We start from the raw sequence: 456,809 nt of genomic DNA on the forward strand, positions 1-456,809 counted from the left end.
CAGTCCAGCAATTAAGGATATCTTCTATCCATAAGGATATTTAATGTCCTTAATTAAAGGAGAGACACATGACCCAGCGACTGAACTACGCCCAACAGTCCCCCGAGCTTTTCAAGAAATTCATGGAATTCAGCATGGCGCTGAAGAGCAGCGTGATCGACGAGAAGCTGCAGGCCCTCGTCGAGGTCCGCGCTTCGCAGATCAATGGATGCGGCTTTTGCCTGGATATGCATGTGAAGCAGGCCAAGATCCTCGGCGAGACGGAACTGCGGCTCTACCACGTCGCCATCTGGCGGGAATCGAACCTGTTCATCCCCCGCGAGCGTGCAGCCCTTGCCTGGACCGAAGCACTGACGAAGCTTCCCGAGGGCGGCATTCCCGACGAGATTTACGAACGGGTGCGCGGCCAGCTTTCCGAGAAGGAGATCTCGGATCTGACTTTCGTCGTCATGGCGATCAACGCCTGGAACCGCGTCAATGTCGGCTTCAAGACCGTGCCCGGCACGGCCGACAAGGCCTACGGCCTCGATAAGGCTGGCCTGAACTAAACCGCGCAATTCATTGAGAAGATTCACCTTTGACGCTGCCGTACCACGGCAGCGAACGGAGATCCATTATGAAAATCGTTGTCATCGGCGGAACCGGCCTTATCGGTTCGAAGACTGTCGAACGCCTGCGCAAACGCGGCCATGACGTGATTGCCGCCTCGCCGAACTCCGGCGTCAACACGATCACGGGAGAAGGACTGGCGGAGGCGCTCTCGGGCACCGAAGTCGTGCTCGACCTCGCCAATTCGCCGTCCTTCGAGGATAAGGCCGTGCTCGAATTTTTCGAGACCTCGGGCCGCAATCTTCTCGCCGCCGAAAAACTCGCCGGCGTCAAGCACCAGATCGCCCTCTCCGTCGTCGGCACCGAGCGTCTGCAGGAAAGCGGCTATTTCCGCGGCAAGCTTGCCCAGGAAAAACTGATCAAGGCATCGGGCATTCCCTACACCATCGTCCATTCGACGCAGTTCATGGAATTCCTCGGTGGCATCGCCCGATCGGGAACGGTCGGCCAGACGGTCCACCTGTCGCCGGCCTATGTGCAGCCGATTGCTTCCGACGACGTGGCGGACGCCATGGCGGACGTGGCCCTCTCTGCTCCCGCCAACGCGACGCTCGAGATCGCGGGTCCGGAACGGGCGCGCCTCAGCGAGCTCGTCGCCCGCTATCTGAAGGCCATGAAAGACCCGCGCACCACCGAGGCTGATGTCGAGGCGAGATATTTCGGCGCAAGACTGAATGATCAGTCGCTCGTTTCCGACAACAACCCGCGGCTCGGCTCGATTACCTTCGAGCAGTGGTTCGCAAAGTCCATCCAGCCGACATGACTGACGTGCCCTCGAGACGCGACCGCTCGGGCGCGTCTTCCCCCGACCCAGCAACCATGGAGATTCCGATGATCAGAACATTTTTCCTCGCCGCCGCCCTCGCCTTTCCGGCTGCCACCGGCGTCAGCGCCCATGACAGCAGCGAGTCTGCGAAGGTGACACTCGTCTATGAGCACGAGCTTCCGAACGTGCCGGGTAAGAGCATCAAAGGTGTGCTGGTCGAATACGGCCCGGGCGGCTTCTCCGAAGGCCACACCCATCCCGACACCGCCTTCATCTATGCCACCGTGCTCGAAGGAGCGATCCGCAGCCAGGTCAATGACGGCCCGGTCAAGGTCTATCATGCCGGAGAGAGCTTCTCCGAAATGCCGGGCGACCGTCATGGCGTCAGCGCCAACGGCAGCGAGACCAAGCCCGCCCGCCTGCTCGCCGTCTTCGTCGTCGAGACCAACCAGAAAGAGCTGACCTATCCGCTCAAGAAGTGACGATCCGCATTACAGCGCCGCGCGTCTTTCAGACGCGCAAAGGACGCTGTAACACTTTCAACCCTCGCATCGTGCTTTCCGAAAATCGGAACCGATTTTCGGAAAGCACGATGCGATACCGCCCGCACGGGCCTGATGCTTGCGCGGGCGGCCGAGATGCTGAATCATGTGCGGCCAGCACCCGGAGACAGAGAGATGATTGACGACGCCCTCTTCGGCAAACCTCTGATATCCCTGATAACAGTCGGGTTCGCCGGTATCGTCGTCTGGCATCTGCTCTCCCGTCATCGGCCGACGACGCGGCTGGTGGTGCAGATCCTCTTCTTTGCAGTGATGACGCTGATCCTCGTCGGCAGCGGCATCGAACCCCACCGGTTTCAAGGATATGAGTCCGAGGACCCGCGGGCCCTGCTCGTCATCGTCGCAAAAACCCTCTGGTGGATCCATCTGGCATGGGCCGTCATCGGTTTTATCAGGCTCTATCTGGTGCTGGAGGGCAGTCCGCGAGAGGCCCGCCTGCTCCAGGATCTGGTCATCGGCGTCGTCTATATCGGCATGGCCCTGTCGGTTCTGGCCTTCGTCTTCGGCGTGCCGATCGGAACCCTCGTCGCGACCTCGGGCGTGGTCGCCATCATTCTCGGCCTGGCGCTGCAGAACACGCTCGCTGATGTCTTCTCCGGCATCGCTCTGACACTCGGCCGGCCATACATCATCGGCGACTGGATCCTTCTCAGCGACGGCACCGAGGGACGCGTCGTCGAAAGCAACTGGCGTGCGACACACATCCTGACCAGCGGCAACAATGTCGTCGTTCTGCCGAACAGTTTTCTGGCAAAGCTCGGTCTGACGAATGTCAGCCGGCCGGACGAGAGCCATCTCCTGATCCTCACCATCCGCATCGCCCCGACGCGCATGCCGGCATCGGTCCGCCACGTCATGGCAACGGCTCTTGCGAGCTGCAATTCGATCGTGCGCGAGCCGCCGCCGGTCGTGGCACTGAAGGGGCTGGATGCCACGGCGCTTGAGGTCGAGCTGCAGTTTCGGGTGACAAGCCCGAGCCAGCGGGTGCCGGCGCGGAACGAGGTGCTCGATCTCGTCTATCGCCATTGCAAATCCGCCGGCCTGCTGCTGGCCATTCCGCCCTCGGCGACGGTGCTGACCGCCGATCTGCCGACGGAAGAAAGCGCAAAGCCGCCGAGCGTAACGCCGCTCGCCCTGATCGAGGCCATTCCGGTCTTTACGACGCTGACATCAGATGAAAAGCGCAGGCTCGCCGAAACCACGACTGTCCGGGAGTTCCGCAAGGGCGATGTGATCGTGCAGGAGGACGAAATGCTCCCCTCACTGATGATGGTGCGCGCCGGCATCATCGCGGCGCGGAACGCAGGCGAGGAACGCGGACGGCTCGCGCCGGGCGACTTTTTTGGAGAGACCGGACTGCTCGCCGGTATGCAGGAAGTCTGCACTCTGGAGGCTCTGACCCCCGTGACCGCCTATGAGATCGACCAGGAGGCCTTCGCGCCGCTGCTAAGCGAACGCCCGGCGCTGGCCGAAGAAATCGCCGACCACCTCGCCAGCCGCGCCGAGCGTTTCCGCAATGGCGCCTCCTTGCCCCCGGAACATGCCCGCAGCGCCCATGCGATCCTGAAGACGATCAGGACTATTTTCAAGGCATAGAGACCGGCATCCTGCTCAGCCGGAGCGCTTGAGCACCCATTCGAACGTGCTCCGCCAAATGTCGGCCGGCACCTCCTCGGACAAGGTGCCGACCAGATCGGAAAGCCGGACGCGCCTCAGCGTATCCCGCCAAGCCTCGTCGGCCTCCCACATGATGCGCGCAACCGCGCATGGCTTGCTGTCGCAATATCCTTCCGGCCGGCAGGGATTGTTCGCCCGAATGTTCGTACAGGTGAAGCTGCGGGCCTTCCCCTCGACCGCCTCGACGATCTCGAGAAAGTTGATATCCGAGGGGGTCTTGGCAAGCCTGTAGCCGCCACTCGGACCGAGCGTGGTCTCGACCAGCGATGCCTGCGAAAGGCTCTGCAGTGCTTTGGAGAGATATTCCTTCGGCAGACCATGAAGCTCCGCGAGCGCCTTGGTGGAAAGATACCTGCCCTCTGGCAGGCCCGCGAGAATGGCGCAGCAGTGAAGCGCCCACTCGACCTGGCTTTTCAGGATCATTCAGCAACTCGTGTGATGGCTGGCTCTGCCAATGGAATTAAGGATATATCATATCCGAAAACCGACACGATGTAAATGAGCTGCAAAAGCAGCGTGTTGTTGCCTGAACGGCGATGCGGGCTCCGATCTCCCTCAGCCCGCCTGCTCGTCCTCTCCCCGCGCCTGCTCATTTTCGATTCCGGCGATCAGCTTGCGCAGCAGCGCCGCAAGCGCCTCGCGCTCCTTTCCATCAAGAGCCTGCAAAAACGAGGATTCGCTCGCCATGTCCGTGCGGAAGGCCTTTTCGGCGAGTGCCGCACCCGCCTCGCTCAAGGCCACCAGCACACTGCGCCCATCGCGTGGTGATTTCTCGCGGCGGATCAGTCCCGCTTTCTCCAGCCGGTCAAGCCTGTGGGTCAGGCCCCCCGAGGAGATCATCAGCGCCGAATACATCTCCGTCGGGGTCATCAGGTAAGGCGGCCCGGAACGGCGAAGCGTTGCGATCACGTCGAATTCGCCGCGGTCGAGGCCAAAATCGGCGAAGGTCGCCTCGATGCTGGGACGCACCAGGTTGGATAATCGAAAGGCCCGCCCCAGGATCGCCATCGGCTCCGTGTCGAGGTCGGGCAGTTCCAGCGCCCATTGCCGTCGCAGCCGGTCGACGTGGTCCTCCCCGGGGCGGTCACCGTCCCTGGGGCGGTCGCGGTCCCCTTCAGTCCCATTCATCATTCTCTGCCTCATATGCCACCACAGCCGAGACATACACCTTCCATTCGAGTCAAGGAAGATATCTTGACAGGAAGATACTTTTAAGAATATATCTTCTCACGAAGATACTTTGCATTCGCAAACGGCACGAGCGGGAGGCACGTGATGTTCAGGATAGTTCGCCACCAGGAGCCACAACCCGATCAGAGCCGGACGGTCCGCTTCGAGGGCCGCGACTACGGCGGCGAGATCTCGCTCTTCATTGTTGACAATGAACCGGGTCAGGGGCCGGGCCTGCATGTCCACCCCTATTCAGAGACCTGGGCGGTCAGGAAGGGCGAGGCCGAATTCACCGTGGGTGAGACCACGACCCGCGCCTTTCCGGGCGATATCGTCGTCGTGGCCGCCAACGTTCCGCATCGTTTCGAGAATGTCGGCATGGGACGGCTCGAAATCGTCTGCATTCATGCCAGTGACACGATCGTGCAAGAGTTCTTGTGAGGCGAGACTGTCCCCTGGAAAACAACCGAAGAGGAGGAAACTGCAATGCCCAAGATGATCTTTGTGAACCTGCCGGTGAAAGACATTGCTGCTGCGACCCGCTTCTACGAAGCGATCGGATGCACGAAGAACGAACAGTTCAGCGACCATCAGGCGTCGAACATGGTGTGGTCCGACGCCATCATCTTCCACTTGCTGACGCGCGATTTTTTCGCGACCTTCACGCCGAAGCCGGTTGCCGAAGCGCAGAAGACCAGCGAGGTCCTGTTAGCCCTGGCACAGGACAGCCGCGAAACGGTGGACGCCATCGTCGAAGCGGCAGCAACCGCCGGCGGCAAGGCCGATCCGCGCGCCCCAACCGACATGGGCTGGCTCTACAACCGCGCCTTCGAGGATCCCGATGGCCATATGTTCGAGGCGGTCTGGGTCGACATGGCGGCAGTGTCCACCACCGGAGAATAGCGGCAACACCGGCCACATTGATCTGCGGCATGGCATCAGGTGCGGCGGGCTTCCATCCGCCTCACTCGTCTTAAAAACTTTTCCCACCCATGGAATAAAACCGCCTCGCCTCGTGTCTCATGTCAGGTATCGCAAGACTGCGTGCCCAATCTGAGGAGAGACACCATGAAATCCGTGAAATTCCTGTCCGTCGTGGCGGCCGCCGCCCTTGCCGCGACCGCTGCTTTCGCCGCTGCTCCCGTCAAAGAAGTCGAATCCGCCAAGGGCAAGGTTCTTGCCGGCGAAAACGGCATGACGCTCTACACCTTCAAGAAGGACGCCAAAGGCGTTTCCAACTGCAACGACGATTGCGCCAAAAACTGGCCGCCGCTGATGGCCGCTGGTGATGCCAAGGCTGATGGTGCATATTCGATCGTCGATCGCAAAGATGGCACGAAGCAATGGGCCAAGGACGGCATGCCGCTCTACTACTGGGTCAAGGACAAGAAGGCCGGCGACATCACCGGCGATGGCGTCGGCGGCAACTGGGATCTCGCCAAGCCTTGATCGCCAAGATCCCGATCACAAGCGAGTTGCCGGCGTGAAAACACCCGCACCCGAAACCTTCGAGGGCCAGATCCTGGCCCTCCTGCCCTCACTCAGACGCTATTCGCGCAGCCTGACGCGCTCGGATGCCGATGGCGAGGATCTGCTCCAGGATTGTGTCGAGAAGGTTCTCACGCGCCGCGGCCAATGGCGCGGCCTCAACCTGCGCGGCTGGGTCCTGACCATCATGACCAATCTCTACCGCAACGGCCGGCGCGGCAAGACGCGCGACGGCCTTGTCGAGCTCGATGCCGCAGACAATCTGGCCGCGCCCGAACCGCCGGCCGATCCGCTGGAACGTGCCCGGCTGGACGATGCGCTGAACAGCCTTTCGGAGGAACACCGCGCCGTGCTGATGCTCGTGGTCATCGAGGGATACACCTATGGCGAGGTCGCCGCCGCGCTCGATATCCCGATCGGCACCGTCATGTCGCGCCTGTCGCGCGCCCGCCGGCGCGTCGCCGAACGATTGAAGGCCGACAACATCATTACGCTTCGGAGACCGAAATGAACGAGACCAATCCGAGCGTCGCCGAAGCCGACCTTCACGCTTATGCCGACGGCCAGTTGCCGGAAACGGCGCGCCCCCGCATCGAGGCTTTCCTAGCCGACAATCCCGACGAGGCGGCAATGGTCGCCGAATGGCAGGCACAAAATACAGGAATCCGCTCGCTATTTGCAGGTTATGAGCGAGCGAAGGACACCGATCCGCTGCTTGTTTCACCCCCGTCCGCAGTACAAACCAGCCCGAAACGCTGGGCGATCGCCGCCGCAGCGCTCGTCGTCTTCACGCTGGGAGCAGTCAGCGGCCGTTATGGCCCGGCACTTCTGGAAAAGCCGGAGCTGCAGCTTGCCGGCTCCGAGACCCTGCCGAAACAGGCCCAGACCGCGTTCACGGTCTATGCCGCCGAGGTTCGCCATCCCGTCGAGGTCTTCGCAAACGAAGAGGTCCACCTCGCCACCTGGCTTGGCAAGCGCCTGGCAATCCAGGACCTCAAGATCCCGAACCTGCAGCCGCTCGGCTTCAAGCTGGTCGGCGGCCGGCTGCTGCCGGTCGACGGCAGGCCGGGCGCCATGTTCATGTATGAAAACCAGGCCGGCGAGCGCCTGACCGTCATGGTCGGTCGCAACACGGAAAACCGCACGACGAGCTTCCGCTTCGCCTCATCGGGCAATCTCGAAACCTTTTACTGGATCGACGGCGAACTCGGTTATGCCGTGACCGGCGAAATCTCCCGCGAAACACTGCGGGAGGTGGCCGAGGAGTGCTACCGGCAATTCCCGTCTTAAGGATCAGCGCGAGGGGTCGTTGCTAAGCTCGATCGGCCGTCCGTGCGGCGTCGCTTCCGCCGCCCGCTGCCAACTCTGTTGCAGCGCCAGGATCGTATCCGCATCGGCGACGCCGCAGTTGACGATGAGGTCCGAGAGTGCGGCCACCCAGCAGTCAAAATAGTCGCTGCCATCTTCGGCCCGGCCTGGCTTGTGCAGCTGCGCCGACAGCGTCGCGGCCCATTCGCTCCAGCTGAACAGGCCTTTGGCGTTAAGGTGCACGGTCATGGCGAAGGCTTCGGCCGCCCATGGCTTGGGAAAGACCGGCTCGCCTTCCGGCGACCGCGGCAGTCCGGGCGACTGCGTCAGCGGCGATATCTCATGCCGGTTCAAGATAACTCTCCCAGGCATCAATCGACACGGTCAGCGTCGGATCGGCATCCTCGCCCCAGATCTCCGCGCCGTCGAAAACGACCGTATAGAGCCATTGCGGATTTTCGCCCTCGCCATGCGCATTGTCATCGGGAAAGACGAAGGCACCCTGCACTGCCTCGACCACGCCTGTTTTGGCTCGGGCATAACGCGGCAGGCGCGTATGCGTCAGCGGATTGAAATTCTTCGTCCTCACCGTCTCGCCGACCGCAAAGAGCGGCGCGGTCTTAACAGGACGATCGCAAGGGCCGCCTTTCGCCAGAACGCCGGACACCATGTCCGCCTTCAGCACCCGCTTCGGAACGGCTCCTGGCTGCTGTGCATGGCCGGACAGCAATTCCGCGCGCGTCGCAAAACCATGCCGTTCAAGCAGCTTGTCGATGCCGCGGATCCAGATCTCGTAGTAGCTGGCGGCGAGGTAATCGGCCGGCGGAATATTCTCGCGCGCATGCCGGCTTTCATCGATGTTCCATGCGCCGAAAGCGCCGCAGGAAAGCGTGATGCCGAGCGCCCGCTTTTCCCATTCTGCATGGAAATAAGGCTCGTCCTTTTCGGGCGCGACAGGTCCGAAGCCCATCTGCCCTCCGAGATCGTGCGGCCCGTTCATGAGGCGCTCTCCGGATTGCGGGCAACCGCCGTACCGATCATCGCATCGCGGCTGACGAGGCCGGCGAGCGTCTGCTCGTCCATTCCGTCCGTACCTTCCGGCCGTTCGGGAATGACGAGATAACGCAGCTCCGCTGTCGAATCCCAGACGCGGACCTTCTTGTTCTCCGGCAGCGTCACGCCGAATTCGGCCAGCACGCCGCGCGGATCGATGACGGCGCGCGAACGATAGGCCGGCGCCTTGTACCAGACCGGCGGCAGGCCGAGCACCGACCAAGGATAACAGGAGCAGAGCGTGCAGACGACCAGATTATGGGTCTCGGCCGTGTTGAAGACGGCCCGCATATGCTCGCCCTGCCGGCCGGTATAACCGAGGCTGGCGATGGCCGCCGTCGCATCGCGCCTCAGCCAGTCGGCGAAATCGGCATCGCTCCAGGCCCTGGCGACGACATGCGCGCCGTTCCTCGGCCCTACCTTCGTCTCGTAGGTCTCGACGATGGCATCGATCGCCGCTGGATCGATCAGCCCCTTCTCCGTCAGCAACGTTTCCAGCGCCTTCACGCGCGCCTGCATATCGGAATAATGGTTGTCGTGATCATGCCCGTGGGCGTGCTCATCTCCGTGAGCATGTTTGTCGTCATGGTCGTGCAAGGCGAAGCCCTCCCGAATCTGCCCGCTATTTCTATCATACGCCACAGGCCCGCCAAGCCCTTCTATGTCTCATGCGCTTTTCCGCTAATCTCCTGCCATGAACATTCTGATTCTCGGCGCAACCGGCTTCATAGGCTCCGTCGTCGCGGCCCGGCTCGTTGCCGACGGCCACGCCGTCACCGGCATCGGTCGCAATCCCGCGCGTGCGCGCCTGAAACAGCCGGCGATCGACTGGCGGTGTGCAGATCTCTCGCGCATGACGAAACCGGCGGATTGGGACGAGATCCTCAAGGATCAGCATGTCGTCGTCAATTGCGCCGGCGCCCTGCAGGACGGCCTGTCTGATGATCTGTCGGCCACCCAGGAAGAGGCGATGCTGGCACTCTATTCCGCCGCAAAACGCTCGTCGCGCCCGCTGATCGTACAGATATCGGCAAGGACAGCGGGAGCGGCGGGTGCTCTTCCCTTCCTCGCCACCAAGCGGCGGGCCGACGAGGCGCTGGCGGCAAGCGGCCTGCGTTACCTCATCCTGCGCCCTGCCCTCGTTCTCGGCCGCAATGCCCATGGCGGTTCGGCGCTGCTGCGGGCGCTTGCCGCCTTCCCCTGTGTGCTGCCCTTGGTCCATGCCGAAAGTCCGGTCGAAACACTCTCGGTGGACGATGTGGCGGAAGCCGTGTCGCGGGCGTTCTCCGACGGCATCTCCGGCGATATAGATCTGGCCGCCGACGAAGTTCTGACGCTCGCCGATCTCGTCCGCCTGCATCGGCAGTGGCTCGGCCTGCCGCCCGCCCGCATGTTCGCTCTCCCCCGCTGGCTTGCCGGCCCGGTGACGTGGCTGGCCGATCTATCAGGACTGCTCGGCTGGCGTTCGCCGCTGCGCTCGACGGCGATGACTGTCATGTCCGAAGGCGTGCGGAGCTCAAAAACACGGAGCGGCCTTGCTGCGACATCCGCGGCCGCAGCGCTCTCGGCCAATCCGTCCGGCGTACAGGATCTCTGGTTTGCCAGGCTCTATCTCCTGAAGCCGCTAGCCATATCGGGCCTATCCGTTTTCTGGCTGCTCTCAGGTTTGATCCCGCTGCTGGCGCTGGAGCAGACGTCCGCTCACTTCCTGCCGTTCATGCCTGAGGCCGCAGCAACGGCGCTGACGCTTGCAACCTGCCTGACCGACATAGCTCTCGGCGCCGCCGTCCTCCTTCGCCCGCTGGCAAAACGTGCCCTTCTCGGCATGCTGGCCGTGTCGTTCGCCTATCTTGCCGGTGCCAGCCTGCTCGAACCCCCGCTCTGGCTCGATCCTCTCGGTCCCCTCGTCAAGGTGCTGCCATCGATCCTGCTGACGCTCACCGCACTTGCCACGCTGGATGAACGCTGATGATTGAGGAATGGCTGCTGCTTGCCCATGTCATCGGCGCGACCGTGCTCTTCGGCACCGGCGCCGGCATCGCCTTCTTCATGGTGATGGCGCACCGAACCCGCGATCCCCGTCTGATCGCCCATGTCGCCAGCACGGTTGTCATCGCCGACACCCTCTTCACCGCCACCGCAGCCATTCTCCAGCCGGTGACCGGCTATCTGCTGGCCCGGTCGATCGGTTGGGAACTGTCGGAGGGATGGATTGCGCTGTCGCTGCTGCTTTATGTTGTGACCGGCCTGTTCTGGCTGCCGGTCGTCTGGATCCAGATCCGGCTGCGCGACCTCGCCCGCGCCGCAGCAGCGGCGGGAAAAGCCCTGCCGCCAGGCTATTTCAGCCTCTACCGCATCTGGTTCGCCTGCGGTTTTCCGGCCTTCTTCGCTGTCATCGGCATTCTCTGGCTGATGCTCATGAAGCCCGCAATCACTCTATTTTAGCATTGGCCAGAGGCTTAGCACCAACAGCACCGCCATGCTGATATTGAACCATTTCAGCCGCACCGGATCGGAAAGCCATTCCCTCAGCGCCGAGCCGAAGCCGGCCCAGGTCGAAACGCTGGGCACATTGACTGCCGCAAAAGCGAGACCAACGATCAGCACGCTCACTAGGTAGAGTTGCGGATTGGTGTAGGTCGCCATCGCGGTGACCGCCATCACCCAGGCTTTCGGATTGACCCACTGGAAGGCCGCCGCCGCCGAGAAGGACATCGGCTCGACGCCGCTTCTGCCTTCGCTCAGCGAGCGCGACGAGGCAATCTTCCAAGCAATCCAAATGAGATAGGCGCCGCCCGCAAATTTCAGTACCGTATAGACAATAGGCACCGTGTGCAACAGCGCGCCGAGCCCAAGGCCGACGCCGATGAGCAGCGAGAAGAAACCGACACCGATGCCGAACATATGCGGGATCGTCCTGCGGAAGCCAAAATTCACGCCCGATGCGAAGAGCATCATATTGTTCGGTCCCGGCGTGATCGAGGTCGTGAAGGCGAAGAGAACGAGGGCGAGAAATGTATCCAGCGGCATGCGACCTCCCGAAGCCAGCTTTTCTGCGGCCTGTTTATTTAGGTCAGCATAACTGTCCTAAAGCGCCGGTGCCATTACATCATTGTCATGGTGACAGGATTACTTGAAAGATGGCGACCCGGCCCAATCTCCTGTCGAAGGGACAGAAACCATGCAGGACGACCCGATTCCATCGATCACATTCCCTGATGGCACTGAGGTGCCGGCGCTCGGCCAGGGCACCTGGGCGATGGGTGAGGATGCCGGTCACGCCAAGGCCGAGATCGAAAGCCTCAGGGCCGGCATCGATCTCGGCATGACGCTGATCGACACCGCCGAAATGTACGGCGACGGTGGCGCCGAAGAGATCGTCGGCCAGGCGATCAGGGGCCGGCGCGATGAGGTCTTCATCGTCAGCAAGGTCTATCCCTGGAATGCCAGCCTGAAAGGCACGATTGAGGCCTGCGAGCGCAGTCTCGAACGGCTGGGTACCGATCGCATCGATCTCTATCTGCTGCACTGGCGCGGAGACCATCCGCTCACAGAGACCGTCGCCGCCTTCGAAATGCTGAAGGCATCCGGCAAGATCGGCGCCTGGGGCGTCTCCAACTTCGACACCGACGACATGGAGGAACTGCTCGGAGTGCCCGACGGCGCCAATGTCGCCGCCAACCAGGTGCTCTATAACCTTTCCCGCCGCGGCATCGAATTCGATCTGCTGCCCTGGTGCCAGAACCGAGGCATGCCCATCATGGCCTATTCGCCGATCGAACAGGGAAATATCCTGCACCATCCCGAGTTGATCCGCATCGCCAAGGCCTATCAGGCGACACCCGCTCAGCTGGCACTCGCCTTCCTGCTGGAACGCGACGGCGTCATCGTCATGCCGAAGACCTCGAATGCCGAACGCGCGGCGGAAAACCGCGACTGCGTCTCGCTCGAAATCACCGACGACGACTGGGATGCCATCGACGCCGCCTTTCCGCCGCCCACAAAGAAAAAACCGCTGGAGATGCTTTGATCTCCAGCGGCTTTCGCAATCATTGCAGCATCGGGCTTAGATGCCCGGGCTGTGATCCTTACATGTCCGGGCTGTATTATTTACATCCCCTGCACGCCGCGGTTCATCGCCGCAATGCCGGTACGGCACACCTCGATGAGGCCGAGCGGCTTCATGATCGCCACGAACTGATCGATCTTCGACGATTTGCCGGTGAGCTCCAGAATGAAGTGACCGACCGTCGCATCCACCACCTTGGCATGGAAGGCATCGGCAAGGCGCAGGGTCTCGGCGCGCATCTCGCCCTCGCCGATCACCTTGATCAGTGCCACTTCGCGCTCGATCGGCCGGTCCTGGCCGAGTTCGCGGGCGCGCACAGTCAGGTCGACGACGCGATGCACCGGCACGATGCGCTCGAGCTGCGCCTTGATCTGCTCCAGCACCTGCGGCGTGCCGCGTGTGACGACGGTGATGCGGGAAAGATGCGCCTGATGCTCGGTCTCGGAGACCGTCAGGCTCTCGATATTGTAGCCGCGGCCGGAAAACAGTCCGATGACCCGGGCAAGAACACCCGGTTCGTTGTCGACGAGAACCGAAAGCGTGTGGCTTTCGACCGCCGCCGTTTCCGGCGAGATGAAGTAAGCGGAGCCCGTGGGCTGTAGGTGTGCGTTCATGGTCTTGAGTTTCCTCTTCCCTGCCGCATAACCCTGAAAATCGAAAGCGATTTTCGGAAAGGGTCATGCGCAAATTAAAAATGTCAGACGAGCGCGCGGCCCTTGGCGTCGATCGCATTGGCGACCGCTTCGTCGGTGGCTTCGTCCGGCAGCAGCATTTCGTTATGGGCCTTGCCCGAGGGGATCATCGGGAAGCAATTGGCGAGATTGGCGACACGGCAATCGAAGATGACAGGCTTTCTGACCTCGATCATCTCCAGAATGGTGTCATCAAGCGCATCCGGCTTTTCGCAGCGCAGGCCGACGGCACCATAGGCCTCCGCCAGCTTGACGAAATCGGGCATCGCCTCCGTATAGGAATTCGACAGGCGATTGCCGTGCAACAGCTGCTGCCACTGACGCACCATGCCCATATATTGGTTGTTCATGATGAAGATCTTGATCGGCGCGTCGTGCTGGATCGCCGCCGACATTTCCTGGATACACATCTGGATCGAGGCGTCGCCGGCAATGTCGATGACGAGGCTGTCGGGATGGGCGATCTGCACGCCGAGCGCGGCCGGCAGGCCGTAGCCCATCGTACCGAGGCCGCCCGAGGTCATCCAGCGGTTCGGCTGCTCGAAACCGAAGAACTGCGCCGCCCACATCTGGTGCTGGCCGACCTCGGTGGTGATGTAGGTATCCCGGTCCTTGGTGTGGGCAAAGAGCCGCTCCAGCGCATATTGGGGCATGATGACGTCATTGCTCTTCGTATAGGCGAAGGAGTTGCGTGCCCGCCAGCGGGCGATATCGGTCCACCAGTCGTCGAGGCGACCCTTCTCCGGCTTCTTCGGCAGCGCCCGCCACAGGCGGACCATGTCTTCGAGGACATGGCCGACATCGCCGCGGATGCCGATATCGACTCGGACGTTCTTGTTGATCGAGGATGGATCGATATCGATATGGATCTTCTTCGAGTTCGGCGAAAAGGCATTGAGACGGCCGGTGATGCGGTCGTCGAAACGGGCGCCGATGCAGACCATGACGTCGCAGTCGTGCATCGCCATGTTGGCTTCGTAGGAGCCGTGCATGCCGAGCATCTTCAGCCAGTTCTTGCCCGAAGCAGGATAGGCGCCGAGGCCCATCAGCGTCGAGGTGATCGGGAAATCGGTGAGCTCGACCAGCTCGCGCAGCAGCTTGGAAGCCTCGGGGCCGGAATTGATGACGCCGCCGCCGGAATAGATGATCGGACGGCGCGCATTCGCCATCAGTTCGATCGCGGCATGGATCTGGTTGAGGTCGCCCTGGATCTTCGGCTGGTAGCTCTTCTGAATCGCGTAATCGGCGGGCGGCGTATAGGTGCCGGTCGCAAACTGCACGTCTTTCGGAATATCGACGACGACGGGGCCTGGACGGCCGGACTGGGCGATGCGGAAGGCCTCGTGAATGACGGCGGCAAGCTGGTTGACATCCTTGACCAGCCAGTTGTGCTTGGTGCAGGGCCGGGTGATGCCGACCGTATCGCATTCCTGGAAGGCGTCGGAGCCGATCAGTGGGGTCGGAACCTGGCCGGTCAGGCAGACGAGCGGGATCGAATCCATCAGCGCGTCCTGCAGCGGCGTGACGGCATTGGTAGCGCCCGGACCCGAGGTGACCAGCATGACGCCGACCTTGCCGGTGGAGCGGGCGTAACCTTCGGCCGCATGGCCTGCCCCCTGCTCGTGGCGGACGAGGATGTGCTTGACATCTTCCTGCTGGAAGATCTCGTCATAGATCGGCAGGACCGCGCCGCCGGGATAGCCGAAAATATGTTCGACGCCATTGTCCTTCAGCGCCTTGAGAACGATCTCCGCTCCCGTCATCCGATTGCCTGCCGCCTGATTGTCCGTGCTCATCTGTCTGTTCCGTTTGATGCTGGGATTGCGTTTGTGGCCGGAAGCCCGAATTTCGGGCATAAAAAAAGGCCCCTGAGGAGCCTGTCATCTAGCGCATGGGTGGCTATCGCCGGATGGTTACACCATCCTGCCCATGCGCTTTCCCACCACGATAAGAGCCGTTGCGATTTTCATGGTCGGAAGTGATAGACAGAAAATTTCGCAGCGTCAACGCATGCCGCAATAAAAAACTGCCCCACGCCTGCATCCCCGAAAATCGATAGGATGAAGGATTTGTTAAAGGATCGACTTTATTCTTCTACGCTACTGCATGGAGTAGCCCTTTGCTCAACAACGACTTGCGCACGTCTGGCAAGGCAGGCGAGCATGATCGCCGCGATGGCCATGCGCCGGGAAATCGCTTTCTCGGCCGCGTCGTTGCATGCAGCGGTTCGCGGGCGACGATTGCCGCCGTCGCCGAACAGGGCGGCACCGATCTTACCGAACTCTGGTCCGTGGGCCGGCTGATTTCGATCAGCGTCGGCCGCAATCGCGTCGTCGCGCTCGTCTATCAGATGAACACCGGCAGCCACGCCTGGGGCGAAGGCGAGGACAATATTTTCAAGATCGAGACCGAACTGCTCGGCGAAGTCCGTGTCGACGAGGACGGGCGCGAGGAATTCTCGACCGGCATCTCGCGTTATCCCTATCTCGGCGCCATCGCCCACCGCATCCGATCCGCCGACCTGATGCGCATCTACGATGCCGGCGAGGGTACGACCGCCGTCATCGGCAAGCTGACGCAGGACGATAGCATCGATGCGGCGATCCATATCCCCTCGATGCTCTCCAAGCATTTCGCCGTCGTCGGCTCGACCGGCGTCGGCAAGTCGACGGCCGTGTCGCTGCTCCTGCACAAGGCGATCGCGGCGGACCCGAAGCTGCGTGTACTGATCCTCGATCCGCATAACGAATTCGCCGCCGCCTTTCCTCAGCACGCCGTCACCATCGATACCGATACGCTTGATCTGCCCTTCTGGCTGATGCGGCTTGAGGAGTTCGCCGAAGTCGTCTTTCGCGGCCGCCCGCCGGTGCCCGAAGAGCTCGACATGCTGCGCGATATCCTGCCGGAAGCCAAGCGCGCCTTCCGTGGTAGCGACAATTCACTGGTGCGCCGCACGACCGAAAAGAGTTCGATCACCGCCGACACGCCGGTTCCCTACCGCATGGCCGATCTGCTGGCGCTGATCGACGAGCGCATCGGTCGCCTGGAAGGCCGTTCGGAAAAACCCTTCCTGCGTTCGTTGAAGATGCGCATCATCGCCGCAATCAATGATCCGCGTTATCATTTCATGTTCTCCAACAACACGATCACCGACACGATCACCGACACCATCGCGCAGATCTTCCGCATCCCCGGCGAGAACCGGCCGATCTGTGCCTTCCAGCTTGCCGGCATTCCTTCCGAGGTCGTCAATTCGGTCGCTTCGGTGCTTTGCCGCATGGCCTTCGAGGTAGCGCTGTGGAGCGAGGGCGCCATCCACATGCTCGTCGTCTGCGAGGAAGCTCACCGCTATATCCCCTCCGATCCGAGCCTCGGCTTCGTTCCGACGCGCCAGGCGATCGCCCGCATCGCCAAGGAAGGCCGCAAATACGGCGTCTCGCTCGGCATCATCACCCAGCGCCCGGGCGAGCTCGACCAGACGATCCTGTCGCAGTGTTCGACGCTCTTTGCCATGCGCCTCGCCAACGACCGCGACCAGGAAATCATCCGCTCGGCCATCCCGAATTCGTCGATCTCGACGACAAGCTTCATCTCCTCGATCGGCAATGGCGAAGCGATCGCCTTCGGTGAGGCGATCAGCGTGCCGATGCGCATGCGCTTTTCCCGCGTCGAGGAGAACCTGCTGCCGAAGGCGAGCAGCGCCAACAGCAAGCAAAGCGAGGAAGATCCGGATACGGTCGATCTGCGCAAGATCGTCACCCGCATGCGGGCGGTGACCGTCGGACCCGACATTTCAAATTTCCAGCAGAACTATGCCGCGTCCGTGGCAGGTTTCGACGAGACCGACGCAGCCGACGAGGATCTCGACGCGAAGCCATACACGCCGCTCGGCTCTTTCGCCGAGCCGCCCGCCTCCGCGCCGCTCGAAACCTACCGGCGGGAATTGCTACCGCAGACGCCGCGGCTGGACCCGGCCACGTCACCCGCAATCGATCCCCGGCTGGACGCGCTTCGCCGCGAGATGCGCCGCGACGAGCCGGTTTTTCCCCGACCGGCACCACCGGCGGACCAGCCCACGGTCTCCCGCCGGGAACCCGGCACGTCGCTGCGCGAAAGCATCCTGAAAAAACCGCTGAGCAGCCTTTACAACAAGGATTGACGCTTCAGCTCGCTCTCCAGGGCGATCAGAGGCTCGACGGCGTCGAGCACACGCTGCCGGTCCATCGGCCCGAGCGGCAAGAGAGGGCGTGGGAGCTCTGCCCCCGCGAGTGAGAGAAGGTCGACCAGCGTATAGACCACGCGAAGGCTTCCGAACGCCTTGAACGTTTTCCAGAGCGGTTCGAGGAGACCATCGAGCCGGTGCGCCTCCCCGCCCTTGCCCGCAATCGCAGCCTTGGTCAGGGCAAGGGCGACGCGCGGAAGCAAGCCACCGATGACGCTGTACCAGGCGTCGGCACCTGAAAGCAGCGCTTCGGCCGCGCCCCAGTCGCCGCTGTAGCCGATCGCAAGCCTGGTCTTCTCTCGCAATGCCGCCAACTCGCCTGCGAAATCGCCGTCAGCAGGCAGAGGCATCTTCACGGCCCTGATCGTCTCGATATCGGACAGGCGCTGCAGAAGATCCCGGCCGAAGGTGAAGTGGGTCGTGCCGGGATTGTTGTAGATACAAAGCGGCAGATTCGCCGCCTCGGTGACCGCCAGGAAATGCTCGTAGGCTTCGTCCTGGGTCAGCGGCGTGTAGGACACCGGCGCAAGCAGAAGAGCATCTGCACCGGCGGCCTCGGCATCCCTCGCCAGGCTCCGGGCATGGTCTGTCCTCAGAGCGCCGACGCCGACGACGAGGGGAATACGACCACGAACGCACTCGACCGCAGCCTCGACGGCTCGCCGTCGTTCCTCGCGCGTGAGAAAGGCGTAGATCCCGGTGCTGCCGAGAAGGCCTATCGAAGCGACGCCTGCATCACACAGGCGTTCCAGCAGGCGCCCGAGGGCTTCGGTGTCGACCCGGCCCTCCCTATTGGCGGGCGTGGGCGGAAAGGCCGAAAGACCATGAAACGGAGAAGTGACAGACATGATGCGATCCTGAAAATCCGGTCAATGTGAGAACAGCAGGCGCGATCCGGCACCGGCGAAGAAGACGGCGAGACTGCCCTCGATCCACCGCCGCGCACGGGCGTAGCCGCGCACCATCGGTGCCGTCGAGAAGAGCACGGCATAGCCGGCAAATATCGAGATGCCCAAGAGCACGCAGCCGCCGAATGCCGTGACGGCCATCTCCGGCGAAGCGCCCAGCTTGAGGCCGAGCGACATGATCGCCACCCAGGCCAGAACCGCCTTCGGGTTGCCGAGATGCATCAGAACGCCGCGACGATAGAGCACGCCAAGTTGCGCGGCAGGCCGGACGACCTCGCTTGCCGGCATATCCGGGGCTGCTGCCGAGCGTGCCGCCCTCCAGGCGAGCCAGAGAAGATACAATCCGCCTGCAATCTTGAGAAACAGCAGGGCATGGGCATAGCGTACCAGCAGTGTCGAGATGCCGGTGACCGCAACCAGCCCCCAGGATGTCGACATCGTTATAACCCCGGCGGCAAGGGCGAGCGCCGGTCGACGCCCTTGCCGCATTGCCACATTCATAATGGCCATGTTGCTTGGTCCGGGACTGCCTGCAGCAATTGCGTAGGCGATGTAGACGACGAGAAGATCCTGCATTTGCGTCTTTTCCAGAAGTTTGCGCTCGCGCACGGTACCACCCCGACGACGAAAAGCACGCCCTCGGGAAGTCGCCAATCCGCTTCCTTTTCTTTGAAAATTGGTCCACCATGAAGCTCCATTTTGAATAATTTCTATGGACCATTTTGCGATGTCCAAACGGCGTAGCACCATCGAAATACCATCGCTCAAAGCGATCGAGCGAACGGCCAATGTCAGTCGCCAGCTTGCACAGGCCCTGCGGAACGCGATCGCCCGCGGTGAGCTGAGGTCGGGAGAACGCCTTCCTTCGACGCGGAGCCTTGCGGCTTCGCTGGAGATCGCGCGCGGCACCGTTGTCGAGGTGTTCGATCAGTTGACCGCTGAAGGCTATCTCGAAGCGCGGGTCGGAGCCGGAACCCGTGTTGCCACCGATCTGATGGACACCACGCCGGCGCCCCCGCTTGCACCGGCTGTGCCATCTACCGCGGATGCCGTCGATCTGCCTTCCCAGGCTGCCCGGCTGATTGCCATCGCCCGTGCGCTCACCCCGCACCCGCCCGTTCCCTTCGCCATCGCCGTCCCGGCTTGTGGCATTGCGCCCGACGACAACTGGCGCCGTCTCGGCAACCGCGTGCGCGCGTCGCGACAAGCCGCACCCTCTGGTTACCACGATCCTATGGGTTTGCTCGAACTCAGGCTTGCCATTGCCGACCACGTCCGCCGCGCGCGGGCCGTTCATTGTGAGCCGGAACAGGTCATCATCACGTCAGGCACCCAGCAAGGCCTCTATATGGCAGGCCGGGTGCTTCTCTCGCGTGACGATGCGGTATGGGCCGAGGACCCGGCCTATCCCGGCCTAACGGCAGTGCTCGACGATCTCGGCGTACGAATGCACCGCCTGCCGGTCGACGCACAGGGAATGAACGTGGAACGCGGCCTCGAGCTATGTCCGCAGGCGCGCGCCGCATTCGTCACCCCGTCGCACCAATATCCGATCGGAATGCCGCTCAGCATGGCCCGGCGTAATTCCTTGATCGCCTGGGCCGACCAAAATCGCGCCTGGATTGTCGAGGACGACTACGACAGCGAGCTGCGTTATGCCGGACACCCATTTCCCTCGATGCAGGGATTGCGTCCGTCACGCGTCATCTATCTCGGCACCTTCAGCAAAGTGCTCTTTCCTTCCCTGCGCCTCGGCTACGTCATCGCCCCTCCTCCGCTGGCGGAAGCCTTTGCCGGCGCCCGCGCCATTCTCGACCGGCATTCGCCGATCGCCGAACAGCACGTTCTGGCGGCCTACATGCGGGAAGGCTATTTCGAAGCGCACATCCGGCGCATCCGTAGCCTCTATGCCGAACGCCGCGCTGTTCTGCTTTCGGCGCTCGAGCGGGCCTTGCCTGAGGGCTGTCGCGTTCAGGAGAGCGACCAGGGCATGCATATTCTCCTATGGCTGCCCGGAGAGGTCGACGACGCGCAACTCGCAGCCCGCGCCCTCTTGTCCGGCATCGCCGTGCGTGCGATCTCCCCGATGTATGCCGCGCGGCCGGCGCGCCCCGGCCTGATGCTGGGCTTCGGCGGATTTCTGCCGGAACAGCTGCAGGCGGCGGTTAGCGAACTCGTCAAGCTGCTGAGCCAGCAGATGTCTGGAGCGGGAGGTCCGCAACAAGCCTAAGCCGTCAGCCGTTCCCAGCTATCGTCCATCTGGTTGCGGAACCATGTCATTTGCCGCTTGGCATATTGCCGCGTCGCCGCAGCACCCTTCTCCAGTACCTCGCCGCGCATCATCTCGCCCCTGACCATCGCCGTAATCTGCGACACGCCGATTGCCTTCATCACAGGCGCCTCCGCCGGCAGGTCAAGCGCAAGCAGCGCCCGTACCTCATCTTCCGCGCCTTGCTGCAGCATCTTTTCGAAACGCCCGTTGATGCGCTGATGCAGCACAGCCCTGTCCGGCAGCACGACGATCTTGCGGGCCTCAGCCGCGTCGATGATCACCGGTCCCGACCGGCCCTGGAAATCGGCGATCGACCGCCCCGTCGCCTTCATCACTTCGAGCGCCCGGACGATGCGCTGCCCGTCCTGGCGGTTGAGGCTTGCCGCCATGGCGGGATCGGCCTCGGCGAGTTCGGCATGGAGCCCGTCGGGCCCCTCCTCCAGCAGCCGCGTCCTGAGTTTCTCTCGCAGCACCTCCGGTATCTCCGGCATATCCGAGAGACCGCCGGTCAGCGCCTTGAAATAAAGCCCCGTGCCGCCGACGAAGACCGGCAGCCGTCCCGCGCCCCTCAACGCCGGTAGTAGTGCCGAGACATCCCGCAGCCAGGCGCCTGTGGAATAGGCCGCACCTGCCGGCACGTGGCCGTAAAGATGATGCGGCACACCCTGCATCTCCTCTTCCGATGGGCGCGCGGTCAGCACGCGCAACGTGTCGTAGACCTGCATGCTGTCGGCGTTGACAACCGCGCCATCATGACGCTTGGCCAATTCGACGGCGAGCGCGGACTTGCCGCTGGCGGTCGGCCCGGTTATCAGGATCGCGTTCACTGTGCTCAGAAGGTTTTCCATCATGGCCCTCGTTGCCACGCTTGTTGCCAATCCGTCAAATCCCGTGCTGACACCCGAAATCGCCGAAAGGGCGGCCGAGGCCGTGAACGCTTCCGGTCTCTACTGGCTGGCCGATGGCGTTGCCTGCGACATCGCGCTGCGCGACGGCACCGATGCGCAGACGGCCGAGGCCAATATCCTTGCCGTCATATCAAGCGCGCCCATCGACCTCGTTATCCAGGAGCAAGAGACCCGCCGCAAGAAGTTGCTGATCGCCGACATGGATTCGACGATGATCGGCCAGGAATGCATCGATGAACTCGCCGCCGAAGTCGGCCTGAAGGAGAAGGTCGCGACCATCACTGCTCGCGCCATGAACGGCGAGATCGCTTTCGAGCCTGCCCTGCGTGAGCGTGTCGCCCTGCTGAAGGGGCTGCCGATATCGGTCGTCGACGAGGTCATCGCCAAGCGCATCACGCTCACCCCCGGCGGGCCGGAACTGCTTGCCACCATGAAGTCGAAAGGCCATTACACCGCGCTTGTCTCCGGCGGCTTCACCGTCTTCACCAGCCGCATCGCCGCCACCCTCGGCTTCGACGAGAACCGTGCCAACACGCTGCTCGAAGACGGCGGCATTCTCTCCGGCTTCGTCGCCGAACCGATCCTCGGCAAGCAGGCGAAAGTCGATGCGCTGAACGAAATATCGGCTCGCCTCGGCATTTCGCCGGAAGAAGCGATGGCCGTCGGCGACGGCGCCAACGATCTCGGCATGCTACACCTCGCCGGCGCCGGCGTTGCGCTCCACGCCAAGCCCGCTGTTGCCGCCGAGGCGCAGATGCGCATCAACCACGGCGATCTAACCGCCCTGCTCTACATTCAGGGCTACCGGAAGACGGATTTCGTGACGGCTTGAAGGCGATACCAGCGATATTCCCGAAATCGGGGCTGATCGCCGGTGCCACGTACGGAAGGGCAACCTCCATAAACCCGCCAAATAGCCTGTCACCTCCGGACCGTTAGGCCAACGGCCCCGTTTCGAAAGGCCGCCCGGCACACCCTCTCCGCCCTCATTCCTGTGCTCGTCACAGGAATCCAGCCACCGCGCGTCTGCGCGGTGAATGATTTACGCCAAGAGAGTAGAGTCTTCTTAGCCCAGGGACTTTGGGCGCACTGGATTCCTGTGACAAGCACGGGAATGAGGGAGAGTTGGAGACCACGGCGGCAAATTCACTACCGCCTAGCTCCCCTATTCCATCGGCACCGCCACGAACCGCAGATCGCCATTCGCCGATGCGACCATCAGCTGGGCGTTGCGGCGGCCTTCCTGTTTCAGCGCCTGCACCTTGGCTGCGACCGCATCCGGCGACTTCATGAACTCCTGCGCCACCTCGACGATCACGTCGCCGGGCTTCAGCCCCTTTTCGGCCGAGGCGGAGCCGGGCGTCACCTCTGTGACGACGACGCCGTCGACGCTCTCGGCGATGCCAAAGGCCTTGCGCGTCTCTGCGCTCAACAGCGACAGCGACAGCCCGAGCACGTTCTTCGGCGTGGCCGCATCCGGCGACACCTGGCCTTTATGCTGGTCGGGTGAATCAGGTGCAGGCTTAGCCTGATCGCCTGAATCCGGCTGGTCCATGTCATTATTCTCGCCGGGGTCCGGGGTGATCACGCCGCCGTCGCTCTGCGAACCGTCGGGCGCCGCATCGTCGGATGCTGCCGCCTGATCGCTGTCCTCGAGCCGGCCGAGCTTCACCTTGACGGTCTGCTCCTTGCCGTCGCGCAGCACCACGACGTCGACTTCCTTGCCGACCGTGCTTTCCGCCACGACGCGCGGCAGGTCGCGCATTTCGCTGACGGTCTTGCCGTCGAATTTCAAAATGACGTCGCCCGCCTTGATCGAGCCGTCATCGACGGGGCCGCCCTTGATGACACCGGCGACCAGCGCGCCCTTTGCAGTGTCGAGCCCGAGGCTGTCGGCGATATCGTCGGTCACCGGCTGGATGCGCACGCCGAGCCAGCCGCGCCGCGTCTCGCCATATTCGCGCAGCTGGTCGACGACGCCGGAAGCAAGCTCCGACGGCACAGAGAAGCCGATACCGATCGAGCCGCCGCTCGGCGAAATGATTGCCGTGTTGATGCCGATCACTTCACCCTTCATGTTGAAGAGTGGGCCGCCGGAATTGCCCTTGTTGATCGCCGCATCCGTCTGGATGAAGTTGTCGTAGGGGCCGGCATTGATGTTGCGGCCACGCCCGGAAATGATGCCCACCGTCACCGAACCGCCGAAGCCGAACGGATTGCCGATCGCCATCACCCAGTCGCCGATGCGCATCGTGCCGGAATCGCCGAATTTCACGGATTTCAGCGGCGCCTTCGGCTCGACCTTCAGCACCGAAAGATCGGTCTTCGTATCGGTGCCGATCAGCTTCGCCTTGAGCTTCGAACCATTGGCAAAATTGATCTCGATATCGTCGGCACCCTCGATCACGTGGTTGTTGGTGACGATATAGCCCGCCGGATCGATGACGAAGCCGGAGCCAAGCGAGCTGACATTGTGGTTGCCGCCCTTGTTGCCCTGCTGCTTGTTGAAGAAATCGTTGAAGAATTCCTGGAAAGGCGAACCGTCGGGCGCGCGCGGCGCCGGGCCTGCACCCTCATCGTCCTTCACATTCTGCGAGGTCGAGATGTTGACCACGGCGTCGAGCAGCCCCTCGGCGAGATCGGCGACGGAAGCCGGGCCGTTGTTGGGCATGGCGGCCTGGATCGGAACCGTCTGCTGCGGTTCGGCGGGTGCGGAAGGTGTAGGAGCGGGAGCAGCCGTTTCCGGAGCAGCGGGTGCCGTAACCCCAGGTGCCGTCGTCTCAGGAGCGGTTTGGGCATAGGCGACCCCGTTCATGCCGGCATGCGCAAGAATTGCAGCGCTGGCCATAAGCGCGAGCGTTCGTCTAAAGGGCGAGCGAATCGTGGGGGCCATCAAGCTTCCTCATAAGGGTGCATGCGCACATTGAGCATCAGCATAAGGCGGAATGATGGAGGGCGAAATCACCTTTTCGCGAAATCCCCGTGCAATGTGACGTGGCCTCGCAACAGCCGGATCATCACAATCATTCCACGAAAAAAGGGCCGGCGCTCGGGCCGGCCCTTCCAGATTGTCGGGGTCGTTTCCCCGCTGTCAGTTCGCCGGCTGGGCCGGTGCGGCGGGAACTGCCGGAACCGGTGCGGCCGGATTTGCCGACTGCAGGGTGCCGGCGGAATTGTCGAAATAGCGGAAGAATTCCGAATTCGGCGACAGCACCAGCGTCGTATCCTGTGACGAGAGAGCGGAGGAATAGGCCGCCATCGAGCGATAGAACTCGAAGAAGGCTGGATCCTTGCTGAAGACTTCGGCGAAGACGCGGTTGCGTTCCGCATCGCCCCGGCCTCGAAGGATTTCCGCATCGCGCTGGGCGCCTGCGGTGAACTCGACGACCTGACGGTCGGCGACGGCCCGGCGCCGCTGGCCTTCCTCATTACCCTCCGCACGGATACGCTCCGCCTCGGCGAGACGTTCCGACCGCATGGCATTATAGGTGTTGGGCGCAACCTCCGGCGAAAGGTCGGTGCGGCGGATACGAACATCGTCTATATGCAGGCCGAGATTTTCGGCATCTGTGCGCAGGTCGTCGCGAATCTCCAGCATCATCGCGACACGCTCTTCCGAGAGCGCAGCATTGTAGTCACGCAGACCGTAGACGCGACGAAGCGATGAATCGAGCTGGGCCCTCAACCGCGCTTCCGCGGCTTCGCGATCGCCCGATACCGTTTCGCGGAAGCGGCGGACATCCGAGATGTTGTAGATCACGAAGGCATCGACGTCGAAGGTCTGACCGTCCTGGACCTGAACGCGAATATTGTCGAGATCGAGCCTCAGCGCCTGCTTTTCGACCAGCTGAACGCGGTCGGCATCCATGAAGCCGAAGGGCAGCTTGAAATAAATGCCCGGCTCGGTTTTGACCGACTGGATCTGGCCGAAACGGACGACGATGGCCTGCTCACGTGCATTCACCACGAAGATGGACGAATAGAGCCCGACCAAAACGATGGCGAGGATGAGAAGAATGATGGGAAGTCTGTTCGATGTCATGACTCAACCTCCCTGCTGCGCCGGCTTGCCGAGCTCATTGAGCGGCAGGTAGGGCAGGACACCCTGCTTCTCGTCGATGATGACCTTCCGGGAGTTCTTCAGCACCTGCTCCATCGTTTCGAGGTACAACCGCTTGCGGGTCACGTCGGGCGCCTTGGAATATTCGTCGTTGATCGCCGTGAAGCGCTGCGCTTCACCTTCGGCCTCCTTCACCACACGGTCCGTGTAGGCGGCTGCATCTTCACGGATTCTGGCCGCATCGCCTCGCGCCTGACCAAGCTTCTGGTTCGTGTAGCGATTGGCCTCTTCAATCGTGCTGTCGCGGTCACGGCCGGCACGCTGCACTTCTTCGAAGGCATCGGCGACTTCCCGCGGCGGTGCCACGTTCTGGATCGTCACGCCGGTCACGGTCACGCCTGCGCCATAGCGGTTCATCGTATCCTGCAGGATATTGAGCACATCCACTTCGATCGGCTGGCGATTGCTTCGGAAGGCGTCCTGCGCCGGACGCCGGCCGACGATTTCACGCATGGCACTGTCGGAAACCTGCTGCAGCGTCTCTGCCGGATTTTCGACGTTGAAGAGATAGGCCTTGGGATCGCTGACGGTGTAGAAGACCGCGAACTGCACGTTGATGACGCTCTTGTCGCTGGACAGCATCAGGCCGTTCGAAGACGATGCCGAAGTCGCCCCGATGTTCAGCTGCTGCACGGTCACCTTGACCGTCTCCACCGTTTCCATCGGCCACAGATGGAAATGCAGGCCCGGCATGGAAATCTCTTCCTTCGGCTTGCCGAACCGCAGTTCGACGCCGCGTTCGTCCGGCTGCACGACGTAGATGCATTGGATCAGCCAGAAGACGGCGACGATCGCCACGACGATCACCGCCACGCCGCCGTTGAATCCGCCGGGAATGATGTTGCGCAGCTGGTCCTGACCGCGCCGGATGATATCTTCCAGATCAGGCGGTCCGCCCTTGCCGCCGCCACCGCGCGGCCGGTTCGGCCCCTGTCCCCATGGTCCCTGATTATTACCGCCGCCGCCGCCCCAAGGGCCGCCGCCGCCATTCTGATTGCTCCAGGGCATCAAAACCTCGTTGTTCGTTAAGTCTCCACGCATGCGAAACCGTGGGGGCTGACCGGCCGATGCGTTGGTGACCGTTATAAGTATCGCCGCACCGGCTTTCAACGCAACGTGAGAAACTTGGTCAATTTAATTGGAAAATAGTTCATTTTCAGGCGCGTCCGCGTTCGTAGACGACGAAGCGCGTGGGATAGCTGTCCTTCTCGCCGGCCGGAACCGCGATCGCCTCCCCTGCCTGCCAGATATCGGGATCAATCACGGGAAACGACGCGTCTCCGTCGAGATCGGCCTCGACATGCGTGATGCACATCCGGTCGGCAAGACCGATCGCCTGGGCATAGACCTGCCCGCCGCCCAGAATGCAGATCTCGTCGACGCCGGTTTCGAGCGCCAGCCTTTCGGCCGCCGTTATCGCCTCGGACAGCGAATGCGTCATGGAGACATCAGGATGATCTATCGCTGCCTGCCGCGAAATGACGACGTTCGGCCGTCCCGGCAGTGGCTTGCCGATCGACTCGTAGGTCTTGCGGCCCATCACCACAGGCTTTCCCAATGTCAGCGCCTTGAAGCGCTTGAGATCGCTCGAAAGCCGCCACGGCATGTCGCCGTCACGGCCGATAATGCCGTTGCGGGCAACGGCGGCGATAATGGTCCTGCGGATGTCGGCCATGGAATGTCCCGGATCAGACGGCGATCGGCGCCTTGATGCTGGCATCGGCCTCGTAGCCGATCAGCTCGAAATCGTCGAAGGTGAAGCCGAAAATGTCCTTCACATCAGGCTTGATGCGCATGAACGGCAGCGGCTTCGGCCGGCGCGCCAGTTGCAGCTTCGCCTGGTCGAAATGGTTGTGATAGAGATGAGCGTCGCCGAGCGTGTGAACGAAATCGCCGGGCTTCAGCCCGGTCACCTGAGCGACCATCATCGTCAGCAGCGCATAGGAGGCGATGTTGAAGGGCACGCCGAGGAAGATATCGGCCGACCGCTGGTAGAGCTGGCAGGAAAGCTTGCCGTCAGCCACATAGAACTGGAACAGGCAATGGCAGGGCGGCAGCGCCATTTCGTCCACTTCGGCCGGATTCCAGGCCGAAACGATGTGGCGACGCGAATTCGGATTGTTGACGATGCCTTTGACGAGATTGGCGATCTGGTCGATATGGCCGCCATCCGGCGCTGGCCAGGAGCGCCACTGGGCGCCGTAGACCGGCCCGAGATCGCCGTTTTCGTCGGCCCATTCGTCCCAGATCGAAACGCCGTTTTCCTTGAGATATCGGATATTCGTCTCGCCCTTCAGAAACCAGAGAAGCTCGTGAATGATCGAGCGCAGATGCAGCTTCTTCGTGGTGAGGACGGGGAAGCCCTCTTCGAGGTCGAAGCGCATCTGGTAGCCGAAGACCGAGCGCGTGCCGGTGCCGGTGCGGTCGCCCCGGTCGGAGCCCTTTTCCATCACATGATTCAAGAGATCGAGATATTGCTTCATGTCGCGCTGATTCCGTTTCGGCCAATTTAAGCCTTCGGAACCGGGAAACCAATCACCGCCGGGTATTTTCCCAATGTTTCTGATGGGGCGCATAACGCTTTTATGACGTTTGCCCTTTCCTTGTGCTGAGGAAACCCCTATATCAACCCTGCCGGCTTTCGGGCCGGCTATGGCGATAAATGAGCGGTGTAATAAACCTATTGGACCCGGGGGCGGTACCCGGCGCCTCCACCAAAAACCGGCGGTCTTAAAGGCCGGCTTTTGATGGGGGCGAAACAGGATCGACAAGGGTGTAAAGATCGTCTTTTTGCTCGGCATTGTACCGCCGTTATCGGGCTAAAATTGTAGTTGCAAACGACAACTATGCGGAAGCTCGTCTCGCTGCTTAATCGCGGTGTGACACTTCAAATAAAGTCCTAGTGGTTCGCACCTCTAGGCGGGGTCCGAAGGCACCTGGCAACAGAAGCCTTCACCTTCTCCCTGCCGCCGAAATCATGTATGCTGCTTAAAAACGTGACTCGGCTCCGGTCTTTCCCAAGGCGCCCGGACGTGGCATACAACCTTGTGAAAAGACTCCGAACCGACGAAAGACAGGAAAAGCATGGGGCAGGATCATATCCGCTACGACATTCTGGCACAGGATGCACTTCGCGGCGTCATCCGCAAGGTATTGGCGGAAGTCGCAGCCACGGGCCGCCTGCCCGGTGATCATCACTTCTTCATCACCTTCCTCACTGGCGCGACCGGTGTGCGCATCTCCCAGCACCTGAAGTCGAAATACCCCGAGCAGATGACTATCGTCATACAGCACCAGTTCTGGGACATGAAGATCACCGAGACGCATTTCGAGATCGGTCTTTCCTTCTCGGACGTTCCGGAAAAGCTGGTCATCCCATTCAATGCGATCCGCGGCTTCTACGATCCCTCCGTCAACTTCGAGCTCGAGTTCGACGTGCCACTCGCCGATGGCGAGGAATTGCCGTCCGGCGAAATCACCGCCTATCCGGTGGATGCGGCCGGAAAGCCCGATGACGCCGGCGGTGCAAAATCCGCCGACGGCGAGGAGAAGAAACCGGGCTCCGTCGTCTCGCTCGACTCCTTCCGCAAGAAGCAGTGATTTGAAGGGAGGCCAAGCCTCCCTTTTTCATAGGGAATCCAGGCAACCGCATGAGCGCCGAAATCATCAATCTGCGCCAGTTCCGCAAGAAGCAGGCTCGCTCCGAACAGGAGAAGCAGGCCGAACAGAACCGCATCTCCTTCGGCCGCACCAAGGCCGAAAAGCAACTGACCCGCAGCCTGAACGACAAGGCCGACAAATCCCATCGCGACGGCCGGATCGAGACCGATGACGACGGCGCGTGACGGTTTCACGCAAAACTCGAAGAGCCGGAATGGAACCTGCGATCAGCCACTTGCGCGGTTTCCTTGAATCGATCTGCCGACCCACGCATGCTTTGACAGAACGTCCTTAGCGCGTGCTCGCGGACGCGCGGCGCTCTAGGCGCTCCAATCGGAATGTGAAGGCGCTCCATGATCCGCAAGCATTCGGCGACATTGCACGGCCATCGCACCAGTTTCTCGCTGGAGGATGAGTTCTGGACTGAGCTGAAGACGATTGCCGCAGCCCGTTCGATACCGCTCGCCGCCCTGATCTCCGAAATCGACGACCACCGCCCGCCGGACAGCAACCTGTCCTCAGCGCTGCGCTTGCATGTGCTTTCCTGGCTGAAGGCCGGCGCCAGCCACCAGCCCTGAAGCATGTTGCTTAAAATCGCGTAGCGATTTGGGACGACATCAATGAAAACAAAGGCCTGAAGCGTCTTGCATGAATCAAATTCTATGCACTTTCACTGCGCCTGAACGCCCGGCAACTGGTCGAAATTGAGCGGACCGGGCTGCGCTTGCCCGCTGCGCCGTGCTGCTTCCGCCTCTGCGGCGGCCCTCGCCTGCGCATCCGCATCCGCCTTCGCTTTGGCTTCCGCCGCGTGTGCGGCCTCCGCCTCGGCAGCAGCCTTCTCAGCGGCTGCTTTCTGCGCCAGCGCGCGCAGCCGCTCTTCCTCCGCCTGCCGTTGCTTCTCGATCTCGGCTGCCTTGATGCGCTCAGCGTCGTTGAACCGGTAGAGCGCCACCTCGCGGCGCAGCCGCTGTTTTTCGAGCACGACCGCCTGCAGCCGCTCGACACGCCGGCGCTCGCGCTCGAAGGCGCGCAGCGACAGAAAGCTGGTGATATCGGTTACATCCATCGTCTTGCCGGGCGACGGCAGCATGCCGGAAAAATTCAGCCGGAGCGCCGGCTCGGCGCCGGAAAGCGCTTCCGTGCCAGGATTGAACCCGACGCCCAGAGTCGCGCTGATCCGCTCTTCCGGCAGTGCGATTTGCGCATCGGCGGTGATGCGGGCCAGATCGTTGGCGACGGTGACATTCTGCACCCTCAGCGTCCCGTCGGCGATGTTGAAGGGGATGCCGAGCGGCGGCAGCTTCGCCTCGCCGTTGCTGAGCAGCGTCTCGATGATTGGATGCACCTTGCCGGCATTGATCTGCTCCTGCATCGTATCGGTTGCGGCAAGCAGCGGCGGAAGGACGGCAAGGTTAAGCCCGCGTATGCTGGTATCGCCGAGCCTCAGTTCGCCCGAACCATTGAGCGAGCTGGCGATCTCGCCGATCGTCTTGCCCGAAGCCTCCATCGACAGCGACAATCCGAACTTGCCGTTGGCGATCGGCGCTCCGTCGCGCAGCCAGACGACGCCGGAAAGATCGGAATCGGCAAGCGCAAGCTTCGTCTGCAGGAAACCGGTACCGTTGGCATTGGTGAAAAGCAGGTTGCCGGAGAGCTTTCCGTCGTCCCAATTGCCGGCCATGTCGTTGAGCTGCAGCTCGTCGCCCTTGTAGGCAACGTTGCTGGTGAAGTCCGACACCGCCGTTTCCGGAAGGCCCGGCCAGAACTGCTTGGCCGTCAGTTTCACGTTGACGTCGAGATCCTTGAAGACGGGCAGCCCCAGCGGCGCCGTCGCCAGCTGACCGTTGGCGGGATCGACGATCTGGCCGAACACCGCCTCGCCGAGCCAGCCGGCATCGGCCTTGGAGAGCGTCAGCCCGCCACTCGCGGTCGTCTTCGCAGCCTTCCGGTCGAAGGTCAGCGCACCGGAAAATTCGTTGTCGGCCGCATGCCCCTTGAGATCCGAAAAGACGATCTTGTCGCTATCGATGGCGGCATTGACCTGCAGACCGAACGGCAGCCCGGTTCCGGTCTGCGGCAGGGCGATGCCGTTCATGATGAGATAGGGGTCGATATCGGCGCTGTCGAGCGAAAGGGCGATCTCGCCGTTCATGAAGGTCTCCGGCCGGACATCGATCTTGCCGTTGGCCATGAACGAGGTCCGGTCGGTCGCAAAGGTCAGCCCCGCATCGGCGGGATCGTTGCCCGATGCCTTCACCTTCAGCGTCAGGCGGCCATTGGCCCCGACATCGACCGGCAGCGGATCGAGCCCGGCCTGGCCGAACAGGACTGATGGCACGGCGTTTTCGAGCGTCGCCTCGAGGCTCGTCGTGCCATTGCCGGTCAGCGCCAGGAGGTCGGACATGCGGTAGTCGAGATTGACGCGGCTGCCGTTCGCCACGCCGGCAAGCGTCACCGTCAGCGCATTGCCCTCGTCGCCGCCAAGCGTCAGCGCGCCGCGAAGCGCCGTATTGCCGTACCAGCCGGCATTGCGCACCAGCCGGTCAAGCACCGGGTGATGCGGCAGGTGCTCGCGCAGCATGGTGAAGAAGCCGCCGGGATCGGCCGATTTGAAGGTGATCTCGCCCGCGCCCTTGTAGTCGAGCAGCGAACCTTCCGCCCTGCCCGTCGCCGTCAGCTCTGCGCCTGCAATATTCTTGATCGACAGCCGGTCGACGGCAAGCGCGCCATCGGCAATCGTAAAGGTGGTCTCGACATTCTCGGCGTCGACGCCGAAGGCGGTGAACTTGTCGGCCTTGAGCTGGGCGGCGATCTTGTGGTCGAGCACGTTGTCGCCGGCATCCTGGCCGGTCATGAGCCCGCTCAGCGCCTGTAGCGCGTCAAGATCGAGCGTATCGCCGTTCAGCGCCACCGATAGCGTCGGCGTCTGGCCGGAGATCGCCTGGCGCTCCAGCCGGCCCTTCAGCGTCGCCGGTCCGATGGCGATCTCGAGATTTTCGAAACGCTGCAATTCATGCGTCAGGCTGACATTGGCGGAAAAGCCCGCCTGCCGTAATTGCCGGATAGCCGGATCGACCGAGCCGGCTAGCCAGGAGGCTAGCCCCGTCGGCTGGCTGGAGGCCACCAGGATCTGGCCGTTGAACGAAGGCTCGCCCTGAAGCAGGAGCTTGCCCTTGCCCTCTACCTGCGTGCGTCCCGGCAGCGTGCCGGTGACGCTGTCGATCAGCCAGCCGGTGCCGGCCGGTTCGAGCTCCAGCTGTACGTCGCGCAGCGTCGTATCGCCGGCGACGATTGCCGGCAGCTTGACGCTCGCCTTGCCCGGCACCTGCGGGATCGGCACCTGCGCGACGATATCGATCAGCGAATTCAACCGCTGGCGCGCCGAAACAGCGGGATCCCGTGTCGTCTTGCCGGCCGAGCCCTGATTGCCGATGCGGTTGACATCGATCTGCTGGCCGTCGGCGGTCAACAGGAATTCCGGCGCATTGCCGGTATCGAGCGTCGCCTCGCCGGTTATGACGTAGGGATCGTCTGTCGGGCCGATCTCCATCCGGTATTCGGGGATGCGGATACGTTCATTGGTGAGCTCGAAGCGGCCCTTGACGCGCGGCGGCTGCTCTTTCTTGTTGGCGGGCTTGGCGCTGTTGCGGATTTCGATCGCGGCCGAAAGCTGGCCCTGATAGTTCGGCTTGCTGTCGACGAGCTTCAGCTCGCCGTCGAGATCGACGCTGACAGGGTGCTTGTCCGGCGAAAGCCTCGTGCGCATGCGCAGCACGCCGTTCTCGTCCGGCTGACTGCTCGAGATCGAGAAGCCGCCGTGCTCGCCGTCGAGCGCAGCGTCGCCCTCGATGCGCCAGGGACCAGCCAGCGACTTTGCCGACATTTCCGCGTTGAGGCCGGTGATGCGACGCGAGCGACCCGACTGATCGTCGATGAATTCGACCTCGCCGCCGCTGACATGCACGTTTTCGAGGACGACGGTCCTTGCCGGTATTTCCGCGCGGCTGCCGCGCATCCAGTCGAGCGTGCCGTCCTTGAGCAATCTCAAGCGCACCTTCGGATTGACGATACGCATGTCGAAGATCAGCGCTTCGCCCGACAGGAAAGGTGCGAGCTCCGCATCCATGGAGAACTGCTCGACCTTGACGATCGGCGTGCCGTCTGCTTCCTGGCCGACGCGCACGTCATGCAGCGTCACCGATGGAAACGGCAAGAGGCGCGCATCCACGGTGCCGTAGACGGTGACTTTCTTGCCGATAATGCGGCTTGCCTGATCCTCAAAATTCTTGCGGAAGTCCGTCCAGTCGATGAACAGCGGCGCAAGCAGCGCCACAAACAGCACTACGACGATCACTCCCCCCAGAAAGACGAGGAACCGGCCTACCAATGCAAAGCGTCTCCATTCGGGATTCTGTTGCAGACACTAGAGCATGATGCCGAAAAGTGTGAGCGGTTTTCGGACGACATCATGCTCTAACTCTTTATTTGAGAACAGGATTCAGATTTCAGGGCGAGCCTGCCTAACATCATCTTGTTCTAGCGCTAATCATGCCGGGGGCAAGACCCAACTTCATGAGAATGTTCCGTTTCAGCCATGGTGGAAAATCTTGCCGGGATTGAAGATATCGTCCGGATCGAGCGCCTGTTTCACCTGTCGCATCAGATCCACCGCGCCGCCGAGCTCCTGTTCCAGAAACGCCATCTTGCCTTGCCCGATCCCGTGTTCACCGGTGCATGTCCCGTCCAGGTCGAGCGCCCGCCGGTTGAGCCGTTGTACGAAGCTCTCGGCCATGGCGATGTCTTCGGCGCTCTTGTCGTCGAACAACAGCAGCACATGGAAGTTCCCGTCGCCGGCATGGCCGACGATCGGCCCCAACAGCCCGTGTTCCTCGATATCCGCCTGCGTTTCGGAAACACAATCGGCGAGCCTCGATATCGGAACACAAACATCGGTCGAAAGTGCGGCAAGCCCGGGCGCCAGCGCCCTTGCGGCCCAATAGGCGTCGTGGCGTGCCTTCCAGAGCTTCGTCCGTTCCTCGGCATTGGCTGTCCACAGGAACTCGCCGCCGCCGCATTCGGCGGCGATCTCGGCAAAGGCTGCCGATTGCAGCGGCACCGTCTCGTCGGTGCCGTGGAATTCGAGGAACAATGTCGGGCTTTCGGCATAGGAGAGCTTTGAATAGGCGTTGCAGGCGCGCATCTGTACCGTGTCGAGCAGCTCGATACGCGCCACCGGAATGCCCATCTGGATCGTCATGATGACGGCATCGCAGGCGGCCTTGATGCTCGGAAAGGCACAGGCCCCTCCGGCAATCTTCTGGGGGATCGCCTGGAGGCGCAGCGTCACCGAGGTCAGAATGCCGAGCGTGCCCTCGGCGCCGACGAAGAGCCGCGTCAGATCGTAGCCCGCCGAGGATTTACGGGCGCGCCGGGCCGTGCGGATCTCCTCGCCATTGGCGGTGACGGCGGTGACGGCAAGCACATTGTCCTTCATCGTTCCGTAGCGCACGGCATTGGTGCCGGAGGCCCGCGTCGAGGCCATGCCGCCGATCGAGGCGTTGGCGCCGGGATCGATCGGGAAGAACAGGCCGGTATCGCGCAGGTGGATATTCAGCGCCTCGCGTGTCACACCCGGTTCGACGGTGCAGTCGAGATCTTCGGGGTTGACCTCAAGCACCCGGTCCATGCGGCTGAAGTCAATCGAAATGCCGCCATTGGCGGCATTGACCTGCCCCTCCAGCGAGGTGCCGACGCCGAAACCGATCACCGGCACCTTGTGGGTCGCACAGGCTCTGACCGCCGCCTTCACATCTTCGGCGCTCTCAGCGAAAAGCACCCCGTCTGGCAGTTGCGGCGGGATATAAGTGGTCGTATGGGCATGCTGTTCGCGGAAGGACTGGCCGGTCTGGAAACGCTCGCCGAAGCTCTGCTTGAGAATGCCGAGCACCGCGGCAATTCCCGCCTCGTTGCGTGTGCCCGCCTTCGCGTCCTTCAGCGCCATCCCGTTGATCTCCCTGCCATTCCGCAGAAACCATATCGTGTTCCGCAGGTCAGGCTGGGTATGCGGCAAGTCAAAGCGGCTGTCCAGTTAAGATTGGCAGAAGATTTCATTCCCACTTTGTTATAGGCAGGCTGCTATAGCCAAGTCCGCCGCCCTCGCACCTCAGACAATCGGCGGATTGAGCCGCGCAAAACCCTCCTGCCTGCGATAGGGAAAATAGGGATAGGGCGCCGTGACAGTGCTGACGGCGTCGAGCCTTTCGACCTGCTCCTTCGACAGGCTCCAACCGACCGCACCAAGATTCTGCCGAAGCTGTTCCTCGTTGCGGGCGCCGATGATGACGCTCGATACCGTCGGCCGGTTAAGCAGCCAGTTGATGGCGATCTGCGGCATCGTCCGGCCGGTCTCACCCGCGATGGCGTCCAGCACCTCGACGATGTCGAACAGCTTCTCGTCGTCGACGGGCGGGCCGTATTGCGCCGTCTCGTGCAGCCGGCTTGCCTTGGGCAGCGGCTGGCCACGGCGGATCTTGCCGGTCAGCCGGCCCCAGGCAAGCGGGCTCCAGACGAGGGCTCCCACACCTTGGTCGGCGCCGAGCGGCATCAGCTCCCATTCGTAATCGCGCCCCGCCAGCGAATAATAGACCTGATGGGCGACATAACGCGGATAGCCGTGGCGCTCAGCGGCGGCGAGCGACTTCATCAGTTCCCAGCCGGCAAAATTGGAAACGCCGGTATAGCGGATCTTGCCTGCGGCGACGAGCCCGTCGAGCGTCGACAGCACCTCCTCGACCGGCGTCGAGGCATCGAAAGCATGAAGCTGCAGGAGGTCGATATAGTCGGTCCCGAGCCGGCGCAGCGCATCCTCGGTGGCGCGGATCAGCCGTGCTCGCGACGTTCCCCAGTCCTGCGGCCCCTCGCCCATTGGCAGCGCCGTCTTCGTCGAGATCAGCACAGCGTCTCGCCGGCCGCGGATCGCCTGGCCGAGCACCTCCTCGGAAGCGCCGGCGGAATAGACGTCGGCCGTGTCGAAGAGATTCACGCCGGCTTCGAGGCAGATATCGACAAGCCGCCGCGCTTCCTCGGCATCGGTATTGCCCCAGGCGCCGAACAGCGGCCCGCTGCCGCCGAATGTGCCGGCGCCGAAGCTCAAGACCGGCACTCTGAGGCCGGAGGCGCCGAGATTTCTGTAGTCCATGGATCTGTCTCCTGTATTTCCTATGAGATAGACCTTGGTCGCCCGATGATATAGATTGCCCCTAAGCAAATCATCTGTGACTTGAATTCATCATGAGCCGTCAGGACATCAACCGCTCCGGCGAAATGGAAGTCTTCGTCAGTGTCGTCGAGCGCTGCGGTTTTTCCGCCGCCGCCACGGCCCGGCGCATGACGCCGTCGGCTGTCAGCAAGCTCGTCGCCCGGCTGGAGACCCGCCTCGGCGTCCGCCTCGTCAACCGCTCTACCCGAAAGCTGCAGCTGACGCCGGAAGGCTGTGCCTTCTACGAGCGCAGCATCACCATCCTTGCCGATATCGCCGAGGCTGAACGTCAGGCCTCGACAGGTGAACAGGCTTCAGGCCGAATCCGCATCAACACCAGCGGCTCTTTCGGCAATCATGTGCTGGCGCCGCTCGTGCCGGCCTTCATGGCGCTTCATCCAGCCGTGACGCTGGATATTTCCCATACCGACAGGATAGTCGACTTGATGGAGGAGCGTGCCGACGTCGCAATCCGCGCCGGCCCCTTGAAGAATTCCAGCCTGATCGCTCGCAAACTTGGCGCCACCGGCAAGATCATCGTCGCAGCACCGGATTATCTCTCGCGTCATGGCAAACCACTCACGATCGCCGATCTCCGCCGCCATTGCCGCATCGGCTTTTCTTACGCCCGCGCCATCGAGGGCTGGTCGCTGCGCGAAGGTGGCGAAACGGTGATGATCCCGATCACCCCGGGCCTGCAGGTGGGAGACGGCGAAGCCATGCGTCACCTCGCTTTGTCAGGCGCCGGCCTTGCCCGGCTCGCCGCCTTCACCGTGCGCGCCGATATCGATGCCGGCCGCCTGGTGCCGGTGCTCGAAGAGGCCAATCCTGACGATCTCGAGGAGTTCTATGCCGTCTATATGGGCCAGGGCGGCCCGCTACCGGCGCGTGTACGCGCACTGCTCGATTTTCTCGCCAGCCATGTACGTTTCTGAGGCACCCCGCCCAAAACCGTGCAGCGGCTTTGTAAAGGTGACATGCATAAAAACAACGACTTGAAGCGGTCGCATGAATCAGTTTCGCATTATAGGGCACCGAGAAGCCAGATTTCGCAATTGACCGCCCGCCTCGCCCCCGCCTATACCGGACCCGCGCCAGCCGGCTCTTGTAGCCGGCATTTCTTCGTCATGCCGGAGCCCTCAGCCTCAGGGCTTGGCGCCGGCCAGGAAAGACACGGGGATCATGTCATTCTGCGACGTAAGCCGCCTGCTGCGGGATTCCGGCCTGGCGAAATGGGCGCTGCTGCTGGCACTTTCGACTGCTCTCGTCGTCTTCCTCGAACTCTTTGCTCTGCCGGCCTCGCTGCTGAGCGGACCGATGGTCGCGGCAATCGCACTGGCGTTGACCGTCGGCAAGGGAAAGCTTCGCGTGCCCTTCTGGCCGCTGCAGTTCGGCCAGGTCCTGGTCGGCCTGATGATGGCGCGCACCATCACCCCTGACATTCTCGGCACCATGGCGAAAGACGCACCGCTCTTTCTGCTGTTCATCTTCTCGGTCATCGCCATCGCCACCGGCCTCGGCTGGCTTTTGACGCGCTGGCAGGTGCTGCCGGGTACGACCGCGGTCTGGGGCTCCTCGCCGGGCGGCGCCTCCGCCATGGTCATCATGTCGGAAGCCTATGGCGCCGATGCCCGTCTCGTCGCATTCATGCAGTATCTGCGCGTCGTCTTCGTCGCCGTCGGCGCCTCGGTGATCTCGCGCCTGTGGGTGGCAGCCGATGGCGCCGAGCCGCCGCCGCTTGTCCTCTTTCCCGAGATCGACTGGCCGGCCTTTGCGGCGACGATGGCTTTTGCCGCCTTTTGTGCCTATGGCGTCTGGCGCCTGCGCCTCCAGGGTGGCACGATCATCGTGCCGCTCTTTCTCGGCGCCTTGCTGCAGGGCATGGGCCTCGTGAAAATTGAGTTACCGATGTGGCTGCTCGCCATCGCCTATGCACTGGTCGGCTGGAGCATCGGCCTGCGGTTCACTCGCTCGATCCTCAAGCACGTGGCGCGCGCCCTGCCGAGGGTATCGGCCTGCATCGTGCTGCTGATGGCGCTCTGCGGCTGCATGGCCGTGGCGCTTCACGTCTTCGCCGGCATAGATCCGCTGACCGCCTATCTCGCCACCAGCCCTGGCGGCGCCGATTCCGTCGCCATCATCGCCGCCTCCAGCGATGTCGACGTGCCCTTCGTGATGGCGATGCAGACCGGCCGTTTCCTGGTGATCCTGATGATCGGCCCGATGCTCGCCCGCTTCATCGCACGCCGTTCCGGCCTTGCGGAAAATCCAGTCTAATGCCCTGTTTGGGGTTATGCGTGAGTGCTACCCATTGGCCGGGCGTCATGCCGTAGGCCTTCTTGAAATGGCGGTTGAGATGGCTCTGGTCGGCAAAGCCGGTCGCCGCCGCCACATCGGAAATCCCCTCGCCCGCACCGATCATCGCCCGCGCCCGCTGCAGCCGCCGCATCAATAGGTAGCGATGCGGGCTGGTGGCGAAGGCCGCCCGGAAATGCCGCGACAGCGCAAAGCGGTCGAGCCCCGTCACCGCTTCCAGCTCCCCCGAGCACACTGCCCGGGTCGCATGTGCCTCAAGATAATCCCGCGCTGCCCGCGCCTGCCGCCACGCGACGAGGCCCAGCGGCCGGCGCGGCATGCGCGCATGCCGTGACAGCCCGCCCGTCACCCGCGATACGAAATCGTCGACGAAAAGCTCGTCCAGTTCGCGGTCAAGTTCGCCGAGTGCTGCCAGCAGCACGCCCGCCAGCGCAGGATCGCCGATAACGGGTTCATCGACAAAAGGCAGGCCGACCCCATCCGCTTCCAGGCATTCAAGAAGCAGCGACGGCTCCAGATAGAGCATGCGGTAGTGCAGCCCATCCTCGGTCCCCGCCCCGCCGTCATGCTCTTCGTCGGGATGCAGCACGATCACCTGCCCCGGCAGGCTGAAGCGCCGCACGCCGCGATAGCGGAAGGTCTGTACCCCCTTCAGAGTCACGCCGAGTGCATAGGTGTCGTGCCGATGCGGCTCGAAAGCATTGCCGGAGAACTGCGCCTCGATGCGCTCGATGCCGGGAAAGGCCGGCGCAGCCAGGATGGCGTTGCCGGATGGTCCCGCGCACAAACGTTCAAGACCTTCGAAGACCTGCGGATGTAAGTCCTGGTTCAACGCGCCCGATACTCCATAACCCGTAGATAGGTGAAAGACCGTCCGATGTTTGATACCAAAATTGCCGTCGTCCTGCGAAACAATCTTGCCGGCTGGCAGAAGCTGAACGTCACCGCCTTCCTGATGACAGGCATCGCCGGCCGGCATCCCGAGATCATCGGCGAAGCCTACAAGGACCGCGCCGGCAATCTCTACAATCCGCTATCGATCCAGCCGATCATCGTGCTCTCCGCCGACGAGGCGACGATATCAGCAGTTCACCGCCGCGCGCTGGAGCGCGATATCACCAGCTCGCTGTTCATCGAGGAGATGTTTGCGACCGGCCACGACGCTGCCAACCGCGCCGTCTTCGCAGAATTTGCGCCTGAAGACGCCAAGGTGGTCGGCATCGCGCTGCGCGCCGAAAAGAAGATCGTCGACAAGATCACCAAGGGCGCCACGATGCAGCACTAACAGAAACGGCCGGGCTAAGCCCGGCCGTTTCAAAGGCAGAAAATTCGGTTCAGCCCTGCGTGATCGGCGCGATCTGGATCTCGACGCGGCGGTTCTGCGCGCGGCCGGCCTCGCTCGCATTGGAGGCGACGGGTTGCGACGGGCCGAAACCGACGGCGGAGACGCGGCGCTGGTCGATGCCCTGACCGCCGAGATAATCGGCAACCGAAAGCGCGCGGCGCTGCGACAGGTCCTGATTGTGCTGCAGGCTGCCGGTCGAATCCGTATGGCCGTTGACGTCGATCAGCGTGCGGTTGAACTTGCGCAACACGATCGCCACCGAATTCAGCGTCGGATAGAAGCCCGGCTTCACCGCGTCCTGATCGACGTCGAAGGTGATGTTCGACGGCATGTTAAGAATGATGTTGTCGCCGTTGCGGGTCACCGAAATGCCGGTGCCTTCGAGCTGGGCGCGAAGCTCGGATTCCTGCTGGTCCATGTAATTGCCGACCGCACCGCCGGCGAGAGCCCCGACGCCTGCGCCGATCAACGCCGCATTGCGCTTGCCGTGGCCGCCACCACCGACGGCCACGCCGACGAGAGCACCGCCGAGGGCGCCAAGCGCAGCACCACCCGCCGTATTGGAAACCTTCTGTTCACCGGTATAGGGATCGGTCGTTGTGCAGGCACTGAGATAGCTTGCGGCAATAGCGAGAAGTACGAATTTTTTGATCATGGACAGGACGGTCTCCGTTCGACTGATCCGAGCAAATGGCAAGGATTGCGGCAAGAAAATGAAGATGTTCTCCTGATAGGGCAAATTCGGGCGCCGAAACACAGCCATGTTGCGGGATTGCGCTGATATCACCAGTTTTAGCGGATGACCGTCCACTTCTCCTCCCTCATTCCTGTGCTCGTCACAGGAATGACAGAGAGTGGGATCGCACACTTAGAAATTCTGGAACAACTGCCGCACCGTATCGTAGGTTGCGTTGGCGATGTTCAGCGATTGCAGGCCGAGTTGCTGCTGCGTCTGCAGCGCCCTGAGCCTGCTCGACTCCTCCTCCATGTCGGCATCGACAAGCCGGCCGATGCCGGTGGCATTGTTGTCGTGCAGTTTCGTGGCGAAGTCGTTCTGCAGGTTGATGCGTTTCTCCAACGCGCCGAAGGCCGAACCGACCGTCGTCAGCTGCGACAGCGCGGCATCGACGACGCTGATCATTTCGCCGACCTGTCCTTTCGTCGTGCTAGCCGAGAGCGAAATCACTACCTGCCCTGTGGTCGTGCCGTTTTTGCTCTGCATCAGCACGTAGTCCTGCGACGCGCCGAGCTCGGTGGCGAAATAGGCCGATGTCAGCACGCCGTATTCGCCCGAACCGGTGGCGCGATCGTCGATCAGGTAGCGTGCGTCCTTAGAGGTCGTGCTCCCGCTCGGCGTCGTGTCGATATGATAGCTCAGCATGCCGACCGAGATCGTCCCGTCGGCATTGCGGATGAAGGAGGCCGGAATCTGGCGCGGCTGCGTCGGTGTCGCATCGTTGTTGAGAACCACCCAGTTGTCGCTATTGAAAGTCGCCGCCTCGGAGACGCTGCGCAACTGCTCCTGCAACTGCTTGATCTCTTCATTGACCTTGTCCTTGTCGACCCCGTCTTCGGTCGCGGCAACCAGCTTGGCCTTGATCTCAGAGACGACATCGATGACGTTCTGGACGCCGGTATAGGCCGTTCCCATCGTCGCCGCCGCCATACCAAGCGCATCCTGGATCGCCGAAACCGCCTTGTTGTCGGTTCGCGCAGTGGTGGCGACCGACCAATAGACGGCATTGTCGCTGGCTTTTGCCACACGCATACCGGTCGTGATGTGGTTTTGCGTGACCGCCATATTACGGTTGATATCGCGCAGCACATGAAGCGCCGCATCCACCGAGACGCGCTGGTAAATACTCACGGAACTAAACTCCAAAAACACAACAGGACGCAAACTGCACAAGAAATGAACCGTCCGCACGGACTGTCATGTCCGGGGTCGCTGGCGTTCCAGCGCGTTGCGGCCTTCAAGAAACGAAGAAGACCAGTCGGTTACTGGCAACAATCATTGCCGTTTATGCTTAACAAACGACTAAACGTCAGAAGTAATCCATCTTATTTTTCAAGGTTTCATACACCATAAGAAACGCCGCCGGACGAGGTACGGCGGGGTTGCGAAATCGGATGAAAAGCTTATTCGGCGGCCTGCAGCTGCTCGTCATCGGGTGCGGCGCGTGGCCGTGTGGCGACCGACATCTCTTCGTGCAGGCGCGCCTCCTCGTGGGCGTGCGGCTTGGCGAAGCGGGCAAGCAGCAGATAGGCGACCGGCGTAATGAACAGCGTCACCAGCGTTGCGAAACCGAGGCCTCCAACAATCACCCAGCCGAGTGCTACGCGCGCTTCGGCGCCGGCGCCGTGGGCAAAAACCAGCGGCACGCCGCCGAGGATGGTGGCGATCATCGTCATCATCACGGGACGAAGGCGCAGCGCGCAGGCCTTCTCGATCGAGGACCGCACATCCTCGCCCCGGTCGCGCAGCTGATTGGCGAATTCGACGATCAGGATACCGTTCTTCGCCATGACGCCGACCAGCAGCACCAGGCCGATCTGGCTGTAGATGTTGAGGCTGGAGCCGGTGATCACAAGTGCGAAGACGGCGCAGGCAAGACCAAGCGGCACCGTCGACATGATGATCAGCGAAGACAGCACGCTTTCGAACTGCGCGGCCAGCACCAGGAAGATGATGACGATGGCGAAGCCGAAGGTCAGCGCCATGCCGCTCGAATTCTCTTCGAGCGTCGCCGCCTCGGCAAGCGGCAGCAGGCGGGAGCCTGGCGGCAGCAGCGGCTCGGCGAGATCAGTCACCTGCTTGACGGCATCGCCGAGCGACTTGCCGTTTCTGAGTCCGGCGGTGATCGCCACGGAGGCGAGCTGCTGCTCGCGGTTGAGCTGCGGCGCGACCGAACCTTCCTTCATCGTGGCGATGACCGACATCGGCACGATCTTGCCGTCGCCGGTTTTCAGGAACACGTTCTCAAGATCGGTCGGATCGTCGATCGGCCGCGTCGTCGAGGTCAAAAGCACGGGATAGGATTCGCCGTCGACGAAGACATCGACCACCGAGCGCCCTTCGAGCAGCGATTGGATTGCTGTCGAAAGCCCGGTTATATCGATGCCGAGATCCGAGGCGCGCTCGCGGTCGATCGCCACCGACACCTGCGCCTGGCTGGGCTCGTTGGTCAGGCGCGGCGTATCATATTGGCCAGTGGCCTCGAGCGCCTGAACCAGCTTGGCGGCCGCCGCCGTCAGCGCCTCGTGATCATTGCCGATCAGCGCCATCTGCAGACCACTGCCGGCACCGCGGATGCGAAGGCTGTTCGATGAGATAGCATTGCCGCGCAAAGCCGGCACCCTGGAGGCCGCCTGGTTGATATCGCCGACGATCTCCGTCTGCGTCCTGTCACGCTCTCCCCAGGGGGCGAGCGTCAGCACCATGAAGCCGCTGTTCAGCGAACCACCCTGGCCGGAGATCGAGAAGATGTTGCGGATGTCGCCGCGGTCGACCAGCGGCTGCAGATATTCCTCGACGAGCTGCATCTTGTCGCGGGTATATTCGAGGCTCGATCCCTGCGGCGTCGTCAGCCGCATCATCACCATCGACCGGTCCTCTTCGGGCGTCAGCTCGCTCTTGACCGTCGAGAAGGCGATGAGCGCCGCGCCGGCAAAGATCACCGAGAACAGGATGACCACGAAGGGCGCGTTGAGACAGCCGTGCAGTGCCCATTTGTAGAGATCGGCCAGCGCCCCGCCGAAGCGGCCGAGCACGCCGTGATCCTCGAGCATCGGCTTGGTCAGCATGCGCGAGGCAAGCATCGGACACAGCGTCAGCGCCACGATCGACGACAGCCCGACCGAGAAGGCGAGCACGAAGCCGAATTCGCGGAAGAGGCCACCGACCTGTCCCGGCAGGAAGGAGAGCGGAATGAACACCGCGGCCAGCGTCGCCGTCGTGGCGATGACGGCGAAGAACACCTCGCGTGTTCCGAGCACGGCAGCAGCGCGCGGTCCCATGCCTTCGGAGCGCCGGCGTACGATATTTTCGAGCACCACGATCGCATCGTCGACGACGAGGCCGGTCGCCAGCACAATCGCGAGCAGCGTCAGGATGTTGATCGAGAAGCCGACCATGTAGATCGCCGCCAGCGTGCCGATCAGCGCCACCGGCATGCTGACGGCCGGGATCAACGTCGCGCGCCAATCGCGCAGGAAGAGGTAGATGACGGCGGTGACGATGACGGCGGCGAGTATCAGCGCCAGTACTACCTCGTGGATCGCGCCCTGGATGAAGACGGCGTCGTCGCTGGTGATGGCAATCGTCGTGCCCTCGGGCAGTGTCTTCGACAGCTGGTCGACGGCCGCCTTGATGCCGGTCGAGATGTTCAGCGTATTCGACTGCGCCTGGCGGATGATGCCGAGACCGATGCCCGGCTTGCCGTTGGAGCGTAGCGCCGTTTCGCCGTCGCGTGGCCCGAGCATCACTGTCGCGACGTCGCCGAGCCGAACGCGGTCCTGCAGGATGACGTTAGAAAAATCCGCCGGCGTCTGCAGGTTGGCAGTGGCGCGCACCACGATATCCTGCGTATTGCTCTTCAGCGAGCCCGCCGGCACGTCGAGTGCAGCATTGTCGAGCGCCTTCGTCAGGTCGCCGATGGTCAGCCCGCGGCTGGCAAGCGCGCCCTGGTCGACATCGACGCGGAAGACCTTCTCCTGGTCGCCATATTCCTCGACGTCGGCAACCCCGTCGACGGAGGCGAGGCGATCAATCACCTCGTTTTCGACGAGCTGGGTCAGGTCGTCCATGTTGAGATTGGTGGAGGTGACGGCAAGGCGCATGATCGCCGAGGAATCCGAATCCGCCTTGACTATCTGCGGCGCATCCGCTTCGTCGGGCAGGTTCTGGGTAATGCGGCCGATCGCGTCGCGCACGTCGTTGGCGGCGACCGAGAGATCGATCGCATCCGAAAATTCCAGCGTCACCCGGCTCTGACCGAAGGATGAGGTCGACGAAATCGATTTCAGGCCGCTGACGCGCGCGACCGCCCCCTCGATCACCTTGGTCAGTTCCTGGTCGATCGTCTGCGGTGATGCGCCATCGAAGGTGGTGCGCACGGTAACGACGGGACGGTCGACATCCGGCAGTTCGCGCACCTCAACGCCGACATAGGCCGCAAGGCCGGCGACGACCATCAGCGTATTGAACACCAGCGCCAGAATCGGCCGGCGAACGAAAAGCGCGGTGAAGCTCTGCTTGCCCGAGGCCCTGTCCTGATGAATCTCGGTCACGCTCATTGGGTGGCGACCTCCGCAGCCGCGGCGACATCGGCGCTCACACGCACTGCCCCGCCCTCGCGCACGCGCTGCAGTCCCTGTGTCACGATCACGTCGCCGTCCTTGATGTCGGCTTTGACCAGCACGAAATCCGGGTTGCGCTGCACGATACTGACCCGCACCTTGTGCGACTTGTAGTCGTTGACCTGCCAGACGAAAGACCCTTGTGAATCCCACTGCACCGAGACCGGGTCGACGGCCGGATATTTATCGCCGGCAAATTTCATGCTGACGCTGAAGGACATGCCGGCGCGCAGCTCGTCGGAACTGTTGTCGATCTTGGCGCGCAGGCGCAGCGTGCGACTTGCCGCGTCGATGCGGTTGTCGACGGCTTCGACCACGCCGGAAAACACCTGTCCTGGCCTTGCCACCGACATCGCCTCGACCGGCTGGCCGACCGACACAGTATTGGCGAAGCGCTCCGGCACCCAGTAGTCGACGAGGATTTCCGAACGGTCGTCGAGCGTGACGATCGGGATGCTCGTCGTAACATTGTCGCCGATATTGACCGGCACGATGCCGACGATGCCGTCGATCGGCGCGGTGATGTTGCGCCGGGCGAGATTGAGCTCGGCGGCCTGCAGCTGCAGCCGCGCGCCCTGCTCGGCGATCTCGGAATCGAACACGTCCATGCGCGACACGCTGGACTTGATGTTGTGATAGAGATTGGACTTCTCGACGGCGGCCTTGACCGCCACATCAGCCTGGCCGCGGGCGATCACCTGCTCCTCGCTGTCGAGCTTGGCGAGCACCTGGCCGGCCTTCACCCTGTCGCCCGACTTGATGAGGATTTCGCGGATCGTACCGGATGCCTGCGGCGTGACCGCCACCGAACGGATCGCGTCACCCGTGCCGATGGCATTCAGCCGGTCGTTGACGATACCTTGGACGACTTCCTGCGTCGCGACGAGAATGGCGCTGTTGCGCCCGCCGCCATTACGGCGGTTCTGTCCCTGCCCTTGTCCGTCGCCGCGTTGCTGCCCCTGCGCCCGGGCTGGAGCGTCGGCATCCACCGTCTCCTCAGCCTTCGGCGCGATCTTGGAAACGATGCTGTCTGGAATCCCTGCATCGCGCATCGTATCGCCGGCGCCGGGCACAAAGAAAACCCACGCGGCAAAGCCGGCAATAATGACGATGAGCGACAGTATAAACTGCTTCCAAAAGGCCATTCACGTCTCCAGAGGGACTCGAGGTTGGACCAGGGTCGGTCGAAAGAGGCGCTGCGGGATCGAGATTCCCGTCTGATGCGACAATATCGCGCGTTTACAGCTTACCGGCAAGCATAAGCAGCCGGCATTACCGATTTGTAATATCAGCAAAGAATGGAAATAACCCGGCCGCTCACTTTTGTTTGAACGAACACTCGCCCATGCCTTTGACACCGCCGATTATCGGGCGAGATATCGCACAAATGTCCGACGATGCGGGTTGAATGTCTATCGGCGCATCGACCATCGCACGCCCATGACGGCCGCAATCCCCAGTATCGGCCACACCGCCCAGAACTGCCCCGTCCAGGTGAAGAGGTTGAGGCCGGCAAGGCCAAGCGCCAGGATCGCCAGCGAGGTGATCTTTCGGTTGAACAGGATCTGATCGCGGTTCCAGGCGAGCGCCGCGACGACGGCAAGCGCAAGCACCGGAAACCGCGCCCAGAAGACGCCCTGCCACGACAAGAGATTGATACCGATCAGGACGGCGGCGATGACGCCGAGCACGCCATACAGCCTGCGTCCTCCCGGTGCTGGGATTGTCTCAACCTTGGCTGCCGCCATAACCGCCGCCGGCTGCGGCCGCGCGGCGCCGGATCGTTCGGCAGGCGGCGTCTCCTCCCTGGCATCGCCGATCTTTACCGCGTAGCTTGGCACGCCTTCATCGACATTCTTCACCATCAGCGGCCCGAGAAACTCGAAACCAACCGCCACCTTGTTGCGGACCTGATCGTAAACGGTACTTGATATGACGATGCCGCCGGCCGCGGCCGACGCCTGCAGCCGCGCGGCAATATTGACGCCGTCGCCATAGATGTCCTCGCCCTCGACGATTACGTCGCCGAGATTGATGCCGATACGGAAGAGCATGCGACCGTCGGCCGGTCGGCGGGCGTTGAAACCCGCGAGTTCGTTCTGGGTGTCGACGGCCGCACGCACCGCCTCGACCACGCTTGGGAAGTCGGCGATCAGCCCATCGCCCCAGGTGTTGATGACGCGGCCGCCATGGCTTTCGATCAGGCGTCCCATCGCTTCCCGGCAGCGTTTGAGGCTCGCAAGCGTCCCTTCCTCATCAGTCCCCATCAGCCGCGTATAATCCTGCACGTCAGCACAGAAGATCGTCGTCAGCTTGCGCCGCGTTTCACTCATGGTCTCTCATCTCCGCGCTATCCGCCCCGGAAGATCGCTGCAAAGGGTGAAACTGGTCGAGATCAAGTGGGCGATTGCAACGGCGGTAAACTACTAAGGCTTTGTGTTTGTTGCCACCGATAATTGTCCATTATCGCCCGTCAGCATCATCTGTGATCACTGAACGATCTTGCGCGGGCTCGCCGTGTGTTCTTTCGCCACCGCGCTGGAACTGTCGATTTCCTGAAGCAATACGTCATAGCCCCAGAGATCGGCGAGATGCTGCAGGACGAGCTTCGTGTCATTTTCCTGAAGATAGCAACCATTCATCATGATGTGTTGCAGCAGCAATCGGCGGTCGCCGGCGAGATCGACATCGACGATATCGATGGCAGGATCGGTCCAGCCGATATCATATTCGCGGGAGAGCTGGCGGCGGATGCGCAAATATCCGCGCTCATTGTGGATCGCCGAAACCAGCACCCCCTCGGTTTGATCAGGATCGTCGTAGAGATGGAACAGCCGCAACTGCCGGATCAGGTTCGGGCTCAGGAACTGGCTGATAAAACTCTCGTCCCGGTAATTGGCCCAGATGTCGCGCAGGACGGCCATCGGATCGCCTCGCCCAGCAATATCGGGAAACCATGCGCGGTCCTCATCCGTCGGCTTCGTGACGATCCGCTCGATATCCTGCATCATCGCAAAACCAAGCGCATAGGGGTTGAAGCCCGAGAACCGCCGATCGTCGTAGCTCGGCTGGAACACGACGTTGGCGTGCGACTTCAGGAATTCGAGGAAGTTTCCGTCGCTGATCTGCCCTCGCTCGTGAAGCCGGTTCATGATCTGGTAGTGGACGAAGGTGGCAGTTCCCTCGTTCATCACTTTGGTCTGCCGCTGAGGATGGAAATATTGTGCGACATGGCGGACGATGCGAAGGATCTCGCGCTGCCACGGCTGCAGCCGCGGCGCCGACTTTTCCAGAAAGTATAGGATGTTGTCCTGAGGGAGACCGAGGGCGGCGCGGCGCTTTTCCAGGCCGATGTCGCCGGCCTTTCGGGCCTTGCCGACGGGAACCGTGCGCCACAGATCGTTGAACATCTGCTCTTCATGGGCGCGGCGCTCCTGTTGCCGCTTCTCCTCCTGGCGAAGGTCGATGGTGGTCTTGCCCGCGTATCGATGCACCCCATGCGACATCAGTGCATGCGCCGCATCGAGTGTCCGCTCGACGGCCGTCTCGCCGTAACGTTCCTCACAGCGGGTGATATAACCCTTGGCGAAATCGAGGTAATCGAGGATCCCCTCCGCATCGGTCCAGAGCTTGAAGAGATAGTTGTTCTTGAAGAAATGGTTGTGGCCGAAGGCCGCATGCGCGGTGACGAGCGTCTGCATCGTCGCCGTGTTCTCCTCCATCAGGTAGGAGATGCAGGGAGAGCTGTTGATGACGATCTCATAGGCAAGGTCGCGCATCCCGCGGCGGTAGAAAGCTTCGTGATGCGCGAAGTGCTTGCCGAAAGACCAGTGGCGGTAAAAGAGCGGCATGCCGGTCGAGGAATAGGCATCAAGCATCTGCTCCGAGGTGATGACTTCGATCTGGTTCGGATAGACGTCGAGGCCGAGTTCGTTAAGCGCGATCTCCTCGCAGGCGTCATGGATGCGCTGGAGCGTTGCGAAATCCCAGTCAGCCCCCTCGAACAACAGCCGCTCTCTTGGCCTCATCGTCGTGGTCATGGCGTCACCCTCGACTGTGCGTCACGTTTTTGGAAGAGATCGTGGAAAACAGGGAATATTTCGCTTCGCCGGCAGACCTTGCGCATCGAAAGCGGCAACTCGGAACGGATCCCGTCATAAAGCATCCAAAGCGGTGAACGGGATACCGAGGAGTCGCCGCCTTCTTCGCCGACCTCGATATAGGCGAAATACTGGCAGAGCGGCAAAATCTCGTGCAGCAGCTGTCCGGTCAGGTTTCCGTCCGAATGGGCGTTGTCGCCGTCCGAAGCCTGGGCGCCGTAGATATTCCACTCTGCCGGATCGAAACGCGCCGCGATGATCCCGCGCATTGCCGCTAGCGCACTGGATACCAGCGTGCCGCCCGTCGCCGGACCATAGAAGAAGGTTTCCTCATCGACCTCCTCCGCCTTGTCTGTGTGACGGATGAAGACGATCTCCACTTTCTTGTAGCGCTTCGACAGGAAAAGATAGAGCAGCAGGTAGAACCGCTTCGCCAGATCCTTCATGTGTTCCGACATGGAGCCCGAGACGTCCATCAGGCAGAACATCACCGCCTTCGCCACAGGCTTCGGCTCGTTTTCGAAGCGGCGATATCGCACGTCGAGCGGATCGATATAGGGGATGCGCCGACTTTTTTCCGTCAGGGACTTGAGTTTTGCCTCAAGCGCCAGGCGGCTCTCGTCGTCCTCGCATTCCTCGATCTGCCGCTGCAGGGCTTCGATCTCTTCGCGGCGCGGACGGTGAAGCGCGACGCGGCGCATCATCGCGAGCCTCGTCGTGCGACCGACGGCGATGTTGGACGGCGATCCCGACACGGAATAGCCGGCCCGCGATGGAGTTTCCTCCTCGGTTTCGGCCAGACGCCGTTTGGCAAGGTCGGGCAGTTCCAGGTCGTCCAGAAACACATCGAGGAACTCTTCGCGCGTCAGCACGAAGCGGAAGCCATCCTCACCATCGCCCTCACCCGCATCCTTGGGTTTTCCGCCCCTGCTCCCCGGCGGGCGCGGAAGAATGTCGCCTTCGACGAAGGCCCTGTTTCCAGGCAGGATATGATCGCGGATGCCGCCGTCGCCCCTTCTCAAGTTCGGCTCGGCCATTCCATCGATCGGCAGGCTGATTTCCCCGCCGTCGAGCACATCGCGAATGTTCCGGTTTTGCAGAGAACGCTTTACCGCCTGCTGCACAGCGCCTTTCATGCGCCGAAGAAACCGTTGCCGATTTTCCAGACTTTTACCGCGCGGATTTAGCCGACGGTCGACAATGTGCATATTGGCTCCACATTAACTTGCCTGTTTGACGCGCATGTACCATTCGACGAGGCGCCGAACCTGCCTCTCCGTGTAACCCCGCGCGGCCATGCGCGAGACGAATTCGCTGTGCTTCTTTTCCGTTTCGGAATCCTTCTTCGATCCGAAGGAAATGACCGGCAAAAGATCTTCGACCTGCGAGAACATTCGCTTTTCGATGACTTCCCGGATTTTCTCGTAGCTCGTCCATGACGGATTCTTTCCGCCGTTGGCTGCCCGCGATCTCAAGCAGAACTTGACGATTTCGTTGCGGAAATCCTTCGGATTGGCAATTCCCGCCGGCTTTTCGATTTTCGTCAGTTCCTGGTTGAGGAGCTCGCGATCGAGTAGCTGGCCGGTATCGGGATCCTTGAAGTCCACGTCTTCGATCCAGGCATCGGCATAGTCGACGTAGCGGTCGAACAGATTCTGTCCGTAATCCGCATAGGACTCAAGATAGGCCTTCTGGATTTCATTTCCAATGAACTCTGCGTAACGCGGCGCAAGATCGGCCTTGATGAATTCCAGATATCGCTTCTCGACATCGTCGGAAAACTGCTCGCGGCGGATCGACTGCTCCAGCACATACATCAGATGAACCGGATCGGCGCCGATATCCGTGGTGTCGTGATTGAAAGTGGAGGCGAGCACCTTGAAGGCGAAGCGGGTCGATATGCCGTCCATGCCCTCGTCGATGCCGGCGGCATCCCGATATTCCTGGACACTGCGGGCGCGCGGATCCGTCTCCTTCAGGCTTTCGCCGTCATAGGTGCGCATCTTCGAGAAGTATGTCGAATTCTCATGCTTGCGCAGACGCGACAGCACGGAGAAGCGGGCCAGCATTTCGAGCGTCGCCGGAGCGCATGGTGTATCCGCGAGTTCCGATCCCTCGATCAGCTTCTCGTAGATCTTCTGCTCTTCCGTCACGCGCAGGCAATAGGGCACCTTGATCACGCAAATACGGTCAATGAAGGCTTCGTTGTTCTTGTTGGCCTTGAAGGTTTGCCATTCCGCTTCGTTCGAATGCGCAAGGACGATGCCGGTGAAGGGTATGGCGCCGATGTTCTCGGAGCCGATATAGTTCCCCTCCTGCGTCGCCGTCAGCAGCGGATGCAGCATCTTGATCGGCGCCTTGAACATCTCGACGAACTCGAGCACGCCCTGATTGGCGCGATTGAGGCCGCCAGAATAGCTGTAGGCATCGGGATCGTTTTGGGAATAAGTCTCCAGCTTGCGGATATCGACCTTGCCAACCAGCGACGAGATATCCTGATTGTTCTCGTCTCCAGGCTCGGTCTTGGCGATCGCAATTTGGCGCAACCGCGAAGGCTGTACTCTGACGACACGGAAGCGGGAAATATCGCCCCCAAAATCATCGAGCCGCTTCAGGCACCACGGGCTCATCAGTCCGCTTAGGCGTCGCAGGGGAATGCCGTATTGCTCCTGCAGGAGCGATCCCATCGTGTCCGGGTCGAAGAGGTTGAGCGGACTTTCGAAAACGGGGCTGATCTCGTCACCCGCCTTCAGCACGTAGATCGGATGAAGCTCCATCAGCAGCTTCAGCCGCTCAGCCAGAGATGACTTGCCGCCGCCGACCGGGCCGAGCAGATAGAGGATCTGTTTGCGCTCCTCGAGCCCCTGCGCCGCGTGCCGGAAGAATGAAACGATTCGTTCGATTGTCTCTTCCATGCCGTGGAAGCCAACAAAGGCCGGATAAATCCGGATGGTCCGGTTCATGAATATCCGACCGAGGCGCGTGTCCCTGGCGGTGTCGACCATCTGCGGTTCGCCTATCGCGGCGAGCAGGCGCTCGGTCGCATTGGCATAGGCAAGCGGTTCTTTTTTACAAAGGTCGAGATAATCCGAGATCGACATATCGGTCTCGCGACGCGCATCATAACTGCGGGTGAACGCATCAAATACGGATTCGCTCAGCATGGGCCCTCCATTCAAGGTTAATGCCACAGGCTTCAGGTGTCCTTATAACCATCGAGATGGCCATGACGTTCCTGAGAATCAATAGTTTCGTCGGTTATTCCACGCTCACCGGCCGTTTCTAGCAATGCACGAAATTGTGCATCCACCGGTTCTTTAATTACTCTACGAAACTGTTGGTCAGTATAGTGGAGAAAGACGCCATCGCGGTATCAGCACATTTCACGACGTGACAGAAAGATGAAAAAGGTGTGCAATGTCGCCCGTGATTCGAGGTCTCGAAAATCAGCGGTCGGCAGGCGGAGAGCCAGCTTCGATCGGTGAATATCGATGTGCGACGGGCCATATGACGTTCGAAAACTTGGGATATTCTTAGAGAAATAGGCGCATGACGATCATGCGCCGGATATTGCGATCATCTCTCCGCAGGCCTCTCAGCCGTTGAACGCATCCTCGAGCGCGGCGACATCGATCTTGACCATGCCGAGCATCACTTCGGTCACGCGCCTGGCCCGCTCACGGTCGCTGTCGGCGATCATCTCCGAGAGCACACGCGGCACGATCTGCCAGGAAAGGCCCCAGCGGTCCTTCAGCCAGCCGCAGGCCTCCGGCGTGCCGCCATTGCCTAAGAAAGCATCCCATATCCGATCGATCTCGGCCTGGCTTTCTACGAGAATCGCGATCGAGAAGGAATGGTTGAAACTATCGAGCGGGCCGGCCTTCATGGCCAGGAAGGCCTGGTCAGCGAGCGTGAGCTCGATCAGCTCGACGCTGCCGGGAGGCCCGCTCGGCGTTTCCGCCGGCAATATGGTGGTACGGCCGATCCTGGAGTCCGGGATGACAGACACGTAGAATTCGACGGCTTCGCGGGCTTCCTCGGCGAACCAGAGATTTGAAACGATCTTCGGCATGAAACGGCCTCCTTGTTGACGGGTGTTGATCCGGACTGCTGTCCGATGACCCAAGGACGCCTCACCGGCGCCTGATCCGACAGGCCGCGATTGGAATTTTCAGCCCCGCCCGCCCGCATCGCGGCTACAGCCGGGCTCGGCGGCGGCATTACCGCCCGCAACATACCGCCTGGAATAGCGCCGGCTCGGGAATGAAAGCAGAACATCTTTTCTGGTCTTTCCTTCCCGAATCACTACATTACGCGCCATGAGCAATAGTTTCGACGATATGCCCTTCTTCGACGAAGAGCCGGGCGAGATGGCGCGCAAGCCGCAGCCGCCTGCCGCACCCGCCGAACGGGCGCCCGCCGCCGGTGGCGGCATCGCCGCCCGCGCCATGGCGGCTCGCGACGGCGGCAAGCGGCCGGATTATCTCGCCGGGTTGAACCCCGAGCAGACCGAAGCCGTCGAAACGCTTGAAGGCCCCGTCCTCGTGCTCGCCGGCGCCGGCACCGGCAAGACGCGCGTACTGACGACCCGCATCGCCCATATCCTCAACACCGGCCGCGCCTTCCCCTCGCAGATCCTCGCCGTCACCTTCACCAATAAGGCCGCCCGCGAGATGAAGGAGCGCATCGCGCTGCTCGTCGGCGGCGCCGTCGAAGGCATGCCGTGGCTCGGCACCTTCCATTCGATCGGCGTCAAACTTCTGCGCCGCCACGGCGAGCTTGTCGGCCTGCGCTCCGATTTCACCATTCTCGACACCGACGACGTCGTCCGCCTCATCAAGCAGCTCATTCAGGCCGAAGGTCTCGACGACAAGCGCTGGCCAGCCAAGCAGTTCGCCGGCATGGTCGATACCTGGAAGAACAAGGGCCTCGGCCCCGCCGACATCCCCGAGGGTGATGCCCGCGCCTTTGCCAACGGCCGTGGCCGCGATCTCTATTTTGCCTATCAGGCGCGCCTGACGACGCTGAACGCCTGCGACTTCGGCGACCTGCTGATGCATCCGATCGCGATCTTCCGCAAAAACCCGGATCTCCTGAAGGAATATCACGACCGCTTCCGCTATATCCTCGTCGACGAGTACCAGGATACCAACACGGCCCAGTACATGTGGCTCAGGCTTCTCGCTCAGCGCCCTAAGGGCGAGCTGCAGAACGTCTGCTGCGTTGGCGACGACGATCAATCGATCTATGGCTGGCGCGGCGCCGAGGTCGACAATATCCTGCGTTTCGAGAAGGATTTCCCCGGCGCCAAGGTCATCAAGCTCGAGCGCAACTATCGTTCGACCGAACATATCCTCGGGGCCGCCGCCCATCTGATCGCCCATAATGAAGGTCGCCTCGGCAAGACGCTGTTCACCGACCGCTCCGATCCGGACGACGCCAAGGTGCAGGTCCACGCCTCCTGGGACTCGGAGGAGGAAGCCCGCGCCATCGGCGAGGAGATCGAGCAACTCCAGCGGGGCAAGCATCTCTTGAACGACATGGCGATCCTCGTGCGCGCCTCCTTCCAGATGCGCGAATTCGAAGACCGCTTCGTCACCCTCGGCCTCAACTATCGCGTTATCGGCGGCCCGCGCTTCTACGAGCGCCTCGAGATCCGCGATGCCATGGCCTATTTCCGCCTCGTTGCGCAGTCGGCCGACGACCTCGCTTTCGAGCGCATCGTCAACACACCGAAGCGCGGCCTCGGCGATACGACGGTGCGCGCGCTGCACGACTATGCCCGTGCCCGCGATATCCCGATGCTTGCGGCAGCCGCCGACATCATCGAGACAGACGAGCTGAAGCCGAAGGCGCGAAAGGCGCTCTTCGACGTAATTCAATCTTTCCGCCGATGGCAGGAACTGCTTGAAAACACGCCGCATACCGAACTTGCCGAGCAGATTCTCGAAGAGTCCGGCTATACCGACATGTGGAAGAACGACAAGAGCGCCGAAGCACCCGGCCGTCTCGAAAACCTCAAGGAACTGATCCGCTCGATGGAAAGCTTCGAGTCGATGCGCGGCTTCCTCGAACACGTCTCCCTGGTGATGGATGCCGAAACCAACGAGAACCTCGATGCCGTCTCGATCATGACGCTGCACTCGGCCAAGGGTCTCGAATTCGACACCGTCTTCCTTCCCGGCTGGGAGGAAGGACTCTTCCCGCACCAGCGCTCGCTGGATGAGAGCGGCCGCGCCGGCCTGGAGGAGGAACGCCGCCTCGCCTATGTCGGCATCACCCGCGCCAAGCACCGCTGCCACATCTGGTTCGTCTCCAACCGCCGCATCCACGGCCTCTGGCAATCGACCCTGCCCTCGCGTTTCCTCGATGAACTGCCGGAAACCCATGTCGAGGTCGCCGAAATGGAGCAAAGCTACGGCGGGTACGGCCGCGGCGGCTACGGCCAGTCCCGCTTCGACAAGGCCGAACCCTTCACCAATTCCTATTCCACGCCCGGCTGGAAACGCGCCCAGGCCAACAAGACCGACGCCACACGCGACAATTGGGGCACCCGCTCCGGCCACGCCGTCGAACGCATAGGTTACGGCGAAAGCGGCCCGAAGGGGCGCACGATCGAAGGTGAGCTGGTGGCGAAATCGACATCGTCGGAACCGTCGAGATTCACCCCCGGCGATCGCGTGTTCCACCTGAAATTCGGCAACGGCAACATCACCGGCATCGAGGGCAACAAGCTGACGATTGAGTTCGACCGGGCCGGACAGAAGCGGGTCTTGGACGGGTTCGTCGAGCGCGTCTGACCTCGCGTCAGTATGACGCGAAGTTTACCCGAGCATCCGCATCCTTCCGAGCCCGAGAATATCGTTGATCAGGGCAATGCCCATTCCCGCCGCGACGATTCCCAATCCGATCAGAAAGAGCCGGCGAGACCGGTCATATTTGGCGGCAAACAGGGAGTCCCGCGCCAGCAGATCGGCAAAGACTTTCACCTGGACGGCGATGCCCACGGTCAGGAACAGCATCGGCAGAATATCGATGCTGGTCCAGTCATTAGGATTGGAAACCCAGACACTGAGGAAATTGAGCGAGAAACCAAGGATGATCCCGGCCGCCGTCAGCGACCCGTTGCGAAACGTCGCGTCGATCTTTTCGTCGAGATCCGGCTCTGGCATGGCTTCGCTTCCGTCTTGCTTCTGAGGGTAAGAAAGGCAGAAATCATCACCCGGAGCAAGGTCGACCTGAAGTCGCCCCTCGCGGAAAGCAGACGAAATGCCGCAGCCGCGCAAACCCGAGCACTCCGCCCATAGCTCCTCCACGTGCTCCATTACGGCAATTTCGGGCCAACACCGGCATGGATTTAATCGCGCCCAGACAAACCGACCGCCAAAAAAAGCCAATAAATCCAATGAAAAACTTTGGTAACCGAAAAGGTTAACGTGCGTTGCCTCACATCGTCAATCGCACTTCCGCCCTGTCAAAACGTCGCTTTGACGCCTTTCGCAAATCAGCTTAGCCCAGAGGCTGCCCGCCCATGAAAGGCGGGCTTCACGACGAACTTTTCAAAGGAGGTTCCAGTGACCAGTGTTTCATCTCTCGGCAGCACCTTAACTCAATATCAGTCTCCGCTTTCCAGTCTGGACAAGAATGGCGACGGCGTCATTTCGGCGGACGAGTTGGCCGCCGCCTCGCAGTCCTCGACTTCGGCCACGGCGTCGACCGACAGCGACGACAGCAGCACCGATATCGTCAAGAAGATTACCGCCGACATCCTGTCGCTGATGCTGTCCATGCAGAAGACCGACGGCAGTGACGATCAGGGCGACGGCGGCGATCAGAGCGAGGGCGCTTCCAAGGGTGTCTTCGCCGCAATGGATACGAATGGCGACGGCAAGTTGACCGAGTCTGAATTTCTTGCCGCCGATCCGAACAGCATCAAGACTTCAGGCGACAGCGATCCGCTCCTGACCAAAGTGCTGAGCGACATGCAGACGGCCCTTCAGGCCTACCGCAATACCTACGGCGCTTCCGCCGCAGCAGGTGATTCTGCAGCCGACAACGTGGCGGCGGCCTAGCCGGGAGATCCGGGCTCTGCCGGGGGAGCCTCGATCCATCGATGCCGCACAAAAGCGTCCTACGCGGCAATTGCCGCCGTCGCGGGCTGTGTCCGCGATGCGGAAATCATGCACGCGCCTTCCCCTCCGTTCGATTTCAACACGAATTAGAGCATTCTGTTTCGACGACTTACTACCGCTAGTGCCAGATTTAACACTTGCGCGTCCGCGTCTGGAAATCCACTAGTTGATCCATTCAGTGTGCTTGGCGTCTTACACTGCAATAAAGCGAAGGGATTGGCCTTGATGAAAGCGCTGCTGCTCGTCGATATTCAGAACGGCTTCTGTCCGGGCGGCAATCTGCCGGTGCCGGAGGGCGACAAGGTGGTTCCCGTCGCAAACAGACTGATCGACAGCGGCAAATACGATCTGATCGTCGCCTCGCAGGACTGGCATCCGCCGGGCCACGGCAGCTTCGCCTCCGCCCATCCCGGTGCCGCCCCCTTCGAGATGGGAGAACTGTCGGGCAAGCCGCAGATGATGTGGCCCGACCACTGCATGCAGGGTACGCTCGATGCCGAACTGCACCCCGAGCTCAAATCCGAAGAGATCGACCTGATTCAGCAGAAGGGCGAGGATCCTGATATCGACAGCTATTCGGCCTTCCGCGACAATGACCGCGATGCCTCGACCGGCCTTTCCGATTTCCTTGAGGATCAGGGGGTCACCGACCTCGACGTCTGCGGGCTGGCGACCGACTATTGCGTCAAGTTCTCCGCGCTCGACGCGCTGGAGATGATGCCGGGTGTCCGCGTCCGCTTCATCGAGGATGCAAGCCGCGGCATCACGCCCGAAGGCGTCGCCGCCGCCATCGAGGAGATGCGGGCGCATGGCATCGCGATCGTCGACAGCACCAAGATCCTGGCCGGCTAGTTCAGCTCGGATACCGCCCGAAAAACCGCGTCGGATGTCGGATCGGGGCAAGCCAATCCGTCCTTGGCTCTGAACACACCAACAATGGGAGTCGAGAGATGAGAAAGCTTGTTGCTGCAGCCTTCGTCAGTTTGGACGGTGTCATGCAGGCGCCGGGCGGGCCGCGGGAGGATCCGACCGGCGGCTTCACGCAGGGCGGCTGGACCGTTAACTATTGGGACGAGCCGATGGGCCAGTTCATGGGCGGGATCTTTACCGATCCCTTCGAACTGGTGCTCGGCCGCAAGACCTACGAAATCTTCGCCGCGCACTGGCCCTTCGTAGGGAAAGACGATCCGATTGGCAAGGTCTTCAACGCCGTGACCAAATATGTCGCGACCACTTCCACGCAGCCGCTCACCTGGGCAAATTCCGTCGCTCTGCGCGGCGATGCAGCTGCCGAAATCGCCCGGTTGAAGCAGCAGGATGGCCCCGCCCTCCTGACACAGGGCAGCAGCGGCCTGTTGCAGACCCTATTGGCGCATGACCTGATCGACGAGCTCCGGCTTCTGACTTTCCCGCTCGTGCTTGGCCCGGGCAAACGCCTGTTCGGTCAAGGCGCCAAGCCGGAGGCGCTGAAGCTCACCGCCAACACGATATCGACGACAGGCGTGATCATGAGCGTCTACGAGCGTGCCGGCGCAATCAAGACAGGCACATTCGAGCTGGCGCAGCCCTCGGAGGCTGAGATCGAACGCCGGGAGCGAATGAAGCGCGAAGGCTGAACGCGCCTCCACGGTTGCGGGGCCGCGAGCGCCGTCCCGTCCCGCTTATAGGCTCCTGCCCTTCTTCTTCTGGTCGCGCTCCAGTCGCGGCACCACTCCCGAAGGTATTGCCGCCGCGATCGGCGAGATGCCGGCGCATGGCATCACAATGATCAAATGCGTGGGCGTGTTGTGCGAATAAGCTGCTGGCTGGCATCTTATTTCAGCACGTAGACGTCGAACGTCTCATCGCTTCCGGCAACCGTGCCGAAGCGCTTGATGAGGTTTGTCGCGCTCTGGAATGCAGAAATGTCTTCCGGCGTCAGAGACAATCGCCAAACGTAGCTTTCACGCAGGGAGACGGGCGCAGTAATCTGATCAAGCCGCTGCGAAAGAAGAATGACGACCGGCACATGTTCACTCTGCTGCAATCGATGTGCCGTTTGCAGAATATCGGCAAGGCTGAGCGAAAGCCGGGCGTTGCGGGTATATCGCACGATGGCGCCGAACCGCTCCTCCCGCAGAAGATAGGTGCGGTTGGGGACGTAATAGGGCAAGGCTTCCACCAGGTAGTCGGGATCCGCCATAATGACCGCATCCTTGAGATCGGCGCGCGATTGAATGAACGCACCGAGATCCTTGCTTCGGCTCAGGGGTATTTCGGCGATGAAGGCCTGATTGATCTTTTCGATACCGGACACGACCTGTAGCGCCAGCAATATCAGGAAGCAGAGACGTCCGAACTTTACGAAGCCGCCGGCAGCCTCGATGCCGGCAGCGCGCGTCCGCTCGCGCTGAGTATGTGTGGTCAAGGCGGTGATCGCGATCATGAAAACCAGCCAGAGCGCCTGATGTCTGTATCCACCGGGATAGACAAGCGTAAAAAGCAGCGAAAGCCCTACGAGAACCAGTCCGGCTGCGATCATCGCCGGCCGCCGGTGCGCCAGCGCCAGCAGGCTGCCATAGATGAGCACGGACATCAACGCTGCGAAAATCCGGGAGGCCAGCGGATATGCCACGACCAGTTCAAGGACGCTGTTGGGATAGAATTCCATAAATTGGGAACTGGGCGCGGCGAGTGCACCAAGGGCAAGCAAAGCGAAATTCTTGCCACTGAGATCGTTCTGCCCCGTATCGTTGAAGGTCGGATAGACTGTTACGAAACATAGAACAATTCCAACCGCAGCAATGGCAGCGGCTGTCGCAAAGGCCCGATATTCTGTCACAGCAGGCCTTGGCCGCGCCAGAATTAAGTCGAAAAACCAATAGGCGAGGAAGCCGCCGACGAGGACGACCGAATGGACGTTGGTATTTGCCTGCAAGGCAAACAATAGGCCGAGCAATAGCCCGTTGCGTGTTCCTTTCTCCCAACTCAGGACGATAAGGAAAATCACCAGCATGCTGATGCCGTAATTTCGCGACATCGCGGCATAATCGTAAACCGAAAAGCTGCTGAACAGCGACAGCAGCATGATGGAAAGCGGCAGTTTCAGCCTGAAAACAAGAAGATAGGCCGCGGTCGCTGCAATCGTCAGTGCGACGATCTTTAGGACGACAGGTGAGCCGACCAGAACATAGGCGGCGCGCAGCAGGATATACCAGAGAGCAGGATGACCCTCGCCATGCATCTGGCGAAGCATATCGATGAAATTATCCCCCTGGAGGGCGAGTGACAAAGCACGAACTTCGTCACGCCAGACCGTTTCGAACCAGCAAAGCGCAGACGCCAACGCAAGCCAGACCATAAAGATCAACGCCTTGCCAAGCTTGGCGGATCGAGGTTCATCGATAGCAGAGACAATCACGGCCAAATAACACGCAACCCGGTGAGCGAAAGCGTCACGACCATATCGGCGCAGAAATAATTTGGCGTTAAGTGAAGGCCATCTTTTGATTTCAGGGGCGCTGAAGCATGTCGCGCAAACTGGGCAGCGGTTTAAACGCGACAAGCGAATCTGAAAGATCGTGGCGCGCTTTAGAATTTTTCCTCCCTCTCAAGAAGATGGATGTCTTCGGCTAGGTCTTCCATTCTCTGCAACAAGGCGGCCTGGGCATCTCTTAGCCCTCGATTGTAGAAGTACGGCCCTATCTCCTCGGCGAAGAAGTCAAGCAGGAATTCAGCCGGCAATGCACCGATGGGATCGAGTTCCCGGTCGAAATAAGCGCGGATGCGCGAAACGATCTCAGCCTTTTCTTCCTTCGAAAACTCGATCTTCTTCATGTTTGCCTCTTTACCGAATGCGATCAGGACTTTGATGGTTCAGCAAAATCGATTGGTCAATCAATGAAATTCAATTGCCGTTGCAAGCCGTAGACCATAAGGGGAAACCTGAATTCCAACAGGAAAGATCGCATGAATCGCGCCGACTTTGTTGAAGGTTTGCGAGGCGGCTCCGCCGTTGCGCTGGCATCGGCGCCGTTTGGCGCGCTCTTCGGAGCGCTTGCGGTCGAAAATGGCATGTCGCTCTCCGAAGCCGCCTTCATGAGCGCCACCGTCTATGCCGGCGCCAGCCAGATGGTCGGCATCGAACTCTTCGGTCACAATGTCCACGCCTGGCTGATCGTACTGTCGATCCTCGCCGTCAATTTCCGCCACGTGCTCTATTCGGCGGCGCTGGCGCGCTACATCGGCCATTTCACGCCGGTGCAGAAATTCTTTACCTTTTTCCTGCTCGTCGATCCGCAATTCGCCGAAGCGGTAAAGCGCGCTGAGACCGGCCGGCAACTCACCTTCGCCTGGTATTTCGGCTTTGCCATCATCATCTACATTCCCTGGGTGCTGATCAGCGTCGCCGGCGGCATGCTCGGCGGCTTCATCGGCGATCCCAAGGCCATCGGCCTCGACATCCTGCTGCCGGCCTATTTCCTCGGCATCGTCCTCGGCTTCCGCAAGCGAGACAATTTCCTGCCTGTGGCGCTCGTCAGCGCAGTGGCTTCCGTGTTCGCCTACCGTTACGTCGGCTCGCCCTGGCATGTCAGCCTCGGTGCTGCCGCCGGCATCGTGCTCGCCGCCGTGCTGCCTTTGCCGCCGCAACAGCCAGATCTCGAAGCCGACGCCCTTCAATCCGAAGTGCACGAGGTCTGAGCCATGGAATTCGATCTACACATGGCGCTCGTTATCCTCGCCGCAGCCGCCGCCACCTTCGCCACCCGCATCGGCGGCTATATCCTCATCACCCGAATGAAGAGCATCCCCCCGCGCATGGAGGCGGCGCTGAATGCCGTGCCGGCCGCCGTGCTGACGACGCTGGTTGCCCCCGCTTTCTTCATCGGCGGCTGGGAATCGAAGCTGGCGCTGATCGTCGCCCTCTTCATCGGCCTGCGCTTCAGCCATACATGGATGCTGGTCGCCGCCTGGATCGTCGTGATGACCTGGCGCCACACGATCGGCGTCTGAGCACCGGCCCGAAAGCCGGCGCAGAAATTCAAGGCATTGCAGCGTCGCCGACGCCGTAATACCGCTTTCTCAATATTCCAGCGGCAGCGTCGCGTTTTCGAGCCACGCCCTGACATCGTGATCGTGGATGAGCGGCATCAGCGCCTCGCATGTGCGGCGATGATAGTCGTTGAACCAGTGCAGCTCGTCGTGGGTCAGAAGCTCGGGAATGACGAGACTGCGGTCGATCGGGCAGAAAGTCAGCGTCTCGAATCCGAGCATCGGCGCATCGCCGCCCTCGATCTCCTCGGCCCCGCGCACATAGATCAGGTTCTCGATGCGGATGCCGAAGCTGCCGGGCCGGTAATAGCCCGGCTCGTTCGAAAGGATCATGCCGGGCAGCAGTTCCTGTGTCGACAGCCTGGAGATGCGCTGCGGCCCCTCATGCACCGAGAGATAGGAGCCGACGCCGTGGCCTGTGCCGTGAGCGAAATCGGCGCCGGCCCGCCACAGTGCGATGCGCGCCAGCGGATCGAGATCGCAGCCGCGCGTGCCCTTCGGGAAACGCGCGGTGCTGATCTCTATCATCCCCTTCAGCACCAGCGTGAAGAAGCGCCGATGCTCTTCCGAAACTCTGCCGATGCCGACGGTGCGGGTGATGTCGGTCGTACCGTTGATATATTGCGCGCCGGAATCGATCAAAAAGAGTTCGCCGGCCTCGATCATCCGGTTGGTCTCGGTCGTCACGCGGTAATGCATGATCGCCGCATGTTCGCCGGCGCCCGAAATCGTGTCGAAGGAAATGTCCTTCAGCGGGTTCTGCACGCTCTGGCCGACGCGGGCGCGCGCCGCTTCGAGATGCTCGGCGGCCGTGATCTCGCTCACCGTGCCGGGCTTGGTCTGCGACAGCCAATAGAGGAATTCCACCATCGCCGCACCGTCCTGCAGATGCGCGGCGGCCGAGCCGTTGATCTCGACGTCGTTCTTCACCGCACGCGGCAGCTTGGCGGGATCGGCGCCCTCCACCACTTCGCCGCCCGCCTTGCGGATGATCTCGGCCAACGCATAGGCGGCGATGTCAGGGTCGATCAGCACGCGGCCGCCATCCCTGGAAACGGCGGCGAGCTTTTCTTCCAGCACCGATGGTGGCAACTGGGTGCAAATCTGCGCGAGATAGGCCTCCGGCTCGATGCCGGTCTTGCGCTTGTCGAGGAAGATCTCGGCCCGCCCGTCGGCATGGATGATGGCACGCGCCAGCGGATGCGGCGTATGCGGCACGTCGGCGCCGCGGATATTGAAGGTCCAGGCGACCGAAGAGGGATCGGCGATCAGCACCGCCGCAAGGTTCTTCTTCGAAAGATCAGCGGCGATCGTCGCGATCTTCTCTCTCGCCAGCACGCCGGCCTGCGCCACGTTCTGGATGTTGACCGCGCCGAGCGGCTCGGCCGGTCGGTCAGCCCAAAGCCTGTCGAGCGGATTGTGCGGCAGGAATATCAGCGTTCCGCCGATCTGCGACAGCGCTTTTTCCAGACGGCGCACCTCAGCCCCTGCGTGCAGCCAGGGGTCAATGCCGAGCCGCAGCCCCTTGGCTCCGTTTCCGGCAAGCCAGAGATGTGGCGGCTCGTTGACGAGATCGCCGCCCGAAAAGACCGAACCGTCGACCTGTTCGGCAAGCTGCGTCACATAGCGTCCGTCGACGAAGACGATCGCCTGCGTGCGCAGAATCAGCGCAATGCCGGCCGAGCCGGTAAAGCCCGTCAGCCATGCCAAGCGCTCTGAACATGCGGGAACATATTCGCCGTTGAATTCATCGGCGCGCGGCACGAGGAAGGCGTCGATGCCGAGCGAATCGAAACCGGCGCGCAGCGCCGATACACGATCCCTGCCGAATTGCGGCGTGGAGGTAACCTCGAAAGACTGGAACATGCTGGAAACCCGAATGATTGAGACGAATCCGGTTAATGGAATGCCGGCCATGTTAGCGAAATTTCAACCGATGGGGAGAAAAAGCGACCAAACGAGTCGAAACCCCTGGGGCCGCTCAACATTTTGACGGAACTGTGACGCCAAAAGTTAATTTGGCACGCTTTATGCATTGGCCGCATGGCTCCCATGAGCAAAACCCTCTGCCTCCGCATTTCAGAATAGCTATATAGGCGTCATCGAACGGTTCGCGATGAACCTGTAAACAAAGGAATTCTTGAAATGACCGCCTCTCTGTCGCGCTTCGCATATAGCAGCCCGGTGCAGGCTGGCGAACGCCAGACCGTGCGTCACGTAATCGGCGCCCGCCGCCCGCAGAACGAGGACAGCCTCAAGCTGCTCGGCGCCGGCCAGCGGGCCACGCGCCACAAGGGCGCCCTCAGCTACGCGTTCTAAGCCTGAAAGCCAGTCCGTCTCCTCCCTCCCGGACCGGCCTATTGGAATGCAGTAGAGCCCGCTTGAGCGCTCCTCCCCTTGAGCTCGCGGGCGTTGACCGGATAGACCGGTCCAAGGCGGTGCCATCGGCACCGCCTTTTTTGTTGTCTTCAACAAGGTGACGGAGCGGCTCCGTTTCGATAAGGCGGTGCGGCACCCGCCACCGCCCTCATCCCTGTGCTTGTCACAGGGATCTAGTGCGCCCAAGTCCTTGGGCGCGGGAAACTCTCTTCAAGCTCGTATGGAGTTATTCACCGCGCAGACGCGCGGTGGCTGGATCCCTGTGACGGGCACAGGGATGAGGGTGGGGACGAGGCGCGTTGCCTTAAGCATGGCATGCGTTTGCAGGAGCAATCACCTGCTCACAGCCTTGAAAAATCAAGGCCGATCGAGATGAATAGTCACCCAGCCATTGCGCCAGATGGTTCTGACATGGCGAAGCCTCGCGCCACTATAGGCGGCAATCACCTTCCAGCGTTGCCCGGCAAGGATGCCGGAGAGAATAACTGATCCGCCAGGCGCAAGATGCGTCGCAAGCTTCGGCGCCATGCGGATCAGCGGCCGCGCGAGAATATTGGCGATGATGAGATCGAAGGGACCCTGCTCTGAAAAGGCCGTCGAATGAAAGCCCGGTGCGGTCCTGGTGACGATGCCCGAGGCGATGCCGTTGCGGCGCACGTTCTCGGCCGCCACCTTCGTCGCGATCGGATCGATGTCGGTCGCAAGCACCGGTATGTTCCTGAGCTTGCGCACCGCAATCGCCAGTACGCCGCTGCCGGTGCCGAGATCGAGCGCGTTGCGGACCAGGCGCGAGCGCACCACGGCATCGATCACCTCAAGGCAGCCGGCCGTCGTTCCGTGATGGCCAGTGCCGAAGGCCTGGCCGGCATCGATCTCGATGGCAATGTCGCCGGGGCGGATCTTATTGCGGTCATGCGAGCCATGCACCAGGAAACGCCCTGCCCTGACGGGCTTCAGTCCCTCCAGCGATTTCACCACCCAGTCGATTTCGGGGATGACTTCCCGTTCCAGCTGGGCCTCGGGGAAAGAGGCCTTCAATGCGTCCTCGACCCGGGATTGCACCTCAGTCTCGTCCTCGGCCATCATATAGATCGAGGCTTCCCAGATATCCTTCTTCTCATCGATCTCGGTGGTGCCGATGGCAAAGTCTTCTTCACCGAAGACCGTGCTCAGAAGGTCGAGGATCTCTTCGGCCTTGCTTTCGGTCGTAGTCACGTAAAGGCGGATTTCACTCACGATAGGCGGTCTTTCCCGTTTCCGTTGCCCGCCATCGGTCGAGCCAACGCCCCATCACGCTGAAACCATCACCCCTTGTTGACGAGATTCTCTAGCTTCTTTACCGCCGTGTCCGGGTTTTCGCCATAGGCGATTGTTCCGGAAAACCGCCCGGCCGAATCAAGCAGGAAGACCGAGGCGGTGTGATCCATCGTATAGTCGCCATTCGGATCCTTCTCGTCGACCGGCACCTTCTTGGCGTAGACGCGGAACCCCTTGATAACCTCGGCGATCTTGTCAGGCGCGCCGGAAATGCCGGTGATGCGCTTGGAAACGTTGGAGACGTATTCGTTCATGATCTCAGGCGTGTCGCGCTCCGGATCGACGGTCACGAAATAGGCCTGCAGCTTGTCGCCCTTCGGATCGACCTTCTCCATCCAGCCGTTCAGCTCGAAAAGCGTCGTCGGGCAGACTTCCGGGCAATGGGTGAAGCCGAAAAACAGCGCCGTCGGCTTGCCGCGCAGCGCCTGCTCGGTGATCGGCTGTCCGTTCTGGGAGACCAGGGTGAAGGGTACGCCGAAGGGCGGTTCGGCCACCACATCCTTCGACTTCGTCAGGTTGAGCGTAAACGCTCCGAGAAACCCGGCAAGTATCAGGACACCGACCCAAACGGCGATGCGGAATGTCTTCATTGGCATGATCCTCAATCCAGGCGGATGTGCCGCCCGCCCCTGCTGGCGTGATTATAGCCTCGACCGAAGGCGCGCAATTCAAGAATATGTTTTCGAACCCGTGTTGAATTGTCTCACCGGTAGAAACTGCCACGGCAACGAAATCCGCCCTCAGGAATCTGCACGGATCAAAAATGCATGTGTTTGAATAGCTTACCTCTGGAGAGACGGCCAATCCGAAAATACATATCGTTAGGAAAGACTTAAGCCGTCACATCTATATTTAACGGCGGTTCTACATCGCCTCTCCCGCTGGGGACAACTGGGAAGAATTCTGACCATGAACAACAATAACGCCATCAAGCAGTCGGGCGCTTATCTCGAAATCGTTTCGTTCCACCTGGGCGATCAGGAATTCTGCATCGACATCATGGCCATCCGCGAAATCCGCGGCTGGGCACCAGTGACGCCAATGCCGCACACCCCGCCCTACGTCTTGGGTCTCATCAACCTGCGCGGCGCCGTGATCCCCGTTATCGACATGGCCTGCCGCCTCGGCATGAAGATGACCGAGCCCTCCGAGCGCTCGGCGATCATCGTCACCGACATCGCCGGCAAGCTGGTCGGCCTGCTGGTCGAGCAGGTTTCCGACATGATGACCATCAAGAGCGAAGACCTTCAGCCGCCGCCGGAAATCATCCCGGAAGCCCAGCGCGCTTTCTGCCGCGGCATCGTCGCGCTCGAAAAGACCATGGTCTGCTTCCTGAACCTCGACACGGTCATTGCCGACGAGTTGACGCAGGCCGCCTGAGGGCTATCCATTTCTGGAATTCGAAGGCCCGGCTCGTCCGGGCCTTTTTGATTTTGCAATGAGCGAAAAAGGGAGGCGCCGCTCTTTCCAAAATCTCACCGCAGAAACCCTATTGCGGCTTCCCGTTCTTCCAGGTCACGCTTTGCCCATAGAGCGGAATGGTCGAGATCGACATCTTCGCCGAGCCGTCGGTCAGTTCGCGCGAATGAGCGAGATAGATCAGCGTGTCGTTCGTCTTGTCGTAGATGCGGTTGACGACCAGAGTCTTCCAGATCAGCGACATGCCCTGGCGAAACACCTCGCTGCCATCCTTGGACAGGTCGATATTGCCGATCTCGATCGGCCCGGTCTGCCGGCAGGCAATGGAGTTGTTGGACGGGTCCTCGAACCAGTTACCGTTCTTGAGCCGGTCGATCAGGCTGCGGTCGAAATAGGTGACGTGGCAGGTAACGCCCTTGACCTCAGGGTCGGAGACCGCCTCGACGATGATGTCGTTGCCGATCCAGTCGACCCCAACCTTGCCGACGACTTCGGCCGAGGCAGCACCTGTGGAAAGGGCGGCGAAAGAGAAGGCGGCGAGGAGAAGATTGCGCAGTCTGGACATGGCGGCTCCCTGAATAACCCGCATTCTAGATAAGCACGCACCCATGCTTTGCAAGAAAACGGCGTTTGCGGAAAAGGGGTCAGCCTTTTCGGCAGGTGCAGGGCTCATAGGCCTGCGCCGTCAGCCGACCTGGCTTCATGCCGATCAACGACGGTATGGCGTGGACGGCATGGGCCTTGACCGCCCTTGCCATCTCGATGGCGGCCGCTGCGCAGACGGCGGCATCTTCAGCGGCGTTGTGGTGCACGAAACGCAGGCCGAGATGCTCGGCGATCAGGTTCAGCCGGTGCGAGAGGAAATGCGGCCAGATCCGCTGCGCCATCTTCAGGCTGCAGAGATAGGTAAGCTCCGGATAGGATTGCCGGTAGAGATCGAGGCTCGCCCGCCAGACGCTGAAATCGAAGGCGGCATTGTGCGCGATCATCGTCGCGCCGCTGATATCCTCGTGAAACTCGTCCATCACCTCGGGAAACTCGGGCGCATCCTCGACATGCTCCGGCCGGATGCCGTGGATTGCGATGTTCATCCCGGAAAAGCGCATCTCTCGCGGCCGGATCAGCCGCTCCTCGACGCGCGTCACCCTGCCGCCCTCGATCCAGGCAAGGCCGACGGAACAGGCGCTGCCGCGCTGCTCGTTCGCCGTCTCGAAGTCAATCGCGATGGTCTTCAAAATCAGCAACCCGAATCGTTTCTTCGGGAACAGGAATACCGCCCCGCTTCCGGCCGCGCAAATTCGACACGACGCCCGATTGACTTTTTAACCCGCATATCGAAACTTGTTGCCATGATCGGTTTCCTAACCATGGCAGCGCTTATCCATCACGCCACGACCTTTGAAGGGTACGCGGGAGCGATGGCGCGTTAGCAGCGATCCGATCATCATCCCGAAACCCTGCCGAGGCGAGCAGGGTTTTCGGAAACCGGCTCTCCTCCCGACACCGATGGAGAGCATGAATGTCCGAAAACGAAGAGAATGAACCTCGTGGCCGAGCGCGCCTGGCGGATGGCGTCCTTGTGCGCGCCGTCCGCCTGTCCGATGCGGAGGAGATCACCGATCTCATAAATCTGCCGGGCTACCGGGCCGGCACCTTGCGGCCGCCCTACCAGCGGGTCGAGGAAGTTCGCAAACACATGGAAAATCCGTCGCCCGGCGCGCTCAACCTCGTCGTCACCCAGGACGGCAAAATCGTCGGCAATAGCGGCCTCAACCGTCTTTCCGGCCGCAGGCAGCACGTCGCCAGCATAGGCATGGGTGTGCATGACGACTTCACCGGCCGCGGCTTCGGACGGATCTTGCTCGGAGCAATGGTCGATGCTGCCGACGACTGGCTCGATATCAAACGGCTGGAACTGACCGTCTACACCGATAACGATGTCGCCATCGGCCTCTACCAGAAATTCGGCTTCGAGCAGGAAGGCCTGCTGAAGGCCTTCGGATATCGCGCCGGTCAATATGTCGATGCCTATACGATGGCGCGGCTCAGGCTTTGAGCAAACGGGCTGGCGGCTTGCCGTCAGCCCCTCACCCGCTAATCAGCGCCAGCCACTCGTCCTCGTCCATCGTCTGCACGCCGAACTCACGCGCCTTGTCGAGCTTGGAGCCGGCGCCGGGGCCGGCGACGACGATGTCGGTCTTCTTGGAGACTGATCCCGCCACCTTGGCGCCGAGACTTTCCGCCCTCGCCTTCGCCTCGTCGCGGGTGAACTTTTCAAGCGAGCCGGTGAAAACCACGGTCTTGCCGGCGACCGGGCTGCCTGCCGTCTTCGGTTGTTCGGCCTCCTCGGGCGTCACTTCCTCAATAAGCCGGGTGATCACCTCGACATTGCGCGGCTCCTTGTAGAATTCGACGATGGCCCGCGCCACGACCTCGCCGATACCCTCGATGGCGTTGAGATCATTCCAGGCGTCACCGGAAAGCGCCTCGGCCTCGCGCATTGCGGTTTCAAAGGCCGCATAGGTGCCGTAGGAGCGCGCCAAGAGCTTCGCTGTGGTCTCGCCGACATGACGGATGCCGAGCGCGTAGATGAAGCGGTGGAGCGCAATGCTGCGCCGTTCGGTGATCGCCGCATAGAGCTTGCCGACGCTGACCTTGCCGAAGCCGTCGATATTCTCTAGCTTGGTCAGCGATTGCTGCTGACGCTTCTCCAGCGTGAAGATATCGGGCGCAGTGCGGATCTGCAGCGACGCGTCCTCGTTTTCGAAAAAGAAGTCGATCTGCTTCGAGCCGAGCCCTTCAATATCGAAAGCGTTGCGCGAAACGAAGTGCTTCAAATGCTCCGTCGCCTGCGCCCTGCAGATGAAGCCGCCGGTGCAGCGGGTGACCGAATCGAGCTTGCCGGTCTTCTCATGTCTTTCACGCACGGCATGCGACCCGCAGACCGGGCAGGTCTTCGGAAATTCATAGGGCCTGGCCTCGGCCGAGCGCTTCTCCATGACGACGTCGAGCACCTGCGGAATCACATCGCCGGCGCGCTGCACAATGACGGTATCGCCAATGCGGATATCGTGCTCGTCGTCGCGGATGCGCTCGCCGCTATTGCCGATGCCCCTGATGTAATCCGCGTTGTGTAGCGTCGCATTGGTGACGACCACGCCACCGACGGTGATCGGCCTCAATCGCGCGACAGGGGTCAAGGCGCCGGTGCGGCCGACTTGAATGTCGATATTCTCGACGATAGTGAAAGCCTGTTCGGCAGGGAACTTGTGCGCCGTCGCCCAGCGTGGTGAACGCGAGCGGAAACCGAGACGGGCCTGCAACTCGAGACTGTCGACCTTATAGACGACGCCGTCGATGTCGTAGTCGAGATCCGGGCGCTCAAGGCCGATCTCGTCATAATGGGTCAGGATGTCGGCGACCGAGTTCAATCGTTTCACCAGCGGATTGACCGGAAAACCCCAGTCCTTGAAGGTCTGCACCATCCCAAATTGCGTATCGGCCGGCATTTCCGACATCTCGCCCCAGGCGTAGGCGAAGAATTTCAGCTTGCGGCTCGCCGTCACCTTGGCGTCGAGCTGGCGCAGCGATCCGGCAGCCGTATTGCGCGGATTGACATAGGTCTGCTTACCCTCCGCCTCCATCTGCCGGTTCAGCGCCAGGAAGTCGCTCTTGGCCATGTAGACCTCACCGCGGATCTCGACGACAGCGGGCACGCCTTTCGGCAGCTCGTTGGGGATCTCGGCGATGGTCCGGATGTTGGCAGTGACATTCTCCCCCGTCGTGCCGTCGCCACGCGTTGCAGCGGTCACCAGCCTGCCGTTTTCATAACGGATCGACATCGAGAGACCGTCGATCTTCGGCTCGGCGGTAAAGGCGATCGACTGGTCCGGCAGCCGGCCGAGGAAACGATAGACGCCGGCGACAAAATCCTGCACGTCCTCCTGCGAGAAGGTGTTGTCGAGCGACAACATCGGCCGCGCGTGGACGACAGGCGAAAAAGTGACGGAGGGCGCCGCACCGACATGCCGCGATGGGCTGTCTTCGCGGATCAACTCGGGAAAGCGCACTTCCAGCGCATCGTTGCGGCGCTTCAGCGCGTCGTAATCGGCATCCGAAATCTCCGGCCGGTCCTTGCCGTGATAGAGCGCATCGTGATGTGCGATCTCCTTTGCCAGCCGTTCGAGCTCGGCGGCAGCCTCTTCGATCGTCAACGTATCGACGGCGGAACTTTCGGTGGACATGGAACATCACTCCAGAGAATCTGCATTGTTTTTTAGAGCAAAATTTCCGGATGAAAAGAGAGGCCGCGTATCCGCCATCGGGATGATCGGCCTGCTCAGCTCTCCTCCCTCATTCCTGTGCCTGTCACAGGAATCCAGCCACGGCGCCTCTGCGCCGTGAATGACACTCTCTTTCAGAGAAGAAGAATCTCCCGCGCCCAAGGACTTAGGCGCTGGATCCCTGTGACGAGCACAGGGATGAGGGAGATTGAGGTGAGCTTTCGCACCGACTTTCATGCCGTGGAATCCTTGTCACCGCCCTATCCGGCTATTCCCAATCGTTCGCATTGCGCAGCCGGATACCACTGACATGCAGGCTCGTGCCCCAGAGCCCTTTCAGCGGCGTCAGCGTGTCCACCACCCTGAGATCCACCTTGCGCGGGGCAAACTCCCGGTCGAGCTGTGACATGGCGGCATGCTCTATCGGCACCACTCTCTTTCGGGCCACCCACATGCCAGCATCACCCAGATCCTCGAAGCCCTCGGCTGGCATCTCGTAACGATGGATCGTCTCCGCTTCGAGCCTTTCCAGCCAACGGCGCTCGACGTAGGCGACGGCGCGCCAGTCGCCGAGCCAGTGCCGGCGTTCGGCCTCCGGCGTATCGGCCGCCGCCCAGAGCAGGATGCGGGGACAATCGCGCGGAAAGAGATACAGGAAATCATGATGGGCATCGATTGCCCAGACGAGCGGACCGTTCAGCCATTCTCGGCCGGGCGCACGAGCAGAGGGGACGCGAACCGGGCGTGGCTCGAACGCCGCGATCCCGGAATCGTCGCTGAAATGGAAAAGTCGCATGGCTTGAGCTCGCCGCCGATCGAGAAGCTTCAGCGCATATCGCGCCACGGGATGATTGTCATCCCGCCGGCCTAAGCGGAAAGAGCGTCGGAAGAAAAATCAGCCGTTGCCGGCCAGCAGCCGCTTCGCCGCCGCCCGCGCCTCTTCGGTAACGGAAGCCCCGGCCAGCATACGGGCGATCTCCTCGGTGCGATCCTTCTGCGCCATCGTCGCGACGCGGGTGGCAATCTTTTCCGAACCGTCGGCCGACGGTCCCTTGGAAATCAAGAGATGCGTCGCCGCCCGCGCCGCGACCTGCGGCGCATGCGTGACCGACAACACCTGCACCCGCTCCGACAGCCGCTTCAGCCGCTGACCGATCGCATCGGCCACCGCGCCGCCGACGCCGGTATCGATTTCGTCGAAGACGAGCGTCGGGGCCGATCCGCGATCGGCGAGCGCCACTTTCAGCGCCAGCAGGAAACGCGACAGTTCGCCGCCCGAGGCGACCTTCATGATCGAGCCCGGTCGCGTGCCCGGATTGGTCTGAACATGGAATTCGACGACGTCGATGCCTTCGGCCAGCGCCTCGCCCGCATCCGTGGTGATCTCGACCATGAAACGGGCGCGTTCGAGTTTCAGCGCCGGCAGCTCAGCCATGACGGCCCCAGCCAGTGCGGTGCCGGCATGATGGCGCTTGTCGGACAGCGAGCGCGCCGCCGCATCGTAATTTTCCCGCGCCAGGCCGACCTCGGCGTCGAGCCGAGCAAGCCGCTCCTCGCCCGCGTCGAGATCGGCAAGATCGGCGATCATGCGCACGGCAAGTGCCGGCAGCTCGGTGACGGGCACGGAATATTTGCGCGAGGCGGCCCTGAGCGCGAAAAGCCGCTCCTCCACCCGCTCCAGCTCTCTTGGATCGTATTCGGTCTTGCGCAGTGCCGCCTCGACTTCCATCTGCGCGTTGGAAAGCTGGTCCAGCGCGGCATCGAGCAGCGTCACGGTGTCTTCGAGCAGCCCCGGCGCCTCATGGCTCTTGCGCTCCAGCCGGCGCACCAGCGAGGCGATATGGGGCACGGGCGAGGCATTGCCGTTCAAGAATTCGGACGCCTCGGCGATATCGCCGGCGATTCGCTCGGCCTTCATCATCTTCTGCCGGCGATCGGCGAGTTCTTCCTCCTCGCCATCCTGCGGCGAGAGCTTCTCGAGCTCTTCGACCGACGAGCGCAGGTAGTCGGCTTCGCGCGCCGCGCTTTCCACCTTCTCCCGGTGGTTCTTCAGCGTCCGCTCGCTGTCGCGCCACAGGCGATAGAGCCGGGAGACTTCCGAAACCTCGTCGGTGAGGCCGGCAAAGGCATCGAGCAGGGTGCGGTGGGCATTGGTGTCGACAAGGGCGCGATCGTCGTGCTGGCCGTGAATTTCGACCAGCATCTGACCGGCCTGGCGCATCAGCTGCACGCTGACCGGCTGGTCGTTGACATAGGCCTTGGTGCGTCCGTCCGCCGATTGCTGACGGCGGAAGATCAGATCGCCCTCGTCGTCGATGCCGTTTTCACGCAGGAGTGTGCGGGCGCCGTGTTCCATGCCGACGTCGAACACCGCCGTCACCTGGCCCTTGTCCTCGCCATGACGCACCAGGTCGCCGTCGCCGCGTCCACCGAGCGCCAGCGACAGGCTGTCGAGCAGGATGGATTTACCCGCCCCGGTCTCGCCCGTCAGGACGGAGAGGCCGGTCTCGAAGGCAAGATCCAGCCGCTCGATCAGGACGATATCGCGGATCGAAAGCTGGATCAGCATTGGCCTCAGGAACCGAGAAGAAGTTTCTTGCCCGCTGCCGCGATCCACGAGCCCTTGTTTTCACGCGGCTCGGCACCGCCGCTCTGCAGCAGCTTGTAGGAATCAGCATACCACTGGCTGTCGGGATAATTGTGACCGAGAACGGCAGCGGCTGTCTGCGCCTCGTCGACGATGCCCATGGCGTAATAAGCTTCGACGAGACGCGCTAAGGCCTCTTCGATCTGGTTCGTATTCGGATATTTCTCAACGACGATACGGAAGCGCGAGATCGCGGCGAGATATTCCTTCCGCTCCATGTAGTAGCGGCCGATCTGCATTTCCTTGCCGGCGAGCTGGTCGCGCGAAAAGCGGATCTTGGCCTGTGCGTCGTCGACATATTCGGAGTTTGGATAATTGTCGATGACGGCCTGCATCGCCTCGATCGTCTTGGCCGAGGCGCGCTGGTCCTGCGTCACGTCGACGATCTGCTTGGAATAGGTGAGACCGATGAGATACTGCACATAGGCAGCATCCTGGGACTTCGGATATTGCGACATGTAGCGGTTGCCGGAAGCAAGCGCATCGTCCAAACGGCCTTGGCGGTATTTGACGAAGGTGCTCATCACAAGCGCCTTGCGCGCCCATTCGGAAAACGGGTTCTCGCGATCGATCGCGTCGAACTTGCGCGCCGCTTCCGCCATGTTGCCTGCCTTCATATTGGCCAGGCCCTGGGTGTAGAGCACGTCAGGCGGATCGGTTTCGAGACCGAGCTTGGTGATGTCGATGTCGGGATCCGACTGGCAACCGGAGATCAAGGCGCCTGCGCTGAGCACCAGAAGCGATGCGAACAAAGCGCGCGCTGTCTTCATCATACCTTCAGATCCTGCATAACCCATTCGAAAGAACCCCACTGCTGCCGCTCTCTCCACGGCAGCCACGCCTCGCTGGCGTTTCTAGCCACAAATGTGCATCAAGAGCAACGCAATGATAAGGCATTAACGCATTTTTGTGGCAGCAGCCGCAGAATGATCGGCTTTTCAACTTCTTCCCGACCTGTGGCGGCCAAGCATCGGTCTATTGCCGTAGACACGCCGGACATAAAAAAACCGCCTCCGGGAAAGAGGCGGCCTGGTCTTGAGAATATGCTGGAGGTCATGCCGACCAGGGAGCGAATTCCGAAGCACTGACCGCGATCAGTTCGCGGGCAGCGACGCGCTGGCGCGGCGTCGACGTCTCGACCACTTCGTAGGCGGAGGAATCGGCGAGCAGCGCCTTCAGCGCATTGGCATTCATCTTGTGACCGCCGCGATAGGAACGGTAGCAACCGATGAACTGGACGCCGGCAAGGGACAGATCGCCGACGGCATCGAGCGTCTTGTGGCGGACGAATTCATCCTTGGCGTAACGCAGCCCTTCGACGTTGATGACGGTGTTGTCGTCCGAGATGACGACGGAATTTTCGAGTGAGGACCCGAGCGCGTGGCCCGACGCCCAGAGACGTTCGACATCGCGCATGAAGCCGAAGGTGCGGGCGCGCGAAAGCTCGGCCTTGAAGACGGCGGGCGTCATATCGCCGGCCCACTTCTGCCGGCCGATCAGCGGGCACTCGAAATCGATTTCGACTTCGAAGCGTGTACCGTCATAAGGACGGAATTCGCTCCAGGAGCCGCCATGCTCAATTCGCACCGGCTTGGTGATACGGATATAGCGGCGCTTGACGCCGAGGGAGACGAGACCGACCTGCTCGATTGCCTCGACGAAAGGCAGCGAGCTTCCGTCCATGATCGGCATTTCGGAGCCCTGCACCTCGATCACCACATTGTCGAGGCCGAGCGCATAGACGGCGGCCATGACATGCTCGATCGTCGCAACCGAATGGGCCGGCGAGAAGCCGAGCACGGTGCAGAGGTCGGTATTGCCTACCTGCGAGGAGACGGCCTTGAGTTCGGTGATGTCGCCATTGTCATGCAGGCGCTGGAAAACGACGCCGGTGTCCGATTCGGCCGGGTTCAGGGTGATCGACACTTCCGCGCCCGAATGGACCCCGGTGCCCGAAAGCGTCACGGGACGCGATACCGTCGTTTGAAAACCCAGCAAGCCAATTGCCATAAACTCTGCCTTTTATTCTTCCGTACCGGCGGTCTGTCCGATCGGCACGGTCATCGTTCATTCTGCATAAGGAGCCGTCGAAAAGACTCCCAGGGCAGTTTTCTTGCGACCATACTTACGTGCGCCGACGCTCCAATCCAAATCACTGTTTCTTTCGCTTTGTTACGAAGTCACGCGATTGAAATTGCTCGCGAATCGCAGGCTGAAAAACAGCAATGCCCGGGACCTTGATCCCGGGCATGAACGGGTGCCGAAGCACGGTATCAGTTCGACTGGCGACGCAGGAATGCCGGGATTTCCAGCTGGTCGTCTTCCTGCATCATCCGGGCCTGCGGAACCGCGCGACCTTGGTCGTCGAGGTTGCCGCGACGCGGTGCGTAGAGGCTTGCCTCCGGCGACAGCGGACGGCGCTGCTGCGAAGCGGCCGGCGGTGCTGCGGTCATATCGGCGGCAACGGCGTCGTCGTCGCGACGGCCAAGCGAATTGGTGATTCGCTTGAGGAGGCCCATCGGACCGCGCTCCTCCGCCGCATGGGCAGACGCCGGCTGCGTGCGGTGGTCGAGTTCGGCCTGGACGACCGGCGGGAAATCCTCGACCTTCGGCATGCGCATCGGTTCGGGCGCCTGACGGATGACCGGCTCCTGCCGGATCGGCTGCTGCTGGACCGGCCGGCTGATGACCGGCTGGCTCATGGCGGGCGCCGGAGCCTGCTGCTGTACCGGTGCCGGACGCATTGCCGGAGCTTCCGGTGCAGGCGCGAAAATCTTGCTCTGCGGACGGAAGGCCTCCTGCTGTGGAGCCGGCTGCTGCAGCGATGCGGCAGCACGCGGGGCCGGAATTTCGAGCTCGCGTTCCATCTCGGCTTCGCGGATGGTCTGCGCGATCGGATCCATGGCCTTCGGTGCCTGCATCACGGGGGCAGGCTGAACTGCGGCCGCTGCCGGAGCAACAGCCGCGGAGGGACGGATAACCGGCCTTGCTGCCGGCTGGAGGTTGCGTTCGGCGGCTTCGTTCATCGCCCGGTCGATGCCGGTTGCGACGACCGAGACGCGGATGATGCCTTCGAGCGATTCGTCGAAGGTGGCGCCGAGGATGATGTTGGCGTCAGGATCGACTTCCTCGCGGATGCGGGTCGCGGCTTCGTCGACTTCGAAGAGGGTGAGGTCGCGACCGCCGGTGATGGAGATCAGCAGGCCCTGGGCGCCCTTCATCGAGGTTTCGTCGAGCAGCGGGTTGGCGATCGCAGCCTCTGCAGCCTGCAGCGCGCGGCCGGAGCCGGAAGCTTCGCCGGTGCCCATCATCGCCCGGCCCATCTCGCGCATCACCGAGCGGACGTCGGCGAAGTCGAGGTTGATGAGGCCTTCCTTGACCATCAGGTCGGTGATGCAGGCAACGCCCGAATAGAGAACCTGGTCAGCCATGGCGAAGGCATCGGCGAAGGTCGTCTTGTCGTTGGCAATGCGGAAAAGGTTCTGGTTCGGAATGACGATCAGCGTATCGACAGACTTCTGCAGTTCCTGGATGCCCATCTCGGCCAGGCGCATGCGGCGCCCGCCTTCGAAATGGAACGGCTTGGTGACGACGCCGACCGTCAGGATGCCCTTGTTGCGAGCCGCCTGTGCGACAACCGGAGCAGCACCTGTGCCGGTGCCGCCGCCCATGCCGGCGGTGACGAAGCACATATGCGTGCCGTTCAGGTGATCGACGATCTCGTCGATGCACTCCTCGGCGGCCGCCCGGCCAACTTCCGGCTGCGAGCCGGCACCGAGGCCTTCGGTGACGTTGACGCCGAGCTGGATGATGCGCTCGGCCTTCGTCATCGTCAGCGCCTGCGCATCCGTGTTGGCGACGACGAAATCGACGCCCTGGAGGCCGGCGGTAATCATATTGTTGACGGCATTGCCGCCTCCGCCGCCAACGCCGAACACGGTGATGCGCGGCTTCAGCTCTGTGATGTCAGGCTTTTGCAGCTTGATGGTCATGGTACCTGTTCCTTCTCTCTCTGGCCGCATCGCCACGCCGGCCAATTACGCAATTTCAGAAGCTTTCCTTCAGCCACTGGCCCATACGGGCGATGCGGCTGTTATTTCCTCCAAGCGACATGAGCAGACCGCTCTGTGACGCATGTGTCTCCATGTCCGCGACCTGCGGATAGATCATCAGGCCGACGGCCGTCGAAAAGGCCGGACCCTTGGCCGCCGTCGGCAACCCCGAGACGCCCATCGGACGGCCGATGCGGACGTTGCGGGCAAGGATGCGCCGCGCCACATCGGCAAGGCCGGTCAGTTGGCTCGCTCCGCCGGTCAGCACGACGCGCTTGCCGACGATCGGGCTGAAGCCGGAGCGCTGGATGCGGTCGCGGATCAGTTCCATCGTCTCTTCGATTCGGGCCGAGACGATGCGAGAAACCAGCGCCCGCGGCACCTGCGACGGCTGGTCGCGATCGTCCTCGCCGATCGGCGGGATCGAGATCAACTCGCGCTCGTCGGAGGAATTCGAAAGGGCCGAGGCATGCACGACCTTCAGCCGCTCCGCATCCTCGATGCGGGTCGAAAGACCGCGCGCCAGGTCGGTGGTGACGTGATGGCCGCCGAGGCCGACGGCATCCGTATGAACGAGCTTGCCCTCGGCAAAGACCGAGATCGTCGTCGTGCCGCCGCCCAAGTCGATCGCCGCGCAGCCGAGCTCGACCTCATCGTCGACGAGAGCCGCAAGACCCGATGCATAGGGCGTCGCGACGATGCCCTCGACTGACAGATGCGCACGATTGACGCTGAGTTCGAGGTTCTTCAGCGCCGAGCGCTCCGCCGTCACCACATGCATGTCGACGCCGAGCGCATCGCCGTACATCGCCAGCGGATCGCGGATGCCGCGCTCGCCGTCGAGCGAGAAGCCGGTCGCCAGCGAATGCAGCACCGAGCGGTCCTGGCGCAGCGACTGCTGGCAAGCGGCCGACAGCACCTTCTTCAGATCGTTGAGTTCGACTTCCTGGCCACCGAGATCGATCGTCGCGGTATAGATGTCGCTGCCGAGGCGGCCAGCCGTCAGGTTGACGATCAGGCTTTCGACGGTCAGCCCCGCCATGCGCTCGGCCGCGTCGACGGCGAGACGGATGACGCCTTCCAGCGCGTCGAGATCGGCGATGACGCCGGTCTTGATGCCACGGGAACGCTGGTGACCGATGCCGATGATCTCGATATTGTGCGTGCGGCCCGGCAGGATCTGGCTTTCCTCGCGCGGCGTCAGCCGGCCGATCATGCAGACGACCTTGGTCGAACCGATGTCGAGCACCGAAACGACATGTGACCGCTTCGACGAAAGCGGCTTCAGGCGCGGCAATCCGAAATGGGATGAACCGAACAAGCTCATATATTCTGCCCCGCCTTCTTCAATTCTTTCGTACGCTCCGTCACTGCCGTCTGCCTGCGGACCGCCGCCTCCGGCGTCAGCTGGATCGCGGTTCTGTCGGCCAGCCTGAGATCGACTGCGGCAATGTCCCGCTCCAGCAGCTGGTGCTCCTTGTCGAACTTCGAAAGCGTCGCCAGTGCCTGGTCGATACCGTCTTCCGGGAGCTTGACGACGACGCCGTTGTCCATATGCAGGTCCCAGCGACGCCCGGATATCCAGACATAGGCCTTCACGCGGGCCTTCACGTCGGGCCATTTCGAGAAGGCATCGTCGAGCGAAGCCGCCGCCGTTTCGGCATCGCGGCCGACGACGAGCGGCAGCGCCGAAAACTTGTTGTCCCGCAGCGGCGCAATGACGCTGCCGTTCTTCTCGATCAGGGAAAGCTCCTGCCCGTGCTGCCAGATCGCATAGGCCTGGCGCTCTTTAAGCTTCACCTCGATCGTCTTCGGATAGATCTTGCGGACCTCGACATTTTCGACCCAGGGAAGATGCGCGATCTTTCGGCGGGCGGCATCGACGTCGAGGGCGACCAGCGAGGTCGTGCCGTCAAGGCCGATCAACTGCAGGATCTCGATTTCGGAGGTTTCCGAATTGCCGGAGACCTTCACGTCCTCGATCGCAAAACCCGCGGCCGTCGTTGTCGCCTGCGCGACGGCTTCCGTGTGACCGCCGAGCGACATGCCGTAAAGCCCCGTCGCGCCCAAGAAAGCGAGCGCCGAGACCGTGCCGGTATGAACAGGAATGTAAATGCGGCCGCTGCAGAGACTGATCAGAAAGCGCGTGACCCGGCGCAGCGGACGCGGCAGCACGAACCGCTCTTCGGCTTCCATGATCGGAAGCACGGCATGATGGCTGGGGCGCCCTATCCTTTTGACTGTCAACGCAAACAAGACGCGTCCTCCACCATCCACCGGAGAAACTGACCAAACGAATAGCCGGCATGACCGGCCATTTCGGGCACGAGCGAGGTTGGGGTCATACCTGGCTGGGTATTGACTTCCAGCCAGATGATTTCGCCGTCTTCGGAGAAACGATCGTCGTAACGAAAGTCGGACCGACTGACGCCGCGACAACCGATTGCCTGATGCGCCCTTAGGGACAATGTTTGTATTTTTTGGTAAATATTCGGTGAAATTTTCGCGGGGATGACGTGTTTTGAACCGCCTGCCGCGTACTTGGAGTCGTAATCATAAAAATTGTGTCCCTGCGGCACCACTTCCGTGACACCGAGCGGAGTTTCACCCATGACACCGCAGGTGAGTTCGCGACCGTAAACATAGCGCTCGACGATCACCTCTTCGCCGTAGCGCCATTCGGGCGAGCTGACGATCTGTGGCGGATGCGCCTGATCTTCGGTGACGATGACGACGCCGAAGCTCGACCCTTCGCGGACGGGTTTCACCACATAGGGCGGCTTCATCGGATGCGTCGCGGGAAAGGCGAAACGGTTGACCACCTGCGATTCGGCCACCGGAATGCCGGCGGCGCCGGCAACGAGCTTCGCCTTGTCCTTGTCCATCGCCAGCGCCGAGGCAAGCACGCCCGAATGCGTATAGGGGATTTCAAGATATTCGAGGATGCCCTGAATGGTGCCGTCCTCGCCGAACGGGCCGTGAAGCGCATTGAAGACGACATCGGGCTTCAGCGCAGCAAGCTTCTCGGAAACGTCGCGCGCCACGTCGATACGCGTCACGTCGAAGCCCTCTGCCTCGAGGGCTTCTGCGCAAGCCTTTCCCGAGGAAAGGCTGACAGGCCTTTCCGAGGAAAATCCGCCCATCAGGACAGCGACATGCTTGCGACTCATCAACACCCCCAAAAAATAACTTCCAGTTTCGAAATCGACGCTTGCGCGAAGCTGTCTGCGTCGTTTCAGGCCTTTGTCCGACCTGGGTGCATTAGAGCATCATTATGGTTAATGAAGTGTTTACTTTCGTTAACTTCGTATTGCCGCGCCCTTGATTTTTTAACCTTCTCTTCTTCGGGATTGCCAGATCGAAGACGCCGCCGATCCGCGAAAACAGAAAAACCCGCACGGAAAAACCGCGCGGGCTCAATGGGATAGCTCGCTATCTTGCAGTCAGTCGGCGTCGTCGAGGAATTTCCATACGAGCCCGCCGAGCGCTCCACCCGCAAGCGGCGCAATCCAGAACAGCCAGAGCTGCTGCAGCGCCCAGCCGCCGACGAAAAGCGCCTGGCCGGTGGAACGCGCTGGATTGACCGAGGTATTCGTCACGGGGATGGCAACGAGATGGATCAGCGTCAGGCCGAGGCCGATCGCAAGCGGCGCGAAGCCCGAAGGCACCCGGCTGCTGGTCGAACCCAGGATGATGATCAGGAAGAACATGGTCAGCAGCACTTCGATCAGCAGCGCCGAAAGCAGTGAATAACCACCCGGAGAGTGCTCGCCATATCCGTTGGCGGCAAAGCCGCCGAGTTCGAAACCCGCCTTGCCGCTGGCGATGAGATAAAGCAGCGCCGCCGCGGCGATGGCGCCGACAACCTGCACGACGATATAGGGAACGAGGCGCGCCGCCGGAAACCGTCCGGCAACTGTAAGGCCAAGCGAGACGGCGGGATTGAAATGACCGCCCGAAATGCCGCCCACGGCATAGGCCATCGTGAGCACGGTCAGACCGAACGCAAAGGCCACGCCGACAAAACCGATTCCAAGCTCGGGATAGGCCGCGGCCAGCACGGCACTGCCGCATCCGCCGAAGACCAGCCAGAACGTGCCGAGAAATTCGGCGACAAGACTCTTTTGCATGGATATTTCCTCCGCCCTCAACCAGAGGGTTAGCAATGAATCCGTTACAATTTGATTCCGGTCAAGCATGTGAGCGTCACCGTGGCAAGCCTCGCGCAAGGCAGGAAAACCCAAGGATTCGAGATGACGCCGGGGACCGCGAGCCGGTAACGCATGCGGGCAGCGTCCCCTGTGAACACTCCATGTTTTGACGTTTTCACAGACCTGAAATAGCGTTAAAACCCGCCGGCCTCCCACGGCGATTCACAAAAATACTGATTGGAATGAAAATGCCTGACGCGATCTCCGCATCGCCGACTCCTGCCTCGAACAGCACGCAAGTCAATTCTCCGGCCCGCGTCCTTATCGCCAGCCTTGTCGGCACCACCATCGAATTCTTCGACTTCTACGTCTACGCGACAGCAGCCGTCCTCGTCTTCCCGCATCTCTTCTTCCCGGCAAGCGATTCGAACGCCGCAACGCTGCAGTCGCTCGTCACCTTCTCGATCGCCTTTTTCGCCCGCCCCATCGGCGCCGTGGTTTTCGGTCATTTCGGCGACCGTATCGGCCGCAAGGCGACGCTCGTCGCCGCACTGATGACGATGGGGCTTTCGACGGTCCTGATCGGCATGCTGCCAGGCTATGATGCGATCGGCATCGCAGCACCCCTGTTGCTGGCCCTTTGCCGTTTCGGTCAGGGCCTCGGCCTCGGCGGCGAATGGGGTGGCGCCGTTCTGCTTGCCACCGAAAACGCTCCTCCCGGCAAGCGCAGCTGGTACGCCATGTTCCCGCAGCTCGGCGCGCCGATCGGCTTCATCCTCTCCTCCGGCTTCTTTCTCATCCTGGCGGAAACGATGAGCAACGAGGATTTCCTCGACTACGGATGGCGCATTCCCTTCATCGCCAGCCTCGCCCTCGTCGCCGTCGGCCTCTATGTCCGTCTGAAGATCGCCGAGACGCCGGAATTTCGCAAAGCCGTCGAAAAGCACGAGCGCGTTGCCGTACCGATCGAGGTCGTCTTCCGCGACCATCTGCGAAGCCTGATCCTCGGCACCTTCATTGCTGTGGCGACCTTCGTGCTGTTCTACCTGATGACGGTCTTCACGCTCTCCTGGGGTACGACACCTCTGGAAAAGGGTGGGCTCGGTTACTCCCGCGAGCAGTTCCTGGTCGTCCAGCTTGTCGGCGTCCTGTTCTTCGGCCTGACGATCCCGCTCTCCGGCTGGCTCTCCGACCTCTATTCGCGCCGCACCATCCTGACGCTGACGACGATTGCCATCGCCATCTTCGGCTTTTTCTACGCGACGCTGTTGACCAGCGGTCTGACCGGCGCTTTCCTGTGCTCGATCATCGGCCTCGCCTTGATGGGCTTCACCTACGGCCCGATCGGCGCTGCCCTGGCCGCCCCCTTTCCGACCACGGTGCGCTATACCGGCGCCTCGATGACCTTCAACCTCGGCGGCATCTTCGGCGCTTCGCTCGCCCCTTATATCGCCACCTGGCTCGCCACCCATTACAGCCTGGACTATGTCGGCTACTATCTCGCCGCCTCGGCAGTGATCTCGCTCGTCTGCATCCGGCTGTCGGGCCGCGAGGAAGTCTGAGCCTCGAGCAGCAAGCAAACAACAAGCCGCGACTTGCCAACGTCGCGGCTTTTTTATTGATGCCGTGAGCAGTTCCGGTTAACCGGAACACTCACGGCAAAACGGGAAAAGATCATGCGATGCCTCATTACCGGCGCAGCCGGCTTTGTCGGTGGGCCTCTCGTCGAAAGACTGCATAGAGGGCGGATATCCGAGCTCGCGGTGACGACGCGATCTGCAGCCGCCAGCTTCCCGACATCAGTGCGGCATTTCCCCATCGAGATAACAAGCGAAACCGATTGGACAGCGGTTCTCGAGGGCATTGATGTCATCGTCCATCTCGCCGCTCGTGTTCACATCATGAACGACCGCGCAGCCGATCCGCTTGCGGAATTTCGTCGGATCAACACCGCCGCCACGTTGAACCTCGCCGAGCAGGCCGCCCGCGCGGGCGTAAAAAGGTTCGTCTTCATCAGCAGCATCAAGGTCAATGGCGAGGAGAACGATCGGCCCTTCCGGCATGACGATACGCCAATGCCGATCGATCCCTATGGCATTTCGAAGCTGGAAACTGAAATCGGGCTGCATGAAATCGCCGCTCGAACAGGCATGGAAGTCGTCGTCATTCGCCCGCCGCTCGTCTATGGACCCGGTGCGAAGGGCAACTTCGCCCTGCTCGTCGGACTTGTCCGGAAGAAGATACCGCTCCCCTTCGCGTCGCTGAAGAACCTCCGGACCCTGGTCGCCCTTCCAAATCTCGTCGATCTGATCATCACCGGGATCAAGCATCCGGGTGCTGCCGGCCAGACCTTTCTCGCAGGCGATGGAGAAGATCTTTCGACTCCCGGGCTTATCGAAGGGATTGCCGCAGGGCTAGGTGTCAAGCCGATGCTGCTCCCCTTCCCCCCAGCACTGTTGCAGATGGGTGCGCGCGTCACCGGAAAGGACGCGGTCTACCAGCGTCTTTGCGGTTCCCTGCAGGTCGATATATCCCACGCCCGCGACGTGCTTGGCTGGTCGCCCGTCGTCACACCGCGCGAAGGCCTGAAGCTTGCGGTGACGTAACCGCTACTCGCTCGTCACGCCGTGGAACGGACGCACTTCTCGGCCGGGCATGAAGACGCCGAGGCGTTTTATTTCCCATTCGAGCTTGATGCCGTCTTTTTCGAAGACCTCGCGACGCACCTGTTCGCCGAGATATTCGAGATCGTAGCCGGTTGCCTGCCCCATGTTGATCATGAAGTTGCAGTGAAGCGACGACATCTGCGCTCCGCCGATGACGAGGCCGCGGCAGCCTGCCTCGTCGACCAGTTTCCAGGCCGAATGGCCGGCCGGGTTCTTGAAGGTAGAGCCGCCGGTCTTTTCGCGCACCGGCTGTACCGTCTCGCGATGATTGCGCACAGCGTCCATCTCGGTGCGGATCTGGGCGCGCTCTTCCGGATAGCCCTCGAACAGCACCGAGGTGAAGATCAGATCTGTCGATGCGGTCGAATGCCGGTAGGAATAACCCATCTCGGCGTTGGAAAGCACATGCTTGTCGCCCTTGCGGTCGACCGCATGGACTTCGATCAGCCGCTCGCGCGTCTCGACGCCGTTGGCGCCGGCATTCATGCGCGCCGCGCCGCCGATACCGCCGGGAATGCCGTAGAAGAAATGGAAGCCGCCGATGCCGTTGTCCATCGCCATCGCCGCCACATGTTTGTCCGGGCAGATGGCGCCGGCGAGAATGCGGTTTTCACCGGCAAGCTCGACGAAGCCGAACCCCTTGGCCGACAGGCGCAGCACGACGCCGGGAATGCCGCCGTCGCGTACCAGGATGTTGGAGCCGACGCCGACCACCGTCAGCGGCACCTCTTCCGGCAATATCTTCAGGAAGGCGATGAGATCGTCGATGTCATGCGGCTGGAACATCAGCTCGGCCAGGCCACCGGCCCTGAACCAGGTGACACGGTCCATCGGGGCATCCGGCGTGATACGGCCGCGGATATCCTTTACACCGTCTCCGAGAGACGCGAGAAGCTTTTCCCCATTCACCTGTTTCATACGGACTTTCCCGATAGGCCTTCCAGTTGCTTGGGCAGCGCCGCCGCCCAGGATGTGATGCTCCCAGCCCCCAACAGAACCACGAAATCGCCAGGCTTTGCAACCTCCGCGACCATCTGCGGCAAAAGCTCCGCCGAGTTTATAAAGCGGGCGTCGCGATGGCCGCCGGATTTGATGCGTGAGACCAGCGACACGGAATCGATGCCTTCGATCGGATCCTCGCCCGCCGCATAGACCGGTGCCAGGAAGATGCTGTCGGCATCGTTGAAGCAGGCGGCGAATTCCTCGAACAGGCTCGCAAGACGGCTAAAGCGATGCGGCTGGTGGACGGCGATGACACGCCCCTTGCAGGACTCTCGGGCGGCGCGCAGCACCGCCTTGATCTCGACGGGATGATGGCCGTAATCGTCGAATATCTGCACGCCGTTCCACTCGCCGGTCAGCGTGAAACGACGCTTGACGCCACCGAAGGAGGCAAGCCCCTTGGCGATATCGGCGCTCGATATGCCGAGCCGGTTGGCAACGGCGATCGCCGCCGTTGCGTTGGAAATATTATGGCGCCCCGGCATCGGCATGACCAGCCCCTTGAGCTCGATCACCTGGCCTGTGCGGCGGCGGCGGATTTCGACGTCGAATATTGAGCGCGTGCCGTCGATGCGCACATTCTTGAAGCGCACGTCGGCCTGCGGGTTCTCGCCATAGGTAATGATCTTGCGGTCCTCGATGCGGCCGACCAGCGACTGCACCTCGGGATGGTCGAGACACATGACGCCGAAGCCGTAAAACGGCACGTTCTCGACAAACTGCCGGAAGGCTGCACGCACGGCGTCGAAATTGCCGTAATGATCGAGATGTTCCGGGTCGATATTGGTGATGACGGCGACATCGGCCGGAAGTTTCAGGAAGGTGCCGTCCGATTCGTCGGCCTCGACCACCATCCACTCGCCCTCGCCCATGCGGGCATTGGTGCCGTAGGCATTGATGATGCCGCCATTGATGACGGTCGGGTCGAGCCCGCCGGCTTCGAGTAGTGTGGCGACCAGCGAGGTGGTCGTCGTCTTGCCATGCGTGCCGCCGATGGCGATCGCATTGCGGAAGCGCATCAGCTCGGCCAGCATTTCGGCACGGCGCACCACCGGCAGCAGCTTTTCGCGCGCGGCGATGAGCTCCGGATTGCTCTTCTTGATCGCCGTCGAGACGACGACGACTTCGGCCTCACCCAGGTTTTCAGGCCGGTGACCGACGAACACCTCGATGCCCTTGTCGCGCAGGCGCTGGACATTGGCGCTGTCGGCCTGGTCCGATCCCTGCACCTTGTGTCCGAGATTATGCAGCACCTCGGCAATACCGCTCATGCCGATGCCGCCGATGCCGATGAAATGGACGAGGCCGATCGTCTTCGGCAGTTTCATGCGCGTGTCCTCTTGAATTCCGCAATTGTCCGTCTGGCGGCAATAGCCTCAACCATGTCGGCAAGCAAGTTCGCGGCATCGGTTTTCCCGGCGCGTTTCGCCGCCGCCGCCATGTGCGAAAGCTTTTCCGGATCGTTCATGACAGCCGTCAGGATCGCCGCGATCTTCTCCGGCGAAAGCTCCGACTGGGCGATCACCTTCGCTCCGCCGGTCGCAGCGAGTGCCGCCGCATTCGCCGCCTGGTCGTGATCGAGAGCATGCGGGTAAGGGACGAGCACGGCCGGCCGGCCTATGACGGAGATTTCCGAAACCGTGGATGCGCCCGAACGGCAGATGACGAGATGCGCCCTCGCCAGCCTCTCGGCCATGTCGGTAAAGAAGGGGGCGATATCGGCCCCCATTTCCAGCTTGGCGACGCAGCCGCTGACCATTTCCATATCCTCGGGACGCACCTGCTGGGTGATGCGCAGGCGCACGCGAAGCGCCTCGTCGAGCAGGCTGATCGCCGTCGGCAGCGCCTTGGAGAAATATTGCGCGCCCTGGCTGCCGCCGAAGACGACGAGGTTGAAGGCCTCGCCCGGATGCGACGGCATGTAAGGCACCTCGGCCGCAGCGATGATCGCCGGGCGGACCGGATTGCCCGTCGTCACCGTCTTGTCTGGAAAGGCGGCGCCTCCCTCCGGCAGGAACCCGCCGGCGATGGCCTGCACGCGGGTTGCCAAGGCCTTGTTGGCGCGCCCCATCACGGCATTCTGCTCGTGAATCATCGAGGGCACGCCGAGCCGGGTGGCGGCAAGCAGCGGCGGCACGGTGGGATAACCACCGAAACCAACGACGATGATAGGCCGCAGCCGCTGAATCAGCTTCTTTGCCGCCCGCATGCCGCTCCAGAGCGTCCACAGCGAGCGGGCGACAGCAACCGGGTTCTTCGAGCCGATCGTCGCCGACGGCACGACATGGATCTCCTCGGCCGGAAATTTGCCGGCATAACGCTCGGCCCTGCTGTCCGTGACGAGATGCACCGAATAGCCGCGCTCCTTCAGCTTGAAGGCCAGCGCCTCCGCCGGGAACACATGGCCGCCGGTTCCCCCGGCGGCAAGCAGCACGATGCCTTTGCTCATGGTCTTCTACTCCGCCGGCATGCCGTGCGGGACGCGGAAGAGGCTCCGGTCCTGCGCGCGTTTTTCCGGTCGATGGCGGGTCAGCGCCAGGATGAAGCCGGCGGTGACGCAGATCGCCACCATGGACGAGCCACCATAGGAAATCAGCGGCAGCGTCATGCCCTTCGCCGGCAACAGTTCGAGATTGACGCCGATATTGATGATCGACTGGATGCCCATCTGCAGCACCAGGCCGGCGACGGCGAAGCGGTTGAAGTCATTGCGTTCGCGATAGGCATGCGAGAGGCCGCGCAGCACCAGAACGGTAAACAGCGCAACGAGCGCCATGCAGAAGACGATGCCGAATTCCTCGGCCGCGACCGAGAAGATGAAGTCGGTATGCGCATCCGGGATGATGCGCTTGACGATGCCTTCGCCCGGCCCTTGGCCGAACCAGCTGCCGCGGATGATCGCCTCGCGCGCGGTGTCGATCTGGAAAGTATCACCTTCGCCGGTCATGAATTTGTCTATACGCAACGCAACGTGCGGGAAGACGTAATAGGCGCTGAGCAGGCCGCCGGCGCCGCCGATGCCGAGCAGCATGATCCAGATCCACGGCATGCCGGCCATGAAGAACATCCCGCCCCACACAGCCGTGGTCAGGATGGTCTGGCCGAGGTCCGGCTGCGCGATGAGAAGGGCTGCGACGATGCCGAACAGGATGATGGCAAAGAGATTGCCGGGGATCTCCGGCTGGCGCGCATGTTCGGCAAACAGCCAGGCGCAGACGACGACGAAGGCGGGCTTCATGAATTCCGATGGCTGGATGGAAAGGCCGGCGATCCAGATCCAACGCCTGCCACCCTTGACCTCCTGGCCAACGAACAACACCAGCACCATCATGGCGACCGAGATGATCAGGATCAGGATCGCGGTGCGCCGCACCTGGCGCGGCGTCAGGAACGACAGCCCGAGCATGACGCCGATCGAGGGGATCATGAAGGCGGCATGGCGCTTGACGAAGTGGAAAGGCTCGAGCCCGATGCGTTCGGCGACCGCAGGAGATGCCGCAAATGACAGCATAAAGCCGATGCCCATCAGAAAGATGAACATCGCCAGGAAGAAGCGGTCGATGGTCCAGAACCAATCGGCCAGAGGCCCACGTTCCGCGCGGCTTACCATGTCATTTCTCTCCTGTTGCCGGACCGATCAGCATCGCAATCCCGTCAAGCGCTGCCACGTGGCCGACGAAGGCTTCGCCCCTGACTTCGAAATTCTTATACTGGTCGAAGCTTGCGCAAGCCGGGGATAACATCACGGCCGAAGCGGCGCTCTCGTCGCGTTCGGCATCGGCGGCCGCATGCGCGACGGCGCGCTCCAGCGTATCCGATATTTCGTAAGGAACAGCCTCGCCGAGCGTCGCGGCGAATTCCGCCGCCGCCTCGCCGATCAGATAGGCCTTGGCGATGCGCGGAAAATAGGGAGCGAGCGTCGTGATGCCGCCAGCCTTCGGCAGGCCGCCGGCGATCCAGTAGATGCGATCATAACTCGAAAGGGCCGGCGCCGCGGCATCGGCATTGGTCGCCTTGGAATCGTTGACGAAAACGACACGGCCACGCTGCCCGACCGGCTGCATGCGGTGCTTGAGGCCGGGGAACGAGGCAAAGCCGGCGCGGATGTCATCGGCCGACACGCCGACGGCAAGGCAGGCAGCGACGGCTGCGGCGGCGTTCTGCGCATTGTGGCTGCCGCGCAGCGTCTGGATGCCGTCGAGATCGACGAAAGGCAGCATCGCGCCGCCGGCAGCTTTGATGAGCCTGGTGCCCTCGGCATAAATCCCGTCGGCCACGACGTTGCGGCGCGAGATGCGGACCACCTTGACGCCCGCCCGCTCGACGCGGTCGGCAATCAGCGCCGAATGGCTGTCGTCGATGCCGACGATTGCAACATCGCTACCGGCGACCAGCCGTTCCTTGACATCGGCATAATGCTGCATCGTGCCGTGACGATCGAGATGATCGGGCGTCAGGTTGAGCAGGATGCCGGCCGACGGGTCCAGCGTCGGCGCCAGATCGATCTGGTAGGAGGAGCATTCGACGACATAATAACGCTCGGCCTTCGGCGGATCGAGCGTCAGCACGGCCGTACCGATATTGCCGCCGAGCTGCGTGTCGTAGCCGGCGGATTTCAAGATATGGGCGATCAGCGCCGTCGTGGTCGACTTGCCGTTGGTGCCGGTTATGGCGATGAAAGGGCAATCCGGCGCATGGGCGCGGCGCTCGCGTACGAAGAGCTCGACATCGCCGACGATATCGACGCCGGCCGCGCGGGCAAGATCGACAGTCCAGTGCGGCTTCGGATGGGTGAGCGGCACGCCGGGCGACAGCACGAACAGCGCCTGCTGGCTCCAGTCGATGCTGTGCAGGTCCTCCGTCCTGATGCCTTCGGCAGCGGCCTTGGCGACACTGTCGGGATTGTCGTCCCAGGCGGTCACCTCGACACCACCTGATACCAGCGCCCGGGCGGTGGCAAAGCCGGAGCCGCCGAGCCCGAAGAGCGCGACCTTCCTGTCCTTGAGCGTCGTGACCGGGATCATCGCCGCCTCACCGGAGCTTCAGCGTCGAAAGGCCGAGCATCGCAAGGCCGACGGCAACGATCCAGAAGCGGATCACCACCTGGCTCTCGGTCCAGCCCTTCTTCTCGAAGTGATGATGGATCGGCGCCATCAGGAAGACACGCCGGCCGGTCATCTTGAAGAAGCCGACCTGGATGATGACGGACAGCGTCTCAATGACGAAGAGGCCGCCGATGATTGCCATGACGATCTCGTGCTTGGTGGCGACGGCGACGGTGCCGATCGTGCCGCCGAGTGCCAGCGACCCCGTGTCGCCCATGAAGATGGCGGCCGGCGGCGCGTTGAACCAGAGAAAACCGAGACCAGCGCCGATGACGGCGCCAAGCACGACGGCGAGTTCGCCGGTGCCGGGCACGAAATTGATCTGCAGGTAATTCGCAAACACCACGTTGCCGGCGAGATAGGCGATGACGCCGAAGGAGGCGGCGGCGATCATCACAGGCACGATGGCAAGCCCGTCGAGACCGTCAGTCAGGTTGACGGCATTGCCGGCGCCGACGATGACGAAGCCGCCGAAGACGACGAACATGATGCCGATATTGATCATGAAGTCCTTGAAGAAAGGAAAGGCGATCGAGGAGCCGAAAGTCGAGCCGGCAATCCCCGAGGCAAGGGCGGTGCGCATCATGAAATAGACGGCGATGCCGGCGATGACGAATTCGATGCCGAGACGCGCCTTGCCGGAAAAGCCCATGTGGCTCTGCTTCGTTACCTTAAGATAATCGTCGTAGAAACCAATCGCACCGAAGCCCAGCGTCACCAGCAGCGTCGCGACGACATAGACGTTGGAAAGATCGGCCCAGAGCAGCGATGCGCCGACGATGCCGGCGAGGATCATCAGCCCGCCCATGGTCGGCGTGCCGGCCTTCTTGAAATGCGTCTGCGGCCCGTCGGCGCGGATCGGCTGGCCCTTGCCCTGCCGGATGCGCAGCGAATTGATGATCGTCGGCCCGAACAGGAAGACGATCAGTGCTGAGGTGAAGAGAGCAGCCCCCGTGCGGAAGGTAATATATCTGAACAAGTTCAGAAATTTGAAATATTCCGACAGTTCGACAAGCCAGATCAGCATTCAGGGCCCCTTGTTTACCCGATCAAAATTCGCGTTGCGTGTCGGCAAATGGCGGGAACTTGTCAAGGAGCGCGGCGACGATCTTGCCGAAACCGATGCCCAGAGACGATTTCACCATCAACACGTCGCCTGGCGCGACCGAGTTCAATACATAGTCCGTCAATTCGTCCGTGTTCTCGCGATATTCGACATGGACGCTTTCCGGCAACGATTCCTTGAGCGCAGCCATCTCCGCTCCTGCGAGCCAGACATGTTCGATACCGGCAGCAAGCAGCGGCACGGCAAGGTCGGTATGGACCTTCTGCGCATAGTCGCCCATTTCCAGCATGTCGCCGAGCACGGCGATACGGCGTCCGCGGCCGGTCGGCTCGGAGGCCGCCAGCAGCGCGATCGCCGCGCGCATCGAGGCCGGATTGGCATTGTAGCTCTCGTCGATCAGCGTGAAGCTGCCGCCGCCGATCGAAAGCCGGTGGCGCTTGCCCCTGCCCTTTTCCGGCTTCAGCGTCGCAAGCGCTTCGATCGCCTTCTGCATATCGGCGCCGACGATCCTGACGACGCCGAGCGCTGCGAGCGCATTCTCGGCGATATGGCGGCCCGGCGCGCCGAGCGCAACTTCCAGCGTCTCGCCGCCGATCGTCAGCCACAGCGTCGAATTCTCGTCGGAACCATTGAATTCTGCGAGCCGGAATTCAGCCTTGGCATGCTGGCCGAAGGAATGGATATGCTCGATGCCGAGCGATTGCGCCGTGCGGTCGAGGAAATTGAACTGGTCGTTGTCGCGGTTGAGCACGACATGCCCACCGGGTTCCAGCCCCTCGAAGATCTCGGCCTTGGCGGCGGCGATTTCCTTGATGTTCTTGAAATTGCCGAGATGCGCCGGCGCGATCGTCGTGATGATGGCGACATCGGGACGGATCATCGCCACCAGCGGCCGGATCTCGCCGGGATGGTTCATTCCGACTTCGAAGACGCCGTAATCCGTATCCTCAGCCATGCGTGCCAGCGTCAGCGGCACGCCCCAATGATTGTTGAAGGAGGCGACGGAGGCGTGCACCTTGCCGGAGGGCGACAGCACATGCCGCAGCATTTCCTTGGTGGTCGTCTTTCCCACAGATCCCGTCACCGCGATGATCTGGGCCTTAGAGCGCTCGCGCGAGGCAAGGCCGAGCCGGCCAAGTGCCGCGAGCACGTCTTCCACGACGATCATCGGCACCGTCAGACGGCCCATGGCGGGAAGCCTCGCCTCGCTGACGACGAGAAGGGAAGCGCCGTTCGCCATCGCCATCGAGGCGTAGTCGTGACCGTCGACGCGGTCACCCTTGATCGCGAAGAAGGCTGCGCCTGGAGTAGTCGAGCGGCTGTCGATGGAAATGCCGGTGATGCCTTCGGGCAGCGTGCCGAAAGGGCGCCCCGCCATCGCTGCGATCATGTCTTCCGTCGTCCAGAGCCAGCTCAAGATTTCAACTCCTCCAAAGCCCTGCGCACCTCCGCATGATCGGAGAACGGTAGGGTGACGCCGTCGATCGTCTGCCCTTCCTCATGCCCCTTGCCGGCGACAATCAGCGTATCGCCGGATCTCAGCATGCTGACCGCTTCGCGGATCGCCGAGGCGCGATCGGCGATTTCCGCGGCACAGGCCGCCGCCGCCATGATCTCCGCCCGGATCGAGGCCGGTTCCTCCGAACGCGGATTATCGTCGGTGACGATGACGACGTCGGCAAGACGGCAGGCGATTTCGCCCATGATCGGCCGTTTGCCGCGGTCACGGTCGCCGCCGCAGCCGAAAACGACGATGACGCGGCCGGTGGTGAAGGGCCTGACAGAGCCCAGCACGTTTTCCAGCGCATCCGGCTTGTGGGCGTAGTCGACATAGGCGAGCGCGCCATCTTTTGTATGGCCGACAAGTTCGAGACGGCCGGACGCGCCGACGAGCTTCTCGAGCGCGGCCATCGCAACCTTCGCCTCAACACCGGTCGACATGGCAAGCCCTGCTGCGACCAGCGCGTTGGCCACCTGAAAATCGCCGGCCAGCGGAATGTCCACCTCGAAGATCTCGCCGCCGATATGGATCTCGGCCATCTGCTTGTGGCGGAAGTGCTCGACGCGCTTCAACGAGAGGTAATCGCCCTTTCGCCCGACGGTACGAATGTCATGACCGGCATCGGTCGCGGCCTTGATCGCCTGCGCGGACCACGGATCGTCGGCAAAGATCACCGCCGGCGATCCCTTCGGCAACAGCGTATCGAAAAGCCGCATCTTGGCGGCCATATAGGACTCGACGGTCGGATGATAATCCATATGGTCGCGGCCGAGATTGGTGAAGGCGGCGGCGGCAAGCCTGACGCCGTCGAGCCGGCACTGGTCGAGACCGTGGCTGGAAGCTTCCATCGCGGCATGTGTCACGCCTTCTCCGGCGAGTTCGGCCAGCAGCTGGTGCAGAGACACCGGATCGGGCGTCGTCAGCGAGCCATATTCGTTGCGCGTCGGCGAGACGACGCCCGTCGTGCCGATCATCGCGGCCGTGTGGCCCGCATACGCCCAGATCTGCCGGGTGAAAGAAGCGACCGAGGTTTTGCCGGCCGTGCCGGTGACGGCGACCATGGTATCGGGCTGCTTGCCGTGGAAACGCGCGGCGGCGATGGAAAGGAAACGGCGCGGCTCCTTGACCGCAAACACGGGGATCGAAGCATCGATGGCTTGAGAGGCGATGGCGACGGCAGCGCCACGGCCGGCGGCATCCACGATGAAGCCCGCGCCGTCGGCCTTGGTGCCGGCGACCGCGACGAAGACATTGCCCGGCGCCACCTTGCGGCTATCCGAAGACAGGCCTGAAATATCAAGCAGCCCTGCCGGGCCTTCGAGCTGTGCTTCAAGTTCCGGAAACTGATCTCCGGCCAAGTCTCGCAATTTCATCGAATGCACTTTTCTCTCTTGAAGCCGGTTCACCCCTCGCGAATCGGCGTCGATATTCATTCACACTCAATAAGACACCAGCAAGGCCGATCCGCCCTCCCCGAATTTCGGCTCGATGCCGAGAATGGGAGCCGCACGGCTGATGATCTCGCGGGCGATCGGACCGGCGGTGCCGGCGGAGATCGTTCCGCCATAGGCTTTCTCGCCGGTCTTCGGCTCGTCGCAGAAGGTGATCACGGCATATCTGGGATCGTTGATCGGGAATGCGGCGATGAAGGAATTGAAATTCAGGGTTGCCGAATAGCGCCCGTTCACCACCTTATCTGCCGTGCCGGTCTTGCTGCCGACGCCAAAGCCCGGCACGCGGGCGACACGCCCGGAACCCTTGTAGCCGTTGAAGTCGAGCAGATAGCGGATCTCGTCGCTGGTGGTCTTCTTAATGACCTGCGTGGCGATCTCATCGGCCTGTTCGCGGGTGCGCGGCAGGAATGTCGGCTCGATCAGCTTGCCGCCATTAACGAGAGCAGCAGCCGCCACCCCTGTCTGCAGCGCCGTCGTCGAAACGCCATGGCCGAAGGAAATCGTGATCGAATTGATCTTCTTCCAGACGCGCGGCTGGCTCGGCATCTTCACTTCGGGCAGTTCGGTCTGCATCTTCGTCAAGAGCCCGAACTTGGTCAGGTATTCCTTCTGCGCGTCGATGCCGACGATGTCGATGACGCGCGCCGTACCGATATTCGAAGAATACTGGAAAATCTCGGGAACAGTCAGCCAGCGGCGCTGCCCGTGAAAATCGTGAATGGTGAAGCCGCCGATATAGATCGATTTGCTGGCATCGAAACTGTCGGTCATCTTCACCTTGCCGCTATCGAGCGCCATGGCCAGCGAAAAGGTCTTGAAGGTCGAGCCCATTTCGAAGGTGCCGTTGGTCATCCGGTTGAGCCAACCCTCCTTGGCGCCTTCCTGCGGATCGTTCGGATCGAAATCCGGCGCCGATGCCATCGCCAGCACTTCCCCCGTATGCACGTCGATGACCGCGGCACCAGCGCCCTTGGACTGGAAGTTGGTGACGGCATTGACGACCGCGTCCCGGACGATGTTCTGCACGCGCAGGTCGATCGAAAGGCGCACCGGCTCGAGCGGCTGGTCGCTGGTCATGCCGACGGAGGCGAGATCGGCAAGCCCCTGGTCGTCGATAAATTTCTCCATGCCTGCGACACCGCGGTTGTCGATGTTGACGTAACCGAGGATGTGCGCGGCGGTCGCCCCGCCCGGATAGAAGCGGCGTTTCTCCGGCCGGAAACCGATACCGGGAATGCCGAGCGCCAGGATCTGGCTCTGCTGCTTCGGCGTCAGTTGCCGGCGCAGCCAGGCGAAATGCGAGGTCTTGACCGAGAGCTTCTTGTAAGTGTCCCTGACGTCGAGCTCGGGCAGCACCGTTGCAAGCTTCTCGACCGCCTCGTCGGCGTCGACGATCTTGTTCGGCTCGGCAAACAGCGAGACGGTGCGGATGTCGGTCGCCAGCACCTCGCCGTTGCGGTCGAGAATGTCGGGCCGCGAAGCCATCAGCCGGTCGGGCGGCAGAATGCTGGAGACGACCTCCTGATCCTTCATCGCATATTCGACGAGACGACCGCCGATGACGGCGTAGACGCCCATGAAACCAAGGATCAGCAGGCCGACGCGGCTTTTTGCCTGCCCTGATTTCTTCTTTCGCGATCCCTCGATCGCCAGGCCAGCGGGTGAAGGACCGCCGAACCGGTTATAGACGCCGGCGGAGAAATGCGCTTGGCTCTTCAAAACCATAATGCGGGAAAGAAACGACATTATTCCTCCACCGATCCGGTTTCGATCTGGTCTGCATCCTCTGCCTCGCCGCGTGGCGCAGGCATCGGAATGGGCTGCGCCTTGGCGGTGGCTTGCGCGCCCTTGGTGTCTGGTGCGCCTTTGGCGCTGGCCACGGTCGCGCCTTTGGCGCTGGCCACGGTCGCGCCTTTGGCGCTGGCCACGGTCGCGCCTTTGGCGCTGGCCACGGTCGCGCCTTTGGCGCTGGCCTTAGCCTCCGTCACGTCAGGCACGGGAACCTCGGATTTCAGCATCGGCAATTCCTTGGCATGCACGAGCGCCGTCGATTCCGTCGGCTGCAGCTTCAATTCGTCATTGTAGGCTTTGACCAGCCGCTCCAGCCGGTTCGGCTGCGATTGCAGCGCCCAGTCGGCCTTGAGAAGGTCGATCGTGTCCTTCTCGAGCTTGATCTCGGCTTCGAGGCGATGAACCTCCTCGAGCTTCAATTCGGCGCGGTGCTTGATCGTGTAGGTCACGGCGGCGGTGGCCGTCATGACGCCGATGAGGACGAGATCGAACGTTTTCAGCATATCAACCTCCAAGCTTTCCGAGACTGGCAAGATTGGGAAACCCGAAGAGCGACATATCCGCGGCCTCGGCGGCAGCGTCCGTCCTCAGGCCGGCGCGCAGCTTGGCAGAGCGGGCGCGCGGATTGATCTCCGCCTCCGCCTCGCTTGCCGAAACCATCGGCTTGCCGATCGCCGCAAAGGTTGCCGCCCGCTCATGCGCGACCGGCAGATGCCGCGAGCCCGACGCCTTGCCGGCGCGATCGGAGAAGAATTTCTTGACGATGCGGTCTTCGAGCGAATGAAAGGTGACGGCGACGAGCCGCCCGCCGGGTTTCAGCGCCGCTTCTGCCGCAAACAGCGCCTGCGCCAGTTCGCCGAGCTCGTCGTTGACGAAGATGCGCAATGCCTGGAAGACCCGCGTTGCCGGATGGATCTTGTCCTTCATCTTGCGCGGTGTAACGAGCTCGATGAGACCGGCGAGATCGCGGGTCGTTTCAAATGGCTTTTCGGCGCGGCGCTTCTCGATCGCATGGGCGATGCGCGGCGCCTGGCTTTCCTCGCCGAGAAAATGGAAGATGCGGATGAGATCGGCGACCTTGGCGCGGTTGACGACATCGGCGGCCGAAACGCCCTCGGCCGACATGCGCATGTCAAGCGGTCCATTCTTCTGGAAGGAGAAGCCACGCTCAGCCTCGTCGATCTGCATGGAGGAGACGCCGATATCAAGCACGACGCCGTCGAGCCCGCCTTGCGGCGCATGATCGGCAAGATGCGAGAATTGCGAATGAACAAGCTTGAAACGACCGCCATGGGCGGCGACCATCGCTTGGCCAGCCGCAATCGCCGTCGGATCGCGGTCGAGCGCAATCACCTCGGCGCCGGCAGCAAGGATGGCCGAACTGTAACCGCCCGCACCGAATGTACCGTCGAGGATGAGCTTGCCGGGCGCAGGCGCCAATGCCGCAAGGACTTCAGCGAGAAGAACAGGAATGTGACGAACCGGTCCGCCACCGGCATCAGTTGAACCTCCGCCAGGATTCGCCACCATTCCGTTCCCTCGTTCTTTCAGGAACGCTTGCCCGCCAGCTTGCGCTCCCCTCGTGCCTGCGCCTGTGCGGCCACAAAAGCCTGCGGCTGCCAGAGCTGAAAATGATCCGCCCGACCGACAAAGGTCACTTCGTCCGAGATGCCGGTGAAGCCGCGAATGAAATCCGTGACCATCAGCCGCCCCTCGGCGTCGAGCTTCATGAAGACCCCGCCTCCATGAATGAGAAGCGACATCTCGTTCGCATCCGGCGAAAACGGATCCTCCGCAGCAATCTGCCGTTCGAATCTTTCGAGAAGATCCGGACCGCCGACGCTGACCGCCGGAAACACAAAGTCCTGGAAGCAATAGAGCTCCTGAACATTGCGCTGCGCCAGCACGGAACGGAACGCCGAAGGCACGGAAACCCTGCCCTTGGCATCGATCCTGTTGGTCGCGTTCGAAAGGAAGCGGCTCATGACACGAAACATCCGTTCCCGCAGGGATCCGGACCAAAAGACGCCCGAAACTCCCGATATCAGGCACAGCTTCGCAAGCCGGATGAGCAAAAACCCCTCCGACGCTTCCGGAGAGGAAGACGCCTTTGCTTTGCGATGAATGGGCAGGTGATTGCCCTGGTGCAGTGCGCATTTGGGATAGCATGGGACCATATGGGCGTCAATGGGATGCGGCCATTTTGCAGTGGACGCATGATCAAAAATTTATAACCCGTTAAGTTTAACAAAGGGTTAGGATCACTCTCTCGCAAGAGGCGCGCAACCACGTTTCCGCAAAAAGAATTTCCGCCGGAGGGGTGCATCAGCGCCCGCTTGAAAGCGTTCGATTCCAGTGACTTATCTCGAAACGATCTCTGGATTCGGGGTTTTGTCGCGCCACAAGAGTTAATCGCCAGTTGGCCTGTAAGCCGGGTTCTGTATGGCTCCGGCGTGAACCGGAACGTGGCAGCCATTCCTCTGGGACAGCGTTCGCACGCTGCCTCACGCAACCCACCCGGATAACTGGCCTGGAAACCGGCCGGAAGGCCTTTCGGCCCGCCACGTCATCCCTATTCGGTCTTGCTCCCGGTGGGGTTTACCGTGCCATTTCCGTTGCCGGACATGCGGTGGGCTCTTACCCCACCCTTTCACCCTTACCTGTCATGACAGGCGGTTTGCTTTCTGTGGCACTTTCCCTGAGGTCGCCCTCGCCGGACGTTATCCGGCACCGTGTTTCCGTGGAGCCCGGACTTTCCTCACCCTACCGCCTTTCGGCATTGGTAAAGCGCGGCTGCCCAGCCAACTGGCAGGGCTCCCATAAACGAGAGAGATCGCAATTGCTATCGAAATAAATGATATCACCTAGAGCAATTCCAGCAAAACTGCGCAGCGGTTTTGCTGCCGGAATTGCGTAAGAATAAAAACAGGGAGCACTTCCGTGATTCGGAGAAAAACGGAAATGCTCTAGCGAAATTGCGGTGTGAAATCCGTCGAGTAGCCCTGTTCGCCGATTCCGCCTGACAAAAGCAGCTCGGCCCCAAGCCGGCCGATTTCGTCCGAGCTCTTGGCCGACGTGCCGGCGCAGCCCGTCAACACCGCGATCTCGGGCGATGAGCTATAGCCGATCATCGGATAGCCGCTTTCCGTATACGACACGACGCAGGCGGCCGTCGAAATCGAAAGCGGCACGATATCGGGCAAGAGACCTTCAACGATGCGTTTGAGATGCGCGCGCACCGTATCGCGCCCCTCGGTCTTGAACCATGCGCGCATGTCCGTGTCGCCGTTGAGCGCCAGATCGTCAGGATCGCCGCCGATCTTCAGGTAGAATTTGCCGTCGGGATAGCGGATCGGCGGCAGCAGGTAGATTTCGATGCCGGGCGCCCTGAGAATGAGTGACGGCATCGTGGCTAGGCGCGCCGCATCGGCATCGCTTACCTCGAAAAGCGTCACGGTCCGGGCATAAACCGTCATGGCAACGGGCTGTGGCAACAGATTCTCCGCAATGGAAAATCCGCCTGCCGCCAGCAGCACCTTTTCAACGCGATAGGTCAGGCCACCGGCCGTCTCAACGACAGCCGATCCACCTTCGCTGCGGATCGAAACGACATGATCGCGGATGACAGTGGCGCCTGCCTTTTCCGCCAGCAGCGATTGGGCTTTCACAAGCTTGCGCGGACTGATGTGGCCGGCCCCCCTCGCCTCGAAGACGCCCGTGCCCCCATCGGGAAAGGCGAAGAAGGGAAAGGCAGCCTTCAGCCCCTGCTCGTCGAGCAGGCTGGCCTCGACGCCGAGCGAAACGGCAGCCCGCCGGGTCTTCTCGATATAATCGCCGCCCGTCGGCGCCACGACGACGCAGCCGACCTCGCGATAGAAATCGATGCCGCTGTCGCGGGCGATCTCGCCATAACGGCTGATCGAACGGTTGGCGAGCAGCGCCCAGTTGCGGTCGGGATCGATGGTACGGGTAATGCGCCCCTCGTCGTAATGGCTGGCGAAGACGCCCTGATGCGCCTTGCGGTCGGTAGGCTCGTCCGGCCCGATCACCGCGACACCATCCGCTTGCCGCGCCAGATGCCGCGCCGCCGCTGCCCCCATCAGCCCACGGCCGACGACAATATATTTGAAATCGACTGCCATGCAGCCTCCTCTAAACAATACAGTGCATCTTTTCAGACGCGCAAAAGACGCTGTAACACTTTGAATTGCTGAATAATTCCTGAAATAAATCCGATTTATGGAATCATGCAGCAGCGAAGACGGGCATCAACTCGCCACCAAAATCCTCATCACCGAGCCGTCCTTCCGCAAGAAGCACCGCTCCCAACCGCCCGAGTTCGTCGGAGGATTTTGCCGCGACAAAATTGCCGCCGGTCAGCACCGCGATGCGTGGCGACTGCGTAAATCCGGCATAGGGATAACCGGTCGGCGTGAAATTCGCCACGCAAGGCGCTGAGGTGACCGGGCAACCGGCAAGCTCCGGCATCAGTTGCAGGGCGACACCCGAGAGATGCTCACGCTCGGCAGCACTGCCGTCGGAACGGAACCACGCGCCGGCATCCTCCAGCCTGCCGAAGAAAAGCGCCTCGGTGTCGCCACCGAGTTTCAGATAGGTCTTGCCGTCGGGATAACGCACCGGCGGCAGGATATAGATGTGATCCTCTTCCCGGTCACCGAGCACGATCGTCGACGGCATATCGCCGAAGATCGCCATCTCGCGTTCGCCGATCTCGTAGAAGGCGACCGTTCGCGCCATGACCCTGATATCGACGGGACGCGGCAGCAGGGCATGGAAATTACTGAAACCGCCAGCGGCGACCAGCACGCGCTCGGCGCTGTAGCTTCTGTCGCCGGCCGTTACCTCGACATGAGAACCCGCATCACGCACCGATGTTGCGGTCGCCTCGATCAGCGAGACGCCGCCCTGTTCGGCAAGCTTTGCCTGCGCGCGCACCAGCGCCCGCGGGTTGATGTGGCCGGCGCGCTTGCGCTCGAAATATCCTGTGAAATCGGGATCGACGGCAAGATAGGGAAAACGTTGACCGAGTTCAGACGGCGCGATGATCTCGATATCGCTGCCGAGCGTCCGGCCAACCGTCAGCGCCCTTTCGATATAGTCCTGCTCGCTCTCTGGCGCTGGACCGGCAAAGAGGCAGCCGACCTCCGAATAGAAGGAGATGCCGCTCTTTGCCTCGATCTCTCGGTAGCGGTCAAGCGCGCGGGCGGCGAAGGCTCCCCACGCAAGATTGCCGTCGAAGGTGCGGGTGATGCGCGCTTCGTCGTAATGGCTGGCGAAGACGCCGTGATGGGCCTTGCGCTCCTCCGGCTCACGCGGGCCGATCAGTGCAACGCCGTCGGCCATCGAGGAGAGATGCCGTGCGGCGGCTGCACCCATCATGCCGCGTCCGATGATGATGAACCTGAAATCGACTGCCATATCCCACCTCGCTAAATTCCAGCGATACCATGGCAATCATTTTGAATCATCCAGCTTGTCAGGGATAATCGCTTCAGGCTCAGAGCATTGCCAGAACCTTGCCGCAATAGGACTTGGACACCGGGTTCATGCGCGTGGCGCCATGGCCGGCATTGTATTTGAGGATGGTGTTGCAGGTCTCGCCACCACCGAGATCATGGGCGGCAGCCAGATATTTCATGCCGTACTTGATGTTCGTTTCCGGATCGAACAGGCCCTTGGCGCTGCCGGAATAGCCCATCATGCGGGCAGTTGCAGGCTTTATCTGCATCAGGCCGATTTCACCGTGGCTGCCGCGCGCATTCGGATTGAAATTGCTTTCGATGCGGATGACCGCGGTCGCAAGCGCAACCGGTACATCATATTGGTTCGCATATTTGCTGATCAGTGCGGAATAGGAATTGCCGGAAACAATGGCGACGGCATAACCGCTCTGGCGCTCGACCGTCTTCAGCGGGCGTTCCGCCGTCTTGAGCGGACGCTTCGCCGACTTGACCGAACGCTCCGCTTTCTTCAACGGACGCTCTGTCTTCTTCGAAGGACGCTCGACTTTCTTCACCGACGCATCGGCTCGCACACCCCAATCATTCGCAAAGGCAAAGCTATTTCCCGCCAGCACCATGCCAACGCATGTTGCAGCAACAACAATCAGTTTTCTCATGTAGTCTTGAACACTCCGACCCAAAGAATTTCCGGACGGCGCGCCTCGCTGTCATAATGAATACCAGATCAAGGATCGATCGGAATTCACGGTAATTCTTATCATTTCACATAGCGCCCGTGGTTTAACTCGAAAACAACCCCGAGCACCCCTTGGCGGACGTTCTTAGACCATCGCAATGAGGAGATAATAGGGAAATGATGTGGCAGGCCGAATTTCGCGCTGCAGTGCGAAATTCGGCGTTTCAGCAATTGTCGAGGAATCAGGAATAACGCGGCAAAGCCGACAGCAGCCGGTGCAACGTGTCGATCGTCGAGAAATCGGCGATGCCATCTATCCGTTCGGGCCGAAAATGCCGCTGGAAAGCTTCCACGTCGCCTGCCGTTTTTTCGGAGAATTCGCCCGTGATTTCAGTGCCGTAACCATAGAGCGACAGCATCGACTGCAGCGCCTCGACAGGCTGGCCTGTATCGCCGCGCTGGAAGAAGCGCCCGCCGGTGATCGTTGCCGGCTCGACCCAGTGCCCGATGCCAGCCCGGTGGAGCTCGGCCCAGGGAAATTTCTCGCCCGGATCGACCTTGCGGATCGGGGCGACATCGGAATGCCCGAGCACCCGTTCCGGCACGATCGACCAACGTTTGACACAGTCGCGACACAATTCAATGACCGCGGCGATCTGCTCTTTCGGATAATCAGGGAGCCCGCCGGGGTGGCCGGCATTGGCGATCTCGATGCCGATCGACAGCGAATTGATATCGGTCTCGCCGTGCCAGTTGCTTTTTCCCGCATGCCAGGCACGCCGCATTTCCGGCACGAGCTGCACCACCTCGCCATTCTCATGCACGAAATAATGGCTGGAAACCTGGCTCTCGGCGCGAGAGAGCCAGTCGAGCGCACCATCTGCCGTCGGCATGCCGGTATAGTGCAGCAGGATCATGTCGGGACGGCGCCCGTCCGCCCGCTCGCCATGGTTCGGCGAAGGCTGCACGCGCGCGCTTCTGCAGTCGGCCTCGAAAGAGGTCATGCTGCGCGGCGTTCCTTCTCGATCGCCTCATAGGCCGCGTTCAGCGCCGCCATGCGCTCATTGGCGATCACATGGAATTCCTTCGGCACGCCACGCGAGATCAACCGATCGGGATGATGTTCGCTGACGAGGCCGTGGTAACGGCGGCGGATGGTCGGGAAATCATCCGAAGGCGAGACGCCGAGCACCTTGTAGGGATCGCCGCCGGACGAGACGTGGCGGGCGGCAATCTGCTCGAAGCGGGTCTCGCTCATCTGAAAGATCTCGCCGATATGGCGCAGGAAATTCAGTTCCTTTTCGTGAATCAGCCCGTCGGCCTTGGCGATGTGGAAGAGGCCGTCGAGCACGTCTTCCAACACTGGGCAATTGGCCGCACAGGTAACGCAGAGCGTGGAGAGCCGTTCGGCATAGGCTTCGTAGCCGGCGACGTCCTGCCGCGCGAGGTTGTAAAGCCTGGCGACATTCTTCGCCTGATCCTGCGGAAACTCGAAGATTTCGCGGAAGGCTTCGACCTCCTTCTCGCTGACGATCCCGTCGGCCTTGGCCATCTTGGCCGACAGAGCGATGATCGCCACGGAGAAAGCCACCTTACGCCGGGTCTCGGGATCGCCTTCAAAAACCGTGCGGATAGCCTCGACCACCGCAGACAGCGCATTGCCTGCGGTATTGCCAATGGCATTCAACAGTTTTTCCCAGAAGGACATCGAAAATCTCACACACTTGTCAACTTATAGAGAAACAGCTTGACCAAAGAATCGTAGCCTTTGCAAGGCGACTATTGGTCGTAGGGCCGAACACAGTTTTCACGATTTGGTAATTGTCGCACCGCAGCAAACGATTCATCACGCCCACTTTCATCTCGCATGAGGGCATGGCCGGCGGTCGCCGGCATTGCCCTGGCACCTGGTTCCAGCGCGCGCGACGGAAATTTCCATGGGAATTCCCGTCGCGTAGACCGGGCCTGAAACGATTATATCAGCACTTCCCGTCGCCTTAGCGGTCCGACACGGCAGAGTGGCGCATTTTTCGTAAATTCTTTACTTTACAGGGCCCTTTCCCTGCCGCATCCATGCGCTAGCTAACGCTGCCGCACCGAAACACCGTAGGAGGGATCATGGCCAAACAGAAAGTCGCAATGCTGACCGCCGGAGGCCTGGCGCCCTGTCTTTCATCCGCCGTCGGCGGCCTCATCGAACGCTATAGCGATGTCGCGCCCGAGCTCGAAATCGTCGCCTACAAGTCGGGCTACCAGGGTGTGCTCCTCGGCGACAGCATCGAGATCAACCGCGCGATGCGCGAAAAGGCGCCGCTTCTGCACCGCTACGGCGGCTCGCCGATCGGCAATAGCCGCGTCAAGCTCACCAATGCCGCCGACTGCGTCAAGCGCGGCTTGGTCAAGGAAGGCGAGAACCCGCTGCGGGTCGCCGCCGAACGCCTCGCCAATGACGGCATCACCATTCTCCACACGATCGGCGGAGACGACACCAACACCACGGCCGCCGACCTTGCCGCCTACCTCGCCGCCAACGGCTACGACCTCACCGTCGTCGGCCTGCCGAAGACTGTCGACAACGACGTCGTGCCGATCCGCCAGTCGCTCGGCGCCTGGACGGCCGCCGAAGTTGGCGCGCATTTCTTCGACAATGTCGGCAACGAGCAGACGGCTGCCCCCCGCACCCTCGTCATCCATGAAGTCATGGGCCGCCATTGCGGCTGGCTGACGGCCGCCACCGCCCGCGCCTATCTCCAGCGCACCAGCCGCAACCAGTATGTCGACGGTCTGATGATGGACGCGCACCTGAAGAGCATCGACGCCGTCTACCTGCCTGAGATGGCCTTCGACCTCGACGCCGAGGCCGCCCGGCTGAAGGAAAGCATGGATCGTAACGGCCACGCCACCGTCTTCGTCTCGGAAGGCGCCTGCCTCGACGCCATCGTCGCCGAGCGCGAAGCCGCCGGCGAGACCGTCAAGCGCGATGCTTTCGGCCATGTGAAAATCGACACGATCAATGTCGGCGGCTGGTTCCAGAAGCAGTTCGCCAATCTGCTCGACGCCGAGCGTTCCCTGGTGCAGAAATCGGGCTATTTCGCCCGCTCGGCGCCCGCTAACGGCGATGACCTCAGGCTGATCCAGAGCATGGTCGATCTTGCCGTCGAAAGTGCGCTCAATAAAGTCTCCGGCGTCACCGGCCATGATGAAGGCCAGAACGGTAAATTGCGCACTATAGAATTCCCGCGCATCAAGGGCGGCAAGGCTTTTGACCTTTCGACGGCATGGTTTGCCGAAGTCATGGACAATATAGGCCAGAAATACAAAGAAGCGTGATTGACGGATGGTTAATATGATGTCTTTGCTTGTTCCTGAGGAATAGGAGGAGACACCATGTCACTTGAAGCTTGGCTCGCTTTTGCGGCCGCATCCGCCATCATGCTGGCCATACCGGGGCCGACGATACTGCTCGTCGTTTCCTATGCGCTCGGTCATGGACGCAGGACGGCGTTCGCGACGGTGGGCGGCGTGGCGCTTGGTGACTTCACGGCGATGACGGCTTCCCTCTTCGGTCTCGGCGCCGTTCTGGCCGCCTCCGCGACCCTCTTCACCGTCTTGAAGTGGATCGGCGGCGCCTATCTGATCTGGCTGGGAATCAAGCTCTGGCGGGCTCCTATCATCGGCGAACCGGTTGCCGACAACGACAACCTGCCGGAGGAGAAGTCCCTGAAGATCTTCCTCCACGCCTATGTCGTCACCGCCCTCAATCCGAAGAGCATCATCTTCTTCGTCGCCTTCGTGCCGCAGTTCCTCAATCCGGCCCTGCCCTTCGTCGGGCAGATGGCGATCATGGAAGCGACCTTCCTCGTGCTGGCGATCCTCAACGCTTCCACCTACGCCTTTCTCGCCCATAGCGCGCGCGGACTGATTCGCAAGGCGAGCGTCCAGCGCGCCGTAAACCGCACCGGCGGCACTCTACTGATCGCTGCAGGGGCCGTAACGGCCGGGTATCGCCGTATTGCAGCCTAGTAATATTCCGTGGTTGCCGGAATGCCACGAATAGGTTAATGGGGTCACCAGGGGCTTAGGCTTTTGGTAACTTTTATACGCTGCCGGGGCGGCGCGATTTCATGAAAGTGGCGGAATGGTAGCGATCGGATTATCCGGCCTGAAACGCAGTCTTGTCGTCTCGACGATACTCTGCGGCGTGATGACGGGATGCACGAGCGTCGAGTATACGTCCCAAGCCGAACTGACAGCCGCCCAGACCGTCGTTCCGATGCCGAAACCCGGTGAAGATGCAACACTCGCCGCGATCCCGACAGCCGAAGGCGCAGCCGGTCAGGCGGTGGCAGGGGCCACCATTCCCCAGGCATCCCCTTCTCTGACCGCAACAGCGATGCCGGCCGTGACAGCCTCTCAGCCTGGCGATCTTACCATGCAGCCGACGGCCTATGCGCAGATCCCGCTGACGCCGGAAATGACGGCGATCCAGTCCGTCGTGCCGACGCCGCGTCCGGGAACGCCGGCCCAGCCGACGACGCAGCTTGCCTTTGCCGCGACACCGCAAAACAGCGCGCTTGCAGCACTTGCCGCCGTCGACACCACGCCGCGCGCCAGTATGGACTACGGTTTCGACGAATCCGGGCCGATCGATCCGCCGACGGCGCCGCCGATGTTCAGCGACGACGACAGAGACGATGCGCCGACCGTCGAGAAGAGCTTTGTCACCAAGCTCATCCAGAAATATTCGAAAATCTACGAAATTCCCGAGACCCTGCTCCATCGCGTCGTCCATCGCGAGAGCCGCTATAATGCCAAGGCCTACAACAAGCGCGGCTATTTCGGCCTGATGCAGATCAAGTACAACACCGCCAAGTCCATGGGCTACGGCGGTGCCCCGGGCGGCCTCTTCGATGCCGAGACCAACATCAAATATGCCGCGAAATATCTGCGCGGCGCCTGGCTCGTCTCCGACAGTAAGGAAGACGACGCCGTTCGCCTTTACGCGCGCGGTTATTATTACGATGCCAAGCGCAAGGGCATGACCGACATCGCCCAAGGCAACTACTGAAACCGGGCAATTTCTGAAACAGGGGTGACGGCTGAAACGGCGGCCTATGGCTGCGGCTGGGCTTGTCGTTGCGATCCGGCCTGCTGTTGCGCGCCCGATTGCGGCAGGGCCGTCAGGATCGCCTTCAACAGCGTCTGGGGCTGGTAGTCGAGCCGGCTCGGTGTCAGGCCAAGCCTGACGACCACCAGATTGGCGGAAGGCACGATCGCCACGCTCTGCCCATCGTGGCCCGTCAGCCAGAACGTATCCTCAGGCAGCCCGGCCTCAGCGCTCGAGCCGCCGGGTGCTAGCCAGGCTTGGCCCTGCGTATACCGGCCGTTTGAAGCCGCCGTCGGGGTGCGCATGGCGCCGACAAAACCCTCCGGCAACAGTCGCTGTCCGTTCCACACGCCGTCTTGCAGCAGGAACTGCCCAAAGCGCGCCCAGTCATGCGCCGTCGCATAAAGATAGGAGCTTCCGGCAAACGTGCCGCGCGCATCGAGTTCGAATACGGCGCTCGTCATGCCGAGCGGGGCAAACAACGCGTCGTGCGGATAGGAAAAAGCCGCCTGAGCATTGCCGACCCTGTCCATCCAGATGCGCGAGAGCAGCACGGCCGTGCCGCTAGAATAGCGGAAGCGTTGGCCGGGCGCTGCCTCCATCGGTGCATTGGCCGGCAGCGATACCATGTCGGTATCGAGATAGAGCATGCGCGTGACATCGGCGACGTCGCCATAGTCTTCGTTAAAGGCAAGGCCGCTCTCCATGCCGAGCAGATCGGAAACCTTGATTCTGGCGCGCGCATCGTTCTTCCACTGCGCCAACAGGTTATCATCGTCGAAGGAGACCTTGCCGCCAAGCATCAGCCGGCCGAGGACTGCCGCATTCACGGTCTTCGTCATCGACCAGCCGATCAACGGCGTCTTCGCCGAGAAGCCGGGGCCATAGGCCTCAGCGACGATGCGACCATTGCGCACCACCACGATCGCCCGCATTGCCGGGCCGGCAATTCCGGCATCGGCAAGCAGCGCGGCGATCTTCCCGTCCGCCGGATTGCCGGTCCCCTCGCCCTCCGGCCACAAGGCGTCATTCGCCTGCATTTTGGCCGGCGGATCGAAGGGCGCTGCCTTCGCAGCCGCCTCGAAATTGCCGTCCGGGACGCTCGTGCAGCCGAAAGCGCCGCGATAGAGCGCATAACTCGGCGCAAACAGTCCCATGAAGCGCGCCGTCACGCGATCGTTGTCGGGGTCGACGCTGACACGCACCAGCCGCAGTAGCGGATTTCCAGGCGCCTGGACGTCGTCATGGAGCACATCCTCCGCCTCCCGGCCGGCGATGAACACGTTGGAGCAGACGATCTTGGCGGCATAACCGTCGCCGACGCTGAGCAGTTCCGGCGGCCGGATGAAGAGCCAGCCGGCGGCAGTGATGACGAGGAGAACGAGAAGGAGAGCAAACGCCTTCAGGATACGCAGGACAAATCGCATGGCATTCCTCCATGCCGGGAGAGAAGCAGGAATCACACGCGCCGGAAAGGGGCCGAAGCGAAGAAGGACCATCGTCCCGATCACTTTCCCAGGAGTGCCATTCCGGTCGCTCTCCGGAGGAGGCCGAAGCCTCCCAGGAACGGCTCCCCACAGCCCGCGTCATCAAACTGTAGCAGAGGCGCGCTACACGCCCTGAACGCTAAAAAGGTGACAGACTCATGTCAGAATTTGCACCGGATGCCGGCTTCCGCAAGAACCGGAAACTCAAGGATGCCCTTCTCCGCCATAAGGCCTTTTCGAAGGATGGCTTTTCCGAGCGTCTCTTCGGCCTTCTTTTCTCCGGCCTCGTCTATCCGCAGATCTGGGAGGATCCGGATCTCGACATGCAGGCGATGGAGCTGAAGCCCAATCATCGCATCGTTACCATCGGCTCCGGCGGCTGCAACATGCTCGCCTATCTCTCCAAGGCGCCGGCCTCGATCGACGTCGTCGATCTCAACCCGCACCACATCGCGCTGAACCGCCTGAAGCTTGCCGCCTTCAAACATCTTCCAGGTCACGCCGATCTCGTCCGCTTCCTGGCAATGCCGAACGAGAAGTCGAACAGCCGTGCCTACGACCAGCATCTTGCCGCCCGCCTCGATGAGGCAACCCGCAGCTACTGGAACGGCCGCAAGTTCGGCCGCCGCCGCGTCACCGTTTTCGATCGCAACATTTACGAAACGGGTCTGCTCGGCCGCTTCATCGGCGCGGCCCACCTTCTTGCCCGCCTGCATGGCGTCAAACTGCGCGAGATGACCAAGACCCGCTCGATCCGCGAGCAGCGCCAGTTCTTCGACGAGCAGATCGCGCCGCTCTTCGAAAAGCCGGTCGTGCGCTGGATTACCGGCCGTAAGAGCTCGCTCTTCGGCCTCGGCATTCCGCCGCAGCAATATGACGAACTCGCAAGCCTTGCCGCCGATCATTCGATCGCACCGGTGCTGAAGCATCGCCTGGAAAAGCTCGCCTGTCATTTCCCGATGAGCGACAATTATTTCGCCTGGCAGGCCTTCGGCCGCCGTTACGGCACCGAAGCGGAGGGCCCGCTGCCGACCTATCTGAAGTCGGAGCACTATCAGGTGATCCGCGCCAATGTCGACCGCGTCAACGTTCACCACGCAAGCTTCACCGAGCTTCTGGCCCGCGAGCCGGCCGCCTCGCGCGACCGCTACATTCTGCTCGACGCGCAGGACTGGATGACGGACGAGCAGCTGAACGACGTCTGGACGGAAATCACCCGCACGGCGCGCGAAGGCGCCCGCGTGATCTTCCGCACCGCCGCCGAAAAGAGCATCATCGAAGGCCGCCTGGCTCCGGCGATCCGCGGCCAATGGGATTACTTCGAGGAAAAGTCGCGTGAACTGACTGCGCTCGATCGCTCGGCAATCTACGGCGGCTTCCACATCTACGGGAAGAAGGCGTGAGCAAGGTCGGTACTGAGACGGCAGGACAGAGCGACCAACATGCCAGCCTCATGGATGGCATGTACCGCTACCAGCGGCACATCTACGACCTGACCCGCAAATATTATCTTCTCGGCCGCGACAGCACGATCCGTAATCTCGACGTGGCCGAAGGCGGCAGCCTTCTGGAAGTCGGCTGCGGCACCGGGCGCAACATGGCCTTCGCCCACAGGCATTTCCCGACCGCCAAGCTGTTCGGCCTCGACATTTCCCAGGAGATGCTGATTTCGGCACGCAAGACCTTCGCCACCAAGGCGACGATCCCGGAATTCCGCGTCGCCGACGCCACGGCATTCACACCGCATGAATTCGGCGTCAGCGGCTTCGACCGCATCCTGATCTCCTATGCCTTGTCGATGATCCCGGACTGGGAGCGCGCCGTCGATGCTTCGATCGCCGCACTCAATCCCGGCGGCCAACTGCACATTGTCGATTTCGGCCAGCAGGAAGGCTTGCCGGGCTGGTTCCGGCGCATGCTGCAGTCCTGGCTTGCGAAATTCCACGTCACCCCGCGCCCCGATCTGCGCGAGGTCCTGGAAGCGCAAGCCCATGAAAACAACGCGACATTGGTGTTCGATGCCGTCGGCGGCGGTTATGCCTGGCGGGCAGCTATTATCAGCAAGCGCTCATAATTCGCTTGAAACTAACCGATTTTTTACGTTGATATGGTGAAAAGAGGGTTATCCTCTGCTGACTCGTCTTTTTCGAAGGTCAGGTTGTGGGGCAAAGAGATCATTCGAGCTACGACGGGACGCCCATGCGCCGGCTTTTGTTTTGCGTTTTGCCCCTGGCCATCATGCTGGCCGGTTGCAGTTCCTCCGGTTATGACTACCTCGAAACGGCGTCGATCAAGCCGAAGACGCGCTTCAAGGATACCGATCCGCAGGATTTCGGTCCGAAGCATCCGCAGCAGAACCAGGTCCACGGCATCGATATTTCCAAATGGCAAGGCGATATCGACTGGGGCACGGTGAAGAATTCCGGTGTCGCTTTCGCCTTCATCAAGGCAACCGAAGGCAAGGACAGGGTCGATCCGCGCTTCGACGAATACTGGCGCGAAGCCCGCGCCGCCGGCATCCCGCACGCTCCCTATCATTTCTATTATTTCTGCTCTTCGGCCGATCAGCAGGCCGACTGGTTCATCCGCAACGTACCGAAGGAGGCCATGCGCCTGCCGCCGGTGCTCGACGTCGAATGGAACGCCGAATCGAAGACCTGCCGCTACCGCCCCGACGCTGAAACGGTGCGCGCCGAAATGCAGCGTTTCATGGACCGGTTGGAAGCCTATTACGGCAAGCGCCCGATCATTTATACCTCGGTCGATTTCCACCGCGAAAATCTCGCCGGCTACTTCCAAGATTATCATTTCTGGGTTCGTTCGGTGGCGAAACACCCCGAGGTAACCTATTCCGACCGCCGCTGGGCCTTCTGGCAATATACCTCGACCGGCGTCATTCCCGGCATCAGCGGTCCGACCGATATCAATGTCTTTGCCGGCAGTGCAAAGAACTGGAACAATTGGGTCGCAGCCGTTTCCAAGGATAGAAATTCTTAGTAACGTCCTGCGATGTTTCTTGCTTCCGTCACATTCATCTGTGAAAGCGACGGGAAATCTTTTTGATATAAGGACCGCATCCAATGCACCGCTCGCTCGCAAGCCGCTCTGCACTCGCCCTCCTGTTTGCGCTTGCCCTCGCCGGCGGCGCGGCCGCCCAGCAGGCGCCTGACGCAGCCCCGGCCGCACCCTGCGGCGGCGATCTGTCCGCCTTCCTCGAAGGTGTCAAGAAAGACGCAGTCGCAGCCGGCGCCAGTGCGGCAGCCGCCGACGAGGCGTTCGCCGGCGCCGAGATCGACCCCAAGGTCCTGAGCCGCGACCGTGCCCAGGGTGTCTTCAAGCAGACCTTCCTCGAATTCTCCCAGCGCACCGTCAGCCAGGCCCGCCTCGACATCGGCCGCCAGAAGATGAAGCAATATGCCGACGTCTTTGCCCGCGCCGAGCAGGAATTCGGCGTCCCCCCGGGCGTCATCACCGCCTTCTGGGCGATGGAAACCGATTTCGGCGCCGTCCAGGGTGATTTCAACACCCGCAACGCCCTGGTGACGCTGTCGCATGACTGCCGCCGCCCGGAACTCTTCCGCCCGCAGCTGATCGCCCTCGTCGAGATGGTTCAGCACGGCGACCTCGACCCCACCACCAATACCGGCGCCTGGGCCGGCGAGATCGGCCAGGTGCAGATGCTGCCGCGCGACATCATCGCCTATGGCATGGATGGCGACGGTGACGGTCATATCCGCCTGAAGCAGAGCGGCCCGGACGCCATCCTGACGGCGGCGAAATTCATCCAGCATCTCGGCTTCGAGCGCGGACAGCCCTGGCTGCAGGAAGTGACCGTGCCCGATAACCTGCCCTTTGAGAAGTCCGGTCTTGGCGGCACGATGAAAGCGGGAGAATGGTTCGCGCTCGGCGTCAAGCCGCGCGACGGCAATACCGCCTTCGGCAACTTGGAAGGCGATCTCGTTCTGCCACAAGGCCGCATGGGACCGGCTTTTATCGCCTATCCCAATTTCAAGATCTATCTCGAATGGAACAAGTCGTTCATCTACACGACCTCGGCCGCCTATTTCGGGACACGCCTTTCGGGCGCCGAACCCTATCTCAAGGGCGTGCCGGAACAAGGGCTTGCCAGCGACCAGATGAAGGCGCTGCAGACCAAACTGCAGTCGCTCGGCCATGATGTCGGCGAGATCGACGGCATCCTCGGCTCCGGCACACGTGTCGCGATCCAGAAGGAACAGCAGCGCCTCGGCATGCCGGCCGACGGCTGGGCGACGCCTGCCCTCCTCAACGCCCTCTGATCCCAGCTGACACCCTGCCGCCGCTCGCTTCGCAAGAAACGGGTGGCGCCGTTCGCCGCCTGCGCTAAAGCATCAAGCGAGCGGCTTGCGGTGGAGGAATCGGCGTGGACAGCAGGATGAATGCCTGGACCTGGGGTCTGCTGGTCCTGCTCGGCTTGATCTGGGGCGGCTCATTCTTCTTTGCCCGCATCGCCGTCCAGCACGTGCCGCCGCTGACCCTCGTCTTCTTCAGGCTGCTGCTCGCAGCGCTGGCGCTGCATATCTATATCGCCGGCCGCTTCGACTTCTATGCGATCCTCAAAGCCCGCTGGCGCGAATTCCTGATCCTCGGGCTCATCAACAATGCCCTGCCGCATGCGCTGATCTTCTTCGGCCAGACCCGCATCGGCGCCGGTCTTGCGGCGATCCTGAATGCGACGACACCGATCTGGACCGTGCTGATCGCCAACTACTTCACCTCAGACGAGAAGCTGTCGCCGGCAAAGATCGCCGGCTGCCTGGTCGGCCTGGCCGGAACGATCGTGCTGATCGGCCCCGGCATGTCGGCCGGTGGCGAAGCCCCGCTCTGGGCGCTGCTTCTTCCCGTGCTTGCTGCGATCTCCTATGGTTTCGCCGCCACTTACGGAAAACGCTTCAAGAATGTTCCCGCCCCTGTTACCGCAGCCGGCCAGTTGACCGCCTCTTCGCTGATTGCGCTGCCGCTGTCGCTGCTGGCCGATCGCCCCTGGGCGCTTGCCGCACCGCCGCTCGATGCCCTCCTCGCCATCCTGGCACTGGCGCTGCTGTCGACCGCCTTCGGCTACATCCTCTATTTCCGGATCATGGCAACGGCCGGCGCCACCAATGCCTCGCTCGTCACCCTGCTGGTGCCGCCGAGCGCCATCCTTCTCGGCGTGCTCTTCCTCGGCGAAAGGCTGGCCCTGAGCGAGTTTGCCGGCATGGCGCTGATCGGTTTCGGCCTCGTCATTCTCGACGGCCGCGCCTATCGCCTGCTGGCCAAGGCCGCCTAAAGCCGGTTGCGAATTCCACATGTTTTCAACCGGTTGCGATCCCGCCATGTTTTGGGCGCATAGGTAAATACGCAATCGCCTGATTTAACGGCATGTTAAATTGTGTGAACAAAAATTTGTTGAGAATTATCGATTTATTTCAAAAGCTTGCGAGAGCACTATTCGACTTATCCACCGAACCCTTCTGCAGCGCAGCATAAGATCTGCTTCCCAACCGACATATTTCAGACATATTATTGGCCGGTTAACGCGAGGAGACAGACATGGGACTCACGCAATCCTTGAATGTTCTGTTGGTCAGTGCAGCGTTTGCTTTCGTCTTGTCCATGCTCTTCATCTGAGCTGGCCGACGAAAGTCTGATGACTGATAGTGCCTAAACTCCTGAATAGCTGATCAATCCGCCAACGAAAAAGCGCATGTCCCGCCCGACATGCGCTTTTCACTTTTACAGCGCCGCGTGTCCTTCAGACGCGCAAAGATCAGGCGGCAGCGCCAGCACTTTTTGTTTCGCGGCGGGGGCGGGAGAGGCCGAGATTGTCGAGCACGGCGGAAACCAGCGGCGCACGGTTCATCGTATAGAGATGGAAGTCGTGGATGCCGCGCCGGACGAGATCTTCGATCTGTTCGGCAGCGACTTCGGCGGCGACCTTCGCCCGCTCCTCGGGCTTGTCGTCGAAGCCTGCAAAGCGCTCGTCGAGAAAGGCGGGGATAACAGTGCCGCAGGCCCCGGCGAAGCGCTTCAGCTGCGTCAGGTTCTGGATCGGCATGATGCCGGGCACGACAGGGATCGAGATGCCGGCGCCGCGCACCCGCTCCAGGTAGCGCTCGAAATTGTCGTTGTCGAAGAAGAACTGCGTCAGTGCCCGGTCGGCGCCATTGTCGGCCTTGCGCTTCAGCATGTCGATATCGGCCGCCGTATCGCGGCTCTCCGGGTGTTTTTCCGGATAGGCGGAAACCGAAATCTCGAAATCGCCGATTTCCTTCAGGCCGGCCACCAGCTCCGCCGCATTGGCATATCCGCCGGGATGCGGCTGGTAGGGCACGCCGGCACCACCGGGCGCATCGCCGCGCAGCGCCACGAAATGCGTCACACCGGCTTTGCGGAACGTGTCGACCACCTGATGCGTCTCTTCCTTGGTCGCGCCGACGCAGGTGAGATGCGAGGCGGTGGCAAGCGGCGTCTGCGACAGGAACCGCGTGACGGTGGTCAGCGTCGGCGCTCTGGTGGTGCCGCCGGCGCCATAGGTCACCGACACGAAATCCGGGTCCCAGTCCTGCAACTGGCTGACGGTATGCCAGAGCTGCCCTTCCATCTCCTCCGATTTCGGCGGGAAGAATTCGAAGGAGACCCTGATGTTGCGGCCGCGCACTTCGTTTTTCAAAGCCATGTTATACCCTCCCGGCAAATGTAGGTTCGGCGCCTTCGCTCGTCTGCGAAGCCATGAGGCGCCTCGGATCGCGCGCGAGCCAGACGGTGACCGTCAACCCCTGCCCGCTTTGCTGACCCGGATGAAGATCGACGACCTGCTCGACGTCGAGCCCGGCCTTGCGTAACCAGTCGGACATCGCCTGGTGCGAAAAACCGAGACGGACATGCGCATGCTCGCCGCGGAGATATTCGAGCGTGTGCGGCGCAAGGTCGATGACCACGAGCCGGCCGCCCGGCCGGAGCATGCGCGCCGCTTCCGCGATCGCAATCTCCGGCTGATCGAAGAAATGCAGCACCTGATGGATCGTCACCAGATCGAAGTCCTGTCCCTCGAAAGGCAGGTTCAGGATATCGGCGTGCCGCACGGTGGCCTTGGTGATGCGGGACTTGTCGAGATTGGCGCGGGCCACGCTCAGCATGTCGCGGCTGGCATCGACGCCGGTCGCCCTGCGGTAGAGCCCGGACAGGAGTTCGAGGATGCGGCCGGTGCCGGTACCGAGATCGAGCAGCGAGTCGATCGGCTGGCTGCCGAGCAGCCGGATGACGGCAGCGTCGACCTCCTCATCGGCCGCATGCAGGCGGCGAAGTTCGTCCCATTCGGCCGCGTTGCGGCTGAAATAGGCCTGTGCCCGCTCGGCGCGCTGGCGCTTGACCAGCGAAAGCCGCTCGCCGTCGCGAAGGATGGTCGGATCGTTCTCGGAAACATGCTTCAGCAACGCCCGCACCAGCATGGCTGCCTTACCGTCCTGCTTGAGGCGGAAATACGCCCAGGCGCCCTCCTGGTAGCGTTCGATCAGTTCGGCCTCGCCGAGCAGCTTCAGGTGGCGGGAGATGCGGGGCTGGGATTGGCCGAGAATTTCGGTAAGATCGGTCACCGTCAGATCGCCGCCGTCAAGAAGCGCCAGAAGACGCAAGCGCGTGGGCTCGCCGGCCGCCTTCAAGACGTCCACCAGCGCATCCAGTCCAAGCTTCAAGGGTTCGCTCATCTTCGATCCAATCAAGATATAAAGATATCTTTATGTGATTTGAAAAGCGGTGGCAAGCGGCAATTCGCACTCTCCGCGAAATTGGCTGCTCAGATTGCGACAAGGCGCGACATGAAAAAGCCCCGGCCGAACCGGGGCTTCCGCAAGCAAAAATGAGTGAAATCAGCGGGTCAGGCGCTTGTGAGCCTGGCTGCCCGGGTTGAGGGCGTCGGGGCCGAGACGGCGAACCTTGTCCTGTTCATAATCCTCGAAGTTGCCTTCGAACCATTCGACATGGCCGTCGCCTTCGAAAGCCAGGATATGCGTCGCCAGACGGTCGAGAAACATGCGATCGTGGCTGATGATGATGGCGCAGCCGGCAAAGTTCTCCAGCGCGTTTTCCAAGGCACCCAGCGTTTCCGTATCGAGGTCGTTGGTCGGTTCGTCGAGCAGCAGAACGTTGCCGCCGGCCTTCAGCATCTTGGCAAGGTGAACACGGTTGCGCTGACCACCAGAGAGATTGCCGACCTTCTGCTGCTGGTCGCCGCCCTTGAAGTTGAAGGCGCCGCAATAGGCACGGGAGTTCATGTCGAACTTGCCGAGCTTGATGATTTCGGCGCCGCCGGAGATTTCCTCCCAGACCGTCTTGTCGGCCGCAAGGGTGTCACGGCTCTGGTCGACATAACCGAGATGCACGGTCTCGCCGATGCGGATCGAACCGCCATCCGGCGTTTCCTGGCCAGTGATCATCCTGAATAGCGTCGTCTTACCGGCGCCGTTCGGGCCGATGATGCCGACGATGCCGCCTGGCGGCAGCTTGATCGACAGGTCGTTGATCAGCGTGCGGCCCTCGAAGCCCTTGGTGATGCCGTCCATCTCGATGACCACCTGGCCGAGGCGCTCGCTGACCGGGATGATGATCTGTGCGTCGCCGGGACGCTGCTTCTCGGCGGCATCCACCAACTGCTCGTAGGACTTGATACGCGCCTTGGACTTGGCCTGACGGGCTTTCGGGCTGGACGCGATCCATTCCTGTTCGCGGCTGATCGCCTTCTGGCGCGATGCATCTTCGCGGCTTTCCTGCAGCATCCGCTTGGCTTTCGCCTGCAGGTAGGCCGAATAGTTGCCTTCGTAGGGAATGCCACGGCCGCGGTCGAGTTCGAGGATCCAGCCGGTGACGTTGTCCAGGAAGTAGCGATCGTGGGTAATCATCATCACGGCGCCCGGATAGTCGCGCAGATGTTTTTCGAGCCAGGCGATGGTTTCGGCGTCCAGGTGGTTGGTCGGTTCGTCGAGCAGCAGCAGATCCGGCTGCGAAAGCAGCAGGCGGCAGAGCGCGACACGGCGTCGCTCACCACCCGAAAGGCTGGTGACATCGGCGTCACGCGGCGGGCAGCGTAGCGCTTCCATCGCCATTTCGACCTGGCTTTCCAGATCCCAGAGGTTCTGGCTGTCGATGACGTCCTGAAGCTTGGCGCCCTCTTCCGCCGTCTCATCGGAATAGTTCATCATCAATTCATTGTAGCGATCGAGGACAGCCGTCTTCGAGGCAACGCCTTCCATGACGTTCTCGAACACCGTCTTGTTTGCATCGAGGTGCGGCTCCTGCTCGAGGTAGCCGACCGTCGCACCTTCGGCGAGCCAGGCTTCGCCGGTATACTCCTTGTCCTGGCCCGCGATGATGCGCAGTACGGTGGATTTACCCGCGCCGTTCGGACCGAGGATACCGATCTTGGCATCGGGGTAGAACGAAAGGTGGATATTCTCCAGGATCTTCTTGTTGCCATAGGCCTTGTTGAGGCCGGACATATGATAGATGAACTGACGTGCCATGCTGCGCTGCTCCGGGCGGGAAACTTTGATTGTGCCGCTATGTAGGCGAAACAGCGCCTCCGGGCAACGCCGAAACCCGGTTTACTCAGGAATTCCGGTCAAAAGCCCGCAGCGTCGACGACGCCCTCGTCGCAGCCGAACGACGTTTTTCCAGCGCCCTGGATCAGATCGGCAAGCCCGGCACTTTTCGCCGATGCCGCCCCGGCTGCTTCCGAAAGCCCGATCGTCAGCTCGCTGATCATCCTGATATTGCCGGCCCGCCGGCAGCTCATCTTGACACGATCGCCGGCACCCGGCCCGAAGCTCTTGTCGAAAGCCGCCTTGATCGCTTCGGCCTTGACCGGTTTGCCGATATTGGCAGCGAAGAGATCGCGCACGGCCGACGCGTTGAGTGCGCCCACGAGGTGCACGCCGACGCCGAAATAGTCGTCGGCGCTCATCTTCGTGCAGGTGCCGTGCTTCACCCACTCATGCCGTTCCAGGCCGGACTGCGTGCCGGGCATCGCCTTTGCGAGCGCCGCCTGCGTCTCCGCCGCAAGCGTGACCTCCGGCAGCTTGTTCCAGTCGCCATCCTTGTCGGCGGCCTTCTGCTCGGCGCTCACGCCGCAATAATCCTGCCGCATCGGCCAAAGTCCGTGCAACGAAAAGTTCGTCGCGTCGGGGCGCTCGCCGGTCTGGCTCGCACACTCGGCTTTCTTCTGGTTCGTCTGACAAAAGGCCGGCTGCCAGCTCGCCGCCAGAATGAAGCGGGTGCGCCCGCCGGCCTCCTGCGCCACGCCGGCGCCGGCAACAACCATCGACACGGCAAACGTCAAGGTACGCAACTGCATGCTGCTCATTTCAACCCCCAAAAAAGAACAATACAGGAACAAATAAGCATCAAAATTAAAAGGCCGCAACCCTGAATCGCAACAAGGCCGCAAATTGTTATCAGATAATCAAATGCCCATGTTGCAATTACCCGGCGATCTGGTCTGTTGTCGCCGGGAGGACCACATGTTTTCTGAAACGCAAAGGCTCGCCGTATCAGGGGCGTCGCTGGCCTATCACCATGCTGAGGCCATCACCCTTCCACGCGGTATCCTGCTGATATCCCATGGCTTGGCCGAACATTCGAAACGATACCGCGTCTTTGCCGAGACGATGGCGGCACGCGGTTATCATGTCTATGCCCATGATCATCGAGGGCACGGCGAGACGACGGCACCCGACGCGCCGATCGGCCGTTTTGCCCGGCGCGGTGGGGTCGAAAGGGTGATCGGCGACGTCATCGCCATGCGCGGCCACGCGGCCTCCCACCATCCCGGCCTGCCGGTGATCCTCTTCGGCCATTCGATGGGCGGCCTCATCGCCCTCAATGCAGCCGTCACGGCTGCGGCCGACTTCGATGCCGTCGCCGTCTGGAATTCGAATTTCGCCATCGGCCTTGCCGGCCGCGCCGCCCAGGCGATCCTGCTTGCCGAGCGCATGCTGAAGGGCTCCGACGTGCCGAGCGGCCTGCTGCCGAAGCTCACCTTCGGCACCTGGGGCAAATCCATTACCGGCCGCCGCACCGAGTTCGATTGGCTGTCGCATCGTCCTGATGAAGTCGACAAGTATGTCGACGATCCACTCTGCGGCTTCGACGCCTCAGTCTCTCTCTGGCTCGATCTCTTCGAGCTGACCTTCCGCGCGCCGCAGAAAATCCATCTCGACCGGCTGGCGCGGGATATGCCGATCCATCTGGTCGGCGGCGGAGAGGACCCGGCGACGGAGCGTGGAAAAGCCGTGCTCTGGCTGTCAAACCATTTGAAAGGCCAGGGCTTCTCCCGTATCAGCACTGAGATATATCAGGACACGCGGCACGAGACGCTGAATGAGATCGGCGCGGATGCGGTGATCGCAGCCTTCGCCGATTGGTGCGACGGGGCCGTCGCAAAGTCCTGAGCGACCAATATCCTGAGTACAGGGATTTTCATCATGAGCAGCACTTCCGCCCGCCCCGTTTCGTCCGCCTCCGACGTGACGACGGGGCTTGTGCTGATGGTTCTTTCGGTGATGGTCTCGCCGCTCATCGATATCTTCGCCAAGCTTGCGATCACGACTGTTCCATCCGGGGAGATCACCGCCGGTCGCTTCGTCGTACAGGCGCTCTGTATGCTGCCGATCGTCGTATGGCGGCGCAGCTTCGCCGAATTCTCCTGGCGCCAGAGCCTGTTCCATGCCATCCGCGGCGCGATCATCACCGTCTCGATGATCTCCTTCGTCACCACGCTGAAATATATGGCGGTCGCCGACGCGATTGCGATCTTCTTCGTCGAGCCGATCATGGTGACGATCCTCGGCGGCATCTTCCTCAAGGAGACGATCGGCTGGCGGCGCTACACCGCCTGCTGCGTCGGCTTCTTCGGGGCGATGCTGATCATCCAGCCGAGTTTCGAAGAGGTCGGCTACATCGCGCTTCTGCCTGTCGTCAGCGCGCTCTGCATCGCGATCTTCGTGCTGATGACTCGGGCTCTCTCGCATAGGGAGGACCCCTGGTCGATGCAATTCCAAATGAGCATCTGGGGCTTGCTCTTCTGTGCCATCCTGCTTCTCCTGGGTCAGGGAACCGGCTCCGACCTCTTCGATCCCGTCATGCCGGAAGGTCGCGCCTGGTTCTACGTCGCCGGCGTCGGTGCCATGGCGGCAATCACTGGCATCCTCGGCGTCTACGCCTACCGCGCAGCACCGGCCTCGACGCTGGCGCCGCTGCAATATTTCGAGATCGTCTCGGCGACGATCTTCGCCTGGCTGGTCTTCGGCGACTTTCCGGATGCCGTCAAATGGCTCGGCATTGCCATCATCGTGGCATCGGGCTTCTACATCCTCTGGCGAGAGCGCCGCTTTGCTTCAAAGCCCGTATCCGATACATCTGAGGTGACGCTGGTGCCGTAGATATTGCCGGGAGGAACATGACAGAGACCGTGACCAAAAAGCCGCCGCTTGCCGGCATCCGGGTGATCGAGCTTGCCCGCGTGCTCGCCGGCCCCTGGGCGGGACAGATGCTCGCCGATCTCGGCGCCGACGTCATCAAGGTCGAAAATCCCGACGCCGGCGACGATACACGCCAATGGGGCCCGCCCTTCGTCGAGGGCGCCGATGGCGAGAACCTCTCGGCCGCCTATTACCACGCTGCCAATCGCGGCAAGCGCTCTGTCACCGCCGACCTGAAGAGCGCCGAAGGCCAGGACCTCGTCCGCCGCCTCGTCTCCACCGCAGATGTGGTCATCGAGAATTTCAAAGTCGGCGGCCTCGTCAAATACGGGCTCGATTATGACAGCCTGCGCAAGGAGAACCCGAAGCTCGTCTATTGCTCGATCACCGGCTTCGGCCAGAACGGCCCTTATGCCAGCCTCGCCGGCTACGATTATATCGTCCAGGGCATGTCCGGCTTCATGTCGATTACCGGGGAGCCGGGCGGCCAGCCGATGAAGGCAGGCGTCGCCATTGCCGATATCTTCACCGGCATCTACGCCGTCTCGGCGATCGAAGCCGCTCTGATCCACGCTCTGAAGTCAGGCGAAGGCCAATTGGTCGACATGGCCCTGCTCGATGTGCAATCGGCCGTGCTCGCCAATCAGAACATGAATTACCTGGTCTCCGGCGAGGCGCCGACACGCCTCGGCAACGCCCATCCCAATATCTCGCCCTACGAGGTCGTGCCGACGGCGGATGGTTATCTCATCCTCGCAATCGGAAACGACGGCCAGTTCCGTCGCCTCTGCGCCATCCTCGGCCTGGAGACCGTCGCCGGCGACGAGCGTTTCGCCACCAACAAGGCCCGCGTCGGCAATCGCGGCGAAGTGCGCCGCCTCATCTCCACCGAGACGCTGAAATGGCAGAAGGCGGATCTGTTGAAGGCCTGCGAGGAGAATGCAGTTCCATCAGGCGCGATCAACACGATCGAGGAGATGTTCGCCGACCCACAGGTGCAGGCCCGAGGTCTGCGCATCGACCTTGTTGATGCCGCCGGCAGCGTGATCCCAGGGGTCAGAACGCCAGTGGTGCTGTCGGAGACGCCGCTGCGTTATATCAGGCCGAGCCCGCGCCTCGGCGAACACCAGGCAGAAATTCTGGCGGAACTCGCCGAGCGTGAGAGGAAGGCATCGTCATGAAAAAGGCATTCTCATGAAGAAGACGGGCGGAGAACTGATCGTCGAGGCGCTGAAGGCGAATGGCGTCAAACGTCTCTCCTGCGTGCCCGGCGAGAGCTTCCTCGCCGTGCTCGACGCGTTGCGCGACAGCGATATCGACGTCCTCGTCTGTCGCCAGGAGGGCGGGGCGGCGATGATGGCGGATTGCTGGGGCAGGCTGACCGGCGAACCCGGCATCTGCATGGTGACCCGTGGCCCCGGCGCCACCAACGCCTCCGCCGGCCTGCATATCGCCAAGCAGGACTCGATCCCGATGATCCTGTTCATCGGCCAGGTGCAGCGCGAAGCGCGTGAGCGCGAAGCCTTCCAGGAGGTCGAGTTCCGCCGCGCCTTCACCGAATTCGCCAAATGGGTGGGCGAGATCGACGATGCCGCCCGCATTCCCGAGTTCGTCACCCGCGCCTTTGCGGTCGCAACCTCCGGCCGTCCCGGCCCGGTCGTGCTGACGCTGCCGGAAGACATGCTGCGCGATGAAGTCGAGGCACCGCGCGCCAAGCACTATGCCAGTGTCGAGGCCCATCCCGGCCGCCGCCAGATCGACGATTTTTATCTCCGCCTGCTGAAAGCCGAGCGGCCGATGGTGATCCTTGGCGGCACACGCTGGGATGCCGATGCCGTCGCCGATTTTCAGAGCTTCGCCGAGCGTTTCCAGCTGCCCGTCGGCTGCTCCTTTCGCCGGCAGATGCTGTTCGATCATCTCCATCCCTGCTATGCCGGCGATGTCGGCATCGGCATCAATCCGGCGCTGGCAAAGGAGATCAAGGAGAGCGACCTGCTGATCTTGCTCGGCAGCCGCATGTCGGAAATGCCGTCCTCGTCCTATACGCTGATCGATATCCCCTACCCCCAGCAATCGCTGGTGCATATCTATCCCGACGCTTCCGAGCTTGGCCGCATCTATCGTCCGGATCTTGCCATCTGCGCGGCACCTGCCGATTTCGTCGCGGCACTCGCCGATCTGGAAGCGCCGGCCGAACCACACTGGACCGAGCGCACCGCGCGCCTGCACCAGGCCTATCTCGCCTGGTCGAAGCCGCCCTTGAGCGGACCGGGCGCCGTCCATATGGGGCCGATCATGGAATGGCTGGAGGCCAATACCGGGCAGGACGCGATCTTCACCAATGGTGCGGGCAACTACGCCACCTGGGTGCACCGCTTCCATCGTTTTCGCCGCTTCAACACCCAAGCCGCCCCCACCTCCGGCTCGATGGGTTACGGCCTGCCGGCCGCCGTCGCCGCCAAGCGGCTCTTTCCCGAGCGCGAGGTCATCTGCTTTGCCGGCGACGGCTGCTTCCTGATGCACGGCCAGGAATTCGCCACCGCCATCCGCTACGGCCTACCGATCATCGCAGTCGTCGTCAACAACGGCATCTACGGCACGATCCGCATGCATCAGGAACGCGAGTATCCCGGCCGCGTCAGCAGCACCGATCTGACCAATCCCGACTTCGCAGCCCTTGCCCGCGCCTATGGCGGCCACGGCGAGACAGTGGAAAAGACCGAGGATTTCGCCCTGGCGTTCGAGCGAGCGCGCGAAAGCGGCAAGCCGGCGATTATCGAAATCAAGCTCGATCCCGAAGCAATCACGCCCGCACGGACACTGACGCAAATCCGCGAGAAATCCTGATTGAAAAGCAGCATTTGAGGCAGCGTGAACCTCAGCGGGCGAGTTCGCGCCTCAGCATTCTGCCCAGCCGATCACAGCTTGCTTTGGTATATTGTTTGGTTGGCTGCCGCGTGACACCCCGGCGAGCAGTACTAAAGGCCCGTTCTGTGGCAGTTTCCGGGTCTTTGAGTTCCTTTCGGGCAAACTTCAGAAAAAGAGCTTTCGCGTCACTGACGACCTGTGGACGCTTATAATGGATGTCGCAAGTCAATGCGATGACCATGCTCACTGAGGCCACGCCAAGCCCCTGACCTTTGGGGATTGGCGGAAGTTCTTCCGCGGAAGCCACGGAAGCCGCAAGGCTACCGGCAAAACAAAACATCAGCAGGCGCCTCGTCGACATCCGTGTCCCCAAATCAGATCGCAGCCGTGACGATGAACTCGACCTTGTATTTCGGAGCTGCGAGCTTGGCTTCGCTGGTGGCGCGGGCCGGCGGATTGGCCGGATCGATCCAGCCTTCCCAGACGGCGTTCATCTCCGCGAAATCGGCGATGTCGGCGAGGTAGATGATCGTCTGCAGGATCTTCGACTTGCTGCTGCCCGACGCAGCCAGCAGGCGGTCGACTTCGGCAAGCGAGGACTTGCACTGATCGGTGACGCTTTCGCCCTCGCCGACCTGGCCTGCGAGATAGACTGTATTGCCGTGAATGACGGCGCCGCTCATGCGCGAGCCGACGTCGATACGCTTGATGCTCATCATAGTCTCCTGAGTGAATGGAAGGTGGCGGCGCTGAGGTTCAACGCCGGAAAATCGGCGCCCGGAACGGGACTCAATTACGGATATGGTGGGTCTTCTGGTAAATCGCCGTCGAGCGTGCGCCGGAACGGCAATAGCCGAGCATCGGCCGCGGGAATTCGTCGAGCGCGTCGACCATGCCCTGCACGGCTTCCTCGGTCACGCCCATCGGCCCGACAGGCACGTGGGCGATATTAAGGCCGAGTTCCTTGGCGCGCGCCTCGATAACAGAGAACGACGTCTGGTCGGGACTTTCGTGGTCGGGGCGGTGGCAGACGATCGATTTGAACCCCAGCGCCTTGATCTCGTCGAGCTCCTCAAGCGTGATCTGGCCCGAAACCGAATATTCATCGTCGATCTGGCGAATATCCATCGTCTTGTCTCCTCAAAAATCGTGGGCTGAAGGTCTACGACGGAGGTCTGCCAGCGTCAACAACACTTCGCTCACAGGAAGGCAAAGGTCAGCGCATAGCTGCGGCTCTCGCCCGGCGCCAGCATGTTGAACTCACCGGCGGCCTCTAGCTCGTCGCGCGATATCCACCGATGTGAAACTGGCTCGATGCCGATGATATGGGCCGGCGCCTTCTGGTTCCGCCAGACCTGCAGATGCGGCAGCGTGTCGGCGCGGAAACGCACCCGCAGCGTCCTGTCGCCGATTGCGGCGATCGGCCCGAGGCGGACCTCCGCGAACCCCTTCTCCATCGCCGGCGCCGCGACGCAGAAGATGCCGCCCGGCTGCTCGCCGAATGTCCAGGGAAAACCGCCATTTTCCAGCATCCGGCCTTCGAGCCGCGTGCCGTCGTCCAGCCATTTGCCACCAGTATTCATGTGGTACATCAGGAAGGTCGGCACCGTCCGATCGCTGGTATTGATGACCCGATCCTCAAGCCGCACCTCGCCGGTCGCCCCATCGATCCGCCACAGCCGCTCGATGCGCTGCGGCAGTCCCTCGACAGTGGTGATGTCGATATCGGCGCGGCATTCGGCATTGCCATTCTCGAACTTCGTCCACAGCACCTTTGCCGCATGGCCGGAGGCCGATCCGTGCAGCGGATAGACCTTGCCGTCGTCCCGGCCGGGGATCGGCTGGCGGTGGCGGATATGGTCCGGCCCGCAGGTGAAGAGGAAGCCCTCGAGCGAGTGATCGATTCGTGGATCGCCGTCATCGGGAATGGCGCGCTTCGGCGCGATGTCGACGCCGTCGACGATGCATCCGCCGATATCCAGCACAGATGTTTCGTCCAGCATCAGGCGCGGCCCGCTTGCGGCGGCAAATTCGATCATCACGGTCTCCTTGGGGAATTGTCGGCCCCTTTTAGAGCGCTAAGCGTCTTTTCGGACGCACAAAGGACGCTCTAACACTTTGAATCAACGCATCATGCTTTGCGAAAAACGGAATCGATTTTCGCAAAACATGATGCGCCAGCGTTAGGTTTCATGCCGCCATTCGTCAATCGGCGTCGCCTGCATCTTGCGTTATTGCAGCAACCGTGGATTTTGCGGAACTGACACAAGGGCGCAAACGTTTATGAGCAAAAGGAAATCTTAGTGATTTTCATATTTTGTTCAGCACGCTTTCATAAATTCCACACTAGCGTCAAAATTCGCAGGTGTGTGTCTGCCAGTCACTGTTCGAGGTATCAGACGTGAATCGCTTTTTGAAGTCGGCATTTTGCCTCGCAGCCGTCCTGGCTGCTCTTGCGGCTACAGCGCCAGAGGCAGGCGCGCAGCAGTTCCGCGATCGCCGCCAGAGCGATATCGTGCTTGTGACGCCGAGCGGCGAAATCCTCGACTATGTTCCAGCTGGCTATATCTACGCCCGCGACCGTAGCGGCAATCGCGTGTTGATCGACGACTATGGCAACGTCGTCGCCACCGAAATGCGCGCGCGGGGCTACTATCCGCCGCGGCCGGGCCCGCGCGAAGTCTATAACGACCAGTATGGCAACGACCCCTATTATTCCGACAACAACCCCGCTGGCGATACGCGCTATTCCGAGCGCGGCGCCGTCACCGGCGGCATTCCGCGCGATGCGGCGATCGAACGCCGGCCGCTCGGCGACCAGCCCTATCCCGATGACAACAGCATCGGCAATCCGCAACCCGGCGACGACTATGCCTCGATCGACCCCGACCAGCAGATCCCGCCCGCCGACCAGCCGAAGGCAGCACCTGATGAGCCCGTCATCACGCTGAAGAACAAGTCGAAGCCCGAGATCGTCGCATTGCAGGTCTTCCTCGATCGCGCCGGCATCTCGCCGGGCGTCATCGACGGCCATATGGGCTCGAACGTCACCAAGGGCATCTATGCATATGACCAGATGACAGGCTCCAAGCTCGATCCGAACGACACGGACGCCATTCTGGAAGAACTGCGCATGACCGGCGGCTTGCCTGTGGTCAGCTACACGATCACGCCCGCCGATGCGGCCGGCCCCTTCGTCGCCGAGATTCCGGAAGATTATTCGCATAAGGCGCTGCTGCCGTCGCTGGCTTACACCTCGACCACCGAGATGCTCGCCGAGCGTTTCCACATGGATGAGGCTTTCCTCAAGGAGATGAACCCCGGCGCCGATTTCACCGTTGCCGGCACCGTCATCAAGGTCGTCAATCCAGGCGAGCCGAAGAGCGGCGCGGTTGCGCGCATCATCGCCGACAAGGGCCGTAAGCAGGTCTTCGCTTATGACGGCGCCGGCAATCTGCTTGCCGCCTATCCGGCATCGATCGGCTCCACCGACACCCCCTCGCCGTCAGGCACGGTCACCGTCGAGCGCGTCGCCCTCAATCCCGGCTACACCTACAATCCGAAGATCAATTTCCAGCAGGGCGCCAACGACAAGATCCTCAACATTCCGCCCGGCCCGAACGGCCCCGTCGGCACCGTCTGGATGGCGCTCTCCAAGCCGACCTACGGCATTCATGGCACGCCCGAGCCCTCGAAGATCGGCCGCACCCAGAGCCACGGCTGCATCCGCCTGACCAACTGGGATGCCACCGAGCTTGCCAAGATGGTGAAGCCGGGAGTGACGGTCGAATTCGTCGACTGAAATCATTCTGACGACAACAACGATAAGGCCGCCGGATCGCTCCGGCGGCCTTATCGTTTCAGGTGGGGGCTATATTCAAGCGGCCGAGCGGACCATCGGGCTCGTCACGCGGGCGGATGCCGTCAGCCTCACCGGCAGCTTGCGCATCATTTCCTCGGCAAAACAGGTCGCGTTCTCACGCGCCTTGTCGAGATTGCTGACGCGTGTGGGATCGATCGTGTGCAGCGTGCCGCCACAGTCGAAGATGTCGCGGAAGGCGGAGCGTTCGATGATCGCCGTATCGAGCACCGGCACATGCCGCTCGCTGAGCAGCGACTTAACGACTTGCAGCGCCCGCGTCGTCACCATCGAATTGACGCGGGTGAGCACCACCGAATGACAGATCTTGATACCGGCCTTCTCATCCAGATATTGCAGCAGCTCGAGCACCTGCGCACCGCCGCGCGCATCCATCGCGCAGCCCTGAATCGGGATCAGCACGTGGTCGGAAAGGCCGACGGCGGTGGCAAGCAGCGGATTGCGCGCACCCGGCAGGTCGACGATGAAATAGTCGGTATTGTGCTTGTTCTCGCTGATATGCAGCGGCAGCGACGCAGTTGTGACGAAATCGATCACCGAAAGATTGGGTACATGACCTGATATTTCGTGCCAGCGCGAAATCCAGTGCTGCGGGTCGGCGTCGAGAATGGTGACGCGATAACCTTTGCGGGCAAGCTCGGTCGCGAGCAGCAGAACAGCAGTCGTCTTGCCGGCGCCGCCCTTGGTATTTGCGAATGTGATGACAGGCATTTTCGGTCCTCGGAAGGAATGGTGCGAGCCGGAATCGCTCTTTTACGCACCGTCGGAGCATCGTGCGGTTAATTCATTCTTTCTAATCATGGTTAACAAATTCGAAACACGCGCGGCGAAATTGCAGCCGGTATTTTTCACATCCCTAAAAATAGGGATGCCACCGGAACGAAAAAGGCCTGGGAACCCGCGGTTTTCCAGGCCAGTCTGTTGGTCCGCTCTTATGTCGTTAGAAGCAATCTTTGAATAGAGCCTTGGTATTTTCAAGCGTCAGTGCAACCGGGTTGCCGCCGGCGCTCGGATCTTCGATCGCCATGGCCGATAATTCGTCGATGCGGTCGGCAGCGATTCCCATCGCCGACAGCGTCTCCGGCACGCCGAGTTCGGAGCGGAGCTTCAGCACATAGTCGTAGAACCCGTCGAAACCGCCCGAAATGCCGAGATAGGCGGCGGCGCGGCCGATCTTCTCCTCGATCGGCTTGCGGTTAAAGCGCAGCACCGCCGGCATCACCACCGCGTTGGTCATGCCGTGATGGGTGTTGTAGACCGCACCGATCGGGTGCGACAGCGCGTGAATGGCGCCGAGCCCCTTCTGGAAGGCGACCGCACCCATGGCAGCCGCCGCCATCATGTTGGCGCGAGCTTCCAGATCCGTGCCTTCCCTATAGGCGCGCGGCAGGAACTCCTTGACGAGGCGCATGCCTTCGAGCGCGATACCGGCCGACATCGGGTGATAGAAGGGCGAGGAATAGGCCTCCAGGCAATGGGCGAAGGCATCCATGCCGGTCCCGGCCGTGATGATCTTCGGCATGCCGACCGTCAGTTCCGGATCGGAAATGACGACGCCCGGCAGGAACTTCGGATGGAAAATGATCTTCTTCACATGCGTTTCGGAATTGGTGATGACGCTGGCGCGCCCAACTTCCGAACCGGTGCCGGCCGTTGTCGGCACCGCGACGATCGGGGCGATGCCCTCAAGGCTCGCACGCGTCCACCAGTCGCCGATATCTTCGAAGTCCCAGACCGGCCGCGTCTGGCCAGCCATGAAGGCGACGCACTTGCCGAGATCGAGGCCGGAGCCGCCGCCGAAGGCGACGACGCCGTCATGGCCGCCATCCTTGAAAGCCCTGACGCCAGCTTCGAGGTTCTTCTCGTTCGGGTTCGGGTCGACATCGGCAAAGATCGCCCGGCCGAGACCGGCATCTTCGAGGATATCGAGCGCAGTCTTGGTGATCGCCATCGAGGCAAGGCCGCGGTCGGTGACGAGCAGCGGCTTCTTGATGCCGAGGCTCTTGCAGGCGTCAGCCAGTTCCGCGATGCGACCCCGGCCGAGCTTGACCGATGTCGGGTAGCTCCAGTTTGCGGTGATGTTGCTGCTCATGCTGTGACTTTCTTCAGATGGAAGGATTTCGGGCGCGTCAGATTGTGGAAGCCGATGATCGACAGCGAGCCGCCGCGGCCGGTCTCCTTGACGCCGGTCCAGCAAAGCGCCGGATCGAGATAGTCTGCGCGGTTCATGAAAACGGTGCCGGTTTCGATCTCGCGGCCGAGCCGCCCTGCCCGCTCGGCATCCCTGGTCCAGAGCGAGGCCGTCAGCCCGTACTGGCTGTCGTTCATCAAAGCGAGTGCCTCCTCGTCGCTCTTCACTTTCATGATGCCGACTGCCGGACCGAAAGTCTCCTCGCGCATGAAGGCCATCGAGTGGTCGACATCGACGAGAATCTGCGGTGCGAGATAAGCGCCGCCGTCATCCTGGGGGAAAAGCTTGGGATCGACAAGCGCTTTGGCGCCCTTGGAAACCGCATCGGCGATCTGCTCGCGCACCACCTTGGCGAAGCGCTTATGTGCCATCGGCCCGAGCGAGGTTTCCGGATCGAGCGGATTGCCGAGCTTGTAGTTCGATACCCAGGCAACCGATTTCTCGACGAAGGCGTCGTAGAGCGATTCATGCACATAGATGCGCTCGATGCCGCAGCAGCACTGGCCGGAATTGTAGGTCGCGCCATCCATCAGCGTGTCGACGGCCGCCTCGAGATCGGCGTCCTCCATGACATATCCCGGATCCTTGCCGCCGAGTTCGAGGCCGAGGCCGGTGAAGGTGCCGGCAGCCGCCCGTTCCATCGACCGCCCGCCTTCGACCGATCCGGTGAAATTGACGAAATTGAAGCTGCCGGCGGCAATCAGCGCTGACGTCGTTTCATGATCGAGAAAGACGTTCTGGAACACATCCTCGGGAACGCCGGCCTCGATGAAAGCCTGCACCAGCCTCTCGCCGACCAGCAGCGTCTGCGAGGCATGCTTCAGCACCACGGTATTGCCGGCCATCAGCGCCGGCGCAATCGTGTTGATCGCGGTCATATAAGGATAGTTCCATGGTGCTACGACGAAGACGACGCCATGCGCCTCGCGCTCGATGCGCCGCTCGAAACGATCGCTCTCCTCAACGACAACAGGCGCCATCGCGTCCGCCGCGATCGAGGCGACATAGTTGGAACGCTCGTTGAAACCCTTGTATTCGCCGCCGTACTTGATCGGCCGGCCCATCTGCCAGGCAAGCTCCGGCACAACGAGGTCGGACATCTCGTTCAGCCGCGCAGCACCCTTCAGCACCAGTTGCACACGCTCTTCGAGCGGCCGTTTCGCCCAGGCTTTCTGTGCCTTGCGGGCGCGCGCCACCACGTCCTTGGCGGCATCGAAAGAAAGGGCTGCGCGCTCGGCGTAGACCGACCCGTCCACCGGTGAAATGCATTGGATCATTGCCATGATCGATTTCCTGTCCTCGTATTGGTCAATATTTGGGTGGGCGACAGCCCCTCATCCGCCTGCCGGCACCTTCTCCCCGCCTGCGGGGCGAAGGGATATGCCGCACCGCCTTCCTTAACCTCGACGCTGCGTTTGGCACGTCCCCTCTCCCCGTTTTTACGACGAGAGGGTTAGGGTGAGGGGCAAACACACGCGAAATGCCTATTAAGCTCTTTCGAAACCGCGCGCCACTTCCCAATCGGTGATGCGGCGGTCGTATTCTTCCTGCTCCCATTCGCCGGCGCGCGTATAGTGGTCGATCACGTCGTCGCCGAAGGCCTTGCGCAGCATCGCCGATTCCGTCATCGCCGCCGTGGCCGCGCGCAGCGTGCGCGGGATCTCGCGAACGCCCTTGCCGCCATAGGCGTCGCCGACAAAGGGCGCTTCGAGTTCGAGCTTGTTCTCGATGCCGTCAATGCCGGCGGCAAGCAGCGCGGCGAAGGCGAGATAGGGATTGAGATCGGAGCCGCCGACGCGGCACTCGATACGGATACCCTTGGTCTCTTCGCCGCACAGGCGATAGCCGGCGGTGCGGTTGTCCTTGCTCCAGATCGCCTTGGTCGGCGCAAACGTGCCGGCCATGAAGCGCTTGTAGGAGTTGATGTAGGGCGCCAGGAAATAGGTGATCTCGCTCGCATGGGCGAGAAGCCCGGCAACGTAATTATGCATCAGCGGCGACATGCCGTATTTGCCGGTATGGTCGAAGAACAGCGGCTTTTCCTCCAGGCTCCAAAGCGACTGGTGGATATGCGAGGAACTGCCGGCAGCATTGTAATTCCACTTGGCCAGGAAGGTGATGGCCTTGCCCTTCGACCAAGCAATCTCCTTGCAGCCGTTCTTGATGATCGCGTGCCGGTCGGCCATGGCGAGCGCATCGGCGTAGCGCACGTTGATCTCCTCCTGGCCGGCCGATGCCTCACCCTTGGAGTTCTCGACCGGAATGCCGGCGCCCTGCAGCCCGGTGCGGATCGCCCGCATCACCTCTTCTTCCTTGGTGGTCTGGAAGATGTGGTAGTCCTCATTATAGGCGCTGACGAGCTTGAGGTTGCGGTAGCCGGAAGCCTGCGCCGCCTCGTAGGTCTGGTCGAACAGGAAGAATTCGAGCTCGGAGGCCATGTAGGCCTTCATGCCCATATCCTCGAGCCGCTTCACCTGCTTCTTCAGGATCGCGCGCGGCGAGTGGGCGACCTCTTCGTGCGTATGATGATCGAGCATATCGCAGAGCACCAGCGCAGTGCCTTCGAGCCAGGGAATACGACGCAGCGTCGCAAGATCCGGCTTCATCGTATAGTCGCCGTAGCCCTTCTCCCAGCTCGTCGCCTTGTAGCCGGAGACGGTCTCCATCTCCATGTCGGTGGCGATCAGGTAGTTGCAGCTGTGCGTTTCCTTCCAGGCGCTCTCGACGAAATATTCCGCCTGAAAACGCTTGCCCATCAGGCGGCCCTGCATATCCACCTGGCAGGCCAGAACCGTGTCGATGCGCCCTTCGGCAACATCCTTCCTGAGATCGTCGATTGTGTAGCTGCTGCTCATGATAGTTCCGCCTGAATTGGGATTGAGAAAATCGGGGCAACGAAATCGCATGCGCTCGGCCGGACTTTGCGGCCCGATGCCTTTTCGTTGAACCGGTGATGGGGCCGCAGGATGCGGCCCCGCCATTTGAGAGGGAAGCCTCGATGCTTAGTTTTCGCCGCTTTCGCCGACGGCTGCTTCGGCGGCCGCGATCTCGGCCTGACGCTTTGCCACTTCCGCACCGATCGGCGGCCCTTTGAAGCGGCGGCTTTCGAAGCCGAACCAGACGATCGCCGTCAGCACCAGGAAACCGACGGTGATGTAGAGCGCCCATTCGTTCGGCGGCTGAATGCCGAGGATGAAGATCAGGATCATCGCGATGACGGTCAGCACGGCAAAGAGCTTGAAGACGCCTTCGCCGAGGTTCCACGGCCCCATCTTGTCCCACTTCGACGTGCCCCAGGCGAACAAGCCGAGCGTGATCGGGATCGCGAAGGAGAAGAACAGGAAGATGACCGTGCACGAGACGACGATCGTATAGACCGGCGTGTCACCAATCGTAGCGAGCGAGGAGCCCCAGACGAACAGAACCGAGAGGATCGAGCCGGTCCAGATCGCAGCCACCGGCGTGCGGTACTTTGGGCTGACTTTCGACAGGACCTTCGACGCCGGCAGACCGCCGTCACGCGAGAAGGCGAAGATCATGCGCGAGACCGAGGTAACGGTCGCAAGGCCACACAGCCACTGGCTGACGAGGATGGCAAGATAGAGAATGTCCTTGACGATCGGGTTGACCTGGCTGTCCATCGCCCAGAAGAACACGTTCCAGCCCTGCTTTGCCGCATCATCCATATTCGGCAGCATGAGCACGAAGGCGCACAGCATGATATAGCCGAAAAGCGCCGACCAGAGCACCGAGGCAACCATGCCACGCGGCACCGATTCGGCAGCTTTGACCGTCTCTTCCGACGTATGCGCCGAGGCATCATAGCCGGTAATGGTGTAGATCGGCAGCAGCAGGCCGAGAAGGAAGACCCAGGCGCCCGAGGTGGAAGGCCAGACGTTGCCGCCGACTTCGCCGGAATAGTTGGCGAAAGTGAAGAGACGGCCGATCTCATAGGAGGGCGCTGCGATGAGGCAGACGGCCGACAGCGCGATAGCGGTCGCGAAGATGAGATAACCCGAGAAATCGGTCAGCTTCGCGGTCAGTCCGATGCCCATGTGGTTCACGAGCGCCTGCGCGCCGGTGATGACCACGAGGAAGATGATGCGCACCGTCGTCGTGTCGGTCAGCCCGAGATAGCTGGTGCCGAACGAACCCATGAAGAAATAATAGGTGCCGACATTGATGGCGCCCAACACGGTGACGAGACCGAGCAAGTTGAACCAGGCGGTCACCCAGCCGGTGAAGCGGTTTCCGAGGATCGAGCTCCAGTGATAGAGGCCGCCGGCCGTAGGATAGGCCGAGCTGATCTGCGCCATGCCGATGGCGAAGACGAGCGAGATGAAGCAGCCGACTGGCCAGCCGATGCCGATGGCGGCGCCGCCGGCACCCGAGGTCGCCTGCGCCAGCGAATTTATGCCGCCGGAGAGAATGCAGATGATGGAAAATGAGACGGCAAAGTTCGAAAACGAGCTCATGCGTCGTTCGAGTTCTTGGGCATAACCCATGGAATGCAGGATGTGCACATCCTGCTTCTTGTCCAGTTCGGTATAATCCGACATGACTTCCCCCTGTTCACGATCGGCCGCGGAATTGCGGGCCGATTCAGTGCCAATTGTCCGCGGCATTTGCGCCATGCGGACGTCCGCAGTTAAACTGCTCCCTCGGGTCTTCTATTTATGTCAGGCGTCCAGACTTTGCTGGAGCAGCCCTTTCAGATAGTCGGCCATGACCCCTTGGCCGATATCGTCTGCGATGAGGTCATTGCGGACCTCGATCATCACATTGCGCAAGCCGTTCGACAGCCCGTGCAGGATCAGCGTGTGGGTCACGCCGTCCTCGGGCCCGTAAGGCTCGTTGCGTTCCACCCTGTAAAGCGGCGCCTCGGCCGCAGCCGCCAGCATAAGGTCGGCAAGCCGGCTGTCCTCATCGTGCAATATGCCGAGTTCGACGGCGCGTTCGCGGCCGTGATAGACCGGCGTAAAGCTGTGCATCGTCACGATGATGCTGTCCTGTGCCCTCGCCCGGCGATCGCGGATCAGCCCGCGAATGGCGTCATGGAAAGGCACGTAGAGCGAGTCGGTGCGCGCAAGTCGTTCTTCGGGGCTCAAATCCTTGTTGCCGGGAATGGCGTAGATCTCGCTGGTCTCCGGCATCGCGCCGGGTGAACTGGGCGGTCGGTTGCAGTCGTAGATAAGCCGCGAGAACCTCTGGTAAACGAGCGTCGCGTCGAGCGCTTCCGATATGCTGCGGGCGACCGCAAGCGCGCCTGGATCCCAGGCAATGTGACTGGAGAGCGCTTCGCTGGGCAGGCCGAGATCGCCGAAAACGACTGGAAGCGCATTCGAAGCGTGCTCGCAGATGAGAAGCACCGGGCTCCGGCCGTGGATACGTTCGATCCCGACGCAGTCACCGTCCGCTTCACTGAGGATTTTCGGCCGGGCCAGCACCAAAGGCGCCACTCCTTATCCCTTAACAAATTCTTGATGAAGAAAAGAATTCTTCAGGTTTCGGCCGGTGTCAAGCATCCACTGAAAATTTCTTTTCATGACAGTGGTTGACATGGATTATGACAGCGTTGTTAACTTTGAGTGGGAAAGTGGCGCCAGACCATCCCGGGGAGCATAGTTACGTGACAGTTGCGTCGAAGACGGTTTCGGACGTCATACACTCGCATTTGGGGGTGTTGACGCGCGCCGAGAAGCAGTTGGCCGAAAGCCTTCTCGACAATTATCCGGTTTCCGGCCTCGGCAGCATCACTACGATTGCCGAGAATGCCGGCGTCTCGACGCCGACCGTCGTGCGCATGGTGCAGAAGCTCGGCTTCAAGGGCTATCCGGACTTTCAGGCGCATCTGCATCAGGAAGTCGAGGCGACGATCTCGAACCCGATCGCCAAGCACGACCGCTGGGCGCAAAATGCGCCGGGCACCCACATTCTCAACCGTTTCGCCGATGCCATCATGGGCAATCTGCGCCAGACGCTGACCGATCTCGATACCGCGACTTTCGACAGCGTCGCCGCGCTGCTTTCCGACCGCAAGCGCGGCCTTTATTTCGTTGGTGGCCGCATCACCGGCGCGCTTGCCGAGTATTTCTTCACCCATATGCAGGTGATCCGGCCGGCAACGACGCTGCTATCGTCGAATTCCAGCAGCTGGCCGCAATATGTCCTCAACATGAATGCCGGCGACATCCTGATCATCTTCGACATCCGACGCTACGAGCAGGAGATGGTGAGCCTTGTAACCGCCGCCCGCAAACGCGGCGCCGAAATCATCGTCTTCACCGACCAGTGGGGCTCGCCGGCCGCCAAGCTCGCCAGGCATGCCTTCCGCGTCCGGATCGAGGCGCCGTCGGCCTGGGATTCCTCCGTGGTCACCCTGTACATCGTCGAAGCGCTGATCGAGGCCGTTCAGAATTCGACCTGGGACGAGACGAAGGAGCGCATGAAGACACTGGAAGGCCTGTTCGAGCAGACCAGGCTTTTCCGCAAACCGGGTTAGGAGGACAAGACTAAAACAAAAGAAAAACAATGACGGATTTTTCGCGGAAACAGACGGCGTTGTCGCAAATAAAACATTTGCCACAACCACCGCTATTCACAGCAGAATTAACGTCATCCAACTGTCACACAAGCTTCATGTAATCTCATTAACAGCATCGCCAGACACTGAAAACCCGAAGGAGAACAACAGTGATCTCTAACATTTCTCGACTACTGTCGCTTTCTACTGCGATGATCGTGGCTTCGACCGCGATTGCCGCTGCCGAGCCGAGCGCTGAACTTATCGCCGCCGCCAAGAAGGAAGGCACCCTGACGACGATCGCTCTTCCGCACGACTGGTGCGGCTACGGCGAGGTCATTGCCGGCTTCAAGGCCAAGTATGGCCTCGAGGTCAACGAGCTCAACCCAGATGCGGGTTCGGGCGACGAAGTCGAAGCCATCAAGGCCAACAAGGGCAACACCGGCCCGCAGGCTCCTGACGTCATCGACGTCGGGCTCTCTTTCGGCCCGTCCGCAAAGAAAGACGGCCTGATCCAGCCTTACAAGGTCTCCACCTGGGACTCCATCCCGGATACCGCCAAGGATGCCGAAGGCTACTGGTACGGCGATTATTACGGCGTTCTCTCGTTCCTCGTGAACAAGGATCTCGTCAAGGAATCGCCGGCCGATTGGGCCGATCTGAAGAAGAGCGACTACGCAAACAGCGTCGCCCTCGCGGGCGATCCGCGCGCCGCCAACCAGGCTGTCCAGGGCGTCTATGCCGCTGGTCTTTCCGCATCCGGCGGTGACGCGGCCAAGGCAGGCGAAGAAGGCCTGAAGTTCTTCGCCGAATTGAACAAGAGCGGTAATTTCGTGCCGGTCGTCGGCAAGGCAGCTCCGTTCGCCCAGGGCTCCACGCCGATCATCGTTGCCTGGGATTACAACGCCCTCTCCTGGGGCGAAAGCCTGAAGGGCAATCCTCCGTTCGAGGTCGTCGTTCCGAAGACAGGCGTCGTTGCCGGCGTCTACGTCCAGGCGATTTCCGCCTTCGCTCCGCACCCGAACGCTGCGAAGCTCTGGATGGAATACCTCTATTCCGACGAAGGTCAGCTCGGCTGGCTGAAGGGCTATTGCCACCCGATCCGCTTCAACGATCTTGCCAAGAACAACAAGATCCCGAAGGAACTGCTCGATAAGCTGCCGCCGGCTGCATCCTATGAAAAGGCTGTCTTCCCGACGCTCGAAGAACAGTCTGCTGGCAAGGAAGCCATCACCAAGAACTGGGATTCCGTCGTCGGCGCCGCCGTCAAGTAATCTCTGATCCGGCCTCCCCGCCGCAAGGCGGGGAGGTTTTCTCACTCCGACGCCCCAGGATGAGCTTTTCCATGAGCACCGTTTCAACGCCTATGGTGCGCAGTGCCCCCTTGATCAACAGAGATCGCGTGATCGACTGGCTGGGCATTGCACCATTCATCATATTCTCCCTGCTGTTCCTGATCATCCCCACGCTTTATCTCGTGGCGGGCGCATTCCTGACGCCCGAGGGCGATTTGACGCTGAAGAATATCGGTGATCTCTTTACCCCATCCATCATGAGCGCCTACTCGATCAGTATCCGTGTGTCGGTGGCGTCGGCTCTGGGCGGTGCGCTGATCGGCTTCTTCCTCGCCTGGGCCGTCGTGCTCGGCGGCCTGCCCGCCTCCGTGCGCTCGACGCTGCTGACCTTCTCCGGCGTCGCCTCGAATTTTGCCGGCGTGCCGCTCGCCTTCGCCTTTCTCGCAACGCTCGGCCGCACCGGGCTTGTGACGATTTTCCTGCGTGAATGGTTCGGTTTCAATCTCTACGGCACCGGCTTTAATCTCCTGTCCTTCTTCGGCCTCACCATCACCTACATGTATTTCCAGATCCCGCTGATGGTGCTGATTCTGACGCCGGCCCTCGACGGTATGAAGAAGGAATGGCGCGAAGCCTCGCAGATTCTTGGCGCCACCAACCGCCAGTACTGGACGATGGTCGCGCTGCCGATCCTTTGGCCGAGCCTGCTCGGCACGACGCTGCTGCTCTTCGCCAACGCTTTCGGCGCCATTGCCACCGCTTTCGCGCTGACCGGCAGCTCGCTGAACATCGTGCCGATCCTGCTCTATGCGCAGATCCGCGGCGACGTTCTGCACAATGCCAACCTCGGTTACGCCATCGCGCTCGGCATGATCGTCATCACCGGCGTCTCCAACGTCCTTTATCTCATGCTGCGCATGCGCGCAGAACGGTGGCAGAAATGAAAGCTCAGCGTCTCGGAGCCTGGATCGCCGTCATTCTAGGTGCATCCTATTTCGTCATCCCGTTGATCGGCACAATCGAGTTTTCATTGCGCATGCGCCGCGGCGAATACAGCCTCGATGCTTATGAGTCGGTATTCTCCGACATTCAGTTCCGGGAGACCTTCGGCTATTCGATGCTGATGGCGTTGCTCACCATCGTTTTCGGCATGCTGCTCGTCGTGCCGACGGCCTATTGGGTGCGGCTGCGGCTGCCACAGATGCGTCCGGTCGTCGAATTCATCACGTTGCTGCCGCTTGTCATTCCGGCGATCGTCATCGTCTTCGGATACCTCAGGATGTATAATTCTTCATCCTACCTGCCGCTGACGGGTTCGACGACCGGCACCAACATCCTGCTGGTCTTCTCCTATATCACCCTGTCCCTGCCTTATATGTACCGCGCCGTCGATACCGCCATGCGCGCCATCGACGTCCGCACGCTGACGGAAGCGGCCGAAAGCCTCGGCGCCCGATGGACGACCATCATGTTCAAATGCATTTTTCCCAACGTCATGAGCGGCGTGCTCTCAGGCGCTTTCATCACGCTCGCGATCGTCATGGGCGAATTCACCTTTGCCGCACTTCTGAACCGTCCGGCCTTCGGTCCCTACCTGCAGCTCGTTGGCGCCAACAAGGCCTATGAGCCTTCGGCGCTTGCCGTCATCGCCTTCTCGATCACCTGGCTCAGCATGGGCCTGCTCAACATCGTTTCCCGCGTCGGCAAAGCCCGCCCGGCAAAGGCTTAAGGTATCTGGCTCATGTCTTTTCTCACGCTGAACAACATTCAAAAATCCTTCGGCCCGGTTCAGGTCGTCAAGAACTTCAACATGAACATCGAGAAGGGTGAGTTCGTCTCATTCCTCGGTCCGTCGGGCTGCGGCAAGACGACCGTTCTGCGCATGATCGCCGGCTTCGAAACGCCAACCGGCGGCACGCTGACCATCAACGGCAAGGACCAAAGCGCGCTGAAGCCGAACCAGCGCAATATCGGCATGGTGTTCCAGGCCTACGCACTCTTCCCCAACATGACGGTACACGACAATGTCGCCTTCGGTCTCAAGGTCGCCGGTGCCCAAAAGCCTGAGATCGACGCGCGCGTCAAGGAAATGCTCGGCCTGATCAAGCTCGATCACCTGGCCGACCGCTTCCCCTATCAACTGTCGGGCGGCCAGCAGCAGCGAGTAGCCCTTGCCCGTGCGCTCGCCGTCAAGCCGCAAGTGTTGCTGCTCGACGAGCCGCTCTCCGCACTCGACGCCAAGATCCGCGTGTCGCTGCGCGAGGAAATCCGCCAGATCCAGCAGCAGCTCGGCATCACTACGGTCTTCGTCACCCATGATCAGGAAGAAGCCCTTTCGATCTCCGACCGCATCGTCGTCATGAATGCCGGCAAGGCCGACCAGATCGGTTCGCCTTTCGAGATCTACAACACGCCGGCGACGCGCTTCGTCGCCTCCTTCGTCGGCACGCTGAACCTCATCGAGGCCAAAGTCGTCGATCCCGATACCAACCGCATCCAGATCGGCGATCAGGGCATAACGCTGAAGCAGTCGGTCGCTGCCCACAAGGCCGGAGAAACCATCTCGCTGGCGCTACGCCCGGAAGCCGGCTCGCTCTCCGACAGCGTCAAGAGCGACACGGCGCTGACCGGCCAGGTCGTTTCGGCCCACTTCCTGGGGTCGGTCATCCGCACCCGCATGAATGTCGGCGGCAACGTCATCTCCTTCGACATGTTTAACAGCCCGGGCACCACCCCGCCGCAGGCCGGCGAAACGGTAACCCTGCGCTTCATGGCAGCCGACCTGCTCATCATCCGCGACTAACCAGCGTAGCGCGATCTCGCCCGGAAGGCGCCGCCGAAGCGGCGCTTTTTTTTGATTTCAGGCCGGCCGACCTGTCAGCAAACGTGATGCAGCCATCACCGCAAAGCACTTGAACTCTGCCAGCTCAGTGCCAGAAGTTGAGCGAACCAAATGCGCCGGGTAGCCCTCTGTCCGGCAGTTTACGCGATAGGATATGTCAATGATTACCTGCCACCTGCGTTATGTGATCGATCCTTACAAGCTTGCCGAATTCGAGGAATATGCCCGGCTCTGGATTCCGATCGTCAACAGAATGGGCGGCACCCATCACGGTTATTTCCTGCCGTCCGAAGGCGCCAGCAACATCGCCATTGCGCTGTTTTCCTTCCCGAGCCTTGCCGCCTACGAGGACTATCGCGCACGTATGGCAAGCGATCCGGAATGTCAGGCGGCTTTTGAGCTCGACAAACGCAACCGCAGTATCGTCAGCTATGAACGCAGCTTCGTGCGGCCCGTGCTCGGCTGAGCGAACCGCGCGCGATGGGAAATGAAACCCCCGTCAGGCTGGCTGGCGGGGTTTTTCGTTCTGTCATGCGCTTAGCGGATCGCCTGGTCGTCGACATCGAAACGATGCACGTGCGCCTGGTCCGGTGTTGCATAGACCATCTCGTCCGGCTCGTACTGATGCTCGCCAAACAGACGTGCGGTCAGCAGGCCGCACTGGTCGGATTCCAGATAGATGATCGTGTCCGCGCCGAGATGTTCGACATGCACGACCTTCGCAGCCCAAGTCCCCTGCTCGCGCGACAGCGTCATATGTTCGGGACGCACGCCGATCGTCTTGGCGCTGTGATCGCCGACCTTCTCGGCCGCGATGAAATTCATCTGTGGCGAGCCGATGAAGCCGGCGACGAAGACATTGGCCGGGCGTTTATAGAGTTCCATCGGCGAACCGATCTGCTCGATCGCCCCGGCATTCAGGACAACGATCTTGTCGGCAAGCGTCATCGCCTCGACCTGGTCGTGGGTGACATAGATCATCGTCGCCTTCAGGCTGCGGTGCAGCCGGGCGATTTCGAGGCGGGTCTGGACGCGCAGCGCCGCATCGAGGTTCGACAGCGGTTCGTCGAACAGGAAGAGTTCCGGTTCGCGCACGATCGCACGGCCGATGGCGACGCGCTGGCGTTGGCCGCCGGAGAGCTCGGCCGGCCGGCGCGCGAGATAGGGTTCCAGCGAGAGCATGCCGGACGCCTTGCCGACACGCCTTTCGATCTCATCCTTGGCGGTGCCGGCCTGCTTGAGCCCGAGCCCCATATTGTCCTTGACCGTCAGATGCGGATAGAGCGCATAGGACTGAAACACCATGGCGATGCCGCGCTTGGCCGGCGGCGTCAGCGTCTCATCGCGGCCATTGATGATAACGGCGCCTGACGTGACGTCTTCGAGGCCTGCAATGCTGCGCAACAGCGTCGATTTCCCGCAGCCCGAAGGCCCGACGAAGATGACGAATTCGCCGTCCTTGACCTCGAGGTCGATGCCTTTCAGCACTTCATGCGTGCCATAGGTCTTGCGGATGGATTTGAGTTGAAGCGATCCCACTGTCTTTCCCTTACAATCTGACCGGCTGGCCGGTACGCACGCTCTCGTCGGCGGCAAGGCAGATGCGCAGCGACGCCACCGCATCCGCCATATGGCGGTCGAGGTCCAGATCCTCGCGGATCGCCCTCAGCATGAAGGCCTGTTCCAAGTCGCAGAGTTCCTGATGGCCGGGTTCGCCTTCCATCGTCATGTCCTGGTCGGGCCGGATGAACTTGCCGTCAGGCCCGGTCTCTGCCGTGTGCAGCCGGATCACCGAGGTCTTGGTGTGCGTGTCTATATCGTCGGACTTGGCGTTCGGATCCATGACGATCGACACGGCGCCCTTCGGCGACATCACATCCTTCACGAAGAAGGCGGTTTCCGAAATCATCGGACCCCAGCCAGCCTCGTACCAGCCGACGGAACCATCCTCGAACAGCACCTGGAGGTGACCGTAATTATACATGTCGGCGGCGATCTCGTGGGACATGCGCAGCCCCATGCCGCGCACCTCGACGGCCCTCGCGTCAGTGATCTGGCACATGACGTCGACATAATGCACACCGCAATCGACAATCGGCGAGGTCGTGCGCATCAGAGACTTATGCGTCGCCCAGGTCGGGCCGCTGGACTGCTGGTTGAGGTTCATGCGGAAGACGTAAGGCGGGCCGAGCTTGCGCGCCTCTTCGATCAGCTTCATCCAGGAAGGGTGATGGCGAAGGATATAACCGATCACCAGCTTGCGCCCGGCCTTCCCGGCCGCAGCAACGACGCGCTCGGCATCGGCGACGGTGGTCGCCAGTGGCTTTTCAACGAAGACGTCGCAGCCGGCCTCGAAGGCGGCGACGGCATAATCGGCATGGCTGTCGGAATAGGTGTTAATCGAGCAGAGGTCCGGTTTCAGCTCGGCCAACGCCGTCGTGAAGTCGGGATGGATCGTATAGCCCTGCAGCTCGGGCTCCAATTGCGGCGTCGAGCGGTTGACGAGACCGACGATCTCAAAGCCCGGATTGTTGTGATAGGCGAGCGCATGGCTGCGGCCCATGTTGCCGAGGCCGGCAACGAGGACGCGGATCGGTTTTTCGGTCACTTGACGGCTCCTGACGTGATGCCGCGGATCAGTTGCCGCGAGAAGATGACGTAGAGGACGAGGATCGGCAGGATCGCCAGCGACAGCGCCGCCAGCACCGCATTCCAATTGGTGACGAACTGGCCGATGAAGATCTGCGAGCCGAGCGTCACCGTCTTGGTGGCCTCGGAGGGCGCCAGGATCAGCGGGAACCAGAGATCGTTCCAGATCGGGATCATGGTGAAGACCGCGACCGTCGCCATGGCCGGGCGCACCAGCGGCAGCACCAGGCGGAAGAAGATCGCATATTCGGAAAGCCCGTCGATGCGGCCGGCATTCTTCAGATCGTCCGACACCGTGCGCATGAACTCCGACAGGATGAAGATCGCCAGCGGTATGCCCTGCGCGGTATAGACGAGGATCAGCGCCGTCAGCGTATTGACGAGGCCCGCCGCCACCATGCCCTGGAGGATCGCCACCGTGCCGAGGCGGATCGGGATCATGATGCCGATCGCCATGTAGAGCCCAAGCAGCATATTGCCGCGGAAACGGTATTCGGAAAGCGCAAAGGCCGCCATGGCGCCAAAGAGCAGCACCAGCAGGATCGAGACGATCGTGACGATGAAGCTGTTCTGGAAATAGGTGGCAAAATCGCCCTGCCCGAGCACTGTCTGATAGCCGACGAGGCTGAAGGTTGACGGCGTCGGGATCATCAGCGGCTCGCGGAAGATCGAGGCGCGATCCTTGAACGAGTTGATGACGGTGAGAAAGACCGGAAACAGCGCGACCAGAGTATAGGCGCTCAGCGCCAGATGCACGAGGCCGGTGCGGATGGGAGATGTGCGTGCCTTGGACATGCCCGCTCCTCAGAACTGGTAGCGACGCATGCGCCGCTGGATGACGAATAGATAAAGCGAGACGCCGGCGAGGATGATGAGGAACATCACCGTGGCAATCGTCGCGCCCATCGAGCGGTCGCCGAGCTGAAGCTGGAAACCGAAGAAGGTGCGGTAGAGCAGCGTGCCGAGAATGTCGGTCGACATGTCAGGTCCGGCAAGCGCCCCCTGCACGGTATAGATCAGGTCGAAGGCATTGAAATTGCCGACGAAGGTCAGGATCGAGATGATGCCGATCGCCGGCAGGATGAGCGGCAGCTTGATTTTCCAGAATTGGGCCCAGCCGGTGATGCCGTCGCATTCGGCCGCCTCAATCACCTCTTCGGGAATGCTGAGCAGTGCGGCATAGATCAGCATCATCGGAATGCCGATATATTGCCAGTTCGAGATCAGCGACACCGCAATCAGCGCCGAACCGGACTTGCCGAGCCAGGGTGCGAACAGGAATTTCAAACCGATGAGATCGAGCATCCAGGGCGCCACGCCCCAGATCGGCGAAAGGATGAGCTTCCAGATGAAGCCGACGATGACGAAGGAGAGCAGAGTCGGCAGGAACATCGCCGTGCGATAGAAGGCGACGCCGCGCAGCTTCGGCACCGAAAGCAGGGCGGCAAGCGCCACCCCGATCGGGTTCTGCACGCACATGTGGATGGCAAAGAAGATCAGGTTATTGACAAGGGCATTCCAGAAATCGCGCGCCCAGCGCGCATCGCCGAACAGCACCTTGAAATTCGCCAATCCGACGAAGGCCGGCTGCCCGTCGACCGTATTGTAGAGCGACAGCCGAAGAGTTTCGATGAGCGGCAGCACCATGACCGCCGAATAGACGATCAGGGCCGGCAGCATGAAGACGAAGATGTGCCAGCGCACCGCGCGCCTGATCGGGACGATATCGGCCGTGTTGTCGGTTTCGCTCATGGCTTTTGCCTGTTCTTGTCGACTGGCCGCAAGGGCAGCACAGGTGGAAAACGTTGCGCCTCACCCTAACTCTCTGCCACCTGGGAAGAGAGGGAACACGCCCTGTTGAGATGCTATATCGGGCTGGGAGGTCGCTGCGAGTCTCCTTCTCCCCGCGAGCGGGGAGAAGGTGGCCGGCAGGCCGGATGAGGGGCTGCAAACGCCGCCCCTGATCACATCACTTGGCCGGCTTGTACCAGCTGTCGAGGCCCTTCTGGAGCTTTTCGGCAGCAACCGCAGGCGTATCCGTGCCGTTGATCACATTGGCCGATTCGACCCAGGTCTCGTTTTCGAGGTTCGGCGTGCCGCGCGACAGGATCTGGTAAGTCGAGCGCACCGTCGACTTGTACGGGCCGCGCCAGGAAACGAATTCCTGAGCGAGCGGATCGGACATCTTGACTGGGTTGGAGTTCAGGCTGAAGAAGCCCGGCAGCGCGTTGGCGTAAATATCGGCAAACTCAGGCGAAGCGACCCAGCTGAGGAACTTCTTGGCTTCCTCGGCATGCGTGCTCTTGGTGTTCAGAGCGACACCGATATCCGGATGGTCGGAGATGTAGCCCGTGTCGCCGGCCTTCGGAACCGGCGGCGGGAAGGCGCCCATCTTGAACTGAGCCTGGCTGTTGAACAGCGAGATTTCCCATGAGCCGGCCGGATAGATCGCGGCACGACCGAGCGTGAACAGGTTCTGGCTGTCGGAGTAGGTCTGGGCTTCGAAGCCGTCGCCGAGATACGGCTTCCACTTGGCAAGCTCTTCATAGGGCTTGACCCAGTCGGCATCCGTCAACTTCTGCTTGCCGGAGATCAGAGCCGCGCGGCCGTCCTCACCCTTCCAGTAGTTCGGTCCGATGTTCTGGTAGCCCATGGTAGCGGCTTCCCAGAGGTCCTTCGTGCCCATGGCGAGCGGAATGTAGGTGCCGTCGGCCTTGATTTTGTCGAGCGCTGCGTAGAACTCGTCCTGGGTCTTCGGCACAGAGATGCCGAGCTTGTCGAAGGCATCCTTGTTGTAGATGAAGCCGTGGATGACAGAAGCCATCGGCACGCAGAAGGTCGACTTGCCGTCGTCGGTGCTCCAGGCGGCCTTGGCGACCGGCGAGAAGTTCTCCATGCCAGGCAGGCTGGTAATGTCAGTGAGCTGCTTCTTGTTGAAGAGTTCGAGCGAGGCATCGAACGGACGGCAGGTGATGATATCGCCTGCGGAGCCTGCATCGAGCTTGGCATTCAGCGAGGCGTTGTATTCGGTCGGCGCGGTCGGCGAGAAAACGATCTTGATGCCCGGGTTCTTCGCTTCGAAAGCCGGGATGATCTTTTCCTGCCAGATCTGCAGGTCGTCGTTACGCCAGCTTTCGACCGTCAGCGTGACGTCGGCGGCGTGGACGAGGCCCGCTGAACTCAGCAGACTGGAGGCAAGCAGCAGGCTTTTCAGAGCAGTGTTTTTCATTTCCCTCTCCTGTTTTAAGCGCCGCGAAGCGCTGTTTTCGATCTGAAACAAGCAATTGGCGTGTTTGAGGTAACACCCAACGCCCCTTGGAGGACCGCCAGCAATGCCGGTCCCGAAAGCTCGACGGACACGAAGGCGGACGCCTGCGGCCGAACTGCGCGCCTTCCCGGCGACTGCACCGGGGTGGCGAAATGGCGGGGAAAGCCGATGGATGGCCGAATTCGCCCCCAGCTTGATGGGCCGGGGGTCGTTCTCTCGATCATCCTCGAAGCGTTTCCGGCTTGACTTAACTGCCGGTTTTCGTGGGCTTCGAAGTGCTGTTCCCTTTTGCCGAATTAATGCCAAAAAAATACCAATTGTCCAGCCGAAATTAACTTTTCGGCCTGATAAAACTCATTAAAAAATTTAATCTAGCAAAATCAATATGATAAAAAGATTGATTTTTCACGTCATTCCCACTTGGTAAATGGTATTTTTTTGGTATTGTATTAAAAAACATAGGGAACGGCATATTCGGAGGCCCGATGACGGAGCTTGCAATCGGCATAGACGGCGGCGGAACGAGCTGCCGGGCCGCAGTCGCGGACAGGAACGGCAATGTCATCGGCCGTGGCAAAGCCGGCCCTGCCAACATCCTGTCGGATCTGGAAAACTCCCTTCTCAATATCGTCGAATCCGCCCGGCAGGCGCTAGGCGATGCCGGGCTTGCCGCTGAAACCATTTCCTCCGTCGCAGCCGTCGTCGGCGTCGCCGGCGCCAATGTCGGCGATTATGGTAGACGAATCGAAAAGGCCCTGCCTTTCACCGAAGGCCGCGTCGTCACCGATGCGCTGATCGCCCTGCAGGGGGCGCTCGGCGATGCCGACGGCATCGTCGGCGCCTTCGGCACTGGCTCGGTCTATAATGCCCGCAGGGGTGGCCGACTGAACGGCATCGGTGGCTGGGGTTTCGTCGTCGGCGACCAGGCAAGCGGTGCCCGCCTCGGCCGCGACCTCCTGGAACAATCGCTGCTCGCCCATGACGGGGTGCGCCCGGCATCGCCGATCACCGAAGCGGTCATGACCCAATATGGCAACGATCCAGAGCGCATCGTCGAATTCGCCCATTCGGCAAGACCAAAGGATTTTGCCCGTTACGCACCGATCGTCTTCGAACATGCGGCCAAGGACGATGCCGTTGCAGTTGGCATCGTCACGGATGCGGCAACGGCTATCGGCGAAAGTCTCGAAGCACTGCTCTGGCCCGAATGCCCGTCGATCTGCCTGCTCGGCGGCCTTTCCGAAGCCTACGAGCCCTGGCTATCCGAACGCTACAGGTCCCTGCTTGCCAAGCCAAAAGGCGATGCCCTGCAGGGCGCGGTTGAACTTGCAGTCAAGCTCTTGAACGACAGGCAGAGGGGTGCGGCATGACCGACGACCTCGCCACCCTCCTTTCCCTGGAGCGCCTGCAGGCAGCCGGCACAGGGCCGCTCTACGTCAAGCTGCGCCGCACGCTCGAAGGAGCCGTGCGCACCGGCACGCTTGGTCACGGCGATGCGCTGCCGCCGGAACGCGACATCGCCGAATTGGCCGCCGTCAGCCGCGTCACCGTGCGAAAGGCGATCGACGAACTTGTCGCCGACGGCCTGCTGGTGCGCCGTCACGGTTCGGGCACTTTCGTCGCCAAGCCGGTCTCCAAGGTCGAGCAGCGCCTGTCGCAGCTCACCTCCTTCACCGAGGACATGGCGCGCCGCGGCATGTCCTCCCGCTCCGAATGGCTGCATAAGGGCATCCACACCCCCTCGCCCGACGAGATGATGATCCTTGGCCTCGGTACCGACGTCAAGGTTTCGCGCCTCTCGCGCCTGCGCATCGCCGACGACCAGCCGCTGGCGATCGAGAACGCCAGCGTTTCCGGCGAATTCCTGCCCGATCCCTCAGCCGTCACCAATTCGCTCTATGCCGAGCTCGAACGCCTTCAGGTCCGACCCGTGCGCGCCGTGCAGCGCATCTCGGCAACCAATATGAAGGAAGCCGACGCCCAGCTTCTCGGCGTCTCCGCGGGTGCGGCCGGCCTGTCGATCGAGCGCATCTCCTATCTCGGCTCCGGCCGCGCCGTCGAATTCACCCGCTCGCTCTATCGCGGCGATGCCTATGACTTTGTCGCGGAACTGACGATCGCGGTGACGTAAGCCCTACCAGAAGCGGGCGATCCAAAGCTGATTTCCGACAAGATTATCAAAGATCGCATCGGCGGAGATAAGTGGTATTCCATTCTGCATGGCGGTCGCGGCAAGAAACCGGTCGAACGGATCGCGATGTGTCCAATCCATCATGGCTGCGGTCAGACAGATTTCCGGTGTCAATGCCGCGGCAATGCCACCCTGTTCATGCAGCAGTTCCGGCAACCGGCCGATGAAAGGCTCCATCTCCGGCCACTTGCGGAGACGAACCTTCTGCCCGATTTCAAATAGGGATATTGGGCTGACGAAAATCGTCTCCGCCTTTTCGATCAGAGCGATCGCCTTGGCCGAGAGCCGCTCGTCGCCGGTCAGCGACCATGCCCAGGCATGGGTGTCGAGCAGAAGCGAGTTCACTCGCCCCCTTCCCAAGCCGCAAGTTCGCCCTGATCTATGGGCTCAAAAAAGTCGGGTCCATTTCCAACAACTTGCCCCTTGAGCAGCCCGATCTTGAAGGAAGACTGCACAATCGGAATGATCTTCACGACAGGCTTGCGCCCCTTGGCGATCACCACTTCCTCACCGGAAAGGGCGGCGTCGATCAATTTCGACAGATTGGTCTTTGCGGCATGGATGGTAACCTGCATCGTCGCCCTCATTAGCTAACTTGACTAAGTATACCGCCTCATCGTCAATTCCGCTATCAAATTCAACCAGCCTGAATGCGGGTAATTATTGAGCCGCATCAAAATCATAAAGCCGGAAGGTGAATCCCTTCCGGTTTTCATTTATTGAATCAATCTCTGAGGACGCCGCCCTAAGCGACCGTGAAGACTCGGCAATCAGGCCGCGTCTTCGATCTGCTCGTCCGTCTTGCGCGGCACGTAGTTCAGCACCGGCCCGAGCCAGCGCTCGACTTCAGACACCGCCATCTGCTTGCGGGCCGCATAGTCTTCCACCTGATCGCGCTCCACCTTGGCGACGCCGAAATAATAGGAGTCGGGATGGCCGATATAGAGGCCCGAGACCGAGGAACCCGGCCACATCGCATAACTCTCCGTCAGCTTTACGCCGGCCGCTTTTTCAGCATCGAGCAGCTTGAAGAGTGTCGCCTTTTCGGTGTGGTCAGGCTGGGCGGGATAACCGGGCGCCGGGCGGATGCCGGCATAGGCTTCGGTAATGAGATCCTCCTTGCTGAGCGTCTCGTCCTTGGCGTAGCCCCAGTATTCGCGCCGCACCTGCTCATGCATGCGCTCGGCAAAAGCTTCGGCGAAGCGGTCGGCCAGCGCCTTGACGAGGATCGAGGAATAATCGTCGTTCGCCCGTTCGAAACGCTCGGAGATGGCAATTTCCTCGATACCCGCCGTCACCACGAAGCCGCCGACATAATCCTGAACACCGCTTGTGACAGGCGCCACGAAGTCGGAGAGCGCCACGTTCGCCCGCCCGTCCCGCTTCGAAAGCTGCTGGCGCAGCGTATAGAAGGTCTCAAGCTCGTGCTTCCGGCTCTCGTCCGTGAACAGTCGGATGTCGTCACCGACGGCGCCGGCCGGCCAGAAGCCGATGACGGCGCGTGGGCGGAACCACTTTTCATCGATGATCTTCTTCAGCATGGCCTGCGCATCGGCCCAGAGCGCACGCGCCGCCTCGCCCTGCTTCTCGTCTTCCAGAATGGCGGGGTACCGGCCGCGCAGCTCCCAGGTCTGGAAGAACGGCGTCCAGTCGATATATTTGGCAAGCTCGGCCAGATCATAATCCTCGAACACCCGTGTGCCGAAGAATTGCGGCTTCACCGGCCGGTAGGCAGACCAATCGACCTTATGCGCATTCTCGCGAGCCCGGGGCAACGGCAAGCGCACCTTCTCGGCCTCGCTGCGCGCATGGGCGGCCGCCACCTTGGCATATTCGGCGCGAATGTCGTCGACATAGGCCTGGCGGTTCTCCGGTGACAGCAGGGCCGAGACGACGCCGACGGCGCGGCTCGCATCGGTCACGTAGATCGTCTGCCCCTTGTTGTAGCCGGGATGGATCTTCACGGCCGTATGCACGCGGCTGGTCGTTGCCCCGCCGATCAGCAGCGGGATCTCGAAGCCCTGCCGCTCCATTTCGGCCGCGACATGCACCATCTCGTCGAGCGACGGCGTGATCAGGCCGGAAAGGCCAATGACATCGACCTTTTCGGCAATCGCCGTTTCGAGGATCTTCGTCGCCGGCACCATGACGCCGAGGTCGACGATCTCGTAATTGTTGCAGGCAAGCACGACGCCGACGATGTTCTTGCCGATATCGTGCACATCGCCCTTGACCGTCGCCATCAGGATCTTGCCGGCCGACCGGCGTTCCTCGCCGCCATTGAGGCGCTTTTCCTCTTCCATGTAGGGCAGCAGCACGGCCACCGCCTGCTTCATCACGCGCGCCGACTTGACCACCTGCGGCAGGAACATCTTGCCCGAGCCGAACAGGTCACCGACGACGTTCATGCCGGCCATCAGCGGCCCTTCAATGACGTGCAGCGGCCTGACAGCCTGCTGGCGCGCCTCCTCGGTATCGGCCTCGATATATTCGGTGATGCCGTTGACCAGCGCATGTTCGAGACGCTTCTCGACGCTCCATTCGCGCCAGGAAAGATCCTGGACGCGGCCTTCGCGTGCCGCGCCGCCACGGAATTTCTCCGCCACTTCGAGCAGCCGCTCGGTACCATCAGGCCGGCGGTTCAGCACCACGTCCTCGCAGGCCTCGCGCAGCTCGGGATCGATATTATCGTAGACGGCAAGCTGGCCGGCATTGACGATGCCCATGTCCATGCCCGCCTGGATGGCGTGGTAGAGGAACACGGCGTGCATCGCCTCGCGCACCGGCTCGTTGCCGCGGAACGAGAAGGACAGGTTGGAGACGCCGCCCGAAATATGCACCAGCGGCATGCGCTCGCGGATCGTCCGCGTTGCCTCGATGAAGTCGACGCCGTAATTATTGTGCTCTTCGATGCCGGTCGCGACCGCGAAAATATTCGGATCGAAGATGATGTCCTCGGGCGGATAGCCGATCTTTTCGGTCAGCAGCTTGTAGGCGCGTGTGCAGATATCCACCTTGCGCTCGTAGCTGTCCGCCTGCCCCGTCTCGTCGAAGGCCATGACGACGACGGCGGCACCATAATTGTGCAGCAGCCGCGCCTGGGCGAGGAAATTCTCCTCGCCTTCCTTCAGCGAGATCGAGTTGACGATCGGCTTGCCCTGGACCCGCTTCAGGCCGGATTCGATGATCGAGAATTTCGACGAGTCGATCATCACAGGCACGCGGGCAATGTCAGGCTCGGCGGCGATCAGGTTGAGGAACTCGACCATCGCCTTTTCGGAATCGATCAGCCCCTCGTCCATGTTGATGTCGATCACCTGGGCGCCGTTCTCGACCTGGTCGCGGGCGACATCGAGCGCTGCGGTGAAATCGGCATTGGTGATCAGCTTGCGGAAGCGGGCCGAGCCGGTGACGTTGGTGCGCTCGCCGACATTGACGAAAGGGATGTCCTTCGTCAGCTCGAAGGGTTCGAGACCCGACAGCGACATGAACGGGCGATGCTCGGGAATCGGCCGTGGCTTGTATTTCGCAACGGTCTCGGCGATTGCCTTGATATGCTCGGGCGTCGAGCCGCAGCAGCCGCCGACGATGTTGACGAGGCCCTCGCGGGCGAAGCCGTCGATCTGCGCCGCCATCAGCTCCGGGGTTTCGTCATACTGGCCGAATTCGTTCGGCAGGCCGGCATTCGGATAGGCGCAGATGAAGGTGTCGGCAACGCCCGAAAGCTCCTGCAGATGCGGGCGCATCGCATTGGCGCCGAGCGCGCAGTTGAGCCCGATCGTGAAGGGATTGGCATGGCGCACCGAGTTCCAGAAGGCAGATGGCGTCTGGCCGGACAGCGTGCGGCCGGAAAGGTCGGTGATCGTGCCCGAGATCATCACGGGCAGGCGCACGCCCTTGGCCTCGAAGCGCTCCTCGCAGGCGAAGATCGCAGCCTTGGCGTTCAGCGTGTCGAAGATCGTCTCGATGAGGATGATGTCGGCGCCACCGTCGATCAGCCCGTCGATCTGCTCGCCGTAGGCGGAACGCAGATCGTCGAAGGTCACGGCGCGAAAACCCGGGTTGTTGACGTCAGGCGAGATCGAGGCGGTACGGTTGGTCGGCCCAATGGCGCCGGCGACGAAACGGCGGCGGCCGTCCTCGCGCTCGGCGCGCTGTGCTGCCCGCCGCACGATTTCGGCGCCTTCCTTGTTGAGGTCGTAGACTGCACCTTCCATCTCGTAATCGGCCTGCGCGATGCGGGTCGAGGAGAAGGTGTTGGTCTCGAGAATATCGGCGCCGGCCTTGGCGTATCTGTAATGGATCTCTTCGATCGCGTCCGGTTGGGTCAGGATCAGGAGGTCGTTATTGCCCTTCTGGTGACAGGCGCAGCCGATGAAGCGCGTCCCGCGAAACTGGTCTTCGTCATAGCCCAGCCCCTGGATCTGCGTACCCATGGCGCCGTCGAGAACAAGGATGCGCTCGCTCGCGGCTTGTTTCAAAGCTGCGAAAACTTCACTGCCGTCACGTTTGCCCGTTTCCGGACCAAAGAGATTGTCAAACACGGGAGGGCTCCTTGACGTCGTAAGACCAGACAGTCCAAATCACATAAAGATATCTTTATGTCAATATATGCCGATCGATTTCGTGCTTTGCAAGTCTACAGCGCCGCGCGTCTATTAAGACACGCAAAGGACGCTGCAGCAGTTTGAATCTTCGCATCGTGCTTTTTGAAAATCGACCCCGATTTTCCAGCCGATGCGATAGCCAGATGACAGGCTTGCCCGACCTCTATATAGGCGTTTGCGACGCTTGTGCACGAAATCGGAGGAGCATCATGGCACCCGCAACCGGCAACGCCGTGCTTGGAAACTGGACGACCCGCGCCTATCATCGCGGCTGGCTGCTGACCCAGGCGAACGGTCTCTTCGATTTCTTCCAGCACAATTCGGTCAATCCCAAGGGCGGTTTCTACGATCTCGACGACGCCGGCAGGCCTCTCGACGCCGAGGGCCAGGTTCGCGGCATCCATATCGCGGCGCGCGCCGTGCATTGCTTCTCGATCGGCGCGCTGCTCGGCCGCCCCGGCGCTGCAGATGTCGTCGACCACGGCATGGACTATATCTGGAACCATCATCGCGACCGGAAAAACGGCGGCTATTTCTGGTCGCTCAACAATGACGGACCCGTCGATTCCAACAAGCAGGGCTATGGCCATGCTTTCGTGCTGCTCGCCGCCTCAGCCGCAAAGACGATCGGCCATCCGCTTGCCGACGGCATGCTTGATGATATCACCAAGATCCTCAACACGAAGTTCTGGGAAGAAAAGCACGGCGCGATCGCCGAGGAATTCACCGCCGACTGGCAGCCCCTCGATGGCGGCGCCTATCGCGGCCAGAACTCCAACATGCACCTGACCGAAGCGCTGATGGCGGCCTTCGAAGCCACCGGCGACGGGGACTATCTGTCCAAGGCCGAAAGCATCGCCGATCTCGTCATCCGCCGCGTCGCCGGCTCCGTCGACTGGCGCGTCGCCGAGCATTTCGACGCCGAATGGAACCTCGACAAGACTTACTACCATCCGAACGAAATGTTCCGCCCGGCCGGCACGACGCCCGGCCACTGGCTGGAATGGGCCCGCCTCATCCTGCAGCTCTGGGCGCTCGGCGGCAAACGGATCGAATGGATGCCGGATGCGGCCAAGGCCCTCTTCGCCCAATCCATGGCGCTCGGCTGGGACAACGACAAGGGCGGCTTCTTCTACACGCTCGATTGGGAAGACAAGCCCGCCAAGCGCAACAAGCTCTGGTGGCCAGCCTGCGAAGCTGCGGCCGCTGCACATTTCCTCAACGAGCATCTGCCGAGCGATTTCCATGAAGAGAGCTATCGCCAGATCTGGAACGTGATCGAGCGCGCCTTCATCGACCATAAGAACGGCGGTTGGCACGAGGAACTGACGGAAGATCTCGTCCCCTCTCACTCGCTCTTCCCCGGCAAGGGCGATATCTATCACGCCCTGCAGGCCTGCCTCATCCCGCTCTTCCCGGCAACGGGCAGCCTGACGAAGGGCATCACTGAGGCTGGCGGCAGGATCTGAGGCCGAAGATCAGTAGCCCGGCGGCGGCAGTGCGGCGTTGGGGTTTCGCTGGAACCACTCGACATCCTCGTTGACGCGGTCGAGTTCGTCCTGCACATCGCGCTGATCGCGGCGGATGTCGTGCATGTCGTCTTCGAGATCCTCGATCCGCCGGCGCAGTTCCGACCGGTCACCGTCCTTGGCATCCCTCAGCTTGTCGGAAAGCTCATCGATGCTTGTCTCCTTGGAGCTATAGTCGTTCTGCATCGAGCTGAGGCGCGCCTGCAGCCCATGCTGCTTGCTGCCGAGGCCGAAGCCGCGCAGGAAACCGGGTGCGGTCTGGGGCGGGCAGACATTGGCGTAGCCGCTGCCCGCCTGGCCGCGCGCAAGCCCGCTGAGCGGCGTGCAGTAGCGCACCAGGCCAGTCTGATATCCCTGAAACCAGATCGTCTGATCGGGCACGATCTTGACCCGCTCGCAGGATTTCGCATGTGCGGCGAAGCGTTGTTGCGGCTCGTGGCCTGCTGCCCCGTCGCTCTCGCCGATCACCCGCCAGTCGGCGGCGACGCATTCCTCCTTGGACAGCGTGTTGCAGGAGACAAGGAAAAGGCCAAAGCCGATGGTGGCGGCAAGCGCAAGAAACGAGCGGATCATGGCGTCCCGGGTAAGATGAGGAGTGCGATGCCGCAGCTTAGCCGCAGGACAAGCCCGCGTCACCGGAGCAGCGACGCGAATTTGCAGTTTTCATGGCTTTTTTCTGTCAAAATTACGGCAGCGCAGACTGCGTCAGAGCAGCGGGGCCAGCCGCAGCGTATCCAGATCCTTGGCAAGCATCAGCGCCAGCGCCTCGACCGCCAGATTGTGGTCATCGCGCTGCGGCAGTCCTGAGACGGTGACGGCGCCGATGCAGCCGGTGCCCTTGACGTTGATCGGGAAACTGCCGCCATGTGGCGCATAGTCTGCGCCGGAAAGCCCGTTATCCTCGACCGTCTTGCCATCCTTCTGCAGCTTCAGGCCGGAGGCATAGCTGCTGCGGAAATAACGCAGCACCATATTGCGCTTGCGGCGGACCCAGTTGACGTTGTCGGGCGTCACACCCGGGAGTGCCGCATAGAAGACCGGCATCGAATGCAGGGTCACGTCGATCGCGATGCCGAGGCCACGCTCGGTGGCGAGTTCCTGCAGGAGCTTGCCGAGCTGCCATGCCGTCGTCAGATCAAAAGCGTCGAAGCTTAGGACTTTCTCCTGCTCCGCGATCCGGCTGAGATCGTCCTCGATTGTCATGATGAGCGTTCCTCTTGCGCGATGATCCGTGCAGACCATTCTCGCGGGGAGCAAAAAAGTAAAGCAAAAACTTGGACCTATCCCTGGAGCAACTCCAGCAAAACTGCGCCGCGGTTTTGCGTCCGCAATTGCGCGAAGACAAAGAGATAGAGCATTTTCATCACTCCGAAGAAAACGGAAATGCTCTATGTCAGAGCTTCGGCGTCAGCATCTCGAAGCGGTCGCGGGTAGTGGCGCAGGTATCGCCGCCAAGCCTCGCAATGGCATCCACCGCGGCCGGATCGACATGCAGCCGTTCAGGATCGACCACGCCGTCGCGATAATGCGCGTAGACGATCTCGCCCATGACGATCTGCCGCGACCGGCCGAGCTCCAGCGTCACGTGCCGCTTGCATTCGAAGGCGGCCGGCGCCTCGGCGATAAAGGGCGAGGCCACCTTCTCGCCCGGCATCGCCGTCAAGCCCGCTTCCTTCAACTCGTCGACGCCGCGCGGATATTTGGCGCCGCAGACATGCATCGCCTCGGCGATCGCGAAGGAGACGATATTGACCGTGAACACCTCGGTCATGCGGATATTGTGGCCGGTATCCTTGAACGACATGTCGACATTGTTCTCGACCCCGATCGCAAGGATCGGCGGATCGGCCGAGAGGCAGTTGAAGAAGCTGAAGGGTGCGGCGTTGATCCGGCCGTTTTCGTCGACCGTCGTCACCAGAGCGATCGGGCGCGGAATGATCGTGCCGATCATCAGCTTGTAGCGTTGGCGCTCGGTGAGCTGTTGGAAATCGAAGGAAACGGACATCGTTCAGCCGACCTTCAGGACCGGCGAGAAACCGCTCATCGCCCCGGTGAAGGGTTTCGGCAGCGGCGACGCGTAGGAGCCGCGCTTGCTGGTGGAAAGCCCGAGCGACACCAGCGCTTCGGCCTGCTTGACGGCGGCGGCGACACCGTCGACGACAGGCACGCCGTAGATCTGCTGCAGTTCGCGCGCCAGATCGGTCATGCCGGCGCAACCGAGCACGATCGCCTCGGCGCCGTCTTCCAAAAGCGCCCGCTCGATCTCGGCCCTGAGCTTGCCGATCGCGCCCGAGGCCGGATCTTCCAGTTCCAGCACAGGGATGTCTGAGGCGCGCACCTTGGCGCGGTCGCCCATGCCGTAGCGGCGCACCAGATTGTCGATCAGCACCCGCGAGCGCTCCAGCGTCGTCACCACGGTGAAGCGCTGCGCCAGGAAACCAGCCGTCACCACGGCGGACTCGCAAAGCCCGAGGATCGGCACATCGGCAAAGGTCCGCGCCGCTTCGAGCCCGGTATCGTCGAAGCAGGCGATAACAGCCGCGTCATAGCCTACACCCTGCCGTTCCCTGAGTTCGGCGAGCAGGCCGGGAATCGCTAAGGCCCCGTCGTAGTGCCCTTCGATGGAAACCGGCCCCATGCGCGAGGTGGCCGCGATGATCTCCGTGCCGGATGCCGCCACCGCGCGCGCGGCGGTGGCGGCTTTCTCGGTCATGGAGGCCGTGGTGTTCGGATTGACGATGAGGATGCGCATGTCAGTTTATCTTTGCCTGCCGCCGGCTGAGCATCGTCATGATGCCGAGTGCGATGAGAATGATGGTGAAGGAAAACAGCGTCGTCACGGTGCCGAGCGCATAGAGCACCGGCGTCGTGACGTTGGTGGTCATGCCGTAGATTTCAAGCGGCAGCGTGTTGTAGGTGCCTGATGTCATCAGCGTGCGGGCGAATTCGTCATAGGAGAGCGTGAAGCCGAACAGGCCGACGCCGATGAGGCTCGGCGCGATCATCGGCAGCACGACATGGCGGAACGTCTGCCAGGAGCTGGCGCCGAGGTCACGCGCCGCCTCTTCATAGGCCGGCGAAAAGCGGTTGAAGACGGCAAACATGATCAGCACGCCGAACGGCAGCGTCCAGGTGAGATGCGCGCCGAAGGCCGACGAATACCAGGCGGGCTTCAGCCCTCCCTCCTGGAAAACGACGCCGATGCCGAGCGAGATGATGATCGACGGCACGACAAGGCTTGCGACCGTGGCATAGAACAGCGCGGTCGAACCGCGGAAACGGCGGCGGAAGGCAAGGCCGGCGAGCAGTGAGACGACGACGGTCACCGCCATCACCATCAGCCCGAGGGTGAAGGAGCGGCGGAACGAGGCGCCGAAATCGCCGACCGCCTGCTTCTCGAACAGATTGAAGAACCAGTGCGTGGAAATACCGTTCATCGGGAAGGTCAGGCCGCCGTCCGGCCCCTGGAAGGAGAGGATCAGGATCGCCGAAAGCGGGCCGTAGAGAAACAGCACGAAGATGATGAAGAAGAGCGCCAGCAGATAGAATTCCAGGCCGCGTTTTTCGTGGCTCATCTCAAAGCTCCTTGCGGATGTCGACGACGCGCAGGATGGCCGCGACCATCAACAGCACGACGGCGAGCAGCACCACTGCATTGGCGGCAGCGGCCGGATATTGCAGCAGCGACATCTGGTTCTTCATCATCAGCGCCACCGAAGCGCTCTGGCCGCCGGACATCACCTGCACCGTCGAAAAGTCAGCCATGACGAGCGTGACGACGAAGATCGTGCCGATCGCCATGCCGGGTTTGGCGAGCGGGAAGACGACGTTCCACAACACCTGCCAGCCGGAGGCGCCGGCATCGCGCGCCGCCTCGAACAGCGATCGGTCGATGCGCATGAGCGTGTTGAAGATCGGCGTCACCATAAACAGCGTATAGAGGTGCACCATGGCGAGCACGACGGCGAAATCGGAATAGAGCAGCCATTCGATCGGCTGCGGGATGATGCCCATCTTGATCAGCGTCGAATTGACGAGGCCGTTGCGCCCGAGCACCGGGATCCACGAGATCATGCGGATGATGTTCGAGGTCATGAACGGCACGGTGCAGACGAGGAAGAGGATCATCTGCGTCGAGGTCTTGCGGACGTGGAAGGCCAGGAAATAGGCGACCCAGAAACCGATGACGAGCGTCAGCGCCCAGACGATCGCAGTGAATTTCAGCGTGTTGAGATAGATCTTCCACGTCACCCACGAACCGAGCGTGTCGGTGTAGTTCATCGTCAGGAAATCGGGATAGAGACCGGCAAAGTCGTAGTCCCAGAAGCTGACGACCGCGATCATGGCGATTGGCAGCAGGAAGAACAAGCCGAGAATGACGAACAGCGGCGTCGCCTGGAGATAGGAGATCGCCGATGGGGAAAGCCTCAGTCCGCGCCCGCCGCGCGCGCCCTGGCCATCCTCCTCCGTTTCCGCTGCGATGGTCGCCATGATCCGGTTCTCCGTTCTGATTACGTCAAGTGGAACGAAGGTGCGTGCCGCCCCCTCATCCGCCTGCCGGCACCTTTGCCTGGGTCGAGCCACTGGTCTCGACCCGTCCTTTCGGCCCCCCACTGGGGAGAAGAGATTCGCGGCAGCGCCTAGACTACCGCGAACTTGATTTTGTCTCACGACGTGGCCACGGACTCCCTCTTCTCCCCAGCGGGGAGAAGGTGGCCCGAAGGGTCGGATGAGGGGGCGGAGCGAAGCGACGTCTTGAGCATCGCGAAAGACAGTAGCTCTCCGCCCTCTCGACGTGGATCAGGCAGCGATGAACTCGTTCCAGCGACGGACCATGTAGCGGTCCTCGTCCATGACGGAGTTCCAGCAGGCGACAGCACCCATGCGGGCTTCGAAGGAACCGCCGTCGCGAACGGCACCGGCCTTCTCCATGACCTTGCCCTCGGGAGACAGAATGTCGCCGGCAGCCGGCTTGCCTTCGATCCAGTAGCCCCATTCGTCGGCCGACATGAATCCCTTGGCGGTGTCCATGCAGGCGGAATAGTACCCTTGGCGGTTGAGATAGCCGCCGACCCAGCCGGACGTGTACCAGTTGATGTATTCATAGGCGGCGTCGAGCTGCGCGCCCTTGAGGTGCGAGGCGAGACCGAGACCGCCGCCCCAGGCGCGGTAGCCTTCCTTGAGCGGCTGGAAGGTGCAGGCGATACCCTTCGAACGGACGGCGGCGACAGCCGGCGACCACATCGACTGGATGACCACTTCGCCCGACGCCATCAGGTTCACCGACTCGTCGAAGCTCTTCCAGAAGGCGCGGAACTGGCCGTCGCCCTTGGCCTTGATGAGGAATTCGATCGTCTTGTCGATTTCTTCCTTCGTCATGTTGCCCTTGTCGGCATATTTGATCTTGCCGGAAGCTTCCATGATCATCGCCGCATCCATGATGCCGATCGACGGGATGTTGAGGATCGCGGTTTTGCCCTTGAAGGCGGGATCGAGAATATCGGCCCAGCTGGTGATCGGACGGCCGGTGAGATCAGGACGGATGCCGAGCGTGTCGGCATTGTAGATGGTCGGAACCATCGTCATCCACTGCGTCGGCTCCTTGGCAAACTTCTTGGAATCCTGCGCTTCGACGAAGCCGACCGTGTGCGGCGCCGTGCCCTGGGCGATGACGCTGTCTGCCTTCAGTTTGCCGTTGATGAACAGCGGCACGATCTTGTCGTAATATTTCAGCTTCTTGACGTCCATCGGCTGCATCACGCCGGTCGGGAACACCTTCTTGGCGATCCAGTATTCGACGTCGGCAATGTCGTAGCTGTCAGGCTGGGTGACGGCGCGCTGGGCGGCGGCGTCGGAATCGGTTGCCGTCATCTCCAGCGTGATGCCGAGATCGGCCTTGCACTTCTCGGCGATGGCATTGATGTTCGAAACGCCGGTGCCGAACTGGCGAAGCGTGATGTTCGTCTGCGCCCAGATGGTGGGAAAGCCGGTGATGGCGCCGGAGCCGGCGATGGCGCCGACGGCAGCAGCACCCGTCTTCAGCAGCGTGCGGCGGGAAAGCCCCTTTTCCGCCTTGGTCGATGTCGTTTCAGTCGTCATGTCAGTTCCCCTTTTCTTGGATGGAAGGTTCAGTGTTCTTGATGGTGATGGCTCATGCGGAAGAGCGGCCGAGAAGCACGGCATCGTCGAGCGCCCAGCTGAGCGAGACGGTGTCGCCGACGGCAACCGGCCGGGCGAAATAGTCGCCGTCGTCGGCAATGACGGTGAAGTCGTCGCTGCCGGCGCCGAGGACGGTAATCTTCACGGAAGAGCCGCGATATTCGATGTTGGAGACGATACCGTCGAAGCCGAGCGTCCATTCGGTCGCCACCTGCAGGCGCACGCGGTCGGTGCGGATACCGATATCGATGGGCTCGCCGACTTCCCTGCCCGTCCCGCGCACGGAAAAGCTCTGACCTTCCGGCACGGTCATGACGAGCACGCCGTTCTCGTTCGACGTCACCCGGCCGGACAGCACATTGTGGTCGCCCATGAACCGCGCGACGAAGGCGGTCGCCGGCCGCTCGAAGACCTCGCGCGGGGCGGCCGCCTGCTCGATCCGGCCGTCATTCATGATGACGATGACGTCGGCGAGCGCCATCGCCTCTTCCTGGCTGTGGGTGACATGCACGAAGGTGATGCCGAGCGACTTCTGCAGCTTCTTGAGTTCGGCGCGCATGCGGATCTTCAGGAACGGATCGAGCGCCGACAGCGGCTCGTCGAGCAGCAGCGCTTCCGGATCGGTGATCAGCGCGCGCGCCAGCGCCACGCGCTGCTGCTGGCCGCCGGAAAGCTGGGCCGGACGCCTATTGGCATAGGCCTCCATCTGCATCAGCTTCAGCATTTCGAGCGCCTTGGCCTGCCGCTCTTGCCTATCGATACCCTTCATCTTCAGGCTGAAGGCGACGTTGTCGATCAAATCGAGATGCGGGAAAAGCGCGTAGGATTGGAACATCATCGCCGTGCCACGCCTGGCCGGCGGAAAATCGGTGACGACCACATTGCCGAGGCGAATATCGCCCGACGAGATGCTCTCGTGGCCGGCCATCATGCGCAGTGTCGAGGTCTTGCCGCAGCCCGATGGGCCAAGAAAGCAGCAATAGGAGCCGGCGGGGATCTTCAGGCTGATCGCATGGACCGCCGTCGTCGCGCCATAAACCTTCGAAACGGATACTATATCGATCTCTGCCGCTTTCGACATCATGCCTTCCCCTGTTCGGAAAAGACGATGCATCTGCCGTGCCAGACTCCGATGCTTGCAGCAAGCCATTGCGAAATAATGATTTTATCAACACCGCAATGGAGAGAGCAAATTATAGGCGCAAAGCGATCTGCACATGATTTAGGCTATCGTGCGCAATTTGTGCAAAACATCGTATACAATCCGATTGCAATTTCGGGGACAAATTCTGTTTAACTTTACCACGAAGCCGGGTATGGTTTGCCGACCATCAGGAAATAAATTTCATGAAATCCGCCGCCAAGGCTCAGCAGGCCGAAGACTCCGCCGAAACCGGCGCGCAACAGATTCGCGATGCCATTCGCGAAGCGATCGTCGAGCGCAGGCTCTCGCCCGGCACCAAGCTTTCAGAAAGCGATGTCGGCAATCTCTTCAACGTCAGCCGCACGCTTGCGCGCGCCGCCCTGCAGGCGCTCTCCTATGAAGGCCTTGTCAGCGTCGAGAAGAACCGCGGCGCCTTCGTCGCCTATCCCTCGCCCGAAGAGGCTCGCCAGATTTTTTCCGCCCGCCGCCTGGTCGAGCCAGGCATATTGCGCGAGGCGGCGGCGCGGATCACGCCTGACGATATTAGCCATTTGCGACAGCTTCTGCTGGAAGAAGGCCGCCTGATGAGCGAGCGCGGTCAGACGGCGCGCCGCGCCGAAATCAAGGCATCGGGCGATTTTCATCTGATGCTGGCGGCCATATCGGGCAATTCGATCATGCAGCGCTTCATGGAAGAGCTCGTCGCCCGCTCCTCGCTGGTGATTGCGCTCTACGGGCAATCGACCGCATCGAGCTGCGGCCATTCCGAACATGGTGACATAATCTCGGCAATCGAAGCCGACGAACTCGACCGCGCCTGCCAGCTGATGCTGCACCACATCACCCATATCGAGGCCGATCTCGACCTGCGCGAACGCAAGAGCCTGGGTCTCAAGGAAGCCTTCGAACTCTGAACATGCAAAAGATGCGGGCGCGGATGCTTCCCGCGCCGCGCTTCAAACGGACTCTCGAAACGCTACCAGGGCGTCTTCTTCGGCAGCAATTCAAAAGCCGCGAAGATATCCTCGGCGGTCATTGGCTCGCTCGAGCGCAGCTTCACGATTCCGTCCCGTCCGAGCAGGATCAGCCCGAACTCGCCGGACGGCGGTCCCTGCAGCCGATTGCGAATATCGTCGGCATCGAGGTCCCAGTCATCGTCGAACAGCGCAAACGCGCCGCCGCCAGCAATACTGAACACCTCGACGTCTTCCTCGATCAGGCGCATATGCGCCTTGCGCAGCCATTCATCCTGGATGAGCGCGCGGTCATCTTGCGCATCGGCGAAGATGATCAGCACTCGTTTTCTGTCGCGAAACTGCTCCAGCGATTGCGGAAGCTCAGGCTCACGCCTGGGAGTACCGATGATTTCATGAACAAAAGATTTCAGCATGGTGCTCATTCCTCGGCCATCGCTTGATGTGGCCGTGCCTGCCGGATTAAACGGCTGGCAATAAGCGAGGTTCCGCCAAAAGCGGAAAAGGATCGCAGCCATGGCCGCGATCCTTATTCTATCAGTCGCGGCCCTGGTCTTCGGACGCGTGGGCCGACACGGCGACGAGATCCGCAGCCCCGGTGACGAGAAGGCGCTTGCGCACCAAAACGCGCATGACACGCGCCGCCGTCGAGAAGGTCATCTGGTCGAGCGGGCCTTCGCCCTCCCACGGCTTGGTCAGCCGTTCGGTGACGGCGCCGACGATGTTCATCGGCACGATGTCGGTGCATTCGCGCATGGCTTCAAAAACGAAGCTGATCGGCATGACCCGTCCTTCGTAGGTCACGATCGGTTCGGTCAATTCGCTGTCCCATTCCTCGAAGGCATAGAGCGCTTCGCGAAACAGCTGCTGGAGGTTAAACGGCGCGTGGCCGTCATGAAGTGGCGGCAGTGCATTCATCATGTCTGTCTCCTCTTGATGGGTTGAAGCCAAAGTCCTCCGGTCTCGGTCGCGCCAACGCGGGGAACGGAACATTTCGCTGCCCCTGCGAACCGAATAACACTATTGATTCTATAGAGTAACGCGCCGGCGTAAAGCCCATTTATCCGCCACCGCGGAAGCGATTTCCATAACACCCTGATATTCTTGCGTGTTTTAGACGAAATTTTCTCCGCGCACACCAGCCTTAAAAATCTATGCCACCCGCCTAGGATCGCTCCGAAATGGCACGGCGAGGGCGAAAAAACCCTGAAAACTCACGGAACTTTTGTAGCTGTAATTTGTTTTGTTCTCACAATTCGCAACACACACTGGGGTTACCACCAATGACGCAAATCCGTGAACCGGAGCGCCGCAGCAGGATCCTGCGCGGCCGCCCCTATAGCCTTGATGAATTCGCCTCCAAATATGGCCTCCGAAACGAGCAGGCAGAAAGCCTGTTCACCCGTTTCGGGCCGTCCTCGATCGAACTCGACCTGCTGATGGCAGCCAAGCGCCGGCCGCCGGTTCTGCAGGACGGAATTGCCGAATAGCACTTTTGACGAATGGAATAGAGAGATGAGCGATAGACGCCACGAATGGATCAGCAAACGGGCTTACGCGATCTGGGAGGAACAGGGCCGGCCTGATGGCCGCGGCGACGAGCACTGGCGCCAGGCCGTTGCCGAACGAGACGCGCTGGAGCGCACGCAGGCCTCGTCCGATGGTCGCGAGGTCCTGGTGAAGTTTCGCCCGAAGCCGCAACGGCCCGAAGCGCCATGCGCCGGCTGGTTCAGCCCAACCGCAAACGTCGGCTGAACCCTTTCTCACACCGGACCGGGCCGCTTAATCCGTACAGGATGAAGCGGCCCAATCGCGGCGAATCCCGTGGCTCAATCCCCTGCGGGATCGCGCCGCTCGATGCCAGATCGAGCAACTCAGTCGAACCTTAACCGGAAGCGCGCCTGAAAATCTCCCTGCCACCACATCGGGAAATTGGTTCCCCATTTATTGTTGTGCAGATTGAAGCGAATGCCAGAGCCGAAGTCCGGCCGCGTCCTATAGAACGTCATGAAATCTGAGCCTTGCGGCGCAACGAGCGGCGCATCGAAGGTTTCGATTGTCAGCAGGCCATCGACAAGATCACCGCGTGCTGCGGTCACAGCCTGCAATTGCCCGCCGCCGCTCGTCGCAATGTTCCCGGATCGATGCCAGAGGCCCATCTTGCGGAAATTCCAGTCCCCGTCACCCTCAGGCGTGAAGGAGAGGAAGCTTGCCTCCGGCATGCGGTTGGCCGGCTTGTCGTGCAATGTCAGGCTGAGGTTCAGGCGATCGCCCTCGGCGATGAAATGCAGCATCACATGCGGCGGCGCGCCATATTTCTGCACCGCCACTGCCGGCATCGACAGAAGGATGCCCGCCCCATCAGTCGCTTCCAGCGCCGGCAGAGAAACCTTCGAAAGTGCTGCCCCGGACCGCGCAAGCCCCGGCTTGTCATGGTCGAGCACCGCCCATTCCTGGCGATGGGTCAGGTAGGTCTCCATGTGCCTGTTAACGTCGCCGGCATCGTAGCTCTCATATCGATAGGCGATCAGCGAGCCGTTGCGGCCGGAGATCGTCCGGCCGGAGGGCGAGGTGATTTCGGCGACATCGCCGCTCGCACCGTCGAGCGCGATCGACCAGCCGCCGGCCTGCAGGCGGAGCTCCCGCCCGCCGCCCTCGATCACGGCAGGCGTGGCGAATTCGGCAAGCACCGCCTGGGCCGCCTGCCGGTCCGTCTCGTCAAGCTGCGAGACCGCTTGGTCGAGATAGGCCCGCTGCTCGTCCCACGAGGCTTCGGTATAGGCGAAGCGATAATCGGATCGGCGCGCGGCCTCAAAATCGGCCCGCGACCACGCCTTATCGTCGCGCAGATAGGATTTGATATCGACGCCGCAGGTATGCTCGGCCACCATCGCCAACCCGCGCCCGAAGGCGAGACGTCGCGCATCGAGCCCATCCGCCGCGAAACGGTCGTAGAGCCGCTGCAGCGCCAGGAACCGCGCCGTCTTCACAGGATCGCTGCCGCTGCCATGGATCCAGCTGTCGCCGAGTTCCAGCTCGACCACAGGGAAGCGCTCACGCTCGTCCCAAAGAATGGCGCCGTAATCCTCGAGCGTCGCAGCGCGGATGATCGCATCCGGCTCACGGGCGCGTAATTCGCGATAGGCTTCGGCCGTCTGCGGCACGCTCTGCGGCCCCATATTGTCGTTGGTATGGGCAAAGCTCAGCCCGTCCTCGAAACCGTCGGGGAAACAGGTCTCGCCATAGGAGCGCTGGTACATGACGACCACCTCCTCGCCGCCGGGCGCCCGCCAGCGGAAGATGTCGGGCACATCGGGCGGCGGTGAGGCCGTATTGACGCCGAGATGCAGGAAGCGGATGCCCGCCTCGGCAAGCAGCGGCACCATGCCGAGCGTATGGCCGGGCACATCGGTCATCTTCGCCGCGATCGTCGTCTTGCCGAAGCGCCGGTCGAGCTCCTGCGAATAGGAAAGCCCGGCCCGGAAAAGGTCGGGCGACATCAGCTCCGTATGCGTGGTGAACGGCAGGCCGTGCCAGCGGATCAGCCCGCGCTCAATCGCCTGTTCCAGCGCTGCCACCTCTCCCGCCGAGCGCGAATTCAGATGGTCCCAGATCAGCCATGCGCCCGTCGTCCAGATGAATTTCGGCTCGTCGGGATTTTCGGCATGAAAATGCTTGGCGGTCTCGATCGCCTGCGGAATGAAGCGCTCGTGATATTGCCGGCGGACTTTCTCGGCATGGTCGGTAAAGCCGATATCGAGGTGGGTCTTGAAGACCAGATGCACACGCTTTTCAGTCATTCCATTCCACACATCGGTGATGATACCCGAAATTCTGCCAGCGCTACAAAGGCGCGACGGAATGTAACCGTTTCCACAAACACCATTGCTCCTGCCACAAACGCTCCGTCAACCGTTTTGGAACAGATCGATGAAATAATGCGGATTTCTTAACCATAGATCCAGAACGCAGCGTCCGATCCTTTCGCCATCAAATCGAATCACGACATGAATGAAGACGTGTTCATCGGCAATTTTGGAGGAAAGGCGGTGGGATTTCCCTGCCGACTGGCGCGGGTGCCCCGCCCAGATTGCGGAGAAAAGGCTGGTCGTTCGGGGAAGGCCGATCGTCAGAAAGCGTTGCTTTCCTGGCAGAGCGCCCGGTGGACCTCGGTCCAGAACAGCGCCAGCGGCGTGTCACCGTTGCGTTCGGCAACGAGGGCGCGAATCAGCGCTTCGGAGCCTGCCATGTCCTGCCAGCTGGATTTCAGGCCCTTGGCGGCCTGTTGGCATTCGGCAATCTCGAATGGTCTCTTGCTGTCCATATGAGGTCTCCTCATGACAGGCGCTAGCAGGTGGGACCCGGATTGTCATTCCCCGCATATGTGGGGATGCCTTGTATTTATGACAGCGCTCGCGGTAGGATTGAGGGGATTGGGGCAGTGGAAATGATTGAGAATACCTACAGCGAAAAGTTCGAGTCCGCTTTCGAACAGATCAAGGCCGCGGCCAATGTGGATGCCGCCATCCGCATTCTCCAGACGGAATATGGCCTCGATTTCGTCACCTACCATCTCGCCCAGACGATCGCGGCCAAGATCGATTCGCCCTTCGTGCGCACCACCTATCCGGATGCCTGGGTCTCCCGCTACCTCTTGAACAGCTATGTGAAGGTCGATCCGATCGTCAAACAGGGCTTCGAACGCCAGCTGCCCTTCGATTGGAGCGAGGTCGAGCCGACGCCCGAGGCCTATGCCATGCTGGTCGACGCCCAAAAGCACGGCATCGGCGGCAACGGCTACTCCATTCCAGCGTCGCCGACAAAGCGCAACGCCGTGCGCTCTTGTCGCTGAATGCCCGCATCCCGGCCGAGGAATGGACCGAACTCGTCCGCCGCTGCCGCAACGAATGGATCGAGATCGCCCATCTGATCCACCGCAAGGCCGTCTACGAGCTGCATGGCGAAAACGATCCGGTGCCGTCATTGTCGCCGCGCGAAATCGAGTGCCTGCACTGGACGGCGCTGGGCAAGGATTACAAGGATATTTCGGTCATCCTCGGCATATCGGAGCACACCACGCGCGATTATCTGAAGACTGCCCGCTTCAAGCTCGGCTGCGCCACCATTTCGGCGGCCGCCTCCCGGGCCGTTCAATTGCGCATTATCAATCCCTAGCGCATCGGCCCGCAAAACCGCGGCTTTGCGCGACATGCTCTGCCCCCCTCATCTGGGGGGGCCCATCTGAGGGAATTTCCGATCCGGCCCGCATGAACCATTCTGCTTTCCACGAACTTGAAAACGCTGGAGGGCAAAATGTTCGTTATCATTCAGGCACATGAGTATCAGAAATACGCTGCCGTACTCGACCAGATGTTTCGCCTGCGCAAGAAGGTCTTCGCCGATACGCTCGGCTGGGACGTTCCCGTCATCGGCCCCTACGAACGCGACAGCTACGATTCGCTCGCCCCCGCCTATCTCGTCTGGTGCAACGACAGCCGCACCCGTCTTTATGGCGGCATGCGCCTGATGCCGACGACAGGCCCGACCCTTCTCTACGACGTCTTCCGCGAGACGTTTCCTGACGCCGCCAATCTTATCGCCCCCGGCATCTGGGAAGGCACACGCATGTGCATCGACGAGGAGGCGATCGCCAAGGATTTCTCCAATGTCGACGCCGGCCGCGCTTTCTCCATGATGCTGCTTGCGCTTTGCGAATGCGCGCTCGATCACGGCATCCATACGATGATTTCCAACTACGAGCCCTACCTCAAGCGCGTCTACAAGCGCGCCGGCGCCGAAGTGGAAGAACTCGGCCGCGCAGACGGTTACGGCAAATACCCCGTCTGCTGCGGCGCCTTCGAAGTATCGGACCGCGTGCTGCGCAAGATGCGCGCCGCCCTCGGCCTCACCCTACCCCTTTATGTCAGGCACGTGCCGGCCCGCTCGGTCGTGACCCAATTCCTGGAGATGGCAGCATGAACCGCCTCGCTGAAACCGCTACGCAGACCGCAATTCAGAAGGATATCGGCGCGCTGGAGCGCCATGTTCTCGCATCCCGCGACATCGCCACGCAGATAGGGGATCCCTTCCTCTCCTATCTCCTCTCGATGGCGCTGTTCACGATCTACGAGAAGAAGGCCCATCATGAGAACGAGGCGCTGAGGAGCAGCTTCAGCTGAGGGCCGGTTCCCCTCCGCCGCCTGAAGACGAGCATGTCTCCCGGCGCCTCGCGCGCAGCCGCAAAAACAGTCCCCGTTTTGCGGCTGCGCGCCCCCGTCATCTCATCAGGGCATTACCGTTACGTCATCAGGGAATTGATGGTCGAAATCAGCGCGTCGTGCATATAGGGCTTCGGCAGGAAAGCGGTATTGGCGGGCAGCGCCATCGGATCGAGCCGCACCATGCCCGAGGTGATGATGATGCCGATATTCGGCCGCATCGCCCTCACCCGCTTGGCAAGCTGGAGACCATCCATCGACCCGGCCATGTTGACGTCGGTGAAGAGGATATCGACATCCTGCCTGCCCTTCAGCACCACCAGAGCCTCGTCGGCATTTGCCGCCTCCAGCGCCACATGGCCGACCTCCTCCAGCACATCGAGGATATTGAACCGGATCAGCGGCTCGTCCTCCACGATGAGCACCACGGCACTGTTCAAAGCCACCATCTGCGATCGCCCTCTTCATGCGGAATGTGACTTGAATAAGTGTAGCCCGCACGAGAAGGTTCCAGTGGCTGCCCACGAAATATGCATCGTCCACAGATGCTTGCGCTCCCCGCTTGTGGCTCCCCCGGATTTGCGTTAGAGCGGAACCCGTGCTGCGGGAACCATTGCCCCGGCACCCAAGCGCCGGCGACCCGGCGCCAAGGGCCTGTAGCTCAATGGTTAGAGCCGGCGGCTCATAACCGCTTGGTTGGGGGTTCGAGTCCCTCCGGGCCCACCACTCTTCCCTTGTTTCAAGGGGCTTAGGGAGTGGTTAGCCAGGAAGGTTAGCCATCTGGTTAGCCCTTTGTTCCTGGCTTCGACTCGATATTGAGCACATCTTCAAAACTTCTCGCTTGATTCCGCCTTTCGTGGCGCGCCTCCCATTCATCGAGACGACGATGTTTGTGGTTGGCTTTCCAATATTGCCAGTCAGTCATGCACTCTGCGATTTCCCCCTGATAAAGATCGTGGTCCTTGAGGAACTTCTCGGTGGTCTCAGCATCCGGATTGTGGCCGATACCTTTGCTGGCGCCCAAGTTGAAAAACTGGTTCGCTAGGTCCTTCACTTTTGTATCATTGGCGCTGTAGATCGGAGACATTGTCCAGCTCCAATAATCGTAGTCATCATAGGGGTCGGATAACGACAGCACCCGATTAATGCGGTCATCCGGCAGCTGTAGGGATTTCAACCCGCCCACGATTTCTGCGATCGCTTCACGCTTTTGCTTCGGTGATAGGCCGCTCATTCGGTTATCACCCGCGATCTGCTGGACACTACGAGCGGCAAACACTTCAGCAAAGTCTTGCAGCTGCTTCACTGTGGCCCGAGCCTCTTCCAATTGTTTCGCCAGTTTTGCTGCCAGGCCTGTTGGACCAAATGTCAGGTCTTGGATGTCGTCTAAGCGCGTGGCTAGGACGGCAAAAACAAGAACGAACGCTACAGAAATGTAGCGAACCTGTTCTGCGCCAGTGAGGACGAGATAAAGGAAAACAACGAAAAGGATCACAGATGCAAGCAGTGCACCAACACGCATAATTTTTTCTCCACCGCTATCGGCGGGCCAACTATTCCGATGACGCTCCGACAATCTTTACTGCTCACCTATAATCAGCTGCCTGGCCGGCACACATTCACCGCCCGCGACGGAATAAGTCATTGCACCTCTTTTATTTTGAACGCTGAAAAGGCTTTGCGCACCTCCGAGCGATGGTTAAGCGAGAGAATAAACTTTCCTTTGAGAATCCTTAGCTGCCGTCATCCGCACATTCCCCTGCTCCGATCGTCTGGGCGCAATATCTCAGTTTCCGGGCGGCTATTCTAATTGATGGCCCCGGCGCAGAAGCCGAATTTCCCTGTCGCAGGTTGTTCTCCCCATAAACTTAAGTTCTCTACTGGTTGGAAGGACTTGCGACAGGACTTCTACCTTGTTTTCCAAAGCCCTGTTCGTTGCCGCTTGCTGTTCTTTTGCCGTGGAACCCAAGCGTTTCAATGCGACCTGACCCGGTGCGCGCTGGATATGGCATCCGCGCCTCGAGGCGCCAACAACATCTGTAGGCGTGGCCGAGACAGCCTTGATCGTGGCAGCGAGTGCCGGCGAAGGGTTTTTCAACCAATGACAAAATCTTGATCGACACCGTCCGTTATCGGGAGGCTTCATCGGCCCTACTTGCCAGAATTATTCGGACACTCTGCACAGTGAGGGATGGGGAGATGCTTCAAACTCGCAAACTATCGGCAGCCATGGCAGCCGTCTTCGTCATTGCCACGTCGGCATCGTCGTGCACCACGAGTTCAAACGACTCGGTGCAGACAGGCTCGGTCGGCTATACCGCGCGGAGCGCTGACTTTGCCCTTCGGCCTGCCTGCCGCGATGGATTCGGCAACGATCGTCCGTGCAGCTATTAGCGCTGGAAAATGAGAAGTCTGATTGCCGCGATGGTTCGCCTCCGGCGATGGCCAGTATCACACGACTTCGTTCGGCGGCATCATGCCCAATCGGCGCCCAATGCTAATAGCTACAAGAACGCCCATCGCTCGGCCTGAACCCACCCCCACACGCCGGATTAAGCGGCTGACGCTCATAATAACCGCCGCCGATCGACGACGTCTGGTCGACGCTTCCGGACGAAGTGCAGCCCGAAATGATCGCGGCAAGGCTGATCAGCGTTCCGGTCGCGATAAATGCGAAAAATCGGTTCATCTGAGCTTCTCCTTCGGAGGGCATGGTTTTACCCCAAGCGGGCAATCTACCACCCACAGCGAATACCGACGAGGATTTATAGCAGCCGACCGCCCTCAACGGCCGCTTCTAACGTCAATGTGATCACCTTTTAGGCCAGCCACCCTCAAGCCATGCACTGTCACATAACTGTCATGCAAAATTGCCCATTGTTACGGCAGCCTGGGCAAAATATATGCTGCCGGCTAACAAAAAAAAGAATGAGTGAACTACCATGAGTGCCATACATAAACTTTTCAACCGCAATCTCCTGACCCGCTTCGTCGCTGGTCTCGGTGCGGTTCCCCAGCGTATTCGCGACGCACGCGAAGAGCGCAAGCCCGCCATCCATCCGTCCTTCATGGACGATTTCGGCGCCTAGCAGGACAATTGGCGAGTCAACCGACTCGTCTGCCCCCGCGATTACGTCCTCCAATGTCATATCAATTGATATCTGATGGGAAGCCGCCAGCGGCTTCTGATCATATTGCGGCGTAAAATTCCTTCCGGAACCATATCCGGTCGACGGGCCGGCCTCCGGCATGCCCACTGACCCTGCCGAATTCGACATATCCGAGCTTCGGGTAAAAGTCAGGCGCCTGGGTCGAGAGTGTGTCGACGCAGGCCATGACGGCGGCGCGGCGGCGGCCCTCTTCTTCCGCCGCCGCCATCAGCGTCCTGCCGATGCCGCTGAGCCGCAGCGATTTTTCGACCCACAGATTGCCGATGAAAAGAACAGAGAAGGAAACGGACGCCGTTATTCCGGCGATAAGCCTTCCGTTCTCCCGCCAGACGATGGCGAAGGCCTCGCGTCTGATCTCAGCGCTCTCGTTGAAGGCGTTCAGGCCATCGGAAATCGCGGTGGCGATCTCGGGCGGGACGGGATCGAGCGTTTCGAACATTGTTTCCTCGTCGTCGATGATCGCCATATGATAGCGAGCCTTCGGTTTCGGTCCGGCCGTTGCGGCTTTTAAAGGGCGGCAGACGCCCTCCGGGTTCAGCCCCAACGCATGCCCCCCGCAGATTTTTCTCTCGCTACGCATGCGCCTGTCTTTTCCGCCGTAATAGCTTCACAATCAACCGACAGAAAGCTCTTCCGGGAAACGACAACCAAGGAATGAAAACATGGCGCCGATCTATACCAAAACTGTCCTGATGACCGCCCTTCTGGCGCTGCCGCTTGCCGCCGCAGCGCCCGCCTTCGCGCAGGATGCAAAGCCGCGCGAGCCGGTGATTTCGGTGACCGGCGATGGCGAATCCTCTGTCGCTCCCGATATGGCCATCGTCAATCTCGCCGTCGTCAAACAGGCGAAAACCGCCCGCGAAGCGCTCGATGAGAACAACAAGGCGATGAACGACGTGCTTGCCGCGCTGAAGAGCGGTGGCATCGCCGAGCGCGACCTTCAGACCTCCGGCTTTTCCATCCAGCCGCAATATAATTATCCGCAGCCGGTCGACGGCCAGCAGCAGCAGCCGCAGCTGATCGGCTACCAGACCATCAATTCGGTCACCGTCAGGCTGCGCGATCTTGCCAAGCTCGGCGCGGTGATCGACCAATCCGTCACCCTCGGCATCAACCAGGGCGGCGAAATCCAGTTCACCAACGACAAACCGGACGCCGCGATCGAAGAGGCACGCAAGGCCGCGGTCGCCGATGCCATCAAGAGGGCAAAGACGCTGAGCGAAGCCGCCGGCGTCAAGCTCGGCCGCATTCTCGAGATCAACGAGAATGTGCCGCGCGCAATGCCGCAGCCGGTCTATCGCGCCACGATGATGAAGGAGGCTGCCGACGCCGCCGTTCCCGTCCAGGGCGGCGAGAATAATTACAATGTCAGCGTCACCGTGACCTTCGCGATCGAGCAGTAAATTGAAAGCCCCGCGCGTCATTTGAGACGCGCGGGGCTCGGATTGCTGACAATGTGTGCCAATTACCTTCGTCATCATCCGGCTTGTGCCCCAAGCATCTGCCTCCGGTTGATAGGCAGCAGATCAGGCCGATCCTGTCCGTCTGGCGCCGGCGGCTGCCGCTCACAAAGCAAGACCCCTCCCCAACCCCTCCCCACAAGGGGGAGGGGCTAACATGCCGCCCCCACTTCACATGACCTCCATCGTAGCAATCCGTAGAGCGGTAACAGCCAGCGACACGTCTGCTTTTTGGTCCCGCCGGGGCCACAGCTTAGCCCCTCCCCCTTGTGGGGAGGGGTCTTGGATTCATACACAAGACCGGATGATGCCGGAGGAAAGAGCGCAGTCAAACTGAGCGCAAAAGAAAACCGCCCTTGCCGATCCGGGGAGACGGGCAAAGGCGGTTCTTGGCCGCCGCATCGGGGAGACGGGGCGGCGTTTTCGTCTAACGATTAGCGGCGCAGAGCGGGGCAGCCGCGCACATTGCCGAAGCTCATTTCATCTTGGCCGCGACGCGTCCAGCCCTGGACGATCACCCGGCGCGGCGTGATGTCGACGACCCTCGCGCGGCGGAAGCCGTAATCGCGAGCAAGGTTTTCGGCGAGCTGCGGATTGCAGCCGCGCGACGGCCGGCCGTAGCCCTGAGGCGGACGGTCATAACCCGGAGGCGGACGGCGATAGTTCTGCGGCGGACCACGGTCCGGCTCGCCAATAATGATATTCAACTGGGCGGCAGCCGGGACCACCGTGCCGGCAAGGGTACCGGCTGTCAGCATGACGGCAAGACCCGCCTTTGCCAGAAACTGCATCATCGAAAAACCTTTCGTTTGAAAGTCGGTGCGGTCGAGCCGCCCTCCCCATTGGTCCGCATCACGCCGAAGCGTCATTTGGGAATCACTCATACAGGTCAGAGAAGAGACGGCTGAAAGTGTCAGCGTCAAGGCAAAAACGGACCGGAAGCACCGCATCGGCGCCTCCGGCCGCAGTCCTCAGCGCCGGATCAGCGGGCAGCCGCGGACATTCGCGAAGGTGATCCTGTCCCAGCCGCGGCGTTCGCGTCCGGCGACGACCACCACCCGCGGCGACATGCGGGTGATGCGGGCGTCCCGTAGGCCGAAATCACGCGCCTTGCGCACCGCATGCATCGGCGAGCAGCCGCGGATCGGACGATGGTATTGCGCCTCGACGACGAAGTTCGTCTGCGGTCCGGCGGCGGCCGCCGTGGAAACGGTGGCCGGAATAGTGCAGAGGGCGAGCAGAGCGGCAAGCGAAGCCTTGGTCAGGAAATGCGTCATGTTGTGTCTCCGTCGATTGAATTCCAAGCTCTCCCTTCAGGGATTGTCTCGACAGTAACCGCCGCAAAATGAATGGTGTTCGAACCGGGCATTCAGTTTGCATTCACAAGCATTAACCGATTTCAATCGCTGAAATGCAGCACGATTTCCCGCCGGTGCGGCCGGTCGCGATGTTCGAAAAGATAAAGCCCCTGCCAGGTGCCGAGCATCAGCCGGCCCCTGGCAACAGGAATGCCGATCGAGACCTGCGTCAGCGCCGCCTTGATATGCGCCGGCATGTCGTCCGGCCCCTCGGCCCTGTGCACGACCCAGTCCATCTCAGGATCGGAAGCCGGCGGCACGAGGCGGTGGAAGAAGGAGAGAAGATCGGTGCGCACATCGGGATCGGCATTTTCCTGGATCAGCAGCGAACAGGAGGTGTGGCGCACGAAGACCGTGAGAAGCCCCTCCTCCCGCCCCGACGCGCTGACGAAGGCCTCCGCCTGGTGGGTGAACTCGTAAAGGCCCTGTCCGCGTGTGGACAAGGTGAGGATCGTCTGGGGCAAGGCGCTCTCCTGCTTCGAAATGAATGTCTCGCGAGTTGGCGCGCTACTCGGCGCAAGTCAAGCTTGCGCGGGCAAGTCAAGCTTGCCGGGGCAAAGTCGAGCTTGCGCGGGCGATCAGAGCCTGAGCAGCACCTCGAAGCCACCGTAGATCATCCGCTTGCCGTCGAACGGCATCTGCCATTGGTCGCCCTTGAGCCTGGGATCGTCCATTACCTTGGCATTGATATCGTCGCGCTCCTGGCGCGAGCCGTAGACGATCCAGGAAAATACCACCACCTCGTCCTCCTTCGCCTGCACGGCGCGGGGAAAGGAGGTCAACTCGCCATAGGGCACGTCGTCGCCGATACATTCGACATATTCGAGCGCGCCATATTCCTTCCAGATCGAGCCGGCGAAGGTCGAGAATTCCTTGTAGGCCTCGATATTCCCCTTCGGAACCGCCACGATGAAACCATCGACATAGGACATCTCGCTCCTCCTCTGCGTATCTGCGCCTTGTTATCGCGGAGGAGATAGGAGACTTGCCAAACGGGTCCAGTCTGCTGCCGAGCGGCTACCGCGCGCGCTTATCGTCCTCCTGGTGATCAGGGACCATTGACCAGCTTGAGGATGAGCTGCTGGATATTGCCGCCGTCACCCATTTCGATCTTGTCGAAGTCGCGGCCGCGCTGGCGCTGTCTTTGGGAGATCTCGCCGAGCCGGCGGGTCAGCTCGTTCCTGATCTTCTTGCAATCGGGATCATCGGCAACGGTGAGGCCGATGCTTGTCGCCTCGATCTCCTTGACCATCTCCTTGATGGTCTCGCCATGCACCCGCTCATGCGCCTGCACACCTGATATGAAGGCCTCCCAGCTGCTCTTCACGGCGGCTGGCAGCCCAGCAGATGGTTTCGGCAGCGTATAGGTGATGATGAGCTTCGGCCGGTTAGTGACGATAACGCAGGCATTTCCCTGCGGTTCGTATTTTCTGGTCCAGGTCAGCTTGAACGTCGTATGCGCGATTGCCCGGCCGAAGCCGCCCGCCTTCGGGCCACGCTCGCCGATCGATTCATAAAGCCCGGCGCCCGAGGTGCCTGATATCGAATAGGGCCGCACCTCTTCGACCGCCTGCCACTCGGCCAGCGCCACGGCCGGCACCGACGTGAAAACCGCCGCAAGCACACAGGATAGAAAATTTGTCGTCATGCGCGGCTCCGCCGAATGATGTTTCGGGCCGAACCTAACGGGAGCGGTCGCCGCTTTCAACGCGTCATGGATGTGCTAACCCTGCAGCGTCTTGACCTTGGTAAGATCGGGGAAGAGCCGCATCCACAGGAGCACGACGACGATCGTGCCGAAGCCGCCGACGATGCCGGTGGCGACCGGCCCAAGCGCCGCCGCCATCATGCCGGATTCGAATTCGCCGAGCTGGTTGGAGGTGCCGATGAACAGCGAGTTGACGGCACTGACACGACACGCATCTCGTCCGGCGTCAAAAGCTGCACCAGCGAGCTGCGCACGACGACGCTCACCGTATCGGACGCGCCGATGACGAGCAGTGCGACGACGGAAAGCGCGATATTGGTCGACAGCGAGAAGACGATGGTGGCGACGCCGAACACGGCGACGGCGGCGAGCATCTTGCGACCGACATTGCTGCTCAGTGGCCGGCGAGCGAGCATGATCGACATGGCAAGCGCGCCGACCGCCGGGGCCGCGCGCAGAAAACCGAGGCCCCAGGGACCGGCATGCAGGATATCGCTGGCAAACATCGGCAGCAGCGCAGTGGCGCCGCCGAGCAGCACCGCGAAGAGATCGAGCGAGATCGTGCCGAGCATCACCGGTCGGCTGCGGATGAAGGAGACGCCGGCAAAGACCGAGGCGAGCGTCACCGGCTCACGCTTGGCAGGGCTCCACTGCATGCGGATCGAGATGACGTTGAAGCTTGCGACGGCAAAGAGCAGCGCCGCCAAGGCAAAAGGCGCGACGGGGTGGAGGCCATAAAGCAGGCCTCCGAGCGAGGGGCCAATGATCAGCGCCGTCTGCATCATCGAGGTGGAGGTTGCGACCGCCTTTTGCAGCATCGAGGCCGGCACGATGTTCGGCAGCAGCGCCGCCATGGTCGGCCGTTCAAAGGCGACGACGGCGCCGAGCACGGTGACGGCGACAAGGATGCCGGCCGGTGTCAGCCATTGCTGCCAGGTGGCGACCGCCAGCACCAGCGCCGTCACCGCTTCGATCAACTGGCAGACTAGCCCGATGCGCCGCCGGTCGAACCGGTCGGCGACATGACCGACGACGAAGGTCAGCACCGCCATCGGCAGGAACTGGCACAAGCCGACGAGGCCGAGCGCAAAGGCGCTGTGTGTCTGATCGTAGATCATCCATCCCATGGCGATGCCAATGGACTGGAAGGAGAGCGAGGAAAAAACGCGGGAGGCAGCGAAGTTCAGATAGCCGGGGTGGCGAAGAACGCTCCCCGGTCCTTGGGATATGTCCATTGCGATGTCACCGGCCGGCAGCGCGGGTCCGCCAGCCTTTATAAGAGTTTTAAGAAGGTCGAGGCGGTGTTCTGCCCGAATGGTCGAATTGTCAATCGCAATGAGCTGGTGTCACCGGATTGTGTGATACCTCGGTCTTAACGTGGTTCCCTGAAGATGCTGAGATAGCCGGGATCGAATTCGGCGATTTCCTGCAGGCGTTCCCAGTCGACGATGGTGATCGTCCGGTTCTCCCAGGTGAACACGCCCTCGCGCCTCAGCGCCTGCAAAGTCTTGTTCAGGTGGACGACGGAAACGCCGAGTACGTCGGCCATCTCGATCTGCGTCAACGGAAACTGGAAGCTTGCGCCGCGCGTCCGCTTCACCACCTGCAGCCGCACGAAGAGTTCGCAGACGAGATGGGCAATATGGGCGCGCTTGGAGCGCCGACCCATGGCGACGATCCACTCGCGGTGGATGGCGCCGTCGACCAGCGTATCGAGCCAGAGCAGCCGGGTCAGATGCGGCATGCGCTCGGTGATCGCCTTGAGATCGGCGTGATCGGCGAAGGCGACGTGACAGGACGACAGCGCGACGATGCCGTGATCCATCTTCTTGATCGGGAAAGCATGCAGATCGACGAAATCGCCGGCGACATGCAGCGCGGTGATCTGGCGGCTGCCATCGGCCATCACCTTGTAGCGCGCCGCAAAACCATCGAGCAGCAGCGTGCTGTAGCCCGGCCTGCTCCCTTCGGAGACAAGATCCTCCCCGGCAGCAAAATACCTGTCTTTGTCGATGATTGCTCTGAGATGGTTTTCCTCTTCGGCCGACAGCACATCTCGGCTTCCAAGGTTCAGCAGCAGGGGTTCAATCACGGGCTTGCCCGCCGATATCGCAAGAGTTCCTGATCATTTCGATGCGACCTGTATTTTCTATAAGAATCAATGCCTAGCCTCGGGAACAATTGTCTTCATCTGTGATTTCTCCTTTGACGCGCAGGAAAGACCATGGCTCGCTATTATTTCGATCTACACAATGGGGAAGGTCCGACACGCGACGAGCACGGCACCGAGCTCAAATCTCGCGAAGACATTCCGAAAGAGTTGACCCGCATCCTGCTGGATGTGGCCCGCGACGAACTGCCCGCGGGTGATCGCATGACCATCGCCATTACCGTTCGCGACGAGAGCGGCGATCCGGTCACGGTTGCCAGCCTCGTCTTCAACAATGAATGGCTCGACGTCTTACGATAGCGGCCGCCGTTTAAGGGCTGCCGCGGTCACTCCTACGCATCAATCCGACTCGGTCGATGGGCGCGACGCTAAGACCCGCCTTCATAGCCGGCAATTAAATTTGACATAGTCTTTTGATTGCTTTGCGTGATCGACGGCCATTCACAGGGCCGGCATCTTTATCGCGGCTATTTGGCGATTTCTTCGAGAATGAGCCGGATTTCAGCAAGCGGCCTACGGCTTTCATCGAAGAGTTCCACCGACATCATATTCAAAGGTGCAGTCGGCAAGCCTTCGGTGGCCATCTCCGCCAAAACACGCCGCGCCTCCGCTTTCGCTGCTTCGATGGATTCAAAATCATATGCCGTCTCGGTCGTCCCGGCGCCATCACGATCGAAAAGTTGAAAGTAGAATTTCGGCACGGCATATCCCCCGCTAGATGACCCTAACGGACCGGCGGACAACATGTTCCGCCGGAACGGGTTTCAGGTCGTGCGCACCGTCAAAAGGCGCCGGCTTCCGGAGAGGCCATTTCCTCGATACCGTCGACGCGGTCGGGATAGAAGGCGAGATGATCCTTGATGTTGCTGACCGCGGCATTCGGCGCCTCGTAGGTCCAGACGGCATTCTTCGAGCGCTCCCCGCCCGGAATGACGCTGTAATAGGAGGCGTCGCCCTTATAGGGGCAATGGCTGCTATGGTCGGTGCGTTGAAGCAGCGACATGTCCACATCCTTGCGCGGAATATATTGCACCGGCGGATAGGAGGCCTCGCACAGCGTCAGCGCATCGTGCGTATCGGCAATCGTCTTGCCGCCGAGCGTGACGACGACGCGGGAGGGATTGTGCTCGACGGTGATCGGATGATCCGGCCCCGGAATCTTGATCGACTTGTCTGACATTTTTTCTGACATGGGGTTCGTCTCCGGAAGGTATCGGTCCAATGGAGATAGGGCGGACATGCCGCCGGCCCAAGGCCTCGAACCTATTGATCTGACGACACCTGGGCTCAACCTTAGAATTCGAAATGCGGCGATACCGGACTTAGCATCGCCGTTTTCGGCGCCGCCGGCCAGTGCCGCGTAAGCGCATCCGCAACTGTTTCGACCAGCCTGGCGATGTCGTCGCCGGCGGAGACGTGCAGGGCCTCGACAACGATCAGCACCGAGTGCGTCGTCTCCCGCACCGCCGAAAGCCCGCTCTGCCGGTTCGTCCAGCGCCGTGCATGTGCCCTGTCCTCCGCGTCTGCAAAGATCACTTCGTTCGTCTCCGGATGCTCGCTTTCGCCGGCGAAAGTCAGATAGGTCTCGTCACCCTTGGCTCGCCGGACCTCGAGATCGCCAGCGATCTTTTCAGTGTCGAAGACGGCGATCGGAATGGCGAAGGCGAGCGAAATCGCATTGCAGAGATCGATGAGCGGATGCAGGCGCGGCAGCGCATGTTCCTGGCGGAAGCGGCGCAGTAGCGCCTCGGAAGCGCAGCGATATTGCGTCGGCTTCAGGCCCATGCGGGAAAAGCCGCGCCGCCAGGCCTGGATTTCGGGGAATTCGCCTTCCTGCGCTTTGGCCAGCCGGGCCTCGGCGATTGCGCTGAAGCTTGCGATCGCCGCCTCGACATCAGCATCCGCATGGATGCCTTCGGAATGGAGCGCGCCGGCGCGAAGCTCCGGAAAGGCCTGCCATATAGCATCTGAATGGCTGAACTGCATGGTTTATCTCCCGCTAGCAAGTTTCACTGTACGGTTCCCGGCAAAGGCAAGACCGAGCACGGCCGCAAGCACGCAGGCGATACCGGCGAACTGGTGGAGCCCAACCGGCTCGCCAAGGATGATGAAGGCAAGCACGACGGCGGAAACCGGAGCCAGCGCGGTGAAGAGCGCCGCTTCCGTGCCGCTCACCCTTTCTGCCCCCGCATACCAGAGCAAAAATCCGCCGACGGTCGGCACCAGCGCATAATAGACGACGGCACCTACAGCGCTTGCGGAAATACCATGTGCGAAAGGCGCTTCGAAAATAGCCGGGATGGCGGCAACGATGAAGCCGATGCCGGCCATCAGCGTCGACAGGGCAAGCGGCGCAATCTCCGTCTTCAGCTTTTTATTCAGCAGGATGAACAGCCCTTCGCAGACGACGGCGCAGAAGATCAGCGCATTGCCGGCCAATGATCCGCCGGCCGCATCCGGCGTGAAGGCGATCGACAGCACGCCTGATGTTGCAAGTGCCACGGCAAGAAGCAGGGCACGCTGCGGCCGTTCGCGAAGCAGCAGGATGGAGATTGCGGCCGACACCACCGGCAGCGTGCCGATGATGACGCCGGCATCGGCCGCCGAGGTCAGGCTGAGGCCGGAGATCAGCAGCGTCGTGTAACCAACACTGCCGGCCCCGGCCTGAATGATGAGGATGAGGCGGTCATGCCGGGAAAACCTCGGCAGCCGCGCGCCAGTCGCCCGCATCAGCAGGAAAAGGACAGGAAAGGCGATGGCGAAGCGCAATGCGGTAGCGCTGAACGGCGGCAGACCCGACGCGATCAGCTTGCTTGCGATCACAGTGCTTCCGACCGTCAGCATCGCCAGCGCCAGATAGACATAACCTTGAACCTGCCTCGACATTCAGCGTCTCCTATTGGATGCGCCGAGAAAACAGCAGGAGCCTGTCGGGGTCTTGAACGAAATTGCAGGTGCAAAGCAGCTGCTCAGAGAAAGGCGCCGGCATAGAGACGCGGCGACAGGCCGTATTTGCGCACGAAGACCCGCGTCATGTGGCTCTGATCGGCAAAGCCGCTGGCAAAGGCCGCTTCCGCAAGCGGCATGCCCTGCGCGATCAGCCGGCGGGCGATATGGATGCGGGCCTGGACGAGATAGGCATGCGGCGTCAGGCCGGTCGCCTTGGCAAAACCGCGCAGCACCTGGAAGCGGCTGAGTCCGCTTTCCCTGGAGAGATCGTCAAGCGAGACGGCGGCAAGCGGATCGTCGTCGATCAGGTTTCGAGCCGCGCGGATCGACGCCGGCACCAGTGGCCGCTCTTCGGTACCAGAGCGCTCCCGCATAACATCGGCGACGAGTTGCAGAAGCAGTTCGTCGCAGAGCAACCCCTCCGCCGTCCCGCCGCCGGTCACCGCGCCAAACAGCATTTCGAAGCGGGCGGCGATCGCCGCATTGCGGATAACGGGATGCGGGATTTCCGATCGTGCCCCGCTTTCGCTGATCTCTCGTGACAGACCGGTGACGATGGCGGGATCGAAATAGAGGATGCGCCACGACCGCCCCTCGCCGATCGGCGCGCCATCATGCACTTCGTTCGGATTGACCGTGATGATGTCGCCGGCCTCAGCCTCCACCATGCCGCGGCCGCTGAGCGACGACTGCGCCCCGGCGGAAATCAAACCGATGCCGAACTGCTCATGCGTATGCCGCGCAAAGCTGTGATGCGTTTCCGCTTCTACCGCTTCGACGCCTGCCAGCGCCGAGCGCAACATCCTGAACTGGTTTTTCGCCATTCTCTGCCCGCAGGTCCGATCGCCGGCCACTCTGCCAGCCGCCGTGAGATGACGCAATCGTGGCGGCGAGAATGCCGGCCTAAAGCAGGTCGCGCAAAAGTGTGCAGCGGTTTTGCGACAACGACATGCGTAAAAATAAAGACCTAAAGCGCGAGGAGCGAATCTGAAAGATCGCGACGCGCTTTAGAAGAATTCGTCGAGCAGCTGATAATAATCGAGTCTCGCCGGATCCGTGGCCGGCATGCCGTAGCGATCAAGGAAGGGCTGCACCAGCGCCTCGCCGAAATTGTGGGCGATGCTGCGGCAGGCGAGCGCGATATCCTGATAGCGGTCGGCGACGCCGAGACGGCTGCAGTCGATATAACCCGAAAATCCCTCTTCCGACGCGATGAAATTCGGCAAGCAGGCATCACCATGGGTGACGACGAGATCCTCGCGGCCAGGCCTCCCACTTTCCAGTTCGGCAAACAGTGCCTCAGCACTCTTTCCAACCCACGTCTCATCGAAATCGGTCTCGTCGACGATGCCGGCCTGCATCCGCGCTTTTGCCGCCGCGATACGCCTCTCCAGCCGATGATCGAACGGGCAGGATGCGATCGGCAAGCGATGCAGGTCAAGAAGGGCTATAGCCAGCAGCTCGACCCGCGCAGGCGGCGTCAGCGCTGATGCGCTGGTGAGATCACTCCCGGGTAGCGCGCTGATCAGCAGCCGGTTGTGCACACCGTCGCTGTCCTCTGCAATGATATCGGGACAAGGCAGACCGGAAGCCTTGAGCCAGCGAAGCCTGCCTGCTTCGTCAGCGAGTTCGCCAAAAGGGCCGGCTTGTTCGACCTTCAAGTAAAGCGTCGGCAATCCGAGAGCTTCCAGCCGGAAGACGCTCGCGGCGGAACGGCCGAGCGCATCGCGTTCGAACCGGTAGCCGGCCAGACGGGCATCAAGCGCGCCCGCCGACGGCGGTTGATCCTCTTGGAAAATCGACATGATATCTAGGCCATTGATGCAGCCGCATTATCCCGACAGGGTGGGACAGCGCAAGCGGCACGATCAGTCAGCGCATATCGGTGCTCGACGCCTTCTCCGACCTCAATGAACGGTTTCGGCGGGCGCGGCTTCGAGAAGAATTTCGAAAGCCTCTTCCAGAGCAGCCACCAGAATATCGGTCAGCTCGTCGCCTTTGTTTTCCAGGAACAGCGCGCTGACGGCTTCGTCCTGACGCTCAAAGAAACGCTCGATTTCGTTCGACATATCATTGTCCTCTTCTTCACCGGATCATCACGGCCATGGGAGGAAGCTAGGCAGGGTTGCTTGCGCGTGGCTGTTGCCGGTGAGACGCAATCCAGGATCACGAGGACTAGTCACGAATTTCATATTTCGCATACTGACTGCGGGGGATCAATCCACCAACTTCGTGGGCAAACGACACGACTTTCGTCGCTTCCTCATCCACCTCGCAGCGGAAACGAACCTGGTACCAGCCCTTAACTGTGCCAAAGGCGGCATCTCTTACATCAAGGATGGTACCGGTTCGCAATCCAAAACTAGGCAATGCGGACGGCAAATAAGGCGGCGAACCGTGAACGAGTTGGCCCTGAAGCTCGGTGGTGCAAAGCGTGGCCACTCGCTCTTTGCGCGGAAGACCACTGACCGCAGTTTGCGCAAACAAACTGCCATCTTCCGTCCGTGAAAACAGAGTTTTTGCCTTGGGCAGATCGTCCTTAGCTATCACTTTCGGTTTCTCAGCCGTCTGCTGCTCCGGCCGCTTGGCCTCCTCGATGCTTGTATTGGCTTCGCCAGAGACGTCTGTCGGTGGCCCATTTCGCTCTGGGGAAACGTCAGTCGTCGCGACCTCAGGAAGCATCACGTCGTCCGGCACCGGTTTTGACGGAGGCTCCTCAGTTTTTGGTTTTTCTGCAGCAGTCTTTGTCGGCATCTGCGCCGGTTCGGCATCGTGCTGCGGCGGAGTTGTTGCGGGTTTGGTTTCGCCCTGAGGAGAATTTCCCGCCAGCGACTTTTCGGGGCCGCTATTCCTGTCGCCAAACTCGATGACAGGGCTCAGAGTCGGCATAGGCCTCGGCTTAGCTTGCTCGGGAGTCTTACTGGCCGGCGGAGGCGGAGGCGGCGGAGGTGGTGGCGGCGGAGGTGGTGGCGGCGGAGGTGGCGGTGGAGGCGGTTCCTTCTTCGCCTCTTCCGGCGGCTTCGGCTCCGGTGGCTTTTCCTTGGGCTCCGGCTTCTTCTCCTCCGGCGGCGGGACGAGTTCCACCTTCACAGTCTCGTCTTCGACAGGTTTCGGCTCGATCTTCGGCAGCCCGAAGATGAGAAGAGCAATGATAGGAATGTGCGCAACAACGGACGCGACGACGCCCCAGCGGATTTCAGGCCGCTGCTTTCCCGTTTCGTGCTGCGCTTCCGCCGGCTCTACGTCTTCTTCTGTCACAGCAGCGATGTGGCCTCTAAAGCCGGCAGCATCAAGCCACAAAAGAAAAAAACCGCGTGATCGAGCAGCGATGAGGGTTATTGGTCGGCCGCTCCATCGTCGGCCACCAGATTGTGCTCCTGCCATTCATCTTGCGGAATGGCGTCACCGACGAGAAAGGCGAAGGACACGACCTTGCCGGAGCCGGCATCAAGCTCACATTTGAACTGGATGTTGTACCACTTGCGTTTGCTGCGGAAGGCGCCGCCCTTCACCTCGACGCTATTGCCACTGACCTTCTCCGCCGCCATCGCATAGGGCGCAAGCGTATCGGGCGCCATGGCCGGCTGCGCCCGGCGCACCTGCTCCAGCGCCTCGAGGTCACAGAGCTGCAGATTGCGCTCACTGCCGGCAAGACCACGCAGCGCCTCGCGGGCGCGGCGGCTGCGCGGATCGGCAAGGACCTTGTCGGAAAACAGCTGTCTTGCCTCGACGAATTCCATCGGCTTTGGCACCGGCAAAGTGATCGGTGCCACTGAAGGCATTGCCGCAGCAGGCAGATTATTTGCAACCGGCGCCGCCGGCTCGGCTTCGGGTTTTGCCGCCTCAGGCTTTGCCTGTTCCGGCGAAGGCGTCTTGGCGGGCTCGGGCATTTTCAGCGATTCCGCGGCCTGCGGGACGATCTCCACCGAGAGACCGTCATCCGGCAACGGCAACGGCGGCTCGGCCTTCGGCAACAGCAGCAGAAGGAGCAGGATCGCGATGGCATGCAGCGCGAACGACGCCGCAGCGCCCCGCTGGATCCCGTCATCCCATTTGCCCGCCGCCAGTTCCATCGGTCAGCAAGCGGCGGTCGGACGATCGATGACGATCATGAAACTGAGGAGCGCTTTCATCATGAGCTTGCCGAAAAGTCGGGCCGCAGCCTGCCGCGGAAATTGAAGCACGCCGCGACACTGCCAGCGCAGCCAATGCTCCGCAACCTTCAAGATCGACAATCGCCGTTTCCGGCTACCCGAGCGAGCCGATGAGATCCCGGTAGGCGGCCTCCGGGAATGCCTTCAGCGTCTCCGTGCGGACATTGCCGCCCATCGCCAGCGAAAGGGTAAAATGCGCCATGACGGCGTCATCTGGCGCCTCGCAGACGGCGACCATGTCGTGCCCGCCCATCGTCAGAAAGAACTGGTTGAAGGAGCCGCCGACGCTGGCGAGCAATTTCTTCGCCGCATCGAGCCGTTTTGCCGAGTCGCGCACATTGCGGATGCCCTGATCCGTCCAATTGATCAAAAGAATGTAAGTGGTCATGTCGCACCTCCCAGAGCATGATGCCGAAAAGTGTCAGCGGTTTTCGGACGACGTCATGCTCTATTTCTTTGATGTGGATCCGGATTCAGATTTTAGGCCCGTCAGGCCTGAAATCACCCGGATCTAGCGGAGGATTAGTTCACGCAGTCACACGGCGACCCTCGGTCGCGCGTTGCGATCGATGCCTTCCCCCGTGGCCGGATTATAGGCTTGTCACCATAGAGGGACAAGAAAGACACCGGGGATCATTGGTATTAATCACGAAAAGCAAAAGCCGGGCGCGAAGCCCGGCTTTTCCAATCAGAACGACGTGGCCGAAGCCTTAGCTGTCGAGGAAGCTTCTCAGCTTTCTGGAGCGGCTCGGATGCTTCAGCTTGCGCAGCGCCTTCGCCTCGATCTGGCGGATACGTTCGCGGGTGACCGAGAACTGCTGGCCGACTTCTTCGAGTGTGTGATCCGTGTTCATGCCGATGCCGAAGCGCATGCGCAGCACACGCTCTTCGCGCGGCGTCAGCGAGGCGAGAACACGGGTCGTCGTTTCGCGCAGGTTCGCCTGGATGGCGGCATCGATCGGCAGCAGCGCGTTCTTGTCCTCGATGAAGTCGCCGAGATGCGAATCCTCTTCGTCACCAACAGGGGTTTCGAGCGAGATCGGCTCCTTGGCGATCTTCAGGACCTTGCGGACCTTTTCGAGCGGCATGGCCAGCTTTTCGGCCAGTTCTTCCGGCGTCGGCTCGCGGCCGATCTCGTGCAGCATCTGGCGCGATGTCCGGACGATCTTGTTGATCGTCTCGATCATGTGCACCGGAATGCGGATCGTGCGAGCCTGGTCGGCGATCGAACGGGTGATCGCCTGACGGATCCACCATGTCGCATAGGTCGAGAACTTGTAGCCGCGGCGGTATTCGAACTTGTCGACCGCTTTCATCAGGCCGATATTGCCTTCCTGAATGAGGTCGAGGAACTGCAGGCCGCGGTTCGTATACTTCTTGGCGATGGAGATGACCAGGCGAAGGTTCGCTTCGACCATTTCCTTCTTGGCGATGCGCGCTTCGCGCTCGCCCTTCTGCACCATATGCACGATGCGGCGGAATTCCGAGATCGAGATACCAGTCTCGGTCGCCAGATTCTGGATTTCCTGGCGGATGTCGCGGATCGTCGTGTTTTCGCCCCTGGCGAATTCCTTCCAGCCGCGGGCGGCCAGATTGCCGATCGACTTCATCCAGTTCGGATCAAGTTCGGCGCCCTGATACTGCTCCAGGAAAGAGTCGCGCTTGACGCCGTAGGATTCGGCCAGACGCAGCAGGCGGCCCTCGTTGGAAACGAGGCGCTTGTTGATGTCGTAGAGCTGCTCGACCAGGGCGTCGATGCGGTTCTGGTTCAAGGACAGAGATTTAACGGCCTTGATCAGCTCATCTTTGAGTTCCTTGTAACGGCGCTCCTGGGCGGTGGACAGCGTGCCGGAAGCCGACAGGCGCTGCTCGACCTGCTGGTCCTGCAGCTTGCGCAGCTTCTTGTAGGTCTCGGCGATCGTATCCAGCGTCTCCATCACCTGCGGGCGAAGCTCGGCTTCCATTGCCGCCAGCGAAAGGTTGGATTCGTCCTCGTCCTCTTCCTCCTCCTCGGCAGGCAGGCCTTCGCCGCCGACATCGGTGATGTCGTCGTCGCCGGAGCGGGCGCGGCGGGTCTTTTCCTTCTCTTCTGCTAGCTTGCGATCGGCTTCGATCTTCTCCGGGCTCTGGAACTGCGGCGCAGCCTTGGCTTCAGGGCCGGAATAGGTCGTTTCGAGATCGATGATCTCGCGCAGCAGCGTCGTGCCTTCGTTGAGTTCGTCGCGCCAGATGATCAGCGCCTGGAAGGTCAGCGGGCTCTCACAGAGACCCGCGATCATCGTCTCGCGGCCGGCCTCGATACGCTTGGCAATCGCGATTTCGCCCTCGCGGGACAGAAGCTCGACCGAGCCCATCTCGCGCAGGTACATGCGAACCGGATCGTCGGTACGGTCGGTCGGTTCTTTCTTCTTTGCGGCCGCCAGCGCCGTGCCGCTCGAAGGCGCGAGTTCGCCGCCTTCGCTCTCCTCGTCGCTGCCGGCGTCATCGTCATCGCTGCTGCCGGAAGCACCGGCTTCCTCGGCTTCCTCGTCCTCGATGACGTTGATGCCCATGTCGGACAGCATCGACATCGTGTCTTCGATCTGCTCGGACGTCACTTCTTCGGACGGCAGGACTGCGTTGAGCTCGTCCATGGTCACATAGCCGCGCTTCTTGGCGGCTTTGATCATCTTCTTGACCGCGTCGTCGGAAAGATCGAGAAGAGGGCCGTCGCTTGCGCCGTCGCGTTCGACTTCCGCGTCTTCGTTCTCTTTGACCTTGGTTGCCATTTATATCGTCGCCTTCCTGACGCTATCCAATCTCGCTACGGTGAACGGGCTGTCTCAGGGCCTGACGCGCCGCACGCGCCGCCCTCGAATCACCTTTGCCCACCTAACGGGATGACATTTAAAGCCTGATTAACCACGATTACCGGCACCGGACAGCAAAGCTTTCTTGCTCTTGGATTTCCGGCCATGGTTGCGCGATCCGCCTTGACCCAGTTCACCATTCAACAAGTCGAACGGTGATTCCCACATTTTTTGTTCTCGTCAAGCTTTTCCGGAAAAAAAGCCCACAAAAATACGGAAAAAGCCTTATCCACAGGCTTTGAACCGCGGCAGCGATTGCGAACCCTTATTTAAGATGCGGCGAACAAAAGACAAGGGCAGCAAATATTTTGCCCGCCGCACCAGTCGTTTCCACCACTTTCGCAGTTGCGCCGAGGATCTGTTCGCCATTGCCTGACGGATATCGGCTAACGCGCCGCGCCGTCATACGCCTTCACCGTCAGCGCGCCGATATCGACCGCGGGAATGCAGCGCAGATTGATAGAAGCCATTGCCGCGCCGTTCGGACCCACAGCCTCGCCGAACGGTGCGATGCCGCAATTGGCGCAGAAGTGATGCCGGATGACATGCCGGTTGAAAGTATAGGTCGAGACATTGTCCTCCGGCGTTTTCAGCACCAGCTTCTCGCGCGGCACGAAGGCGAGAAGTCCGCCGCGCCTGCGGCAAAGCGAACAATTGCAGTCGAGCGCCTCGGTGAATTCGCCTTCGACCTCGAAAGCCACGTTGCCGCAATGGCAGCTTCCTTCATAGAGCATGTCGTCTCCTCACATCCAGTCCATCACAACCTTGCCGGAATTGCCCGACCGCATCGCCTCGAAGCCGTCGCGGAAATCGTCGATGCCGATCCGGTGGGTGATGATGGGCGCGAGATCGAGGCCGCCTTGGACGAAGGCGATCATCTTGTACCAGGTCTCGAACATCTCGCGGCCGTAGATGCCCTTGAGATTGAGCATCTTGAAGATCACCTTGTTCCAGTCGATTTCGAAGCCCGCCGGCGCGATGCCGAGGATGGCGATCTTGCCGCCATTGTTCATCTTGTCGATCATGTCGCGGAAGGCAGGTGCGGCCCCCGACATTTCGAGCCCGACGTCGAAACCCTCCGTCATGCCGATCGCCTTCATCACGTCGGCGAGGTTTTCCTTCGATGCGTCGACGACGTGGTCGATGCCGAGCTTGCGCGCCAGCTCCAGCCGGTGCGGATTGATATCGGTGATGACGACCTTGCGGGCGCCGGATCGTTTGGCGACGAGCGCGCCCATGATGCCGATCGGCCCGGCGCCGGTGACGAGCACGTCCTCACCGACGAGATCGAAGGAAAGCGCGGTGTGCACGGCATTGCCGAACGGATCGAAGATCGCGGCGATCTCGTCGGAAATATCATCCGGGATCGGCACGACATTGCTTTCCGGAATGCAGACGAACTCACCGAACGAACCCGGGCGGTTGACGCCGACACCGAGCGTGTTGCGGCAGAGATGCCCCCTGCCCGCCCGGCAGTTGCGGCACTTGCCGCAGACGATATGCCCCTCGCCGGAGACCCGCTCGCCGATATGATAGCGGGTGACCGCCGAACCGATCTCGGCGATCTCGCCGGAGAATTCATGGCCAACCACCATCGGCACCGGAATGGTCTTCTGCGCCCACTGGTCCCAGTTCCAGATATGGACGTCAGTGCCGCAGATCGCCGATTTCTTCACCCGGATAAGCACGTCGTTCGGCCCGACCTCGGGCATCGGCACATTCTCCATCCAAAGCCCGACCTCGGGTTTTGCTTTGACCAGCGCCTTCATCATGTTCGACATCGACAATATCCACCCTTACTTGGCGCCCGACTTTGCTATCCCCTCTTCTCCCCAGCGGGGAGAAGGTGCCCGTAGGGCGGATGAGGGGGCGACACGGCACGCCGTCAAACTCAGATCACACCCAGTTCCCGCCCTGCCTCGGCAAAGGCCGCGATCGCCCGCTCCACATCCACTCGCGAATGCGCCGCCGACATCTGCGTGCGGATGCGGGCCTGGCCTCTCGGCACGACGGGGAAGGAAAAGCCGATCACATAGATCCCCTTCTTCAGCATCAGGCTTGCCATATCCTGGGCGAGTTTGGCATCGCCAAGCATGACGGGGATGATCGGATGGCCTTCGCCGGCGAGCGTGAAGCCGAGCTTGGTCATTTCGCTGCGGAAGAGATCGGCATTGTCCGAAAGCCGCTTGCGCAGGGTATCGCCGTCTTCGATGAGGTCGAACACCTTGAGCGAGGCGGCGGCGATAACGGGCGCCAGCGTATTCGAGAACAGATAGGGCCGCGAGCGCTGCCGCAGCCACTCCACAACCTCGGCCTTCGCCGAAGTATAACCGCCCGAGGCGCCGCCGAGCGCTTTGCCGAGCGTGCCGGTGATGATGTCGATCCGGCCCTCGACGCCGCAATATTCCGGCGACCCACGGCCGTTCTTGCCGACGAAGCCGACAGCATGGCTGTCATCGACCATGACCATCGCGCCGTATTTCTCGGCAAGATCGCAGACGCCGCCGAGATTGGCGATGATCCCGTCCATCGAGAAGACACCGTCGGTGGCGACCAACTTGAAGCGGCTGCCTTCGGCCTTCTTCAGCTCTTCTTCGAGCGCTGCCATATCGTTGTTGGCGTAGCGGAAGCGCTTGGCCTTCGAAAGCCTGACGCCGTCGATGATCGAGGCGTGGTTCAGCGCGTCGGAGATGATCGCGTCCTCTTCCGACAGCAGCGTCTCGAACAGGCCGCCATTGGCGTCGAAGCAGGATGAATAGAGGATCGTGTCTTCCATGCCGAGGAAGGAGGAGATGCGCGTCTCGAGCTGCTTATGCTCTTCCTGCGTGCCGCAGATGAAACGCACCGAGGCCATGCCATAGCCGTATCGGTCGAGCGCCTGCTTGCCGGCCTCGGCCAGTTCCTCGTTGTCGGCAAGGCCGAGATAGTTGTTGGCGCAGAAATTCAGCACCCGCTCGCCGGTGGAAATCGCGATCTCGCCCGCCTGCTTGGAGCTGATGACGCGCTCGGATTTGTAGAGACCGGCATCCTTCAGCGCCGAAATCTCGTTGCTGAGATGGGAGAGAAATTGCGAGGTCATGGACGGCCTTTCCCAGAGATTTCCCTACAGCGCCGCGCGTCTTATCAGACGCGCAAAGGACGCTGTTACACTTTTAATCTGCGCATCGTGCTTTCCAAAAATCGATTCCGATTTTCGGGCCGATGCGCTACCGCCGGGTTAGCATATTGCCGCCGGCTTGTCTTCTCAGCGCTGGACCGAGATCAGCAGGAACATCGGCCGGTCCATCTCCTCCGCCCAGTCTGGATTGTCTTGGAGCTCATCTTCGTTCGGGCTCCACTCCTCGACATGGCGAATGGCAAAACCGGCCGCGATCAAGGTGTTGAGCGTCGTGCCGAGCTTGCGATGCTGTTTGACGCCACCCTTGGCGAGCCAGTCGGTGGTGCGCGGACCTTCGACGGAATAGCGGTCGAGCGGCCAGATACGCCGCCCCTCGGCATCGGTTGCCCAGGCGGGATTGGTCGGCGCCATGAAGATCGGATGTTCGATGGTGAAGACGAATTGCGATCCCGGCAAAAGCGCGCGATAGACGGTCGCGGCGAGACCGGCGAAATCCTCGATATAATGCAGCGCCAGCGAGCTATAGGCGAAATCGAAGGAGGCTTGAGCAAGCCTGAGATGCTCGAGATCGGCGATCTCGTAGGTGATCGCTGCTTCAGTCATATCTGCCCTCGCTCTGGCGATCATCTTTTCCGAGATGTCGAGCGCCAGCACGCTTGCAGCACCCTGGCTCACGGCAAAACGCGAAAACCAGCCGAAGCCGCAGCCGAGATCGACAACACGCTTGCCGGAAAGATCGGGCAGCAAGGCGCGCACCGCCGGCCATTCGGATGCTCCGTCGAGCCCGTGAACGGATCGTCTCATGCCGCTATATCCGGCGAAGAATTCCGGTCGGTCGTAGATATTCTGGGCCATCGGCGCTCCTCCTTTAGAGGCAAGCATCCACCATGCCCCCTCGCCCGATCTCAAGGATCAGACCAGTCCGCTCAGCCGTTGTCCTGCGCCAGGATGATCTCCAAAAAGGCATCGCCGTAGCGTTCGAGCTTCGCCTGCCCGACGCCTGATATGGCGAGCAATTCCTTGCGGCTGCGTGGCTTCTCCGTGGCAAAGGCGATCAGCGTCGTATCGGGAAAGACGACATAGGGCGGCACGCCGAGCGATTTCGCAATCGCCATGCGCTCGGCCCTGAGCGCCTCGAAGAGACTGCCGTCGGCGCCCGATAATCCCGATTTGCGCTCGCTGCGCTCCGCCTTCTTCGTGCGCCGTTCCGAGGCCGGCCGGTCCTTGCGGAAGAACACCTGCCGCTCGTGCTTGAAGACGGAGCGCGCCTCCGGCTCGAGCTTCAGCGCCCCGAAGGCCTCGTGGTCGACGCGGATCAATCCCATGGCGAGCAACTGGCGGAAGACCGACTGCCAGACGCGCGCTGGAATATCCTTGCCGGCGCCAAAGACCGGCATTTCGGCATGGCCGAAACGTTCGGTCTTTTCGTTGACGTTGCCGAGGAGGACATCGACGACATGGCCAGCGCCGAAACGCTCGCCGGTGCGGTAGACCGCCGCCAGCGCCTTGATCGCCGCCTCCGTGCCCTCCCAGGTCTCGACCGGCTTCAGGCAGGTGTCGCAATTGCCGCATTGTCCGGCATGCGCCTCGCCGAAATGGGCAAGGATTGCCTGGCGGCGGCAGGAGGCGGTCTCGCAGATCGCCAGCAATGCGTTGAGCTTGGCGCGCTCGACCCGCTTGATCTCGGCGGCGGCACTGCCCTCGTCGATCATCCGGCCGCGCTGGATGACGTCGGCCATGCCATAGGCCATCCAGACCTCAGACGGCAGGCCGTCGCGTCCGGCGCGGCCTGTCTCCTGATAATAGGCTTCCACCGAACCCGGCAGGTCGAGATGGGCGACATAACGCACGTTCGGTTTGTCGATGCCCATGCCGAAGGCGACGGTGGCGACCAGGCAAAGGTTCTCTTCTTTCAGGAAGGCATCCTGATTGGCGTCACGAACCGCCCTGTCCATGCCGGCATGATAGGCGCGCGCGCGGATGCCCTGCCCGTTCAGCCATTCGGCGGTATCCTCGACCTTGGCGCGCGACAGGCAATAGACGATGCCACTGTCGCCCTTGTGGCCGGACAGGAACCGCAACAGCTGTTGGCGCGGCTGGTCACGCTCGACGATCTCGTAGGCAATATTCGGTCGGTCAAAGCTGGTGGTGAAGATCCGGGCTGTATCCAAACCCAGCCGCTCGATCATGTCGTCACGCGTATGCGGATCGGCCGTCGCCGTCAGCGCCACCCTGGGCACACCGGGATATTGCTCGCCGAGCCGGCCGAGTTCGCGATATTCCGGTCGGAAATCATGGCCCCATTGCGAGACGCAATGGGCCTCGTCGATGGCAAACAGCGCGATCTTCTCGTTGGCGATCAGCTCGCGGAAACCATCGGTCAAAATGCGCTCGGGCGTCACGTAGAGAAGGTCGAGCTGGCCTGCCGAAAGCGCGCGGCGAACCTCGACGAACTCCTCGCGCGACAGCGAGGAATTAAGTGCTGCGGCGCGGATGCCGAGCTGCTTCATCGCCTCCACCTGATCGCGCATCAGCGCAATCAGCGGCGAAACGACGATGCCGACGCCGTCGCGGCAGAGTGCCGGGATCTGGAAACACAGGGATTTGCCGGCGCCCGTGGGAAAGAGCACGACCGCATCGCCGCCGGAGACCATATGCTCGACCACCTGCTGCTGCTTGCCGCGGAAGGAGGAATAGCCGTAGACTTGCTTGAGGATATCGAGCGGCGAGCGGCCGGAAGAAAACAGCGCGCCGGAAGCCGAAAAGCCCGGTTCGTTTCGTTCGGTCAGCGACATCAGTGGTTCGCCGCTCCTTTGACGCGGCCGGAAAGCACGCCGAAGCCATCGATGATGGCCTCCTGGTTCTCAAGGCGCACCCCTTCAAAATGCACTTCCTGCTGCGCGCGCATCAGTTGAACGATCGCCTCGCCGTCGCCGGCTTCGGTTGCCAGCGCGATCTCGCGCTCGAGCTCGATCTTCTGCCGGCGTAGCGCCTTCGCTCGCTTGTGGGAGGCCAGCGCCTGGCGGTATCCCTCACGCGCATCTTCCATCGCCGCCTCCTCGGTCGCGATCCACAGCCGGGCATTGCGCACCTGTTGGTCGAGGCTCTTGATGAGCGGGCCGAAGCCTTCGAATTCCAGTCTTTCGGTCAGATATTCGCGCGTCAGATGCGGGCCGGCGACGGCCGCGGCTGCTCCCAGCATCGCCGACCAGAGCCGCTGCAGCTCGCGGCTGTCATATTCAATCGCGGCTATTTCGTCATAATCGTCGATCATCAGCGAAGGGTGATTGACGACGGTCAGCGCCAGCACGCATTCGCGCAGCGCCGTATTGTTCTGGTGGCCGCGCACGGGGCCTGAGCGGGCGAGCCTTTCTGAAATGACGCTGGGGCTTTTCGGCCCTGCCTTGCCCGCATTGTCGCGGCCCGTCCGGTAATTGCCATTGCCGTTGAAGCCGCCGCGGCGATCGCCATTGTTGCGGTTCTGGAACTGCGGCTGGAAGAAGGCGTTCAGCCGATCGCGAATATCCTGCTGGTAGTGGCGACGCACATTCTCGTCTGCGATGACGGCGACCAGTTGCTTCAGCCGCGCCTCGAGCTCGGCGCGCGCCTCCGGCGTGTCGAACTTGCCGGTGTTGACCTCCCGGCTCCACAGCATCTCGGAGAGCGGCTTTGCCTGGCTCATTACCTTGTCGAAAGGCGCGCGCCCGTCATCGCGCACGAGATCGTCGGGATCCTTGCCGTCGGGCAGAAGCGCGAAGCGAACAGAACGCCCGGGCTTCAGATGCGGCAGCGCCAGTTCGGCGGCGCGATTGGCCGCGCGGATGCCGGCGCCGTCGCCGTCGAAGCAGAGCATCGGCTGCGGCACCATCTTCCACAGCAACTCGAGCTGGTTTTCGGTGAGCGCCGTGCCGAGCGGCGCGACGGCATTCTCGATGCCCGCCTGATGCAGCGCGATCACGTCCATATAGCCTTCGACGGCAATAATGGTGCCGGTCGCATTATCGTCCTGAGGGTCGCCGCGGCCCGGTCCCTGGATCGCGCGCCGCGCACGGGCGAAATTGTAAAGGACATTGCCCTTGTGGAAGAGCTCCGTCTCGTTGGAGTTCAGATATTTCGCCGGCGCGTCAGCCGACATGGCGCGGCCGCCGAAAGCGATCACCTTTTCCCGCGACGACAGGATCGGGAACATGATGCGGTCGCGGAAACGATCGTAGGAAACCGGCACGTTTTCATGGACAACCAGACCGCAGGCCTCGATCTGATCCTTGGAGACACCCTTGCCGGCGAGGAATTCCTTGAGCGCATTGCGGCTGTCGGGTGCATAGCCGAGACGGAAGGTCTCGATGGTGCGCCCCGTCAATCCGCGGTCGCGCAGATAGGCGCGCGCCCTCGCCCCATTCGACGTCTGCAGCTGATCCTGGAAAAATTGCGTCGCCATTTCCATGACGTCGATCAGCGAGCCGCGCTCTTTCTCGCGCTTCTCCATCACAGGATCGGCCAGTGGCATCGGCACGCCGGCCATATCGGCGATCTGCTGCACCGCCTCGGGGAAACTCAGGCCCTCCAGCTCGGTGAGAAAGCGGAAATGGTCGCCGGTGACGCCGCAGCCGAAGCAGTGATAGCGGCCCTTTCGGTCCTCGCAATGGAAGCTCGGCGATTTCTCGCCGTGGAACGGGCAGCAGGCCCAGTAATCGCCGCGCGACACGTTTGTCTTGCGCTTGTCCCAGCTGACGCGACGCGCAATCACGTTCGAAATCGGAACGCGGTCGCGAATATCATCGAGAAAGGTGTTGGAAAAGCGCATTTATACCTCTTGATCAGCCTTCATATAAGCTGCTTTGCCGCTCCACGCCATGAAACTTGTCATGAAAACCCGCTATTCACAGGCTATGCGGCCATCATTGCCGCCTCCGGTTATCCAATCAACAACGCGTTATCGCCCCCTGCGACAGGGTGCGACATTATTGTCCCTTCGGAGCCGGAATTCTGCCGTCAGAAAAGCTTGAGCAGGAGCGGCGACCTCTAACAGAGTTGAGAGAAAATCTTTTGGAAACAAAAGATTATCCCCTCAGATGATTGCTTCTCATCATCCCTAGCGCCACCTCCCGAGGGTCCGCTTCGACGCCTCCCAAACCGCCGATTCCGGCAATTATTATTTTTTTGTAATTTGAATAAGCCGCCGCGCCGCAATAGGTTCGATCTCAACAAAGCGATCCCCGAGCGAAGCACCATCCCTACCCCCGGCGCCGCTTCGCAAGGGTGCCTTTGCAAATACCCTCCGGCTTGGGCTTCGGCCCTGCGTGCCGGTGGACGCAAAGAGCAAGAAGGCAGGAGCGCCCCCAGCTCCTGCCTTCTTAAATTTTTGGCTCTCCTGCGACAACTCTCCCTTTAAAATTAACCGCTTATCGATAAAATCGTTGACAGGCGGCGCTTGCATGAAAGATGTATGCGCCGAACTCCCTGGACCTCTCCAAATGGCTTTTACCGCGGATAATCTTGCAGCAGACGATCGCTTTCTCGCTGCCATCCTCCATTGCGCCGATCAGATGCTCGCCATCTATCGCGAGAGCCCGCGCATCGCTTCGATCTTCGCCGCGCAGCAGCGCTGGCTGATGGCCCATGCCGGCTTTGCGCTTCACTACGGTTATTCCGACGACGGGAAGAGCGGCGGCCTCTATTCCGGCCGCTTCATCGATTTTGCGGTCAGGAACAACATCGCCAGCCGCAACACGGCCGCGGCCTTCATGCAGGAAATGCTGGCCTATCGCTTCCTGCGACCGGTTCCCGGCCCCGATAAGCGCACACGCTACCTCGAGCCCACCGAAATCGCCGAGCAGCATTTCACCCGATGGCTCGTCGCCCATATGATGATCCTCGACAGCCTCGACGGCGGTGAGCGCGCCGATAAGATCACCGCCAACCCCTCGGCGATGATGGCAGCGATCCAGCCACCGATTGCGAGGGCGATCATAGGAAGTGAAGCGGTGCGTAATCCGGGCGCCACCTTCAACCTCTTCAACTGGGCAAATTCCGGCGGGCTGGTGATGGACTACCTGATCTCGCGCCTTCCCGAATTTCCAAGGACGGCGGACCGCGTCGTGCTTGGCCCTCTGTCGCTCAGGGAAATCCGCGAACAGTTCATGATCTCCAACACCCATCTGAAGCGGCTTCTGATGCAGGCAGCGACCATGGAGAGTATCGGCTGGACCGAACCCTCCCGCAAGGGCGACTTCTGGCTGTCGGCCCATTTCATCCGCGAATATTGGAATTATCAGGCGGCGAAATTCGCCATCATCGATGCCGCCGCCGAAGCGGTGCTCGGGCCTGCGGTCCGTGACGAACCGCAGGCAAGACGGGTTATCTGAGGCTTATCCGTTCAACAGTTCCTTGACGGTCGCCGATGCCTTGGCGAAATCCATCTGGCCGGCATAACGCTCCTTCAGCGCCGCCATTACCTTGCCCATGTCCTTGGCGCCCGCGGCACCGGTCTCGGCGATGATCGCCGAGACATTGGCGCGCACTTCGCCGTCCGAAAGCTGCTTCGGCATGAAATCCTGGATGACGATGATTTCGGCGCGCTCCTTGGCGGCAAGCTCCGGCCGGGAATTCTCCTCGTAGATCTTTGCCGATTCGTCACGCTGCTTCACCATTTTGGCGAGAATCTGCAGGATCTCGTCGTCGCTCGCCTGCTCCTTACCGGTGCCGCGGTTGGCGATATCGCGGTCCTTGACCGCGGCCTGAATCAGCCGGACGGTGGAAAGCCGCTCCGCATTCTTGGCCTTCATCGCCTCTTTCAGCTGGGTGGCGAGTTGATCGCGCAGCATGGTCTTCACTCCTGTTTTGATGCCGCTTCATAAACCACGCTGATGCGGCGGATCAAATAAATTGCGCGGTCAGCGCGATAAAGCGCAGGAAAACGGCCGCGATCTCGGCTACAAAGATTGACGCTAAGCGATTGCGTGGCTATTTACCGCCACCTGCACCAAAATTCGTGATCAGGCCTGAAGCGCGCGGCATTGCCGTGTCCACACGCCTGCGAAATCAAATGGCGACGAGCGCGACAACGCGCCCACCTGCCGGAAACGGGATGAAGATGACCGCGACAGCACCCTGGACAATCGAAAAGCCGACCGCCCTGCTCGTTCTTGCCGACGGCACGGTCATCGAAGGCAAGGGCATCGGCGCCACCGGCAAGGTGCCGGCCGAGGTGGTCTTCAACACGGCGCTTACCGGCTATGAGGAGATCCTGACGGACCCCTCCTATCTCGGCCAGATCGTCACCTTCACCTTCCCGCATATCGGCAATATCGGCACCAATGATGAAGACATCGAGGACCTGACGCCTGCCGCCCGCCACGGCGCCGTCGGCGTCATCTTCAAGGCCGACATCACTGAGCCCTCGAACTACCGCGCCGCCAAGCACCTCGACCAATGGTTGAAGGCTCGCGGCGTCATCGGTCTCTGCGGCATCGACACGCGCGCGCTGACCGCCTGGATCCGTGAGAACGGCGCTCCGAACGCGGTCATCGCCCACGATCCGAACGGTGTCTTCGACATCGAGACGCTGAAGGCCGAGGCTAAAGCCTGGAGCGGCCTTGAAGGTCTCGACCTCGCCAAGATCGCCTCGTCGGGCCAGTCCTCGCAATGGACCGAAACGCCGTGGGTGTGGAATGAAGGTTACGGTGAACTCAAGGCGACAGACGCGAAATACCACGTCGTCTGCCTCGATTACGGCGTCAAGCGCGGCATCCTGCGCCTGTTTGCCGGCCTCGACTGCAAAGTGACTGTCGTGCCGGCCGCAACGAGCGCCGAAGACGTGCTCGCCATGCAGCCGGACGGCATCTTCCTGTCGAACGGCCCGGGCGATCCGGCGGCAACCGGCGACTATGCCGTGCCTGTGATCAAGACACTGATCAAGACCGATATCCCGGTCTTCGGCATCTGCCTCGGCCACCAGATGCTGGGCCTGGCACTCGGCGCGAAGACCGAGAAGATGCATCAGGGCCATCACGGCGCCAACCACCCCGTCAAGGACCATACGACCGGCAAGGTCGAGATCGTCTCGATGAACCACGGCTTCGCGGTCGACTCGAAGTCGCTGCCGGATGGCGTTGAAGAGACTCATATTTCGCTTTTCGACGGCACCAATTGCGGCCTGCGCGTCCTCGGCAAGCAGGTCTTCTCCGTCCAGCACCATCCGGAAGCCTCTCCCGGTCCGCAGGACAGCCACTACCTCTTCCGCCGCTTCATCAACATGGTGCGCGAGAAGAAGGGCGAACCGGCGCTCGCCGAACGCTGATTTCTAGCGATTTCCGACCGCCAAGGTTGGCCTTTGACTTGTTGACAAACCTCACTCTTCGTCATCCTCGGCCCTGTGCCGAGGATCTGCCACATATCGACCGAAGGCAGATGCTCGGGACAAGCCCGAGCATGACGAAAGAGGAGTTGGCCGCTTTGTCAGTAGCCCAAAGGTTCGCCCAGGCGGGCCTTTTTCTTTATCCGCCTATTGACCTCAGCTTAACTTGAGGAATTACAGATCTGCCTGCAGACATCTGATGCAGGAGAAAACTGGATGAGCGGAGCTTTCTTTCGTGTAGACAAGTTCATCGTGCCGGCGGCGGCACGCGAGGAATTTCTCGTCAAAGTGATGATGACCCACAAGGTGTTGGAGGCGCAGGACGGTTTCATCGATCACAGGGTGCTGGAGCAGGTCGCCGGTCCGGGCGAATTCAATTTCGTCACGATTGCCGAATGGGAAAATACCGAAGTCGTCGAGCGCGCGCGGGCCGCCGTCGCTGCGGCCCACAGGGCCGCCAATTTCGATCCGCAGGAAATGTTTGCGCGTCTCGGCATTCACGCCGATATCGCCGGCTACAAGCCTGTCGCGGCCTGAAGGCGGAGGCGGCCGGCTCAGGCGTGGGCCAGTTCCGCCTCCCGGCGAAGGAGAAGGTAGAAGCGCGCGCAGAGCATGACGGCGGCGGCCGCCAGCCCGACGAGAAAGCCGAACCAGATGCCGATGCCACCGAAACCCAGCGGGAAGGCAAAGGCCCAGGCGAGGAAGAAGCCGATCGGCCAATAGGCGATCAACGCCATGATCATCGGCACGCGTGCGTCCTTGAGGCCACGCAGCAATCCATTGGCGATCACCTGCAGCCCGTCGACAAGCTGGAAAAGCCCGGCAACGACGATCAACGGCCCGGCATAGGCAAGTACCTCAGGCGCCTCGGGCGAGTTGACGTCGAGGAACCAGCTGCCGAGGAATTGCGGCATGGAGGCAAAGAGCACGCTGCCCACCGCCGAAATGGCGCAGGCGAGGATGAGCACGGTGATCGAAGCGCGCACCAGCCCCTGATAATCGCCCTGCCCGTGGGCGACACCGACGCGCACCGTTGCCGCCTGGCTGAGGCCGAGCGGAATCATGAATGCGATCGAGGCCCATTGCAGGGCAATGCCATGAGCCGCAAGCTCGATGGTGCCGATATAGCCCATCAGCAGCGAAGCCACCGTGAACAGGCTGACCTCGGCAAGGATGGTGACGCTGATCGGGAAACCGAGCCGGATGACCTCCAGCAGCGCGTGCCAGTCGGGTTTCCAGAACCGCACGAAGATCTCGTAGCGCCGCGTCTCTTCGCGCCGCTGCACGAAAGCCAGGATGAAGAGGAAGCCGGCCGTCTGCACGGCGACCGAAACGATCGCCGCGCCCTCGAGCCCCATCGCCGGAAAGCCGAAATGGCCGAGCACGAGGATATAGGCGAAGATCGCGTTCATCACCAGCGTGGCGATGGTGACGTTGAGGATGATGCCAGCCTTGCCGATGGCGCTGACGAGCGAGCGCATGACGTTGAAGAGCAGCGCCGGCAGCACGCCGAACTGGCCGATCATGATGTAGCCGTGGGCGAGCTTGGCCACCTCGGGCTTCTGCTGTGCGAAGAGGAGGACCTGCTCCGAATTGAAGAAGGCCGGCTGCATGATGACCCAGTATGCGATCACCACCCACAGGCCCATGCGCAGCGACCGTCGCACCGAGACGAGGTCGCCGCGGCCATAGGCCTGCGCCACCATCGGAATGACGGCGATGGCAAAGCCCGAGCCGAAGATCAGGATCGTGAACAGGAACTGCGCCGCAAGCACCATTGCCGCAAGATGCTCGGCGCCGAGGCGGCCGACGATCATCACATCGGTGGTGTTGATGCCGAGCTGGGCAAGCTGCGCGCCGATCAGCGGAATGCCGAGCGCCAGCGTGGCACGGAAATGTGCGCCCCAACGATTATCGTTTGTCGGCGCAAGCCTGCGCGCGTCGATCGGCGTGTCCATGACACCAGTCCTGTGATTGAAATATGCGTCGCCGCAGCTTGCGGCGAAATATCATCCGGGCTTAGATCAAAGCCCTGCAAAGAACTACCCCAAATGAGGCAGATGATGAAAAATTCATCATCGCATCAGCGTTTCTGATCGATCAACCGGCCGCTTCCAGCGCCTCGGCCGGCTCACGGGCCCGGACCCGCAGCAGGAACACACCGGCGGCCACCAGGATGAACAGCGCGGCGGCAAGATAGGGTGCGCCGGCAAAAGTGACAGGCGCCTCAGGCCGCGTGAAATAGGAAAACATCTGGGTGAAGATCAGCGGCCCGACAATGGTGGTGATGCTGCTGAGGCTGGTAAGCGCGCCCTGCAGCTCACCCTGCGCCGAAGGCGGCACCATGCCGGCGGCGATGCTGCGCAGCGGCGGGTCGGCGACGTTTTCGATGACGGTCGCGACGATGACGACGTAAACCACCCAGCCCTCCCAGGCGAAGGCATAGCCGGTCAATCCTGCAGCTGAAAAGCAGAGACCGAGAAGAGCGGTTTTCCACTCGCCGAGCACCGGCACGATCCGCGGCAGGACCAGCCCCATGACGAGCGCGGCGCCGATGCCATAAATGCCGAGCGACAGGCCAATCTGCCCCTCGCTCCAGCCGTAGCGATAGGTCGAGACGAACGCCCAGACCGAGGGATAGACGGCATGCGCCAGGAAGAACAGAAACATAACGAGGCTGACCCAGCCGATGCCGGGATAATGGCGCATCTGGCGCAAAGCGCCGAGCGGGTTGGCGCGTTTCCACTCGAACCGGCGGCGGTTCTTCGCCTCCAGCGTCTCCGGCAGCAGGAAGCAGGCGGCGATGAAATTGACAAGCGATAGCGCGGCCGCGCCGAGGAATGGCACACGCGGGCCGAATTCGCCGAGGACACCGCCGACGACAGGGCCGATGGTGAAACCGACGCCGAAGGCGATACCGATCAGCCCGAAATTCTTCGCCCGGTTCTCCTCCGTGCTGATATCGGCAATATAGGCTGAGCAGGTGGCGAAACTGCCGCCGCTGATGCCGGCAAGCACACGGCCGACGAACAGCATCCAGAAGCTGGTGGCGATGCCGCAGATGAAATTATCGATCGCAAAGGTTAGCACCGAAAGCAAAAGGATCGGCCGGCGGCCGAAACGGTCGGACAGGTTTCCGAGCAGCGGCGCGAACAGGAATTGCATGCCGGCATAGACCAGCATCAGCCAGCCGCCGTCGATCGCCGCATCGCTGACGCTGCCACCGGTCAGCTGCTCCAGATAGGCGGGCAGCACCGGCATGATGATGGCGATGCCGATAATGTCGAGGAAAAGGATGATGAAGACCAGGAAAAGGCCGCGGCGAACGAATTTGGGGTCAAGCATGAGGCATCTCTACAGCGGTTGGTTCTGAAAAGACGATCTCGTCGCCGAGAAAGTGACATAGCTCAGAAAAGAAACCGAAACAATCCGTGAACATTTCAAAGTTTTTGATAATGTTCAACGGGAAATTTATGGGAGGCCTCAACCGGTGGGCGCACGCTGTTGTTCCAGCTTCCGAAAATCGCCAGCCGCCCAGCGGATCGCCGGGGGATGCGTTCCCTTGCAATCGCCGCGACGGCATCCAGATCAGAAGACAAGACCGGTCATTGTGCATTTCCCCGCACAGCCTGTTCGATGCTGTCCAATTATCGCCCGAATGCGAAAGCGGTAGAACGGCGTCCGGCAACGCCACTCGGCGCGGATGCCCGATCCGGCCGCGCGGCGCAAATGAAGGAGAAGACAATGCAGACCTATCGTTTGGGAAAGACCGGACCCGATGTCTCGGCCATCGGCCTCGGCTGCATGGGCATGTCGGGCATGTACGGCCCCTCCGATCGCGCAGAAAGCATCGCGACGATCCATGCCGCGCTCGATGCCGGCATCAACCTGCTCGACACCGGCGATTTCTACGGGATGGGCCATAACGAAATGCTGATCGGCGAGGCATTGAAGGGTCGCAGGCGCGAAAACGCCGTCATCAGCGTCAAATTCGGCGGCCTGCGCGATCCCGTCGGCGGCTGGAGCGGCATCGACGCCCGCCCGGTCGCGGTGAAGAACTTCCTCAGCTATACGCTGCAGCGCCTCGGCGTCGACTATATCGACATCTACCGCCCCGCTCGCCTCGATCCGAACGTGCCGATCGAGGACACGGTCGGCGCCATCGCCGACATGGTCAAGGCAGGTTATGTCAGGCATATCGGCCTGTCGGAAGTCGGCGCCGACACGATCCGCCGCGCCGCCACTGTCGCCCCGATCGTCGACCTGCAGATCGAATATTCGCTGATCTCGCGCGGCATTGAGGAGAAGATCCTGCCGACGACACGCGAACTCGGCATTTCGATCACCGCCTACGGCGTGCTCTCGCGCGGCCTGATCAGCGGCCACTGGCAAAAGGGCCAGGGTGGGACGGCCGGCGATTTTCGCGCCTACAGCCCGCGCTTCCAGGAAGGCAATATCGAGCAGAACCTCGCTCTGGTGGAGAAGCTGCGCGAGATCGCCCAGGCAAAGAGCGTCTCGGTCGCCCAGATCGCCATCGCCTGGGTCGCCGCCAAGGGCAAGGACATCGTCCCGATCATCGGCGCCCGCCGCCGCGACCGGTTGACCGAGGCGCTCGGCTCACGCGCCATCGACCTGTCGCCAGAAGATTTCGCCATCATCGAACACGCCGTGCCGAAAGACGCGGCCGTGGGTGGGCGTTATCCCGAGCATATGCTGCAGCATATGGACAGCGAGAAGTAAGCAAGGGATGGAAGGGGCGGCGATGTGCTTTGTGCCGTGCGCGCCCCTCCTCTCTCCTCAAATTGGGCCGGAGAACGTATCGCAGGCCGACAGCTGGCCGCTGTCGAAACCGCGCTTGAACCATCTGACCCGCTGCTCCGAGGTACCGTGGTTGAAGCTTTCCGGGACGACGTAACCCTGTGACCGCTTCTGCAGCGAATCGTCACCAATCTGCTGGGCTGCGTTCAGCGCTTCCTCCAGATCGCCTGACTCAAGTAGGCCCTTCTGCTGGGTATATTTGCCCCAGATGCCGGCAAAGCAATCGGCCTGCAGCTCGACGCGCACCGACATCTTGTTGGCGTCGGCCTCGCTCATGCGCTGGCGGGCCTGGTTGAACTTCGGCAGGATGCCGAGCAGGTTCTGCACGTGATGGCCGACCTCATGAGCTACGACATAGGCCTCGGCGAAATCACCCGACGCGCCGAAGCGGTCGGAAAGCTCCTGGAAGAATTCGGTATCGAGATAGACCTTGTGGTCGCTCGGGCAGTAGAACGGGCCTGTTGCAGATGATGCGGAGCCGCAGGCCGATGCCGTCGAGCCCGAGAACAGCACGAGACGCGGCTCTTCGTAATTTTGGCCCTGCGCCTGGAAGATGCCCTTCCAGGTATCCTCGGTCTCGGCAAGGACGGTGCGCATGAATGCGGTCATCTCGTCGTTGGCGGGCGTGCGTGTTCCGCCTGACTGGCTCTGCTCGTAGCCAGGACCGCTTGTCGTGCCGCCGGTATCGAGCATCTGCAGCAGATCAATGCCCATCATCTTGAAGATGAAATAGATGACGATGAGGAAGACGATCGTGCCGATGCTGAGGCCGCCACCGGCGCGGCGAACACCGCCGCCGGAAGGAAAGTTGAAGCCGCCGCCGCGGCCGAAACCGCCGCCGGTCGGATCGCTGCGGCGATCCTCGATATTGTCGGACTGACGCCGGCCTTTCCATTCCATCTTCGCTCTCCCCGGCAATGCCTGTGCTTGCGCTCAAGGAGTTATATATCCGTCGGCCGCCGGAATTCCAGCGACTTCATCGGGCAATCAGGCGCCCGCGTCGGCGACGCAGCGCGATTGCGATGAGCATCGAGCCGATCACCGCCGCAGCAAGGACAGCCGGCCATTCCGCGCCGGTGAAGATGACCGCATGCATGATCCGGCCAGGCACGAAAGTGAACAGGCCGGCAAGGACGATGCCGCCGAAATAAAGGCCGGCGACGATGCGCTTGTGCAGACGGATATCGCCGCGGCGGGCCGCCGCGATCGCGTTCCAGCTGCCGACCAGCGTTGCGATCGACAGAAGATGGATCGGACTGAACCCGTAGAAGAGATCGAGCTCATGAATGAAAAAGCTCGATATCGCCGTCATGACCATCAGCGCCATCCAGATCCTGCCGAGCAGCCGGTGCAGCGGCGTGCCCTTGGGGCGCAGCAGGATATAGGCGCCGAGAAGTGCCGCCGGTGTAACAGCGGCGACATGGATCTGAACGGCGAACGGGGCATCGAGGAGCGGTTCGAGGGTCATCAGCGGCATCCGGTTGAATTCGATCGCTCTTTCCGCCAAGACTGCATCTGCCTCAATCCGAACCGCGCGAACGGCAGGAAAACTTCGTGATTCACCTCTTCTTGCAATCCACGCTTCGCGAATTGCAGGTCTTTCTCCACTCCCGGCGTTTCTGGGGAACCTTTGCCGCGATCGTCCTGCTCTTTGCCGTCACCGGCCCCTACGGCACGATGGAAAACATGGCCTTCGGCGAACGCCTCGCCTATTGGCTGAGCCTGCATGCCCTTGCCTGGGTGATCGCCATCCTCTGCGCGGTTGCGGCCGAAAGACTGCTGCGGGGATTGATCGTTTCCATGTTCGCCCGGATGATGGCGGGTTCGCTCATAGCCGCCCTGCCGATCGGTTTTGCCATCGGCCTCGTCGACTATGTCTTCACCGGCGAAGCGACCACGCTCGAAAGCGGCCTGCAGCGCGCGCTTTTTGCGGTGCCGCTCTGCGCCCTCTTCTGCCTTTTGACCTACATGGCGATGAGCCAGAAAATCGCCGAAGCCGCAGCGCCTCAGGAAACCAGCCCCGGCGCCTCGATCCTCGACCGGCTGAAGCCTGAGAATCGTGGCTCGCTGCTGCGCCTTTCCGTTCAGGACCACTATACCGAGGTGGTGACCAGCCGCGGGCGCGAACTGGTGCTCTTACGTTTCGCCGATGCGCTTAGGGAAACCGCCGCGACGCCGGGCCTTCGCGTCCATCGCTCGCACTGGGTGGCCGACGCCCATGTCGAAAGCTTGAAGCGCGACAATGGCAGGCTGCTGATCCTCACCCGCGACGGCAAGGCAATCCCGGTCAGCCGTAGCTATGCCGGGGAAGTGCGCCGCCGCTTCACGTAAAGAAGGCGCGCCAAGCGCTTGACAGGACTCCCGTTTACGCTCTTCCGGAAGCAGGGCGGCGGCGAAATCCGGGTGGCGGTCGTGTCTGACGGGAAATAGCCCTTCGCGCCGTGTTGGATTCCTGTCGATTCCGCGATTTATGGGGTTCCGTTTGCAAATACATTTGCCTATAAGCCGCTTCTAGCCTGAAAAGACCCAGCATGCGCGACCCGACCCGGTGATCTCCCACCCTGGCCGGTTTTCTGCGCAGCCAGAAAACGGAAGCACCCATGCCGAAGCGCCAAGACATCAAATCGATCCTTATCATCGGCGCGGGACCGATCGTCATCGGCCAGGCTTGCGAGTTCGACTATTCCGGCACCCAAGCCTGCAAGGCGCTGAAGGAGGAAGGCTACCGCGTCATCCTCGTCAACTCCAACCCGGCGACGATCATGACCGATCCGGGTCTTGCCGACGCCACCTATGTCGAGCCGATTACCCCCGAAGTCGTCGCCAAGATCATCGCCAAGGAGCGCCCGGATGCGCTGCTGCCGACCATGGGCGGCCAGACGGCGCTGAACACGGCGCTTTCGCTGAAGCGCATGGGCGTGCTCGACCGCTACAATGTCGAGATGATCGGCGCCAAGCCCGCCGCCATCGACATGGCCGAGGACCGCGCGCTGTTTCGCGAGGCGATGGCCCGTATCGGCCTCGAAACCCCGCGCTCGATGCTGGCGAACGCCACCGACATCAAGGACCTCGACCGCAAGACGCACGAGGCCGAGCGCATCAAGCTGCGCGAAAGCCTCTCCGGATCCGACCTCGACAAGGCGCTGGACGAGCTGGAAAACCAGTGGAACCTCGGCGAGAGCGACCGCAAGCAGCGTTACATGAGCCATGCCATGGCAATTGCCGCCCAGGCGATCGACCATGTCGGTCTGCCCGCCATCATCCGTCCCTCCTTCACGCTCGGCGGCACTGGCGGCGGCATCGCCTACAACCGCTCGGAATTCTTCGAGATCGTCGGCGGCGGCCTCGATGCCTCGCCGACCACCGAAGTGCTGGTCGAAGAATCGGTGCTAGGTTGGAAGGAATATGAAATGGAGGTCGTCCGCGACAAGGCGGACAACTGCATCATCATCTGCTCGATCGAGAACATCGACCCGATGGGCGTCCATACTGGCGATTCGATCACCGTCGCGCCGGCGCTGACGCTGACGGACAAGGAATACCAGATCATGCGCAACGCCTCGATCGCGGTGCTGCGCGAGATTGGGGTCGAGACCGGCGGCTCGAACGTCCAGTTCGCCGTCAATCCGAAGGACGGCCGTCTCGTCGTCATCGAAATGAACCCGCGTGTTTCGCGCTCGTCGGCGCTCGCCTCCAAGGCCACCGGTTTCCCGATCGCCAAGATCGCCGCCAAGCTGGCGATCGGCTATACGCTCGACGAACTGGATAACGACATCACCGGCGGCGCAACGCCTGCCTCCTTCGAACCGTCGATCGACTACGTCGTCACCAAGATCCCGCGTTTCGCCTTCGAGAAATTCCCCGGCGCCTCGCCGGTGCTGACGACCGCGATGAAATCGGTCGGTGAAGTCATGGCGATCGGCCGCACCTTTGCCGAATCGCTGCAGAAGGCACTGCGTGGCTTGGAAACCGGCCTGACGGGCCTCGACGAGATCGAGATCCCCGGCTTCGAAGAGGGCGAATCCAGCCAGAACGCTATCCGCGCCGCAATCGGCACACCGACGCCCGATCGCCTGCGCATGGTCGCCCAGGCGCTACGCCAGGGCATGAGCGAAGCTGAAGTCCACGAAGGCTGCAAGATCGATCCCTGGTTCATCGCTGAACTGAAGGCGATCGTCGAGATGGAGGCCCGCATCCGCGAGCACGGCCTGCCGCAGGATGCCACAAACCTGCGCATGCTGAAGGCCATGGGCTTCTCCGACGCGCGCCTGGCGACGCTGACCGGCAAGCGCCCGAAGGAAGTCGCCGAATTCCGTAACAAGCTGAATGTCCGCCCCGTCTTCAAGCGCATCGACACCTGTGCGGCCGAATTCGCCTCGCCGACCGCCTACATGTATTCGACCTATGAGACGCCTTTCGTCGGCGCCGCCCGCTCCGAGGCTGAAGTCTCCGACCGCAAGAAGGTTGTCATCCTCGGCGGTGGCCCGAACCGCATCGGCCAGGGCATCGAGTTCGATTATTGCTGCTGCCACGCTGCCTTCGCCTTGAAGGATGCGGGTTATGAAGCGATCATGATCAACTGCAACCCGGAAACCGTTTCGACCGACTACGATACCTCGGACCGCCTCTATTTCGAGCCACTGACGGCCGAGGACGTGATCGAGATCCTGCGGGCAGAACAGGAAAAGGGCGAAGTCGTCGGCGTCATCGTCCAGTTCGGCGGCCAGACGCCGCTGAAGCTTGCCGAGGCGCTGGAAAAGAACGGCATCCCGATCCTCGGTACCGCGCCTGACATGATCGACCTTGCCGAGGACCGCGACCGCTTCCAGAAGCTGTTGATGAAGCTCGACCTCAACCAGCCGAACAACGGCATCGCCTATTCGGTTGAGCAGGCCCGCATGGTCGCCACCGAAATCGGCTTCCCGCTGGTCGTGCGTCCCTCTTACGTGCTCGGCGGCCGCGCCATGCAGATCCTGCATTCGGAAGGACAATTGCAGAGCTACCTGCTCGATACCGTGCCTGAACTGGTACCTGAGGATATCAAGCAGCGCTATCCCAACGACAAGACCGGCCAGATCAACACCCTGCTCGGCAAGAACCCGCTGCTCTTCGACAGCTACCTCAGCCACGCCATCGAAGTCGATGTCGACTGCCTCTCGGACGGCACCGACGTCTATGTCGCCGGCATCATGGAGCATATCGAGGAAGCCGGCATCCATTCCGGCGACAGCGCCTGCTCGCTGCCGCCGCGCACGCTCTCCAACGAGATGCTAGACGAGCTGGAGCGCCAGGCCAAGGCGATGGCCAAAGCCCTCAATGTCGGCGGCCTGATGAACGTCCAGTTCGCCATCAAGGACGATGTCGTCTACGTGCTCGAAGTCAATCCGCGCGCCTCGCGCACCGTGCCCTTCGTCGCAAAGACCATCGGCGCGCCGATCGCCAAGATCGCCGCCCGCGTCATGGCCGGCGAGAAACTCGATGCCACCTTCGCCGCCTACGGCGAAAAGCCCGATCCGCGCAAGCTGAAGCACATCGCCGTCAAGGAAGCCGTCTTCCCCTTCGCCCGCTTCCCCGGCGTCGACACGCTGCTCGGCCCGGAAATGCGCTCGACCGGTGAAGTCATCGGCCTCGATACCGATTTTGCGCTGGCCTTCGCCAAGTCGCAGCTCGGCGCCGGCGTCGAGCTGCCGCGTGACGGGACGGTCTTTGTCTCCGTCCGCGACGCGGACAAGCCGCGCGTGCTGCCGGCGATCCACATCCTCGTCGAGCAGGGCTTCAAAGTGCTGGCAACCGGCGGCACCGCCCGCTTCCTCGGCGAAAACGGCATCACCGCCACGAAGATCAACAAGGTGCTCGAAGGCCGTCCGCACATCGAGGACGCAATCCGCAACCGCCAGGTCCAGCTCGTCATCAACACCACCGATGGCAACAAGGCGATCTCGGACTCCAAGTCGTTGCGCCGTGCGACGCTGATGCAGAAGGTGCCTTACTACACGACGATGGCAGGCGCCGAGGCCGCCGCCCAGGCGATCAAGGCGCTGAAAGCCGGCAATCTGGAAGTGCGGCCGTTGCAGAGCTACTTCGCCTGAGATACGGAACGCCATCGCTAGATCAGCGATGGCACCTGCCTTGCCATTGGGCATCGCCGGAGGCTTCTGAATCAGTTTATGCAACTGCCAGCATAAGGCGCTGAACTGTCAGCATATCTTCGCGAAATCGTGCCAGTTCCTCCGCTTTCAGCCGCTCGTCGGGAATACGCAGCAGATAGGATGGATGCACCGTTACGAAGAGCGTTCGCCTCTCGTCGATCGCGATCGCTTTCCCCCTGACGTCCTGCAGCCGATGTTTCGTGTCGGTCAGCGCCGAAAGCGCCGTCGCCCCCATCGCAACCACCAGCTTCGGCTTGATCAGCGCCATCTCCAGATTGAGCCACCAGCGGCAGTGCTTCACCTCACCCATATTGGGCTTCTGATGGATGCGACGTTTGCCGCGCGGCTCATATTTGAAATGCTTGACGGCATTAGTGACGTAAAGCGTTGAGCGGTCGATGCCCGCTTCACTGATCACTTGATCGAGAAGCCTGCCGGCGGGACCGACGAAGGGGCGCCCTGATATATCCTCCTGGTCGCCCGGCTGTTCGCCGACGAACATCACCTCGGCATCGCGCGGCCCCTCCCCGAATACGGTTTGCGTCGCCTTCGCATGAAGCGGACAGCGGGTGCAGGCGGCAGCTTCCGCGCCCAGTGCTTCCAGCGTGCCCGCCGGCGCTTCGGGTTCAGCTGGAATGCTGCGTGCGGCTTCCTGCAGGCGATCGTGAAAGGGCAACGATTGGGTCGCCTCCCGGGCAGCCATGGCCCGCACCTTGCTCTCCGCCGATGCGATCAGCCCAGGGATGAGATCGGCTTCCGGCAGGTTCTTCCAGTATTTTTTCGGCATCTCCGCCTGCATCGTCTTCAACTTCAACCGCGCCGGATTGAAAATGCTGGCGTAGTAAGTGCGCCAGAGGTCATCGGTAGCATCTGTGAGATTGGGTTTTTCACACGGTTCGTCGCTCATCGTCAGCCGCTCGCCGTCCCAGGCGGCCGATCCCTTGGGCGTCGCGATCAGCCAGTCCATGTCGGTGAAGCGCCGTTGGAAGAAGGGCGCTGTGCGCCCGACGATATGGTGATCTGGCTCGAACCAGGCGAGGAATTTTCGACGGCCCGCCGACACCGCACCAACCTCCTTGAAGCGGACGAAGGCCGTCATCTTGTGCGCGTCGCGTCGAACGTTTTTCGCCATCAGCCTGGCACGGGCGACATCCTCGTCGGAGGCCACTTCAAGCAGTTGCCGGTCCAGCTGCCGCCGCCAGAGCAGCCGGTAAAGCAGGGAAAAGCGCGCCGGGTCGGAATGGCAGAGAACTGTCTCCGCGAGCTCGAGGAAGGCGGGCGGCACCGTCATCGGCTTGCGTGCTGCGGCAGACGGAGGCGGCATGGCGTCGTGTTGAAACGCAAAACCCGGCTCAGCGCGTTTTTCGCGCCACTCGATCTCTTCCGGCAGGATGCCGGCAGCCGCGAAAGCGCGCGCGGCGTCACGCCATTCGGCAAGCTCCCCGCGTCCTGAAAGCACGACCCGGCGCATCACAGCAACGACAATTGTTCGGGTTTCGGTTCGAACATGGCGCGAAGGTCGGGGCGCTCGATCAATCGCCGCGGCGACCAGCCGTCCGCCGAGATGAAGGATTGGACTTTCTTGATCGAAATGCCGAGCCGCGAAAGATCGTCCAACCGAAGGCGGCGAAAACGACGGGCCGAAACGATCGCTTTGACTGTCTTGGTGCCGAGGCCGGGCACACGCAGCAACCGTTCACGCTCGGCCTTGTTGATATCGACGGGGAACTCGGCCCGGTTGGCGAGCGCCCAGGCAAGTTTGGGGTCGAGGGTGAGATCGAGCATGCCATCCGCCTGGTTCGCGGTGATCTCGTCGATGCCGAAACCGTAGAATCGATAGAGCCAGTCAGCCTGGTAGAGCCGGTGTTCCCGCATCAGCGGCGGCTTGATCAGCGGCAGGTTTTTCGACGAGTCCGGGATCGGGCTGAAGGCGGAATAGTAGACGCGCCTCAGCCCGTAGCTGCTGTAAAGCCGGCCACTGGTCGCAAGGATCGTCGCATCGTTCGCGCCATCGGCGCCGACGATCATCTGTGTGCTCTGGCCGGCCGGCACGAAACGCTGACGCTTCTTCGTCTGCAGCGTCGGTTCGCCGGCGGCCTCGATCTTCAGCCTAAGGTCCCCCATCGATCGCCGGATATTGGCAGGCTTCTTTTCCGGCGCGAAACGGGTGATGCCGTGATCGGTCGGCAGCTCGATATTGAGCGACAGCCTGTCGGCATGAAGCCCCGCTTCCTCGATCAGACGCGGCGATGCTTCAGGGATCGACTTCAGATGGATATAGCCGCGGAAGTTATGCGTCACACGCAGTTCGCGGACGATGCGAACCATCTCTTCCATTGTGTAATCGGACGAACGAATGATGCCGGAGGAAAGGAACAGGCCCTCGATATAGTTGCGGCGATAGAATTCCAGCGTCAGCCAGATGACCTCCTCGGGCGTAAAGCGCGCCCGTTCGACATTGCTCGACGAGCGATTGACGCAATAGGCGCAGTCGTAGATGCAGAAATTGGTCAGCAGTATTTTCAAAAGCGAAATGCACCGCCCGTCCGGGGCATAGGCATGACAGATGCCGGATCCCTCGGTCGAACCGAGCCCGCCACTTGCGCGGGAATCACGTTTCACCGTGCCGCTGGAAGCGCAGGAAGCGTCATATTTCGCGGCATCGGAAAGGATGGCCAAGCGTTCTGTTAGCGACTTCTTCATTAGTATGTTCACTATATGTTCCTGCGCCTGAAGTCAATCGGAGCGATCCGATTTCTGCCCATTTTCAAGCTGCATCACCGGCTGTTGGAGCAGGCCGCGTTTCTTTCATGCGAATTTTCTGGAAATCGGGCTTGGCGATCTGCTATAAGCGTCCGACTAAGATTGTGGCACGGTTCCGAAGCTCCCCTTCGGGACCTGTTTTCTTTTGTGTTCGCCGCTGATTATGCGGATACAAGGAGTGAAGGACAGAAAAATGGTTGAAAAGGTACCGATGACACCGGGCGGTTTCGTCAAGCTGCAGGAAGAGCTGCGCTGGCGTCAGCAGGAGGAGCGTCCCCGAATCATCGAGGCGATCGCCGAAGCCCGTGCCCATGGCGACCTTTCCGAAAACGCCGAATACCACGCCGCCAAGGAAGCCCAGAGCCATAATGAAGGCCGCATCAGCGAGCTGGAAGACTTGACGGCGCGCGCCGAGGTCATCGACCTCACCAAGATGTCGGGCGACAAGATCAAGTTCGGCGCCAAGGTGAAGCTCATCGACGAGGACACCGACGAAGAAAAGACCTATCAGATCGTCGGCGACCAGGAAGCCGACGTCAAGGCCGGCCGCATCTCCATCTCCTCGCCGATCGCCCGCGCGCTGATCGGAAAGGAAGTCGGCGATTCCATCGAGGTCAATGCGCCGGGTGGCTCCAAGGCCTACGAAATCCTCCAGGTTTCCTGGGGCTGATCGCCCGCCAGCCGCGAGACCCCTCCCTTGCCTGATATCCGTGACGTCGAGATCATTGCGCCCAATTTCAAGCGCCGGCTCTCCGGCGTCACGTCAACTATCGTTCAGCTCATCCCATGCCAGATCCGGCTCGGTATCAAGATCGCGACACTCGGCCCCGGCCTGCCGGACGGCCTGCCGAAACTCAAGGGACGGCAGCTCCTCGGCCTCTCGCGCCCACCGGCGCGCCGGCGCCACCGTGTCTGGCACGCTCGCCGCAACAACGAGATGGCTGTCGGCATCCTGCTGCGCCATCTGTTGCGCATGCCGCTGAAGCTTCTCTTCACCTCGGCCGCGCAACGCCGGCACACCGCCTATACGAAATGGCTGATCCGTCGCATGGACGCTGTCATCGCGACCAGCGATCGATCCGGCTCGTTCCTCGAGGTGCCGCACACGGTGATCCAGCACGGAGTCGACCTTGCCCTGTTCCACCCGCCGGAAACTGCAGAGGACGGCATCGCCGCCACCGGCCTGCCCGGCCGCCATCTCGTCGGCTGCTTCGGCCGTGTGCGCCATCAGAAAGGCACCGATCTTTTCGTCAGGGCGATGATCGATCTGCTGCCGCAGCATACTGAGTGGACGGCGATCGTCTCCGGCCGGGTGACGGCCGAACACACAGCATTTGGCGACAAACTTAAGGCGGATGTCGCGGCCGCCGGGCTCAGCGACCGTATCCTCTTCCTCGGCGAAGTGCCTGACATCAAGGTCTGGTATCGCCGGCTGACGCTTTACGTCGCCCCTTCCCGCAATGAAGGCTTCGGCCTGACGCCGCTCGAAGCCATGGCCTCGCGCACCGCGGTGGTGGCATCGGATGCGGGTGCCTATGCCGAGCTCCTCGTCACGGGCGAGACGGGTTCGGTCGTCGCCGCCGGCGATGGCGAGGCGCTGACGCGGGCAATCGCGCCCTATATCGCAGATCCCGCGCTGGCGCTCGCCCATGGCGAGAATGCGCTGCGGCATGTCAGAGCGAATTTCGCGCTGGAGAAGGAAGCGAGCGCGATCGGCGCCATTTACAACAGCCTTCTCGGCGACAATCGCAGCTGAGGTAGAAAAGAGAAACGGCCCGTTGGATGACGGGCCGTTGCAAGAATTTTAGGACTGCGGACAGTTCGGTCAGTTATTCAGCCGGCTGAAGCCCGGCAGCGGGAGCACTCTCGCCAGTCTGGCCGCCCAGCGCCGCAGCAAGCTGCGCCGTATCCAGCTCATTTTCCCAACGTGCCACGACGATCGTCGCCACGGCATTGCCGACGAGGTTGGTCAGCGCCCGGCATTCCGACATGAATCGGTCGATGCCGAGGATGAGCGCCATGCCGGCGACCGGCACGGAGGGAACGACGGAGAGCGTCGCGGCAAGCGTGATGAAGCCGGCGCCGGTGATGCCTGCGGCACCCTTGGAGCTCAGCATCGCCACCAAGAGCAGCAGGATCTGGTCACCCCAGGAGAGGTGGATGCCGGTTGCCTGGGCAATGAACAGGGCCGCCAGCGTCATGTAGATGTTGGTGCCGTCGAGGTTAAAGGAATAGCCTGTCGGAATGACGAGGCCGACGACCGAGCGCTTGCAGCCGGCCTTCTCCATCTTGTTCATCAGCCCCGGAAGGGCGGCCTCCGAAGACGAGGTGCCGAGGACCAGCAACAGTTCTTCCTTGATGTAGCGCAGCAGCGCCACGATCGAGAAGCCGTTGTAGCGGGCGACAGCACCGAGAACAACGAGGACGAAGAGCAGAGATGTGAGGTAGAAGGTGCCGATCAGCATGGCGAGGTTGGCAATCGATCCGACGCCGTACTTGCCGATGGTGAATGCCATGGCGCCGAAGGCACCGATCGGGGCAGCCTTCATCAAGATGGCGACGAGCTTGAACACGGGCGCCGTCAGGGCGTTAAGGAAGTTGACGACTGGTTCGCTCTTTTCGCCAACCATGGCGAGCGCGATGCCGAAGAGCACCGAGAAGAACAGCACCTGCAGAATATCGCCATCGGCAAAGGCGCCGACGATCGTCGTCGGGATGATGTTGGTCAGGAAACCGACGATGCTCTGCTCATGCGCCTTTGCAGCGTAGCCGGCGACGGCGGCCGGATCCAGCGAGGCAGGATCGATGTTCATGCCGGCGCCGGGCTGGACGACATTGGCGACGATCAGGCCAATGATGAGCGCCAATGTCGAGAATGTCAGGAAGTAGAGCATCGCCTTACCGGCGACGCGGCCGACCTTCTGCAGGTCGCTCATGCCGGCAATGCCGGTCGCAACCGTCAGGAAGATGACGGGGGCGATGATCATCTTGACGAGCTTGATAAAGGCATCGCCGAGCGGCTTCAGCTGGGTGCCGAATTCAGGATAGAAATGGCCGAGAAGGATACCCGCGGCGATAGCCGCGAGAACCTGGACGTAAAGATGGCTATAAAAGGGCTTCTTGCCCTTGCTGTCTGCGACTGCATCGAGTGGTGCTGCGATCATGATGTCCTCCTAATGGCTCGTCCGGAACACACTCCGGCCTCCCGAGCCGTTCGCTTCAAGTCCAACAGCTCAGCCGTTGTTGCCACCTCCTTCGCAATCGGCGTGCCAGTTTTACGCCACCACCCAACATATTGAATTTATTAAGGAAAAATTTACAGGACTGCTGATAACTAATTAAGCAATGCGGAAATCCGCACAAATCCATTTGCGTTTCGTGCAGAAAAATGCACAGATCCGCCATGTCCGTGTCGCAGAAATTGTGGCCTTCCCTACCCGTGCAACACCGCATCCGCCGGATGTGGTGGGCCTATGCCGCGCTCGCCCTCGTCGCTGTCGTCGCAAGCCTGTGGACCAGCGGCGAGATCGGCCGGCACCGGGCGGAGGCTGCCCTCGAGGAACAGGCCCGCATGGATGCGAGGCTGAATGCGGCGTTGCTGCGCACGGTTCTTGAAAAATACCGGGCGCTTCCCTTCGTGCTGTCGCAAGATACCGCAATCGCCGCGGCACTGGCAGGTAGCGATGTCGGCACGTTCGACCGACTCAGTCAGAAGCTGGAAATGCTGGCAGCGGGCACCAAGGCCGCCGTCATCTATGTCATCGACAAGGACGGCATGGCGGTTTCGGCCAGCAACTGGCGCGAACCGACGAGCTTCGTCGGCAATGACTACCGCTTCCGGGAGTATTTTCAGGGGGCCGTCGAACGAGGACAGGCCGAGCACTTTGCGCTCGGCACGGTCAGCAAGAAACCGGGTCTCTATATCTCCCAGCGGATTTCGGGCAGCAACGGCTTGCTGGGTGTCGTTGTAGTCAAGGTCGAATTCGACGATGTCGAGGCGGATTGGAACGCCTCGGGGACCCCGTCCTACGTCGTTGACGAGCGCGGCATTGTCCTCATAACCAGTCTTCCGTCATGGCGGTTCATGACGATCGGCCGGATCGCCGAAGACCGGCTGACAGCGATCCGCGAAAGCCTTCAATTCGGCGCTGCGCCGCTTCAGCCTCTACCGCTCGACCCCATCAGGAACCTCGGCGACAGCCTTGATGTCGTTGAGATCGTCATGCCCGGCGATGCAGGGAAAACCAGGTTTCTCGATGTCGGGATGCCGGTTCCCGCAACTGGATGGCAGTTACAGCATCTCGTGGCGCTCGGGCCATCCGTCGATGCGGGAATTCGCGAATCCCGCATGCTGGCATTGCTCATACTCCTGCCCCTGCTGGCCGGAGCAGCCTTCCTGTTGCGCCGCCGCCATGCGATCACCCTGCGGATCTCTCGAGAACAGCAAGCGCGGGAGGAACTGGAACGGCGTGTGAGCGAGCGCACACTGGATCTCAGCCAGGCGCGGGATCGGCTGCAGGCTGAAATCATCGGCCACAAGAGCACGGAGCAGAAATTGCAGGCGGTGCAACAGGATCTGGTGCAGGCCAACCGGTTGGCCATCCTGGGTCAGGTGGCCGCCGGCGTTGCCCATGAGATCAACCAGCCGGTGGCGACCATCCGTGCCTATGCCGATAATGCCCGCACCTTCCTCGATCGCGGCCAGACGGCTCCTGCCGGCGAAAATCTCGAAAGCATCGCGGCGCTCACGGAGCGCATAGGTTCGATCACCGAGGAGCTGAAGACCTTTGCCCGCAAAGGCCGGGGCAGCGCCGAACCAACCGGATTGAAGGACGTCATCGAGGGGGCGGTGATGTTGTTGCGCAGCCGGTTTGCCGGCCGCATGGATACGCTCGACATCGACCTGCCGCCCGACGAACTGCAGGTGATGGGAAACCGGATCCGCCTCGAGCAGGTGCTCATCAACCTGCTTCAGAATGCCCTGGAGGCGGTGGCACCGAAGGCCGGAGAGGGTCGCGTCGAGATCAGAACATCAACCGATGCGGGGATGGTAACGGTGACGGTCGCCGACAACGGCCCCGGCATTCCGCCTGATATTCGCAAAGGCTTGTTCACGCCGTTCAATACCTCGAAGGAAAGCGGTCTCGGCCTCGGCTTGGTGATCTCCAAGGATATCGTCGGCGACTACGGCGGCCGGATGGAGGTTGCAAGCGACAGCGGCGGAACCCGGTTCATCGTTCAGCTGAGGAAGGCTTGAGGTCATGGACGCACTGATGCCCGTTGCGCTGATCGACGACGACAAGGACCTTCGCCGCGCCACCGCCCAGACGCTCGAACTCGCCGGATTTTCCGTTTCCGCCTATGACGGTGCGAAAGCTGCGCTGGCGGACCTGCCGGCGGACTTTGCCGGCCCCGTCGTCACCGATATCCGCATGCCGGAGATCGACGGACTGCAGCTCTTTGCCACGCTGCAGGGCATGGATGTCGACCTGCCGGTGATATTGATGACCGGCCACGGCGATATTCCCATGGCAGTTCAGGCGATCCAGGACGGCGCCTATGATTTCATCGCCAAGCCCTTCGCAGCCGATCGGCTCGTGCAGAGCGTGCGTCGCGCAAGCGAGAAGCGGCGGCTTGTTCTGGAAAACCGCATGCTGCGGAAGGCAGCCGAAGATGCGCAGGAGAATTTGCCCCTGATCGGCCAGACGCCTGTCATGGAAAACCTCAGAAACATTCTTCGCCACATCGCCGATACCGATGTGGACGTGCTCGTCGCCGGCGAAACGGGCAGTGGCAAGGAAGTGGTTGCCCAGCTCCTGCATCAGTGGAGCCACCGCCGGAAGGGCAATTTCGTGGCGCTGAACTGTGGCGCCCTGCCCGAAACCGTCATCGAAAGCGAACTGTTCGGCCACGAGGCCGGCGCCTTCACCGGTGCCCAGAAGCGCCGCACGGGACGCATCGAACATGCAAGCGGCGGCACGCTGTTCCTCGACGAAATCGAAAGCATGCCGGCTGCCACGCAGGTCAAGATGCTGAGGGTGCTGGAGATGCGCGAGATCACGCCGCTCGGCACCAATGAGGTGCGTCCTGTCGACCTTCGCGTCGTCGCGGCTGCCAAGATCGATCTCGGGGATCCCTCGGTGCGCGGCGATTTTCGCGAGGATCTCTATTACAGGCTGAATGTCGTGACGATCTCCATTCCGCCGCTGAGAGAACGCCGCGACGATATTCCGCTGCTGTTTTCCCACTTCGCCGCTCGCGCCGCGGAGCGCTTCCGTCGCGATGCCCCGCCGCTTTCACCTGATGTGCGGCGGCATCTCGCCTCGCACACATGGCCGGGCAATGTCCGCGAGCTCTCACATTATGCCGAGCGCGTGGTGCTTGGCGTAGAAGGCGGAGGAGCGGCAGCGGCCCCTCCGCAGCCGACAGGCGAGACACTTCCGGAACGGCTGGAACGCTACGAGGCGGAAATCATTCGCGACGCGCTGTCGGCCAACGACGGCGACGTCCGCCGCACCATCGAGGCGCTCGGCATTCCGAGAAAGACGTTTTACGACAAGCTCCAGCGCCACGGCATCAATCGGGGCGGCTATATTTCGCGCAAGTAGTTGGCGATGACGTTTACTCTGTCGAAGTGGTCTTAGACTTCTACCAGTCCCAGCTTCTTCACCTGCCTGATCGTCAGCATGGTGCGCACGGTATCGACATGTTCGTTCGCCGTCAGCACCTCGATGACGAAATCCTGAAAGCGGGTAAGGTTCTCCGCCACGCAATGCAACAGGAAATCGCTGTCGCCGGAGACCATCCAGGCCTGCCGCACCAGCGGCCATTCGGTGGTGGCGGCGGCGAAGGCCTTGAGATTGCCTTCCGACTGGTGCTTGAGGCCGACCATACAAAAAGCGACGAGGTCGAAGCCGAGCTTCGGGCTGTTCAGCATCGCGTGGTAGCCCTCGATAATGCCGGCTTCCTCGAGCTTGCGCACCCGGCGCAGGCAAGGCGGCGCCGAGATGCCGACGCGATCGGCAAGCTCCACATTGGTCATGCGGCCATCGGCCTGCAGCTCCCGGAGGATCTTTATATCGATGACGTCGAGTTCCGCGCGACCCACATCATTGCCTTTCTTTAATTCTCCGCGGGGAGCTTCTATATAAAGCCGCGGAATACGCAAGAAAGTTTCACGCCGATGACGGATTCTTGCATATCCGGGCGATTTGCCTTGTTGGTAACGCAAGGCTGCCCTTGAATAAAAGCATTGGACGTTCATAAATGGCGCAGGGACGCGAAACGGCCGCAATCGCTACTTAGCCGCCGCCCTTCTGCCAGTCGAAAGGAAATGACATGCCTGCCCGCCACACCAAGGTGCTCATCATCGGTTCCGGACCTGCAGGCTATACTGCCGCGGTCTATGCCGCGCGCGCCATGCTGAAACCGGTTTTGATCGCCGGTCTCGAACAGGGCGGCCAGTTGATGATCACCACCGATGTCGAGAACTATCCGGGCTTTGCCGATCCGATCCAGGGTCCCTGGTTGATGGAACAGATGCTGCAGCAGGCAAAACATGTCGGCGCCGAGATCGTCAACGATCTCGTGACCGAAGTCGACATGAATCAGCGTCCTTTCGTCGCCCGCACCGACAGCGGCCAGGTCTGGACCACCGATACGCTGATCATCGCCACCGGCGCCAAGGCCAAGTGGCTCGGCATCGAGAGCGAGCAGCATTTCCAGGGCTTCGGCGTTTCGGCCTGCGCCACTTGCGACGGCTTCTTCTATCGCAACAAGGATGTGATCGTGGTTGGCGGCGGCAACAGCGCCGTCGAAGAGGCGCTCTATCTCTCCAACATCGCCAAGTCGGTCACATTAGTGCACCGCCGCGACTTCTTCCGAGCCGAGAAGATCCTGCAGGAGCGCCTGTTCTCCAAGGACAATGTCAAGGTTCTGTGGAATACCGAAGTGGCCGAAATAACAGGAACGCCGGCCAAGCCGCCGATGCCGCAATCCGTATCCGGCGCGCGCCTGCGCGACGTCAGAACCGGCACGATCACCGACATGGTGATCGATGGCGTCTTCGTCGCCATCGGCCATGCGCCGGCAACCGAGCTCTTCAAAGACAAGCTGAAGCTGAAGGACAATGGTTATCTCTGGACCGCGCCGGATTCGACTGCAACCAGCCTGGACGGTGTCTATGCCGCGGGCGACGTGACGGATGATACGTTCCGCCAGGCGATCACTGCCGCCGGCCTGGGGTGCATGGCAGCGCTTGAAGCCGAGCGATATCTGACGGGCCACATGCCCGTCGCCGTGGCCGCGGAGTAAGATCGGCATGAGGGGTGGGGGAATGCCATTGGATTGGGACAAGCTGCGTATTTTTCACGCAGCTGCCGAGGCGGGTTCGTTCACGCATGCGGCGGATAAACTGCATCTGTCCCAATCCGCCATCAGCCGCCAGGTCAGCGCGCTGGAGCACGATGTCGGCACCAAGCTGTTTCACCGCCATGCGCGCGGCCTGATTCTGACGGAACAGGGCGAGTTGCTCTACCGCACCGCCCATGACGTGCTGCTGAAGCTCGAAACCGTAAAGATGCAGCTTACCGAAACGACGGAAACCCCGTCTGGCAAACTGCGCGTCACCACGACGGTTGGTCTCGGCCAGGGCTGGCTGACCGACAAGATCCAGGAATTCCTGCAGCTTTATCCCGATGTGCAGATCCAGCTGATCCTCGACAATGAGGAAGTGGATGTGAACATGCGTCATGCCGACTGCGCGATCCGCCTGCGCCAGCCGCAGCAATCCGACCTCATCCAGCGCAAGCTCTTCACCGTGCACATGCATGTCTATGCGGCCCCGTCCTACATCAACCGCCACGGCGAGCCGCAGAAGGTCGAGGATCTCGACAATCACCGCATCATCACTTTCGGTGAGCCGGCGCCGAGTTACCTGCTCGATGTCAACTGGCTTGAGGTCGCCGGCCGCTCGTCCGACAACAAGCGTATTCCGCATCTGCAGATCAACAGCCAGACCTCGATCAAGCGCGCCGCCCTGCTCGGCATCGGCGTCGCCTGCCTGCCGGATTACATCGTCGGCCGCGACCCCGGCCTGATTCAGCTGGCGATCAATGCCGACGTACCCTCCTTCGACACCTATTTCTGCTATCCCGACGAGATCAAGAACGCCGCCAAGCTGAAAGCCTTCCGCGATTTTATCGTCAGCAAGGCCAGAAACTGGAACTTTTAAGCCTGGTTTTATTGATGAATTGCCGACTATGCAGAACACGCATGACTGGCATGCACAAATGAGGGTTGCCGTTTGCCCATTAAACCACCATATCGCACATAGCTGATGCACATGGTGGCTTTTCCTCCCAGTTCCACCGCATTAGCTGTTCCCCTCTGGAGGTTTTTGACCTTCACACTTATAAGGGCCCTGGTTTTCCAGTGGCCCTCTTTTTTTGCCCTTGCTCCCTCGATAAATGCCGCACCGCAAAAAAATTGTGCGACGCATAGCAGACATGCACAAAAAAGCATTGAAACCTGCTCAAGGAAGCACCATATCTCTCTCAGCTGATGCATCTTGTGGTTTCTCTCCCAGTACCACCGCATTAGCTGTTCCCCTCTGGAGGTTTTTGACCTTCACAATTACAAGGGCCCTGGTTTTCCGGTGGCCCTCTTTTTTTGCCTAAAATTTGCGCACTCACTAAACACCGCAGCCTCACGCCTCCGTGATTTGCATATCGAAGGCTGACGATCGATATATCGGTCAGACACGATTTATAGTTCGGCGAACGACGATGGACAAAGACGAAATTATTAAGGCGCTCGCCCATCCCGCCCGGATGGACATTCTCAACTGGCTGAAAAATCCCGAGGAGCATTTCCCCTCGCAGGAGCATCCTTTCGAAATGGGCGTCTGCGCCAGCCAGTTCGAGCGCTGCGGCCTGTCGCAGTCGACTGTCTCGGCCCATCTCGGCACGCTGCATCGCGCCGGCCTCGTCACCACCAAACGCGTCGGCCAGTGGATCTTTTACAGGCGCAACGAGGAAACCATCGCCGCCTTCCTCAAGCAACTGACGCAGGATCTTTAGAATGCCCCTCGCCCTCCTCGTTCTTGCCTTGAGCTCATTTGCGATAGGCACCACTGAATTCGTCATCATGGGTCTGTTGCCGGAGGTCGCCGCCGATCTCTCGGTCAGCATCCCGCAGGCCGGATGGCTGGTGACCGGTTATGCCCTGGCGGTCGCGATCGGCGCCCCTGTGATGGCGATTTCGACCGCGAAGTTGAAGCGCCGTACCGCCCTGATTGCGCTGATGGCCTTCTTCATCGCCGGCAACCTGCTGTGCGCTCTGGCGAGCGACTACTGGGTGCTGATGATCGCCCGTGTCGTGACAGCACTCTGCCACGGCGCCTTCTTCGGCATCGGCTCGGTGGTCGCCGCCGGCCTCGTCGCCGAAGACCGCAAGGCCCGAGCCGTCGCGCTGATGTTCACTGGCCTGACGCTCGCCAACGTTCTCGGCGTGCCGCTCGGCACCGCGATCGGTCAGGCCTATGGCTGGCGCGCCACCTTCGGCGTCGTCACCGTCATCGGTATCTTCACCATATCAGGCCTGATCGCCATCCTGCCCAGGGACAAGCAGCAAGAAAACGGCAGCATCCTGCGCGAGATTGCGGCACTCAGGAATGGCGGTCTGTGGCTAGCACTCTCCACCACCGTCTTCTTCGCCGCCTCTATGTTCACCCTCTTCACCTATATCGCGCCGCTGCTGCGCGACGTCACCGGCGTTTCGCCGGAAGGCGTCACCTGGACGCTGTTCCTGATCGGCCTCGGGCTGACCATCGGCAACCTCGTCGGCGGCAAGCTTGCCGATTGGCGGCTCGGCGCGACGCTAGCCGGGGTCTTTGCCGCGATCGCCATCACTTCGATCGCCTTCAGCTATACGAGCCGCTTCTTCATCCCGGCTGAAATCACCCTCTTCCTCTGGGCGATGGCAAGCTTTGCCGCCGTACCGGCGCTGCAAGTCGGCGTCGTCGGCTTCGGCAAGGACGCCCCGAACCTCGTCTCGACGATCAACATCGGCGCCTTCAACACCGGCAATGCGCTCGGCGCATGGGTGGGTGGCTTGGTCATCGACGCCGGCTTCGATCTGACCCGCGTTCCGCTCGCCGCGGCCTTGATGGCCCTGATCGGCCTCGGGGCGACGGCGCTCACCTATCTCTCCGCCAGGGGCCGGGCTGCCCTCGCCCCTGCCGAGTGATCCTCCCGCAAAAGAAAGGACCATCATGGCCAAGCTTTTCGAACCCACGAAAGTCGGCGACATATCCGTCAAGAACCGCATCGTCATGGCGCCACTCACCCGTAACCGCTCGCCGGGCGCAATCCCCAGCGACCTCAACGTCGAATATTACCGCCAGCGCGCCACATCAGGCCTGATCATCACCGAAGCAACCGCGATCACGCATCAGGGCCAGGGTTATGCTAACGTGCCTGGTCTCTACAGCAAAGAGGCTCTCGACGGCTGGAAGCGCGTGACCGACGCCGTTCACGCAGCCGGCGGCAAGATCGTCGTCCAGATGTGGCATGTCGGCCGTATCTCGCACACGACGCTGCAGCCGAACGACGGCAAGCCGGTTTCCTCGACCAACCGCATCGCCAAGGCCAAGACCTATCTGGTCAATGCCGACGGCACCGGCAGCTTTGCCGACACCTCCGAGCCGCGCGCGCTCGAAACCGCCGAAATCCCCGGCATCATCGAGGATTACCGCAAGGCTGCCCGGGCGGCGATCGACGCCGGCTTCGACGGTGTCGAGATCCACGGCGCCAACGGCTATCTGCTCGACCAGTTCATCCGCGACGGTATCAACGACCGCACAGACCAATATGGCGGCTCGATCGAAAATCGTACCCGTCTGACCTTCGAAGTCGTCGATGCCGTGGTCAAGGAAATCGGCGCCGGCCGCACTGCAATCCGCATCTCGCCGGTGACGCCATCAGGCGAAAGCTACGATTCCAATCCGCAAGCGACCTTCGCAAATGTCGTCGAAGGACTGGCCAAATACGATCTCGCCTATATCCATGTCATCGAAGGCCAGACCGGCGGCGACCGCGACTACAAGCAGGGCGACAATCCCGCCTTCGATTACAAAGCGCTGCGCCAGACCTATGAAAAGGCCGGCGGTAAGGCCGACTGGATGGTCAACAACGGCTACGATCGCAATCTGGCGATCGACGCCGTCGAAAGCGGTCGCGCCGATCTCGTCGCCTTCGGCAAGCCCTTCATCGCCAATCCCGATCTCGTCGAGCGCCTGGTACACAATCTGCCGCTCAACACGCCCGACCAGTCGACCTTCTATGGCGGCACCGGCAAGGGCTATATCGACTATCCCATTCTCGAAAAGGTCGCCTGACCTTCACGCGAACGCAAATCCCGCCGAAAGGCGGGATTTCCATCTTCGACGCGTTTTTGTAGGGTGCCGCCATGTTTGCTCCCTATCTTGATCGCTGGTCGCTGATATCAGACGGCGAGCCCATCATCACCCATTCCAGCCGCCTGCTGCCGGTCCTCTGGCAGGACAGACCTGCCATGCTGAAAGTGGCGGCCGATATCGACGAACGATACGGCGCGCTTCTGATGCAGTGGTGGGACGGTGACGGCGCAGCCTATGTCTATGCCCATGAAGGCGATGCCGTGCTGCTCGAAAGGGCGACGGGAAAACGCTCGCTGCTTGCCATGGCGATGAACGGCGCGGACGATGAGGCAAGCCGCATCCTCTGCCGCACCGCGGCCCGGCTGCATGCGCCGCGAGAAAAACCGCTTCCCGATCCCATCTCCCTTACCCGTTGGTTCCGTGATCTGGAGCCGGCAGCAGGCAAGCATAGCGGCACGCTTGCCGATTGCTCGGCGATAGCCAACGTCCTCCTTGCCGATCAGCGTGATCTCACCATCCTCCACGGCGACATCCACCACGACAATATCCTCGATTTCGAGGCGCGCGGCTGGCTGGCGATCGATCCCAAGCGGCTCCACGGCGAGCGAGGCTTCGATTTCGCCAATATCTTCGCCAACGAGGAACTGCCGACCATCACCGATCCCGCCCGTTTCCGCCGCCAGCTCGCCGTCGTCTCGGCGGAGGCGAAGCTGGAGCCGAAGCGGCTTTTGCAATGGATCGCCGCCTATTCTGGCCTTTCCGCTGCCTGGTTCCTCGGCGATCCGAACATTCAGCAGGCCGAGACGGCGTTGACGGTCGCCCGGATCGCCCTGGCCGAACTTCAGACCTAACCCGCGCTCTCAGGCAACTGCCTGATCAAGGCAGCGGTCGTCTCGCGATGCAGTTCGGGCAGGCAGCCAAGCGCCACGAGCGAGGCCCGAACCGCCTCGTCGATCGGTGTCTGCGGTTCCCTGCCGAGTTCAGCCGTAAGCCTGGCGTTCCGCATCCGCAGCGGCACCTTCCAGAGATAGCGCATCTCCTTGATCTCCCGCATCACAGGAACGAAAGGAGCGGCAAACGGCACGATCCACCAGGGAAAGCCACCGATCTTCGCCTTGCCGCCGGCAATGCGCTTGATCGCTTCGGCCATCTGCATGCCATCCGCATCCCAGAAGCCCTCCATGTGATAGACGGCGAAGTCCGGCAGCAGATCGGCCCGCTCGATGAGCTGGGCGATGGTTTCCGCCATGTCTGGCAGGTAGGTCCATTGATGACCGACACCGCGCCGACCTGGGTTCCTGATCGTGCCGACCGGCTTGCCTGGGGTCACGAGGCCAGACGAAAACCAGCTATTGGCCGTCGTGCCTGGGCCGAAGAAATCCCCCGCCCTGACAATGATGACGCCGGCACCGGACTGTGACGCCGCCTTCAGCCGCTTCTCCATTTCGACCCGGATCGCCCCCTTCTTCGTTACCGGATGCTGCGGGCTTTCTTCCGTCGGCGCCGGCAGGGCGTCGGGACCGAAATTATAGACGTTGCCCGGCAGCACGATGCGCACGCCGACAGCGCGAGCAGCCGCGATGGTATTGTCGAGCATCGGCAGCACCAGTGTTTCCCAGTCGCGGTAGCCGGGCGGATTGACGGCATGGACGATCAGGCTGACGCCTTCGGCCGCCCTCAGGACGTCACCGGCATTCATCGCATCGCCCTGCACCCATTCGAACGCCGGCTCGCTCCTCGACGCCTTGGCGACGTCACGGTTGAGCGCCCGGATGCTCCAGCCGCGCGCAAGCAGCTTGCGGGCAACCGCGCTGCCGATACCGCCGGTCGCGCCGAGAACGAGGGCGGTCGTCTTCATTTCGCTGCTCATGATAATCATCTCCTTCGATCGGATGAGAGGATCATGCCATCAGAATGGCATAAACGAAATTGACGAAAGAAATGTATCTACTATACAAAAATATATGAGCGTGGAACCGAGCTGGGATTTCTACCGCAGTTTTCTGACCGTGCTTCAGCAGGGGTCGCTTTCGGCCGCCGCCCGCGAACTGGGGCTGACGCAGCCGACCATAGGCCGCCATGTCGATGCACTGGAACTGGCGATCGGCGCCGAACTCTTCACCCGCTCACCGAACGGCCTGCTGCCGACCGACGCCGCACTGGCGCTGAAGCCCTATGCCGAGACGCTGGCTGCAACCGCGGCCGCGCTTTTGCGTACCGCATCCGGCCAGCGCGAGCACGTGGCAGGAACGGTCAGGGTCAGCGCCAGCGAGGTCATCGCCGTCGAAGTGCTGCCGGCGATTCTCGGACCGCTACAGGAGACCTATCCCGAACTGCAGATCGAGCTCTCGGCATCCGATATGATCGAGGACCTGATGAATCGCGAGGCCGATATTGCCGTGCGCATGGCCGAACCGCAGCAGGCTGCACTCGTCGTGCGCCGCATCGGCGATATCCCCCTCGGCTTTCATGCTCATCGCCGCTATCTCGAACGACACGGCATTCCGCAAACCCTGGCTGACCTCACAAACCACCGGCTCATCGGCTTCGACCGGCAGACGGCCTATGTCCGCATGGCGATGAAACGCTATGCAGTGCCTGACATCAAATTCTCTTACCGGACCGACAGCAATCTTGCCCAACTCTCGGCGATCCGCGCCGGCGTCGGCATCGGTCTCTGCCAGATCGGACTTGCCCGGGGGAACCCTGACCTGGTGCACGTCCTGCCCGATGCCTTCGCCATTCCGCTCGGCACGTGGGTGGCGATGCATGAGAGCTTGAAGACTTCGCCGCGCTGCCGCGCCACTTTCGACGCGCTGGTCAAGGGCCTGCAGGACTATCATCGATATTCGACCGGTGCGTGACCGCGAAAATCGAAATCGATTTTCGGAAAGAATCATGCGCAAACTACAGAATAGCGGAGCGTTCTGAGCGCATCCTATCGGACGGGCGGCGCTCGAGCGGGACGGGAAATGAGAATACACAATCCGGTTGAACTCGTACCCAACGATCCGCAATGGCCGCAATCCTTCCGGCGAATCCGCAACAGGTTGCTGGCCTTGCTGCCGCAGGCGCTTTTCATCGATCACATCGGCAGCACATCCATACCGGGCATGATCGCCAAGCCGCTCATCGATATCGACATCGTTCTTCCCGGCCTCGAGCACATCGAGGACGCCACAGGCGTGCTTCTGGCCGAAGGCTACGAGCCACGCGGCAATCGCTATGACGACGAGGTCTGGGCGTTTCTATCGAAAGGTTCGGTGCCGGCAGAACGGGTCTACCTTTGCCCTTCCGGCAACGGCACGCATCGAAACAGGCTGGCTTTCCGGGATTATCTCATCGCACATCCACTGGCGGCGGCCGATTATGCCGCTCTCAAACGCAGGCTGGCGGCCGAATTCCGGATGGACGGCGACGGCTATACTGCGCATAAGCGCGAATTCGTCGATGCGATCGTCGCACGGGCATTGGCGGGAGATGGTTAGCTGCCGATGCCTTGCGAGGCCTCGGCCGGGCGATCCTTCCACTGGCCGTCCACCACCTCGGTTTCCGGCCTGTCGCCGCCTTCGGCATATTCCTCATGCCACTTGCCGTTCTCGTCCTGCCAACTGATCTCGGCGGAATCGCCGCCGACCTGCTGTTCGGCCGCGACGATGCGCGCAGCTTCAAGCGCGTCGGCATGGGTCGGGAATGCCTCGGAATAGACACCTCCCAGCCTGTAGGCCCAGCCGCCGTCATGCGGCACGACTTCGTAGACCACCTTGATCATGCATCCGTCTCCTCATCTTCTTGTTGCGCATTCGCACGCTTCCGGAAAAGATCCGGATCATCGCGGCCGCTTGACGAGAATTCGAGGACGCCGCGATCTGCTTTCCGGCCCCGATGAGGTTCAGTATTCCATTAAACGCCGAAGACTGCAAATGGCACTCGACCAGCACTTGCTTGATAGGCGAAATCAGTGACTTAGATAGAACGCATGAATCGGGACAGGAGCTAAGGCTTGAGGATCGCGTCACGCTTTAAAGAGGAAAAGTTTCTGGTCGCCGCACTTGTCGTTGCAGCGATCGCCTATCTCTTGGAACACGCGGTGATCGGGATGGGGCGCGGCGTCGCGCTGATTGCCGCCGCTGGCCTGGTCGGCACGATCGTGCTCGCCTCGATCCGCGTTGCCCATCATGCCGAGCTGATCGCCGTCAAGGTCGGCGATCCCTATGGCACGATGATCCTGACGCTCTCGGCCGTCGCCGTCGAAGTCATCATCCTCGCCATCATGATGAGCGGCGAAAGCTCGCCGACGCTGGTGCGCGACACGATCTATTCGGCCTTGATGCTGGATATCAACGGCATTCTCGGCCTGGCCGCCCTGCTCGGCGGTCTCAAGCACGGCGAACAGCCCTATAACGACAATTCCGGCAAGACCTATGGCGTGATGATCCTCACCGCCATGGGCATTTCGATGATCGTGCCGGAATTCGTGCCCAGCGACAAATGGCACTATTATTCCGCCTTCACCATCGTCGCAATGATCGCGCTTTATGGCCTCTTTCTGCGCATGCAGGTCGGCCAGCACAGCTATTTCTTCAGTTACAGCTATCCGCGCTCCGAACGGAAGAAAGAAAGTCCGGACGAGCATGGCCCCGACGAGTCGGCCGCGATCTCGATCGCCACCATTCTCGTCGGCGTCGTCATCATCGGCCTGCTCGCAGAGTTCATGGCCGCCTTCATGACCGAAGGCCTGCGCGACAGCGGTGCGCCGATCCCCGTCACCGCCGTGGTCGTCGCAGCGATTTCGGCCGCCCCCGAAATCCTGACCGCGTTGAGGGCGGCACTCAGGAACCGCATGCAGGCGACGGTCAATATCGCCATGGGCGCCTCGCTGTCGACGGTCATCCTGACGGTGCCCGTCATGGAGGTGATCGCGCTCTATACCGGCCAGCCCTTCATCATGGCGATGACCCCGGTACAGACGGTGATGGTGGCTATCACGCTGATTGCCGCGGCGATCAACCTCAACGACGGCGAGACCAACGCCATCGAGGGCATGACGCATTTCATCCTCTTCGCCACCTTCGTCATGCTGACCGCGCTGGGGCTTTGAAGGCTTCGTCTTCCCGACAGGGGACGGAGAGCAGTTATCCGCACGCGTAACGTCAACTCACAGAGCAGCCTGACAGCCCACCTTTTGAGGAGAGCTTTCGACAGTCATTCCTTCGACTTTTCGAGGAAACGCTGCTTGCGGGTTTTCGGCTTGAAGCGCCGGAAGAAACCCTCGATGGCGCGGATGGATTTGGTGACGGACATGAGCCTGTCGATCTGGCTATTTGCGTTGTGGAGCCGCTCCGACAGGACTTCGGCCGCCGTCATCGCAATCTCGATTGGCGGCACCTGTGGAAACCGTCTGGCAATTGCCGCATAGGGGCTGGCATCCACGCCGCCCATCATCGAGATCGTGCCCATCCGTGCAAAGAGACGCAGGAAGATCTGCTCGAACGTCCAGTCGTGCACGTCGAAGACCTTCCACTTCTCGCTCCTCTTCGCCGAAAAACCGGCAAGCAGGACCTTGCCCGGCAGTTGCAACTCGGCGAGCCACAGCGCTACCGCAAAACCACTCGTCGCGATCTTGCCCACCGGATAGAGATCGACGAGCATTTTCGTCAGATCAAGGTGACGGGTTTCAGCGCCTTCGAAGCGGCCCTCCTCGCTGAAGTTTTCCTCCGGAGAGACTCGAATGTTGACGACGCCCAAAAAATCGTCGCCGGCAAAAAAGCGTAGGACTTCCGCCGCCTCGCGCCGGTGGACGATATTGGCGCCCATCACGCCGCTGCGGGCAAACAGCACCGCATGGCCGGCGAAGGGCTCGTCGAGCACCTTATAGACATTGTTGAAGAAGACGTAGAGCGCCGTCTCCGGCAATTCGCTTCGCAGCCGTTTGAAATCGACGGCCTCGCTGTTGGCCACCAGCACAATGTGGGAATAGTGCGACAACAGCGCTTTCCACGCCTCCGGCGTCGGAGAATTGAAGCCGCTATCCGAGGCGGCCATGGTCTGCGTGTCGCTGGGGATTGCTTCCATATCGGCTCACATGCACTTTCCAAGGACGATGCGCTCTGCCGCCCGACTAGCTGTTGCTGAAATAAGCGCGTGTTCGTGCCAGCCGCGCCAGCCCGCCGATCCGCTTTCCCAAATGCGAAAGGAACCCCGCCATCCGGCCCGTCATCGACGGCTGCCTGCAGAAGGAAGCCCACGGCGTATTGGCGAGATCCTCGACATAACGCTTGGCCATCCGGCGATGCACCCACGGCACAGTCGCCTGCCACGGTTTTTTCCGGCCGGTGAAATGGATGATCGCCGGCTGGCCGACGAAAGGCAGGAGGCCGGTCTGCGTGTTCCAGCGCGGGTCGAGCACCAGCCAGTCGCCATCGAAAGTGACGTTCAGCGCATCCTGGTCGTTATTCTCGAAAAGATACGACCGCTCCTCGAAAATCTCCCGTGTCCTGGCAAAAAGCCCCCTCGCCCGGCAGGCTGACCAGTCGAACAGCAGCACGCCGGCATTGAAATAACGACCACCCTCGCGCATGCCGATCTTCCGCTGCCGTGCACCGGCCTTCTCGGGAAAGGCCATGACATAATCGTCTATGGCGGCAAGCGCCTTGCCCTGCAAATCCATGGCGAAGAGGTCGTCGACCGGCGCAACCGCAAGCACATCGGCATCGAGATAGAGCAGCCGCTCGACATGATCGGGAATGTACAGATCCATGTAGAGCCGCGCCAGCGTCGCGCCCGACCAGCGGCCCCGCGCCTGCAGCGTATCCGGCGTATTGTAGGGCAGCACCTTGATTGTCATGCCGTGCAGACGCGCGAAATTTCCGACCTCGGCGATCTCGTTCGGCTTGAGGTCGATGCCGAGAAGCAGAAATTCCACCGCAGGACCTGAGAGATTGCGCTTGACGGAAAGCAGGGTGCAGCAGGCGGCCGGCAGCATGTTGACATCCGAACAGACGATGACGGCACTCTGCTGCAAAATCCCGGCCTCCCGAAGCGGCAACTTAGACTTAATGCCGGATATCTAGTTGGTTTGATGCCAACCCGCAACCGCAGATCACCCGCCGGACCGTCACTCTGCGTCACGTTTTGAATCGGAATTCAACGACTTGCGAGGCAAAGCGGATTCAGATGAGGAGCATATTGAATCGGAACGTGAACTTAGAGCCGCAGCGCCAATGGATGATCGACGAGCAGTCGGTCGACTGTCGCAAGCTGCAGTCCCTCGACCTTGCACTGAGCGAGCAGCAAGCGATCGAAGGGATCGCGCGTCTCCGGCTCGGGGTCGGCGGCGGTGATGACGTGCGCGATACCGATGGGCAGGATCGTCAGCCCCGTGCCCTGCAGGTAGGCTGGAATAACGTCCAGGGTTAGTCCCGGCTGCAACTTGCCAAGTCGTGTCTTGATCGCGATTTCCCAAAGGCTCGCGACGCTGACGAAACCTTTGGTCGTAGCGTGCAAAAGCACGCGTTGGACATCAGGAAAACGGTCGGTCAACTTTCGTTGGACGATTGCGATGATCATATGCGTGTCGAGTAGCACACGCATGATCACGGCAGCGGTTTGAGAAGAAAATCTTCCGGCAAAGGATCGTCGAAGTCGTCGGCGATATACATCTCCGTCCGCGTGATACCCTTGGAACGAAGATAGGCTTCGCCGGCCTCCAGGTTCAAACCGCCGCGTTTTTGATGCGGCACGAGATCGAACACCGGCCGACCGTTGCGTGTCACGACAATGGTTTCACCTTCCTCGACCTCACGAGCGAGTTCGGTCAGGCGGTTCTTCGCATCACGGATCGAAACGGTCTTCATGAAGGCAAATGTAGCTACATGCAGCTACATCGTCAATGTCGCCGCAAAGAAAAAGGCCCGCCGTCGCCAGCAGGCCTTCGATTGGTGTTTTTAAAAACCGCTTACCTGCAGGCGCCGCAGAAGCGCTGGATGCGGCGGCAGGCCTCCTCGAGCAGCTCTTCCGAAGTCGCGTAGGAGATGCGGAAGTTCGGGCCGAGACCGAAGGCCGAACCGTGAACGACGGCGACGCCTTCCGTTTCCAGAAGCTCGGAAACGAAATCCTCGTCCGTCTCGATCACCTTGCCCGACGGAGCCGTCTTGCCGATCAGGCCGGCGCAGGACGGATAGACATAGAAGGCGCCTTCCGGTACCGGGCAGACAATGCCCTTGGCCTGGTTCAGCATCGAAACGACGAGATCGCGACGGCCTTCGAAGATCTTCTTGTTCGCAGGGATGAAGTCCTGCGTGCCGTTCAGCGCCTCGACGGCCGCCCACTGGGCGATCGACGTCGCACCCGAGGTCTGCTGACCCTGGATCATGTCCATGGCCTTGATGAGCTGGATCGGACCGGCCGCATAGCCGATGCGCCAGCCGGTCATCGCATAGGCCTTGGAGACGCCGTTCATCGTCAGCGTGCGGTCGTAGAGCTTCGGCTCGACTTCCACGGGCGTGACGAACTTGAAGTCGCCATAGGTCAGGTGCTCGTACATGTCGTCGGTCAGCACCCAGACCTGCGGATGCTTCATCAGCACATCCGTCAGCGCCTTCAGTTCGTCCTGCGTATAGGCTGCCCCCGTCGGGTTGGACGGCGAGTTGAAGATGAACCACTTGGTCTTCGGCGTGATCGCCTTTTCGAGATCGGCCGCCTGGAGCTTGAAGTTATGCTCCTGGGTGGCCGAAACGAAAACCGGCGTGCCGCCGCACAGCGCCACCATCTCAGGATAGGAAACCCAGTAAGGCGCCGGGATGACGACTTCGTCGCCGGGGTTCAGCGTTGCCATGAAGGCGTTGAAAAGGATCTGCTTGCCGCCGGTGCCGACGATCGTCTGCTCCCAGGAATAGTCGAGGCCGTTCTCGCGCTTGAACTTGGCGGCGATCGCCTTGCGCAGCTCGGGAATGCCGGAAACCGGGGTATACTTCGTTTCGCCGCGGTTGATCGCGTCGATGGCGGCCGTCTTGATATTATCCGGCGTATCGAAATCCGGCTCACCCGCGCCGAGGCCGATGACGTCACGTCCTTTTGCTTTCAGCTCGCGCGCTTTCTGGGAGACGGCGATGGTGGCTGAAGGCTTCACACGGGAAAGAGCATCGGCAAGGAAAGCCATGATAACGGTCCTAATGGTTGAAACGGGCAGAAAGCCGGGACCGGAGTTCTGCGGTTAGCTCTATGTCCAATGTATGACGGCATTTCAAGCGGAAAGGCGTCATGATGGCATGATTCTTATTGATCGGTTCGCCGCGCCACCAGCCTGGCATGCCGTCCGCTTCGGAGAGGCTTGCGTCACGCGGTCGAAACGCCATGCGAAGATCTTGAATCAAACTCTGAAGCCATCCGGATTTATACCCTGAAATCAGTGGCATCGTCGAATTCGGCTATTGCCACGAATAAGCCGCAACAAATGCCGCGCCACGCCGCAATTCGGTCGCGAGCGCGCCGAGATCGAAGCCGCATCATCCGGCATCCGAAATTGGTTATTGAGGGTATGCCAATGTTTCTGGAAGATGAGTTTATCATAGGGCGCATTCGTGCGCGCCGAATTTCCGTTTCAGTCCTTGTTGCCGTCACCGCCTTTGCAGCCTGCATCGCCGCGATGCTGGCGCTTGCCTCCGCCGCCCGCGCCGCCGAGCCGCAGGCATCCGCACAGCTCGCAGCGCTTGTCCGGCCGAACGACGTCAATAGCGGCTCGCTGCTCTTTCCGTCGAAGGAGCCTGGCTTCTATGTCGAAGCGCCGCGGCTGAAGACCGATGTCGCCATCGATGTCTCCGGCCCGATCGCCAGGGTGAAGGTGACGCAGCGCTTCCAGAATCCGAGCCAGGGTTGGGTCGAAGGCACCTACGTCTTTCCGCTGCCGGACAATTCCGCCGTTGACGCGCTGAAAATGCAGATCGGCGAACGTTTCATCGAAGGCCAAATCAAGCCCCGCCAGGAAGCCCGCGAGATCTACGAGCAGGCCAAGGCCGAAGGCAAAAAGACGGCGTTGCTCGAACAGCAGCGGCCGAACATCTTCACCAACCAGGTCGCCAATATCGGTCCCGGCGAAACCATCGTCGTCCAGATCGAATACCAGCAGACCATCCACCAGTCGGGTGGCGAGTTCTCGCTGCGCTTCCCGATGGTCGTCGCCCCGCGGTACAATCCGGCGCCGATCGTCCAGACTGTCGAGTTCAACAACGGCGCCGGTTTTGCCACGCCGCGCGACCCGGTGGAAAACCGCGACAAGATCGCTGCCCCCGTGCTTGATCCGCGTGAGAACGCCAGGATCAATCCGGTTTCGCTGACCGTCGACCTCCGGGCTGGTTTCCCGCTCGGCGATGTCAAATCGTCCTTCCATGCGGTCGATATCAGCCAGGATGGCGACCAGGCGAGGACGATCAGCCTGAAGGCGGACACCGTTCCCGCCGACAAGGATTTCGAGCTCACCTGGAAGGCCGCCGCCGGCAAGATGCCGAGTGCCGGCCTCTTCCGCGAAGTGATTGATGGTAAGACCTATCTGCTTGCCTTCGTCACCCCGCCCACGGCCCCGGACACGGCAGCGCCGCCGGCAAAACGCGAGGTGGTCTTTGTCATCGACAATTCCGGCTCCATGTCCGGCCCGTCGATCGAGCAGGCCCGCCAGAGCCTGGCGCTTGCCATCTCCAAGCTGAACCCCGACGACCGCTTCAACGTCATCCGTTTCGACGATACGATGACTGACTATTTCAAGGGTCTCGTCACTGCCACCCCTGACAATCGCGAAAAGGCGATCGGCTATGTCAGAGGCCTGACCGCCGACGGCGGCACGGAAATGCTGCCTGCCTTGCAGGCTGCGCTGCGCAACCAGGGACCGGTCGCAAGCGGAGCGCTGCGCCAGGTCGTGTTCCTGACCGATGGCGCGATCGGCAACGAACAGCAGCTTTTCCAGGAAATCACCGCAAATCGCGGCGATGCCCGGGTCTTCACCGTCGGCATCGGTTCGGCGCCGAACACCTATTTCATGACCAAGGCCGCCGAGATGGGCCGCGGCACCTTCACGGCGATCGGCTCGACCGATCAGGTGGCAAGCCGCATGGGCGAGCTTTTCGCCAAGCTGCAGAACCCAGCCATGACCGATATCGCTGCCACCTTCGAAGGCATCAAAGCCGAAGATATCACGCCGAACCCGATGCCGGACCTCTATAGCGGTGAGCCCGTCGTGCTGACCGCGCAGTTGCCCGAGAACAATGCCGGCAAGCTGCAGATCATCGGCAAGACAGGCGACCAGCCCTGGCGCGTCGAGATGGATATCGCCAACGCCGCCGACGGCAGCGGCATTTCCAAGCTCTGGGCGCGCCGCAAGATCGACGATTTCGAGGCCCGCGCCTATGAGCGTCAGGATCCGGCCGCGCTCGACAAGGATATCGAGACGGTGGCGCTCGCCCATCACCTCGTCTCCCGCGTCACCAGCCTGGTCGCCGTCGATGTCACTCCGTCGCGCCCGGCCGATCAGCCGCTCGGCTCGGCCAAGCTGCCGCTCAACCTGCCGGATGGTTGGGACTTCGATAAAGTCTCCGGCGAAAACGCTGCCCCTCTTGGCGGCGCGGAACGCCATGGCTCGGCTACGCCGGCTGGAAACGCCGGACCGGAGCAGGCCGAAACACAGGCACTTGTCGCATCGCCTGAGATCGCAAACATGATGGCCGCAGCCCCGACTGCCAAGGCGGCCACCATGATCGCGCAGAAGAGCTCGACCGTGAACCTGCCGCAGACGGCGACGCGCGCCGACGAGCAGATCATCCGCGGGCTTACCATGCTGCTCCTGGCGCTGACGGCGGCAAGCGGGCTGGCCGTCTGGCGGCGGCGCCTCAAGCGCATTATCACGGTCGGAGCCGAGCGCGATGGTCTCTAGGCTCTCTGCAAGCCAGAACGAGGAGGCGGCAGAATTCGAGCCGCTTCCGACCTATCTGGAACTCGCCATGGCCGCCGCCACGGCCTATGACAGGCCGAAGCCTCGCCGGCGGAAGGGGTTCTTCCTCTGGCGTCTTTCCTCGATCGAAAAGACGATCGCCTTTGCCATCGCCGGCCTTGCCTTCTATGGCTTGGCACTGATCGGCGACGGTTTCCTGCTGAAGGCGAAAGCGGAGCTCTCCCAGATCCTGCTGAAACGCGCCTTCGCCGCGGAGTTGCAGGGGAAGGAGACAAAACCCTGGCCCTGGGCGGATTTCACCACGGAGGCCAAGGTGCGCGCGCCGCGCCTCGGCAAGGAGGCGATCGTGCTCTCCGGCGCCTCTGGCGAGGCTCTGGCCTTCGGTCCGGCCTGGCTCGTCAACACGCCGCAGCCCGGCGAGGAAGGCACCTCCGTCATTGCCGCCCATCGCGACACGCATTTCCGCTGGCTGCAATACATAAAGCCCGGCGATACGATCGAGGTCACCCGCCGCGACGGAAAACTATTGACCTTCAAGGCCGGCGAGGGCCGCATCGCCCCGTGGGATGCCAACGGCATCGATCCCTCCTCCGATGGCCACCGCCTGGTGCTGACCACCTGCTGGCCCTTCAATGCCACCGAACGCGGGCCGCTACGCTACATCCTTGAGGCAGAATTGGTCGACGACCAGGCGACGGGCTCGGTTCAACCGGTAAACACAAAGCCGTTATTGCAGGTCGAATGAGGGTTGAAGCCCTTCCCTGCACGCTCCACGTTCCACATGGAGAAACGACGGGGAGCAAGATGAAGAGAATATCCGCCTTCCATTTCGCCTCAGCGCTGGTCCTGTTCGGCGCCATGTCCGCGGATGCGGCCGACATCGTCAACACGCAGGATCTCGCGGTCCGTGTCGACAAGCTCGCCGACGGCCTCCAACATCCCTGGGCGGTCGAAGTGTTGCCCGACGGGGCCTATCTCGTCACCGAGCGGCCGGGCCGCATGCGCATCGTCCGCGACGGCAAGGTTTCCGAGCCGATCGGCGGCGTACCCAAGGTCAGCGCTCGTGGTCAGGGCGGCCTGATGGACGTGGCGCTCGCGCCGGACTTTGCGAAATCTCGCAAGCTCTATTTCACCGCCGCCATCGCCAACAGCCAGGGCTCCGGCACCGAAGCCTTCAGCGCCGCGCTTTCCACTAACGAGAAGACACTCGACGCCGTGAGGCCTATCTTCAGCATGCGGCGCTTCACGTCGGGCAATATCCAGTACGGCTCGCGCATCGCGATTGCCTCAGACGGTACGCTGTTCATCAGCGTCGGCGATCGCGGCAACCGCGACCGCTCGCAAGACTGGCAGGACGATGCCGGCTCGATCATCCACATCAACGCCGATGGCAGCATTCCTGCCGACAATCCATTCAAGGAAGGCGGCAAGGCGCTGCCGGAAATCTGGTCGAAAGGTCACCGCAACCCGCAGGGCATCACCTTCGACGCCAAAGATGGCAAGCTCTATACCGTCGAACACGGTGCGCGCGGCGGCGACGAGATCAACCAGCCCGAGGCCGGCAAGAATTACGGCTGGCCGATCATCACCTATGGCCGCGACTATTCGGGTGCCGAGATCGGTGAAGGCACCGCCAAGGACGGGCTGGAACAGCCGCTCCATTACTGGGATCCTTCGATCGCACCAGGCGCCCTCGTCGTCTATCGTGGCGCCATGTTCCCGGAATGGGACGGCAATTTCCTCGTCGCGGCGCTGAAGTTCCAACTGCTCTCGCGCATGCAGCGCGACGACGGCGGCGCCTTCGTCACCGAAGAGCGCCTGTTCGAGGGCGAATACGGCCGCATCCGCGACGTCGTCGTCGCCCCCGACGGCGCCCTGCTGATGGTGACGGATGAGGACAACGGCGCGCTGCTCAGGATATCCCGAGCGCAAGCCCGCAACGGCTGAGACGTCATAGCGAGCCGCGCAGTTCCTTGCGGATGACGAATTTCAACCCAGACCAGATCTCGTCGACGGCGCAGACCTTGACGTCGACCAGGCCAGTTGGGAGCAGAACCTCCCGCAGCACGTCCTCGGTGATATCGGTCGAAACCCGTGAACTCTTCTTCGGCCAGGATATCCAGACCATCCCGTCCGGTCTGAGGACGAGAAAAAGCGCGGGCGCGATGGCCTCCAGTGCCGCCCGTTCTGTCGTAAACAGATGCACATAGTCGAATGCACGGTGAGGCATCTCGGGAAGCGTGTGGACGACCGAAGCAAAACCGTCGAAACCATTGATGTCGCCGATCGTTTCGGGAATACCGAGAAGTGCGGCTGCCTGCCCCTCTGCAAGACCGAGTTTCCTGGCGAGCGGCGTGCCGGAATAGCCTACCGTCCCAGGCGCCACCGCACCGCCGGCCGGCTTCCGTTCTTCGCCTCGCATGTCTTCACCTCCGTCAACCGGCACGAAGTCTTCACCCTTGCCGAAAGGAAACGCAACTGCTAACCGCTTGGGCACATCTCCCTTCCCCTCGAGGACGACATGACGCGCGTTCAGGCGAACCTCCTCCTATTGCTTGCAGCCGCCATCTGGGGCGGCGGCTTCGTCGCGCAGTCGACGGCGATGAAGGCGATCGGCCCCTTCTGGTTCATCGGCCTGCGGTTTGCCGTCGCCACGCTGGCCGTACTGCCCTTCGTCCTTTTTGAAGCGCGCAAGGCAAAGGAAAAGACCAGCGCACGCCATGCCAAGCTCTATATCCTGATCGGCCTTGCCCTTTTCGGCGGCGCAGCCACGCAACAGGTCGGCCTGCAGACGACGACGGTGACGAATTCCAGCTTCATCACCGGCCTCTATGTCGTCTTCGTACCTGTTATCGCCGTCTTCTTCCTTCGCCGTGCCCCGCATTGGATCATCTGGCCGGGGGCGCTGATGGCGGTCAGCGGCATCTATCTCCTGTCCGGCGGCCATCTCTCGGCGCTGACACCTGGCGATCTGCTGACCGTCGTCTGTGCCGTCTTCTGGGCGATCCAGATCACCCTTGCCGGCACCACCGTTTCGGAGACAGGAAGGCCGCTTGCGCTCTCCGCCACGCAATTTGCCGTCACCGCAGTCTGTGCGCTGGCCGTTGCCGCAGCCGTCGAACCTGTCAGCCTTTCGGCGATACGGGCCGCTGCGCCGGAGATCCTTTATGTCGGCATCTTCTCCTCGGGCGTGGCTTTCGTGCTGCAGGTGATCGGCCAGCGCTACACCACGCCCTCGCAAGCCGCGATCTTTCTTTCTTCCGAAGCACTCTTCGGTGCCTCGCTTGCCGCACTTCTGCTCGGCGAGACGATACCGGTAACAGGTTATGCAGGTTGCGCACTAATGTTTATCTCTATGCTTGTGGTCGAGCTCGTGCCCGGATTGACCCGCCGACGCCTGCCAGCCACGTGAACACGCGTCCAAATATGGGTGAGTCACACATCGGAAAAAAAATTATCGGATGCGGGAGACGCGTTCACGTTGCATTTTTGGGAAAATCTGCTCGGAATTTATATTGCAGACAATATAAAACGTTAATCATTCCCTATCGGCGAAGGAAATTTTGCGTTTTTGCGCAAATTGGATATCGGCAGGGATGTGCCAGGAACGACACGTTAAAAAACTTTTGCTTGCCAAAGTCCTTTAAACGCAGCACTCTCAGCGTGTTCGGGCATTTTGCGAGCATGGGAAGTCCTTAAGTATTTGCGCGCCGGGAACGCTAATATCCCGGTCAGCCGGTTCCGAAAATGGCGGGCGAAAGTCCTGCCTGGAACAGGTCGAGGTAGAGGGGACCTTTTTCTCAAATTTCAAGAATTGCCTGCCAACACCTCCCGCAAGGAGGGCAATGCTATGATGCTGCCCGTGTGGATGGCGGGCAGAGAGAAAAGGACCTGAGGCATGGCAGAGACTGGCACTGTAAAATTCTTCAATACCGACAAAGGCTTCGGCTTCATCAAGCCGGACCGGGGCGGCGCCGATATCTTCGTTCACATTTCTGCCGTTCAGGCCTCCGGCCTGGCCGGTCTGACGGAAAACCAGAAGGTAAGCTTCGACACGGAGCCGGATCGCCGCGGCAAGGGCCCGAAGGCCGTCAATCTGCAGATTGCGGGCTGAACCCTTAACAAGGCTGGCGAATTCGAGTTGAAGCCCGGCAGCAATGCCGGGTTTTGTCGTTCAGCCTTGGTTCAGCTACAAATCTCTACGACTGTGACCATCGAGAAAGGAACCGGCGTTCGGTTCCCGGGATTAGGATTATGATGATGAACAGGCTCGCCAAGACCCTTCTGCTGACGGCAACCGCTGCCGCACTCACGCTTTCCGCCATCGGTGAAGCGTCGGCCCGCGACCGCCACTGGCGCCATGGCAATCACGGCAACAACGATGCGTGGGTCGGCGGCGCCGTCGGCCTTGCCACCGGGCTGATCGTCGGTTCGGCCATCGCCAATGCCAATAACGGTCCGGTTTACGAAGAGCGCCGTTACATCGACCCAGCCTACGAGCCGGATTACTACGAGCCCGCTCCGGTCTATCGCGCGCCGCGCCGCGTCTATGTCGATCAGCCGGAATATTACGCGCCGGTCCGCACGGCGGTAGAGCCCTGGTCGCCGCAATGGCAGCGTTACTGCTCCTACCGCTACCGCTCCTTCGATCCGCGCAGCGGCACCTATATCGGCAATGACGGCCGCAGCCACTTCTGCACCGCCGGCTGATCTCCCGATATCCTCAATGCCAAGCGCCGCTTCTCAGCGGCGCGTTCTTTTTGTCTACCCGTCGGCTGATGTTTTCCAGCCCATGACACCGAAAATCGAATCGACTTCGGAAAGCAATATGCGCAATTCGAAGGAATAGAGCGTGTCCGCGTCGCAATGCTCAATGCTCAAACGATCGATACCAGCAAGGCATCGGGCCTGATTTGGTGGTGTTTATGGAGCGGTTCAAAGAAACACTTTCGCGATGGAAGCACCGCAACCATCGCGAAACGAGGCAAACGTCAGAACTCTTGCCAGTCGTTCAATGCCACGCTTGACGCTTGGCTCCCACCTCCGAATGCCTTCGCGACCCTGCTTCCCAACACTCTGGCGGGAGAATCAACCTGCGGGCTCCGCGCCTCCGCAACATAGACGCGCGGACCCGTTGACCCCTGCCGAATAACCGCAGCGACCTTGAAGGGCGCGACCAGTTGCTTCAGCTTCGCTGATTCCTGGGCAAGAGTAGCGGCAGCTGCTGTGGACTCTTCCACCATGGCGGCGTTCTGCTGCGTCACCTGATCCATCGTATTAACCGCGGTGTTGACCTCAGACAGCCCGACGGATTGCTCCTTTGCCGCGACAGTGATTGCGTCCATATGAGTATTGATCTGGCCGATGAGCCCGCCGATCGAGTCAAGCGACTGACGCGTATCGCGGACGAGTTTAACGCCGCTTTGAACTTCCGTGGACGAATTCTGAATCAGGCCTTTGATCTCCTTGGCGGCTCGTGCAGCGCGCTGGGCGAGTTCTCGCACCTCTTGTGCAACCACCGCAAACCCCTTCCCCGCATCGCCCGCGCGCGCGGCTTCCACGCCGGCGTTGAGCGCCAGTAGGTTCGTTTGGAACGCGATTTCGTCGATCACCCCAATTATGTTGGAGATCTGTTGCGAGCTTTCCTCGATCCGACGCATGGCATCCTCGGCGTCGGAGACGACCTCGGCAGATTTCGCAGCGCTGTGATTGGCTTGCGTTGCGACCCGACGTGCTTCCTCCGTGAGCTTGGCAGATGAGCCGACGTTGACCGTGATCTCATCCAGGGCTGCTGCGGTCTCTTCCAAGGAGGCGGCCTGTTGTTCGGTTCTTTTTGCGAGATCATGAGCGCCTGACGCAATTTCGGACGTCCCGCTATCCATCGTTGAAATGCTGTCTACGATTGCTGAAAGAGCGGTCCCGAGCTGCTGCACCGATTGATTGAAATCGTGACGCAACGGCTCGAAATCAGGAGCGAATGCTTCCTCCAACTGGAAGGCGAGATCCCCCGCGGCCAACCGCTTTAAGCCCCCGCCAATGCCCGAAGTTGCCGCCCTGAGACGTTCATTGGCTGCCGCTTCGGCCGACTGCTGAACAGCGATGCGATTTGCTTCCTGGAGATTGCGGCCAGTCTCAGCTTCTTCTTCCAAGCGAGCATTGGTGATCGCGGCCTGGCGGAATACTTCGACCGCCGCGGCCATGGCGCCAATCTCGTCGGCGCGCCCCGCGAAGGGAATCTTCACGCTGGTGTCGCCGGATGCGAGCTTGCGCATCGCGGCCGTTATCTTCGTGGCCGGGTCGGCGATGGCGTACACGGCAAAAGCCGCGGCGGCTGCGACCAAGATCAGGCTGACCAAAAGAATGATGAAAGTGAAATTCAGGGTCGAGCCATAAACCTGAAGGCTGGTCTGGTGAGCCTGCTGACCTCTTTCCATGGCGGATTTCACCAGATCATTGGCTAACGCAGTCATTTTATCAGCGATATTCTTAACATCGGTCGCAAAGACGCCTGTGGCGGCTTGTCCGTTGCCTTCATAAGAATAATCCATCATTTCCCGCAGAGGTTTGTCATAGTCCTTCGCGACTGCTTGCATTTTTTCAAAGATTTCTCTCTCGTGCGGCGTCGTAATCAGGGGCTCGTATGCCTTGATCTCTTCGTTCAGTTTCGTCTTCTGGGAGGAGACAAGCATTTCAGCAAATTTCTTCTGGTCTTGCGTTGCCTGCAACAGATGGTTGGCCGCCAAGATGCCTAGCTCGAATCTCGCCTGAGCAATTTGATGAGCCTGATGCACACTTGGAAGGTAGCTCTCGCTAAACTCCTCGGTCTGCTCGTTGAGTATCCGCATGCCGCTGATGGCGGCGTATCCGAATGCCGCGACGAGACATCCTAATAAGAAGAAGATGCCAACCATGGCCACTTTGATACTCGGTCTTTGCACGATCTAGCCTCTCTATGCTTTTGCAGTTCGCTTCCGCTGCGGGTTCTCTCAAGGTGGTGGCACCGCCGCTGGTGATCTCGAACGAAAGCCGATTAACTCGCTCCTCACGGTTAACGACTGCGCGCAGAATCTATGATTGAAACGAAAGATGCGCTTAGCGGACAGAGCCTGCGTCTGTCGAATAGACATGCGTTGCGCTCGTTTCGTCATACGCGAGTGAACAGCTGGACCAGCGCGACAACTAATCCCTCAAATAACTCTTTGCGTAGAACTTGAAGCGCAGAAACTTGTGCAGTCGGCGCTTCGAGCGCTCGTCACTGACCGGGAAGAGATCACAATCTTAAACGGGACAAAGGCAGCTCACTCGAGAGATAATGCAGGCCGGTTGGGTGATGCTTGATCAGGCCGACATGGCGGGCCGGTTCACCTTGAAAGCGATCTCGTAAAACCAGACGTGAGGGGATCGCCCACGCTCCCGAAATGTCCTTAGAGCGCCGTGCGTCCTTTCGGACAAACAAAGGACGTTCCAACTCTTTCAATCCTCGCATCGCGTTTTCCGAAAATCGATGCCGATTTTCGGATCGATGCGCTAGCCTCTCTTGGAAAAGGTTTGAGAAGGCAATTCGCCAAATCGGGAATGATAGTCTGCTGCGAAACGACCCAATTGGAAAAATTGCCACGTTTGGGCAACCTGAGCAATCGTTCTCACATTGTCACCCGTCAGGAGTTCTTTGTGAACGGCTTCCAGTCGGAGATCCTTAAGATAACGCATTGGACTCGTGAACTTAAATTGTTGGAAACCTAGTTGTAATGCACGCGTGCTGCCCCCTGATGCCTGCACGATTTGCTCCAAAGTAAGGACCTCGTGCAGGTGAGCGCGCATAAACTCGATTGCCCTTTTTACTTGGCGAGGTGACGCGGTCGCCCCCCCGGCATGCAATCGATCGGAGAAGGAGTGTTGTAGCGAGCCGAGCGCGAGGTTGAAGAATGCGTCCGAGAGGTTGGCGAACACGCTTGGTGGCAGCGACGCAATATTTGACCCACCCTCGAAGATGAAATTGGCCAATTGGCCGAGCAGACACCCGGCACCATTGCTTAGGTCGATCTCGGGATGAAACGCGAAATTGTCTCCCACTGATGTCTCCAGGATGACAGAAAGCCGACGTTGCATTTCGGTTCGATCGACAGCTACGGTCAGGTGCCTGCGCCGCTCGGCGATGTCAAAGCCTCTATTATGCACCGCGTCAATTATAACTCCTTTTCCCGGAGCTGATGCGAAGTCCTCGGAAAGACCCCGTATATTTGCAGTGCCTTCGTCCGGGAGAACGACAAGCAGTTTATCCCCCTCCGCATGTCTGGTGTTGCGCATGCGCCCTTCATAGGCGGCTTTTATCAGAGTCATCGGTCCAAGGCTGACCATGTCACAACGAAAAGACAGCTTTCCTTGATCCAAGGGCTCGACCGTCACCGACGATGCCGAAGTCGAAAGGAAGTGCGCTAGTCTATCCGGGTCGTTGCCGCTTTCGGCGGCCCGGATAATCGTCGGACTATTTTTCTTCAATGGGATCTGCCTTCCGTGTCAATTTTGTAACATCACGTAAGCGCGCTTTCACTCTTTGAACAAGAACCGCAAAGAGCCCAAGGACGGCCTGCGGACCGCCGCTTTCTTTCTGTCGAACCGTCAATTGGCCTCTCCCGACCCTCCGCTTTCTCGTAACCGCCCGATTGCTACCGCGGCGATTTTGCTTTGATGCGAGCGACGAGCAGCTCGTCGTCAACAAAGCTGTCGAGGAAGTCGTTCCATTCTTGGGGTGAGCGGCGGGCGTCTTTGAGCATCTGCTCCAATTCGTCCATGCCGTCGTCCGTCAGTGCGGTCACGGATTCGTCGTCTCCGGTGTACACGGAGATGATGCTGCCGTAGCTCAGATTATCATCGTTGGAGACGATTGCCTGAAGAAGTTCCGGGTCCTCTTCGAGAATTTCGGCAACAAATTTGATCGTACGGACGTAGGTGACTGTCGCCATCAGGCTGCCTTTGCGTCGATTGCGGTGATCGTCGACCAGTTCCACGGAAGGAGTTCGTCGAGTCGATTGATCTTGTGATCGTGGATGCGATCGAGCACGTCAGTCAGATAGGCTTGCGGGTCAAGACCATTCATCTTTGCCGTCTCGATGATCGTCATGGCGCGTGCCAAGGTCGCCGCTCCCGTATCGGCTCCCGCGAAGAGCCAGTTCCGTCTTCCCACGCCTATCGGCCGCAGTGCCCGCTCGGCGGCATTGTTGTCGATCGCAACGCGACCGTCTTCGAGGAACAGACAGAGCGAAGACCATCGGCTCAATCCGTAGCGGAAAGCTGTCGCCAGATCGCTTTTGCCCGGAATGCGCGTGAGTTGAGCTTCAGCCCAGTGGCGGAATGCATCGACCTTAGGCTTGCTCTGGGTCTGACGCGCGGCAAGCCGGATCTCAGGAGGCTGCCCATTGATGCCACGCTCGATGTCGTAAAGCGCTCCGATGCGATCGAGAGCCTCTCGCGCGATCTCGGACTTGTTTGATGTCCAGATATCGTGGAAGTCTCGTCGCCAATGAGCCCAGCAGGCGGCTTCCTTGAAGCGAGATGTTCCATTCTCTCCAGGCGAGTATAGCTTGCCATATCCTTTGTAGCCGTCAGCCTGAAGGATGCCGCTTGATTGCTTGAGGTGGCGGTGGACGTGCTCTTCTTTCCAGTCAGGAGCAAAATAGTAGACTGCACCGGGCGGGGAAGTCCCCACCCATGGACGCTGATCGCGGACATACGTCCAGATCCTGCCCTTCTTCACACCCTTGCCCAACCCCTTGTCTCGCAGCGAGCGATCCAGCACTCGGATCGGGGTGTCGTCGGCATGAAGGAGGTCACTTGCCATAATCGCCGTTTCGATCCGCTCGATGAGAGGCTGAAGCACCTGCATGGCGCGACCACACCAATCAACCATCGTGCTGTCGGGAATGTCGGCGCCCATGCGGGCGAAGATCTCGTTCAGACGGTACAGTGGCAAATGGTCGTCGAACTTCGAGACCAGAATGTACGCCAAGAGGCCAGCGCCGGCCATGCTGCCCGGTATCGGGCGGCTGGGTGCTGCCACCTGCACCATTTTCTCGCAGCAGCGGCAGGACTTCTTCAGTCGAGAAACTTCGATGACTTTCATCTGCGCGGCGATCATGTCGAGGATTTCGCTGACGTCCTCACCGACAAGACGCAATTCACCTCCGCATTCCGGGCAGCAGGAGCCAGGATCGAGCTCTCGGCGCTCGCGAACCGCCTTGTCCGAGACGCGTGGGCGCCGGCGCATGATCTTTTCAGATGTATCCGCCAAGGGAACAACAGACGCCGCCTCATCAGGTTCATCGATTGGCGCCGTACTGCCTTCAGCGGCGGCGATCAACAGATCCTCAAGCGCTAGTTCCAACTGCTCGATTTCACGCTCAATCTTTTCGGAGGACTTGCCGAAGACCTGTTTCTTCAGCTTGGCAATGCGCAGCCGCAGCGTTTGGATTAACTGATCATGCGCTTGCAATGTGGCCGACATCTTCGCGTTTTCCGCCTGCAAAGCGGCAATCATTGCCTTGAGAAAGGCTGGATCGTCCGGAAGATTTGTCGTCGCGCTAGACATGATCCTGACTACCACGAGCCAGGATAAATTTCCATAAAAACCAGTGGTTTCAGTGGGATAAAATCACCCGACACGGGCCGGTGGCGCACCCCAATCAGGTCGACGCCAATCGATCCCTTCCCACAACATCGCCAGTTGGGCCGACGTCAGCCGGGCAGTCCCGTCGGATGCCGAAGGCCAAGGAAACCGCCCCTTCTGCAAGATCTTGTAATACAGGCAGAAGCCCTGGCCATCAAAATACAGCAGCTTCAAACGATCGCCACGCTTGCCGCGAAAGGCGAAGACCGCGCCGCCAGTCGGCTTCTGACGCAAAACATCCTGCGCAAGCGCGGCAAGGCCTTCTACTCCCTTGCGCATGTCCGTGATCCCGCACGCAAGATACACCCGAACGCCGGTCCCAGGCCCAATCATGCTGCTTCCACTGCCCGGATAATCTGCGTCAGGACATCGGGAGCCATAGAACTCTCGAAACGAAGCGTGCGGCCGCAGATCAATCGTAGCTCAATCATCCCGGAGCAGCTCTCCCTCAATTCAGGGGCATCGTTCTGCACGGCATTCAGATCGACGGGAATGAACAATGCATTCGAAGACACCGGGAGCAGCCCCTTCTTCTTGAGCTCGCTACGCCAGGCGTATATCTGCTGCCGCGTTACATCATGACGATGAGCAATCTCTGTGATCGTGGCTCCAGAAACCCCAACCGACATGACAATCGCAAGCTTGTCGTCTTCGCGCCACCGCCGTCGACGTTCCTGCCCAAGAATTTCAACGCGCATCGCAATCCTCGCCTAAGACACGTCGCTAACGACGTCGTTAAACACGTGTCTTAGGCCATCAGGGCGCTAGGCGGCAGGCGGTGCCAATCGGGCGGTTACGCTTTCTCGACATTGCGCACCGCACCACGCGTCCCCGCGGCCGAGGAAAAATATTTCTACAAATTCCATAGAAATAGAAGTCATAAGTTTCTCGCCCGTCACCAGTGCCCGTAGAACGTATCGATGGCAATCGTAGGGAGAGGAATAAGTTATGGGCGTGTTTCGTTCGGCGATAATCGGTGCCGCGGTTGCCTTGGGACTGGGGCTGTCATCGGCTGAGGCTGCCGATCTTTCGGAAATCAGGATCGACTGGGCGACGTATAATCCCGTCAGCGTTCTTCTGAAAAAGGAAGGCCTGCTCGAAAAGGAATTCGCCAAGGACAATATCAGCATTCGCTGGGTGCAGTCCGCCGGCTCGAACAAGGCGCTGGAATTCCTGAACGCCGGATCGATCGATTTCGGCTCGACGGCGGGTGCGGCGGCACTGATCGCGCGGGTCAACGGCAATCCGATCAAATCCATCTATGTGTATTCGCGCCCCGAATGGACGGCTCTGGTCACCCGCGCCGACAGTCCGATTTCCACCGTTCAGGATCTGAAGGGCAAGACGATCGCGGTGACCCGCGGCACCGATCCGCATGTCTTTCTCGTCCGTGCCCTGGCCGATGCCGGCCTGAAACAATCGGACGTGAAGCTGGTCCTGCTGCAGCATGCCGATGGCAAGCTGGTGCTTCTGCGCGGCGATGTCGATGCGTGGGCCGGGCTCGATCCGCTGATGGCGGCCGCCGAAGTGGACGACAAGGCAAAGCTCTTCTATCGCAAGCCGGAAAACAACAGCTGGGGCGTGCTCAATACGACCGAGACCTTTGCCGCGGACCATCCCGATATCATCAAGCGCGTCATCGCCGTCTATGAGCAGGCACGGGCGGAGGCGCTCGCCGATCCTGCGGCACTCAAGGCGGCACTGGTGGAAGCGGCAAAGCTGCCGGACGACGTGATCGCCAAGCAGCTGGAGCGGACGGACATATCGCAATCGACGATCGGCGATCTGCAGCGCGATACGATCTCGAAAGCGGGCATCGCCCTGCAAAGCGCCGGTGTCCTGCCAGCAGACGTCGACATTCCCAAAGTCACGAACGAGCTGATCGACGATCGTTTTGCGGTCGGGAAAACCCAATAACTGAGCATAGATCATCGCGATGACGGACTTGACCGAAACCGGTATCAAGACGGAAACGAGGACGCTGCGCTTGGTCGCGGCGTCTATCTTTTATGGAGTGAGCAACAAGGTGGCAGTGGCTGTTCTGCTACCGGCGCTCGGGCTCTTGTTCTGGGAGATTGCCATTGCGGCCGGCTGGTTCTCAGGCCGTCTCATGCCACCGCCATCCAGGGTCGCCGCGACGCTATGGGTGCTCTTGAAGTCTGGTGAACTGCTCAATCATATCGGCATCACCATGGTACGGGTGTTTTTCGGATTTGCGATCGGCGCCGTCACGGCCACGATCGCCGGCGCTATAACTGGATATTTTGGGCTCGCCCGTCGACTGATCGATCCATCGCTTCAGGCGCTCCGCTCCATTCCGTCAATCGCCTGGGTACCGCTCTTCATTCTCTGGTTCGGGATCTTCGAGACATCGAAAGTGGCCTTGATCGCCGTGGGAGTCTTTTTTCCGGTCTATCTCGGCATCTCGGGCGCAATCCTCTCGGTTGATCGCAAGATTGTCGAGGTCGGGCGCATCTTCAGGCTTTCCGGCTTCACGCTGGTGCGGCGGGTCATGCTGCCTGCGGTCTTCCCGGCCTATGTGACTGCCTTGCGATCCGGCCTCGGTCTCGGTTGGATGTTCGTCGTCGCAGCGGAATTCATGGGCGCTTCGGAGGGCCTCGGCTATCTTCTCGTCGATGGCCAGCAAATGGGCAAGCCGGACCAGATCATGGCTGCCATCATCGCCTTCGCGGTCGTCGGCAAGTTGACGGACAGTCTGCTGCTTGCGGCGACGACACCTTTCCTGACCTGGCAGGACAGTTACAGGCGTGAGGGATGAGTTGATGCTGACGCTGCGAAATTTGGAAAAAACCTATGCAAATGGGGTTCGTGCTCTGGAGGGTTTCTCGCTCAGGCTGGCTCCGGGAGAAATCGTCGCCGTCATCGGCGGATCCGGCTGCGGCAAGAGCACGTTGCTGCGCTTGATCAGCGGCCTCGACATTCCCACGCAAGGAACAGTCGAGCTGAACGGCGAAAAGGTTACCAAGCCGCATCCGCTGATCAATCTAATCTTTCAGGAGCCGCGCCTGTTTCCATGGCTAAGTGTCGCAAACAATGTTGGCTTCGGCCTCGCCGAACTCGAAGGCGATAATCGCAGGCAGCAGATAGAGGCTGCATTGGAAAAGGTAGGCCTCGGGAAATTGGGCGGACGGTGGCCGAAGGAGTTGTCAGGTGGCCAAGCCCAGAGAGTAGCAATCGCCCGCGCGCTGATTACCCGACCGGAAGTGCTGCTGCTGGATGAGCCCTTTTCGGCCCTCGATGCCTTCACGCGCGCCGATCTGCAGGATCACCTGCTCGACATATGGGCCGAAACGCGCCCAACGCTCGTGCTGGTGACGCATGATATTGACGAGGCGCTTGTCCTCGCCGACCGAATTATCGTGATGCGACCATGGCCCGGTCGCATTCTCGAGGAGATCGGCATTGACCTGCCGAGAAAGCGTGATCGGGCATCGGCATCGTTCGAGGCCGCGAAAAGACAGTTGCTCATGTCGCTCAATGTATCGCTGCGGTCCACCTGATATGCCGCCGATTTGGCGCAGCCCCTGCCTAAGCCGGGATGCGGATCGTTGCCCTCAGCCCACCGAGCGGGCTGTCACTGAGCGTGACGTTGCCGCCGTGGCTGCGGGCAATGTCGCGGGCGATCGCAAGGCCGAGCCCGGTCCCTGATGCATCGAGGTTGCGCGCCGTATCCAGCCGGAAGAACGGCTTGAACACGTCCTCACGGTTCTTTTCGGGAATGCCGGGCCCGTCATCGTCGAAGATGACGGTCAGCCATTTGGCATTGTGCTTGGCCTCAATGTCGAGACTATCGGCATACCGGCGCGCGTTCGAGGCAAGGTTAGTGACGAGACGCATGAAGGCGTTCGGTCTGACGGAAATATCGTCATCGCCTTCGATCGAATAGCTGAATTTTTTACCGTACAGGGCGAAATCGGATTCCAGCTTTGCGAAGATCTCGCTGAGTTTCAGCTCGCCGACACCCTCTTCGACCTCGCCGCGTGCAAAGGCCATGTAGGCCTCCAGCATGGTCTGCATGTCGTTGACGTCATCGTTGAGGCCATGCAGGTCGGGATTGTCGCCGGCCAGTGCCAGCTGCAGCTTGAAGCGGGTGAGGATGGTGCGCAAATCATGGCTGACGCCGGAGAGCATCGCGGTACGCTGCTCGATCTGCCGTTCGATTCGCTCGCGCATTAGGATGAAGGCAAGACCGGCGCGCCTGACCTCGTCAGCCCCGCGCGGATAGAAATTATCGGGCTTCTGCCCCTTGCCGAAGCTTTCGGCGGCGCGCGCCAAGGTGAGGATCGGCCGGATCTGCCCGCGCAGGAAGAGGATAGAGATGCCGATCAGCACCAGCGAGGTGCCGACCATCCAGACGATAAAGATATGCGTGTTCGAGGCATAGGTCTGGCTGCGCTTGGTCAGCACCCGCAGGATCTTGTTGTCGAGTTTGATGCGGATCTCGACGAGGTTCGAGTTGCCGACCGTGTCGATCCAGAAAGGCCGATGGATCTCGTCGGTGATCTCGTCACTGAGGATGCCATCGAGGATCGAGAAGAACGGTTTGACGCGCGGCGGCGGCAGGTCGCCATCCGGCTCGATCGAGATCTGCAGGCTGAGCTGGTCGCGAGCGATGCGGATGATTTCGCTATAGTCCGAATTCTGCGGATAGGTCTCGATGATCTCGATGATCGCGGCGATGTCACGGGTGACCGCAAGCGACAGCCGCTCCGTTACCATTTGCCAGTGGCGCTCCATGAAGACGGCGGCGACGACGGATTGCAAGAGCACCATCGGAATGATGATGATCAGCAGCGAGCGTGCGTAAAGTCCGGTCGGCAGCCGCCGGCGCAGCCAGCGGACGATCGAACGCCAGCCCGGCGCAGAAGTGCGGTCTTCCCGCCGCAAACTGTCGATCGTCACCATCAGCGCCGGTCCCGAACCTTGAGTTTAGTCGATGCTCAGCCTGTATCCGATACCGCGCACGGTCTGCAGCCAGACCGGATTGGCGGGATCATCCTCGATCTTACGCCGTAGCCGATTGATCTGCACGTCGATCGTCCGCTCGCCGACTTCGGTATCGTTGCCGATCAGTTCATGGCGCGGGATCGTGTCGCCGGCACGGCGCGCAAAGAGCAGCATGATCTCCTGCTCGCGGTCGGTGAGCCGGATCACCTCACTGGCTTTCTTCAGTTCCTTGCGGGTCAGCGAGAAGGTGTAGGGGCCGAACATCACCTGTTCGATCTTCGGTCCCTCGCCGCCGGCGTTGCGACGCAGGATGTTGTTGATGCGCAGCACCAGTTCGCGCGGGTCGAAGGGCTTGGAAAGATAGTCGTCGGCGCCTGCCTCAAGGCCCTCGATGCGGTTGCCCGATTCTGCCAACGCCGTCAGCATGATGATCGGCACGTTCTTGATGGCGCGAAGTCCGCGGGTGACGTCGATGCCGGATTCGCCAGGCATCATCACGTCCATGATGATGAGGTCGAAATCGAGACCCGCAAGCTTGCGCTGCGCCTCGGCGCCGTCGGCGGCGACGGTAACGCGGAAGCCGTTCTCGGCGAGATAACGATTGAGCAGCGCGCGGATGCGGGAGTCGTCATCGACCACCAGCAAGTGCGCCGCATCGTCGGAAATACCTGTCTTGACCGCCATTCAATCCGCCCTCTGTCTGTCCCGCATTCCGCTGAGGAAAGCTTTTACGCCCTCCCGCACCTCCGCAGAAGCCCCTTCGAATGCCCGCTCAATGCGGCGCGATTGCGGCTCAGCAAGGGCAAGCGCCAGCTCTCGTCCCGATTTCGTTGGATAAAGCTTGCGTTGCCGCCGGTCCTCGGGACCTGCCACCTGGCGAATATAGCCTGAATCGATCAGCTGTTTCAGCACCCTTGCAAGGCTCTGCTTGGTGATCTTCAGCGTATCGAGAAGATCGGCCACCGTCATGCCGGGATTGCGGTTGACGAAATGCACGACGCGGTGATGCGCCCGGCCGAAGCCGCTCTTTTCAAGGATAGCGTCAGGATCGGAAACGAAGTCGCGATAGGCGAAGAAGAACAGCTCGATGATCTCGAAATCGATGATATCAGTATCTTCCATCGGCGTGGCCAGCGGCTCCGGCTTGCCTGCTTTCGGGCCGGTCTGTCGTGACACTCGGCATTTCCTTTCTTTTCCGCGCGCTGCGGGAAACTTTCGCGAAGATATGCCAGCTTTATTGATATAAATTTGCGTCGCTGTCAGCTTCCGCGAACTCTGAAGGAGCCCCGCACGGTCTCTCATTTCCCTGGCACTTCCCTGGAAACCAAGGCCCGCCCGGCACTCCGACGCAATACGCGATTTCCCCTTGCGTCTGTGGATAAAACGTAATGGGGACAACAATCAACAGGCATGGCGCTTGAAGCGCCGGAGGATTTTGGGGATGGCTTCGATTCCTTTGGATCAGCTGGACGGGGGCGCAGGTCAACCGCATCAATGTCGCCATCGCCATCTGGCAATGGGGCAGCTATTTCAAACCCGACCGAAAAGCTGAAGGGCATCCGTCTCGATATCGCCGAATGCCGCCGTCCCGATCCGAAGACCGCGCCCTGCGCCTCCAAGGCTGCCGGTCTCTAAATGATCTGCACCATTTCCAAGCACGCCGCCGAAGCCAGGGGCTAAGCCGATGCGATGATGCTCGATGAACGACTACATGAAGGAAGTCTATCCGGCGGCAATCGCCGCCGAATAAAGTCCTCACGCAATCGGTCTGGCCACTGCATAATTCCTTAAATCGGAATCTATTTAAGGCTAAAATTATGCAGCAATTCAAAGTGCTACAGCGTCCTCTGCGCGTCTGAAAAGACGCGCAGCACTGTAGGCACACACCTGTCGGGCCGTTTATCTATGCGCCCGTGCCATGACCAGTCCGGCGAGCGTCGAGAGGATGCCGCCGCCGATCAGGCCGCCGATGCCGTCGGCGATCAGGCCGGTCATAGCCGCTTCTCCACCGACCATGCTGAGCAGCATACCGCCGGCGACGCCGCCGATCGCACCGGCGATCGTCCGAGCGACGACATTGATCGCCTGCTGCTTCAAAGCGGCGCTCGCGGCGTTGCCGCCGATTGCACCGGCAATCAATTGTGTGATGAGCGGAAGTAGCGCTTCCATGATTTCCTCCTCTGGCGATCTCCCCGATCGCCGATCCATGCCGACCTTCGGCATATTAGTATTTTATCATATTTTGGAGGAAAGCGTTAAGAAAAATCAACCGATGCGGGATTAAGGCAGCGAGAAGCGCCCCGGAACGAGGCGGCCCAACGTCCGCCTCGACCTCAGTTTCTATCGATCACGTCATTGATAGACGTAGACGATCCGGCGTGTACCGGGATCGACCAGCACCGGCCGATCGTTGATCCTCGTATAACGGTATTCGTAGTCGGGAATCGTCTGGAAGGTGACGTCAGCAGGCACCTCTGCGCCGACGACGACATCGCCGCCAAGCTGCACCGTCTCACCCGGATTGGTGTCGATATAGGTGCGCACCGTCTCCGGCGGGGTGATAGTCTCGACCGACCCGACGGGGCCGAGCAACTCGTCGCCCGGCGCCGGCTGCGGATCGACCGGAACGACACTCGCGGTCGACTCGTAAGTCACGCTGGGAACGCCGATCTCGGCGCGGTGCTGCTCGACGATAACAGAGCTGCCGCCGTGATCGACCTGCAGATAATCGGCATAGACCCAGCCGCGCATGCCGTTGACGTCGACACGGCACCAGCGGCTGCCTTCGATACAACCGTCGAGCACTGCGGTGGAACCGCGGGTGGCAAGACCGACCGAGGGATATTGTGGGCCGGGGCCAGCACGGACGTTGAGATCGTTGACCGTCGTCGCCATCATCTCCGCCTGCGCAAGACCGCCGCTCGCCAGGAGCACGGCTCCAGCCAACAGTATGTTTCTCTTCAAGGTCATGTGAGCGTCTCCTTGGTTTCGATGGGCTGACAACGCGCGGGCTTCCACGATGTTCCCATGCGCGCCGCCCAGCGAAACACTACTTGCGGGAGATTTCATGCAAACGTTTGGAAGAATTGAGAAAAGCTCGATTTTCTCGCCCTGCGACGATGGCGAAGAGGGCATAAATTCTTGTTGCGGTCCGTCTTTTTACCGTGAGGCACACCGCCAATGTCACAAGATTCCGGCTGTCCTTGCCGCGGTTTCGGACTATACCGAAGCAGCAGAGACACCAAGCGAGGCACTTATGGGCATGCTCCAGGCCGGCATCATTCCGGTGACACCCTTCCAGCAAAACTGCACGATCTTCTTCGATCCCGACACCAAGGAAGGCGTCGTCGTCGATCCCGGCGGCGACGTGCCACTCATCCTGCAGGCGATTGCCCAGAACGGCCTGACCATCAAGGAAATCTGGCTGACACACGGCCATCTCGACCATGCCGGCGGCGCCAGTGAATTGAAGGAAGCTCTCGGCATCGACGTGATCGGCCCACATCAGGACGACCTGCCGCTGCTGCAGCGGATCGAAACCCAGGCTGAAAAATACGGCATGTCAGGATTGCGTAACGTCGTGCCCGACCGCTGGCTGAAAGACGGCGATAAGATTTCTTTCGGCGCCCATGAATTCGAGGTCCATCACACGCCCGGCCATGCCCCCGGCCACGTCATCTATTTCAACCGCGCGCAGAATTTCGCTCATCTCGGCGATGTGCTTTTCAACGGCTCGATCGGCCGCACCGACCTGCCCGGCGGCGATCATCAGCAGCTTCTCGATTCGATCCGCGACAAGGTATTGCCGCTCGGCGACGACGTCGGCTTCATCTGCGGCCACGGCCCCGGCAGCCGCATCGGCGACGAGCGGCGAAGCAATCCATTCCTGCAGGAGATCAAACCTCGGAGTATCTGATGCGAGCTCACGCTCACATCATCTTTCGGCCGTTCGGCACCGGCTGTTCGACCGCAGCAAGCACGATCGCGCCGTTCTCGTCCTCGAAACCCAGCGTCAGCACTTCCGAGCGGAATGGCCCGATCTGGCGCGGCGGGAAGTTGACGACGCCGAGCACCTGCCGGCCGATCAGGCTTTCCGGCGTATAATGCACGGTGATCTGCGCTGAGGATTTTTTCGTGCCGATCTCAGGACCGAAATCGATCAGGAGTTTAAACGCCGGCTTGCGTGCCTCCGGAAAGGGACCGGCCTCGATGATCGTGCCGACACGAATATCGACACGCTCGAAATCGAGGTAGGTGATCTCTTCTGCCATATGGTCTCCGTCAGCCGGCCAGTTCCTCGGCCCGCTTGCGCGCCGCCGCAAGGGCTGCGTCGAACAAGGGCTGCATGCCGTCTTCGGCCATCAGCACGGCGAGCGCCGCCGCCGTCGTGCCGCCGGGAGAGGTCACATTCTCCCGCAGCCGCGAAGCGTCGTCGGGGGACTGGTGCATGAGTTCACCAGCCCCCGCGACTGTTTCCCGCGCAAGACGCATGGCGAGGTCCGCCTGCAGGCCGAGTTTACGGCCTGCCTCCGCCATACATTCGACGAGATAGAATACATAAGCCGGACCGCTGCCCGAAAGCGCCGTCACGGCATCGATATCGGCTTCCGCCGGCACCCATTCGACCGGGCCGGAGACGCGCAGTAGGGAATGGACGCGTTCGCGTTGCGCATCGCTGACCCCCGAATTGGCAAAAGCGCCGGTCACACCGCGCCCGACCATGGCCGGCGTGTTCGGCATGGCACGCACCATGGCGGCCTTGCCGAAATGTCTCTCGAGGAAACCGAGCGTCTTGCCGGCCGCGACCGAGACGACGACCGTCTCCGGCCCGACGGCACTCTTCACCGCCGGTAGCACCGCCTCCATCACCTGCGGCTTGACCGCGAGGAAAAGCACGCTTGCCTTCAAATCCGTGGGAAGCGCGGTCAGATGGGTCGCGCCAGCCTCGCTGATCGTCGAAAGCATCGCAGGCGACGGACCGGGATCGACAACGATGACGGCCGAGCCCGGAACGCCGCTTTTCAGCCAGCCGGAGAGCATCGCCCCGCCCATGTTTCCGGCACCGATCAGAACGACGGGATGTATCGAGGAGAAAGCGGCCGTCGGCATCTTATGCCTCGCCAACCGTTTCAAACAGCACGGCTTCCATCGCCTTCGTCGCTTCCATGCCGGACCAGACGACGAACTGGAATGCCTGAAAATAGGCTTCGCAGGTGTCGAGCGCGCTGGAAAGCAGCACCTCCACCTGGCGATTGGTAGGCTCCGCGCCGCCGGCAAGCAGCAGCGATTGACGGAAAATGACGACATCTTCCTGGCGCCAGAGGTCGAAATGACCCATCAGCACCTGCCCGTTGATCGCCGAGAGCAGCTTGACCACCTCGTTGACCCTGATGTCGGGAACTTTGATATCGAAGGCGCAGCCAAGATGCAGCGCCTCGAATTCCTCCATCCAGGAGAAGGAGACGTGGTAGTCCGTCCAGCGGCCCTCGACCGTCATTGCGATCTCGTCCTCGCCGGACCGTTCGAACGACCAGTCGTTGTTGGAGGCAACATACTCGATCATATCGACCGGGTTCGACTGACGCTCGACTTCCAATTCCATCAGGTTCATGCAGCACCTTCTTGACCGGAACGAATGCGACCTAACTTGGTGTACGAACACAAGCAAGACACACGCAAAATACCGGAACCACCACTCGGATGATCGTTGAACCGCTGCCAGACTTAACGCAGATAACCTGCCCGGAGCTTACCACGTCGCTTCGAATCATCATTTAAAATCAGTGTATAGCGCCCCTGGTCCCCTGCCAGCCCCCTGAACGGAAAATAGGACCGGCCACTGTGGAAAGGCTCTTCGAAATTCAATTCAGAAGGGAGAATAAGCGACTCTGCGAATTGGCTTTTTTGGCAGTGTCCACAGGTGGAAAACTCACCTGGTTTTTTTAAGGAAGATGCGGCGTGTGGCATGAAGGCAACGCCGCATCTGTGTCGTATCGGGACTTAAGCGCCCTCGCCGGCAAGCTTCGCCTCGAGTGCTGCGATGCGGGCGGCAAGCGCCTCGTTCTCGTCGCGTGCCTTGATCGCCATCTCGCGCACGGCCTCGAACTCCTCGCGCTTGACGATGTCCATGCTGTTCAGCCAACGCTCCGCCTGGGCGTTGAAGGCGGTCTCGATCTCCTTGCGGACGCCCTGGGCGGCACCGGCCGCATCGGTCATCAGCTTGGCGAATTCGTCCATGATGCGGTTCGTTCCGGTCGTCATGGCGTTTTTCTCCCTTCGCATGAGGTGAATTCAGCCCTTCGGGGCCTCGAGGATTGAGGTAGGGCTTCGCCACCGACGATGCAAGCGCTTTGCACGGGATAAGCCTGCCGGAACCGGCTGAGAACGGGCCATCACGAACAATGGACTTGACCGTCCGGGATCGCAACGGCATGTTCCCGCCCAACTCAACAGGTGGAAAACCTTGCCGACAGCAGCCGATCTCCTTGCCATCATGCCTTTCCCGGATATCGATCCGATCGCCTTTGCGATCGGTCCGCTGGCGATTCATTGGTATGGTCTCGCCTATGTCGCCGGCATCCTGCTCGGCTGGGCCTATGCGCGCCGCCTCGCCGCCAATGAAAGTCTCTGGCCCGGCAACGTCTCGCCGATATCAAGGACGCAGCTTGACGATTTCATCGTCTGGGCAGCGCTTGGCGTCGTCCTCGGCGGTCGTCTCGGCTATATTTTCTTTTATGATCTCCCCGCCGTCCTGCGCAGTCCCGTCCGTGCGCTCCAGATCTGGAACGGTGGCATGTCCTTCCATGGCGGCCTGACCGGCACGACGATCGCCATGATCCTCTTTGCCCGCCGCAACGCCATCCCGATCTGGAGCCTGTTCGACATCGTCGCCGCCGTCGTTCCCTTCGGCCTCTTCTTCGGCCGCATCGCCAATTTCATCAATGGCGAGCTCTGGGGCCGGTTGACCGACGTACCCTGGGCCGTGGTCTTCCCGACCGGCGGTCCCTTCGCCCGCCACCCAAGCCAGCTCTATGAAGCCGGCCTCGAAGGCATCGTTCTGCTCCTGGTGCTGGCCGCGTTCGTCTTTGGCATGCGCGCACTGAAAAGCCCCGGCTTCATTACAGGCGTCTTCGTTTGCGGTTATGCGCTGTCGCGCATCTTCGTCGAATTCTTCCGCGAGCCTGACGCCCAGCTCGGTTACCTCCTCGGCACGAACTGGCTGACCATGGGCATGGTGCTCTCCTCCCCGATGATCCTGCTTGGCCTTTGGGCGATGCTGCGGGCCCGCCGCCAGGCTGCGCTGCAGCTCTGAAACGGCAGGACGCGACATGACCACCGCTCTAGGCGAAAAGATCAAGGCGATTATCCAGGCCAACGGCCCGATCAGCGTCACCGATTATTTCTCGCTCTGCCTCGCGGACCCCGAACACGGCTATTACCGCACCCGCGAGCCCTTCGGCCGTTCCGGTGATTTCGTCACCGCGCCCGAGGTCAGCCAGATCTTCGGCGAAATGATCGGCGTCTTCATCGTCCATGCGTGGCAGCGCCATGGCACGCCGACGGACGTCCGCCTCGTCGAGATCGGCCCCGGCCGCGGCACCATGATATCAGACATGTTGCGCGTCATCTCCCGCATCGCTCCACCGCTTTTCGACGCCATGACCGTGCATCTCGTCGAAACCAGCGAGCGGCTGCGCGACGTCCAGAGCCAGACGCTCGAACCCCACGGCGAGAAGATCACTTGGCATAATGGCTTCGACGAAGTACCGCCCGGCTTCACGCTGATTGCCGCCAACGAACTCTTCGACGCCATCCCGATCCGCCAGTTCGTTCGCATGCCGACGGGTTTTCGCGAGCGCATGGTCGGCATCGACGCCAATGGCGAGCTGACTTTCGCCGCCGGCGTCGCCGGCATCGATCCCGCGCTTCTTCCCGAACCGGTGCAGAGCGTGCCGGTCGGCACCCTCTTCGAGATCTCGCCTGCCCGCCAGGCGGTGATGATGGCGATCTGCGAGCGGCTGCGCGCCTTCGGCGGCACGGCGCTTACGATCGACTACGGCCATCTCGTCACCGGCTTCGGCGATACGCTGCAGGCCGTGCGCATGCATGAATTCGACCCGCCGCTCGCGCATCCAGGCGAAGCCGATCTGACGAGCCATGTCGACTTCCAGCAACTCGCCGAAACAGCGCTTGCGGCTGGCCTCTATCTGAACGGCGCCCTGCACCAAGGTGATTTTCTGACCGGCCTCGGCATCCTCGAGCGCGCAACCGCTCTCGGCCGTGATCGCGAGCCGCACACCCAGCAGGTCATCCAGGCGGCGGTCGAAAGGCTTGCCGGCGCCGGTGAAGGCCGGATGGGCGAACTCTTCAAGGTGATGGCGGTCTCTTATCCCGCCATCGATCTCATGCCCTTTCGTCCGGTGGATTGACAGGGCGCACGCGGCTGGTTCAACATCCGCCCGAAACAAGAACTTGAAGCGCGCCGCATATGCGATGCGCTTGGGATAACAACAAACCCCTCGAAAACCCCGGAATCACAGATGCAGGACGCGGCCTCTCCCGCACCGATCGAAAGCGCGCTGCTGAACGAAGCGGCGGGCGCCACGATCCGGCACGGTTATTTCACTCGGACCGGCGGCGTTTCCGAAGGGCTGTATCGTGGCCTTAACGTCGGCCTCGGCTCCGGCGACGAACGCGACAAGGTCTTGGAAAACCGCCGTCGCGTCGCCGCCTGGTTCGGCTTGCCGGTCGAGCGGCTGGCAACCGTGCATCAGGTCCATTCCCCCGATGTCGTGACTATTGGCGCCGATTACGACGGCGCCCGCCCCGACGCGGATGCGATGGTAACGCGCACCCCTGGCATTGCGCTTGGCGTGCTCGCCGCCGATTGCGGACCCATCCTGTTTGCCGACCCGGACAATCGCGTCATCGGTGCCGCCCACGCCGGCTGGAAGGGCGCGTTGACGGGCGTGCTCGAAAATACCGTCGCTGCCATGGAGGCGCTGGGTGCTGACCGCGCCAGCATCGTCGCCTGCCTTGGCCCCTCGATCAGCCAGACAAGCTATGAGGTCGGTCCCGAATTCGTCGAGCGTTTCGTCGCCGAAAACCCGGACGACGAGCGCTTTTTCGTGCCTTCCACAACGCCTGGCCGCGCCATGTTCGACCTGCCGGCACTGACCGTCGACCGGCTGACGAAAGCCGGCGTGCGTGCCGAAAGCCTCGGCCTCTGCACTTATCCGGACAACGAGCGCTTCTTTTCCTACCGCAGGACGACACATCGCAAGGAGCCGGATTACGGCCGCCAGATTTCCGCGATATCAATCAGGGAGACTTGAGCAGAATGGCACTGCATTTCGAAAAGGCCGAATTCGCAAGCCGGCTTGCGCGCCTCACCGAGAAGATGAAGGAAGAAAAGCTCGACGCCTTGCTGCTCTTCGCCCAGGAAAGCATGTACTGGCTGACCGGCTACGACACCTTCGGCTATTGCTTCTTCCAGACGCTGGTCGTCAAGAGCGACGGCACCATGGCGCTGATCACCCGCTCGGCTGATCTTCGCCAGGCCAGGCATACCTCGATCCTCGAGGACATCCATATCTGGGTCGACCGGGTCAATGCCGACCCGACGCTCGACCTGAAGAACCTGCTGGTTGAGATGGACCTGCTCGGCGCCCGCATCGGCATCGAATATGATACCCACGGCATGACCGGCCGCGTCGCCCGGCTGCTCGACGCGCAATTGACCACCTTCGGCCAGATCGTCGACGCCTCCTACCTCGTCAGCCGGCTGCGCCTGATCAAGAGCCCGACGGAGGTCGCCTATGTCGAGCGCGCCGCCGCTCTCGCCGACGATGCGCTCGATGCCGCGATCCGGTTGACAAAGCCCGGCGCCGACGAGGCGGATATCCTCGCTGCCATGCAGGGTGCGATCTTTTCCGGCGGCGGCGACTATCCCGCCAACGAGTTTATCATCGGCTCCGGCGCCGACGCGCTGCTCTGCCGCTACAAGGCCGGCCGCCGCAAGCTCGACGCCAACGACCAGTTGACGCTCGAATGGGCTGGCGCCTATGCGCATTACCATGCCGCCATGATGCGCACGATCGTCATCGGCGAGCCGACGCATCGCCACCGCGAGCTTTACAACGCCTGCCGCGAAACCATCGAGGCGATCGAAACCGTGCTGAAGCCCGGCCAGACCTTTGGCGATGTCTTCGACATGCATGCCAGGATCATCGACGAGCGCGGCCTGGCTCGCCACCGGCTGAATGCCTGCGGTTATTCGCTCGGCGCCCGCTTCTCGCCCTCCTGGATGGAGCATCAGATGTTCCATGTCGGCAATCCGCAGCCGATCGAGCCGAACATGTCGCTCTTCGTGCACATGATCATCGCCGACTCAGATACGGGCACGGCGATGACGCTCGGCCAGACCTATCTGACGACAGCGGATGCGCCGCGCGCGCTATCCCGCCATCCGCTCGATTTCATCGGGCTCTGACCGGTGAGAATCCGGAATTGACAGACGACCGTCCCCACCCGCATAAATTCGGGTGGGGCTGATTGCGATTGCGGGAAGGACGGACCAAGGGATGACGCGAGCTGCGATTGTGCCCACGCTCCTGTTCGTCATGGCTCTATTGACAGCCTGCAACACGACCGATGCGCTTACGCCGCAGGTCGATATCGGCAATTCCTCCGGGGACGCCCCGTCGAGCCCGGTGACGCAGAGCGAAGCCGAGAGTTTGGCAGGCACCCGCCAGCCGCGTTTCTCGGGAAGCTCGCAGCAGGGCGGCTACCATCCAGCCTATGATCAGTCGCAGCGGGCCTATCGGCCCGGCACCGGCACGGCGCCGACGACGATGCAGGAACAGGCAGACGCCCTGTCGAGAAGCGGCTCCTCACCGGCCGCCTCTGCCCCGATCGACGGACAATCGCTGCCCCCGTCGGCGGCCAGTGGTGAGCTTGCCGCACAGCCGGCTCCGCCGGCCGAGGCGCAACAGCCGCAGCAGACCGCCGCTCTCCCCCCCAATTCCTCCACCGCCCGCGGCAATACCGTACGCTTCCTGCCGATCATCGGCGCGCCGGTGCAGGCCGTGACACCACTCTCGCGCCAGCTCGGCGCCGAGGCGCGCTCGCATGGCCTTTCCATCAAGAGCTCGACCGATGGGAGCAGCGATTACATCCTCAAAGGCTATCTCTCCGCCTTCAGCGATGCCGGCAAGGTTACCGTGGTCTATGTCTGGGACGTTCTCGACAGCGGCGGCGCCCGCCTGCACCGCATCCAGGGCCAGGAAAGCGTGCCGACGGCCGCGGCCGATCCCTGGGCGGGTGTTCCAGCCTCGGTGATGCAGCAAATCGGCTCAAAAACCATCGCGGAATTCTCCTCCTGGCGGCAGACAAAGGGCGGTTAGTCACAAACTTTTTGCAAATATGGAAGCCTGTGGCGCCTTTGCCCTTGCATTCACGGGGAAGCTGACTAAAAAGCGCGGCTATCAGCGCGTAACAGGCGGACCAAAATGAAGGTTTTCGCAGGCAATTCGAACCGGCAACTCGCCGAAGCGATCTGCAACTATCTCAATGTTCCCTTGGGGAAAGCCAGTGTCCGGAGGTTTGCCGATCAGGAAATCTTCGTGGAAATCCAGGAAAATGTGCGCGGCGAGGACGTTTTCCTCGTACAGCCCACCGCCTTTCCTGCCAACGACCACCTGATGGAACTGCTGATCATGATCGACGCGATGCGTCGTTCATCGGCCCGCCGCATCACCGCCGTCCTACCCTATTTCGGCTATGCCCGTCAGGACCGTCGTGCTTCAGGCCGCACACCGATCTCCGCCAAGCTGGTTGCAAACCTCATTACCGAAGCCGGCGCCGACCGTGTCATGACGCTCGATCTCCATGCCGGGCAGATCCAGGGCTTCTTCGATATCCCGACCGACAATCTCTTCGCCATGCCCGTGCTGACGCGCGACATCAAGAGCCATTATGACCTCAGCAACGTCGTGGTCGTCTCGCCTGACGTCGGTGGTGTGGTTCGCGCCCGCGCGCTGGCCAAGCGGCTGGACTGTCTTCTGGCCATCGTCGACAAGCGTCGCGAGCGGCCGGGTGAATCCGAAGTCATGAACATCATCGGTGACATCACCGGCAAAGATTGTCTGCTGATCGACGACATTGTCGATTCCGGCGGCACGCTCTGCAACGCGGCCGACGCGATGTTGGCCAAGGGCGCATCCAGTGTCACCGCCTATATCACCCACGGCGTTCTCTCGGGCGGCGCAGTCACCCGCGTCACTTCCTCGAAGCTTCGCGAACTCGTCATCACGGATTCGATCCAGCCGACCACGGCGGTTCTCTCGGCGCACAATATCCGCATCGTGACCACGGCCCCTCTGATCGGCGAAGCCATCAGCCGAACGGCTCAGGAAGAGTCCGTCTCTAGCCTGTTCGATTAAAAAGAGCCGGCATTCGACCGGCTCTTTCAATTTCTGCATCAGATGGACCAAGCTATTACCGGGCATTTCTCCAAGCCGCATGAATTGCTGGCCCGTTGATTGTCGCCGAGCCGCGTTCGGTGACAACGAAAGCCCAGAATAAACCGCCGTTGCGATCGTTGGGCACAAAAAAGCCGGCACAAGGCCGGCTTCCTTTCATTTCTGATCCCAATTGATAAGGCTCAAGGCTGCTGCGGCGGCGCAGGTACCGTGTCCTGACCCTGATCCGGTTCCTGCTCCTGGTCTGGCTCCAGCCCCTGATCTTGATTTTGATCCGGACCATCCGGCCCCTTGACCACCTGGCCGTTGACGGCGATCGCGCCGTCGCGGCCGACGCTGATGTCCCAGCGCGAACGACCATCTGCATCGGTCTTCGCGAAACCCTTCACCATCATGATGCCGAAGGAGACCTGGTTGAGATCGGGATCCGTCTTGGCAAGCTCCTGAACCGCGGCAATCGTCTTGTCGAGATCACGGGCAAGGATCGTCGCCTCCATGGAATAGTCCTTTTCGGTGTCGACCCGCCCCTCGATCTTGCCGGTCATATCGAGGTCGTAGACGTCGGATTTGGCGCTGACCTTCGGAAACTCGACGGCGAGCCGGCCGTCGCGGAAGAGCTTCTTGCTCATCTCCTCGCCGCTCGTCTCCGGCGCCTTGTCATTGAAATCCATCGCCATGAGGGCTTCGCCGAAGGTGGCGAAATCCAGATTCGGCATGGCGAGTTGCAGCTCGAAGCTGGTCGGCATGAAAGGCGAATAGCTTGGCGGCATCAGCGGGCTGTCGAGGCTGATGTCCTGCGCATTGATGCCGAAGCCGAAACGCATGGCGTCGCTCGGCCCATCGATGGCCAGGTTGTAACCGAACGCCTTGACGCCGCCATTGCCCATCTGGCTGCTGATGGTCAGATTATTGACCCCGATCGTCTCGCTGAACGAGGCAAGAATCGGGAAGGCTTCCTTCAGCATTCCCTTAATCTTGCCGCTATTCTCCGGGCCTAGTTCCTTCTCCTCGAGATGGTCGAGAACGAAAAGGACGATCTCGCGGATTTGTTTGGCCGGCAGGCCGTTCACCTTCGCATCGAAATCGATCGAATCGGCACGGATTTCGACAGGCGGCATTTGCAGGCCGGAAACCTGCTCGACGAAAGTCGACATCGAGCCGCTGCCCGCAAAATCGATACGCCCGTTGCCGCCTGCGCTGTCCGTCGAACTCAGCTTTTGGTCGATCGCGGCGATGCTGGCATGGACTTCCTCGGTGTCGGACTTGCTGGTGACCTTGATGTCCTTGCCGGTGAAGGTGCCGGAGCGCAGATAGCTGATCGCCGGGTCGAAGACGCCGGTATAGACAAGCGAAGCGATGGAGTAGGAAAAATCCGTCGGCTTCTGGTCGGGGCCATTGAAATGGCCGGAAACGTTGAGGTTGTTGTCACCCTCGATGTTCCAGAGCCCGCTATCGAGCGGCGTGGCGAACATCGAGAACGGCGTCAGCCCGTTGATCGCGAATGTCGCCGGATCGGCTTTGGCAAGCAGCTTCGCCAGATCGTAAATGATCTCGTATCGCGCCCCCGCCGGATTGACGGTGATCAGGCCGCTCTTGGCCAGATCCTCGGGAAGCAGCTTCGTCAGCGTGTCCTTGACCGCATTGGCGCCATCCTGATTGATCTCGACACCCTGGGCCGTGGTGACAAGGCAAAGTGCCAGCAAGCTCGTTGCCGTGACAAGTTTGAGACGCATAGTCAGATTTCTCCTCAGCCGCTTTTTTGAATGCGGGCCATCCAAAGATGCGAAGCGCGCCGATGTCAACCTCAGCTGCGGCAGAGAATGGCAATTTGCCGCTCACGCGGCCGCGGATTTTTTCACGGCCGGCGCAAGAACCGTTTCCTGCTGTGCGGCCGGCACCTCGCCGTTGACGATCGCCTCGATGCCCGAGCGCGGTCCCGGCTTACCGAAGAGGAAGCCCTGCACCTGCAGGCAGCCTTCCCGTCGCAGGAAGTCGATATGGTCTTCGTTTTCGACGCCTTCAGCAAGCACCGGTATGTCGAGGCTTGCTGCAAGAATAAGCGTCGAACGCACGATTGCCGCAGACTGCTTGTTGGTGACGACGCCGTCGACGAAGGCGCGGTCGATCTTGATCTTGTCGAACGGGAAGCTCTGCAGTGTCGACAGTGACGAATAACCGGTGCCGTAATCGTCCATCGCCACCTTGACGCCGAGCGCCTTCAGCCGGCGGATGGCCTGAAGCGCATGTTGATGATCGGCGATGATGCCGGATTCGGTGATCTCGATCTCGAGTCGCGCCGCCGGCAGGCCGGTCTCAAGCAGGATCTGATGCACGATCTGCGGTAGGCGGTTGTCGCCGAGCTGCTGCGGCGCGACGTTGACGGCGATGCGTAACGGGTTCTTCCATGTCGCCGCTTCCGCGCAAGCGGCCCGCAGCACCCATTCACCAAGCTCAATGATAAAGCCGGTCTTCTCCGCGATCGGAATGAATTCGACGGGTGAGATGTAGCCGCGCACAGGATGTCTCCAGCGCAGGAGCACTTCCAGGCCAACGATGTCGCGCGTCACCGTGTCATTCTGCTGCTGGTAGAACAGCTCGAATTCGCCGCGCGCCAATCCCTCCCGCATCTCGCTCGCCAACGCGTTGCGTTCGCGCGCTGCCTGATCCATCGAGGGCTCGTAGAAGCATATGCTGTTGGTCGCTGTCGATTTTGCCCGATACATGGCGATATCGGCCTGTGACAGCAGGTCGTCCAAAGTGTCCGCCTGTCCGGGATAGGTGGAGATACCGATACTGGAGCCGACGGTCAGCGCATGGCCGTTCCATTCGATCGGCCGGGCGATCTCGTCGAGCATGCGTTGTGCCAGTCCCTTGGCGTCCGAACGGACGAAATAATCGCACATGACGGCGACGAACTCGTCGCCGCCGACCCGCGCCACGAACTGGCCGTTCAGCATGATCTTGGACAGCCGTTCGGCGACGGCGCGCAGCACGGCATCGCCGGCGGCGTGGCCGTGAACGTCGTTGATTTCCTTGAAACGGTCGAGGTCGAAGGAGAGCACGGCAATATTGGCCGTCATGTCCTTCGGCTTGTTGACCAGCGCCGACAGATGCTCGTTGAAGGCGGCGCGATTGGCAAGATTGGTCAGCGGGTCATGCAGCGACAGATGGCGATAACGCTCGACGGCTGCCTGCGTCGACTGCATGTCGATAATATAGGTGGAGGCGCCCAGCACCAGGATGATGATCATGACGGCGCTGACGAGACCGGTCATGATGCCGTCCGAGATGATCTCGGTGGGTGCCGCAACAGTGGCATCCGGCAGGATCGTCAGCCCCGCCATGCCGGTGAAATGCGTGAGCACGATCGCAAGGATCAGCGAAAGGGCAGCCCCGTGGCGGCAGAAACGCGTGATCGGCCGACAGACGCGATTGGTGGCGACTGCGCCGAACAAGCCGGCGAAGACCAGCGAGGCGACGACATAAGAGGTCTGCCATTCGAGACGACCCTCGATCTCGTAACCGGCGATCCCGACATAGTGCATTACCGCGATGCCGAGGCCGACGATAACGCCGCCTGCCTCGATAAGCGGGCTCTTCTGCGCGATTGACGCGATGGTAAAGCCGGTCATCGTCGTCGCGACGGCGGCAAACAGCGACAGCAGCGTCAACGTCGGCTCATAGCCGTTCGCCACCGGCGTCTGGTAACCGAGCATGGCGATGAAATGCGTCGTCCAGATGGTCGAGCCGCCAACAAAACCAGAGAGAAACAACCAGTTGGTTTTCTGCAACCCCTGCGATCGGCGCACCCGGGTGAAGAGGCGCATCGACAGCATCGATCCGAGCACACAAATAACGGTGGCGAAGATCAGATGCGGAAGGCTGTGTTCGACGGTGATGCAGGAAAGGACACGCAACATGAGAGGCAACCGGCAAATTGAGACGGCCCTGCTTATATTGGCCGGCAAACGCAGGATCTATTAATCGCCGCCGATTTCGTTTTCGATGGTTAAACCTTGGCGAAAGCGTGTATATGGGCGAAAAACAACCCAAATCCGCAACTTGCGTTTCCGATCGACTTATAATATAGGCCACCGGTCCGTGTAGACACCCTTGGAGGCAACGCGGATGAGGTCGGGTCATACCGCCTCCGGTTCGTCGGAACAAGGCTTTTGCCCGCCGCCGAACTCTCCAAATAACCTCGAAAGGAATAGCCATGAGCCAGGAAACTTACGAGCTCAAGGCCGAGGCGCGCGAACGGGTTGGTAAGGGGTCCGCCCGTGAACTTCGCCGCAACGGTTTGATTCCCGCTGTCATCTATGGTGACAAGCAGGCCCCCATTGCCATCGCTCTCAACACCAATGAGGTGACGAAGCGCATTCACGCCGGTGGTTTCATGACCACCGTGGCGACGATCGACGTCGACGGCAAGAAGCACAAGGTTCTGCCGAAGGACTACCAGCTCGATCCGGTCCGTGACTTCACCATGCATGTCGATTTCCTGCGCGTCTCCGGCAACACCCAGGTGACCGTCGAAATCCCCGTGCACTTCATCAACGAAGAGAAGTCCCCGGGCCTCAAGGTCGGCGGTGTTCTGAACATCGTTCGCCATGAAGTCGAAGTTCATTGCCCGGCCGATGCAATCCCTGAGTTCTTCAACATCGACCTCAGCGGCAAGAAGATCGGTGACAGCATCCATATCGCGGAAGTCACCCTGCCGAAGGGTGTCACTCCTGTGATCGACCGCGACTTCACGATCGCGACCATCATTGCCCCGGCTGGCGGCATTGACGAGAGTGCTGCGGAAGGTGGAGCCGAAGCCTGATCGCGTCGACCAATTTGTAAAGCATATGGCCCGCTTTCCCCTGGAAAGCGGGCTTTTCATTGTCCGGAAACGCCCCGTTTCAGCAACATTTAACAAATTCGTGAAAGCATGTTTCGTCAGCTGCGAAGAAGCCCGCCTCAACGCGCGACAGCAAATATGGCCGGCCTGGGGGAGTAGACGGAACCATGAACAATTCCGTTGAGAACAGATTTTTTGCGATAGTTTGCGGAGCGCTGCTCGTCTTTGTCGCTCCCCTCTTTGTTCTCTTCCTATTTCTTTCCTCGGAACGGGCCGACAAGGAAATACGCGACCATATCTCCGTTCTTCTTGTCGCCAATGCCCAGGCGCTGGCCAAACCGCTGTGGGATCTCGATGAGGAGAGCGTCACCCAGATCAGCGCGACGGTCGTTTCCCAGGGCGCCATCGTCAAGGTCGAAGTGCGTGACCAGTCAGGCCAACTCGACGTCAGCCAGTCCACCATTCCGCGCTCCTTCGACGGCAAGCTCGTGCAGGTGTCGCGCGCCATCATCTACAACACCGTCGACGGTCCGAAGAACCTCGGCAGCATCAGCGTCTATTATCCTGCGCTCGGCCTGTTTTCCGGCCTGAAGCAGGAAGAGGTTGTCTTCATCTCGATCTTCATCTTCGCGGTGCTGACCGTTTTCGGCACGGCGCTGATCGGCAACCGCTTCTTCGTCATCCAGCCGTTGATGCGGCTGACGGCGGCGATCGAGGCCACCCGCCAGCTGGGCTCCCGCCACCATGTCGACTGGCAGTCGAACGACGAGATGGGGCGGCTTGCCCATAGCTTCAACGAGATGCAGACCAAGCTCGAAAGCGAGGAAAAGGAGCTGAAGCTTGCCCACCGCCGCGCCACCGACATCTACAATCTGACGCCCGCCATGCTCTTCTCGCTCGACGAGGAAGACCGCATCACCGCCGTCAGCGATTATTGGCTGCTTGCCACGGGTTACAACCGCGCCGCCATCATCGGCCGCAACTTCGCCGATCTCGTCACTCCCCCGACCCGCGACAAATTCGTCAAGCGCCGCCAGGGCGAAAGCGGCATGACCGTCACCGTCAAGTTCATCTGCCTGGATGGCCGCACCATGGACGTCCTTATTATGGAATCGGAGGCGGGCGCTGGCGCTCAAGACCGCCTCTCGCTATCGGTCATGGCCGATGTGACCGAACTCAAGGCCTCCGAGGACCGCAACCACCGCCAGGCAATCACCGATCACCTGACCGGTCTTCTCAATCGCCAGGGCTTCGAAGCCGTACTCGACAACAAGATCGCCGCCGCCGACGCTGCCGGCCACGAACTCGCCTGCCTCTTCGTCGATCTCGACCGCTTCAAGTGGATCAACGACAATATGGGCCACGCCGCCGGCGACATGGCGCTGATCGAGCTCGTCGAGCGCCTGAAGACCCATCTTGCCCCCTCCGACGAGGCCGCCCGTCTCGGCGGCGACGAATTTGCCATCCTGCTGCCGGCGAAGGACGCCGAAAAACGCGCCAAGGTGATGTGCGAGCAGATTGCCTCGATCTTCGAAACGCCGTTCGCCCCCGACATGCATCTGAGCGCTTCCGTCGGCATCGCCATCTATCCGCATCATGCCGCAACCGCGGCCGAACTGCTCCAGAAATCCGACATGGCGATGTATGCCAAGAAACGCGACGGCAAGAACGGCGCGCAGCTCTTCGACAATGCCATGCTCGACCGTGCCCGCAGCCGCGCCGAAATCGAGGCCAATATCGAAGCCGGCCTCGTCGACAACTGGTTCGAAGCCTTTCTGCAGCCGATCGTTACCCTGAACGGCCGAGGCATTGCCGGTTTCGAGGCGCTGATGCGCCTCAACCATCCGCAGAAGGGCTTGATGCCGCCGGCCGAGATCATCAGCGTCGCCGAGGAAACGGCAAAGATCGTCCGCGTCGGCAACGTCATCATGGAAAAGGCGATCGCCAACCTCGCGGAGATTTCCCGCATATCAGGCATGCAGGATACCTATCTCGCCATCAACTTCTCGCCGTTGCAGTTCGAGCCGGCGCTGCCGGCCCGTCTTGCCGCCATCGTCGGTCGCCACGGCATCCGCCCCGAGCGCATCGTCGTCGAGATCACCGAAGCCGTGCTGATGCACGACAACCCGCAGATCCGCATGATCGTCACGGAGCTTCGTCGCTTCGGTTGCCGCATCGCGCTTGACGATTTCGGCACCGGCTATTCGTCGCTGAGCTACCTCAACCGCTTCCCCGTCGACATCATCAAGATCGACCAGTCCTTCACCCGCGCGATCAACGACGGCGACGACGACGTGCGCCAGAAGAGCCGCATGCTGATCGAAGGCATCACCACGCTTTCCCACAAGATGAACTGCACCGTCATTGCCGAGGGCATCGAGACCGAAGAGGAATGCCGCACGCTCCACCAGATGGGGCTTGACTATGGTCAGGGCTATCTCTTCCATCATCCACAGCACGCAGCCACGCTGATCGAGCAACTGATGGCCTTGCAGTCGGCCGTCGCACGCGCCTCGTAAACGAAGAACCAAGGAGATAATACGGATGAAAAAGCTCCTGCTTCTCGCATGCCTGGCGCTGCCCTGCACCGCCCATGCGCAAACGGTGACGTTCACGACCGAGGACTATGCCCCTTTCAACTATCGCGAAGGCAAGGAGATCAAAGGCGCGACCGTCGAGCAAGTCGAAAAGGTGATGGCCGCGATCGGCGTCGATTACACGATCGAGATCATGCCCTGGGCGCGCGCTTTTAGCCTTGCCCGCACGGCGCCGATGACCTGTGTCTTCGCGACCGCCCACAATGGCGCACGCGACCCGTTGTTCAAATGGGTCGAGCCGCTGCTCATCGACCGCAACATCCTGATCACCCGCAAGGGCTCGGGCGTCACCGCCGACAATCTGGACAAGGCGAAGAAATATACGGTCGGCACGCAGCGCGAGGATTACACCGAGACGATCCTGAAAGAGAAAGGCTTCACCAAGCTCGATGTCGCCAGCGACTTCAACGCGACGCTGCGCAAACTGCTTGGCGGGCGCATCGACATGATGCCGATCTCCGAACTCTATTTCGAGAAGCTGCGGGTCGACCAGCCGGTGGAGATAGTGACCGTGCTCTCCTCCCAGCCGATGGGCATCGCCTGCGAGAAGAACTTTCCAGACGATCTGCTCACCAGGATGCAGGCTGCCCTCGACAAGCTGATCGCCGATGGCGACCAGAAGCAGATCTTCCTGAAATACGGCATGAACCTGTCGGAATGACCCTGGCGACAACTGCCCTTTCCGCTTGACTTTGCTTTCATTTCGCGGTGGTGAACGGCGGTAAGTTCTAAAGCGCGTCGGGATCTTTCAGATTCGCTTATCGCGCCTTAGGTCTTTGTTTTTACGCATGTCGTTGTCGCAAAACCGCTGCACACTTTTGCACGACATGCTTTAGCGAGGAAAGACAGGCCATGCTGATCATCGCGGGTCTCGGCAATCCCGGCGGCAAATACGCCGGCAACCGCCACAATATCGGCTTCATGGCCGTCGACGCCATCCATCGGCGCCACGGCTTCTCGCCCTGGTCGAAGAAGTTCCGGGCCGAGATCGCCGAGGGCGAGGTCGCCGACGAGAAGGTGCTGCTGATCAAGCCGCAAACCTTCATGAACCTCTCCGGTGAGTCCGTCGGCGAGGCGATGCGCTTCTATAAGCTCCAGCCCGCCGATCTCGTCGCCATCTACGACGAGCTCGACCTTCCCCAGGGCAAGGCGCGGCTGAAGACCGGCGGCGGCCATAACGGCCACAATGGCATCAAGTCACTCGATACGCATTGCGGCAGGGAATACCGGCGGCTGCGCCTCGGCATCGGCCATCCCGGCATCAAGGAAATGGTGCAGAACCATGTGCTCGGCGATTTCGCCAAGGCCGACAAGGCCTGGCTGGAGCCGCTTCTCGACACGCTCGCCGACAATGCCGACATGCTGGTGCGAAACGAGGATTCGCAGCTGATGAACAAGATCGCGCTGGCGCTCGGCGGCAAGGCCGAGGAGGACAAACCGGCGAAGGAAAAGAAGGATGCCGAGAAGAAGCCAGGCGGCCAGTCGCATATCCATCAGGCCCGCAACCACAATCAGCCGAAGCTGCCGGCCTCCGGTCCGATGGCCGACATGTTGAAGAAGATGTTCGGCAAAAAGGGGGAATGAGACCGGTGCCGCACCAGGATTTCGCCATCCGTCCCGCCGCCGCCGGCGACCTTCCCGGACTGACCATCCTCTACCAGCACTTGAACCAGACCGATCCGGTTCTCGACAGGGCCCTGGCTGAGGAGCGCTTCTCCACCATCCTCGCCCAGCCCGGCATGACCGTTTTCATCGGCTTTGCCGGCGACCTCGCCGTTGCAACCGCCACCCTGATCGTCGTGCCGAACATGACGCGCAACGGCGCCTCCTATGCGCTGATTGAAAACGTCGTCACCCACGCCGATCACCGCCAGCGCGGTTATGCCGGCGCCGTCATCGGCCATGCAGTGACGCAGGCTTGGAAGGCCGGCTGCTACAAGGTGATGCTGCTCACCGGCTCGAAGAGCCCGGCGACGCTGCGCTTCTACGAGAATTGCGGCTTCGTTCAGGACAAGACCGGCTATCAGATCCGCCGGCCCTGAACCCGAAATGCCTATTCCTCCGGCTCCGTGGTGAACATCAGCGGATAGCCCATGCCCTTGGCAAGGTCGATGCCCTCCTTGGCCTTGGTCTCCGCGATGTCCTTGGCGCAGACCACGACCACGCATGAACCGAGCTTGTGCGCCGTCATCATCACCCGGTAGCCGGTCTCCTCGCTCATGCGGAAGACGGCCTTCAGGATCATGATCACCAATTCGCGCGGCGTATAATCGTCATTGACGAGAATGACCTTGTAGAGCTTCGGCTTGTCCAGCTTGAGCTTCACTTTGGCCTTCGGTTTCAGGGCGATGTCATTGTCACTCATCGGAAAAACCCACCCGTTGATGACATGGGGTTAGTAATCTTCAAAACCAGCTAATCATTGTCGATGACGAATTTTCGACGGTCGGCTGGCGCGGCTCCCGGCCTCAAACAGGCAGGGGCTGGTCGCCGGCTTCGATACTGAAAAGGTCAACTGCGTCTATACGAGCAGCGACCGGGATTCTGATGAAATCAGCAATACGTCAAAATCTCCATCGCTTTCAAGAATAGGCCAGCACCGATCCATCGGCAAGTGAGCGACGCTAAAAGCTCTCTAAGACTTGACCATATTGCTCCTTTATCCCATAGGCACCAGCAAGGAATTCAAGAACAGCAGGTTTTAGCCATGGGCTTCAAATGCGGTATCGTCGGGCTGCCGAATGTCGGCAAATCGACACTCTTCAACGCGCTCACCAAGACGGCGGCGGCACAGGCGGCGAATTATCCCTTCTGCACCATCGAGCCGAACACCGGCGAAGTCGCCGTTCCCGATCCGCGCATGCGCAAGCTTGCCGACATCGCCAAGTCCAAGGAACTGATCCCGACCCGCATCTCCTTCGTCGACATTGCCGGCCTGGTGCGCGGCGCCTCGAAGGGTGAAGGCCTCGGCAACCAGTTCCTCGCCAATATCCGCGAAGTCGACGCCATCGTCCATGTGCTACGCTGCTTCGAAGACAGCGACATCACGCATGTCGAGGGCCGCATCAACCCGGTCGCCGATGCCGAGACGATCGAGACCGAGCTGATGCTTGCCGACCTCGAAAGCCTGGAGCGCCGCACCGAGCAGACGCGCAAGCGCGCCACCGGCAAAGACAAGGAATCGGTGGCGATGCTGCCGATCATGGATGCCTCGCTGAAGCTGCTCAACGAAGGCAAGCCGGTTCGTACGCTGCTGTCGACGCTCGATGCGGAAGAAATCGTCATCCTCAAGAGCCTCAATCTTCTGACCTCGCATCCGGTGCTCTACGTCTGCAACGTCGCCGAAGCCGATGCCTCGACCGGCAACGAATTCACCGAGGCTGTTGCCGTCATGGCGAAGGAACAGGGTGCCGAAACCGTCGTCATCTCGGCGGCGATCGAATCGGAGGTTGCCCAGCTTCCCGAAGAGGAAGCCAAGGAATTCCTCTCCGCCCTCGACCTTGACGAGGCCGGCCTCGACCGGCTGATCCGTGCCGGCTACAAGCTGCTCCACCTCATCACCTATTTCACTGTCGGCCCGAAGGAAACGCGCGCCTGGACGATCGAGCGCGGCACCAAGGCGCCACAGGCCGCCGGCGTCATCCATTCGGATTTCGAGCGTGGCTTCATCCGCGCAAACACCATCGCCTATGACGACTACATCAAATACAATGGCGAAGTCGGCGCCAAGGATGCCGGCAAGGCGCGCGACGAAGGCAAGGAATACGTCGTCCAAGACGGCGACGTCATCCATTTCCGCTTCAACACCTGATCGTAGACCGCTGCTGTCTCGACCAATGCATCTCGCCCAAACTGCACGGCGGTTTGGGCGAAATCATAAGGTCTACGATACCGCCCCCGCGACGGCAGGCGGCAATCTCTGCGAGATTACCAGCGGCAGCGCCCGCAGCACGATACGGCGCAGCGGCATCCAGCCTGTTCCGATGATGAGCACGATCGCTCCAACGACGATCAGCGTCGTGAAGATATAGGTATCAACAGTCGCGCTCCCTTGGCGGAAAATGCCGTAGATCGCAAAACCGAGCGACAGCAGGCCTGACGTGACGAAGGCGCGCCGGTCGATGACAAGGCCGATCAGCATCAACACCGCCACGCTGATGACAATGATGGGCGTCTTGATCGACACGGCCTGGGCAACATCCAGCAAATTGCCGTCGAACGACATCAGCAGCCTTACGCTGAAGAGCAGTGCCGGTGCCGCACCCAGATGAAGCCAGAAGGCGATATCGGAGCGTATCGTCCGGCGCAACCGGTCGCCGAGGTCGAAATAGAGCGCCGTTGCAAACAGCCCGAGCGCGCAAACGAGGAAGACCACCGCGAACAGGAGGGGATGGTTGGAGAAGAATTGCGGATCGCCGCTCGCCCATTGCATGAGGCGCAATAGCAAGGTGAACACCAGTGCAAGGGCCGAGGTGATGCAGAGCGCCAGCGACAGCGGCACGCGGTACCGGGCATAATAGAGGCCGAGAACGATCGGGAAGCCGGCGACGAACTGCGTCGCCTCCGCCCCGATATCATTGAAGGCTGATATTCCCGGTTTGAAGAAGAAGGACATCAGCAGGAATGTCCAACAGAACAGCGCGATCGTCAGGCTGACGGCCGGCAGGGCAAGCCGCTGGCGGCGCACCAGGATTTCCGAAAGCACGATGATCGCAGGCAGCACGGCATAAAGTGCGGCAAGCCCCCAGAGGCCGCCGAGCGCCACCACGACGCCGATGGTGATCAGCACGTCGTGGAAGCCGCGCACGAAGCTTGGCGTCTCTGTATCCGACCAGGCCTGCCCCTCCGCCGCCATTGCCGGCTGTGCCTCAGCGACGCCGCCCCCGACGACGGCGACCCCGCGCTCCATCAGGAACGGCAAAAGCCGCCCGCCCGCCTCCGGCGAAATCAGCTCCTGGCGCACGGCCTCGTCGAGTATCGACCTTAGTTCAGTCATGCCGGTTTATCTCCCCGGAATCATTGAGCCCGCGCGGATGCTATTGTAAGCATTGTGCGCTGCATATGGCGGGAGGAACGAATGTCGGCAGAAAAGCTTTCCTTCGAGGATTTCCAGCCCGACCGCCGCTTCGCGCTTGGCCCGAAGCTGGTGACCGCCGAGGAAATCATTGAGTTCGCAAGCGAATTCGACCCGCAACCGATGCATATCGATGAGGCTGCCGGCCGCGCCAGCATTCTCGGCGGCCTTGCCGCTTCCGGATGGCATACCTCTTCTATGTTCATGCGCATGATGGCCGACAGTTATGTGCTGCATTCGCTCTGCGAAGGTGCGCCGGGCGTCGATCTGATGGAATGGCGAAAGCCGGTGCTTGCCGGCGACACGCTATCTGGCCATTCGACCGTGCTTGAAGCCCGGCCGATGCGCTCGCGCCCTGGCATCGGCATCGTCAAGTTTCGCCACGAGGTAGAAAACCAGCGCGGCGAACTCGTCTGCGTCTCGGAGAATTCAGTCATGTTCGGCATGCGTGCCCGGCCCGCGGATATCGGCATAAGCCCGGAGACATCAGCATGAGGATGTCCGAGCTTTACGCGGTTGGCGAGAAGGCCGAGATCGGCAAGTACACTTTTACCGAGGAAAACATCATCCGTTTCGCGACGCGCTACGATCCGCAGCGTTTCCACGTCGACAAAGAAGCCGCCAAAGACACCCTCTTCGGCGATCTCTGCGCCTCGGGCTGGCACACCGCCGCCGCCTGGATGCGGACCTTCCTCGCCTTTTGGGAAAGGCAAAGCGCCGCACTCGCGCAAAAGGGCCAGACGTCACCGAACCTCGGCCCCTCACCCGGTTTCCAGAAACTGCAATGGCTGCGGCCGGTTTTCGCAGGCGACGTCGTGACCTATTCCGTCGCCTTCCTCTCCAGCCGGGCGCTCGCGTCGCGGCCGGGATGGCACCTCAACACCATCCTCTGCGAGGGCGTAAATCAAAACGGCGATACCGTTATCCGCTTCGAAAGCGGCGTGCTCGAATTCGACTGACGCTGCAGGCACGAGGACGAGGGCTCAGTGGCCGGAAAATTCGACCAGCGTGTGCACGACGACGCCGAGCTCTTCCAGCTTCTTGCGTCCGCCGAGGTCCGGCAGATCGATGACGAAGCAAGCGCCGACCACTTCCGCGCCGATCTGGCGCAGCAGCTTCGTCGCGCCGACCGCCGTGCCGCCGGTGGCGATCAGGTCGTCGACCAGGATCACCTTCTCGCCGGGCTGGACAGCATCGCGATGCATCTCCATCTCGTCGACGCCATATTCCAGGCTGTAGGCGATGCGCACGGTCTCGTGCGGCAGCTTGCCCTTCTTGCGGATCGGCACGAAGCCTGAGGAGAGCTGGTGCGCCACCGCGCCGCCGAGGATGAAGCCGCGCGCCTCCATGCCGGCGATCTTGTCGATCTTCGTGCCTGCATAGGGCTGCACGAGCTCATCGACCGCCCGGCGGAAAGCGCGTGGGTTGCCGAGCAGTGTGGTGATGTCGCGGAAAATGATGCCGGGTTTGGGGTAGTCGGGAATGGAGCGGATGCTGGCTGCAAGCTCCGAAGTCGTATTGTTCATGGAAAATCCATATCTGCGAAGGCATGAAACTGGCCGGACTTTATCAATTGCCAGGGGCGGAACCAACAAAAAAGGCGGCCCGCAGGCCGCCTTTCGAAATCTGGCGGGGAACCGCTCAGTGTTCCTTATTGGCGTAGATCGAGCGCTTCGTCAGGTAGATCAGCACCGTGAAGATCGCCAGGAAGATCATGACCATGAAGCCCGTGCGCTTGCGCTCCTCGAGATGCGGCTCAGCGGCCCACATCAGGAAGGCGGAGACGTCCCTCGAATACTGGTCGACCGTCGCCGGCGCGCCATCGTCATAGGTCACCTGACCGTCGGAGAGCGGCTTCGGCATGGCAAGGACGGCGGCAGCGTGAAAATAAGGATTGTAATGTGAACCCTGCGCCACCTGGAAGCCGGCCGGCGGCTCTTCATAGCCGGTCAGCAGCGCGTGGATGTAATCCGGGCCACCTTCCTGATACTGCGTGAAGATGTCGAAGACGAATTGCGGGAAGCCGCGCTCGACCTCGCGAGCCTTTGCAATCAGCGAAAAGTCAGGCGGAGCCGCACCGTTGTTGGAGGCAGCAGCGGCCTCCGCATTGGCGAAAGGCGCCGGGAAGTGGTCGGAGGGGACCGCCTTGCGGGTAAACATCTCGCCGGTGGCGTTCGGGCCGTCCTGGACCTCGTAGTTCGCGGCGAAAGCCTTCACCTGCGCCTCGGAATAACCGAGCTCATCGAGCATGCGGAAGGGCACGAGGTTCATCGAATGGCAGGCGGAACAGACTTCGGTGTAAACCTTGAGGCCGCGCTGAAGCTGACCCTTGTCGTAGTGGCCGAACGGACCGGCAAAAGTCCATTCCTCCTCCTTCGGCTCCTTCAGCGGATAGTGCGGCGTCTCACTTTCCGCGTGATGGGCCGGAGCCGCACCGTTGGCGGGCGTCGCCTCCTGGGCCAGCACCGCACTGCCGAGACCGGCGGCAAATGCGAGCGAGAGAATGCTTGTAACAAGCGTTTTCATATTTCTATTCCCTTCCGTCGCTCGCTTATGCCTTGACCGCTACGGTCTTGTTGCGCTTTTCGAGCACCGCTTCGGTGATCGAGTTCGGGATGCGACGCGGTGTTTCCACCAAGCCGAGAACCGGCATCGCGACCAGGAAGAAAGCGAAGTAGAGGAGCGTGCAGATCTGCGAGATCGTGGTGAACAAGCCTTCCGCCGGCTGCGAACCGAGCCAGCCGAGGATGATCGCGTTGATCACGAACAGCCAGTAGAACAGCTTGTACCAGGGGCGGTAGACGGCGGAACGGACCTTTGAGGTATCGAGCCAGGGCAGGAAGAACAGCACGATGATCGCGCCGAACATCACGAGCACGCCGCCGAGCTTGGAGTCGATCGGGCCGACGTTGAAGGTGATCGAGCGCAGCATCGCGTAGAACGGCAGGAAGTACCATTCCGGAACGATGTGGGCCGGCGTCTTCAGCGGGTCGGCCGGGATGTAGTTGTCGGCATGGCCTAGGAAGTTCGGCAGGTAGAAGACGAAATAGGCATAGACCATCAGGAAGATTGAGACGCCGAGCGCATCCTTCATCGTCGCATAAGGCGTGAAGCGCACCGTGTCCGTCTTCGTCTTGACCTCGACGCCCGTCGGGTTCGTCTGGCCGACGACGTGCAGCGCCCAAATGTGCAGGATGACGACGCCGGCGATCATGAAGGGCAGCAGGTAGTGCAGCGAGAAGAAGCGGTTCAGCGTCGGGTTTTCGACCGCAAAGCCGCCGAGTAGGAACTGCTGCACCCATTCGCCGACCAGCGGAAAGGCGGAGAAGAAGCCGGTGATGACGGTGGCGCCCCAGAAGGACATCTGGCCCCAGGGCAGAACATAGCCCATGAAGCCGGTCGCCATCATCAGGAGGTAGATGACCACGCCGAGGATCCAGAGGATTTCGCGGGGCGCCTTGTAGGAGCCGTAATAGAGGCCTCGGGCGATGTGCAGGTAGACCGCGACGAAGAAGAAGGATGCGCCGTTGGCATGCATATAGCGCAGCAGCCAACCGTGGTTCACGTCACGCATGATCTTTTCGACGGAGTTGAAGGCAACCGACGATTCGGCCGCATAGTGCATGGCGAGCGTAACACCCGTCAGGATCTGCACCACCAGCATAACGGCGAGCATGGCGCCGAAGGTGTAGGCGTAGTTCAGGTTACGCGGAACCGGATAGGCGACGAAGCTGTCATAGACCATGCGCGGCAGCGGAAGGCGCGCATCGACCCATTTCTCGAGGCCGGTTGATGGCTCGTAGCTGGAATGGCCACTCATTAATCAGTCTCCCCTCAACCGATCTTGATCTTGGTATCGGACAAAAATGAAAAGGTCGGAATCGCCAGGTTCTGCGGCGCCGGGCCTTTGCGGATGCGGCCGGCCGTGTCGTAGACCGAGCCATGACAGGGACAGAACCAACCATTGTATTCGCCGGCCTGGCCGAGCGGCACGCAACCGAGATGCGTGCAGGTGCCGATCATGACGATCCAGTTTTCCTTGCCCTTGCCGCCCGAACGGTCAACACCCGTTGCCTGAGCGTCGACAGGAAGGTTTGCATTGCGCGCGACCGGGTCCTTCAGATCAGCAAGCTGGACGGCATTTGCCGCTTCCACTTCCTCAGGCGTGCGGTTGCGGATGAAGATCGGCTTGCCGCGCCATTTAACCGTCAGGGACATGCCGGGCTCGAGGCTGGCAACGTCGACTTCGATGGAGGCGAGAGCAAGCGTCGAAGCGTCAGGACGCATCTGATCAATGAACGGCCAAGCGACCGCGACGGCGCCGACGGCGCCTGCCATACCAGTGGTGAGATAAAGGAAATCACGGCGAGTGGGTTCGCCCATGCCCTCGCTTGTCGTTTCGTGTTCGCTCACGGCTAACATCCTCTGCGCAATTTTCGCGGAATTCCGCCCTGCCCCCTCTACCGGCGAATCTCTCTGGACACAATTCGGCCATAGATTCCCCGGCAATCCGGCGCGTTCTATGCTTGATCGCAAATTATGTCCAGCCTTGGCAAGGGGATGAGGGCACAATGTCGCGGGAAATTTCGGATGAATTTTTTAAGGCAAACACGCGCTTGCCATTATGTTGCATTGCAACAAAAACGCCCTCGTGATAGGCGCAGTCCAAGCCATGCCAGTGAGCCGGACCGGAGCGGATGAGAGACACGATTTTTTGCGTATTCAGCGTTCTCACGACCCTCGTTCTCGCCATTATCTCCCTGCGATACGTCACCGATTTCTATCTGCTATCTTTCTTTTACAGCTTCCAGGTCCATCTGGCGGTGGCCGGCACTGTGGCCTCGGTCGCTGCCCTTCTCGTCAAGCGGCACTGGTATGGCCTGCTGACCCTCGCAATATCGGTGGTCCTTGCCGTCCACGGTGTCGTGATGATGCGCGAATTCGTCGAACCATCCGTCGAGGAGAGCCGCCCGGCCCTGTTCAGGCTGATGTCCTTCAATATCGAGAACGATAATTTTGCAAACGGCCCTGACATCGCCGACATGGTCATTGGCTCGGGTGCGGACGTCGTCAACATCCTGGAGGCTGAACCGCTGCTGTCGGAACTGCCACGGTTGCTGAAGACCTATCCCTATTACGTCGGCTGCGGCGTCGGCATGGAGCAATGCGACACGCTGGTGCTGTCGAAACGTCCGCTGATCGAACCCCGCATCCGCAATCTCGGCCTGCTCTGGCGCAACCGGCTGACGATCTCGACGATCGATTTCGATGGCCAGAAGGTCAATTTCCTCGCCGCGCACCTGACCAAACCTTATTACGACGAATTCCACGGCCTCGAAATCTGGGATCTCGCGGAGATCATCCCTACCCTTTCGGGACCACTCGTTCTCGCCGGTGATTTCAATACGTCGATTCTCGCGCCCGACGTGCAGTATCTCATGCGCACTCAAGCCCTGGGCACGGTATCGCTGGAACCCGCGACATGGCCGATCCGCGCCGGCGCCTTCGGCATTCCGATCGATCATATCTTTACCCGGGCGCCGCTGCGGCTGAAATCGGTTCGCCGCATCGAGAATGGCTTCGGGTCAAATCATTTTGGCCTCATGGCGGAATTCGTCATCGACCCTTGAGCCCGCATCCTCGTCTGTAGCAAGGAAGCCGCCGGACTGGCGCGCCCAAAGTTCGGCATAGAGCCCGCCGTGGCGAAGCAGTTGGTCATGGCTGCCTTCCTCGATGATCCGCCCGAGATCGATGACGATCAGCCGGTCGAGCGCGGCGATCGTCGACAGCCGATGGGCGATCGCAAGCACTGTCTTGCCTTCCATGATCCGATGGAGATTGGACTGGATCGCCTCTTCCACTTCCGAATCGAGCGCCGACGTCGCTTCGTCGAGAACGAGGATCGGCGCGTCCTTCAGCATGACCCGGGCAATAGCGATACGCTGCCGCTGCCCGCCTGACAGTTTGACGCCGCGTTCGCCGACATGCGCATCGAAACCTCTACGACCCTGCTGATCCTGCAGACGTTCGATGAAGTCGATGGCTTCGGCGCGCCTTGCCGCCTCCACCAGCCCCTCCTCGCCGGCATCGGGCCGTCCGAACAGGATATTGTCGCGCACGGAACGATGCAGCAGCGAGGTGTCCTGGCTGACGACGCCGATCTGCATCCTGAGAGATTCCTGCGTCACCGCTGCAATATCCTGGCCGTCGATGAGAATGCGGCCGTCCTGAATATCGTAGAGGCGCAGCAGCAGGTTCATCAGCGTCGATTTCCCGGCACCCGAACGGCCGACGATCCCGACCTTTTCGCCCGGGCGGATGGTCAGGGAGAAATTCTCGACGACCGGCTGATGACCCTTGCCGTAACGGAACGAAACATCGTCGAAGCGGATGCCGGGCTGTCGGATCACCAGGGACTTCGCATCCGGCCGATCGACGAGCCCCAGAGGCTGGGAGATCAGCTCGGCGGCGTTCTGGATGGTACCGAGATTGCGCATGATGCCGTTGAACTGCGTCATCAGCCGTCCGAGCAGGAAATTCAGCCTGAGCACCAGCGCCAGCGAAAACGCCACGGCGCCGGAACTCACCAGGCCGCGCAGCCAGAGATCGACGCTCAGCCCCGCCATCGTTACGATCATCAGGCCGGAGAGCAGCGCCATCGAGGCCCGGACGCCGGTGATGAACCGCGTGAAGCGCAACACCGTATCCTGATAGATATCAAAGCCCTGACGCATGTAGCGGTCGCTCTCCTCGTCGCGGGCAAACAGCTTCAGCGTCTGCATGTTGCTGTAGGAGTCGACCATCCGGCCGTTCAGCATCGATCCGGCTTCCGCCGTCTCGCGGGAATGCTGGCGGATCCGCGGAACGAAGTGGCGGGCAAGCAGGCTGAAGGCGCCAAGCCAGAACAGCACGACGGCGGCAAGGGAAAAGTCCAGCCGGGCGACGAGCACGAGCGTCGTTACGGCATAGATGCCGACGAACCAGACGCTTTCCATCAGCGAGGTGACGAGATCGCCGGTGGCCTGTCCGGCCGACCAGACCTTGGTGACGATGCGCCCGGAAAAATCGCTCTGGAAGAACGACAATGACTGCCTGGAGACATGGAGATAGGATTGCCAGCGTGCGAGATTGTAGAAGCCAGGCGTGATCACCTGCTGGTCGACGAGCGCGATCAGGAAGGCGATGACGAAGCGCACCAGCCCGATGAGGGCGAGCATCCCGAACAATTCGCCGCCATGGGCAGCGAGAAGGCCGCTCCAGCCGGCCCCCGGCGTGATGCTGCCGAGGATATCGACCAACCGCCCGACGAACCAGAAGAGTGCGGCCTCTATCGCCGCCGACGTGCCGCCGAGAACGAGCATGGCGATGAACGGCATCCTCGCCTGGCCGATATAGAACCAGATGAATCCGAGCGTCGAGCGCGGCGGCTGCAGATTGGCGCGTGGGCGGAACGGATCGATCCAGGTTTCGAACCGGCGGAGGATGGGGTGCAGCAACATAGAAGCGATATAGGCGGATTAGCCGTGCCGGCAAAGGGAATGAAAAGCGGACAGAATGTTATATTTTGGTAATTATCGGTAACATCGGCGGCATACCCATTGAATGCCCCCGAACCGGTCACAATCTCACGTTACGATCGCGCTTTACCGGAGACCATATCCATGGAAACGAAAATGCTCGATGTGCATGTTCCGCTTCCGCTTGCAGAAAGGCTGGATGCCCTGGCATTCGCCCTGGGGTTGCCGCGCGACGAGATCGTCGCCGAGGCCATTACCACCTGGATCGATCAGGAGGAGCACCGCCGCCTCGTCGCGCTTCGCACGATCGCCGCCGCCCACACAATGGTCGTCGTCGAAACTCACCGCGTGATCGATTGGGCCGACAGCCTTTGATCGGATAGGACGCAAACGCGCTCAGATCTTCAGCAACGGTCGGCAAGCTGGAACCCCCCTAAGAATTCACGAGGCCCTCTCCGCTTTCGCAGGGAGGGCCTCATTACTCTTATTATTCCGCCGCCACTTCCGCTTCGTCGGCGTGATCGGAGAGGAAGCCGCCGGACTGACGGTTCCAGAGGTCGGCATATATGCCGCCTCCTGCGATCAGCTCACTGTGCGAGCCGGCCTCGATGATCCGGCCCTTGTCGAGCACGATCAGCTGGTCCATCTCCGTCAGCGTCGACAGCCGGTGGGCGATGGCGATCACCGTCTTGCCCTCCATCAGGGCGAAGAGGTTTTCCTGGATCGCCGCCTCGACTTCCGAATCGAGTGCCGAGGTTGCCTCGTCGAGCACCAGGATCGGCGCGTCCTTCAGGAAGACGCGGGCGATCGCGACGCGCTGCCGCTGGCCGCCGGAGAGCTTGACGCCGCGTTCGCCGACCTGCGCGTCGAGCCCCGCGCGGCCCTGCATGTCGACCAGGCCTTCGATGAACTCCCAGGCATTGGCGCGTTTGGCGGCCTCGATCACCTCGTCGTCCGTTGCTTCGGGGCGCCCATAGGCGATGTTGTCGCGGATCGAGCGATGCAACAGCGAAGTGTCCTGCGTCACCACGCCGATCAGCGAACGCAGGCTTTCCTGCGAAACGCCGGCGATGTCCTGCCCATCGATGGTGATGCGGCCGGCCTCCAGGTCGTAGAAGCGCAGCAACAGGTTCATCAGCGTCGTCTTGCCGGCGCCGGAGCGGCCGACCAGACCAACCTTCTCGCCGGCCTTGATGTCGAGCGACAGGTTGTCGATGACGCCCTTGCTCTTGCCGTAGTGGAAGCGGATGCGGTCATAGTGGATCGCGCCCTTCTTCGCCGTCAGGGTGGGTGCGCCCGGCTTGTCGACGATGTCGTGCTGTTTGCTCATCATCTCCATGCCGTCATAGACCGTGCCGATATTCTCGAACAGCGCCGAGACTTCCCACATGATCCATTGCGACATGCCGTTGACGCGCATGGCAAGACCGATGGCGATGGCGATGGCGCCGACTGAGATCGCCCCGTTCAGCCAGAACCAGATCGACATGCCCGAGATGACGAAGAGCGCAACGCAGTTGTTCACGTAGACGAAGATGTGGAAGAGCGTCACCTTGCGCATCTGCTTGTGCACGGTCTGCAGGAACTCGTCCATGCCTTCCTTGGCATAGACCTCCTCGCGGCCCGCATGCGAAAACAGCTTGACCGTCGCGATATTCGTATAGCTGTCGACCACGCGCCCCGTCATCATCGAACGCGCATCCGCCTGCGCCGCCGCGATCTTGCGAAGCCGCGGCACGAAATAGGCGACGATGCTGATATAGACCGCGAGCCAGACGAGGATCGGGATCATCAGCCGCCAGTCGGCTGCCGCAATCACGATGATCATCGTCAGAAAGTAGGTGACGACATAGACGAAGACGTCGAGGATCTTCATCACCGTTTCGCGCACCGCAAGCGAGGTCTGCATCACCTTGGTGGCGACACGCCCGGCAAACTCGTTGGCGAAGAACGACATGCTGTGACGCAGCAGGAAGCGGTGCATCTGCCAGCGTGCGATCATCGGATAATTGCCGAGCATCATCTGATGCATGATGAGCGAATCGAGCCCAGCTACCAAAGGCAGGCCGATCAGCACCAGCGCCGCCATCCAGAAAAGCTTGTGGCCTTCTCTCTCCAGGAATGTGGCGCGGTCGGCATTGGTCAGCCAGTCGACGATGTCGCCGAGGAACTGGAAGAGCGCCACTTCGCCGATAGCGATCAGCGCGGTCAGCACGGCCATCAGGCCGAGCCAGGGCGCAGCCGGCTTGCTGTAATGCCAGCAAAAGGCAAAGAGACCTTTCGGCGGGACGACGGGGTCCTCGCTTGGAAAGGGATTGAGTCGCTGTTCGAACCAGCCAAACATGAAATTGCTCCGAAACGTCAGCGTTCCGGCTCCCGGCTTCGCGCCATCCCAGCGCTATGCAAGCACATATGGGAACCGAACGTTCAAGGGGCGAGGCTGAAACAGCCGCACAATGGATCAAAAAGGAAATTCAGGGAAGAAATCCGCACTATCGGCGGAAAATCGCACCGCTTGGCATCACGGCCAGGAGGCGCACATACAGCAAAATATTCATTCTGGCGCTCCTTGCTGGCGATTAAAGATATGCACCGATAACGCGAAAATGAGGAATTTTCCAGCCCTGTTCTGCCACATATTTCATCTTTTCGGGTCCAAACGCGCCCTGTTGCGTCGAAATCACAGTTGCATTAGGCCCTTTGCGGTGAAAGCGGAAAGATAGCGCATCATGACTTCACTCAGACTGGCACTCTATCAGCCGGATATTCCCGGCAATACCGGCACGATCCTGCGTCTTGCCGCCTGCCTTGGCTTTGCGGTCGATCTGATCGAGCCCGCCGGCTTCGACATCTCCGACCGTAACCTGAAACGGGCCGGCATGGACTATATCGCCGCCGCCGCCCTCACCCGCCATGTCAGCTGGGACCGCTTCGAGGCGTGGCGTCTGACCACTGGCCGCCGCCTGATCCTCGCCTCGACCAAGGCTGCGGAGCGCTACACCGATCTTGCCTTCCGCCCCGACGATGTCCTGCTCTTCGGCCGCGAAAGCGCCGGCGTGCCGGATCAGGTGCATGAGAGGGCCGATGCGCGCGTACTGATCCCGATGGTCGAAGGCCAGCGCTCGATCAACGTCGCCGTCTCCGCCGCGATGATCGTCGGCGAGGCGATGCGCCAAACCGTCTGGGCCTGACGGACACCGGCGCTGGCAGAGCAAAAGCCCGCGAAATTGCCGATCCGCTCCGGAATATGTCGCAAAATAACGTTGTCTATCCGTCAAACCGGCGTATATTTATTAGCCGGGCAATCAAAAATTCAGCATTGGCCTCCATGATTCCAATAAGTTTGGAACGGTCATGTGAGGAAAACAGCACTTCTCCAGATCTGTGAAAGAAGAATAAAAACAATAAAATGGACTCTACAATCATCATGATCAACCTGTTCGGCGCCGTGGCTCTGCTGCTGTTCGGCCTCGCGCAGGTAAAGGATGGCGTATCCAGAGCCTTCGGCGCCCGCCTGAGAACAGGCCTGGCGACCGGCACGCGCGGCGGTCTTCGTTCTTTCCTGTCGGGCCTCGTCGCGACAATCGCGCTGCAAAGCTCCACAGCGACGGCGCTGATGACGGCCTCCTTCGTCGAGCGTGACCTGATCAAGCCGCGCATGGCGCAGATCGTCCTGCTCGGCGCCAATGTCGGCACGGCAATCACCGCCTGGATCGTCGCAACGGGCATCGAATGGCTCTCTCCGCTCCTGATTCTTGCCGGCATCGTGCTCTACCGCGGCCGTTCCAGCGCCAGCCAGGGCGGCGGCACGGCGCTGATCGGCATCGGGCTGATGCTGTTGTCGCTGCACCTCCTTGGCCTTGCGACGGAACCGATGCGCGCTTCCCCCGCACTCGCCGCCTTCATCGGCCTGCTGGATAACGCCCTGCCCGTGGCGATGATCATCTCGGCAGCACTTGCCTTCGCGTCCTCGTCGAGCCTTGCGGTGGTGGTGCTCATCCTCTCGCTCGCCTCGGCCGGCGTCGTCTCCGCCGAACTCGTCATCGTGCTCGTACTCGGCGCCAATCTCGGCGGGGCGATACCGCCGGTCGTCGCGACATTGTCCGGCCCGGTTTCGGCACGGCGCGTCACCCTCGGCAATCTCGCCGTCCGCACGCTCGGCTGCCTTATCGCCCTGCCGCTGGCGGGTTATGGCGCGGAATTCATCCAAATGCTGCCCTTCGGTCCTGCCAAGCTGCCGGTCGACGCGCATCTTGCCTTCAACCTTCTGCTGGCGGCGCTGGCCTGGCCATTCTCCCGGCCGCTCGCTGCCCTGATGGCCCGGCTGGTGCCTGATCAAGCCGAGCCCGATAGCGCGCCGAAATATCTGGATGCGCAGGAGCTTGCGACGCCGGTCGTGGCCCTCGCCAGCGCTACCCGCGAAGTGCTCGGCGTCGGCGATCTGATCGAGCGGATGCTGATCCGGGTCTCCGAAGCTTTCGAGCGTAACGACGCATCGAAGCTTGCCGAGATATCCACCCTCGAAGAGCGCGTCGACCGGCTGCAGCAGGCGGTGAAGGTCTATCTCTCGAAGCTCGGCCGCGAGGGTCTCAGCGACGAGAACGCCCGCCGCTCGATCGTCGTCATCGATTATGCGATCAACCTCGAACATATGGGCGATATCATCGAGAAGGGCCTGCTGGAGCAGGTGGCGAAGAAGATCTCTCTTGGCCTGAAATTTTCCGATGACGGTCATCAGGAACTGCGCAAGCTGTTCGATTTGACGATCGACAATCTGCGCGTCGCCCAGACAATCTTCGTCACCCGCGATTTCAATCTGGCGCGCCAGATGATGGAGGTGAAGGTCGAGGTGCGCCGGATGGAGAAGCAGTCTGCCGAGCGCCACCTCGAACGCCTGCGTGATGGTCGCGCCGACAGCCTGCAAACGAGTTCGCTGCATCTCGACATGCTGCGCGATCTGAAGCGCCTCAACGCCCACATCGTCTCGGTGGCGCATCCGATCATGGATGAAAACGGCCTGCTGATCGAAAGCCGCGTGCGCGCCACTGCGAAGTGACGGTCAGTCTGCCGAGGGCAGACGGCGCATGGTGAATTCGATCTGGTCGCCGTCGAGCTGGCGCCAGCTTTCCACCTCGGTCCAGTAAGCGGCTTTCGGATATTCGTCGAACCATTCGCGCGCCTTGGCGCGTGCGTCCGTGAGGCCGAGGCAATATGTCTCACGCACGAAATGGTCTTTCTTGCTCGGGGGATTTTCCGCCCGATGTCTCGCTATCCTGCGCTTCAGGCCGTCGAAGGACGGAGGCCCTGGAACTTTTTTCATCAATCTACCTCCTCGGAAAAGGTAATATCGAAATTCTCGATTTGCGAGTCGAATCTTGGAGGCGCCGGGTGCTTGCCTCGGCTTGGCGAGATGCAGCACCAACTGCTAATCATGGCGTGAATGAAGAATGAGCGAGTCGCCTCCGATGGAGATGCCGACCGTCGGAGGCGTAAATGGAAAGACCGGAACTGCCGATCGGCTTGCCTGACGATATCGAAGAGAAGAAGGCCGCAGCCCGCAATTGGTTCGAGGGATTGCGCGATACGATCTGCGCCTCCTTCGAGGCCCTCGAGGACGAGTTGGAAGGGCCGCTATCCGACCAGGAGCCCGGCCGCTTCGTCGCCAAGGACTGGTCACGCGAAAATGGTGCTGGCGGCGGTGGCCGGATGTCGATGATGGAAGGCCGCGTCTTCGAAAAGGTCGGCGTCCATACCTCCACTGTCTACGGCGAATTCGCCCCGGATTTCCGCGCCCAGATACCCGGCGCCAAGGACGATCCGCGTTTCTGGGCCTCCGGCATCTCGCTGATCGCCCATCCCGTGAACCCACACGTTCCGGCGGTGCACATGAACACCCGCATGGTCGTCACCACCAGCCGCTGGTTCGGCGGCGGGGCCGACCTGACGCCGGTGCTGTCGCGCCGCCGCACGCAGGAGGACGAGGACAGCCAGCTCTTCCACAAAGCCATGGAGATCGCGTGCCGCAATCATGCCGTCGCCGATTATGATGCGTACAAAGCCTGGTGCGACGAATATTTCTTCCTGAAACACCGCAACGAGGCCCGCGGCATCGGCGGCATCTTCTACGACTGGCTGCATTCAAGCGAGGAAGCCGGCGGCTGGGACGCCGATTTCGCCTTCACGCGTGATGTCGGCCGGGCTTTCGCCATGGTCTATCCAAAAATCGTCCGCTCCAACTTCAATAAATTGTGGACAGAGGCCGATCGCGACGAACAATTGATCCGCCGGGGCCGCTACGTCGAATTTAATCTGCTGTATGATCGCGGCACGATCTTCGGCCTAAAGACCGGCGGCAACGTTGAATCCATTCTCTCTTCGTTGCCCCCCGTCGTCCGCTGGCCATGAAACTGTGATATCTCATCGATAAATTCGAGGTGATAGACCTTCACGAAAACTCAGTGCGTCCTAACTTTATATGTATGTGCGTAACAATCGGAGGAGGATTGTCATGACGATACAAAGTGGCTCGCCAGCGTCCACGGATGTCCAGGAAACATCCCGCACGATCGACACATCCGAGTTTCTGACGCGCATTGCCGAGAAACTGCGGACCAAGAGCGGCTCGGATCTGCCGCTGTCCTGCTTCATCGAGCAGGTCAAGCTGCAACTGGCCGGCGGAAAGTCGCCGGAACAGCTGCAGAACGAAGCAGCGGCCGCCAACAGCAACATGCCCGGCCACCTTTTGGATACCTACAAAGCCTGGGCGATGCCCGACTGACACGGCCTTTACTGGCCGGCATGTCGATGCCGGCCGGAACCTTCCCTCCCCCCGCACATTCATGAATCGCGTAAGATCGCGATCTTCGTTGTGTTTCGAACAGAGGAGAAGACCATGCGACTTTTCGAATGCGGCACTCTCGTTCCGGGCTGCGCCTGGCATACACGGGCAGATAGCGACGCCGAGGTGGTCCGCCGTGCCGTTGAACACATGAAAGACGCTCACGGTGAAACCACGATCCGCGAGAACATGGTGGATAATATCAAGGCTCGAATCCGCGACGAGGTGAACGCAGCCTGATTATTGCACGCGTTCCTGGAGCCGGGCGAGCAGCGCCGCCCGGTCGGAAACGAAATTTTCCTCCACCCACTGGTTTTCCAGGCCGGCCAGCAGCTCGCCGACGCGCGGGCCGGACGCGATTCCTGCCGAAATCACGTCGCCGCCGCTCAGCGGAAACTGTGGCTTCTTCCAGTGCATTGCCCTGTCCAGCAGCTTGATAAGCCGCGCCGACCGCGCCATTTCGTCGAAATCGCTTTCAGCCTTGCCGCGTGCAACCGCAAGCGCCAGCTTCAGCCGTGTCGTGATGCCGTCGGTGCTGTTGCGGTAAAGCAGCCGTTCGAAGGCCGCCGACGACATCTCGTCATTAACGGGCGCTGCCATGGTCCAGGCCTTGAGAGTGGCCGCTTCCGCATTCGAGAGCTTGAGCCGGGCGGCAAGCGCCTCCATGCGTGCCGCATCGGGCGGCACGATCGCCGCAAGACGCAGCAACGGATCGGGCGTCCAGCCGAGCGCCTTTTCGGTGGTGATCAGCGAAGGGATCGCATCGATCCCCCATCTTTCGGTTTCCGGCAGGATTTCCGTCAGCACCGCCACCTGCCGCATCCACAGCAGCGCGCGGCCGGGATCCGCAGCACCTAGCAACTTTCGCAACTCGGACCAGACCCGTTCTGCCGAAAGCGTCGTCAGTTTCGAACGTGCGACGGAACATGCCTTCAGCCCCTCGGCATCCGGCCGCCCGGAACCGTAATAGGCAAAGAAGCGGAAGAAGCGCAGGATGCGCAGATGATCCTCGGCAATACGCCTTGCGGCATCGCCGATGAAGCGGATGTTGCGCGTCTCGATGTCGGCAAGCCCGCCAACGAGATCCACCACCTCGCCCCCCGCATCGGCATAAAGCGCGTTGATCGTCAAATCCCGCCGTTCGGCGTCTGCCTTCCAGTCGGTGCTGAAGGCAACCTTGGCATGGCGTCCGTCGGTCTCGACGTCGGTGCGAAGGGTCGTCACCTCGAAGGGCTTGCCGTCGATGACGAGCGTCACCGTGCCGTGCTCGAGGCCGGTTGGGACTGCCTTGATGCCGGTCGCCGCCGCCCGCTCCATCACCGCCTCCGGTCTGAGTGTCGTGGCTATGTCGACATCATTGACCGGCAGGCCCATCAGGCTGTTGCGCACCGCACCGCCAACCACCCGCCCTTCCCCGCCATCGGCGTTGAGAAGCGCTAAGATCCGGCCGAGCGCCGGGTCGCGGAACCATGCTTGGTCGGCGATGCCGGTCATGCATAAAGCCTTTCATAAAGCGTTCGGACGATGCCGGCGGTGATGCCCCAGATCATTCTGGTTTCATAGGGCACGCGGTAGAAATGCCGGTCGATGCCGTCGATGACACGCCTGTCGCGGGTGTGATTGGCAGGATCCATCAGGAAGGAAAGCGGCACCTCGAAAACGTCGTCCACCTCGGTCGGGTTCAGCGTCAGCGCAAAGCCCGGCGAGACGACGCCGAGCACCGGCGTAATGCGGAAGCCCGTCGAGGCAAGGTAATTCGGCAGCCGCCCGACGGTTTCGACGAAAGAACCGGCCAGGCCAATCTCCTCCTCCGTCTCGCGGATCGCCGCCATTTCGGGCGAGATATCGTCGGGATCGATCGAGCCGCCGGGAAAGGCGATCTGCCCGGAATGTTTGCGTAGCGTCGCCGTGCGCTTGGTGAAGATCACATGCGCTTCCTCGCCGTCGTCGACGACGGGCACGAGCACGGCGGCGTCGCGCAGCTTGAAGGTCTCGACCTCGGCGACGATATCGGGATTGAGGATATGATCCCCGTGATCGCGCCAGGCATGATCGACCGGCCCACCATTCTGGTTGAGCGCGCGGCGGCGGAATTCGGCTGCAGAAAACAGCGGATAACGGTGGGTAATTGCATCATTCATCGGGAAAGCGCATCCAGTTCATCGGCCGGCATCATCGCAAAGACCTCTCCGGCCGAGCGGACGGCGAACATCGCCTGTCCCTCGACCTCGAGCGTCTCGCCGAGCGCGACCAGTTCATACATCACCGCACGCGACACCAGCGCCTCCAGCCGCCCGCGCACATGCAGATAGGGTTTCAGTTCGGCATTCTCGCCCGCAATGGCAAAGCGCAGCCGATGCTCTCCTCCCGCCTCCACGACATCGCCGACATTGGTGCGGAAGGTCAGCACCTGTTGGTCTTGCCCCCCCGTCACGCTCATCTCCACGGCGATGAAAGGCGCGTCGACGACCCTTATACCGACCTTTTCCACAGGAGTTACGAGATAGGTCTTCTGGTCGTCATCTTTTCTTAAAACCGTCGAGAAAAGCCGCACCAGCGCCGGTCGGCCGATCGGCGTGCCCATGTAGAACCAGGTACCGTCCGCCCGGATTTCCATGTCGATATCACCGCAGAAAGGCGGATTCCACCGCTCGACCGGCGGTAATCCTCGTTTTTTACCGGCATTTTCCTGAGACGCGCGCGAAATCAGTGCGGCAAGTCCCGCCGCATCCGCCTGTCCGCTGATTTCCTCGGCTGCCATTCTTCCGTCCCGGTTTGTCCTTAACGAAGTAAAGTCACGAGATAGTCATTCGCAACGAACTTGTCAGCCCGTCACATCTCCATAACTCTATCGGGTATGAGGCACATGTATAAGTCCGCCGATTCGCTGCCGAATGATTTCAGCCGTTGGAGATACGCATGGGTATGATGAAGACCGAAGCCAGCCTCGATGATAAGGCGATCGTCGCCGCCGCCGAAAAGGCGCTCTCCGATATCGCCGCCATCCGCGGGGAAGTCTCGAAGGTGATCTTCGGTCAGGAAAGCGTCGTCGAGAACACCATTCTCGCCGTGCTGTCAGGTGGTCATGCCCTGCTCGTTGGCGTTCCCGGTCTTGCCAAGACCAGACTGGTGACGACGCTCGGCGAGGTGCTCGGCCTTGCCGCCAACCGCATCCAGTTCACGCCGGATCTGATGCCCTCGGATATTCTCGGCTCCGAGGTGATGGACCAGGACGACAGTGGACGCCGCTCCTTCCGTTTCGTCAAGGGCCCGGTCTTCGCCCAACTCCTGATGGCCGACGAGATCAACCGCGCCTCGCCGCGTACCCAGTCGGCCCTTCTGCAATCGATGCAGGAATATCACATCACGATCGCCGGCCAGCGCTATGACCTGCCGGCGCCCTTCCATGTGCTCGCCACGCAGAACCCGCTCGAGCAGGAAGGCACCTACCCCCTGCCCGAAGCCCAGCTCGACCGCTTCCTGCTGCAAGTCGACGTCAACTACCCCGAACTCGCCGCCGAGCGTCAGATCCTGCTCGAGACGACGGGCTTGGGCGAAACCCGACCGGAAGCCGTCATCGATGCGCAGCGGCTGATCGAGATCCAGACTCTGGTGCGCCAGATGCCGGTGAGCGACACGGTTGTCGATGCCATCCTGGCGCTGGTGCGTTCCGCCCGCCCCGGACAGGGCAATACCTCGACCGACAAGAACGTCGCCTGGGGTCCTGGCCCTCGCGCCGGCCAGGCAATGATGCTCTGCGCGCGCGCCCGCGCGCTCTACGAAGGCCGTCTGGCACCGTCTCTGGACGATATCTTCGCGCTCGCCGAACCCATTCTCCAGCACCGCATGGCGCTGACCTTCGCCGCCCGCGCCGAAGGCATGTCGGTGCGTGATGTCGTCGCCGGACTGGTCAAGCAGGCAAAGGGATAAGGAAGCCGGACGCGTGGCATCTATCGGACAGATCGTCAACCCGACGTCAGGCAGCGATGCCCTTTCCCGCGCCAGGCAGCGGGCCGCCCTGGTGCCGGACTGCCTGGTGGAAGCCAAGCGCATCGCCAACACCGTGATCGCCGGCTGGCATGGTCGCCGCAAGCGCGGCATCGGCGAGAATTTCTGGCAGTTCCGTCCCTATGCCGAGGGCGAGAGCCTGTCGCGCATCGATTGGCGCCGCTCCGCCCGCGACGACCATACTTACGTGCGCGAGCGCGAATGGGAGGCGGCGCACACGATCTGGCTCTGGTGCGACATGTCGCCCTCGATGATGTACAAGTCGAGCTACGGCAACGTGTCCAAGGAAAGCCGCGCTCTGGTCATCATGCTGGCGCTTGCCGAAATCCTCGCCCGCTCCGGCGAGCGCATCGGCTGCCCCGGCATCATGGAACCCGCCTCCGCCCGCAACGCCGCCGAACGCCTCGCAGCCGCGCTCATGCACACGCCGCTGACCGGCGGCCTGCCGGAAACGGCGATGATCCGCGGCTGGAGCGACCTCGTCCTCATCGGCGATTTCCTCGACGATGCGCCGGCAATCATGGAGCGCCTCGGCCCGCTTGCCCGCCGCGGCCTGCGCGGCCACGTGGTCGAGATATCAGATCCCGCCGAAGAGATATTCCCCTATAGCGGCCGCACCGAATTCACCGATCCGGAGAGCGGCGCCAAGCTTATCTCCGGCCGCGCCGAACATATCCGCGAGGCCTATCGCAACGCCTACCTCGCCCGCAGGGACAGCCTCGGCCAGTCGCTGCGCCATCTCGGCTGGACCTTCGCGTCTCATCGCACCGATCATCTTGCTTCGGAAGCGTTGGTCGCGGTGCACATGTATCTGTCCGGCATGCCGGCCAAGGCAACGCATGGAGGGCAGCTATGAACGCCCTTCCCTTCGCTTTCGCCTATCCCGCCATTCTCGGCGCGCTCGTCGCCTTGCCGGTCATCTGGTGGCTGCTACGGCTGACGCCGCCACGTCCGAAGACCGAAGTCTTCCCGCCGCTGAAGATCCTCGCCTCGGTGCTGAAGCGCGAGGAGACGCCGGCGCAGAGCCCCTGGTGGCTGACGCTGCTGCGCATGCTGCTCGCCGCCACCATCATCCTTGCAATCGCCGACCCGGTTTTCAATCCACGCACCAGTTCGCTCGCATCAGGTGGCCCGCTCGTCCTCTTCGTCGACAATAGCTGGGCGGCGGCACCCGACTGGGAGCGCCGCATCCAGACGGCCGACGCGTTGATAGACGACGCCGAATCCGCCGGCACGCCTGTGTCGATCGCCTTCACCGCCGATCCGAGCAACGACGCCGTGCCCGGCACCGCCGCTGCCGCCCGCGACAAGCTGCGCGCCGCCGAGCCGCGACCACTGGTACCGGACCGCGAACGCGCCTTCCAGGCGCTGCGCGCCGCGCTGAACGGCATCAAGCCCGGCACCCTCGCCTTCCTGACTGACGGCGCCGCCGCCAGGCCCGACGACGCGACGGTGCGCAGGCTCGCCGAACTCCAGCCCGCCGATCTCCGCCTGATCGAGGGCGATGCCGCAAGGACGGTCGCGATCACCGCGGCCAACAATGCGGCGGATGCCATGACCGTCAAGGTCACGCGGCTCAACACCTCGCAGGCCGCATCGGTGGCGCTGAACGCCGTCGATACCCAGGGCCGCTCGATCGCCAATGGCAGGGTGGATTTCCGCCCCGGCCAGAGCGTCGCGACGAGTGCGATCACCGCTCCCTTCGAGATGCGCAACGATTTCGCGCGCATCAGCGTCGACAACGGCGCGACGGCAGGCGCCGTCCACCTTCTCGACGACGCATTCAAGCGCCGCCGCGTCGTCTTGCTGTCAGGTGAAGGAGGGGATGAGTTCCAGCCGCTGCTCTCGCCGCTCTATTATATCCAGCGGGCGCTGCAACCCTATGCGGATCTGATCCAACCTGGCGATTCCGATCTTTCGGTCGCGATACCAAAACTTCTCGCCAACAATCCCTCCATCATCATCATGGCCGATATCGGCCGGCTGCCGGAGGAGACCTACGAGCCTCTGACGCGCTGGATATCGAATGGCGGCATGCTCCTGCGGTTTGCCGGCCCGCGCATGGCGGCAGCCCCTGCGGACGATCCGCTGATCCCTGTCATCTTGCGTCAGGGAGAACGGGCGCTCGGCGGCACCTTGTCCTGGAGCGAGCCGCAGTCGCTTGCCGAATTTCCGAGTTTCGGGCCTTTCGCCGGCATAGCGCGTCCCGCCGATGTCGTCGTCAAGCGGCAGGTGCTCGCCGAACCGACGCCCGATCTTGCCGAACGCACCTGGGCGAGCCTGGCTGACGGCACACCGCTCGTCACGATGAAGCAGATCGCATCCGGCCAGATCGTCCTGTTTCACGTCACCGCGGAAGCAACCTGGTCCGATCTGCCGATCTCAGGCACCTTCGTCGACATGTTGCGTCACCTCCTGCAGATATCGCGCTCGGGCGGTGTGACTTCGGAAGCGCGCGGCAATGCGCGTGTCTCCGAAACCCTGCCGCCATTCCGCATGCTGACGGCCAAGGGCACGCTCGTCTCCGAGACGGGATCGGCGCGGCCGCTCATTCCACAGGCCGGGGTCGAACCGACGACAAATTTCGACAACCCTCCCGGGCTCTACGGTTCGGAGGATGGTTTCGCCTCGTTGAACGTGCTGCCCGAGAACGCCGAACTGACGCCGCTCGACACAACAGGGACCAATGCCGTGCGCGAAGGCCTGATCGGCGGCGAAAGCTGGTCGGCAAAACCCGCGCTCTTTCTCGCAGCCTTTCTGCTGCTCCTGGCCGATAGCCTGATCGTCCTCTTCATGAATGGCGCATTCTCGCGATTGCGCCCGGCTGTCCGAACCGCCGCGATGATCGCGGTCGCCGTCTGCGCCGGCTTTCTCATCCAACCCGGTACGCTTCACGCCGACGACTCCCAGCCCGGCGACGACCTCATCCTGCAAAGACTTGATAACACCCATCTCGCCTATGTCGTCACCGGCGAACAGGATGTGGATAATATATCCGAGCGCGGTCTTGAGGGACTAACCCAGTTCCTGACTTTTCGCACGACGCTGGAGCCGGCGTCGCCCGTCGGCATCGACCTCACCAAAGACGAACTCTCCTTCTATCCGATCATCTACTGGCCGGTTTCGGCGACGGCGCCGATGCCGTCGACGGCGGCAATCAGCCGTATCGATGCCTATATGCGCAATGGCGGCACCGTGCTTTTCGATACGCGTGATCAGATCAGCGCATTGGACAATGGCGGCAATGTCAGCGCCAACGGTGAGAGATTGCAGGCAATCCTCACCAATCTCGACATCCCGCCGCTCGAGCCGGTACCATCAGATCACGTGCTGACGAAATCCTTCTATCTTCTGTCGAGCTTTCCCGGTCGTTATACGGGCAGCCCCCTCTGGATCGAGTCCCGGCAGGGCGGTCAGGGACCGAGCGAAAAATCGGCGGCGACGGCCGACGGCGTTTCGCCGATCCTGATCACCGGCAATGATTTCGCCGGCGCCTGGGCGATCGACGACAACGGCGTACCGATACTGCCGACCGTGCCGTCGGATGAAACGCAGCGCGAATATGCCTACCGTTCCGGCGTCAACATCATGATGTACATGCTGACCGGCAACTACAAGACCGACCAGGTCCATGTTCCCGACCTCCTCGAACGGTTAGGACAATGAGATGACCTTCGACTTTTCGCCCTTCCTGCCCTGGTCGGTTCTGGCTGCACTCGCGGTCGTCAGCGCTGTTATCGCCGCTTTCGCGATCTGGCGCGGCATTCGCGGTGCCTGGATCAGAACGCTGGCAGCACTCGCCATGTTGACCGCCCTTGCCAATCCTGTCCTGCTGCAGGAGGATCGGGATCAGTTGTCGACGATCGTCCCGGTTCTTGTCGATCGAAGCCAGAGCCAGCAGACGCCCGATCGCGTCAAGATGACCGACGATGCGCTTGCGGCCCTGAAGGGACAACTCGCCCGCTTCCCCCAGATAGAGCCCCGTTTCGTCGATGTCGAAGGCGACGTCAATTCCGACGTGCCGTCCACGCGTTTGTTCGACGCGCTGTCGGCCAACATTGCCGATGTCCCGCCCGCCCGTATCGGCGGCGCCATCATGCTGACCGACGGTGAAGTCCATGATGCTCCGGCCGCCAATCAGGCGCTTGGTTTCGACGCGCCGATCCATGGCCTCGTAACCGGCAAAGCCAACGAATTCGATCGCCGCATCGAAGTCATCAAGGGGCCGCGCTTCGGCATCGTCAACGAAGAGCAGCAGGTGATCCTGCGCGTCTTCGACGACGGCCCTGGCCCGGGCGGCACGGCCGATGTCACGGTGAAGCTGAATGGCGACGAGATCGCCACCCTGCAGGCGACACCCGGGCAGGATACGCCCTTCTCCTTCAAGGTGCCGGGTGGCGGCAGCAATGTGCTCGAATTCTCGGTCGCGGCACTTCCCGGCGAAGTCACCACCGCCAACAACCGCGCCGTCCACGTCATCGACGGCATCCGCCAGAATCTCCGCGTCCTGCTTGTCTCCGGCGAGCCGCATGCCGGCGAGCGCGCCTGGCGCAACCTGCTGAAATCCGATGCCTCGGTCGATCTCGTCCACTTCACCATCTTGCGTCCGCCGGAAAAACAGGACGGCACGCCGATCAACGAGCTGTCGCTGATCGCCTTTCCGACGCGTGAGCTCTTCGTCGACAAGATCAAGGATTTCGACCTGATCATCTTCGATCGCTACCAGCACCGCGGCGTGCTGCCGTTGCTCTATTACGATTACATCGCGCAATATGTCGACAACGGCGGCGCGCTGCTGATCGCCGCCGGTCCCGAGCATGCCGGCCCCGATTCCATTGCGCTGACGCCGCTTTCCACGGTCCTGCCGGCAACGCCCACCGGAGAGATGATCGAAAAGGCCTTCTATCCCCGCCTCTCCGAGGAAGGCCGCAAACATCCCGTCACGCGCGGCCTGGATGGCTCGGGCGAGGACCCGCCGCATTGGGGACGCTGGTTCCGCAGCGTCGATGTCGAGCGGCCGCAGGGCGAGACGATCATGCTCGGCGCCGACAACCACCCGCTGTTGGTGCTGAACCGCGCCGGCCAGGGCCGCGTCGCCATGCTGCTTTCCGATCAGGGCTGGCTCTGGGCGCGCGGCTTCGAAGGCGGCGGTCCGAACGTTTCGCTCTATCGCCGTATCGCCCATTGGCTGATGAAGGAGCCGGCGCTCGAGGAAGAAGCGCTGACGGCGCGCGCCTCCGGCCGGACCCTTGAAGTTACCCGCCAGACGATCGGCGACAATCCCGGCAACGCCACCGTGCGTTATCCCTCCGGCAAGACCGAAACCCTGCCGCTCACCCAGTCCGAACCGGGGCTCTACAAGGCCGAGAAGAGGATGGACGAAATCGGTCTCTTCGAAGTCCGCAACGGCAAGCTGTCGACGCTTGTTCATATCGGCGCCGTCGACGCGCCGGAATTCAAGGCAATGATCTCGACGACCGATGTGCTGCAGCCGGTCGCCGACAGAAGCAAGGGTCTCGTCACCCGCGTCTCCAATGCAAATGGCGCGATCTCGGTCCCGCCGATCCTGCCGGTGCGCGGCCAGGTGCGCGTCTCCGACAACGATCGCATGATGATCCGCATGACCAGCGAGACGGTCTTGAAGGGCATCAACACGCTGCCGCTCTTTGCCGGGTTCGCCGGCGTCGGCATCCTGCTGCTCGCCTTCGGCGCCATGTGGTGGCGCGAAGGGCGGTAATCTCATGCCGGAATTCGAGCTCACCGCTTCGCCCTCGCTAGAGGAACTGGCAGTGATCACCGATGCGCTCTCGGCCTTCAACAACAGCGATGTCGGCCCTTCGGATCGCCAGCCGCTTGCAGTCCTCATCCGCGATACCGACGGCAAGGTGACCGGCGGTCTTTCCGGCTTTACCGCCTGGGGCTGGCTCTTCACCCAGATGCTCTATATTCCCGATACACTGCGCGGCACCGGTATATCAGGCAATATCCTCGCAAAGGCGGAAGAAGAGGCGAAAGCCCGGGGGTGCCGCGGCGCTTGGATCGACACCTTCAACCCGCAGGCTCTGCGCGCCTATCTGCGTCAGGGTTATGAGGTTTTCGGAGAGCTTAAGGATTTCCCGGAAGGCCGCACGCGCAGCTTCCTCCGGAAAAATCTCTAGCGCATCTCCTTTGTGCGTCCGAAAGGACGCACGGCGCTCTAAATCATTCGCGCCAGGCGATCGTACCCTTCAGCAGCGCGTGCACGCCCTCGGCGATCGGAACGACGAGTACACGGCCGGGATCGACCGGGCCTGGAAAAGACAGCGCGTTGTAGGCGACCTTCTCGAAGCCGAGCGGGCCGTAATAGGGCGGGTCGCCGACGAGGATGACGGCTTCCGAGCCCTTGCGTCTTGCTGCCTCCACCGCGATCCGCACCAGTTCCCGGCCAATGCCCTTGTTCTTGTGGGAGGGGCGGACGGCGAGCGGGCCGAGCAGATGGCCCTTCACTGTACCGGCCAGTACCGGCGTCATGCGCACGGAGGCGATCGTCTCACCGTTATCGGTGCAGATGAAGGAGAGCGACAGGTCATGGGGTCCCTGCTCACGGATGCGCGCGGCAGCGCGCGTGAATCGGCCCGGACCGAAGGCTTCTTCGTTGATGTGTTCGATGGCGGCGTCATGAGACGCGTCTTCAGTGAGGTAGACGAGATCGTGCTTGTACATGATGACAGAAACCGGATGGACAGATTGATGGGTCTCGAACACGCCTTGGGCGTTCGGGAGCATCAGCGTCGTCGCGGGTTTCTGGAAATGAACATCAGGCAGGGGTCCGAAAATCGTGAAAAGGCCGATAGCAGGAAAAATTTCCGCCGTCCAACGCAAAATGCACGACGTGACGCACTGTTCAATCTTTACCGCCTGCAAAGCCCTGCCATCTGCGATATCTTCCGTTCCAACACGCAATCAAGGGAATGAAGACCATGGGAATGCTAGTGGACGGCGTCTGGCATGACGCCTGGTACGACACGAAGGAGAGCAAGGGTCATTTCAAGCGGCAGCCCTCGCAGTTCCGCAACTGGGTGACATTAGAGGGTGAGGCCGGTCCTTCCGGCAGCGGCGGCTTTAAGGCCGAAGCCGGGCGTTACCATCTTTATGTCTCGCTCGCCTGCCCCTGGGCGCATCGCACGCTGATCTTCCGCAAGCTGAAGAAGCTCGAAGAGCTGATCTCGGTTTCGGTCGTCGATCCGCTGATGCTCGAGAACGGCTGGGAGTTCAAGGTCGGCGACGGTGCCACCGGCGATCACCTCTTCGGCGCGTCCGCGCTTTGGCAGATCTACGTCAAGGCCGATCCGCACTATTCCGGCCGCGTCACCGTTCCCGTGCTCTGGGACAAGAAGACCGGCACGATCGTCAGCAACGAATCCGCCGAGATCATCCGCATGTTTAACAGTGCCTTCGACGGGCTGACCGGCTCGAAGGCCGATTACTATCCCGAGGACCTTCGCTCCGACATCGATGCGCTGAACGCCACCGTCTACGACACCGTCAACAACGGCGTCTACAAGGCCGGCTTTGCCACCACCCAGCAAGCCTATGAAGAAAACGTCGGCAAGCTGTTCGAAACGCTCGACATGCTCGACGAACACCTCGGCAAGGGCCGCTACCTCTTCGGTAGCAGGCAGACCGAGGCCGACTGGCGCCTGTTCACCACGTTGGTGCGCTTCGACGCCGTCTATGTCGGCCATTTCAAGTGCAACATCCGCCGCATCGCCGACTACCCCAACCTGCCCGACTATCTCCGCGATCTCTACCAGACGGCGGGCGTTTCGGAGACGGTGAACCTGAAGCACATCAAGGAACACTATTACCGCAGCCACAAGACGATCAATCCGACCGGCATCGTTCCCGTCGGCCCGGCGCTCGATCTCGACCGTCCGCACGGTCGTGCTACAGCGCCGCGCGTCCTTTTAGAAGCGCAAGGGACGCTGTAGAACTTTGAATTGCTGCATAATTTTATCCCTAAATCGATTCCGATTTAAGAAATTATGCAGTCGCTTGCCGCCGCCTGAGAATTACCAGCGGTGGGCGGGCTCCTGCTCGCCGCGAAGCTCGGCGAGACGGCGATGCGTCGCCTTGGTCGTGCCCTCGGGCAGGCTGTCGAGGGAAAAGAAGCCGCTGTCGGATATCTCCCAGTCCGGCGGCCGCGGCGCCGTCTGCTCGACGATTGCCCGGTAGAAGACGACATGGTCGCGCCTTGTGGTGGTGGTATTGAAATAGACTTGGATCAGCTGCGGCTTGCCGATGATCCTGAGGTTGCCCTCCTCGCGCAATTCCTTGGCAAGCGCTTCCTCGACCGTCTCGTTGCGCTCCAGCCCGCCGCCCGGCATGTGCCAGCCGCCGATATAGCTGTGGCGCACGAGAAAGATGCGTCCGTCTGCATCGAAACAGGCAGCCCGCACGCCCACGGTCATGCTGCGGACGAAACTGAAATAGACATGCAGCAGGCGCAATGCCAGCCTCATGTGAAGGGGCCGGTTCTCTTTATCCACTATCACTCCGTTTCAGCTCTTCATCGCGCCCGATGTGTTTGATTTGTCAATAAGCTGGTCTATGTCTCGTAACATGTTCAAGCTCGCGCATATCTCCGACGTCCACCTCGGGCCGCTGCCCAGTCTTTCCATTCAAGAGCTGTTTTCAAAACGCATAACAGGCTTTGTGAACTGGCATCGAAATCGACGCAAGCACCTTTTCGGCAGCACGTTGGATCTGCTGCTCGACGACATCCGCGCCCACCAGGCCGATCACCTGGCCGTCACCGGCGACCTCGTTAATCTGGCGAGCGGCATTGAGATTCGCGCCGCCGCTGCATGGCTGCGCGCGTTCGGCGACCCTGCGAACACGTCAGTCGTTCCCGGCAATCATGACGCCTATGTACCAGGCGCCTATGAGAAGTCGATGCGCGCGTGGTACGATTATGTCCGCGGCGATCTCGCCCCGCCGCAATGGCAGGACGACCGCCATATCTTCCCCTATCTGCGTGTTCGCGGCAAAGTCGCGATTGTCGGTTGTTCGACGGCGGTCGCCACTCCTCCCTTCGCCGCCTCCGGCTTTTTCGGCGCGCGACAGGCCCGCGATACTGTCAACATGTTGCGCGCGGCTGGGGAAGCCGGGCTCTTCCGCGTTGTCATGATCCATCATCCGCCGATCCGCGGCGCCACGGCCTTCTACAAACGGATGATCGGCATCCGCCGTTTCGCCGCTGTGATTTCGACAGGCGGCGCCGAACTCGTGCTGCACGGCCATACGCACCTGAACACGCTGCATTGGCTGCGCGGCCAGGTGCAGCCGGTGCCGGTCGTCGGCATCGCCTCAGCCTCGCAGGGACCGGGCAGCGTCAAGCCGCCCGCCGCCTACAACCTCTTCTCCATCGACGGCTCTCCCGGCGCCTGGGAGCTCAGTGGCGAACGCTTCAGCCTCAACAGGGCCGGCGACGCGGTGATGCCGGAAAGCACCGATATTTTCGCGCCTTAGCGCCGGCTCCTGACTCTTTTTGTATAGCACTTGAATCGATCTGCGAGGAGATCGGCCCACCGTCGCAACATTTGCCATGGAGGTTGCTTACCCTCTTGGTATTTTTAGTGGTAAGCGTACAATTCGAGCAACTGCATTGCCTGAGAACGGAGCGCGCCGATGACTTCTTCTTTCCGTCACCTGTCCAGACTTTCGCTCGCCGCCGGCTTTGCCTTCGGCATCGCCACGGCCGCTTTCGCGGTCGGCGACAACAATGACGACACCAATCCGCCGCCGAAGACCCAGACGACCAAGACCTGCACCGGCGGCAAGGTCTGGGACAAGGCCAAGAAGGAATGTGTCAACCCGAAGAAGAGCAGCTTCAACGACGACGATCTTTATAAGTTCGCTCGCGAGTTTGCCTATGCCGGCCAGTATGACAACGCCATCACCGTGCTCAATCTCGCTCGCAACCAGAACGACCCGCGCATCCTGAACTATCTCGGCTACGCTAACCGCAAGGCCGGCCGCATGGAGCTCGGCATGTCCTACTACCGCAAGGCGCTGCAGGCGGATGAGAATTATATCCTCGCCCGCTCTTATATGGGCATGGCGCTGGTGGAACAGGGAGATATTCAGGGCGCCCGCGTCCAGCTTGTCGAAATCCGTGATCGCGGCGGCGAAGGCACCTGGGCCTATCGCGCCCTGCTGCAAAGCTTGAACGGCTACAAGACATATTGACGCAAGCTTTGCGGGCCAGAATACGAAAATCCCTTGGGAAAGAGGGATGAAGACGACCGGATGCTTGCGAAGTGCAGGAGACTTGTTTCATAAAGCTCATGCATCGACGGCGTCGATAAAGTCGGTTTCGCGCCCGACGGCGAACCCTTCGTCCGCGAAACCATTGTGAATGCTTCTTGGATAAACAATGCGTCAGCCCGCAACGACCATCGATCTCCGGCGTGATCTCGTCGGCCTCCTGCCCCGCCTTCGCCGCTTCGCGATCACGCTCGCGGGTGAGGTTGCCGTGGCCGATGAACTCGTTCAGGCCGTCTGTCAGCGCGCCATCGCCAAGGGTCATCAATGGAGCGGCGAAGGCCGGCTGGAAAGCTGGATCTACACGCTTGCCCGCCAGCAATGGACCGACGACAACCGCAAACGCAAGCCGAAGGCTTCCGTCCGCGGCAACGTCACCGATATTCGCGAGGCCGCGCGCGAACGTTCGGCAGCGGTCGATCCCGACACCATCCATCACATGATTTCCGATATGCCGGATGGTGTTTCCAGCATGTTCTTGCTCGTCGACGTCGAAGGCCACAGCTACCAGCAGGCGGCCGACATCATGGGTATTCCGGTGGCAAACGTCGTCTCGCAGCTCGCCACCGCAAGGCTGCATTTCGCCGAGCTTGCCGGCACCCACCCGATCCACAGGTTCTGAATTTGCTCGATCTTAGGAAACTGCCGCTCGAAGCCCAGCTCACCGCCCTTCTCGACGGCGAAGTCTCGCCCGAACAGCGGCACGAACTGGAGCAGCGCTTGGCAAGCGACGAGAATGCGCGCCGGCTGCATGAGAAGCTGCGCCACGGCGCCGATTTCGGCCGCCGCCGCCTCGACGATATCCTGAAGGAGCCGGTCCCGCTTGCCCTGGTCCGCTCTATCAAGAGCACACAGCCGCCGAAGACGCCGATCGCCCAGCGCGCCACGCGCCCGCAAGTGAAACTGGCGCCGAGCGGCCCGCAGGCACTGGCCGCCGCCCTCATCCTCTTTGTCGTCGGTTGCGGCATCGGCTATTTCGTCGGCACAGCCCCGGATGCCGACGAGATTGCCACCACGGCTACCACCAATACGGCACCGGTCAATACCAGCGACTGGCTGGGCGACGTCACCGCCTATCAGCGCTTGCTGATCCGCCAGCCCCGTCATCTCGTCGAAGTGCCCGCCTCGCAGGCCGAGGAAATCTCCAGCTGGCTGACGACCGCAATCGGCGTCCCCTTCCGCGTGCCGGATCTGAGCGCCGAAGCCTGGACCTTCCAGGGCGCGCGCGTCATCCTCGGCGACAGCCGCCCCGTCGGACAGCTCGTCTATTCGAATGCCGATGGCGACATCATCTCCATTTGCTTCCGCAAGGACGCGCAGCCGCCGGAGACCGACGATTTCAAGGAAACGATCAAGGACGAGATCGGCCTCGTGACCTGGCACAATGCCGGCACCTCCTACGTACTCGCCGGCCCCTCCGCCGAAGCAACGCTCGGCCAGCTCGCCATGGAGATCGCCACCGCGATCTGATTGCCGGAGCATGATGCCGAGCAGTATCGCCCGACATCGTGCGTCACGTTGATTTAGAGCCTTTCCGGGTTAGATTGAAGCATTCTGCCGGAGCAGGTTTTCGTCAGGGCAGAGGCGATTGGCGAAGGGCATACCTCTTGGTACGTCCGAGCCGATCGCCTCTGATCCTGGCGTAAAGATGCCCGGCCCTTCGGGTTGGCTGAAACGGGCCGGCTGATCGACCGGCCGGCTTGGCCGTAGAGCCTGGCTACGACGCGCGCCGGCCGGTCGACCATCCGACTCCGTTTGAGCCAACAGAATGCTTCAAGCTGGCCAGGAAAGGCTCTAAGGCACCAGCACCACCTTGCCGACCGCCCGCCGATCTTCGATGGCGCGATGCGCTTCCGCCGCTTGATGCAGTGGGAAACGACCGCCGTCGATAACCGTCAGGGCGCCCGTCGCGGCAAGCTCGAAGAGCGCTGCAAGATCCTCACGCACCCCCTGAGGCGTCAGCAGCGCCAACAACGAAAATCCCTTGATCGACTGGTTGTGATCAAGCATGCCCTCGACATCTGCGGCCCCGAGCCCGAACCGCCCCATCGCCGCCAGCACCAGTTCCCCGCAAGGCGCCAGCGCATCGAGCGCCGCCCTTGAAAACGCGCCGCCGACGGTTTCATAGATGACATCCGCGCCGGGCCCTCCGGTCACCCTCTTGACATCCTCCTGCCAGCCGGGCGCCGTATAATCGACCGCATGATCGGCGCCAAGCGACAGGGAAAGCGCCCTCTTCTCGTCACTGCTCGCCGCCGCGATCACCATCTTCGTCCCGTCGCGCCTCGCCAGCTGCAGGAGGAGCGAACCGACACCGCCGGCTGCCGCATTGACGAGAACGTTTTTGCCTTTCACTGGACTGCGGCGTAGGAGGTGCAGCGCCGTCAACCCCTGCACCATCAGCGCGGCGGCCGCCTCGAAAGAAACCGCACCGGGCAGTTGCACCACCGCCCCGCCATCGACCGCAACGAACTCGGCATAACCGCCCGAACCGCGCCCCATCGCAAAGAGAGGAACGGCAACGCGCGTACCAATGAGCGAGCGGTCGGCACCAGGCCCTGCTCGCTCGATCGTACCCGCGACCTCGACACCGGGAAACATCGGCAGGTCGGGCGTCACGGCATAGCGGTCGGCCCGCATCAACACCTCGAAGAAGTTGACGCCCGCCGCGTGGACGCGGACAAGCACCTCGTCCGGTCCCGGCTCGGGGACCGGCAGTTCCACGAGCTCGAGGACATCTGGCGGACCGAAGCGATTGAATTGGACGGCTTTCATGGCAGGTGAACCTCACGTCTGATTGGCGTGGGGCAGGTTTAGCAATAGAACATCAGATGAAAATACACACTCTTTCGTGCCCTACCCACCAGGAGGTGACCATGGCTGAGCCGATGAAAAGACTCCCCGAGCTGCCCGTCGAACGCGCGCTGAAGGTGATCTCGGGGCGCTGGAAGCCGGTCATCCTCTATTACGTCTTCTCCGGCCCGAAGCGTCTGTCGGAGCTGAAACGGATGATGCCCGCCATTACCCAGAAGGTGCTGATCCAGCAACTGCGCGAGATGGAGGAGCACGGGCTGGTCGCCCGCCAGATCTTCGCTGAAGTCCCCGTCCGCGTCGAATACAGCGCGACCGAACTCGGCCTCGGCCTCGAACCGGTGCTGCTGGCGCTCTGCCAATGGGGTCAGCGCCATGCCGAGGCGCGAAACGAAGCCGCCGATATCGCCGACTGCATCGTCAGGCCGCGCCGCGCTACAGCGCAGCGCGTCTTTTCAGACGCGCATAAGGCGCTGTAACACTTTGAATTGCTACATAATTTTATCCTTAAATCGATTCCGATTTAAGGAATTATGCAGTAGAGCGGTCTCGGCCTGAGACCTAACCGACAAAGGCCGATTAGGCTTTGCCGGCCTTCACGTCGAGGACGCGGTTGGCGGCCGAGACGATCGCTTCCAGCGACGCCGCGACGATGTTGGTATTGATGCCGGCGCCGAAGAGCTTGCCGCCGGGATAGGAGATCTCGACATAGGAGATCGCCGCTGCGTTCGAGCCATGCTGGAGCGAATGCTCGGAATAGTCCTCGACCGACATGTCGACGCCGAGATAATGCGACAGCGCATTGATGAAGCCGTCGATCGGACCGTTGCCGCGCCCTTCGATGCGCTTGATCTCCCCATTGTCGGTGATCTCGGCTGCGACGATCCGCTGGCCCTTGTGCTCGGTGTCGGGATAGGTGTGATGGTCGACGAAGCGCAGCCGGCCTTCCGGCTGCGTCACGTAGCGCTCGATGAAGCGGTCGTAGATGCGCCGGGACGGAAGCTCTTTGCCCTCGACGTCGGTGATGCGCTGGATGTCCTCGCGGAATTCCACTTGCAGGTTGCGCGGCAGGTTCAGCCCGTAATCCTGCTGCAGGATATAGGCGATACCGCCCTTGCCAGACTGAGAGTTGATGCGGATGATCGCCTCGTAGGAACGACCGACATCGCGCGGGTCGATCGGCAGGTATGGGACTTCCCACATCGGATGATTGGCGACCTGCGCTGCCTTCATACCCTTGTTGATCGCGTCCTGATGCGAGCCGGAGAAGGCGGTGTAGACCAATTCTCCGACGTAAGGATGGCGCTCGCCGATCGCCATCTGGTTCGAATATTCGAACACTTCCTTGATGCGTTCGATATTCGAGCAGTCGATCTCGGGATCGACGCCTTGCGTGAACATGTTCAGCGCCATCGTCACCATGTCGACATTGCCGGTACGCTCGCCATTGCCGAACAGCGTGCCTTCGACGCGGTCGGCACCTGCCAGCAGTGCCAGTTCGGCAGCGGCAATGCCGGTGCCGCGGTCGTTATGCGGATGCAGCGAAACGATCAGGTTCTCGCGATTGTCGAGGTTGCGGCACATCCATTCGATCTGGTCGGCATAGACGTTCGGCGTCGCCATCTCGACGGTGGACGGCAGGTTGATGATCAGCTTGTTATCGGGCGCCGGCTTGACGACCTCGATGACGGCGTTGCAGATCTCCAGCGCCACATCGAGTTCCGTGCCGGTAAAGCTCTCCGGGGAATATTCGAAACGATAACCGCCGCCGGCCTTCGTGGCCATATCGGTGATCATCTTGGCGGCATCGACGGCGATCTGCTTGATGCCCTGCACATCCTTGGCGAAGACGACGCGGCGCTGCAACTCGCTGGTGGAGTTGTAGAAATGCACGATCGGCCGGTTTGCGCCTTCCAGCGCTTCGAAGGTGCGGGTGATGAGTTCCGGGCGGCACTGCACCAATACCTGCAGGGAGACGTCGTCGGGCACATTGCCCTCCTCCACGCACCAACGGGCGAAGTCGAAATCGGTCTGTGAAGCCGAGGGGAAACCGATCTCGATTTCCTTGAAGCCCATCTCGATCAACAGCTGGAACATGCGCGCCTTGCGATCGTGGCCCATCGGGTCGACGAGTGCCTGGTTGCCGTCGCGCAGGTCGACCGAGCACCAGACCGGTGCCTTGGTAATGGTCTTCGTCGGCCATGTGCGGTCGGGAATGTTCACCTGCGGATAGGCCCGGTATTTTGCCGCGGCATCGGGCATGCCTTTTGCGGAATTCGTTCCGCTCTTTGAGGCCGCTTTATTCTCGGAGGATTGCGTCTTCGCGTCCATCGTATCGTCTCCTCGTCCCGGCATTTGCCCGCTCTTAGCCGATCACGTCGGGCTTGGCGATAAACAAATGCGGACCTTGTCGGTCGTTAGGTCAATTTTGAAAGTGAGTCGCGAGGAGCGATGGCCGGGCGGGCTTTCGGCCGCCGGGCGCTCCTCAAAGGACCCGACAACCGCGCGTAAGGCCGAGGAGAAGAAGCGAGGTCAGGGCGCGCGTATTGTCACGCAGGGCAATGCGGCCGCGTGCAATCGTGTCAGAAATTCTGGCGCCAGTGGTCTTCATGAGCGCGCTTATAGCCTCGGACGGTAGAGCTGGCAAGTCCTTGCCCGGCTTTTGATCGCCGCCAACATTCGACCAACTGCCCATCTATTGCCGGCGGAGTTGCTTGAAAGCGCCAGGATCCGGCATTTGAAGGGCAGAACGACCTTCCGTTACCTCGACTGAGCTCGGTCTTTCCAAAGCCTCACCAGCCGCGACAGCGCCAGCATCAGCCCACCCGCGAGCAGGCCCCAGAAGGCGCCGGAAATACCGCCGAAGGAAACGCCGGAGGCGGTGACGAGGAAGGTGATTGCCGCCGCCTCACGTGAGTCCGGCGCCTGGAAGGCCGACATTGCCGAGGACGAGAAGGCGCCGACCAGCGCCAGGCCGGCCACCGCCTCGATCAGGATGGAAGGCGCAAGGGCGACGAAGGCCGTCACCGCGCCGGCGAGCAGCCCGAGAATGATATAGCCGACACCGGCGATGAGTGACGCCCAATAGCGCCGCTTCGGATCGGCATGGGCGTCCTGTCCGGCGCACATCGCCGCGGTGATGGCCGCCAGATTAACGGCGTGGCCGCCGAACGGCGCCGACAGCAGCGAGAAGAAGCCGGTGACGGCAAAGAGCGGGCCGGGCTTCGGATCGTAATGGTTGACCTTCAGCACCGCGATACCCGGAATGTTCTGCGAGGCCATGGTGACGATGAAGAGCGGCAGCGCGATCGAGATGAGGCCGGCAAGATTGAACACCGGTCGGACGATTTCCGCCGTTGGCACCAGTGATTGTTCCAGCGAGCCGAGCGCACCGTCAGGGATATCGACGCCGAAGGCGAGCACCAGCACGAAGGCCGCGAGTGCTGCCGGCACCGCCCAAAGCCGCTTGAAGGCGCCGACGACGATCCAAGCGACGACGATCGGCAGGCCGAACAGCGGATTGAAGCCGATCGCCTTTACCGGCGCGAAGCAGAGGCCGATCAGCACGCCGGCGAGCATTGCATTGGCGAGTGGTGCCGGAATGGCGGCAACCGCTCGCCCGAGCGGCTTGAACAGTCCCGCAAGGATAATCAGCGCAGCACAGATCAGGAATGCCCCGACCGCCGCATTGAAGCCGCCCTCGATCGCCCCGGTGCTTGCCAGCAGTGCGGCACCCGGTGTCGACCAGGCGATGCTGACCGGCAATCTGGTCACGGCACTCAGCACGATCGCGCAGACGCCCATGGAAATCGACAATGCCATCAGCCCGGAAGCCGCCTGTACATCCGTGGCGCCGACCGCCTGCAGCCCGTGCAGTACAACGGCGAAGGAACTGGCGGAACCGACGAAGGCGGTCAGCAGCCCCATGAACAGGGCTTGGACGGAAAAATCTTTGAGCATGGCGGGACTCGAGCTGCGCGAATGCCGCATGGAGCATGATGGTTGCCGCAGGCGCAAGTCTGGATTCAGTGCTTTCCGTTCAGACCTTGCCGCTAGGAGATCATCTCCGTTCAAGCACTAAAGCCTTTCCTGGCCAGATTGCAGCATTCTGACCAGGAAAGGCTCTGGCCGAAAACAAAACGCCCTCACCTGCGATCGGCAGGCAAGGGCGGGTTCTTGGCAGCTTTGGCTGAGAAAACTTAGATATCGGCCTGCGACGTCACGATCCGTGAAACGAGGCCATACTCCTTCGCCTCTTCGGCCGAAAGCCAGTAGTCGCGATCCGTATCCTTGTCGATCTTGTCGAGCGGCTGGCCGGTGGCCGCTGCCATGATCCTGTTCAAGCGCTCGTTCATCTTGATGATCTCGCGCGCCTGGATTTCGATGTCGGATGCCATGCCGCGCGTGCCGCCGGAGGGCTGATGCAGCAGGAAGCGCGTGTTCGGCAGGCACAGGCGCCGCTCCTTCGGAGTGGCGACATAGATCAGCGCGCCAGCGGAGGCGACCCAACCGGTGCCGATCATCCAGACCTTCGGCTTGATGAACTTGATCATGTCATGAATGGAATCGCCGGATTCGACGTGGCCACCGGGCGAATTGACATAGATGCGGATGTCCTCGTCGCTGGCCGCGGCAAGTGCCACAAGCTGCGAGCAGACCTTCTGCGCCAATTCCTGATTGATCGGTCCGTAGATGAAGATCGAACGCGACTTGAAAAGATTCGCCTCCGTTTCCTTGCCGAGCGGCAGTTCCTTCGTCTTGTCGTCCTGGTCTTCGTCGTTCATTCGAACCTCTTGGAGATGAATTCGGGTTCCTCGCACATAGTGCGACTCAATGCCTAAAACAATGCGAGAAAAACACAAGGCACCGAAGCGATGGAGATATCCTTAAGAAGCCGCGCGCCGTTCTGCAAGCCTTACTGAATTGTAACGGCGAAAGGCTTTGAAAAGCCTAAATCGGTTCCTACCTCAACCTCACGCGGCAAACGCCGCCAGCGCATAACCCCGAAATCGGAATCGATTGTCGGAAAGGATTATGCGCAGTTTTAAATTGATAGAGCGTCCTTAGCGCGTCCGACGCGCGGCGCTCTAGATCATTAGGAGACAGGACATGTCACCCGAAGAACGCCAATTGCTGACCGCCCTCTTCGACCGCGTACGCACCGCCGCGGCCACACCGCGCGACCGCGACGCCGAGGCCCTGATCGACCAGGCGACGCGCGAACAACCCTCCGCCACCTATTACCTGGCCCAGGCCGTCATCGTTCAGGAAAAGGGGCTTGAGGCAGCCGCCAACCACATCAAGGAACTCGAAGAGCGTGTCCGCCAGTTGGAAGCCGGCGAGAGCGAACACCGTCAGGCCGAGCAGGGCGGCGGCTTTCTGAGCTCGATCTTCGGCAACACCCAGACGCAGCAACCGGCGCCAGTCCCCTCCAATCCTGGCCCCTCCAATCCCGGTCCCTGGGGCCAGCAGTCCCGCGGCTATGACGATTCCCGCGGCTACGAACGCGATGTCCGCCAGCCGCCGCAACAGCCGACCGGCCCCTGGACCCAGCAGGCCTCTGCGCCGTCTGCCGGCGGCAGCTTCCTGCATGGCGCGCTCGGCACGGCGGCAGGTGTCGCCGGCGGCATGCTGCTTGCCAACTCGCTGAGCGGCATCTTCGGCAACCACATGTCCTCGCTCGGCTGGGGCTCGCCCTTCGGCGCCAATCCCTTCGGCAATGCCAGCGCGCCGACCGAAGAAACCGTCATCAACAATTATTACGGCAATGACGACACCCGCCAGGCCGCGGACAACACGGCCGATGACAAGGACAACAGGGCCGACCTGCAGCAGGCCGATTACGACGACGGCGACGATTCCATCGACGACTCGTCCGGCGACAACGTTACGGATGTTTGAGGTGTAGCGGCCGGAGACGGATAGCGATTGCCGCACCGTTGCCCGGCCCTTCGCTCTAGGCTCAGGGCGTTCGCCGCTGCAATCGATTCACTGGATCGATTGGTCGGGCTTTGCCCGACCGCTGCTCACCCACGGCCGCGATAGGTGGCAACGCCCTGCTCCGGCAGCCAGACGCCTTCCGGCGGCTTGCCCGTCTGCCAGAAGACGTCGATCGGAATACCGCCGCGCGGATACCAGTAGGCGCCGATTCTGAGCCACCTGGGATCAAGCAGTTCGACGATGCGCTTGGCGATGTAGACCGAACAATCTTCGTGGAAAGCGCCGTGATTGCGGAAGGAATGCAGGAAGAGCTTCAGCGACTTCGATTCCACCAGCCATTCGCCCGGAATGTAATCGATGACGATATGGGCGAAATCCGGCTGCCCGGTCATCGGGCAGAGCGAGGTGAATTCCGGCGCGGTGAAGCGCACGACATAATCGGTGCCGGCATGGTTGGACGGCACTTTTTCAAGCACCGCCTCCTCAGGCGATTGCGCGGTTTCGGTTTGCTGACCCAGCATCGACAGGCTGGAAACATCTGTATTCGGCATCATGCCTCCTTGACGACTTTGACGCGGATGCCGTGAGCCTTCTCGCCCTCCGGCTCCACATGAATTGCGATCGTGGCGCCCTGGTGCACCGCCCTGATGGCATCCTCAAGGCGGTCGCATATATCATGCGCCTGCCGCACCGACATCCCGCCGGGCACCACCATGTGAAAATCGATGAAGGTGACGGTGCCCGCGCGGCGCGTTTTCAGGTCGTGCACGCCGATCGAGCCCTCCGCGTGGGCAGCGATCGCCTGTTTGATCGCCTCCTCCTCCTGCGGCTCGACCGCCTGGTCCATCAGCCCGCCGATCGATTGCGAGATCACCTTCCAGCCCTGATAGAGGATGTTGACGGCAACGAGGATGGCGAGCACCGGGTCGAAGATCGCATACCCCGTCGCCAGCGCCAGCAGCAGGCCAATGAGCACGCCGACAGAGGTTACGACATCGGACATGATATGCTGCCCATCCGCCGTCAGCGCTGGCGAGCGATGTCTGCGTCCGGTTCTGATCAGCAAGCGCGCCCAGATCGCATTGATGACACCGGCCGCGAAGTTGATCGCAAGGCCGAGCACGGGTGCATCCAGCATGCGTGGCTCGGCGAGATAACCAACCGCCTCGTTGACGATCAGCAGGGCAGCGACGACGATCAGCGCGCCCTCGGTAACCGCTGACAGATATTCCGCCTTATGATGGCCGAAAGGATGGTCGTGATCGGCCGGCTTTTGCGCATAGCGAATGACGAAGAATGCGATGAAGGCTGCGACGACGTTGACCGATGATTCGAGCCCGTCCGACAGCAGCGCCACCGACCCGGTGAACCACCAGGCCACCATCTTCAGCCCCATGACGCCGAGCGACAGCGGAATCCCCCACATCGCCAACTTGCGAACCGTAAGATCGCCGTTGTCACTCATATCGTTCCCCTGCGGTTGCGAATGAATTGCAGCTTTCAAGCCGTTGAAACGCAAAACCGCCCACGCGAATGTCGCGCAGGCGGTTCAGTTGATGGTGATATGGGGGAAGACGGCGGATTTGTCAAAGGGCAATGAGACTCCCTTCCGCGCGACTCAAGGAGCGGGGTCGGCGAGAACAATTTGCGGCCAGCGCAAGAGCGCGGCCTGCCCTGCAGGCGTCAGCGCATAAACGCCCTTCTCCTTGCGCTCGAACCATCCGTAGACGTTGTCGAGCAGGATGCGGCCGGCATTGGGCACCTGAGCCTTCATATCGCGCGGCCGCCCGACCCCACGCTCGATTGCGGCGGCGCAGAGCAGCACCTGCTGGCGATAGGCGGTCATGATCGGCGCCCGCGTGCTGCCGCCGATGGCGGGATCGCCGCGGCGGCGCTGATGCTCCTTGACGAGGCGCGTCCGCCGCTTGGGATTGGTGCGCGGCATCGGCGAGACGGAACTGACGATAACGCTGACCTCGCCGCTATCGGAGACGCCGAGCATGCCGATGCCGAGCCTGCGGCAGAGATCGCGATAGCGTTTGTCGGTCTCCCGCCCCCGACCCTTGGCGGAGACGCGGGCCGCGATCCAGACCTCATCGCTCATCGCCGCGCGATCGACCGCCTGGAGAACAAGCTCGAGGTTGAAGGAGAGCTTGAGTTCGCAGACCACCACGACCGGCGGCTCGGCATCGCTCAAGCCAACGAGATCGCACCCGCCGACCTCACCCTTCACGACATAACCCGCCGCCTCCAGGAAAGCTTTGACCGGCAGGTAGAGCGATGTCTCCATGCTGAAAACCGCGCCTCAGGCGGCGTTGAGATCGGCAATCTCGCCATATCGTGCAAGCAATCGCGGCGACGACATATCTCCGGTTTCTTCATCGACGATCACCGCATAGGCCGCCACGCCGACAAAACGCTCCGACATCGCCGAGGCAATTTTCTCCGCGCTGACGGAGTTCGATGCCTGGCGCATTTCACCGGGGACGAGATTGCCGCGGTTCTTGCGATAGGGAAGAACGATGAACTTTTCAGCATTGGCCACGTCGAATATCCCGATTGATCGTTCCTGAAATGTTCTGATTTGCCTGAAGAAGTCAACCGGCCTTTCGAAAACGGCCTGCCCCTCCCCGCAGTCGGGGGAAAGAGCAGGCCGAATAACCGTCGAAATCCTCAGGCAGCCTTCGTCTTCACCTTGCGCGCCAGATGCGCCACGACATTTTCGATCATCCGCATCCCGGCATCGCCACCGAGCGTCATGATGGATTCTGGATGGAACTGCACCGCGGCGATCGGTTCCTTCGCGTGTTCGATGCCCATGATCGTGCCGTCGTCGCTTTCCGCCGTGATGATGAACTCGCGCGGCAGCGTCGAAGGATCGGCGAAGATCGAGTGGTAGCGGCCGACCGTCACCTCCTTGGCAAGGCCGGAGAAGACGATGCCCGGCTCCAGCACGCGGATGCGCGAGGGCTTGCCGTGCATCGGCACCGCCAGATGACGCAACTCCCCGCCATAGGCTTCGGCGAGCGCCTGCAGGCCGAGGCAGACACCGAAGATCGGCAGGTTGCGCGCCCGCGCCTTCTTGATCGTCGCCTTGCAATCGAAATCCTTGGGCGTTCCGGGTCCCGGCGACAGCACAACGAGGTCCGGGTTCAGCCTGTCGAAGATTTCCTCCGGCACCGGCGTGCGCACGGTCGAAACCGTCGCCCCCGTCTGGCGGAAGTAATTGGCGAGCGTGTGGACGAAGCTGTCCTCGTGATCGACGAGCAGGATGCTGACGCCCTTGCCGACGCCTGCGACGTCGCGCTGAACCCTGCCGGAATTACCCGTCTTGGCGTCTCGGATGGCGGAAAGCATGGCAGAGGCCTTCAGTTCTGTTTCGGCTTCTTCTTCGTCAGGAATGGAATCGTTGAGCAGCGTCGCACCGGCGCGCACCTCGGCGATACCATCCTTGATGCGCACGGTGCGCAGCGTCAGGCCGGTGTTCATATCGCCGTTGAAACCGACCATGCCGATCGCCCCACCATACCAGGCGCGTGGGCTCTTTTCATGGCTCTCGATGAAGCGCATCGCCCAGAGCTTCGGGGCGCCGGTGACGGTAACGGCCCAGGCGTGGCTGAGGAAACCGTCGAAGGCGTCCATGTCGTCGCGCAGCCGCCCTTCGATATGGTCGACCGTGTGGATGAGGCGCGAATACATCTCGATCTGCCGGCGGCCGATCACCTTGACCGAACCCGGCTCGCAGACACGGCTTTTGTCGTTGCGGTCGACATCCGAGCACATGGTGAGCTCGGATTCGTCCTTCTTGGAATTCAGCAGCTTCAGGATCTGCTCGCTGTCGGCGATCGGGTCGTCGCCGCGCTTGATCGTGCCCGAAATCGGGCAGGTCTCTATGCGACGGCCGGAAACGCGCACGAACATTTCAGGCGAGGCGCCGACCAGATATTCCTGATGGCCGAGATTGATGAAGAAGGAATAGGGCGAGGGATTGATCGCCTTCAGCCGCTTTGAAATGTCGGACGGCTTGCTATCGCAGCGCTCCATGAATTTCTGCCCGGGCACGACTTCGAAAAGGTCGCCCTTGCGGAAACTTTCCTTCGCCTTGGTGACGAGCTCGGCATATTCGCCCGGTCGGTGATCGCTCTTCGGCGGAATGGCATCCGTGTGTTTGAAGGGCTCCGCGGCGATATCCTGGGCCTTGCCCTCGGTCGACACGCCGCCTTTTTCGAAGTCGTAACGGTCGACCCAGGCCTTGGCGGAATAGTTGTCGACGACGAGGATCTCGTCCGGCAGGTAGAGCACCATGTCACGCTGATCGGAGGGCCGCGTCAGCTTCAGATTAATCGCGTCGAACTGGAAGGCGATGTCGTATCCGAAGGCGCCGTAGAACCCGAGGCTTGCATCCGCCTGCGAATAAAATAGGTCGGTGACGGCGCGCAGCACGGTGAAGACCGTCGGCATCTTCGAGCGTTCTTCCTCGGTGAACACCCGGTCCGGCGTCTTGACGGTGAGGTCGAGGCGGCGGGCCGAGGAAGCGCCGAGCACGATGTCGGACACGGTCTTCAGCCGCTCGATCACGAAGCCGAGGATCACCTCGCCGCGTTCATTATAGGCCTCGATCCAGACGTCGCGCCCGAAGGAAGAGATTCCGAGCGGCGGATCGACGACGGCGGTATCCCAGCGCGTATAGCGGCCGGGATATTCGTAGTTCGACGAAAACACCGCGCCGCGGCGCTCGTCGAGCTTGTCGACATAGGAAGAGACCGCATCGCCGTAGGGGATCGCCCGCCGCTGCCGCGTGACCGTAATGCCGCCCTTGGTCTCGTAGATTTCCGCACCATCATCCCGCAGGATCGTTACCATTGTTCCACTCCGTTATCGGGGCCCGGACGACAGGCGGCCATAAAACAAAAAAAGCCGCCTCGAAGTTTCGGGCGGCTCACTCGTCGTCTTTGGACACGATTGGTCGAGGCCGCCTTAGCGAACCCACCACCAAACAGCAATGTTCAAGGACTTGATCATGAAAAATTGTTAGCCTGAGATCAGCAATTGCGCAAGAGGCGAATGCGGAATGAAAAGGGCGGCCCGAAAGCCGCCACTCCCCCAGCCATGAAGGCGTGATCGCGATCAGAAAGTCTTGGTCAGCGAGATCTTGAAGGTGCGTCCGGGCTCGGAATACCAATCGCGCGGCTGCGACGCCGTCGAGATCAGGTTGACATCGCGCACGGCGAGCGCGTTGAAATATTCCTGGTCGAAGATGTTGTAGACACCTGCCTGCACGCGCAGGCCCGGCACCTGGTCCGGCGTCCACCAGCCGGTCAGGTCGACGATCGCGTAGCCCGGCGCATCGAAGGTCGTGTCGGTGGTGTTGGTGACGGGCGTATCGAGATGATCGGTAAGCATGCCCGCCGAAAGCGTCGAAGAAAGATCGAAGCCGAAAGTCTCGTTGCTCCAGCCGCCGCCGACTATCGCCTTGAACGGTGCCACCGATCGCAGGCGCTGGGCAGTTTCCTCGTTCCTGCCATAGGCATAGGCAAGTGACGTATGGAGATTGATGCCGTTGTTGAATGTCTTGGCGGCGCTGGCTTCAATACCCGAGATCGTTGCCGCAGATACGTTCGTGTAGTTGAATTCCGTAAAGCCGGTCGCGTCGACGCTCGTCACCGTCTCGATAAAATTCTGGTAGCGGGTGTGGAAGGCCGCAACCCGACCGGTAAAATCGCCCGTGTCAAAATTAGCGCCGATTTCGACGCCGCGGCCGATTTCGGGTTGCAGATCGGGATTGCCGAGCTGGGCGTAGCGGCCCGTCGGGTTGTAGAAGCGGCTGTAGAGTTCGTCCACGGTGGGTGCGCGGAAGCCGACTGCCAGCTGCAGGTAGAGCTGCACGTCGGGCGTCAAGTCGTATGTCGCAAGAATCTTCGGTGACAGGCCGGCTTCCGTTCGGTCGCTCAGGTCCCCGAAACGAGCAAGGCCGGTATTGCTTGCGAAACTCCCGCCGGTCGAGGGATTGTAGTTGAACCAGTCAAAGCGGAAGCCGGGTGTCAGCGCGAAGCCGGTATTGCCGATTTCGATCTTGTCTTCGACAACAAGCCCAAGATTCTGGCTGTCGACATTGGGCACTTCCGCCTGATTGTTCAGCGACGGGCAGGTCGTCGGTGTGGGGCAAAGGGCCCAGCTATACTGGCTCCAGCTGGAAACGCCGACGTCGAGGCCAATGCGAACGGAGTGGCTGAGACCGGAATACTCAAAATCCTTCGTTGCAGTGCCGCTGAAGCCCCAGGTTTCGTTTTCAATCTCGTTGTTACGGCCATAGGCCACATTCGCCGCGGTACGCCCCTTGCTGCCGGATTCCTTCTTCAAGTCCTGCCAATAGAGCGTGGCGCGCGCACTGCTGAAGAACGCATCGGAAGACTGCGCTTCATAGTCATAATCGAGCGACACACGATCACGATCACGCAGTTCGCGACCGTCGTAATTGTCGATCATATAAGTGCGTCCGGTACCTTGCTGTTCACGCAGATCAGTCTGCAGGTCACGCCTGAAACGCTCGGCAGTCAGACCGATGCGGTGGCCACCCTCCAGCTCCTGACGCAGCTTGAAGAGCAGATTATGCTGATCGAAATCAGCTGGATCCGCCTCGGTGCGGAAACGACCATAGCTGTCATTGTCGCCCATGTTGTCGCGTTCATGCCCCTTGCGGTAGCCACCCTGAAACAGGATCGACGTACCGCCGATCTTCTTGGCGGCAGCGGCTGAGCCGGAAATGCTGCGGTCTTCGCTGTCATAGGTCGACTTGACGATCGCACCCCAGTCGCGGCCTTCAGGAATGAGATCCTCCGGCTCCAGCGTATTGAGAACGATGGCGCCGCCGAGCATGCCGGAACCACCCTTGCTCGAATCCGCGCCGCGCACGATATCGAGCGAGGACAGCGAATCGAAATCGAACGTATCGCCACCGCCATTGGCATTGCTGAGGGCGAAAGCGCCCTGGCGCGAGCTGTTCGAAATATAGGGAATTGGAATGCCGTCGACGGTGGTCAGGATGCGAGCGCCCGAAAGGCCACGCAGGTTGAAGCCTGCGTCACCACGCGAATAATTTACGCCTGCATCGACGCTGCGGCCGATATCGTCAAAATTGGTGACCTGCTTTTCTTCGAGCTGCTTGGCAGTGATCTCGGTGGCCAGCGGCGTGTCGGCGACGCTGCCCGGCGCCACGCGTTTGCCCTTGACGACGATCTTCTGCAGGACGGTGCTTTCCTCCGTCGCGGCTTGCGGCGCTGTTGCCGGAGCGCTTTGCGCGAAAGACTGCGAAACAGGAAGAACAACTGTGGCTGCCGTGCAGACCAATAGAACCGAGCGCCAATGCCGGACGATCATAACCTACCCTCTCATGATGATTACCGGGCTGGCTGGTCGTGGCGCGTCGAACGCTCGAGGGGCTGGCTGGGCTTTTACGGATGAAGACGAAGTAAAATTCCGCCTTCTTTTCGCCGCATAAAAAACATGAGCAGCATTGTCAACATAAGTCATCATTTTATGTTGAATAAATATATCAAGTTTTAGCGATCTTCAATGACGTTGCACAATTGCAACGAAAAACGCCCTCATGCGTTGTCTTCAGCCACGGATACGAGGAATCGGACGCGTTGAGAAAACTTTCGACATTGGCGATCCTTTTCGCCGCTACCGCCTTTCTTGCCGGCGCTCGCCTGCCCCCGCAAGGCCCGATGCCCGAACCTCGGCCAGATGCCGGACAGCCGACCAGCCCCACCTCCCCTTCCTCGGAAAAGACGGAACCGCCCGCGCCCGGAGAGGTCCCGGCCCCTCAGCCGAAACCCGACGTCAAGGACCCGGAGGCACCGGCATCGAGCCCGCCAGCGCCGCAGGCCGCACCGTCAGAGCCCGGGCCGACAGAACCGATGCAAGGTCCGCCGCGGCCGCCGGGCAGCCCCGAAAGCTCACAGCCGCCGACGGAAGAAGGTAAGCCGCCCGGCGAGCAGACACTTGAAGAGCAACACCTGACGATCGAACCGGAAAGCGATGCCGAGCATGCCGAATGCACGGCCGCCCTTCAGTCCCTGGGCGTCGTCTTCAAGGACACGCCGCGCATCGATGACGGTAACGGCTGCGGCATCGACAAGCCGATCATCGTCTCTGAAGCCCTGCCCGGCATCAAGCTGAAGCCGGAGGCGACGATTCGCTGTCCGGCAGCGCTTGCCCTTGCTCGCTGGATGAAGGACAGCGTCATCCCGGCGGCTTCCGCCGCCCTACCGGAGCAGGGCCGCATCACCACCGTCAACCAGGCAACGTCCTATATGTGCCGCCTGCGTAACAGTGCCGGAACCGGCAAGATCTCCGAGCATGCCCGCGGCAACGCCATCGATATTGCGAGCTTCCATTTCGAAAAGGGTGAAGATGTCGCCGTCCGCTCCCGTCGCGAGGATTCTACGCTGACCGGCGCCTTCCAGCGCACCGTCAGCGCCGCCGGCTGCCTCTACTTCACCACCGTCCTCGATCCGGAAAGCGACGCCGCCCACGAAACCCATTTCCATCTAGACGTCATCGAGAGGAAGGGTGGCTATCGTTATTGCCATTAGTCACTTCAAAGAGCTGCGATTCCCGCTTGAATCGGGTCATCCAACCACTAAACTTCGGCACGAAGAACCGGCGGAGTGCCTACCATGACCTTGTTGAGCTTCCAGATGAAAGACTCCACAGTTTCCCGTCTGGATCGCCTGGCCGAAAGGCGAAAGCTTTCGTCGGCCGAGATCGCAGCCGTGGCGATCGAAGAATTCATCGAACGGGAGGAATGGCAACTCTCGGAGATCGAGGCTGCCGTTCGCGAAGCCGACCAAAGCGACTTCGCCTCCGATGAGGATGTCGCTACAGTCCTGTCAAAATATATTGGCAGCCCTTCTGGAAAATGAGCCTGCGCATCAAATGGACCCGCAGAGCGCTTGCCCGCCTTGATCATATCGGCGCTTACATCGCCCGTCACCATCAAGGTGCCGCAGCGAGGGTCATCGTCCGTATCCAATCCATCGTGGAGACGATGCCGGATTATCCGTTGGTGGGAAAAGTCAGTCGCGTCGCGGGAACAAGGGAAGTGGTGCTGAGCGACATTCCCTATATTGTCGCATGTCGCGCTAGAGAAAACGAAATTGAAATTCTAACCATCTTGCATACATCTCAACGATGGCCGAAGAGCTTCTGAAGCCGGCTCTAAAACAACCCCTCGATATAGCCCTGGTCGTTCAGGAAAATCCGTTCCGCCGACGGTGATTTCGGCAGGCCCGGCATCGTCATGATCTCGCCGGTGATGGCGACGACGAAGCCCGCTCCCGCCGAAAGCCGCACCTCTCGCACGGTGACGATGTGGCCTTCCGGCGCGCCGCGCAGGTTCGGATCGGTGGAGAAGGAATATTGCGTCTTCGCCATGCAGATCGGCAGCTTGCCGTAACCTTGCTCCTCCCATGTCTGCAACTGGTCGCGCACCGCCTTGTCGGCCGTCACTTCACCGGCATGGTAGATCTTCGAGGCGACGATCTCGATCTTCTCGAACAGCGAAATGTCGTCGCCATAGAGCGGCTGGAATTTCGCCTGCCCGGATTCGGCCAGTTCCACCACCTTGTGCGCCAGTTCCTCGATGCCGGCCGAACCCAGCGCCCAGTGGCGGCAGAGGATCGCCTCGGCGCCAAGCCTCGAGACAAATTCCTTGACTGCCGCGATCTCGGCGTCGGTATCCGAGACGAAATGGTTGATCGCCACGACGACGGGCACCCGGAAACGACGCACATTGGCAACGTGCCGGCCAAGATTGGCGCAGCCCTTCTTCAGCGCCTCGACATCCTCCGTGCCGAGATCTTCCTTCTTCACCCCGCCATTCATCTTCAGCGCCCGGACGGTCGCGACGATCACCGCCGCATCCGGCTTCAGCCCGGCCTTGCGGCACTTGATGTCGAAGAATTTCTCGGCCCCGAGATCGGCGCCGAAGCCCGCTTCGGTCACCACATAGTCGCCAAGCTTCAGCGCCGTCTTCGTCGCCGTCACCGAGTTGCAGCCATGGGCGATGTTGGCGAAGGGGCCGCCATGCACGAAGGCCGGATTGTTCTCTAGCGTCTGCACGAGGTTCGGCTGCATCGCATCTTTCAACAGCACCGCCATTGCGCCGTCGGCTTTCAGGTCTCGCGCTTGCACCGCCGTCCTGTCGAAACGATAGCCGATGATGATGTCGCCAAGCCGCCGCTCCAGATCCTTGAGGTCGGTGGCAAGGCAGAGGATCGCCATCACCTCGGAGGCGACGGTGATGTCGAACCCGCCCTGGCGCGGGAAACCGTTGGCGACGCCGCCGAGCGATGAGACCATGCTTCTGAGCGCCCGGTCGTTCATGTCCATGACCCGCCGCCAAGTGATGCGGCGGATGTCGATATTCTCTTCGTTGCCCCAGTAGATGTGGTTGTCGATCATCGCCGCCAGCAGATTGTGCGCCGATGTGATCGCATGGAAATCGCCGGTGAAATGCAGGTTGATGTCTTCCATCGGCACGACCTGTGCATAACCGCCGCCGGCCGCCCCGCCCTTGACGCCGAAGCAGGGGCCGAGCGAGGCCTCGCGGATGCAGACAACGGCTTTCTTGCCGATCCGGTTCAGCCCGTCGCCGAGCCCGACGGTGGTGGTCGTCTTGCCCTCGCCCGCCGGCGTCGGGTTGATCGCGGTGACGAGGATCAGCTTGCCATCCTTCTTGCCTGCTTGCGCAGCAATGAACTCGGCGCTGACCTTCGCTTTGTCATGACCATAGGGAACGAGCTGCTCGACCGGAATGCCGAGTTTCGCCCCGATTTCGAAGATCGGCTTTTTGGCCGCGGCGCGTGCGATTTCGATATCGGATTTGATGGATGGCATGGATGTTCCCCCGTCCGACCTCCGCGGGCGCGGAGCCGTTATTTTTCTCTTCATCGAGATAACGAAATATCGGCGGGGTGTGAATAGCCCCACGCCTTGCGGCCGCCACGCTGGGCGTTTATGTGGCGGACGACAATTGCGGTTTAACAGGCTGAAAACATGAAATCACTGGAACTCATCATCGAGCGCATCATCCTGTCGAGCCGCTGGATCCTCGTCGTCTTCTATATCGGCCTAGTAGCAGCACTCGCCGTCTATGCCGTTTCCTTCGCCTACAAGTTCCTGAAGATCGCCTCCGGCGTCTTCGAGCTTGACGAGGCGGAGATGATCCTTGCCATGCTCGGTTTGATCGACGCTGCCCTCGTTGCCAGCCTGATCGTCATGGTCATGATCTCGGGTTACGAGAATTTCGTCAGCCGCTTCGACGAGGCCAGCGAGGCCGACAACGAGGTCTCCTTCCTTGGCAAGCTCGATTCGGGCAGCTTGAAAATCAAGGTCGCCTCCTCGATCGTCGCCATCTCCTCCATCCACCTGCTGCAGGTCTTCCTCAATGCCGACAAATATGCGGACGGCAAGATCATGTGGCTGACCCTCATGCACCTCGCCTTCGTCGCCTCCGCCGTCATGCTCGGTTTCCTGGAGAAGCTGATGAGCGTCACGTCGAAAAATGATCTGAAGGATAAGGACTGACAGGCGTCACGAGGCGCCTTCGGAGCTTCAACAAGCAGCAGCCCGACGAAAACGCCGAGCTATGCTCTTTCGAGTCCTGAGATCAATTGACCGAAGCAGCAACAGGAACGATCTCTGCCTCAGCTTTTCTCGGGCATCGAAGGCTTTCCTTCGCCTCCGGCCCACAGACATGCAAGCCGGGCTCTTCATCATAGGGGATGATACCATTGATGATGCCAAGCTTGAGGGCCTCAGAAGGAAGTATGATACTTCCTCGCTCAGTTGAAGTAGCGGGCATCATCGTCTCGTATGTCTCGGCGCTCACGCCCATCTCGTCGAAATAAGCTAAAAATCTCGTATATTCAGCCGTCGTGGGCCTGACGATGCCGATTGCCGAATATCCGACCATCCGCGGCGTTCCGCTCATCAGGACAAGAGCGCAGCTCGAAAGACAGTACGCACGGCCGGCAAAGACTTCGCCCTCGGTCGGTCCGCTTTTGGCGATGCTGGCTTTGCAACGTGGATCCAGCTTTGGACAATTCGGCAACTGCGTTCTGCCAATCGAGGTTTCCTGACCTGCAGCGCGGATCATGCGCCCCATCACGAAAGCCGCATCCGTGTCCCCGCCATTAGATTGAAGGACGATCGGCAGCTTTCGTTCGCCGAGCGTCGTCAACATCGCCTTCAGCCGAGCCGGCGTATCCGGTGTGATGTCTCCGTCCGCAGAAATCCACTGCGTGCACTCTTCCTGGCAATTGCCATTGGACATCAGGAGGAAGTCCATCGGCCTGGTTTTGGGCAGTTTCTCGCTTGTCTCTGCAGCCGCTTCCTGTACGGGTGCCTCGGATACCGGCGTCTTAGATACAGGCGCCTCAGCCGCCACAGGCGCTTCGGCTGCCGGATGGCTGTGACAGACAGCCTCGGCCGCTGCATCCGGCGCGCAGAGCGGCATGCCGGGCCACTCATTGTAGGACAGCATGTCCGTAATGAGACCTATTCGAAGTGCCTCTGCAGCCGGTACGATATTGATGTTGTCAGGCGTAGCGCTCATCATCAGACCGACCACGTCTTCGCTGACGCCCATTTCCTTCAAATAGGCCGTCAAGGCAGCAGTAGCCTTCTTTCCAAGTTTGGTGGAACTGCTCTGCCCCGCCACCTTGCGTCCGACCTCCTTGCGGGAGATCTCCTTTTTCTTGCCGTTCACGATCTTGTATTCGATGCGATAGGAAACTCGCACCTTGTTGTAGACAGTCGTGATCTGGTGGACACCGATCAAGGCCCATTGCGACGAGACACGCGACGTACCGCCGACGAATGCCAGCGGACAAGCAGAAAAGCAGTATGCACCGGACGAATAGGTATAACCGACCGCGCTACCGTCCTTGGCAACAGCGGCTTGGCAGCGCGTATCCCCAACCGGGCAATCTTTGAGCCGCGTGCCGCCGACCGCCGTTTCCAGCCCGGCCTTGCGGATCATCCGGCCCATCGCATAGGCGGCATCGACGTCGCCGCCTTCCGAACGAAAAACGACAGGCAGTTTACGGCCGCCGATCTTCTTGAGGATCTTTCTGAGCCGCGCGGGTGTATCCGACGTTATCCGCCCCTCCGCCGATATCCATTCCGGACAGTTTTCCTGGCAGAGGAGACTGCGCACGAGGATGAAATTCATCGGGGGATGCGGCGCTGGCTTCTTTTCCTCGGCAGCCTGCGAGGTTGCCGCTCCGATCGGCAAGGTCAAAAGGAGAAAAACAAGTAACAATCTGGAAAATAGACACTTCACCAGAAAGGAAACTGCAAAGCGCACGATTAAATTGCCTCAGTTGTACTGAGCATAGGCTTAGCAAGTGGATTGACTGCCAGCAAGCCGGATTTCGCCGCCTGCTGCGGTCCTCTTATCTTTGTTCTCTCATCGCAATCCGGCTGAGATGGCGTCCCGCTGCGGCCGTGTTCGCGCAGATCACCCGCGCCGCCGCCAAGCGTTGCAGGTAGGCCGCCCCACCGCCTTTGCGCCGGTGCCGGAGAGATCCGAGCTCTTCCCCGAAACTCTCCCAAGTGATTCTCCCCTGCCCGGCTGCGCGAGACCGTTGCGATGCCGCCATGAGGGAACTCAACGATACCGCAACGCTATGTTTGCAACTCGAAACTCAACCGAAGCGCGAGCTACTGTGGCTAATTTTTCACAATTTGAATGAATCGGCTTGCGTTAGGTCAATTGGGGCTAGCATCCCGCAGATTTTCTGTATTTGATAGCGGTAACATTGGGGCTGCCGGGGGCGTACAAATGTCTTACATGACTACCTCTGAAAGACAGTCATTGCTTTCGGCAGAGCTTGCGACCGCACGAACGCGCAGCCTGTTTGCGCAGGCGCTCGGCAGGGTCTCCACAGCCTTCGGATTGTCGCATGCGACGCTAATGCACGCTCCCTCCCCCGAAGACCTCCTCCTGAAACCCCTGCTGATTGAGAGCTCGCTTCCTGTCGCCTATGTCAGGGATTTCGACCGCGCCCACATGATGCGCGGCTGCCCTTTCGGCGTAAGGCTGAGGCAGTCTGCTGTGCCGCCGGCATGGCACCTCAACGACGCCTCCAATGGTCAGGCTTTCCCCGCCGAACTTCGTGCCCTGATGCTGCGCCATGCCATACCGGCAGGCGTTGCCATGCCGACCATTGCAGCCGACGGCCAGCGCCTGGTCTTTTGGTTCTGCGGCGAGCGCGCCGCACTTGGCCAGAGTGAGACCAACGAGCTGGCAATGATCATTCTCCATGCACTTGATGCATACAATGCAGTCAAACGTAACGAGGAATGCGCGCATAACGCGCTATCAACCAGAGAACTAGAAGTTGTTCGCTGGACTGCCCAGGGCAAGACCTCGATCGAAATCGGTCAGATCCTCACGCTCTCGGACCATACGGTGAACGCCTATATGACGAACGCGATCAAAAAACTCGATTGCGTCAACCGGACCCAGTTGGTAGCTAAGGCCATTCGATTGAAGCTGATCAACTGAGGAATCAGAAGAGAGTCGGCACGTCGTCCCATGATCTGGGGGAATCGTGCCTCTTCACTTCGAACAGCCCGTCATTGACAAGACAGAACAATCCCGCGCCCACATCGGCATCACCGATGCGGAAGTCGTCCGGATGCTTGCTGCCTATCGTCTTTTCGGCTTCTGGCGCATCGATATCGAGACAGGACATTTCTTTGCAAGCGAGGATGTCCACGCGATCTTCGGCCTCCCCTATAGCGACGGCCCCGTCAACCTGACAGAGCTGATGTCGCGCATCCATGAGGAGGACCGCAGTCTGATCGCTCAGACCTTCGAAGAGGCGAGCCTTCACGGCGTCGGCTTCCATTTCGTCTATCGTGTCGACAACCGGCTTGGCGGCCACAAGCTGGTGCGCAGCGTCGGCCGCTTCCGAAACGATGAAAGCGGCGGCGGCATCGTCGGCATCACCTATGAATTCGTCGAGAAACTGCGCGTCGTCGGCTTCGAGGACAACACGATACCCCGTTGACTCCAGACGTTTTAGCGGTCGAGCACCGAGCGGATCTCGACGAGGTTCGAGCGCACCCTCAGAATATAGAAGCCCATGGTGGCGAGATGGCTCGGCATGATCCAGCCATCCTCGCGACCGTTCGAGATGATCGCCGGCTGGATGCGCAGGGCGGCCTGGAACTGCCGCGTCGTGCTGCCCCAGATCGCGCCGAGATTGCGTTCTTGCACCACCTGTGAGAAGTCGGCCTGCGCGGCGGTAAGGATGGCGTAGTAAGCATAGAGCTGGCCATAGGCGAACCAGAACCGGTCGTCGGCGCGGGTGTCGAACCAACCGCGATTGTGGTTTTCCGAGCGCTCGGCGAGCATGTCGGAGGTGCCGCCGAGATCGTTGGCAATGCGGTCGATGAACTGCATGAGGTTATCGGCGCGGCCGTCGAAAACGACATTGCAGAGGGCGAGATCGGTGTTGAACTTGCGCAGGCTGCCGACCGCGGAGCGGTAATAGGAAGGCGTTGGCGTTTTCGGCCCGAAGGGATTGAGCCCGAAATACCAGCTGTTTTCGTCGAACTGCAGATTGCCGCGCGCGCTCTGCAGGTCATTGTTGATGCCCGACGTGCCGCGCACGCGCCCAAGCGTATCGACAAGCTCCGCCGAAGTCCGTCGGACCGCCTGGTTGACGCCGCGCTGGAACGACGCCTTGTTGTCGAGAAAGGGCGTGTGATCCCAGTCGATGCCGAAGAAGCCCATCTTGTAGAGCAGCATGGAGGAGATCCATGCGTTCTGGTTGACATTGAAATCGGTCAGATCGGCCGCGACGTCAACGATCGCCGAGCGTTGGCAGGTCTTCGGCGCCGTCGCATTGGCGCCCTCGGCGACCGGCACTTCCTGTCCGGCGGCAACCTTGCGTTCGGAAAGCCGGTACTGATCGACAAAGGCGGTGTTGAAATTCGACCAGACCTGCGTCTGCCAGAAGAAATAACCATAGAGCACGACCAGCAGCGCCACGAACGCGATGACCGGCAGCCGGATCATCCAGCTCCGGCGCTGATACCAGCCGTGTGCGGCAAGAAAGGGCCAGAAGGCCCAGGCGGAAAACAGGCGGGCCCAACGGCCGATCGTCTGGCCGATCAGCCTGAAAAAACCGGCTATCCGGTCAAGCATCGTCGTCTCCTGTCAGGCGAGGCGAACATCGGGACATTGCCGTCCCGCTGCATCCCACATATGCGCTCGATGGGCCGAGCACAACACGAACCCTTCGATTTTCCAGAATGAAAGCATTGGGAGAGGGGTATTGCCCGCGCCCTGCTGGTCAGGAGCGCAGGAAAGGCCGGCTGAAACGGAAGGACCTGCGCGCCGTATCGATCAGAGGCGCTCCCGAGGTTTCCGGCGGCGGATCGGCATAGGTCGGGAACCTTCTAGCGAATTCGAGATCGGCACGGCTCTTGCGCCGCTCCAGATCCTGGGCGACCAGCATGCCCTTCTCGAACAGCCTGATCGGCGCAGCGATATCGGGGAACAATTCCGGCTTGATCCTCACCTTCATGCCCGGCCGGTCGGTATCGACCTGCGCCTGGTAGATGATCAGCCGCTCCTCCACGTCGATCAACAGCTTGCGCAACAGCGCGTTGCAGGCGGCGATCCGGCCGTTCAGCGAATCGACATAGGTCTGGAACAGGCCGATGAAGCGCTCACGCCGCTGGCTGTCGTCGCGCATCTCGTGCTCCCCGGCGGAAATCCGCTCGGCCTCCGCCTTCAGCGCCCGCCGTTCCGCCTCCATCTGCTCCCAATGCGCCCTGTTGCCATAGACGCCGATACGGCCCTGCGTCGTCAGCGCCTTGGCATTGAGCTCCTTCATCTTGAGGCGGGCGATATCGATGGAAACGACCAGCCGGCGCCGCTGCTCGACGATATCGACAAGGCTGAGTTCGGCTGCCTTGTGCCGTTCGGTAAGCGCGGCGCGCTGACTGGCGATCAGCCTGGCGAGCGCGTCCGATTTCGTCAAAAGATCGAGCAGCCGCTCGATGACGGGCGCCTCGCGCACGCGTTCGGTGTACATGCGCCACATCCGCTGGCGCGACACCCAGCCGGCCATCTTCTCACGTAGCGTCAGCCCCCGGAAACTGTCGAGATCGGCAGAAACCTCGGCCGTCAGCCGGTCGAGGCAAAAGACCAGCTCGGCCAGTTGGGCGTCGAGCGCCGCAGCATCGGCGATATGGGCCTGGAAGCGGGCATTCTGCTCGAGGAAGACCTCGTCGGCTGATCGTGTTTCGTCGCCGCTGAAGGCGCTGATCGCAGCCACGCAATAGGCCCCCTCGGCCGCAATCCTCTCGGCGAGGCTGCCTGCGGCTTCATACTGGCTGTCGAATGACGGGGGTTTGCGCACCTGATCTCTCCAGGGAATCTCCTGCCCCCAAGCTAGTCGCTTGCGGCGCCAAAGAAAACAGGCAGCATCGCCGGCTTTAGACCGGCTCGGCGATCCAGGCACCGTTCATCGCGTCGTCCCAGTGCCTGCGGCAGAGCGAGACATATTTCTCATTGCCGCCGACATCGATCTGCGCGCCTTCGTGCAATACTTTTCCTTTCGCGTCGAGCCGCACAACCATCGTCGCCTTGCGCCCGCAATGGCAGATCGTGCGCACCTCGCGCATTTCGTCGGCGATCGCCAGCAGTTCCTGCGAGGCCGGAAACAGCTTGCCCTGGAAATCGGTTCTCAGCCCGTAGACCATCACAGGGATACCGAGCCTGTCGACGACGCGGGCAAGCTGCCAGACATGGACAGGCGTCATGAAATGCGCCTCGTCGACGAAGATGCAGGAAATCGGCGCTCCGTCTCCGCTCAGCGTCGCGACCAACCGAAACAGATCTTCATGCGGCTCGAAGGGAATGGCGCTCGCCTCCAAGCCGATCCGCGAGCCGATGACGCCTCGGCCGGCGCGCTCGTCGAAGGCGGCGATCAGCTGCACCGTGCGCATGCCGCGCTCCTGGTAATTATAGGAGGCCTGCAGCAGCATCGTCGACTTGCCGGCGTTCATCGTCGAGTAGTTGAAATAGAGTTTTGCCATCCGATTTCTCCTTGATCGGCTTATTGAAAGCTTGGAATGGCAAAGAAAAGCCCTGAGGGAGCGATAATCACAGGAATCCGGCTCGAAAACCGCCGAAAGCCCCGGAAACAAGGCATTGCGAAAAAATCCGCGGACGTCGCAATCGCATGGGTCGATACGGCGCAAACGCACTGAGGTCGCTTGTCAAACTCGGTTATTGATGGTTGGCTTGGGAACTTAAAGACTGGGAGTCTAAAATGAAAACAACAAGCACGTTCAAACTCGTTACCGCAACTGCCGTCGCCGCCCTCTCCGTTGCGACCGCCGCCTTCGCCGCCGATCCCGACAGCTGCTCCACCGTTCATTTCTCGGACGTCGGCTGGACGGATATCACCGCCACCACCGCCACCGCATCCATCGTCCTGAAGAGCATCGGCTATCAGACCGACGTCAAGGTTCTCTCCGTGCCGGTCACCTACACCTCGCTGAAGAACAAGGACATCGACGTCTTCCTCGGCAACTGGATGGAGACGCAGGAGAAGGACGTTCGTCCCTATCTCGACGACAAGTCGGTCGAATCCTTCGGCCCGAACCTGGTCGGCGCCAAGTACACGCTCGCCACCAACGCCAAGGGTGCGGAACTCGGCATCAAGGACTTCAAGGATATCGCCGCCCACAAGGACGATCTCGACGGCAAGATCTACGGCATCGAGCCCGGCAATGACGGCAACCGCCTCGTCATGGACATGATCGAGAAGAACGAGTTCGACTTGAAGGATATGGAAGTCGTCGAATCCTCCGAACAGGGCATGCTCGCCCAGGTCGCGCGTGCCGACAAGTCAGGCAAGCCCGTTGTTTTCCTCGGCTGGGAGCCCCACCCGATGAACACCAACTTCAAGCTGACCTACCTCACAGGCGGGGACAAAGTGTTCGGCCCCGACTTCGGCGGCGCCAAGGTCTTCACCAACGTGCGTGCCGGTTATCTCGACGAATGCCCGAATGTCGGCATGATGTTGAAGAACCTGAAATTCTCCCTCGACATGGAGAACCAGATCATGGGCAAGATCCTCAACGACGGCAAGGAGCCGGAGGCTGCAGCTTCCGAATGGCTGAAGGCGAACCCCGCAGCGCTCGAACCCTGGCTCGCGGGCGTCAAAACCCGCGACGGCAGCGGCGAGGCTCTCGCGGCCGCCAAGACCGGCCTCGGCCTCTGATAATACGAACGGGGCGGCTCGCCGCCCCGCTTCATTTTTGTCCGATTGTTGTTTTTCTGGATGGGCGCACCCTTGAATTGGATCACCGAATTTAAGATTCCCGTTGGCCCCTGGGCCAAATCCTTCGTGGACTGGCTGACCTCGAACGGCGAGTGGTTCTTCAACCAGATCGCCTTCCTGCTGTCGAGCGCTATAGATGGCCTGCTCTTCGTGCTGCAGAAGCCCCATCCGCTGATCGTCATCGCGGCCATTACCGCCATCGCCTTTTGGCTGCGCCGGTCGATCGCAGTCGCCGTCTTCACCTGTCTCGGGCTGCTGCTGATCGTCAACCAGGACTATTGGAAGGAAACGACGGAGACTCTCGCCCTCGTGCTCGCCGCCACCTTCGTCTGTATGGTGATCGGCATTCCGCTCGGCATTGCCGCCGCCCGCCGCCCTTGGGTCTATGCTGCCATGCGCCCGATACTCGATCTCATGCAGACCATACCAACATTCGTCTATCTGATCCCGGCGCTCATCCTGTTCGGCCTCGGCATGGTGCCGGGCCTGATCGCCACCGTCATCTTCGCGATCCCCGCCCCGATCCGGCTGACGCGCCTCGGTATCATCTCGACGCCGCCGTCCCTCGTCGAAGCCGCCGTCGCTTTTGGAGCGACGCCGATACAGGTCTTGCGCAAAATCGAGCTTCCCTTCGCCACGCCGCAGATCATGGCGGGTCTCACCCAGACCATCATGCTATCGCTGTCGATGGTCGTCATCGCCGCCCTTGTCGGCGCTCCCGGGCTTGGTGTGCCCGTCGTCCGTGCGCTGAACACCGTCAATATCGCCAAGGGCTTCGAGGCGGGCTTCTGCATCGTCATCCTGGCAATCATTCTCGACCGGATGTTCCGCACGGCGGGTGAAGGAGGCGCTGCATGACCGCGGTAAGCTTTAACAATGTCAGCATCATCTTCGGCGATCGGCCGGAAACCGCGCTTGCCATGGTCGATCAGGGCAAATCGCGCGACGAAATCGGCGCCGCGACCGGCTTGGTGCTCGGCGTCGCCGATGCTTCGTTGACGATCGAGGAAGGCGAGATTCTGGTGCTGATGGGCCTTTCCGGCTCCGGCAAGTCGACGCTGCTGCGCGCCGTCAACGGGCTCGCTCCCGTGGTGCGTGGCGATGTCGCCGTCTCCACGACCACCGGCCCCGTCAACCCTTACAGATGCAATGCCAAGGCTCTGCGCGATCTGCGCACGCACACCGTCTCCATGGTGTTCCAGCAGTTCGCCCTTTTGCCTTGGCGCACCGTCGCCGACAATGTCGGCTTCGGCCTCGAACTCGCCGGCATGCCGGAAGCCGAACGCAAGCTCCGCGTCGGCGAGCAGCTTGAACTGGTCAACCTGACAAAATGGGCAGGCCGCAAGGTCAACGAGCTTTCGGGCGGCATGCAGCAGCGTGTCGGCCTTGCACGCGCCTTTGCCACCGGCGCCCCGATCCTGCTCATGGACGAGCCGTTCTCGGCGCTCGACCCATTGATCCGCACCCGTTTGCAGGACGAGCTCCTGGAGTTCCAGCGGCGGCTAAAGAAGACCATCCTCTTCGTCAGCCACGATCTCGACGAGGCCTTCCGCATCGGCAATCGCATCGCCATCATGGAGAGCGGCCGCATCATCCAGTGTGGGACGCCGCACGACATCGTCAAGAACCCCGCAGACCAGTATGTCGCCGACTTCGTGCAGAACCTCAATCCGATCAACATGCTGACGGCGGCCGACGTCATGCAGCCAGGCCTCGGTCAGACTGCCGCCGGCATGAGCGTCAGCGCCACGGCCCGCGCCGCGACCCCGCTCATCGATATCCTCGATGCCCTTGCCCGCCAGCCGGGCAGTATCGGCATCGTCGAAAACGGCGCGATCGTCGGCACCATCTCGGCTCAGGATATCGTTGCCGGCCTCACCCGCCACCGCCGCAAGCAGGAAGCTTGATGTTTTCCATCCGCTTTGTCACAAGGCGGATATGAAAGATCAGCCCTCGCCCTTACGCGAAACCGACGACGATGCCCGCAAGCTTGCCCGCGTGCTTCTGCGCTCCGCACGATACGCGGCGATTGCCGTTCTCGACCCAGAGACCGGCTTTCCCTTCGCCAGCCGCGTGCTCGTCGCCACCGATATCGACGGCACCCCCGTTATCCTGGTTTCGCAGCTGTCGGCCCATACCAGGGCGCTCGCCAGCGACCCGCGCGCCTCGCTCCTGACTGGCGAGCCCGGCAAGGGCGATCCCCTCGCCTATCCTCGTCTGACGACCCAGTGCAGGGCAGAACCCGTCGAGCGCAGCAATCCATGCTACGCGCGGATCCACATGCGTTTTCTCGCTCGCCACACCAAGGCGAAGCTTTATATCGACTTTCCTGATTTCCTATTCTTCCGTCTCAAGCCTGAGCAGGCCAGCCTCAATGGCGGCTTCGGCCGCGCCTACCAGCTGGATGGGAACGATCTCGTAATCCAGTCGGCCGCGAATGAGGCGATTGCCGTCGGGGCGGCAGAAGCAGTGCGAGATTTAGTAGAACGCCACCCCGACGTCGAGGAAAGCCTCGCTATCAGGCTAAAGGCGCCGGAATCCGGCTCTTGGCGCATTTGTGGTATCGATTCCTCAGGTTTCGACATGATTTCCGGCGATTTGCTGCTGCGATACGAGTTCGAAACCCTCGCTGTGGATACCGATCACATTTGTTCAAACATGTCTAAAATAGCATACTCGATACCTTAAATTTAGGTATATACAATCTTCGAGCCCAGTTGCTAGTTTTTGGTGTCAGTCAAAATCCCGGCTGGCGGCCTGCGCCAACACGCTTGATGTACGTTTTGCATTAGGAAGATAACATATGGAAACCTCTGATTTGGCCGACCACACGAGCGTGGCGGCAGCTTTATTGTCGGCCATGGCAAACCCGAAGAGATTGCTGATCCTGTGTAGCCTCGTGAAGGGCGAAGTGGCCGTCGGCGTGCTTGCGACGCAGGTCGGGCTCAGCCAGTCGGCTCTCTCTCAGCACCTGTCGAAACTGCGCGCTCAAAAGCTGGTCAAGACCCGCAGAGACGCACAGACCATTTATTATTCGAGCACCTCCGAGCCAGTCATGAAGATCCTGGCAACGCTCGAAGACATTTACCTCGTGCAGAACCGGAATAGATCCGCCGCCTGATGATAGCGCTGACATGAATGTCGGCCGATGCCACGCTGCAAGGGGATGTTCCCGGAGGCTTGGCAGCGATATTTCAGCACCTGAACCTTATGGCACGACCGGCAAATTTGCGATTTGCCGGTCGTGCCTTTGAAGGCCTGGCCTTTCTGCTCCTTTCGCCGCAGGCAAGGAATTGCAGCCCGACCGCGCTGAAGCGCTCGCCCCGTGATCGATCGAAGCAGCTTGAGCCTCCTGTCAGGGGAGCTTTCGGGACTTTTCCCGTTGACGCCTTGGGAAGCCCTGATAATTTGACCGGGCAGTAAAAATATGGGCGTAAGGCCCCCGGGAAAGGGCCGTCAGCGGCCAGGAGAACAGCATGTCCAATCGCCTCAACGCACCAAACGATCTTCGCGCCTTCTGGATGCCGTTTACGGCAAATCGCCAGTTCAAGAAGGAGCCGCGTTTGTTCATCGGCGCCAAGGACATGTACTACACGACCCATGACGGCCGTCAGGTGCTGGACGGCACGGCCGGGCTTTGGTGCGTCAATGCCGGCCACTGCCGCCCGAAGATCACCGAGGCGATCCGCGAGCAGGCCGGCGAGCTCGATTACGCGCCGGCCTTCCAGCTCGGCCATCCCAAGGCCTTCGAACTGGCAAACCGCCTGGTCGACATCGCCCCGGAAGGCCTGAACCACGTTCTTTATACCAACTCCGGTTCCGAATCCGTCGAGACCGCGCTCAAGGTGGCGCTCGCCTATCATCGCGTGAAGGGCAATGGATCACGCTTCCGCCTGATCGGCCGCGAGCGCGGCTATCACGGCGTTAATTTCGGCGGCATCTCCGTAGGCGGCATCGTCACCAACCGCAAGATGTTCGGCACGCTTCTGACCGGCGTTGATCACATGCCGCACACCCACCAGCCCGGCAAGAACAACTTCACCCGCGGCGAGCCCGAGCATGGCGGCGACATCGCCACCGAACTCGAGCGTATCGTCACCCTGCATGACGCTTCCACCGTCGCCGCCGTCATCGTCGAGCCGGTGGCGGGCTCCACCGGCGTCTTGATCCCGCCGAAGGGCTACCTGCAGAAGCTGCGCGAGATCTGCACCAAACACGGCATCCTTCTGATCTTCGACGAGGTCATTACCGGCTTCGGCCGCCTCGGCGCCCCCTTTGCCGCGCAATATTACGACGTCAAGCCTGACATGATCACTGCCGCCAAAGGACTGACCAATGGCGTCATCCCGATGGGCGCCGTCTTCGTCACCTCCGAGATTCATGATGCCTTCATGAACGGCCCGGAGCATATGATCGAGTTCTTCCACGGCTACACCTATTCCGGCAACCCGATCGCCTCCGCCGCGGCCCTCGCCACGCTCGACACCTACAAGGAGGAGGGCCTGCTGACACGCGCCGCCGAGCTTTCCGACTACTGGGCCGACGCGCTGCATTCGCTGAAGGACTGCCCCAATGTCATCGACATCAGGAACACCGGCCTGATCGGCGCGATCGAACTCGACCCGATCGCCGGCGAGCCCACCAAGCGCGCCTTCACCGCTTTCCTGAAAGCCTATGAAAGCGGCCTGCTGATCCGCACCACCGGCGATATCATCGCACTCTCCCCGCCGCTGATCATCGAGAAGCACCACATCGACGAGCTCTTCGGCAAGCTGCGGGCCATCCTGCAGAACAACATTTGAGAAAGCTCTGAAGTCTTCAGGCATCATGGCCTGCGGCGGACCGCCTGCATAATTCCTCAAATCGGAACCGATTTAAGGAGAAAATTATGCGGCAATTCAAAGTGTTACAGCGTCCTTTTCGCGTCTGAAAAGACGCGCGGCGCTGTAAATCCATCCAGGCCCTTTTGTTGGGAAGACCGATAGGCCTCAGCTCACGGCGGCGACGGAAAGGCAGAGGGCGAATTTCTTCACCAGCCGGCGATCGAATTGCCCTTCGCTGCCAAGCATCCACTTCAGTGCTTGGCTCGCGCTCCATGGCGCCTTGTACGGCCGCACGGAGGTCACGGCGTCATAGACGTCGCAAATCGCAGCAAGACGGGCATGGAAGCTGACCTGCGTCTCGGAAAGCCTGCGAGGATAGCCCTTGCCGTCGATACGTTCATGATGGTTGAGGCATACGTCGAGTACGATCTCCGACATGCCTTCCTGGCGTGACAGGATTGCATGCCCCTTTTCGGGGTGATCGCGGATCATCTTGATCTCGTCCTCGTCAAGACGCCCTTCCTTGTTGAGTATCTCAAGCGGAATTTCGAGCTTGCCGACGTCGTGCAGCAATCCTGCTGTGCCGAGCGTCTGCACTGTAGCCTCGTCAAGTCCGAGATGACGGCCGAAAAGGATCATCAGCGCACTCACCGAAAGGGAATGCAGAAACGTCACTTCGTCCTTGGATTTCAGACGCGTAACGCTGAGAAAGACAGTGGGATTGTCATCCATCGACTTGGAGACTGAGGAAATCACCGGCGCCACCTGATCGACGCTGATCCCATCGCCATGCTGGAGCCGGCCGAAAACGCTTTCCAGTACCTGCACGGATTTCTGGATGGTCTCGCGTGCCGCCTGGGTGTCGATCTCGATATTGCCGCCTGGCAGGCCGTCAATGTCCAGGCCTCTGCTGGTGTTGATGATAACACCTTCAATACCGCTCTTGCGAAGTTTCAGGGCATCGGCTTCACGCCGCAGCAGAAATCTTCGCTTGGACAGAAAAGGATCCTGCCATGCACCCTCGATCGCCTCCACAAACATTCCGTTGCGCACCCGCCTGGCTTCGATACGCTTGAGCATCCAGATCTCAGTTCCCGAAATATCTCTCTGTTTATTATCGACCGCTCTTTTGCATCGCAGCAATATATGCACGAACAATGGTTCTACTCTAATTGGTAGAATCAAGTGTTAATCTCAAAACGGAATTCGAATATTCAGAAAGACGAGGACGTTCCCCGAAATTCAGCAGGTCTATCAGCGATCCGCGCTGATGCCAGGGGGTACCGCACCCTCTAGAAATCGGCAAACAGCGCCAGGATCGACGATTCCGGGACGATTTCATGCCGGATCGGCTCGATTTTCGTTTCATTTTGTTATCAACTTGCGGAATCTCACCAAAATTCCTAGAAATCTTGCCGTTGCGCCCATTTGAGCCAAATATGGCCGGAGGGCGCATCGATCGCGCCGATATCGATCGTCCTTGGCACGGCCTGGGGGCCGTTGAACGATCCGGAAAAGCCGGCGCGACGCTTCATCGCGGGTCGAATGACCCCATCCAAGGAGACAAATTATGACCCTCAAGACATTGACGGCGACCCTCGTCGCGTCACTCGCCTTTGCGCCGCTTGCCTATGCCGATATCACCATCGGCCTGATCGCGCCGCTGACCGGCCCGGTCGCCGCCTATGGCGACCAGGTGAAGAATGGTGCGCAGACCGCCGTCGACGAAATCAACAAGAAGGGCGGAATTCTCGGCGAGAAGGTCGTCCTCGAACTGGCCGACGATGCCGGCGAACCGAAACAGGGCGTTTCCGCCGCCAACAAGGTCGTCGGCGACGGCATCCGCTTCGTCGTCGGCCCGGTAACCTCGGGCGTCGCCATTCCCGTTTCGGACGTGCTTGCTGAAAACGGCGTGCTGATGGTTACCCCGACCGCGACGGCCCCCGACCTCACCAAGCGCGGTCTCACCAATGTGCTGCGCACCTGCGGCCGCGACGACCAGCAGGCCGAAGTCGCCGCCAAATATGTGCTGAAGAATTTCAAGGACAAGCGCGTCGCCATCGTCAACGACAAGGGCGCCTATGGCAAAGGCCTCGCCGACGCCTTCAAGGCGACGCTGAACGCCGGCGGCATCACCGAAGTCGTCAATGACGCGATCACGCCTGGTGACAAGGATTTCAGCGCGCTCACCACCCGCATCAAATCCGAGAAGGTCGACGTTGTCTATTTCGGCGGTTACCACCCGGAAGGCGGGCTGCTCGCCCGCCAGCTGCATGACCTCGCCGCCAACGCGACGATCGTCGGCGGCGACGGACTCTCCAACACCGAATTCTGGGCAATCGGCACGTATGCGGCAGGAGGCACCATCTTCACCAACGCTTCGGACGCCACCAAGAGTACGGATTCCAAGGCCGCAGCCGACGCGCTCGCCGCCAAGAACATCCCGGCCGAAGCCTTCACGCTGAACGCTTATGCCGCCGTCGAAGTGCTGAAAGCCGGCATCGAGAAGGCCGGCAGCGCCGAGGATGCGGAAGCCGTCGCGGCCGCGTTGAAGGACGGCAAGGAGATCCCAACCGCCATCGGCAAGGTCACCTACGGCGAGACCGGCGACCTGACCTCGCAGAGCTTCTCGCTCTACAAGTGGGAAGCCGGCAAGATCGTCGCCGCCGAGTAGTCGACGGGGCCGCCGAAACAGGATCGGGCGCCTCACAGCGCCCGATTTGCATTTGCGGAGGCTGAACGGCCGATCAGTCGGCTGTCTTCGGATCCTGATGCATATAGTCTTCCAGGGTCGTGGGCGTAACGAGAACCAGCGGCTGAAGATATGTCCTGTTGGGCAGAGGCTTAGGAACTATCTCGTAGAAACGAGAAATAACACTGCGCTTAAGGCTCGAGTCCATAATGTCGCTTCCAGATGACTTCTCGAAGGTGACATCGCTAACTCTTCCGTGCTTGTCGGTTGTGAATTTGGCCCCATTCTGAGTTGTGGTTGTCGTCGCACAGCCGCTCAACAGAAAAACTGCTGCGCAGGCGGCCGAAATAATTGCTTTCATATCATGACCTTGAGTTGGAAAACGACATCTGTATTCTCGCTTCACTAGCACTGCTGCCACCGAGGCAAAAGCAGCGGGAAATACAATCAAAATGTTTCCAGCATCCGTTCGGCATCAGCGGCAGAAAAACAATCGAAGAGGTAGCAATCCATGACCACCAAGCTCGAGCGTCTCATCGATCAGGGCGTTGGCCGTATGCCGGCCGATATCGTGCTGAAGGGCGGCTGCTTCTTCGATCTCGTCACCGGCGAACTCGTCCAGTCGGACATTGCGATCGGCGCCGATCGCATCGTCGGCACCTCAGGTAATTATGAGGGCGAAACCGAGATCGACATCTCGGGCAGGATCGTCGTCCCCGGCTTCATCGATACGCATCTGCATATCGAATCTTCGCTCGTCACACCGCATGAATTCGACCGCTGCGTTCTGCCCTATGGCGTCACCACCGTCATCTGCGATCCGCACGAGATCGCCAATGTGCTCGGAGCCGCCGGCATCGAATTCTTTCTTGAATCCGCGCTGGAGACGATCATGGACATCCGCGTCCAGCTCTCTTCCTGCGTTCCGGCCACGCATCTCGAAACCTCCGGCGCCGACCTGCCGATCGAAAGCCTCCTGCCCTACCGCCACCATCCGAAGGTCATCGGCCTTGCCGAATTCATGAATTTCCCCGGCGTCATCCACAAGGATCCCGTCTGCATGGCCAAGCTCGATGCCTTCCAGGGCGGCCATATCGACGGTCACGCGCCGCTGCTCTCAGGCAACGACCTCAACGGTTACCTCTCGGCCGGCATCCGCACCGAGCACGAATGCACGACGGCCGCCGAAGCGATGGAAAAGATCCGCAAGGGCATGCACATCCTCGTGCGCGAGGGTTCGGTATCCAAGGATCTCGCGGCGCTGATACCCATTATCACCGAGCGGCTCTCACCCTTCCTCGCGCTTTGCACCGACGACCGCAATCCGCTCGATATCGCCGAACAGGGCCATCTCGATCATATGATCCGCACAGCGATCGCAAGCGGCGTCGAGCCCCTCGCGGTCTATCGCGCCGCCTCGATCTCGGCCGCCCGCGCCTTCGGGCTCAAGGACCGCGGCTTGGTGGCGCCGGGCTGGCGCGCCGATCTGGTGGTGCTCGACAGCCTGGAAAACTGCCGCGCCGACATGGTCTTTTCCGCCGGCCGCCGCGTCACTGATGCGCTCTTTTCATCGCGCAGACCGGTTGCCCCGATCGGCCTCGACAGCGTCAAGGCCCGTCCCGTCAACGCCGCCCATTTCGGCGTCCCGGTCGCCGAAGGCGAGACGCCTGTCATCGGCGTCATCCCGGGCAAGATCATCACCGAGCATCGCCGCTATCGCCTGCCCGTCAGGGGCAACGAGGCGACAGTCGATCTTGCGAATGATATCATCAAGGTCGCCGTCATCGAGCGCCACGGCAAGAACGGCAACCATGCCAACGGCTTCGTCCAGGGCTTCGGCCTGAAGAAGGGTGCGATCGCCTCGACCGTCGGCCATGACAGCCACAATATCTGCGTCGTCGGCGTCAACGAGGACGACATGGCGCGCGCCGCAAACCGCCTCGGCGAGATCAAGGGCGGTTTCGTTGTCGTCGAAGACGGCAAGGTCACCGGCGAAATCGCCCTGCCCATCGCCGGCTTGATGAGCCTCGAACCCTATGAGACGGTCCGCGATACGCTCCACCAACTGCGCAAAGCCGCCTTGGCGCTCGGCGCCACGCTGGAAGAACCCTTCCTCCAGCTCGCTTTCTTGCCGCTGCCGGTCATCCCGCACCTGAAAATATCCGACCGCGGCATGGTGGACGTCGACAAGTTCGCGCTGATCGGGTGACGGAATCCTTGGCAAACTCCGCAGCAGCGCTTATTTTGTAATATCCTCGGAGCCGATCATGACGAAGCTGGAACAGATTGAAAAAATCGTCACCGAACTCGATAAGTTCGAGTTCGAAGCCTTTTCGGCGTGGTTTGAAGCCCTTCAAGCCGAACGCTGGGACAGGCAAATGGAAGCAGATGCTACAGGTGGCAAACTCAATCATCTCGCCGAGAAGGCCATTGCCGATTTTCGTGCCGGAAAGACAAGACGGCTTTGAAACACCACGCAACTCCCGCCTTCTGGGAGGCGTATGACCGCTTGCCTGAACAGATACGGAAGTTGGCCAACGGAAACTTCGATCTGCTCAAGCAAGATCCCAGACATCCCTCCTTGCATTTCAAGCGCGTCGGCCGATTTTGGTCGGCGCGCGTCGGTACATCCTGGAGAGCTTAGCCGTCGGGGACGGAGGTGACATCATCTGGTTTTGGATCGGTTCGCACGCAGATTACGATAGGCTTCTGAAATAGCCGTCAAATCCGCGCACAAAACCCATCCAGCGCCGCAAGCTTCACCAATCCCGCGTCAGCCACCGCCTCGAAGCCCGGCATCGCAAGCGGTTCCCCGAGCACGATGCCGTCAGGCAGGCGGAATTCCGCCGGTTTGCGCGTCAGGTTGAAAATGAAGAGCAGTTTTTCTCCGCCCTTTTCGCGGGTGAAGGCGAGCAGATCCTGGTTGGTGCCGATGAAGGTCATCTCGCCGTCGATCAGCGCCAGGTGGCTCCTCCGGAATGCGAGCGTCCTGCGGTAGTGATGCAGCACCGAGCTGTCGCTCGTCTCCTGCGTATCCACGGAAAGCGCTGCCTGCTCGTAAGGTACCGGCAGCCAGCTCTTCTCGGCCGACGTGAAGCCCGCATGCGCCTTGCCGGCTTCCCAGGGCATCGGCGTGCGGCATCCGTCGCGGCCCTTGAAGGCCGGCCAGAAGCGGATGCCGTAGGGATCGCGCAGATCCTCGAAGGCGAGCTCCGCCTCGGGCAGGCCGAGTTCCTCGCCTTGATAGAGGCAGATCGAGCCACGTAGTGCCGCAAGCACCGAGATCGCCAGCTTGGCGATGACAGGCCGCTCTTCCTCCGTCCGCGCAAAACGGCTGACATGGCGCATGACGTCGTGGTTGGAAAAAGCCCAGCAGACCCAGCCGTCCGTGACTGCTTTCTGGAAGGCCTCGACGCAGCCGCGAATATGCTCGGCGGTGAATTCCGGCCCCAGCAGATCAAATGTGTAGCACATGTGCAGCTTGTCGCCGCCACTCGTATAGGCGCCAACCGTCTTCAGCGAACGCGCCCCATCGCCGACTTCGCCGACGGTCGTGCGATCCTCGTACTGGTTGAGCAGCGCCCGGAAGCGTTTGAGGAAATCGACATTTTCCGGCTGCGTCTTGTCATAGAGGTGGTTCTGCATGCCGTAGGGATTGCTGTCGGGCGCATCGAGGCCTGCGTCATCCTCATCCGGCTCGTGCGGCGGATTGCTCCTGAGCAGCTTGTCGCAGAAATAATAGTTGACCGTATCCAGGCGGAAGCCGTCGACGCCGCGGTCGAGCCAGAACTTCACCGTCTCCAGCACCGCATCCTGCACGGCCTCGGTGTGGAAGCTGAGATCCGGCTGCGAGGTCAGGAAATTATGCTGGTAATATTGCCGGCGCACGCCATCCCATTCCCAGCCCGGCCCGCCGAAGATCGACAGCCAGTTGTTCGGCGCCGTGCCGTCAGGCTTCGGATCGGCCCAGACATACCAATCCGCCTTGGGATTGGTCCGGCTCGATCGGCTCTCGACGAACCAGGGATGCCGGTCGGAGGTGTGCGAGATCACCTGGTCGATAACAACCTTGATGCCGAGCTTGTGCGCCTCGGTCATCATCTCGTCGAAATCGGCGAGTGTCCCGAAGATCGGATCGACGTCGCAATAATCGGAAACGTCGTAGCCCATGTCGGCCATCGGCGACTTGAAGAAGGGCGAGAGCCAGATCGCGTCGACGCCGAGGCTGGCAATATGCGGCAGCCGGCGGGTAATTCCCCTGAGATCGCCGAGACCATCGCTGTTGGTGTCCTGAAACGAGCGCGGATAGACTTGATAGATCACCGCGCCGCGCCACCAGTCCACACTCCCGCCTGCCTGCAATGCCATCGGCTACATCTCCTGCCTCGTTTGCGCTCGCCACACTAAAGCGGACGAAACAAAAGACAACCATGTGAAGCGGTTATGAAGGCGTTGCGAAACGCCGCGACGCATCGTCGCGATCCGACAAGGGGGAGACGTACATAGGCTTGTCCACAACCCGAATCCACCCTCCGGATTTGGGGTTGCAACGCAAAGCCTTTGCGATAATGTGCGCGCTGACCTGCACGTAAGAGGTCAAACACCGGGAACAAATGTCTAATAAAGGCGAAAAGCCTAGAAAGGTGGACCCACCATGAACCATTTCGCGAAAAAATTTCTCGCCTCTGCAATGCTTGGCACATTGCTGGCGTTTTCGGCCCACGCGGCCACGCTCAACATTCACAATGGTGGCGACCCGCAGTCGCTCGATCCGCAGAAGCTTTCCGGCGACTGGGAGAACCGCATCGCCGGCGACATTTTTGAAGGCCTCGTCACTGAGGACGCCAAGGATAATCCGATCCCCGGCCAGGCTGAAAGCTGGACGATTTCGCCTGATGGCAAGGTCTACACCTTCAAGCTTCGCGACGGCATCAAGTGGTCCGATGGCCAGCCGGTAACGGCAGGAGACTTCGTCTTCGCCTTCCAGCGCCTCGTCGACCCTAAGAACGCCGCCGACTACGCTTATCTCCAGTTCATCATCAAGAACGCGGAAAAGATCAACAAGGGTGAGATCACCGATCTCAACCAGCTCGGCGTCAAGGCGATCGACGACAAGACGCTCGAAATCACCCTCGAAAACTCCACCCCTTATTTCCTCAATGCCCTGATGCACTACACCGCCTATCCGCTGCCGAAGCATGTCGTCGAGGCGAAGGGGCAGGATTGGGTCAAGATCGGCAACATCGTCACCAACGGCCCCTACAAGCCCGTCGAATGGGTTCCGGGCTCGCATGTCACCACAGTCAAGAACGATCAGTGGTATGACACCAAAGACCTGAAGATCGACGGAGCGAAGTTCTTCGTGCTCGAAGACCAGGAAGCCGCGCTGAAACGCTACCGCGCCGGCGAATTCGACATCCTCACCGACTTCCCAACCGACCAATACGAGTGGATGAAGAAAAACCTGCCGGGCCAGGCGCATGTCGCCCCCTTCTCTGGCCTCTATTATTACGTCGTCAACTCGCAGAAACCGCCCTTCAGCGACAAGCGCGTCCGCCAGGCTCTCTCCATGGCGATCAACCGCGAGGTCATCGGCCCGCAGATCCTCGGCACCGGCGAACTGCCGGCCTATTCCTGGGTTCCGCCGGGCACGGCGAATTACGGCGAACCGGCCTATGTTAGCTGGAAGGACCTGCCCTATAGCGAGAAGGTCGCCGAAGCCAAGAAGCTCCTGACCGAAGCCGGTTTCGGCCCTGACAAGCCGCTTCACGCCGTGCTGAGCTACAACACCAACGACAACCACAAGCGCATCGCCGTCGCCATCGCATCCATGTGGAAGCCGCTTGGCGTCGATGTCGAGCTCGTCAATGCCGAAACCAAAGTGCATTACGACCAGATGCAGCGTGGTCAGGTCGAAATCGGCCGCGCCGGCTGGCTCGCCGACTACAACGACCCTGATAATTTCCTGAACCTCCTGGTGACAGGCGTGCAGATGAACTACGGCCGCTGGTCGAATCCCGAGTACGACAAGATGATCAAGGAAGGCAACGCCGAGACGGATCTCACCAAGCGTGCCGCGATCTTCAAGAAGGCCGAACAGCTGGCGCTGGATGAATCCGCCGCCCTGCCGATCTACTACTATGTCTCGAAGAACGTCGTTTCGCCGAAGATCGAAGGCTTCGTCGACAACATCCAAGACATCCACCGCACCCGCTGGCTGTCGATGAAAGAGTAAGGGAAAACGGTCCTTTCCGCGCACTGCGGAAAGGACCGGCCCACGATCATGATCAAATACGCACTCCGTCGCCTGCTGTCGACGATCCCCGTCATGTGGATCGCCGTGACAGCCTCGTTTTTTGTTTTGCGCCTTGCCCCCGGCGGCCCTTTCGATGGCGAAAGGCCATTGCCGCCGGTGATCTTGAAGAACCTTGCGATCCACTACAATCTCGATAAGCCGCTCATCCAGCAGTACCTGATCTATGTCGGTGACCTGCTCCGGGGCGATCTCGGCCCCTCCTTCGCGAGTGAGGATTTCACCGTCGCCCAGCAGATCATGATCGGTCTGCCCTACACCTTCACCATCGGTACGGCTGCCTTCCTGATTGCCATCATTGTCGGCGTGGCCGTCGGCTGTCTCGGGGCGCTCTATCAGAACAAGGCACCGGATTATATTCTGGGCGCGCTCATTCTGGTGGGCGTCGTGCTACCGAACTTCCTGATTGCGCCCATCCTGCAGCTCGTCTTCGGCATCCATCTCGCGTGGTTTCCGGTCGGCGGCTGGGGTGACGGCTCGATCAAATACCTCATCCTGCCGATCGTCGTTCTGGCGCTGCCGCATGCCGGCCGTATCTCGCGCATCACGCGCGGCTCGATGATCGAGGTGATGAATCAGAATTTCATTCGCACCGCCAAGGCCAAAGGCATCGGCCCCCGCCTGACGGTCATGCGCCACGCGCTGAAGCCTGCGCTGATGCCTGTCGTCTCCTATCTGGGTCCAGCAGCAAGTTACCTTCTCACCGGCTCGCTGGTTGTCGAGAGCATCTTCGGATTGCCCGGCATCGGCCGCTATTTCGTCAACGCAGCGCTGAACCGCGATTACGGCATGGTTCTCGGCACGGTCATCTTCTACATGGTGCTGATCGTGTTCCTGAACCTTCTCGTCGATATCGCCTATGCCTGGCTCGATCCGAAAGTGAGAAACCGATGATCCTCAACCCCGCAAAGCGAGAATTGCTCGCCCAGGAACTGCTGGAGGCGGAAGGCCTTGCGCCCGAAAGCCGCTCGCTCACCAAGGATGCCTTGCGTCGCCTCGGGCGCAACAAGGCGGCCGTCCTGTCGATCGTCGTCCTGACGCTTTTGATCCTCGTCGCCTTCATCGGCCCCTGGTTCATTCCCTTCAACTATGAGGATCCTGATTGGGCGGCTTTCCGCATACCCCCCTCGATCGAAACCGGCCACTATTTCGGCACCGACCCGAACGGCCGCGACCTTCTCGCCCGCGTCCTTTACGGCACCCGCGTCTCGCTGGCGGTGGCGCTGACGGCGACCGTCGTCTCCGTCTTCATCGGCGTGCTCTACGGTGCGGTATCGGGTTATATCGGCGGCAGGCTGGATGCGATCATGATGCGCTTCGTCGATATCATGTATGCGCTTCCCTATATCCTCTTCGTCATCCTGCTGATGGTGATCTTCGGCCGCAACGTCTATCTGCTGTTTGCCGCCATCGGCGCGCTGGAATGGCTGACGATGGCCCGCATCGTGCGTGGCCAGACGCTGTCGATCAAGCATCGCGAATTCATCGAAGCGGCCCGCGCATCCGGACAGCGGCCGTTCAAGATCATCATCAAGCACATCATCCCGAACCTCGTCGGCCCGGTGGTGATTTTCGCGGCGCTGACGGTGCCTGAGATCATTGCCACCGAAAGCTTCCTTTCCTATCTCGGCTTCGGCGTGCAGGAACCGCTGACCTCGCTCGGCACGCTGATCGCCGAGGGGACCGATGCCATGGAAAGCATGCCGTGGCTGCTGGTCTTCCCGGCGAGCTTTCTTGTGGCGCTGCTGCTCAGCCTGCTCTTCATCGGCGACGGGCTGCGCGACGCGTTCGACCCGAAGGATCGTTAAATGACGGATACCCTCCTCGAACTCAAAGACTACTCGATCACCTTCAAGACGCCGGATGGAGAAGTGAAGGCGGTCTCGAACATGAACCTGACGGTCAAGCGCGGCGAGCGCATCGCCATCGTCGGCGAATCCGGCTCCGGCAAGAGTCAGACCTTCCTCGGCATCATGGGCCTGCTCGCCAAGAACGGCAAAACGACGGGACAGGCGCTGCTCGAAGGCAAGGACGTGCTGGCGCTGAAACCGCGCGAGCTCGACCAGATCCGCGGCAAAGACATGGCGATGGTCTTCCAGGACCCGATGACGGCGCTCAATCCAACGCTGAAGATCTCCCGGCAGCTGACGGAGCAGCTCGAGGTTCACGGCGGGCTGACGGCGCGCGCCGCATCCGCCGCCGCACTCGATATGCTGAAACGCGTTGGCATCCCCGACCCGACGCGACGCTTCCACCTCTACCCGCATGAGCTCTCCGGCGGCATGCGACAGCGCATCGTCATCGCCATGGCGCTGCTCACCCGGCCGAAGCTGTTGATCGCCGACGAACCGACAACGGCCCTCGACGTCACCATCCAGGCACAGATCCTCGACCTCTTCAACGATCTGACGGCGGAGATGAACACGGCGCTGATCATGATCACCCACGATCTCGGCGTCGTTGCCGGCCTCGCCGACCGCGTCGCCGTCATGTATGCCGGTCGCATCGTCGAGGAAGCGCCGGTCGATGAACTCTTCGACAATCCGGCCCATCCCTATACCGCAGCACTGCATGCCTCGATCCCGCGACCGGACCAGGATGTCGACGACCTCGTCGTCATCCCCGGCCGTCCGCCGAACCTGCAGCACCTGCCGAAGGGCTGCAATTTCTCGCCGCGCTGTTCGCAGGTCCAGGACGATTGCATCGACCGACCACCGCCGCTCGAAACGCTGGCGCCGCATCATTGCGCCGCCTGTTACCACCCCTTCCCGCGTCGCGAGGAGCTGCTGAACCATGGCTGAACGATCGCTTCTAAGGGTCGAGAACCTGACGACCCAATTCGAACTGCCGGCGAAGGGCCTCTTCAAGCCGCCGATCTTCCTGACCGCCGTCAACAATGTCAGCTTCGACCTCAGCGAAGGCCGCACGCTCGGCATCGTCGGTGAATCCGGCTGCGGCAAGTCCACGCTCGGCCGCTCCATCCTGCGGCTGTTGAAGTCGCAGAAGGGCCGCATCCTCTGGCAGGGCCGCAACCTGCTCGACCTCACGGACGAGGAGATGCGCGCCGCCCGCCGCGACATGCAGATCATCTTCCAGGACCCGATCGCTTCACTCGACCCACGCATGACTGTTGGAGACATCATCGCCGAGCCGCTTACCGTCTTCGAGCCGAAGCTATCAAGGGCCGAGCGCACCGAGCGTGTCCGCGAGATCATGACCGCCGTCGGCCTGGTGCCGGAAATGATCAACCGCTATCCGCACGAATTCTCCGGCGGCCAGGCGCAACGCATTGGCATCGCCCGTGCGGTCGTCACCAAACCGAAGCTCATCATCTGCGATGAGCCGGTTTCGGCCCTCGACGTCTCGATCCAGGGTCAGGTCATTACGCTTCTGCGCAAGCTGCGCAAGGAATTCGGCCTGACGCTGATCTTCATCAGCCATGACCTCTCCGTCGTGCGCCTGATCTCAGACGATGTGCTGGTGCTCTATCTCGGCAGGGTGGTGGAAGCCGGCGACTGCGCCACCGTCTTCGATCATCCCGCCCATCCCTATACGCAGGCGCTCTTCTCCGCTGCGCCGATCCCGGATCCGAAGCTTGCGCGCCTGCGCACCCGCATCCGCCTGCAGGGTGACCCGCCCTCACCGCTCAACCCGCCGAAAGGCTGCGTCTTCTCACCGCGCTGCTGGAAGGCGACCGACATCTGTCGCACCGAAATGCCGCCGACAGAGGAGGTCCGCCCCGGCCAGAAGGCCGCCTGTTATCATATGGACAGGCCATGAATGGAACGACGGTCGCGCAAGCGGCCGTCACCTCATAAGGATACCCAGTGCGCCATCCGTTTCGGGCGAAGCAGACTTATTTTGGGTCTAAAGACCCCAATAAGAAAGCTTTTATAAGCATGTGTTATCCCATTTCGGCCTAATCGCAAGCCAGGGGAACGCATATATGAAATCGAAATATCAGGTGTAATCGCACTTACCGCGGCCATGATTGCCGTCTCCGCGGTTTCATCGCATGCCGAAGATCTGACGTTCAAGCTCATCAACGGAACGAACTCCGTCCTGACGCACTTCTACAGCTCGCCGACCGGCGTCGACGACTGGGAAGAAGACGTCTTCGGCGAGAACGTTCTCGATCCGGACGAAACCATGGATATCACCATCGCCGACGGCCGCACCGTCTGCAAATACGACATGCGCTTCGAATTCGAGGAAGGTTCAAACCTCGAAACCACCGAAGATACGCAGGATCTTTGCGCGATGGGCAGCTACACCATCCACGAATAGATAATAAGAGCCCGCCTTCGCCTCGTCCGTGAAGGCGGGTTTACATATCTGGTGATATCGACGCTTGTCACTCCGCCCGGCTCCGCGTATCAGCGAATGAAGACTAGCGCGTCCTGTTGGACACGCGGGACTCCAAATGCCGGGAGGACAAGGTGAGCAGACGGTTTCTATCGATCGGTGAATGCATGGTGGAACTCTCGCAGGCAGGCGATGGTCTGCTGCGCAAGGGCTTTGCCGGCGATACCTTCAATACCGCCTGGTATGCCCGCGCCTGCCTTGCCGCCGACTGGTCGGTCGACTACTTCACCGCCCTCGGTGACGACGCCATGTCGGACGAGATGCTGGCCTTCATCGACACATCAGGCATCGGCACGAGCCTCATCCGCCGCATCAAGGGCAGGACGCCCGGCCTCTATATGATCAATCTGAAGAACGGCGAACGTTCCTTCAGCTACTGGCGCGACAGCTCGGCTGCCCGCAGCCTGGCGGCTGATCCGGACCGCCTGCGCGAGGCGGTGGAGAGCGCTGCCGTCATCTATTTCTCCGGCATCACCCTTGCCATTCTGCCCCAGGAGGATGCCGAGACTTTGCTTGCAGAAGTCCGTCGCGCCAAGGCCGCCGGCAAGCTCGTCGTCTTCGATCCGAACATCCGCCCGCGCCTCTGGTCGAGCTACGACGTGATGCACACGACGATCAGCGAAGGCGCCCGCTCCTCCGTGCTCGTCATGCCGAGCTTCGACGACGAGGCGGCCCATTTCGGCGATGATTCCATCGAGGCGACGATCCATCGCTATCGCGCACTGGGTGCCGTCGATATCGTCGTCAAGAACGGCGCTGACGGTGTCACGATGAATTTTGCCGGCGAGCAAACCTTCGTTCCGGCCGAAAAAGTGGAGAAGGTGGTCGACACAACCAGCGCCGGCGACAGCTTCAACGGCGCCTTTCTCGCACGATATCTCGAAGCAGGCGATGCGCCTGCCGCCACCCGCTTCGCAGCAAAGGTTGCTGCCCGCGTCGTCAGCGAACATGGTGCATTGGTCGTAAGGGAAAAGCTTGGATTGGACCGCGACTAAAGCGGCGCGGTCTTTCAGATTCGCTTAGCGCAACATGCTTTTACGCCGCCCATGGTGACGCAGTCTGAACGCCATGTGTAGGCGCTCCCTGCCTTATCGGCATCGTGTGCCCCGCTGCCAGGGGAAATCAGGACTTCGTCGGTCGATCGGACTCGCGAACTGCCTCGTCATGGTACCAGCAGCTGTCGAGCGCAGCATCGCAGACGGCTGCTGCCTCGCGCTCCATCAGCTTGGCGCGTTCGAACCGGTTGGCGTTTCGTATCGCCTTAGCGGGAAACTGGTAGATCGTCGCGGATTCACGATGGAAACCGGTGGGCATGAGATCGCCTCCATTCAGTTCGGCGCATCAACATTTCAGGACCATCTACATAGCACAATGCACATAGTTTATGCAAATTGCATAAAATAAGGGCAATGTTACAATTGTAATCGGTCGGTATCCCGTCTCGGCTAAAAGCTTCCGCCAATTTGTTTAACACTTCATCATTTCAGCTTAACGCCGCAATTTTCATCCGGTACCAGACGGGAAAAGTGCGTTTTGATGGGCGATACCGCCTGCGAGCGTTAAAAACAGCCCGATTTTCCAAAAGGGGAAAAATCGGTCGGTACGCTGATTCGCGATTTTTCTTTCGCGTGGCGCCAAAACTGGCACGCTACGTGCTTTTATAGCGTCATCCCTGGCGATCGGATGCGCTTGCGCGCCGAGATCACCTCCGGATTTGCTCACCTTCGTAGCATTGAGAGAGTCACGATGACAAAATATAAGCTCGAGTATATTTGGCTCGATGGGTACACTCCGGTACCGAACCTGCGTGGCAAGACGCAGATCAAGGAATTCGACGTATTCCCGACGCTGGAACAGCTTCCGCTCTGGGGCTTTGACGGCTCCTCGACGCAGCAGGCCGAAGGCCGCAGCTCCGATTGCGTGCTGAAGCCGGTCGCCATCTATCCCGACCCGGCCCGTACCAACGGCGCTCTCGTCATGTGCGAAGTCATGATGCCGGATGGCGTCACGCCGCACGCATCGAATGCCCGCGCCACCATCCTTGACGACGAAGACGCCTGGTTCGGCTTCGAGCAGGAATATTTCTTCTACCAGAACGGCCGTCCGCTCGGCTTCCCTGAGCAGGGCTACCCCGCTCCGCAGGGCCCGTACTACACCGGCGTCGGCTATTCGAACGTCGGCGACGTTGCCCGCGAAATCGTCGAAGAGCATCTCGACCTCTGCCTCGCTGCCGGCATCAACCACGAAGGCATCAATGCTGAAGTGGCCAAGGGCCAGTGGGAATTCCAGATTTTCGGCAAGGGCTCCAAGAAGGCCGCCGACCAGATCTGGATGGCACGCTACCTCTTGCAGCGCCTGACCGAAAAGTACGGCATCGACATCGAGTATCACTGCAAGCCGCTCGGCGATACCGACTGGAACGGCTCGGGCATGCATTGCAACTTCTCGACCAAGTACATGCGCGAAGTCGGCGGCAAGGCCTATTTCGAAGCGCTGATGGCGCAGTTCGAAAAGAACCTGATGGACCACATCAGCGTCTACGGTCCTGACAACGACAAGCGCCTGACCGGCAAACACGAAACGGCACCGTGGAACAAGTTCTCCTACGGCGTTGCCGACCGTGGTGCTTCGGTCCGCGTGCCGCACTCCTTCGTCAAGAACGACTACAAGGGCTATCTAGAAGACCGCCGCCCGAACTCGCAGGGCTGCCCCTACCAGATCGCTTCGCAGGTTCTGAAGACGATCTCGGAAGTTCCGACAGCAAGCTCGGCTTCCGCTGCCGCTTAACCTCCCAAACGGCGCCGGTCCACGACCGGCGCCATCGTTCTTTATGCATGAAAACCGCGATCGACCGCTGACATATTCGCGGGTATCGAGCCGCTAAAGCCCTGCAATCCTTGCAATATGGGCTGTAATATTTCCATCATGGTCATGCCTCAAAATAGAGAAGCGGGAATCGCCGTTCCGGAACCCCGCTTTGGGGTTGAGCGTTGGCATATCACTGCGACGCGGATGGAAATCGTGACATGCTGCAACGTCCGGCAAACACTTATAGCGGCGAGAGCTGGGCCAATGCCGCAGCCGCCGGAAACCTGCCCGAAAGGCTGGTGATCGTCACCGATGCCTGGCACCCGCAGGTCAACGGCGTCGTTCGCTCGATCGAGAACACCAACCGCGAACTGGCGAAGATGGGCGTCGAGGTTTCGATGGTGACGCCGGAGCGCTTCAACAGCATCCCCTGCCCGACTTATCCCGAGATCCGCCTATCGATTGCCAATTACCGCCGCATCGCCCGCGAGATCGAAAAGCACAATCCCTCCTACGTGCATATTGCCACCGAAGGTCCGCTGGGGCTGACCGCCCGCCGCTGGTGCCTGAGGAACCGCATGCCGTTTTCGACGAGCTACCACACCCGCTTCCCGGAATACGTCTCCGCGCGCCTGCCGATACCGAAGAGCTGGCTCTATTCCTTCGTCCGCTGGTTCCACAATGGCGGCGCTGGCTGCATGGTGGCGACACCGAGCCTTGCCCGTGAACTGTCGGAAAAGGGCATCCGCAACCTCATGCCCTGGAGCCGCGGCATCGACGCCACGCAGTTCCGTCCGATGGCGCTCGAGGAAAACCCGTTCGGCTTGGCGCGTCCGATCTTCATGACCGTCGGCCGCGTGGCGCTGGAAAAGAACCTGCCGGCCTTCCTCGATCTCGACCTGCCGGGTTCCAAGGTCGTCGTCGGCGACGGCCCGGCGCGCGCCGAACTCGAGAAGCAATATTCCGACGTCTTCTTCGCGGGCGTGCAGTTCGGCGAAGACCTGGCGAAAACCTATGCCCAGGCCGACGTCTTTGTCTTTCCCTCGCTCACCGATACCTTCGGCAACACCATCCTCGAAGCACTGGCATCGGGCGTGCCGGTCGCAGCCTATCCGGTCACCGGCCCGCTCGACATCATTGGCGATGACAGCGAGGTCGGGGCGCTCGACCAGAACCTGCAGGCCGCCTGCCTTGCCGCCCTCTCAGCCTCGCGCGGCAAGGCGCGTGAACTCGCCATGCAATATTCCTGGGAAGCAGCGACGCTGCAGTTCATCAACAATATCCGCGCCGCCAATGGCGTCATCACGCCGAAATGGAAGAAGGCCTGGCAGTTTGCCAAATCGCTTCCAAGAAGCAGAAAGCCCGGCGAAACCGCCGGGCCCCTCCCGTCTGCAGACTGATTGATTTTACTTGTGCAGGGCGCTGCGAAGCGTGTCGTTCGCGACCGCAATCGCGCTGCGCGCGGCAGGCGTTTCGGCAATCGCGTTCAGCAGCACGAAATCGTGGATCGTGCCGTTGTATCGCATCGACGTGACCTTGACGCCGGCCTGGCTGAGCTTGCGGGCATAGGCCTCACCCTCGTCGCGCAGCACGTCGTTTTCGTCAACGATGACCAGCGCCGGCGGCAGGCCGTTCAACTGCTCCAGCGACGCCTGCAGCGGTGAGGCCGTCGGCTCCTTGCGCTTGGTCTCGTCGGGCAGATAGGCGTTCCAGAACCACTTCATCGCTTCCTTGGTCAGCCACGGCCCATCGGCGAACTGGTTGTAGGACCCATTGTCGAAATTGGCGTCGGTGACGGGGTAGAACAGCACCTGCTGGTCGATGGCAGGACCGCTGCGTTCCTTGGCAAGCAGCGTCACCACCGCCGCCATGTTGCCGCCGACGCTATCGCCTGCGACCGCGAGCCTGGAGGCATCGACCTTGAACTCCTTGGCATGCTCGGCGACATATTTGGTCGCAGCATAAGCCTGCTCGATGGCAACGGGATAACGGGCTTCCGGCGAGCGCTCGTAGTCGACGAAGACGACGGCGGCATCGGCGCCGTTGGCGATCTCGCGCACCAGCCGGTCATGCGTATCCGCATCGCCCAGCACCCAGCCGCCGCCATGGAAATAAAGAATGACCGGTAGCGTGCCCTTGGCATGCTCCGGGCGGACAATGCGCAGCTTGATGCTGCCTGTCGGACCAGCCTTGATGACCTTGTCCTCTCCCCTAGCAGCAAGCTTCTTCACATCGCCCTTCTGCGCGCCGGCCAGGACATTGCGGGCATCGGCCGGCGACAGCGTGTAGATCGGCTTGCCGCCGGCAAGCCCGTCGATGAATTTCTGCGTTGTCGGTTCGAGTACCGGATCGGCAAGTGCGCCAACGGCGGAGGCTGCGAGCAGTGCTGCTGCGGAAACGGTGGTCTTGATGGTCGACATTGTCTTGTCCTCTCGGTTTCGATGTTCATCGTGAACACAGCTTTTATATCGCGCACGATTCTTTATCGGACAATTTAAATCTTCGCATGCCTGCTATGCATAAAAGGCGCTTACGATTATTTATCGCACGATATAAGTTCTGTCAGTTTTGGAGATATCCCATGCAGGATCAGCTGAAGCTCAACAACTTCATCTGCTTCGCCGTCTATACGGCAAGCCACGCACTGAACCGCGTCTACAAGCCGCTGCTCGACACGCTCGGCCTCACCTATCCGCAATATCTGGCGATGGTTTCGCTCTGGGAACAGGACGGCCAGACCGTCGGCGGCTTGGGTGAAAAACTCTTCCTCGAATCGAGCACGCTGACCCCGCTGCTCAAACGCCTGGAAACCGCTGGTTATGTCAGACGCGAACGCAGCCGGGAGGACGAACGCGTCGTCGTCATCCGCCTGAGCGAAGAAGGCATTCGCCTGAAGGAAAAGGCGATCGGCATCCCGGGCTGCATCGCCGCTGCCAGCGGTCGCGATGCAGTCGACCTCACCCGCCTCCAGGCCGAGATCGTGGCGCTGCGTGAAGCGCTGAATCGAAGCGTGGTTTAGCTGCTAACCGGACTGGTATCACAGTGCTTGTGGTATCCCCTCTGCCCTGCCGGGGCCTGGGGGTCGAGCCACGGGTCTCGACCCGTCCTTCGGCCCCCACAGGTGGGGAGATCAGATGGACGTTCGGCTTCCCAAACAATTACCGTTTGGCGATCAGAACACCGATAGAGAGCGTTGAGCGTTCGCCTCCTGCCGATCTCCCCCTTGTGGGGGAGATGCCCGACAGGGCAGAGGGCGGTTGCCACGCGGCACACCCAAACTCCACAAAACGCTACCAATCAGCGCCAACCCCAGCCCTACGTCCGCCTCTTCTTGCCTTCGAACGGATTTTCAGGCGAGCGGAAGTGGATGCGAATCGGCACGCTCGGCATGTCGAAATCCGCGCGCAACCCGTTGATCAGATAGCGTGTATAAGATTCCGGCAGCGCATCCGACCGGGTGCAGGAGATCATGAAGGCCGGCGGGCGGGCCTTGACCTGCGTCATATATTTCAGCTTGATGCGGCGGCCCGAAACGGCCGGTGGCGGATGCTGGATCTGCTGCGTCTCCAGCCAGCGGTTGAGCCGCGCCGTCGAGATACGCTTGTTCCAGACCTTGTCAGTATCGATGATCGCCTGCATCAGCTTGTCGAGCCCCCAGCCGGTCTGGCCGGAGATCGGCACGGCGCGGATGCCGCGCGCCTGCGGCAGCAGCCGGTCGGTCTTTTCGCGCAGATCCGCAAGCACCGCCTGCCGATCTTCGATCATGTCCCATTTGTTGAAGGCGAGCACGGCGGCACGGCCTTCGCGCAGCACGAGGTCGACGATCTGCAGATCCTGCTTTTCGAAGGGGATCGTCGCATCGAAGACGATGACGACGGTTTCGGCGAAACGGATGGCGCGCAGCGCATCGGCCACCGAAAGCTTTTCCAGCTTCTCGATCACCCGTGCCTTGCGGCGCATGCCGGCCGTGTCGAACATCTTGATGGTGCGGCCGCGCCAGTCCCATTCGACCGAGATGGAATCGCGGGTGATGCCCGCTTCCGGTCCCGTCAGCAGCCGGTCCTCGCCGAGGAAGCGATTGATCAGCGTCGACTTGCCGGCATTCGGCCGGCCGACGATCGCCACTCTGAGCGGCTTCGTCTCGTCATAGGCTGGCTCTTCGTCCGCGTCGCTGTCTTCGCCTTCCGTCTGCGGAATGTCGACGTCGGTGACGGCGACATCCTCCTTGGTGGGATAGGCCCGGTCCTCGCCGATTGCCGCAACGATCGCATCGCGCAAGTCGAGCATGCCCTGCCCATGTTCGGCCGAAATCGGCGTCGGCTCACCGAGCCCGAGCGTGTAGGCGTCATAGAAGCCGCTGTCGGAACCGCGCGCTTCGGACTTGTTGGCGACAAGCACCACCGGCTTGCCGCGCCGGCGCAGCATTTCGGCAAGGTCGGTATCGACAGGCGTCAATCCGCTCTTGGCGTCGACGACGAAAAGCGAAAGATCCGCCTCGTCGATTGCCGCTTCCGTCTGTGCCCGCATCCGCCCCTGCAGGCTTTCCGCGTCGGCCTCTTCCAGACCGGCCGTGTCGATGATCGTGAAAGTCAGGCCCATTAGCCGAGCATCGCCCGGCCGGCGGTCACGGGTAACACCCGGCGTGTCATCGACAAGCGCCAGCTTTTTGCCCACCAGCCGGTTGAAAAGTGTCGACTTGCCGACATTCGGACGACCGACGATGGCGACCGTGAAACTCATATCTTGTCCTTAACGCGATCAGCCCTGAGCGGCGGGCGCCTTGCCGGATGCGGTAATCAGATCAAGCATCATATGGGCGCGATTGGCAACATTGCGCGGGCTGTCGGTATCGTCGACGATCGACTGGAACCACTGCCGCGCCTGCGCCATGTTGCCGGCTTTGTAAGCGGCAAGGCCGAGTGCCTCGCGCGCCGAATGACGGAAGGCGTTGCCCGGAACGGCCATTTCCTCGATCGCCGCCGAAACCTGTTCGTAAGTGCCGTTCTCGATGAGCAACCAGCCGGCGCGCATCTTGGCGGCATCGCGCACGGCAGCCGGAACGGCATTGTCCTTGCCGATCTCGTTGAAGGCGGTGATTGCCGCGGCGGTATCGCCCTTCTGCACCTGGACGGTCGCGGCCCGCATCCGCGCCAGCACCGGGTATGCGCCATGGCCTTCCTTCTCGAGCTTGTCGAGCGCGGCCAGCGCCTCGTCGTTCTTGTTCTCGTCGGCAAGCTTCATCGCTGCCAGGAACTGATCGCCGGTGCCGGAGGAGCGGTTGTCGTCCCAATAGTCATAGAGAACCTTGCCGGCTGTGCCGGCGACGATCAGAATGGCGACGACGATGATATAGCGGCCGAACCGGCGCCAGACGCCCTTCATCTGGTCAGACCGCAATTCCTCATTGACTTCACGGATGAAGCTGTCGTCGTTGAATGCCATTCTCGTCTCCGGCCGCGGAAATACCCATAACCATGCAAAACGCATATTGTCGGGCCTTCTACTCCATTTTGCCGCCGTTGTAAGGGGGATGCGAAAGATTAGAGCAATTCCAGGAAAAGTGCGAAGCGGGTTTCCCACGCAAAGCGCGAAGTGCTTTTGCCGGGAATTGTATAAAAACAAAAGGTTAGAGCGGTTCTGAGCTTCCATGAAAGCTGAACCGCTCTAAAGCACCGAGCGTCCAACAGGACGCTCTAACACTTTGAATCCGCGTATAATCCTTCCAAAAATCGGAATCGATTTTTGGGGTTATGCGCGGGTCAGATGACGAGCGGCGAAACGCCGATCAACCATTCGTGCAGCTTCCAGATGATCAGCGCCCAGACGACGATGCCGATGATGATGGCATAGAGGTCGTATTTGGCCGAGACGAACGGCCGGAGCGTGATCTCGCCCGCCCGCTGCCGCCGTTTCAGGGAAATGCGCAGGATGACGCCCCAGGCGAGAAAGGCGGCAAACAGCAGGACCGACGACGTCTCACCATTGGCGAGCAGGTGCGCCAGCGCCCAGATCTTCACCGACAGCACCATCGGATGTTTGGTCTTGGTCGCGATATGCCCCGCCGGCAGCAGCGAGGCGACGAGACAGATCATCGCGATCAGCATCAGCGTGATTGCTATATGCGCCATCCAGACCGGTGGATTGTAGAGCATTCCGGTCACCTGCCGCGCCTGCCCGAAGCCGTAGATCAACAGGATCAGCGTGGCGATGCTGGCAATGGAATAGGCCGCCCGCCAGCCCTTCTCGCCGAGGCTTGCGATCATCGAGCGGCGAAAGTCCGGCAACAGCACCCGCACCAAATGCACCCCGAGAAAAAGTATGATGCCGACGATAAGCAATGTCATTGCGGATCCCTTCCGTGCCGTTTGTCATGGCTTAGAGCCTGGCGCGAAAAAATGCCAGCGCGACCGCAGCTTCGCCGCAATTCTGTCGGAGGGAAACCGCGAACAAATTGTCGCGGTGCCCATGTCTCGTTCCCTCCTCTCCGCCTGCCTTTCTGTTTCGCTCCTCATTCCGGCAATGGCAGAGGCAGCCGACCGGCCGAAACAGCTCGTCATCATTTCCTTCGACGGCGCCCACGACAACGCACTCTGGCTGAAGAGCCGCGAAATGGCGGCGAAAAACGGCGCCCATTTCACCTATTTCCTTTCCTGCACTTTCCTGATGAACGAGGCGGCGAAGAGGGCCTATCAGGCGCCGCACCAGAAACGCGGAAAATCCAACGTCGGCTTCGCCCAGAGTGACGACGAGATCCGCGAGCGCCTCGGCAATATCTGGCACGCCCATCTCGAAGGACACGACATATCGAGCCATGCCTGCGGCCATTTCGACGGCCGCCTCTGGAGCGAGGCCGACTGGTCGGCCGAATACGCCACCTTCCACGCGACGCTTGAGAATGCCTGGAAGAGTGTCGGCCTCCAGGCGCCGGCCGGCTGGCAGGATTTGGTTGATCACGGCATCAAGGGCTTTCGCGCCCCCTATCTCTCGGCAACTGCGGGCGCCGACATGATCGCCGCCGAAAAGAAGGCAGGCTTCAGCTATGACGCGAGCCTCGTCACCAAAGGCCCTGCCATGCCTGTCGAAGAAGACGGCATCATCCGCTTCGGCCTGCCGCTCATCCCCGAAGGCCCGAGCGAAAAGCCAATCATCGGCATGGACTACAATCTCTTCGTCCGCCATTCCAAGGGCGAGGAAGACACGGCCGATTCCGCGGAATTCGAGGATCGCGCCTATGCCGCCTTCAAGGAAGCTTTCGACAAGCAATATGCCGGCAACCGCATCCCGCTACAGCTCGGTTTCCACTTCGTCGAAATGAACGGCGGCGCCTATTGGCGGGCGCTCGACCGTTTGGTCAGCGACGTCTGCCACCGCACCGACGTCGCCTGCGTCAGCTATTCGGAAGCGATCCCGATGATCGAAGCCCGCGGGAAACTGCAGACGTCAGGTCTTTGATGGCGGCTATGGAAATGCTGTAGAGACGGCAAGGTGTCTCCAGATTTCCTTGAACGAGACGGCATGCCGTGCCGCCCCCTCATCTACCTGCCGGCATCTTCTCCCCGCTGGGGAGAAGAGATTCGTTGCGACGCTGCGATTCCCCATTCTACCCACCGGAGGTCCGAAGGACGGGTCGAGACCTGTGGCTCGACCCCGCTCGGTGCCCGACAGGGCGGACGGGTGCCGCCGACGCGAACCTTCCGATCGCTCGCAGAATACCCCCGCTCCATCAGCCGTCGGCGTGAACAATACCCGCCTCACGCTCCAGATAGCGCTGGTCGATCTCAGGCAGCGGCTCGTCGTCGATTGCCGCTTCGAAGGCCTGGAGGCGTTTGTGGATGGAGAGTAGTTCGATGATCGTCGTCCAGGAACTCACGAGGTATTGGAACGAATTGCTGACCTGGCCAAAAGCGGTAGCAATCTGCTGCCATATCCCAAGCGTGATCTTATGCGCGACGAACGTCGGCACCAAAACGAAATAAAGAAATATCGCATCAAGCTGCCCGTATGAATAACGTGCAACATTGAAATAAAGATAATGAAAATACATACGGAAATAGTTTCGCCTGACATTCGAGAACAGCTCGGCGACGGTTACCGGTTGGGCTCTATCTTCATGATCTTCGCCGTAGACGAGTTCTTTGCGATAAGCCGCCTCAACACGTTGGTTGCGAAAATTCAATCCTGGCAGTTTTACGCCGACGACAGCCAGGAGGACGGTGCCTAATACCGACCAACCAAGCGCGAGCCAGACGAGGGAATTCGGAACCGCTCCAAGGATTGGAAGATCGGTTACATGGGCCGATAGCGCTGACAGGATTGGCAGGAAGACGATAAGCGTCATGACCGAGCCGATGAGGCTGACGCCGAGGCCTTCGATGATGTTTGCAAACCGCATCGTGTCTTCCTGGACACGCTGCGACGCTCCTTCGATATGACGAAGTTTCTGCCACTTCGACATGTAGAAATCGTTCATCGCCACGCGCCATCTCAACACATAGTGGTTGATGAGAAATGCAGACGCCACGGACACAATCACGCCCACCGTACCGATCTCCAAGAACTTCAAGATCAAATAATAGAAGTTCTCATTGGTGATGCCCGGTTTTCCGGCAAGTGCATTTTGAAGAAGATCAAAGAAAGGTCCTCGCCAAACATTAATTGCCACATCCATTTGAACGCCGAAATACGTAATGAAAATAATCAGCGCCGATCCCCAGACCGACCATATTTTCCAAGGATGCGCGTGGGCGAGGACGTGCCATACACCGCAGAACAAAGCGGAGCAAAGTATGAAAAATAGATAAAATAGCAAATTGGTAGGTGCGACAAAGAACGCGGCTCCGACTGGCTGTGCATCCTCCGACAGTGGAGGAAAGCCAAGATTGGTCAAAAGGCCAATGCCTGCGAAATACCAAAAGAAAACGCAGGCGAGCGTCCATGCGACCGCGGAGGTGAAAAACAGCTTCGGTCGGGGAAAAAACGAATGAAACACGGGGGGCTTTGCTTTCCTGAACTGTGAGTCTCGGGAGTGTCGTCAACACTGATTGTGCCGGAAACTAAGGCAGTTCCAAGGAAGCAGCAATGGGTTCAGCCGATTGTTACGGAGATGTAACCGGTTAAGCGATTTTCTTGATCACCGGCATTACCAGCGCTGCGCAGGCGACAAGTGCCACGGCGGCGATCATCGTGGGCAGGGTGAAGCTGCCTGTGCGCTCGGCGATCCAGCCGGCAACAACAGGCCCGCCGATCTGGCCAACGCCGAAGGCGGCTGTCATCATCGCCAGGATCCGCCGCGGACTGTCAGGCGAAAGCTTGCGGCCGATCTGCAACCCGTAAGCGGTGATCGCCAGGAACGTCGCCCCGAACAGCGCCCCGCCGATCAACGGTGCGACGGAAGGCGGTAGCGCCACCGTCGCAAACACCCCGGCGGCCTCGACCAGAAGGGCTGCGACATAGACCCCGCCAAGCCCGAGCGGCCTGACCAGAGGCTTCCAGGCAAACAGCGCCACCGCAGCCGTCAGGCCGGCGATGAACCAGCAGAGGAATTCGACGAAGGGTCCCGTTGCAGAAAGACGTGCGATGGTGACGAGGAAGGTCGCGGTGATGACGTAGCCGAAACCGAACAGGCCGTAAGACAGCGTCAGCAGCACCATCGGCCGGCTCCAGATGAGCGGCGGCTCTCTGCCCGCCTGCGCCGATTGCGCCGGCGCCGACGGCAATAGCAGGAAGACGACGACGAGGCTTGCCGCGCAGTAGAGCGCCCCGCCGATCCAGTCGGCCCGCCAACCGCCCGGCCCGTCGTGAAAGCCAAGTCCGATCAGCAACACCATGACCGAAGAAAGCGCAATACCCGCCCCCGGCCCGCCGAAATGTGCCGCCTGCACATGGTCGTTGCCGGCGGCAGCCCCGTGGCTGAGCACGATCGACGAGGTGAAGACCATCGCAAAAGCGCTGGCGATGCCGGCCAGGAAGCGAATGATGGCAAAGACGGCGACAGAATCGGTGGCGGCCATGGCGGCAAGCAGGATCGCGGTTGCCAGCAGCGACAGCAGCGCCACCAGCCGCTCCCGTCCGGCCGCCCAGCCATAGGCGGCAAGCACAGCGCCGACGAGATAACCGACAAAATTCGCCGATGCGATGAAGCCGGCATCTGCCGCCGAAAGCGGCACACCGCTGATCATACCGGGCAGGATCGGCGTGTAGGAGAAGCGCCCGAAGCCCATGGCAGCAGCCATGGCAACGGCGCCGGCAGCGGCGGTGGAGACGAGGTTCGGTGGGGAGTTTCGGGTGCGGGCGAGCATGCCCGTGTTTATCGCGCTGCAGCACCGGCATCACAATCAAGTAATTCTGATCGATCGATCAATTTCCCGAAACGTCGGAAAATTTCTCCCCCTCTTGAAAACAATTATCTTACGATATATGTTTTACGATATAGTCAACGATACATCTAACGATGAAAGGAAGGACCATGAGAGGTTTTAAAGGCGGCATGTTCGGCGGAGATTTCCGCATGGGCCGCAAATTTGCGGCTGGCGATCTCCAGCTCGTCATCCTGGCCCTGCTCGCTGAGCAGCCGCGCCACGGCTATGAATTGATAAAGTTGCTGGAGGAGCGGTCCGGCGGCTTCTACGTGCCGAGCCCCGGCGTCATCTACCCCGCCCTGACCTATCTCGAGGAAACCGGCCTTGCCGAGGTCGAGGTGGAGGGCGCCAAGAAGCTCTACCGTATCACCGAGGCCGGCCGCGGGCGCATCGAGGAAAACCGCGCCATGATCCTGCATACGTTCGCCAAGCTGGAACGTATCGGCGAGAAGATGGCCCAGGTGAAGCGTGTCTTCGAAACCGACCGTCACGGCGCCGACGAAGGCGATGACGGCGATTTCATGCAGGACGGTGGTGATATCCGCGCCGCCCGCATGCTGCTGCGCTCGGCCATGCGGATGCGCTATCCCTGGTCGAAACCCGAAGCCGCCCGCATCGCCGGCATCCTCGAACGCGCTGCCACCGAAATCCTGCAAGGCGGCAGGCCGGGAACGCGGGGTTAAAGAGCGAGGCTGGCCACCAAAGCTCGGTGAGTTGACGAGTGCGCTAACCTCTCCTCCCTCATTCCTGTGCTCGTCACAGGAACCCAGCGCCCAAGTCCTTGGGCGCGGGAGACTCTTTCCCTTGAGGTATTGATTCATTCACGGCGCAGACGCGCCGTGGCTGGATTCCTGTGACAGGCACAGGAATGAGGGAGGAGAAGTGGGCGCACCCTACAAAGCGTCGTGGAGATGCAAACCTTGAAGGGCGAGGCGCTCCCTAACGCCCTACGCCCGCTCATCCGGCAAGGTCAGAATCACCGGCCCGTTGCGCGTCGCCACCACCGTGTGTTCGTATTGCACGGTCGGCGCCTTCGGATCGGCATAGAGCGTCCAGGCATCGTCGCCGCCTTCGGCCCATGTCGCGCCGAGTGAGAGAAACGGCTCGACGGTGAAGACGAGACCTTCCGTCATCATCCGCTTTTCCGAAGGGTCCGGCCAGGTCGAGAGCTCGGCCGGCTCCTCATGCAGGGAGCGGCCGACGCCGTGGCTCGCCAGATTGGCGACCAGCGTATAGCGGTTCTTCTGCGCAAAGGCGCCGACGGCTGTGCCGATCTTTGCAAGCGGCTCGCCCGATTTGACCTGGTTGAGCCCGATCCAAAGCGCCCGCTTGCCGTCGCGGCAGAGCCGCTCGATCTTCGGCTTGACCGGCGGCATGGTGAAGGAGGCGCCGGTATCGGCGAAGAAGCCATCCTTTTCCGCCGAGACGTCGATATTGATGAGATCGCCGGCGCGGATGACGCGCGGGCCGGGAATACCGTGGGCGATTTCCTCATTGATGCTGATGCAGGTGGCGCCGGGAAACTGGTAGCAGAACTCCGGCGCCGAACGCGCGCCCGAATCGTCGAGCACTTTGCGGCCGATCTGGTCGAGTTCCAGCGTCGTCATGCCGGGTTCCATTGCCGCCGCCATCACCTGTATGGCGTTGGCGCAGATGCGACCGATCTCCTTGAGCTTTACCAGTTCGTCGTCGTTTGCGATAACCATTCGTCTGTTCCGGCCTTGCGCAGGACGGCCGCGGCCGCCTCAGAGCGCCGCGCGTTCGACAGGACGCGCGAAGGACGCTCATCACGTTGAAGTGGCGCACAATCCTTTTTCGAAAATCGATTCCGATGTTCGACGTTATGCGCTCGTCAGGCCGTGGCTTTCGCCTCTTCGCTCCTTTCAGTCAATGCCTTTCTGACGATCGGCGCGACTTTCGTGCCGTAAAGCTCGATGCCGCGCATGATCTCGGCATGCGGCATCAGGCCGATCGCCATCTGCAGCAGGAAGCGGTCGTTCTTGAAGAGTGCATGATGGGCGATGATCTTTTCGGCGACCGCCTCAGGATCACCGACGAAGAGCGCGCCGTTCGGCCCACGCGACATGTCGAAATGCGCCCGGTTCGTCGGTCCCCAGCCGCGCTCGCGGCCGATACGGTTCATCACCTCGGCTTGAGGCCCATAGAACTGGTTGGCCGCCGCCTCCGTCGTATCGGCGATGAAGCCATGGACGTTGATGCTGGTCTTCAGCTTCGCTGGATCCTGCCCTGCCCGGCGCGCCGCCTCGCGGTAGAGATCGAAGAGCGGCGCAAAACGGCGCGGCTCACCGCCGATGATCGCCAGTGCCACCGGCAGGCCCAGCGCGCCGGCGCGCGCCACCGACTGCGGCGTACCGCCGACCGCAACCCACAACGGCAACGGATCCTGCAAAGGCCTGGGATAGACGCCGCGCCCGTTGATCGGCGCGCGAAGTTCACCCTTCCACTCCACAACCTCGCTGTCGCGCAGCGCCAGCAGCAGATCGAGCTTCTCCTCGAAAAGCTGGTCGTAATCTTCGAGATTATAGCCGAACAGCGGGAAGGACTCGATGAAGGAGCCACGCCCCGCCATGATTTCGGCGCGGCCGTTGGAGATCAGGTCGAGTGTCGAAAACTGCTGGAAGACACGCACCGGATCATCGGAGGAGAGCACGGTGACCGCACTGGTCAGCCGGATATTCCTGGTCTTGACGGCAGCCGCCGCCAGCACGACCGCCGGAGCAGACGCCGCATAATCCGGCCGGTGATGCTCGCCGAGGCCGAAGACGTCGAGCCCCACCTGATCGGCAAGCTCGATTTCCTCGATAAGATGCTTCAGCCGTTCGGCCGCTTCCGCGCCCTTGCTGCGGGAAGGGTTGGGATTGACGTCGGCGAATGTGTAAAGCCCCAGTTCCATCATCGGCATCCTGTTGAATTCTCGGCTGAGATAAGGATGCCGGGGATAGGGCGCAAATACAAATTCTGGAACGGAATGTTCGAGAATTTCGATGGGCGGCGTTGTGTTTCGGACGGTTGATGGACTTCATCGCGAGACGGCAAAGAGTCTTTGCGCCGTGGACACGGCGCTGCTGGATTCCTGTGACAAGCACAGGAATGAGGGAGTAAGAGGTATGCACTCCGCCACTAATATCTGTTATCATTCAAGGTATTATCATCATATTGGGTAGGCGATTGTTGTTGAATTCCACAAACACCAAGAACTCCCTCATTCCTGTGCTTGCCACAGGAATCCAGCCGTCGCGCGTCCGCGCGACGAGAGACTCATCTTCTCACAAACCCAAAAGATGAAACGAGATATCTCCCATTCGGGATTCTCCCTCTCGATGAGATTGAGCTTCCACTGCCGCGGCCATTTCTTGATCGTTTTCTCACGCGTGATCGCGGTCGTCAGGAGGTCGTATTCCTCGAACCACACTAAAATCTTGACGCCATATCTCGACGTAAAGCCCGGCGTCAGTTCATTCTGGTGTTCGTACAAACGCCCTGCCAGATCGCGCGTCACGCCAACATAGAGCGTGCCGTTGCGCTTCGATGCGAGAATATAGACATAACCCTTCATGGCGGAAGATTGGCACACGTCGCGCCAAACGGCACCTGGAGAGACCGCTGATCACCAATTTCGATTCCGGATCAGGCACTTCAAGGGGCGAGCGGAATCATCTCTCGAATGACTTCACACGGCAGATGACAAAAAGGGCCGCGCGGGGCGGCCCCGCTACCCCTCACATCTTCGCCAGCAGCTCCGCCAGTTGGTCCGCAGCCTTGCCCCATCCTTCGTGGAAACCCATCTTCTCGTGTGCTTCCTTGTCCTCCGCGCGCCAGTGCAGCGCCTTGGCCGTATATTTCGTGCGACCGTTGCCGAGATCTTCGAGCAGGATGACGCCTGTGAAGAAAGGTTTCTCGGAAGGCACCCAGGCGCTGGTATAGGCATCGGTGAAGACGATCTTCTCGTTCTCGATGATCTCGAGATAGACGCCGCGGTTTGGGTACTGATTGCCCTCGGGGTCATGCATGACGATGACGCTGGAACCGCCGGGGCGGACGTCGAGCGTCGCTTCCGTCACACCCCAGGGACGCGGCACGAACCATTGCTTCAGCAGATCAGGATCGGTCCATGCTCTGTAGATCTTCTCGCGCGGCGCATCGAATTCGCGAACGAGGACGAGTTCATGTTGCGTGCTGGCGGTCATGTCGACATCTCTCCATTTGAATGAAACCTGTTTCCTGTCAGGTTGTTACAAGGACGTGTCGAAGTTCGCCGTTCCGACAGCCCGCCGGCTTCTTCGCAATTTATTTTGCGATCGGCTGCGTGGCATCTTCCTGCATCTTGTCGATCTGCCGGCGGATATGGGCTGCCTCTGCCGCCGAATGGGCGAGTGCAATGGCGCGGTCGAAGGCTTCGCGCGCTTGGCTGGTCAAGCCAAGCTGCTTCAGCAGCCCGCCCCGCAAGCCGTGATAGTAGAAATAGCCGCCGAGTTTTTCGCCAAGCGGATCGATGAGGTCGAGCGCATCCTGCGCACCCTGGAGCTTGGAGACGACGACGGCCCGGTTGAGCGTGACGACCGGAGACGGCTGGAGACGCTCCAGCGCGCGATAGAGCAGATCAATCTCCACCCAGTCTGTATCCTCGGCGCGTTTTGCGCGGGAGTGAACAGCGGCGATGGCCGCCTGAATCTGATAAGGAGCGGGCTGCCGATGGCGCAGCGCCTTGTCGAGCAGCGCTATGGCCTCATTGATGAAGGGTCTGTTCCAGAGCGAGCGGTCCTGATCTTCGAGCAGCACGATCTCGTCTCCGGCGTTGAAGCGCGCCGGCCGGCGCGAGATCTGCAGCAGCATGAGCGCAAGCAGCCCCATCAACTCCGGTTCCGAAGGGAAGATATGCAGCATCAACCGAGCTAGCCGGATCGCCTCGTCGCTGAAGGCAGCCGCCTCATGCCGGGGATCGGCCTGGCTATAGCCCTCGTTGAAGATCAGGTAGATCATCGTGCTGACGATCGAGAGCCGTTCGGCCCTCTCCTGCGGGCTCGGCGTTTCGAAAGGCACGCCGGCCTTGGCGACGCGCGCCTTGGCCCGGGTGATGCGCTGTTCCATGGCGCTCTCGGAAACCAGGAAGGCACGCGCGATCTGCGGCACCGAAAGGCCGGAGACGATGCGCAGCGCCAGCGCGATCTGCTGGGTCGCGGGTAGATCGGGATGGCAGCAGATGAACAGCAGCCGCAGAATATCGTCGCGATAGTTGGAATCGTCCAGCCGCTCGACGATGTCGCTTTCGGCATCCTCGGTATCGGAGATGACGTCCTCATCCGGCAGAGCCTGGATCTTCGCCCGTTTGCGCACCGAATCGATGCCGCTGTTGCGGCCGACGAAGATGAGCCAGGCTGTGGGATCGCGCGGTGGCCCTTTCTCCGGCCATGTCCGGATCGCCCTCAGACACGCTTCCTGAAACGCCTCTTCCGCGGTATCGAGATTGCGGAAATAGCGCAGCAGCGCGCCGAGCGCCTTCGGGCGGGCCGATGCAAGCGCGAGGTCGATCCAGGCAATGTCTGTCATGATGAAGCATCTCCGGGCCTGAAGACGTAGAAAGGCCGAATTTCGTAAGAGGTGGAACCTGGATTGACGGATGAAAGCTGCTTCGAGAAGGCGATCGCCTCATCGAGCGTTTCAAAGTCGACCACATAGAAGCCGAGAAGCGCCTCCTTCGTTTCCGCAAAAGGCCCATCGATGACCAAGGGCTCGTCCTTGCCCTTGCGCACCGTGGTCGCAGCCGTCGTCGGCATCAGCCGGCCGACAGGGCCGAGCTTGCCGGATGCGGCAAGCGGCTCCTGCACGGCGTAGAGTTTCTCCATGACGGCAGCTTCTTCCTCCTTGGTCCAGGCGAAGACGGTTTCCTCATGGGCGTAACAAAGGATTGCATAAAGCATCGCTCACTCCTCTTTCCGAATGACGAAGGAGTAACCGCTTACCCGACAGGCCGCATCAAAAAATTATTGATGGGAAATAAAGCGCTATTGATAATAAAGGGGCGGCGACCGGAGAGGGTCACCGCCCTTTTGGGTCAGCTTGCCCAGTGCGAGCAACGAATGACGCTGCAGAAATTGCCGCGGTGGAAGTGCGGATCCTTGTCGGCCAGAACATCGGCCTTGACGTTGCCGAAGGTGGTCTCCGGCTTGTGTTTGATGCCTTCATAGAAGGTCTGAATGATATGTTCCTTGAACTGATCGCCGCGCGGATGGGCATGCACGACCGCCTCGCGCTGCTGATCGCTGTAGTCCTTGTAGGTCAGTCCTAGCACATCCATTTCGACACCCACTGTCACCAGCGCCACGACGGGGTGCATATGCTGCGGAATGCCCGGCGTCGTATGCAGCGCGATCGCCGTCCAGACGGTGTCGATATCGGCCTGGGCAATGCCGCGGCTCTTCAGGAAATCGCGCGCCGCATTGGCGCCATCAACCTCGAAACGCTCATCCGCGCTGCTATGCTGGTGGGTGAGCCCCATGTCATGGAACATCGCGCCAGTATAAAGTAGCTCCGGATCGAAGCGGAGGCCGCGCTGTTTGCCGGCCAGCGCGCCGAAATAATAGACACGGCTGGAATGGTGGAAGAGCAGCGGCGAGGCAGTGTCTCGCACCACCTCCGTCACCTCGCGCGCCAGCTTGCTGTTAGGAATGCTGATGCCGTCGATCGTCAGGGTCATGGCTTTTTTCCTTGCGTTTGAACCTGCTTCCACATTAGAACAGGTGCATATGTCATAAATCGACGTAATACGTCATTTTCTGCCAAAACCGGTATCGACAGGACGCCGCCGTGACCAGATCGAAGACCATTGCCATTCTCGCTGTTCCGGGCGTCCAGCTTCTTGATGTCTCGGGACCGCTCGACGTCTTTGCCGAAGCCAATGTCCAGACAGGCAGGGAGGTCTATCGACCCGTGGTGATCGCCGTCGGCCATGGCCATATCCGCAGCTCCTCCGGCGTTCGGCTGGTGGCGGACTACGTCATCGGCGACAATATCGGCGCGGTGGATACGCTGCTGGTCGCCGGCTGTCCGAATGCGGCGGATATTCAACCGGATGCCGCGATGGTCGCCTGGCTGCGCTCGGCAGCGCCGGCGGCAAGGCGATACGGCTCCGTCTGCAGCGGCGCCTTCCTGCTCGCGGCAACCGGCCTGCTCGACGGCCGCCGCGTCACCACCCACTGGGCGGTGGCCGACAGGCTGGTCGAAGCCTATCCTGGGATCACGGTGGAGGCGGATGCCATCCAAGTGAGGGATGGCCAGTTGCGGACCGCGGCCGGTGTCACCGCCGGGCTCGATCTTGCGCTGGCGCTCGTCGAGGAGGATCTTGGCCATGAGATCGCCATGAGGGTAGCGGGTCAGCTCGTGATGTTCTTCAAGCGGCCGGGTGGGCAGATGCAGTTCAGCCGCAAAGGCGAGGCAGCGCCTGCCGGCCGCTCGGCGCTGCAGGAGGTCCAGCGCTGGATCGCCGCCAATCCCGCGGTCAACCACAGCGTCGCGACGCTGGCGCAGCGAATGGAATTGAGCCCCCGCCACTTCGCCCGGCTATTCCGCGACGAGGTCGGCATGACACCCGCCGCCTGGGTGGAAGCGGCGCGCATCACCGCCGCACGGCACCTGCTGGAAGAAGGCCATGCGCCGAAGCAGGTCGCCGTCGAATGCGGCTTTGCCGATGCCGATACGCTGCGCCGGGCTTTTGCAAGGCAGATCGGTGTGACGCCTGCCGAGTATCGCAAGCGCCACGCCAAGGTGCATCTCGGCGCGCTGGAAAATGCCTGAACCCTGCCGTTAACGAAGGCCGTGCCGCGCGATTAACCACGTCGCTGGTTCTGGGGTAGATGTCACGGAGTTGCCCATTTTGCATCGGATGTGTCTGCCGCTGCACCGATCAACTCGCGGCTATCAGGACGCAAAATGAAACCACTGCAAAGCCTGCTGTTTGCCTGCGCTGTCTTCGTTTCCCTGCATCCGGCGGCATTCGCCGCCGAGAATTTCATCTATACCAGCTCCGGCGAACTCGAGGCCTCGAAGGCGCTGCTCTCGCGGCCGGATATCTCAGGCGTCCAGATCGTCTACAACTGGAAGAGCCTGGAACCGGCCAAGGGCCAGTATGATTTTTCGGAGATCGAGAAGGACTTGGCACTCGCAGAAAGCCTGAACAAAAAACTCTTCATCCAGGTCCAGGATCGCTTCTTCGAGCCGAAGGCGCGCAACATTCCAGGGTACATGTTGAACGACCCGGAATATGACGGCGGTCTCACTGCCCAGTTTGACAATCCCGGCGAAAACAAGCCGGTCGGCTCCGGCTGGGTGGCGCAGCAATGGAACCCGGCCGTGCGCGAGCGTTATCAGGCGCTGCTGAAGGCGCTGGCCGAAAAGTTCGACGGCAAGGTGTACGGCGTCAACCTGCCGGAGACGGCGATCGACCTCGATCCCAAGCCTGAGCCGAAAGGCTATAGCTGCGATGCCTATTTCGAGGGCGAGATGGCAAACCTCGCCTTTGCCAGGAAAGCCTTCGCCAAGTCGATGGTGGTGCAATACGTCAACTTCTGGCCCTGCGAATGGGAAAACGACCACAATTACATGGGCCGCCTCTTCGACTTCGCGGCGAAGAACAATATTGGCCTCGGCGGCCCCGATATCGTGCCGAACCGCAAGGCGCAGATGAAGAACTCCTATCCCTTCTTCAACAAGTACAAGGGCAAGCTCGCCTATGTCGGCATGGCCGTGCAGGAACCGACGCTGACCTACAAGAACCCGGCAACGAAGAAGCCCTTCACCAAGGCCGAATTCACCGCCTTCGCCGAGGATTATCTCGGCGCGAACGTGATCTTCTGGAGCACGGCGACGCCGTGGTTGAAAAAATAGCGAACCAACTCGCGGAAACGAGCGGGGCTACGACGCGGTTCTCATCGCTTCTACCCCTCGCTCAGTGTTCGCCGGACAGCATTCTTCCAGCCCTTGAGCTTCGCCGCCCGCACCTTCTCGTCCATGTCGGGCTCGAATCGCCGATCGCGTTTCCAGGTCGCGGAGAAACCATCCCTGTCCGGCCACACCCCTGCCCGGCTGCCGGCGAGCCAGGCAGCCCCCAGCGCCGTCGTCTCCAGGATCACCGGACGATCGACCGGGGCATCGAGCAGGTCGGCAAGGCGCTGCATCGTCCAGTCGGAGGCGACCATGCCGCCGTCGACGCGTAGCACGGTGTCGTCGGTGCCGTTCTTCCAGTCTTTCTGCATGGCATCGAGCAGATCGCGGGTCTGATAGCAGACGGCCTCCAGCGCCGCACGGGAGAGTTCTGCCGGGCCGCTGTTGCGCGTCAGCCCGAAGATCGCACCGCGCGCCTTGGCATCCCAATGCGGCGCGCCGAGGCCGGTGAAGGCTGGCACAAGATAAACCTCCTGCGTCGGATCGGCCTTCTCGGCGAGTTCATTCGTATCCCCGGCCTTGCCGATGATGCCGAGCCCGTCCCGCAGCCACTGCACGGCCGCACCCGCGATGAAGATCGAACCCTCCAGCGCATAGGTCGTCTCGCCGTTCAGGCGATAGGCGATAGTGGTCAGCAGCCGATTTTTGGAACGCACCATATCGGCGCCAGTGTTGAGCAGTGCGAAGCAGCCGGTGCCGTAGGTCGATTTCATCATGCCAGGCGCAAAACACGCCTGGCCAATGGTTGCCGCCTGCTGGTCGCCGGCCACGCCGAGGATCGGGATAGCAGCACCGAAAATATCAGGATCGACCGTGCCGAAATCGGCGGCGCAATCCTTGACCTCCGGCAGCATGGCGGCCGGCACCCTTAGAATATCGAGCAGATCCTCGTCCCACGCGTTTTCGGCGATGTTGTACATCAGCGTGCGCGAGGCATTGGTGGCATCGGTGACGAAACTTTTGCCGCCCGTCAGCCGCCAGATCAGGAAGGTGTCGATCGTGCCGAAGCAGAGATCGCCCCTGGCGGCGCGCGCCCGCGCGCCCTTCACGTTAGCCAGCATCCAGGAGAGCTTGGTGCCGGAAAAATAGGGATCGAGGATCAGGCCGGTCTTTTTCGTGAACAGCCGCTCGAGATCCTGTCGTTTCAGATTGTCGCAATAGCTTGCCGTACGCCGGTCCTGCCAAACGATGGCATTCTGGATCGGCCGGCCCGTCTCGCGCTCCCAGACGACCACGGTCTCGCGCTGGTTGGTGATGCCGAGCGCTGCAACATCTTTGGCCTCGATCCCGGCATCGCGCAGCGCCATGTGGACGGTGGAGACAGCCGAATCCCAGATCTCCTCGGGATCGTGCTCGACCCAGCCGGAGCGCGGATAGATCTGAGTAAATTCCTTCTGGCCCTTGCCGGCGACATGCATGTCGCCATCGAAGACGATCGCCCGCGTCGACGTCGTTCCCTGATCGATCGCCAGAACATATCCGCTCATGAAAACCCTCCCTCAGCATGTCAATTGTCGAAGCAAATCAATAGGACACGGATGCGGGCGAGAAAAGCGAATAAAGCGGAATTGCCAGCCCGCCGGCTTTGGGCATAACTTCGCAGCCAACGCTGCAACGCAGCATCGCGATTTCAGGGAGAACAGCATGAGCAGAACAGTCGTCGTCACCGGTTCCACCAGCGGCATCGGCCTTGCGATCGCCACTGCCTTCGCCGAAACGGGCGACAACATCGTCATCAACGGTTTCGGAAAGGCAGATGAAATCAAGGCGATCGTCGAACGACTTGAATCAATGTCCAAAGGCCGGGCGCTATATCATCCGGCCGACATGACGAAGCCCGCCGAGATCGCCGACCTGATCGAAACGGCCGCCAAGACCTTCGGCGGCGTCGATGTCCTGGTCAACAATGCCGGTATCCAGCATGTCGAGAAGATCGAGGATTTCCCGATCGAGAAATGGGATCAGATCATTGCGATCAATCTGTCGAGCTCCTTTCATACCATGCGCGCCGCGATCCCGCTGATGAAGGCGAAGAAGTACGGCCGCATCATCAACATCGCCTCGGCCCACGGGCTCGTCGCCTCCCCCTTCAAATCCGCCTATGTCGCGGCAAAACATGGTATATTGGGCCTGACCAAGACGGCGGCGCTGGAGCTTGCCGAATTCGGCATAACCGTGAACGCCATCTGCCCCGGCTACGTGCTGACGCCGCTCGTCGAGAAGCAGATACCGGATACAGCCAAGGCGCGCGGCATGACCGAGGAACAGGTAAAGAGCGAAGTCATCCTCAAGGCGCAGCCGACGCATGAATTCGTCAAGGCCGAGGAAATCGGCGCGCTGTCGCTCTACCTTGCCAGCGATGCGGCCCGGCAAGTGACCGGAACGCATATCTCGATTGACGGTGGCTGGACGGCGGCTTAACCATTTGGAAAAACAACCGGGAATATCATGAACGACAGCATCCGCTTCATCCTGAATGGCGAGGACATCGCGCTCACCGATGTCAGGCCAACCGAGACGCTTCTCGATTTTCTGCGGTTGAAGCGACACCTGACGGGCACCAAAGAAGGATGCGCGGAGGGCGATTGCGGCGCCTGCACCGTACTCGTCGGCCGGCTGGCGGACGGCAAGCTCGCCTATGAATCCGTCAATGCCTGTATCCGTTTCATGGGCTCTTTACACGCCACCCATGTGGTAACGGTGGAGCATCTGGCCGGCAGGGACGGCGCGCTGCATCCAGTGCAGCAGGCACTGGTCGATTGCCACGGCTCGCAATGCGGCTTCTGTACCCCGGGCTTCGTCATGTCACTTTATGGTCTCTGGCTCGCCAAGGAAAAGCCGAGCCGCCAGGAAATCGAAAAGGCGTTGCAAGGCAATCTCTGTCGCTGCACGGGCTACGAGCCGATCGTCAAGGCGGCCGAGCAGGTGAGCCTGATGCGGCCGAGCACACTCTTCGACCCGCTGGAACGGACGCGTTCTGAAATCGTCTCGCGGCTTTGGGCAATGCTGGCGAGCGGCACGATCAGGATTGCGAATGGCGAAGACCGGCTGATCGTGCCGGCTTCGATGCAGGCACTGGCCGAGGTCCTTTCGCAGGAATCCGACGCGATCATCGTCGCCGGCGCGACGGATGTCGGCCTTTGGGTGACGAAGCAGATGCGCAGGCTGAGCCCGGTGGTCTTCATCAACCACCTCAGCGAACTGCAGTCGGTCAGAGAAGACGAAGACGGCGTCACTATCGGCGCCGGCGTCAGCTACACCAGGGCCTTCGAAGCAATCTCCAAGAAAATCCCGGCGCTCGGCCGGTTGATCGATCGCGTCGGCGGCGAGCAGGTGCGCAACATGGGCACGATTGGCGGCAACATCGCCAACGGCTCGCCGATCGGCGACAGCCCGCCGCCGCTGATCGCGCTCGGCGCGACGCTGACGCTGCGGTCCCTGCAAGGCCAGCGCAGAATGCCGCTCGAGGATTTCTTCATCGCCTATGGCAAGCAGGATCGGAAGCCCGGCGAATTCGTCGAGAGCGTCTTCGTGCCCTACCCGGCAGCAACCAATCGCTTTGCCGCGTACAAGATCACCAAGCGCCGCGACGAGGACATCACCGCCGTCCTCGGCGCCTTCCTGCTGACGCTCGACGCGGCCGAGATGATCACCGACATCCGCATCGCCTTCGGCGGCATGGCGGCGACGCCGAAACGCGCCCGCATCGTGGAGGCAGCACTGATCGGCAAACCATGGACGGAAGCGACGATCGAGGCAGCCCGGTCCGCATTCGACGCCGACTACCAACCGCTGACCGACTGGCGCGCCACGGCGGAATACCGCCAGCTGACGGCGAAGAACCTGTTGACGCGGTTCTATCTTGAGACGGTTGGAGCGCCGGCGGAACTGAAGCGATTCGAGGAGGTGGCGTGATGAAGATAATACATGTCAGCGCAAGCCACTCCCCTCATCCGGCTGCCGCCACCTTCTCCCCGCTGGGGAGAAGCGACTGCCGCGCCGTCTCTTTTCCCCCTTCTCTCCTCGGGGAGAAGGTGCCCGAAGGGCGGATGAGGGGGCCGCGCGGCACCACACATCCTCGCGAAGGAGGACACCGCTAATGGACAAATCCACCTTCGAAGACCGCAAGGCCATCATCGCGGGGCCGATGCACGGCTCGCTGCAGCATGATTCAGCACATAAGCATGTCACCGGAACCGCCGATTATATCGACGATATTCCCGAACCCGCAGGTCTGCTGCATGGCGCCCTCGGCCTCTCCGACCGGGCGCATGCCGAAATCCTCAGCATCGACCTTTCCGCGGTCGCCGCCTATCCCGGCGTGGTCTGGGTCTTCATCGGCAAGGACGTGCCCGGCGTCAACGACGTCAGCTCCAACGGCAGCCATGACGAGCCGCTGCTGGCCGAAACTTTAGTTCAATTCCACGGCCAGCCGATCTTTGCCGTCATCGCCGAGACGCGTGATGCCGCCCGCCGCGCCGCACGGCTGGCAAAGATCGACTATCGTGACCTGCCGCATTGGAGCGATATCGACGGCGCGCTCGCCAATGGCAGCCCGCTCGTCATCACTCCGATGACGCTGAGGCGCGGCGAGCCTGACACGGAAATGGCCAAAGCCGCCATGCGTCTGAAAGGTCAGATGCGCATCGGTGGACAGGAACATTTCTACCTCGAAGGCCATATCGCGGTGGCGATCCCCGGTGAGGATGACGAGGTCACCGTTTGGTCTTCGACGCAGCATCCGAGCGAGATCCAGCACATCGTCGGCCACGTGCTCGATATTCCTTCGAACGCCGTGACCGTCAATGTGCGCCGCATGGGCGGCGGCTTCGGCGGCAAGGAGACGCAGGGCAACCAGTTCGCGGCCCTTGCGGCGATCGCCGCCAAGAAGCTCGGCCGCGCGATCAAATTCCGTCCAGACCGCGACGAAGACATGAGTGCAACCGGCAAGCGCCATGATTTCCTCGTCGATTACGAGCTCGGCTTCGACACCGAAGGCCGCATCCATGCGGTCCACGCCACTTATGCGGCGCGCTGCGGTTTCTCCTCCGACCTCTCGGGACCGGTGACCGACCGTGCGCTCTTCCATGCAGATTCCAGCTATTTCTATCCGCATGTGCATCTGAATTCGAAGCCGCTGAAGACGCACACCGTCTCCAACACCGCCTTCCGCGGTTTCGGCGGGCCGCAGGGCATGCTCGGCGCCGAACGCTTCATCGAGGAGATCGCTTATGCCGTCGGCAAGGACCCGCTGGATGTCCGCAAGCTGAATTTCTACGGCCAGCCGGGTTCGGAGCGCACACTCACCCCCTACCATCAGGAGGTTGAGGACAATATCATCGCCCGCATCGTCGAGGAGCTGGAGGAAACGACCGAATACCGGGCGCGGCGCAACGCCATCATCGCCTTTAACCGCGACAGTCGCTACATCAGAAAAGGCATCGCGCTGACGCCGGTCAAATTCGGCATCTCCTTCACCATGACAGCCTTCAACCAGGCCGGCGCCCTCGTCCACATCTACCAGGACGGCTCGATCCACCTGAACCACGGCGGCACCGAAATGGGCCAGGGCCTCTATACCAAGGTGGCGCAAGTGCTGGCCGACAGTTTCCAGGTCGATATCGACAGGGTGAAGATCACGGCGACGACCACCGCCAAAGTGCCGAATACCTCGGCCACCGCGGCGTCCTCCGGCTCGGACCTCAACGGCATGGCCGCCTATGACGCTGCCCGACAGATTAAGGAACGGCTGGTAGCCTTCGCCGCCGAGAAATGGGATGTTGAGGCCGTCGATGTCGTCTTCCTGCCGAACCGCGTGCGCGTCGGCGAGATCGAAATCCCCTTCCCCGATTTCATCAAGCAGGCCTATTTCGCCCGCGTCCAGCTTTCCGCCGCCGGCTTCTACAAGACGCCGAAGATCCACTGGGACCGCAAGGCCGGCCGCGGCACACCCTTCTATTATTTCGCCTACGGCGCCTCCTGCACCGAGGTTTCGATCGACACGCTAACGGGCGAATATCTGATCGACCGCACCGACATCCTCCACGATGTCGGCCGCTCGCTGAATCCGGCGATCGATATGGGCCAGGTCGAAGGCGCCTTCGTGCAGGGACTGGGCTGGCTGACGACGGAAGAACTCTGGTGGGACGACAAGGGCCGGCTGCGCACCCATGCCCCCTCGACCTACAAAATCCCGCTCGCCTCCGACCGTCCGAAGATCTTCAACGTGCGCCTTGCCGAATGGTCCGAGAACACTGAGGCCACCATCGGCCGCTCCAAGGCCGTCGGCGAACCACCCTTGATGCTGGCGATCTCGGTGCTGGAAGCGCTGTCGATGGCGGTGGCAAGCGTCGCCAACTACAAGGTCTGCCCGAGGCTCGACACCCCGGCGACGCCGGAGCGGGTGCTGATGGCAGTCGAGCGGATGAAGCGGGTGTAGGAGATGGAAACGCGTCCGGCTCATTTGTTGCCCCCGACGGTTGATCGGGACGGGCAGAGAGCTTGGAGTGAGCGATACCCCCCTCTGTCCTGCCGGACATCTCCCCCACAAGGGGGGAGATCAGCAAGACGGAACGCTCTGCGCTTCGCTACCCTTCCGCTACATCACCAAAGTCCGACTCTACGCGACGACTTCTTTGTTCCGGGAAGCCGCCGCCTCATACTGATCTCCCCCCTTGTTGGGGAGATGTCCGGCAGGACAGAGGGGGGTGACACACGCCTGAACCCATCGGTCAGCCACCCATGACCGACATCCACCCCTTCCTCGCCACCCACCCAGACTGCATCCTCGTCGACATCACTGGCACACAAGGTTCCACCCCACGCGAGGCCGGTACCTTCATGCTGGTATCGCAAACCGCATTGTGGGGCACGATCGGCGGCGGGCAGTTCGAGTTCATGGCGATCGCGAATGCGCGGGACATCTTGGAGGGAACCGGCGGGGTGGCGGAGATGGATATCCCGCTCGGGCCTGATATCGGCCAGTGCTGCGGTGGGCGCACGCAGTTGCGGTTTCGCCGGGTGACGCAGGTGGTTGCTGACGAAATCGAAGCCAGGCTAACCAGTGAGATCGAGCGTCTGCCAGAGGTCTATCTTTTCGGTGCCGGCCATGTCGGCCGGGCGCTGGCAATAGCCCTTGCGCCGTTGCCGCTATCGGTGACGGTCGTCGAGACGCGGCAGGAGGAACTCGCCAACCTGCCTCCCGAGACGAAGACGCGGCTCGTGCCGATGCCGGAAGCACTGGTGAAGGCTATTCCGGCCGGCGGCGCGGTTGTCATCCTGACGCACGATCACGCGCTGGATTTCCTCGTCGCCCGCGAAGCGCTTGAAAGAACGGATCTCGCCTATGCCGGTATGATCGGCTCGGCGACCAAGCGCGCCACCTTCGCCAGCTGGCTTTCCCGCGAAGGCGGCGGTGAGCGCGGCTGGATGGAGCGGCTGACGCTGCCGATCGGCGGCGCGGCGGTCAGGGACAAGCGCCCTGAAGTGATCGCCGCAATGACCGCCGCCGAGATCCTGACGGCGCTTGGCGCCTACCGCATGCGCTCGTCTTCGTAATAGGGATCGCGCCCGTCGAGGAAGCCGAGATCGCGCTTTACGCGATCTGGCGCCGTATCGAGATCAAGGCTGGGCATGCGCCAGATCCGCGCCAGCCGGCCGCCGATGCGCCGGAAAATTCCGATGGTCGGCTGCGGCGGGCTCTGTTCGATAGCATAGCAATCCATGACATCACCTCGATGGTTTGATGGTAGGAGTTGCAGTTTGCGGCCAAAAATGCTGCAATTCCAATCGAACGACCGTCTGTTTGCATCAAGAGAACTTATCCATGAAACTGTCGAAACAATTCCCGCTGAATGCGTTGCGCGTCTTCGAGGCCGCTGCCCGGCTTGGAAGTTTCACCAAGGCAGGCAACGAGCTCGGCATGACGCAGACCGCCGTCAGCTATCAGATCAAACTGCTGGAGGAGAATGTCGGCGAGCCGCTCTTCCTGCGTCGTCCGCGCCAGATCGCACTGACAGACACCGGCGAGCGGCTGGCGCCGAAGGTAACCGAAGCTTTCGCCATGCTGCACGACGCGATGGCGACGGCGCGCGACAGCGTCGAAGGCACGCTCGCCATCAGTTCGACCCATACCTTCGCCTCGAAGTGGCTGGCGCCGCGCCTTGGCTCCTTCCACTTGAAACATCCGGCGATCGCTGTGCGGTTTCAGGCGAGTTCGGATATTATCGACTTCGGCCGCGAGCAGATCGATGTCGGCATCCGCTGGGGCGACGGCAACTGGCCGGGGCTGGCGCTGCACCGGCTGATGGGCCTGGAATTCACGCCGATGCTGAGCCCGAAGCTAGCGGAGACGGCAGGCGGCATCAAAGAACCGCGAGATCTCCTGAAGTTCGATCTCTTCGACGCCGGCGACATCTGGTGGAAACAATGGTTCGAGGCAGCCGGCATCACGGAGACGGATCTCGATCGGCGCCCGCGCAACCAGCTCGGCTCCCAGGCGGTGGAAGCCGATGCGGCGATCGCCGGCCATGGCGTCGCCATTCTGCATCCGGCCTTCTATGCGGCTGAGATCGCGCTCGGCCGGCTCTATCAGCCCTTCGAACTGACCCGCAGCGACGGCAAGGCCTACTGGCTCGTCTACCCCGAAAACCGTCGCAACGTGCCCAAGATCAAGGCCTTCCGCAACTGGATCCTCGAGGAGATGATGGCAGCCGGCAATTGATGCATGTCGCCTAAAACTATTTTTCGGACAACGACATGCCAAACCCGGTTCGTGAGCCGGGTCCGGTCCTGTGGTCCGCCCTCAATATCCCATCTCCGGCGCATAAAAACACCGCGGCGTGTCCTCGTTTGGGAACAGACAGAGATGGTAGTCATTGTCGCCGGATTGCATCGCCTTCGTCATCGGCAGCAGGAAGACATGAGCATGCGTGACCAGCCGGTGGTCGCCCGGCAGCAGCGTCACACGATATCCGCCCGGCGTCACCGCCACGCTTTTTGAAGGGATCATCTGGCAATCGCCATTATGACTGTCGCCGTTGCAACAATAGGGGTCATAACTCCACCCCGAAGGTGCGTCGTGAGCCGTCGCCAACGACGCATACGCAATCATCACACACGTCAGAATGCTGCGCATGGGCATCTTCTCCGTCGATGAATGCGCCGCCGATGATCTAACGGTTCTTATTTTATTCCGGCGGCCCGCAAAATAACTGTAATCGAGTCGTCGTAGTTCAAGGCCTGCTGAATTAGCAGATCAAGTATAAGGCAGGGATAATACACAGCCTTCTCGGCAGCTTTTAGGCACGCGACAGCAGATCGGCGATGCGGCTGCGATCGGCAGCTTCGGCAAAACCGCCGGAAATCGTCAGCGGAGCGCCGAAGATCTCGACGAGTCCGTTGCCGAGGATGAGACCTTCGCCGTCCCGGCACGCGAGAATGGGTCTTGCCGTCGTCTCGCTGTAGCGCAGCAGCGCGGAGAGATAGCCGGGATCGTCGTTCAGATGCGGGAAGAATTCGAAGGGCAGGAGATCAAGAGCCGCGCCATCCTGCACCGCATCAGGCGAACCGCCGGAAAAGAGCGCATCGATGGCGATTGTCGGCGTCATCAAAATCGCCCCGGCGCTGGTTCCGATGAGAATGCCATCGTCCAGTGCCCATGAGCGCAACTTGTCCAGCATGCCGCTTTGTCGCAGCCTTCTCAGAAAATCGCCGGTATGACCGCCGGAAAGATGGATGGCGTCGCAGGAAAGCAGCCGGTTGATCTCCTCGTCGCCGGAGAGTGTGTCGAGATCGACGAAAGGATCGAGAAGAAGCCCGTACGTCATGTAATAACGCCGCTTCTCATCGAAAAACGCCCGCTGCGGGTCCGGACCGGACGTGATATAGCCGACGCGGTTCCCACGCGAGAGGATGAGCGCGGCAAGCCGGCGGTCCATCGGCGCGTTTTCGGCGATGACTTGATCGCTGTAGAGCGCGGTGATCATTCCATTGCTCCTTTGGCCGCGCCGGTCGTTGCGCGTGTGCAGTCGTTCAATCTCCTCTTCCCTCCCCGCCAAAATTTCCGCAATGTCGCGAGTCGGAGGAAGATAGGGGAACTCGATGTATGAATATGCCATAGCATGGGAATGGCTCGCCTTCGCGGCGCGTTGGTTCCATGTCATTACCGCGATCGCCTGGATCGGATCGTCCTTCTATTTCATCGCGCTCGATCTCGGACTGGTGAAACGCCCGCATCTACCGCCCGGCGCCTATGGCGAGGAATGGCAGGTCCATGGCGGCGGCTTCTATCATATCCAGAAATATCTGGTGGCGCCCGCCCAGATGCCGGAGCACCTGACCTGGTTCAAATACGAGAGCTATTTCACCTGGATTTCCGGCTTCCTGATGCTGTGCATCGTCTATTACGGCGGCGCCGACCTCTTCCTGATCGATCGGCATGTGCTGGATATCAGCCCGCCCGTCGCAATCCTGATCTCGCTAGGGTCGCTTGCCCTCGGCTGGGTCGTCTACGATCTGCTCTGCAAGTCGCCGCTTGGGCGGAATACCTGGGGGCTGATGGCGGTGCTCTATGTCGTGCTCGTCTTCATGGCCTGGGGCTATACGCAGCTTTTCACCGGCCGCGCCGCCTTCCTGCATCTCGGCGCCTTCACCGCGACAATCATGTCGGCCAACGTCTTCATGATCATCATTCCGAACCAGAAGATCGTCGTCGCCGACCTCATCGCCGGACGGGTTCCCGATCCCAAATATGGGCAGGTCGCCAAGCAGCGTTCGCTGCATAACAACTACCTGACGCTGCCCGTCATCTTCTTCATGCTGTCGAACCATTATCCGCTCTCCTTCGGTACGCAGTTCAACTGGGTGATCGCGGCTCTGGTCTTTCTGATGGGCGTCACCATCCGCCACTGGTTCAACACGACGCATGCCAGGAAAGGCCGGCCGACCTGGACCTGGATCGTCACCGTCATTCTCTTCATCCTGATCATCTGGCTTTCGACCGTGCCGAAGCTGCTGACCGGCGAAACGGATGCGGCAGCCGTCGCGCCCGCCTTCCAGCAATTCGCCGGCGATCCGCATTTCCCCGCCGTCAAGCAACTGGTCTCGACGCGCTGTTCCATGTGCCACGCGGCCGAGCCGGTCTATGAGGGTATCGCGCGGCCGCCCAAGGGCGTGATGCTCGAAAAAGACGCGGAAATCGCCGCCCATGCCCGCGAGATCTATATACAGGCGGGCCGCAGCCATGCCATGCCGCCCGGCAACATCACCGATATCACGCCGGACGAGCGCAAGCTGCTGGTCGCCTGGTTCGAGAGCGCAGTCGAAGGCAAGCAACAATGACGACGACACTCCTGCGCGGCCGCCTGCTTTCCTTCCATCGCGCGCCGCTGAGCCTCGCCGACAGCCAAAGCTATCTTTACGAAGAGGATGGCGGCCTGCTGGTCGAAGATGGGCTGATCGCGGCGGTCGGCCCCTATGCCGACGTCAAGGCAAAAGCATCCGCGGACACGGCCGAGATCGACCACCGCCCGCATCTGATCATGCCGGGCTTCATCGACATGCACCTGCATTTTCCGCAGATGCAGGTGATTGCCTCCTACGCCGCCAACCTGCTCGAATGGCTGAATACATATACCTTTCCCGAGGAGTGCCGTTTCGTCGAAAGCGCCCATGCTGAAAGGATCGCCACGCATTTCTATGACGAACTGATCCGCCACGGCACGACGACGGCGGTCGCCTATTGCTCCGTGCACAAGACCTCGGCCGACGCCTTCTTTGCCGAGGCGCTGAGGCGCAACATGCGCATGGTCGGCGGCAAGGTGATGATGGACCGCAATGCCCCGCAGGGCCTGCTCGACACGCCCGAGATGGGCTATGACGAGACCCGCCAGGTGATATCGGACTGGCACTGCAAGGGCCGCAACCACGTCGCCATCACTCCGCGCTTCGCCATCACCTCGACACCGGCGCAGATGGAAGCGACATCAGCGCTTGCCCGTGAATTTCCTGACCTGCACATCCAGACGCATCTTTCGGAAAACCACGACGAGATCAAATTCACTTGCGAGCTCTATCCCGACGCGCTCGACTATACCGACATCTACGCCCACTACGGCCTGCTCGGGCCGAAAAGCCTCTTCGGCCACGCCATCCACCTGTCCGAGCGCGAAGCCGATGCCATGAGCGAGGCGGGCGCCGTCGCCGTCCACTGCCCGACCTCGAACCTTTTCCTCGGCTCCGGCCTGTTTCCACTGAAGGCGCTGGCGCGGCGGGAAAAGCCTGTTCGCATCGGGGTAGCGACCGATATCGGCGGCGGTTCCAGCTATTCGATGCTGCGGACGATGGACGAAGCCTACAAAATCCAGCAGTTGCTCGGCGAACGGCTGAACCCGCTGGAAAGCTATTACCTGATGACGCGTGGCAATGCCGAAGCCCTGTCGCTGGCGGACCGGATCGGCACACTGGAACCCGGCACCGAGGCCGATCTCGTCGTTCTCGATGCAACAGCGACACCGGCCATGGCGCTGAAGATGGAAGTGGTGAAGACGCTGTCCGAAGAACTCTTCCTGCTGCAGACGATGGGCGACGACCGGGCGATCGCCGAGACCTATGTGGCCGGCATTGCGTTGAAGAAGGAGCTTCAATGACACGCCCTGTTACTCTCGAATTCGGACCGTGAAAGCAGCCCGGCACGGCCAGTTTCCCGTAACGCTCCTGCCAAATTCATGTTATGGCCGATGGCCGCATTCAGATGTGAAGGTTCGATTCATGGCCGCTCCGCTCACCATCGCTGACCTGAAAAAACTCGCACGGCGCCGTGTGCCGAAGATGTTTTTCGACTATGCGGATTCGGGTGCCTGGACGGAATCGACCTATGCAGCCAACGAGAGCGATTTCAGCCAGATCAAGCTGCGCCAGCGAGTGATGGTCGACATGACCAACCGCACACTGGCGACGACGATGATCGGCCAGAAAGTGTCGATGCCGGTGGCGCTGGCGCCAACCGGCCTGACCGGCATGCAACATGCCGATGGCGAGATGCTGGCGGCACGCGCCGCCGAGGAGTTCGGCGTTCCCTTCACGCTTTCGACGATGAGCATCTGCTCGATCGAGGACGTGGCGTCAGCGACGACGCGCCCCTTCTGGTTCCAACTCTACGTGATGAGGGACAAGGATTTCGTCGTCAACCTCATCAACCGCGCCAAGGCCGCCGGATGCTCGGCACTGGTGTTGACCGCCGATCTGCAGATCCTCGGCCAGCGGCATAAGGATCTGCGCAACGGCCTGTCGGCGCCGCCGAAATTCACCCCGAAACACGTCTGGCAGATGGCGACCCGGCCCTTCTGGTGCCTGGACATGCTGCAGACCAAGCGCCGCAACTTCGGCAATATCGTTGGCCATGCGAAAAATGTCACCAATATCGCCTCGCTCTCCGCATGGACGCACGAGCAGTTCGATCCGCGGCTGTCCTGGGCGGATGTCGCCTGGATCAAGGAACAATGGGGCGGCCCGCTGATCATCAAGGGCATACTCGATCCGGAGGATGCGAAGGCAGCCGCCGACACCGGCGCCGATGCGATCGTCGTCTCCAATCATGGCGGGCGCCAGCTTGACGGCGCCCCCTCCTCGATCAGCATGCTGCCGAAGATCGTCGATGCCGTCGGCGACCGTATCGAGATCCATCTCGACGGCGGCATCCGCTCCGGCCAGGACGTGCTGAAGGCCGTGGCACTCGGCGCCAAAGGTACCTATATCGGCCGCCCCTTCCTTTATGGTCTCGGCGCCATGGGCAAGGAAGGCGTATCGCTGGCACTCGGCATCATCCGCAAGGAGATGGACATCACCATGGCGCTCTGCGGCAAGCGCGACATCAACGATGTGAATTCTTCAATCATCGACGGCCGGCAGTAAAGCTGCCAATAGCGACGTATGTAGCAACGGCTCCCCAAATATCTCGATACTGGACGCTGCCTCAGTCCTTCTAACCGCACGTTAAGCTTAGGTTGTATTTTTAGCGCGACCTCTTGAAAGCACAAAAGCGGTGCTTTATGTTTTACCTATGGCTACCACAGGCAAGACACCGCATCCATCGCTGCTGCGCTACACGCTGGCGCCTGACGACAGTGCCCGGCAGGCGCTGGACGACACCATTGCCGCCTATCTCAGGATGATCGAAATCCTGACCGGCCTCGTCTCCGACAGGACGGGCGCCAATCTCGTCGTGCTGCATGACCTTGCCTATGAAACCGTCCGCGAGCAGACGGGCTTGCCGGCAAGGCTGGTCACGCTCGGCCTTCGCGATTTCGCCGCCAATCGCGGCGTGACTGCCGATCCGCCGCATCTGCCGCTCGACGACAAGCTCTTCGCCATCAAAGGCCCCTCGGACCTGACGATCGCCACGTTGCACGGACGTGTTGCCGTGCCCTTCGATGTCGCGGGTTATTCACGGGGATGGGAGAGTATTTTTCCGGCCTACCTCGTTGCCGGCCAGGATCGCTACGAGATTCACATCGGCGTCACGCCGAATTCCGCTCGGATGGAGGAAAACATGACGAACGAAGGCATTCTCTCACGCATGGGTCGCCTGATCGCGGGCATCGCGAATGCGGCGATCGACAAGGCGGAAGGCGTCAACAAGATTGCCGTCATCGAACAGGCAATCCGCGAGATCGATGCGGCGGCTGATGAGGCCCGCACCGATCTCGGCAGGGCGCGTGCGGAGGAATACCGCATCCAGAGTCGCAAAGACGAAATCGTCGAAGACATGAACGCGCTCGACCAGAAGATCCGCATCGCCGTCTCGTCTCAGCGGGATGACCTGGCAAAGGCCGGCGTTGCCCGCCAGATCGATCTCGAATCCCAGATCGCAGCGCTCGACAAGGCGCTGGCCGATGCCAGGGAACAGGTGGACGAAGGCCAGAAAGCCTTGCAGGCCGTGCTCGCCACGCGCCGCGAGGCGGACGCCCGCCTTGCTGATTTCAAACGCAGTCTCGCACGGCATCCCGAACAGGCAGCGGCCGGTCACAGCCAGCCCGCACCGGGTGCAGATGCTGCGCGCGCTGCTGCGGCGGTCTCGCGGCTGACCGGAGTTCCCGCTGGCGAGCATGGCCACAGTTCCGAATTGGACGAACTCGACCGGCTGCACCGCGAACAGGCAATCGAAGCCCGGCTCGCACGCTTCAAGGCGGGTAACCGATAACACGATGGCACTCCTTTTCGCCCCTGAATGTGCGCCCTTCGCCATCGCCGCAGCGATCCTTGTCGGCCTGACCGCGATCGAGATGCTCGCGATGGTCATGGGTTTTTCGATGACGGAATTCCTAGGAAAGCCAGAGGTTCATGGCCATGACGGCATTCTGGCTTATCTCTCCTGGCTCAATCTCGGCGGTGTTCCGCTACTGATTCTCATGATGCTGACGCTCGGCTTCTTCGCGATGACGGGCTTTGCGTTGCAGGCCGTCGCCAACGCCTTCTGGGCGCCGCTGCCAAGCTTGATAGCCGTCATACCTGCCGCGCTCGCAACCATCCCCATGGTCAGGGCGTCGAGCAGAACCGTGGCGCGGATCGTACCGCACGACGAAACCTATGCGGTCGATCTCGACGCCTTGCTCGGCCGGACAGCCGAGGTGTCGATCGGCCCGCTCGATCAGGGATTGCCGGGCCGCGTCCGCGTCAAGGATCAGCATGGAAACTGGCATGTGCTTCGAGCCCGAGCCGCCAAGGGCGAAGGTCCACTCGCAATCGGCGCTTTGGTTCTTCTCGTCGATCACAAGGCAAATGTGTTTATCGCCATTCCCGCGCCGGTCGACCCCACCGATGCGGACAATCAATCTTTGAGGGAGCAGCAATGATGTACGACGTTATTCTACCAGCCGGCATTGGGATTGTTCTGATCTTCGGCATCGGTTTTGTCCTCGCTTCTCTTTACACGCGCTCCAGCCGCGATGAGGCCTATGTGCGCACCGGTCTCGGCGGCCAGAAGGTCGTGCTCGACGGCGGTTCGGTCGTTCTGCCGATCTTCCATTCGACCGCCCGGGTCAACCTGAAGACGCTGCGGCTCGAGGTTCGCCGCGGTGAAGGCGATGCACTGATCACCAAGGACCGCATGCGCGTCGATATCGGCGCCGAGTTCTATGTGCGCGTGAAACCCGATGCCTCCTCGATTGCGCTTGCAGCTCAGACACTCGGCAACCGCACCAACGACGCCGAGGCTCTCCGCATCCTGATCGAGGCGAAATTCGTCGACGGCCTTCGCTCGGTGGCCGCGACGATGAATCTCGACGCGCTGCAGGAACAGCGCATGGATTTCGTCAAGGCCGTGCAGGAAGCTGTCGGCGCCGATCTCCAGTCGAACGGCCTCGAACTCGAATCCGTGTCGCTGACACGCCTCGACCAGACCGATATCAAGCATTTCAACGCCAACAACTTCTTCGACGCGCAAGGCCTTGCGGCATTGACCCGCATCACCGAGGGACGCAAGAAGGAGCGGAACGAGATCGTTCGCGACACCGAAGTCGCCATCGCCCAGAAGGATCTCGAGGCCCGCCAGCAATCGCTGACCATCGAGCGGACCAAGCGGGAAGCCGAACTCAGCCAGGAACGGGACATCGCCAACAAATCCGCGGCGACACGCGCCGAAACCGCGCAGCAGGAGCAGGCCGCAAAACGCGCCGAGGAGGAAGCCCGCATCGCTTCCGAACAGGCGATCGCCGAACGCGAGGCATCTGCCAAACAGGCTCGCGAAAGCGCCAACATCGACGCCGCCCGCGCCGTCCAGCAACGCGAAACCGAAGCCAAGCGCGACCTCCAGATCGTGGCACAGGAAAGCTCCATCGCCGTTGCCAACAAGAGCCGTGAAGAATCCGAGGCGAAGGCGGCTGCGGAAACGGCCCGCGCGCTGGCGATAGCGGCGGAGGAAAAAGTCGGCACCGCCAAGGCGATCGAGATTGCCGAACGCGAAAAGCAGATTGCCGTCATCGACGCACGCAAGAAAGCCGAGACGGAAGCGACCGCCGTCACCGTCGGCGCCGAAGCCGAAAAACAGGCGGCAAGCGACCAGGCCGAGGCCATCAAGACGCTCGCGACCGCCGAGGCGGATGCGGCGATCATCAAGGCCAAGGGCATTCTCGAAACCGGCAAGGCCGCGGCCGAGAGCGAGGCATTGCTCAACGACGCGCGCAACAAGTTGAGCTCTGCTATCATCGAGTTCGAGATCACCCGCGAACGGATCCGCATCATTCCGCAGGCGCTCGCCGAAGCGGTCAAGCCGATCGAGAAGATCTCCGACATCAGGATATTCGATACCGGCGGCATGCTCGGCCGCGGAAACGGAGCGACCGGCGGAAACGGCATCGGGCTCGGCGAAGGACTGGCCAGCCAGCTCCTCTCCTATCAGGCGAATAAACCGATCCTCGACAAATTGCTGAAGGAAGCCGGCTTCGAAGGTGACGATGCCATCTCATCCCTTCTTGGAAATCTCGATGGCGCAAAACCGGCAAGACCGGCAACGCCCGCCGCAGCCCCGGCAAGGCCGACAACACCGACCGCAACTCCGACACAAACGATCATTCCTCCGGCGCCGAAGCCGGGACCAAAGAAGGACTGACCGCCGCGCAAGCGGGTCTGGACTGGAACAGGATGATTTTAGGCCGGTCCGGCCCAAAATCCAAATCCTGTTCTAAATTAAATAGTTAGAGCACGATGTCGCCCGAAAACCGCACACACTTTCGGCATCGTGCTCTATCTCACCCAACCCGTTGCCAGCGCGCCTGCCCAGTCGGCACGGCCCCTTTCGGCGGCCAGTGCCGACATCGCTATCTGGTCATAGGCGACGGTTCGGAACTGCCATGTCCATCCGGCTGCCGTCTTTTCCAGAATGGCGTAGCTCGCCAGCGGATGGCCAGCCTCCACCTTGTGGTAATAAGGCAGTTCGTCGTCATAGGCCGGGCAGCCGACGCTGCCCGGATTGACGATCAGGCGGCCATCGGAGAGGCGCACAGCGCGGGGAATGTGGCTGTGGCCACAGAGGATCAGCGGCAGGTCAGTGCCTTCGGCCAGCGCCTCGATCGCTTCGATCGACTTCAGGAAGACGACGCCCTCCGGCGACACCGATTCCAGCCAGTAGAGATTGTCGTCCTTCGGCGTTGCGTGGCAGAGATAGACCTCGCCGCGATAGACGGTATCGAACGGCAGGCTTCGGATCCAACTAAGATGAGACGGCGACAATTGACTGTAGGCGGCCGCATCCGAAATATGCATCGCCGCCGGCTCCTGTTCGAGCAGGTAGCGGTCGTGATTGCCGCGAACCGAGGTCAGGCCGAGCGACATCAGAAGATCTGCTGTCCGGCCGGCCTCCAGTGGCCCACTGAAGAAATCGCCGAGATTGACGATCTCCTCGATCCCCTGTGCGCGAATATCAGCAAGCACCGCCTCGAGCGCCAGATGGTTGCCGTGAATGTCGGCGATCGCTGCAAAACGCATCTCTAGCTCCCTCGGTAGGTAGAATAGCCATAGGGCGAAATCAGTAACGGCACATGGTAATGCGCCGTGACGTCGGCAATGCCGAAGCGGATCGGCACGAGATCGAGGAAAGCGGGATGCGGCAGCGGCGTGCCGCTGGCCCTCAGATAATCGCCGGCATGGAAGACCAGTTCATAGGTGCCGGCCCGAAAATTTTCGCCAATGAGGATGGGGCCGCCGTCGACCCGGCCGTCGGCATTGGTCTCCACCGTCTTCAGATGCCTGCGAATCTCGCCGTCGAGCTGGAAAAGATCGATCCTCAAGCCTTCGGCCGGCTTGCCGAGAGCGGTATCGAGAACATGCGTGGTCAGTCCGGTCATGAGGCTGGCTCTTTGATGATATAAGGGGTTTCGAAGAAGTATTCTTCCAGATTATTGCCCGGCCCATCACGGTCGACGACCAGGAAATCTGAGGCTTGGCCGAGCGCCATCAACGGATGATGCCAGACGTTGCGGCGATAGTTCACGCCCTGATCGCCGCGCGCCAGAAACACCTGCGGCCTGCCCGGGCGACCGTTCTCATCCTCGGAGACGACGACGAGAAAAGGATGGCCCGAGACCGGCGAGAAACTCTGGGTGCCGAGCGGATGGCGCTCCATCATGGCGACGTCATAAGGGAAGCTGCGCGGCTGGCCGCGAAAGAGGTTGATGATGACGCGTGCGCCTTCGCCCGTCGCCTCGGTGGCGGCCAGCGCATGAAACCGCTCCGTCGTACCGCCATTGATGAACCGCATCGAAGCGGGATCGGCTTCGATCACCTCCCCGAAGGGAGCAAAGGCGGATCTCGTAAGCGGACGGATGTCGAGATGTGGGGGCAATCGCTTACTCACCTTCGGCATGCCAGTGACGGATGGCATCGATCGCGGAAAGAAGCTCCGGCAGCGTGCGATACGTCGCCTCCCAGATGTCGGAAGGATCGAGATCGAAGACACCGTCGAGGATACGGTTGCCCGTGCCGCAGATTTTCGTCCACGGCAGATCGGGATGCTCGCTCGCAAATTCCGGATGAGTCACGAGCAGACGGGATGCCGCAGCACCGATGGTGAAGTGGCAAAAGGTGACAGCCTTGAAAGTCAGCTTGTCCCCGGCGAACGCCGCCCCATCCATTCCGCCGACGAAAGACAACGCTTCGGATGCCGCCTCATACATCTCATTGAGATAGTCGATCGCGCGCCGCTCGTTCATTCAGCCTCCGGCAGCATCGACGTCAGTCGCAGCAGCGCGATCCGCTCGACTTGCGCCGTCGCGGTCGCAAATTCTTCGTCCTTGCCATTGCCGATCCGTGTTTCGAAAGCCGCCAAGATGTCGTCCTTACCGAGCCCCTTGACGGCAATGATGAAGGGAAAGCCGAATTTTTCGACATAGGCCGAATTGAGTTCGGTGAAGCGGGCATGTTCGGCCGCGCTCAGGCGGTCGAGACCGGCGCCGGACTGCTCCTTCCGGCTGTCTTCAGTGAGTTCGCCTGCTATCGCGAGGCGCCCGGCAAGGTCAGGATGGGCGCTGAGCACGCCGAGACGCTCCTGCGGGCTTGCCACCCGAAAGACAGCGGTTAGCGACGCATGCACACCGGCCGCCGTCAGCGGCTCCGTCACGTGGCCGGCGTCATAGGCGCGCTCGGCGATGAAAGGCGAATGTTCAAAGACGCCGCCGAAGCGGGAGACAAAATCCTCTCGCGACATCATCAGAGCGCTTCCGGCTGATGGTGCTTGTGCCAGTGCTCGGCGATCTCGATACGGCGCGGAATCCAGACCTTGTCGTGCTTCAGGACATATTCGATGAAGCGCTTCAGCGCCGCCGCCCGGCCGGGACGTCCAACGAGGCGGCAATGCAAACCGACCGACATCATCTTCGGGCTGCCCGCCTTGCCTTCCTCATAAAGCGTATCGAAGGCATCCTTCAGATAGGTGAAGAACTGATCGCCGGCATTGAAGCCCTGCGGCGTCGCAAAACGCATGTCGTTGGTTTCGAGCGTATAGGGGATGATCAGGAAGGGTTTCCCGGCGACGCCTTTCACCCAGTAAGGCAGGTCATCAGCATAAGAATCGGAGGAATAGAGAAAACCGCCCTCCTCCTGCGCCAACCGAAGCGTATTGTCGGAAGGCTTGCCCTGATACAGGCCGTAAGGCCGCTCGCCGGTAAGCTCGGTGTGCAGGCGCACAGCTTCGAGGATATGTTTGCGCTCCAGATCTTCAGGAAAATCCTTGTATTCCAGCCATCGGTAGCCGTGGCTGGCGATCTCCCAGCCCGCCTCCTTCATCGCGGCAACGGCCTCGGGGTTGCGGGCCATCGCCAGCGTCACGCCGTAGACGGTTGCCTGCACCTTGAGATCGGTGAACATCCGCCAGAGGCGCCAGAAGCCGGCACGCGAACCATACTCATAGATCGATTCCATGTTGAGGTTGCGCTGCCCTGGCCAGGCGGCCGCACCGACGATCTCCGACAGCAGGTTTTCGGAAGCCGGATCGCCGTCGAGGATCGAGCTTTCGCCGCCCTCCTCGTAGTTGATGACGAACTGCACGGCGATGCGTGCCTCGTCCGGCCATTTCGGATCGGGCGTCAGACGCCCGTAACCGACGAGATTGCGCGGATAAGTCTCGGATACCATCAAATCACCTTCTGAAAAGACGGGGAACGGTAGCATCCGCAGCCGGAATGTCGAGACGGAAACTGCTCAGCCGGATTTTGCCTTTACGGCACAAGCGTTTAGCTCACCAGCAGATTCAAGCGATTTTGCGCGCACTGACCTCGCCCATCGGATGCAGCGAATGAACGCGGAAAGGACCGCCAGTGCCCTCTTCGATCATCAGCGCCACGTTCGAAACCGTAACAGGTTCGCAGAGGACAGGCTCGAAGATCGTCCGCAACGCTGGCTCGATGCGCGGCATGTCGATCGCGTTGACGGGGCCTGTCACCGGCATATGGAAGCGGAACTCCTCCATCACATAGGGATTGCCCCAGCGATGCAGATTGGAAAATTGCGTCGCCGACAGCCCGTCCGGATCGCTGCGTTCGATCTCGGCCTCGCTGAGCGGTGCGCGAAAACGATCGAATTCCTGCACGATCGCCGAGGCGAGATACTGGATCTGCTCGCAGGGAGCGCTCGGGAGCAGGCTGTAGAAATTGCCGAGCCGGGCGACTTCGATACGCGGAATTTGGAAGGGAACGAAGGTCCCGGAAAAACGCATCAGATCGCGCAGGAGTTGCGATTCGGCCATGTCGTGGGACAGATGAAAGGGCGCCTTCAAAATACCGTGAAAGCCGTAGCGGCGAGGCACGGCGGTATGGAAGGCGATCTCGTGAATGCCGAGACCACGAACGGCCGGAGGCTCCATCATATCGCCCGAAAACACGTTTCGGCCAAGCCAATTGGCGGCCACGAGCGACAACGAGTCGCCCGCCGGAGGCGTGAAGCAAATGGCATAGCGCATGCAATTTCCTCCATCAAGGAAGTGAGCGCCGTTTTGATCCGGCGCTGTCGATGCGCAAGCAGATAGGTGATTTGCATGACAGAATAACGAAACGTAGCGGCGCCTAATTCACGTTTAACGTGAAGCCGCCGCAATATGGCTTGAAATTGCGAAGCTTTCCGGCAGCAAAAATCCGCAGTCTGTATCGCCTGCGATACATATCGCCGCCTCTGCCAGCCGGTGGGCCAGGCCGAAGCTGACCTTGAAGCCGCCGGTCAGCGCGATCAGGCGCCGGTGGTCGGGATGGCGGCCGATCATTGGATCACGGTCGATCGCCTTCGGGCGAAGCCCGGCCCAGCGCTCGACAACGGGAGCGTCGCGAAGCATCGGCACGATACCGCGCGCCGCCTCGATCAGCGCGTCGAGCTGGACGTCGGTGGATGTAGGATGGTCAAAACGGTTCTCACTGGTGCTGCCGATTGCCACATGCCCGCCTTCATGCGCGACGACATAGAGCCCGTCCAGGAAGATCGTCGGCAGCGCCGGGTCGATATCGGCGTTCAACAGTGCCGCCTGCCCCTTGACCGGCTGGCCGAGCGGCTGTTTCAGCCCCGGCGTCAGTCCCTGCAACAGCGGAAAGGACTGATGGCCGGCAGCCAGGATGCAGTGACTGAAAACAATGGTTTCGCCCTCGATTTCGGCCGTACCGCGATCGGGATCGAGGCCGGCAACCGTCGCATGCTCCAGGATACGAACATGCTTTGCCCGCCGCAGGAAGGCGATAAGCGCTGCGATCAGCAAACGCGGCGCAACGCGGGCGGCGAGCGTGTCGTGCACGAAGCCGCTCTCACCGGCAGACGCTTCGATCCAGCCGTCGATCGGCGGCCTGTCGAGGACATGCCAGTGGAAGCGGCGGTCGCCCACCCACCAATGCTGTTCAGCGTCCTCGAAACGGCCGCGCGCTATTGTGTTGAGATGCGGCTTCGGCAGCGGGATCAGCCGTCCGGACCTGCTATAACCGGCGGAAAGCCCGGTCTCGAATTCGAGCGCGGCGATCTCGGCTTCGAGCGAGACCAGCGCATCGAACTGGAACTGCTTCTTCTCCGACCACTGGTACGGCATGTGTGGCATCAGCGCGCCGAGCACGCCGCCGCTTGCACCTTCGCCCAACCTGCCGGCGTCGGCAATAACGGCACGGATGCCCCGGCGCTCGGCATGGACGGCCGCCCAGAGTCCCATGATACCGCCGCCGACGATCAGCAATTCTGAGGACGATTGACCTGAGACCGGCTGAGGATTATCGGCTTTTTCCATGACAGACGTGAACCCCGATCAGATTGGCGCGGGCGCGCCGCAGCCGCTCGAATGGCGCGACGGCGATATGCCCTATTCCACCGCCTTTGGCGATCATTTTTATTGCCAGACCGATGGGCGGTTGGAATGCGGCCATGTTTTTCTCGCCGGCAATGGCCTGCCAGAGCGCTGGAACGGGCGGCAGAGATTCCGGATCGGAGAACTCGGCTTCGGCACCGGTCTGAACTTCGCTGAGACCTGGCGGCAATGGAAGCTCCACCGTGCAGACGGCCAGCAGCTACATTTTACCTCCTTCGAACTGCACCCGATGCGCGGTGAAGAAATCGGCCGGGCGCTATCGCACTGGCCGGAGATCGACGCCGAACGTCAGGTGCTGACGGCGGCCTGGCCGGAAATACCGGCCGGTATCGTGCGCCTCGATCTCGATGCCCAGACGACGCTCGGCGTCGTATGCGGCTATGCCTTGGACGGCGTCGCGGCAGCCGAAGACGACTTCGACGCCTGGTATCTCGACGGCTTCGCCCCGTCGCGCAATAGCGATATGTGGTCGCAGGAACTGATGCGGCTCGTCTGTGAGAAAAGCGCAGCCGGCGGCACTTTCGCCACCTATGCAGCGGCCGGCTTCGTGCGCCGCAATCTCATCGCCGCGGGCTTCGCCGTCGAGCGCCGCAAGGGCTTTGCTGGCAAGCGCGAAATGCTCTGCGGCGTCAAGTAATCTCGGCAAGTACGATCGATTCAAGCGGCTGCATTGCTAACAGTTATCACCTCGTGCGATAATCGCCCGAGAGGAACCAATATGGCCAGCAGCGCGAATCTTGGACAGCAACTCGAAAACTATGTGAACGAACTCGTGAAATCGGGTCGTTACAACTCTCGCAGCGAAGTTCTGCGGGAAGGTGTTCGGCTTGTCGAGGAGCGGGAAAAACGGCTGATGGCGCTCGATCTGGCGATCGGCCAGGGGATCGCCGACGCGGAATCAGGCCGCTTCAAGCCCATCAGCGATGTCGCCGCGCGCCTTTCAGGCAAATATGACGATCGTTCGTGATCGTCCTCATTACCGCGCAGGCGGAGGCGGATCTCGAACGTATTGGCGACTATATCGCTGAGGTCGATCCGCAGCGGGCGGCAAGCTTCATTCACGAACTGCTGGCACGGTGTGAGCGTCTGGCGCAAATGCCAAACGGTTTTTCATTGGTTCCACGCTACGAACATACCGCCGTTCGCCGCCGTCCTTACGGCAGCTATTTGATCTTTTATCGTGTCGGCGAGGATCGTATCGAGATCCTGCATATCCTCAACGGCGCTCAGGATTTCGAGAGCATCCTGTTTCCCGAAGGTTCAGATCAGTAGCTTGTGCGCTCCGGCTGCTGCTCGCTCGTTCCCAGCCACTGGCGGATTTTTTCCTCGAGCAGTTCGGGGCTAATCGGCTTCGACATGTAGTCGTCCATGCCGGCATCGAGGCAGAGCTCGCGGTCACTTTCGAGCGCATGGGCGGTGACGCCGATGATCGGCACCCGGCGGCCGTGCCCCTTTTCCCTTTCGCGGATCGTCTGGGTCGCCTGATGGCCGTTCATGACGGGCATCGAGACGTCCATCATGATGATGCGCGGCGTATACCGCTCCCAGGCGGCGACCGCCTCCTCGCCATTCTCGACGACGAGGAAGGAGAGGCCTGTTCCCTGCAGGATCTGCGTGAAGACGATCTGGTTGACCTCGTTGTCCTCGGCAACGAGCACGTCGACGAATTCAGCGGCGCGTTTCTGCGGCACGGGCGCTGGCGCCGGCACGATCGCTTCCTTCTGCAGCCGGGCGATCTCGGCCTCGGAGACCTGCTTGACGCGGCTGGCGCGCACCACCTCGACGACGGTGTTGCGCAGCACGTTGGCGCGCGCCGGCTTCATCAGATGCGCGTGGCCATTCAGTGCTGCGAATTCCTTTTCTGTGCCCGAAATATCCATCGACGTCAGGAAGATGATCGGCAATTCGACGAAGCGGGGATCGGCGCGCAGCTGGCGCGCGACATCGGCGCCGTTCATATCAGGCATGTGATAGTCGAGCACGACAGCGTCGACGGTAACGCCGAGATCGGCCGCCGCCTCCAGGATCGCAAGCCCGGTGCCGCCGCCTTCGGCGGCCACGCCGTCAAAGCCCCAGAGCGAAAGCTGCTCGGTGAGGATTCGCCGGTTTACTTCATTGTCATCGACGACGAGGATACGCGCACCCTGCACGTTGATCGGCAACGGCTTCGGCTCAAGGCGGGCGGCCGCCACCGCAAACGGCAGGTTGATGGTGAAGACAGAGCCCTTGCCCCATTCACTTTCGACGTTGAGATAACCGCCGAAAAGGTCGACGAGCCCGGCGGTGATCGCAAGACCGAGGCCGGTTCCTTCATGTCGCCGGGTCGATGAGGCGTCCACCTGCGAGAATTTGTCGAAGACCGATTCAAGCTTCTCCGGCGGGATGCCGATCCCGGTATCCTCGATGCGGATGCTCGCCATGATCTCGCCGCCGGCGGCCGGCTGGAAGCCGACATCGACGAAGACATGGCCCCGCTCGGTGAACTTGACGGCGTTGCCGACAAGATTGGTAACGATCTGGCGGAAACGCCCGGCGTCGCCGATTACGGCGGCGGGCAGATCGGGTGCAGCCCGCACCAGGAGCTCGATGTTCTTCTCGGCAGCGTGCGAGGACAAGAGCGTCGCCACGTCCTCTACCGCTTCGGTGATATCGAAAGCAGCTTTGCGCAGTTTCATCTGCCCGGCGTCGATCTTCGAAAAATCGAGGATGTCGTTGATGATCGTCAGCAGCGCGTTGCCCGACTTGACGATGATGTCGACGAAGGTCTTCTGGCGGGTGTCGAGATTAGTCTTGGCAAGCAGCTCCGCCATCCCAAGCACGCCGTTCATCGGCGTGCGGATCTCATGGCTCATATTGGCAAGGAATTCGGATTTGGCGCGGTCGGCGGCCTCGGCGCGCGACAGCAGCTGGCGCAACTCCTCCTCGCGGCTCTTGAGTTCGGTGACTTCAGTAAAAAGCGCCACCCAGTGCTGCCCCTTGCTGACCGTCGCATCCATGTTCACCCAGCGCTCGCCGCCGACATGGAAGACGGTGGAAATCGGCAGCCTGGCCGCGATATTGTCACGCCAACCCTGCAGGATTTCGCCGGCGGCATCGTGGAAATCGCCACGCGCCGCGCAAAATTCGAACATGCCGATCCAGCCCTCGCCGGGCTCGAGATAGGTGGCCGGAATCTGCAAGATGTCAGAAAGCGCCTCGTTGGACATCTTGATGATGCCGTCCTGAACAACGGCTAGGCCCTGCGGCATGGCATGGGTCGCATCGCGCATCATTTCGCCGAGCCGCTCCAGCGCGGCACGGGCCTCGTGGATCTCCTTTTCCCGCTCACGCACGGCCGTGATGTCGGCATAGGTCAGCAGGATCCGGTCGTTCGAGATACGGCGGCTATCGAAGATGACGGATTTGCCGCCCGCCCAGCCGAGCTCAATCGGCTCGGGCTCCTCGGTCTCGAACAGATGCTTGCGGAAATCGTAGATCTCCTTGGGCGTCTGAGTGCCGTCGTAACGACCGAGCTCATAATTGCGGCGGATGACGTCGATGAAAGGGCGGCCGTCGAAGGGATCGTCGAGTGGCAGCTCCCAGATGCCGTAGAACTCGTCGTTGACGTAGAGGATCCGGTGGTCGTTATCGAGGATCAGCACGCCGACCGGCAGCGAGCGCAGGATATTCTCGATATCCCGGTGCAGCACCTCTTTGTGTTTCTGCGCTTCGATCAGCGCCTTCTCTCGGTCCTTGAGTGGCGAGATGTCCGAAAAAGAGCCGACGACATAGGGCCGTCCGTCCGCTGTCACGACGCGATTGACGCGCGAAAGGACGGAATAGATGTGGCCGTCCTTGCTCGGCAACAGGCTTTCGATTTCCTTAGACGTGCCGCCTTCCAGCGCCAGCAGGTTTTCCTGATAGATCGCCTCGCCGCCGTCCAGCCCGAACATTTCATGTTCGGTCAGCCCCAACACCCGGGAACGGCTATGGCCGCTGAAGGTCTCGTAATACTGGTTGGCATAGACGAGGCGATGCTTCTCGTCGCGCACGAAGGCTGCCACCGGCAGGTCCTCCAGAATGGTGCGCAGCAGGTCGAGTTCATTGACGCTCTCGTGCCAGGCCGCGTCGCTGACAGCCGCAGGCTTTGCGTCGTTGCGATAGGCGGCATTGACGACCAGGGGGCGGCCATCCCCCGCAAAGATGCCAATCGGATAGTCGAGCTGTTCCAGTGCCTCGCGCACACGAGCGAAATCGGCAGCGACGCCGGCGTCGCCCGTCATGCCAGGATCGCTAGCGATCCCTGGATCGCCGATCGCCCGGCGCGTCGGTTCGCGCACTTCAAAAATGCCGAGCACGTAGGCCCGATCCAGCGATGGCGAGAAGCTTTCGATCTGGATGCGTTCATGACTGAGGCCCGCCGCATCGAAGCAGATGGCGTTTTCCTCGGTGCCGAACACCAGCGCTCGGCGTTCCTTATCCTCACGATCCTCTTCCTCGGGGCGATCGAGGAGCTCGCGGCTGCGCCTGCCGATGAAATCGGAAATCTCGCGGCCCAGAAAACGGGCATAGGCCTCGTTGACGGCGACATAACGCAGCTCGCTGTTCTTGACATAGGCCGGGGTATCCAGATCAGCGATCCGGCGGCAAGCCAACTCAAGAAGTTCCCCGGCTGATTTCAAAAAATATCGCTCCCGCAATGAATGAAATATCGACTACAAAAACTATAACGCCAAGGCTTTTAACAAGGTTTTAACCATAAATTTCGACAGCGGAATTTTAGGAGCCAGCTCACCAAGCTGAAGATAATTCGGGATTACCAGCCCCGGCTTGCACGAGACTGAAAGGACGCCCGCCATAATTCCTTTCGATGTCGGGATCCGCTGAAATCATGACGAAAATTTAATCCCAAAACCGCTTGCGCGGCCATTGCGCCGCCGCGATCAGGGCCGAGTCTCCGGCATGGCTTTATGGAAGCCATGCCCATGAAAGGAAAATACCATGTCCGTTCTTCATAAGACCATGGCGACGGGCCTGATCGCGCTGACCTTCGCCGGCGCCTCGCTCGCCACCGCCACCACCGCCGATGCCCGTCCACGCGATGCCTTCTGGGGCGGCCTTGCCGCCGGCGTCGTCGGTGGCGCCCTGCTGTCGGAGGCAGCCCGTCCCGCCTACCCGGCCTATCCCGCTTACCGCCCTTACCCCGTTTACCGGACCTATTACCGGCCGGACTATTGCCACTTCGAATGGTTGCACGACGATTGGGGCAATCCCCATCGCGTCAAAGTCTGCCAGCGATAGCGAAAACCGCATCCGGCGCCGCTTGACCCTCCCGGCGGCGCCGACCCCGTGCCCTCAACGGCGACCAAATGAAACTGGCGGATTTCCATCCGCCAGATCAAAGCCGATCAGATCGCATTTTCAACCGTTACGGAGAAAGCTCCTCCAACACGCGGTCCTTGGTTTCGACCGCAAACAACATCGTGACGATTGCACCGACAATCAGAATGGCTGCGAAGCTCGCAAAGACATACTGGATGCCCATGGAAGACATCACCGTGCCGACGAGGATCGGGCCGGCCGATGATCCCAGGCGAAGCCAGGCACTGCCGGTTCCGGTTCCCAAAGCCCTGAGGCGTGTCGGGTAGATCTCTGCCGAGTACAGGTAAAGGGAGAATGTGACGGTCTGGACGATCGCATAAGCGAGACCGGCTAGAACCAAAACCTGGATAGGAGAGGTCGCGCCGAGCCATGCGAGAGCCAGCAGCGGCAGGGGAGCGAGAAGCAGCGCACCGGTGTACCAGCGCTTGCGTCCCACTTTGTCGATGAGCAGCGCGCAGATGACGGCGGCGATCACGCCGCCGATCGACGTCAGGAAACCATAGAAGATGCTGGTTTGAAGCGGCAGGTTGAAAACCTGTCGATACAGGGTCGGCAGCCAGGTGATCGTACCGTTGGCGACCGTATAGGCGGTAAACCACATGACCCAGATGGAAAGTGTCCGCTTCAAGTAAATGCCCTGGAAGAGTTCGCGCCAGTCCGACTGGCGGCGGACCGGCGCCTGGATGAGCTTCGGTTCGGGCAATTCCTTGCCGGCTGCACGAGCACTTTCTTCCATGCGGGTAACGATAGCGTTTGCTTCGCCATAGCGGCCGTTGGCAGCTAGCCAACGCGGTGATTCCTTCAGGAACCAGCGTAGAGGAATCATGATAAGTGCGGGAACGAGACCGACGACGAACATCGCCTTCCAGCCGTAAACCGGTACCATGAAGTAGCCGATCAGCCCGGCGCCGACGAGGCCCAGCAGGAACATGACCTCATAGAGGAGGAAGAACTTGCCGCGCCCCTTCGATCCGATCAACTCGTTGATATAGGCGCTGGCGACTGGGACCTCGCCGCCGGTGCCGATCCCCTGGGCGAAACGGAAGGCCATCATCATGCCGGCCCCGGCAGCAAACAGGCATGCGACATCCATGCTGACGAAGAGCAGGATGGTGAACAGAAGAACTTTCAGCCGGCCGACCTTCTCGGCGAGCCAGCCAAACAGGATCGCACCGATCAACTGCCCCAGATAGCCCATCGACAGGATCATGCCGGTCTGCGAGGGGGTCAGACCCCACTCGCGCACGAGGACGGGCATGGCATAAGCGATGGCGATGACCGTGTAGCCGTCGAAGAACGTTGCGGCGCCGACGATATTGCGCGCCCAAAATACCTCACGGGTGATGGGAAGGCGCTCCAGACGAGCGCTGATTTCGGCCTGACGATCAGCGGCATTCGCCGTCTCAGCCGGCATAGGCTGCATGACATTCATTGGTTCCTCCTTCTCGCCCCGTGGCCTACTACTCTCCCGGCCAGGGGCGCTCCTGCTTGATGGTTGCTACTGCGTGTCAGTTCGTCCTGTCAGGGCAATGGCCTTCAAAGCTATTAAGCCTGACTCGGCGGGTTCCCATGGTTTCCTCCCATCGGAATGCGCCCCTGCGACCTGCGCAGGGGCGTCAAAGAGGTCACTCGGCAGCCAGCAACTGGTCAACGCGGCCAATTCCGGCGGCGTCGAAGGCGGCGAAGATCTCTGCTTCGGCCTTTTCGCCAAGGTTCTTCAGCGGCTCGCGGATCGTAGCGTGGTCAAGGATACCGCGGTGCACGAGTCCAAGTTTCAGGGCCACGGTGCCTTCCATGTGAGAGCCGCGGTGATAGACGGCACGCGTCACCGGAAGAAGGCGCTCGAAGATCTTGCGCGCTTCCGGATAGTCCTGCGCCTTGCCGGCTTTGATCAGGTCGATGAGCAGCTCCGGCGCAATATTGCCATAACCGACGAGCAGACCGTCGACATCGAACATGGTCGGCAGCAGCCATTCATCGTGGCAGCTCAGAACCTGCAGCTTTGGATTGGCCTTCTTCAGCTCTGGAATTTCGACATACCAGCGCTTCATATTGCGCACGCCGTTCTTGGTGGCGACGACGCCTTCCTGTGTGGCAATCGCAAGCTGTGTTTCGAGATCGTATGATGCTTTGGTGGCGTCGGGATACTGGAACAGGATGCACTGGAGGCCAGACTCCTGCCAGATTGCCTTGTAGCGATCCTGGGGCGCTCCCTTCTGAAAGCCGAAACGCAGCCAGCCGTGGTTCGGATAGACGAGTGCGCCGGTGGCACCCGCAGCCTTGCATTTCCTCGCCTCTTCAGCGGCGACCTTCGTGCCTTCACCGGTAATCCCGGCAATGATCGGAACGGCACCGTCGACAGCTTCGACATAGGTGCGGATGAGAGCAAGGCGCTCCTCTTCCGTGAGGAAGGTGCCTTCGCCGGCATGGCCGAGGATGACGAGGCTTTTGACGCCTTCCATCGAAACTAGCCATTTGGCGAGTTTGGCGTTGGCTTTGTGATCAACTTCACCGTCGCGGGTGAAAGCGGTAACGGGGGCCGGGCTCAGCCCGCGCATATCCATCGGTTGCATATTGGTCTCCTCCTTCGTGCGATCGCGGTTCACTCGCGACCGATATAGGATCGTTTACGGGAACGTTCCCACTATCGTTCTCGAATTCTCTGGAGTCAATATCTTTTTTGGTGCATGCTCAGAATGGCGACGGCCGATTGCCGACTCGAATGGAAAAGGCTCAATGAGTTCAAAGACGGATGAAGTTCCGGGACAGACCCGCGTCACTATTCACGGCGTCGCTGCCGCAGCCGGTGTCTCCAAATCTACCGTGTCCCGCATACTGGACGAGAGGCTTCCCCGCTCCGACAGCGAGACAGCGCGTCGCGTGCGCAAGGTTGCCGAAGAGCTCGGATACGTTCGGGATGTTTCCGCAGCGAGCCTCAGGCGCGGCAACACGATGACAATCGGGGTGATCGTGCCCAGGCTGACGGATACGGTCATGGCCATGCTTTATGAAGCACTGGCCAAGGCCTGCAGCCGTAGCGGCCGCTTCGCGATTGTCGCAACGACCGACGACAAGCCAAAGGCAGACCGGCTTGCGGCCGAGTCTCTGCTGAAACGCGGCGTCGATGGTCTGATTCTTTCGACAGCGCGGGAAGACGATGACTTTCCGGACGAGCTGGCAAAACGCGGTATTCCTTATGTCCTGGCACTCCGGACGGATGGCCACAGCCTCTCGTCGGTCGGCGATGACAGGCTCGGTGGGTACCTCGCCGCCCGCCACCTCCTCGATCTCGGCCATCGCAGAATTGGCGTCATCGCCGGTCCATCCTATGCCTCCAGTTCGCGGGGACGCGTGGAGGGTTTCCGCCACGCCTTGGAAGAGGCCGGACTGAATGCAGATCCCTCATACATCATTCCCTCGACATTCGGCATCGAGTCCGGTGCGGTGGCCGTCGAAACCCTGATGCATCTTAATCCCCGCCCAACCGCTATTTTCGCCGTCAACGACAATACCGCTATCGGCGCGTTGTCGGGACTGACGAAACTTGGTCTTTCCGTGCCGCAGGACATCTCGATCGTAGGCTATAACGACATTCCGATTGTCGGCCACCTCCCTACGCCGCTCACGACGTTGCGGGTGCCGTTTGAGCAAATTGCAGCAAACGCTCTCGATCTTCTTGCCGGCGACAACAGTCCCGCCGACGAGCGTATTCGGATCTCGGCCCCCACACTTATTCCAAGGAAATCGACGGCACCGCTACGCTAACTCGCGCCACACGCACACCTCCGCTATCTGCACACGATTGCTCGAGCGGGTGCGATCACTCTATTCTCCGATAGCAAATCGCCAGATGTTTCGCAGACCATGTTGCCCTTATGCGGCCGGCATGCGGCGGCCGCATAGAGAGGAAGGACCAGCATGCCGGAACCGCTCAAGAACCTGCTGCATGAGGCATTGGTCGGCGATATGGCCGATCGCATTGCCGGCAACGCGCCAACTTTCGATAAAAAACGCTTCGTGATGCTGGCGACCGATGGCCTCGGAGCGCTGGAGCTGATGGAGCGCTCGGCGCTTATCCGCGACGCGCTGTTTGCCACGCTTCCCGGTGATTTCCGGGAGGCCGCAGCCATTTTCAAGGCCAGCCTGCCCACTGCCGGGAGTCCGGGGCTCTCCGGCTGGATGCTGCTGCCGATCAATCAGTTCATCGCCGCACGCGGCCTTGATCATTTCGATCTCGGGCTCGAGCTCCTGAAGGCGCTGACGCCGCATTTCACCGCCGAATTCGGTATCCGCCCCTTCATCCACCGCGACCAGCAGCGCGCGCTGGCCATCATTTCCGGCTGGGTCGACGATCCCGACCAGCATGTACGCCGGCTGGCGAGCGAGGGAACGCGGCCGCGCCTGCCCTGGGCGATGCGCCTGCCGCAGCTCGTCAAGGATCCGGCTCCGATCCTGCCCATCCTGACCGCGCTGATGGATGATCCGGAGGATTATGTGCGCCGCTCCGTGGCCAACAGCCTGAACGACGTCGCCAAGGACCACCCGGATCTGGTCGCCGCGTTCATCGCCAGTCATATCGAAGGCGCTTCGCCCGAACGCCGCTGGCTGCTGAAACATGCCTCACGCACGCTGATGAAGAACGGCCACGCGCAGGCGCTCGCCAATTTCGGCTTCGCGGCCAGCGATTCGCTCGAATGCGAACTGCGGCTCGTAAACGGCGAGGTGATGTTCGGCGAAGGGCTGGATTTCGAAATCCGGGTGACGAATGCAGGCGAGCGAGCGCAGTCGCTGATGATCGACTACGCCGTTCACCATGTGAAGAGCGACGGTTCGCTCTCACCCAAGGTGTTCAAGTGCAAGGCGATCTTGCTCGCTCCGGGGCAAAGCCATACAATTGAGCGTCGTCACGCCATGCGGCCAATCACGACGCGGCGCTATTATCCAGGCGAACATCGCATCGCCATCCTCGTCAACGGCGCAGAGACAGCATCGCAAAGCTTCGTCCTCGTCATGCCCTCACCCGACCAAGGCTGAGGCTTTCTTGTGCACCGCACTTGACTTTCCACGCGAACTAGCCCAAATGCGGGTCAGCTTTCACCCTTCCGGCCGCCGCGTGAGCGTGCCCCTGCTGAAAAATACAGATGCAGGAAGAAGGGACAAAAGCGCATTTCGATAGAGCGCCGCACTCCCATGAGCGGCCAGAAGCGCTGGAAAGCTTTTTCCAACTCACAAGTTCCCACTTCACGCGGGGTTCTTGACGCCAGAATGAAACCGGATCGCATGGTGCGTTCCGGCGATAGTCATTGTGGCGCCCCGAAAGGTTATACCTTGACTAATTTTGAATCGCTTGGTGTCTCCAAGCCGATCGTCGCTACTTTGTTCCAGCTCGGCATCGAAACGCCGACGCCCATCCAGGAACATTCAATTCCTCTCCTCCTCGAAGGCCGCGACCTGATCGGCCTTGCCCAGACCGGCACCGGCAAGACCGCCGCTTTCGGCCTGCCGCTTATCGAAAAGCTGCTCGCCGATGAACGCCGCCCCGACAACCGCACGACGCGCACGCTGATCCTTGCGCCGACCCGCGAACTGGTGAACCAGATCGCCGAGAGCCTGAAGAAGTTCATCCGCAAGTCGTCGCTGCGCATCAATGTCGTCGTCGGCGGCGTCTCGATCAACAAGCAGCAGCTTCAGCTTGAAAAGGGCACAGACATTCTCGTCGCCACGCCCGGCCGCCTGCTCGACCTCATCAATCGCCGCGCGATCACGCTGACTGCCGTTCGCTATCTCGTGCTCGACGAAGCCGACCAGATGCTCGACCTCGGCTTCGTCCACGATCTGCGCAAGATCGCCAAGATGGTGCCGAAAAAGCGTCAGACCATGCTGTTCTCGGCGACCATGCCGAAGGCGATCGCCGATCTTGCCGGCGAATATCTCGTCGATCCCGTCAAGGTCGAAGTCACGCCTCCAGGTAAGGCTGCCGACAAGGTCGAGCAGTACGTTCATTTCGTCGCCGGCAAGAACGACAAGACGGAGCTGCTGCGCAAGTCGCTGACCGAAAACCCCGATGGCCGCGCCATGGTCTTCCTGCGCACCAAGCATGGTGCCGAGAAGCTGATGAAGCATCTTGAAAACATCGGCTATTCCGTCGCCTCGATCCACGGCAACAAGAGCCAGGGTCAGCGTGAGCGGGCGCTGAAGGCCTTCCGCGACGGCAGCATCAAGACGCTGATCGCCACCGACGTCGCCGCCCGCGGCATCGACATTCCGGCCGTCAGCCACGTCTACAACTACGACCTGCCTGAAGTGCCCGACGCCTATGTGCATCGCATCGGCCGCACGGCGCGTGCCGGCCGCGACGGCATCGCCATCGCTTTCTGCGCTCCCGACGAAGCCAAGCTGCTGCGTGATATCGAGCGCCTGATGGGCATCGACATCACTGTCGCAAGCGGCGAAGCGCCGGCAAACATCAGCGGCGGCCCCCGTCGCGCCAACGGCAACGGCAACAACCGCAATCGCAATGGCGGCCAGGGTCGCGAAGGTCAGGGTCGTGGCGAAGGCCGTGGCGACCAGAATCGCTCCGAGCATCGCGGCAACCGTCAGGAACGCCGCCCGCGCCGCGAAGGTGAAGGCAGCGAAGTCCGCGCCGGCGGCGAGGAGCGTCGTCCGCGTCCGGAACGCCAGACCAGCCGCAACGAGGATTTCCGCGGTCAGCGCCGCGGTGAAACGACGCCGGATCTCGGCCCCGACAACGATCTGGCCTCGACCTCCGATTTCCGCGCCTCTGCAAAGCCGCAGCGTCCGGCCCATCACGGCGCCCATGCCAATGGTGAGCCGAGCGGTCATCACCGCGGCAACAGCCGCCATGCCCACGGCCGCCCGGCCCGCAAGCACGGCGAGGACCGCGGCCCGCAGCAGGCCCAGGCCGGCGAACCACGCCGCGACGGCAACGGCGGCAACCACCGCGGTGGCTCCCGCAACGGCGGCGGCCAGCGCCGCGAACGCGCCTGATCGTTGAAAGATTGAAAGGCAAAAAGGCCGGGGATCTCCGGCCTTTTTATTATCTAGCGCATCGTGCTTTGGGCGTCCGAAAGGACGCGCGGCGCTCTAAACCTCCGCAGGCCTATGCTCGCTGGACGCCCTGCGGTTCGTGAGATAGACGCCTGTCACGACCACCACGGTGCCGACGATCAGCGGCAGGGTCAGCGGTTCCCCGAAGGCGATGAAGGCTTCGAGAGCAACCGCTGGCGGCATCAGATAGATCAGCGAGGCGGCGCGTGACACCTGACCCCGGCGGATCAGATAGAGCAGCAGCCCGACGCCGCCCATCGACAGGCCGAAGACCGACCAAGCAAGCGCACCATAGGCCTGCGCGGCGCCGTCGAAATGCTGATGCTCGAAGATCAGCGACAGCGGCAGGGTGAGGATCAGCGCGCCGATATATTGCAAGGTCGCGATGGTTCTGAGGTCGCCGGATTGCAGGTGTTTCTTCTGATAGAGCGTGCCGTAGGTGACGGACGCCATGGCGACGAGGTTGATCGCCAGAGGCAGGGCGGCATACGTGAGATCGGCGGTCGCCGGATCGAGCAGCTTCGGCGAAATGGCGATGGCAATGCCGATGAAGCCGAGGGCAAGGCCGAGTTTCTGTGCCTGCTGCAGCCGCTCGCCGATGAGGAAGGGAGCTGCCATTGCCGTCAGCAGCGGCTGCAGCGCCGCGATGATGCCCGATATGCCGGCCGGCACGCCATTGGCGATCGCCCACCAGAGACCGGCGAGATAGAAACCATGAAGGAAGAAGCCGGAATAGACGGCGCGCAGCGCCCTCGCCCGGCTGGGCCATTGCGCCCGCACCACAAGGCAGAGTGCCAGGAATGCCGCCGCCGACAGCGCATAACGTATCGAAAGAAAGGTGAAGGGCTCGGAATGCAGCGAGGCATATTTCGCCACCACCCAGCCCGTAGACCAGAGCAGGACGAAAACGGCGGGGGCAAGGCGATCGAGGGACATGGGGCGCGCGGCTCGACAGAGGAGGGTTCGCCGTGCTGATAGCCCCACCCGGCGGCTGTAGTCAAAAGCGAAGGGTTGATGCTTATTTGAAATTTCACTGATGCAGAGACCGATGGCGGTTCGGCAAGGGGCGGCGAGCCTCGCACACATGACCATATTCGATCGCCTTGACAGAACGAAAAACGGTCACATGCTCAGATTTTGCGCAGACACCTTGGATGAATATCCGCCATGCCGCAGCGCATCACTTTAAATGCCCAGATTTTCACCCGTTTCCCGCAGCGCAAAATCTTTTCCCTGAACTGCGCATGGTTCTTGCATTGCCATTTGCGTTGTATTCAAATGAACAAAAAGGGGAGCCGCGCTTTTGGCATTTGATGAAATGATTACCGGGGACGAAAGCCCTCGCCCGCCTTACGACAAATACTTCGAGTGGTACAACAGCCAAGACCGGGCGCATCTGATTGCCAAGTCCCGCGATGCGGAAAACATCTTCCGGAAGACCGGCATCACCTTCGCGGTCTACGGCCATGCCGACAGTTCCGAAAAGCTCATCCCCTTCGACATCATTCCCCGCATCATCTCCGCCCGCGAATGGCGCAAGCTCGCCCAAGGCATCGAGCAGCGGGTGATCGCGCTCAACGCCTTTCTCGACGATATCTACCATAAGCAGGAGATCATCCGCGCCGGCCGCGTTCCGCGTGAGCTGATCGAGAATAACGTCACCTTCATCCCCGAAATGATCGGTTTCCGGCCGCCCGGCGGCGTCTATACCCACATCGTCGGCACCGACATCGTGCGCACCGGAGAGGACCAGTTTTACGTGCTGGAGGATAATGCCCGCACGCCCTCCGGTGTCAGCTACATGCTGGAAAACCGGGAAACCATGATGCAGATGTTCCCTGAGCTCTTTCATGAGAACAAGGTGCAACGTGTCGAGGATTATCCCTACCTGCTGCGTCAGAGCCTCGCCTCGCTTGCCCCTCCCGGCTGCAAGGGCAAGCCGCGCGTCGCCGTGCTGACGCCGGGCATTTACAATTCCGCGTATTACGAGCATTCGTTCCTCGCCGACATGATGGGCGTCGAACTGGTCGAAGGCGCGGATCTGCGCGTCATCGACGGCAAGGTGAAAATGAGGACGACACGCGGTTACGAGGCGATCGACGTGCTCTACCGCCGCGTCGACGACGATTTCCTCGATCCCCTGACCTTCCGGTCCGATTCCGCGCTCGGCATTCCCGGCATCATGGATGTCTACCGCTCCGGCAACATCACCATCGCCAATGCGCCGGGCACCGGCATTTGCGACGACAAGGCGATCTACTCCTATATGCCCGAGATCGTCGAATTCTATACCGGCCGCAAGGCGCTGCTCGAAAACGTGCCGACCTGGCGCTGTTCGGAAGCCGACAGCCTGAAATATGTGCTGGAACACCTGGAAGAGCTGGTGGTCAAGGAGGTGCACGGCTCCGGCGGCTACGGCATGCTGGTCGGCCCGACGGCATCGAAGAAGGAGCGCGCCGATTTCGCCGAAAAGCTGAAGGCCAAACCGAACAATTACATCGCCCAGCCAACGCTGTCGCTCTCCACGGTGCCGATCCTCGTCAACAAGGGCATTGCGCCGCGCCATGTCGACCTTCGCCCCTATGTGCTTGTATCCGACAAGGTGCAGATCATTCCGGGCGGGCTCACCCGCGTAGCGCTGAAGCAGGGCTCGCTGGTGGTCAATTCCAGCCAGGGCGGCGGCACCAAAGACACTTGGGTATTGGAGGACTGATGCTCGGAAGAACAGCAAACGGCCTCTACTGGATGTTTCGTTACATCGAGCGCGCCGAAAATATAGCCCGCCTGATCGATGCGGGGTTGCGCATGTCGCTGACCCGCAGCAGCACCGGTGATGACAATTGGGATGGCGTTCTACAAAGTGCGGGCGTGCGCGAGGCTTATGATGAGGGCCATAACAAGCTGACCAACGCCGACGCGATCGACTATCTCCTGCGCGATCGCACCAATCCGTCGAGCGTCATGTCTTGCATCGATTCCGGCCGCAACAATGCCCGCATGGTGCGCACGGCGCTGACGCGGGAGACCTGGGAAGCCACCAACGAATGCTGGATCGACTTGAAGTCGCTGCTCGAAAAGCGCGTCAAGGCGGCTGAAATGCCCGAGGTGATCGATGTCATCAAGCGCCGCGCCGGCCTCATCCGCGGTGCCTTCCATGGCTCGACACTGCGCAACGAGCTCTATAATTTTGCCCGCATCGGCACCTTCATCGAGCGGGCCGACAATACCAGCCGCATCCTCGACGTGAAATATTACGTGCTGCTGCCCTCGGTCTCGGCCGTCGGCTCCTCCCTCGACAATGTGCAGTGGGAATCGATCCTGCGATCGGTCTCCGCGCACCGCGCCTATAGTTGGGCCTATGACGGCGAATACCGGGCGATGAACATCGCCGACTTCTTGACGCTGAATGTCCAGATGCCACGCTCGCTTGCCTATTGCTACGAGAAGATCGTCAGCAATCTCGGCTATCTTGCCCAGGATTACGAGGCGCGGCTCCCTGCCCACGATACCGCGGATTCAATCCGCACCACGCTGCAGACGAGGGCGATCCGGGATATCATGGATCAGGGCCTGCACGAGTTCCTGGAGGATTTCGTCTCGCGCAACAACAAGCTCGGCGCGGAAATTTCCGATGGCTACCGGTTCTATGTATAAGCGGATAACAACATGAGACTGAAGATCAGCCACCTCACCGAATACCGCTACGACGAACCGGCGCAGTTCTCGCTGCAACGGCTGCGGCTGACGCCGCCAACGAACTCCACTCAAAAAGTACTCGGCTGGGCCCTGAAGGTCGAGGGCGCTACGCCGGAGGTCGAATATGACGACCAGTACGGCAATCACGTCAATCTAGTCTCGCTGGAAGGCGAACAAGAGGTGACGCGTATCCTCGCCGAAGGCGAGGTCGAGACGGGGGACAACAACGGCGTCACCGGTCCGCATACCGGCTTCTGCCCGCTTTGGCTCTTCCTGCGCGACACACCGCTGACAAAGGGTGGCAAGCTGGTGAAGGAACTGATCAAGGGCGTCGGTGGCGATAACGAGCTCGCCCGCATGCATGCGCTGATGGCGGCGATCCACGAAACGGTCGATTATAGGCCCGGCACCAGCAATACCGAGACGACGGCCGAGCAGGCGCTGGAGAGGAAGAGCGGCGTCTGTCAGGACCATGCGCATATTTTCATCGCCGCCGCCCGCGCCCTGCAGGTGCCGGCGCGTTACATCTCCGGTTATTTGATGATGGAGGAAAAGATCGAACAGGCGGCGACCCATGCCTGGGCAGAGGCCCATATTCCCGGCCTCGGCTGGGTCGGCTTCGATCCCGCCAACGAGATCTGCCCGGATGCCCGTTACATCAGAGTCGCCTCCGGCCTCTGCTATCGTGATGCCGCGCCGATTTCAGGCATGCGCATCGGCACGCCGGGCGAAACGCTGACGGTCACCGTGAAGGTCGAGGACGGCGGACAGATGCAAAGCCAGAGCCAGAGCTGAACATACATGCAGCTTTATCGCACCCTGCGATTGGCCGGTAGAATAGCTGCCGAACTCGTCGCGAAACAAACATGTTGGACTTGAATATAGCGGCCGACGGTCTCGAAATTCCGCTGTTTTCCGACACCCATCACACGTCATAATTGCCGTTCGTCAATTTTTCATTGCAGACTAACTCTATTTTAAGGCCGCAGGCACAAGCTTGTCTGCGGCGACGCCTAGTGTATTTCGGCAGGCGTCGTTTAAGAAGCGGCATGATGCAAGCTTTCATAATGATCTTCAGTTGCCGGCATGGATGAGGCGACGAACGCGCCCTCCGATGAGGGCAGCCTGTTTGCTTCTGGGATTTAACGGGATCGTCCATGCCTCTTCTTATCGTCGACGACAGCGAATCCAGCCTTCTCGCCCTTGAGACCGCAGTCTGTGGTTTCGCCGGCTGTGTGGTCGAAAGCTTCACCAATCCGCTCGAAGCCCTTGCCCGCTGCCGGGAGGTCGATTTCGACGTTGTGCTGGTGGATTATATGATGCCTGAGATGAACGGTATCGAGATGATCCGCAGGCTGCGGCGCCAGCCGGGTTATGAGGATGTGCCCGTCGTGATGATCACCTCGCAGGCGAAGCGGTCGGTTCGGCTGGAAGCGCTGGAGGCCGGCGCCACGGATTTTCTCGCCAAGCCCTTCGACCCCTTGGAACTGCAGGCACGCGTCCTCAACCTGATGGCCCTGCACAAGGCCCAGCTGGCGCTTGCCGACCGGGCGAAATCACTGGACATGGCCTTCCGCCACGCCACCGAACAGGCCGACATGCGCGAGCAGGAGATCATCTGGTGCCTTGCCCAAGCGATGGCCTCGCGCGACGGCAATACCGGCGACCATATCGAGCGCGTCGCCAATATCGCCGAGCTGATCGCCGAAGGCCTCGGCCTCGATCGCATCCAGCGGCGCAATATCTATCTCGCTGCTCCCCTGCACGATATCGGCAAGATCGCCATTCCCGATGCCATCTTGCAGAAGCCGGGCAAGCTCGAGCGGCACGAGATCGAACGCATGCGCGAGCATGTCCCGATCGGCGTCGCCATTCTGGCCAACAGCTCCGCCGAGCTCTCCCGCGTCGCGACCGCCATCATCGCCGGCCATCATGAGAAATGGGACGGAACCGGCTATCCAAAGGGCCTGTCCGGCGACGCCATCCCGATCGAAGCGCGCATCGTCGCCGTCGCCGACGTCTTCGAAGCGCTCTGCTCCGACCGGCCCTACAAGCAGGCCTGGCCGATCGAGCGGGCTTACGAGGAAATCATCGCCTGCAGCGGATCGCATTTCGACCCCGCCTGCGTCGCCGCTTTCCGCCGCAAATGGCCGGCAATCCGCGCGCTCTTCGAACATGGCGCCGACGAAGATCACAGCATGGTGGTCTCAAACGCCTGATCACCATTAGCCTGCAAGGAACCGGCGGACAAAAAAAGAGGCGGGGTGATACCCCGCCTCTTCGTCGATTCACTGTCCTGATTGCACCTGTTAATGGCTGTCCTTGCCGACCGCGTTTCCACGACATCCCTTCAGGAAGTCGAGATCGGCGCCGGTATCGGCCCCTTCGACATGCTGCTGATGCAGGAAGGCATAGCCGGATGTGGGCAGATCATGGTTCGGCTGCCACTCAGCGAGCCGCCGCGCCAGTTCCTCATCGGAAATGTCGAGATGCAGACGACGGTTCGGCACATCCAGCTCGATCATGTCGCCGTTTTTCACGACTGCGAGCGGACCGCCGACCGCCGCTTCCGGCGAGGTGTGCAGCACGACGGTACCGTAGGCAGTTCCGGACATGCGGGCGTCGGAAATACGCACCATGTCGAGGATGCCCTTCTTGAGCACCTTCGGCGGCAGACCCATGTTGCCGACCTCGGCCATCCCGGGATAGCCCTTCGGCCCACAGTTCTTCATGACCATGATGCAGGTTTCGTCGATGTCGAGGTTCTCGTCGTTTATCTTGGCCTTGTAGTCGTCGATGTCCTCAAACACGACCGCCCTGCCCCGGTGCACCAGCAGATGTGGCGAAGCCGCCGAAGGCTTCAACACCGCGCCCTTCGGCGCGAGATTGCCGCGCAGCACGACGATGCCGCCCGAAGCTGTCAGCGCCTTTTCGGCCGGAAGGATAACGTCTTCGTTCCAGTTGACGACGTCCTTGACCTCGTCCCAGACGGTTTCGCCGGATACCGTCAGCGCATCCTTGTGCAGCAGGCCCGCCTCGCCGAGGCGCTTCAGCACCACCGGCAGGCCGCCGGCATAGAAGAACTCCTCCATCAGATACTTGCCCGATGGCATCAGGTTGACGATGGTCGGGACGTCACGGCCGCAGCGATCCCAGTCGTCAAGCGAAAGATCGATGCCGACACGGCCGGCAATGGCGAGCAGGTGGATGACGGCGTTGGTCGATCCGCCGATGGCCGCGTTGGTGCGGATGGCATTCTCGAAGGCTTGCTTCGTCATGATCTCGGAGGGCTTCAGGTCATCCTTGACCATCTGCACGATACGCCGGCCGGTCAGCTGCGCCATGACCTTGCGGCGGGAATCGACGCCCGGGATCGCGGCGTTGCCTGACAGAGCCATGCCGAGTGCCTCGGCCATGGAAGCCATGGTGGAGGCGGTGCCCATGGTGTTGCAGGTGCCCGACGAACGGCTCATCGAGGCCTCAGCCTCGAGGAATTCGGCCTGCGTCATCTCGCCGGCCTTCACCATTTCGGAAAACTTCCACAGATGCGTGCCCGAGCCGACCCGTTCGCCACGGAAATAGCCGTTTAGCATCGGTCCGCCTGTGACGACGATAGAAGGCAGGTCGCAGGAAGCCGCCCCCATGATAAGCGACGGCGTGGTCTTGTCGCAGCCAACCAACAATACGCAGCCATCCATCGGCTGGCCGCGGATCGCCTCTTCTACCGCCAACGCGGCAAGATTGCGGTACATCATCGCGGTCGGGCGGAAGGTGTTTTCGGATGCCGAGAACACCGGCACCTCGAGCGGGAAGCCGCCGGCCTCCCATACGCCCGCCTTCACCTTCTCGGCGAGCTCTCTGAGATGACCGTTGCAGGGGGTCATATCCGACCAGGTGTTGAGGATGCCGATCACCGGCCGGCCGTCGAACAGGTCGTGCGGATAACCCTGGTTCTTAAGCCAGCCGCGGTGATAAATCACGTCGCGGCTCGTACCGCCGTACCATTCCTGCGACCTCAGCCTGCGCGGCCATTCCGCTTTCTTTTTCATAGTCTCTATCCTTCAGGATATCGCCGGACCGCCTCGTACGGCCCGGGTTATCGCACTTGTCTCAAGCCAGGGTGTAGGCGGTCTTGACGGTTGTGTAGAATTCGGCGGCGTACTTGCCCTGCTCGCGCGGGCCGTAAGACGAGCCCTTGCGGCCGCCGAACGGCACGTGGAAATCGACGCCTGCCGTCGGCAGGTTGACCATCACCATGCCGGCCTCGGAATTGCGCTTGAAATGCGTGGCATGTTTCAGGCTAGTCGTGGCGATGCCGGCCGAAAGGCCGAACGGCGTGTCATTGGCCGTCGCCAGCGCCTCGTCGTAATCCTTCGCCCGGATTACCGACACCACGGGCCCGAAGATCTCCTCGCGCGAGATCCGCATCTGGTTGGTCGCTTCGGTGAACAGCGTCGGCTGCAGATAGAAGCCGGGCGTTTCGCGGGAGATCACCTCGCCGCCAAAGGCGAGTTTGGCGCCTTCCGACTTGCCGATCTCGATATAGTCCGTATCGGTCTTCAACTGCCGCTCATCGACGACGGGGCCGATATGAGTGCCGGCCTTCAGGGCGTTGTCGACGACCAGCGTCTTCAGCTTATCGGTCAGCGCGGCGACGAACTTGTCGTGAATGCCTTCGGTGACGATCAGCCGCGAGGAAGCGGTGCAACGCTGGCCGGTCGAGAAGAAGCCGGAATTGGCGGCCGCCTCGACGGCGACGTTGAGATCGGCATCGTCGAGCACGACCATCGGGTTCTTGCCGCCCATTTCCAGCTGGAACTTGCGGTTATGCTCGATGGAGGCGGCGGCGACGCGTCTGCCGGTGCCGGTGGAACCGGTGAAGGTGATGCCGTGAACGTCGGGGCTTTCGAGCATGGCCTGGCCGACGACCGAGCCCTTGCCCATGACGAGGTTCAGCACGCCCTTCGGCAGGCCGGCGCGGTGCAGGATATCGACGATCGCCCAGGAACAGGCGGGCACCAGTTCGGCCGGCTTGAAGACGATAGTGTTGCCGTAGCAGAGCGCCGGCGCGATCTTCCAGGCGGGAATGGCGATCGGGAAGTTCCACGGCGTAATGATGCCGATGACGCCGAGCGCCTCGCGGGTGATCTCGACACCGATATTCGGGCGAACCGACGGAAGGACCTCACCGGCCAGCCGCAGTGCCTCGCCGGCGAAGAATTCGAAAATCTGCGACGCGCGGATCACCTCGCCGGTGGCTTCCGGCAGCGTCTTGCCTTCTTCGCGGGCAAGCAGCGCACCGAGCTCATCCTTGCGCGCCATGATCTCGTCGCCTGTCTTCTTCAGGATGACGTGGCGCTCCCAGATGCCGGAGCGCGACCAGGCTGGGAAGGCAGCCTTGGCGGCAGCAATGGCGTTTCTCGTGTCGTCTGCGCTGCCATCGGCATAGAGGCCGACGACCTCATTCGTATCCGATGGGTTGATATTCTTCGTCGCGTTCGAGCCGACCCATTCGCCGGCGATCAGGTTTTGATAAATGGTCATGGGCTTAACAAGCCTCCTTTACCGTTTACGAGCAAAGAGCCGGCCGCCGGATGCGGCCAGGTCTTGAATTCAGAGCTGCCTGACGGCGATCTCTTCCTCGGCGGCCACCTTCAGCGGATTGCGGAGCGCCAGGCCGAATTCGGCAACTTCGATCTCGAAGACGTCGCCCTCTTCGGTCTTGACGCCGTCGGCAAAGGAAAGGGTCGCCGTGCCGAACATATGGACATGCACATCGCCCGGAACACGGAAGAGGCCATATTTGAAATGGTGATATTCCAGATTGGCGAAGGTGTGCGACATGTTCGCCTCACCGGATAGGAACGGCTTTTCGAAGATCACCTTGTCGCCGCGCTTGATGCGCGAGGTGCCGCGAATATCCTCCGGGGCAGCGCCGACACGGATTTCCGGGCCGAAGCTGGCCGGGCGCAGCTTCGAATGGGCGAGATAGAGATAGTTGATCCGCTCGGTGACGTGATCGGAAAATTCGTTCGACAGCGCAAAACCGATACGGAAGGGCGAGCCGTCCTTGCCGATCACGTAGATGCCGGCCATCTCCGGCTCTTCACCGCCGTCGAGCGCGAAGGAGGGCGAGAGGAGGGGCGCGCCAGGGGCTGCGGCGCCATGGCCGTTGCCCTTGTAGAACCATTCGGGCTGGACGCCCTTTTCGCCGGCCTTCGGCTTGCCGTTCTCAAGGCCCATCTTGAACATCTTCATCGAGTCCGTGAGGGTTTCCTCGGCGGCCTCGGTGGTCTTCTTGTGCATGGAATCGCGCGTTGCTGCCGAGCCCAAATGTGTCAGGCCGGTGCCGGTCAGATGCAGGTGCGCGGCATCTGGATGGGTGATCGGCGGAAGGAAGCGGTCTTCCGCATAGGCCTTTTCAAGATCGACGGCGTCCCCGTAGCCATGCGCTTCGATGACTGAGGCAAGAGACTTGCCGCCGTCTGCGGCTTCCATCGCCAGCGCATAGACGCTGACGGCGTTCTTGATCGACCTTGCAGCGCCGCCCTGCTCACGCACGGCGACGATGATCTCTCCGTTTACACCCTTGATCTGTGAAATAAGCACGTCTTCGATCCTTCTCGTTTCGGCGAAGACAGGAAAAAGCTCCGCCTGTCCGGCTCCATCAGGAGCCGGAATCCATCATTCATATGACTGCGAATGCCTGGCTGACGCCTTGAGACGCTCAGCCCTTGTTTTTATTGTAGACGTCGAAGAACACGGCAGCGAGAAGCACCGCACCCTTGACCATCTGCTGCGAGTCCGTGCCGAGACCGTGGATCGACATGCCGTTGTTCATGATGCCCATGATCAGAGCCCCGATAACAGCGCCGGTCACCTTGCCGACGCCGCCCTGGGCGGATGCGCCGCCGATGAAGCAGGCCGCGATCACGTCGAGTTCAAGACCAAAGCCGCCCTTGGCCGTCGCCGAGTTGAGACGCAGGGCAACGATCAGTCCGGCCAGTCCGGCAAGCAGACCCATATTTGCGAACGTCAGGAAGGTCAGCCGCTCGGTGTTGATACCGGAAAGCTTCGTCGCCTTCTCATTGCCGCCCATGGCGTAGATGCGGCGGCCGATCGTCGTCCGGCGGGTAATGAAGGCATAGGCGGCCACCAGAACAAGCATGACCATCAGCACGTTCGGGAAGCCGCGATAGATCGACAGCTGGTAGCCGAGCGCCAGAATGGCGAGCGTGACGAGGGCGTTCTGGGCGAGGAAAAAGCCCAGCGGCTCGACATCATTGCCATGCTTTTCATTCGATAGGCGCTTGCGCCATGCCAGATAGAAGAGGGTTACGGCGCCGACAACGGTCAGAATGATCGAGGTCGAGTTGATGCCGCCCATATCGAAAGCGTTCGGCAGGAAGCCGATGCTGATCAGCTGGAAAGCCGGCGGGAAAGGACCGATGCTGGTGCCGGTCCCCGATGCCGTCATCACGAACAGCGTCAGGCCGCGGAAGACCAGCATGCCGGCCAACGTGACGATGAAGGACGGGATCTTGTGATACGCGACGAAATAGCCCTGGATGCCGCCGACAAGCGCGCCCATGGCAAGGCAGACGATACCCGCCAGAACATAATTGGTGTGCCATTGCACCGTCATTACGCCGGCGATAGCGCCGATAAAGCCGACGACCGATCCCACCGAAAGATCGATATGGCCGGCAACGATCACCAGCAGCATGCCGAGCGCCATGATGACGATGAACGAGTTCTGCAGAATGATGTTTGTCAGGTTGAGCGGCCTGAAGAGAACGCCACCGGTCGAAAACTGGAAGAACACCATGATCGCGATAAGCGCGATAAACATGCCATATTCGCGGATGTTGCCGCGAACGTAGTCTCCGATGGAGACGACACGCCCTTGCTCTGCGATGGGTTGATTGATCGGCGTCATTGTTTCTTCTCCCCTGAGCGCATGATAGCGCGCATGATGGTTTCCTGGCTTGCTTCTCCCTTCGGCAGTTCCGCGACGATGCGTCCTTCGTTCATCACGTAGATGCGGTCACACGTGCCGAGCAGTTCGGGCATTTCCGACGAGATCATCAGAACGCCCTTTCCATCGGCGGCAAGCTGGTTGATGATAGTATAGATTTCGTATTTTGCGCCAACATCGATGCCGCGCGTCGGCTCGTCGAGGATCAAAATATCGGGATTGGAGAACAGCCATTTCGACAGCACCACCTTCTGCTGGTTGCCGCCGGAAAGATTGACCGTCTCCTGGAAAATGCTGGAGGAACGGATACGCAACTTCGACCGATAGTCGGTCGCAACCCGCGCTTCCTTGAAGCTGTCGATAACGGACGCGTTCGACACCGCCGCCAAATTAACGAGCGTCGTGTTGTGCAGGATCGTGTCGTTGAGCACGAGGCCGAGCTGCTTGCGGTCTTCGGTGACGTAGGCGAGCCCGGCATCGATTGCCTTGCGCACGGTGCTGACATCGACCGGCTTGCCGTGCATCAGCGCCTCGCCCGAAACCTTGTGGCCATAGGCCTTGCCGAACAGGCTCATGGCGAATTCTGTGCGCCCTGCCCCCATCAGGCCGGCGATGCCGACGACTTCGCCCTTGCGGACGGTGACGTTGATATTGTGCAGGACCTGACGGTCGCGGTGCTGCTGGTGGTAGGCGTTCCAGTTCTTCACTTCGAGAATGGTTTCGCCGATCGGCACCGAACGCGGCGGATAGCGGTCTTCAAGATCGCGGCCGACCATGTTGCGGATGATGATGTCTTCGCTGATCTCGTCCGCGTGACAGTCGAGCGTCTTGACTGTCATGCCGTCACGCAGGACCGTGATCTGGTCGGCGACCTTGCGGATCTCGTTCAGCTTGTGGGAAATGATGATGGAGGTGATGCCCTGCTTGCGGAACTCCATGAGCAGAGTGAGCAGCGCGTCGGAATCGCGTTCATTCAGCGAGGCGGTCGGCTCGTCCAGAATGAGCAGCTTGACGCTCTTCGACAGCGCCTTGGCGATCTCGACGAGCTGCTGCTTGCCGACGCCGATGTCGGTGACCAGCGTGTTCGGAGATTCGGACAGGCCTACTTTCTTCAGCAGCTGCTTGGTGCGGTTGAATGTCTCGTCCCAGCTGATGACGCCGCTCTTGGCATTCTCGTTGCCAAGGAAGATGTTTTCGCCGATCGACAGCAACGGCACGAGCGCCAGTTCCTGGTGAATGATGACGATGCCGATTTCTTCGGAGTCCTTCAGGACCTTGAAGTTGCGCGTCTCACCTTCGTAGATGATGTCGCCTTCATAGCTTCCTGTCGGATAGACGCCGGATAGCACCTTCATCAGGGTCGATTTGCCGGCCCCGTTTTCGCCCACCAATGCGTGGATTTCACCCTGGCGAACCTTGAGGTTCACATTCTCCAGCGCCTTGACGCCCGGGAACGTCTTGGTGATGCTCCGCATTTCGAGGATAGTATTGTCCATAGTCAAAGTTCCAGCGCCTGCAGCCGTCAACCAGCCGGGCGATCATAAAATCGAAGACCGGAACCCGCAAGCGCGGGCTCCGGTCCTTCTCATTACTTCAGCTTGTCTTCAGAGTAGTAACCGCTGTCGACGAGAATCTGCTTGTAGTTGGTCTTGTCGACGGCAACCGGCTTCAGCAGATAGGACGGGACGACCTTGACGCCGTTGTCGTAGGTCTTCGTGTCGTTGACCTCCGGATCCTTGCCGGACATCACAGCGTCGACCATGGCAACAGTGACCTTGGCGAGTTCGCGGGTGTCCTTGAAGATCGTCGAGTGCTGTTCGCCAGCGATGATCGACTTGACCGACGGGATTTCAGCGTCCTGACCGGTGACGATCGGGAGCGGCTGAGCCGCAGTACCGTAACCAACGCCCTTCAGCGAGGAGATGATACCGATGGACAGACCGTCGTAAGGCGACAGAACGGCATCGACCTTGGCGTCGGTGTAGTTAGCCGAGAGCAGGTTGTCCATGCGGGCCTGGGCCGTTGCCGGATCCCAACGCAACGTGCCGACCTTGTCCATGCCGGTCTGGCCGGACTTCACGACGAGCTTGCCGCTGTCGATGTAAGGCTGCAGGACGGACATGGCGCCATCATAGAAGAAGAAGGCGTTGTTGTCGTCAGGCGAGCCGCCGAACAGTTCGATGTTGAACGGGCCCTTGCCGTCCTTGAGGCCGAGGCCGTCAACGATAGAGCCAGCCTGCAGAACGCCGACCTGGAAGTTGTCGAACGTCGCGTAGTAGTCGACGTTGCCCGAATCGCGGATCAGACGGTCATAAGCGATGACCTTGATGCCGGCGTCGTGTGCCTTCTGGAGAACGTCGGAAAGCGTCGTGCCGTCGATCGAAGCGATGACGAGAACCTTGGCACCCTTGGTGACCATGTTTTCGATCTGCGAAAGCTGGTTCGGAATGTCGTCGTCGCCATACTGCAGGTCAGTGCCGTAACCGGCAGCCTGGAGCTGCTTGACGATGTTGTTGCCGTCGTCGATCCAGCGGGCAGAAGCCTTGGTCGGCATTGCGATGCCGACAGTGCCCTTATCCGCGGCCAGAGCCGGTGCAACGAACGAAGCGACGCCGAAGGCAGCCGCAGCCATCAATGAGATAATGGATTTCATTTCTCTCTCCCTTGTTAATAAGCAGCGGACGAAAAATCGCCCGCCCCGAAACTGTGGCAGGTTCCGTATTGGATAGTTACTTCAGATGGTGAGAAACGAAGTAGGTCTCCTCCACGATCTCACACGTGTTGAGTGCCAACCAGCACACGGCGGCAAACTGGTATGGATTCCTATAACTGTCAAATAGAATAAGTGCTAACGTGCATAACAATTTTGGTATATCGTTAAAAAGTATTACTTTTGATGGAGCGCAGCGAGGAGGCTGCAACCATGACGGTTATTTCTGAGCCATTTTTGATGGATCACGTCGATATCCACAGCGATAATTTCGGCGATGACAGCCTTTTGCGTGCAGGACTTAAGCTGAATCACCTGCGCATGATCGTCGCAATCGAAGATAGCGGACAGATTTCCGCAGCTGCGGAAGTCCTGAACATTTCGCAGCCCGCCGCATCGCGGATGTTGTCCGAAATGGAATCGATCACCAAGACGTCGCTCTATGAGCGGGTGGCCCGCGGCGTGGTTCTGACGACCTTCGGCGCAGCGCTTGCCCGAAGGGCTCGGAAGATCCTCCTGGAACTGCGCGAGGCGAGCCGCGAGATTGGCGAATTGAAAAGCGGCAAGGGCGGTTCGGTCTTCATCGGCGCGGTGACCGCGCCGGCCATGAGCCTCGTCGTGCCGGCGATCAACAAGGTGCGCAAGGCTTATCCCGGCATCGAAATCAACATCCAGGTGGAGACGAGCAATGTGCTTGCCCGCGAACTGCTCGCCGCCCGCCATGACTTCATCATCGGCCGCATTCCCGATGATCTCAACCCGCGCCTGTTCGAGGTGACGGAGATCGGCATCGAGCGGGCTTGCCTGATCGTGCGCAGCCGCCATCCGCTTATGAAGCACAAGATGAGCAGCCTCGCCGACGTCAGGGATTACGACTGGGTGTTCCAGCCGCCCGGCACGCTGCTGCGCCGCACGATCGAGGACGTTTTCCTGTCGCGTGGCGTGGCGCTGCCCGAAAACATCGTCAACACCTCCTCGCTGCTTCTGACCTGCGCCATCATCTGCGAGACCGATGCGATCGCTCCGGTCGCCGTCGACGTCGCCCAGTTCCTTGCCAGCCAAGGCTCGAATGCCTCGGATGTGCGCATGCTGCCGATCGATTTCGACATCAACGTCAAGCCCTACAGCATGATCACGGCGAGGGAACGGGCGCTGCCGCCGAGCGCAAGGCTGCTCTACGACATCATCCTTGAGGAGAGCCGCAAGCAGGCCGGCTGACGACACCCGCAAGCCCTGCACCATCTTGCTCTCTTTTAATGCGCCTCGAGCAATTCCAGCAAAAGTGCGCAGCAGTTTTGCCGGGAAAAGCGCGAAGCGACTTTCCCAGGAATTGCGTGAACAAGGAGATAGAGCATTTCCGTGGTTCGAAGAAAAACGGAAATGCTCTCAAGGAAGGCGGGATGCTGTTCGGACAGTCGGTATTTCAATCAGTCCTCGAGCGGCTGAAGGCGGAGGACGAGACGGCCGAAGACGCCGAAGTGCCGGCCGTCCATCGCGTCTCCGGTCTTGGCACCGGGCTTGCCTTCGATGTCATGGAGGGCGTCTCGGCCGTCTCGCAACGCGTCGGCCAGGCCTATTTCGACAATCTGGAACTCGATCCCGCCGCCGCGATCGCGGAGGAACCGGCGCCTGCGCCCCCACCCGAGCCCGTCATGCCGGACCATCTCGCCCGCATCGCTCCGGAAGAGATCGCCGCGGAACTCGCGATCGCTGCCGCCGATACCCAACAGACGCTGAACGAGAAGCGGCGCGCCTTTGCCAAGGCCAATCATCCTGATGGCATCGCAGAGCCTTTCCGCGACAATGCCAACAGGCGCATGATGATCGCCAATCTGCTGATCGACGAGGCGATGCGCCGGCTGCCGCACAGCTGAAGCTTTCTCGAACGCAGACAAACGTTCCGAGGCTTTGGAAGAGCCGCCGTTTCCGGCTCGATTCGCGAATTTTATATGGGCTGCTTTTCCTGCGTTTCAACCTGTGGCCATGGTAATCAGTTTGATTCTTTCGCGTTCGGGTAGCAGATAAATCTTCCGCTTTTTGGCAGCGGCAATAGCGTATTTCGGGACCCCAATAGACCATGCCTACGCCCTTTTCGGTAGGACCTAGCGCAATTTAGCGAAATTGAATGCGATACAACCCAGTGTAACATAGGGCGGTGTAAATGTTTTTCAGGAGAACGCCGACATGTCATCTACGGAAGATCCGAAGCTACCACGCAACACTGCGCGCAGACATTTTCTAGGTGTAGCCGCAGCCGCCGGAGCTCGTATTGCCGGCGTGGCCGCCTTGGCCGCAGCAATTACCACCTCTCCGGCCAATGCGCTGGGGCGGCTTTGGGGACGGGGCGGCTCCGGTGGAGGCTCTGGCGGGAGCGGTGGCTCAGGCGGAAGTGGTGGCTCCAGTGGCGGTGGCGGCAGCGGGAGCGGCGCACAATGTTTCCTGCGGGGAACGGCGATCCTCACGGATTGCGGTGAGAAGCCTGTCGAGGATCTGCGCATCGGCGATCGCGTTGCCCTTCCTGACGGTAGCACGCGTTCCGTAAAGTGGGTCGGCCGCCAAAGCTTCAAGAAGAGCGGCGCGCGCTGGCAGAAGGACGTCGTGCCTATCCGGGTTTCACGCCACGCACTGGGCGGGCACGCACCCCATTCGGATCTCTATCTGTCGCCTGGCCATGCGCTGCACCTGAACGGCATTCTGATCCAGGTAAAGGACCTCGTGAACGGCACGACGATTGCATCGGTCACTCCCGCCGCCGACGTATCGATCGAGTACTATGCCGTCATGCTCGATACGCACGAAGCTATCCTTGCCGAAGGTGCTGAGGCCGAGTCCTTCCATCTGAAGAACAGCAATCACGAGAACTTCTGCAATTTTCCAGAGTACGAGCGTCTCTATGGCAAGGAACGCATCGTGATGACATCCTTTGCGCCGTTGCTGGGAGGTGGCTGGTCACATTTGAAGGCGCTTCTCCTGCTCGGCGTTTCGCCGCTGGTACCGATGCACGATCCATTCGGGAATGCCTGCGAAAAGATCGACGCGCAAGCCAAGGAATTGTCACTCTGACAGGACGGGAATGCGCCGGGGATCGGGCTGGCTGCACGCGAAGCCGTGCGTCGGTTTTGCGAGAGTATCAAGCCAGACGTCAAGCGTGGCGCGCATCGGAAAGATCGCGGCACGCTTTGATTATTCGGCCTTCTTCTCTTCGTCACCTGCCGGCTCGTTCCCGTCCGCGTCATCGGGTGTGACGACTGCAGTCTCGGGCGGCGCCGGATCGAAGGCCAGATCAGCATATAGCCAGATCGGCATATAGAAGGAATAGACACCCGCACCGCCGGCCAGCACGCCCAGAAAGGGTCGCCGCCGACGAATTCGACGATCGCCCATCCAAAACAGACGACGACAATGAGCACGCGGAACCAAAGGTGCCGGTAGGCCGCTGACGCTCCGTGAAAAGCGCCGCGCCTTCACGCGCGCCAATCATCCCGATGGCATAGAATTGCTCTTTCGCGACAATGCGACGAAGCGCATGATGCTGGCCAACCTGCTGATCGACGAAGCGCTGCGGCGATTGAGCCGCTGACTATTCCGCCTGCCCGTCCTTAGGAGGTTTTTCAGCGGCCGCCGCGGGTTCGTCCTCGTCCTCGGGGTCCGGCTGCACGGGCAGCTCGATGGCCGGAGGCTGCGGATTGAAGGTCCAGAACAATATATAGAAGGAATAGGCGCCTGCCCCGCCGGCCAGCACCGCCCAGAACGGATCGCCGGTGACAAGTTCGACCACGGCCCAGCCGAAGCAGACGGCAACAATGGCAATTCGCACCCAGAGGCGCCGATATGCCGGATGATTCGGATCTATGAGTTGCATTCCTGCCCCGCGGTCGCATTTGTCGCACTGCCTTCGGCCCATGCCGTGATTGTCTCTAGAGCCTTTCCTGGTCAGATTAAAGTATTCTCTTGGCTGAAAGGCCGGGCATCTTTCCGCCAGGATCAGAAGCGATCGGCTCTGCCCTGACCAAAACCTGCTCCGGCAGAATAGTTCAATCCGACCAGGACAGGCCTGGTTCGAATCTTGCAAATGTGAAAGATCCGCGGGCTTGACGCGGTCCACAGAAGGTGGAATGAAAATTCCATAATTTTGGCAGTTCGGTTTATTTGTTCCGAATTCAAGGGAGGTTAGAATGACAGTGAGATTTGGTCTTCTCGGCGCCGGCCGCATTGGCAAAGTTCATGCAAAGGCTGTCAGCGGCGACGCCAATGCAAAGCTCGTTGCGGTCGCAGACGCCTTTCCGCAGGCAGCCGACGCGATCGCCTCCGCCTATGGCTGCGAGGTCCGCACCATCGAGGCGATCGAGGCAGCCAAGGATATCGACGCCGTCGTCATCTGCACGCCGACGGATACCCATGCCGACCTGATCGAGCGCTTCGCCCGCGCCGGCAAGGCGATCTTCTGCGAAAAGCCGATCGACCTCGACGTCGCCCGCGTCAAGGCCTGCATCAAGGTGGTGGAAGAGACCGGCGCCAAGCTGATGGTCGGCTTCAACCGCCGCTTCGACCCGCATTTCATGGCGGTGCGCAAAGTCATCGACGAAGGCAAGATCGGCGATGTCGAGATGGTGACGATCACCTCGCGTGACCCCGGCGCCCCGCCGGTCGATTACATCAAGCGCTCCGGCGGTATCTTCCGCGACATGACGATCCATGACTTCGACATGGCCCGCTTCCTGCTCGGCGAAGAACCGGTGTCGGTTTTCGCGACCGCCGCGGTGCTCGTCGACAAGGCGATCGGCGAAGCTGGCGACTATGACAGCGTCTCGGTCATCCTGCAGACGAAATCCGGCAAGCAGGCCATCATCTCCAACTCCCGCCGCGCCACCTACGGCTACGATCAGCGCATCGAGGCGCACGGCTCCAAGGGCCTCGTCTCGGCCGAAAACCAGCGCCCGGTCTCGATCGAAGTCGCAAACGGCGAAGGCTACACCCGCCCGCCGCTGCATGACTTCTTCATGACCCGTTATACCGAAGCCTATGCAAACGAGATCGCCAGCTTCATCGCCGCGATCGAGAAGGGCTCCAAGATCTCTCCATCAGGCGCCGATGGCCTCGCAGCGCTGGCACTCGCCGATGCCGCGGTCCAGTCCGTCAAGGAAGGCAAGCTCATCAAGATCGGCTGACGGCCCTCTCCCGGCCGGAAGCCATGCATGAGATGGCCGGGCACTTGCCCGGCCATTTCGCGTTTCAGAGATCTTTTGGTGAACGGCGTGCCGCAACGCCCCCTCTGGCCTGCCGGCCATCTCCCCCACAGGTGGGGAGATTGGCTGGCCGCGCTTGCTCGCCCGACAACAGGCGTCACAGCACGACGAAACGCTAGACGGGCGGTAAGGTTTAGCCACTTGTGATCTCCCCACCTGTGGGGGAGATGGCCGGCAGGCCAGAGGGGGGCTGGCACGGCACACCCCTCAAAGTCGCATACTACCGACTGGCCCGTTGCTGCTGCAATCACCACACGTCGGTTCAAAGAAACCCTCAACCCGATTCCTGAATAATCGCCGATGCCTGGATTCCCTGAACGCCCGAGAGAACGATATCCTCGTCGATGACAGACAGCGCCCGGTTCAGATGTCCTTCGAAGACGAGGATCTGCTCGTCGGCCACCACCCTGATCTCGGGCATGCCTTCCATGCGCACAATATGCGACTGCCCGAGACCCTCTTCGATCCCTTGCCGAAGAAGGTCGTAATAACGCGTGCCCGGCCCGGTGATGGCGATCGGCATGCGCTCCGTCAAGCTCAGCATGCGCGACAGCCCGTTGCCGAGCGCCAGCCCCGCCTGGCGGAAGGCAAAGGCGGGGACGCGGTGGCCCTGGCGCGCCTTTGCGGCGATCTTGTCCAGTTCCGCCACCGGCACGAACTTTGCCGGGATCGTATCGAGCGGCACTTCGAAGGCGCTGCGCAGGATCGCGTAGAAACCGGCATAGGCCTCGATGCAGCCGCGGGTGCCGCAGCGGCAGAGCCCACCATTGGCCATGTGCAGCATGTGCCCGAAATTCGGCGCCGATATCTCCTGGCCCGTCTGGTTGCCGCGCCTGACGATGCCAAGCCCGACGCTGTGGCCGAGCGAAAGGGCGGCGAGCGAACGGAAATCGGCGCCCTTCACCATCTCCTCACGCGCGCCGAGCGCGGCTGCGACCAGCAGCGTCTCGTTGTCGAGGATCACCTTGGCCTGCCATTCCGGCCGGAGTGCCAATTCGAAATCGATCTGGTCGCTGCCGAAGATCGGCGACCATACCAGAACCGGCTCCGTCGAATTGACCAGCCCCTTGCTGCTGATCGAGATCAGCAGCACCTTTTCTTGGCTGATCTTCGAACGATCGAGAATACGCAAAAGCCCGGCCCGCACCGCAGCGACGAAGCGGGCAGCGCCTGCAGGATCATGCGAACGTTCCTCACTGAAGCGGTCGATCAGCTTGCCGGCATAATCGACCAGCGAATATTGCACCGCATCCGAGGAGATGATGACGACGATAAGATAGCCGCAATCGCGCCGCTGGCGCAGCAGCACGCGTGGCCGGCCGCGGCCGCTTGCCGGCTGATGTTCCGACTTTTCGATGATCTGGGCTTTTTCCAGCTCAGTGGTGATCGCCGAAATGGTGGCCGACGACAGCCCGGTGAAATCGGATATTTCGGTATGCGCGAGCGCACCGTGGCGACGCAGCACGGACAGCACGAGCACGCTGTTTCTCTGCCGGACCAGCTCCGTGCTCGATTTGGTCAGCATGAATGCCGCCCTCTCCTCCTGCTTGCTCTTCCCGTGGTTTCCACTGCATCTCCAGCCGATGTTTCGCAAGGAAATTAAGCTGGCAGTGCAGTGTTGACAGTTGAAAAAATCTCTGACACTAAATTTCTCGACTGTCGAGAAAAAAATCCGAACCTTTCTCGACAGCTATTCGCGGTGGCCGGAGGAAGCATGGGCTGGGCCGGTCGCAATCCACTCGGGAGGACATTATGAAGTCTATTTTGAAATTGATGGCAGGTGCTGCCATCCTCGTTTCCGTGCATACCGCTGCCATGGCTGCCGATCTCGTCGTCGGTGTTTCCTGGTCGAATTTCCAGGAAGAACGCTGGAAGACGGACGAAGCCGCCATCAAGAAGGCTCTCGAAGCCAAGGGCGCCAAGTATATTTCCGCTGACGCGCAGTCTTCTGCCGCAAAGCAGCTTACCGACGTCGAATCGCTGATCTCCCAGGGCGCCAACGCGCTGATCATTCTCGCCCAGGATTCCGATGCGATCGGCCCGGCCATCGAGAAGGCCGCCGCTGAAGGCATCCCCGTCGTCGGCTACGACCGCCTGATCGAAAACCCGGCTGCCTTCTACATTACCTTCGACAACAAGGAAGTCGGCCGACTGCAGGCTGAAGGCGTTTTCAAGGCCAAGCCGGAAGGCAATTACGTCTTCATCAAGGGCTCGTCTTCCGATCCGAATGCTGACTTCCTGTTCTCGGGCCAGCAGGAAGTCCTGAAGGCCGCCATCGACGCCGGCAAGATCAAGAATGTCGGCGAAGCCTATACCGACGGCTGGCTGCCGGAGAACGCTCAGCGCAACATGGAGCAGTTCCTGACCGCCAACAACAACAAGGTTGACGCCGTCGTCGCCTCGAATGACGGCACCGCCGGTGGCGCGATCGCTGCTCTCGACGCACAGGGCCTCGCCGGCTCCGTTCCGGTTTCCGGCCAGGACGGTGACAAGGCGGCCCTCAACCGCATCGCTCTCGGCACGCAGACGGTTTCCGTCTGGAAGGACAGCCGCGAACTCGGCCAGCGCGCCGCTGAAATCGCTCTCGACCTCGCCGGCGGCAAGGACATGAGCAAGATCGACGGCGCCCAGGCTTTCAAGGGCGGCCCCAAGGGCGTCGAAATGCAGTCGGTCTTCCTGAAGCCGCTTGCGATCACCAAGGACAATCTGAACGTCGTCATCGACGCCGGCTGGATCTCCAAGGCGGAAGCGTGCCAGGGCGTCAAGGCCGACAGCGTCGCTGCCTGCAAGTAAGCCAGGGCTTGTAAACTGGAATTGCCGGCGCCGCAGCGAAACACCGTTGCGGCGCCGGATGCGGATGAGAATTCCAACGACGAAGTTTTCTCCGCCTCGCCGCACCATCGCGGGTTTTCATTCGCTGCCGGAAGGGTGTCGCGACGCCACGCGACCGGCTTCCGGAAGCATCGCGATGGTGAGTTGAAGAACAGATGCATGACGCCGATGGCAGCCTCTAGCACGCCGGCGCGTCCGTCCAAACAAAGTGGGGGAACGGCAAACCCATGGCCGAAATGGTAAAATCCACAACATCAAGCGGACCGCGAGCGGCGGAAGCCAGTCCGGTGACCCGCTTTTTCCGCGCCACCGAGATCGACACGCGTCTGCTCGGCATGATCGGCGCGCTGATCATCATCTGGATCGGCTTCCACATCATCACCGGCGGCCTCTTCCTGACTCCGCGCAATCTCTGGAACCTCTCGGTCCAGACGACCGACATCGCCGTCATGACGACGGGCATGGTGCTGATCATCGTCACCCGCAACATCGACCTTTCGGTCGGTTCCGTGCTCGGCCTCTGCGGCATGATCATGGGCGTGACGCAGGCAAAGATCCTGCCGGAATATATCGGTTTCGACAGCCCCTTCACCTGGGCGATCACGCTGCTGGTCGGATTGGCGGCAGGCTGCCTGATCGGCGCCTTCCAGGGCATCATCATCGCCTTCCTCAACGTTCCCTCCTTCATCGTCACGCTCGGCGGCCTGCTCGTCTGGCGCGGCGCCACCTGGCTCGTCACCAGCGGCCAGACGGTTGCGCCGATGGACCAGACCTTCCGCATCATGGGCGGCGGTGCCGAAGGCTCGATCGGCGCCACCTGGAGCTGGATTGTCGGCATCTGCGCCTGCCTCTTCGTCATCGCCAGCATCGTCGGCTCGCGCCGGCAGCGCCGGCGCTTCGGTTTCCCCCGCCGGCCGATGTGGGCTGAATATTTCCTCGCCATCCTGAGCTGCGTGCTCATCCTCGGCGCGGTCTGGATCGCCAACAGCTATTACTGGCCGATCAACATCGCCAAGAAATATGCCGAGACCAACAATATTCCCTGGCCCGAGACCGGCCTGGATATCCCCTACGGTATCGCCGTGCCGGTGCTGATCGCCATCGTCGTCGGCATCATCATGACCTTCATCGCGACAAGGCTGCGCTTCGGCCGCTACGTCTTCGCAATCGGCGGCAACCCCGAAGCGGCCGAGCTCGCCGGCATCAAGACCCGCTGGGTCACCGTGCGCATCTTCGCGCTGATGGGCATTCTCGCAGCCATAGCAGCGGCGATCTCCACCGCCCGCCTCAATGCCGCGACCAACTCGCAGGGTACGCTCGACGAGCTCTACACCATCGCCGCCGCCGTCATTGGCGGAACGTCGCTGGCAGGCGGTACCGGCACCATCGCCGGCGCCATGCTCGGCGCGCTCGTCATGCAGTCGCTGCAGTCGGGCATGGTGCTCGCGCATGTCGATACGCCGCTGCAGAGCGTCGTCGTCGGCACCGTCCTTGTCGTGGCGGTCTGGCTCGACACCGTCTACCGCGCCCGTGCCAAGTGAGAGGAGCCCCAGACATGGCTGATCAACGCACTCCCCTCGTGGAACTGAAAAACATCTCGATCTCCTTCGGCGGCATTCACGCCGTGGACAATGCCTCGGTCGATCTCTACCCCGGCGAAGTGGTCGCCTTGCTCGGCCATAACGGCGCCGGCAAGTCGACGCTCATCAAGATCCTCTCCGGCGCCTACAAGCGTGATGGCGGCGAGATCCTGATCAACGGCGAGCCTGCCGATATCCGCAATCCGCGCGATGCCAAGAAATACGGGATCGAGACGATCTACCAGACGCTCGCCGTCGCCGACAATGTCGACGCCGCCGCCAACCTCTATCTCGGCCGCGAGCTGAAGACCCGCTGGGGCACGCTCGACGACGTGGCGATGGAAGCCTCGGCCCGCGAGGTGATGGGGCGCCTCAACCCCAACTTCAAGCGCTTCAAGGAGCCGGTGAAGGCGCTTTCGGGCGGCCAGCGGCAATCGGTGGCGATCGCCCGTGCGATCCTCTTCAACGCCCGCATCCTGATCATGGACGAGCCGACGGCAGCGCTCGGCCCCCAGGAGACGGCGCAGGTTGGCGAGCTGATCAAGCAACTGAAGAAGGAAGGCATCGGCATCTTCCTCATCAGCCACGACATCCACGACGTCTTCGACCTCGCCGACCGCGTCTCGGTGATGAAGAACGGCCAGGTCGTCGGCCACGCCCGCACCGAGGATGTGACCAAGGACGAGGTCCTCGGCATGATCATCCTCGGCAAGGTACCGTCAAAGGCCATCCCCGGCCCCGGCGCCATGCAGATCTGACCGCCACAAAGCGACAGCTCGCGACAAACACACTCCGCCGCCCGCAAGGCCGGCGGAGATTTTTGTAAGCATTCCCCGGGCCGACGGATAAAAACACCCTTCAAAGCGCAAGCACCCGTATTTCTGAGAATTTCGCGATTGAAGCCAGCCGCAAGCTAGGCTAAGAACCACCCATCGGACAGGCGATTCAAACCGCCGTAGGCATGCACCCGTAGCTCAGCTGGATAGAGTGTTGGATTCCGATTCCAAAGGTCACAGGTTCGAATCCTGTCGGGTGCGCCACAAACACATTGAAATTATTGAAATATTTCCCTTTACTTGCTCTTCCTCCGAGCGGTGACATCGGTAGCACAAGGCGAACCGCGTCGAAAAAAACCTTTGTTTTTAGTATCCGGAAATTGCCGCCGAAGCGGGCGTTAGCACAGTGTTAGCGCGAGCCACCTAATGTGGTGACGCCATGGGAAACCCGGCTGTCCGTTGAAAACAGGACAAGCAGAATGAAGACCAGCCCTGCCGCAGCTTACGGAGGTTACATGAAACTGGTTCTAGGCAGCGCAATATTGGCGTCTGGGATACTGCTATCCAGCCTGTCAGCATTCGCAGCTTCGGGCGGATGGCACTCGGATGGGCAAGGGACGAGATACTGGCACGTCACTCCGCCGCCCGGGCAATGCAACATAAGCCAGGCGAAAAACCGGGCGCTTCGGGCCGGCATCTATCGTAGCGAGATTATACAGCAGGATGACAATGTCATCGTGCTCAGTGGTCTGGATGAATCGGGCGACCGGCGAACGATCGGTTTCGGCAACATCAGGGGGTGTCCTGAGTTGGAGGGCCATGAGGATAGTCCAAACTTCTAAGGACATAGCCAGAGTTTGTTCAGCGAACTTTTCCAGTTCCGACCGAGGTACGCATTTCTGGGCAAGGCGTCGCGTCTCTACCGATCGACGAGGCTGGCGGTTAGCAGCGCATCGGATGCCTCATTCCCAACTGGCCCGCCCTATTGATTGATCCGGGTTTAAGGTCGATGCATGTTCTGGTCAGCCGCTAGGCGGGAGTTGAGGTCGCGTGTTCCGGGAGACTGAAGGTTGGGAGCGGTTGTAACCGTTTCAGAGCGGCGGGGATTTCAGAGCAGCACAGAATGCGCTCGATGCGCTCCTCTCGCGGGCGTAGGGTCCGATTGCGCTTGTGATGACGCGCATCCTCACTTCGCCGAGCATACGCATCCGCTCGTTAGCAATTTGTTGACCATAAGCTGGCTTTACTAAGCGTGATGGATGCGGAGATTCCCGCACACCGTCGAGTGTTTGGTGTAGGACGGAATTGTTCGTGTTGAAGTATCCAGTGCAAGGATTATCGGGCGGAGCCTTGGGCGGAATTGCCACACTGCTGTCGCGTGCGGAACGGTTCGTCGCAAAGACCATTCTGCCGGCTCTGTTTGCGCTGCCCGCACTTGTCGGCTCCGCAACATTTGCCTCGGCGGAAGATCGGGCCCTGAAGCTGTTCTTTACCCATACAGGCGAGAGGGCCACGATCACCTACAAGCGGGACGGAAAGTTCGATCCAAAGGGCCTCACCCAGATCAATCGGTTTCTGCGCGACTGGCGAAGGAACGAGCCGACCCGGATGGATCCCCGGCTGCTCGACCTGGTCTGGGAGGTGTACAAGCGCAGCGGCGGCAAGGACTACATCCACATCGTCTCCGCCTATCGTTCGCCCACCACCAACAACATGCTCCGCAACCGCTCGCGCATCACGGGCGTCGCCAAGAAGAGCCAGCACATGCTGGGCAAGGCGATGGACTTCTACGTTCCCGGCGTGAAGCTTTCGACGCTGCGTGCGCTTGCAATGCAGATGCAGGTCGGCGGTGTCGGATATTACCCTACCTCGGGATCGCCCTTCGTGCATCTCGATGTCGGCAATGTCAGGGCCTGGCCCCGCATGTCCCGGCAGGAACTCGCTCGAATATTCCCGAATGGGCAGACGATCCATCTCCCGGCCGATGGCAGGCCGCTGCCGGGATACAATCAGGCGGTTGCAAACTACAAGAAGCGCGGCGGCCCCACCTCGATCCAGATCGCCAGCAGCGCGGGAGAAGACGAAGACGTGAGCGCGTCGGCCAGGCCGAACGGCGACACCATAGACAATAAGCTCGTGACGGCGCTTCTGCCCGCGCCCAGAAGCCGGGCATTGAATGCGCTCGCGCTGCAAACCGGCGCGGTCGAGCGGGACGACAAACGGTCCGCGGGGGATGTTTCATCTTTGCCGATTCCGATACCGGCGATGCGCCCGCCCGCCCTCAAGCACGACGCGGGCGCAGATGACAAACTGGAGACTGCGTCGATCGGCCCAATTGATGTCCTTCCGGACAGGCCGGCGCCTGCATTGCCGGCCTACGCCCGCTTCGAACCCCTCCGTGTTGCACACCAGGCCTCCAAGCAGGGCGCTGATATGATCGCCTCTCTGCCCATGACCGCTTCCTGGGAAGAAGCAAGTTTCTTTGAATCGACGTCCGACGCGGCGCTGATGAAATGGGCGCTGCATTCTCCCGGCGAAGTAATGGGATTGAACGCGCCTCGCGTTTCCCCCCGCACGGTTCATCGTGAGGTCAATGTCGCGACGTCAGGTGAGGATATCATTCCGGTCGCCGCGACAGACCTGTTCGATGCGAGCCGGTTTGCGTCGCCCCCGGAGGGCTGACCTCAATCATCAAGGCTTGATACGCCGGACGAAGCCGGTCAGCCGCGCCAGAACGACCCGGTGAGAACCGGCTTTGCGATCTCGAAAAACCAAGCGCCCCTTGCCCAGCGCCAGACGACGGTTGTTCGATGTAACGCCTGCCGGGCTCGGGCAATCGACAGCAAGCCCAGCGTCACCACGAATGGCGGGAAGCCGAGATAAGCGTCCCGAACCAGAAGCGCTGTCGACTTCTATGACGACGTTTCCGCGCGCGCGAAATTCAGACCAAAGTCCGATCCACCCCCGGACTTCGTGCCCATACTAAACTGTCGATCGCTGTAATAACAATAATATATTCTCAAGTAACGAGGCGAAACGATGTGAGAAACGGGGTCAGCTTCATTGGATCGCATTTATGCGACGATTTCTACTTCGAAAATGATACCCAGAAACTGGCTGTTGTTGACAATCTTTGCACCGGACCTTTCGAAAATATAACACACATTCGGAACCCTCCTTTCCACAGGCAACCTCAGCTCCCTGGATCCGGAACTCGTTGGAGAGGTTCTCGATACCATGCCGATTCCTCCGATCGAACCGCAAATGGTCGCGGCCGTCTCATGGAACGGATGGTCGAGATTGGGCAGGTCACGATGATCGCGCGACGAACATCTGTAGCATCCGGTCCGGCCCGGCTGCTCGTTGTCGAGCGCAGCTCGTCAGAAACACCTTAAAGTGGTTACTTTTAACAATTGACATTAATAAGTGAGTAATTCTTAGAACTCTTCTAAATAATTGTCATGCATTACAGGTGATGCTAATAAGCAAACAGCTTAATCTCAAGTCACGAGGCACGAAGCAATGAAAAGCGTATTGATTTCTGGCGGGGCTGGCTTCATCGGATCCCACTTGTGCGATCGACTTTTGCTGAGGAAGGACGTCCAGAAGCTAGTCGTTGTTGACAACCTCTGGACCGGGCTTTTCGAAAATATCGCGCACATCCGGGACCCCCGTTTCCACTTCGTGAAATCTGATGTCGAGACGCTGCAGACCTCGGATAAGTTCGACGAAATCTATCACCTTGCATCCCCCGCATCGCCGCCGTGGTACATGAAGGAGCCGAAGAGAACGATCTCCGCCAATCTTCTCGGGGCATTCCGGTTGCTCGACTTGCTGAAGAAGGGCGGACGTTTCGGTTTCACCTCCTCTTCCGAAGTCTATGGCGATCCTCTGGTGTCGCCGCAGCCGGAATCCTACAAGGGTCAGGTCGACTGCACCGGACCGCGCTCGTCCTACGACGAAAGCAAAAGGTGCACTGAGTCGCTGCTGTTCGAGATGCAGCGTACCCAAGGGCTCGACGTCAAGATCGTTCGCCCCTTCAATATCTATGGTCCCCGGACACGCTCCGACGATGGGCGCGCGGTCTCCAACTTCATCACCCAGGCGCTTTCGGGTCGCCCGATTACCGTGTTCGGTGACGGTCTTCAGTCACGCAGTTGGGGCTATGTCGATGACGTTGTCGATGGTTTCGCGCGATATTTCTGGATAAATGAAACCGACTATAAGGGGCCTCTGAACGTCGGCAATGATCGCGAGATTTCGGTTCTCGAGGTCGCGCAATATGTCTCCAGGCTCGTTGGCGGCGTGCCGATCGTCTTCGAGCCGTCACCACCGCAGGACCCCACGAACAGACGGCCTGATTTGACCAATGCGCACTATGTCATGCCCGAATGGTCGTGCAACATCACCTACGAACAGGGCGTGGCGATGACTCTCGACTGGTTCAGGGACCAAATGAGGCACGCCGCGGAATAAACTATGACTTTCGAGATTCTCGTCCCAGGTGCAGATGGCGTATGTTCACGACGTGATTGAGAGAGTGATGATGCGGGAACCACTTCCGTCCGATCTGAAGGATATAAGTTTTCTCATATCGATTCACTATCTTGATCTCGCCACCTCTCACCGTGATGCCGTTTCGCTCCTGGTCTCCGATGGGCTCGTGGTCTTCCTGTCGGATGGTCTTCCCGTAGGACAAGCCTAATCGAAAGGCCTGAGACGGCGGCGGCACTCGCCGAGCGTGCCGTACTCGACAGCCGGAACTGCCCCACGGCAGGCGCATCGGCATGAGCGCGGTAGGGCGTCTGAACCTGGCACTCGGCCGCAGCAGCGTCGGCCGCTACGATTTGGTCGTATTGTCATAGAGTGCTGAACTCAGTTTCGCCTGCATCCATTGGACGTGCTGTTCGATTATATGCGCGCGGAAACCGGGGTTATTGAGGGTGTTCAATGTGAAGTCGGACAAATGCGGGGGGACGTTGTTCGGCTGAATCTGCCATTCGGCAAGCGCCACAGGAAGATATCCGCGTATTGCCTGGCCGTTCAGCCACGGACGGAGATGCCGTGCGTCCCACGGTTCGGCGCCGATCTGGTGACCCATGTCGCCGACGGGTACCGTCCCATTCACGATACGAGCAGCGAGGGGTCGGCGTTCCGCCAGCATAGCTTCGGCTGCCTCAAGGCCTTGGTCCAGATTGATCTCGAGCACCTCGATTTCGTCAGCGGAAGCTGTCGGATCCGTCGGAAGCCGCCAATCCTCACCCAAAACTTCCGCGGCGCCGCGAAGATAATGATATCCATTGAGCTGTCGCTCTACCTTCTCATAGAGCCTGCGAAGGCCAGCCTTTTCCAACATTTGGAGGACGCGGGGGCCAGCCTTGACGAGGGGGTCAAGGACAGAACCGGCGCGGGTAGCGATGATCCTTTGCAGACGTTTTTTCCGCCCCTTTTTTCCGGCAAACCGATGGATCTCGAGCCGCCGCTGTATGTCGGGGTGCTTGCGAGCCATCAAGGCATCGGAGCGTCCCTCTTGATGCCTGCGCACCATCTTTCCGGTCAGTGTCGCCGTCTGATGTTCGAGATGATAGCCCAATGCGTCAGGAGCAAAACGAATTGGAACTCCCTTTTTGATCAGACGCAGACCAAATTCGAAGTCTTCTCGTGCACGGGCGAATTGAGGATCGAGGCCGCCCATTGCGTGAAATAGTTCCGCATCCAGCGAAAGGTTTCCTGTCAGCACATCGGTAAAGGCGAACTGATGTCCAGGGAGGGACACGCGCTCGAAGTGCCTCGTCCACCATGCGCGCGCGCTGAGGCGAAAGCGGTCCCTTGCAATGTGCGGAAGTGGCGGATAGGGGCCCATCACTACGCCCCCAGGGTGGCGCTGATGTTCAACGACGTGCGCCCCAACGAAGTTTTCCCCGGGCTCAATGTCGTCATCAAGGAAGATCAATAAACGGCCGCTCGCGACCTGCGACCCCGCATTGCGGGCGAGTGCCGGACCGACGCCCGGCAACGACAGGGTACGAAAAGGAACGCGGGTACGAAGCGACGCGAGCATTGTCGACGTGTCGTCCTCACACCCGTCAGCCACAACCAGGACTTCGAACGCTGGGGTCCCATCTCGCTGGGCGTCGAGCTTGCCCAGAAGCGATCTCAGCATGGCAGCACGATTATGGGTTGGTATGATAACGCTGATGTCAACCACGCTTATGCCCTGCCTTCACTGCTCGCGCCCGCGCCCTCAGATAACGAACCGGGCCGCTCGCAGCCCCTCTGAACTGGGTTAAGGCGTCGTTGTAAGGCAGGCTGAATTGGTGTGTCCGTCGAGGTTGAAACAATCGCCGAAAAAGCCTGATGTACGAACGAACCATGCGAGGGAGCGCACGCGGGTTTCCCTCGAACACGAGGGCCTTCGTCAAGATGGCGAGCGATGCAGCCTCGTAGCCATACATCTGCTGCTGCAGTTCCTTGCTTGAGCGACGATGGCGGTGCCAGTTCAGAGCTTCGGGATCGTAGATGATCCGATACCCGGCTTCGAGCACGCGCCGGAACATGTCTGTGTCGCCACCAGCCAGACTTAGTGTTCCAGCGTCGAGGGCCTCGTCGAACCACCCCACCACGTCAACCATCGTTCGGCGCAATGCCATGTTGACACCGGCACCCGCATGCCATCCGGTGAAAGGGTCCAGGTTGTAGGCGTCATAGACCTGACGCCTGAAACCACGGCAAAAACCGCCAAAATGTTGAAAGGCGATCTGCGAGTCCGTTTCCAGCTCGGACGCCATAGTAAGGCCGGTTACGGCCAGCACCAGGGGGTCCTCGAAATTGCGAAGCAAGGTTCTAAGCCATAGCGGGTCGGGGACCGCATCGTCGTCGATGAAGGCGACGACGTCTGCTTCTGTGTTGCGAAGGGCAGTATTGCGCGCGACGTCAAGACCAGGACGCGGCTCGCGCAGATATCTCACAGTATCGAAGCGCCCGACTAAATCTCGCGTGGCCTCGTTCGATGGGGCATTGTCGACGACTAGAATATCGGCCTTATCGGGCATAGCCAAAAGCCCGGTGAGGCAGCGCTCCAGATCTTCGGTACGATCGCGCGTGCAGATCACGACGGAAGCTTTCGGCAGCTGATTTGGAGTCGGCGACGGGTCAGGGAGGGCCAGCCGATGCCTCAGCCAAGCCTCGAACACCGACGAACTGGCCGCAGACAGAATCCGATCCTTAGTTGGCGTCTTGCCGCCATCGGTGTCGAAGGCGATCACAGCTTGGCCGCACGGACGACCGGCGACCCGGATCAGCACAAGTGCACCCTGATAGTCACCAGTCGGCCCAAAATCTGGCGGAAGGTCAAGAATGTCGATGTCTCGGACCGCAAGGCGCATCAGGAGTTCGGATCCAAGCTGTGCTGCCCCAATGAGCCGTGGTCCGGCGAGGTCGCGGTGGGGCGCGACTGCACCTGCTGCCACTGTGTCGGGGGATTCAGCATACCCTTTCTTGGGCCGGGGCCGGTCACGGCGAGAGGATAGACTTCAGCATGATAATCGTAAACCTGCTGCCAGTCTGCCGAAAAAAGGCCCACCGTAACGCGATAGTCGCCTGGCGCCAGGTCGATACGATTGAGTGTTGTTTCGATGCGCACCGTGTCCGTATCTACGAGAGGGGCGAATTCGGCCAACTTGCTGTCGGTCTCGAAGCAGCACGTATCGTCCGCCGCATAGATGCCGATGACGATAACGGCGTTGCGATCTCTGGTGGCGCCCACATAGGTCAGTGAAATCGACAGCCGGTCGCCCGCAACGATGGTACTTGTCGGCATGCCTTGCTCGTTCAGCAATGCTACGGCTGTGATCTGGAGTTCGCCATTGCCGAACCGGCTGACCTGCGGCACAAGCTCGACGGGCAATTTTGTAACGCCGAACGGTTCGTGCTGGACACTGGCGACCTTCGCCTCGACAGCCGAGGTATAAAGTGGGAGCATTTCGTCGATTGGTCCGTAGCCCACGACGCGTCCGCCTCTCAGGAACAGCACGTAGTCGCAGATTTCTCTTACCTGCGAGACGTCGTGTGACACGAAGAAGATAGTGGCGCCGTCGTTCAGTATCTCCTTCACTCTTGCAATGCACTTCTGCTGGAAGGCTTGGTCGCCTACGGCGAGGGCCTCATCGATAAGCAAGATGTCCGGGCGCACATGGACTGCCACGGCGAATGCCAGGCGCATGCGCATCCCGGTGCTATAACTGCGAACCGGGTTCTCAACGGCCGCCTCCAGCTCGGCGAAGGCTACAATCTCGTCAAACCGCTCGGCAACCTCGGTCCGCCGCATTCCCGCGATAACACCCAGCAGGAAGATGTTCTCGCGCCCCGTCAAATCGTCGGTCAAGCCCGCCCCGATGTCGAGCAAGGCGCCAATTCGACCCATCACCTTGATCTGCCCTTCGTCGGGACGACCAACGCCGCCGATCAGACGCAGCAAAGTGGACTTCCCGGCCCCGTTTAGCCCGACCACGCCGACAGCTTGCCCTGGCGCAACCGCGAAGCTGATGTGGCGCAGGCCCCAAAAGCTTTTCGACGGCACCACGGACCGTCCGGACAAAAGGTAACCCTTCAACGTGGTGGAGCGTGCACCCCCTTGCGCACGGTAGCGCTTGCCGACGTCGTGGACGGTGATGGCGCCTTGTCTCATAGTTCGTCCACTAGGCTTGCGCTGCCGCGCTCGACCAGCCAAATTCCAGCAAATAGCATCGGCAAAGAAATCAGCGCAGTCTTCCAATAGATATCAACGGGAGGCCACGCGTGTTCGACGAAAATGGCGCGGTAGCCCTCGAGAATCCAGGCCATCGGGTTCAAGGTGTGAATTAACGCCATCGGCTCACTCGCCTTAAGTGGGCTGTAGAACACGGGTGTCAGGTAGAAACCCAGCATCAAAACTACGCCTACCAAATGTTGAGTATCCCGGAAGTGGACATGCGCAATCGCAACAAGATAGGACAGGCCCATCGTGAATAGCGCCTGCGCAAGGAAGACGAGTGGAAGTGCGACGACGCTCAAAGTCAGGCCCCCGGTCTCGATAAACGAGATGATGAAGAGGAGTGGCAGAGCGAGCAGAAGGTGCACTGCTTGTGTGATGACTGCGACAACAGGAAGTATGCCGACCGGAAAGCCCGGCCGGCGCACCAGTTCGCTGCTGCCAGTTATGGAAGTCGTCGCTGCGGGTACCGCAGTGCTGAGCCAACCCCAGGCCAACACGCCGGAAAAGACGAAAGTGGTGTAATGGGGAATATCTAGAGGCAGAACGTGACGAAAGATCAGCGAAAAAACCAGCAGCTGGCTCAATGGCCGCATCAAGGACCAGCCGAGGCCAATTGCGGACCGTTGATATCTCATCTTCAGATCGCGTGCCAGAAGTTCTAACAGCAAATCGTTCCATTGCAGACAGATGTGGATCAAGGACTTCCACTGATCACGGCGCCAGTATTGGTCCCGTCGCTTCGCGCGATCAAGCGCATCATCCTTGAGCTGTTCAGGCATTTCGGCTCACTTTTGCCACCGGTTAAATACACCTTGCCTCAAAGTAGTAAAGATCATCATACTCGCGAACTGACACGGTACACTAGCGTGATCGTTATCGTAGGAAGCAACAATTATGCCGATGGTTTCCATCATCACACCGGCGCATGGAGCGGAAACAACGATTTCTTCGACTTTGGAGAGCCTGATAGCGCAAAGTCATCCCGACTGGGAATGCTTCATCATTGATGATGGTTCAACCGATCAGACCGCTGAGATCGCGGACCGTTTCGCGGCTCGGGATACGCGCTTCCGTGTGCTGCGGCAGGAGCAGAGCGGCGTTTCGGCTGCTCGCAATGCGGGCCTGGCACAGGCGAAAGGCGACTGGGTCGTCTTTCTCGACTCAGACGACGCGCTGGCACCCTTCCATCTCGAAACCATGCTGAATCACACACGAACTTTGCCGCAGGCCGACATTCTGCATTGCGGTTGGCGCCGTCTGAAAAATGGTGCTCCCTGGTGGCAGTCTCACCCCGCAGTAAAAATGGACAATCCGTTTGCCGAAACAGCGCGCTATTGCCCCTTCGCGATCCACGCCGCCTTGCTTCGCCGGTCCCGGCTTGCAGAAGTCGGCGGCTTCGATCCAGAGATGAAAATGTGCGAGGATTGGGACCTGTGGCAGCGTCTCGCTCGAGCTGGCGCCGAATTCGCGCCGGTCGAAGGCCTGATGGCTGACGTTAGCGTAGCGGCCGGTTCGCTGTCGTCAAACAGGGTTAAGCATCTCGATTTTGGTCTTCAGGTGATCCGGCGCGGCCACAATTCCGATCCGCGCATTGCCTATCCGGTGCCGGCGCTCGCCCAGGGAATAACAAAAGCTGCTTTGGGAATGGCGTGCTGGTATCTCGCGATCTGGCTTGTCGGCGCCTCAATAGGTCAGGGCGACAATCCTGTCGAACTGCTTGACCGGGTGGCAGAGCCTATCCCACCTGACGCCGATGTCTACGCGTTCTGCGCAATAATGATAGACGGGATTGTGGTCGGCGCCTTCCCCGACGAGCCGATCTGGCCCGGACTCTGGTCGAAGATCCAGGACAAGCTTCCGGCCCTAGAGGCTTGGCTTGATCGGCATGCTCCCCAAGAAGCTTTTGGTTCCCTGTTGGTTCGTTCACTGGAGCGAAAGGTCGCTGACCAGCTGCCGACCAACGTGCCCACCACGATCGGGAGAACAAGGATACAGCCAATTGATTTGGATCAACCTATCGTCGACCTTATCTTGCCCGACATTGAGCGGTTGCGCTGTTGCATCTGGCGAGGTTCGACGCTGCTGGGGCAACTGGAGTTTGTTGTCTTCGGAGCAATCGAAGCGGATGCTATACGAAATCGACTTAGGAGGGAGTTCGGCCCGGAGTTCGACGATCTGAACCACCCAGCAGCAGCTTTGTTGGCAGAAGATGGCTTCGTCAATCTTTCTGATCAGGATGACGGGCGCGCCGCCGCCAGCATGGCAGCGCCAAGCTACAGCGGAGTAGCTCAACAGGTGCTGAAGCTCATGGCGAAAGTATCATATTGGGCCGAAGCAAAGACAGTAACGGGTTGGTGGAGCAAGAAAGAGCCGACACCAACACGTGTCGACTCGATATCAGGCATGGCGCACGCCGGGCGCGCCGAATTCGATCGAATCGTTGAAGAGGAAAGCCAGCGGGCGGTTGCAGCCTCAACGCAGATGTCCATGGAGATGCCGTCGAAAAAAACCGGCCCAGTGGGCGATGAGGTGCCGAGATACGATACGGAGGCGTACTGGGAGGAGCTGTTTTCCCAGGTAGACCCTTGGGACTACCGAAACAACTATGAGACTGTGAAATATCTTCAAACACTCTCGTTGTTGGACGATCGGCGCTTTTCAAACGGCCTTGAGCTGGCCTGCGCGGAAGGAACCTTTACACGGATGTTGGCCCCCCGCGTCGACAACCTGCTGGCGACCGACATTTCGGCGTCGGCAGTCGCTCGAGCGGCCTCGCTTCAGGACCATGGTTACGCGGTAGCCTATCGGCAGTTGGATCTTTTGAGCGACGCGCTAGAAGGGCCTTACGATCTCATCGTCTGCAGTGAAGTTCTGTACTATTTCGAGAACAGAGAAAAACTCCAGCAGATAGTCGATAAGATTGCGGGCAGTCTTCGCACGGGTGGTTGGTTCGTTACTGCCCACGCCAACCTCCTGATTGATATGCCGCATGAGACAGGATTTGGGTGGCCGCATGAATTCGGTGCGGTCGGCATAGGTGAGATGTTTGACCAGCATCCGGATTTAACTCTCTCGGTCGAAGCCAAGAGTCCGCTCTATAGAATCCAAAGGTTCGAGAAGGTGGAGCACGGGGGCTTCCTTGAGCCCACACGCGTGGAAGTAAACACGGCGCAGCCCTTGCCTCTTCAGGTCGCCAGCCAAGTACGCTGGAGAGGGGGGCAAGTTGTGGAAGCGGCCGCCGACTGGAACGATGTCCCGATCTTGATGTATCATCAGGTTTCGGACGACGGTGCTGAACAGCTTGCTCGATACCGCCAGTCTCCGGAGGCTTTCGAAACTCAACTGGCCTTCCTGCGCGACGCCGGATGGCGCGGGATGACTTTGGATCGGCTGCTTGCTTGTTTCGATGAAGGTGCCAAACCGCCCGAAAAGACATTAGTTCTGACCTTTGACGACGCTACACGCGATTTCATGACGCATGCCCTCCCACTGCTCCATCGATACGGCTTCCCATCCTCACTCTTTGTCCCAACCGATCGGGTCGGCGGCTCGGCAATATGGGATTCGGCCTATGGATCGCCAACTCCACTGCTAACTTGGGAGGAACTTGCGGCAGTCGCGAACAGCGACGTGACGCTGGGCGCCCACGGTGTCCGGCACGTGCGTTTATCTGCCTTGGCACCGGAGAGCCTATTGCGAGAGCTTGCTGGCTCCAAAGCAATGCTTGAAAAACGTCTAGGTCGAGAAGTGCTGGCGGTCGCTTATCCGTACGGCGACTTCGACCCCGCTATCCGGGACATAGCCGAACAATGTGGTTACCGGATCGGGTTAAGCTGCGTCGGTGGCACGGTGCGGGCGGATGCCGATAAGCTCGCATTGAAAAGACAGGAGGTCTTTCGCGGGATCACCCAGTCAGAGTTTGCAAATCTGCTATTTGGCTGAGACAAGAATGGGGGGGGCCACCGTCCAACCCGCATCGTACTTTGTTCCTAGAGCAAAGCGATGATTGGGATTTGGAGAGAAATAAGGTTCCTGCTTCAGCCATGACCGGGCCTTTTTCTTGAGGCTCTTCATTGCCTTTGATCTCGCGTCGACCACAAGCATCTTGGCGGCAATTGGCTTATCATGTCGCGACATGGTAGCCACAAGTCCGATGAGCGCGCGGTATCGGCCTTGTTCAACCGCCCTCTGGGCGAGCCACCGGCCGCAGCCGCGTAGGCCGGCCCGGATTGCAAAGCCCCTTTCCGGGTGTCTTTTTAGCATTTCATCCGCGACCAGAATCCAGGACCGAAGCATTCGCGTGAGGTTCGCTGACATGTTGTCGGGGGTTTGGCGATAGCCGACAAGATGATCCGGCACCACTACAAAATGCGAGAGTTCAGCGGCAAGGCAGTAGAAGAGATAATCTTCACATCCCTGCGCCTCGCGCTGTTGGAGTGAGGAGTCAAATCCTCCCGTCGCGTCGAGGACATTCCGCCGTACGAGTGGCGAGCTTCCATTTCCGATGAAGTTTTTGGCAAGTACTTCGTCGAGCACATCTCCCTCGACAGAAATCTCATTGCTGCGGTAAATGACGTAATTCTTGTGGTCGATCATCGCATACCAAGTGTAGACTAGCCCCACTTGTGGGCCGCCTGTCTCCAATGCCACCAATTGTCGCTCAATTTTATCAGGTGACCAAAGGTCATCAGCATCTAGGAATGCCACTAGGTCGGCAGGGGTAGAGCGCCAACCCGCATTTCGAGCAGCAGCGACGCCGGAATTTCTTTGTTTCAATACTCGCACGCGCGGATCAATTTTAACGATTTCTTGCGCAACAGCCAGGGTATCGTCCTTAGAACCGTCGTCCACCACGACGATATCGAGCGCATGATGCGTTTGATTGCGAACGCTGCTGATTGTTTCAGCCAGAGTTCGTTCCGCGTTGTAGGCCGGGATTACAACAGCAACAGTTACTTCACTTCTTGCCGATTTCTTCAAGCTCTCAACTCCGAAGTCCACACGATCGCGAGGAAGTTACACCAAGATGGACGTTTGAGTTTCAATAAATGGAGCAATGGTTATTCGACAAAGATATTTCTAGCCAGCAGCTGTTCGTAGTCGATAGATTGCCGGTGCAAAAGTGACGCGCGCCGCCAAAAAGACGGTTACCATCTACCTGTGAGGAAGCTGATCCGTATCCATCGGTGCACAGCTGTGATTGCCAGCTTTCTTGCCGGGTGCGCCCAGCGATCGCTGCAGCAGCCCGAAACCCGGCCGCCCCTCCTCGTCGAGCACAACTGCCCCGCCATCGATGATCATCAACGCCGGCCCCATGCCGATGCAAAACGCCCGGTCCAATGTCCATTCTGCAACCTGAATGACTTCGCCCGGTCGAACCTCTATCCGTACGGTCGCACTGCTGGCCCGATCCTCGCGACCTTCGTGCCGAAAACAACCCCCGTAAAATGGGTGCCATCGATAATGAAACTCTACCGGCTTTTGTCGTCTGCTGCGCCCGCGCGTCGGCACATCTTTATGCATTTTCAAAATTTGCCGCTTGAAAGACTAGTCCAGCGCTGCGACCTCGCTCAGACACATTTATCATCATAGCCCAATGCTCGCCTCCGGCATCCTCACCAGATTGATCTTTACAAAAGCCAACAGAGCCTCACGCAGGGCGTTATCGAAAGTCTGGCCAGCGAGGGAACAAAAGCAAAAGAATCTCAGGAAATTCGACGAGATAGACCCGCTTCTCCCGTTGGTTGGCGGTTGGTCTCGCTTTAGAACGGAGGCATTGCTCAGCCGCTTGTCTGAGATCGATCGGTCTGGCGAATGCTCTGCGGCGATTTCGCAGGAGGCCTGACGACTATCTCCACTATTTTGTACTACAAAATTTTATATTAAAACAGAATAGTAATTGCTAAAAAATGGAGTAATCTACATAAAAAAGAATTACCCCAATAATGAACTTCGACAATGTCGATTTTAACTGCAATCATACGTACGCACTGTGCAAGCATTCCTACTGGAGGACCCGCCAACCACCCCGGCGGGTCCTCAACTTTGCTTCCCGGCTGGTTGCCATAATGCGGTCGCCGTTCTCGCTGCATCAGCATAATTAGATCTTGCTTGGATAGTGGTATCATGCTGTTGAGATCGGCTTGATCAGAAAATCCCCCATCATCGGCAAGTGAAGGTCAAAGCTCGGGTTCTTTTTTGTCAATATTTCGACCGGCGCTTCAATTCATCTCGGGGGTGTTTTCGGATCCGCAATGAATTGCAGAGACAGAAAGATTGTCATAAAGCCGAGATTATCATCCGGCAAAACATCATAAGTATCGATGCCACACGGAAGCATAATACCTCTTATGACTATCGGGATGAAACTCCTTAGTCATCTTATAATTGATTTTTAAATACAACCATTATCTGTAATTAATAATTTTACCTTTTGATAAAATTTTACTTTCTAAAGTCAGTTACAGATACAAACTTATTGTGCCTAAAGTTTCAAAAGCATCGACATTACCTTCGACGCCGGAACAGAAGATCTACCGACAGCCACTTCCCGCCCCGGGGCTCTCAACGACCCGGCAACTGCCTTCATCATTGGTGAGGTTGTCCCAGCCGATAGCCCAACAATCTCGGGATGATTGCGCGGGAAAAAGCTGCCGATGCAATTCAAGACTGCCGAACAAAAAGGTAATATATTGATAAATAAAGATATTTTCCAACTCCACGCGACCTGTACCGATCGATTCAGCCAACAGCATTCGGTCTGTCATTTCAAAGGTCGGCATATAAGCCTGCACTCGCCAATGGAAATATGACCCACAACCCGCGGCGCAGGACATACCTATCCCCTTTGGCGAGCCTCCCGATACGAAACAACCGATACGCTTGGGCGAAGTTGGTCAGTCCTGATTCAACACGCCAATAGCCTGTTTCACACCCCGACCTGTGTCGAAATGGTCGCACCTCGCCAACGAATTAACCCTTCATAAAGCATTTGCTTGCTCAACTTATAATTTGTGTCATGGTCACTGTAAGTAGTGAGGGAGCCGACCTGATGAGTGATATAGCATCGCAGATTCCGGAATTTGGTTACGATGAGCGCGTGATGATCTGCCGGAAGCAGATCGAGAAGGCGGTCTATCAGTTCATTGCAAATACGAAGGTCGAGGGATGCGATCCGGCGGAAGTCGCAATGGCCATCGCAGACATCGCCGACGACTACATTCTGCTGCTGGCACAGAAGCGCAACCTGACCCATTAAGATGAAGGGTCGGTCGTCGAAAGGCTGGTCGTGCAGAAGACATTGAGTGCGAAATCGCGCCGCCTCCCTGCCCGGAGGCAACGTCAGTGAAGCCGCTTGCCCCTCGCTCGAAACCATCCGTGAGATGGAAGTCGAACAGCTTCTGAATAAAGCGCCAGCGGCCGGAAACGAGCCGGGCTTCCCTAACCTACAATTGACACGAAACGCCGAACCATAGGCCCTTACCGGGCGTCCGTTTCAGCGCGTTGCCTCACGGCGATTGAAATAAACGGCTCCGTTCGATTGACGACTGCTTGGCTGCGCGCAACCACACGCATAACCCCGAAAATCGAAGCTGATTTTCGGGGTTATCGCGGGTTTGAAGTGGTGGAGCGTTCTCGGCGTGTCCGATCGGACGCGCCGTACTAATGACTTCTCACACTCACTTGCGGAACTGGAGAGCTCAATTCAGCCAGTTCCCTGGTCAACCCCTCCCCCACCTCCTGCTTCACGGCCTCAAGCGCAAGGTCGAGGCAATTCGTCGCGAACGGCAGTTTGACATCCTGAGCGACCTGTCGCGCATAGGCGATCATTCGCGCCAACGCGACGAGCTCTTCCAGACCGTCTTCCGCCCCTTGGTCTGCATCTATCTTGAAAACCGATGTCACGCCCATGCCCCATTTCTCCAATGAATTGAAGAAATGATACGCGTGTGGAGGTGATCCAGCCCGTGAAAAAAGCGTGACACAACCCTCGGTGACTATTGCCGGCTTCGGTTCACAATGCAGGGCGCGTCAGGAATGAGGTTTCGTGCAGTTTCCAGGGCAGATCGGCACTCGAGCGAATGTCACGGGCGTCCTGCACGGCTTTCAGCAACGCCAAGGCATCGATGCGTTTTTGATCGATGGCATTCGACAGTAGTACCGCGAGCAGATCCGTACGATCGCGCTCGGCCAGCCCTCCACATTGCTCGACGATCGATCGCCATGACCGCTTCTTGAAGAAGATCGCGCTTGCGGCATCTTCGAGCTCCTGGCGCACCCCACTTGGCAGCAGCCCGCGATCCACCATCACATCGAGCGTTGCGCTGACATTGACGAGCGGTACCGTCAGCGCTTTGCTGCCCAGCGCGCTCGGCGCGTGCGTGAGTGCGACGGCGGCATCGTCGACCAGCCGGCCGGTGCGATAATCTTCGAAAATGCGGCCGATCCCGATCATGCCGAACGGATGGCATTCCGCAGCGCGCAACGCGCCCATGCTTGCCGCCCCGAAAACCGCGACGCCCAGCGAAAGAGCATAGAGAATTTCCTTGTGCCAGACCGGTGCGGCATATTCGAAGCCGCCGTCAATCAGGCCGATGACATTGGCGCCCTGTTCCACAGCAGCCAGGACATCGCCTTGCGTGGCAGGCGGCAGGATGCGTATCCCCTCGCCGGCAAGCGACGCCGCATCGGGAAGACTGGGACCTGCGAAAATGATCTTCAAAACCCTATTGCCCTGGCAAGCGCCCTCGTTCCAAACCGCCGGGCGCGCTCCCCCTCCGGATTTTCGAGCTCGGGGATGACAATCTTGACGACGCTGAAGGGAAGCGTGTCCTCGCTGAGGCGCACGGCGATCACCGAAGCGATCCGCCTGTTTCTGAGCGCATCGAGCACATGCTGCAGCAAGTGCGCCAGATTTTGTTGCCGAAGTC

At 61.0% G+C, this 456,809-nt stretch carries 430 protein-coding genes, 2 tRNA genes, 2 other RNA genes and 7 pseudogenes (1 of these 441 running past the window's edge); 199 read left to right on the forward strand and 242 right to left on the reverse strand.

Going from position 1 to position 456,809, the window contains the following annotated elements; translation table 11 throughout:
• The first annotated feature begins 68 nt into the window (after positions 1-68).
• The 4 genes from AC245Y_RS14450 (at position 69) to AC245Y_RS14465 (ending at position 3,534) form a co-directional block, all read left to right on the forward strand.
• Positions 69-548 carry a carboxymuconolactone decarboxylase family protein gene (locus tag AC245Y_RS14450; protein ID WP_012758208.1) on the forward strand — a complete coding sequence of 160 codons (480 nt, stop codon included), beginning with the start codon at positions 69-71 and terminating at the stop codon, positions 546-548.
• A gap of 68 nt (positions 549-616) precedes the next feature.
• A complete protein-coding gene (locus AC245Y_RS14455; protein WP_017994667.1) occupies positions 617-1,372 on the forward strand; it encodes an SDR family oxidoreductase in 756 nt (251 codons plus the stop codon).
• Positions 1,373-1,440: 68 nt separating this feature from the next.
• Positions 1,441-1,857, forward strand: a complete 417-nt coding sequence (locus AC245Y_RS14460) for a cupin domain-containing protein (protein WP_017994668.1) — start codon at positions 1,441-1,443, stop codon at positions 1,855-1,857.
• Between the two features lie 195 nt (positions 1,858-2,052).
• A complete protein-coding gene (locus AC245Y_RS14465; RefSeq protein ID WP_026157422.1) occupies positions 2,053-3,534 on the forward strand; it encodes a cyclic nucleotide-binding domain-containing protein in 1,482 nt (493 codons plus the stop codon).
• A gap of 15 nt (positions 3,535-3,549) precedes the next feature.
• On the opposite strand, the gene AC245Y_RS14470 is transcribed toward AC245Y_RS14465, so the two are convergent.
• Positions 3,550-4,038, reverse strand: coding sequence for an RrF2 family transcriptional regulator (locus AC245Y_RS14470; RefSeq protein ID WP_017994670.1), 489 nt, complete (start codon positions 4,036-4,038; stop codon positions 3,550-3,552).
• 132 nt (positions 4,039-4,170) lie between these two features.
• Positions 4,171-4,746 (reverse strand): MarR family winged helix-turn-helix transcriptional regulator, encoded by a 576-nt coding sequence (locus AC245Y_RS14475; RefSeq protein WP_032996432.1) that lies wholly within the window; start codon positions 4,744-4,746, stop codon positions 4,171-4,173.
• 144 nt (positions 4,747-4,890) lie between these two features.
• Between AC245Y_RS14475 and AC245Y_RS14480 the strand changes: the two genes are divergently transcribed.
• From AC245Y_RS14480 to AC245Y_RS14500, 5 genes are all read left to right on the forward strand, one after another.
• Positions 4,891-5,226 carry a cupin domain-containing protein gene (locus AC245Y_RS14480; protein ID WP_029767744.1) on the forward strand — a complete coding sequence of 112 codons (336 nt, stop codon included), beginning with the start codon at positions 4,891-4,893 and terminating at the stop codon, positions 5,224-5,226.
• A gap of 45 nt (positions 5,227-5,271) precedes the next feature.
• Positions 5,272-5,688: a VOC family protein gene (locus AC245Y_RS14485; protein ID WP_003560880.1), complete on the forward strand. Its 417-nt coding sequence runs from the start codon at positions 5,272-5,274 to the stop codon at positions 5,686-5,688.
• A 165-nt stretch (positions 5,689-5,853) separates the two neighbouring features.
• Positions 5,854-6,234 (forward strand): COG4315 family predicted lipoprotein, encoded by a 381-nt coding sequence (locus AC245Y_RS14490; protein ID WP_017994673.1) that lies wholly within the window; start codon positions 5,854-5,856, stop codon positions 6,232-6,234.
• Positions 6,235-6,268: 34 nt separating this feature from the next.
• Positions 6,269-6,784 (forward strand): RNA polymerase sigma factor, encoded by a 516-nt coding sequence (locus AC245Y_RS14495; RefSeq protein ID WP_012758217.1) that lies wholly within the window; start codon positions 6,269-6,271, stop codon positions 6,782-6,784.
• Positions 6,781-7,563: an anti-sigma factor family protein gene (locus AC245Y_RS14500; protein WP_017994675.1), complete on the forward strand. Its 783-nt coding sequence runs from the start codon at positions 6,781-6,783 to the stop codon at positions 7,561-7,563. Before AC245Y_RS14495 ends, AC245Y_RS14500 begins: the two co-directional genes overlap by 4 nt.
• Before the next feature lie 3 nt (positions 7,564-7,566).
• On the opposite strand, the gene AC245Y_RS14505 is transcribed toward AC245Y_RS14500, so the two are convergent.
• The 3 genes from AC245Y_RS14505 to nthA are packed head-to-tail and all read right to left on the reverse strand — an operon-like array spanning position 7,567 to position 9,231.
• Entirely contained in the window at positions 7,567-7,935 is a 369-nt protein-coding gene (locus AC245Y_RS14505; RefSeq protein WP_017994676.1) for a nitrile hydratase accessory protein, read from the reverse strand.
• Complete coding sequence (nthB, locus tag AC245Y_RS14510) at positions 7,922-8,581, reverse strand: nitrile hydratase subunit beta (protein WP_017994677.1); 660 nt, start codon at positions 8,579-8,581, stop codon at positions 7,922-7,924. Before nthB ends, AC245Y_RS14505 begins: the two co-directional genes overlap by 14 nt.
• Complete coding sequence (gene nthA / locus AC245Y_RS14515; protein WP_017994678.1) at positions 8,578-9,231, reverse strand: nitrile hydratase subunit alpha; 654 nt, start codon at positions 9,229-9,231, stop codon at positions 8,578-8,580. Before nthA ends, nthB begins: the two co-directional genes overlap by 4 nt.
• A gap of 97 nt (positions 9,232-9,328) precedes the next feature.
• Here nthA and AC245Y_RS14520 point away from each other — a divergent pair, with 97 nt between their 5' ends.
• Together AC245Y_RS14520 and AC245Y_RS14525 are read left to right on the forward strand one after the other, a co-directional pair.
• Positions 9,329-10,603, forward strand: a complete 1,275-nt coding sequence (locus AC245Y_RS14520; protein WP_017994679.1) for an SDR family oxidoreductase — start codon at positions 9,329-9,331, stop codon at positions 10,601-10,603.
• Positions 10,603-11,079 (forward strand): DUF2269 family protein, encoded by a 477-nt coding sequence (locus AC245Y_RS14525; protein WP_017994680.1) that lies wholly within the window; start codon positions 10,603-10,605, stop codon positions 11,077-11,079. Before AC245Y_RS14520 ends, AC245Y_RS14525 begins: the two co-directional genes overlap by 1 nt.
• Here the strand turns inward: AC245Y_RS14525 and AC245Y_RS14530 are convergent.
• A complete protein-coding gene (locus tag AC245Y_RS14530; protein ID WP_012758224.1) occupies positions 11,071-11,664 on the reverse strand; it encodes a LysE family translocator in 594 nt (197 codons plus the stop codon). The two genes, AC245Y_RS14525 and AC245Y_RS14530, sit on opposite strands and share 9 nt — an antisense overlap.
• Before the next feature lie 151 nt (positions 11,665-11,815).
• Between AC245Y_RS14530 and AC245Y_RS14535 the strand changes: the two genes are divergently transcribed.
• Positions 11,816-12,664 (forward strand): aldo/keto reductase, encoded by an 849-nt coding sequence (locus tag AC245Y_RS14535; protein ID WP_017994681.1) that lies wholly within the window; start codon positions 11,816-11,818, stop codon positions 12,662-12,664.
• 80 nt (positions 12,665-12,744) lie between these two features.
• Here the strand turns inward: AC245Y_RS14535 and ilvN are convergent, their stop codons facing one another.
• The gene (gene ilvN, locus AC245Y_RS14540; RefSeq protein ID WP_017994682.1) at positions 12,745-13,317 is read right to left on the reverse strand and encodes an acetolactate synthase small subunit; all 573 of its coding nucleotides are present in this window, start codon (positions 13,315-13,317) and stop codon (positions 12,745-12,747) included.
• Positions 13,318-13,400: 83 nt separating this feature from the next.
• Entirely contained in the window at positions 13,401-15,191 is a 1,791-nt protein-coding gene (locus tag AC245Y_RS14545; protein WP_012758226.1) for an acetolactate synthase 3 large subunit, read from the reverse strand.
• Positions 15,192-15,514: 323 nt separating this feature from the next.
• Between AC245Y_RS14545 and AC245Y_RS14550 the strand changes: the two genes are divergently transcribed.
• Positions 15,515-17,554, forward strand: coding sequence for an ATP-binding protein (locus AC245Y_RS14550; RefSeq protein ID WP_017994683.1), 2,040 nt, complete (start codon positions 15,515-15,517; stop codon positions 17,552-17,554).
• Here AC245Y_RS14550 and AC245Y_RS14555 read toward each other — a convergent pair.
• The gene (locus AC245Y_RS14555) at positions 17,539-18,465 is read right to left on the reverse strand and encodes a dihydrodipicolinate synthase family protein (protein WP_012758228.1); all 927 of its coding nucleotides are present in this window, start codon (positions 18,463-18,465) and stop codon (positions 17,539-17,541) included. The two genes, AC245Y_RS14550 and AC245Y_RS14555, sit on opposite strands and share 16 nt — an antisense overlap.
• A gap of 21 nt (positions 18,466-18,486) precedes the next feature.
• A complete protein-coding gene (locus AC245Y_RS14560) occupies positions 18,487-19,101 on the reverse strand; it encodes a LysE family translocator (protein ID WP_017994684.1) in 615 nt (204 codons plus the stop codon).
• 151 nt (positions 19,102-19,252) lie between these two features.
• Here AC245Y_RS14560 and pdxR point away from each other — a divergent pair, with 151 nt between their 5' ends.
• Positions 19,253-20,755, forward strand: a complete 1,503-nt coding sequence (pdxR, locus tag AC245Y_RS14565; protein WP_210162545.1) for a MocR-like pyridoxine biosynthesis transcription factor PdxR — start codon at positions 19,253-19,255, stop codon at positions 20,753-20,755.
• Here the strand turns inward: pdxR and miaA are convergent.
• Positions 20,752-21,648, reverse strand: coding sequence for a tRNA (adenosine(37)-N6)-dimethylallyltransferase MiaA (miaA, locus tag AC245Y_RS14570; RefSeq protein ID WP_017994686.1), 897 nt, complete (start codon positions 21,646-21,648; stop codon positions 20,752-20,754). The genes pdxR and miaA overlap by 4 nt on opposite strands.
• On the opposite strand from miaA, the gene serB reads away from it, so the two are divergent.
• Positions 21,647-22,537, forward strand: coding sequence for a phosphoserine phosphatase SerB (gene serB, locus AC245Y_RS14575; RefSeq protein WP_017994687.1), 891 nt, complete (start codon positions 21,647-21,649; stop codon positions 22,535-22,537). The two genes, miaA and serB, sit on opposite strands and share 2 nt — an antisense overlap.
• Positions 22,538-22,870: 333 nt before the next feature.
• On the opposite strand, the gene AC245Y_RS14580 is transcribed toward serB, so the two are convergent.
• The 5 genes from AC245Y_RS14580 to AC245Y_RS14600 form a co-directional block, all read right to left on the reverse strand.
• The gene (locus tag AC245Y_RS14580) at positions 22,871-24,598 is read right to left on the reverse strand and encodes a Do family serine endopeptidase (protein ID WP_017994688.1); all 1,728 of its coding nucleotides are present in this window, start codon (positions 24,596-24,598) and stop codon (positions 22,871-22,873) included.
• Positions 24,599-24,796: 198 nt separating this feature from the next.
• Positions 24,797-25,747 carry a protease modulator HflC gene (gene hflC, locus AC245Y_RS14585; RefSeq protein ID WP_017994689.1) on the reverse strand — a complete coding sequence of 317 codons (951 nt, stop codon included), beginning with the start codon at positions 25,745-25,747 and terminating at the stop codon, positions 24,797-24,799.
• Positions 25,748-25,750: 3 nt separating this feature from the next.
• A complete protein-coding gene (gene hflK / locus AC245Y_RS14590; RefSeq protein WP_012758235.1) occupies positions 25,751-26,833 on the reverse strand; it encodes an FtsH protease activity modulator HflK in 1,083 nt (360 codons plus the stop codon).
• Between the two features lie 148 nt (positions 26,834-26,981).
• The gene (locus tag AC245Y_RS14595) at positions 26,982-27,500 is read right to left on the reverse strand and encodes a dihydrofolate reductase (RefSeq protein WP_017994690.1); all 519 of its coding nucleotides are present in this window, start codon (positions 27,498-27,500) and stop codon (positions 26,982-26,984) included.
• 13 nt (positions 27,501-27,513) lie between these two features.
• A complete protein-coding gene (locus tag AC245Y_RS14600) occupies positions 27,514-28,308 on the reverse strand; it encodes a thymidylate synthase (RefSeq protein ID WP_012758237.1) in 795 nt (264 codons plus the stop codon).
• A gap of 111 nt (positions 28,309-28,419) precedes the next feature.
• Here AC245Y_RS14600 and ssrA point away from each other — a divergent pair.
• The 4 genes from ssrA to AC245Y_RS14620 all read left to right on the forward strand — a co-directional run bounded on the left by ssrA (position 28,420) and on the right by AC245Y_RS14620 (position 30,063).
• Positions 28,420-28,782: a transfer-messenger RNA gene (gene ssrA, locus AC245Y_RS14605) on the forward strand.
• Positions 28,783-28,909: 127 nt separating this feature from the next.
• Positions 28,910-29,425, forward strand: a complete 516-nt coding sequence (locus AC245Y_RS14610; RefSeq protein ID WP_017994691.1) for an SspB family protein — start codon at positions 28,910-28,912, stop codon at positions 29,423-29,425.
• Between the two features lie 50 nt (positions 29,426-29,475).
• Positions 29,476-29,670 carry a DUF4169 family protein gene (locus AC245Y_RS14615; RefSeq protein WP_017994692.1) on the forward strand — a complete coding sequence of 65 codons (195 nt, stop codon included), beginning with the start codon at positions 29,476-29,478 and terminating at the stop codon, positions 29,668-29,670.
• A 168-nt stretch (positions 29,671-29,838) separates the two neighbouring features.
• On the forward strand, positions 29,839-30,063 hold the full coding sequence (locus AC245Y_RS14620; protein WP_017994693.1) for a ribbon-helix-helix domain-containing protein: 225 nt from the start codon (positions 29,839-29,841) through the stop codon (positions 30,061-30,063).
• 92 nt (positions 30,064-30,155) lie between these two features.
• On the opposite strand, the gene AC245Y_RS14625 is transcribed toward AC245Y_RS14620, so the two are convergent.
• From AC245Y_RS14625 to AC245Y_RS14635, 3 genes are all read right to left on the reverse strand, one after another.
• On the reverse strand, positions 30,156-33,872 hold the full coding sequence (locus AC245Y_RS14625) for an AsmA family protein (protein ID WP_017994694.1): 3,717 nt from the start codon (positions 33,870-33,872) through the stop codon (positions 30,156-30,158).
• Positions 33,873-34,073: 201 nt separating this feature from the next.
• On the reverse strand, positions 34,074-35,486 hold the full coding sequence (locus AC245Y_RS14630) for an FAD-binding oxidoreductase (RefSeq protein ID WP_012758242.1): 1,413 nt from the start codon (positions 35,484-35,486) through the stop codon (positions 34,074-34,076).
• A 162-nt stretch (positions 35,487-35,648) separates the two neighbouring features.
• Positions 35,649-36,683 carry an aldo/keto reductase gene (locus tag AC245Y_RS14635; RefSeq protein WP_017994695.1) on the reverse strand — a complete coding sequence of 345 codons (1,035 nt, stop codon included), beginning with the start codon at positions 36,681-36,683 and terminating at the stop codon, positions 35,649-35,651.
• A 92-nt stretch (positions 36,684-36,775) separates the two neighbouring features.
• On the opposite strand from AC245Y_RS14635, the gene AC245Y_RS14640 reads away from it, so the two are divergent.
• Together AC245Y_RS14640 and AC245Y_RS14645 are read left to right on the forward strand one after the other, a co-directional pair.
• Positions 36,776-37,678, forward strand: a complete 903-nt coding sequence (locus AC245Y_RS14640) for a LysR family transcriptional regulator (RefSeq protein WP_012758244.1) — start codon at positions 36,776-36,778, stop codon at positions 37,676-37,678.
• A gap of 247 nt (positions 37,679-37,925) precedes the next feature.
• Positions 37,926-39,020, forward strand: coding sequence for an AbrB family transcriptional regulator (locus tag AC245Y_RS14645; RefSeq protein ID WP_017994696.1), 1,095 nt, complete (start codon positions 37,926-37,928; stop codon positions 39,018-39,020).
• Here the strand turns inward: AC245Y_RS14645 and AC245Y_RS14650 are convergent.
• Positions 38,980-39,891 (reverse strand): AraC family transcriptional regulator, encoded by a 912-nt coding sequence (locus AC245Y_RS14650; RefSeq protein WP_017994697.1) that lies wholly within the window; start codon positions 39,889-39,891, stop codon positions 38,980-38,982. The genes AC245Y_RS14645 and AC245Y_RS14650 overlap by 41 nt on opposite strands.
• A gap of 45 nt (positions 39,892-39,936) precedes the next feature.
• Between AC245Y_RS14650 and AC245Y_RS14655 the strand changes: the two genes are divergently transcribed.
• A complete protein-coding gene (locus AC245Y_RS14655) occupies positions 39,937-40,344 on the forward strand; it encodes a DUF2000 family protein (RefSeq protein ID WP_017994698.1) in 408 nt (135 codons plus the stop codon).
• A 49-nt stretch (positions 40,345-40,393) separates the two neighbouring features.
• Here AC245Y_RS14655 and AC245Y_RS14660 read toward each other — a convergent pair whose 3' ends face one another.
• The 9 genes from AC245Y_RS14660 to AC245Y_RS14700 all read right to left on the reverse strand — a co-directional run bounded on the left by AC245Y_RS14660 (position 40,394) and on the right by AC245Y_RS14700 (position 53,934).
• On the reverse strand, positions 40,394-41,059 hold the full coding sequence (locus tag AC245Y_RS14660) for a YiaD family glycine zipper/OmpA-like lipoprotein (protein WP_026157423.1): 666 nt from the start codon (positions 41,057-41,059) through the stop codon (positions 40,394-40,396).
• Positions 41,060-41,272: 213 nt separating this feature from the next.
• On the reverse strand, positions 41,273-42,271 hold the full coding sequence (locus AC245Y_RS14665) for a flagellin N-terminal helical domain-containing protein (RefSeq protein ID WP_012758249.1): 999 nt from the start codon (positions 42,269-42,271) through the stop codon (positions 41,273-41,275).
• A gap of 272 nt (positions 42,272-42,543) precedes the next feature.
• Positions 42,544-45,699 carry an efflux RND transporter permease subunit gene (locus AC245Y_RS14670; RefSeq protein ID WP_017994700.1) on the reverse strand — a complete coding sequence of 1,052 codons (3,156 nt, stop codon included), beginning with the start codon at positions 45,697-45,699 and terminating at the stop codon, positions 42,544-42,546.
• Complete coding sequence (locus AC245Y_RS14675) at positions 45,696-46,907, reverse strand: efflux RND transporter periplasmic adaptor subunit (RefSeq protein ID WP_017994701.1); 1,212 nt, start codon at positions 46,905-46,907, stop codon at positions 45,696-45,698. The genes AC245Y_RS14670 and AC245Y_RS14675 overlap by 4 nt, the downstream gene beginning before the upstream one ends.
• A 267-nt stretch (positions 46,908-47,174) precedes the next feature.
• Complete coding sequence (locus AC245Y_RS14680; protein ID WP_017994702.1) at positions 47,175-48,095, reverse strand: adenylate/guanylate cyclase domain-containing protein; 921 nt, start codon at positions 48,093-48,095, stop codon at positions 47,175-47,177.
• A 156-nt stretch (positions 48,096-48,251) separates the two neighbouring features.
• Positions 48,252-49,802 carry a SpoVR family protein gene (locus AC245Y_RS14685; RefSeq protein ID WP_017994703.1) on the reverse strand — a complete coding sequence of 517 codons (1,551 nt, stop codon included), beginning with the start codon at positions 49,800-49,802 and terminating at the stop codon, positions 48,252-48,254.
• A complete protein-coding gene (locus AC245Y_RS14690) occupies positions 49,799-51,070 on the reverse strand; it encodes a YeaH/YhbH family protein (protein WP_012758254.1) in 1,272 nt (423 codons plus the stop codon). The genes AC245Y_RS14685 and AC245Y_RS14690 overlap by 4 nt, the downstream gene beginning before the upstream one ends.
• 12 nt (positions 51,071-51,082) lie before the next feature.
• A complete protein-coding gene (locus AC245Y_RS14695; protein WP_012758255.1) occupies positions 51,083-53,026 on the reverse strand; it encodes a PrkA family serine protein kinase in 1,944 nt (647 codons plus the stop codon).
• A gap of 431 nt (positions 53,027-53,457) precedes the next feature.
• Positions 53,458-53,934 carry a VOC family protein gene (locus AC245Y_RS14700; RefSeq protein WP_017994704.1) on the reverse strand — a complete coding sequence of 159 codons (477 nt, stop codon included), beginning with the start codon at positions 53,932-53,934 and terminating at the stop codon, positions 53,458-53,460.
• Between the two features lie 247 nt (positions 53,935-54,181).
• On the opposite strand from AC245Y_RS14700, the gene AC245Y_RS14705 reads away from it, so the two are divergent.
• The gene (locus AC245Y_RS14705) at positions 54,182-56,662 is read left to right on the forward strand and encodes an ATP-dependent helicase (protein ID WP_017994705.1); all 2,481 of its coding nucleotides are present in this window, start codon (positions 54,182-54,184) and stop codon (positions 56,660-56,662) included.
• Between the two features lie 24 nt (positions 56,663-56,686).
• On the opposite strand, the gene AC245Y_RS14710 is transcribed toward AC245Y_RS14705, so the two are convergent.
• Positions 56,687-57,034 (reverse strand): hypothetical protein, encoded by a 348-nt coding sequence (locus tag AC245Y_RS14710; protein ID WP_020487007.1) that lies wholly within the window; start codon positions 57,032-57,034, stop codon positions 56,687-56,689.
• Positions 57,035-57,436: 402 nt separating this feature from the next.
• Between AC245Y_RS14710 and AC245Y_RS14715 the strand changes: the two genes are divergently transcribed.
• From AC245Y_RS14715 to AC245Y_RS14725, 3 genes are all read left to right on the forward strand, one after another.
• Positions 57,437-57,934 (forward strand): EF-hand domain-containing protein, encoded by a 498-nt coding sequence (locus tag AC245Y_RS14715; RefSeq protein WP_012758259.1) that lies wholly within the window; start codon positions 57,437-57,439, stop codon positions 57,932-57,934.
• Between the two features lie 285 nt (positions 57,935-58,219).
• Entirely contained in the window at positions 58,220-58,846 is a 627-nt protein-coding gene (gene pncA, locus AC245Y_RS14720) for a bifunctional nicotinamidase/pyrazinamidase (protein ID WP_012758260.1), read from the forward strand.
• Positions 58,847-58,944: 98 nt separating this feature from the next.
• A complete protein-coding gene (locus AC245Y_RS14725) occupies positions 58,945-59,610 on the forward strand; it encodes a dihydrofolate reductase family protein (protein WP_012758261.1) in 666 nt (221 codons plus the stop codon).
• Between the two features lie 197 nt (positions 59,611-59,807).
• Here the strand turns inward: AC245Y_RS14725 and AC245Y_RS14730 are convergent, their stop codons facing one another.
• On the reverse strand, positions 59,808-61,400 hold the full coding sequence (locus tag AC245Y_RS14730) for a hypothetical protein (protein WP_017994708.1): 1,593 nt from the start codon (positions 61,398-61,400) through the stop codon (positions 59,808-59,810).
• A 164-nt stretch (positions 61,401-61,564) separates the two neighbouring features.
• Positions 61,565-61,810: a DUF2164 domain-containing protein gene (locus AC245Y_RS14735; protein WP_012758263.1), complete on the reverse strand. Its 246-nt coding sequence runs from the start codon at positions 61,808-61,810 to the stop codon at positions 61,565-61,567.
• A 132-nt stretch (positions 61,811-61,942) separates the two neighbouring features.
• Here AC245Y_RS14735 and AC245Y_RS14740 point away from each other — a divergent pair, with 132 nt between their 5' ends.
• A complete protein-coding gene (locus AC245Y_RS14740) occupies positions 61,943-62,674 on the forward strand; it encodes an AzlC family ABC transporter permease (protein WP_017994709.1) in 732 nt (243 codons plus the stop codon).
• 3 nt (positions 62,675-62,677) lie between these two features.
• Positions 62,678-62,986 (forward strand): AzlD family protein, encoded by a 309-nt coding sequence (locus AC245Y_RS14745; RefSeq protein WP_012758265.1) that lies wholly within the window; start codon positions 62,678-62,680, stop codon positions 62,984-62,986.
• Positions 62,987-63,055: 69 nt separating this feature from the next.
• Here the strand turns inward: AC245Y_RS14745 and AC245Y_RS14750 are convergent, their stop codons facing one another.
• Positions 63,056-64,891 (reverse strand): aminopeptidase P family protein, encoded by a 1,836-nt coding sequence (locus AC245Y_RS14750; protein ID WP_032996676.1) that lies wholly within the window; start codon positions 64,889-64,891, stop codon positions 63,056-63,058.
• A 279-nt stretch (positions 64,892-65,170) separates the two neighbouring features.
• Between AC245Y_RS14750 and AC245Y_RS14755 the strand changes: the two genes are divergently transcribed.
• A complete protein-coding gene (locus tag AC245Y_RS14755; RefSeq protein WP_012758267.1) occupies positions 65,171-65,344 on the forward strand; it encodes a hypothetical protein in 174 nt (57 codons plus the stop codon).
• Positions 65,345-65,761: 417 nt separating this feature from the next.
• Here the strand turns inward: AC245Y_RS14755 and AC245Y_RS14760 are convergent, their stop codons facing one another.
• Together AC245Y_RS14760 and AC245Y_RS14765 are read right to left on the reverse strand one after the other, a co-directional pair.
• Positions 65,762-66,640 carry a 50S ribosomal protein L11 methyltransferase gene (locus tag AC245Y_RS14760; protein ID WP_017994710.1) on the reverse strand — a complete coding sequence of 293 codons (879 nt, stop codon included), beginning with the start codon at positions 66,638-66,640 and terminating at the stop codon, positions 65,762-65,764.
• Positions 66,641-66,708: 68 nt separating this feature from the next.
• Complete coding sequence (locus tag AC245Y_RS14765; protein ID WP_026157424.1) at positions 66,709-67,311, reverse strand: SCO family protein; 603 nt, start codon at positions 67,309-67,311, stop codon at positions 66,709-66,711.
• Positions 67,312-67,630: 319 nt separating this feature from the next.
• Between AC245Y_RS14765 and AC245Y_RS14770 the strand changes: the two genes are divergently transcribed.
• Positions 67,631-68,101 (forward strand): chemotaxis protein CheW, encoded by a 471-nt coding sequence (locus tag AC245Y_RS14770; protein WP_003541378.1) that lies wholly within the window; start codon positions 67,631-67,633, stop codon positions 68,099-68,101.
• A 109-nt stretch (positions 68,102-68,210) separates the two neighbouring features.
• Here the strand turns inward: AC245Y_RS14770 and AC245Y_RS14775 are convergent, their stop codons facing one another.
• A complete protein-coding gene (locus tag AC245Y_RS14775; RefSeq protein WP_012758270.1) occupies positions 68,211-68,705 on the reverse strand; it encodes a CreA family protein in 495 nt (164 codons plus the stop codon).
• 79 nt (positions 68,706-68,784) lie between these two features.
• Entirely contained in the window at positions 68,785-69,375 is a 591-nt protein-coding gene (locus AC245Y_RS14780; RefSeq protein WP_026157425.1) for a 3'-5' exonuclease, read from the reverse strand.
• Positions 69,376-69,659: 284 nt separating this feature from the next.
• On the opposite strand from AC245Y_RS14780, the gene AC245Y_RS14785 reads away from it, so the two are divergent.
• Positions 69,660-70,196, forward strand: a complete 537-nt coding sequence (locus tag AC245Y_RS14785) for a GNAT family N-acetyltransferase (RefSeq protein WP_017994713.1) — start codon at positions 69,660-69,662, stop codon at positions 70,194-70,196.
• Between the two features lie 31 nt (positions 70,197-70,227).
• On the opposite strand, the gene ligA is transcribed toward AC245Y_RS14785, so the two are convergent.
• The 10 genes from ligA to aqpZ form a co-directional block, all read right to left on the reverse strand.
• Positions 70,228-72,384, reverse strand: coding sequence for an NAD-dependent DNA ligase LigA (gene ligA, locus AC245Y_RS14790; RefSeq protein ID WP_017994714.1), 2,157 nt, complete (start codon positions 72,382-72,384; stop codon positions 70,228-70,230).
• Between the two features lie 307 nt (positions 72,385-72,691).
• Positions 72,692-73,219, reverse strand: a complete 528-nt coding sequence (locus tag AC245Y_RS14795; protein ID WP_017994715.1) for a DUF6886 family protein — start codon at positions 73,217-73,219, stop codon at positions 72,692-72,694.
• 99 nt (positions 73,220-73,318) lie between these two features.
• Positions 73,319-74,992, reverse strand: a complete 1,674-nt coding sequence (recN, locus tag AC245Y_RS14800; protein ID WP_012758275.1) for a DNA repair protein RecN — start codon at positions 74,990-74,992, stop codon at positions 73,319-73,321.
• A 5-nt stretch (positions 74,993-74,997) separates the two neighbouring features.
• Complete coding sequence (locus AC245Y_RS14805) at positions 74,998-75,867, reverse strand: outer membrane protein assembly factor BamD (protein ID WP_011652788.1); 870 nt, start codon at positions 75,865-75,867, stop codon at positions 74,998-75,000.
• A 256-nt stretch (positions 75,868-76,123) separates the two neighbouring features.
• A complete protein-coding gene (lpxC, locus tag AC245Y_RS14810) occupies positions 76,124-77,080 on the reverse strand; it encodes a UDP-3-O-acyl-N-acetylglucosamine deacetylase (RefSeq protein ID WP_012758277.1) in 957 nt (318 codons plus the stop codon).
• Positions 77,081-77,343: 263 nt separating this feature from the next.
• Entirely contained in the window at positions 77,344-79,062 is a 1,719-nt protein-coding gene (gene ftsZ, locus AC245Y_RS14815) for a cell division protein FtsZ (protein ID WP_017994717.1), read from the reverse strand.
• 55 nt (positions 79,063-79,117) lie between these two features.
• On the reverse strand, positions 79,118-80,449 hold the full coding sequence (gene ftsA / locus AC245Y_RS14820; RefSeq protein ID WP_012758279.1) for a cell division protein FtsA: 1,332 nt from the start codon (positions 80,447-80,449) through the stop codon (positions 79,118-79,120).
• On the reverse strand, positions 80,446-81,378 hold the full coding sequence (locus AC245Y_RS14825) for a cell division protein FtsQ/DivIB (RefSeq protein ID WP_012758280.1): 933 nt from the start codon (positions 81,376-81,378) through the stop codon (positions 80,446-80,448). Before AC245Y_RS14825 ends, ftsA begins: the two co-directional genes overlap by 4 nt.
• The gene (locus AC245Y_RS14830) at positions 81,366-82,292 is read right to left on the reverse strand and encodes a D-alanine--D-alanine ligase (RefSeq protein ID WP_012758281.1); all 927 of its coding nucleotides are present in this window, start codon (positions 82,290-82,292) and stop codon (positions 81,366-81,368) included. Before AC245Y_RS14830 ends, AC245Y_RS14825 begins: the two co-directional genes overlap by 13 nt.
• 273 nt (positions 82,293-82,565) lie before the next feature.
• Positions 82,566-83,252 carry an aquaporin Z gene (gene aqpZ, locus AC245Y_RS14835; protein WP_012758282.1) on the reverse strand — a complete coding sequence of 229 codons (687 nt, stop codon included), beginning with the start codon at positions 83,250-83,252 and terminating at the stop codon, positions 82,566-82,568.
• Between the two features lie 269 nt (positions 83,253-83,521).
• Here aqpZ and AC245Y_RS14840 point away from each other — a divergent pair, with 269 nt between their 5' ends.
• Entirely contained in the window at positions 83,522-84,835 is a 1,314-nt protein-coding gene (locus AC245Y_RS14840) for an MFS transporter (RefSeq protein WP_026157426.1), read from the forward strand.
• Positions 84,836-84,949: 114 nt separating this feature from the next.
• A complete protein-coding gene (locus AC245Y_RS14845) occupies positions 84,950-85,879 on the forward strand; it encodes a UDP-glucose 4-epimerase family protein (protein WP_012758284.1) in 930 nt (309 codons plus the stop codon).
• 3 nt (positions 85,880-85,882) lie between these two features.
• Here AC245Y_RS14845 and murB read toward each other — a convergent pair whose 3' ends face one another.
• The 18 genes from murB to AC245Y_RS14935 form a co-directional block, all read right to left on the reverse strand.
• On the reverse strand, positions 85,883-86,857 hold the full coding sequence (murB, locus tag AC245Y_RS14850; RefSeq protein ID WP_012758285.1) for a UDP-N-acetylmuramate dehydrogenase: 975 nt from the start codon (positions 86,855-86,857) through the stop codon (positions 85,883-85,885).
• Complete coding sequence (gene murC / locus AC245Y_RS14855) at positions 86,854-88,269, reverse strand: UDP-N-acetylmuramate--L-alanine ligase (RefSeq protein ID WP_012758286.1); 1,416 nt, start codon at positions 88,267-88,269, stop codon at positions 86,854-86,856. Before murC ends, murB begins: the two co-directional genes overlap by 4 nt.
• Complete coding sequence (murG, locus tag AC245Y_RS14860) at positions 88,266-89,390, reverse strand: undecaprenyldiphospho-muramoylpentapeptide beta-N-acetylglucosaminyltransferase (RefSeq protein WP_017994719.1); 1,125 nt, start codon at positions 89,388-89,390, stop codon at positions 88,266-88,268. The genes murC and murG overlap by 4 nt, the downstream gene beginning before the upstream one ends.
• A gap of 6 nt (positions 89,391-89,396) precedes the next feature.
• Complete coding sequence (ftsW, locus tag AC245Y_RS14865) at positions 89,397-90,551, reverse strand: putative lipid II flippase FtsW (protein ID WP_012758288.1); 1,155 nt, start codon at positions 90,549-90,551, stop codon at positions 89,397-89,399.
• Between the two features lies 1 nt (position 90,552).
• Complete coding sequence (gene murD / locus AC245Y_RS14870) at positions 90,553-91,965, reverse strand: UDP-N-acetylmuramoyl-L-alanine--D-glutamate ligase (RefSeq protein WP_012758289.1); 1,413 nt, start codon at positions 91,963-91,965, stop codon at positions 90,553-90,555.
• Between the two features lie 7 nt (positions 91,966-91,972).
• On the reverse strand, positions 91,973-93,073 hold the full coding sequence (gene mraY / locus AC245Y_RS14875; RefSeq protein ID WP_003541415.1) for a phospho-N-acetylmuramoyl-pentapeptide-transferase: 1,101 nt from the start codon (positions 93,071-93,073) through the stop codon (positions 91,973-91,975).
• Positions 93,074-93,095: 22 nt separating this feature from the next.
• Positions 93,096-94,529, reverse strand: coding sequence for a UDP-N-acetylmuramoylalanyl-D-glutamyl-2,6-diaminopimelate--D-alanyl-D-alanine ligase (locus tag AC245Y_RS14880; protein WP_017994720.1), 1,434 nt, complete (start codon positions 94,527-94,529; stop codon positions 93,096-93,098).
• The gene (locus AC245Y_RS14885; RefSeq protein WP_017994721.1) at positions 94,526-96,046 is read right to left on the reverse strand and encodes a UDP-N-acetylmuramoyl-L-alanyl-D-glutamate--2,6-diaminopimelate ligase; all 1,521 of its coding nucleotides are present in this window, start codon (positions 96,044-96,046) and stop codon (positions 94,526-94,528) included. Before AC245Y_RS14885 ends, AC245Y_RS14880 begins: the two co-directional genes overlap by 4 nt.
• A 6-nt stretch (positions 96,047-96,052) precedes the next feature.
• The gene (locus tag AC245Y_RS14890; RefSeq protein ID WP_012758292.1) at positions 96,053-97,813 is read right to left on the reverse strand and encodes a peptidoglycan D,D-transpeptidase FtsI family protein; all 1,761 of its coding nucleotides are present in this window, start codon (positions 97,811-97,813) and stop codon (positions 96,053-96,055) included.
• On the reverse strand, positions 97,813-98,361 hold the full coding sequence (ftsL, locus tag AC245Y_RS14895; RefSeq protein WP_017994722.1) for a cell division protein FtsL: 549 nt from the start codon (positions 98,359-98,361) through the stop codon (positions 97,813-97,815). The genes AC245Y_RS14890 and ftsL overlap by 1 nt, the downstream gene beginning before the upstream one ends.
• Position 98,362: 1 nt before the next feature.
• The gene (rsmH, locus tag AC245Y_RS14900; protein ID WP_017994723.1) at positions 98,363-99,388 is read right to left on the reverse strand and encodes a 16S rRNA (cytosine(1402)-N(4))-methyltransferase RsmH; all 1,026 of its coding nucleotides are present in this window, start codon (positions 99,386-99,388) and stop codon (positions 98,363-98,365) included.
• 17 nt (positions 99,389-99,405) lie between these two features.
• Positions 99,406-99,843 carry a division/cell wall cluster transcriptional repressor MraZ gene (gene mraZ, locus AC245Y_RS14905; RefSeq protein WP_026157427.1) on the reverse strand — a complete coding sequence of 146 codons (438 nt, stop codon included), beginning with the start codon at positions 99,841-99,843 and terminating at the stop codon, positions 99,406-99,408.
• 426 nt (positions 99,844-100,269) lie between these two features.
• Positions 100,270-100,667, reverse strand: an RNA gene (gene rnpB, locus AC245Y_RS14910) — RNase P RNA component class A.
• 157 nt (positions 100,668-100,824) lie between these two features.
• Entirely contained in the window at positions 100,825-102,000 is a 1,176-nt protein-coding gene (locus AC245Y_RS14915; protein ID WP_017994725.1) for an NAD(P)/FAD-dependent oxidoreductase, read from the reverse strand.
• A 103-nt stretch (positions 102,001-102,103) separates the two neighbouring features.
• Positions 102,104-103,297: an NAD(P)/FAD-dependent oxidoreductase gene (locus AC245Y_RS14920; RefSeq protein ID WP_012758297.1), complete on the reverse strand. Its 1,194-nt coding sequence runs from the start codon at positions 103,295-103,297 to the stop codon at positions 102,104-102,106.
• A gap of 79 nt (positions 103,298-103,376) precedes the next feature.
• Positions 103,377-103,997: a lytic transglycosylase domain-containing protein gene (locus AC245Y_RS14925; protein WP_012758298.1), complete on the reverse strand. Its 621-nt coding sequence runs from the start codon at positions 103,995-103,997 to the stop codon at positions 103,377-103,379.
• Between the two features lie 262 nt (positions 103,998-104,259).
• Positions 104,260-105,021 (reverse strand): N-acetylmuramoyl-L-alanine amidase, encoded by a 762-nt coding sequence (locus AC245Y_RS14930; protein WP_012758299.1) that lies wholly within the window; start codon positions 105,019-105,021, stop codon positions 104,260-104,262.
• Positions 105,018-105,725, reverse strand: a complete 708-nt coding sequence (locus AC245Y_RS14935) for a J domain-containing protein (RefSeq protein WP_003561040.1) — start codon at positions 105,723-105,725, stop codon at positions 105,018-105,020. The genes AC245Y_RS14930 and AC245Y_RS14935 overlap by 4 nt, the downstream gene beginning before the upstream one ends.
• Before the next feature lie 410 nt (positions 105,726-106,135).
• Here AC245Y_RS14935 and AC245Y_RS14940 point away from each other — a divergent pair, with 410 nt between their 5' ends.
• From AC245Y_RS14940 to AC245Y_RS14950, 3 genes are all read left to right on the forward strand, one after another.
• The gene (locus tag AC245Y_RS14940) at positions 106,136-107,347 is read left to right on the forward strand and encodes a pyrophosphate--fructose-6-phosphate 1-phosphotransferase (RefSeq protein WP_017994726.1); all 1,212 of its coding nucleotides are present in this window, start codon (positions 106,136-106,138) and stop codon (positions 107,345-107,347) included.
• Positions 107,348-107,404: 57 nt separating this feature from the next.
• Positions 107,405-108,040, forward strand: a complete 636-nt coding sequence (locus AC245Y_RS14945; protein WP_017994727.1) for a LysE family translocator — start codon at positions 107,405-107,407, stop codon at positions 108,038-108,040.
• 115 nt (positions 108,041-108,155) lie between these two features.
• Entirely contained in the window at positions 108,156-109,085 is a 930-nt protein-coding gene (locus tag AC245Y_RS14950) for a lytic transglycosylase domain-containing protein (RefSeq protein WP_017994728.1), read from the forward strand.
• A gap of 44 nt (positions 109,086-109,129) precedes the next feature.
• Here the strand turns inward: AC245Y_RS14950 and AC245Y_RS14955 are convergent, their stop codons facing one another.
• The gene (locus AC245Y_RS14955) at positions 109,130-110,551 is read right to left on the reverse strand and encodes a serine hydrolase domain-containing protein (protein ID WP_017994729.1); all 1,422 of its coding nucleotides are present in this window, start codon (positions 110,549-110,551) and stop codon (positions 109,130-109,132) included.
• A 218-nt stretch (positions 110,552-110,769) separates the two neighbouring features.
• On the opposite strand from AC245Y_RS14955, the gene AC245Y_RS14960 reads away from it, so the two are divergent.
• The 5 genes from AC245Y_RS14960 (at position 110,770) to AC245Y_RS14980 (ending at position 115,919) form a co-directional block, all read left to right on the forward strand.
• Positions 110,770-112,014, forward strand: coding sequence for a BtaA family protein (locus AC245Y_RS14960; RefSeq protein WP_012758304.1), 1,245 nt, complete (start codon positions 110,770-110,772; stop codon positions 112,012-112,014).
• Positions 112,011-112,685, forward strand: coding sequence for a class I SAM-dependent methyltransferase (locus AC245Y_RS14965; protein WP_017994730.1), 675 nt, complete (start codon positions 112,011-112,013; stop codon positions 112,683-112,685). Before AC245Y_RS14960 ends, AC245Y_RS14965 begins: the two co-directional genes overlap by 4 nt.
• A gap of 125 nt (positions 112,686-112,810) precedes the next feature.
• Positions 112,811-113,608, forward strand: coding sequence for a glycoside hydrolase family 25 protein (locus AC245Y_RS14970; RefSeq protein WP_017994731.1), 798 nt, complete (start codon positions 112,811-112,813; stop codon positions 113,606-113,608).
• Between the two features lie 83 nt (positions 113,609-113,691).
• Entirely contained in the window at positions 113,692-114,909 is a 1,218-nt protein-coding gene (locus AC245Y_RS14975; protein ID WP_017994732.1) for a lytic murein transglycosylase, read from the forward strand.
• Positions 114,910-115,013: 104 nt separating this feature from the next.
• Positions 115,014-115,919, forward strand: a complete 906-nt coding sequence (locus tag AC245Y_RS14980; RefSeq protein WP_012758308.1) for a DMT family transporter — start codon at positions 115,014-115,016, stop codon at positions 115,917-115,919.
• A 480-nt stretch (positions 115,920-116,399) separates the two neighbouring features.
• Here the strand turns inward: AC245Y_RS14980 and metF are convergent, their stop codons facing one another.
• The 4 genes from metF to AC245Y_RS15000 form a co-directional block, all read right to left on the reverse strand.
• Positions 116,400-117,308 carry a methylenetetrahydrofolate reductase [NAD(P)H] gene (gene metF / locus AC245Y_RS14985; RefSeq protein WP_017994733.1) on the reverse strand — a complete coding sequence of 303 codons (909 nt, stop codon included), beginning with the start codon at positions 117,306-117,308 and terminating at the stop codon, positions 116,400-116,402.
• A 1-nt stretch (position 117,309) separates the two neighbouring features.
• Complete coding sequence (locus tag AC245Y_RS14990; RefSeq protein ID WP_012758310.1) at positions 117,310-118,335, reverse strand: ArsR/SmtB family transcription factor; 1,026 nt, start codon at positions 118,333-118,335, stop codon at positions 117,310-117,312.
• Positions 118,336-118,497: 162 nt separating this feature from the next.
• Positions 118,498-120,147, reverse strand: coding sequence for an energy-dependent translational throttle protein EttA (gene ettA, locus AC245Y_RS14995; RefSeq protein WP_012758311.1), 1,650 nt, complete (start codon positions 120,145-120,147; stop codon positions 118,498-118,500).
• A 98-nt stretch (positions 120,148-120,245) separates the two neighbouring features.
• Positions 120,246-120,986: a ribonuclease T2 family protein gene (locus tag AC245Y_RS15000; RefSeq protein ID WP_017994734.1), complete on the reverse strand. Its 741-nt coding sequence runs from the start codon at positions 120,984-120,986 to the stop codon at positions 120,246-120,248.
• A 157-nt stretch (positions 120,987-121,143) separates the two neighbouring features.
• On the opposite strand from AC245Y_RS15000, the gene AC245Y_RS15005 reads away from it, so the two are divergent.
• The 4 genes from AC245Y_RS15005 to AC245Y_RS15020 are packed head-to-tail and all read left to right on the forward strand — an operon-like array spanning position 121,144 to position 125,949.
• Entirely contained in the window at positions 121,144-122,073 is a 930-nt protein-coding gene (locus tag AC245Y_RS15005; protein ID WP_017994735.1) for an alpha/beta fold hydrolase, read from the forward strand.
• Between the two features lie 33 nt (positions 122,074-122,106).
• Positions 122,107-123,063, forward strand: a complete 957-nt coding sequence (locus AC245Y_RS15010; protein ID WP_017994736.1) for a DMT family transporter — start codon at positions 122,107-122,109, stop codon at positions 123,061-123,063.
• Between the two features lie 17 nt (positions 123,064-123,080).
• The gene (caiB, locus tag AC245Y_RS15015; RefSeq protein WP_017994737.1) at positions 123,081-124,283 is read left to right on the forward strand and encodes a succinate--glutarate CoA-transferase; all 1,203 of its coding nucleotides are present in this window, start codon (positions 123,081-123,083) and stop codon (positions 124,281-124,283) included.
• A gap of 13 nt (positions 124,284-124,296) precedes the next feature.
• Complete coding sequence (locus AC245Y_RS15020) at positions 124,297-125,949, forward strand: thiamine pyrophosphate-binding protein (protein ID WP_017994738.1); 1,653 nt, start codon at positions 124,297-124,299, stop codon at positions 125,947-125,949.
• Between the two features lie 31 nt (positions 125,950-125,980).
• On the opposite strand, the gene AC245Y_RS15025 is transcribed toward AC245Y_RS15020, so the two are convergent.
• The 4 genes from AC245Y_RS15025 to AC245Y_RS15040 form a co-directional block, all read right to left on the reverse strand.
• On the reverse strand, positions 125,981-126,331 hold the full coding sequence (locus AC245Y_RS15025) for a hypothetical protein (protein WP_157628337.1): 351 nt from the start codon (positions 126,329-126,331) through the stop codon (positions 125,981-125,983).
• 13 nt (positions 126,332-126,344) lie between these two features.
• On the reverse strand, positions 126,345-126,686 hold the full coding sequence (locus AC245Y_RS15030; protein WP_017994739.1) for a RidA family protein: 342 nt from the start codon (positions 126,684-126,686) through the stop codon (positions 126,345-126,347).
• A 73-nt stretch (positions 126,687-126,759) separates the two neighbouring features.
• Positions 126,760-127,098: a protein tyrosine phosphatase family protein gene (locus AC245Y_RS15035; RefSeq protein ID WP_003541467.1), complete on the reverse strand. Its 339-nt coding sequence runs from the start codon at positions 127,096-127,098 to the stop codon at positions 126,760-126,762.
• Between the two features lie 71 nt (positions 127,099-127,169).
• Complete coding sequence (locus AC245Y_RS15040; RefSeq protein ID WP_017994740.1) at positions 127,170-128,009, reverse strand: aldose 1-epimerase family protein; 840 nt, start codon at positions 128,007-128,009, stop codon at positions 127,170-127,172.
• Positions 128,010-128,371: 362 nt separating this feature from the next.
• On the opposite strand from AC245Y_RS15040, the gene AC245Y_RS15045 reads away from it, so the two are divergent.
• Positions 128,372-129,772 (forward strand): L,D-transpeptidase, encoded by a 1,401-nt coding sequence (locus AC245Y_RS15045; RefSeq protein ID WP_017994741.1) that lies wholly within the window; start codon positions 128,372-128,374, stop codon positions 129,770-129,772.
• A 75-nt stretch (positions 129,773-129,847) separates the two neighbouring features.
• Here AC245Y_RS15045 and AC245Y_RS15050 read toward each other — a convergent pair whose 3' ends face one another.
• The 6 genes from AC245Y_RS15050 to AC245Y_RS15075 form a co-directional block, all read right to left on the reverse strand.
• Complete coding sequence (locus AC245Y_RS15050; protein ID WP_012758319.1) at positions 129,848-130,561, reverse strand: ParA family protein; 714 nt, start codon at positions 130,559-130,561, stop codon at positions 129,848-129,850.
• A gap of 229 nt (positions 130,562-130,790) precedes the next feature.
• Positions 130,791-131,942 (reverse strand): iron-containing alcohol dehydrogenase, encoded by a 1,152-nt coding sequence (locus AC245Y_RS15055; protein ID WP_017994742.1) that lies wholly within the window; start codon positions 131,940-131,942, stop codon positions 130,791-130,793.
• Positions 131,939-133,324 carry an aldehyde dehydrogenase family protein gene (locus AC245Y_RS15060; protein WP_017994743.1) on the reverse strand — a complete coding sequence of 462 codons (1,386 nt, stop codon included), beginning with the start codon at positions 133,322-133,324 and terminating at the stop codon, positions 131,939-131,941. Before AC245Y_RS15060 ends, AC245Y_RS15055 begins: the two co-directional genes overlap by 4 nt.
• 204 nt (positions 133,325-133,528) lie before the next feature.
• Positions 133,529-134,896: a glutamine synthetase family protein gene (locus AC245Y_RS15065; protein ID WP_012758322.1), complete on the reverse strand. Its 1,368-nt coding sequence runs from the start codon at positions 134,894-134,896 to the stop codon at positions 133,529-133,531.
• A 147-nt stretch (positions 134,897-135,043) separates the two neighbouring features.
• A complete protein-coding gene (locus tag AC245Y_RS15070) occupies positions 135,044-136,600 on the reverse strand; it encodes an amino acid permease (RefSeq protein ID WP_026157428.1) in 1,557 nt (518 codons plus the stop codon).
• A gap of 120 nt (positions 136,601-136,720) precedes the next feature.
• Entirely contained in the window at positions 136,721-137,491 is a 771-nt protein-coding gene (locus AC245Y_RS15075; protein WP_012758324.1) for an N-formylglutamate amidohydrolase, read from the reverse strand.
• A gap of 179 nt (positions 137,492-137,670) precedes the next feature.
• Between AC245Y_RS15075 and AC245Y_RS15080 the strand changes: the two genes are divergently transcribed.
• From AC245Y_RS15080 to AC245Y_RS15105, 6 genes are all read left to right on the forward strand, one after another.
• Positions 137,671-138,543, forward strand: coding sequence for a MurR/RpiR family transcriptional regulator (locus tag AC245Y_RS15080; protein ID WP_012758325.1), 873 nt, complete (start codon positions 137,671-137,673; stop codon positions 138,541-138,543).
• Between the two features lie 191 nt (positions 138,544-138,734).
• Complete coding sequence (locus tag AC245Y_RS15085; RefSeq protein ID WP_012758326.1) at positions 138,735-139,838, forward strand: ABC transporter substrate-binding protein; 1,104 nt, start codon at positions 138,735-138,737, stop codon at positions 139,836-139,838.
• Between the two features lie 71 nt (positions 139,839-139,909).
• Positions 139,910-140,803, forward strand: a complete 894-nt coding sequence (locus AC245Y_RS15090) for an ABC transporter permease (protein ID WP_003561109.1) — start codon at positions 139,910-139,912, stop codon at positions 140,801-140,803.
• Complete coding sequence (locus AC245Y_RS15095) at positions 140,800-141,588, forward strand: ABC transporter permease (protein ID WP_012758327.1); 789 nt, start codon at positions 140,800-140,802, stop codon at positions 141,586-141,588. Before AC245Y_RS15090 ends, AC245Y_RS15095 begins: the two co-directional genes overlap by 4 nt.
• Before the next feature lie 12 nt (positions 141,589-141,600).
• Positions 141,601-142,662 (forward strand): ABC transporter ATP-binding protein, encoded by a 1,062-nt coding sequence (locus AC245Y_RS15100; RefSeq protein WP_012758328.1) that lies wholly within the window; start codon positions 141,601-141,603, stop codon positions 142,660-142,662.
• A gap of 199 nt (positions 142,663-142,861) precedes the next feature.
• A complete protein-coding gene (locus AC245Y_RS15105; protein WP_017994745.1) occupies positions 142,862-143,167 on the forward strand; it encodes an NIPSNAP family protein in 306 nt (101 codons plus the stop codon).
• 71 nt (positions 143,168-143,238) lie between these two features.
• Here the strand turns inward: AC245Y_RS15105 and AC245Y_RS15110 are convergent, their stop codons facing one another.
• The 5 genes from AC245Y_RS15110 to AC245Y_RS15130 form a co-directional block, all read right to left on the reverse strand.
• Positions 143,239-144,240: an ABC transporter ATP-binding protein gene (locus AC245Y_RS15110; RefSeq protein ID WP_017994746.1), complete on the reverse strand. Its 1,002-nt coding sequence runs from the start codon at positions 144,238-144,240 to the stop codon at positions 143,239-143,241.
• Positions 144,241-144,250: 10 nt separating this feature from the next.
• On the reverse strand, positions 144,251-145,264 hold the full coding sequence (locus AC245Y_RS15115) for a Gfo/Idh/MocA family protein (protein ID WP_050563540.1): 1,014 nt from the start codon (positions 145,262-145,264) through the stop codon (positions 144,251-144,253).
• A 41-nt stretch (positions 145,265-145,305) separates the two neighbouring features.
• On the reverse strand, positions 145,306-146,145 hold the full coding sequence (locus tag AC245Y_RS15120; RefSeq protein ID WP_012758332.1) for a carbohydrate ABC transporter permease: 840 nt from the start codon (positions 146,143-146,145) through the stop codon (positions 145,306-145,308).
• A gap of 9 nt (positions 146,146-146,154) precedes the next feature.
• On the reverse strand, positions 146,155-147,102 hold the full coding sequence (locus AC245Y_RS15125; RefSeq protein ID WP_017994748.1) for a carbohydrate ABC transporter permease: 948 nt from the start codon (positions 147,100-147,102) through the stop codon (positions 146,155-146,157).
• Positions 147,103-147,319: 217 nt separating this feature from the next.
• Positions 147,320-148,579, reverse strand: a complete 1,260-nt coding sequence (locus tag AC245Y_RS15130) for an ABC transporter substrate-binding protein (RefSeq protein ID WP_017994749.1) — start codon at positions 148,577-148,579, stop codon at positions 147,320-147,322.
• 524 nt (positions 148,580-149,103) lie between these two features.
• Here AC245Y_RS15130 and AC245Y_RS15135 point away from each other — a divergent pair.
• Together AC245Y_RS15135 and AC245Y_RS15140 are read left to right on the forward strand one after the other, a co-directional pair.
• On the forward strand, positions 149,104-149,988 hold the full coding sequence (locus tag AC245Y_RS15135; protein WP_017994750.1) for a glucosamine kinase nucleotide-binding domain-containing protein: 885 nt from the start codon (positions 149,104-149,106) through the stop codon (positions 149,986-149,988).
• Positions 149,985-150,749 (forward strand): GntR family transcriptional regulator, encoded by a 765-nt coding sequence (locus AC245Y_RS15140; protein WP_017994751.1) that lies wholly within the window; start codon positions 149,985-149,987, stop codon positions 150,747-150,749. The genes AC245Y_RS15135 and AC245Y_RS15140 overlap by 4 nt, the downstream gene beginning before the upstream one ends.
• 3 nt (positions 150,750-150,752) lie before the next feature.
• Here the strand turns inward: AC245Y_RS15140 and AC245Y_RS15145 are convergent, their stop codons facing one another.
• The 3 genes from AC245Y_RS15145 to metH form a co-directional block, all read right to left on the reverse strand.
• Positions 150,753-151,154: a type II toxin-antitoxin system VapC family toxin gene (locus tag AC245Y_RS15145; protein ID WP_017994752.1), complete on the reverse strand. Its 402-nt coding sequence runs from the start codon at positions 151,152-151,154 to the stop codon at positions 150,753-150,755.
• Entirely contained in the window at positions 151,151-151,384 is a 234-nt protein-coding gene (locus AC245Y_RS15150) for a type II toxin-antitoxin system Phd/YefM family antitoxin (RefSeq protein WP_003541516.1), read from the reverse strand. Before AC245Y_RS15150 ends, AC245Y_RS15145 begins: the two co-directional genes overlap by 4 nt.
• A gap of 195 nt (positions 151,385-151,579) precedes the next feature.
• Positions 151,580-155,353 carry a methionine synthase gene (gene metH / locus AC245Y_RS15155; RefSeq protein WP_017994753.1) on the reverse strand — a complete coding sequence of 1,258 codons (3,774 nt, stop codon included), beginning with the start codon at positions 155,351-155,353 and terminating at the stop codon, positions 151,580-151,582.
• Positions 155,354-155,625: 272 nt separating this feature from the next.
• Between metH and AC245Y_RS15160 the strand changes: the two genes are divergently transcribed.
• Positions 155,626-156,885, forward strand: a complete 1,260-nt coding sequence (locus tag AC245Y_RS15160; protein ID WP_012758339.1) for an AGE family epimerase/isomerase — start codon at positions 155,626-155,628, stop codon at positions 156,883-156,885.
• Positions 156,886-156,894: 9 nt separating this feature from the next.
• Here AC245Y_RS15160 and AC245Y_RS15165 read toward each other — a convergent pair whose 3' ends face one another.
• The 8 genes from AC245Y_RS15165 to AC245Y_RS15200 form a co-directional block, all read right to left on the reverse strand.
• Positions 156,895-157,518 carry a DUF2799 domain-containing protein gene (locus AC245Y_RS15165; RefSeq protein ID WP_012758340.1) on the reverse strand — a complete coding sequence of 208 codons (624 nt, stop codon included), beginning with the start codon at positions 157,516-157,518 and terminating at the stop codon, positions 156,895-156,897.
• Between the two features lie 132 nt (positions 157,519-157,650).
• The gene (locus AC245Y_RS15170; RefSeq protein WP_012758341.1) at positions 157,651-158,148 is read right to left on the reverse strand and encodes a heme-degrading domain-containing protein; all 498 of its coding nucleotides are present in this window, start codon (positions 158,146-158,148) and stop codon (positions 157,651-157,653) included.
• A gap of 190 nt (positions 158,149-158,338) precedes the next feature.
• On the reverse strand, positions 158,339-158,950 hold the full coding sequence (locus AC245Y_RS15175) for a flavin reductase family protein (RefSeq protein ID WP_012758342.1): 612 nt from the start codon (positions 158,948-158,950) through the stop codon (positions 158,339-158,341).
• A 3-nt stretch (positions 158,951-158,953) separates the two neighbouring features.
• The gene (locus AC245Y_RS15180; protein ID WP_012758343.1) at positions 158,954-159,697 is read right to left on the reverse strand and encodes an aspartate/glutamate racemase family protein; all 744 of its coding nucleotides are present in this window, start codon (positions 159,695-159,697) and stop codon (positions 158,954-158,956) included.
• 1 nt (position 159,698) lies between these two features.
• Positions 159,699-160,520 carry an ABC transporter permease gene (locus tag AC245Y_RS15185; RefSeq protein WP_012758344.1) on the reverse strand — a complete coding sequence of 274 codons (822 nt, stop codon included), beginning with the start codon at positions 160,518-160,520 and terminating at the stop codon, positions 159,699-159,701.
• A 1-nt stretch (position 160,521) separates the two neighbouring features.
• Positions 160,522-161,436, reverse strand: a complete 915-nt coding sequence (locus AC245Y_RS15190; RefSeq protein ID WP_012758345.1) for an ABC transporter permease — start codon at positions 161,434-161,436, stop codon at positions 160,522-160,524.
• Between the two features lie 309 nt (positions 161,437-161,745).
• Positions 161,746-163,044 carry an ABC transporter substrate-binding protein gene (locus tag AC245Y_RS15195; RefSeq protein ID WP_012758346.1) on the reverse strand — a complete coding sequence of 433 codons (1,299 nt, stop codon included), beginning with the start codon at positions 163,042-163,044 and terminating at the stop codon, positions 161,746-161,748.
• Positions 163,045-163,096: 52 nt separating this feature from the next.
• Positions 163,097-164,185, reverse strand: a complete 1,089-nt coding sequence (locus AC245Y_RS15200) for an ABC transporter ATP-binding protein (RefSeq protein WP_020487011.1) — start codon at positions 164,183-164,185, stop codon at positions 163,097-163,099.
• A 266-nt stretch (positions 164,186-164,451) separates the two neighbouring features.
• Here AC245Y_RS15200 and AC245Y_RS15205 point away from each other — a divergent pair, with 266 nt between their 5' ends.
• Positions 164,452-165,162, forward strand: coding sequence for a GntR family transcriptional regulator (locus AC245Y_RS15205; RefSeq protein ID WP_012758348.1), 711 nt, complete (start codon positions 164,452-164,454; stop codon positions 165,160-165,162).
• A gap of 62 nt (positions 165,163-165,224) precedes the next feature.
• Here AC245Y_RS15205 and AC245Y_RS15210 read toward each other — a convergent pair whose 3' ends face one another.
• Complete coding sequence (locus tag AC245Y_RS15210) at positions 165,225-165,638, reverse strand: DUF4174 domain-containing protein (RefSeq protein ID WP_017994755.1); 414 nt, start codon at positions 165,636-165,638, stop codon at positions 165,225-165,227.
• A 121-nt stretch (positions 165,639-165,759) separates the two neighbouring features.
• Complete coding sequence (locus AC245Y_RS15215; protein WP_012758350.1) at positions 165,760-166,143, reverse strand: BRA0787 family protein; 384 nt, start codon at positions 166,141-166,143, stop codon at positions 165,760-165,762.
• Positions 166,144-166,505: 362 nt separating this feature from the next.
• Here AC245Y_RS15215 and AC245Y_RS15220 point away from each other — a divergent pair, with 362 nt between their 5' ends.
• Both AC245Y_RS15220 and AC245Y_RS15225 read left to right on the forward strand, forming a co-directional pair.
• On the forward strand, positions 166,506-166,712 hold the full coding sequence (locus AC245Y_RS15220; protein ID WP_012758351.1) for a hypothetical protein: 207 nt from the start codon (positions 166,506-166,508) through the stop codon (positions 166,710-166,712).
• A gap of 25 nt (positions 166,713-166,737) precedes the next feature.
• Positions 166,738-166,977, forward strand: a complete 240-nt coding sequence (locus AC245Y_RS15225; protein ID WP_012758352.1) for a DUF2934 domain-containing protein — start codon at positions 166,738-166,740, stop codon at positions 166,975-166,977.
• Between the two features lie 119 nt (positions 166,978-167,096).
• On the opposite strand, the gene AC245Y_RS15230 is transcribed toward AC245Y_RS15225, so the two are convergent.
• Positions 167,097-169,022 (reverse strand): DUF5054 domain-containing protein, encoded by a 1,926-nt coding sequence (locus AC245Y_RS15230; protein WP_012758353.1) that lies wholly within the window; start codon positions 169,020-169,022, stop codon positions 167,097-167,099.
• 329 nt (positions 169,023-169,351) lie between these two features.
• Entirely contained in the window at positions 169,352-169,546 is a 195-nt protein-coding gene (locus AC245Y_RS15235) for a hypothetical protein (RefSeq protein WP_012758354.1), read from the reverse strand.
• Positions 169,547-169,669: 123 nt separating this feature from the next.
• Here AC245Y_RS15235 and AC245Y_RS15240 point away from each other — a divergent pair.
• The 3 genes and pseudogenes from AC245Y_RS15240 to AC245Y_RS15250 all read left to right on the forward strand — a co-directional run bounded on the left by AC245Y_RS15240 (position 169,670) and on the right by AC245Y_RS15250 (position 171,401).
• A pseudogene (locus AC245Y_RS15240) lies at positions 169,670-170,397 on the forward strand (LuxR family transcriptional regulator).
• Between the two features lie 138 nt (positions 170,398-170,535).
• Positions 170,536-171,201, forward strand: coding sequence for an acyl-homoserine-lactone synthase (locus AC245Y_RS15245; protein WP_003541559.1), 666 nt, complete (start codon positions 170,536-170,538; stop codon positions 171,199-171,201).
• Positions 171,198-171,401 (forward strand): hypothetical protein, encoded by a 204-nt coding sequence (locus AC245Y_RS15250; RefSeq protein ID WP_012758356.1) that lies wholly within the window; start codon positions 171,198-171,200, stop codon positions 171,399-171,401. Before AC245Y_RS15245 ends, AC245Y_RS15250 begins: the two co-directional genes overlap by 4 nt.
• Before the next feature lie 119 nt (positions 171,402-171,520).
• Here the strand turns inward: AC245Y_RS15250 and AC245Y_RS15255 are convergent, their stop codons facing one another.
• Complete coding sequence (locus AC245Y_RS15255) at positions 171,521-171,889, reverse strand: response regulator (RefSeq protein WP_012758357.1); 369 nt, start codon at positions 171,887-171,889, stop codon at positions 171,521-171,523.
• 201 nt (positions 171,890-172,090) lie between these two features.
• Between AC245Y_RS15255 and AC245Y_RS15260 the strand changes: the two genes are divergently transcribed.
• Positions 172,091-172,166, forward strand: a tRNA-Ile gene (locus tag AC245Y_RS15260).
• Positions 172,167-172,224: 58 nt separating this feature from the next.
• Here the strand turns inward: AC245Y_RS15260 and AC245Y_RS15265 are convergent.
• Positions 172,225-172,962: a hypothetical protein gene (locus tag AC245Y_RS15265; protein ID WP_012758358.1), complete on the reverse strand. Its 738-nt coding sequence runs from the start codon at positions 172,960-172,962 to the stop codon at positions 172,225-172,227.
• 677 nt (positions 172,963-173,639) lie between these two features.
• Between AC245Y_RS15265 and AC245Y_RS15270 the strand changes: the two genes are divergently transcribed.
• A complete protein-coding gene (locus AC245Y_RS15270; protein ID WP_017994758.1) occupies positions 173,640-173,834 on the forward strand; it encodes a hypothetical protein in 195 nt (64 codons plus the stop codon).
• A 103-nt stretch (positions 173,835-173,937) separates the two neighbouring features.
• On the opposite strand, the gene AC245Y_RS15275 is transcribed toward AC245Y_RS15270, so the two are convergent.
• Positions 173,938-174,129 (reverse strand): hypothetical protein, encoded by a 192-nt coding sequence (locus tag AC245Y_RS15275; protein ID WP_017994759.1) that lies wholly within the window; start codon positions 174,127-174,129, stop codon positions 173,938-173,940.
• 253 nt (positions 174,130-174,382) lie between these two features.
• On the opposite strand from AC245Y_RS15275, the gene AC245Y_RS15280 reads away from it, so the two are divergent.
• Positions 174,383-174,529 (forward strand): hypothetical protein, encoded by a 147-nt coding sequence (locus AC245Y_RS15280; RefSeq protein WP_003561157.1) that lies wholly within the window; start codon positions 174,383-174,385, stop codon positions 174,527-174,529.
• A gap of 100 nt (positions 174,530-174,629) precedes the next feature.
• On the opposite strand, the gene AC245Y_RS15285 is transcribed toward AC245Y_RS15280, so the two are convergent.
• Positions 174,630-175,076, reverse strand: coding sequence for a GNAT family N-acetyltransferase (locus tag AC245Y_RS15285; protein ID WP_017994760.1), 447 nt, complete (start codon positions 175,074-175,076; stop codon positions 174,630-174,632).
• A 196-nt stretch (positions 175,077-175,272) separates the two neighbouring features.
• Between AC245Y_RS15285 and AC245Y_RS15290 the strand changes: the two genes are divergently transcribed.
• The gene (locus tag AC245Y_RS15290; protein WP_017994761.1) at positions 175,273-176,013 is read left to right on the forward strand and encodes an SIMPL domain-containing protein; all 741 of its coding nucleotides are present in this window, start codon (positions 175,273-175,275) and stop codon (positions 176,011-176,013) included.
• 491 nt (positions 176,014-176,504) lie between these two features.
• On the opposite strand, the gene AC245Y_RS15295 is transcribed toward AC245Y_RS15290, so the two are convergent.
• The 7 genes and pseudogenes from AC245Y_RS15295 to AC245Y_RS15325 form a co-directional block, all read right to left on the reverse strand.
• Positions 176,505-176,864, reverse strand: coding sequence for a hypothetical protein (locus AC245Y_RS15295; protein ID WP_026157429.1), 360 nt, complete (start codon positions 176,862-176,864; stop codon positions 176,505-176,507).
• A gap of 177 nt (positions 176,865-177,041) precedes the next feature.
• The gene (locus tag AC245Y_RS15300) at positions 177,042-177,347 is read right to left on the reverse strand and encodes a hypothetical protein (protein ID WP_012758363.1); all 306 of its coding nucleotides are present in this window, start codon (positions 177,345-177,347) and stop codon (positions 177,042-177,044) included.
• 122 nt (positions 177,348-177,469) lie between these two features.
• Positions 177,470-177,892, reverse strand: a complete 423-nt coding sequence (locus tag AC245Y_RS15305; RefSeq protein ID WP_012758364.1) for a secondary thiamine-phosphate synthase enzyme YjbQ — start codon at positions 177,890-177,892, stop codon at positions 177,470-177,472.
• A 114-nt stretch (positions 177,893-178,006) separates the two neighbouring features.
• The gene (locus AC245Y_RS15310; RefSeq protein WP_017994763.1) at positions 178,007-178,360 is read right to left on the reverse strand and encodes a DUF1428 domain-containing protein; all 354 of its coding nucleotides are present in this window, start codon (positions 178,358-178,360) and stop codon (positions 178,007-178,009) included.
• A 116-nt stretch (positions 178,361-178,476) separates the two neighbouring features.
• Positions 178,477-179,076: a DUF922 domain-containing Zn-dependent protease gene (locus AC245Y_RS15315; RefSeq protein WP_017994764.1), complete on the reverse strand. Its 600-nt coding sequence runs from the start codon at positions 179,074-179,076 to the stop codon at positions 178,477-178,479.
• A 75-nt stretch (positions 179,077-179,151) separates the two neighbouring features.
• Positions 179,152-180,371, reverse strand: a pseudogene (locus AC245Y_RS15320) (MFS transporter).
• Positions 180,372-180,508: 137 nt separating this feature from the next.
• Positions 180,509-181,228, reverse strand: coding sequence for a Crp/Fnr family transcriptional regulator (locus AC245Y_RS15325; RefSeq protein ID WP_017994765.1), 720 nt, complete (start codon positions 181,226-181,228; stop codon positions 180,509-180,511).
• A gap of 132 nt (positions 181,229-181,360) precedes the next feature.
• Between AC245Y_RS15325 and AC245Y_RS15330 the strand changes: the two genes are divergently transcribed.
• On the forward strand, positions 181,361-181,606 hold the full coding sequence (locus AC245Y_RS15330) for a DUF6894 family protein (RefSeq protein ID WP_012758369.1): 246 nt from the start codon (positions 181,361-181,363) through the stop codon (positions 181,604-181,606).
• Between the two features lie 167 nt (positions 181,607-181,773).
• On the opposite strand, the gene AC245Y_RS15335 is transcribed toward AC245Y_RS15330, so the two are convergent.
• The 17 genes from AC245Y_RS15335 to dnaG all read right to left on the reverse strand — a co-directional run bounded on the left by AC245Y_RS15335 (position 181,774) and on the right by dnaG (position 199,180).
• On the reverse strand, positions 181,774-182,007 hold the full coding sequence (locus AC245Y_RS15335) for a DUF6894 family protein (protein ID WP_012758370.1): 234 nt from the start codon (positions 182,005-182,007) through the stop codon (positions 181,774-181,776).
• Positions 182,008-182,087: 80 nt separating this feature from the next.
• Positions 182,088-182,486, reverse strand: a complete 399-nt coding sequence (locus AC245Y_RS15340) for a DUF427 domain-containing protein (protein WP_026157430.1) — start codon at positions 182,484-182,486, stop codon at positions 182,088-182,090.
• Positions 182,487-182,599: 113 nt separating this feature from the next.
• Complete coding sequence (locus AC245Y_RS15345) at positions 182,600-183,292, reverse strand: B3/B4 domain-containing protein (RefSeq protein WP_017994767.1); 693 nt, start codon at positions 183,290-183,292, stop codon at positions 182,600-182,602.
• Between the two features lie 3 nt (positions 183,293-183,295).
• Positions 183,296-184,192, reverse strand: coding sequence for a DMT family transporter (locus AC245Y_RS15350; protein ID WP_017994768.1), 897 nt, complete (start codon positions 184,190-184,192; stop codon positions 183,296-183,298).
• An 83-nt stretch (positions 184,193-184,275) separates the two neighbouring features.
• Positions 184,276-185,079 (reverse strand): AraC family transcriptional regulator, encoded by an 804-nt coding sequence (locus AC245Y_RS15355; RefSeq protein WP_017994769.1) that lies wholly within the window; start codon positions 185,077-185,079, stop codon positions 184,276-184,278.
• A 183-nt stretch (positions 185,080-185,262) separates the two neighbouring features.
• Positions 185,263-186,060 carry an APH(3') family aminoglycoside O-phosphotransferase gene (locus AC245Y_RS15360; protein ID WP_017994770.1) on the reverse strand — a complete coding sequence of 266 codons (798 nt, stop codon included), beginning with the start codon at positions 186,058-186,060 and terminating at the stop codon, positions 185,263-185,265.
• 102 nt (positions 186,061-186,162) lie between these two features.
• Positions 186,163-186,324: a hypothetical protein gene (locus AC245Y_RS15365; protein WP_012758376.1), complete on the reverse strand. Its 162-nt coding sequence runs from the start codon at positions 186,322-186,324 to the stop codon at positions 186,163-186,165.
• 106 nt (positions 186,325-186,430) lie between these two features.
• The gene (locus AC245Y_RS15370; protein WP_017994771.1) at positions 186,431-187,555 is read right to left on the reverse strand and encodes a DUF930 domain-containing protein; all 1,125 of its coding nucleotides are present in this window, start codon (positions 187,553-187,555) and stop codon (positions 186,431-186,433) included.
• Positions 187,556-187,590: 35 nt separating this feature from the next.
• Complete coding sequence (locus tag AC245Y_RS15375) at positions 187,591-188,328, reverse strand: DUF930 domain-containing protein (RefSeq protein ID WP_017994772.1); 738 nt, start codon at positions 188,326-188,328, stop codon at positions 187,591-187,593.
• A 175-nt stretch (positions 188,329-188,503) separates the two neighbouring features.
• On the reverse strand, positions 188,504-188,797 hold the full coding sequence (locus tag AC245Y_RS15380) for a GYD domain-containing protein (protein WP_012758379.1): 294 nt from the start codon (positions 188,795-188,797) through the stop codon (positions 188,504-188,506).
• Between the two features lie 322 nt (positions 188,798-189,119).
• Positions 189,120-191,177, reverse strand: a complete 2,058-nt coding sequence (rpoD, locus tag AC245Y_RS15385) for an RNA polymerase sigma factor RpoD (RefSeq protein WP_003561200.1) — start codon at positions 191,175-191,177, stop codon at positions 189,120-189,122.
• A 467-nt stretch (positions 191,178-191,644) separates the two neighbouring features.
• The gene (locus tag AC245Y_RS15390) at positions 191,645-191,992 is read right to left on the reverse strand and encodes a GFA family protein (RefSeq protein ID WP_003561203.1); all 348 of its coding nucleotides are present in this window, start codon (positions 191,990-191,992) and stop codon (positions 191,645-191,647) included.
• A 9-nt stretch (positions 191,993-192,001) separates the two neighbouring features.
• The gene (tdh, locus tag AC245Y_RS15395) at positions 192,002-193,039 is read right to left on the reverse strand and encodes an L-threonine 3-dehydrogenase (protein ID WP_012758380.1); all 1,038 of its coding nucleotides are present in this window, start codon (positions 193,037-193,039) and stop codon (positions 192,002-192,004) included.
• Positions 193,040-193,149: 110 nt separating this feature from the next.
• Complete coding sequence (locus tag AC245Y_RS15400) at positions 193,150-194,337, reverse strand: glycine C-acetyltransferase (RefSeq protein WP_017994774.1); 1,188 nt, start codon at positions 194,335-194,337, stop codon at positions 193,150-193,152.
• 165 nt (positions 194,338-194,502) lie between these two features.
• Entirely contained in the window at positions 194,503-195,231 is a 729-nt protein-coding gene (locus tag AC245Y_RS15405) for a class I SAM-dependent methyltransferase (protein ID WP_017994775.1), read from the reverse strand.
• Positions 195,232-195,302: 71 nt separating this feature from the next.
• Complete coding sequence (gene recQ / locus AC245Y_RS15410; RefSeq protein WP_012758383.1) at positions 195,303-197,171, reverse strand: DNA helicase RecQ; 1,869 nt, start codon at positions 197,169-197,171, stop codon at positions 195,303-195,305.
• A complete protein-coding gene (gene dnaG, locus AC245Y_RS15415; RefSeq protein WP_012758384.1) occupies positions 197,171-199,180 on the reverse strand; it encodes a DNA primase in 2,010 nt (669 codons plus the stop codon). The genes recQ and dnaG overlap by 1 nt, the downstream gene beginning before the upstream one ends.
• 670 nt (positions 199,181-199,850) lie before the next feature.
• Between dnaG and AC245Y_RS15420 the strand changes: the two genes are divergently transcribed.
• A complete protein-coding gene (locus AC245Y_RS15420; RefSeq protein WP_012758385.1) occupies positions 199,851-200,741 on the forward strand; it encodes a hypothetical protein in 891 nt (296 codons plus the stop codon).
• A gap of 3 nt (positions 200,742-200,744) precedes the next feature.
• Here AC245Y_RS15420 and AC245Y_RS15425 read toward each other — a convergent pair whose 3' ends face one another.
• Positions 200,745-201,200 (reverse strand): GatB/YqeY domain-containing protein, encoded by a 456-nt coding sequence (locus AC245Y_RS15425; protein ID WP_012758386.1) that lies wholly within the window; start codon positions 201,198-201,200, stop codon positions 200,745-200,747.
• 269 nt (positions 201,201-201,469) lie between these two features.
• On the opposite strand from AC245Y_RS15425, the gene carA reads away from it, so the two are divergent.
• Together carA and AC245Y_RS15435 are read left to right on the forward strand one after the other, a co-directional pair.
• A complete protein-coding gene (gene carA / locus AC245Y_RS15430; protein WP_032996682.1) occupies positions 201,470-202,675 on the forward strand; it encodes a glutamine-hydrolyzing carbamoyl-phosphate synthase small subunit in 1,206 nt (401 codons plus the stop codon).
• 273 nt (positions 202,676-202,948) lie between these two features.
• Positions 202,949-203,269: an antibiotic biosynthesis monooxygenase family protein gene (locus AC245Y_RS15435; RefSeq protein WP_012758388.1), complete on the forward strand. Its 321-nt coding sequence runs from the start codon at positions 202,949-202,951 to the stop codon at positions 203,267-203,269.
• A gap of 17 nt (positions 203,270-203,286) precedes the next feature.
• Here AC245Y_RS15435 and AC245Y_RS15440 read toward each other — a convergent pair whose 3' ends face one another.
• Positions 203,287-204,690: an MATE family efflux transporter gene (locus AC245Y_RS15440; RefSeq protein WP_012758389.1), complete on the reverse strand. Its 1,404-nt coding sequence runs from the start codon at positions 204,688-204,690 to the stop codon at positions 203,287-203,289.
• Positions 204,691-204,832: 142 nt separating this feature from the next.
• On the reverse strand, positions 204,833-206,077 hold the full coding sequence (locus tag AC245Y_RS15445) for a TCR/Tet family MFS transporter (protein WP_012758390.1): 1,245 nt from the start codon (positions 206,075-206,077) through the stop codon (positions 204,833-204,835).
• A gap of 399 nt (positions 206,078-206,476) precedes the next feature.
• On the opposite strand from AC245Y_RS15445, the gene AC245Y_RS15450 reads away from it, so the two are divergent.
• A complete protein-coding gene (locus AC245Y_RS15450; protein WP_026157431.1) occupies positions 206,477-207,472 on the forward strand; it encodes an aldo/keto reductase in 996 nt (331 codons plus the stop codon).
• Between the two features lie 57 nt (positions 207,473-207,529).
• Here the strand turns inward: AC245Y_RS15450 and ypfJ are convergent, their stop codons facing one another.
• Together ypfJ and AC245Y_RS15460 are read right to left on the reverse strand one after the other, a co-directional pair.
• On the reverse strand, positions 207,530-208,450 hold the full coding sequence (gene ypfJ, locus AC245Y_RS15455; protein ID WP_017994779.1) for a KPN_02809 family neutral zinc metallopeptidase: 921 nt from the start codon (positions 208,448-208,450) through the stop codon (positions 207,530-207,532).
• Between the two features lie 76 nt (positions 208,451-208,526).
• Positions 208,527-209,057 (reverse strand): DUF2306 domain-containing protein, encoded by a 531-nt coding sequence (locus AC245Y_RS15460; RefSeq protein WP_017994780.1) that lies wholly within the window; start codon positions 209,055-209,057, stop codon positions 208,527-208,529.
• A gap of 47 nt (positions 209,058-209,104) precedes the next feature.
• On the opposite strand from AC245Y_RS15460, the gene AC245Y_RS15465 reads away from it, so the two are divergent.
• Positions 209,105-209,881, forward strand: coding sequence for a LytTR family DNA-binding domain-containing protein (locus tag AC245Y_RS15465; protein WP_012758394.1), 777 nt, complete (start codon positions 209,105-209,107; stop codon positions 209,879-209,881).
• Positions 209,882-210,150: 269 nt separating this feature from the next.
• Positions 210,151-213,639, forward strand: coding sequence for a carbamoyl-phosphate synthase large subunit (gene carB, locus AC245Y_RS15470; RefSeq protein WP_012758395.1), 3,489 nt, complete (start codon positions 210,151-210,153; stop codon positions 213,637-213,639).
• A 76-nt stretch (positions 213,640-213,715) separates the two neighbouring features.
• Here the strand turns inward: carB and AC245Y_RS15475 are convergent, their stop codons facing one another.
• On the reverse strand, positions 213,716-215,170 hold the full coding sequence (locus AC245Y_RS15475; RefSeq protein WP_017994781.1) for a UdgX family uracil-DNA binding protein: 1,455 nt from the start codon (positions 215,168-215,170) through the stop codon (positions 213,716-213,718).
• Positions 215,170-216,402 carry a putative DNA modification/repair radical SAM protein gene (locus AC245Y_RS15480; protein ID WP_017994782.1) on the reverse strand — a complete coding sequence of 411 codons (1,233 nt, stop codon included), beginning with the start codon at positions 216,400-216,402 and terminating at the stop codon, positions 215,170-215,172. Before AC245Y_RS15480 ends, AC245Y_RS15475 begins: the two co-directional genes overlap by 1 nt.
• Positions 216,403-216,655: 253 nt before the next feature.
• On the opposite strand from AC245Y_RS15480, the gene greA reads away from it, so the two are divergent.
• Positions 216,656-217,132 carry a transcription elongation factor GreA gene (greA, locus tag AC245Y_RS15485; RefSeq protein ID WP_012758398.1) on the forward strand — a complete coding sequence of 159 codons (477 nt, stop codon included), beginning with the start codon at positions 216,656-216,658 and terminating at the stop codon, positions 217,130-217,132.
• 27 nt (positions 217,133-217,159) lie between these two features.
• A complete protein-coding gene (locus tag AC245Y_RS15490; RefSeq protein ID WP_017994783.1) occupies positions 217,160-218,218 on the forward strand; it encodes a glycosyltransferase family 4 protein in 1,059 nt (352 codons plus the stop codon).
• Between the two features lie 73 nt (positions 218,219-218,291).
• Here the strand turns inward: AC245Y_RS15490 and AC245Y_RS15495 are convergent, their stop codons facing one another.
• Positions 218,292-219,626 (reverse strand): dicarboxylate/amino acid:cation symporter, encoded by a 1,335-nt coding sequence (locus tag AC245Y_RS15495; RefSeq protein ID WP_012758400.1) that lies wholly within the window; start codon positions 219,624-219,626, stop codon positions 218,292-218,294.
• A gap of 224 nt (positions 219,627-219,850) precedes the next feature.
• On the opposite strand from AC245Y_RS15495, the gene AC245Y_RS15500 reads away from it, so the two are divergent.
• Positions 219,851-221,719, forward strand: a complete 1,869-nt coding sequence (locus AC245Y_RS15500) for a sensor histidine kinase (protein WP_017994784.1) — start codon at positions 219,851-219,853, stop codon at positions 221,717-221,719.
• 4 nt (positions 221,720-221,723) lie between these two features.
• Positions 221,724-223,070, forward strand: coding sequence for a sigma-54-dependent transcriptional regulator (locus tag AC245Y_RS15505; protein WP_017994785.1), 1,347 nt, complete (start codon positions 221,724-221,726; stop codon positions 223,068-223,070).
• 32 nt (positions 223,071-223,102) lie between these two features.
• Here the strand turns inward: AC245Y_RS15505 and AC245Y_RS15510 are convergent, their stop codons facing one another.
• The gene (locus AC245Y_RS15510; RefSeq protein WP_017994786.1) at positions 223,103-223,570 is read right to left on the reverse strand and encodes an Lrp/AsnC family transcriptional regulator; all 468 of its coding nucleotides are present in this window, start codon (positions 223,568-223,570) and stop codon (positions 223,103-223,105) included.
• A gap of 230 nt (positions 223,571-223,800) precedes the next feature.
• Between AC245Y_RS15510 and trxB the strand changes: the two genes are divergently transcribed.
• The 6 genes from trxB (at position 223,801) to AC245Y_RS15540 (ending at position 229,731) form a co-directional block, all read left to right on the forward strand.
• On the forward strand, positions 223,801-224,775 hold the full coding sequence (gene trxB, locus AC245Y_RS15515; RefSeq protein WP_017994787.1) for a thioredoxin-disulfide reductase: 975 nt from the start codon (positions 223,801-223,803) through the stop codon (positions 224,773-224,775).
• A 22-nt stretch (positions 224,776-224,797) separates the two neighbouring features.
• Positions 224,798-225,694, forward strand: coding sequence for a LysR family transcriptional regulator VtlR (locus AC245Y_RS15520; protein ID WP_003561253.1), 897 nt, complete (start codon positions 224,798-224,800; stop codon positions 225,692-225,694).
• A 553-nt stretch (positions 225,695-226,247) separates the two neighbouring features.
• Positions 226,248-226,541 carry an ArsR/SmtB family transcription factor gene (locus AC245Y_RS15525; RefSeq protein ID WP_017994788.1) on the forward strand — a complete coding sequence of 98 codons (294 nt, stop codon included), beginning with the start codon at positions 226,248-226,250 and terminating at the stop codon, positions 226,539-226,541.
• Position 226,542: 1 nt separating this feature from the next.
• Entirely contained in the window at positions 226,543-227,709 is a 1,167-nt protein-coding gene (locus tag AC245Y_RS15530; RefSeq protein WP_012758407.1) for an MFS transporter, read from the forward strand.
• A gap of 25 nt (positions 227,710-227,734) precedes the next feature.
• Entirely contained in the window at positions 227,735-228,859 is a 1,125-nt protein-coding gene (locus tag AC245Y_RS15535; protein ID WP_017994789.1) for an alkene reductase, read from the forward strand.
• Positions 228,860-228,930: 71 nt separating this feature from the next.
• Positions 228,931-229,731 carry an aminoglycoside phosphotransferase family protein gene (locus AC245Y_RS15540; protein WP_017994790.1) on the forward strand — a complete coding sequence of 267 codons (801 nt, stop codon included), beginning with the start codon at positions 228,931-228,933 and terminating at the stop codon, positions 229,729-229,731.
• On the opposite strand, the gene AC245Y_RS15545 is transcribed toward AC245Y_RS15540, so the two are convergent.
• The gene (locus tag AC245Y_RS15545; RefSeq protein ID WP_012758410.1) at positions 229,728-230,750 is read right to left on the reverse strand and encodes an NAD(P)H-binding protein; all 1,023 of its coding nucleotides are present in this window, start codon (positions 230,748-230,750) and stop codon (positions 229,728-229,730) included. The genes AC245Y_RS15540 and AC245Y_RS15545 overlap by 4 nt on opposite strands.
• A 94-nt stretch (positions 230,751-230,844) precedes the next feature.
• On the opposite strand from AC245Y_RS15545, the gene AC245Y_RS15550 reads away from it, so the two are divergent.
• Together AC245Y_RS15550 and AC245Y_RS15555 are read left to right on the forward strand one after the other, a co-directional pair.
• Positions 230,845-231,744 (forward strand): LysR family transcriptional regulator, encoded by a 900-nt coding sequence (locus AC245Y_RS15550; protein WP_012758411.1) that lies wholly within the window; start codon positions 230,845-230,847, stop codon positions 231,742-231,744.
• 108 nt (positions 231,745-231,852) lie between these two features.
• The gene (locus tag AC245Y_RS15555; protein ID WP_012758412.1) at positions 231,853-232,368 is read left to right on the forward strand and encodes a GrpB family protein; all 516 of its coding nucleotides are present in this window, start codon (positions 231,853-231,855) and stop codon (positions 232,366-232,368) included.
• Here the strand turns inward: AC245Y_RS15555 and AC245Y_RS15560 are convergent.
• Positions 232,365-232,652: a DUF2188 domain-containing protein gene (locus AC245Y_RS15560; protein WP_012758413.1), complete on the reverse strand. Its 288-nt coding sequence runs from the start codon at positions 232,650-232,652 to the stop codon at positions 232,365-232,367. The two genes, AC245Y_RS15555 and AC245Y_RS15560, sit on opposite strands and share 4 nt — an antisense overlap.
• Positions 232,653-232,883: 231 nt before the next feature.
• On the opposite strand from AC245Y_RS15560, the gene AC245Y_RS15565 reads away from it, so the two are divergent.
• Positions 232,884-233,981, forward strand: a complete 1,098-nt coding sequence (locus AC245Y_RS15565) for a calcium:cation antiporter (RefSeq protein ID WP_012758414.1) — start codon at positions 232,884-232,886, stop codon at positions 233,979-233,981.
• A gap of 104 nt (positions 233,982-234,085) precedes the next feature.
• Here AC245Y_RS15565 and AC245Y_RS15570 read toward each other — a convergent pair whose 3' ends face one another.
• The 5 genes from AC245Y_RS15570 to AC245Y_RS15590 form a co-directional block, all read right to left on the reverse strand.
• Positions 234,086-234,955 (reverse strand): hypothetical protein, encoded by an 870-nt coding sequence (locus tag AC245Y_RS15570; RefSeq protein ID WP_017994791.1) that lies wholly within the window; start codon positions 234,953-234,955, stop codon positions 234,086-234,088.
• A gap of 46 nt (positions 234,956-235,001) precedes the next feature.
• A complete protein-coding gene (locus tag AC245Y_RS15575) occupies positions 235,002-235,904 on the reverse strand; it encodes a glycosyltransferase family 8 protein (protein WP_017994792.1) in 903 nt (300 codons plus the stop codon).
• 182 nt (positions 235,905-236,086) lie between these two features.
• Positions 236,087-236,473: a type II toxin-antitoxin system VapC family toxin gene (locus AC245Y_RS15580; protein ID WP_026157432.1), complete on the reverse strand. Its 387-nt coding sequence runs from the start codon at positions 236,471-236,473 to the stop codon at positions 236,087-236,089.
• Positions 236,474-236,475: 2 nt separating this feature from the next.
• Entirely contained in the window at positions 236,476-236,736 is a 261-nt protein-coding gene (locus AC245Y_RS15585) for a type II toxin-antitoxin system Phd/YefM family antitoxin (protein WP_011652922.1), read from the reverse strand.
• 101 nt (positions 236,737-236,837) lie between these two features.
• Positions 236,838-238,040, reverse strand: coding sequence for a pyridoxal phosphate-dependent aminotransferase (locus tag AC245Y_RS15590; protein ID WP_017994794.1), 1,203 nt, complete (start codon positions 238,038-238,040; stop codon positions 236,838-236,840).
• Between the two features lie 384 nt (positions 238,041-238,424).
• Here AC245Y_RS15590 and AC245Y_RS15595 point away from each other — a divergent pair, with 384 nt between their 5' ends.
• The 3 genes from AC245Y_RS15595 to AC245Y_RS15605 are packed head-to-tail and all read left to right on the forward strand — an operon-like array spanning position 238,425 to position 242,765.
• Complete coding sequence (locus AC245Y_RS15595) at positions 238,425-240,800, forward strand: marine proteobacterial sortase target protein (RefSeq protein ID WP_026157433.1); 2,376 nt, start codon at positions 238,425-238,427, stop codon at positions 240,798-240,800.
• Positions 240,790-241,563 (forward strand): class GN sortase, encoded by a 774-nt coding sequence (locus tag AC245Y_RS15600; RefSeq protein ID WP_012758421.1) that lies wholly within the window; start codon positions 240,790-240,792, stop codon positions 241,561-241,563. The genes AC245Y_RS15595 and AC245Y_RS15600 overlap by 11 nt, the downstream gene beginning before the upstream one ends.
• A 59-nt stretch (positions 241,564-241,622) precedes the next feature.
• A complete protein-coding gene (locus AC245Y_RS15605; protein WP_017994796.1) occupies positions 241,623-242,765 on the forward strand; it encodes a PQQ-dependent sugar dehydrogenase in 1,143 nt (380 codons plus the stop codon).
• 4 nt (positions 242,766-242,769) lie between these two features.
• Here the strand turns inward: AC245Y_RS15605 and AC245Y_RS15610 are convergent, their stop codons facing one another.
• Positions 242,770-243,240, reverse strand: coding sequence for a hypothetical protein (locus tag AC245Y_RS15610; protein WP_012758423.1), 471 nt, complete (start codon positions 243,238-243,240; stop codon positions 242,770-242,772).
• Positions 243,241-243,339: 99 nt separating this feature from the next.
• Between AC245Y_RS15610 and AC245Y_RS15615 the strand changes: the two genes are divergently transcribed.
• The 3 genes from AC245Y_RS15615 to AC245Y_RS15625 all read left to right on the forward strand — a co-directional run bounded on the left by AC245Y_RS15615 (position 243,340) and on the right by AC245Y_RS15625 (position 245,528).
• Entirely contained in the window at positions 243,340-244,230 is an 891-nt protein-coding gene (locus AC245Y_RS15615) for a DMT family transporter (RefSeq protein ID WP_017994797.1), read from the forward strand.
• A gap of 486 nt (positions 244,231-244,716) precedes the next feature.
• Positions 244,717-244,932, forward strand: a complete 216-nt coding sequence (locus AC245Y_RS15620) for a cold-shock protein (RefSeq protein ID WP_003561293.1) — start codon at positions 244,717-244,719, stop codon at positions 244,930-244,932.
• A 140-nt stretch (positions 244,933-245,072) separates the two neighbouring features.
• Positions 245,073-245,528 (forward strand): BA14K family protein, encoded by a 456-nt coding sequence (locus AC245Y_RS15625; RefSeq protein ID WP_017994798.1) that lies wholly within the window; start codon positions 245,073-245,075, stop codon positions 245,526-245,528.
• Positions 245,529-245,809: 281 nt separating this feature from the next.
• Here AC245Y_RS15625 and AC245Y_RS15630 read toward each other — a convergent pair whose 3' ends face one another.
• The 6 genes from AC245Y_RS15630 to tnpA form a co-directional block, all read right to left on the reverse strand.
• Entirely contained in the window at positions 245,810-247,729 is a 1,920-nt protein-coding gene (locus AC245Y_RS15630) for a HAMP domain-containing methyl-accepting chemotaxis protein (protein ID WP_017994800.1), read from the reverse strand.
• A gap of 616 nt (positions 247,730-248,345) precedes the next feature.
• Positions 248,346-249,317: an AraC family transcriptional regulator gene (locus AC245Y_RS15635; protein ID WP_080635459.1), complete on the reverse strand. Its 972-nt coding sequence runs from the start codon at positions 249,315-249,317 to the stop codon at positions 248,346-248,348.
• A 167-nt stretch (positions 249,318-249,484) separates the two neighbouring features.
• Entirely contained in the window at positions 249,485-249,781 is a 297-nt protein-coding gene (locus tag AC245Y_RS15640; protein WP_003554972.1) for a hypothetical protein, read from the reverse strand.
• A complete protein-coding gene (tnpC, locus tag AC245Y_RS15645; RefSeq protein WP_017994802.1) occupies positions 249,781-251,403 on the reverse strand; it encodes an IS66 family transposase in 1,623 nt (540 codons plus the stop codon). Before tnpC ends, AC245Y_RS15640 begins: the two co-directional genes overlap by 1 nt.
• A gap of 63 nt (positions 251,404-251,466) precedes the next feature.
• Positions 251,467-251,760 (reverse strand): IS66 family insertion sequence element accessory protein TnpB, encoded by a 294-nt coding sequence (gene tnpB, locus AC245Y_RS15650; RefSeq protein WP_130665924.1) that lies wholly within the window; start codon positions 251,758-251,760, stop codon positions 251,467-251,469.
• Between the two features lie 50 nt (positions 251,761-251,810).
• The gene (tnpA, locus tag AC245Y_RS15655) at positions 251,811-252,179 is read right to left on the reverse strand and encodes an IS66-like element accessory protein TnpA (protein WP_003557134.1); all 369 of its coding nucleotides are present in this window, start codon (positions 252,177-252,179) and stop codon (positions 251,811-251,813) included.
• A 250-nt stretch (positions 252,180-252,429) separates the two neighbouring features.
• On the opposite strand from tnpA, the gene AC245Y_RS15660 reads away from it, so the two are divergent.
• The 3 genes from AC245Y_RS15660 to AC245Y_RS15670 are packed head-to-tail and all read left to right on the forward strand — an operon-like array spanning position 252,430 to position 255,002.
• A complete protein-coding gene (locus tag AC245Y_RS15660; protein ID WP_017994803.1) occupies positions 252,430-253,398 on the forward strand; it encodes an aliphatic sulfonate ABC transporter substrate-binding protein in 969 nt (322 codons plus the stop codon).
• A gap of 19 nt (positions 253,399-253,417) precedes the next feature.
• The gene (locus tag AC245Y_RS15665) at positions 253,418-254,260 is read left to right on the forward strand and encodes an ABC transporter permease (RefSeq protein ID WP_017994804.1); all 843 of its coding nucleotides are present in this window, start codon (positions 253,418-253,420) and stop codon (positions 254,258-254,260) included.
• A gap of 4 nt (positions 254,261-254,264) precedes the next feature.
• On the forward strand, positions 254,265-255,002 hold the full coding sequence (locus tag AC245Y_RS15670) for an ABC transporter ATP-binding protein (protein ID WP_017994805.1): 738 nt from the start codon (positions 254,265-254,267) through the stop codon (positions 255,000-255,002).
• 28 nt (positions 255,003-255,030) lie between these two features.
• Here AC245Y_RS15670 and AC245Y_RS15675 read toward each other — a convergent pair whose 3' ends face one another.
• From AC245Y_RS15675 to AC245Y_RS15685, 3 genes are read right to left on the reverse strand one after another with little or no spacing between them, the layout of a single operon-like run.
• Positions 255,031-256,407, reverse strand: coding sequence for an ATP-binding protein (locus tag AC245Y_RS15675; RefSeq protein ID WP_017994806.1), 1,377 nt, complete (start codon positions 256,405-256,407; stop codon positions 255,031-255,033).
• Positions 256,408-256,431: 24 nt separating this feature from the next.
• Positions 256,432-257,133 carry a response regulator gene (locus tag AC245Y_RS15680; RefSeq protein WP_003581129.1) on the reverse strand — a complete coding sequence of 234 codons (702 nt, stop codon included), beginning with the start codon at positions 257,131-257,133 and terminating at the stop codon, positions 256,432-256,434.
• Positions 257,134-257,625 (reverse strand): MarR family winged helix-turn-helix transcriptional regulator, encoded by a 492-nt coding sequence (locus AC245Y_RS15685; protein WP_012758431.1) that lies wholly within the window; start codon positions 257,623-257,625, stop codon positions 257,134-257,136.
• A gap of 284 nt (positions 257,626-257,909) precedes the next feature.
• Here AC245Y_RS15685 and AC245Y_RS15690 point away from each other — a divergent pair.
• Positions 257,910-258,126 (forward strand): annotated as a pseudogene (locus AC245Y_RS15690) (branched-chain amino acid aminotransferase); the annotation flags it as partial.
• A 222-nt stretch (positions 258,127-258,348) separates the two neighbouring features.
• On the opposite strand, the gene AC245Y_RS15695 reads toward AC245Y_RS15690, so the two are convergent.
• Together AC245Y_RS15695 and AC245Y_RS15700 are read right to left on the reverse strand one after the other, a co-directional pair.
• Entirely contained in the window at positions 258,349-258,618 is a 270-nt protein-coding gene (locus tag AC245Y_RS15695; RefSeq protein WP_003541697.1) for a hypothetical protein, read from the reverse strand.
• A 183-nt stretch (positions 258,619-258,801) separates the two neighbouring features.
• Positions 258,802-259,419 (reverse strand): DUF1236 domain-containing protein, encoded by a 618-nt coding sequence (locus tag AC245Y_RS15700; protein WP_026157437.1) that lies wholly within the window; start codon positions 259,417-259,419, stop codon positions 258,802-258,804.
• Positions 259,420-259,705: 286 nt separating this feature from the next.
• On the opposite strand from AC245Y_RS15700, the gene AC245Y_RS15705 reads away from it, so the two are divergent.
• A complete protein-coding gene (locus AC245Y_RS15705; RefSeq protein ID WP_012758434.1) occupies positions 259,706-260,365 on the forward strand; it encodes an MBL fold metallo-hydrolase in 660 nt (219 codons plus the stop codon).
• 13 nt (positions 260,366-260,378) lie between these two features.
• Here the strand turns inward: AC245Y_RS15705 and AC245Y_RS15710 are convergent, their stop codons facing one another.
• From AC245Y_RS15710 to AC245Y_RS15725, 4 genes are all read right to left on the reverse strand, one after another.
• Positions 260,379-260,720 carry a tRNA-binding protein gene (locus tag AC245Y_RS15710; RefSeq protein ID WP_012758435.1) on the reverse strand — a complete coding sequence of 114 codons (342 nt, stop codon included), beginning with the start codon at positions 260,718-260,720 and terminating at the stop codon, positions 260,379-260,381.
• Positions 260,721-260,730: 10 nt separating this feature from the next.
• The gene (gene proC, locus AC245Y_RS15715; protein ID WP_017994808.1) at positions 260,731-261,558 is read right to left on the reverse strand and encodes a pyrroline-5-carboxylate reductase; all 828 of its coding nucleotides are present in this window, start codon (positions 261,556-261,558) and stop codon (positions 260,731-260,733) included.
• Between the two features lies 1 nt (position 261,559).
• Positions 261,560-262,060, reverse strand: a complete 501-nt coding sequence (locus AC245Y_RS15720; RefSeq protein WP_003541709.1) for a type III secretion system chaperone family protein — start codon at positions 262,058-262,060, stop codon at positions 261,560-261,562.
• A gap of 389 nt (positions 262,061-262,449) precedes the next feature.
• Positions 262,450-262,710 (reverse strand): accessory factor UbiK family protein, encoded by a 261-nt coding sequence (locus tag AC245Y_RS15725; RefSeq protein ID WP_003541711.1) that lies wholly within the window; start codon positions 262,708-262,710, stop codon positions 262,450-262,452.
• Between the two features lie 202 nt (positions 262,711-262,912).
• Here AC245Y_RS15725 and lgt point away from each other — a divergent pair, with 202 nt between their 5' ends.
• The 6 genes from lgt (at position 262,913) to AC245Y_RS15755 (ending at position 268,892) form a co-directional block, all read left to right on the forward strand.
• Positions 262,913-263,761, forward strand: a complete 849-nt coding sequence (gene lgt, locus AC245Y_RS15730) for a prolipoprotein diacylglyceryl transferase (RefSeq protein ID WP_017994810.1) — start codon at positions 262,913-262,915, stop codon at positions 263,759-263,761.
• A gap of 16 nt (positions 263,762-263,777) precedes the next feature.
• Positions 263,778-264,878: a class I SAM-dependent methyltransferase gene (locus AC245Y_RS15735; protein WP_017994811.1), complete on the forward strand. Its 1,101-nt coding sequence runs from the start codon at positions 263,778-263,780 to the stop codon at positions 264,876-264,878.
• A gap of 111 nt (positions 264,879-264,989) precedes the next feature.
• Positions 264,990-265,784: a peptidoglycan editing factor PgeF gene (gene pgeF, locus AC245Y_RS15740; protein WP_012758440.1), complete on the forward strand. Its 795-nt coding sequence runs from the start codon at positions 264,990-264,992 to the stop codon at positions 265,782-265,784.
• 5 nt (positions 265,785-265,789) lie between these two features.
• The gene (locus AC245Y_RS15745; protein ID WP_017994812.1) at positions 265,790-266,941 is read left to right on the forward strand and encodes a M24 family metallopeptidase; all 1,152 of its coding nucleotides are present in this window, start codon (positions 265,790-265,792) and stop codon (positions 266,939-266,941) included.
• A 91-nt stretch (positions 266,942-267,032) separates the two neighbouring features.
• A complete protein-coding gene (locus tag AC245Y_RS15750; protein ID WP_017994813.1) occupies positions 267,033-267,854 on the forward strand; it encodes a hypothetical protein in 822 nt (273 codons plus the stop codon).
• Between the two features lie 105 nt (positions 267,855-267,959).
• The gene (locus AC245Y_RS15755) at positions 267,960-268,892 is read left to right on the forward strand and encodes a ribose-phosphate pyrophosphokinase (RefSeq protein WP_011652946.1); all 933 of its coding nucleotides are present in this window, start codon (positions 267,960-267,962) and stop codon (positions 268,890-268,892) included.
• A gap of 221 nt (positions 268,893-269,113) precedes the next feature.
• On the opposite strand, the gene AC245Y_RS15760 is transcribed toward AC245Y_RS15755, so the two are convergent.
• On the reverse strand, positions 269,114-270,664 hold the full coding sequence (locus tag AC245Y_RS15760) for a hypothetical protein (protein WP_026157438.1): 1,551 nt from the start codon (positions 270,662-270,664) through the stop codon (positions 269,114-269,116).
• A gap of 102 nt (positions 270,665-270,766) precedes the next feature.
• Positions 270,767-272,851, reverse strand: coding sequence for a putative bifunctional diguanylate cyclase/phosphodiesterase (locus tag AC245Y_RS15765; RefSeq protein ID WP_012758444.1), 2,085 nt, complete (start codon positions 272,849-272,851; stop codon positions 270,767-270,769).
• 296 nt (positions 272,852-273,147) lie between these two features.
• Between AC245Y_RS15765 and AC245Y_RS15770 the strand changes: the two genes are divergently transcribed.
• The 5 genes from AC245Y_RS15770 (at position 273,148) to AC245Y_RS15790 (ending at position 278,413) form a co-directional block, all read left to right on the forward strand.
• A complete protein-coding gene (locus AC245Y_RS15770) occupies positions 273,148-273,756 on the forward strand; it encodes a 50S ribosomal protein L25/general stress protein Ctc (protein WP_012758445.1) in 609 nt (202 codons plus the stop codon).
• A gap of 185 nt (positions 273,757-273,941) precedes the next feature.
• Complete coding sequence (locus tag AC245Y_RS15775) at positions 273,942-276,293, forward strand: EAL domain-containing protein (RefSeq protein ID WP_017994815.1); 2,352 nt, start codon at positions 273,942-273,944, stop codon at positions 276,291-276,293.
• A gap of 25 nt (positions 276,294-276,318) precedes the next feature.
• Complete coding sequence (locus tag AC245Y_RS15780; RefSeq protein WP_012758447.1) at positions 276,319-277,032, forward strand: substrate-binding periplasmic protein; 714 nt, start codon at positions 276,319-276,321, stop codon at positions 277,030-277,032.
• 191 nt (positions 277,033-277,223) lie between these two features.
• Positions 277,224-277,955: an aminoacyl-tRNA hydrolase gene (gene pth / locus AC245Y_RS15785; RefSeq protein WP_017994816.1), complete on the forward strand. Its 732-nt coding sequence runs from the start codon at positions 277,224-277,226 to the stop codon at positions 277,953-277,955.
• Positions 277,952-278,413 carry a GNAT family N-acetyltransferase gene (locus AC245Y_RS15790; protein ID WP_017994817.1) on the forward strand — a complete coding sequence of 154 codons (462 nt, stop codon included), beginning with the start codon at positions 277,952-277,954 and terminating at the stop codon, positions 278,411-278,413. The genes pth and AC245Y_RS15790 overlap by 4 nt, the downstream gene beginning before the upstream one ends.
• Before the next feature lie 11 nt (positions 278,414-278,424).
• Here AC245Y_RS15790 and clpS read toward each other — a convergent pair whose 3' ends face one another.
• Complete coding sequence (gene clpS, locus AC245Y_RS15795) at positions 278,425-278,736, reverse strand: ATP-dependent Clp protease adapter ClpS (protein ID WP_017994818.1); 312 nt, start codon at positions 278,734-278,736, stop codon at positions 278,425-278,427.
• A 342-nt stretch (positions 278,737-279,078) separates the two neighbouring features.
• Here clpS and ychF point away from each other — a divergent pair, with 342 nt between their 5' ends.
• A complete protein-coding gene (ychF, locus tag AC245Y_RS15800) occupies positions 279,079-280,182 on the forward strand; it encodes a redox-regulated ATPase YchF (RefSeq protein ID WP_017994819.1) in 1,104 nt (367 codons plus the stop codon).
• A 72-nt stretch (positions 280,183-280,254) separates the two neighbouring features.
• Here ychF and AC245Y_RS15805 read toward each other — a convergent pair whose 3' ends face one another.
• Positions 280,255-281,367: a hypothetical protein gene (locus AC245Y_RS15805; RefSeq protein WP_017994820.1), complete on the reverse strand. Its 1,113-nt coding sequence runs from the start codon at positions 281,365-281,367 to the stop codon at positions 280,255-280,257.
• An 81-nt stretch (positions 281,368-281,448) separates the two neighbouring features.
• Here AC245Y_RS15805 and AC245Y_RS15810 point away from each other — a divergent pair, with 81 nt between their 5' ends.
• Together AC245Y_RS15810 and AC245Y_RS15815 are read left to right on the forward strand one after the other, a co-directional pair.
• Entirely contained in the window at positions 281,449-281,940 is a 492-nt protein-coding gene (locus AC245Y_RS15810; RefSeq protein WP_017994821.1) for a MaoC family dehydratase, read from the forward strand.
• On the forward strand, positions 281,937-282,404 hold the full coding sequence (locus AC245Y_RS15815) for a MaoC family dehydratase (RefSeq protein ID WP_012758454.1): 468 nt from the start codon (positions 281,937-281,939) through the stop codon (positions 282,402-282,404). Before AC245Y_RS15810 ends, AC245Y_RS15815 begins: the two co-directional genes overlap by 4 nt.
• Before the next feature lie 24 nt (positions 282,405-282,428).
• Here the strand turns inward: AC245Y_RS15815 and AC245Y_RS15820 are convergent, their stop codons facing one another.
• From AC245Y_RS15820 to petA, 4 genes are all read right to left on the reverse strand, one after another.
• Positions 282,429-282,971, reverse strand: a complete 543-nt coding sequence (locus AC245Y_RS15820; RefSeq protein WP_003561340.1) for an adenine phosphoribosyltransferase — start codon at positions 282,969-282,971, stop codon at positions 282,429-282,431.
• Between the two features lie 115 nt (positions 282,972-283,086).
• Positions 283,087-283,971: a cytochrome c1 gene (locus tag AC245Y_RS15825; RefSeq protein ID WP_012758455.1), complete on the reverse strand. Its 885-nt coding sequence runs from the start codon at positions 283,969-283,971 to the stop codon at positions 283,087-283,089.
• A gap of 25 nt (positions 283,972-283,996) precedes the next feature.
• Positions 283,997-285,265, reverse strand: a complete 1,269-nt coding sequence (locus AC245Y_RS15830; protein ID WP_012758456.1) for a cytochrome b — start codon at positions 285,263-285,265, stop codon at positions 283,997-283,999.
• A 14-nt stretch (positions 285,266-285,279) separates the two neighbouring features.
• The gene (petA, locus tag AC245Y_RS15835) at positions 285,280-285,858 is read right to left on the reverse strand and encodes a ubiquinol-cytochrome c reductase iron-sulfur subunit (protein WP_012758457.1); all 579 of its coding nucleotides are present in this window, start codon (positions 285,856-285,858) and stop codon (positions 285,280-285,282) included.
• Positions 285,859-286,142: 284 nt separating this feature from the next.
• Between petA and AC245Y_RS15840 the strand changes: the two genes are divergently transcribed.
• Complete coding sequence (locus tag AC245Y_RS15840) at positions 286,143-287,075, forward strand: endonuclease/exonuclease/phosphatase family protein (protein ID WP_017994823.1); 933 nt, start codon at positions 286,143-286,145, stop codon at positions 287,073-287,075.
• On the opposite strand, the gene AC245Y_RS15845 is transcribed toward AC245Y_RS15840, so the two are convergent.
• Positions 287,031-288,944, reverse strand: coding sequence for an ABC transporter ATP-binding protein (locus AC245Y_RS15845; RefSeq protein ID WP_012758459.1), 1,914 nt, complete (start codon positions 288,942-288,944; stop codon positions 287,031-287,033). The two genes, AC245Y_RS15840 and AC245Y_RS15845, sit on opposite strands and share 45 nt — an antisense overlap.
• Before the next feature lie 162 nt (positions 288,945-289,106).
• Here AC245Y_RS15845 and AC245Y_RS15850 point away from each other — a divergent pair, with 162 nt between their 5' ends.
• Positions 289,107-289,337, forward strand: a complete 231-nt coding sequence (locus AC245Y_RS15850) for a CopG family ribbon-helix-helix protein (RefSeq protein ID WP_012758460.1) — start codon at positions 289,107-289,109, stop codon at positions 289,335-289,337.
• A 112-nt stretch (positions 289,338-289,449) separates the two neighbouring features.
• Here the strand turns inward: AC245Y_RS15850 and AC245Y_RS15855 are convergent, their stop codons facing one another.
• A complete protein-coding gene (locus AC245Y_RS15855) occupies positions 289,450-291,306 on the reverse strand; it encodes an ABC transporter ATP-binding protein (RefSeq protein ID WP_012758461.1) in 1,857 nt (618 codons plus the stop codon).
• A gap of 385 nt (positions 291,307-291,691) precedes the next feature.
• Between AC245Y_RS15855 and AC245Y_RS15860 the strand changes: the two genes are divergently transcribed.
• On the forward strand, positions 291,692-292,153 hold the full coding sequence (locus AC245Y_RS15860; protein ID WP_017994826.1) for a tRNA (cytidine(34)-2'-O)-methyltransferase: 462 nt from the start codon (positions 291,692-291,694) through the stop codon (positions 292,151-292,153).
• A 218-nt stretch (positions 292,154-292,371) separates the two neighbouring features.
• A complete protein-coding gene (locus tag AC245Y_RS15865) occupies positions 292,372-294,018 on the forward strand; it encodes a Na/Pi cotransporter family protein (RefSeq protein WP_012758463.1) in 1,647 nt (548 codons plus the stop codon).
• A gap of 3 nt (positions 294,019-294,021) precedes the next feature.
• Here AC245Y_RS15865 and AC245Y_RS15870 read toward each other — a convergent pair whose 3' ends face one another.
• Positions 294,022-294,282 (reverse strand): hypothetical protein, encoded by a 261-nt coding sequence (locus AC245Y_RS15870; RefSeq protein ID WP_012758464.1) that lies wholly within the window; start codon positions 294,280-294,282, stop codon positions 294,022-294,024.
• A 173-nt stretch (positions 294,283-294,455) separates the two neighbouring features.
• Between AC245Y_RS15870 and hemF the strand changes: the two genes are divergently transcribed.
• From hemF to AC245Y_RS15885, 3 genes are all read left to right on the forward strand, one after another.
• Positions 294,456-295,367: an oxygen-dependent coproporphyrinogen oxidase gene (hemF, locus tag AC245Y_RS15875; protein ID WP_012758465.1), complete on the forward strand. Its 912-nt coding sequence runs from the start codon at positions 294,456-294,458 to the stop codon at positions 295,365-295,367.
• Positions 295,368-295,470: 103 nt separating this feature from the next.
• Positions 295,471-295,740, forward strand: a complete 270-nt coding sequence (locus AC245Y_RS15880; protein WP_026157439.1) for a hypothetical protein — start codon at positions 295,471-295,473, stop codon at positions 295,738-295,740.
• A 114-nt stretch (positions 295,741-295,854) separates the two neighbouring features.
• Positions 295,855-296,040 (forward strand): DUF1059 domain-containing protein, encoded by a 186-nt coding sequence (locus tag AC245Y_RS15885; RefSeq protein WP_012758467.1) that lies wholly within the window; start codon positions 295,855-295,857, stop codon positions 296,038-296,040.
• Here the strand turns inward: AC245Y_RS15885 and AC245Y_RS15890 are convergent, their stop codons facing one another.
• The 3 genes from AC245Y_RS15890 to AC245Y_RS15900 are packed head-to-tail and all read right to left on the reverse strand — an operon-like array spanning position 296,041 to position 298,561.
• Positions 296,041-297,294 carry a CCA tRNA nucleotidyltransferase gene (locus tag AC245Y_RS15890; protein ID WP_017994828.1) on the reverse strand — a complete coding sequence of 418 codons (1,254 nt, stop codon included), beginning with the start codon at positions 297,292-297,294 and terminating at the stop codon, positions 296,041-296,043.
• Positions 297,291-297,941 (reverse strand): CoA pyrophosphatase, encoded by a 651-nt coding sequence (locus tag AC245Y_RS15895; protein WP_017994829.1) that lies wholly within the window; start codon positions 297,939-297,941, stop codon positions 297,291-297,293. Before AC245Y_RS15895 ends, AC245Y_RS15890 begins: the two co-directional genes overlap by 4 nt.
• Positions 297,938-298,561: a DUF1285 domain-containing protein gene (locus AC245Y_RS15900; protein ID WP_017994830.1), complete on the reverse strand. Its 624-nt coding sequence runs from the start codon at positions 298,559-298,561 to the stop codon at positions 297,938-297,940. Before AC245Y_RS15900 ends, AC245Y_RS15895 begins: the two co-directional genes overlap by 4 nt.
• Positions 298,562-298,719: 158 nt before the next feature.
• On the opposite strand from AC245Y_RS15900, the gene AC245Y_RS15905 reads away from it, so the two are divergent.
• From AC245Y_RS15905 to AC245Y_RS15925, 5 genes are read left to right on the forward strand one after another with little or no spacing between them, the layout of a single operon-like run.
• A complete protein-coding gene (locus AC245Y_RS15905) occupies positions 298,720-299,730 on the forward strand; it encodes an AAA family ATPase (RefSeq protein ID WP_017994831.1) in 1,011 nt (336 codons plus the stop codon).
• Positions 299,731-299,743: 13 nt separating this feature from the next.
• Entirely contained in the window at positions 299,744-300,664 is a 921-nt protein-coding gene (locus AC245Y_RS15910; RefSeq protein WP_012758472.1) for a DUF58 domain-containing protein, read from the forward strand.
• Positions 300,661-303,474, forward strand: a complete 2,814-nt coding sequence (locus AC245Y_RS15915) for a DUF4159 domain-containing protein (protein WP_017994832.1) — start codon at positions 300,661-300,663, stop codon at positions 303,472-303,474. Before AC245Y_RS15910 ends, AC245Y_RS15915 begins: the two co-directional genes overlap by 4 nt.
• Before the next feature lies 1 nt (position 303,475).
• On the forward strand, positions 303,476-305,545 hold the full coding sequence (locus tag AC245Y_RS15920) for a membrane protein (protein ID WP_017994833.1): 2,070 nt from the start codon (positions 303,476-303,478) through the stop codon (positions 305,543-305,545).
• 4 nt (positions 305,546-305,549) lie between these two features.
• Positions 305,550-305,966, forward strand: a complete 417-nt coding sequence (locus AC245Y_RS15925) for a GNAT family N-acetyltransferase (protein ID WP_012758475.1) — start codon at positions 305,550-305,552, stop codon at positions 305,964-305,966.
• A 43-nt stretch (positions 305,967-306,009) separates the two neighbouring features.
• Here the strand turns inward: AC245Y_RS15925 and AC245Y_RS15930 are convergent, their stop codons facing one another.
• Positions 306,010-306,573 carry a GNAT family N-acetyltransferase gene (locus AC245Y_RS15930; RefSeq protein WP_080518576.1) on the reverse strand — a complete coding sequence of 188 codons (564 nt, stop codon included), beginning with the start codon at positions 306,571-306,573 and terminating at the stop codon, positions 306,010-306,012.
• Between AC245Y_RS15930 and AC245Y_RS15935 the strand changes: the two genes are divergently transcribed.
• Both AC245Y_RS15935 and AC245Y_RS15940 read left to right on the forward strand, forming a co-directional pair.
• Entirely contained in the window at positions 306,538-306,762 is a 225-nt protein-coding gene (locus tag AC245Y_RS15935) for a hypothetical protein (RefSeq protein WP_164902749.1), read from the forward strand. The two genes, AC245Y_RS15930 and AC245Y_RS15935, sit on opposite strands and share 36 nt — an antisense overlap.
• Before the next feature lie 5 nt (positions 306,763-306,767).
• Positions 306,768-307,778: a glutathione S-transferase family protein gene (locus tag AC245Y_RS15940; RefSeq protein ID WP_017994835.1), complete on the forward strand. Its 1,011-nt coding sequence runs from the start codon at positions 306,768-306,770 to the stop codon at positions 307,776-307,778.
• 81 nt (positions 307,779-307,859) lie between these two features.
• On the opposite strand, the gene AC245Y_RS15945 is transcribed toward AC245Y_RS15940, so the two are convergent.
• On the reverse strand, positions 307,860-308,336 hold the full coding sequence (locus tag AC245Y_RS15945) for an NUDIX domain-containing protein (protein WP_012758478.1): 477 nt from the start codon (positions 308,334-308,336) through the stop codon (positions 307,860-307,862).
• Positions 308,337-308,409: 73 nt separating this feature from the next.
• On the opposite strand from AC245Y_RS15945, the gene AC245Y_RS15950 reads away from it, so the two are divergent.
• From AC245Y_RS15950 to AC245Y_RS15965, 4 genes are all read left to right on the forward strand, one after another.
• Positions 308,410-309,318 (forward strand): metallophosphoesterase family protein, encoded by a 909-nt coding sequence (locus AC245Y_RS15950; RefSeq protein ID WP_012758479.1) that lies wholly within the window; start codon positions 308,410-308,412, stop codon positions 309,316-309,318.
• A gap of 159 nt (positions 309,319-309,477) precedes the next feature.
• Positions 309,478-310,038 carry a tetratricopeptide repeat protein gene (locus AC245Y_RS15955; protein WP_003561379.1) on the forward strand — a complete coding sequence of 187 codons (561 nt, stop codon included), beginning with the start codon at positions 309,478-309,480 and terminating at the stop codon, positions 310,036-310,038.
• Positions 310,039-310,225: 187 nt separating this feature from the next.
• Positions 310,226-310,735 (forward strand): RNA polymerase sigma factor, encoded by a 510-nt coding sequence (locus tag AC245Y_RS15960; RefSeq protein WP_012758480.1) that lies wholly within the window; start codon positions 310,226-310,228, stop codon positions 310,733-310,735.
• 2 nt (positions 310,736-310,737) lie between these two features.
• Positions 310,738-311,583 (forward strand): anti-sigma factor family protein, encoded by an 846-nt coding sequence (locus AC245Y_RS15965; protein WP_012758481.1) that lies wholly within the window; start codon positions 310,738-310,740, stop codon positions 311,581-311,583.
• A 324-nt stretch (positions 311,584-311,907) separates the two neighbouring features.
• Here the strand turns inward: AC245Y_RS15965 and AC245Y_RS15970 are convergent, their stop codons facing one another.
• Positions 311,908-312,888: a quinone oxidoreductase family protein gene (locus AC245Y_RS15970; RefSeq protein ID WP_012758482.1), complete on the reverse strand. Its 981-nt coding sequence runs from the start codon at positions 312,886-312,888 to the stop codon at positions 311,908-311,910.
• A gap of 5 nt (positions 312,889-312,893) precedes the next feature.
• On the opposite strand from AC245Y_RS15970, the gene AC245Y_RS15975 reads away from it, so the two are divergent.
• Positions 312,894-313,403 carry a winged helix-turn-helix transcriptional regulator gene (locus tag AC245Y_RS15975; RefSeq protein ID WP_017994837.1) on the forward strand — a complete coding sequence of 170 codons (510 nt, stop codon included), beginning with the start codon at positions 312,894-312,896 and terminating at the stop codon, positions 313,401-313,403.
• Positions 313,404-313,503: 100 nt separating this feature from the next.
• Here AC245Y_RS15975 and leuA read toward each other — a convergent pair whose 3' ends face one another.
• The 3 genes from leuA to AC245Y_RS15990 form a co-directional block, all read right to left on the reverse strand.
• Entirely contained in the window at positions 313,504-315,255 is a 1,752-nt protein-coding gene (gene leuA, locus AC245Y_RS15980) for a 2-isopropylmalate synthase (RefSeq protein WP_017994838.1), read from the reverse strand.
• Between the two features lie 429 nt (positions 315,256-315,684).
• The gene (locus tag AC245Y_RS15985; protein WP_017994839.1) at positions 315,685-316,914 is read right to left on the reverse strand and encodes a benzoate/H(+) symporter BenE family transporter; all 1,230 of its coding nucleotides are present in this window, start codon (positions 316,912-316,914) and stop codon (positions 315,685-315,687) included.
• Positions 316,915-317,123: 209 nt separating this feature from the next.
• Complete coding sequence (locus tag AC245Y_RS15990) at positions 317,124-317,708, reverse strand: ATP-dependent Clp protease proteolytic subunit (protein ID WP_003561390.1); 585 nt, start codon at positions 317,706-317,708, stop codon at positions 317,124-317,126.
• Positions 317,709-318,033: 325 nt separating this feature from the next.
• On the opposite strand from AC245Y_RS15990, the gene AC245Y_RS15995 reads away from it, so the two are divergent.
• Positions 318,034-318,825, forward strand: a complete 792-nt coding sequence (locus AC245Y_RS15995) for a DUF2076 domain-containing protein (protein WP_012758486.1) — start codon at positions 318,034-318,036, stop codon at positions 318,823-318,825.
• Between the two features lie 125 nt (positions 318,826-318,950).
• On the opposite strand, the gene queF is transcribed toward AC245Y_RS15995, so the two are convergent.
• The 6 genes from queF to AC245Y_RS16025 all read right to left on the reverse strand — a co-directional run bounded on the left by queF (position 318,951) and on the right by AC245Y_RS16025 (position 326,241).
• The gene (queF, locus tag AC245Y_RS16000; RefSeq protein ID WP_012758487.1) at positions 318,951-319,415 is read right to left on the reverse strand and encodes a preQ(1) synthase; all 465 of its coding nucleotides are present in this window, start codon (positions 319,413-319,415) and stop codon (positions 318,951-318,953) included.
• Entirely contained in the window at positions 319,415-320,329 is a 915-nt protein-coding gene (gene emfA / locus AC245Y_RS16005) for a CDF family cation efflux transporter EmfA (protein ID WP_012758488.1), read from the reverse strand. Before emfA ends, queF begins: the two co-directional genes overlap by 1 nt.
• A gap of 153 nt (positions 320,330-320,482) precedes the next feature.
• The gene (locus AC245Y_RS16010) at positions 320,483-321,154 is read right to left on the reverse strand and encodes a DUF2161 domain-containing phosphodiesterase (RefSeq protein WP_012758489.1); all 672 of its coding nucleotides are present in this window, start codon (positions 321,152-321,154) and stop codon (positions 320,483-320,485) included.
• 15 nt (positions 321,155-321,169) lie between these two features.
• Complete coding sequence (locus AC245Y_RS16015) at positions 321,170-321,409, reverse strand: hypothetical protein (RefSeq protein WP_003541831.1); 240 nt, start codon at positions 321,407-321,409, stop codon at positions 321,170-321,172.
• A 128-nt stretch (positions 321,410-321,537) separates the two neighbouring features.
• A complete protein-coding gene (locus tag AC245Y_RS16020; RefSeq protein WP_012758490.1) occupies positions 321,538-323,727 on the reverse strand; it encodes an anthranilate synthase in 2,190 nt (729 codons plus the stop codon).
• A 264-nt stretch (positions 323,728-323,991) separates the two neighbouring features.
• Positions 323,992-326,241: a TonB-dependent hemoglobin/transferrin/lactoferrin family receptor gene (locus tag AC245Y_RS16025; protein WP_017994841.1), complete on the reverse strand. Its 2,250-nt coding sequence runs from the start codon at positions 326,239-326,241 to the stop codon at positions 323,992-323,994.
• A gap of 209 nt (positions 326,242-326,450) precedes the next feature.
• On the opposite strand from AC245Y_RS16025, the gene AC245Y_RS16030 reads away from it, so the two are divergent.
• The 3 genes from AC245Y_RS16030 to AC245Y_RS16040 all read left to right on the forward strand — a co-directional run bounded on the left by AC245Y_RS16030 (position 326,451) and on the right by AC245Y_RS16040 (position 328,078).
• Positions 326,451-327,461 (forward strand): extensin-like domain-containing protein, encoded by a 1,011-nt coding sequence (locus AC245Y_RS16030; RefSeq protein WP_017994842.1) that lies wholly within the window; start codon positions 326,451-326,453, stop codon positions 327,459-327,461.
• 84 nt (positions 327,462-327,545) lie between these two features.
• On the forward strand, positions 327,546-327,791 hold the full coding sequence (locus AC245Y_RS16035; protein WP_017994843.1) for a CopG family ribbon-helix-helix protein: 246 nt from the start codon (positions 327,546-327,548) through the stop codon (positions 327,789-327,791).
• Positions 327,788-328,078, forward strand: a complete 291-nt coding sequence (locus AC245Y_RS16040; RefSeq protein ID WP_012758494.1) for a type II toxin-antitoxin system RelE/ParE family toxin — start codon at positions 327,788-327,790, stop codon at positions 328,076-328,078. The genes AC245Y_RS16035 and AC245Y_RS16040 overlap by 4 nt, the downstream gene beginning before the upstream one ends.
• An 8-nt stretch (positions 328,079-328,086) precedes the next feature.
• Here the strand turns inward: AC245Y_RS16040 and AC245Y_RS16045 are convergent, their stop codons facing one another.
• On the reverse strand, positions 328,087-329,766 hold the full coding sequence (locus AC245Y_RS16045) for a formate--tetrahydrofolate ligase (protein WP_012758495.1): 1,680 nt from the start codon (positions 329,764-329,766) through the stop codon (positions 328,087-328,089).
• Between the two features lie 159 nt (positions 329,767-329,925).
• Between AC245Y_RS16045 and AC245Y_RS16050 the strand changes: the two genes are divergently transcribed.
• Positions 329,926-330,456, forward strand: coding sequence for a TIGR00645 family protein (locus tag AC245Y_RS16050; RefSeq protein WP_012758496.1), 531 nt, complete (start codon positions 329,926-329,928; stop codon positions 330,454-330,456).
• Positions 330,457-330,538: 82 nt separating this feature from the next.
• On the opposite strand, the gene AC245Y_RS16055 is transcribed toward AC245Y_RS16050, so the two are convergent.
• Complete coding sequence (locus AC245Y_RS16055) at positions 330,539-331,912, reverse strand: hypothetical protein (protein WP_244432226.1); 1,374 nt, start codon at positions 331,910-331,912, stop codon at positions 330,539-330,541.
• Positions 331,913-332,093: 181 nt separating this feature from the next.
• Between AC245Y_RS16055 and AC245Y_RS16060 the strand changes: the two genes are divergently transcribed.
• The 3 genes from AC245Y_RS16060 to AC245Y_RS16070 all read left to right on the forward strand — a co-directional run bounded on the left by AC245Y_RS16060 (position 332,094) and on the right by AC245Y_RS16070 (position 333,950).
• The gene (locus tag AC245Y_RS16060) at positions 332,094-332,264 is read left to right on the forward strand and encodes a hypothetical protein (RefSeq protein WP_244432227.1); all 171 of its coding nucleotides are present in this window, start codon (positions 332,094-332,096) and stop codon (positions 332,262-332,264) included.
• Between the two features lie 452 nt (positions 332,265-332,716).
• A complete protein-coding gene (locus tag AC245Y_RS16065; protein ID WP_012758498.1) occupies positions 332,717-333,442 on the forward strand; it encodes a helix-turn-helix transcriptional regulator in 726 nt (241 codons plus the stop codon).
• A gap of 46 nt (positions 333,443-333,488) precedes the next feature.
• Positions 333,489-333,950 (forward strand): PAS domain-containing protein, encoded by a 462-nt coding sequence (locus AC245Y_RS16070; RefSeq protein ID WP_012758499.1) that lies wholly within the window; start codon positions 333,489-333,491, stop codon positions 333,948-333,950.
• 11 nt (positions 333,951-333,961) lie between these two features.
• Here AC245Y_RS16070 and AC245Y_RS16075 read toward each other — a convergent pair whose 3' ends face one another.
• The 3 genes from AC245Y_RS16075 to AC245Y_RS16085 all read right to left on the reverse strand — a co-directional run bounded on the left by AC245Y_RS16075 (position 333,962) and on the right by AC245Y_RS16085 (position 336,993).
• Entirely contained in the window at positions 333,962-335,092 is a 1,131-nt protein-coding gene (locus tag AC245Y_RS16075) for a DUF2333 family protein (protein ID WP_012758500.1), read from the reverse strand.
• 148 nt (positions 335,093-335,240) lie between these two features.
• Entirely contained in the window at positions 335,241-336,314 is a 1,074-nt protein-coding gene (locus tag AC245Y_RS16080; RefSeq protein WP_012758501.1) for a hypothetical protein, read from the reverse strand.
• A gap of 76 nt (positions 336,315-336,390) precedes the next feature.
• The gene (locus AC245Y_RS16085) at positions 336,391-336,993 is read right to left on the reverse strand and encodes a thymidine kinase (protein ID WP_012758502.1); all 603 of its coding nucleotides are present in this window, start codon (positions 336,991-336,993) and stop codon (positions 336,391-336,393) included.
• Between the two features lie 236 nt (positions 336,994-337,229).
• On the opposite strand from AC245Y_RS16085, the gene AC245Y_RS16090 reads away from it, so the two are divergent.
• From AC245Y_RS16090 to aptA, 6 genes are all read left to right on the forward strand, one after another.
• Complete coding sequence (locus AC245Y_RS16090; RefSeq protein ID WP_012758503.1) at positions 337,230-338,186, forward strand: choline ABC transporter substrate-binding protein; 957 nt, start codon at positions 337,230-337,232, stop codon at positions 338,184-338,186.
• Positions 338,187-338,258: 72 nt separating this feature from the next.
• Positions 338,259-339,104, forward strand: coding sequence for a choline ABC transporter permease subunit (gene choW, locus AC245Y_RS16095; RefSeq protein ID WP_017994845.1), 846 nt, complete (start codon positions 338,259-338,261; stop codon positions 339,102-339,104).
• Entirely contained in the window at positions 339,101-340,153 is a 1,053-nt protein-coding gene (gene choV, locus AC245Y_RS16100; RefSeq protein WP_017994846.1) for a choline ABC transporter ATP-binding protein, read from the forward strand. Before choW ends, choV begins: the two co-directional genes overlap by 4 nt.
• A gap of 31 nt (positions 340,154-340,184) precedes the next feature.
• Entirely contained in the window at positions 340,185-340,934 is a 750-nt protein-coding gene (locus AC245Y_RS16105) for a HugZ family pyridoxamine 5'-phosphate oxidase (protein WP_026157443.1), read from the forward strand.
• A 115-nt stretch (positions 340,935-341,049) separates the two neighbouring features.
• A complete protein-coding gene (locus AC245Y_RS16110) occupies positions 341,050-341,367 on the forward strand; it encodes an ArsR/SmtB family transcription factor (RefSeq protein WP_012758507.1) in 318 nt (105 codons plus the stop codon).
• Positions 341,368-341,722: 355 nt separating this feature from the next.
• Positions 341,723-343,048 (forward strand): omega-aminotransferase AptA, encoded by a 1,326-nt coding sequence (aptA, locus tag AC245Y_RS16115; protein ID WP_017994848.1) that lies wholly within the window; start codon positions 341,723-341,725, stop codon positions 343,046-343,048.
• A gap of 186 nt (positions 343,049-343,234) precedes the next feature.
• On the opposite strand, the gene AC245Y_RS16120 is transcribed toward aptA, so the two are convergent.
• Entirely contained in the window at positions 343,235-344,149 is a 915-nt protein-coding gene (locus AC245Y_RS16120; RefSeq protein ID WP_012758509.1) for an HD-GYP domain-containing protein, read from the reverse strand.
• A gap of 260 nt (positions 344,150-344,409) precedes the next feature.
• On the opposite strand from AC245Y_RS16120, the gene AC245Y_RS16125 reads away from it, so the two are divergent.
• The 4 genes from AC245Y_RS16125 (at position 344,410) to AC245Y_RS16140 (ending at position 348,229) form a co-directional block, all read left to right on the forward strand.
• Positions 344,410-344,643 carry a hypothetical protein gene (locus AC245Y_RS16125; RefSeq protein WP_157628338.1) on the forward strand — a complete coding sequence of 78 codons (234 nt, stop codon included), beginning with the start codon at positions 344,410-344,412 and terminating at the stop codon, positions 344,641-344,643.
• Complete coding sequence (locus AC245Y_RS16130; RefSeq protein WP_017994850.1) at positions 344,640-345,743, forward strand: branched-chain amino acid ABC transporter substrate-binding protein; 1,104 nt, start codon at positions 344,640-344,642, stop codon at positions 345,741-345,743. The genes AC245Y_RS16125 and AC245Y_RS16130 overlap by 4 nt, the downstream gene beginning before the upstream one ends.
• Positions 345,744-346,272: 529 nt before the next feature.
• Positions 346,273-347,970 (forward strand): adenine deaminase, encoded by a 1,698-nt coding sequence (ade, locus tag AC245Y_RS16135; RefSeq protein WP_017994852.1) that lies wholly within the window; start codon positions 346,273-346,275, stop codon positions 347,968-347,970.
• Between the two features lie 58 nt (positions 347,971-348,028).
• Positions 348,029-348,229 carry a hypothetical protein gene (locus AC245Y_RS16140; protein WP_017994853.1) on the forward strand — a complete coding sequence of 67 codons (201 nt, stop codon included), beginning with the start codon at positions 348,029-348,031 and terminating at the stop codon, positions 348,227-348,229.
• Between the two features lie 253 nt (positions 348,230-348,482).
• On the opposite strand, the gene bglA is transcribed toward AC245Y_RS16140, so the two are convergent.
• Entirely contained in the window at positions 348,483-350,129 is a 1,647-nt protein-coding gene (gene bglA / locus AC245Y_RS16145) for a beta-galactosidase BglA (RefSeq protein ID WP_017994854.1), read from the reverse strand.
• Positions 350,130-350,415: 286 nt separating this feature from the next.
• Between bglA and AC245Y_RS16150 the strand changes: the two genes are divergently transcribed.
• The 7 genes from AC245Y_RS16150 to AC245Y_RS16180 all read left to right on the forward strand — a co-directional run bounded on the left by AC245Y_RS16150 (position 350,416) and on the right by AC245Y_RS16180 (position 357,434).
• Complete coding sequence (locus AC245Y_RS16150; RefSeq protein WP_017994855.1) at positions 350,416-351,996, forward strand: peptide ABC transporter substrate-binding protein; 1,581 nt, start codon at positions 350,416-350,418, stop codon at positions 351,994-351,996.
• Between the two features lie 48 nt (positions 351,997-352,044).
• Complete coding sequence (locus tag AC245Y_RS16155; protein WP_012758514.1) at positions 352,045-352,968, forward strand: ABC transporter permease subunit; 924 nt, start codon at positions 352,045-352,047, stop codon at positions 352,966-352,968.
• The gene (locus AC245Y_RS16160) at positions 352,965-353,882 is read left to right on the forward strand and encodes an ABC transporter permease (protein WP_003561446.1); all 918 of its coding nucleotides are present in this window, start codon (positions 352,965-352,967) and stop codon (positions 353,880-353,882) included. The genes AC245Y_RS16155 and AC245Y_RS16160 overlap by 4 nt, the downstream gene beginning before the upstream one ends.
• The gene (locus tag AC245Y_RS16165) at positions 353,883-354,875 is read left to right on the forward strand and encodes an ABC transporter ATP-binding protein (RefSeq protein ID WP_012758515.1); all 993 of its coding nucleotides are present in this window, start codon (positions 353,883-353,885) and stop codon (positions 354,873-354,875) included.
• The gene (locus AC245Y_RS16170; RefSeq protein ID WP_017994856.1) at positions 354,868-355,854 is read left to right on the forward strand and encodes an ABC transporter ATP-binding protein; all 987 of its coding nucleotides are present in this window, start codon (positions 354,868-354,870) and stop codon (positions 355,852-355,854) included. The genes AC245Y_RS16165 and AC245Y_RS16170 overlap by 8 nt, the downstream gene beginning before the upstream one ends.
• Before the next feature lie 207 nt (positions 355,855-356,061).
• Complete coding sequence (locus AC245Y_RS16175) at positions 356,062-356,361, forward strand: hypothetical protein (RefSeq protein ID WP_017994857.1); 300 nt, start codon at positions 356,062-356,064, stop codon at positions 356,359-356,361.
• 152 nt (positions 356,362-356,513) lie between these two features.
• On the forward strand, positions 356,514-357,434 hold the full coding sequence (locus AC245Y_RS16180; protein ID WP_017994858.1) for a sugar kinase: 921 nt from the start codon (positions 356,514-356,516) through the stop codon (positions 357,432-357,434).
• Positions 357,435-357,561: 127 nt separating this feature from the next.
• Here the strand turns inward: AC245Y_RS16180 and gstI are convergent, their stop codons facing one another.
• Positions 357,562-357,753 carry a glutamine synthetase translation inhibitor GstI gene (gene gstI, locus AC245Y_RS16185; protein WP_017994859.1) on the reverse strand — a complete coding sequence of 64 codons (192 nt, stop codon included), beginning with the start codon at positions 357,751-357,753 and terminating at the stop codon, positions 357,562-357,564.
• A 432-nt stretch (positions 357,754-358,185) separates the two neighbouring features.
• Here gstI and AC245Y_RS16190 point away from each other — a divergent pair, with 432 nt between their 5' ends.
• Positions 358,186-359,226 carry a glutamine synthetase beta-grasp domain-containing protein gene (locus AC245Y_RS16190; protein WP_012758520.1) on the forward strand — a complete coding sequence of 347 codons (1,041 nt, stop codon included), beginning with the start codon at positions 358,186-358,188 and terminating at the stop codon, positions 359,224-359,226.
• Between the two features lie 239 nt (positions 359,227-359,465).
• A complete protein-coding gene (locus AC245Y_RS16195; protein WP_017994860.1) occupies positions 359,466-360,647 on the forward strand; it encodes a glycosyltransferase family 4 protein in 1,182 nt (393 codons plus the stop codon).
• Between the two features lie 6 nt (positions 360,648-360,653).
• Here the strand turns inward: AC245Y_RS16195 and AC245Y_RS16200 are convergent, their stop codons facing one another.
• Positions 360,654-361,667: an alpha/beta hydrolase gene (locus AC245Y_RS16200; RefSeq protein ID WP_017994861.1), complete on the reverse strand. Its 1,014-nt coding sequence runs from the start codon at positions 361,665-361,667 to the stop codon at positions 360,654-360,656.
• 161 nt (positions 361,668-361,828) lie between these two features.
• Between AC245Y_RS16200 and AC245Y_RS16205 the strand changes: the two genes are divergently transcribed.
• Entirely contained in the window at positions 361,829-362,266 is a 438-nt protein-coding gene (locus AC245Y_RS16205) for a MarR family winged helix-turn-helix transcriptional regulator (RefSeq protein WP_012758523.1), read from the forward strand.
• 296 nt (positions 362,267-362,562) lie between these two features.
• On the opposite strand, the gene der is transcribed toward AC245Y_RS16205, so the two are convergent.
• From der to AC245Y_RS16220, 3 genes are all read right to left on the reverse strand, one after another.
• A complete protein-coding gene (gene der / locus AC245Y_RS16210) occupies positions 362,563-363,987 on the reverse strand; it encodes a ribosome biogenesis GTPase Der (RefSeq protein ID WP_012758524.1) in 1,425 nt (474 codons plus the stop codon).
• A gap of 18 nt (positions 363,988-364,005) precedes the next feature.
• A complete protein-coding gene (locus AC245Y_RS16215) occupies positions 364,006-364,689 on the reverse strand; it encodes a tetratricopeptide repeat protein (protein ID WP_017994862.1) in 684 nt (227 codons plus the stop codon).
• Positions 364,690-365,006: 317 nt separating this feature from the next.
• Positions 365,007-365,591, reverse strand: coding sequence for an NnrU family protein (locus tag AC245Y_RS16220; RefSeq protein WP_017994863.1), 585 nt, complete (start codon positions 365,589-365,591; stop codon positions 365,007-365,009).
• Between the two features lie 121 nt (positions 365,592-365,712).
• On the opposite strand from AC245Y_RS16220, the gene AC245Y_RS16225 reads away from it, so the two are divergent.
• Positions 365,713-366,699: a polysaccharide deacetylase family protein gene (locus tag AC245Y_RS16225; RefSeq protein ID WP_026157445.1), complete on the forward strand. Its 987-nt coding sequence runs from the start codon at positions 365,713-365,715 to the stop codon at positions 366,697-366,699.
• A gap of 271 nt (positions 366,700-366,970) precedes the next feature.
• Here AC245Y_RS16225 and sbmA read toward each other — a convergent pair whose 3' ends face one another.
• Positions 366,971-368,236 carry a peptide antibiotic transporter SbmA gene (sbmA, locus tag AC245Y_RS16230; RefSeq protein WP_017994865.1) on the reverse strand — a complete coding sequence of 422 codons (1,266 nt, stop codon included), beginning with the start codon at positions 368,234-368,236 and terminating at the stop codon, positions 366,971-366,973.
• A gap of 124 nt (positions 368,237-368,360) precedes the next feature.
• Positions 368,361-369,545: a YbfB/YjiJ family MFS transporter gene (locus AC245Y_RS16235; protein WP_017994866.1), complete on the reverse strand. Its 1,185-nt coding sequence runs from the start codon at positions 369,543-369,545 to the stop codon at positions 368,361-368,363.
• Between the two features lie 167 nt (positions 369,546-369,712).
• On the opposite strand from AC245Y_RS16235, the gene AC245Y_RS16240 reads away from it, so the two are divergent.
• Positions 369,713-370,288: a PadR family transcriptional regulator gene (locus tag AC245Y_RS16240; protein ID WP_017994868.1), complete on the forward strand. Its 576-nt coding sequence runs from the start codon at positions 369,713-369,715 to the stop codon at positions 370,286-370,288.
• Positions 370,289-370,552: 264 nt separating this feature from the next.
• On the opposite strand, the gene map is transcribed toward AC245Y_RS16240, so the two are convergent.
• The 7 genes and pseudogenes from map to AC245Y_RS16275 all read right to left on the reverse strand — a co-directional run bounded on the left by map (position 370,553) and on the right by AC245Y_RS16275 (position 376,320).
• Entirely contained in the window at positions 370,553-371,311 is a 759-nt protein-coding gene (gene map / locus AC245Y_RS16245) for a type I methionyl aminopeptidase (protein WP_017994869.1), read from the reverse strand.
• A 146-nt stretch (positions 371,312-371,457) separates the two neighbouring features.
• Entirely contained in the window at positions 371,458-372,519 is a 1,062-nt protein-coding gene (locus tag AC245Y_RS16250; protein WP_026157446.1) for an LLM class flavin-dependent oxidoreductase, read from the reverse strand.
• Positions 372,520-372,892: 373 nt separating this feature from the next.
• Positions 372,893-373,182: pseudogene (locus tag AC245Y_RS16255) on the reverse strand (GIY-YIG nuclease family protein).
• 163 nt (positions 373,183-373,345) lie between these two features.
• Positions 373,346-373,813, reverse strand: coding sequence for an SRPBCC family protein (locus AC245Y_RS16260; RefSeq protein ID WP_017994871.1), 468 nt, complete (start codon positions 373,811-373,813; stop codon positions 373,346-373,348).
• 100 nt (positions 373,814-373,913) lie between these two features.
• Positions 373,914-375,173 (reverse strand): RNA polymerase sigma factor, encoded by a 1,260-nt coding sequence (locus AC245Y_RS16265; RefSeq protein ID WP_017994872.1) that lies wholly within the window; start codon positions 375,171-375,173, stop codon positions 373,914-373,916.
• Positions 375,170-375,544 carry a YciI family protein gene (locus AC245Y_RS16270; protein ID WP_003561490.1) on the reverse strand — a complete coding sequence of 125 codons (375 nt, stop codon included), beginning with the start codon at positions 375,542-375,544 and terminating at the stop codon, positions 375,170-375,172. The genes AC245Y_RS16265 and AC245Y_RS16270 overlap by 4 nt, the downstream gene beginning before the upstream one ends.
• A gap of 134 nt (positions 375,545-375,678) precedes the next feature.
• Complete coding sequence (locus AC245Y_RS16275; RefSeq protein WP_017994873.1) at positions 375,679-376,320, reverse strand: HD domain-containing protein; 642 nt, start codon at positions 376,318-376,320, stop codon at positions 375,679-375,681.
• 110 nt (positions 376,321-376,430) lie between these two features.
• On the opposite strand from AC245Y_RS16275, the gene AC245Y_RS16280 reads away from it, so the two are divergent.
• Positions 376,431-377,417: a GlxA family transcriptional regulator gene (locus AC245Y_RS16280; RefSeq protein WP_017994874.1), complete on the forward strand. Its 987-nt coding sequence runs from the start codon at positions 376,431-376,433 to the stop codon at positions 377,415-377,417.
• A gap of 135 nt (positions 377,418-377,552) precedes the next feature.
• Positions 377,553-378,506, forward strand: coding sequence for a hypothetical protein (locus AC245Y_RS16285; RefSeq protein WP_017994875.1), 954 nt, complete (start codon positions 377,553-377,555; stop codon positions 378,504-378,506).
• Between the two features lie 50 nt (positions 378,507-378,556).
• Here AC245Y_RS16285 and glpK read toward each other — a convergent pair whose 3' ends face one another.
• Complete coding sequence (gene glpK, locus AC245Y_RS16290) at positions 378,557-380,050, reverse strand: glycerol kinase GlpK (protein WP_017994876.1); 1,494 nt, start codon at positions 380,048-380,050, stop codon at positions 378,557-378,559.
• A 157-nt stretch (positions 380,051-380,207) separates the two neighbouring features.
• Between glpK and AC245Y_RS16295 the strand changes: the two genes are divergently transcribed.
• The 4 genes from AC245Y_RS16295 (at position 380,208) to xdhC (ending at position 386,120) form a co-directional block, all read left to right on the forward strand.
• Positions 380,208-380,984, forward strand: coding sequence for a 3-hydroxybutyrate dehydrogenase (locus AC245Y_RS16295; RefSeq protein WP_017994877.1), 777 nt, complete (start codon positions 380,208-380,210; stop codon positions 380,982-380,984).
• 27 nt (positions 380,985-381,011) lie between these two features.
• Entirely contained in the window at positions 381,012-382,478 is a 1,467-nt protein-coding gene (gene xdhA / locus AC245Y_RS16300) for a xanthine dehydrogenase small subunit (RefSeq protein ID WP_017994878.1), read from the forward strand.
• A gap of 184 nt (positions 382,479-382,662) precedes the next feature.
• Positions 382,663-385,002 (forward strand): xanthine dehydrogenase molybdopterin binding subunit, encoded by a 2,340-nt coding sequence (xdhB, locus tag AC245Y_RS16305; protein WP_012758542.1) that lies wholly within the window; start codon positions 382,663-382,665, stop codon positions 385,000-385,002.
• Positions 385,003-385,304: 302 nt separating this feature from the next.
• Positions 385,305-386,120 carry a xanthine dehydrogenase accessory protein XdhC gene (gene xdhC, locus AC245Y_RS16310; RefSeq protein ID WP_012758543.1) on the forward strand — a complete coding sequence of 272 codons (816 nt, stop codon included), beginning with the start codon at positions 385,305-385,307 and terminating at the stop codon, positions 386,118-386,120.
• Here xdhC and AC245Y_RS16315 read toward each other — a convergent pair.
• Entirely contained in the window at positions 386,096-386,287 is a 192-nt protein-coding gene (locus AC245Y_RS16315) for a hypothetical protein (protein ID WP_012758544.1), read from the reverse strand. The genes xdhC and AC245Y_RS16315 overlap by 25 nt on opposite strands.
• A gap of 101 nt (positions 386,288-386,388) precedes the next feature.
• On the opposite strand from AC245Y_RS16315, the gene AC245Y_RS16320 reads away from it, so the two are divergent.
• Positions 386,389-387,285 carry a LysR substrate-binding domain-containing protein gene (locus AC245Y_RS16320; RefSeq protein ID WP_017994879.1) on the forward strand — a complete coding sequence of 299 codons (897 nt, stop codon included), beginning with the start codon at positions 386,389-386,391 and terminating at the stop codon, positions 387,283-387,285.
• 81 nt (positions 387,286-387,366) lie between these two features.
• Here AC245Y_RS16320 and AC245Y_RS16325 read toward each other — a convergent pair whose 3' ends face one another.
• Both AC245Y_RS16325 and AC245Y_RS16330 read right to left on the reverse strand, forming a co-directional pair.
• Positions 387,367-387,699 (reverse strand): hypothetical protein, encoded by a 333-nt coding sequence (locus AC245Y_RS16325; protein WP_003565666.1) that lies wholly within the window; start codon positions 387,697-387,699, stop codon positions 387,367-387,369.
• A gap of 163 nt (positions 387,700-387,862) precedes the next feature.
• A complete protein-coding gene (locus AC245Y_RS16330; protein ID WP_017994880.1) occupies positions 387,863-388,549 on the reverse strand; it encodes a Type 1 glutamine amidotransferase-like domain-containing protein in 687 nt (228 codons plus the stop codon).
• A gap of 115 nt (positions 388,550-388,664) precedes the next feature.
• On the opposite strand from AC245Y_RS16330, the gene puuD reads away from it, so the two are divergent.
• From puuD to AC245Y_RS16360, 6 genes are all read left to right on the forward strand, one after another.
• Positions 388,665-389,903, forward strand: a complete 1,239-nt coding sequence (puuD, locus tag AC245Y_RS16335) for a urate hydroxylase PuuD (RefSeq protein WP_017994881.1) — start codon at positions 388,665-388,667, stop codon at positions 389,901-389,903.
• Positions 389,900-391,210 carry a guanine deaminase gene (guaD, locus tag AC245Y_RS16340; RefSeq protein ID WP_017994882.1) on the forward strand — a complete coding sequence of 437 codons (1,311 nt, stop codon included), beginning with the start codon at positions 389,900-389,902 and terminating at the stop codon, positions 391,208-391,210. Before puuD ends, guaD begins: the two co-directional genes overlap by 4 nt.
• A 121-nt stretch (positions 391,211-391,331) precedes the next feature.
• Positions 391,332-392,474, forward strand: coding sequence for an alpha-hydroxy acid oxidase (locus AC245Y_RS16345; RefSeq protein WP_012758549.1), 1,143 nt, complete (start codon positions 391,332-391,334; stop codon positions 392,472-392,474).
• 130 nt (positions 392,475-392,604) lie between these two features.
• Entirely contained in the window at positions 392,605-393,762 is a 1,158-nt protein-coding gene (locus AC245Y_RS16350; RefSeq protein ID WP_017994883.1) for a PspA/IM30 family protein, read from the forward strand.
• A 4-nt stretch (positions 393,763-393,766) separates the two neighbouring features.
• Positions 393,767-394,414 (forward strand): OB-fold-containig protein, encoded by a 648-nt coding sequence (locus tag AC245Y_RS16355; protein ID WP_012758551.1) that lies wholly within the window; start codon positions 393,767-393,769, stop codon positions 394,412-394,414.
• Positions 394,411-396,168 (forward strand): flotillin family protein, encoded by a 1,758-nt coding sequence (locus AC245Y_RS16360; protein ID WP_017994884.1) that lies wholly within the window; start codon positions 394,411-394,413, stop codon positions 396,166-396,168. The genes AC245Y_RS16355 and AC245Y_RS16360 overlap by 4 nt, the downstream gene beginning before the upstream one ends.
• Before the next feature lie 134 nt (positions 396,169-396,302).
• On the opposite strand, the gene AC245Y_RS16365 is transcribed toward AC245Y_RS16360, so the two are convergent.
• The 8 genes from AC245Y_RS16365 to AC245Y_RS16400 form a co-directional block, all read right to left on the reverse strand.
• Positions 396,303-397,043, reverse strand: coding sequence for a metallophosphoesterase family protein (locus AC245Y_RS16365; protein WP_017994885.1), 741 nt, complete (start codon positions 397,041-397,043; stop codon positions 396,303-396,305).
• A gap of 2 nt (positions 397,044-397,045) precedes the next feature.
• Positions 397,046-397,402, reverse strand: a complete 357-nt coding sequence (uraH, locus tag AC245Y_RS16370) for a hydroxyisourate hydrolase (RefSeq protein ID WP_003541961.1) — start codon at positions 397,400-397,402, stop codon at positions 397,046-397,048.
• The gene (locus AC245Y_RS16375; RefSeq protein WP_017994886.1) at positions 397,399-397,920 is read right to left on the reverse strand and encodes an ureidoglycolate lyase; all 522 of its coding nucleotides are present in this window, start codon (positions 397,918-397,920) and stop codon (positions 397,399-397,401) included. Before AC245Y_RS16375 ends, uraH begins: the two co-directional genes overlap by 4 nt.
• Positions 397,904-398,266, reverse strand: coding sequence for a HepT-like ribonuclease domain-containing protein (locus AC245Y_RS16380; protein ID WP_017994887.1), 363 nt, complete (start codon positions 398,264-398,266; stop codon positions 397,904-397,906). The genes AC245Y_RS16375 and AC245Y_RS16380 overlap by 17 nt, the downstream gene beginning before the upstream one ends.
• A complete protein-coding gene (uraD, locus tag AC245Y_RS16385; protein ID WP_017994888.1) occupies positions 398,263-398,763 on the reverse strand; it encodes a 2-oxo-4-hydroxy-4-carboxy-5-ureidoimidazoline decarboxylase in 501 nt (166 codons plus the stop codon). The genes AC245Y_RS16380 and uraD overlap by 4 nt, the downstream gene beginning before the upstream one ends.
• On the reverse strand, positions 398,763-399,686 hold the full coding sequence (gene puuE, locus AC245Y_RS16390) for an allantoinase PuuE (RefSeq protein WP_017994889.1): 924 nt from the start codon (positions 399,684-399,686) through the stop codon (positions 398,763-398,765). The genes uraD and puuE overlap by 1 nt, the downstream gene beginning before the upstream one ends.
• A 115-nt stretch (positions 399,687-399,801) precedes the next feature.
• Positions 399,802-400,509, reverse strand: coding sequence for a DUF1045 domain-containing protein (locus AC245Y_RS16395; protein WP_017994890.1), 708 nt, complete (start codon positions 400,507-400,509; stop codon positions 399,802-399,804).
• Positions 400,510-400,623: 114 nt separating this feature from the next.
• The gene (locus AC245Y_RS16400) at positions 400,624-401,802 is read right to left on the reverse strand and encodes an NAD(P)/FAD-dependent oxidoreductase (RefSeq protein ID WP_017994891.1); all 1,179 of its coding nucleotides are present in this window, start codon (positions 401,800-401,802) and stop codon (positions 400,624-400,626) included.
• On the opposite strand from AC245Y_RS16400, the gene mnmC2 reads away from it, so the two are divergent.
• From mnmC2 to AC245Y_RS16415, 3 genes are all read left to right on the forward strand, one after another.
• Entirely contained in the window at positions 401,801-402,517 is a 717-nt protein-coding gene (mnmC2, locus tag AC245Y_RS16405) for a tRNA (5-methylaminomethyl-2-thiouridine)(34)-methyltransferase MnmC2 (RefSeq protein ID WP_017994892.1), read from the forward strand. The two genes, AC245Y_RS16400 and mnmC2, sit on opposite strands and share 2 nt — an antisense overlap.
• An 81-nt stretch (positions 402,518-402,598) precedes the next feature.
• A complete protein-coding gene (locus AC245Y_RS16410) occupies positions 402,599-402,847 on the forward strand; it encodes a type II toxin-antitoxin system ParD family antitoxin (RefSeq protein WP_012758560.1) in 249 nt (82 codons plus the stop codon).
• Positions 402,844-403,152, forward strand: coding sequence for a type II toxin-antitoxin system RelE/ParE family toxin (locus AC245Y_RS16415; RefSeq protein ID WP_012758561.1), 309 nt, complete (start codon positions 402,844-402,846; stop codon positions 403,150-403,152). Before AC245Y_RS16410 ends, AC245Y_RS16415 begins: the two co-directional genes overlap by 4 nt.
• On the opposite strand, the gene AC245Y_RS16420 is transcribed toward AC245Y_RS16415, so the two are convergent.
• On the reverse strand, positions 403,146-406,541 hold the full coding sequence (locus AC245Y_RS16420) for a response regulator (RefSeq protein ID WP_017994893.1): 3,396 nt from the start codon (positions 406,539-406,541) through the stop codon (positions 403,146-403,148). The two genes, AC245Y_RS16415 and AC245Y_RS16420, sit on opposite strands and share 7 nt — an antisense overlap.
• 319 nt (positions 406,542-406,860) lie before the next feature.
• On the opposite strand from AC245Y_RS16420, the gene AC245Y_RS16425 reads away from it, so the two are divergent.
• Positions 406,861-407,160 (forward strand): hypothetical protein, encoded by a 300-nt coding sequence (locus AC245Y_RS16425; protein ID WP_017994894.1) that lies wholly within the window; start codon positions 406,861-406,863, stop codon positions 407,158-407,160.
• A 127-nt stretch (positions 407,161-407,287) separates the two neighbouring features.
• On the opposite strand, the gene AC245Y_RS16430 is transcribed toward AC245Y_RS16425, so the two are convergent.
• Together AC245Y_RS16430 and AC245Y_RS16435 are read right to left on the reverse strand one after the other, a co-directional pair.
• Positions 407,288-408,673 (reverse strand): MFS transporter, encoded by a 1,386-nt coding sequence (locus tag AC245Y_RS16430; protein ID WP_017994895.1) that lies wholly within the window; start codon positions 408,671-408,673, stop codon positions 407,288-407,290.
• Between the two features lie 193 nt (positions 408,674-408,866).
• On the reverse strand, positions 408,867-409,814 hold the full coding sequence (locus AC245Y_RS16435) for a dihydrodipicolinate synthase family protein (RefSeq protein WP_012758565.1): 948 nt from the start codon (positions 409,812-409,814) through the stop codon (positions 408,867-408,869).
• 163 nt (positions 409,815-409,977) lie between these two features.
• Here AC245Y_RS16435 and AC245Y_RS16440 point away from each other — a divergent pair, with 163 nt between their 5' ends.
• The 3 genes from AC245Y_RS16440 (at position 409,978) to AC245Y_RS16450 (ending at position 414,249) form a co-directional block, all read left to right on the forward strand.
• Complete coding sequence (locus AC245Y_RS16440) at positions 409,978-411,006, forward strand: LacI family DNA-binding transcriptional regulator (protein WP_012758566.1); 1,029 nt, start codon at positions 409,978-409,980, stop codon at positions 411,004-411,006.
• Between the two features lie 153 nt (positions 411,007-411,159).
• A complete protein-coding gene (locus AC245Y_RS16445; protein WP_012758567.1) occupies positions 411,160-412,275 on the forward strand; it encodes a DNA alkylation repair protein in 1,116 nt (371 codons plus the stop codon).
• Between the two features lie 246 nt (positions 412,276-412,521).
• Positions 412,522-414,249 carry a DEAD/DEAH box helicase gene (locus AC245Y_RS16450; RefSeq protein ID WP_017994897.1) on the forward strand — a complete coding sequence of 576 codons (1,728 nt, stop codon included), beginning with the start codon at positions 412,522-412,524 and terminating at the stop codon, positions 414,247-414,249.
• Between the two features lie 96 nt (positions 414,250-414,345).
• Here AC245Y_RS16450 and AC245Y_RS16455 read toward each other — a convergent pair whose 3' ends face one another.
• Complete coding sequence (locus AC245Y_RS16455) at positions 414,346-415,245, reverse strand: DMT family transporter (RefSeq protein ID WP_017994898.1); 900 nt, start codon at positions 415,243-415,245, stop codon at positions 414,346-414,348.
• A gap of 218 nt (positions 415,246-415,463) precedes the next feature.
• Here AC245Y_RS16455 and AC245Y_RS16460 point away from each other — a divergent pair, with 218 nt between their 5' ends.
• The 5 genes from AC245Y_RS16460 to AC245Y_RS16480 all read left to right on the forward strand — a co-directional run bounded on the left by AC245Y_RS16460 (position 415,464) and on the right by AC245Y_RS16480 (position 420,224).
• Complete coding sequence (locus AC245Y_RS16460; RefSeq protein ID WP_155248925.1) at positions 415,464-415,631, forward strand: hypothetical protein; 168 nt, start codon at positions 415,464-415,466, stop codon at positions 415,629-415,631.
• The gene (locus AC245Y_RS16465; protein WP_012758570.1) at positions 415,613-417,022 is read left to right on the forward strand and encodes a circularly permuted type 2 ATP-grasp protein; all 1,410 of its coding nucleotides are present in this window, start codon (positions 415,613-415,615) and stop codon (positions 417,020-417,022) included. The genes AC245Y_RS16460 and AC245Y_RS16465 overlap by 19 nt, the downstream gene beginning before the upstream one ends.
• Positions 417,022-417,963 carry an alpha-E domain-containing protein gene (locus AC245Y_RS16470; protein WP_003561792.1) on the forward strand — a complete coding sequence of 314 codons (942 nt, stop codon included), beginning with the start codon at positions 417,022-417,024 and terminating at the stop codon, positions 417,961-417,963. Before AC245Y_RS16465 ends, AC245Y_RS16470 begins: the two co-directional genes overlap by 1 nt.
• 12 nt (positions 417,964-417,975) lie before the next feature.
• On the forward strand, positions 417,976-418,800 hold the full coding sequence (locus tag AC245Y_RS16475; RefSeq protein ID WP_012758571.1) for a transglutaminase family protein: 825 nt from the start codon (positions 417,976-417,978) through the stop codon (positions 418,798-418,800).
• A gap of 362 nt (positions 418,801-419,162) precedes the next feature.
• A complete protein-coding gene (locus tag AC245Y_RS16480) occupies positions 419,163-420,224 on the forward strand; it encodes an HD domain-containing phosphohydrolase (RefSeq protein WP_012758572.1) in 1,062 nt (353 codons plus the stop codon).
• A 90-nt stretch (positions 420,225-420,314) separates the two neighbouring features.
• Here the strand turns inward: AC245Y_RS16480 and araD are convergent, their stop codons facing one another.
• The 6 genes from araD to chvE all read right to left on the reverse strand — a co-directional run bounded on the left by araD (position 420,315) and on the right by chvE (position 428,636).
• Positions 420,315-422,054 (reverse strand): L-arabinonate dehydratase, encoded by a 1,740-nt coding sequence (araD, locus tag AC245Y_RS16485; RefSeq protein ID WP_017994899.1) that lies wholly within the window; start codon positions 422,052-422,054, stop codon positions 420,315-420,317.
• A 61-nt stretch (positions 422,055-422,115) separates the two neighbouring features.
• A complete protein-coding gene (locus AC245Y_RS16490) occupies positions 422,116-423,549 on the reverse strand; it encodes an aldehyde dehydrogenase family protein (RefSeq protein WP_012758574.1) in 1,434 nt (477 codons plus the stop codon).
• A 69-nt stretch (positions 423,550-423,618) separates the two neighbouring features.
• Positions 423,619-424,614: an AraD1 family protein gene (gene araD1, locus AC245Y_RS16495; RefSeq protein ID WP_017994900.1), complete on the reverse strand. Its 996-nt coding sequence runs from the start codon at positions 424,612-424,614 to the stop codon at positions 423,619-423,621.
• A gap of 118 nt (positions 424,615-424,732) precedes the next feature.
• Complete coding sequence (gene mmsB / locus AC245Y_RS16500; RefSeq protein ID WP_003561801.1) at positions 424,733-425,944, reverse strand: multiple monosaccharide ABC transporter permease; 1,212 nt, start codon at positions 425,942-425,944, stop codon at positions 424,733-424,735.
• Entirely contained in the window at positions 425,941-427,479 is a 1,539-nt protein-coding gene (mmsA, locus tag AC245Y_RS16505) for a multiple monosaccharide ABC transporter ATP-binding protein (protein WP_012758576.1), read from the reverse strand. The genes mmsB and mmsA overlap by 4 nt, the downstream gene beginning before the upstream one ends.
• A 92-nt stretch (positions 427,480-427,571) precedes the next feature.
• Positions 427,572-428,636 (reverse strand): multiple monosaccharide ABC transporter substrate-binding protein, encoded by a 1,065-nt coding sequence (chvE, locus tag AC245Y_RS16510; RefSeq protein WP_012758577.1) that lies wholly within the window; start codon positions 428,634-428,636, stop codon positions 427,572-427,574.
• A gap of 270 nt (positions 428,637-428,906) precedes the next feature.
• Between chvE and AC245Y_RS16515 the strand changes: the two genes are divergently transcribed.
• From AC245Y_RS16515 to AC245Y_RS16525, 3 genes are all read left to right on the forward strand, one after another.
• Positions 428,907-429,911 carry a LysR family transcriptional regulator gene (locus AC245Y_RS16515; protein WP_020487016.1) on the forward strand — a complete coding sequence of 335 codons (1,005 nt, stop codon included), beginning with the start codon at positions 428,907-428,909 and terminating at the stop codon, positions 429,909-429,911.
• 182 nt (positions 429,912-430,093) lie between these two features.
• A complete protein-coding gene (locus tag AC245Y_RS16520) occupies positions 430,094-430,567 on the forward strand; it encodes a hypothetical protein (RefSeq protein WP_026157447.1) in 474 nt (157 codons plus the stop codon).
• A gap of 310 nt (positions 430,568-430,877) precedes the next feature.
• Complete coding sequence (locus AC245Y_RS16525) at positions 430,878-431,756, forward strand: Hint domain-containing protein (RefSeq protein ID WP_012758580.1); 879 nt, start codon at positions 430,878-430,880, stop codon at positions 431,754-431,756.
• A 120-nt stretch (positions 431,757-431,876) separates the two neighbouring features.
• On the opposite strand, the gene AC245Y_RS16530 is transcribed toward AC245Y_RS16525, so the two are convergent.
• Both AC245Y_RS16530 and AC245Y_RS16535 read right to left on the reverse strand, forming a co-directional pair.
• Complete coding sequence (locus AC245Y_RS16530; protein WP_487762858.1) at positions 431,877-432,170, reverse strand: hypothetical protein; 294 nt, start codon at positions 432,168-432,170, stop codon at positions 431,877-431,879.
• A 103-nt stretch (positions 432,171-432,273) separates the two neighbouring features.
• Positions 432,274-432,555 (reverse strand): hypothetical protein, encoded by a 282-nt coding sequence (locus AC245Y_RS16535; RefSeq protein WP_026157448.1) that lies wholly within the window; start codon positions 432,553-432,555, stop codon positions 432,274-432,276.
• Positions 432,556-432,868: 313 nt separating this feature from the next.
• On the opposite strand from AC245Y_RS16535, the gene iolG reads away from it, so the two are divergent.
• Entirely contained in the window at positions 432,869-433,861 is a 993-nt protein-coding gene (gene iolG, locus AC245Y_RS16540; RefSeq protein ID WP_012758583.1) for an inositol 2-dehydrogenase, read from the forward strand.
• 352 nt (positions 433,862-434,213) lie between these two features.
• Here the strand turns inward: iolG and AC245Y_RS16545 are convergent, their stop codons facing one another.
• Positions 434,214-435,464 (reverse strand): ROK family transcriptional regulator, encoded by a 1,251-nt coding sequence (locus tag AC245Y_RS16545; protein WP_012758584.1) that lies wholly within the window; start codon positions 435,462-435,464, stop codon positions 434,214-434,216.
• 227 nt (positions 435,465-435,691) lie between these two features.
• On the opposite strand from AC245Y_RS16545, the gene xylF reads away from it, so the two are divergent.
• The 8 genes and pseudogenes from xylF to AC245Y_RS16585 form a co-directional block, all read left to right on the forward strand.
• The gene (gene xylF / locus AC245Y_RS16550) at positions 435,692-436,732 is read left to right on the forward strand and encodes a D-xylose ABC transporter substrate-binding protein (protein ID WP_003542055.1); all 1,041 of its coding nucleotides are present in this window, start codon (positions 435,692-435,694) and stop codon (positions 436,730-436,732) included.
• Between the two features lie 266 nt (positions 436,733-436,998).
• The gene (locus AC245Y_RS16555; RefSeq protein ID WP_012758585.1) at positions 436,999-438,312 is read left to right on the forward strand and encodes a sugar ABC transporter permease; all 1,314 of its coding nucleotides are present in this window, start codon (positions 436,999-437,001) and stop codon (positions 438,310-438,312) included.
• Between the two features lie 14 nt (positions 438,313-438,326).
• Positions 438,327-439,109 carry an ATP-binding cassette domain-containing protein gene (locus AC245Y_RS16560; protein WP_003561812.1) on the forward strand — a complete coding sequence of 261 codons (783 nt, stop codon included), beginning with the start codon at positions 438,327-438,329 and terminating at the stop codon, positions 439,107-439,109.
• Between the two features lie 205 nt (positions 439,110-439,314).
• Positions 439,315-439,391, forward strand: a tRNA-Arg gene (locus AC245Y_RS16565).
• Between the two features lie 215 nt (positions 439,392-439,606).
• On the forward strand, positions 439,607-439,969 hold the full coding sequence (locus tag AC245Y_RS16570) for a hypothetical protein (protein ID WP_017994903.1): 363 nt from the start codon (positions 439,607-439,609) through the stop codon (positions 439,967-439,969).
• 463 nt (positions 439,970-440,432) lie between these two features.
• Entirely contained in the window at positions 440,433-441,809 is a 1,377-nt protein-coding gene (locus AC245Y_RS16575; RefSeq protein ID WP_026157450.1) for a peptidoglycan L,D-endopeptidase MepK, read from the forward strand.
• Positions 441,810-442,649: 840 nt separating this feature from the next.
• Complete coding sequence (locus AC245Y_RS16580; protein WP_012758588.1) at positions 442,650-443,603, forward strand: NAD-dependent epimerase/dehydratase family protein; 954 nt, start codon at positions 442,650-442,652, stop codon at positions 443,601-443,603.
• A 28-nt stretch (positions 443,604-443,631) separates the two neighbouring features.
• Positions 443,632-443,947, forward strand: a pseudogene (locus AC245Y_RS16585) (glycosyl transferase); the annotation flags it as partial.
• A gap of 20 nt (positions 443,948-443,967) precedes the next feature.
• Here AC245Y_RS16585 and AC245Y_RS16590 read toward each other — a convergent pair.
• The 4 genes from AC245Y_RS16590 to AC245Y_RS16605 are packed head-to-tail and all read right to left on the reverse strand — an operon-like array spanning position 443,968 to position 448,658.
• Complete coding sequence (locus AC245Y_RS16590; protein WP_017994906.1) at positions 443,968-445,335, reverse strand: glycosyltransferase; 1,368 nt, start codon at positions 445,333-445,335, stop codon at positions 443,968-443,970.
• Complete coding sequence (locus tag AC245Y_RS16595) at positions 445,328-446,512, reverse strand: glycosyltransferase family 2 protein (RefSeq protein WP_017994907.1); 1,185 nt, start codon at positions 446,510-446,512, stop codon at positions 445,328-445,330. Before AC245Y_RS16595 ends, AC245Y_RS16590 begins: the two co-directional genes overlap by 8 nt.
• A complete protein-coding gene (locus AC245Y_RS16600) occupies positions 446,512-447,813 on the reverse strand; it encodes an ABC transporter ATP-binding protein (RefSeq protein ID WP_012758592.1) in 1,302 nt (433 codons plus the stop codon). The genes AC245Y_RS16595 and AC245Y_RS16600 overlap by 1 nt, the downstream gene beginning before the upstream one ends.
• Positions 447,810-448,658, reverse strand: a complete 849-nt coding sequence (locus tag AC245Y_RS16605; RefSeq protein WP_012758593.1) for an ABC transporter permease — start codon at positions 448,656-448,658, stop codon at positions 447,810-447,812. Before AC245Y_RS16605 ends, AC245Y_RS16600 begins: the two co-directional genes overlap by 4 nt.
• 115 nt (positions 448,659-448,773) lie before the next feature.
• Here AC245Y_RS16605 and AC245Y_RS16610 point away from each other — a divergent pair, with 115 nt between their 5' ends.
• Positions 448,774-451,821, forward strand: a complete 3,048-nt coding sequence (locus AC245Y_RS16610; protein WP_017994909.1) for a trifunctional glycosyltransferase/class I SAM-dependent methyltransferase/polysaccharide deacetylase — start codon at positions 448,774-448,776, stop codon at positions 451,819-451,821.
• Here AC245Y_RS16610 and AC245Y_RS16615 read toward each other — a convergent pair.
• A complete protein-coding gene (locus AC245Y_RS16615) occupies positions 451,810-452,859 on the reverse strand; it encodes a glycosyltransferase family 2 protein (protein ID WP_017994910.1) in 1,050 nt (349 codons plus the stop codon). The genes AC245Y_RS16610 and AC245Y_RS16615 overlap by 12 nt on opposite strands.
• A gap of 213 nt (positions 452,860-453,072) precedes the next feature.
• A pseudogene (locus AC245Y_RS16620) lies at positions 453,073-453,195 on the reverse strand (non-homologous end-joining DNA ligase); the annotation flags it as partial.
• Positions 453,196-453,341: 146 nt separating this feature from the next.
• On the opposite strand from AC245Y_RS16620, the pseudogene AC245Y_RS16625 reads away from it, so the two are divergent.
• Positions 453,342-453,724 (forward strand): annotated as a pseudogene (locus tag AC245Y_RS16625) (glycosyltransferase family 2 protein); the annotation flags it as partial.
• Positions 453,725-454,412: 688 nt separating this feature from the next.
• Here the strand turns inward: AC245Y_RS16625 and AC245Y_RS16630 are convergent.
• On the reverse strand, positions 454,413-454,661 hold the full coding sequence (locus tag AC245Y_RS16630; protein WP_128438247.1) for a hypothetical protein: 249 nt from the start codon (positions 454,659-454,661) through the stop codon (positions 454,413-454,415).
• Positions 454,662-454,930: 269 nt separating this feature from the next.
• On the opposite strand from AC245Y_RS16630, the gene AC245Y_RS16635 reads away from it, so the two are divergent.
• The gene (locus AC245Y_RS16635; protein WP_003542083.1) at positions 454,931-455,137 is read left to right on the forward strand and encodes a hypothetical protein; all 207 of its coding nucleotides are present in this window, start codon (positions 454,931-454,933) and stop codon (positions 455,135-455,137) included.
• 404 nt (positions 455,138-455,541) lie between these two features.
• Here the strand turns inward: AC245Y_RS16635 and AC245Y_RS16640 are convergent, their stop codons facing one another.
• From AC245Y_RS16640 to AC245Y_RS16650, 3 genes are all read right to left on the reverse strand, one after another.
• Positions 455,542-455,790, reverse strand: coding sequence for a hypothetical protein (locus tag AC245Y_RS16640; RefSeq protein WP_017994913.1), 249 nt, complete (start codon positions 455,788-455,790; stop codon positions 455,542-455,544).
• A gap of 103 nt (positions 455,791-455,893) precedes the next feature.
• Positions 455,894-456,601 carry a TfuA-like protein gene (locus AC245Y_RS16645; protein WP_017994914.1) on the reverse strand — a complete coding sequence of 236 codons (708 nt, stop codon included), beginning with the start codon at positions 456,599-456,601 and terminating at the stop codon, positions 455,894-455,896.
• A protein-coding gene (locus tag AC245Y_RS16650) for a YcaO-like family protein (protein WP_017994915.1) crosses the window boundary here: on the reverse strand, positions 456,598-456,809 show its final stretch. It continues 964 nt past the right edge of the window; only the last 212 of its 1,176 coding nucleotides appear in the window; the start codon falls outside the window, past its right edge; it ends in the stop codon at positions 456,598-456,600. The genes AC245Y_RS16645 and AC245Y_RS16650 overlap by 4 nt, the downstream gene beginning before the upstream one ends.

Source organism: Rhizobium sp. SRDI943 (genome assembly GCF_057653695.1).

Coding starts and splice junctions, on each gene's coding strand:
- AC245Y_RS14450 (WP_012758208.1), top strand. CDS start 69: ATGACCCAGCGACTGAACTACGCCCAACAGTCCCCCGAGCTTTTCAAG.
- AC245Y_RS14455 (WP_017994667.1), top strand. CDS start 617: ATGAAAATCGTTGTCATCGGCGGAACCGGCCTTATCGGTTCGAAGACT.
- AC245Y_RS14460 (WP_017994668.1), top strand. CDS start 1,441: ATGATCAGAACATTTTTCCTCGCCGCCGCCCTCGCCTTTCCGGCTGCC.
- AC245Y_RS14465 (WP_026157422.1), top strand. CDS start 2,053: ATGATTGACGACGCCCTCTTCGGCAAACCTCTGATATCCCTGATAACA.
- AC245Y_RS14470 (WP_017994670.1), bottom strand. CDS start 4,038: ATGATCCTGAAAAGCCAGGTCGAGTGGGCGCTTCACTGCTGCGCCATT.
- AC245Y_RS14475 (WP_032996432.1), bottom strand. CDS start 4,746: ATGATGAATGGGACTGAAGGGGACCGCGACCGCCCCAGGGACGGTGAC.
- AC245Y_RS14480 (WP_029767744.1), top strand. CDS start 4,891: ATGTTCAGGATAGTTCGCCACCAGGAGCCACAACCCGATCAGAGCCGG.
- AC245Y_RS14485 (WP_003560880.1), top strand. CDS start 5,272: ATGCCCAAGATGATCTTTGTGAACCTGCCGGTGAAAGACATTGCTGCT.
- AC245Y_RS14490 (WP_017994673.1), top strand. CDS start 5,854: ATGAAATCCGTGAAATTCCTGTCCGTCGTGGCGGCCGCCGCCCTTGCC.
- AC245Y_RS14500 (WP_017994675.1), top strand. CDS start 6,781: ATGAACGAGACCAATCCGAGCGTCGCCGAAGCCGACCTTCACGCTTAT.
- nthB (WP_017994677.1), bottom strand. CDS start 8,581: ATGAACGGGCCGCACGATCTCGGAGGGCAGATGGGCTTCGGACCTGTC.
- AC245Y_RS14520 (WP_017994679.1), top strand. CDS start 9,329: ATGAACATTCTGATTCTCGGCGCAACCGGCTTCATAGGCTCCGTCGTC.
- AC245Y_RS14525 (WP_017994680.1), top strand. CDS start 10,603: ATGATTGAGGAATGGCTGCTGCTTGCCCATGTCATCGGCGCGACCGTG.
- AC245Y_RS14530 (WP_012758224.1), bottom strand. CDS start 11,664: ATGCCGCTGGATACATTTCTCGCCCTCGTTCTCTTCGCCTTCACGACC.
- AC245Y_RS14535 (WP_017994681.1), top strand. CDS start 11,816: ATGCAGGACGACCCGATTCCATCGATCACATTCCCTGATGGCACTGAG.
- ilvN (WP_017994682.1), bottom strand. CDS start 13,317: ATGAACGCACACCTACAGCCCACGGGCTCCGCTTACTTCATCTCGCCG.
- AC245Y_RS14545 (WP_012758226.1), bottom strand. CDS start 15,191: ATGAGCACGGACAATCAGGCGGCAGGCAATCGGATGACGGGAGCGGAG.
- AC245Y_RS14555 (WP_012758228.1), bottom strand. CDS start 18,465: ATGTCTGTCACTTCTCCGTTTCATGGTCTTTCGGCCTTTCCGCCCACG.
- AC245Y_RS14560 (WP_017994684.1), bottom strand. CDS start 19,101: ATGCAGGATCTTCTCGTCGTCTACATCGCCTACGCAATTGCTGCAGGC.
- pdxR (WP_210162545.1), top strand. CDS start 19,253: ATGTCCAAACGGCGTAGCACCATCGAAATACCATCGCTCAAAGCGATC.
- serB (WP_017994687.1), top strand. CDS start 21,647: ATGGCCCTCGTTGCCACGCTTGTTGCCAATCCGTCAAATCCCGTGCTG.
- miaA (WP_017994686.1), bottom strand. CDS start 21,648: ATGATGGAAAACCTTCTGAGCACAGTGAACGCGATCCTGATAACCGGG.
- AC245Y_RS14580 (WP_017994688.1), bottom strand. CDS start 24,598: ATGGCCCCCACGATTCGCTCGCCCTTTAGACGAACGCTCGCGCTTATG.
- hflC (WP_017994689.1), bottom strand. CDS start 25,747: ATGACATCGAACAGACTTCCCATCATTCTTCTCATCCTCGCCATCGTT.
- hflK (WP_012758235.1), bottom strand. CDS start 26,833: ATGCCCTGGAGCAATCAGAATGGCGGCGGCGGCCCTTGGGGCGGCGGC.
- AC245Y_RS14595 (WP_017994690.1), bottom strand. CDS start 27,500: ATGGCCGACATCCGCAGGACCATTATCGCCGCCGTTGCCCGCAACGGC.
- AC245Y_RS14600 (WP_012758237.1), bottom strand. CDS start 28,308: ATGAAGCAATATCTCGATCTCTTGAATCATGTGATGGAAAAGGGCTCC.
- AC245Y_RS14610 (WP_017994691.1), top strand. CDS start 28,910: ATGGGGCAGGATCATATCCGCTACGACATTCTGGCACAGGATGCACTT.
- AC245Y_RS14615 (WP_017994692.1), top strand. CDS start 29,476: ATGAGCGCCGAAATCATCAATCTGCGCCAGTTCCGCAAGAAGCAGGCT.
- AC245Y_RS14620 (WP_017994693.1), top strand. CDS start 29,839: ATGATCCGCAAGCATTCGGCGACATTGCACGGCCATCGCACCAGTTTC.
- AC245Y_RS14630 (WP_012758242.1), bottom strand. CDS start 35,486: ATGGCGCTGAAGGACGCGAAGGCGGGCACACGCAACGAGGCGGGAATT.
- AC245Y_RS14635 (WP_017994695.1), bottom strand. CDS start 36,683: ATGGACTACAGAAATCTCGGCGCCTCCGGCCTCAGAGTGCCGGTCTTG.
- AC245Y_RS14640 (WP_012758244.1), top strand. CDS start 36,776: ATGAGCCGTCAGGACATCAACCGCTCCGGCGAAATGGAAGTCTTCGTC.
- AC245Y_RS14645 (WP_017994696.1), top strand. CDS start 37,926: ATGTCATTCTGCGACGTAAGCCGCCTGCTGCGGGATTCCGGCCTGGCG.
- AC245Y_RS14655 (WP_017994698.1), top strand. CDS start 39,937: ATGTTTGATACCAAAATTGCCGTCGTCCTGCGAAACAATCTTGCCGGC.
- AC245Y_RS14660 (WP_026157423.1), bottom strand. CDS start 41,059: ATGATCAAAAAATTCGTACTTCTCGCTATTGCCGCAAGCTATCTCAGT.
- AC245Y_RS14670 (WP_017994700.1), bottom strand. CDS start 45,699: ATGAGCGTGACCGAGATTCATCAGGACAGGGCCTCGGGCAAGCAGAGC.
- AC245Y_RS14675 (WP_017994701.1), bottom strand. CDS start 46,907: ATGGCCTTTTGGAAGCAGTTTATACTGTCGCTCATCGTCATTATTGCC.
- AC245Y_RS14680 (WP_017994702.1), bottom strand. CDS start 48,095: ATGAGTGAAACGCGGCGCAAGCTGACGACGATCTTCTGTGCTGACGTG.
- AC245Y_RS14685 (WP_017994703.1), bottom strand. CDS start 49,802: ATGACCACGACGATGAGGCCAAGAGAGCGGCTGTTGTTCGAGGGGGCT.
- AC245Y_RS14690 (WP_012758254.1), bottom strand. CDS start 51,070: ATGCACATTGTCGACCGTCGGCTAAATCCGCGCGGTAAAAGTCTGGAA.
- AC245Y_RS14695 (WP_012758255.1), bottom strand. CDS start 53,026: ATGCTGAGCGAATCCGTATTTGATGCGTTCACCCGCAGTTATGATGCG.
- AC245Y_RS14700 (WP_017994704.1), bottom strand. CDS start 53,934: ATGCCGAAGATCGTTTCAAATCTCTGGTTCGCCGAGGAAGCCCGCGAA.
- AC245Y_RS14705 (WP_017994705.1), top strand. CDS start 54,182: ATGAGCAATAGTTTCGACGATATGCCCTTCTTCGACGAAGAGCCGGGC.
- AC245Y_RS14710 (WP_020487007.1), bottom strand. CDS start 57,034: ATGCCAGAGCCGGATCTCGACGAAAAGATCGACGCGACGTTTCGCAAC.
- pncA (WP_012758260.1), top strand. CDS start 58,220: ATGAAAGCGCTGCTGCTCGTCGATATTCAGAACGGCTTCTGTCCGGGC.
- AC245Y_RS14725 (WP_012758261.1), top strand. CDS start 58,945: ATGAGAAAGCTTGTTGCTGCAGCCTTCGTCAGTTTGGACGGTGTCATG.
- AC245Y_RS14735 (WP_012758263.1), bottom strand. CDS start 61,810: ATGAAGAAGATCGAGTTTTCGAAGGAAGAAAAGGCTGAGATCGTTTCG.
- AC245Y_RS14740 (WP_017994709.1), top strand. CDS start 61,943: ATGAATCGCGCCGACTTTGTTGAAGGTTTGCGAGGCGGCTCCGCCGTT.
- AC245Y_RS14745 (WP_012758265.1), top strand. CDS start 62,678: ATGGAATTCGATCTACACATGGCGCTCGTTATCCTCGCCGCAGCCGCC.
- AC245Y_RS14750 (WP_032996676.1), bottom strand. CDS start 64,891: ATGTTCCAGTCTTTCGAGGTTACCTCCACGCCGCAATTCGGCAGGGAT.
- AC245Y_RS14755 (WP_012758267.1), top strand. CDS start 65,171: ATGACCGCCTCTCTGTCGCGCTTCGCATATAGCAGCCCGGTGCAGGCT.
- AC245Y_RS14765 (WP_026157424.1), bottom strand. CDS start 67,311: ATGAAGACATTCCGCATCGCCGTTTGGGTCGGTGTCCTGATACTTGCC.
- AC245Y_RS14770 (WP_003541378.1), top strand. CDS start 67,631: ATGAACAACAATAACGCCATCAAGCAGTCGGGCGCTTATCTCGAAATC.
- AC245Y_RS14775 (WP_012758270.1), bottom strand. CDS start 68,705: ATGTCCAGACTGCGCAATCTTCTCCTCGCCGCCTTCTCTTTCGCCGCC.
- AC245Y_RS14785 (WP_017994713.1), top strand. CDS start 69,660: ATGTCCGAAAACGAAGAGAATGAACCTCGTGGCCGAGCGCGCCTGGCG.
- ligA (WP_017994714.1), bottom strand. CDS start 72,384: ATGTCCACCGAAAGTTCCGCCGTCGATACGTTGACGATCGAAGAGGCT.
- AC245Y_RS14795 (WP_017994715.1), bottom strand. CDS start 73,219: ATGCGACTTTTCCATTTCAGCGACGATTCCGGGATCGCGGCGTTCGAG.
- recN (WP_012758275.1), bottom strand. CDS start 74,992: ATGCTGATCCAGCTTTCGATCCGCGATATCGTCCTGATCGAGCGGCTG.
- AC245Y_RS14805 (WP_011652788.1), bottom strand. CDS start 75,867: ATGGGTTATGCAGGATCTGAAGGTATGATGAAGACAGCGCGCGCTTTG.
- lpxC (WP_012758277.1), bottom strand. CDS start 77,080: ATGGCAATTGGCTTGCTGGGTTTTCAAACGACGGTATCGCGTCCCGTG.
- ftsZ (WP_017994717.1), bottom strand. CDS start 79,062: ATGACCATCAAGCTGCAAAAGCCTGACATCACAGAGCTGAAGCCGCGC.
- ftsA (WP_012758279.1), bottom strand. CDS start 80,449: ATGAGCTTGTTCGGTTCATCCCATTTCGGATTGCCGCGCCTGAAGCCG.
- AC245Y_RS14830 (WP_012758281.1), bottom strand. CDS start 82,292: ATGAGTCGCAAGCATGTCGCTGTCCTGATGGGCGGATTTTCCTCGGAA.
- aqpZ (WP_012758282.1), bottom strand. CDS start 83,252: ATGCAAAAGAGTCTTGTCGCCGAATTTCTCGGCACGTTCTGGCTGGTC.
- AC245Y_RS14840 (WP_026157426.1), top strand. CDS start 83,522: ATGCCTGACGCGATCTCCGCATCGCCGACTCCTGCCTCGAACAGCACG.
- AC245Y_RS14845 (WP_012758284.1), top strand. CDS start 84,950: ATGCGATGCCTCATTACCGGCGCAGCCGGCTTTGTCGGTGGGCCTCTC.
- murB (WP_012758285.1), bottom strand. CDS start 86,857: ATGAAACAGGTGAATGGGGAAAAGCTTCTCGCGTCTCTCGGAGACGGT.
- murC (WP_012758286.1), bottom strand. CDS start 88,269: ATGAAACTGCCGAAGACGATCGGCCTCGTCCATTTCATCGGCATCGGC.
- murG (WP_017994719.1), bottom strand. CDS start 89,390: ATGAGCAAAGGCATCGTGCTGCTTGCCGCCGGGGGAACCGGCGGCCAT.
- ftsW (WP_012758288.1), bottom strand. CDS start 90,551: ATGGTAAGCCGCGCGGAACGTGGGCCTCTGGCCGATTGGTTCTGGACC.
- murD (WP_012758289.1), bottom strand. CDS start 91,965: ATGATCCCGGTCACGACGCTCAAGGACAGGAAGGTCGCGCTCTTCGGG.
- mraY (WP_003541415.1), bottom strand. CDS start 93,073: ATGCTGATCTGGCTTGTCGAACTGTCGGAATATTTCAAATTTCTGAAC.
- AC245Y_RS14885 (WP_017994721.1), bottom strand. CDS start 96,046: ATGAATATCGACGCCGATTCGCGAGGGGTGAACCGGCTTCAAGAGAGA.
- AC245Y_RS14890 (WP_012758292.1), bottom strand. CDS start 97,813: ATGTCGTTTCTTTCCCGCATTATGGTTTTGAAGAGCCAAGCGCATTTC.
- ftsL (WP_017994722.1), bottom strand. CDS start 98,361: ATGCTGAAAACGTTCGATCTCGTCCTCATCGGCGTCATGACGGCCACC.
- rsmH (WP_017994723.1), bottom strand. CDS start 99,388: ATGGTGGCGAATCCTGGCGGAGGTTCAACTGATGCCGGTGGCGGACCG.
- mraZ (WP_026157427.1), bottom strand. CDS start 99,843: ATGAGCCGCTTCCTTTCGAACGCGACCAACAGGATCGATGCCAAGGGC.
- AC245Y_RS14915 (WP_017994725.1), bottom strand. CDS start 102,000: ATGGCAGTCGATTTCAAATATATTGTCGTCGGCCGTGGGCTGATGGGG.
- AC245Y_RS14920 (WP_012758297.1), bottom strand. CDS start 103,297: ATGGCAGTCGATTTCAGGTTCATCATCATCGGACGCGGCATGATGGGT.
- AC245Y_RS14925 (WP_012758298.1), bottom strand. CDS start 103,997: ATGAGAAAACTGATTGTTGTTGCTGCAACATGCGTTGGCATGGTGCTG.
- AC245Y_RS14930 (WP_012758299.1), bottom strand. CDS start 105,021: ATGACCTCTTTCGAGGCCGACTGCAGAAGCGCGCGCGTGCAGCCTTCG.
- AC245Y_RS14935 (WP_003561040.1), bottom strand. CDS start 105,725: ATGTCCTTCTGGGAAAAACTGTTGAATGCCATTGGCAATACCGCAGGC.
- AC245Y_RS14940 (WP_017994726.1), top strand. CDS start 106,136: ATGGCCAAACAGAAAGTCGCAATGCTGACCGCCGGAGGCCTGGCGCCC.
- AC245Y_RS14945 (WP_017994727.1), top strand. CDS start 107,405: ATGTCACTTGAAGCTTGGCTCGCTTTTGCGGCCGCATCCGCCATCATG.
- AC245Y_RS14950 (WP_017994728.1), top strand. CDS start 108,156: ATGGTAGCGATCGGATTATCCGGCCTGAAACGCAGTCTTGTCGTCTCG.
- AC245Y_RS14955 (WP_017994729.1), bottom strand. CDS start 110,551: ATGCGATTTGTCCTGCGTATCCTGAAGGCGTTTGCTCTCCTTCTCGTT.
- AC245Y_RS14960 (WP_012758304.1), top strand. CDS start 110,770: ATGTCAGAATTTGCACCGGATGCCGGCTTCCGCAAGAACCGGAAACTC.
- AC245Y_RS14970 (WP_017994731.1), top strand. CDS start 112,811: ATGCGCCGGCTTTTGTTTTGCGTTTTGCCCCTGGCCATCATGCTGGCC.
- AC245Y_RS14975 (WP_017994732.1), top strand. CDS start 113,692: ATGCACCGCTCGCTCGCAAGCCGCTCTGCACTCGCCCTCCTGTTTGCG.
- metF (WP_017994733.1), bottom strand. CDS start 117,308: ATGGCTTTGAAAAACGAAGTGCGCGGCCGCAACATCAGGGTCTCCTTC.
- AC245Y_RS14990 (WP_012758310.1), bottom strand. CDS start 118,335: ATGAGCGAACCCTTGAAGCTTGGACTGGATGCGCTGGTGGACGTCTTG.
- ettA (WP_012758311.1), bottom strand. CDS start 120,147: ATGGCACGTCAGTTCATCTATCATATGTCCGGCCTCAACAAGGCCTAT.
- AC245Y_RS15000 (WP_017994734.1), bottom strand. CDS start 120,986: ATGAGCAGCATGCAGTTGCGTACCTTGACGTTTGCCGTGTCGATGGTT.
- AC245Y_RS15005 (WP_017994735.1), top strand. CDS start 121,144: ATGTTTTCTGAAACGCAAAGGCTCGCCGTATCAGGGGCGTCGCTGGCC.
- AC245Y_RS15010 (WP_017994736.1), top strand. CDS start 122,107: ATGAGCAGCACTTCCGCCCGCCCCGTTTCGTCCGCCTCCGACGTGACG.
- caiB (WP_017994737.1), top strand. CDS start 123,081: ATGACAGAGACCGTGACCAAAAAGCCGCCGCTTGCCGGCATCCGGGTG.
- AC245Y_RS15020 (WP_017994738.1), top strand. CDS start 124,297: ATGAAGAAGACGGGCGGAGAACTGATCGTCGAGGCGCTGAAGGCGAAT.
- AC245Y_RS15025 (WP_157628337.1), bottom strand. CDS start 126,331: ATGTCGACGAGGCGCCTGCTGATGTTTTGTTTTGCCGGTAGCCTTGCG.
- AC245Y_RS15030 (WP_017994739.1), bottom strand. CDS start 126,686: ATGAGCATCAAGCGTATCGACGTCGGCTCGCGCATGAGCGGCGCCGTC.
- AC245Y_RS15035 (WP_003541467.1), bottom strand. CDS start 127,098: ATGGATATTCGCCAGATCGACGATGAATATTCGGTTTCGGGCCAGATC.
- AC245Y_RS15040 (WP_017994740.1), bottom strand. CDS start 128,009: ATGATCGAATTTGCCGCCGCAAGCGGGCCGCGCCTGATGCTGGACGAA.
- AC245Y_RS15050 (WP_012758319.1), bottom strand. CDS start 130,561: ATGCCTGTCATCACATTCGCAAATACCAAGGGCGGCGCCGGCAAGACG.
- AC245Y_RS15055 (WP_017994742.1), bottom strand. CDS start 131,942: ATGAGCAGCAACATCACCGCAAACTGGAGCTACCCGACATCGGTCAAG.
- AC245Y_RS15060 (WP_017994743.1), bottom strand. CDS start 133,324: ATGGCAATGATCCAATGCATTTCACCGGTGGACGGGTCGGTCTACGCC.
- AC245Y_RS15065 (WP_012758322.1), bottom strand. CDS start 134,896: ATGAGCAGCAGCTACACAATCGACGATCTCAGGAAGGATGTTGCCGAA.
- AC245Y_RS15070 (WP_026157428.1), bottom strand. CDS start 136,600: ATGTCGGATTATACCGAACTGGACAAGAAGCAGGATGTGCACATCCTG.
- AC245Y_RS15090 (WP_003561109.1), top strand. CDS start 139,910: ATGAGCACCGTTTCAACGCCTATGGTGCGCAGTGCCCCCTTGATCAAC.
- AC245Y_RS15095 (WP_012758327.1), top strand. CDS start 140,800: ATGAAAGCTCAGCGTCTCGGAGCCTGGATCGCCGTCATTCTAGGTGCA.
- AC245Y_RS15100 (WP_012758328.1), top strand. CDS start 141,601: ATGTCTTTTCTCACGCTGAACAACATTCAAAAATCCTTCGGCCCGGTT.
- AC245Y_RS15105 (WP_017994745.1), top strand. CDS start 142,862: ATGATTACCTGCCACCTGCGTTATGTGATCGATCCTTACAAGCTTGCC.
- AC245Y_RS15115 (WP_050563540.1), bottom strand. CDS start 145,264: ATGGGCCGCAGCCATGCGCTCGCCTATCACAACAATCCGGGCTTTGAG.
- AC245Y_RS15120 (WP_012758332.1), bottom strand. CDS start 146,145: ATGTCCAAGGCACGCACATCTCCCATCCGCACCGGCCTCGTGCATCTG.
- AC245Y_RS15125 (WP_017994748.1), bottom strand. CDS start 147,102: ATGAGCGAAACCGACAACACGGCCGATATCGTCCCGATCAGGCGCGCG.
- AC245Y_RS15130 (WP_017994749.1), bottom strand. CDS start 148,579: ATGAAAAACACTGCTCTGAAAAGCCTGCTGCTTGCCTCCAGTCTGCTG.
- AC245Y_RS15135 (WP_017994750.1), top strand. CDS start 149,104: ATGACGGAGCTTGCAATCGGCATAGACGGCGGCGGAACGAGCTGCCGG.
- AC245Y_RS15140 (WP_017994751.1), top strand. CDS start 149,985: ATGACCGACGACCTCGCCACCCTCCTTTCCCTGGAGCGCCTGCAGGCA.
- AC245Y_RS15150 (WP_003541516.1), bottom strand. CDS start 151,384: ATGCAGGTTACCATCCATGCCGCAAAGACCAATCTGTCGAAATTGATC.
- AC245Y_RS15160 (WP_012758339.1), top strand. CDS start 155,626: ATGGCACCCGCAACCGGCAACGCCGTGCTTGGAAACTGGACGACCCGC.
- AC245Y_RS15165 (WP_012758340.1), bottom strand. CDS start 157,518: ATGATCCGCTCGTTTCTTGCGCTTGCCGCCACCATCGGCTTTGGCCTT.
- AC245Y_RS15170 (WP_012758341.1), bottom strand. CDS start 158,148: ATGACAATCGAGGACGATCTCAGCCGGATCGCGGAGCAGGAGAAAGTC.
- AC245Y_RS15175 (WP_012758342.1), bottom strand. CDS start 158,950: ATGTCCGTTTCCTTCGATTTCCAACAGCTCACCGAGCGCCAACGCTAC.
- AC245Y_RS15180 (WP_012758343.1), bottom strand. CDS start 159,697: ATGCGCATCCTCATCGTCAATCCGAACACCACGGCCTCCATGACCGAG.
- AC245Y_RS15185 (WP_012758344.1), bottom strand. CDS start 160,520: ATGAGCCACGAAAAACGCGGCCTGGAATTCTATCTGCTGGCGCTCTTC.
- AC245Y_RS15190 (WP_012758345.1), bottom strand. CDS start 161,436: ATGGCGACCATCGCAGCGGAAACGGAGGAGGATGGCCAGGGCGCGCGC.
- AC245Y_RS15195 (WP_012758346.1), bottom strand. CDS start 163,044: ATGACGACTGAAACGACATCGACCAAGGCGGAAAAGGGGCTTTCCCGC.
- AC245Y_RS15200 (WP_020487011.1), bottom strand. CDS start 164,185: ATGTCGAAAGCGGCAGAGATCGATATAGTATCCGTTTCGAAGGTTTAT.
- AC245Y_RS15205 (WP_012758348.1), top strand. CDS start 164,452: ATGAAATCCGCCGCCAAGGCTCAGCAGGCCGAAGACTCCGCCGAAACC.
- AC245Y_RS15210 (WP_017994755.1), bottom strand. CDS start 165,638: ATGCTGAAATCTTTTGTTCATGAAATCATCGGTACTCCCAGGCGTGAG.
- AC245Y_RS15215 (WP_012758350.1), bottom strand. CDS start 166,143: ATGATGAATGCACTGCCGCCACTTCATGACGGCCACGCGCCGTTTAAC.
- AC245Y_RS15220 (WP_012758351.1), top strand. CDS start 166,506: ATGACGCAAATCCGTGAACCGGAGCGCCGCAGCAGGATCCTGCGCGGC.
- AC245Y_RS15225 (WP_012758352.1), top strand. CDS start 166,738: ATGAGCGATAGACGCCACGAATGGATCAGCAAACGGGCTTACGCGATC.
- AC245Y_RS15230 (WP_012758353.1), bottom strand. CDS start 169,022: ATGACTGAAAAGCGTGTGCATCTGGTCTTCAAGACCCACCTCGATATC.
- AC245Y_RS15235 (WP_012758354.1), bottom strand. CDS start 169,546: ATGGACAGCAAGAGACCATTCGAGATTGCCGAATGCCAACAGGCCGCC.
- AC245Y_RS15245 (WP_003541559.1), top strand. CDS start 170,536: ATGTTCGTTATCATTCAGGCACATGAGTATCAGAAATACGCTGCCGTA.
- AC245Y_RS15250 (WP_012758356.1), top strand. CDS start 171,198: ATGAACCGCCTCGCTGAAACCGCTACGCAGACCGCAATTCAGAAGGAT.
- AC245Y_RS15255 (WP_012758357.1), bottom strand. CDS start 171,889: ATGGTGGCTTTGAACAGTGCCGTGGTGCTCATCGTGGAGGACGAGCCG.
- AC245Y_RS15265 (WP_012758358.1), bottom strand. CDS start 172,962: ATGCGTGTTGGTGCACTGCTTGCATCTGTGATCCTTTTCGTTGTTTTC.
- AC245Y_RS15270 (WP_017994758.1), top strand. CDS start 173,640: ATGCTTCAAACTCGCAAACTATCGGCAGCCATGGCAGCCGTCTTCGTC.
- AC245Y_RS15275 (WP_017994759.1), bottom strand. CDS start 174,129: ATGAACCGATTTTTCGCATTTATCGCGACCGGAACGCTGATCAGCCTT.
- AC245Y_RS15280 (WP_003561157.1), top strand. CDS start 174,383: ATGAGTGCCATACATAAACTTTTCAACCGCAATCTCCTGACCCGCTTC.
- AC245Y_RS15285 (WP_017994760.1), bottom strand. CDS start 175,076: ATGGCGATCATCGACGACGAGGAAACAATGTTCGAAACGCTCGATCCC.
- AC245Y_RS15290 (WP_017994761.1), top strand. CDS start 175,273: ATGGCGCCGATCTATACCAAAACTGTCCTGATGACCGCCCTTCTGGCG.
- AC245Y_RS15295 (WP_026157429.1), bottom strand. CDS start 176,864: ATGATGCAGTTTCTGGCAAAGGCGGGTCTTGCCGTCATGCTGACAGCC.
- AC245Y_RS15300 (WP_012758363.1), bottom strand. CDS start 177,347: ATGACGCATTTCCTGACCAAGGCTTCGCTTGCCGCTCTGCTCGCCCTC.
- AC245Y_RS15310 (WP_017994763.1), bottom strand. CDS start 178,360: ATGTCCTATGTCGATGGTTTCATCGTGGCGGTTCCGAAGGGGAATATC.
- AC245Y_RS15315 (WP_017994764.1), bottom strand. CDS start 179,076: ATGACGACAAATTTTCTATCCTGTGTGCTTGCGGCGGTTTTCACGTCG.
- AC245Y_RS15330 (WP_012758369.1), top strand. CDS start 181,361: ATGGCTCGCTATTATTTCGATCTACACAATGGGGAAGGTCCGACACGC.
- AC245Y_RS15340 (WP_026157430.1), bottom strand. CDS start 182,486: ATGTCAGACAAGTCGATCAAGATTCCGGGGCCGGATCATCCGATCACC.
- AC245Y_RS15345 (WP_017994767.1), bottom strand. CDS start 183,292: ATGCAGTTCAGCCATTCAGATGCTATATGGCAGGCCTTTCCGGAGCTT.
- AC245Y_RS15350 (WP_017994768.1), bottom strand. CDS start 184,192: ATGTCGAGGCAGGTTCAAGGTTATGTCTATCTGGCGCTGGCGATGCTG.
- AC245Y_RS15355 (WP_017994769.1), bottom strand. CDS start 185,079: ATGGCGAAAAACCAGTTCAGGATGTTGCGCTCGGCGCTGGCAGGCGTC.
- AC245Y_RS15360 (WP_017994770.1), bottom strand. CDS start 186,060: ATGTCGATTTTCCAAGAGGATCAACCGCCGTCGGCGGGCGCGCTTGAT.
- AC245Y_RS15365 (WP_012758376.1), bottom strand. CDS start 186,324: ATGTCGAACGAAATCGAGCGTTTCTTTGAGCGTCAGGACGAAGCCGTC.
- AC245Y_RS15375 (WP_017994772.1), bottom strand. CDS start 188,328: ATGGAACTGGCGGCGGGCAAATGGGATGACGGGATCCAGCGGGGCGCT.
- AC245Y_RS15380 (WP_012758379.1), bottom strand. CDS start 188,797: ATGACCACTTACATTCTTTTGATCAATTGGACGGATCAGGGCATCCGC.
- rpoD (WP_003561200.1), bottom strand. CDS start 191,177: ATGGCAACCAAGGTCAAAGAGAACGAAGACGCGGAAGTCGAACGCGAC.
- AC245Y_RS15390 (WP_003561203.1), bottom strand. CDS start 191,992: ATGCTCTATGAAGGAAGCTGCCATTGCGGCAACGTGGCTTTCGAGGTC.
- tdh (WP_012758380.1), bottom strand. CDS start 193,039: ATGTCGAACATGATGAAGGCGCTGGTCAAAGCAAAACCCGAGGTCGGG.
- AC245Y_RS15400 (WP_017994774.1), bottom strand. CDS start 194,337: ATGACCTCGCAATTTCTCTCCCATCTCAGCAACGAGATTTCGGCGCTG.
- AC245Y_RS15405 (WP_017994775.1), bottom strand. CDS start 195,231: ATGGCCCAGAATATCTACGACCGACCGGAATTCTTCGCCGGATATAGC.
- recQ (WP_012758383.1), bottom strand. CDS start 197,171: ATGTCGCTGACCGAACGAAACGAACCGGGCTTTTCGGCTTCCGGCGCG.
- dnaG (WP_012758384.1), bottom strand. CDS start 199,180: ATGCGCTTTTCCAACACCTTTCTCGATGATATTCGCGACCGCGTTCCG.
- AC245Y_RS15420 (WP_012758385.1), top strand. CDS start 199,851: ATGGCTTTTACCGCGGATAATCTTGCAGCAGACGATCGCTTTCTCGCT.
- AC245Y_RS15425 (WP_012758386.1), bottom strand. CDS start 201,200: ATGCTGCGCGATCAACTCGCCACCCAGCTGAAAGAGGCGATGAAGGCC.
- carA (WP_032996682.1), top strand. CDS start 201,470: ATGACCGCGACAGCACCCTGGACAATCGAAAAGCCGACCGCCCTGCTC.
- AC245Y_RS15435 (WP_012758388.1), top strand. CDS start 202,949: ATGAGCGGAGCTTTCTTTCGTGTAGACAAGTTCATCGTGCCGGCGGCG.
- AC245Y_RS15440 (WP_012758389.1), bottom strand. CDS start 204,690: ATGGACACGCCGATCGACGCGCGCAGGCTTGCGCCGACAAACGATAAT.
- AC245Y_RS15445 (WP_012758390.1), bottom strand. CDS start 206,077: ATGCTTGACCCCAAATTCGTTCGCCGCGGCCTTTTCCTGGTCTTCATC.
- AC245Y_RS15450 (WP_026157431.1), top strand. CDS start 206,477: ATGCAGACCTATCGTTTGGGAAAGACCGGACCCGATGTCTCGGCCATC.
- ypfJ (WP_017994779.1), bottom strand. CDS start 208,450: ATGGAATGGAAAGGCCGGCGTCAGTCCGACAATATCGAGGATCGCCGC.
- carB (WP_012758395.1), top strand. CDS start 210,151: ATGCCGAAGCGCCAAGACATCAAATCGATCCTTATCATCGGCGCGGGA.
- AC245Y_RS15475 (WP_017994781.1), bottom strand. CDS start 215,170: ATGCGCCGGGTCGTGCTTTCAGGACGCGGGGAGCTTGCCGAATGGCGT.
- AC245Y_RS15480 (WP_017994782.1), bottom strand. CDS start 216,402: ATGAAGAAGTCGCTAACAGAACGCTTGGCCATCCTTTCCGATGCCGCG.
- greA (WP_012758398.1), top strand. CDS start 216,656: ATGGTTGAAAAGGTACCGATGACACCGGGCGGTTTCGTCAAGCTGCAG.
- AC245Y_RS15495 (WP_012758400.1), bottom strand. CDS start 219,626: ATGATCGCAGCACCACTCGATGCAGTCGCAGACAGCAAGGGCAAGAAG.
- AC245Y_RS15500 (WP_017994784.1), top strand. CDS start 219,851: ATGCACAGATCCGCCATGTCCGTGTCGCAGAAATTGTGGCCTTCCCTA.
- AC245Y_RS15505 (WP_017994785.1), top strand. CDS start 221,724: ATGGACGCACTGATGCCCGTTGCGCTGATCGACGACGACAAGGACCTT.
- trxB (WP_017994787.1), top strand. CDS start 223,801: ATGCCTGCCCGCCACACCAAGGTGCTCATCATCGGTTCCGGACCTGCA.
- AC245Y_RS15520 (WP_003561253.1), top strand. CDS start 224,798: ATGCCATTGGATTGGGACAAGCTGCGTATTTTTCACGCAGCTGCCGAG.
- AC245Y_RS15525 (WP_017994788.1), top strand. CDS start 226,248: ATGGACAAAGACGAAATTATTAAGGCGCTCGCCCATCCCGCCCGGATG.
- AC245Y_RS15530 (WP_012758407.1), top strand. CDS start 226,543: ATGCCCCTCGCCCTCCTCGTTCTTGCCTTGAGCTCATTTGCGATAGGC.
- AC245Y_RS15535 (WP_017994789.1), top strand. CDS start 227,735: ATGGCCAAGCTTTTCGAACCCACGAAAGTCGGCGACATATCCGTCAAG.
- AC245Y_RS15540 (WP_017994790.1), top strand. CDS start 228,931: ATGTTTGCTCCCTATCTTGATCGCTGGTCGCTGATATCAGACGGCGAG.
- AC245Y_RS15545 (WP_012758410.1), bottom strand. CDS start 230,750: ATGAGCAGCGAAATGAAGACGACCGCCCTCGTTCTCGGCGCGACCGGC.
- AC245Y_RS15550 (WP_012758411.1), top strand. CDS start 230,845: ATGAGCGTGGAACCGAGCTGGGATTTCTACCGCAGTTTTCTGACCGTG.
- AC245Y_RS15555 (WP_012758412.1), top strand. CDS start 231,853: ATGAGAATACACAATCCGGTTGAACTCGTACCCAACGATCCGCAATGG.
- AC245Y_RS15560 (WP_012758413.1), bottom strand. CDS start 232,652: ATGATCAAGGTGGTCTACGAAGTCGTGCCGCATGACGGCGGCTGGGCC.
- AC245Y_RS15570 (WP_017994791.1), bottom strand. CDS start 234,955: ATGGAAGCAATCCCCAGCGACACGCAGACCATGGCCGCCTCGGATAGC.
- AC245Y_RS15580 (WP_026157432.1), bottom strand. CDS start 236,473: ATGCGTGTGCTACTCGACACGCATATGATCATCGCAATCGTCCAACGA.
- AC245Y_RS15585 (WP_011652922.1), bottom strand. CDS start 236,736: ATGAAGACCGTTTCGATCCGTGATGCGAAGAACCGCCTGACCGAACTC.
- AC245Y_RS15590 (WP_017994794.1), bottom strand. CDS start 238,040: ATGGCTTTCCTTGCCGATGCTCTTTCCCGTGTGAAGCCTTCAGCCACC.
- AC245Y_RS15595 (WP_026157433.1), top strand. CDS start 238,425: ATGTTTCTGGAAGATGAGTTTATCATAGGGCGCATTCGTGCGCGCCGA.
- AC245Y_RS15600 (WP_012758421.1), top strand. CDS start 240,790: ATGGTCTCTAGGCTCTCTGCAAGCCAGAACGAGGAGGCGGCAGAATTC.
- AC245Y_RS15605 (WP_017994796.1), top strand. CDS start 241,623: ATGAAGAGAATATCCGCCTTCCATTTCGCCTCAGCGCTGGTCCTGTTC.
- AC245Y_RS15610 (WP_012758423.1), bottom strand. CDS start 243,240: ATGCGAGGCGAAGAACGGAAGCCGGCCGGCGGTGCGGTGGCGCCTGGG.
- AC245Y_RS15615 (WP_017994797.1), top strand. CDS start 243,340: ATGACGCGCGTTCAGGCGAACCTCCTCCTATTGCTTGCAGCCGCCATC.
- AC245Y_RS15620 (WP_003561293.1), top strand. CDS start 244,717: ATGGCAGAGACTGGCACTGTAAAATTCTTCAATACCGACAAAGGCTTC.
- AC245Y_RS15625 (WP_017994798.1), top strand. CDS start 245,073: ATGATGATGAACAGGCTCGCCAAGACCCTTCTGCTGACGGCAACCGCT.
- AC245Y_RS15630 (WP_017994800.1), bottom strand. CDS start 247,729: ATGGTTGGCATCTTCTTCTTATTAGGATGTCTCGTCGCGGCATTCGGA.
- AC245Y_RS15640 (WP_003554972.1), bottom strand. CDS start 249,781: ATGGCGACAGTCACCTACGTCCGTACGATCAAATTTGTTGCCGAAATT.
- tnpC (WP_017994802.1), bottom strand. CDS start 251,403: ATGTCTAGCGCGACGACAAATCTTCCGGACGATCCAGCCTTTCTCAAG.
- tnpB (WP_130665924.1), bottom strand. CDS start 251,760: ATGCGCAAGGGAGTAGAAGGCCTTGCCGCGCTTGCGCAGGATGTTTTG.
- tnpA (WP_003557134.1), bottom strand. CDS start 252,179: ATGCGCGTTGAAATTCTTGGGCAGGAACGTCGACGGCGGTGGCGCGAA.
- AC245Y_RS15660 (WP_017994803.1), top strand. CDS start 252,430: ATGGGCGTGTTTCGTTCGGCGATAATCGGTGCCGCGGTTGCCTTGGGA.
- AC245Y_RS15665 (WP_017994804.1), top strand. CDS start 253,418: ATGACGGACTTGACCGAAACCGGTATCAAGACGGAAACGAGGACGCTG.
- AC245Y_RS15670 (WP_017994805.1), top strand. CDS start 254,265: ATGCTGACGCTGCGAAATTTGGAAAAAACCTATGCAAATGGGGTTCGT.
- AC245Y_RS15675 (WP_017994806.1), bottom strand. CDS start 256,407: ATGGTGACGATCGACAGTTTGCGGCGGGAAGACCGCACTTCTGCGCCG.
- AC245Y_RS15680 (WP_003581129.1), bottom strand. CDS start 257,133: ATGGCGGTCAAGACAGGTATTTCCGACGATGCGGCGCACTTGCTGGTG.
- AC245Y_RS15695 (WP_003541697.1), bottom strand. CDS start 258,618: ATGGAAGCGCTACTTCCGCTCATCACACAATTGATTGCCGGTGCAATC.
- AC245Y_RS15700 (WP_026157437.1), bottom strand. CDS start 259,419: ATGACCTTGAAGAGAAACATACTGTTGGCTGGAGCCGTGCTCCTGGCG.
- AC245Y_RS15705 (WP_012758434.1), top strand. CDS start 259,706: ATGGGCATGCTCCAGGCCGGCATCATTCCGGTGACACCCTTCCAGCAA.
- AC245Y_RS15710 (WP_012758435.1), bottom strand. CDS start 260,720: ATGGCAGAAGAGATCACCTACCTCGATTTCGAGCGTGTCGATATTCGT.
- proC (WP_017994808.1), bottom strand. CDS start 261,558: ATGCCGACGGCCGCTTTCTCCTCGATACATCCCGTCGTTCTGATCGGT.
- AC245Y_RS15720 (WP_003541709.1), bottom strand. CDS start 262,060: ATGAACCTGATGGAATTGGAAGTCGAGCGTCAGTCGAACCCGGTCGAT.
- AC245Y_RS15725 (WP_003541711.1), bottom strand. CDS start 262,710: ATGACGACCGGAACGAACCGCATCATGGACGAATTCGCCAAGCTGATG.
- AC245Y_RS15735 (WP_017994811.1), top strand. CDS start 263,778: ATGACCACCGCTCTAGGCGAAAAGATCAAGGCGATTATCCAGGCCAAC.
- pgeF (WP_012758440.1), top strand. CDS start 264,990: ATGCAGGACGCGGCCTCTCCCGCACCGATCGAAAGCGCGCTGCTGAAC.
- AC245Y_RS15745 (WP_017994812.1), top strand. CDS start 265,790: ATGGCACTGCATTTCGAAAAGGCCGAATTCGCAAGCCGGCTTGCGCGC.
- AC245Y_RS15750 (WP_017994813.1), top strand. CDS start 267,033: ATGACGCGAGCTGCGATTGTGCCCACGCTCCTGTTCGTCATGGCTCTA.
- AC245Y_RS15755 (WP_011652946.1), top strand. CDS start 267,960: ATGAAGGTTTTCGCAGGCAATTCGAACCGGCAACTCGCCGAAGCGATC.
- AC245Y_RS15760 (WP_026157438.1), bottom strand. CDS start 270,664: ATGCGTCTCAAACTTGTCACGGCAACGAGCTTGCTGGCACTTTGCCTT.
- AC245Y_RS15765 (WP_012758444.1), bottom strand. CDS start 272,851: ATGTTGCGTGTCCTTTCCTGCATCACCGTCGAACACAGCCTTCCGCAT.
- AC245Y_RS15770 (WP_012758445.1), top strand. CDS start 273,148: ATGAGCCAGGAAACTTACGAGCTCAAGGCCGAGGCGCGCGAACGGGTT.
- AC245Y_RS15775 (WP_017994815.1), top strand. CDS start 273,942: ATGAACAATTCCGTTGAGAACAGATTTTTTGCGATAGTTTGCGGAGCG.
- AC245Y_RS15780 (WP_012758447.1), top strand. CDS start 276,319: ATGAAAAAGCTCCTGCTTCTCGCATGCCTGGCGCTGCCCTGCACCGCC.
- pth (WP_017994816.1), top strand. CDS start 277,224: ATGCTGATCATCGCGGGTCTCGGCAATCCCGGCGGCAAATACGCCGGC.
- AC245Y_RS15790 (WP_017994817.1), top strand. CDS start 277,952: ATGAGACCGGTGCCGCACCAGGATTTCGCCATCCGTCCCGCCGCCGCC.
- clpS (WP_017994818.1), bottom strand. CDS start 278,736: ATGAGTGACAATGACATCGCCCTGAAACCGAAGGCCAAAGTGAAGCTC.
- ychF (WP_017994819.1), top strand. CDS start 279,079: ATGGGCTTCAAATGCGGTATCGTCGGGCTGCCGAATGTCGGCAAATCG.
- AC245Y_RS15805 (WP_017994820.1), bottom strand. CDS start 281,367: ATGACTGAACTAAGGTCGATACTCGACGAGGCCGTGCGCCAGGAGCTG.
- AC245Y_RS15810 (WP_017994821.1), top strand. CDS start 281,449: ATGTCGGCAGAAAAGCTTTCCTTCGAGGATTTCCAGCCCGACCGCCGC.
- AC245Y_RS15815 (WP_012758454.1), top strand. CDS start 281,937: ATGAGGATGTCCGAGCTTTACGCGGTTGGCGAGAAGGCCGAGATCGGC.
- AC245Y_RS15820 (WP_003561340.1), bottom strand. CDS start 282,971: ATGAACAATACGACTTCGGAGCTTGCAGCCAGCATCCGCTCCATTCCC.
- AC245Y_RS15825 (WP_012758455.1), bottom strand. CDS start 283,971: ATGAAAACGCTTGTTACAAGCATTCTCTCGCTCGCATTTGCCGCCGGT.
- AC245Y_RS15830 (WP_012758456.1), bottom strand. CDS start 285,265: ATGAGTGGCCATTCCAGCTACGAGCCATCAACCGGCCTCGAGAAATGG.
- AC245Y_RS15840 (WP_017994823.1), top strand. CDS start 286,143: ATGAGAGACACGATTTTTTGCGTATTCAGCGTTCTCACGACCCTCGTT.
- AC245Y_RS15845 (WP_012758459.1), bottom strand. CDS start 288,944: ATGTTGCTGCACCCCATCCTCCGCCGGTTCGAAACCTGGATCGATCCG.
- AC245Y_RS15850 (WP_012758460.1), top strand. CDS start 289,107: ATGGAAACGAAAATGCTCGATGTGCATGTTCCGCTTCCGCTTGCAGAA.
- AC245Y_RS15855 (WP_012758461.1), bottom strand. CDS start 291,306: ATGTTTGGCTGGTTCGAACAGCGACTCAATCCCTTTCCAAGCGAGGAC.
- AC245Y_RS15860 (WP_017994826.1), top strand. CDS start 291,692: ATGACTTCACTCAGACTGGCACTCTATCAGCCGGATATTCCCGGCAAT.
- AC245Y_RS15865 (WP_012758463.1), top strand. CDS start 292,372: ATGGACTCTACAATCATCATGATCAACCTGTTCGGCGCCGTGGCTCTG.
- AC245Y_RS15870 (WP_012758464.1), bottom strand. CDS start 294,282: ATGAAAAAAGTTCCAGGGCCTCCGTCCTTCGACGGCCTGAAGCGCAGG.
- hemF (WP_012758465.1), top strand. CDS start 294,456: ATGGAAAGACCGGAACTGCCGATCGGCTTGCCTGACGATATCGAAGAG.
- AC245Y_RS15880 (WP_026157439.1), top strand. CDS start 295,471: ATGACGATACAAAGTGGCTCGCCAGCGTCCACGGATGTCCAGGAAACA.
- AC245Y_RS15885 (WP_012758467.1), top strand. CDS start 295,855: ATGCGACTTTTCGAATGCGGCACTCTCGTTCCGGGCTGCGCCTGGCAT.
- AC245Y_RS15890 (WP_017994828.1), bottom strand. CDS start 297,294: ATGACCGGCATCGCCGACCAAGCATGGTTCCGCGACCCGGCGCTCGGC.
- AC245Y_RS15895 (WP_017994829.1), bottom strand. CDS start 297,941: ATGAATGATGCAATTACCCACCGTTATCCGCTGTTTTCTGCAGCCGAA.
- AC245Y_RS15900 (WP_017994830.1), bottom strand. CDS start 298,561: ATGGCAGCCGAGGAAATCAGCGGACAGGCGGATGCGGCGGGACTTGCC.
- AC245Y_RS15905 (WP_017994831.1), top strand. CDS start 298,720: ATGGGTATGATGAAGACCGAAGCCAGCCTCGATGATAAGGCGATCGTC.
- AC245Y_RS15915 (WP_017994832.1), top strand. CDS start 300,661: ATGAACGCCCTTCCCTTCGCTTTCGCCTATCCCGCCATTCTCGGCGCG.
- AC245Y_RS15920 (WP_017994833.1), top strand. CDS start 303,476: ATGACCTTCGACTTTTCGCCCTTCCTGCCCTGGTCGGTTCTGGCTGCA.
- AC245Y_RS15925 (WP_012758475.1), top strand. CDS start 305,550: ATGCCGGAATTCGAGCTCACCGCTTCGCCCTCGCTAGAGGAACTGGCA.
- AC245Y_RS15935 (WP_164902749.1), top strand. CDS start 306,538: ATGGGTCTCGAACACGCCTTGGGCGTTCGGGAGCATCAGCGTCGTCGC.
- AC245Y_RS15930 (WP_080518576.1), bottom strand. CDS start 306,573: ATGCTCCCGAACGCCCAAGGCGTGTTCGAGACCCATCAATCTGTCCAT.
- AC245Y_RS15940 (WP_017994835.1), top strand. CDS start 306,768: ATGGGAATGCTAGTGGACGGCGTCTGGCATGACGCCTGGTACGACACG.
- AC245Y_RS15950 (WP_012758479.1), top strand. CDS start 308,410: ATGTTCAAGCTCGCGCATATCTCCGACGTCCACCTCGGGCCGCTGCCC.
- AC245Y_RS15955 (WP_003561379.1), top strand. CDS start 309,478: ATGACTTCTTCTTTCCGTCACCTGTCCAGACTTTCGCTCGCCGCCGGC.
- AC245Y_RS15960 (WP_012758480.1), top strand. CDS start 310,226: ATGCGTCAGCCCGCAACGACCATCGATCTCCGGCGTGATCTCGTCGGC.
- AC245Y_RS15970 (WP_012758482.1), bottom strand. CDS start 312,888: ATGAAAGCCGTCCAATTCAATCGCTTCGGTCCGCCAGATGTCCTCGAG.
- leuA (WP_017994838.1), bottom strand. CDS start 315,255: ATGGACGCGAAGACGCAATCCTCCGAGAATAAAGCGGCCTCAAAGAGC.
- AC245Y_RS15985 (WP_017994839.1), bottom strand. CDS start 316,914: ATGCGGCATTCGCGCAGCTCGAGTCCCGCCATGCTCAAAGATTTTTCC.
- AC245Y_RS15990 (WP_003561390.1), bottom strand. CDS start 317,708: ATGAACGACGAAGACCAGGACGACAAGACGAAGGAACTGCCGCTCGGC.
- AC245Y_RS15995 (WP_012758486.1), top strand. CDS start 318,034: ATGTCACCCGAAGAACGCCAATTGCTGACCGCCCTCTTCGACCGCGTA.
- queF (WP_012758487.1), bottom strand. CDS start 319,415: ATGCCGAATACAGATGTTTCCAGCCTGTCGATGCTGGGTCAGCAAACC.
- emfA (WP_012758488.1), bottom strand. CDS start 320,329: ATGAGTGACAACGGCGATCTTACGGTTCGCAAGTTGGCGATGTGGGGG.
- AC245Y_RS16010 (WP_012758489.1), bottom strand. CDS start 321,154: ATGGAGACATCGCTCTACCTGCCGGTCAAAGCTTTCCTGGAGGCGGCG.
- AC245Y_RS16020 (WP_012758490.1), bottom strand. CDS start 323,727: ATGGTAACGATCCTGCGGGATGATGGTGCGGAAATCTACGAGACCAAG.
- AC245Y_RS16025 (WP_017994841.1), bottom strand. CDS start 326,241: ATGATCGTCCGGCATTGGCGCTCGGTTCTATTGGTCTGCACGGCAGCC.
- AC245Y_RS16035 (WP_017994843.1), top strand. CDS start 327,546: ATGACCTTGTTGAGCTTCCAGATGAAAGACTCCACAGTTTCCCGTCTG.
- AC245Y_RS16040 (WP_012758494.1), top strand. CDS start 327,788: ATGAGCCTGCGCATCAAATGGACCCGCAGAGCGCTTGCCCGCCTTGAT.
- AC245Y_RS16045 (WP_012758495.1), bottom strand. CDS start 329,766: ATGCCATCCATCAAATCCGATATCGAAATCGCACGCGCCGCGGCCAAA.
- AC245Y_RS16050 (WP_012758496.1), top strand. CDS start 329,926: ATGAAATCACTGGAACTCATCATCGAGCGCATCATCCTGTCGAGCCGC.
- AC245Y_RS16055 (WP_244432226.1), bottom strand. CDS start 331,912: ATGATCCGCAAGGCCGGGCTGGAAACGGCGGTCGGCGGCACGCGGCTC.
- AC245Y_RS16060 (WP_244432227.1), top strand. CDS start 332,094: ATGAAATTCATCGGGGGATGCGGCGCTGGCTTCTTTTCCTCGGCAGCC.
- AC245Y_RS16065 (WP_012758498.1), top strand. CDS start 332,717: ATGTCTTACATGACTACCTCTGAAAGACAGTCATTGCTTTCGGCAGAG.
- AC245Y_RS16075 (WP_012758500.1), bottom strand. CDS start 335,092: ATGCTTGACCGGATAGCCGGTTTTTTCAGGCTGATCGGCCAGACGATC.
- AC245Y_RS16085 (WP_012758502.1), bottom strand. CDS start 336,993: ATGGCAAAACTCTATTTCAACTACTCGACGATGAACGCCGGCAAGTCG.
- AC245Y_RS16090 (WP_012758503.1), top strand. CDS start 337,230: ATGAAAACAACAAGCACGTTCAAACTCGTTACCGCAACTGCCGTCGCC.
- choV (WP_017994846.1), top strand. CDS start 339,101: ATGACCGCGGTAAGCTTTAACAATGTCAGCATCATCTTCGGCGATCGG.
- AC245Y_RS16105 (WP_026157443.1), top strand. CDS start 340,185: ATGAAAGATCAGCCCTCGCCCTTACGCGAAACCGACGACGATGCCCGC.
- AC245Y_RS16110 (WP_012758507.1), top strand. CDS start 341,050: ATGGAAACCTCTGATTTGGCCGACCACACGAGCGTGGCGGCAGCTTTA.
- aptA (WP_017994848.1), top strand. CDS start 341,723: ATGTCCAATCGCCTCAACGCACCAAACGATCTTCGCGCCTTCTGGATG.
- AC245Y_RS16120 (WP_012758509.1), bottom strand. CDS start 344,149: ATGCTCAAGCGTATCGAAGCCAGGCGGGTGCGCAACGGAATGTTTGTG.
- AC245Y_RS16125 (WP_157628338.1), top strand. CDS start 344,410: ATGCCGGATCGGCTCGATTTTCGTTTCATTTTGTTATCAACTTGCGGA.
- AC245Y_RS16130 (WP_017994850.1), top strand. CDS start 344,640: ATGACCCTCAAGACATTGACGGCGACCCTCGTCGCGTCACTCGCCTTT.
- ade (WP_017994852.1), top strand. CDS start 346,273: ATGACCACCAAGCTCGAGCGTCTCATCGATCAGGGCGTTGGCCGTATG.
- AC245Y_RS16140 (WP_017994853.1), top strand. CDS start 348,029: ATGACGAAGCTGGAACAGATTGAAAAAATCGTCACCGAACTCGATAAG.
- bglA (WP_017994854.1), bottom strand. CDS start 350,129: ATGGCATTGCAGGCAGGCGGGAGTGTGGACTGGTGGCGCGGCGCGGTG.
- AC245Y_RS16150 (WP_017994855.1), top strand. CDS start 350,416: ATGAACCATTTCGCGAAAAAATTTCTCGCCTCTGCAATGCTTGGCACA.
- AC245Y_RS16155 (WP_012758514.1), top strand. CDS start 352,045: ATGATCAAATACGCACTCCGTCGCCTGCTGTCGACGATCCCCGTCATG.
- AC245Y_RS16160 (WP_003561446.1), top strand. CDS start 352,965: ATGATCCTCAACCCCGCAAAGCGAGAATTGCTCGCCCAGGAACTGCTG.
- AC245Y_RS16165 (WP_012758515.1), top strand. CDS start 353,883: ATGACGGATACCCTCCTCGAACTCAAAGACTACTCGATCACCTTCAAG.
- AC245Y_RS16170 (WP_017994856.1), top strand. CDS start 354,868: ATGGCTGAACGATCGCTTCTAAGGGTCGAGAACCTGACGACCCAATTC.
- AC245Y_RS16175 (WP_017994857.1), top strand. CDS start 356,062: ATGATTGCCGTCTCCGCGGTTTCATCGCATGCCGAAGATCTGACGTTC.
- gstI (WP_017994859.1), bottom strand. CDS start 357,753: ATGCCCACCGGTTTCCATCGTGAATCCGCGACGATCTACCAGTTTCCC.
- AC245Y_RS16190 (WP_012758520.1), top strand. CDS start 358,186: ATGACAAAATATAAGCTCGAGTATATTTGGCTCGATGGGTACACTCCG.
- AC245Y_RS16195 (WP_017994860.1), top strand. CDS start 359,466: ATGCTGCAACGTCCGGCAAACACTTATAGCGGCGAGAGCTGGGCCAAT.
- AC245Y_RS16200 (WP_017994861.1), bottom strand. CDS start 361,667: ATGTCGACCATCAAGACCACCGTTTCCGCAGCAGCACTGCTCGCAGCC.
- AC245Y_RS16205 (WP_012758523.1), top strand. CDS start 361,829: ATGCAGGATCAGCTGAAGCTCAACAACTTCATCTGCTTCGCCGTCTAT.
- der (WP_012758524.1), bottom strand. CDS start 363,987: ATGAGTTTCACGGTCGCCATCGTCGGTCGTCCGAATGTCGGCAAGTCG.
- AC245Y_RS16215 (WP_017994862.1), bottom strand. CDS start 364,689: ATGGCATTCAACGACGACAGCTTCATCCGTGAAGTCAATGAGGAATTG.
- AC245Y_RS16220 (WP_017994863.1), bottom strand. CDS start 365,591: ATGACATTGCTTATCGTCGGCATCATACTTTTTCTCGGGGTGCATTTG.
- AC245Y_RS16225 (WP_026157445.1), top strand. CDS start 365,713: ATGTCTCGTTCCCTCCTCTCCGCCTGCCTTTCTGTTTCGCTCCTCATT.
- AC245Y_RS16235 (WP_017994866.1), bottom strand. CDS start 369,545: ATGCTCGCCCGCACCCGAAACTCCCCACCGAACCTCGTCTCCACCGCC.
- AC245Y_RS16240 (WP_017994868.1), top strand. CDS start 369,713: ATGAGAGGTTTTAAAGGCGGCATGTTCGGCGGAGATTTCCGCATGGGC.
- map (WP_017994869.1), bottom strand. CDS start 371,311: ATGGTTATCGCAAACGACGACGAACTGGTAAAGCTCAAGGAGATCGGT.
- AC245Y_RS16250 (WP_026157446.1), bottom strand. CDS start 372,519: ATGGAACTGGGGCTTTACACATTCGCCGACGTCAATCCCAACCCTTCC.
- AC245Y_RS16260 (WP_017994871.1), bottom strand. CDS start 373,813: ATGACCGCCAGCACGCAACATGAACTCGTCCTCGTTCGCGAATTCGAT.
- AC245Y_RS16265 (WP_017994872.1), bottom strand. CDS start 375,173: ATGACAGACATTGCCTGGATCGACCTCGCGCTTGCATCGGCCCGCCCG.
- AC245Y_RS16270 (WP_003561490.1), bottom strand. CDS start 375,544: ATGCTTTATGCAATCCTTTGTTACGCCCATGAGGAAACCGTCTTCGCC.
- AC245Y_RS16275 (WP_017994873.1), bottom strand. CDS start 376,320: ATGACCCTGACGATCGACGGCATCAGCATTCCTAACAGCAAGCTGGCG.
- AC245Y_RS16285 (WP_017994875.1), top strand. CDS start 377,553: ATGAAACCACTGCAAAGCCTGCTGTTTGCCTGCGCTGTCTTCGTTTCC.
- glpK (WP_017994876.1), bottom strand. CDS start 380,050: ATGAGCGGATATGTTCTGGCGATCGATCAGGGAACGACGTCGACGCGG.
- AC245Y_RS16295 (WP_017994877.1), top strand. CDS start 380,208: ATGAGCAGAACAGTCGTCGTCACCGGTTCCACCAGCGGCATCGGCCTT.
- xdhA (WP_017994878.1), top strand. CDS start 381,012: ATGAACGACAGCATCCGCTTCATCCTGAATGGCGAGGACATCGCGCTC.
- xdhB (WP_012758542.1), top strand. CDS start 382,663: ATGGACAAATCCACCTTCGAAGACCGCAAGGCCATCATCGCGGGGCCG.
- xdhC (WP_012758543.1), top strand. CDS start 385,305: ATGACCGACATCCACCCCTTCCTCGCCACCCACCCAGACTGCATCCTC.
- AC245Y_RS16315 (WP_012758544.1), bottom strand. CDS start 386,287: ATGGATTGCTATGCTATCGAACAGAGCCCGCCGCAGCCGACCATCGGA.
- AC245Y_RS16320 (WP_017994879.1), top strand. CDS start 386,389: ATGAAACTGTCGAAACAATTCCCGCTGAATGCGTTGCGCGTCTTCGAG.
- AC245Y_RS16325 (WP_003565666.1), bottom strand. CDS start 387,699: ATGCGCAGCATTCTGACGTGTGTGATGATTGCGTATGCGTCGTTGGCG.
- AC245Y_RS16330 (WP_017994880.1), bottom strand. CDS start 388,549: ATGATCACCGCGCTCTACAGCGATCAAGTCATCGCCGAAAACGCGCCG.
- puuD (WP_017994881.1), top strand. CDS start 388,665: ATGTATGAATATGCCATAGCATGGGAATGGCTCGCCTTCGCGGCGCGT.
- guaD (WP_017994882.1), top strand. CDS start 389,900: ATGACGACGACACTCCTGCGCGGCCGCCTGCTTTCCTTCCATCGCGCG.
- AC245Y_RS16345 (WP_012758549.1), top strand. CDS start 391,332: ATGGCCGCTCCGCTCACCATCGCTGACCTGAAAAAACTCGCACGGCGC.
- AC245Y_RS16355 (WP_012758551.1), top strand. CDS start 393,767: ATGGCACTCCTTTTCGCCCCTGAATGTGCGCCCTTCGCCATCGCCGCA.
- AC245Y_RS16360 (WP_017994884.1), top strand. CDS start 394,411: ATGATGTACGACGTTATTCTACCAGCCGGCATTGGGATTGTTCTGATC.
- AC245Y_RS16365 (WP_017994885.1), bottom strand. CDS start 397,043: ATGCGTTTTGCAGCGATCGCCGACATTCACGGCAACCATCTGGCGCTC.
- uraH (WP_003541961.1), bottom strand. CDS start 397,402: ATGACCGGACTGACCACGCATGTTCTCGATACCGCTCTCGGCAAGCCG.
- AC245Y_RS16375 (WP_017994886.1), bottom strand. CDS start 397,920: ATGCCGAAGGTGAGTAAGCGATTGCCCCCACATCTCGACATCCGTCCG.
- AC245Y_RS16380 (WP_017994887.1), bottom strand. CDS start 398,266: ATGAACGAGCGGCGCGCGATCGACTATCTCAATGAGATGTATGAGGCG.
- uraD (WP_017994888.1), bottom strand. CDS start 398,763: ATGATGTCGCGAGAGGATTTTGTCTCCCGCTTCGGCGGCGTCTTTGAA.
- puuE (WP_017994889.1), bottom strand. CDS start 399,686: ATGGTATCCGAGACTTATCCGCGCAATCTCGTCGGTTACGGGCGTCTG.
- AC245Y_RS16395 (WP_017994890.1), bottom strand. CDS start 400,509: ATGCGCTATGCCATTTGCTTCACGCCTCCGGCGGGCGACTCGTTGTCG.
- mnmC2 (WP_017994892.1), top strand. CDS start 401,801: ATGACAGACGTGAACCCCGATCAGATTGGCGCGGGCGCGCCGCAGCCG.
- AC245Y_RS16400 (WP_017994891.1), bottom strand. CDS start 401,802: ATGGAAAAAGCCGATAATCCTCAGCCGGTCTCAGGTCAATCGTCCTCA.
- AC245Y_RS16410 (WP_012758560.1), top strand. CDS start 402,599: ATGGCCAGCAGCGCGAATCTTGGACAGCAACTCGAAAACTATGTGAAC.
- AC245Y_RS16425 (WP_017994894.1), top strand. CDS start 406,861: ATGTCCGTTCTTCATAAGACCATGGCGACGGGCCTGATCGCGCTGACC.
- AC245Y_RS16430 (WP_017994895.1), bottom strand. CDS start 408,673: ATGAATGTCATGCAGCCTATGCCGGCTGAGACGGCGAATGCCGCTGAT.
- AC245Y_RS16435 (WP_012758565.1), bottom strand. CDS start 409,814: ATGCAACCGATGGATATGCGCGGGCTGAGCCCGGCCCCCGTTACCGCT.
- AC245Y_RS16440 (WP_012758566.1), top strand. CDS start 409,978: ATGAGTTCAAAGACGGATGAAGTTCCGGGACAGACCCGCGTCACTATT.
- AC245Y_RS16445 (WP_012758567.1), top strand. CDS start 411,160: ATGCCGGAACCGCTCAAGAACCTGCTGCATGAGGCATTGGTCGGCGAT.
- AC245Y_RS16450 (WP_017994897.1), top strand. CDS start 412,522: ATGGTGCGTTCCGGCGATAGTCATTGTGGCGCCCCGAAAGGTTATACC.
- AC245Y_RS16455 (WP_017994898.1), bottom strand. CDS start 415,245: ATGTCCCTCGATCGCCTTGCCCCCGCCGTTTTCGTCCTGCTCTGGTCT.
- AC245Y_RS16460 (WP_155248925.1), top strand. CDS start 415,464: ATGAATATCCGCCATGCCGCAGCGCATCACTTTAAATGCCCAGATTTT.
- AC245Y_RS16470 (WP_003561792.1), top strand. CDS start 417,022: ATGCTCGGAAGAACAGCAAACGGCCTCTACTGGATGTTTCGTTACATC.
- AC245Y_RS16475 (WP_012758571.1), top strand. CDS start 417,976: ATGAGACTGAAGATCAGCCACCTCACCGAATACCGCTACGACGAACCG.
- AC245Y_RS16480 (WP_012758572.1), top strand. CDS start 419,163: ATGCCTCTTCTTATCGTCGACGACAGCGAATCCAGCCTTCTCGCCCTT.
- araD (WP_017994899.1), bottom strand. CDS start 422,054: ATGAAAAAGAAAGCGGAATGGCCGCGCAGGCTGAGGTCGCAGGAATGG.
- AC245Y_RS16490 (WP_012758574.1), bottom strand. CDS start 423,549: ATGACCATTTATCAAAACCTGATCGCCGGCGAATGGGTCGGCTCGAAC.
- mmsB (WP_003561801.1), bottom strand. CDS start 425,944: ATGACGCCGATCAATCAACCCATCGCAGAGCAAGGGCGTGTCGTCTCC.
- mmsA (WP_012758576.1), bottom strand. CDS start 427,479: ATGGACAATACTATCCTCGAAATGCGGAGCATCACCAAGACGTTCCCG.
- chvE (WP_012758577.1), bottom strand. CDS start 428,636: ATGAAATCCATTATCTCATTGATGGCTGCGGCTGCCTTCGGCGTCGCT.
- AC245Y_RS16515 (WP_020487016.1), top strand. CDS start 428,907: ATGACGGTTATTTCTGAGCCATTTTTGATGGATCACGTCGATATCCAC.
- AC245Y_RS16520 (WP_026157447.1), top strand. CDS start 430,094: ATGCTGTTCGGACAGTCGGTATTTCAATCAGTCCTCGAGCGGCTGAAG.
- AC245Y_RS16525 (WP_012758580.1), top strand. CDS start 430,878: ATGTCATCTACGGAAGATCCGAAGCTACCACGCAACACTGCGCGCAGA.
- AC245Y_RS16535 (WP_026157448.1), bottom strand. CDS start 432,555: ATGCAACTCATAGATCCGAATCATCCGGCATATCGGCGCCTCTGGGTG.
- iolG (WP_012758583.1), top strand. CDS start 432,869: ATGACAGTGAGATTTGGTCTTCTCGGCGCCGGCCGCATTGGCAAAGTT.
- AC245Y_RS16545 (WP_012758584.1), bottom strand. CDS start 435,464: ATGCTGACCAAATCGAGCACGGAGCTGGTCCGGCAGAGAAACAGCGTG.
- xylF (WP_003542055.1), top strand. CDS start 435,692: ATGAAGTCTATTTTGAAATTGATGGCAGGTGCTGCCATCCTCGTTTCC.
- AC245Y_RS16555 (WP_012758585.1), top strand. CDS start 436,999: ATGGCCGAAATGGTAAAATCCACAACATCAAGCGGACCGCGAGCGGCG.
- AC245Y_RS16560 (WP_003561812.1), top strand. CDS start 438,327: ATGGCTGATCAACGCACTCCCCTCGTGGAACTGAAAAACATCTCGATC.
- AC245Y_RS16570 (WP_017994903.1), top strand. CDS start 439,607: ATGAAGACCAGCCCTGCCGCAGCTTACGGAGGTTACATGAAACTGGTT.
- AC245Y_RS16580 (WP_012758588.1), top strand. CDS start 442,650: ATGAAAAGCGTATTGATTTCTGGCGGGGCTGGCTTCATCGGATCCCAC.
- AC245Y_RS16595 (WP_017994907.1), bottom strand. CDS start 446,512: ATGCGCCTTGCGGTCCGAGACATCGACATTCTTGACCTTCCGCCAGAT.
- AC245Y_RS16600 (WP_012758592.1), bottom strand. CDS start 447,813: ATGAGACAAGGCGCCATCACCGTCCACGACGTCGGCAAGCGCTACCGT.
- AC245Y_RS16605 (WP_012758593.1), bottom strand. CDS start 448,658: ATGCCTGAACAGCTCAAGGATGATGCGCTTGATCGCGCGAAGCGACGG.
- AC245Y_RS16610 (WP_017994909.1), top strand. CDS start 448,774: ATGCCGATGGTTTCCATCATCACACCGGCGCATGGAGCGGAAACAACG.
- AC245Y_RS16630 (WP_128438247.1), bottom strand. CDS start 454,661: ATGCCGACCTTTGAAATGACAGACCGAATGCTGTTGGCTGAATCGATC.
- AC245Y_RS16635 (WP_003542083.1), top strand. CDS start 454,931: ATGAGTGATATAGCATCGCAGATTCCGGAATTTGGTTACGATGAGCGC.
- AC245Y_RS16640 (WP_017994913.1), bottom strand. CDS start 455,790: ATGGGCGTGACATCGGTTTTCAAGATAGATGCAGACCAAGGGGCGGAA.